At 62.1% G+C, this 340,497-nt stretch carries 328 protein-coding genes, 2 tRNA genes and 3 pseudogenes (2 of these 333 running past the window's edge); 166 read left to right on the top strand and 167 right to left on the bottom strand.

What is annotated here, in order from left to right:
- Positions 1–539, bottom strand: partial view of a protein-methionine-sulfoxide reductase catalytic subunit MsrP gene (gene msrP, locus OEZ71_RS09960; protein ID WP_263739999.1) — the 5' portion only. It extends 367 nt beyond the left edge of the window; 539 of the gene's 906 nt are visible here — the first part of the coding sequence; it begins with the start codon at positions 537–539; its stop codon lies beyond the left edge, outside the window.
- Positions 540–758: 219 nt separating this feature from the next.
- The gene (gene clpB, locus OEZ71_RS09955) at positions 759–3,374 is read right to left on the bottom strand and encodes an ATP-dependent chaperone ClpB (protein ID WP_263739798.1); all 2,616 of its coding nucleotides are present in this window, start codon (positions 3,372–3,374) and stop codon (positions 759–761) included.
- 187 nt (positions 3,375–3,561) lie between these two features.
- Between clpB and OEZ71_RS09950 the strand changes: the two genes are divergently transcribed.
- Together OEZ71_RS09950 and pyrF are read left to right on the top strand one after the other, a co-directional pair.
- Complete coding sequence (locus OEZ71_RS09950; protein ID WP_263739797.1) at positions 3,562–3,714, top strand: hypothetical protein; 153 nt, start codon at positions 3,562–3,564, stop codon at positions 3,712–3,714.
- Positions 3,715–4,256: 542 nt separating this feature from the next.
- Positions 4,257–4,976, top strand: a complete 720-nt coding sequence (gene pyrF, locus OEZ71_RS09945) for an orotidine-5'-phosphate decarboxylase (RefSeq protein WP_263739796.1) — start codon at positions 4,257–4,259, stop codon at positions 4,974–4,976.
- A gap of 63 nt (positions 4,977–5,039) precedes the next feature.
- Here the strand turns inward: pyrF and OEZ71_RS09940 are convergent, their stop codons facing one another.
- Both OEZ71_RS09940 and OEZ71_RS09935 read right to left on the bottom strand, forming a co-directional pair.
- Positions 5,040–5,306 (bottom strand): hypothetical protein, encoded by a 267-nt coding sequence (locus tag OEZ71_RS09940; protein WP_263739795.1) that lies wholly within the window; start codon positions 5,304–5,306, stop codon positions 5,040–5,042.
- 141 nt (positions 5,307–5,447) lie between these two features.
- Positions 5,448–6,017: a cupin domain-containing protein gene (locus tag OEZ71_RS09935; RefSeq protein ID WP_263739794.1), complete on the bottom strand. Its 570-nt coding sequence runs from the start codon at positions 6,015–6,017 to the stop codon at positions 5,448–5,450.
- Positions 6,018–6,142: 125 nt separating this feature from the next.
- Here OEZ71_RS09935 and OEZ71_RS09930 point away from each other — a divergent pair, with 125 nt between their 5' ends.
- From OEZ71_RS09930 to gyrB, 3 genes are all read left to right on the top strand, one after another.
- Positions 6,143–7,414, top strand: a complete 1,272-nt coding sequence (locus tag OEZ71_RS09930) for a 4-aminobutyrate--2-oxoglutarate transaminase (protein ID WP_263739793.1) — start codon at positions 6,143–6,145, stop codon at positions 7,412–7,414.
- Positions 7,415–7,718: 304 nt separating this feature from the next.
- Positions 7,719–10,562, top strand: a complete 2,844-nt coding sequence (locus tag OEZ71_RS09925) for an error-prone DNA polymerase (protein ID WP_263739792.1) — start codon at positions 7,719–7,721, stop codon at positions 10,560–10,562.
- Positions 10,563–10,772: 210 nt separating this feature from the next.
- The gene (gene gyrB / locus OEZ71_RS09920) at positions 10,773–13,211 is read left to right on the top strand and encodes a DNA topoisomerase (ATP-hydrolyzing) subunit B (protein WP_263739791.1); all 2,439 of its coding nucleotides are present in this window, start codon (positions 10,773–10,775) and stop codon (positions 13,209–13,211) included.
- A gap of 132 nt (positions 13,212–13,343) precedes the next feature.
- Here the strand turns inward: gyrB and trxA are convergent, their stop codons facing one another.
- Genes trxA through regB form a run of 8 tightly spaced genes read right to left on the bottom strand, consistent with a single transcriptional unit; the run spans position 13,344 to position 25,388 of the window.
- Complete coding sequence (gene trxA / locus OEZ71_RS09915) at positions 13,344–13,664, bottom strand: thioredoxin (protein WP_263739790.1); 321 nt, start codon at positions 13,662–13,664, stop codon at positions 13,344–13,346.
- Positions 13,665–13,722: 58 nt separating this feature from the next.
- Positions 13,723–17,097, bottom strand: coding sequence for a double-strand break repair helicase AddA (gene addA, locus OEZ71_RS09910; protein WP_263739789.1), 3,375 nt, complete (start codon positions 17,095–17,097; stop codon positions 13,723–13,725).
- On the bottom strand, positions 17,094–20,039 hold the full coding sequence (addB, locus tag OEZ71_RS09905; RefSeq protein WP_263739788.1) for a double-strand break repair protein AddB: 2,946 nt from the start codon (positions 20,037–20,039) through the stop codon (positions 17,094–17,096). The genes addA and addB overlap by 4 nt, the downstream gene beginning before the upstream one ends.
- Positions 20,032–20,730, bottom strand: coding sequence for a nucleotidyltransferase family protein (locus tag OEZ71_RS09900; RefSeq protein WP_263739787.1), 699 nt, complete (start codon positions 20,728–20,730; stop codon positions 20,032–20,034). Before OEZ71_RS09900 ends, addB begins: the two co-directional genes overlap by 8 nt.
- Positions 20,706–21,725, bottom strand: coding sequence for an aminoglycoside phosphotransferase family protein (locus OEZ71_RS09895; RefSeq protein ID WP_263739786.1), 1,020 nt, complete (start codon positions 21,723–21,725; stop codon positions 20,706–20,708). The genes OEZ71_RS09900 and OEZ71_RS09895 overlap by 25 nt, the downstream gene beginning before the upstream one ends.
- Positions 21,722–22,237 carry a tRNA (adenosine(37)-N6)-threonylcarbamoyltransferase complex ATPase subunit type 1 TsaE gene (tsaE, locus tag OEZ71_RS09890; protein ID WP_263739785.1) on the bottom strand — a complete coding sequence of 172 codons (516 nt, stop codon included), beginning with the start codon at positions 22,235–22,237 and terminating at the stop codon, positions 21,722–21,724. The genes OEZ71_RS09895 and tsaE overlap by 4 nt, the downstream gene beginning before the upstream one ends.
- Positions 22,238–22,285: 48 nt before the next feature.
- Positions 22,286–23,929, bottom strand: a complete 1,644-nt coding sequence (locus tag OEZ71_RS09885; protein ID WP_263739784.1) for a PAS-domain containing protein — start codon at positions 23,927–23,929, stop codon at positions 22,286–22,288.
- 52 nt (positions 23,930–23,981) lie between these two features.
- A complete protein-coding gene (gene regB, locus OEZ71_RS09880; protein ID WP_263739783.1) occupies positions 23,982–25,388 on the bottom strand; it encodes a sensor histidine kinase RegB in 1,407 nt (468 codons plus the stop codon).
- Between the two features lie 90 nt (positions 25,389–25,478).
- Between regB and OEZ71_RS09875 the strand changes: the two genes are divergently transcribed.
- On the top strand, positions 25,479–26,102 hold the full coding sequence (locus tag OEZ71_RS09875; protein WP_263739782.1) for an SCO family protein: 624 nt from the start codon (positions 25,479–25,481) through the stop codon (positions 26,100–26,102).
- 73 nt (positions 26,103–26,175) lie between these two features.
- A tRNA-Arg gene (locus OEZ71_RS09870) sits at positions 26,176–26,251 on the top strand.
- 33 nt (positions 26,252–26,284) lie between these two features.
- Here OEZ71_RS09870 and OEZ71_RS09865 read toward each other — a convergent pair.
- Positions 26,285–26,533 (bottom strand): hypothetical protein, encoded by a 249-nt coding sequence (locus tag OEZ71_RS09865; protein ID WP_263739781.1) that lies wholly within the window; start codon positions 26,531–26,533, stop codon positions 26,285–26,287.
- Between the two features lie 418 nt (positions 26,534–26,951).
- Here OEZ71_RS09865 and OEZ71_RS09860 point away from each other — a divergent pair, with 418 nt between their 5' ends.
- Positions 26,952–27,410, top strand: coding sequence for a hypothetical protein (locus OEZ71_RS09860; protein ID WP_263739780.1), 459 nt, complete (start codon positions 26,952–26,954; stop codon positions 27,408–27,410).
- A 73-nt stretch (positions 27,411–27,483) separates the two neighbouring features.
- Here OEZ71_RS09860 and OEZ71_RS09855 read toward each other — a convergent pair whose 3' ends face one another.
- From OEZ71_RS09855 to OEZ71_RS09845, 3 genes are all read right to left on the bottom strand, one after another.
- Positions 27,484–28,089 (bottom strand): hypothetical protein, encoded by a 606-nt coding sequence (locus OEZ71_RS09855; protein ID WP_263739779.1) that lies wholly within the window; start codon positions 28,087–28,089, stop codon positions 27,484–27,486.
- Between the two features lie 80 nt (positions 28,090–28,169).
- On the bottom strand, positions 28,170–29,597 hold the full coding sequence (locus tag OEZ71_RS09850; protein WP_263739778.1) for a hypothetical protein: 1,428 nt from the start codon (positions 29,595–29,597) through the stop codon (positions 28,170–28,172).
- Positions 29,590–29,796 carry a hypothetical protein gene (locus tag OEZ71_RS09845; RefSeq protein ID WP_263739777.1) on the bottom strand — a complete coding sequence of 69 codons (207 nt, stop codon included), beginning with the start codon at positions 29,794–29,796 and terminating at the stop codon, positions 29,590–29,592. The genes OEZ71_RS09850 and OEZ71_RS09845 overlap by 8 nt, the downstream gene beginning before the upstream one ends.
- A gap of 858 nt (positions 29,797–30,654) precedes the next feature.
- On the opposite strand from OEZ71_RS09845, the gene OEZ71_RS09840 reads away from it, so the two are divergent.
- On the top strand, positions 30,655–31,128 hold the full coding sequence (locus OEZ71_RS09840; RefSeq protein ID WP_263739776.1) for a DUF3291 domain-containing protein: 474 nt from the start codon (positions 30,655–30,657) through the stop codon (positions 31,126–31,128).
- Positions 31,129–31,269: 141 nt separating this feature from the next.
- Here the strand turns inward: OEZ71_RS09840 and OEZ71_RS09835 are convergent, their stop codons facing one another.
- The 6 genes from OEZ71_RS09835 to mtnA all read right to left on the bottom strand — a co-directional run bounded on the left by OEZ71_RS09835 (position 31,270) and on the right by mtnA (position 36,458).
- Complete coding sequence (locus OEZ71_RS09835) at positions 31,270–32,406, bottom strand: AAA family ATPase (RefSeq protein WP_263739775.1); 1,137 nt, start codon at positions 32,404–32,406, stop codon at positions 31,270–31,272.
- Between the two features lie 94 nt (positions 32,407–32,500).
- Complete coding sequence (locus tag OEZ71_RS09830; protein WP_263739774.1) at positions 32,501–32,932, bottom strand: hypothetical protein; 432 nt, start codon at positions 32,930–32,932, stop codon at positions 32,501–32,503.
- Positions 32,933–32,935: 3 nt separating this feature from the next.
- The gene (locus OEZ71_RS09825; RefSeq protein ID WP_263739773.1) at positions 32,936–33,157 is read right to left on the bottom strand and encodes a helix-turn-helix transcriptional regulator; all 222 of its coding nucleotides are present in this window, start codon (positions 33,155–33,157) and stop codon (positions 32,936–32,938) included.
- A 71-nt stretch (positions 33,158–33,228) separates the two neighbouring features.
- A complete protein-coding gene (locus OEZ71_RS09820; protein WP_263739772.1) occupies positions 33,229–33,813 on the bottom strand; it encodes a hypothetical protein in 585 nt (194 codons plus the stop codon).
- Complete coding sequence (locus OEZ71_RS09815) at positions 33,810–35,168, bottom strand: tyrosine-type recombinase/integrase (protein WP_263739771.1); 1,359 nt, start codon at positions 35,166–35,168, stop codon at positions 33,810–33,812. Before OEZ71_RS09815 ends, OEZ71_RS09820 begins: the two co-directional genes overlap by 4 nt.
- 213 nt (positions 35,169–35,381) lie before the next feature.
- Entirely contained in the window at positions 35,382–36,458 is a 1,077-nt protein-coding gene (gene mtnA, locus OEZ71_RS09810; RefSeq protein WP_263739770.1) for an S-methyl-5-thioribose-1-phosphate isomerase, read from the bottom strand.
- Positions 36,459–36,588: 130 nt separating this feature from the next.
- Here mtnA and hslV point away from each other — a divergent pair, with 130 nt between their 5' ends.
- Genes hslV through OEZ71_RS09790 form a run of 4 tightly spaced genes read left to right on the top strand, consistent with a single transcriptional unit; the run spans position 36,589 to position 40,708 of the window.
- Positions 36,589–37,146, top strand: a complete 558-nt coding sequence (hslV, locus tag OEZ71_RS09805) for an ATP-dependent protease subunit HslV (RefSeq protein WP_263739769.1) — start codon at positions 36,589–36,591, stop codon at positions 37,144–37,146.
- Positions 37,139–38,230 (top strand): hypothetical protein, encoded by a 1,092-nt coding sequence (locus OEZ71_RS09800; protein ID WP_263739768.1) that lies wholly within the window; start codon positions 37,139–37,141, stop codon positions 38,228–38,230. The genes hslV and OEZ71_RS09800 overlap by 8 nt, the downstream gene beginning before the upstream one ends.
- Positions 38,227–39,528 (top strand): ATP-dependent protease ATPase subunit HslU, encoded by a 1,302-nt coding sequence (hslU, locus tag OEZ71_RS09795; RefSeq protein WP_263739767.1) that lies wholly within the window; start codon positions 38,227–38,229, stop codon positions 39,526–39,528. Before OEZ71_RS09800 ends, hslU begins: the two co-directional genes overlap by 4 nt.
- 58 nt (positions 39,529–39,586) lie before the next feature.
- Positions 39,587–40,708 (top strand): alpha/beta hydrolase, encoded by a 1,122-nt coding sequence (locus OEZ71_RS09790; protein ID WP_263739766.1) that lies wholly within the window; start codon positions 39,587–39,589, stop codon positions 40,706–40,708.
- Here the strand turns inward: OEZ71_RS09790 and OEZ71_RS09785 are convergent.
- Genes OEZ71_RS09785 through OEZ71_RS09775 form a run of 3 tightly spaced genes read right to left on the bottom strand, consistent with a single transcriptional unit; the run spans position 40,705 to position 42,859 of the window.
- Positions 40,705–41,286, bottom strand: coding sequence for a Smr/MutS family protein (locus tag OEZ71_RS09785; RefSeq protein WP_263739765.1), 582 nt, complete (start codon positions 41,284–41,286; stop codon positions 40,705–40,707). The two genes, OEZ71_RS09790 and OEZ71_RS09785, sit on opposite strands and share 4 nt — an antisense overlap.
- Positions 41,283–42,203 carry a murein transglycosylase A gene (gene mltA, locus OEZ71_RS09780; RefSeq protein ID WP_263739764.1) on the bottom strand — a complete coding sequence of 307 codons (921 nt, stop codon included), beginning with the start codon at positions 42,201–42,203 and terminating at the stop codon, positions 41,283–41,285. The genes OEZ71_RS09785 and mltA overlap by 4 nt, the downstream gene beginning before the upstream one ends.
- On the bottom strand, positions 42,203–42,859 hold the full coding sequence (locus OEZ71_RS09775; RefSeq protein WP_263739763.1) for a Tim44/TimA family putative adaptor protein: 657 nt from the start codon (positions 42,857–42,859) through the stop codon (positions 42,203–42,205). Before OEZ71_RS09775 ends, mltA begins: the two co-directional genes overlap by 1 nt.
- Before the next feature lie 122 nt (positions 42,860–42,981).
- On the opposite strand from OEZ71_RS09775, the gene OEZ71_RS09770 reads away from it, so the two are divergent.
- Genes OEZ71_RS09770 through idi form a run of 3 tightly spaced genes read left to right on the top strand, consistent with a single transcriptional unit; the run spans position 42,982 to position 44,555 of the window.
- Positions 42,982–43,458: an FxsA family protein gene (locus tag OEZ71_RS09770; protein WP_263739762.1), complete on the top strand. Its 477-nt coding sequence runs from the start codon at positions 42,982–42,984 to the stop codon at positions 43,456–43,458.
- 57 nt (positions 43,459–43,515) lie between these two features.
- Complete coding sequence (gene secB / locus OEZ71_RS09765; protein WP_263739761.1) at positions 43,516–44,031, top strand: protein-export chaperone SecB; 516 nt, start codon at positions 43,516–43,518, stop codon at positions 44,029–44,031.
- Positions 44,028–44,555, top strand: coding sequence for an isopentenyl-diphosphate Delta-isomerase (gene idi / locus OEZ71_RS09760; RefSeq protein WP_263739760.1), 528 nt, complete (start codon positions 44,028–44,030; stop codon positions 44,553–44,555). Before secB ends, idi begins: the two co-directional genes overlap by 4 nt.
- A gap of 72 nt (positions 44,556–44,627) precedes the next feature.
- Here idi and OEZ71_RS09755 read toward each other — a convergent pair whose 3' ends face one another.
- From OEZ71_RS09755 to OEZ71_RS09735, 5 genes are read right to left on the bottom strand one after another with little or no spacing between them, the layout of a single operon-like run.
- Positions 44,628–44,930 (bottom strand): DUF4387 domain-containing protein, encoded by a 303-nt coding sequence (locus tag OEZ71_RS09755; RefSeq protein ID WP_263739759.1) that lies wholly within the window; start codon positions 44,928–44,930, stop codon positions 44,628–44,630.
- Entirely contained in the window at positions 44,923–46,287 is a 1,365-nt protein-coding gene (locus tag OEZ71_RS09750; protein ID WP_263739758.1) for a DUF1446 domain-containing protein, read from the bottom strand. Before OEZ71_RS09750 ends, OEZ71_RS09755 begins: the two co-directional genes overlap by 8 nt.
- Positions 46,287–47,807, bottom strand: a complete 1,521-nt coding sequence (locus tag OEZ71_RS09745) for a tripartite tricarboxylate transporter permease (RefSeq protein WP_263739757.1) — start codon at positions 47,805–47,807, stop codon at positions 46,287–46,289. Before OEZ71_RS09745 ends, OEZ71_RS09750 begins: the two co-directional genes overlap by 1 nt.
- Positions 47,808–47,819: 12 nt before the next feature.
- On the bottom strand, positions 47,820–48,263 hold the full coding sequence (locus OEZ71_RS09740; RefSeq protein WP_263739756.1) for a tripartite tricarboxylate transporter TctB family protein: 444 nt from the start codon (positions 48,261–48,263) through the stop codon (positions 47,820–47,822).
- A complete protein-coding gene (locus OEZ71_RS09735) occupies positions 48,260–49,228 on the bottom strand; it encodes a Bug family tripartite tricarboxylate transporter substrate binding protein (RefSeq protein WP_263739755.1) in 969 nt (322 codons plus the stop codon). The genes OEZ71_RS09740 and OEZ71_RS09735 overlap by 4 nt, the downstream gene beginning before the upstream one ends.
- A 124-nt stretch (positions 49,229–49,352) precedes the next feature.
- Between OEZ71_RS09735 and OEZ71_RS09730 the strand changes: the two genes are divergently transcribed.
- The 5 genes from OEZ71_RS09730 (at position 49,353) to OEZ71_RS09710 (ending at position 57,870) form a co-directional block, all read left to right on the top strand.
- Positions 49,353–50,018, top strand: coding sequence for a response regulator transcription factor (locus tag OEZ71_RS09730; protein WP_263739754.1), 666 nt, complete (start codon positions 49,353–49,355; stop codon positions 50,016–50,018).
- Positions 50,015–51,382, top strand: coding sequence for a sensor histidine kinase (locus tag OEZ71_RS09725; protein ID WP_263739753.1), 1,368 nt, complete (start codon positions 50,015–50,017; stop codon positions 51,380–51,382). The genes OEZ71_RS09730 and OEZ71_RS09725 overlap by 4 nt, the downstream gene beginning before the upstream one ends.
- Positions 51,352–52,386, top strand: a complete 1,035-nt coding sequence (locus OEZ71_RS09720; protein ID WP_263739752.1) for an ABC transporter substrate-binding protein — start codon at positions 51,352–51,354, stop codon at positions 52,384–52,386. The genes OEZ71_RS09725 and OEZ71_RS09720 overlap by 31 nt, the downstream gene beginning before the upstream one ends.
- Positions 52,387–52,504: 118 nt before the next feature.
- Complete coding sequence (locus OEZ71_RS09715; protein ID WP_263739751.1) at positions 52,505–54,331, top strand: autotransporter assembly complex protein TamA; 1,827 nt, start codon at positions 52,505–52,507, stop codon at positions 54,329–54,331.
- On the top strand, positions 54,331–57,870 hold the full coding sequence (locus OEZ71_RS09710) for a translocation/assembly module TamB domain-containing protein (RefSeq protein ID WP_263739750.1): 3,540 nt from the start codon (positions 54,331–54,333) through the stop codon (positions 57,868–57,870). Before OEZ71_RS09715 ends, OEZ71_RS09710 begins: the two co-directional genes overlap by 1 nt.
- On the opposite strand, the gene OEZ71_RS09705 is transcribed toward OEZ71_RS09710, so the two are convergent.
- The gene (locus OEZ71_RS09705; RefSeq protein WP_263739749.1) at positions 57,864–58,703 is read right to left on the bottom strand and encodes a YihY/virulence factor BrkB family protein; all 840 of its coding nucleotides are present in this window, start codon (positions 58,701–58,703) and stop codon (positions 57,864–57,866) included. The genes OEZ71_RS09710 and OEZ71_RS09705 overlap by 7 nt on opposite strands.
- Before the next feature lie 125 nt (positions 58,704–58,828).
- On the opposite strand from OEZ71_RS09705, the gene OEZ71_RS09700 reads away from it, so the two are divergent.
- On the top strand, positions 58,829–60,139 hold the full coding sequence (locus OEZ71_RS09700) for a cytochrome-c peroxidase (RefSeq protein WP_263739748.1): 1,311 nt from the start codon (positions 58,829–58,831) through the stop codon (positions 60,137–60,139).
- Here OEZ71_RS09700 and OEZ71_RS09695 read toward each other — a convergent pair.
- A complete protein-coding gene (locus OEZ71_RS09695) occupies positions 60,136–61,656 on the bottom strand; it encodes a CRTAC1 family protein (RefSeq protein ID WP_263739747.1) in 1,521 nt (506 codons plus the stop codon). The genes OEZ71_RS09700 and OEZ71_RS09695 overlap by 4 nt on opposite strands.
- Positions 61,653–62,903 carry an ROK family transcriptional regulator gene (locus OEZ71_RS09690; RefSeq protein ID WP_263739746.1) on the bottom strand — a complete coding sequence of 417 codons (1,251 nt, stop codon included), beginning with the start codon at positions 62,901–62,903 and terminating at the stop codon, positions 61,653–61,655. Before OEZ71_RS09690 ends, OEZ71_RS09695 begins: the two co-directional genes overlap by 4 nt.
- Positions 62,904–63,144: 241 nt before the next feature.
- Here OEZ71_RS09690 and OEZ71_RS09685 point away from each other — a divergent pair, with 241 nt between their 5' ends.
- From OEZ71_RS09685 to OEZ71_RS09660, 6 genes are all read left to right on the top strand, one after another.
- Complete coding sequence (locus OEZ71_RS09685) at positions 63,145–64,161, top strand: substrate-binding domain-containing protein (protein ID WP_263739745.1); 1,017 nt, start codon at positions 63,145–63,147, stop codon at positions 64,159–64,161.
- Between the two features lie 145 nt (positions 64,162–64,306).
- A complete protein-coding gene (locus tag OEZ71_RS09680) occupies positions 64,307–65,635 on the top strand; it encodes a sugar ABC transporter permease (protein WP_263739744.1) in 1,329 nt (442 codons plus the stop codon).
- Between the two features lie 11 nt (positions 65,636–65,646).
- Complete coding sequence (locus OEZ71_RS09675) at positions 65,647–66,405, top strand: ATP-binding cassette domain-containing protein (RefSeq protein WP_263739743.1); 759 nt, start codon at positions 65,647–65,649, stop codon at positions 66,403–66,405.
- Positions 66,405–67,841, top strand: coding sequence for a xylulokinase (xylB, locus tag OEZ71_RS09670; protein WP_263739742.1), 1,437 nt, complete (start codon positions 66,405–66,407; stop codon positions 67,839–67,841). The genes OEZ71_RS09675 and xylB overlap by 1 nt, the downstream gene beginning before the upstream one ends.
- A complete protein-coding gene (gene xylA / locus OEZ71_RS09665) occupies positions 67,838–69,139 on the top strand; it encodes a xylose isomerase (RefSeq protein WP_263739741.1) in 1,302 nt (433 codons plus the stop codon). Before xylB ends, xylA begins: the two co-directional genes overlap by 4 nt.
- Positions 69,140–69,328: 189 nt before the next feature.
- Complete coding sequence (locus OEZ71_RS09660; RefSeq protein ID WP_263739740.1) at positions 69,329–70,000, top strand: sugar transferase; 672 nt, start codon at positions 69,329–69,331, stop codon at positions 69,998–70,000.
- Here the strand turns inward: OEZ71_RS09660 and dnaQ are convergent.
- From dnaQ to OEZ71_RS09640, 4 genes are read right to left on the bottom strand one after another with little or no spacing between them, the layout of a single operon-like run.
- Positions 69,997–70,689, bottom strand: a complete 693-nt coding sequence (dnaQ, locus tag OEZ71_RS09655; RefSeq protein WP_263739739.1) for a DNA polymerase III subunit epsilon — start codon at positions 70,687–70,689, stop codon at positions 69,997–69,999. The genes OEZ71_RS09660 and dnaQ overlap by 4 nt on opposite strands.
- Complete coding sequence (gene coaE / locus OEZ71_RS09650) at positions 70,682–71,275, bottom strand: dephospho-CoA kinase (protein WP_263739738.1); 594 nt, start codon at positions 71,273–71,275, stop codon at positions 70,682–70,684. The genes dnaQ and coaE overlap by 8 nt, the downstream gene beginning before the upstream one ends.
- Complete coding sequence (locus OEZ71_RS09645) at positions 71,272–72,111, bottom strand: shikimate dehydrogenase (protein ID WP_263739737.1); 840 nt, start codon at positions 72,109–72,111, stop codon at positions 71,272–71,274. Before OEZ71_RS09645 ends, coaE begins: the two co-directional genes overlap by 4 nt.
- Positions 72,108–72,719: a Maf family protein gene (locus tag OEZ71_RS09640; RefSeq protein ID WP_263739736.1), complete on the bottom strand. Its 612-nt coding sequence runs from the start codon at positions 72,717–72,719 to the stop codon at positions 72,108–72,110. Before OEZ71_RS09640 ends, OEZ71_RS09645 begins: the two co-directional genes overlap by 4 nt.
- Positions 72,720–73,139: 420 nt before the next feature.
- Between OEZ71_RS09640 and hemJ the strand changes: the two genes are divergently transcribed.
- From hemJ to OEZ71_RS09605, 7 genes are all read left to right on the top strand, one after another.
- Positions 73,140–73,589, top strand: coding sequence for a protoporphyrinogen oxidase HemJ (gene hemJ, locus OEZ71_RS09635; RefSeq protein ID WP_263739735.1), 450 nt, complete (start codon positions 73,140–73,142; stop codon positions 73,587–73,589).
- 126 nt (positions 73,590–73,715) lie between these two features.
- Positions 73,716–74,987, top strand: a complete 1,272-nt coding sequence (gene rho, locus OEZ71_RS09630) for a transcription termination factor Rho (protein WP_263739734.1) — start codon at positions 73,716–73,718, stop codon at positions 74,985–74,987.
- Positions 74,988–75,017: 30 nt separating this feature from the next.
- Positions 75,018–76,310: a tRNA uridine-5-carboxymethylaminomethyl(34) synthesis GTPase MnmE gene (gene mnmE, locus OEZ71_RS09625; protein WP_263739733.1), complete on the top strand. Its 1,293-nt coding sequence runs from the start codon at positions 75,018–75,020 to the stop codon at positions 76,308–76,310.
- Between the two features lie 3 nt (positions 76,311–76,313).
- Complete coding sequence (gene mnmG, locus OEZ71_RS09620) at positions 76,314–78,188, top strand: tRNA uridine-5-carboxymethylaminomethyl(34) synthesis enzyme MnmG (RefSeq protein WP_263739732.1); 1,875 nt, start codon at positions 76,314–76,316, stop codon at positions 78,186–78,188.
- Positions 78,185–78,808 (top strand): 16S rRNA (guanine(527)-N(7))-methyltransferase RsmG, encoded by a 624-nt coding sequence (gene rsmG, locus OEZ71_RS09615; RefSeq protein WP_263739731.1) that lies wholly within the window; start codon positions 78,185–78,187, stop codon positions 78,806–78,808. The genes mnmG and rsmG overlap by 4 nt, the downstream gene beginning before the upstream one ends.
- Positions 78,801–79,607, top strand: coding sequence for a ParA family protein (locus OEZ71_RS09610; RefSeq protein WP_263739730.1), 807 nt, complete (start codon positions 78,801–78,803; stop codon positions 79,605–79,607). Before rsmG ends, OEZ71_RS09610 begins: the two co-directional genes overlap by 8 nt.
- Before the next feature lie 10 nt (positions 79,608–79,617).
- Positions 79,618–80,508, top strand: a complete 891-nt coding sequence (locus tag OEZ71_RS09605; protein ID WP_263739729.1) for a ParB/RepB/Spo0J family partition protein — start codon at positions 79,618–79,620, stop codon at positions 80,506–80,508.
- Positions 80,509–80,513: 5 nt separating this feature from the next.
- Here the strand turns inward: OEZ71_RS09605 and OEZ71_RS09600 are convergent, their stop codons facing one another.
- From OEZ71_RS09600 to rph, 5 genes are read right to left on the bottom strand one after another with little or no spacing between them, the layout of a single operon-like run.
- On the bottom strand, positions 80,514–80,870 hold the full coding sequence (locus OEZ71_RS09600) for a YbaN family protein (RefSeq protein ID WP_412175616.1): 357 nt from the start codon (positions 80,868–80,870) through the stop codon (positions 80,514–80,516).
- Complete coding sequence (gene hemW, locus OEZ71_RS09595) at positions 80,867–82,021, bottom strand: radical SAM family heme chaperone HemW (RefSeq protein WP_263739728.1); 1,155 nt, start codon at positions 82,019–82,021, stop codon at positions 80,867–80,869. Before hemW ends, OEZ71_RS09600 begins: the two co-directional genes overlap by 4 nt.
- 4 nt (positions 82,022–82,025) lie before the next feature.
- Positions 82,026–82,400 carry a RidA family protein gene (locus OEZ71_RS09590; RefSeq protein WP_263739727.1) on the bottom strand — a complete coding sequence of 125 codons (375 nt, stop codon included), beginning with the start codon at positions 82,398–82,400 and terminating at the stop codon, positions 82,026–82,028.
- Entirely contained in the window at positions 82,397–83,014 is a 618-nt protein-coding gene (gene rdgB / locus OEZ71_RS09585) for an RdgB/HAM1 family non-canonical purine NTP pyrophosphatase (protein WP_263739726.1), read from the bottom strand. The genes OEZ71_RS09590 and rdgB overlap by 4 nt, the downstream gene beginning before the upstream one ends.
- Positions 83,014–83,724, bottom strand: a complete 711-nt coding sequence (rph, locus tag OEZ71_RS09580; RefSeq protein WP_263739725.1) for a ribonuclease PH — start codon at positions 83,722–83,724, stop codon at positions 83,014–83,016. Before rph ends, rdgB begins: the two co-directional genes overlap by 1 nt.
- 115 nt (positions 83,725–83,839) lie before the next feature.
- Here rph and hrcA point away from each other — a divergent pair, with 115 nt between their 5' ends.
- Positions 83,840–84,907, top strand: coding sequence for a heat-inducible transcriptional repressor HrcA (gene hrcA / locus OEZ71_RS09575; protein ID WP_263739724.1), 1,068 nt, complete (start codon positions 83,840–83,842; stop codon positions 84,905–84,907).
- A gap of 3 nt (positions 84,908–84,910) precedes the next feature.
- A complete protein-coding gene (locus OEZ71_RS09570; protein WP_263739723.1) occupies positions 84,911–85,459 on the top strand; it encodes a nucleotide exchange factor GrpE in 549 nt (182 codons plus the stop codon).
- 86 nt (positions 85,460–85,545) lie between these two features.
- Here OEZ71_RS09570 and mutS read toward each other — a convergent pair whose 3' ends face one another.
- On the bottom strand, positions 85,546–88,161 hold the full coding sequence (gene mutS / locus OEZ71_RS09565; RefSeq protein WP_263739997.1) for a DNA mismatch repair protein MutS: 2,616 nt from the start codon (positions 88,159–88,161) through the stop codon (positions 85,546–85,548).
- A 158-nt stretch (positions 88,162–88,319) separates the two neighbouring features.
- On the opposite strand from mutS, the gene OEZ71_RS09560 reads away from it, so the two are divergent.
- Positions 88,320–90,581: an NADP-dependent malic enzyme gene (locus OEZ71_RS09560; RefSeq protein ID WP_263739722.1), complete on the top strand. Its 2,262-nt coding sequence runs from the start codon at positions 88,320–88,322 to the stop codon at positions 90,579–90,581.
- A gap of 40 nt (positions 90,582–90,621) precedes the next feature.
- On the opposite strand, the gene msrA is transcribed toward OEZ71_RS09560, so the two are convergent.
- From msrA to OEZ71_RS09545, 3 genes are all read right to left on the bottom strand, one after another.
- A complete protein-coding gene (msrA, locus tag OEZ71_RS09555) occupies positions 90,622–91,242 on the bottom strand; it encodes a peptide-methionine (S)-S-oxide reductase MsrA (protein ID WP_263739721.1) in 621 nt (206 codons plus the stop codon).
- An 89-nt stretch (positions 91,243–91,331) separates the two neighbouring features.
- Positions 91,332–91,616: an SCP2 sterol-binding domain-containing protein gene (locus OEZ71_RS09550; protein WP_263739720.1), complete on the bottom strand. Its 285-nt coding sequence runs from the start codon at positions 91,614–91,616 to the stop codon at positions 91,332–91,334.
- Between the two features lie 80 nt (positions 91,617–91,696).
- A complete protein-coding gene (locus tag OEZ71_RS09545) occupies positions 91,697–92,923 on the bottom strand; it encodes an argininosuccinate synthase (protein WP_263739719.1) in 1,227 nt (408 codons plus the stop codon).
- Positions 92,924–93,132: 209 nt separating this feature from the next.
- On the opposite strand from OEZ71_RS09545, the gene OEZ71_RS09540 reads away from it, so the two are divergent.
- Both OEZ71_RS09540 and ilvA read left to right on the top strand, forming a co-directional pair.
- On the top strand, positions 93,133–93,807 hold the full coding sequence (locus OEZ71_RS09540; RefSeq protein WP_263739718.1) for a hypothetical protein: 675 nt from the start codon (positions 93,133–93,135) through the stop codon (positions 93,805–93,807).
- Positions 93,808–93,828: 21 nt separating this feature from the next.
- Positions 93,829–95,076, top strand: coding sequence for a threonine ammonia-lyase IlvA (gene ilvA, locus OEZ71_RS09535; protein WP_263739717.1), 1,248 nt, complete (start codon positions 93,829–93,831; stop codon positions 95,074–95,076).
- A 5-nt stretch (positions 95,077–95,081) separates the two neighbouring features.
- On the opposite strand, the gene OEZ71_RS09530 is transcribed toward ilvA, so the two are convergent.
- Positions 95,082–95,420, bottom strand: a complete 339-nt coding sequence (locus tag OEZ71_RS09530; RefSeq protein WP_263739716.1) for an Hpt domain-containing protein — start codon at positions 95,418–95,420, stop codon at positions 95,082–95,084.
- A 219-nt stretch (positions 95,421–95,639) separates the two neighbouring features.
- Between OEZ71_RS09530 and OEZ71_RS09525 the strand changes: the two genes are divergently transcribed.
- The gene (locus tag OEZ71_RS09525; RefSeq protein ID WP_263739715.1) at positions 95,640–96,860 is read left to right on the top strand and encodes a PP2C family protein-serine/threonine phosphatase; all 1,221 of its coding nucleotides are present in this window, start codon (positions 95,640–95,642) and stop codon (positions 96,858–96,860) included.
- Between the two features lie 2 nt (positions 96,861–96,862).
- Here OEZ71_RS09525 and OEZ71_RS09520 read toward each other — a convergent pair whose 3' ends face one another.
- On the bottom strand, positions 96,863–97,306 hold the full coding sequence (locus OEZ71_RS09520; protein ID WP_263739714.1) for an NUDIX hydrolase: 444 nt from the start codon (positions 97,304–97,306) through the stop codon (positions 96,863–96,865).
- A gap of 78 nt (positions 97,307–97,384) precedes the next feature.
- Here OEZ71_RS09520 and hslO point away from each other — a divergent pair, with 78 nt between their 5' ends.
- From hslO to OEZ71_RS09480, 8 genes are all read left to right on the top strand, one after another.
- The gene (gene hslO, locus OEZ71_RS09515) at positions 97,385–98,386 is read left to right on the top strand and encodes an Hsp33 family molecular chaperone HslO (RefSeq protein ID WP_263739713.1); all 1,002 of its coding nucleotides are present in this window, start codon (positions 97,385–97,387) and stop codon (positions 98,384–98,386) included.
- The gene (locus OEZ71_RS09510; RefSeq protein WP_263739712.1) at positions 98,379–98,975 is read left to right on the top strand and encodes a CoA pyrophosphatase; all 597 of its coding nucleotides are present in this window, start codon (positions 98,379–98,381) and stop codon (positions 98,973–98,975) included. Before hslO ends, OEZ71_RS09510 begins: the two co-directional genes overlap by 8 nt.
- Positions 98,972–100,114 (top strand): CCA tRNA nucleotidyltransferase, encoded by a 1,143-nt coding sequence (locus OEZ71_RS09505; RefSeq protein WP_263739711.1) that lies wholly within the window; start codon positions 98,972–98,974, stop codon positions 100,112–100,114. The genes OEZ71_RS09510 and OEZ71_RS09505 overlap by 4 nt, the downstream gene beginning before the upstream one ends.
- 30 nt (positions 100,115–100,144) lie before the next feature.
- Positions 100,145–100,765, top strand: coding sequence for a LysE family translocator (locus OEZ71_RS09500; protein ID WP_263739710.1), 621 nt, complete (start codon positions 100,145–100,147; stop codon positions 100,763–100,765).
- A gap of 208 nt (positions 100,766–100,973) precedes the next feature.
- Positions 100,974–102,827: an ABC transporter ATP-binding protein gene (locus OEZ71_RS09495; protein ID WP_263739709.1), complete on the top strand. Its 1,854-nt coding sequence runs from the start codon at positions 100,974–100,976 to the stop codon at positions 102,825–102,827.
- On the top strand, positions 102,824–104,656 hold the full coding sequence (locus OEZ71_RS09490; protein WP_263739708.1) for an ABC transporter ATP-binding protein: 1,833 nt from the start codon (positions 102,824–102,826) through the stop codon (positions 104,654–104,656). Before OEZ71_RS09495 ends, OEZ71_RS09490 begins: the two co-directional genes overlap by 4 nt.
- Positions 104,653–105,864, top strand: coding sequence for a class I SAM-dependent RNA methyltransferase (locus OEZ71_RS09485; RefSeq protein ID WP_263739707.1), 1,212 nt, complete (start codon positions 104,653–104,655; stop codon positions 105,862–105,864). Before OEZ71_RS09490 ends, OEZ71_RS09485 begins: the two co-directional genes overlap by 4 nt.
- A 116-nt stretch (positions 105,865–105,980) precedes the next feature.
- On the top strand, positions 105,981–106,457 hold the full coding sequence (locus OEZ71_RS09480; RefSeq protein ID WP_263739706.1) for a L,D-transpeptidase family protein: 477 nt from the start codon (positions 105,981–105,983) through the stop codon (positions 106,455–106,457).
- Positions 106,458–106,502: 45 nt separating this feature from the next.
- Here OEZ71_RS09480 and dalA read toward each other — a convergent pair whose 3' ends face one another.
- Positions 106,503–107,009 carry a divisome-associated lipoprotein DalA gene (dalA, locus tag OEZ71_RS09475; RefSeq protein WP_263739705.1) on the bottom strand — a complete coding sequence of 169 codons (507 nt, stop codon included), beginning with the start codon at positions 107,007–107,009 and terminating at the stop codon, positions 106,503–106,505.
- A gap of 225 nt (positions 107,010–107,234) precedes the next feature.
- Here dalA and OEZ71_RS09470 point away from each other — a divergent pair, with 225 nt between their 5' ends.
- Both OEZ71_RS09470 and OEZ71_RS09465 read left to right on the top strand, forming a co-directional pair.
- Positions 107,235–107,837 (top strand): L,D-transpeptidase, encoded by a 603-nt coding sequence (locus OEZ71_RS09470; protein ID WP_263739704.1) that lies wholly within the window; start codon positions 107,235–107,237, stop codon positions 107,835–107,837.
- Positions 107,838–107,981: 144 nt separating this feature from the next.
- Positions 107,982–108,164 carry a hypothetical protein gene (locus OEZ71_RS09465; RefSeq protein ID WP_263739703.1) on the top strand — a complete coding sequence of 61 codons (183 nt, stop codon included), beginning with the start codon at positions 107,982–107,984 and terminating at the stop codon, positions 108,162–108,164.
- Between the two features lie 69 nt (positions 108,165–108,233).
- Here the strand turns inward: OEZ71_RS09465 and hemH are convergent, their stop codons facing one another.
- Positions 108,234–109,301 (bottom strand): ferrochelatase, encoded by a 1,068-nt coding sequence (hemH, locus tag OEZ71_RS09460; protein WP_263739702.1) that lies wholly within the window; start codon positions 109,299–109,301, stop codon positions 108,234–108,236.
- 49 nt (positions 109,302–109,350) lie between these two features.
- Positions 109,351–110,184 (bottom strand): methyltransferase domain-containing protein, encoded by an 834-nt coding sequence (locus OEZ71_RS09455; protein ID WP_263739701.1) that lies wholly within the window; start codon positions 110,182–110,184, stop codon positions 109,351–109,353.
- Between the two features lie 31 nt (positions 110,185–110,215).
- On the opposite strand from OEZ71_RS09455, the gene OEZ71_RS09450 reads away from it, so the two are divergent.
- From OEZ71_RS09450 to OEZ71_RS09435, 4 genes are read left to right on the top strand one after another with little or no spacing between them, the layout of a single operon-like run.
- Positions 110,216–110,932, top strand: a complete 717-nt coding sequence (locus OEZ71_RS09450) for a ComF family protein (protein WP_263739700.1) — start codon at positions 110,216–110,218, stop codon at positions 110,930–110,932.
- Positions 110,933–110,969: 37 nt separating this feature from the next.
- Positions 110,970–111,227 (top strand): glutaredoxin 3, encoded by a 258-nt coding sequence (gene grxC / locus OEZ71_RS09445; RefSeq protein WP_263739699.1) that lies wholly within the window; start codon positions 110,970–110,972, stop codon positions 111,225–111,227.
- A 3-nt stretch (positions 111,228–111,230) separates the two neighbouring features.
- Entirely contained in the window at positions 111,231–112,061 is an 831-nt protein-coding gene (locus OEZ71_RS09440) for a carbon-nitrogen hydrolase family protein (RefSeq protein ID WP_263739698.1), read from the top strand.
- A 1-nt stretch (position 112,062) separates the two neighbouring features.
- Positions 112,063–112,503: a MarR family winged helix-turn-helix transcriptional regulator gene (locus OEZ71_RS09435; RefSeq protein ID WP_263739697.1), complete on the top strand. Its 441-nt coding sequence runs from the start codon at positions 112,063–112,065 to the stop codon at positions 112,501–112,503.
- A 2-nt stretch (positions 112,504–112,505) separates the two neighbouring features.
- Here OEZ71_RS09435 and ubiG read toward each other — a convergent pair whose 3' ends face one another.
- A complete protein-coding gene (gene ubiG / locus OEZ71_RS09430; protein WP_263739696.1) occupies positions 112,506–113,249 on the bottom strand; it encodes a bifunctional 2-polyprenyl-6-hydroxyphenol methylase/3-demethylubiquinol 3-O-methyltransferase UbiG in 744 nt (247 codons plus the stop codon).
- Between the two features lie 67 nt (positions 113,250–113,316).
- Here ubiG and pip point away from each other — a divergent pair, with 67 nt between their 5' ends.
- Positions 113,317–114,285, top strand: coding sequence for a prolyl aminopeptidase (gene pip, locus OEZ71_RS09425; RefSeq protein ID WP_263739695.1), 969 nt, complete (start codon positions 113,317–113,319; stop codon positions 114,283–114,285).
- 19 nt (positions 114,286–114,304) lie between these two features.
- Here the strand turns inward: pip and secA are convergent, their stop codons facing one another.
- Positions 114,305–117,001, bottom strand: coding sequence for a preprotein translocase subunit SecA (gene secA / locus OEZ71_RS09420; protein WP_263739694.1), 2,697 nt, complete (start codon positions 116,999–117,001; stop codon positions 114,305–114,307).
- Positions 117,002–117,186: 185 nt separating this feature from the next.
- Here secA and OEZ71_RS09415 point away from each other — a divergent pair, with 185 nt between their 5' ends.
- The 4 genes from OEZ71_RS09415 (at position 117,187) to OEZ71_RS09400 (ending at position 120,216) form a co-directional block, all read left to right on the top strand.
- Positions 117,187–118,035, top strand: a complete 849-nt coding sequence (locus OEZ71_RS09415; RefSeq protein WP_263739693.1) for a peptidylprolyl isomerase — start codon at positions 117,187–117,189, stop codon at positions 118,033–118,035.
- Between the two features lie 23 nt (positions 118,036–118,058).
- A complete protein-coding gene (gene argJ / locus OEZ71_RS09410; protein WP_263739692.1) occupies positions 118,059–119,489 on the top strand; it encodes a bifunctional glutamate N-acetyltransferase/amino-acid acetyltransferase ArgJ in 1,431 nt (476 codons plus the stop codon).
- 14 nt (positions 119,490–119,503) lie between these two features.
- On the top strand, positions 119,504–119,902 hold the full coding sequence (gene mutT, locus OEZ71_RS09405; protein ID WP_263739691.1) for an 8-oxo-dGTP diphosphatase MutT: 399 nt from the start codon (positions 119,504–119,506) through the stop codon (positions 119,900–119,902).
- Between the two features lie 176 nt (positions 119,903–120,078).
- Complete coding sequence (locus OEZ71_RS09400) at positions 120,079–120,216, top strand: hypothetical protein (protein ID WP_263739690.1); 138 nt, start codon at positions 120,079–120,081, stop codon at positions 120,214–120,216.
- Positions 120,217–120,267: 51 nt separating this feature from the next.
- On the opposite strand, the gene infB is transcribed toward OEZ71_RS09400, so the two are convergent.
- The 7 genes from infB to OEZ71_RS09365 all read right to left on the bottom strand — a co-directional run bounded on the left by infB (position 120,268) and on the right by OEZ71_RS09365 (position 127,556).
- The gene (gene infB, locus OEZ71_RS09395) at positions 120,268–122,790 is read right to left on the bottom strand and encodes a translation initiation factor IF-2 (RefSeq protein ID WP_263739689.1); all 2,523 of its coding nucleotides are present in this window, start codon (positions 122,788–122,790) and stop codon (positions 120,268–120,270) included.
- Complete coding sequence (locus OEZ71_RS09390; RefSeq protein ID WP_263739688.1) at positions 122,787–123,416, bottom strand: RNA-binding protein; 630 nt, start codon at positions 123,414–123,416, stop codon at positions 122,787–122,789. Before OEZ71_RS09390 ends, infB begins: the two co-directional genes overlap by 4 nt.
- Before the next feature lie 23 nt (positions 123,417–123,439).
- Positions 123,440–125,053, bottom strand: coding sequence for a transcription termination factor NusA (gene nusA, locus OEZ71_RS09385; RefSeq protein ID WP_263739687.1), 1,614 nt, complete (start codon positions 125,051–125,053; stop codon positions 123,440–123,442).
- Positions 125,054–125,623, bottom strand: coding sequence for a ribosome maturation factor RimP (gene rimP, locus OEZ71_RS09380; RefSeq protein WP_263739686.1), 570 nt, complete (start codon positions 125,621–125,623; stop codon positions 125,054–125,056).
- Between the two features lie 154 nt (positions 125,624–125,777).
- Positions 125,778–126,236: a tryptophan-rich sensory protein TspO gene (gene tspO, locus OEZ71_RS09375; protein ID WP_263739685.1), complete on the bottom strand. Its 459-nt coding sequence runs from the start codon at positions 126,234–126,236 to the stop codon at positions 125,778–125,780.
- Positions 126,237–126,345: 109 nt separating this feature from the next.
- On the bottom strand, positions 126,346–126,972 hold the full coding sequence (locus tag OEZ71_RS09370) for a LysE family translocator (protein ID WP_263739684.1): 627 nt from the start codon (positions 126,970–126,972) through the stop codon (positions 126,346–126,348).
- Positions 126,973–127,142: 170 nt separating this feature from the next.
- A complete protein-coding gene (locus tag OEZ71_RS09365) occupies positions 127,143–127,556 on the bottom strand; it encodes a group II truncated hemoglobin (protein WP_263739683.1) in 414 nt (137 codons plus the stop codon).
- Between the two features lie 102 nt (positions 127,557–127,658).
- Here OEZ71_RS09365 and OEZ71_RS09360 point away from each other — a divergent pair, with 102 nt between their 5' ends.
- Positions 127,659–128,510 carry an EamA family transporter gene (locus OEZ71_RS09360; RefSeq protein WP_263739682.1) on the top strand — a complete coding sequence of 284 codons (852 nt, stop codon included), beginning with the start codon at positions 127,659–127,661 and terminating at the stop codon, positions 128,508–128,510.
- A 28-nt stretch (positions 128,511–128,538) separates the two neighbouring features.
- On the opposite strand, the gene OEZ71_RS09355 is transcribed toward OEZ71_RS09360, so the two are convergent.
- On the bottom strand, positions 128,539–130,959 hold the full coding sequence (locus OEZ71_RS09355) for a GcvT family protein (protein WP_263739681.1): 2,421 nt from the start codon (positions 130,957–130,959) through the stop codon (positions 128,539–128,541).
- Positions 130,960–131,142: 183 nt separating this feature from the next.
- On the opposite strand from OEZ71_RS09355, the gene OEZ71_RS09350 reads away from it, so the two are divergent.
- Positions 131,143–132,669 (top strand): trimethylamine methyltransferase family protein, encoded by a 1,527-nt coding sequence (locus OEZ71_RS09350; protein ID WP_412175615.1) that lies wholly within the window; start codon positions 131,143–131,145, stop codon positions 132,667–132,669.
- Positions 132,670–132,702: 33 nt separating this feature from the next.
- Here the strand turns inward: OEZ71_RS09350 and OEZ71_RS09345 are convergent, their stop codons facing one another.
- Genes OEZ71_RS09345 through OEZ71_RS09310 form a run of 8 tightly spaced genes read right to left on the bottom strand, consistent with a single transcriptional unit; the run spans position 132,703 to position 140,268 of the window.
- Positions 132,703–133,686: an arginase family protein gene (locus OEZ71_RS09345; protein WP_263739680.1), complete on the bottom strand. Its 984-nt coding sequence runs from the start codon at positions 133,684–133,686 to the stop codon at positions 132,703–132,705.
- Between the two features lie 10 nt (positions 133,687–133,696).
- Positions 133,697–134,065, bottom strand: a complete 369-nt coding sequence (locus OEZ71_RS09340; RefSeq protein WP_263739679.1) for a carboxymuconolactone decarboxylase family protein — start codon at positions 134,063–134,065, stop codon at positions 133,697–133,699.
- 1 nt (position 134,066) lies between these two features.
- Positions 134,067–135,755 carry a thiamine pyrophosphate-binding protein gene (locus OEZ71_RS09335; RefSeq protein WP_263739678.1) on the bottom strand — a complete coding sequence of 563 codons (1,689 nt, stop codon included), beginning with the start codon at positions 135,753–135,755 and terminating at the stop codon, positions 134,067–134,069.
- A gap of 3 nt (positions 135,756–135,758) precedes the next feature.
- The gene (locus tag OEZ71_RS09330) at positions 135,759–136,550 is read right to left on the bottom strand and encodes an alpha/beta fold hydrolase (RefSeq protein ID WP_263739677.1); all 792 of its coding nucleotides are present in this window, start codon (positions 136,548–136,550) and stop codon (positions 135,759–135,761) included.
- Positions 136,551–136,556: 6 nt separating this feature from the next.
- The gene (locus tag OEZ71_RS09325) at positions 136,557–137,153 is read right to left on the bottom strand and encodes an amino acid synthesis family protein (RefSeq protein WP_263739676.1); all 597 of its coding nucleotides are present in this window, start codon (positions 137,151–137,153) and stop codon (positions 136,557–136,559) included.
- Between the two features lie 13 nt (positions 137,154–137,166).
- Positions 137,167–138,219, bottom strand: a complete 1,053-nt coding sequence (locus OEZ71_RS09320) for an LLM class flavin-dependent oxidoreductase (RefSeq protein WP_263739675.1) — start codon at positions 138,217–138,219, stop codon at positions 137,167–137,169.
- A gap of 21 nt (positions 138,220–138,240) precedes the next feature.
- Complete coding sequence (locus OEZ71_RS09315; RefSeq protein ID WP_263739674.1) at positions 138,241–139,722, bottom strand: aldehyde dehydrogenase; 1,482 nt, start codon at positions 139,720–139,722, stop codon at positions 138,241–138,243.
- A gap of 12 nt (positions 139,723–139,734) precedes the next feature.
- On the bottom strand, positions 139,735–140,268 hold the full coding sequence (locus tag OEZ71_RS09310; RefSeq protein ID WP_263739673.1) for a flavin reductase family protein: 534 nt from the start codon (positions 140,266–140,268) through the stop codon (positions 139,735–139,737).
- Between the two features lie 114 nt (positions 140,269–140,382).
- On the opposite strand from OEZ71_RS09310, the gene OEZ71_RS09305 reads away from it, so the two are divergent.
- The 7 genes from OEZ71_RS09305 to OEZ71_RS09275 all read left to right on the top strand — a co-directional run bounded on the left by OEZ71_RS09305 (position 140,383) and on the right by OEZ71_RS09275 (position 149,658).
- On the top strand, positions 140,383–141,219 hold the full coding sequence (locus OEZ71_RS09305) for a LysR family transcriptional regulator (RefSeq protein ID WP_263739672.1): 837 nt from the start codon (positions 140,383–140,385) through the stop codon (positions 141,217–141,219).
- Between the two features lie 335 nt (positions 141,220–141,554).
- Complete coding sequence (locus OEZ71_RS09300) at positions 141,555–142,514, top strand: ABC transporter substrate-binding protein (protein ID WP_263739671.1); 960 nt, start codon at positions 141,555–141,557, stop codon at positions 142,512–142,514.
- Positions 142,515–142,586: 72 nt separating this feature from the next.
- On the top strand, positions 142,587–143,636 hold the full coding sequence (locus tag OEZ71_RS09295) for a quaternary amine ABC transporter ATP-binding protein (protein ID WP_263739670.1): 1,050 nt from the start codon (positions 142,587–142,589) through the stop codon (positions 143,634–143,636).
- Positions 143,629–145,221, top strand: coding sequence for an ABC transporter permease (locus OEZ71_RS09290; RefSeq protein WP_263739669.1), 1,593 nt, complete (start codon positions 143,629–143,631; stop codon positions 145,219–145,221). The genes OEZ71_RS09295 and OEZ71_RS09290 overlap by 8 nt, the downstream gene beginning before the upstream one ends.
- A 147-nt stretch (positions 145,222–145,368) precedes the next feature.
- Positions 145,369–146,076, top strand: coding sequence for an ABC transporter ATP-binding protein (locus tag OEZ71_RS09285; protein WP_263739668.1), 708 nt, complete (start codon positions 145,369–145,371; stop codon positions 146,074–146,076).
- Positions 146,070–148,439, top strand: a complete 2,370-nt coding sequence (locus OEZ71_RS09280) for an ABC transporter permease (protein WP_263739667.1) — start codon at positions 146,070–146,072, stop codon at positions 148,437–148,439. The genes OEZ71_RS09285 and OEZ71_RS09280 overlap by 7 nt, the downstream gene beginning before the upstream one ends.
- A 4-nt stretch (positions 148,440–148,443) precedes the next feature.
- On the top strand, positions 148,444–149,658 hold the full coding sequence (locus tag OEZ71_RS09275; RefSeq protein ID WP_263739666.1) for an efflux RND transporter periplasmic adaptor subunit: 1,215 nt from the start codon (positions 148,444–148,446) through the stop codon (positions 149,656–149,658).
- A gap of 142 nt (positions 149,659–149,800) precedes the next feature.
- Here OEZ71_RS09275 and OEZ71_RS09270 read toward each other — a convergent pair whose 3' ends face one another.
- Positions 149,801–150,946, bottom strand: coding sequence for a type III PLP-dependent enzyme (locus OEZ71_RS09270; RefSeq protein WP_263739665.1), 1,146 nt, complete (start codon positions 150,944–150,946; stop codon positions 149,801–149,803).
- 224 nt (positions 150,947–151,170) lie between these two features.
- Between OEZ71_RS09270 and OEZ71_RS09265 the strand changes: the two genes are divergently transcribed.
- A complete protein-coding gene (locus OEZ71_RS09265) occupies positions 151,171–151,602 on the top strand; it encodes an Lrp/AsnC family transcriptional regulator (RefSeq protein WP_263739664.1) in 432 nt (143 codons plus the stop codon).
- Positions 151,603–151,686: 84 nt separating this feature from the next.
- Positions 151,687–152,451 (top strand): VOC family protein, encoded by a 765-nt coding sequence (locus tag OEZ71_RS09260; protein WP_263739663.1) that lies wholly within the window; start codon positions 151,687–151,689, stop codon positions 152,449–152,451.
- Positions 152,452–152,498: 47 nt separating this feature from the next.
- On the opposite strand, the gene OEZ71_RS09255 is transcribed toward OEZ71_RS09260, so the two are convergent.
- From OEZ71_RS09255 to mutM, 7 genes are all read right to left on the bottom strand, one after another.
- Positions 152,499–152,945, bottom strand: a complete 447-nt coding sequence (locus OEZ71_RS09255) for a VOC family protein (protein WP_263739662.1) — start codon at positions 152,943–152,945, stop codon at positions 152,499–152,501.
- Positions 152,942–154,057: a DNA replication/repair protein RecF gene (gene recF / locus OEZ71_RS09250; protein ID WP_263739661.1), complete on the bottom strand. Its 1,116-nt coding sequence runs from the start codon at positions 154,055–154,057 to the stop codon at positions 152,942–152,944. The genes OEZ71_RS09255 and recF overlap by 4 nt, the downstream gene beginning before the upstream one ends.
- A gap of 59 nt (positions 154,058–154,116) precedes the next feature.
- A complete protein-coding gene (gene dnaN / locus OEZ71_RS09245) occupies positions 154,117–155,235 on the bottom strand; it encodes a DNA polymerase III subunit beta (RefSeq protein WP_263739660.1) in 1,119 nt (372 codons plus the stop codon).
- Positions 155,236–155,351: 116 nt separating this feature from the next.
- Positions 155,352–156,716 (bottom strand): chromosomal replication initiator protein DnaA, encoded by a 1,365-nt coding sequence (dnaA, locus tag OEZ71_RS09240; protein WP_263739659.1) that lies wholly within the window; start codon positions 156,714–156,716, stop codon positions 155,352–155,354.
- A gap of 523 nt (positions 156,717–157,239) precedes the next feature.
- A complete protein-coding gene (rpsT, locus tag OEZ71_RS09235; RefSeq protein ID WP_263739658.1) occupies positions 157,240–157,506 on the bottom strand; it encodes a 30S ribosomal protein S20 in 267 nt (88 codons plus the stop codon).
- Positions 157,507–157,656: 150 nt separating this feature from the next.
- Complete coding sequence (locus OEZ71_RS09230; RefSeq protein ID WP_263739657.1) at positions 157,657–158,433, bottom strand: enoyl-CoA hydratase; 777 nt, start codon at positions 158,431–158,433, stop codon at positions 157,657–157,659.
- A 61-nt stretch (positions 158,434–158,494) separates the two neighbouring features.
- Positions 158,495–159,346: a bifunctional DNA-formamidopyrimidine glycosylase/DNA-(apurinic or apyrimidinic site) lyase gene (mutM, locus tag OEZ71_RS09225; RefSeq protein WP_263739656.1), complete on the bottom strand. Its 852-nt coding sequence runs from the start codon at positions 159,344–159,346 to the stop codon at positions 158,495–158,497.
- An 83-nt stretch (positions 159,347–159,429) separates the two neighbouring features.
- Here mutM and ubiE point away from each other — a divergent pair, with 83 nt between their 5' ends.
- Together ubiE and ubiB are read left to right on the top strand one after the other, a co-directional pair.
- On the top strand, positions 159,430–160,182 hold the full coding sequence (ubiE, locus tag OEZ71_RS09220; protein ID WP_263739655.1) for a bifunctional demethylmenaquinone methyltransferase/2-methoxy-6-polyprenyl-1,4-benzoquinol methylase UbiE: 753 nt from the start codon (positions 159,430–159,432) through the stop codon (positions 160,180–160,182).
- A 1-nt stretch (position 160,183) separates the two neighbouring features.
- Entirely contained in the window at positions 160,184–161,713 is a 1,530-nt protein-coding gene (gene ubiB, locus OEZ71_RS09215) for a 2-polyprenylphenol 6-hydroxylase (RefSeq protein ID WP_263739654.1), read from the top strand.
- 3 nt (positions 161,714–161,716) lie between these two features.
- On the opposite strand, the gene OEZ71_RS09210 is transcribed toward ubiB, so the two are convergent.
- Together OEZ71_RS09210 and OEZ71_RS09205 are read right to left on the bottom strand one after the other, a co-directional pair.
- Positions 161,717–162,388: a flagellar hook capping FlgD N-terminal domain-containing protein gene (locus OEZ71_RS09210; protein ID WP_263739653.1), complete on the bottom strand. Its 672-nt coding sequence runs from the start codon at positions 162,386–162,388 to the stop codon at positions 161,717–161,719.
- Positions 162,389–162,401: 13 nt separating this feature from the next.
- Complete coding sequence (locus tag OEZ71_RS09205; RefSeq protein ID WP_263739652.1) at positions 162,402–163,946, bottom strand: flagellar hook-length control protein FliK; 1,545 nt, start codon at positions 163,944–163,946, stop codon at positions 162,402–162,404.
- 295 nt (positions 163,947–164,241) lie between these two features.
- Here OEZ71_RS09205 and OEZ71_RS09200 point away from each other — a divergent pair, with 295 nt between their 5' ends.
- The 6 genes from OEZ71_RS09200 (at position 164,242) to OEZ71_RS09175 (ending at position 167,968) form a co-directional block, all read left to right on the top strand.
- Positions 164,242–164,517 carry a rod-binding protein gene (locus OEZ71_RS09200; RefSeq protein ID WP_263739651.1) on the top strand — a complete coding sequence of 92 codons (276 nt, stop codon included), beginning with the start codon at positions 164,242–164,244 and terminating at the stop codon, positions 164,515–164,517.
- Positions 164,507–164,863: a DUF5106 domain-containing protein gene (locus OEZ71_RS09195; protein WP_263739650.1), complete on the top strand. Its 357-nt coding sequence runs from the start codon at positions 164,507–164,509 to the stop codon at positions 164,861–164,863. The genes OEZ71_RS09200 and OEZ71_RS09195 overlap by 11 nt, the downstream gene beginning before the upstream one ends.
- Positions 164,864–165,073: 210 nt before the next feature.
- Positions 165,074–166,288, top strand: a complete 1,215-nt coding sequence (locus tag OEZ71_RS09190) for a flagellin (RefSeq protein ID WP_263739649.1) — start codon at positions 165,074–165,076, stop codon at positions 166,286–166,288.
- Between the two features lie 101 nt (positions 166,289–166,389).
- Positions 166,390–166,749: a flagellar biosynthesis regulator FlaF gene (flaF, locus tag OEZ71_RS09185; protein WP_263739648.1), complete on the top strand. Its 360-nt coding sequence runs from the start codon at positions 166,390–166,392 to the stop codon at positions 166,747–166,749.
- A complete protein-coding gene (flbT, locus tag OEZ71_RS09180) occupies positions 166,746–167,147 on the top strand; it encodes a flagellar biosynthesis repressor FlbT (RefSeq protein ID WP_263739647.1) in 402 nt (133 codons plus the stop codon). The genes flaF and flbT overlap by 4 nt, the downstream gene beginning before the upstream one ends.
- On the top strand, positions 167,144–167,968 hold the full coding sequence (locus OEZ71_RS09175) for a DUF1217 domain-containing protein (protein ID WP_263739646.1): 825 nt from the start codon (positions 167,144–167,146) through the stop codon (positions 167,966–167,968). Before flbT ends, OEZ71_RS09175 begins: the two co-directional genes overlap by 4 nt.
- A 54-nt stretch (positions 167,969–168,022) precedes the next feature.
- On the opposite strand, the gene OEZ71_RS09170 is transcribed toward OEZ71_RS09175, so the two are convergent.
- Positions 168,023–169,351 carry a FliI/YscN family ATPase gene (locus tag OEZ71_RS09170; RefSeq protein WP_263739645.1) on the bottom strand — a complete coding sequence of 443 codons (1,329 nt, stop codon included), beginning with the start codon at positions 169,349–169,351 and terminating at the stop codon, positions 168,023–168,025.
- Between the two features lie 80 nt (positions 169,352–169,431).
- Between OEZ71_RS09170 and OEZ71_RS09165 the strand changes: the two genes are divergently transcribed.
- Genes OEZ71_RS09165 through OEZ71_RS09125 form a run of 9 tightly spaced genes read left to right on the top strand, consistent with a single transcriptional unit; the run spans position 169,432 to position 174,010 of the window.
- Entirely contained in the window at positions 169,432–169,821 is a 390-nt protein-coding gene (locus OEZ71_RS09165; protein ID WP_263739644.1) for a FlgB family protein, read from the top strand.
- Positions 169,822–169,834: 13 nt separating this feature from the next.
- The gene (gene flgC / locus OEZ71_RS09160; RefSeq protein WP_263739643.1) at positions 169,835–170,227 is read left to right on the top strand and encodes a flagellar basal body rod protein FlgC; all 393 of its coding nucleotides are present in this window, start codon (positions 169,835–169,837) and stop codon (positions 170,225–170,227) included.
- 17 nt (positions 170,228–170,244) lie between these two features.
- Positions 170,245–170,544 carry a flagellar hook-basal body complex protein FliE gene (gene fliE / locus OEZ71_RS09155; protein WP_263739642.1) on the top strand — a complete coding sequence of 100 codons (300 nt, stop codon included), beginning with the start codon at positions 170,245–170,247 and terminating at the stop codon, positions 170,542–170,544.
- A gap of 2 nt (positions 170,545–170,546) precedes the next feature.
- Entirely contained in the window at positions 170,547–170,813 is a 267-nt protein-coding gene (locus tag OEZ71_RS09150) for a flagellar biosynthetic protein FliQ (protein WP_263739641.1), read from the top strand.
- A 3-nt stretch (positions 170,814–170,816) separates the two neighbouring features.
- Positions 170,817–171,536: a flagellar hook-basal body complex protein gene (locus tag OEZ71_RS09145; protein WP_263739640.1), complete on the top strand. Its 720-nt coding sequence runs from the start codon at positions 170,817–170,819 to the stop codon at positions 171,534–171,536.
- Between the two features lie 11 nt (positions 171,537–171,547).
- Positions 171,548–172,333 (top strand): flagellar basal-body rod protein FlgG, encoded by a 786-nt coding sequence (flgG, locus tag OEZ71_RS09140; protein WP_263739639.1) that lies wholly within the window; start codon positions 171,548–171,550, stop codon positions 172,331–172,333.
- On the top strand, positions 172,333–172,755 hold the full coding sequence (gene flgA, locus OEZ71_RS09135; RefSeq protein WP_263739638.1) for a flagellar basal body P-ring formation chaperone FlgA: 423 nt from the start codon (positions 172,333–172,335) through the stop codon (positions 172,753–172,755). The genes flgG and flgA overlap by 1 nt, the downstream gene beginning before the upstream one ends.
- A gap of 13 nt (positions 172,756–172,768) precedes the next feature.
- The gene (flgH, locus tag OEZ71_RS09130; RefSeq protein ID WP_263739637.1) at positions 172,769–173,494 is read left to right on the top strand and encodes a flagellar basal body L-ring protein FlgH; all 726 of its coding nucleotides are present in this window, start codon (positions 172,769–172,771) and stop codon (positions 173,492–173,494) included.
- 9 nt (positions 173,495–173,503) lie between these two features.
- Positions 173,504–174,010 (top strand): flagellar basal body-associated FliL family protein, encoded by a 507-nt coding sequence (locus tag OEZ71_RS09125; protein WP_263739636.1) that lies wholly within the window; start codon positions 173,504–173,506, stop codon positions 174,008–174,010.
- Positions 174,011–174,040: 30 nt separating this feature from the next.
- Here the strand turns inward: OEZ71_RS09125 and OEZ71_RS09120 are convergent, their stop codons facing one another.
- From OEZ71_RS09120 to OEZ71_RS09075, 10 genes are all read right to left on the bottom strand, one after another.
- Positions 174,041–174,424, bottom strand: coding sequence for a hypothetical protein (locus OEZ71_RS09120; RefSeq protein ID WP_263739635.1), 384 nt, complete (start codon positions 174,422–174,424; stop codon positions 174,041–174,043).
- 5 nt (positions 174,425–174,429) lie between these two features.
- The gene (locus OEZ71_RS09115; RefSeq protein WP_263739634.1) at positions 174,430–175,515 is read right to left on the bottom strand and encodes an EscU/YscU/HrcU family type III secretion system export apparatus switch protein; all 1,086 of its coding nucleotides are present in this window, start codon (positions 175,513–175,515) and stop codon (positions 174,430–174,432) included.
- Positions 175,512–176,288: a flagellar biosynthetic protein FliR gene (locus OEZ71_RS09110; protein ID WP_263739633.1), complete on the bottom strand. Its 777-nt coding sequence runs from the start codon at positions 176,286–176,288 to the stop codon at positions 175,512–175,514. The genes OEZ71_RS09115 and OEZ71_RS09110 overlap by 4 nt, the downstream gene beginning before the upstream one ends.
- Positions 176,285–178,372, bottom strand: coding sequence for a flagellar biosynthesis protein FlhA (gene flhA, locus OEZ71_RS09105; RefSeq protein ID WP_263739632.1), 2,088 nt, complete (start codon positions 178,370–178,372; stop codon positions 176,285–176,287). Before flhA ends, OEZ71_RS09110 begins: the two co-directional genes overlap by 4 nt.
- The gene (locus OEZ71_RS09100; protein WP_263739631.1) at positions 178,372–179,157 is read right to left on the bottom strand and encodes a transglycosylase SLT domain-containing protein; all 786 of its coding nucleotides are present in this window, start codon (positions 179,155–179,157) and stop codon (positions 178,372–178,374) included. The genes flhA and OEZ71_RS09100 overlap by 1 nt, the downstream gene beginning before the upstream one ends.
- Before the next feature lie 80 nt (positions 179,158–179,237).
- Positions 179,238–181,697: a hypothetical protein gene (locus OEZ71_RS09095; protein ID WP_263739630.1), complete on the bottom strand. Its 2,460-nt coding sequence runs from the start codon at positions 181,695–181,697 to the stop codon at positions 179,238–179,240.
- Complete coding sequence (motA, locus tag OEZ71_RS09090; RefSeq protein ID WP_263739629.1) at positions 181,694–182,563, bottom strand: flagellar motor stator protein MotA; 870 nt, start codon at positions 182,561–182,563, stop codon at positions 181,694–181,696. The genes OEZ71_RS09095 and motA overlap by 4 nt, the downstream gene beginning before the upstream one ends.
- Before the next feature lie 73 nt (positions 182,564–182,636).
- Positions 182,637–183,233 carry a MotE family protein gene (locus tag OEZ71_RS09085; RefSeq protein ID WP_263739628.1) on the bottom strand — a complete coding sequence of 199 codons (597 nt, stop codon included), beginning with the start codon at positions 183,231–183,233 and terminating at the stop codon, positions 182,637–182,639.
- Positions 183,230–183,595: a DUF6468 domain-containing protein gene (locus OEZ71_RS09080; RefSeq protein ID WP_263739627.1), complete on the bottom strand. Its 366-nt coding sequence runs from the start codon at positions 183,593–183,595 to the stop codon at positions 183,230–183,232. Before OEZ71_RS09080 ends, OEZ71_RS09085 begins: the two co-directional genes overlap by 4 nt.
- A 10-nt stretch (positions 183,596–183,605) precedes the next feature.
- Positions 183,606–184,088 carry a flagellar basal body-associated FliL family protein gene (locus OEZ71_RS09075; RefSeq protein WP_263739626.1) on the bottom strand — a complete coding sequence of 161 codons (483 nt, stop codon included), beginning with the start codon at positions 184,086–184,088 and terminating at the stop codon, positions 183,606–183,608.
- A 120-nt stretch (positions 184,089–184,208) separates the two neighbouring features.
- On the opposite strand from OEZ71_RS09075, the gene fliF reads away from it, so the two are divergent.
- The 4 genes from fliF to fliP are packed head-to-tail and all read left to right on the top strand — an operon-like array spanning position 184,209 to position 187,403.
- Complete coding sequence (gene fliF, locus OEZ71_RS09070) at positions 184,209–185,792, top strand: flagellar basal-body MS-ring/collar protein FliF (protein ID WP_263739625.1); 1,584 nt, start codon at positions 184,209–184,211, stop codon at positions 185,790–185,792.
- On the top strand, positions 185,792–186,397 hold the full coding sequence (locus OEZ71_RS09065) for a FliH/SctL family protein (RefSeq protein ID WP_263739624.1): 606 nt from the start codon (positions 185,792–185,794) through the stop codon (positions 186,395–186,397). The genes fliF and OEZ71_RS09065 overlap by 1 nt, the downstream gene beginning before the upstream one ends.
- Positions 186,390–186,674, top strand: coding sequence for a FliM/FliN family flagellar motor C-terminal domain-containing protein (locus OEZ71_RS09060; protein WP_263739623.1), 285 nt, complete (start codon positions 186,390–186,392; stop codon positions 186,672–186,674). The genes OEZ71_RS09065 and OEZ71_RS09060 overlap by 8 nt, the downstream gene beginning before the upstream one ends.
- A gap of 3 nt (positions 186,675–186,677) precedes the next feature.
- Positions 186,678–187,403, top strand: coding sequence for a flagellar type III secretion system pore protein FliP (fliP, locus tag OEZ71_RS09055; protein ID WP_263739622.1), 726 nt, complete (start codon positions 186,678–186,680; stop codon positions 187,401–187,403).
- Positions 187,404–187,613: 210 nt separating this feature from the next.
- Here fliP and OEZ71_RS09050 read toward each other — a convergent pair whose 3' ends face one another.
- The 5 genes from OEZ71_RS09050 to OEZ71_RS09030 all read right to left on the bottom strand — a co-directional run bounded on the left by OEZ71_RS09050 (position 187,614) and on the right by OEZ71_RS09030 (position 193,471).
- The gene (locus OEZ71_RS09050) at positions 187,614–188,711 is read right to left on the bottom strand and encodes a flagellar basal body P-ring protein FlgI (RefSeq protein WP_263739621.1); all 1,098 of its coding nucleotides are present in this window, start codon (positions 188,709–188,711) and stop codon (positions 187,614–187,616) included.
- Entirely contained in the window at positions 188,708–189,724 is a 1,017-nt protein-coding gene (locus OEZ71_RS09045) for a flagellin (RefSeq protein WP_263739620.1), read from the bottom strand. The genes OEZ71_RS09050 and OEZ71_RS09045 overlap by 4 nt, the downstream gene beginning before the upstream one ends.
- 3 nt (positions 189,725–189,727) lie before the next feature.
- Entirely contained in the window at positions 189,728–191,179 is a 1,452-nt protein-coding gene (gene flgK, locus OEZ71_RS09040) for a flagellar hook-associated protein FlgK (RefSeq protein ID WP_263739619.1), read from the bottom strand.
- 37 nt (positions 191,180–191,216) lie between these two features.
- Positions 191,217–192,527, bottom strand: a complete 1,311-nt coding sequence (locus OEZ71_RS09035) for a flagellar hook protein FlgE (RefSeq protein ID WP_263739618.1) — start codon at positions 192,525–192,527, stop codon at positions 191,217–191,219.
- A gap of 92 nt (positions 192,528–192,619) precedes the next feature.
- Positions 192,620–193,471, bottom strand: coding sequence for a flagellar motor protein MotB (locus tag OEZ71_RS09030; protein WP_263739617.1), 852 nt, complete (start codon positions 193,469–193,471; stop codon positions 192,620–192,622).
- Positions 193,472–193,587: 116 nt separating this feature from the next.
- Between OEZ71_RS09030 and OEZ71_RS09025 the strand changes: the two genes are divergently transcribed.
- Positions 193,588–194,172: a VOC family protein gene (locus tag OEZ71_RS09025; protein ID WP_263739616.1), complete on the top strand. Its 585-nt coding sequence runs from the start codon at positions 193,588–193,590 to the stop codon at positions 194,170–194,172.
- On the opposite strand, the gene OEZ71_RS09020 is transcribed toward OEZ71_RS09025, so the two are convergent.
- From OEZ71_RS09020 to OEZ71_RS09000, 5 genes are all read right to left on the bottom strand, one after another.
- The gene (locus tag OEZ71_RS09020; RefSeq protein WP_263739615.1) at positions 194,169–195,281 is read right to left on the bottom strand and encodes a cystathionine gamma-lyase; all 1,113 of its coding nucleotides are present in this window, start codon (positions 195,279–195,281) and stop codon (positions 194,169–194,171) included. The two genes, OEZ71_RS09025 and OEZ71_RS09020, sit on opposite strands and share 4 nt — an antisense overlap.
- Before the next feature lie 101 nt (positions 195,282–195,382).
- A complete protein-coding gene (locus OEZ71_RS09015) occupies positions 195,383–196,624 on the bottom strand; it encodes a saccharopine dehydrogenase family protein (protein WP_263739614.1) in 1,242 nt (413 codons plus the stop codon).
- A gap of 48 nt (positions 196,625–196,672) precedes the next feature.
- Positions 196,673–197,767, bottom strand: coding sequence for a carboxynorspermidine decarboxylase (locus OEZ71_RS09010; RefSeq protein WP_263739613.1), 1,095 nt, complete (start codon positions 197,765–197,767; stop codon positions 196,673–196,675).
- A 140-nt stretch (positions 197,768–197,907) separates the two neighbouring features.
- On the bottom strand, positions 197,908–198,612 hold the full coding sequence (locus tag OEZ71_RS09005; protein WP_263739612.1) for a helix-turn-helix domain-containing protein: 705 nt from the start codon (positions 198,610–198,612) through the stop codon (positions 197,908–197,910).
- Between the two features lie 21 nt (positions 198,613–198,633).
- A complete protein-coding gene (locus OEZ71_RS09000; protein ID WP_263739611.1) occupies positions 198,634–198,879 on the bottom strand; it encodes a hypothetical protein in 246 nt (81 codons plus the stop codon).
- A 172-nt stretch (positions 198,880–199,051) separates the two neighbouring features.
- Here OEZ71_RS09000 and OEZ71_RS08995 point away from each other — a divergent pair, with 172 nt between their 5' ends.
- From OEZ71_RS08995 to OEZ71_RS08985, 3 genes are all read left to right on the top strand, one after another.
- Positions 199,052–199,543 carry a hypothetical protein gene (locus tag OEZ71_RS08995; protein WP_263739610.1) on the top strand — a complete coding sequence of 164 codons (492 nt, stop codon included), beginning with the start codon at positions 199,052–199,054 and terminating at the stop codon, positions 199,541–199,543.
- A 132-nt stretch (positions 199,544–199,675) separates the two neighbouring features.
- Positions 199,676–200,311, top strand: coding sequence for a ribonuclease HII (locus OEZ71_RS08990; protein WP_263739609.1), 636 nt, complete (start codon positions 199,676–199,678; stop codon positions 200,309–200,311).
- An 85-nt stretch (positions 200,312–200,396) separates the two neighbouring features.
- On the top strand, positions 200,397–201,509 hold the full coding sequence (locus OEZ71_RS08985) for a site-specific DNA-methyltransferase (protein WP_263739608.1): 1,113 nt from the start codon (positions 200,397–200,399) through the stop codon (positions 201,507–201,509).
- A gap of 176 nt (positions 201,510–201,685) precedes the next feature.
- Here OEZ71_RS08985 and OEZ71_RS08980 read toward each other — a convergent pair whose 3' ends face one another.
- The 3 genes from OEZ71_RS08980 to mutY all read right to left on the bottom strand — a co-directional run bounded on the left by OEZ71_RS08980 (position 201,686) and on the right by mutY (position 204,529).
- A complete protein-coding gene (locus tag OEZ71_RS08980; RefSeq protein ID WP_263739607.1) occupies positions 201,686–202,177 on the bottom strand; it encodes an L-2-amino-thiazoline-4-carboxylic acid hydrolase in 492 nt (163 codons plus the stop codon).
- Positions 202,178–202,278: 101 nt separating this feature from the next.
- Positions 202,279–203,415 (bottom strand): alkane 1-monooxygenase, encoded by a 1,137-nt coding sequence (locus tag OEZ71_RS08975; RefSeq protein WP_263739606.1) that lies wholly within the window; start codon positions 203,413–203,415, stop codon positions 202,279–202,281.
- A gap of 52 nt (positions 203,416–203,467) precedes the next feature.
- Positions 203,468–204,529: an A/G-specific adenine glycosylase gene (gene mutY, locus OEZ71_RS08970; protein ID WP_263739605.1), complete on the bottom strand. Its 1,062-nt coding sequence runs from the start codon at positions 204,527–204,529 to the stop codon at positions 203,468–203,470.
- Positions 204,530–204,611: 82 nt separating this feature from the next.
- On the opposite strand from mutY, the gene OEZ71_RS08965 reads away from it, so the two are divergent.
- From OEZ71_RS08965 to OEZ71_RS08955, 3 genes are read left to right on the top strand one after another with little or no spacing between them, the layout of a single operon-like run.
- Entirely contained in the window at positions 204,612–205,139 is a 528-nt protein-coding gene (locus tag OEZ71_RS08965; protein WP_263739604.1) for a DUF721 domain-containing protein, read from the top strand.
- Between the two features lie 4 nt (positions 205,140–205,143).
- On the top strand, positions 205,144–205,815 hold the full coding sequence (locus OEZ71_RS08960; RefSeq protein ID WP_263739603.1) for a DsbA family protein: 672 nt from the start codon (positions 205,144–205,146) through the stop codon (positions 205,813–205,815).
- A gap of 5 nt (positions 205,816–205,820) precedes the next feature.
- The gene (locus tag OEZ71_RS08955) at positions 205,821–206,939 is read left to right on the top strand and encodes a CaiB/BaiF CoA transferase family protein (protein WP_263739602.1); all 1,119 of its coding nucleotides are present in this window, start codon (positions 205,821–205,823) and stop codon (positions 206,937–206,939) included.
- A gap of 26 nt (positions 206,940–206,965) precedes the next feature.
- On the opposite strand, the gene lpxK is transcribed toward OEZ71_RS08955, so the two are convergent.
- From lpxK to OEZ71_RS08940, 3 genes are all read right to left on the bottom strand, one after another.
- Positions 206,966–207,964, bottom strand: coding sequence for a tetraacyldisaccharide 4'-kinase (gene lpxK, locus OEZ71_RS08950; protein ID WP_263739601.1), 999 nt, complete (start codon positions 207,962–207,964; stop codon positions 206,966–206,968).
- The gene (locus tag OEZ71_RS08945) at positions 207,964–209,259 is read right to left on the bottom strand and encodes a 3-deoxy-D-manno-octulosonic acid transferase (RefSeq protein ID WP_263739600.1); all 1,296 of its coding nucleotides are present in this window, start codon (positions 209,257–209,259) and stop codon (positions 207,964–207,966) included. The genes lpxK and OEZ71_RS08945 overlap by 1 nt, the downstream gene beginning before the upstream one ends.
- 145 nt (positions 209,260–209,404) lie before the next feature.
- Positions 209,405–210,502, bottom strand: coding sequence for a S1 family peptidase (locus tag OEZ71_RS08940; protein ID WP_263739599.1), 1,098 nt, complete (start codon positions 210,500–210,502; stop codon positions 209,405–209,407).
- A gap of 386 nt (positions 210,503–210,888) precedes the next feature.
- On the opposite strand from OEZ71_RS08940, the gene OEZ71_RS08935 reads away from it, so the two are divergent.
- The gene (locus tag OEZ71_RS08935) at positions 210,889–211,266 is read left to right on the top strand and encodes a hypothetical protein (RefSeq protein WP_263739598.1); all 378 of its coding nucleotides are present in this window, start codon (positions 210,889–210,891) and stop codon (positions 211,264–211,266) included.
- Here OEZ71_RS08935 and OEZ71_RS08930 read toward each other — a convergent pair.
- From OEZ71_RS08930 to OEZ71_RS08920, 3 genes are all read right to left on the bottom strand, one after another.
- A complete protein-coding gene (locus OEZ71_RS08930) occupies positions 211,256–212,035 on the bottom strand; it encodes a 3'(2'),5'-bisphosphate nucleotidase CysQ (protein ID WP_263739597.1) in 780 nt (259 codons plus the stop codon). The two genes, OEZ71_RS08935 and OEZ71_RS08930, sit on opposite strands and share 11 nt — an antisense overlap.
- Positions 212,022–213,368 carry a TldD/PmbA family protein gene (locus OEZ71_RS08925; RefSeq protein ID WP_263739596.1) on the bottom strand — a complete coding sequence of 449 codons (1,347 nt, stop codon included), beginning with the start codon at positions 213,366–213,368 and terminating at the stop codon, positions 212,022–212,024. The genes OEZ71_RS08930 and OEZ71_RS08925 overlap by 14 nt, the downstream gene beginning before the upstream one ends.
- Positions 213,369–213,553: 185 nt before the next feature.
- Positions 213,554–215,044, bottom strand: coding sequence for a DUF2125 domain-containing protein (locus OEZ71_RS08920; RefSeq protein ID WP_263739595.1), 1,491 nt, complete (start codon positions 215,042–215,044; stop codon positions 213,554–213,556).
- A gap of 135 nt (positions 215,045–215,179) precedes the next feature.
- Here OEZ71_RS08920 and OEZ71_RS08915 point away from each other — a divergent pair, with 135 nt between their 5' ends.
- Together OEZ71_RS08915 and OEZ71_RS08910 are read left to right on the top strand one after the other, a co-directional pair.
- A complete protein-coding gene (locus tag OEZ71_RS08915; protein WP_263739594.1) occupies positions 215,180–215,794 on the top strand; it encodes an enoyl-CoA hydratase/isomerase family protein in 615 nt (204 codons plus the stop codon).
- 13 nt (positions 215,795–215,807) lie between these two features.
- Positions 215,808–216,773: an ornithine cyclodeaminase family protein gene (locus OEZ71_RS08910; protein WP_263739593.1), complete on the top strand. Its 966-nt coding sequence runs from the start codon at positions 215,808–215,810 to the stop codon at positions 216,771–216,773.
- A 1-nt stretch (position 216,774) separates the two neighbouring features.
- Here OEZ71_RS08910 and OEZ71_RS08905 read toward each other — a convergent pair whose 3' ends face one another.
- On the bottom strand, positions 216,775–217,077 hold the full coding sequence (locus OEZ71_RS08905; protein WP_263739592.1) for an HNH endonuclease: 303 nt from the start codon (positions 217,075–217,077) through the stop codon (positions 216,775–216,777).
- A gap of 53 nt (positions 217,078–217,130) precedes the next feature.
- Here OEZ71_RS08905 and OEZ71_RS08900 point away from each other — a divergent pair, with 53 nt between their 5' ends.
- The 4 genes from OEZ71_RS08900 (at position 217,131) to OEZ71_RS08885 (ending at position 221,116) form a co-directional block, all read left to right on the top strand.
- Entirely contained in the window at positions 217,131–218,444 is a 1,314-nt protein-coding gene (locus tag OEZ71_RS08900; RefSeq protein ID WP_263739591.1) for a mechanosensitive ion channel family protein, read from the top strand.
- Positions 218,441–219,604, top strand: coding sequence for a TIGR03862 family flavoprotein (locus OEZ71_RS08895; RefSeq protein ID WP_263739590.1), 1,164 nt, complete (start codon positions 218,441–218,443; stop codon positions 219,602–219,604). Before OEZ71_RS08900 ends, OEZ71_RS08895 begins: the two co-directional genes overlap by 4 nt.
- Positions 219,605–219,655: 51 nt before the next feature.
- A complete protein-coding gene (locus tag OEZ71_RS08890) occupies positions 219,656–220,726 on the top strand; it encodes a bifunctional transcriptional activator/DNA repair enzyme AdaA (protein WP_263739589.1) in 1,071 nt (356 codons plus the stop codon).
- Positions 220,727–220,852: 126 nt separating this feature from the next.
- Complete coding sequence (locus OEZ71_RS08885; RefSeq protein ID WP_263739588.1) at positions 220,853–221,116, top strand: glycine zipper domain-containing protein; 264 nt, start codon at positions 220,853–220,855, stop codon at positions 221,114–221,116.
- Between the two features lie 3 nt (positions 221,117–221,119).
- On the opposite strand, the gene OEZ71_RS08880 is transcribed toward OEZ71_RS08885, so the two are convergent.
- The gene (locus tag OEZ71_RS08880) at positions 221,120–221,707 is read right to left on the bottom strand and encodes a glutathione S-transferase family protein (RefSeq protein WP_263739587.1); all 588 of its coding nucleotides are present in this window, start codon (positions 221,705–221,707) and stop codon (positions 221,120–221,122) included.
- Between the two features lie 263 nt (positions 221,708–221,970).
- On the opposite strand from OEZ71_RS08880, the gene OEZ71_RS08875 reads away from it, so the two are divergent.
- The 3 genes from OEZ71_RS08875 to OEZ71_RS08865 are packed head-to-tail and all read left to right on the top strand — an operon-like array spanning position 221,971 to position 224,525.
- Entirely contained in the window at positions 221,971–222,939 is a 969-nt protein-coding gene (locus OEZ71_RS08875; protein WP_263739586.1) for a DMT family transporter, read from the top strand.
- A gap of 57 nt (positions 222,940–222,996) precedes the next feature.
- Complete coding sequence (locus tag OEZ71_RS08870; protein WP_263739585.1) at positions 222,997–223,617, top strand: HAD family hydrolase; 621 nt, start codon at positions 222,997–222,999, stop codon at positions 223,615–223,617.
- A complete protein-coding gene (locus OEZ71_RS08865) occupies positions 223,614–224,525 on the top strand; it encodes an ornithine cyclodeaminase family protein (RefSeq protein ID WP_263739584.1) in 912 nt (303 codons plus the stop codon). Before OEZ71_RS08870 ends, OEZ71_RS08865 begins: the two co-directional genes overlap by 4 nt.
- A 66-nt stretch (positions 224,526–224,591) precedes the next feature.
- Here OEZ71_RS08865 and OEZ71_RS08860 read toward each other — a convergent pair whose 3' ends face one another.
- The gene (locus OEZ71_RS08860; RefSeq protein WP_263739583.1) at positions 224,592–225,830 is read right to left on the bottom strand and encodes an MFS transporter; all 1,239 of its coding nucleotides are present in this window, start codon (positions 225,828–225,830) and stop codon (positions 224,592–224,594) included.
- Positions 225,831–225,986: 156 nt separating this feature from the next.
- On the bottom strand, positions 225,987–226,946 hold the full coding sequence (locus OEZ71_RS08855) for an MBL fold metallo-hydrolase (RefSeq protein ID WP_263739582.1): 960 nt from the start codon (positions 226,944–226,946) through the stop codon (positions 225,987–225,989).
- Positions 226,947–227,067: 121 nt separating this feature from the next.
- On the opposite strand from OEZ71_RS08855, the gene OEZ71_RS08850 reads away from it, so the two are divergent.
- Both OEZ71_RS08850 and zapE read left to right on the top strand, forming a co-directional pair.
- Entirely contained in the window at positions 227,068–227,955 is an 888-nt protein-coding gene (locus OEZ71_RS08850) for a LysR family transcriptional regulator (protein ID WP_263739581.1), read from the top strand.
- Between the two features lie 51 nt (positions 227,956–228,006).
- Entirely contained in the window at positions 228,007–229,089 is a 1,083-nt protein-coding gene (zapE, locus tag OEZ71_RS08845; RefSeq protein WP_263739580.1) for a cell division protein ZapE, read from the top strand.
- A gap of 84 nt (positions 229,090–229,173) precedes the next feature.
- On the opposite strand, the gene OEZ71_RS08840 is transcribed toward zapE, so the two are convergent.
- The 4 genes from OEZ71_RS08840 to paaI are packed head-to-tail and all read right to left on the bottom strand — an operon-like array spanning position 229,174 to position 232,713.
- A complete protein-coding gene (locus tag OEZ71_RS08840; protein ID WP_263739579.1) occupies positions 229,174–229,761 on the bottom strand; it encodes a TetR/AcrR family transcriptional regulator in 588 nt (195 codons plus the stop codon).
- A gap of 4 nt (positions 229,762–229,765) precedes the next feature.
- Positions 229,766–231,076: a phenylacetate--CoA ligase PaaK gene (gene paaK / locus OEZ71_RS08835; RefSeq protein WP_263739578.1), complete on the bottom strand. Its 1,311-nt coding sequence runs from the start codon at positions 231,074–231,076 to the stop codon at positions 229,766–229,768.
- A 9-nt stretch (positions 231,077–231,085) separates the two neighbouring features.
- Entirely contained in the window at positions 231,086–232,285 is a 1,200-nt protein-coding gene (gene pcaF, locus OEZ71_RS08830) for a 3-oxoadipyl-CoA thiolase (protein ID WP_263739577.1), read from the bottom strand.
- On the bottom strand, positions 232,282–232,713 hold the full coding sequence (gene paaI, locus OEZ71_RS08825; RefSeq protein WP_263739576.1) for a hydroxyphenylacetyl-CoA thioesterase PaaI: 432 nt from the start codon (positions 232,711–232,713) through the stop codon (positions 232,282–232,284). The genes pcaF and paaI overlap by 4 nt, the downstream gene beginning before the upstream one ends.
- A gap of 106 nt (positions 232,714–232,819) precedes the next feature.
- Between paaI and paaZ the strand changes: the two genes are divergently transcribed.
- The 3 genes from paaZ to OEZ71_RS08810 are packed head-to-tail and all read left to right on the top strand — an operon-like array spanning position 232,820 to position 236,023.
- The gene (gene paaZ, locus OEZ71_RS08820) at positions 232,820–234,829 is read left to right on the top strand and encodes a phenylacetic acid degradation bifunctional protein PaaZ (protein ID WP_263739575.1); all 2,010 of its coding nucleotides are present in this window, start codon (positions 232,820–232,822) and stop codon (positions 234,827–234,829) included.
- A 10-nt stretch (positions 234,830–234,839) separates the two neighbouring features.
- Positions 234,840–235,622 carry a PaaX family transcriptional regulator C-terminal domain-containing protein gene (locus OEZ71_RS08815; protein ID WP_263739574.1) on the top strand — a complete coding sequence of 261 codons (783 nt, stop codon included), beginning with the start codon at positions 234,840–234,842 and terminating at the stop codon, positions 235,620–235,622.
- A 53-nt stretch (positions 235,623–235,675) separates the two neighbouring features.
- The gene (locus OEZ71_RS08810; RefSeq protein WP_263739572.1) at positions 235,676–236,023 is read left to right on the top strand and encodes a DUF2794 domain-containing protein; all 348 of its coding nucleotides are present in this window, start codon (positions 235,676–235,678) and stop codon (positions 236,021–236,023) included.
- Here OEZ71_RS08810 and OEZ71_RS08805 read toward each other — a convergent pair.
- The 3 genes from OEZ71_RS08805 to OEZ71_RS08795 all read right to left on the bottom strand — a co-directional run bounded on the left by OEZ71_RS08805 (position 236,004) and on the right by OEZ71_RS08795 (position 238,675).
- Positions 236,004–236,846 (bottom strand): C40 family peptidase, encoded by an 843-nt coding sequence (locus tag OEZ71_RS08805; protein WP_263739571.1) that lies wholly within the window; start codon positions 236,844–236,846, stop codon positions 236,004–236,006. The genes OEZ71_RS08810 and OEZ71_RS08805 overlap by 20 nt on opposite strands.
- Entirely contained in the window at positions 236,843–238,228 is a 1,386-nt protein-coding gene (locus OEZ71_RS08800; RefSeq protein WP_263739570.1) for a leucyl aminopeptidase family protein, read from the bottom strand. The genes OEZ71_RS08805 and OEZ71_RS08800 overlap by 4 nt, the downstream gene beginning before the upstream one ends.
- 66 nt (positions 238,229–238,294) lie before the next feature.
- Complete coding sequence (locus OEZ71_RS08795; protein WP_263739569.1) at positions 238,295–238,675, bottom strand: hypothetical protein; 381 nt, start codon at positions 238,673–238,675, stop codon at positions 238,295–238,297.
- 145 nt (positions 238,676–238,820) lie between these two features.
- On the opposite strand from OEZ71_RS08795, the gene OEZ71_RS08790 reads away from it, so the two are divergent.
- From OEZ71_RS08790 to OEZ71_RS08765, 6 genes are all read left to right on the top strand, one after another.
- Positions 238,821–239,468: a carbonic anhydrase gene (locus OEZ71_RS08790; RefSeq protein ID WP_263739568.1), complete on the top strand. Its 648-nt coding sequence runs from the start codon at positions 238,821–238,823 to the stop codon at positions 239,466–239,468.
- Between the two features lie 102 nt (positions 239,469–239,570).
- Positions 239,571–240,548 (top strand): sodium-dependent bicarbonate transport family permease, encoded by a 978-nt coding sequence (locus OEZ71_RS08785; RefSeq protein ID WP_263739994.1) that lies wholly within the window; start codon positions 239,571–239,573, stop codon positions 240,546–240,548.
- A 2-nt stretch (positions 240,549–240,550) separates the two neighbouring features.
- A complete protein-coding gene (locus OEZ71_RS08780; protein WP_263739567.1) occupies positions 240,551–240,862 on the top strand; it encodes a DUF3240 family protein in 312 nt (103 codons plus the stop codon).
- Positions 240,863–240,913: 51 nt separating this feature from the next.
- Positions 240,914–241,330: a hypothetical protein gene (locus tag OEZ71_RS08775; protein WP_263739566.1), complete on the top strand. Its 417-nt coding sequence runs from the start codon at positions 240,914–240,916 to the stop codon at positions 241,328–241,330.
- 95 nt (positions 241,331–241,425) lie between these two features.
- A complete protein-coding gene (locus OEZ71_RS08770) occupies positions 241,426–241,884 on the top strand; it encodes a tetratricopeptide repeat protein (RefSeq protein ID WP_263739565.1) in 459 nt (152 codons plus the stop codon).
- Positions 241,885–242,116: 232 nt separating this feature from the next.
- Positions 242,117–243,781, top strand: coding sequence for a glycosyltransferase family 39 protein (locus OEZ71_RS08765; protein ID WP_263739564.1), 1,665 nt, complete (start codon positions 242,117–242,119; stop codon positions 243,779–243,781).
- Between the two features lie 72 nt (positions 243,782–243,853).
- On the opposite strand, the gene OEZ71_RS08760 is transcribed toward OEZ71_RS08765, so the two are convergent.
- The 3 genes from OEZ71_RS08760 to OEZ71_RS08750 form a co-directional block, all read right to left on the bottom strand.
- Positions 243,854–244,876, bottom strand: coding sequence for an aspartate-semialdehyde dehydrogenase (locus OEZ71_RS08760; RefSeq protein ID WP_263739563.1), 1,023 nt, complete (start codon positions 244,874–244,876; stop codon positions 243,854–243,856).
- Positions 244,877–244,981: 105 nt separating this feature from the next.
- Positions 244,982–245,617, bottom strand: a complete 636-nt coding sequence (locus OEZ71_RS08755) for a glycosyltransferase family 29 protein (RefSeq protein ID WP_263739562.1) — start codon at positions 245,615–245,617, stop codon at positions 244,982–244,984.
- 116 nt (positions 245,618–245,733) lie between these two features.
- Entirely contained in the window at positions 245,734–246,618 is an 885-nt protein-coding gene (locus tag OEZ71_RS08750) for a glycosyltransferase family 2 protein (RefSeq protein WP_263739561.1), read from the bottom strand.
- A gap of 393 nt (positions 246,619–247,011) precedes the next feature.
- Here OEZ71_RS08750 and pseB point away from each other — a divergent pair, with 393 nt between their 5' ends.
- Genes pseB through OEZ71_RS08735 form a run of 3 tightly spaced genes read left to right on the top strand, consistent with a single transcriptional unit; the run spans position 247,012 to position 250,242 of the window.
- Positions 247,012–248,010 carry a UDP-N-acetylglucosamine 4,6-dehydratase (inverting) gene (pseB, locus tag OEZ71_RS08745; RefSeq protein WP_263739560.1) on the top strand — a complete coding sequence of 333 codons (999 nt, stop codon included), beginning with the start codon at positions 247,012–247,014 and terminating at the stop codon, positions 248,008–248,010.
- Complete coding sequence (gene pseC / locus OEZ71_RS08740) at positions 248,010–249,152, top strand: UDP-4-amino-4,6-dideoxy-N-acetyl-beta-L-altrosamine transaminase (protein WP_263739559.1); 1,143 nt, start codon at positions 248,010–248,012, stop codon at positions 249,150–249,152. The genes pseB and pseC overlap by 1 nt, the downstream gene beginning before the upstream one ends.
- Complete coding sequence (locus OEZ71_RS08735; RefSeq protein ID WP_263739558.1) at positions 249,145–250,242, top strand: glycosyltransferase family protein; 1,098 nt, start codon at positions 249,145–249,147, stop codon at positions 250,240–250,242. Before pseC ends, OEZ71_RS08735 begins: the two co-directional genes overlap by 8 nt.
- Here OEZ71_RS08735 and pseI read toward each other — a convergent pair.
- The 4 genes from pseI to OEZ71_RS08715 are packed head-to-tail and all read right to left on the bottom strand — an operon-like array spanning position 250,233 to position 254,739.
- Positions 250,233–251,288, bottom strand: a complete 1,056-nt coding sequence (gene pseI, locus OEZ71_RS08730; RefSeq protein WP_263739557.1) for a pseudaminic acid synthase — start codon at positions 251,286–251,288, stop codon at positions 250,233–250,235. The genes OEZ71_RS08735 and pseI overlap by 10 nt on opposite strands.
- Positions 251,281–252,828: a UDP-2,4-diacetamido-2,4,6-trideoxy-beta-L-altropyranose hydrolase gene (pseG, locus tag OEZ71_RS08725; protein WP_263739556.1), complete on the bottom strand. Its 1,548-nt coding sequence runs from the start codon at positions 252,826–252,828 to the stop codon at positions 251,281–251,283. Before pseG ends, pseI begins: the two co-directional genes overlap by 8 nt.
- The gene (gene pseF / locus OEZ71_RS08720) at positions 252,806–253,513 is read right to left on the bottom strand and encodes a pseudaminic acid cytidylyltransferase (protein WP_263739555.1); all 708 of its coding nucleotides are present in this window, start codon (positions 253,511–253,513) and stop codon (positions 252,806–252,808) included. The genes pseG and pseF overlap by 23 nt, the downstream gene beginning before the upstream one ends.
- A gap of 50 nt (positions 253,514–253,563) precedes the next feature.
- The gene (locus tag OEZ71_RS08715; protein ID WP_263739554.1) at positions 253,564–254,739 is read right to left on the bottom strand and encodes an MFS transporter; all 1,176 of its coding nucleotides are present in this window, start codon (positions 254,737–254,739) and stop codon (positions 253,564–253,566) included.
- Between the two features lie 105 nt (positions 254,740–254,844).
- Here OEZ71_RS08715 and thpR point away from each other — a divergent pair, with 105 nt between their 5' ends.
- The 4 genes from thpR (at position 254,845) to OEZ71_RS08695 (ending at position 256,715) form a co-directional block, all read left to right on the top strand.
- Positions 254,845–255,387 (top strand): RNA 2',3'-cyclic phosphodiesterase, encoded by a 543-nt coding sequence (gene thpR / locus OEZ71_RS08710; RefSeq protein WP_263739553.1) that lies wholly within the window; start codon positions 254,845–254,847, stop codon positions 255,385–255,387.
- A 96-nt stretch (positions 255,388–255,483) separates the two neighbouring features.
- Positions 255,484–255,963 carry a GNAT family N-acetyltransferase gene (locus OEZ71_RS08705; RefSeq protein ID WP_412175614.1) on the top strand — a complete coding sequence of 160 codons (480 nt, stop codon included), beginning with the start codon at positions 255,484–255,486 and terminating at the stop codon, positions 255,961–255,963.
- 71 nt (positions 255,964–256,034) lie between these two features.
- Positions 256,035–256,111 (top strand) — tRNA-Arg (locus tag OEZ71_RS08700).
- A 130-nt stretch (positions 256,112–256,241) separates the two neighbouring features.
- Positions 256,242–256,715 (top strand): BrnA antitoxin family protein, encoded by a 474-nt coding sequence (locus tag OEZ71_RS08695; RefSeq protein WP_263739552.1) that lies wholly within the window; start codon positions 256,242–256,244, stop codon positions 256,713–256,715.
- Positions 256,716–256,740: 25 nt separating this feature from the next.
- Here the strand turns inward: OEZ71_RS08695 and OEZ71_RS08690 are convergent, their stop codons facing one another.
- The 3 genes from OEZ71_RS08690 to OEZ71_RS08680 form a co-directional block, all read right to left on the bottom strand.
- Complete coding sequence (locus OEZ71_RS08690; protein ID WP_263739551.1) at positions 256,741–258,435, bottom strand: AIPR family protein; 1,695 nt, start codon at positions 258,433–258,435, stop codon at positions 256,741–256,743.
- A gap of 278 nt (positions 258,436–258,713) precedes the next feature.
- A complete protein-coding gene (locus OEZ71_RS08685) occupies positions 258,714–261,578 on the bottom strand; it encodes a DNA translocase FtsK (protein WP_263739550.1) in 2,865 nt (954 codons plus the stop codon).
- An 11-nt stretch (positions 261,579–261,589) separates the two neighbouring features.
- Positions 261,590–262,768, bottom strand: coding sequence for an aminotransferase class I/II-fold pyridoxal phosphate-dependent enzyme (locus OEZ71_RS08680; protein WP_263739549.1), 1,179 nt, complete (start codon positions 262,766–262,768; stop codon positions 261,590–261,592).
- Between the two features lie 324 nt (positions 262,769–263,092).
- Here OEZ71_RS08680 and OEZ71_RS08675 point away from each other — a divergent pair, with 324 nt between their 5' ends.
- The 8 genes from OEZ71_RS08675 to OEZ71_RS08640 are packed head-to-tail and all read left to right on the top strand — an operon-like array spanning position 263,093 to position 272,258.
- Positions 263,093–263,653, top strand: a complete 561-nt coding sequence (locus OEZ71_RS08675; protein WP_263739548.1) for a DUF2946 family protein — start codon at positions 263,093–263,095, stop codon at positions 263,651–263,653.
- Complete coding sequence (locus OEZ71_RS08670) at positions 263,650–265,833, top strand: NosR/NirI family protein (RefSeq protein ID WP_263739547.1); 2,184 nt, start codon at positions 263,650–263,652, stop codon at positions 265,831–265,833. The genes OEZ71_RS08675 and OEZ71_RS08670 overlap by 4 nt, the downstream gene beginning before the upstream one ends.
- Before the next feature lie 14 nt (positions 265,834–265,847).
- Positions 265,848–267,770, top strand: coding sequence for a TAT-dependent nitrous-oxide reductase (gene nosZ / locus OEZ71_RS08665; RefSeq protein WP_263739546.1), 1,923 nt, complete (start codon positions 265,848–265,850; stop codon positions 267,768–267,770).
- A gap of 2 nt (positions 267,771–267,772) precedes the next feature.
- Positions 267,773–269,101 (top strand): nitrous oxide reductase family maturation protein NosD, encoded by a 1,329-nt coding sequence (locus OEZ71_RS08660; protein WP_263739545.1) that lies wholly within the window; start codon positions 267,773–267,775, stop codon positions 269,099–269,101.
- Positions 269,067–269,963 carry an ABC transporter ATP-binding protein gene (locus OEZ71_RS08655; RefSeq protein ID WP_263739544.1) on the top strand — a complete coding sequence of 299 codons (897 nt, stop codon included), beginning with the start codon at positions 269,067–269,069 and terminating at the stop codon, positions 269,961–269,963. The genes OEZ71_RS08660 and OEZ71_RS08655 overlap by 35 nt, the downstream gene beginning before the upstream one ends.
- Positions 269,960–270,781 (top strand): ABC transporter permease, encoded by an 822-nt coding sequence (locus OEZ71_RS08650; protein WP_263739543.1) that lies wholly within the window; start codon positions 269,960–269,962, stop codon positions 270,779–270,781. Before OEZ71_RS08655 ends, OEZ71_RS08650 begins: the two co-directional genes overlap by 4 nt.
- A complete protein-coding gene (locus OEZ71_RS08645) occupies positions 270,778–271,338 on the top strand; it encodes a nitrous oxide reductase accessory protein NosL (protein WP_263739542.1) in 561 nt (186 codons plus the stop codon). Before OEZ71_RS08650 ends, OEZ71_RS08645 begins: the two co-directional genes overlap by 4 nt.
- A 5-nt stretch (positions 271,339–271,343) precedes the next feature.
- Positions 271,344–272,258, top strand: a complete 915-nt coding sequence (locus tag OEZ71_RS08640; protein WP_263739541.1) for an FAD:protein FMN transferase — start codon at positions 271,344–271,346, stop codon at positions 272,256–272,258.
- A gap of 41 nt (positions 272,259–272,299) precedes the next feature.
- On the opposite strand, the gene OEZ71_RS08635 is transcribed toward OEZ71_RS08640, so the two are convergent.
- From OEZ71_RS08635 to OEZ71_RS08620, 4 genes are all read right to left on the bottom strand, one after another.
- Positions 272,300–273,544, bottom strand: a complete 1,245-nt coding sequence (locus OEZ71_RS08635) for an AGE family epimerase/isomerase (RefSeq protein WP_263739540.1) — start codon at positions 273,542–273,544, stop codon at positions 272,300–272,302.
- A 77-nt stretch (positions 273,545–273,621) separates the two neighbouring features.
- Positions 273,622–274,779, bottom strand: a complete 1,158-nt coding sequence (locus tag OEZ71_RS08630) for an aminotransferase class I/II-fold pyridoxal phosphate-dependent enzyme (RefSeq protein WP_263739539.1) — start codon at positions 274,777–274,779, stop codon at positions 273,622–273,624.
- A 6-nt stretch (positions 274,780–274,785) separates the two neighbouring features.
- Complete coding sequence (locus OEZ71_RS08625) at positions 274,786–276,114, bottom strand: amidase (RefSeq protein WP_263739538.1); 1,329 nt, start codon at positions 276,112–276,114, stop codon at positions 274,786–274,788.
- A gap of 81 nt (positions 276,115–276,195) precedes the next feature.
- Positions 276,196–277,323 (bottom strand): carboxylate-amine ligase, encoded by a 1,128-nt coding sequence (locus tag OEZ71_RS08620; protein WP_263739537.1) that lies wholly within the window; start codon positions 277,321–277,323, stop codon positions 276,196–276,198.
- Positions 277,324–277,481: 158 nt separating this feature from the next.
- On the opposite strand from OEZ71_RS08620, the gene OEZ71_RS08615 reads away from it, so the two are divergent.
- Positions 277,482–277,895, top strand: coding sequence for a YkgJ family cysteine cluster protein (locus tag OEZ71_RS08615; protein ID WP_263739536.1), 414 nt, complete (start codon positions 277,482–277,484; stop codon positions 277,893–277,895).
- 3 nt (positions 277,896–277,898) lie between these two features.
- On the opposite strand, the gene OEZ71_RS08610 is transcribed toward OEZ71_RS08615, so the two are convergent.
- Positions 277,899–279,398, bottom strand: a complete 1,500-nt coding sequence (locus OEZ71_RS08610; RefSeq protein WP_263739535.1) for a CoA-acylating methylmalonate-semialdehyde dehydrogenase — start codon at positions 279,396–279,398, stop codon at positions 277,899–277,901.
- 101 nt (positions 279,399–279,499) lie between these two features.
- On the opposite strand from OEZ71_RS08610, the gene OEZ71_RS08605 reads away from it, so the two are divergent.
- From OEZ71_RS08605 to OEZ71_RS08590, 4 genes are all read left to right on the top strand, one after another.
- Positions 279,500–280,393 carry a LysR family transcriptional regulator gene (locus tag OEZ71_RS08605; protein ID WP_263739534.1) on the top strand — a complete coding sequence of 298 codons (894 nt, stop codon included), beginning with the start codon at positions 279,500–279,502 and terminating at the stop codon, positions 280,391–280,393.
- Between the two features lie 58 nt (positions 280,394–280,451).
- A complete protein-coding gene (locus OEZ71_RS08600) occupies positions 280,452–280,886 on the top strand; it encodes a CBS domain-containing protein (RefSeq protein ID WP_263739533.1) in 435 nt (144 codons plus the stop codon).
- A 77-nt stretch (positions 280,887–280,963) separates the two neighbouring features.
- On the top strand, positions 280,964–281,461 hold the full coding sequence (gene coaD / locus OEZ71_RS08595; RefSeq protein WP_263739532.1) for a pantetheine-phosphate adenylyltransferase: 498 nt from the start codon (positions 280,964–280,966) through the stop codon (positions 281,459–281,461).
- A gap of 148 nt (positions 281,462–281,609) precedes the next feature.
- Entirely contained in the window at positions 281,610–283,886 is a 2,277-nt protein-coding gene (locus OEZ71_RS08590; RefSeq protein WP_263739531.1) for a hypothetical protein, read from the top strand.
- A gap of 24 nt (positions 283,887–283,910) precedes the next feature.
- On the opposite strand, the gene OEZ71_RS08585 is transcribed toward OEZ71_RS08590, so the two are convergent.
- The 4 genes from OEZ71_RS08585 to OEZ71_RS08570 are packed head-to-tail and all read right to left on the bottom strand — an operon-like array spanning position 283,911 to position 287,028.
- Entirely contained in the window at positions 283,911–284,690 is a 780-nt protein-coding gene (locus tag OEZ71_RS08585; RefSeq protein WP_263739530.1) for an ABC transporter permease, read from the bottom strand.
- Complete coding sequence (locus OEZ71_RS08580) at positions 284,687–285,412, bottom strand: ABC transporter permease (RefSeq protein WP_263739529.1); 726 nt, start codon at positions 285,410–285,412, stop codon at positions 284,687–284,689. The genes OEZ71_RS08585 and OEZ71_RS08580 overlap by 4 nt, the downstream gene beginning before the upstream one ends.
- A 6-nt stretch (positions 285,413–285,418) precedes the next feature.
- Positions 285,419–286,192 (bottom strand): transporter substrate-binding domain-containing protein, encoded by a 774-nt coding sequence (locus OEZ71_RS08575; RefSeq protein ID WP_263739528.1) that lies wholly within the window; start codon positions 286,190–286,192, stop codon positions 285,419–285,421.
- 35 nt (positions 286,193–286,227) lie between these two features.
- A complete protein-coding gene (locus OEZ71_RS08570) occupies positions 286,228–287,028 on the bottom strand; it encodes an ABC transporter ATP-binding protein (RefSeq protein WP_263739527.1) in 801 nt (266 codons plus the stop codon).
- An 80-nt stretch (positions 287,029–287,108) separates the two neighbouring features.
- Between OEZ71_RS08570 and OEZ71_RS08565 the strand changes: the two genes are divergently transcribed.
- On the top strand, positions 287,109–287,750 hold the full coding sequence (locus tag OEZ71_RS08565) for a TetR/AcrR family transcriptional regulator (protein ID WP_263739526.1): 642 nt from the start codon (positions 287,109–287,111) through the stop codon (positions 287,748–287,750).
- Between the two features lie 34 nt (positions 287,751–287,784).
- Entirely contained in the window at positions 287,785–288,573 is a 789-nt protein-coding gene (locus OEZ71_RS08560; protein WP_263739525.1) for a dimethylarginine dimethylaminohydrolase family protein, read from the top strand.
- 25 nt (positions 288,574–288,598) lie between these two features.
- Here the strand turns inward: OEZ71_RS08560 and OEZ71_RS08555 are convergent, their stop codons facing one another.
- Complete coding sequence (locus tag OEZ71_RS08555; RefSeq protein WP_263739524.1) at positions 288,599–288,910, bottom strand: ETC complex I subunit; 312 nt, start codon at positions 288,908–288,910, stop codon at positions 288,599–288,601.
- 457 nt (positions 288,911–289,367) lie between these two features.
- On the opposite strand from OEZ71_RS08555, the pseudogene uvrB reads away from it, so the two are divergent.
- The 3 genes and pseudogenes from uvrB (at position 289,368) to OEZ71_RS08540 (ending at position 292,413) form a co-directional block, all read left to right on the top strand.
- A pseudogene (gene uvrB / locus OEZ71_RS08550) lies at positions 289,368–291,544 on the top strand (excinuclease ABC subunit UvrB).
- Positions 291,545–291,559: 15 nt separating this feature from the next.
- Positions 291,560–292,084: a hypothetical protein gene (locus OEZ71_RS08545; protein WP_263739522.1), complete on the top strand. Its 525-nt coding sequence runs from the start codon at positions 291,560–291,562 to the stop codon at positions 292,082–292,084.
- 89 nt (positions 292,085–292,173) lie between these two features.
- Positions 292,174–292,413 (top strand): aspartate aminotransferase, encoded by a 240-nt coding sequence (locus OEZ71_RS08540; RefSeq protein ID WP_263739521.1) that lies wholly within the window; start codon positions 292,174–292,176, stop codon positions 292,411–292,413.
- An 88-nt stretch (positions 292,414–292,501) separates the two neighbouring features.
- Here OEZ71_RS08540 and OEZ71_RS08535 read toward each other — a convergent pair whose 3' ends face one another.
- From OEZ71_RS08535 to OEZ71_RS08505, 7 genes are all read right to left on the bottom strand, one after another.
- Positions 292,502–293,386 (bottom strand): sulfotransferase domain-containing protein, encoded by an 885-nt coding sequence (locus OEZ71_RS08535; protein ID WP_263739520.1) that lies wholly within the window; start codon positions 293,384–293,386, stop codon positions 292,502–292,504.
- A 206-nt stretch (positions 293,387–293,592) separates the two neighbouring features.
- The gene (locus tag OEZ71_RS08530; protein ID WP_263739519.1) at positions 293,593–294,147 is read right to left on the bottom strand and encodes a F0F1 ATP synthase subunit B; all 555 of its coding nucleotides are present in this window, start codon (positions 294,145–294,147) and stop codon (positions 293,593–293,595) included.
- A gap of 4 nt (positions 294,148–294,151) precedes the next feature.
- Positions 294,152–294,718, bottom strand: a complete 567-nt coding sequence (locus tag OEZ71_RS08525) for a F0F1 ATP synthase subunit B' (protein WP_263739518.1) — start codon at positions 294,716–294,718, stop codon at positions 294,152–294,154.
- Positions 294,719–294,798: 80 nt separating this feature from the next.
- Complete coding sequence (locus OEZ71_RS08520) at positions 294,799–295,038, bottom strand: F0F1 ATP synthase subunit C (RefSeq protein ID WP_263720507.1); 240 nt, start codon at positions 295,036–295,038, stop codon at positions 294,799–294,801.
- Positions 295,039–295,085: 47 nt separating this feature from the next.
- Positions 295,086–295,856 carry a F0F1 ATP synthase subunit A gene (locus tag OEZ71_RS08515; protein WP_263739517.1) on the bottom strand — a complete coding sequence of 257 codons (771 nt, stop codon included), beginning with the start codon at positions 295,854–295,856 and terminating at the stop codon, positions 295,086–295,088.
- Between the two features lie 2 nt (positions 295,857–295,858).
- Complete coding sequence (locus OEZ71_RS08510; protein WP_263739516.1) at positions 295,859–296,188, bottom strand: AtpZ/AtpI family protein; 330 nt, start codon at positions 296,186–296,188, stop codon at positions 295,859–295,861.
- Between the two features lie 182 nt (positions 296,189–296,370).
- The gene (locus OEZ71_RS08505) at positions 296,371–297,282 is read right to left on the bottom strand and encodes a DMT family transporter (protein ID WP_263739515.1); all 912 of its coding nucleotides are present in this window, start codon (positions 297,280–297,282) and stop codon (positions 296,371–296,373) included.
- A gap of 151 nt (positions 297,283–297,433) precedes the next feature.
- Here OEZ71_RS08505 and OEZ71_RS08500 point away from each other — a divergent pair, with 151 nt between their 5' ends.
- The gene (locus OEZ71_RS08500; protein WP_263739514.1) at positions 297,434–297,772 is read left to right on the top strand and encodes an ArsR/SmtB family transcription factor; all 339 of its coding nucleotides are present in this window, start codon (positions 297,434–297,436) and stop codon (positions 297,770–297,772) included.
- Between the two features lie 60 nt (positions 297,773–297,832).
- Here OEZ71_RS08500 and OEZ71_RS08495 read toward each other — a convergent pair whose 3' ends face one another.
- Positions 297,833–298,735: a DMT family transporter gene (locus OEZ71_RS08495; RefSeq protein WP_263739513.1), complete on the bottom strand. Its 903-nt coding sequence runs from the start codon at positions 298,733–298,735 to the stop codon at positions 297,833–297,835.
- Between the two features lie 2 nt (positions 298,736–298,737).
- The gene (locus OEZ71_RS08490) at positions 298,738–299,619 is read right to left on the bottom strand and encodes a LysR family transcriptional regulator (protein ID WP_263739512.1); all 882 of its coding nucleotides are present in this window, start codon (positions 299,617–299,619) and stop codon (positions 298,738–298,740) included.
- A 238-nt stretch (positions 299,620–299,857) separates the two neighbouring features.
- Here OEZ71_RS08490 and OEZ71_RS08485 point away from each other — a divergent pair, with 238 nt between their 5' ends.
- Complete coding sequence (locus tag OEZ71_RS08485; RefSeq protein WP_263739511.1) at positions 299,858–300,124, top strand: hypothetical protein; 267 nt, start codon at positions 299,858–299,860, stop codon at positions 300,122–300,124.
- 74 nt (positions 300,125–300,198) lie between these two features.
- Here the strand turns inward: OEZ71_RS08485 and OEZ71_RS08480 are convergent, their stop codons facing one another.
- The 3 genes from OEZ71_RS08480 to dapE form a co-directional block, all read right to left on the bottom strand.
- Positions 300,199–301,455, bottom strand: a complete 1,257-nt coding sequence (locus OEZ71_RS08480) for a lytic murein transglycosylase (protein WP_412175613.1) — start codon at positions 301,453–301,455, stop codon at positions 300,199–300,201.
- Between the two features lie 99 nt (positions 301,456–301,554).
- On the bottom strand, positions 301,555–303,810 hold the full coding sequence (gene rnr, locus OEZ71_RS08475; protein WP_263739510.1) for a ribonuclease R: 2,256 nt from the start codon (positions 303,808–303,810) through the stop codon (positions 301,555–301,557).
- 56 nt (positions 303,811–303,866) lie between these two features.
- Positions 303,867–305,033, bottom strand: coding sequence for a succinyl-diaminopimelate desuccinylase (gene dapE / locus OEZ71_RS08470; RefSeq protein ID WP_263739509.1), 1,167 nt, complete (start codon positions 305,031–305,033; stop codon positions 303,867–303,869).
- A 286-nt stretch (positions 305,034–305,319) separates the two neighbouring features.
- Between dapE and OEZ71_RS08465 the strand changes: the two genes are divergently transcribed.
- Positions 305,320–306,405, top strand: coding sequence for a Hint domain-containing protein (locus tag OEZ71_RS08465; RefSeq protein WP_263739508.1), 1,086 nt, complete (start codon positions 305,320–305,322; stop codon positions 306,403–306,405).
- Positions 306,406–306,408: 3 nt separating this feature from the next.
- On the opposite strand, the gene OEZ71_RS08460 is transcribed toward OEZ71_RS08465, so the two are convergent.
- From OEZ71_RS08460 to OEZ71_RS08445, 4 genes are all read right to left on the bottom strand, one after another.
- On the bottom strand, positions 306,409–307,464 hold the full coding sequence (locus tag OEZ71_RS08460) for a hypothetical protein (RefSeq protein ID WP_263739507.1): 1,056 nt from the start codon (positions 307,462–307,464) through the stop codon (positions 306,409–306,411).
- Complete coding sequence (locus OEZ71_RS08455) at positions 307,464–307,880, bottom strand: hypothetical protein (protein ID WP_263739506.1); 417 nt, start codon at positions 307,878–307,880, stop codon at positions 307,464–307,466. Before OEZ71_RS08455 ends, OEZ71_RS08460 begins: the two co-directional genes overlap by 1 nt.
- Before the next feature lie 2 nt (positions 307,881–307,882).
- The gene (locus tag OEZ71_RS08450) at positions 307,883–309,370 is read right to left on the bottom strand and encodes an FAD-binding oxidoreductase (RefSeq protein WP_263739505.1); all 1,488 of its coding nucleotides are present in this window, start codon (positions 309,368–309,370) and stop codon (positions 307,883–307,885) included.
- A gap of 95 nt (positions 309,371–309,465) precedes the next feature.
- On the bottom strand, positions 309,466–310,254 hold the full coding sequence (locus tag OEZ71_RS08445; protein ID WP_263739504.1) for an exodeoxyribonuclease III: 789 nt from the start codon (positions 310,252–310,254) through the stop codon (positions 309,466–309,468).
- A gap of 140 nt (positions 310,255–310,394) precedes the next feature.
- On the opposite strand from OEZ71_RS08445, the gene OEZ71_RS08440 reads away from it, so the two are divergent.
- Positions 310,395–310,937 (top strand): hypothetical protein, encoded by a 543-nt coding sequence (locus OEZ71_RS08440; RefSeq protein ID WP_263739503.1) that lies wholly within the window; start codon positions 310,395–310,397, stop codon positions 310,935–310,937.
- 372 nt (positions 310,938–311,309) lie between these two features.
- Here OEZ71_RS08440 and OEZ71_RS08435 read toward each other — a convergent pair whose 3' ends face one another.
- Positions 311,310–311,996, bottom strand: coding sequence for a response regulator transcription factor (locus OEZ71_RS08435; protein WP_263739502.1), 687 nt, complete (start codon positions 311,994–311,996; stop codon positions 311,310–311,312).
- A gap of 159 nt (positions 311,997–312,155) precedes the next feature.
- Here OEZ71_RS08435 and ribA point away from each other — a divergent pair, with 159 nt between their 5' ends.
- The 6 genes from ribA to OEZ71_RS08405 all read left to right on the top strand — a co-directional run bounded on the left by ribA (position 312,156) and on the right by OEZ71_RS08405 (position 318,962).
- A complete protein-coding gene (gene ribA / locus OEZ71_RS08430; RefSeq protein ID WP_263739501.1) occupies positions 312,156–313,244 on the top strand; it encodes a GTP cyclohydrolase II in 1,089 nt (362 codons plus the stop codon).
- On the top strand, positions 313,241–313,750 hold the full coding sequence (locus OEZ71_RS08425; protein WP_263739500.1) for a L,D-transpeptidase family protein: 510 nt from the start codon (positions 313,241–313,243) through the stop codon (positions 313,748–313,750). Before ribA ends, OEZ71_RS08425 begins: the two co-directional genes overlap by 4 nt.
- A gap of 150 nt (positions 313,751–313,900) precedes the next feature.
- On the top strand, positions 313,901–315,154 hold the full coding sequence (locus tag OEZ71_RS08420) for a sarcosine oxidase subunit beta family protein (protein WP_263739499.1): 1,254 nt from the start codon (positions 313,901–313,903) through the stop codon (positions 315,152–315,154).
- A 13-nt stretch (positions 315,155–315,167) separates the two neighbouring features.
- Positions 315,168–315,455 carry a sarcosine oxidase subunit delta gene (locus OEZ71_RS08415; RefSeq protein WP_263739498.1) on the top strand — a complete coding sequence of 96 codons (288 nt, stop codon included), beginning with the start codon at positions 315,168–315,170 and terminating at the stop codon, positions 315,453–315,455.
- Complete coding sequence (locus tag OEZ71_RS08410) at positions 315,452–318,403, top strand: sarcosine oxidase subunit alpha family protein (protein WP_263739497.1); 2,952 nt, start codon at positions 315,452–315,454, stop codon at positions 318,401–318,403. Before OEZ71_RS08415 ends, OEZ71_RS08410 begins: the two co-directional genes overlap by 4 nt.
- Entirely contained in the window at positions 318,396–318,962 is a 567-nt protein-coding gene (locus tag OEZ71_RS08405; RefSeq protein ID WP_263739496.1) for a sarcosine oxidase subunit gamma, read from the top strand. Before OEZ71_RS08410 ends, OEZ71_RS08405 begins: the two co-directional genes overlap by 8 nt.
- Positions 318,963–318,966: 4 nt before the next feature.
- On the opposite strand, the gene OEZ71_RS08400 is transcribed toward OEZ71_RS08405, so the two are convergent.
- The 4 genes from OEZ71_RS08400 to OEZ71_RS08385 form a co-directional block, all read right to left on the bottom strand.
- Entirely contained in the window at positions 318,967–319,980 is a 1,014-nt protein-coding gene (locus OEZ71_RS08400) for a GlxA family transcriptional regulator (protein WP_263739495.1), read from the bottom strand.
- Positions 319,981–320,110: 130 nt separating this feature from the next.
- Positions 320,111–320,311, bottom strand: a complete 201-nt coding sequence (locus tag OEZ71_RS08395; protein WP_263739494.1) for a hypothetical protein — start codon at positions 320,309–320,311, stop codon at positions 320,111–320,113.
- Positions 320,312–320,767: 456 nt separating this feature from the next.
- Positions 320,768–321,424, bottom strand: coding sequence for a cysteine hydrolase family protein (locus OEZ71_RS08390; protein ID WP_263739493.1), 657 nt, complete (start codon positions 321,422–321,424; stop codon positions 320,768–320,770).
- Entirely contained in the window at positions 321,421–322,287 is an 867-nt protein-coding gene (locus OEZ71_RS08385) for an N-formylglutamate amidohydrolase (protein WP_263739492.1), read from the bottom strand. Before OEZ71_RS08385 ends, OEZ71_RS08390 begins: the two co-directional genes overlap by 4 nt.
- 30 nt (positions 322,288–322,317) lie before the next feature.
- On the opposite strand from OEZ71_RS08385, the gene OEZ71_RS08380 reads away from it, so the two are divergent.
- The 8 genes from OEZ71_RS08380 to OEZ71_RS08345 all read left to right on the top strand — a co-directional run bounded on the left by OEZ71_RS08380 (position 322,318) and on the right by OEZ71_RS08345 (position 330,058).
- Positions 322,318–323,190, top strand: coding sequence for a MurR/RpiR family transcriptional regulator (locus tag OEZ71_RS08380; protein WP_263739491.1), 873 nt, complete (start codon positions 322,318–322,320; stop codon positions 323,188–323,190).
- Positions 323,187–324,503, top strand: coding sequence for a type I glutamate--ammonia ligase (locus tag OEZ71_RS08375; protein ID WP_263739490.1), 1,317 nt, complete (start codon positions 323,187–323,189; stop codon positions 324,501–324,503). Before OEZ71_RS08380 ends, OEZ71_RS08375 begins: the two co-directional genes overlap by 4 nt.
- On the top strand, positions 324,503–325,216 hold the full coding sequence (locus OEZ71_RS08370; RefSeq protein ID WP_263739489.1) for an ABC transporter ATP-binding protein: 714 nt from the start codon (positions 324,503–324,505) through the stop codon (positions 325,214–325,216). Before OEZ71_RS08375 ends, OEZ71_RS08370 begins: the two co-directional genes overlap by 1 nt.
- Before the next feature lie 17 nt (positions 325,217–325,233).
- Entirely contained in the window at positions 325,234–326,400 is a 1,167-nt protein-coding gene (locus tag OEZ71_RS08365) for an ABC transporter substrate-binding protein (RefSeq protein ID WP_263739488.1), read from the top strand.
- 70 nt (positions 326,401–326,470) lie between these two features.
- Positions 326,471–327,175: an ABC transporter ATP-binding protein gene (locus OEZ71_RS08360; protein ID WP_263739487.1), complete on the top strand. Its 705-nt coding sequence runs from the start codon at positions 326,471–326,473 to the stop codon at positions 327,173–327,175.
- Positions 327,175–328,071, top strand: a complete 897-nt coding sequence (locus tag OEZ71_RS08355; RefSeq protein ID WP_263739486.1) for a branched-chain amino acid ABC transporter permease — start codon at positions 327,175–327,177, stop codon at positions 328,069–328,071. The genes OEZ71_RS08360 and OEZ71_RS08355 overlap by 1 nt, the downstream gene beginning before the upstream one ends.
- The gene (locus OEZ71_RS08350) at positions 328,071–329,123 is read left to right on the top strand and encodes a branched-chain amino acid ABC transporter permease (RefSeq protein ID WP_263739485.1); all 1,053 of its coding nucleotides are present in this window, start codon (positions 328,071–328,073) and stop codon (positions 329,121–329,123) included. Before OEZ71_RS08355 ends, OEZ71_RS08350 begins: the two co-directional genes overlap by 1 nt.
- A complete protein-coding gene (locus OEZ71_RS08345; RefSeq protein ID WP_263739484.1) occupies positions 329,120–330,058 on the top strand; it encodes an acetamidase/formamidase family protein in 939 nt (312 codons plus the stop codon). Before OEZ71_RS08350 ends, OEZ71_RS08345 begins: the two co-directional genes overlap by 4 nt.
- A 196-nt stretch (positions 330,059–330,254) precedes the next feature.
- Here OEZ71_RS08345 and OEZ71_RS08340 read toward each other — a convergent pair.
- The 3 genes and pseudogenes from OEZ71_RS08340 to OEZ71_RS08330 form a co-directional block, all read right to left on the bottom strand.
- Positions 330,255–330,521, bottom strand: a pseudogene (locus OEZ71_RS08340) (helix-turn-helix domain-containing protein); the annotation flags it as partial.
- Between the two features lie 324 nt (positions 330,522–330,845).
- Positions 330,846–331,188, bottom strand: a pseudogene (locus OEZ71_RS08335) (DDE-type integrase/transposase/recombinase); the annotation flags it as partial.
- 188 nt (positions 331,189–331,376) lie between these two features.
- A complete protein-coding gene (locus OEZ71_RS08330; protein ID WP_263739483.1) occupies positions 331,377–332,084 on the bottom strand; it encodes an HAD family hydrolase in 708 nt (235 codons plus the stop codon).
- A 38-nt stretch (positions 332,085–332,122) separates the two neighbouring features.
- Here OEZ71_RS08330 and OEZ71_RS08325 point away from each other — a divergent pair, with 38 nt between their 5' ends.
- On the top strand, positions 332,123–332,929 hold the full coding sequence (locus tag OEZ71_RS08325; protein ID WP_263739482.1) for an inositol monophosphatase family protein: 807 nt from the start codon (positions 332,123–332,125) through the stop codon (positions 332,927–332,929).
- Between the two features lie 19 nt (positions 332,930–332,948).
- On the opposite strand, the gene OEZ71_RS08320 is transcribed toward OEZ71_RS08325, so the two are convergent.
- Genes OEZ71_RS08320 through OEZ71_RS08310 form a run of 3 tightly spaced genes read right to left on the bottom strand, consistent with a single transcriptional unit; the run spans position 332,949 to position 337,251 of the window.
- Entirely contained in the window at positions 332,949–334,016 is a 1,068-nt protein-coding gene (locus tag OEZ71_RS08320) for an ABC transporter ATP-binding protein (protein WP_412175612.1), read from the bottom strand.
- A complete protein-coding gene (locus OEZ71_RS08315) occupies positions 334,016–336,229 on the bottom strand; it encodes an ABC transporter permease (RefSeq protein ID WP_318527818.1) in 2,214 nt (737 codons plus the stop codon). The genes OEZ71_RS08320 and OEZ71_RS08315 overlap by 1 nt, the downstream gene beginning before the upstream one ends.
- Before the next feature lie 5 nt (positions 336,230–336,234).
- Positions 336,235–337,251 (bottom strand): ABC transporter substrate-binding protein, encoded by a 1,017-nt coding sequence (locus OEZ71_RS08310; RefSeq protein WP_263739479.1) that lies wholly within the window; start codon positions 337,249–337,251, stop codon positions 336,235–336,237.
- Between the two features lie 324 nt (positions 337,252–337,575).
- On the opposite strand from OEZ71_RS08310, the gene OEZ71_RS08305 reads away from it, so the two are divergent.
- Positions 337,576–338,448 (top strand): cyanophycinase, encoded by an 873-nt coding sequence (locus tag OEZ71_RS08305; protein ID WP_263739478.1) that lies wholly within the window; start codon positions 337,576–337,578, stop codon positions 338,446–338,448.
- 28 nt (positions 338,449–338,476) lie between these two features.
- Positions 338,477–340,497: the 5' portion of a cyanophycin synthetase gene (gene cphA, locus OEZ71_RS08300; protein WP_263739477.1), read on the top strand. Its footprint extends 784 nt past the window's final position; 2,021 of the gene's 2,805 nt are visible here — the first part of the coding sequence; the start codon lies at positions 338,477–338,479; its stop codon lies off the right edge, out of view.

Below are 340,497 nucleotides of genomic sequence, written 5' to 3'. Positions count from 1 at the left end.
TCGAGCCGCAGCCCCTCGCGGTAAGGCCAATCAAGAATCGGATAACGCTGCCCGATCATTTCCTCTGGTCGCACCAGCGTTTCGAAGGCAACAAATTTGGCAGAGGGCTGAACACCAATCCGGTTCAGCAGATCGGCGAGCGGAAAGCCGATCCACGGCACCACCATCGACCACGCTTCAACACAGCGTAAGCGATAGATGCGTTCCTCCAAGGTGACACCGCTCAGGATGTCAGCAAGATCGTAATCGCCCGGCTTGTCCACCATCCCGTCGATCTTGACCGACCAAGGGTCCACCGTCAGCTTCTGGGCATTAACGGAGGGCTCTTCCTTGCCGGTGCCGAATTCATAGAAGTTGTTGTAGCCGCGGATATCGCTGATGTCGTTGGGTTCCTCGTCGGTCGAGTAATCGGATTTCACGTAATCCAGCTTGGCGACTGCCGGCCCGGCGACGCTTAACGCCGCGGCTCCCGCGATCAGTTGCCGCCGGTTGAGAAAAACCGCTTTCGGCGTCACGTCGGACCAGTTCAGATCGGGGATGAATTTGGTTGGCATTGGGGGCTCCGGCTGTCACTTGGGTGGGAGCCTATACCGGATCGGGGCCCACGCCCTAATAAAGCCCACTCACGACTGCGTTGGCAGATTGTAACGAAAACGGTTTCGGCCCGGCTTACGCCGGGCCGATCCGCCGGGGGCAAGGCCCCCGGACCCCCAAGGTATTTGCAAACAGAAGAAGGGCGGTTCGCTCCGCCCCTTTTCTTAGTGCAATACGGCATCCTCCGGACGCGGCCGGGTGGATTTCGAGATCTTCTCACCCACGATGAGGCCTTCGGTTCCGGCGCTGACGGTGACCGCGTCACCGTCCTTGACGTCGCCCGACAGAAGCATCTCGGCAAGCGGGTCCTGAAGATGGCGCTGGATCACCCGCTTCAGAGGCCGTGCGCCAAAGACCGGATCGTAGCCTTCCTCGGCCAGCCACTTCTTCGCAGCCTCGTCCATATCGAGCGCGATCTTCCGGGCCGCGAGCCGCTTGACCAGACGGCGAAGCTGGATCTCCACGATACCGTCCATGTCGTCCCGCGTCAGCCGGTGGAAGATGATCTGGTCATCGAGCCGGTTGAGGAATTCGGGCCGGAATTGGGCACGCACCGCATCCATCACGTCGCGTCGCGCCTGACCGCTATCGGCACCTTCGGGCAACTGGCTGAGCGCCTGCGATCCGAGGTTCGAGGTCAGCACGATCAACGTCTGCTTGAAGTCGACATGGTGGCCCTGACCGTCGGTCAGAACACCGTCGTCGAGTACCTGCAGGAGCACATTGAAGACATCAGGATGCGCCTTTTCGACCTCGTCGAACAGAACAACCTGATAAGGCCGCCGCCGAACGGCTTCGGTCAGCACACCGCCTTCGTCATAGCCGACATAGCCCGGAGGCGCGCCGATCAGGCGGGCGACGGAATGCTTCTCCATGAATTCCGACATGTCGATGCGGACCATCGCGTGTTCGTCGTCGAAGAGGTATTCGGCGAGCGCCTTGGTCAGTTCGGTCTTGCCGACACCGGTGGGGCCAAGGAAGAGGAAAGACCCAAGCGGACGGTTTTCGTCCTGCAGACCCGCGCGCGCCCGGCGGACCGCTTTCGACACGGCCTCGACCGCCTCGCGCTGACCCACGACGCGCTTGCCCAGTTCGTCTTCCATCTTGAGAAGCTTTTCGCGTTCGCCCTCCAGCATCTTCGAGGTCGGAATGCCGGTCCAGCGCTCTACGACTTCGGCGATCTGTTCCGGACGCACGGCCTCTTCGACCATCAGCGCGTCTTCACGGTCCTCGGCCTCGGCCAGCTGTTTCTCCAGCCCCGGTATGACGCCATAAGATAGCTCGCCCGCACGCGCGAGGTTGCCTTCGCGCTTGGCGTGGTCGAGTTCAATCCGCGCCCGGTCGAGCTGTTCCTTCAGGCCGCGTGCCGATTCGAGCTTGTCACGCTCCGACTGCCACTTGGCGGTCATCTCGGACGACCGCTGCTGGAGATTGGAAAGCTCTTTCTCCAGCTTCTCCAGCCGGTCCTTGGACGCGGCATCGTCTTCCTTCTTCAGGGCCTCGGCCTCGATCTGCTTCTGCAGAATCTCGCGGTCGAGCGCATCGAGTTCCTCGGGCTTCGAATCTACTTCCATGCGAAGCCGAGAGGCGGCCTCGTCCACAAGGTCGATGGCCTTGTCGGGCAGGAAGCGGTCGGTGATGTAGCGCTGCGACAGAGTTGCCGCCGCCACAAGCGCTGCGTCGGCAATTCGGACGCCGTGGTGAAGCTCATACTTCTCCTTGATGCCGCGCAGGATGGAGATCGTATCTTCAACCGTCGGCTCATCGACCAATACCGGCTGGAAGCGCCGGGCAAGGGCCGCGTCCTTCTCGACATATTTGCGGTATTCGTCGAGCGTAGTGGCACCGATGCAGTGCAATTCGCCGCGCGCCAAGGCGGGCTTGATCAGGTTCGCCGCATCCATCGCGCCATCAGTCTTGCCCGCGCCGACGAGCGTATGCATCTCGTCGATGAACAGAACGACCTCACCGGCAGCGGCTTCGATTTCCTTCAGGACGGCCTTCAGCCGCTCCTCGAACTCGCCGCGGTACTTCGCGCCCGCGATCAGCGCACCCATGTCGAGCGCCATGAGGCGCTTGTTCTTGAGCGATTCCGGCACGTCGCCGTCGACGATGCGCAGGGCAAGCCCTTCGGCAATCGCCGTCTTGCCGACGCCGGGGTCACCGATCAGCACCGGGTTGTTCTTGGTCCGGCGCGACAGCACCTGCATCGCCCGGCGAATTTCCTCATCGCGGCCGATGATCGGATCGATCTTGCCCTCTTCGGCCGCTTCGGTCAGGTCGCGGGCATATTTCTTAAGCGCATCATAGCCTTCTTCGGCCGAGGCGCTGTCGGCCGTGCGGCCCTTGCGGATATCATTGATCGCGGCGTTCAGCGCCTGTGCCGTCACCGCGCCTGCGGACAGCGCGTCCTTGGCTTTGGTGTTGACCATGGCGAGCGCCATAAGCATGCGTTCGACGGGGACGAAACTGTCGCCCGCTTTCTTCGCGATCTTCTCGGCTTCGTCCAGAACGCGGACCAGCGTGGTATCGACATAGACCTGACCGTCGCCGCCCGAAACCTTGGGCATCTTGGCGATCATCTGGTCAACCGACTCCTGAACGCGCTTCGGCTCACCGCCGGCGCGCTTTATCAGATTGGCGGAAAGGCCCTGATCGTCATCCATGAGTGCCTTCAGAAGATGCTCCGGAACCACTCTCTGGTGTCCCTCGCGCATCGCGATGGTCTGTGCGGACTGAAGGAAACCGCGCGACCGTTCCGTGAACTTTTCCATGTTCATCGGTTCTCTCCTTCTCTGAAGCCCCCGGCTGATCGGCCGCCCATACGTGGCACGGCGCTTTCCGGGTCTTGTCAGTGACTTGGATATTGGCGGCCGGGATTTCAAGCCGCCGGGGATTTCGAATCGCGGAAACGAATTGGAAAGGAGATTCGGCGTTAATGGCTCTTAAGGTTAACGGAGGACCAGCATGACCCGTATCGCAAACGCCATCCGCATCGCCACCGGCCATTTCATCGAAAACCTGTCGCCGGTGCCGCCGCAGCTTATCGCCCTTGCCTCAGCGACACGGGATTGCGCACCCGGTCTGCCAAACCCCTTTGCAGTGCGCCGTCTGGGGTAATCGGATGCGCATTCTGTCTGCCAGAATAACAAGGGCCCGGCGGGATCGCGCAAACTGCCGGGTCGAGGCCATCGTGGCCCTGACGGTATTATGGGGGGGTGAGCCGGTTCAGGCCTTCATCCGCACATCCGCCCCGGCGCGGGCGCCGGACGCGGCAACACTCCGCGCCCGGCTGCTCGGGGCTGCCAAGCTCAGCTTTGCGGCTGACCCTGTGCGATGCACCCCCCGCCGCGCAGCGTGATTTCGCCGGGTTCCAGCCCGGGCAGGATGGCGATCGTTCGCGCCGGGCCGGCGTTCCTGCAACACAACCGCTCGGTACTTGTTCCAGACTGGCGGCACCTGTCACGGCCCGGGGTGCGGCTTTTTTCCGGATGCGGAACGTGATGTGGGTGCGATGGTGAGGCACAAAAGCACTTTCTAACGGAATAGTGCCGCAGCGGCATGTCAGCCCGCCAATGCTTGCCCTGTCCGCGACCTCAAACCTTGACAGACACTTCCCCCGCAATCATGAGGGCGCGACCCCCACCGGAAGGAGTGCCCTGATGACTGCCGATGACCGTCTCATCGTCGCCCTCGATGTCCCGAATGCCGTCGCCGGGCTGGAGTTGGCCGAAGAGCTCGGACACCGGGTGAGTTTCTACAAGATCGGGCTTGGCATGCTGACGGGCGGCGGGCTGGCTTTGGCCAATGAGCTGAAGCAGGAACACGGCAAACGCATCTTCCTCGACATGAAGCTTTTCGATATTGGCGCGACGGTGGAAGCGGCGGTTCGGGGGCTGGCGCAGTTCGATCTCGATTTCCTGACGGTGCATGGCGATCCCAACGTGGTGCGAGCCGCGAAAGAGGGTGCGGCGGGCAAGGATCTGAAGATCCTTGCTGTCACGGTTCTGACCTCGCTCGACCGTGCCGATCTCGACGCCGCGCTGATCCGTCCGGGCGATATCCGTGAGATCGTCTCCGAACGCGCCACCCGGGCTTTTGAGGCGGGCGCAGATGGGGTGATTTCCTCAGCGCAGGAAGCCACGATGATCCGTGCGCTGCCGGGGGCAAAGGGCAAGCTGATCGTGACACCGGGTATCCGGCCCGCAGGCAGTGACCTTGGCGACCAAAAGCGCATCGCGACCCCTGCCCGCGCAATCGCTGACGGGGCCGATCATATCGTCATCGGCCGCCCGATCTGGGCCGCGCCCGATCCGGCCGCTGCGGCTGAGGCCGTACTGGCGGAACTCGCCTCGCCGCAAGCGCAGCGGCCGAACGCCTGAGCGTCCGGCCGCCGCTTTTCCAGCAGAAACTCAGGGACGTACTCCCTGTTCGTGAGTGGTGGATCACTCGGTCGCGGCTGGTACCGCAGCCGGGTCTGCCGGTGCTGCTTCCTCAGCGGGCACTGACGCAGACGGATCGGTAAGACCCGCGACCGGTGCCGTCTGACCGCCGGTATTGGAACCGGCCATCCAGATGACAAGCGCCAGAGCCGCTACGACGATGCCCAGAAGTACAATGACGCCGCCGATTCCGCCTTCGCCATGGGTCCGCATATAGGCCCGCGACGGATCGTAGGAGGAGCGCCCTGGCATGTGCTGCTCATAGTCCATGTAATGCTCCTTTCCATGGGTTACCCGCACAGGATCGGAGCTTTTCCGGGTCAAGGCCATAAGCGGATATTCACTCAGCCATAGGCCGCCGGAACCGCCAAAACACCTCGCGAATTTTCGCCGAAGCCGGCCAGCGCTCGGTCAGAATGTGGGCGGCGTGCAGGCCGAAACGATCACGCAATCTTCCGGACCGGGATTGTGAAACCGGTGCGGCGTGCGGCTGTTGAACAGGTAACCGTCGCCCGCCGTCAGAAGTTGCGTATCCTCGCCGACGGTCACCTGAACCTGGCCCGAAATCACGATTCCGGCCTCTTCGGCATCGTGGCTGTAAAGTTCAGGCCCCGTATCGGCGCCCGGCGCATAGGTTTCGTGCAGCATCTGCACCGCGCTCGATCCCGGTCGCCCGACCTGGCGAAAGATCACCCGCGCACCCGCATCGCCCAGCTTTGCCGCGGGGGTAATTTCACGCAGCTCCTCATGACGGAAATGCCATTTCGTCCCCGCGTCAGCGCTGCCCGCAAAGAAATCGCCAAGCGAAATGCCGAGGCCGGCCAGTATCTTTTTCAGCGTCGCGACCGAAGGGCTGGTGCGGTTCTGTTCGATCATCGAGATCATGCCGCCAGTCACACCGGTCAGCGCCGCCAGCTGGCGTTGTGACAGACGCAGTCTTTCGCGCTCTTCCTTCAGGCGTGATCCGGTGTCGAAATCCATCGCGCTCGATCCAATCTCTCGGGACCTCTTCTTTAGTGATAAATTTATTGTGCATCAATCTGCAATATTGATCATTTCCTGCCGAAGGATTATTGGGGGCGGGATCACGTTCCGAGGAGAGCATCATGCTGAACGCCGAGATTGAAACCCGCCGCCAGTCCGCCATGTCGCGCGGCGTCGGCGTCATGACCCAGATTTACGTCGACAAGGCCGAGAATGCCGAGCTTTGGGACAAGGAAGGCAACCGCTATATCGACTTCGCCGCCGGTATCGCGGTGGTCAATACCGGCCACCGCCACCCCAAGGTCATCGCGGCCGTGAAAGACCAGCTCGACCATTTCACCCATACCTGCCATCAGGTCGTGCCTTACGAAAACTATGTGCGCCTTGCCGAGCGCATCACCGCGATTGCGCCGATCAAGGGCGACAAGAAGGCGGTCTTCGTGACGACCGGCGCCGAGGCGGTGGAAAACGCCGTCAAGATCGCCCGCGCCGCCACGGGGCGTCAGGCTGTCGTCGCCTTTTCCGGCGCGTTCCATGGCCGGACCTTCATGGGCATGGCGCTGACCGGCAAGGTCGTGCCCTACAAGGTCGGTTTCGGTGCGATGCCGAACGACGTCTTCCACGTGCCCTTCCCGGTGCCGCTGCATGGGGTTTCGGTCGAACAGTCGCTCGATACGCTGAATTACCTCTTCAAGTCCGATGTCGACCCCAAGCGCGTCGCCGCGATCATCCTCGAGCCTGTTCAGGGCGAAGGCGGCTTCTACGAAGCGCCGCGCGAATTCTTCAAGGCGCTCCGCGCGATCTGCGACGAACATGGCATCCTTCTGATCGCCGACGAGGTTCAAACCGGCTTTGCACGTACTGGCAAGATGTTCGCGATGGAACATCACGACGTTCAGCCGGACCTGATGACCATGGCCAAGGCACTTGCCGGCGGCTTCCCGCTCGCGGCCGTCGTCGGCCGGGCCGAGGTGATGGACGCACCAGCCCCCGGTGGGCTTGGCGGCACCTATGGCGGCTCGCCCATGGGAATCGCTGCCGCCAATGCGGTGCTTGACGTGATCGAGGAAGAGGGGCTTTGCGATCGCGCCAACCAGCTTGGCTCGCGGCTGAAACAGCACCTCGAATCGCTGCGATCCGACGTGCCGGAGATCGTCGATATCCGCGGTCCCGGCTTCATGAACGCAGTGGAGTTCAACGACCCCAAGACCGGCAAGCCCTCGGCCGATTTCGCCAACAAGGTGCGCGCCGAGGCACTGAAGCGCGGGCTGATCCTTCTGACTTGCGGCGTCCATGGCAACGTGATCCGCTTCCTGTCGCCGATCACGATTCAGGATGAGGTCTTCACCGAAGCGCTTGGCAAGCTCGAAGACGCGATCCGCGCCGCCCGCTAATCCCGTCTGCTGACGGTTCGTGAAACGGCCGCCCCGCGCGGCCGTTTTGCATTCTGATCCCCTGCTATGATCCTACGGAGACGCCTGCGGCGTCACGCGATATGCGCTTCGCGCGGTCAGGGGGCGTTCCGCCCCCTCGCCCCGGATATATCCGGGGCTCACCCCCTGAGAGTATTTCCGGACAGAAAGTGAATGGATGGCGGCACTTTCTGTCTGAAAATACTCCTCCGGAAGCAGGTCTTCTTCCCTGACTCGCCACGAGAACAAAACATGAATATACTGGCTCGGCTGTCTGGGTTGCCACATGTTCATAGAGCTTTCCGCCACATCGAATTTCACCTTCCTCACCGGGGCTTCGCATCCCGAGGAGTTGATGGAAGGGGTGGCGGAGCTTGGTCAGACGGCGCTCGCCATTGCCGATATGAATTCGGTGGCGGGGATCGTCCGGGCGCATGTCCAAGCGCGCGAGATCAGGCGGAAGACTGGCGCGGCCCCGCGCCTTGTCCCCGCAGCGCTGATCCGGCTCATGGACGGTTTCACGGTCACCGCGCTGCCGCAGGACCGCGCCGGATGGGGGCGGCTCTGTCGGCTGATCTCGGCGGGGCGCCTTCGAGCGCCGAAAGGCGACTGCCATCTTGGGTTTGATGATCTACTCGAATGGGGCACGGGGATGGACCTGCTTCTTCATCCGCCACCTGAAGCGGTGAGACAGGCGACCACGCCGGGGGGCGGCGCGGCTGGGTGGGTGAGGCAGGCGGAACGGCTGGCGCGCCGCCTTGGCCGGGATCACCTCGCACTTCACATGGCGCCCTGTTACGACGGCGGCGACCCTGCCCGTTTCGACCGTCTGGCGGCGCTGGCCGACCAGCTCGGCCTACCGACTGTCGCCTCGGCCCGGCCGATCATGCACAGGGCCGCGCGCCGCCCGCTGGCCGATGTATTGACGGCGATCCGCAACGGGGTCCGGGTCGATGACCTTGGCCGCACCGCACTCGTCCATGCCGAACAACGGCTGCGGTCGGAAACCGATATGCTGAAGATCTTCAGGGGCCATGAGACAGCCGTCCACCGGAGCGGAGAAATCGTCCGCCGCCTGACCTTTTCGCTCGACGAGTTGCGCTACGAATACCCTTCGGAAATCGCTGCGGGCGAGGAGCCTTCGGCCCGCCTTTCCCGCCTGACCCGCGATGGCCTCAGGTGGCGCTACCCGCAGGGCGTACCCGGGAAGGTCCGCAAGATGGCCGATCACGAGCTCGACCTGATCGCGCGGCTGAAATACGAGCCCTATTTCCTGACCGTCCGCGATGTCGTAGCCTTTGCCCGCGACAAGGGCATCCTTTGCCAGGGGCGGGGATCTGCCGCCAATTCCGTCGTCTGCTACGCGCTCGGCGTCACCTCGGTCAGCCCCGAGGTCGGCACCATGGTTTTCGAGCGCTTCGTTTCCGAGGCGCGCGACGAGCCCCCCGACATCGACGTCGATTTCGAACATGAACGGCGCGAGGAGGTGATCCAGCATATCTACGAAAAATACGGCCGCCACCGCGCCGGGCTGTGCGCCACGGTGATCCATTATCGCGGCAAGCGCGCCGCGCGTGAGGTGGGCCGCGCCATGGGGCTTTCCGACGATACGCTTTCGGCCATGTCGAGCCAGATCTGGGGCTGGGGCGGCGGCGAGGTCTCGGTCGAACGGTTGCGCGAGATCGGCCTCGATCCGACCGACCGGCGGGTGATGAAGACGCTGTCGCTCATCGCGGAAATTCAGGGCTTCCCCCGCCACCTTTCGCAGCATGTCGGCGGCTTCATCATGACCGAGGGGCGGCTCGACGAACTCGTACCCGTCGAAAACGCGACGATGGAAAACCGCACTGTCATCCCCTGGGACAAGGACGATATCGACGCGCTCGGCATTCTCAAGGTCGATGTGCTGGGGCTTGGCATGCTGTCCTGCATCCGCAAGGCCTTCGACCTGCTTCAGACCCATCACAAGACCCGCTTCACGCTGGCCACCCTGCCGCCCGAGGATCCGGCAGTCTACGACATGCTCTGCGAAGCCGATTCCATCGGCGTTTTCCAAGTCGAAAGCCGAGCGCAGATGAACTTTCTGCCGCGGATGAAGCCGCGGAAATTCTATGACCTCGTCATTCAGGTCGCGATCATCCGGCCGGGGCCGATACAGGGCGATATGGTCCACCCCTTCATCCGGCGTCGGAACGGGCAGGAAAACGTGACCTTCCCGTCCGATGCGCTGGGCGAGGTTCTGGGCAAGACGCTGGGCGTGCCCCTGTTTCAGGAACAGGCGATGCAGATCGCCATCATCGGCGCGGGGTTTTCGCCCGAGGAGGCCGACCGCCTGCGCCGCTCGCTCGCCACTTTCAAGAAGCATGGAAATGTCAGCGAGTTTCACGATCGCTTCATGCAAGGCATGCGCGCGAACGGCTATGATGACGACTTCTCCGCCCGCTGCTTTTCTCAGATCGAGGGCTTCGGCAGCTACGGGTTCCCCGAAAGCCATGCGGCGAGCTTCGCGCTTCTGGTCTATGCCTCGGCCTGGCTGAAACACCACCATCCCGGCATCTTCGCCTGTGCACTCCTCAATTCCCAGCCGATGGGGTTCTATGCCCCCGCCCAGATCGTGCGCGACGCCCGCGATCACGGCGTCACCGTGCTGCCGGTCTGCATCAATGCCAGCGTATGGGACAACCGGATGGAAAAACGCGCCGACGGCAGGCTCGCGCTCCGGCTCGGTTTCCGCCAGATCCGGGGGGTTTCCGAGGAAGAGGGCGAATGGATCGAACAGGCGCGCGGCAACGGCTATCGCGCGGTCGAGGATGTCTGGCGCCGCGCCGGGGTCGATACCGGCGTGCTGACCCTTCTGGCCGAGGCCGACGCCTTCGCCGCGCTCGGTCTTGCCCGTCGCGACGCGCTCTGGGCCGCCCGCGCGGTGTCACCCGCGAAACCGCTGCCGCTTTTTGCCGACGATATGGACGGGGAGGGGATCGTCGAACCGGCCGTCATCTTCGCCGAAATGAGCGAGGATGAGCATGTGGTGGAGGATTACGCCGCCATTCGCCTCACCCTGCGGAGCCATCCGATGGCGCTTTTGCGCGCGAAACTCACACCGCCGACGGGCAACCCCCGCCATGTCTGAGACCTGGCGCTACGCCGCCTAGCATAAGCCGAACCAGGTCGAAATGCTGTATCCCAGGAATCAATTCTCCCGGCCTTTAGGGGCACGTGTTCGCACCGCATTTTCGGCTCGTCAGTTCCTTTGCCCCAACCACCAAATCTTGTGTCATCGGCGTGACAAGACCGCCCGAACCCCCTATAAGATGGACAGCAAGAAACGGGGCGAGCGGGCATGACCGAAGACGCACAGAAACCGGCCGAATACGGTGCGGATTCCATCAAGGTTCTCAAGGGCTTGGAGGCCGTGCGCAAGCGGCCCGGCATGTATATCGGCGATACCGATGACGGCTCAGGCCTGCACCATATGGTCTACGAGGTTGTCGACAACGGCATTGACGAGGCTTTGGCCGGTCACGCCGACTTTGTCCGGGTCCGTATCCACGCCGACAATTCGGTCTCGGTCCGCGATAACGGCCGTGGGATTCCGACCGACATGCATCCGACCGAGGGCGTCTCGGCGGCCGAGGTGATCATGACCCAGCTTCATGCCGGGGGTAAGTTCGACCAGAACAGCTACAAGGTCTCGGGCGGTCTGCACGGGGTGGGCGTGTCGGTGGTGAACGCGCTGTCGGACTGGCTGGAGTTGCGCATCTGGCGGAACGGCAAGGAGCATTACGCCAAGTTCGAAAAGGGCGAGACGAGCGAGCCCCTGCGTGTGGTCGGCGATGCCGCCCCGGGCAAGAAGGGCACCGAGGTTCGGTTTCTCGCGTCATCGAAGGCCAGCGACCCGAACGGCACCTTCTCCAACCTCGACTATGTCTTCAAGACGCTGGAAACGCGGCTTCGCGAACTCGCCTTCCTGAATTCCGGCGTGAAGATCATTCTTGAGGATAATCGCGGCGCCGAATTGCAGCGGACGGAATTGTTCTACGAAGGCGGCGTGCGCGAATTCGTGAAATATCTCGACCGGCACAAGACCTCGGCAATGGAAGAGCCGATCTTCATCACCGGCGAACGCGGCGGCATCGGGGTTGAAGTCGCGATGTGGTGGAACGACAGCTATCACGAGACGGTGCTGCCGTTTACCAACAACATCCCCCAGCGCGACGGCGGCACCCATCTTGCGGGCTTCCGGGGCGCGCTGACGCGGACGATCAACACCTATGCGCAGACTTCGGGCATCGCCAAGAAAGAGAAGGTCGACTTCACCGGCGACGACGCGCGCGAAGGGCTGACCTGCGTGCTGTCGGTCAAGGTCCCCGACCCGAAATTCTCCTCCCAGACCAAGGATAAGCTGGTCAGTTCCGAGGTGCGGCCCGCAGTCGAGAATCTTGTGGGCGAGAAGCTGGGTGAGTGGTTCGAGGAACATCCGAACGAAGCCAAGGTGATCGTCGGCAAGATCATCGAGGCAGCGCTTGCACGCGAAGCGGCCCGCAAGGCGCGCGAACTGACGCGGCGCAAGACGGCGATGGATGTCGCCTCGCTGCCAGGCAAGCTGGCGGATTGTCAGGAAAAGGACCCGGCATTGTCCGAGCTTTTCCTCGTCGAGGGTGACAGCGCGGGCGGGTCTGCCAAACAGGGGCGCGAACGGAAGAATCAGGCGGTGTTGCCCTTGCGCGGCAAGATCCTGAACGTCGAGCGCGCGCGCTTCGACCGGATGCTGTCGTCGGACCAGATCGGCACGCTGATCACCGCGCTCGGCACCGGAATCGGACGTGACGAATTCAACCTCGACAAGCTGCGTTATCACAAGATCATCATCATGACGGATGCGGATGTCGACGGCGCCCATATCCGCACGCTGCTTCTGACCTTCTTTTTCCGCCAGATGCCGGAACTGATCGAGCACGGGCACCTCTTCATCGCCGAGCCGCCCCTCTACAAGGTCGCGCGCGGCAAGTCGGAAGTGTACCTGAAGGATCAGGCCGCACTTGAGGATTACCTGATCCAGCAGGGCGTCGAAGGTGCGATCCTGCGCCTTGGTTCGGGCGAAGAGATCGTGGGTGCCGACCTCAACCGCGTCGTCGAAGAGGCGCGGGTGGTCAGGAAAAGTCTGATGGCTTTCCCGACGCATTACCCGGTGCATATCCTCGAACAGGCCACGATTGCGGGCGCGTTGGTGCCGGGCCGGGTCGATGCCGACGCACAGGGCGTAGCCAATGAAGTTTCCCGCCGTCTTGACGATGTCGCGGTGGAATATGAGCGCGGATGGCAGGGGCGGCCGACGCAGGATCACGGGCTGCGTTTCTCGCGCTCGCTGCGGGGTGTTGAAGAGGTCCGTACGCTTGACGGCCAGATCCTGCGCTCCGGCGAGGCGCGGCGGCTGGCCACCCATACGCAGGCACTGCAAGAGGTCTATGGCGGCATCGCTAAACTCGTCCGCAAGGACCGCGAACAACTGATTCACGGGCCGACAGAGCTTCTTTCGGCAATCCTGAGCGAGGGCGAAAAAGGCCTGACCCTGCAACGCTACAAGGGCTTGGGCGAGATGAATCCAGATCAGCTCTGGGAAACCACGCTCGATCCTGCGGCGCGGGTTCTGAATCAGGTGAAAATCGACGATCTGGCCGAGGCCGACGACATTTTCACCAAGCTGATGGGCGACGTCGTGGAGCCGCGTCGCGAGTTCATTCAGCAGAATGCGCTTAGTGTTGAGAACCTGGATTTCTGATTCGTTGTAACGGTCCGAGCTCCAGCTTTGCAGGAAACAGATTCGGCAACAGAACGCCCGTGTGGCACTACAGATGAGTCGATACGAAAAAAGCGCCCGAAGGCGCTTTGTCGTTCGTCCCAACCAAGCCGATCAGATTGCAGAGTCGATCCAGTTCTGAAGCGCGGCCTTGGGTGCAGCACCGACCTTGTTCGAGACGATCTGCCCGTCCTTGAACATGAAGAGTGCCGGGATGCCACGCACGCCCATCTGCGCCGGCGAATCGGGGTTTTCGTCCACATTCACCTTCACGATCTTCACCTTGCCGGCATAGGCTTCCGACAGTTCCTCCAAGGCCGGACCGATCTGCTTACAGGGGCCGCACCATTCGGCCCAGAAATCCACCACGACGGGGATATCGGACTGGCGGACTTCGGTGTCAAAGGTGGCGTCGGTGACGGCGACGGTGGCCATGATGGTTCTCCAATTCGGGAATGCGTTGGGCAGAAGGTAGGCTCGGCTATGTGGCGCGTCAAGGGATGGTGGTCCGGACAAGAGCCTGCCTCACGATATCGGGATTAAGAGGCATAAGCCGACCGGTTCGTGTCCAGAGGATCGCGGTTTCGATCCGGCGATCGGGATAGATCTCGCCCAGCATTGCGGCATAGGCCCCCATCTGGCGCAGGATGCCTACGGGCACATTCTCCGGGCAGTCGGGCACGATCGCGTTGGACTTGTAGTCGATCGCAACGACATGGTCCGGCGCGATCAGCAGCCGGTCGATCGTACCGAGTAGCCTGCGCCCCCCGAGGGCCGGAACCCGAGCCGTCAACTCAACTTCGGCCAAAGTTCCTTCGGCGAGGATGGTGACCATGTCCGGCGATGCGATGACTGCCCTGGCCTCGCTCAGAACAGAGTCTATTTCACCTGAAAGTGCGGGCACTTCACTCGTCGACGTGAGAGCCTCGGCGATACGCGGCCAATCCTCTTCGGGCCAAAGCGGCAGATGTTCCAGCAACAGATGCAGCCAGGTACCGCGCCGTTTCGCTGCTTCTTCGTCAAGCCCCGCTTCACCGGGCAACGCCTTCGGCCCGCCGAGGGCAGAGGGTGACAACGTGGCTTCCACGTCAACGACCGAAGACGCGCGATCCGCCACCCATGAGGGCAGTGTTGGAAGGGCGGGTGTCGTCGCGGTTTCGACGGTTCCTGCCATCGGCCATGTCCCGAAGGAATAGCGGCGCAAAGGGCCGGGCACGTCGCCATCGACAATCTCGGCCCCGACCTTGTCCATCGCGTCGGCAACCAGCCCATACCAGCTTTCTGCCCCTTGACCGACGTCACCGGCCCCGCAAACGATCAACCAGACCTCGGCCCGCGTCATCGCGACATAAAGAAGCCGCATGCGCTCTTCCCGCTGCCGCTCCCGCAAGACCGCAATCTCGTCTGTGATCTGAGGCGGGCTTTCGTCGGACTTCGTCTTCCAGACCGGCCTGCCGTCGACATGCAGAATCTCGTCGCGCATCCGTTCGGCTGGCTTGGCAGTATCGGGCAGGATGACGATAGGGGCTTCAAGACCCTTGGCCCCATGAACCGTCATCACCCTGATCGCCCGCGAAGCAGTGTCGAGGCGGCGCTTGATCTCGACCTCATCGGTCTCCATCCACACCAGAAAACCGGTCAGGCTCGGGACTTCGGCGCGCTCGAAGGCCAGCGCCTGCGACAGAAGCGCGTCGATCCCATCCTCAGCCTCCGGTCCCAACCGCGCCAAGATCTTCCGACGACCGTCATGACGCGTCAGCATGCGCTCGATAAGGTCGAAGGGGCGTAGAAAATCGGCCTGATCGCGCAGATCGCTCAGAATCGCGGTCGTTTCAGGAAAGTCGCCCGCCCGTTCGCGAAGCGCAGCCCAGAGGAACACGCCATCGCCGCGTCCCTGCGCAAGATCATAAAGCTGCCCTTCGGTCCATCCGAACAGCGGCGAGCGCAAAACGGCGGCGAGCGACAGATCATCCTCCGGCGTCGCAAGGAAGCTGAGCAGTGCGGCCAGATCCTTGACCGCCAGTTCGCCTCCGATCTTCAGCCGATCGGCCCCGGCGATTTCAAGCCCGGCGGCCTTGCAGGCCCGGATAATCTCGTGAAACAGGGCCGAGCGGCGCTGGACAAGGATCAGGAAGTCGCCCTCATGAACGGCCCTGTCGCCATTGGGGAGCGGGATCCTCGCACCCTCGTCAATCAGCCGCCGAATCTCGCCCGCAATCTGGCGCGCCAGCACGACGGTATGATGATCCTCGGGAAGAATGTCGGTCGGTTCGTACCATTCCTTCTCGTCCGGATCCTTGGTTTTCGGCATCGCCGGCCAAAGATCGACGCGACCCGGCAACGCATTGTGAAAGGCGATGTGCTTGAATGCGCCGTCAAGGCCCCGGCTGACACGTTCGTCAAACGTCAGATCTACGACATTCAGGATCGCGGCCGACGACCGGAAGGAATGCAGCAGTTCCAACTCGTGAAAGGCAATGGAAACCGCCGCATGTTTCTCCGCGAAGTGGCGCCTCATCTCGTCGAAAGCCTTCAGGTCGGCGCCCTGAAAGGAATAGATCGACTGCTTCTTGTCACCGACCACAAAGATGGTGCGGACATGATCGCGCGCGCCATCGCCTGCGGTGAATTCCTCGGCCAGTCGTTCGATCACCAGCCATTGGCCGGGACTGGTGTCCTGCGCCTCGTCGACCAGGATATGGTCAATGCCGCCATCGAGCCGGTAGAGCACCCAAGTCGCGACCGACCGGTCTGAAAGCAGCGCGGCAGCACGGTCGATAAGGTCATCGAAATCGAGCCAGCCGCCCATCGCCTTGCGCGCGGCATAAAGTGGCAGGAAACATGCAGCAAAGCGATGCAGGGCATGAGTCTTTTCGGCCGCTGCGAGGGCAATCCGTTTCGCGCGAGCAGCCTCCACCCGGAGCATCAGCGCCTCAAGCTCGGTCATGAACGGCGCGGCGGGGCCGTTCTGCAAAGTCTTCGTCGGAAAAGCGCCGATCTTTGCAGTGAATGGACCCGCCTTCGCGGACTTTCCATAGAGGAAGATGCTTTCCAAAACCGTCAACGTGTCCGGGCCGGGGCGGTCGAATGTTAGAGTCGCAAGCCTTGCGCCCGCCTTCGAGTCGTTGGGGCCGGACGTGAGAAGAAGCGGGATGAGCGACGACACAAGCTCGGCTTCGCCGCCCACAAAGACTTCTGCAATCAGGTCAGAAGTCTCGTATGACTCATCGAGACCGAACGCGGTAAGCGTGGCTTCACGCGTCATGCTATCTTGGAAATCGACACTGTTCCTGCATAAATCGCTCAAAAATCCGGACAGGTCCTCGCCGGAGACGAACGCTGCGGCGGCATCGAATGCATCCCGGTCTTCTCCCGACGCCTGCTCCTCGACAATCTCCTCGCGCATCAGATTTGCGGCCCGGTCGTCGAGTTCCCGGAAATTCGGCGACACGCGCGCCTCAAGCGGGAAGCGGCGCAGGAGAGCCGCGCAGAAGGAATGGATCGTCTGGATCTTCAGCCCGCCTGGCGTTTCGATTGCACGGGCAAAAAGTCGACGGGCGCGGGCCAGCGTTTCGGCATCGATCCGGCCATCGACACCCAAATCGTCAAGCGTCTGACGCAATTTGTCTTCCGGCAGCATTGCCCACTGCCCCAGCCGGTCGAACAGCCGGTTCTGCATCTCGCTCGCCGCTGCCTTGGTATAGGTCAGACAGAGGATCTTTTGCGGTTCAGTACCACCCATCAGCAGTCGGGCGACCCGGTCGATCAACACCCGGGTTTTGCCCGACCCTGCATTGGCGGACAGCCAGATCGACTGACCGGGATCTGCGGCGCGGACCTGCGCCTCGGTGGCGTCGTTTCGCCTCATCCCACGTCCTCCGGCGTGGCGGGATCGCTCATCTGCCATTCGCCAAAACGGGCGAGGTGATCGTAATCGCCAGCCCGTCGCGTCTCAAACACCGCACGCCGGGCGATGTAGCCGGTTTCACGCTTCAGATATGCGGTGATGAGCTGGCCAAGCCGATCCCATTCGGCATCAAATAGGCCTTCCTCCATCGCACCCGGCTTTTCATCACCGTCGCCACCTAGATGGATATAGGTCGTACCGGCAACCTCGCGTGGCCCAAGTTCGGTAAATCCGCCACGTTCCGCCATCGCCGCCTCAAGGATGAGCTGCTTGTCGAAGGCCCGCTGCTTCTTGTCACTAGGCGGCGTACCTGTTTTGTAGTCATAGATATGAACGCGCCCGTCATCCAGAAGATCGATCCGATCCGGCCGGGCAGTCAGGGTAAAATCGACGTTTTGTAGTGAAACAGAGCCTGTTCGTTCCATAACGAACGGTGTTCCAGCGGCCTGTCTGCTCTTTTCTTTCGCCACGAAACTGTCTGCGATGCGTGCCAGCCGCGCCAACCATAAACGTCGCGCGCTCGGCCAGGCGATTTCGTCATCCAGCACGGTTTCCGCCAACTTCAGAAGCCGCTCCCGAGCTGAATCCTGGCTTTCGCCGTCAGGTCGCATCTTGATGAAGGTCTCCACCAATCTGTGCAGAACCTTCCCCCGCAATCGGGCATCCGGCATTGGCCGCAGAGGGTCGAGCGGTTTCAGACGCAGGATGGTCCGGGCATAGACCGCATAGGGATCACGGATCAGCCGTTCGATGCCCGTCACGGGCAATTCGCGCGGCCGGGCCTCGACCGGCGGGCGGGGGGCAGGGCGCGTCGCTGGCGCAACCCGTTCGGTCGCCTCCATCGCAACGCCGAGCTGCAGCCACGCGTGACCACGGTCGCGCATTGACTGCAGGGCTGCAGGCCCATCCTGATCAGGCAGGCCCTGCAAGAGGTTCGTCAGTCGCGCAAGCCAACGGGACGGAACCGTTTCCGACTCAGAATCCCGGATCGCGCGGCTTAGGATGACCTCAGGCGCGGCGGCGGCCTGCTGGAAATCGTGTGCGGATAAGCCGACTTGACGTTCAGGCAGCAAAAGCCCGGCCTTGAGCCGCATCTGACGAGACAGCCATGGGTCAGGCGCCGGGGTCGCGGGCCAGACGCCGTCGTTCAATCCGGCAAGGATCACCAGCTCGGCACCCTGAACCCGCGCCTCAAGCGTTCCCCAAATCGCGATCAGCGGATGGGTGACCTCGGCCCGCCGCACACTTCCCGTACCAAGCAGCGTCGCGATGAGGCTGGCATAGTCGGCAGGCCTCATATCGCCGCCATGACCAGCCTCCCGGTGCAATTCCTCCATCATGCGCAGGCTTAGTTGGCCCGCCTCCTCGCGCCACAGCTCGCTTGCATCGGCGGTGCCGTCAGGGCCGGCCGCCAGCGCGCTTATCAGCGCCAGGTGCGTCTCTACATAAGTGGAAATGGATATTTCGTGATCAGCTTCGATACCGAAAAAGACCGCAGCAACCCACTCTGCCCAGGTGTACCGCGTCGCTTCTCCACTGGCGGCGGCCCAGGCTTTTATATCCTCACCTGTCGGAAAGGGCGGGCCTTTTCGGCGCAGCTTTAGTTCCAACTCCCGCGTGTAACGCAGGTGGTTGCCCCGGTCGGCTCCACCCGTCGCGGTCAGGGGGTGTTTCAAAAGGATCAGCAGGGTTTCGGATGTGAGCTTTCGACCGAACAGGGCGGCCGTATGTCGGAGAAGCCGCCCCGGAGCGGTCTGGGCGAGTGGTTGGCCACCACTGTCATCGGGCAGGATGCCCCACCGGTCGAGCGCAGCCGTGACGCGGCGGGTCAGGTTGCGGTCGGGTGTGATCAGCGCGGCGCGCTTTCCGTCTTCTGCTGCCTTTCGCAGACAAAGAGCGATGGCGATGGCCTCGGCCCGTTCGCCGGGCGCCTCTATCAGCGTCAGATGTTCTGTCGCCGCTCCGAGTGGGCCAAGACCTGCACCTTCAGCCATCCACTGATCCGTCACGGGCGCCGGGCGCAGTGCCAGCGACACAAGCCGATTGCGCGCCGGATCGGGTGGTTCGCTGGCGTGCCAGGCACCGATATCAGCGGGTTTCAGGTTGAGCGTCTGCATGAGCGGCAGGAAGCGGTATTGTGGATGATCTTCTGCCGGATAAGGACCTGATAAGAGACTATTCCACGCAAATTCAGGCATGTCGAAATCAAAGCCCGGCAATACGACGGCCCCATGCGGCAACCGCGCCACCGCCTGAAGGAAAAGTTGTGTTGCGCCGCGGGACCCGGTCGATCCGGCGACGATCACCGGATCGGCGGACGGTGTATCCAGCCAGCGTTTTATCAAAGCCTCGATAATGCGGCGCTGGCGCGCCTCGCTGTCCGGCGCGGCATCATCGGCGAAGTAACGTGCGACAATGCGGATGAACTTCAGGCTGCGCTCCCAATGGACGGCGTGGTTTTCTGCGAAATCGGGCGCTTCGAGTACCTCTGGTGGCACGCCTTCGCCCTGCATCTCGTCCATGAGACGCGCCAAGCTATCGGCGAGATCAAAAACGGCGGCGCCCGGCGCGAAATCGCGTTGTTGTTCGACAAGGCGTGAGACGAGTTGCGCGAGTTCAAGCCTGCGGCGTAAAGGTGGAACCGCGGGCGGCAAATCTGCCAGCGGGTCCCGGCCGAGATCTGTGATCAGTCGCAGACGCGGCAGCAGGCCAGCGCCCTGCGCGTCGAAGGACTGACGGACAGATCGCAGCATCCGCGACGTGTTTAGGTAAAGTGTGACACGCGCCATGGCTTCGGGGGGGCGTCCCGCAAGACGTTCGACAAGTCCCTCCACCAACAGTTTCGGAAAATCAGCCCCGGGGGGAAGGGCAAATACACTTGGCGTTGTTTTCGCGTCAAACATCGACAGCCCCGGCGAGAAGCGCCTCGGCCAGCGGAATAGCGTCGGGCCGTCCGACATCGCACCAGCCGCCTCGGTGCACGCAACCGAACAATCGACCTTCGGCGAGCATTCGGTCCCAGAGGACGTTCAGTGAGAAAACCGGGTCGGGCACCGCCCCGATCCCGCCGGGATTGATGATCTGTGCGCCGGTATAGACGTAGTCCCGGCCCCGCTTGATCCGACCGGACCGGTCAATGTCAAAATCCCCGGCGCCGATGTGGCCGGTTGCATCCGCCCGGGGAACCAAGAGAAGCAGTGCACTCGCGGCGTCCGGGTCCCAGTGCGACCGAAGAGTGGAAAGACCGTTCGACCCGGTCCAGACGGCGTCCGTGTTCAGCGTGAAAACGGGACCGGTTCCAAGCAGCGGCAATGCCTTGCGCAATCCGCCGCCGGTCTCAAGAATCGCGTCTGTTTCGTCTGAGAATGTGATATTTGGTCGGTCTGAGAGGTGTGCGCGGATCTGTTCGGGCAGATAGTGGAGATTGGCAACGATGCGGCCAATACCGGCCTCATCCGCAAGGTCCAGCGCGTGGTTGACAAGCGTCCTTCCCGCCACCTCGATCAGGGGTTTAGGCCGCGTAGCCGTGAGCGCCCCCATCCGGGTGCCGAGCCCGGCGGCAAAGAGCATCAGGGCGTCGGGTACTGGCCGCATTGATCCTGTATCCTTCCGATCCGGTCTGGCGTTGGCTCCGGCAATCCGTCCCGCACGGCATCGCGCAGGGGCGTCAAAGCGGGGTGGGTGAGGTTGCGTTCCAGATAACGCCAGACCCGTGGTAGATAGCCCAAATAATGCGCCTTGCCAAAATGCAGGCAGAGCCGCGCAAAGACACCGACGATACGTAGAGCCCGCTGGGCACCGAGAAGTGCGTAGACCGGTACGAACGTATCCGCTTGGACGCCCGTCTTGCTGATATACGCGCGAACCATCTCGGCTTCGGTCGCAACGGACACATCGCGGCGGGCGTCCTGCAAGAGCGAAACAAGATCATAGGCCGGATGAGCTGCGACCGCGTCCTGAAAATCCAGGAGTCCGACACGCGCAACACCGGTGCGGTCGGGCAGCCAGATCAGATTTTCGGCGTGGAAGTCGCGCAGGCTGGTCACCAATCGTCCATCTGCAAGACTACGGTACAGATCCGCCACGATGTCCGGCACTCTCAATGCGGCCTCGTTTGCCTTAACGCCGATGCCCGCCAGATACCATTTCGGTGTCAGTTCAACGAGTTCGGCAAGCAATGCTGCGTCAAGCGGTGCCACAAATGGTGGCGTCGGTCTGCCGTGAAGGTCGGCGAGAAAGTCGATTGCGGACCCGTACAGCGATGCCTCGCACCCGTGCTGCCGCGCCATCAGCCGGGCGAACAGGCCGTCACCAAGATCCTCGACAAGGACAAGGCCCGCGTCATGGTCTTCGGTGAGAATCGCGGGTGCCGAATAGCCTTTCGCATGCAGCCAACGTGCCATTCGCGTAAAGCGCCTTGTATCCTCGCCGCGTGCAGGGGGCGCATCCATCAGGACGGCTCGCTTCACGCCAAGGATCAGCCGTTCATAGCGGCGGGGGGATGCGTCACCGGCCAGCGCAAGTCGACGGGCGGTCTTCCATCCGGCGGTTTCAATGAACCGCGTAATCTCGTCAGCCCGGTCAATCATGCTAACGCCGCCTGAAACGCGGCAATTTCGGCAATCACAGGCGCCCATCGCCGGTTTGATGCGGAAATGGTCAAAACGCGGCTGGTGTTGTGTTCGCCCGCCTCCATGTCCAGTTGAAGCGCGTCCGCGGGTTGTTCCGGGCCAAGCCGATCTGGCCATTCGACCAGGCAGATCGCTGTGTCGAACGCCTCGCCTAGTCCCAGTTCCAGAATGTCTGCCGGGTCGGTTAAACGGTAGAGGTCGGCATGCCAGATATCGATACCGTCAAGTTCGTACACCTGCACCAGCGTGTAGGTCGGAGAGGGAACGTCCTCCATCCTGCCTTCCGCGGCCAGCCTGCTTTGGATCAGGCTGCGGCAGAAATGGGTTTTCCCTGCGCCAATGGGACCACTGATCAACAGCGTGTCCCCGGCCTTGAGCATCGACGAAATCCGCGAGGCTAGGCGCGTCGTGGCTTCCTCGGATGACAGGCTCAGCCGGATTTGGGTTGGGTGCGGGGCAGCATCGGTCATGCGGCGACTTTTATCTGCCGCACGGCTGTCCGCAAGGCTATAGCGCGATCAGGCGCTGACCTGAGACCGCGTGCCGGTTGCGTGACCCTCGTGCCGCTGCCCGGTTCCGCCCGCCCTTGTCTGGCGTTCAAAACCGACGAGAGTTGCACCGCCCGACAAGGGCACAACGCGGCAAGCCAGCGTTTCACCGGTATGCAGGGTCGCGTCGCCCCCCCATTCTGCGCGTTCGCTGAAGCTGCCTACGAAATCACGGATCTCACCCCAGATGGGTGATGCTTCGGTTGCGGCCTGCCAGACACGGATCGAATCCAGAATCGTAACGGTGCCCAGCGTCACGCCGGGTTCCACCCCCCACAGTGTATCGTAACAGGTGTTTGACAGTATCAACTCACCCGCGGGCGAGAATACAGCAATGGCTTCGTCAAGCGTATCTACAACGGACTGACCAAGTTCAATCTCCGACCGGAAGTGCCGGGTCATTGAAATCTCGGCACTGATGTCTTCGAGAAGGAAGGCCACCGCACCATCGGGATGCGGGCGTCCGGTCACCCGGTAGGTCTGACCCGATGGAAGCGTCCAGGTTTCCTCGTAGAGGCCCGACGCCGCTGCCTTCTCAAGCTCGGCCATCGTCGCGCGCCATGACCGATAATCCTTCGGCTCGGGAATAACCTGGGCTTCCCTCAGGCGATCGAGAAAAGAAAACAGCGTTGGTCTGGCAGAGAAGAAGTCGGCACCGACCGATGTCAGGTCGACCAGGGCCGGATTGAATAGGGCCAGTTGCCGCTGCCGGTCAAAGATGGCCAGGCCGATCGGCAGATGGGCGAATGTTTTTGTCAGTGTCTGAACGAATTCGCGCAGGGAAACTTCGGCCTTTACGACAGCATCGGCCGGGATCGCGAAATTGAGGCCCCCTGAACCGGAAGGGAAGCGGTGGCACTCGTACCAGCGGGTCGGTCCAACGGATGCGTTGCGCAGCATCTGCCGCTGAGCGTCAGTGCCCTTGAGGGAAGCACCGTTCGGGAAAATGGCCGGTATTGGCCAGGTAATCTCGTCCCGATCAACGCCCTCCTTTTCGGCCAAGCAGTCGAGATAGGCACTGTTGGCCCAGATGATCATGCCATCCTTATCCTCGCGCCAGACGATGATCGGCGCGGCTTCGAGCGTTTCCCTCAGCGCGGTGATTTCTTCCTCCTGCGCACGCTGGCTCAGCGTATCCACGAGTACAGCCTGCCCTTCAGCCTGAAGGTCTGTGACGGTCAGTCTCGTCATATTACCGAGGCTTTCCGCATGAATCTGGATATTGCGGCCTGCCTTTCCCGTCAGAGTGATTTCTCCCCTTTCCCGCAAGCGGGCAAACTCGGTTTCGAAATCACTTACACGCTCGGACAGGTAGACCGAAAGGTGGCTCCACGGCGATCCGGCGCCGGGAATTGCGTTCAGAAGCGCGCGTGCCGGACCGGTCGCGTCCACTAGCTCATGCCCGTCGAATAGAAAGATCGCCTGTTCGAGGGGGCCGGGTAACAGCGGCGCTGCCTTGCTGCGTGTCCTCGCTTGCGGCAGCGCCGAAAACACCAGAAGTGCCGTTATTGCCGCCGCAACGGAGGTCGCGACAACGCCCAGTACGAGCGTAATTGAAACCAGCATGTCGAACCCGTTTCCCGAAAGGAGCCTGCGCTCCCTGAGAAACAGCATTCGACTACAGGATTAACAAGACGTTAATGATTCAACTTTTAGGAGATATGAATCAGACTTGCATCTGCCTGTTCTCGCCAAGTTCACTCCGTGCCCGTGTCTCGATTGCGGATCTCGGCCAGACAACTTCCACCAGGGCGCCGGAACGTTCGGGTCGTTCGTCTTCGGTAAGGAACGGATCGGACCCGTTCTTGAAGCTGAGCCGGGCGCCTGTCCGTTCCAACAGCGTTTTTGCAATGAACAGGCCCAGCCCCATTCCTTCATAGCCCGGCCGCCCGGCTCCTTCGTCCCGGCGGCGACGCATGAGCGGGTCACCGATGCGTCCCATCAAATGCGGAGGAAAGCCCGGACCGTCATCCGCAATCCGGACAAAATGAGTGTCAGACGACCAGTCAGCATCTACCCAGATGTTTTTCTCTGCGAAATCCACGGCATTCTGAACGAGATTGCGCAAACCATGAATGATCTCGGGCCGCCGCAGGATCTCGGGTACGACTTCGGACCCCGCTTCATCGCGCAGATTGAAATGGATCGTCTTGCCACGGTTCAAGTGCGGTTCAGCGGCCTCGCGAATGACTGCCGATAGCGGCGCCGACCGCATGTGAAGGTCATCTTTTCCGGCACGCCCCATCGACCGGAGGATATCGCGGCAACGGTCGGCCTGCTGACGAATGAGCTCCGCGTCCTCACGCAAAGTCGGCCGGTCATCAAGTTCGTCTACCAGTTCGGCGCTGGCCAGTTTGATGGTGGCGAGGGGCGTGCCGAGTTCATGCGCTGCAGCCGCCACGACCCCACCAAGGTCAGTCAACTTCTGTTCACGCGCCAGCGCCATTTGGGTTGCGAGCAATGCATCACCCATTGAGTGAATCTCTGACGCAACCCGACGTGCATAAAGGCCAAGGAACACGACGCCTATCACGATTGCGAGCCAGAACCCGAACCCAAAAACGCCCGGAACTTCGACCGTTCCGCCATCCTCCATGCGAAGGGGGATATGATAGAAGGCAACGAAGGATACAAACGCGATCGTTACGGTTCCGACAAAAGCGGTTGCGCGGGTCTGAAGCGCCGTGGCGGCGATTGTGGCGGGCGCCAGAATCAAGAGCGCGAACGGATTGTTCAGTCCCCCGGTCAGGAACAAGAGCAGCGACAGCTGTGCCGTGTCGAACAGCAGGATCAGCATCGCCTCCGTTTCGGTCAGGCGCTTGTTCTCGGGGTAAACAAAGATCGCGATCAGATTGGCCGCGACGGCTGCGCCGACAACCGCAAGACACAGCGTCACGTTTAGATCGACGCCATAGTATTTCCACGCGACCACGATAGCAGTTGCCTGACCGATCACTGCCATCCATCTGAGAAGGATAAGGGTCCGCAGCCTGACCCAGTCGCTGTGTGCGATCCGTACCGCAGAGGCGTCGTCCGATCCGTGTCCTGGGTTAGCTGCAGCCGGTTGGCTCATGACGGGTCCTGTTGTCGCATCCGACGCTTGTGAATTGATAGTCGGCCCGCAATGCGCGATCAATGCCGCCGCAACCCCCGGAGGATTCGAATGCCGGTATCGACACGAGCCTATGCCCTCGCCGCCGTTTCCGTCGTGGCGATCGGCCTGGTCGCAACCTATGCCGTCACGCGTAACGGCACGTCCGACCGATACGCGGCCTGCCGCGCCAGCAATATTGCCGGTGCGGCCGCGATCGGCGGCCCCTTCACGCTTGTCGATGAAGATGGGCGGACTGTGACAGACAAGGATGTCCTGACCAAACCGAGCCTCGTCTATTTCGGCTATACCTTCTGTCCCGATGTCTGCCCCACCGACACCGCCCGCAACGCCGAGGCTATCGATGCGCTTGAGGAACAGGGATTTGAGGTGACGCCCGTCTTCATCTCGGTCGATCCCGACCGCGACACGCCTGCGGTGCTGAAAGAGTGGACCGACTACCTGCATCCCCGGATGATCGGGCTGACCGGCTCGGCCGAGCAGATCGCTGCGGCGGCGAAGCAGTACCGTACCTACTACAAGGTGCCGGAAGACAAGAGCGACGAGTATTACCTCGTCGATCACATGACGCAGACATATCTGATGCTGCCCGAAACGGGATTCGTCGAATTCTTCAATCGCGAGATGACCGCCGAGGATATGGCAAACAGCGTTGCCTGCTTCCTCGGGTCCTGACCGATCGCCCTCGGACCCCGTACTTGTCAAAGCGCCCAACCGTCTCTATCGAATGCAGGGACGCAACACGTCCGGCCTCGTAGCTCAGGGGATAGAGCGACCGCCTCCTAAGCGGTAGGTCATAGGTTCGAATCCTATCGGGGCCGCCACTTCCAATCGTAAGTTATTGAAATTAAATAACATCATTGATGGCGTTCACGCCAATCCGCCCTTGAACCCGCCTTATTGTTTTCGGCAGATGTTCGCTCCATCTCCATCAATTCGACTTCATTAATGATCTGGCTGGCTAGTTCCTCTGCGGCCTCAAGCACCCACGTCACGCCCTTACCGTCAGCGAACAGTCTCGATGTTTCGTTTTCCTCGGCAATGATCGACGCGCGAATCATGCCTTGAAGGCGGTATGCCTTACCGCTTGTGCTGATCTGTCTCATTGGCGCGCCCTCATGCTGCGAGTTTGAATATCGTCCGGGCAACCGCCTGCATCGGAGAAGGCTGTCGCAGCCATCCGAGCCGCCCTAGAGGCCGCTGGCGTAGAATTCATTTCCGAGAACGGCGGGGGTCAAAGGTGAGACTGAGGAGGTCAGAATGACCCGAAATGAGAAGGATAATGTAGAAGCGCTCACTGAATGCGTTCGCGATCTCGCATGTAGGTGTTGGACCTACGCGAAACAGAGCGAATTTCAGCCGGGCATTCCAGAACCATCCAACGTGTAACAGATTGCGGGCAAACTGGTTGCCCCTTCCTCGACATTTCCGATGAAGTGCGCAAAAGTTTCATTGAGGGACAACTTGGGTCGAAATCCGCCAGGCTGCACGTGATCGCCGGAGGTCGGGAGTGAGGTTGAAGAAATGAGTTATAACTACAGGCAGGAAATATCAAGTTTCGGACTTATCGCGTTGGCCGTGATTGCGACCGCAAATCTCTATCCAACAGCGATAATGTCGGCAGAATTGGATGGTGACCCTCTCGACAACTATATTTTCTACTTTTGCTTCGTAGACGCACCGTCTGAAACCAAACAAAGAGACGCCGGGTCTCTAATTTTTAAGTATATTGGAGATGAGATTTCAATGTTCCCTAGCGGAGAGAAAGTAACTGAAATCGGAAGCATGTTATCGTGGTTCGAAAGAGGTCGTATATTCGTCCTTCGAGATAATGAACTAACAGTAATTGATTCCGATGAAGTAGCATCCGGCACCTGCGTAGATTCGACTTACACAATCTCGAATTTTCTTGAATCGTTAGCTAAGGAAGATCCGGAGGCGTTGATCGGACTAGTATCATCGTCGCAATCTGATTCTGACTAAAATTTCTTCTCGACAAGTTGTAACACTATTCCGCGTGCCCCAAAGCTCCTTGCGTTTGGCCAGATTCTCGCCCTTAGGACCGCGTCGCCGCGTCCAGTTCTTTCATTGCGTTTATGGCCGCCTGCTCAGCCTCGGAAATTTTGTGAACGGCATCCGCTTTCTGTGCCTCCTGCGCAGCCCGCTCTGCCGCCCGCGTCATAGCGACGGCTGACTGGTGCGTATCGAGAAGTGCGCCCATTTCCCGAACCAAATGCGGCGCAACCTGCTCCTCGTATGTTGCTCGCATGGTGGCTTGGTGTTCTCGGTCAATGCCTGCCAGGAAGGCTGGCGCATCCAGCATGGCCGCGAGAGTTTCCGAGTCCTTGGACTTCATCGCGCTAAGCAGGAGGCTGTTGCGGTCAGCCTGCGACATCGCCCGTAATGCCGACCGAATTTCGGGACCGCGCGGCCCGTCAGTCAACTTGGTTTCCTCACGTAACTTCTGCCCTATCGCATACCCCGCCTCGGATAGAATCCGGTCGGCTTCGGCGCGGCTCTTTGCGGCTGCACCCGCCAGCTTCTTCGAAGCATCATGAATGCTTTTCAGATGCGACGCCTCGGTCTTCGTCGGGTCGCGCGTCGTCAAGATCACGTCAAACGCCTCCGACGCCAACGCCATTCTGGTCATTTCGCCAAGCATCTGGGCAATGCCCCCGGTCTGTGCACGCTCGTTCTGCGCCTTCGCGCGTTCAAGAATTTTGCGGATTGGTACTGAGTATTTCATCTTGGTGGTCCTGTTCTAATGAAGCCTGCGGGCGTCCATTGCAGCCCCGTCAGGACAATTGGTCGATTGGCAGTTCCGTTTGCGTAGGCGACAACCCCGGCAACCGCGTTTGCTCGGTCGTCGTGGCCGCCGGGAGGATGGTCGATGGAGTCACGCCCCGAACGACTTGTGCGCCTCTCAAGCGCTATCAATTGCCGCTCCATCTTCTGATCTGGCGGCAATTCCACGCGGCCCGAATTCAGGGCCGCCAACATTTCAAGGTAGACCTCGGATCGGTTCTGCTCCGAAACTTCGTAACCGATCCCGTGCTTCTTGAATTCGTCGCGCGGCCAACGCCCGGCGTAGCGGTCACCCATTACCCGCTTCACGCCATAGGGAGTCATTAGCTTAACGAACTCGGCCACCGTTTCAGCGGGAGAACCAGAACGGCCCTCCACCAGATCGACAATTACGTGCCGACCCTCCAGGTGACCTATGGAAATTGTGAATTCATCCGCCCCGCCGCCAGACGGATCGACAAAGGCCAGATAACGCGTACCCTGCACCGGAGGCAGCATTCGCGGCTTTGGCCGGGTGCAGTCGCGGATCAGGTCGGCATCCAACAGCATCGCAATGTCGGTGCGGAATTCTGCAAGCCATTCAGCCCTCGCGCGCGAAGCATCTTCCGCCATAGCCGCCTCAACAACAGACTCGGCGATGGTGGGATTCATGGTGCGGCTTGGCGCTTGAGCCACAAGCGCGCGGTTTTCGTCGTCATTGCCAAACGCTCGGCGGTAAACGTCCCACAACACACCCCGCCGGGCATAGGGCGAGGATATGCCGATCAGACGCCCGTCAAGCGTGGCCAGGGCGGGGCGAAGGGCCGCAACGATCTCAACGTCAGGCGAGGCACCGTCGGCCATCCAGAAGGCGATTTCGTCCAGAATGACCGCTGCAAGCGTGTAGCCCCGAACAGTGCGGTATGTCGCCGTTGCAACCTCGATCACAACCCGGTTCGTCAGTTCCAGGCCCTGCGCCGTCTCGCGCTTCACCAGCGGTCGCAGCATGGGGTGGTCAAACAGGCCCTGTACATAGCGGAGGAGCGTTCTGGCTTGCGCCCGGTCAGCCGCAAGCAGCATGACCGTTGCAACCTCCCCCGGCGACAGTTTCGGGCGATAGTCTCGGAAGGCAGCCTCGTACACGCCCACAAGCGCCGCCACGTGGCTCTTACCGCCCCGCCGCCCCACAGGCACCCACAACTCGCGAAAGCCGCCCTCTGCGAAGCTCTGACGCCCCGTCAGGCTCTTGACGGTCTCCAGGTCTTCGTCGCTCATGTCGAGGCCATAGAACGCGCTCAGGAGCGCGCGCCATGCGCTGAAGCTATCGCCCCCGAAGGTTTCGCCGAACAAGTTCGGGTCGGTCATGGCGTCAACGATGCTAACCACTGGCCGCCCCCTTCTTGGAAATGTAGCTGTCGAGGGAGGGCGTCACGTCTCGCGCCACGCGCTTTAGGCCAAGGTCGGAAAGCAGACGACGCATGGCATTGGCAACCGTGGAATAGGTCGCAGGGTCGAATTCCTTGGAGTTAGCAAATTCAGTTTCGGCTTCCTCGCACCACACCGCCAGCGTAGCGGCGCGCGCCATGATAGCCCGCTGCGCTTCTGTCAGGTCATTGCCTAGGTCGTCTTCAATGCGCGAGGTGATTTCGCGGAACCGTCGAGCCGCAAGTGTACGCCCGTCAACACCGGCAAGGGCTACGGAACCGTTACCGCGTCTTGTGCTGAATTCTGGCTTGGGTGGGGCTTTCGGCATTCTATCTAAGGGCAGGTTGTTGGGTGGAATGGTGAATTATGACATCCTAAGCATTTGATATCAATATTTCATTCCGTTACATTGGCGTCCATTGTGGCTGCCAGCATAGATTTCTGAAGCCGCAGCAGAAAAAAAGGTGAAAATAGTGCTTGACATAGAAAGGTCAGAAGGGCTGTCGCAATGTGCTTTCAACGCACGCCCTACCCCAACCCTTGCGAGAACGCCGCCCCAAGGGCGTTCACTCGCATAGGGGTATAAGGGGAGTGTGTGGCTAGCCGAGTTAAGGCCGATACAAGGCCGAGTGAAGGAGACTGAATCGACCGAGTTAAGGGGCGAGTGAAGACCGAGTGAAGCACTATTCCGCGTCATAAACAGTATGCCCCGTTCGGATAACGTACCGCGTTATTGTTCAAAGGGGATTGAAAGCCATCGGCACAAAATGGAGGTGCAGCTTAATGTAGGGACCCCAGGCCGGGTGCGAAGGCGACTACCAACGGATTTACCACAAGGCAAATGCCCGCTTTGAGCCCTAAGCAGAAATTCAAAGGGAGTTTCAAGTTTATATCAAGGCAATTTCCATTTCGGCCGCTGGGACGATGACGCCTAAAATCGGGTCATATTCCTTGCCTGTCCTCGGCGGGCCGAGAAAATCAGTTGATAAGCCCATGGCTCTCGCGCAAAGTCTCACAAATGACAGCTCCGATCCGCCACCTCGCCCATTTCAGCTGGGGCACGCTGCGCGCCCCCGTGGATGACCCGCAGATTACCACCTTTGCTGAGGCCGTTCCGCGCGTCAATTCACGTGCTGAGGCTAGTCCGGGCTTTGTCTGGCGCTTCGGCGACGAGCGACCACCGGCGGAGGAGGCCGGTTGGCCGCTCTTCGATGACCAGCGCATCATCGCATCCTACTCGATTTGGGAAACGCCCGAGGCGCTGAAGGCTTTCGTTTACCAAGGCTCGCACGGCGCCTTCTACAACCGACGCGCCGAGTGGTTCGACCAGGACGCCCCTCGCGGTTACGTTCTTTGGTGGGTCGCGCCAGGTCACAGACCCGACATCACCGAAGCTTGGAGCAAGGTCGACAAACTGGCCACCGAGGGCCCGTCAGACGCGGCATTTACCTTCGCGCAACTCGCGCCAGCAGCTAGCTCAGGTAAACTGTAATCGAGACTCATCGGCGCCCTCAAGCCGAACCAAGCTTTCGCCGGACAGACTTATTCAGCCCGCTTCGATGACGTGACGAACGACTGGTTTGTCCCGATTGCGGACGTTCGCTGTGTGACGAGGCTAGCGGCGAGTGAAGCACTATTCCGACTCCACTATTCGGTTAACCCTACGGGATGGCGGGCCGCTTTCTTCGGTACGGATGGTCCCTTTCGCAAAGAGCGCCTCCATTGCGATTTGTAGGGAGTTCTTTGTGCAACCCTCGGCGCGGCCAGACCTTGCGAAGACATTCGGGGCATAGCCGTGTCCGGTCTTGGGCGACAGGTGGCGGCCCTCCCCTGCGAATTCCCGCAGGAGTTTCAGGAACACCCGCTCGGCCTTGGAGTTAGCTGCTAGCCGGTCAAGTCCAGTTTCCTGAGGCTCGGCGACGAAAACGCCATTCTGCCAGCGCAGCGCGATTTCCCCGCCTGTGCGGGCATAGTTTGACTTCATGCCGCGAAGCACTCGGGCGTCCGGGTTGGCCTCATATCCTTCTGACTTCACCCGCTCTAGGTAGAGACGGGACCGAACCGAGTTGTTCCATGCCGTCGATCCCGACGTTCCGGAACCGCTGGTCATCCCCGACAAGCTCGGGTGTGCGAGAAGGACAACGGCGCAGTCATGGCGGATCGCCAGCCTCCGCAGAAGCCCGATGAACTGCCGCGCCTGCGCCCGGTCGTTCTCGTTTCCGGGGAACAGATCGGCGAGGGTATCCAGCACCACCAGCGCCGGAGCAGCTTCGGCCATATAGGCTTCAAGCTCGCGATATAGGCCGGAAGCTATCAGCGCCCCTGTGCGCCCGTCAGAGTGCGCCATAAGGGCATCCTCGCCCGCTAGGCTGCGAATGGTCAGCCGGTCCATATCGGCCAGCGTTACGCCCTCGGCGGCGGCAATATCAGCAAGGCGGCGGTGAATCTCGGCCATGTCGTCTTCTGCCGAGATACACAGCGCCTCGCCCCCGGCGACGAACCGGCCGAGCCATGTCTTTCCCATTGCCGTTGCGGCTGCCAGTTGTAGGGCCAGGAGCGACTTGCCGGTGCCGCCATCACCGTTGATGAGCGTCACGTTGTGCCCCGGCACGAAGCCATCGACGTGCCATTCACGCTTGGGAATGTCCTGTCCGTGCAGCGTTGCCGCTGATACGAACGTTGACTTGCGTTCAACCTCCGATACCTCGTTTAGGTACGCTTCCGGCGGCGGTGGCGGCTGCATGTCGGGGGTTTCGCGAAGGGTCTTCAAACCGCGCCCTCCCCGTAAGCCAACCCGGCCACAAGGCAAGCTTGGGCATAGGTCAGTCCGTAAAGACGCCGCAGGCGGGCAATTCGGATTACGATCATGCCGCACCCCCGATCATACCAACACTGCGGGCAAAACTGAGCCTGTCCGCGTCTGTGAAGCTGTCCCAAAGGGCGGCGAAGATGCGTTTGCGGGCGTTGATCCCGAGCGCCATTTCACCAAGGCGGCGCAGCCCGGCGAGCGTGACCGCCTCCAACTCGGGAACATGAGCGCAATCGGCCCACCAAGCCGCTTCCTCGCGGAACTCATTGAGGAACGGATGAGCCGGGCCGCTGGTGCGTAGGCTATCGAGGAACGCCGTGCAGACTTGGGAGGCGTCTTCGGCGTCGCATTCGCCAATGGCAATGCAAAGACTCTTTGCCCGCTCCGCGCGATGGCGGTAATATGCGGTCTTGAAGTTTGCCGCTTCGAATTTGGCCCCGGTTGCGCCCGCCAGCGCGCCGGGGTTTTCCGCTTTCTGCTCGATCATGGCTTAGGCCGCCTTCTCGGCTTGAGCCGCTTCCCAAGCTTCCAATTCGGACAGCCGCCAGTAATTCATCCTGTTGATTTGGATCGGTTGCGGAAAGCCGAGCTTTGCGTCATTCTGCCAGCGCCAGATCGTGACATGGCTCTTGCGGTAGCGGGCCTGCACGTCCGGCCCGGTTAGAAATTCGGTAGGTGTCGGTTTGACGTTCGCCGCGTGTACCTTGTTCATTTCGGTCCCCATCGTGTGAATGACGACCCATGAAATAACGTGTACGTAATTGGACAGTGGCGCGCGGTGTCCTAACTTTCTTGGTGTCGGTTCCACTGTTTGAGAATGGCGCTGCTGTTCCCCAGCCCCTCGCGTTCACAGATTTTCGCCGCCCGGCTCTTTCCGAGTTTTGGAATTAGCTCCGACATGCGTGCAAATCGCTCCATACGTAGTGGGTTATTTATCCTGCTCGTTTCCTGCCCGGCACTTTTGCTGCCGGCATGGACTTTACCACCACGTAAAGCATCGGCCTCCCATTGCCATTTCATCTGCGCCTTAGCCCATTCCACACCAGCGTCGAAGGCGTGTCGCGCTGCCAAATCGGCATTGCCATCAGCAATTTCGTGCCTCGCACAATCAATGTTTGTGAGAATGACGTCAGCAAAGGCTTCGGGTGTATCCTCAAGGAAAGGTTTTGCGTTCTCAGACTGCCGCAAGACCTCATTACAGACATAAACCGCGTTAGAGGTGACAGCGCCAAATATCCCGCCCCCGTCCCGCATTGCAGCGTTCCAAGCCTCCGTGTTTTGGCGCATTACTTCTTTCTGCTCAACTGCCGTCTCAGGAAGATTAAGAGAATACTCAGTAATCCCTGACCCATGCGCCTCCCGCTTCATCCTACTGCCCCCAATTCGACAATCTGTCCGTGAGTTTTCCCGGACAGGAAATCATGCCACGCAGCCATCATCCTGCGCCGCTTCTCGATTTGGTCGCTGCGGTCGTAAGCCTGCTGAACCTTGGTTCCCACTTTATGCGCCAACGCGATCTCGGCCATGTCGCCATCAAACCGCGTGCGCTCTGCAACCCAAGTGCGGAATGTCGATCTAAGACCATGCGGAACCATTGGTTCCTTCGTGACCGCATCAAGGTAGCCTTTGCCGCCCTTCTTGATATCGGACTCGTGAATGACCTTCGCGACCTTGCCAAGCGTCGCGTCAGACAACGCCCCGCCTTTGGGCGCCCAAAACACATATGGACAACCTTTGAGGCGCGGCAGGCTTTCTAACAATGCGACCATACCGTCAGTAAGCGGAACACGGTGTGCCTTGCCGTTGGAAGGTATCTTCGAAGCCTTCCGGCCCGGCTGGATCGTCCAGACGCGATTGTTAAAGTCGATCTCATCCCATGCTGCGAACCTGATCGCGCCAGACCGCGAAGCCGTCAACGCTTGGAATTCCAGCGCCCGCGCACCCATGCCTTCGCGCTGGCGCAAGTCATCCCACCAACGCACCGCGTCATCGAGTTGCAAGGCTGGCCAGTTCTTTGAACCTGAAACCTTACTTGGTGCAGGCAACACCATGTCGAGGTTACCCGTCCAGCGCGCCGGATTGTCGCCCGTGCGGTGACCCTGCACGGTCGCATACGCTAGCACCTTCTCTATGCGCTGACGAAGCTTCGCGGCGGTAACGGTCTTCTCTGTCCAGATCGGCTGCAGAACTCGGAGCACGTCTTGGAGCGCGATATCCTGCACCAACATATCGCCGATCTCTGGTATGGCGTGCAGATCAATTGTCGCCCGCCACTGCACTCTATACTTCTCGCTTGAGAACTCCTTCACCTTTTCGGTAGCGTAGCGGTCTAAGGCCTCCCTAAACGTCAGTCCGCGCCTCGCCGCAGCCGCCAACGCCGCCCGCGCTTCCTTACGCTTGGCTATCGGGTCGATTCCTTCCTCAAGCATCGCTTTGAATTCGCGCGCCTTATCGCGGGCCGCGCCGGGCAACACGTCAGGGTACGGACCCAAGCCAATCTCTCGCTTCTTGCGCCCTCGCTCGATTACGTTGCCGTCAGCGTCCTTGCGTTCGACCCATTCACCATATCGGGTCCGCAATACCCACGACTTCGCCCCGCTCGGCTGTATCTGAATATAGAGGCCAGACACACCACCAACAGCGACTTTGACAGCCCTATCACCGCCAGGGTGTTCAAGCCCCTTGATTTGTACCGGTTGCATTTCCTTGGCTCTCGGAGGCATCTTCAACCATCCTTCAATCCGCCCTTAATCATGTTCTGCAATGTACGGCGGCGAAAGGTAAAGTTCAACGGAAATTGTTAAATTTCTGTGCGTTACGGTCAGCGTGTACCGCTAAGAAAGGAAAAGAAAGGCGGCGGCGATGGCTATCGGGGCCGCCACCATCCTTAGAAACGGCGTGTCGTCACGGCATTGCTGGACCGCAACAAGGACCGGTCAACTCAAGGCAGCAATCGCCTCTGCCGTCGCAGGAATCACACCTTTTTCGGTGACGAGGGCGGTGACAAGCCGTGCCGGCGTTACGTCGAAACTCGGATTGGCTGCGGCAGAGCCGGGAGGCAGCAGGTCGACCCGTGTCACCGCCTCGCCCGACCGTCCCGAGATGAAGCGGACCTCATCCTGCGACCGGTCCTCGATCGGGATTTCGGCAATGCCGTCGTGAACACGGTGATCGATCGTCGGCGTCGGCAACGCAACGTAGAAGGGGATGCCGTTATCCTTCGCGGCGAGCGCCTTCAGATAGGTGCCGATCTTGTTGCAGACATCGCCCCGCGCGGTGGTGCGGTCGGTCCCCACGATCACCATATCGACATCGCCATGCTGCATCAGATGCCCGCCTGCATTGTCGACGATGACCGTATGCGGCACGCCATGGCGGCCGAGTTCCCATGCCGTCAGGAAGGCGCCCTGATTGCGAGGGCGGGTTTCATCGACCCAGACATGGACCGGAATTCCGGCATCATGTGCTTTATAGATCGGCGCGGTGGCGGTGCCCCAATCGACGGTCGCCAGCCATCCCGCATTGCAATGGGTGAGGATGTTGACCGGCGCGCTGCCTTTCTTCGCGGCGATATCACGGATGATCGCAAGGCCGTTGTCGCCGATGGCAGAGTTGATCGCGACATCCTCATCGCAGACCCGCGCGGCCTCTTCCCATGCGGCCTCGGCGCGGTCACCTTGCGGCAGGGGGCGCAATACCGCGTGCATACGGTCAAGCGCCCAGCGCAGGTTGATCGCGGTCGGGCGGGTGGCGTGCAGTTGCTCATAGGCTTTTGCCAGCGCCGTGTCCGAGGCATCGGCCCGCATCGCCAGCGCCATACCATAGGCGGCCGTTGCACCAATCAGCGGCGCGCCGCGCACCAGCATATCGGAAATCGCGCGGGCCGCATCCTCGACGACCGTCAGCCGCGCTGTCTCGAACCGGTGCGGAAAGAGTGTCTGGTCGAGGATGATGACCGATTCTCCATCCGGGTCGGGCCAGATCGTGCGATAGGCTCTGCCGTCAACTTTCATGGTCTTTCTCCTGATCCGGCCAGTACTTAGGATAGGCGCAGGCGCGCCGCCTGCAAGTGAAAGCATGTGTCGCGGGTTGCGCGGCAACGAATGCCGCCATATCTCGGGTCGCGACGAGTTGGAGGTTTCCATGGCAGACGACAAATTCTCCGGCTGGCACGGCACGACGATCATCGGTGTGCGGCGTGGCGGTGAGGTCGTGGTGGCGGGCGACGGGCAGGTGAGCCTTGGCCAGACCGTGATCAAGGGCACCGCGCGCAAGGTGCGGCGGCTTTCCCCCGGCGGGCGCGACGTGGTTTGCGGGTTCGCCGGATCAACGGCGGATGCCTTTACCCTGCTGGAACGGCTGGAGAAAAAGCTGGAGGCTGCACCGGGGCAGTTGACCCGCGCCTGCGTGGAGCTTGCCAAGGACTGGCGGACCGACAAATACCTGCAAAAGCTGGAAGCGATGCTGATCGTTACGGATGGCACGACGCTATTGGTCGTGACCGGCGCGGGGGACGTGCTGGAGCCCGAACATGACGTAGCAGCCATTGGCTCGGGCGGGAACTTCGCGCTTGCCGCCGCGCGGGGTCTGATGGAGACAGAGCTTTCGGCCGAAGAGGTCGCCCGCAAGGCCATGGCCATCGCCGCCGATATCTGCGTCTACACCAACGGCAACCTGACGGTGGAGACGGTCCGTGGCTGATGAGGCCAAGACCTTCGGCCCTGCCGATCTGCGCGCGGCCGTCGCCGCCGGGCTCGTGACCGAGGCACAGGCTGCGGGGCTGACCGCGCTGGCCCATGACCGGGCGGGCAGACGTGCAGCACTTCCGGCCGAGGATGAGCCGTTCGAGTTCTTCCGGGGCTTTGCCGAGATTTTCATCGCCACCGGTCTTGCGATCCTGCTGGCGGGTCTTGCGATCCTTCTGGGCGTCCTTGGCGGGGTGTTCATCCTGATCCTGATCCCCGCAATCATCGCCATCACCGCCTGGGCGCTGGCGGGCTATTTCACGTTGCAGCGGCGGATGAACCTGCCGTCCATGGTGCTGGTCAGCGCCTATGCAAGCGGGCTTTACGTTTCGTTCTTCACGGTGTTCAGCCAGATGGATATGGGGCTGAAGGGCATCGCCTTCCTCTCGGCGACGCTGACGGCGGGGGCGGTTCTGGTCTGGTTCAGGCAGTTCCGGCTGCCGTTTTCGATGTTCGTCTTCGGCGTCTTTGCTCTTCTGGCGACCTATGCGCTCTTCACCCGCTACAATCCCGGCGGCACGATCGACGATATCGACAGCTGGGCCCGCAGCTTCGCCCCGCGCGCCAATCTGACGCTGGCATCCCTCGTTTTCGGCATCGGCGCCTTCGCGGGTGCGATGTGGTTCGACATGCAGGACCCGCGCCGGATCGGGCGGCATTCGGCGACAGCCTTCTGGCTGCATCTACTGGCCGGGGCCGCGCTTGTGAATTCCATCGCGGGCAACCTTTATGGCGGGGGCGGGTCTGCGGCGATCCTGCCGACGACCGTGGCCCTTCTGATCTTCGCCCTGATCGCTTTGGTCATCGACCGCCGGTCAATGCTGACCGCCGGCATCGCCTATATCGGCGCGGTGATCTACTGGGCCGTCGCGGGCGACGGCTATGCCGGCGCGATGGACTGGGCCAAGATCCTGATCATCCTCGGCACCTTCTTCACTGTCCTTGGCACCTGGTGGGTGCAGATGCGCGCGGGCCTGATGCGCGCATTGCCCGACTTTCCCGGCAAGGACCGGCTTCCGCCCTATTCGGAGAGCAAATGACCAACCTGACCCCCCGCGAAATCGTCTCGGAACTCGACCGTTTCATCATCGGCCAGAAGGACGCCAAGCGCGCCGTGGCTGTCGCCTTGCGCAACCGCTGGCGGCGCAAGCAACTGCCCGATGATTTGCGCGAGGAGGTTTACCCCAAGAACATCCTGATGATCGGCCCCACGGGCGTCGGTAAGACCGAAATATCGCGGCGGCTCGCGAAGCTCGCGAAGGCGCCATTTCTGAAGGTAGAGGCAACGAAGTTCACCGAGGTCGGCTATGTCGGCCGCGATGTCGAACAGATCATCCGCGACCTGGTGGACACCGCGATGATCGAGACCCGCGAACGGATGCGGGAAGAGGTCAAGGCCCGCGCCCATCAGGCGGCTGAGGAACGGGTGATCGAGGCTATCGCCGGGCCTGACGCCCGCGAGCAGACGCGCGAGATGTTCCGCACGCGGCTGAAGAAGGGCGAACTCGATACTACCGTGATCGAGCTGGAAGTGGCCGAAGCCGCGCCGCAGATGCCGATGATGGACCTGCCCGGCCAGCAGGGCATGGGGATGATGAATCTCGGCGATATCTTCGGCAAGGCCTTTGGCGGGCGGCGGGTGCGCAAGAAGATGACGGTCGCCGAAAGCTATGAAGTGCTGATTTCGGAAGAGGCCGACAAGCTGCTGGATGACGAGGCGGTCAAACAGGCCGCGCTGGAGGCGGTGCAGGAAAACGGCATCGTCTTTCTCGATGAGATCGACAAGGTTTGCGCCCGGGCCGAGACGCGCGGCGCCGATGTCAGCCGCGAGGGCGTGCAGCGCGATTTGCTGCCGCTGATCGAGGGGACGACGGTCAGCACGAAATACGGGCCGGTGAAGACCGACCATATCCTGTTCATCGCGTCGGGCGCCTTCCACATTGCCAAACCGTCGGACTTGCTGCCCGAATTGCAGGGCCGCCTGCCGATCCGCGTCGAACTGCGCGCGCTGACAGAGGAGGATTTCGTCCGCATCCTGACCGAGACGGACAATGCGCTGACCCGGCAATACACCGCGCTGATGGGCACGGAAGAGGTGAATGTCAGTTTCACCGAGGACGGCATCGCGGCGCTTGCCCATATCGCAGCCGAGGTCAATCGCAGCGTCGAGAATATCGGTGCGCGTCGGCTTTATACCGTGATGGAGAGGGTGTTCGAGGAGCTTAGCTTCACCGCCCCTGACCGGGCAGGCGAGGCGGTGGTTGTCGATGGCGCCTTTGTCGAAAAGAACCTCGGCGATCTGTCCAGATCGACCGACCTCAGCCGGTACGTCCTCTGATCCTCTGGTACGGCAGACCCCCGTGCTGTATTGCGACTGCTGTAGGCAGGGGTTTGGCATGTCGCGGATACTCACCGGATTTCTGATCGTCCTGACGCTGGCCGCCTGCGAAACGCGCGGGCGTGTCATTCTGGTGCCAGATGCTGCAAAAACCGGTGAAACAGAGACTGTTTTTGTCGGCACAACGCGCGGGCCGGACCCCGATACGGGCGACGAATTTGGACGCGGGCGCAGTGGCACCACGCGGTTTGTCCGGCTCGACGTTGCGATTCCACCGGACCGGGCGGCCGGCCAGATCCACTGGACACCCGAGCGGGCCGCACCCGACCCGAAGACCGATTTCCTTGCGACCGATTTCCAGACCTATGCAGGCACTATGGATTTTCGCACCGATCTTGCCCGCGCCCTGAAGCAGGAGCGGCGCGGCCAGCGGGAGGTCACGCTCTTCGTGCATGGTTTCAACAACAATTTCGCCGAAGGCGCCTATCGGCTGGCCCAGCTTGGACACGATCTCGACCTTGGCGGGGTACTCGTCAACTATTCCTGGCCTTCCCGCGCCCATCCGCTCGGCTATGCCTACGACCGCGACAGCGCGCTTTTCGCGCGGGACGGGCTGGAGGATCTGTTGAACGAGGTTGTGGCAGCGGGGGCCGAACGCGTGCTGATCGTCGCCCATTCAATGGGCTCCGCCCTGACGATGGAGACGCTGCGTCAGGTTGCCATTGGCGGCAATGACAAGGTGCGTCAACGGATCGAAGGCGTGGTTCTTGTCTCGCCCGATATCGACGTCGAGGTGTTTCGCGCACAGGCCACCCGGATGGGAGGGCTGCCCCAACCCTTCCTGATCTTCACTTCGAAGAAAGACCGGGCCCTGGCGCTTTCTGCGCGACTTACAGGGCAGCGCGACCGGCTGGGCAATGTCACCGATGTCAGTGAAGTGGCCGATCTTGATGTCACGCTTCTGGACACGACCGCGTTTTCCAAAGGCGGCGGTCATTTCAATCCGGGCAATTCTCCGGCGCTTCTGGCAATTCTCAGCCAGATCGCAGATGTCGATACGGCATTGGCAGCGGATCGGACCGGCCGGACGGGACTTCTGCCGGGTGCGGTGCTGACGGTGCAAAACGCGACTCAGATCGTTTTGCTGCCGGTCACCGCTATCACGGGCGCACAGCCCTAGCCGCGCCTCAGATAGACATAAAACGCTCCACCGCCGCCGTGTTTCAGATGGGCCGGTGCCACCTGCAGGACCGCAGCGCCAAGGGGCGGTTGGCTGAGCCAGTTGGGCAATTGGTGTCGCAACACCCCCATCCGCTGTGGAATCGGCCCGTGATCGTCCTTCACCTTGCCCTTGCCAGTGATGACCAGAACCATGCGCTTTCCCGCGCCTTGAGCGTTCAGGATGAACCGGATCAGCTCAGGATGCGCCTCGGCCACTGTCATGCCATGCAGATCAATCCGCGCCTCCGGCTTCACCTTCCCGCGCAGCATCAGCTGATGGGTACGCCGGTCCATGCGCACGGGCTGGGCGGCAAGCCGTTCCTCCAGTGCGGGAACAAGGTCATGTGCTGCTGTCAGTGGTCTTGCGGTCTGACCGATATGAAAGTCCGCGGGGGTCGGGCGCGGCTTTTTCGGTGGGGTTTTAGGTGCAGCCTCGGCCGTCTTGGCCGGGATCGCACGAATCGGCCTAGCTGAAGCGGCAACACGACTCCAAAGCTCCCGTTCCTCCGGGCTGAGCGGGCGGCGGCGATGCGTCATGGCGCGATCCGTTCGGCAAGTTCACGCGGAAATAACGTCACTAATCTGCCTGAAATCCGCATACCGCCCGCCCGGCGCCCGGCATCCGCCCCTGTCCCGCAAAAGACATCTCCACGCTGCGCGCCTTTGATCGCACTGCCCGTATCCTGCGCGATCATCAGGGTTGCGAGCGGCCCGCCCTCGACCCAGACCGGCGCGCCAAGTGGGGTCACATCGGGATCGACCGCAATGCTGCGCATGGGCGTGACCGGGCAGCCCGCTGTGCCGATCGGGCCGGTTTCTGCAGCAAGGTCGAGGTGTTGGAAGAAGACGAAGGAGGGATTGTGGCGCAGAAGATCCTGCACCGCCGCGGGATTGGCCCGGCACCAATCGCGGATTCCGTCAGCTGTGATCCCGGCCGCTTCACCAATGCCCCGCCGGGTCAGTTCCTTGCCAACGGAACGGTATTCGTGACCGTTTTTGGCGGCATATCCGTATCGCCGGATGCTGCCATCGCCCAAGCGCACACGGACCGAACCCTGAACTTGCGCAAAGAAGACCTCAACCGGGTCGGAAAGCCAGACAAGCTCGTTCCCCGAAAGAAGATTGCCATCCTCGATTTCTGAACGACTCAACCATGGGCCATCATCAGGCAAATCTTCAGGGGGCGCATAGAGGGGATGGGCAAAACCCGGCGTACAAGTCGCGCTGCCTTCGACCTCAGGTTCGTAGTAACCGGTAATCAGACCCGGTGGCGCACCAGTTTCGACCGGCACGAAATGCGTTTCTAAGAAACTGCGTGCCTCTGCGCCATCGGGGCGCGGCCAGTCCGGACCAAGCAGATGGACAGTCGCGTGGTATGCAGAAAGGGCCGCGACGTGATCGTCCGCGGCCCAACCGGCAAGATCGCCGAAATCAAGAACACGCGCCGCCGGCATTACTCGCCGGTGGCGACAAGCTGCCAGTTGGGATCGTCAGACCCCATCTTGCGGGCAAACGTCCAGACGTCGCGCTGTCGGCGCACTTCGTTCGGATTGCCCTCGACGACCTCGCCAGCAGCATCGCGCGCGGCAGAGATCAGTTCGCTCGCGAAACGCACGGTGACCTCGCCTTCGGACGAAGACCGGTCGAACTCGGCATCCTGAAGGCTTACTTCGCGGATGCCCATGAACTCTGCCGTCACGGTCAAGCCGCGCGCCTTGCGGGCTTCGACCACTTCGTCGAGAGTCTCGTAAACATCGGGCGACATGAATGGTTTCACGCTGCCCAGATCGCCTTTTTCGAAGGCCATCAGGATCATCTCGTAAGCGCCGCGCGCGCCGGACAGGAATTCCGAAACCGAAAAACTGGGCTCTGCCTGCTTCATCGCGGCAAGTGCGCGGGCTGCATCGCTGTCTTCCGGCACATGGTCCGCAATATCGCGGTCGACGCCGCCCTCGATGACTTCGAACTTGCCCTTGCGGGTGCCCGCTTGCGGTGACGGCAGCGGTGGCTTTTCGAAACCCTCGCGGGTGCCAAGAACGCTTTTCAGCCGAAGAATGAGGAAGATCGCGATCCCGGCCAGAACGAGGAGAGAAATCACATTGTTATTCATCAGCCGGACCTTTCTTGCCGAGGCGTTTTCACGGCAGGGTTGGTAACTTTGTTGTTCTCCACTTATGTAAGTCACGGGTTGGGTCAAGTCCACTCTGCGCCAGAAAAGGAAAAGGACACGCCATGTGGCTTCTGATCGCGTTCATCGCGGTACCAATGATCGAAATTGCGCTCTTCATTCAGGTCGGCGGCTTTATCGGTCTGTGGTGGACGCTTGCCATCGTCCTGGCCACGGCGGTAGCAGGCAGTCTGCTGGTCCGGATGCAGGGTGCGCTTGCGCTGGCGCAGTTGCGCGGGTCACTGCAGGAGTTGCGGGACCCGACCGAACCGATCGCCCATGGTGCGCTGATCCTCTTCGCCGGGGCGCTGTTGCTGACGCCGGGCTTTTTCACCGATACGGTCGGCCTTCTGCTGCTGGTTCCGGCGGTGCGGTCATCCGTCCTGCGGTATCTGGCCAGTCGTATCCGGGTGGAGCGCTTTACTGTCGGCGAGCGGCCAAGGCCGCACGAGCCACATCGACCCGATGTCATTGATGGTGATTTCGTGGAAATCGACCCCGACAACGATCCGCGCCCGCCATCGGGCTGGACCCGGCATTGAGCCTGTCCCTGCAAGGTGCTACACCCGCGCCGACTTGATTTCCTTGGGAGAGACCAGATGGCCGAGAACGGCAACGGGGCTGCACCGGAGCAGCCGCAGGCAGGACAGGCACCGCAGGTGAAGATGAACGTGCTGGGGCAGTTCATCCGCGATATGTCCTTTGAAAATATCGTGGCGCAGAAAGGCGTCTCCAGCGCCGATATTCAGCCCGACATTCAGGTTCAGGTCAGCCTCGATGCCCGCAAGCGCGGCGTCGAGCACCAGTACGAAGTCGTGTCCAAATTCAAAGTGACGTCGGCGAACAAGGCCGACAAGTCGCCGCTTTTCCTTCTGGAGCTGGACTATGGCGCGATCTTCCATGTCGAAGGCGTGCCGGAAGAGCAACTGCATCCGTTCCTGCTCATCGAATGCCCGCGCATGGTGTTCCCCTTCGTGCGGCGCATCATCTCGGATGTGACCCGTGACGGCGGTTTCGCACCGCTCAACATCGACACGGTCGATTTCCTGGCGCTTTACCGGCAGGAGCTTGCCCGTCGGGCAGCCGAGCAGAAGCCGGCCGAACAGGTTTCGTGACAGCGTCGGCCGACCTGATACCCGCCTGGGTCGAGGGGCGTCTTGCGCCCTTCGACAAGATCGGTGCGCATCTTGAAGGCCTGCGCCACAAGGCGGTGTCGGTTTTCCTGATGGATGGGGAACGGGTGCTGATCCAGCGCCGGGCCATGGTCAAATACCATACGCCGGGCCTTTGGGCGAATACCTGCTGTACGCATCCGCATTGGGACGAGACGGCCGAGGATTGCGCCCGGCGGCGGCTGGCGGAGGAGCTGGGTATCAAAGGCGTGGACCCTGTTTTTGCCGATCAGGTCGAATACCGCGCCGATGTCGGTGGCGGCATGGTCGAACACGAGGTGGTGGACATCTTCACCGCCATTGCTCCCGCAGGGTTGAATGTGGCGCCGAACCCCGATGAGGTGATGGACGTGCGTTGGGTGACGCTGTCGGATCTGATTTCCGAGATTGCAGCAGAGCCTGCGCGGTTTACCCCCTGGCTGCGCATCTATCTGGCCGAGCATCGCGCCCGGATTTTTGGCGCCTGATTTCAGGGCAGATGCCGGGGGACTTCGCGTCCCCCGGACCCCCTGCGGAGTATTTTCAGACAGAAAGTGGGGTCAGGCGATCTCCATTTCCTCCAGCAGGACGGCCCAGGCCGCACCGTGCATGTCACGGTCGGCGCGCGTTCCTTGTATGGCTGGACGGGGCAGTGAGAATTTCACGACGTTTAGATCGGCGATATCGAAGCGCTTTATCTGATCCGGGTCGGTTCGGAAAAGAGCCGCGACTCTGTCTGTGTCCACACCTGATGCAATGCGTTGAAAATCGGCTCTGTTCCGGCAGAAAACGTCGATTGTCAGCCAGAAGGGGCCAGCGTTTTTCGACCGGACTTTTTGGGCGATCTGACCGAGTTCAGCCATGGCCGACCTCATTCGTGACAAGGCGGAAGGCCGACATCGGGTCGTCGAGGGACAGAACGTGATGCAGGCAGAATTCGTAAAGTGCACCTCGCGGCATTTCGGCGGGAGAGAACGGGAAGGCGAAGGTCGGCATCGGTTCGTCTTCAGTTAGCGCATGGTGAAGGAGGTAGGGGTTCAGGATCTTGCCGATCTCGGCTGCCTGCGCTTCGGTCGGCGCGGTGGCTATGGCGAGGACGCCGACCTCCGCAGGCGGCGGCGCGCCTTTTTCAAGCGGACCGAGCGTGGCGTCGACCCCGATAAGGCGTAACTCGATGTCGAACTGGCCATCGCTCAGGTCCATCCGGGCGGAGACATCGCTGCGCGCCTTCGCGGCGACTTCGCCGGCCCAGCCACGGGCATTCGCGACATAGTGACGGTCGCGAAGCAGGGTGAGGCTCACAGTCTGGTAGCCGGCGATCCGCGCGCCTTCGAGTTTCACCGTGTAGGGTCCGGGGCGCCAGACCGACCCCTCGACCCGGACCCGGCGGTCATCGAGCGCGGTATAGGTCGCGCCGGTCACGTCCAGGATACCGCCCGGTTCGTACAGCAGGAACGGGTCGGTATTTTCATAGAGCATATGGGCAGAGACGGTGTAGGGAGTGGCGCGGGCGGACGGCGCCAGAGGCTCCATCGTGAACCCCGCCGCATCGAAATCGATCTGGATCACGCCGGATGCCGGGTTCGTCGTCGCCAGCGCGCCGCATTCGCCGATCTTTGCCCCGTGCCAGGCAGCGCCGGGATGACAACCGTGTTGGATCGGCAGCGCAGCGATGATCGCGGTGTCGGTGGTGCGACCGGCGATCACGATGTCGGCGCCGGTGTTCAGGGCCGCCGCGACCTGCTCAGCCCCGGCAAGGGCGACGATGTTGGTGCAGGATTGGATGAGGTCCACATCGACTTCTGGCGCGGCGGGCAGGGCGGTGATGCCGCCCGCTGCGAGCGCGGCGGCAATATCGGAGGGTTTTTGGCCAGAATAGACTCTGGTTACGGTGAGTATCTGCCCCAGTTCCGCCGCAAGTTCACAGGTAATCTCGTAAAGCCAGTCGACCGTCGCATCCGTGCCGCAGGTGCCCGCCGTGCCGATCACCAGCGGGACGCCTGCCTTATCCCGGGCCAGCATCAGATCGCGCCACTCGGCCTTGGTCGTAGAGCGTGAGTATTTGGAAACGCCCCGCCCGAGATAGGCGGGGCCGCTGTCTGTCGATCCGCCATCGACGGCGATGACGTCGGGCCGGGCGGCTACCCCGCGCGCGAGTGCGTCACGGTCGTAGGCGACGCCCAGCGCCCCGGTCGGGATCAGGACCCGTGTCCGTCCCATCAGTCGATGACCTTATCAGCCTCGGCCACCTGCGGACGGCGCAACATGCCCCGCAGGAAGATCGGCGCGACGAATCCGGCGACCGCGAAGAGCCAGAGGCCGATGGCGATGGGCGAGGAGAAAAGATAGGTCCATTCACCGCCCGAAAGCGTCATCGCATGGCGCAGGTTGTTTTCCATCTGGTAGCCCAGAAGGATGCCGAGGATCACCGGCACCGTGGGAATATCCATCTTGCGGAACGCATAGCCCATGACACCGAAGAGGATCATCAGGACAAGGTCGAAATAGCTGCCCGAAAGCGAGTAGATGCCGACGAAGGAGATCATCGTGACGCCTGGCAGAAGCAGGGCGGGCGGCACCATCAGCACCTTCACAAAGACCCTGACCAGCGGCACGTTCATCAGCAGGAGAACGAAGTTGGCGATCAGAAGCGAAGCGATCAGGCCCCACACAACTTCTGGCCGGTCGGCGAAAAGTGTCGGACCAGGTGTGATGTTGAGCGTCATGAGGACCGCGAGCAGTACAGCCGTGGTGCCCGAACCTGGAACGCCCAGCGTCAGCATCGGCACCAGCGCGCCACCGGCTGCAGCGTTGTTCCCGGCCTCGGGAGCGGCAACGCCCTTGGCGACGCCGGTTCCAAACCCGCCTTTTTCACCCGCGATGCCCTTTTCCATCATATAGGTCAGGAATGAACCAAGCGAGGCGCCCGCGCCCGGCAGCACGCCCGCAATGAACCCCACGGCGGAAGAGCGCAGCATGGTCCAGCGGGTCGACCACATCTCGGCCCAGGGCACGACGACACGCTCCAGCTTCACGCCGACCGCACTGTCACGGCCGTGGGTTTCGATGAAGAAAAACACTTCTGCCACGGCAAACAGGCCGACGATGGCGACGAGGAAGTCAACTCCGTCGCTCAGGTGCAGGTTGCCACCGGTGAAGCGGTCGAAGCCTGCATTGTTGTCAAGTCCGATGGTCGCGATGGCAAGGCCGATCAGCGCAGCCAACCCGGCTTTGGCCTGATTTCGGGAGGCCATGCCGCCGAGCGTGGCGAAGGCCAGAACATAAAGCGCGAAGTACTCCGCCGGGCCGAACTTGTAGGCGATGCGCGCAAGATAGGGCGCGACCAGAGCCAGCGCGATGGTGGCAAGAAGAGCGCCAACGAAGGAGGCGACCCCCGAGATCACCAGCGCTTCGCCCGCCCGGCCTTGTTTGGCCATGGGATAACCGTCGAGCGTGGTCATCATCGCCGGTTCGTCGCCGGGGATGTTCAGAAGGATCGAGGATATCCGCCCACCATACATCGCGCCGTAATAGACCGAGGTCAGCAGGACCAAGGCTGCCGTTGCGTCCAACCCCAGAGTAAACGTGATCGGAATGAGGATCGCGACCCCGTTCGAGGGCCCGAGCCCCGGCAGCGCACCGATGATCGTGCCCAGAAAGCAGCCGATCACGGCAAGCGTCAGCGTCCAGGGCGACAGCGCGACGGAAAACCCGAGCGCGAGATTGGCGAAGATATCCATGAAAGGCTCCTGTCAGCCCGTAAGAGACCGGGGAAAGGCGAAGAGCGAAAGGCCGAGCGCGTATTTGAAGATCACGAAAAGGCCGATCGAGAGGCCGATACCCACGAGAACAGCGGCCCTACGGTGTGGCGTGATCTGATAGCTGAGCACACCGGCTGCGATGGCCGTGGGCACCAGAAAGCCCATCGGTTTCAATGCATAGGCATAGGCGACAAGCACGAGCGTCGCGAAACCCAGCGCCAGAAGTGTCGGGCGGGGCGGCCATTCAGGCTCCTCATCCGGTCGCAGCACGAGAAAGCCAGCGCAGACGATCATGCCAATACCGATGATGGTCGGGAATGCCTTGGGCCCCAGCTTGTCGAAGAGGTTGCCGGGCGGCAGGTTGTAGGCGCTCACGATATACGTGAGCGCCACAAGGATCACGACCAGCCCGAAGACGCGGTCGGTACGGATCACTGGATCACACCGATTTCGCGGCTGAGTTCCTCGGTCTGGGCGACAACGCCGTCGATCCAGGACTGGAAGTCACCACCGACCTTGGTGAAGGGGGCGAGACCGTTATCGGCCATGGCCTGCTTCCATTCGGCGCTGTCGGCCACGGCCTGCAGCCGGTCGGCCCATTTCTGGAAATCTTCGTCGGAAATGCCGCCCGGCACATAAAGCCCCCGCCAGTTCACGGCGACAACGTCAAAACCCTGTTCCTTGGCGGTCGGGATATCCTCGAACCCCGGCACACGCTCTTCGGTCAGAACGGCCAGCGCGCGCACTTCGCCCGACTTGATGAAGCCCACGATTTCCGACATGTCGCCGGTCATCGCCTGGGTAAAGCCACCCACGGTCTGGGTGATCGCATCCGCACCACCATCAACACCGATGTATTTGACCGAGGTGATGTCATCGAAGCCAGCGGCTTTCAGCACCTGCAGCGGCTTCATATGATCAAAGCCGCCTGCCGCGGAACCGCCGGCAAAAGCGACTGAGGACGGATCAGCCTTGATCGCCTCGACCATGTCCGAGAGCGACTGAAACGGGCTGTCAGCAGCCACGACGATGACACCGGGATCAGCGCCGATTGCGCCGACGAAACGAACCTGATCGGCGGTCGCGTCTCCGTAAGCCTTCTGCGCGAGGCGCGTCGTGGTGGCAGACGAGGCTGCGACGATCAGTTCGGGGTCGGTGTTCCGCTCAGCCACAACTGTGGAATAGGCAAGGCCACCACCGGCACCAGCCATGTTTGTAACCTGTACGGGCGCATCGACCTGACCGATATCGTAAAGGATCTTGCCGATCTGGCGGCAGGTGAAGTCCCAGCCGCCGCCGGGGTTGGCCGGTGCGATGCATTCCGCTGCCCAGACCGAAGAAGCCGCCATAAGGCTGATCGCGGCGCTGGTGCCCAGCGCCTTCAGGGTCGTGAATTTCATTCTGTCCTCCCAGACGTTCTTTTCTTGCCGGGCAGGCACGCGAAAGCCGCTGCACCCATCCCCTTGCAAAACCCACGATTCGCCGGGAAGCTGACAAGAACCTGTCATGTATCGAGGAAAGAAAGTGCGATTTCTATTGGTGGAGGACAACCCAGACCTTGCGCAATCCGTGGCCGAACGACTGCGGTTGGATGGTCATGCCGTCGACCCGGCCGCGTCACTAGCCGAGGCAGAGGACTGCCTTGCGGCCGCACAATATGACTTGATCCTCCTGGATATCTCACTTCCCGATGGCGATGGGCGCGACTTCCTCCGACAGGAACGCCGCAGTGGTCGCGATACCCCGATCATCGTGATGACCGCACGCGCCGCGGTTTCGGACCGCGTCGACGTGTTGGACCTTGGTGCCGATGACTACGTGACAAAGCCCTTTGACTTCGCTGAGTTGGAGGCCCGCTGCCGTGCGGTCTTGCGGCGGCGCGGGAGTGCCCTGCAGACGGTTCAGCATTTCGCGGGCATGACCTTCAACCCGCTGAATGCCAGTGTCTCTGTCGGCGGCGAGATGCGCGAGTTGCGGAATCGCGAGTTGCGCCTTTTGGAGATTCTGCTCGCGGCGCCTGAACGCATATTTTCTAAGACGCAGATATGTGACCGGCTATTTTCATATGCCGAAAGCGTCACCGACAATGCGATCGAGGTCTATGTGGCGCGATTGCGCAAGAAACTGGAGGGCTCGGGCGCGAAGATCGAAACTGTACGCGGCCTTGGTTACAGGCTGACGGCGGAATGATCCGCAGGCCGATATCGCTCCGGCTCCGGCTGGTTCTGATGCTTCTCGGCATCGCGGCGGTTCTGGCCATCGTGCTTTATTTCACCGTACGCACCGTTGCCGATCAGGCAGCCGAGGCCACGCAGGATGGGGTGCTTGGGGCCGCGACGCTCGCTATTGCAGAAAGCCTGCAGGGTGGAGATGAGGGGGTCAGCGTCGATCTGCCTTATGAGGCGTTTTCGATCCTCGGCTCGATCAGCGCCGATCGGGTGTTCTACCGTATCGACGCAGGTGGCGAGACGCTCACAGGTTATTCCGACCTGCCACCGCCACCCGAAGCCGGGGCTGCTGTCACGCCCGTCTTTTACACCTCTGCCTATCGCGATACCGAGGTGCGGATCGCCGCGGTCGCGCGCATGGTGCTGGTCGCGCGAAAACCGGTGCCGGTTCTGGTCATGGTCGCCCAGACGCGACAGGGGCAGGAGGCCATCGCCCAACGCGTCGCCCAACGCGCCGCCGCCATCGGGCTTGGGTCTTTCGTTCTGGCGGCGGCTTTGTCGCTGTTGACTGCGGGCAATGTGCTCGGCCCGATCAACCGGCTGGCCGATGCCGTCGGGCGGCGCGGGCCGCATGATTTGCGCGCGGTCGATCATCCGACTCCGGTCGAACTGAGGCCGCTGATCACCGCGCTGAACGGCTTTATCGCAAGGCTGCGCGGGGCGATTTCGCGGACCGAGACCTTTATCGCCGAGGCCGCGCATCACATTCGTACACCTCTGGCGACGGTGCGGGCGCGAGCGGAAATTGCCATGCGGCAAAGCAAATCCGAAGAGATGCGCGAGACATTGCGCGCTGTCATCCGGGCGGTTGAGGAAAGCAGCCGCTCCGCCGGGCAGCTTTTGGACCACGCGACCGTCGTTGCCAGATCAGACCGGCTGGCGGACGAACCGGTCGATCTGACAAAGCTGGTCGCTGCGCAAGCAGAAGCATTTGGTCCGACGGCGGAACTGAAGGACCTGACCATCTCGGTTAAAACGGAACCCGTTACCGTGCAGGGCGACCGCGCGTTGATCGAGGCAGCCTTGCGAAACCTTTTAGACAACGCGATCAAGTATTCGCTGCCGGAAACCACGATTGATCTGGTGCTGACAAACGACAACGCTGCCCGGATTGAGGTTGCGGATCGTGGTCGGGGCCTGTCGGGGCAACAACAGGGTCGACTGACGAAGCGATTCGCACGCGGCGAGAATGCCGGCGACGTGATCGGTTCCGGTCTCGGCTTGACTATCGTCGCCGAAGTTGCCGCCGCTCATGGCGGGCGGTTCGAACTAACCGAACGGGAAGGAGGCGGCACATGCGCGCGGCTCTACTTGCCCTTGGCCTGATCCTTGGCTTTGCCCGGCTTGCGGTGGGGTTCACGGTTGAGGAGGAGGTCGCTTTTCCAGCTACCGGAAGCAATTCACGGGAACTAGTCATACTTTCTACTACGGACACCGCCGTCATGCGGCCGCTGATCGAGGCATTCCAGAACCGCAATCCGGATGTCGCGATTCATTACACCGTCGCAAATTCGCAGGAAGTCTTTGCCGCCATCAATGATGAGGGCCTGGCTTTCGATCTGGTGATCTCATCGGCGATGGACCTGCAGATGAAACTGGCCAACGACGGTTTCGCCAGTGCATATCGTTCCGGCCCCACTGCCGCTCTACCCGGTTGGGCCCACTGGCAGGACCGGCTTTTCGCCTTCGCGCAGGAAAACGTCGTCCTGATCGCCTCACGGCGCGGGCTGGAAGGCCTGCCGCCGCCCCAGACCCGCCGCGACCTGATCGAGATACTGCGCGACCACCCCGAATGGTTCGAGGGGCGGATTGGCACCTATAACCCGGAACTGTCCGGTGCAGGATATCTGTTCGCAACACAGGACGCCCGGCAATCGGACAGTTTCTGGCGGCTCGCCGAGGTGATGGGCGGTCTTAACCCCCGGCTTTACACCTCGTCGAACGAGATGATCACCGATCTGAAACAGGGACGGCTCGTCCTAGCCTACAATGTTCTGGGCTCTTATGCCGGGCCGCGTTTAGCAGGGGACAAGGATGCAACGGTGATCGAGCTTGAAGATCACACTTTGACATTGCTCAGGACCGGACTCGTCCCGTCGAATGCGCGCGATCCGGTTCTGGGCGGTGCTTTTCTGGACTTTCTGCTTGGGGCCGAGGGGCGCGGGCTGCTGCGCGACGAAGCCGGATTGCCGCCCATCGACGAAACCGCGCTTGCCAGTGGGCCGCATCTGAGGCCCATGCGGCTCGATCCCGGACTTCTGGTTTTCCTCGACGCCATCAAGCGGCGGGGGTTTCTGGAAGAGTGGTCCTCCGCCCTGAACCGCGACTGAGTTCACGTTTTCGCAGATCATGCGCCAAAACACGCCCGACGACCTGCGGAGCGCTGGAATTCGCCGAAGAATGCTGCGAGGAATGGGACCGAGTAGACGGGTCGGCCGGGGGGCACGTGTGAAGAGTGAATCGACAGGATTGATGAAGGCGGCCGGATTGGCCCTTTGCTGTACGGCGTTTCTTGCAACGCCGGCGTCGGTCGACGCCCTCGATTCCCTGACCATTATTGTCCCAAGCGGTTCTGAAGAGCTCGCGTCATCGCTTGAGAACGCCTCACTGCTGAAGCTTGCTGAACGTGACAAGCTTACCGATGCGCAATCTCTCTTTGCCGCCGCGCGGGCAGATTACGGCCGACTTCTGGGCGCGCTATATGCCGAAGGGTACTATTCCGGCGTAATCCGGATCGAGATCGATGGGCGAGAAGCTGCAACCATCGCTCCGCTTGACGCGCCAAGATCAATCAACACGATCCGTGTGACGGTTCAGCCGGGGACCCGCTTCACCTTCGCCAAAGCGCGGATGAAACCCTATGCGAAAGGCACGAAGCTGCCACCCGCCTATGGCGACACCAAACCTGCCTATTCCACCGCCATCGTCGACGCAGCGAGGGCTGGCGTCGAAGGCTGGCGGAATATCGGTCACGCAAAGGCGCAGGTTTCAGGGCAGAAAATCATCGCCGATCACCGCACGGCCACACTGGATACCGAGATTCTTCTCGCTCCCGGCCCGCGCGTGCGCTTTGGGCAGATGCAGGTCTCCGGGCAAAAGCGCATGCGGCTTGACCGGATCGAAAAGATTGCAGGCTTCCCGACAGGCGAGGTCTTTGATCCGAAAGAGCTTGAAACCGTTGCCAAGCGACTGCGCCGAACGGGCGTTTTCCGCTCGGTGGCACTGACAGAGGCCGAGGTGCTTGGCCCCGGCGACACGCTCGATGTGGATCTCACCCTTGCCGAAGAAGCGCTGCGCCGCTTCGGATTCGGGATCGAGGCCTCGACCTCAGACGGCGTGAATCTTTCGGGCTACTGGCTTCATCGCAATCTACTGGGCGGGGCGGAACGGTTGCGCGTTGATGGCGCGGTGGAGCGGATCGGCGCAACCGATACTGATCTGGGCTACAGCCTCGGCGTTCGGATCGACCGCCCGGCGACGCCGGTAACCGACGCCGATGCCTTCGTTGCGGCGCGGGCGGAGCGGACCGAGATTGTCGATCTGTCCGTCGACAGCTTTTCGCTGAGTTTCGGCCTGACCCGCTACCTGAACGACCGCCTCTTTGCCGAAGCCGGGTTGTCTTACATTCATGCGACGGCAAAAGACGCGGCGGGATCAAAAAACTTCGATGTCCTCGCTTTCCCGACCGCGCTGACATGGGACAGTCGCGACAACCCGACCGATGCCCGCAAAGGTTATTATCTTCGTGCCGACATCACGCCGTTTCTTGGGTTCAACGGAACCGGGTCGGGCGGCCAGTTCAAAACTGACGCCCGAGCTTATCGTGGCTTTGGAGCCGAGGATCGTTTCGTTCTGGCCGGGCGGTTTCAGCTTGGCACGCTGGCCGGGCCCGATCTGGCCGACACCCCGCCTGAGTTTCTATTCTTCTCGGGCGGTGGTGGTTCGGTTCGCGGTCAGCCCTATCAGTCGCTGGGTGTGCCGGTCACGAAATCGGCCACCATCACCGTACAGTCCGGTGGTCTGAGCTTCATCGGGCTTTCCGGCGAATTGCGGGCCGACATCACGGAAAAAATCGGTGCAGTGGCGTTCTACGATGCCGGCTTTGTCAGCGATGAGGGCCTTTGGGGCGGTAATGGTAGCTGGCATTCCGGTGCGGGCCTTGGCCTGCGCTACGATACCGGGATCGGGCCCATTCGCTTTGATGTCGGTTTGCCGGTTTCCGGCGATACCGGCGATGGCGTACAGCTCTATGTCGGCATCGGGCAGGCTTTCTGATGCGGCGGCTTCTCCTCCTTGTCATTCTTTGCCTGATGCCGATTTTTGCCGTTGCTCAGGACAGCTCGGACGAGGATCGTGACTTCCTGACCGGGCTTTTGGAGGACAATCTCTCAGGCGTCGGTCGGTCGGTGCGGATCACCGGATTTACCGGGGCGCTGTCGTCGCGGGCCACCTTCGACGAGATGACAATTGCCGACAAGGACGGCGTCTGGCTGACTATCCGCGATGGTGCGCTTAGCTGGAACCGGCGCGCGCTCCTGGGCGGCCGGATCGAGATTGCCGAACTGACGGCGGAAGAGATTGACCTGCCGCGCCGCCCGGTGGCGGAGGGCCCGGCGGCCGAGGCCAAGGGCTTCAGCCTGCCCGATCTGCCGGTCTCGGTGTCAATCGGCACGTTGCGCGTGAACCGGGTGGTTATGGGTGAACCGCTCTTCGGCGCGGCGGCCGAGGTTTCCCTGAAAGGAACGGCCGCGCTGGAAAGCGGTGAAGGTTCGACCGAACTGACCGTGGCGCGGATCGACGGGCGCAGGGGCACTGTGTCACTGACCGGCAGCTATTCCAATACGACGCGCAAGGCGACGCTCGACCTTCTGGTGGCCGAGGGCGCTGACGGGATCGCGGCCAATCTGATCAACCTGCCCGGTGTGCCGTCGATTGAATTGGCGATCCACGGCTCCGGCGTCCTCGACGATTTCAGAACCGATATCGCCCTGACCACTGACGGCACTCCACGTCTGAATGGCCGGATTACCTTTCTGTCCGAAGAAACCGAAAACGATCGCATGGAGCACCGGTTTGCCGCCAACATTTCGGGCGACATCGCACCGCTTTTCCTGCCGGAATATCAGGAGTTCTTCGGTACCGACATTTCGCTTGATGCGGAGGGTCAGCGGCTTCCCTCCGGTCAGCTTGACCTCACCCGGCTGGTGCTGGATTCGCGTGGTGTCGACCTGACCGGCAGCCTCAGCCTCGCGCCCGACAATCTGCCGATCCGGGCCGCGATGACGGCGCGGATCGGTCTGGTGGACGGGTCGCATGTTCTGTTGCCGCTACCGGGGGAAAAGACCCTGGTCAGAACGGCCGATCTAACCTTCCGCTATGCCTCGGCGCGGGGCGATGGATGGAAACTCGCCGGGGTCGTTTCGGGCCTGAAACGTGACGACCTGGCAATCGACACCTTGAAGCTCGATGGATCGGGTCGCATCGCGCGCGGCGGGCAGGCCGGGGTCGTGGCGGCGCGCGCAGGCGGGACGGTCAGTTTCGATGCGGAAGGGGTCCGTCCGGCTGATCAGGCCATCGCAAAAGCGCTTGGGTCCCGCCTTTCCGGCCGGGCGGTCTTTCACTGGCTGAAGGGCACGCCGCTGCGTATCCCCGTGCTCGACGTCACGGGGGATGGTTACGGTGCCGGGGGCGGATTGTCGGTCACCGGCCCGGATGACGGCATGACCGTCAGCGGTGATCTCGCCGCCGATGTCGCGGATATGGGGCGGTTTTCCGACCTCGCAAATCGCCCGCTTGGCGGATCGGCCGCTTTGAATGTCAGCGGCTCTGCCGGGATACTTTCTGGTCTGCTTGATCTCGAAGGCAGTATCGAGGGCCGCGATCTCAGCGCCGGGCAGGCGGAACTTGACCGGCTTCTGGCTGGGCTGGCGCGGGTCACAGCCTCTGTCCGGCGCGATACAGAGGGCACCGAAATCCGGCGTCTCGATATCAGGGCCACGACGCTCACGGCCGAAGCTTCAGGCTGGCTCCGCACGGGCGGAAGCGATCTGAAGGCAACGCTGGATTTCACCGATCTGAGCGTCCTTGGTCCCAACTACCGCGGTGCGTTGGCGGCCACGGCTACGCTAAACCAGACCGGCGATCTTAGGCATATCACGCTGGAGGGTACTGGCGCAGAACTTGGTATCGGGCAGGAGATAGTCGACAAGCTGCTTCGCGGTAAATCTGAACTGAGCCTCGTCGCCGACGAAGAACGCGGGAAGGTTCGGCTTGATATCTTCCGCCTTTCCAATCCTCAGCTTTCACTGGATGCCGAGGGGCTGATCGAGGACGAAGAACGTCATGTCGATGTGTCGGCGCGGCTCAATGATATGGCTCTGATCGCAGCGGGCTTTCCCGGCCCGTTGACCACAGGTGGGCGGGTTACTGAAACCACCTCGGGTTATGATATTGACATCGACGCGACCGGACCGGGTGCGACCTCGGCCCAGATCAACGGAACGATAGCTGGCGATTTTGCATCAGGTGACCTGGCGATCAGCGGCGGCGCACAATCGGCGATACTCAACCCCTTCCTCGCACCGCGCAATATCACCGGGCCGATTGCTTTCGACCTGCGTCTTGATGGTCCACCCCGGCTGTCGTCGCTGTCCGGCCGGGTGGGTATCTCGGGCGGACGCCTTGTCGCACCGACCTTTGGTATCGAGTTCGAAAACCTCGACCTGAACGCCGATCTTGCCAATTCAAGTGCAAGCCTCGCCGGTGCCGCAACGGTACGCGGCGGCGGTCGGGTGGAGTTGTCAGGACCCGTCGCATTGACCACGCCCTTCAACGGCGATCTGGCGATCCGCCTTTCCGGTGTCAGCCTGCGGGACCCCGACCTCTATGAGACCACGGTTGATGGCAATGTCGCCATCCGAGGGCCGTTCCGGAGTGGCGCGGATATTGTCGGCGCGGTAACTCTCGGTCGGACGGAAATCAGGGTGCCTTCTACCGGCCTTGGAACAACCACGGCGATCCAAGGCATCGCCCATGTCAATGAACCCTCTGCCGTGCGGGTCACTCGCCAGCGCGCCGGGATCGACGGAGACGGTAAAACGAAACGCGATCGGGGTCCGGTATATGGGATCAACCTGACGATCTCTGCCCCGGGTCGGATTTTCGTACGCGGGCGGGGCCTTGATGCCGAAATGGACGGCAATCTCAGCCTTGGCGGAACCACGGCGGACATCATTCCGGCGGGTCAGTTCAACCTCGTGCGCGGACGGCTCGATATCCTCGGAAAGCGTTTCACCATAGATGAGGGTCTCGTCCAGCTTCAGGGTGAACTGACCCCCTATATCCGCTTCGCCGCCTCAACCAAGAGTGAGGGCATAACGGCGACGATCGTGATCGAAGGTGAGGCCTCGCAACCGGAAATTCATTTCGTCTCCGCACCGGAGCTGCCCGAAGAAGAAGTCGTCGCGCATCTCCTTTTCGGTCGCAGCTTGACCAACCTGTCGCCGTTTCAGGCCGCTCAACTTGCGTCGGCAATCGCGACGCTTGCCGGCAAGGGTGGGGAAGGCGTCGTGTCAAAGCTCAGAGGCTCGTTTGGTCTCGACGATCTGGATGTGACGACAGATGCCGATGGGACGGCGGCCTTGCGGGCGGGCAAGTATGTTTCGGAAAAGGTCTATACGGACGTCACTGTCGGCGGCGAGGGCAAGACTGAACTAAACCTCAATCTCGATGTGCGACCAGGCGTGACCCTGCGCGGCACGCTTGAATCCGATGGAGGAACCGGGATCGGGCTTTTCTACGAAAAGGACTACTGATCGCGTAGCAATCTTGCGCGTTCGGCATTCACCGCAGCACCTAACAAAACTATATAGGCCGACAAATAGAGCCACATCATAAGCGCCACAACGGCGCCGATGGAGCCATAAAGGCGGTTATATGTTCCGAAATTCTCGAGATAAGCAGAGAACGCCATTGATGCAGCGGCCCACAGCAACGCCGCCAGAACTGCGCCTGGTGTAATCCATTGATGGCGCGCCGGCATGTTTGGGCCCCAGCGATAAAACAGACCAAGCACCACCATAACGACAAGAAACATGACTGCCCATGGCATGATCCGAAGGGCAGAGTGGGTGAAGAAATCAAAGGGTACAAAATTCAGCGCGATGGGCACGATCACGACTACGACAAGCGCAAAGAGAAAGAGCGCAATCAGTACAAGTGTCAGCGCAATAGAGCCAAGATGTCTAGCTAGGCCGACACGGCGGCGGCTGGCATGTATCGCGTTTAGACCCATGATCATAGCTGTGACACCAGAATGAACCGAATAAAGCGCAATCATCAAAGACACCGCCGAAGCCCAGCCCAGAGTTCCGGTATTTGCGTCGAGCAAAGCATTCAGTTGCGTTTCGATGATTTCGTAAGCCGCATCCGGAATGACTTCATGTATTGAAAACAGATATTCCCGCATGACGGTTGGATCGGAGAATAGCCCCCAGATCGCGATTGTGGCCGCCATAGCCGGAAAGATCGCGAGCATGGCATAGAAGGCAACACCGGCGGAGATCAGGCTCAGGTGCCTGTCATCGGTTGCGTGCCAGACAGATCGCGCAAGGCTGACCAGGAATTTCGGGTCGAACATCCGCCGCATGACGTCTCCACTTTCTGAATCACATGTTCGCGCGTTGCCTGGCGGGCCGCAATGGTTGATCCTTTCGATGCTGGCTGGGCAGGTGCGGGTTGCCACGATAAAGCTTTGTCATCCGGAGGAGTAAAATGCGCGTTGCCCTGATCCTAGCCGTCATTGTCAGCCCGGTTCTGGCAGACGTGCCCGCACCAGTCACCGATGCCGACTACCTGCCGGTAAACGAGGCCGAAGCGCGACTGGGTCATCTACTTTTCTATGATCCGGTCCTGTCGGGGAATCGCAATATTTCCTGCGCGACCTGTCACCATCCGCGCTTTGCGACCTCGGACGGGCTGTCGCTGGGCCTTGGCGAGGGTGGGGTCGGGTTGGGACCCGACCGGCGGGCCGATCCGGAAAATATGCCTGAACAGCGTATTCCCCGCAATGCGCCCGCCCTGTTCAATCTGGGTGCGCGGGAGTTCACGGTGCTGTTCCATGACGGTCGAATCGAAACCGACCCGACGCACCCGTCGGGCCTTAGGACGCCGCTCGAGGATGAGATGGTGATGGGTTTTGTCTCTGTCCTCTCGGCCCAGACTATGTTCCCGGTTCTGTCTCCCGATGAAATGGCTGGGCATTATCAGGAAAATGACGTCGCCAAGGCGGTGCGCAGCGGGCGTATCACGGGATCGGGTGGAGCCTGGGACATCATTACAAAGCGGGTCGAGGCTATCCCGGTCTACAGGGAGATGTTCAGTGACACCTACCCGGAGATTGCGGCAGGTAGGCGCATCGCCTTCACGGATATCTCGAACGCCATTGCGGCGTTTATCGAATTTGAATGGCGGGCAGACAATTCAGCCTTCGATCAGATGCTTAGGGGCGGGGAGGCGCTTTCGCCTGAGTCCGTCGAAGGCATGATGCTGTTTTATGGCGATGCCGGCTGTGCGCTCTGTCATTCGGGCCCGTTCCAAACGGATCAAGGTTTTCATGCGATGGGAGAGCCGCAGATTGGCCCCGGCAAGGCCGAACGGTTCGAAAACCATTCCAGGGATATTGGCCGGATGAGGGTGACGAACCGCAAAGAAGATGCCTATGCGTTCCGTACCCCGTCGCTGAGGAATGTGATGCGCACCGGGCCATGGGGTCATGCCGGGGCCTGGTCCGATATCCGCGCGTTCCTTGCCCACCATTCCGATCCAGCCGCCGGGTTGAGCAACTATACCCGTGATCAGGCGGTCTTGCCGGTTCTTGACAGAACTAAGCCGGATTGGGTCATACTTGATAACGCCAATGAGGCTGCGGCGATTGAGGCTGCTGCCCGGCAAGGTCAAAGGCTATCGGACGCGGATATAGACGCCCTTGTCGCCTTCCTTGACGCACTTACTGATAATGGCGCGATTGCGGGGCGGCTTGGCGTGCCGGACACGGTGCCGAGCGGTTTGCCGGTCGATCGCTAGAGGCCCAGCTTCAATGCGGTCCCGTCCGGTGACACGCGGGTTACCCGGTCAATCGGCACGGGCGTCCAACCCGAAACGGTACCGTCGGGCCAGATCACGCGTACTTCTACCTTTGATTCGGCACCCAATCCGAAATGAACCGGCCCCGCCTGCCCGCCAGCATGTCCGCCGCCAACCGTGATTTCACGCGTTTGCGTCCTGTCGCCGGAATGCAGCTCAACCCACGCGCCCACGGCTCGTGTGTTTACGTCTGCCGTAGGCTCTATTCCGGCCCAATGGCCGATATTTGGCGTTTCATTCTGCCAAATCTCCATGGGTGCCCTGCGGTTAATGACGACGACATCAAGGCGCCCGTCGCCATCGAGGTCACTAAGCGCCGCGCCGCGTGATCGTTCGGTCGTGGCAATTCCGGCCGTTTCTGCTTTCTCGATGAACTTTCCGTCTGGCCCCTGTATCAGCAGGTTGTTGGGATCGTGGATTGCGTTTGACGGCATCTGGTCGACATTACCCTTGGCAATGAAAAGGTCCATCCGTGCATCGTTGTTGATATCGCCAAACTCCGCGTGCCAGCCGGTAGAGGGACGGCCATCGTCACCGAGGAAGGGAACATGGGCGTAGGTACCGATCTCATAGGGTGCGTTTTCAAACCCGGTGCCCGTGTTGATTTGCAGGAGTTGATCTCCCATCGAGGTCATCATGACCTCGGGCAAACCGTCTCCGGTGATGTCCTGACTGGCGATTCCCATGCCCCACAAGGAAATATGCGGCCAATCTGCGGTCCGTTCGTCCAGAGGATTCAGCCGGAACATCTGCTCATAGCCGCCGCGAACGTAATAATGGCGGTCGTTAGAGATACGGAGTTCCGGCTCGCCGTTGCGTTGCCAGTCAGAGATCAGCATTGAAAGCGCACAATAACCGGGAGCGATCACTTCGGGCACGCCGTAGCCGTCATCATCCGGGCGATACAGATCTGATGTATCGCAAGCCTCGAACGGCCCATCCGGATTGGCGCGGTCGACATAGTGGCCAAAGGCAAGCGTGGGCAGGTTTTGATCTTTCTCCCACGTCGCTGTAAAGGCCGTCGTCCATGCATCGCGTGGATAAAAACCCCAGTCGGCAGAATGATCTTTGAAGCTGCAGTCTGGACCGCCGCGGAGCAGCATGTCGGAGCCGACCCTCAGCACGGCCAGATCAAGCATACCGTCGCCGTCGATATCGAGTGGGTAAGCACCGGTTGCACCAAGAATTTTGGGTATGTTCCCTTCTACAAAGCTGATTGGCGCGTGGGGGGCTGTGGTTGTGTTGACGAATAGCCGCGCCTGATTTTCGCCTCCAGCAGCAAACAGATCAGGCCGCGCATCCCCGTTGCAATCCAGAACGGCAACGCCGCCACCGACGAAATGTTCCCAGCCGCCATCGTAGATGTGCTGCACCGGTAAGCCCGCCGCGCGATCAATGAAAACAGGCTCTGCACAGGCAGGAATTGCAGAAAACAGCGCTGGAATGAATATTCTCATTGAGCGGCAATCTCACGTGCCGGGGCCAGCAATCCTTCGGTCACAGCGGACAAAGCGAGTGCCGCCGCGCCATGTGCCCAGAGCAAGTCACCCCAGGCGTGGATCTCGATCTTCGGCGCCGGACGACCGGTATTCAGGGCCAGCGCCTTGATTTCGGCGAGCGTCTCGTTTGCGTAAAGATAATCGTATCGCATCCGCTCACCCGACAGGATGATGAGCTCCGGATCGAACAGGTTCACGACATTTGCAAGGCCCAGCGCCAAGAATCGCCCGGCGCGGTGAAAGATTGATCGCGCCGCCTGATTGCCCGCCTTCGCATGGTCGTAAAGGCTTTCAAGCAGGATATTGAGCGACCGGTTTTCGCGGTTCGTCCAGTTGAGCGCGGTCGTCGCTTCGCGGGCCAATGCGTAATCGGCGACATAGGCCTCAAGACATCCACGCTGGCCGCAACGGCAGAGCGCGCCATCGAGTTGCACCTTGGTGTGGCCCAGTTCCATCCCCAATCCCTGCGCGCCGCGGTAGATACGGTGGTTCAGGACAAATCCCATGCCGACGCCGTGTTCGATGGTGACGACGGCGAAATCTGAAAGGCGTCGTCCGGCGCCGAACCACAGTTCGGCCAGAGTCACCAGATTGGCATCGTTGTCGATATGGACCGGCAGGCCGAGGCGGGCGGAAAGGGCCTGCGCGAGCGGGACATGCCGTCCGGCGAGGATCGGCGACCAATGCACGATGCCTGCCGCCGCATCGACGAAGCCGGGAACGCCAAGACCGATGGCGCTGAGCGTAATCTTGTTGATGCCGGCCTTGTCGCAGACCTGATCAACAAGATCTGCGGTCAGGGATACGAGATCCGTCAACTCCATCGCGCCCGGCTGATGCGGCATCGCGAGATCGGCAACGAGATTTCCTGCAAAATCGACGATTACGGCGGTGTTTTCGCGGTCCGACAGCTTGATACCGGCAACCAGATGCGCGTCAGGCCGCACGCCCAGCGCCACGGCCGGACGGCCCCGGCCGGATTCCCCGTCGCGGGGTGTGGCTATTTCCTCGACCAGTCCCATCTCGATCAGTTCCGAGGTCAGCGTGGTCACTGTCGCCGGGCTGATTGCCAGTTCCTTGGCGACCTGAACGCGCGGAATGAAGCCAGCCGCCCGGACCCGCTCAAAGATCTGCTGGCGAAGCGGACGGGCAGTTTCAGACAGGGCCGGAATCAGCGGACCGCAGCCATGCGTGTCCGGGCCCATGCGCTGACCATTTCGCGTGTCTTGTTCCGCCATTAATTAGCTCGCTTAACTAAAATCTACTCAATACTCGCCATATTTGGCCGTCTGACGCCGCTACGGGCACGTGTTGAGCAAATTTTCCTCCGTACCGCAGTTTGATCTAGCGTTTTTAATTTGACAAGTGAATTTATTATCGGCAGCCTAGAGAAAGTTCGGCGAATCCGCCGATCCGGGCGTCTTGGCCCGTCAACGGGAGGAACATATGCATAAAGCCATTCTCGCGGCCGTCGCCCTGACGGCCGGTTTCGCCACATCCGCCTGGGCCCAGACCGTGGGCGTGAGCTGGTCCAACTTTCAGGAAGAGCGCTGGAAGACCGACGAAGCGGCGATGAAGGCCGCTTTGGAAGCTGCCGGTGCCACCTATATCTCATCCGACGCACAGAACTCCGCCGCCAAGCAGCTGACCGATATCGAGGCGCTGATCGCCCAGGGTGCCGAGACGCTGGTAATCCTGGCGGTCGACAAGGACGCGATCGGCCCCGCCATCGACAAGGCCGCTGCCGAAGGCATCCCAGTATTGGGTTATGACCGCCTCATCGAAGATGACCGCGCCTTCTACCTGACCTTCGACAACAAGGGCGTTGGCCGGATCATCGCCGAGACCGTGAAAGCCGCGCAGCCCGAAGGCAACTACGCCATCATCAAGGGTGACAAGGGCGACCCGAATGCGCTCTTCCTGCTGGAAGGCATGATGGAAGTGATCGGCGCCGATGTTGAGGCCGGGACGATCAAGATCGTCGGCGAAAGCTTCACCGATGGCTGGAAGCCGGACAATGCCCAGAAGAACATGGAGCAGATCCTGACGGCGGCCAATAACGAGGTTGATGCGGTTCTGTCCGAAAACGACGGCATGGCCGGTGGCGTGATTGCCGCGCTTTCGGCGCAGGGCCTGAACATTCCGGTCGGCGGGCAGGACGGTGACCTTGCCGCGCTGAACCGCGTGGCGCGCGGCACCCAGACCGTCTCGGTCTGGAAAGACTCACGCCAGTTGGGCAAAGCGGCGGCCGATATCGCCGTGGCCCTGGCGGGCGGGACCGCGATGGACGCGATCGACGGTGCTGTGAAGTGGTCCGGCGGCGAGAAGGGCGTGGAAATGAACGCAATCTTCCTCGCCCCGACACCGATCACGAAGGACAACCTGAACGTCGCTATCGACGCTGGCCACATCTCGAAAGAGCAAGCCTGCGAAGGCGCGATGGACGGCGTCGCCGGCTGTTGATCCTGACACTGAAACCCGGCACCAGAGTGCCGGGTTTCACCCGCGCGCACCACGCCGCGAAGAATTCGTGCATTCCGCCCAGCGTATGAACGCCAGTTTCATGGCGGGTGTTTTCCCGCATCCTTTCGCATAGCCGGATGAGGACATGACCCAAACAACCTCCACTTCCCCGAACACCGGAACGCAGGCCGTCCAGGAAGGGCCGATTGCCCGTTTCCTTCGTGCGACCGAACTTGATACCCGCCTGCTCGGCATGGTCGGTGCATTGCTGCTGATCTGGATCGGCTTTCATTTTTACGGCTACATGAAAAGCGGCTTCGGCGCGTTTCTGACGCCGAGGAACCTGTGGAACCTGTCGGTTCAGACCGCCTCGATCGGGATCATGGCGACGGGGATGGTTCTGGTGATCGTGACCCGGCATATTGACCTGTCGGTCGGCTCGGTTCTTGGCTTCTGCGCTATCGTCATGGGTGTGATGCAGGTTCAGATCCTGCCGCAATTCCTCGGCCTCGGCCATCCGCTGATCTGGATCATCGCAATCCTCTGCGGCCTGGCGCTGGGCACGGCGGTCGGTGCGTTTCATGGCTGGCTGATCGCCTATCGCGGCATCCCGGCCTTTATCGTGACGCTTGGCGGTCTTCTGGTCTGGCGCGGCGCGGCCTTCCTTGTCGCCCGGGGTGAGACGATTTCGCCGGTCGATTCCACCTTTGCTCTGCTGGGCGGGGGACCCTATGGCGCTGTGGGCGCGGTCGGAAGCTGGATTGTCGGCCTGCTGGCCTGTGCCGGTATCGTCTATCTGATCCTGCATGGCCGCTCCCAGCGCCGTAAGTTCGAATTTCCGTTGCGGCCGGTCTGGGCGGAAACCTTCCTTGGTCTGATCGGCTGCGGCATCGTTCTGGGTGCAGTGCTTCTGGTCAATGCCTATCCCTGGCCGAAAGGCATCGTGAAGCAATATGCCGAACGCAACGCGATAGAGATGCCCGAGGGCGGGCTGTTCATCAGCCATGGTTTCGCCATCCCGGTTCTGATCCTGATCGCGGTCGGCATCGTGATGACCTTCCTGATGACCCGCACCCGCTTTGGCCGTTACGTCTTTGCCATCGGCGGCAACCCCGAAGCGGCAGAACTGGCCGGGATCAACACCCGCTGGATGACCGTGAAGATCTTCGCGCTGATGGGATTTCTGGCCGGTTTGTCCTCAGTCGTCGCGTCAGCGCGCCTCAATTCGGCAACAAACGCGCTGGGCACTTTGGATGAGCTTTACGTCATCGCCTCGGCGGTTATCGGCGGCACATCTCTGGGCGGCGGGATCGGCACGATCTACGGCGCGATCATCGGCGCGCTGGTGATGCAGAGCCTTCAGACCGGCATGGTGCTGATCGGGTTTGACGCTGCAATTCAGCAGGTCGTCGTCGGCTCGGTCCTCGTCTTCGCCGTCTATCTCGACAAACTTTACCGCAGCAAATCGAAGTGAGGGGAACAGACATGACCGATCGTGGAACACCCCTTGTCGAACTTCGCGACATCTCCATCGCCTTTGGCGGCATCAAAGCTGTCGATCACGTCACCGTCGATCTTTATCCCGGTGAGGTTGTCGGCCTTCTCGGCCACAATGGCGCGGGCAAGTCGACGCTGATTAAATGCCTGTCGGGCGCCTATCAGGCCGATAGCGGCGAGATCTTCATCAACGGCGAAAAGGCGGTGATCGAGAATCCGCGCGATGCGCGCCGGTATAATATCGAGACGATCTATCAGACGCTAGCTTTGGCCGATAATCTCGACGCGGCCTCCAACCTTTTCCTCGGGCGCGAACTGGTTTCCTCCCGGGGGCTGGTGGATGACGTGCGGATGGAGGCGGAGACGCGCAAGATCATGGGCCGTCTCAACCCAAACTTCCGCAAATTCAACGTGCCGGTTTCCGCACTTTCCGGCGGTCAGCGCCAGTCGGTTGCCATCGCCCGCGCGGTCTATTTCAACGCTCGTATCCTGATCATGGACGAACCGACCGCCGCCCTGGGTCCGCACGAAACCCAGATGGTCGCCGAACTGATCGAGGAGCTGAAGGCGCAGGGCCTTGGCATCTTCCTGATCGAACATGACATTCACAATGTGATGAAGCTTTGCGACCGGGCCAGCGTGATGAAAAACGGTCAATTGGTCGGCACGGTCAATGTGAACGAAGTCACGGACGAGGATATCCTTGGCATGATCATCCTCGGCAAACAGCCGGAAAAGACCGCCTGATGTATCTCGGCCTTGACCTCGGCACATCGGGTTTGAAGGGCGTCGTCATCGACGACGCCCAGAAGATCGTGGCCGAGGCAACCGCGCCGCTGACAGTCTCGCGGCCGCATGAGGGTTGGTCGGAACAGTCGCCCGCCGACTGGATCGTCGCAGCAGAAACGGTATTGAACGCAATTCCCGCGAGGATCCGAGCTGCGATCAGGGGCATCGGGCTCTCCGGCCAGATGCATGGCGCGGTGTTGTTGGACCGTGCCGATGATGTGCTGCGTCCCTGTATCCTGTGGAACGACACCCGCGCGCATGAAGAGGCGGCAGCGCTGGATGCGAACCCGGTTTTCAGGCGGCTTACCGGCAATATCGTGTTTCCCGGCTTCACCGCGCCGAAGCTTCTATGGGTGAAAAGCCATGAGCCCGCACAGTTCAACAGGGTGGCGCGGGTGCTCTTGCCGAAGGACTATCTGCGTCTTTGGCTGACCGGAGAACATGTGGCGGAGATGTCGGATGCGGCTGGCACAAGCTGGCTCGATACCGGCAAGCGTGACTGGTCAGACGAACTGCTTGCTGCGACCGGGCTGGACCGTGGTGCTATGCCCCGGCTGGTCGAAGGCTCTGATCGATCCGGAATATTACGCCCCGAACTCGCGGATCGTTTCGGTCTACCGAAAGGTGTCGTAGTCGCTGGCGGGGCAGGCGACAACGCCGCTGCGGGTATTGGAGTTGGCGTTGTAAAAGCCGGACAGGCCTTCGTCTCGCTCGGGACGTCCGGCGTGTTGTTTGCCGCAAATGAAGGCTATCGGCCCGCCCCGGCGACGGCAGTACACACCTTTTGCCACGCCCTGCCGGGCAAGTGGCATCAGATGGGCGTGATACTTGCCGCGACAGATGCACTGAATTGGTTTGCCCGGATCGCGGGGTCGGCTTCCGCAGACTTAACTGAAGGCTTGGGGGGCCTTAAGCCACCGGGAAAGGCCCGGTTCCTGCCCTATCTTGGTGGTGAACGGACGCCGCTAAACGATGCTTCGATTCGTGGCGCATTCATTGGCTTGGAACATGATACTGACCGGAATGCTGCAACCCGGGCTGTACTGGAGGGTGTGACCTTCGCGATCCGCGATTGCCGTGATGCGCTGGCCGCGACCGGAACGAAGATCGACCGCTTGCTGGCCGTCGGCGGAGGGTCGAAATCTGATTACTGGCTGTCGGCCATCGCCACCGCGCTTGGCACGCCGATTTCGGTTCCGGTCGCGGGCGACTATGGCGGTGCCTTCGGGGCGGCCCGGCTTGCCATCATGGCCACGACCGGAGCGGGCGCCGAGATTGCCACACCGCCGAGCATTGCAAAAACCATCGACCCGGTGGCCGCGCTGACAGGGGCTTTCGACGAAGGCCATGCCCGCTTCCGCGCCGCCGCAACCGCCATCAAGGGGCTGACATGACCGACTTTTTCAAGGGCATTCCGGAAATCCGCTATGAAGGCCCCGACAGCCGCAACGAATTCGCCTTCCGCCACTACAACCCTGACGAGATGGTCGTGGGAAAAAGGATGGAGGATCATCTGCGTTTTGCCGTCGCCTATTGGCACAGCTTTGCGTGGCAGGGCGGCGATCCGTTCGGCGGCCAGACATTCGAGCGGCCTTGGTTCGGCGACGGTATGGACCTTGCGCGCCTGAAGGCGGATGTGGCGTTCGAGATGTTCGATATCCTGAGCGTGCCGTTTTTTTGCTTCCACGATGCCGATGTGCGCCCCGAAGGCGCGACATTCGCGGAAAGCCTGCGCAATCTGGAAGAGATCGTCGATTATTTCGCCTTGAAGATGGAAACCCATCGCACCCGTCTGCTCTGGGGGACCGCGAACCTCTTTTCCCATCGCCGCTTCATGGCCGGGGCCGCCACCAATCCCGATCCGGAGGTCTTTGCCTATGCCGCCGCGACGGTGAAATCCTGCATGGATGCGACGCATAAACTTGGCGGCCAGAACTACGTTCTTTGGGGCGGGCGCGAAGGCTATGAAACGCTTCTGAACACTGATCTAAAACGCGAGGCCGAACAGGCCGGCCGGTTCTTACAGATGGTTGTCGATTACAAGCACAAGATCGGTTTCGAGGGCACGATCCTGATCGAACCGAAACCACAGGAGCCGTCGAAACACCAATACGATTACGACGTCGCGACGGTGTATGGGTTCCTCAAGCGGTTCGGGCTGGAAAATGAGGTGAAGGTGAATATCGAGCAGGGCCATGCAATCCTTGCGGGGCATTCGTTCGAACATGAAATCGCGCTCGCCGCATCGCTCGGTCTTTTCGGGTCGATCGACATGAACCGGAACGACTATCAATCGGGCTGGGACACCGACCAGTTCCCCGACAGCGTGCCCGAGATCGCGCGGGCTTATTACGAGATCCTGCGGGCGGGCGGTTTTACCACCGGCGGAACCAATTTCGACGCCAAGCTACGGCGCCAGAGCCTCAATCCCGAGGATCTGATCCTTGCCCATGTTGGCGCTATGGATGTCTGCGCGCGGGCATTGAAGGCATCGGCCGCGCTTCTGGAAGACGGCGCGCTGGAGCGCGCCCGCGATGCGCGATATTCCGGCTGGAACAAGACTGACAGCAAGGCGATGCTGGGCAGTGGATTGGCGGAAATAGCCGAGCAGGTCCTGTCGAAAGGAATCAATCCACAGCCCCGATCAGGGCACCAGGAACGGCTTGAGAATCTATGGAACCGGTTTGTCTAACATCGGGGGCTGTGCTGAATTAACCTTTATGGAATTATAAGCCATTGAAATAATTATACATTATTCTACGCTTTTGCGGCTGCGGACGTCAAAATTAAGCTTAATAGATCCGTAACCATTCGCTCTCTACCTTGGCGGCAAGATCGGGCTTGGGGTGGCCCGGCGCAACCTGGGAAGGGAGTTTGCCTGATGGCCGCCCCACTGTTCGAATTTCGTGACGATGTCGTCATCAGCACACAACCGGGCTTCTATGGAACGCACGGGAAACGTCTGCTGGATATCTTGCTTGTCCTGTTGATGGCGCCGGTCGTGCTGCCGGTCCTTGGTGTAATGCTCGCGATGACTGCGCTTTGTGGCGGTCAGCCGTTTTATTCCCAACTTCGGATCGGCCGCGAAGGAAAGACCTTTCGTTGCTGGAAGGTCCGCACGATGGTTCCCGATGCGGACAAGGCGTTGTTGGATCTGCTGCGCAATAATCCGACTCTGGCGCAGGAATGGCGGCAAAACCAGAAGCTGGTCAACGATCCGCGTATCACGAGGGTCGGTGCTGTTCTGCGGAAAACCAGCCTCGATGAGCTGCCGCAATTCTGGAACGTGCTGATGGGTGAGATGAGCCTTGTTGGCCCCCGACCGTTTCTGCCCGAACAGCGGGCGCAGTATGATAGCAGGCGTTGCGGGGCGAGCTATTACCTCATGCGTCCCGGTATCACCGGATTGTGGCAGGTGGGTCGCCGCAATCGCGGCTCGTTCAGTGAGCGTGCGCTGTTTGATGACGATTATTCAGGACAGATCAGCCTTCTGACCGATCTATCCATCTTGTTCAGAACCGTGGGCGTCGTGTTGCGGGCAACGGGGATCTAACCGAACCTCTTCCAGATCGCCGCATCGCCAAGGCCATCGACGAAGGCCCTATGTGCCGCCAGCTCAGCCGCACTGATCCGGGGCGGAAGCGGCGTGGGGCGTGGGGTCGGGCGCCAGGCAGCTGTGTCGGTGCTTTGCTGGGTCGATATGTTGGAAGACAGGCCGAAATCCGGCTGCCGCCCGCCGATCAGTTCCAGATAGACCTCGGCCAGAAGCTCACTGTCCAGCAGCGCGCCGTGCTTTTCGCGCGCGGAATTGTCGATGCTGAACCGGCGGCAAAGCGCATCCAGCGATGCGGGCGAACCGGGGAACTTGCGCCGCGCCACGGCGACGGTATCCAAAGCACGCTCCATCGGCAGGATCGGCAGATTGGCCCAGCCAAGTTCGGCGTTCAGGAATTTCATGTCGAAGCTGGCATTGTGGATCACCAGCCGGGAATCTTCACCGATGAAATCCAGAAAGGCCTGACCCACCTGCGCGAAAAGCGGCTTATCGCGCAGAAAGTCATCGCCAAGGCCATGCACCTCGAACGCCTCTTTCGGCATGGCGCGTTCGGGGTTGATGTATTGGTGGTAGGTGCGGCCGGTCGGCATGTGGTTCAACAACTCGATTGCACCGATTTCGACGACGCGGTGCCCCTCGGCAGGTTCAAAACCCGTGGTTTCGGTGTCGAGGACGATTTCACGCATGTTCCGCTCCGATCTTCGCGATCAGGTTTCGCACAGCGGCGCGGGTGGCATCAAGGGTCAGCGTTTCGATGACATAGGTCGCACGGGCGCGCTTTTCCGCGTCCGGCATCTGTCGGGAAAGGATCGTTTCAAGCTGGTCTTCCGTCATGCCTGGGCGGTCGAGGACGCGTGCACGTTGAACATCGGCCGGGGCGGTGACGACGAGTGTTGCGTCCATCATTGCTTCTGCCCCAGTTTCGAATAGAAGCGGCATATCGAGCACGACAAGAGGCGCATCGCTCCTGGCGATGAATTCAGCTCGTTCAGCCGCCACCAATGGATGAACGACAGCTTCGATCTGGGACAAAACCGAGGGGTCTCGCGCGATCCAGTCTTTCAGCCGGGTTCGGTCAACCGCACCGTCGACAATGGCATCCGGACAGAGTGCCGCCACTCCCGGCACGGCTGCGCCACCTTTTGCATAGAGTCTGTGCACGGCTGCATCGGCATCCCAAACAGGCACGCCCTCCTCGGCGAACATCGCGGCCGTCGTGGATTTGCCCATGCCGATGGAGCCTGTTAGGCCGAGGAGGTACGGACGGCTCATGCGCCAAGGACCGCGTCCCTTGTGGCCTGATCGACCTCGGGCCGGGTTCCAAACCAGCGTTCAAATGCGGGTGCTGCTTGATGCAACAGCATGCCGAGCCCGTCCACGGTCACGCATCCGATCGCGGCCGCTTGTTCCAAAAGCGTGGTGCGCAAGGGGGTGTAAACAAGATCGGTCACGACCGCTTTGGGCGACAGCGCATCAAGCGGGATGCGGAATTCAGGCTTACCCTCCATCCCGAGGGACGAGGTGTTCACGACCGTGGTCGCATCTTCCAACATGTTCCCGGCCTGCACCCAATCATGCACGATGACCTTGGCACCGAATTCCGAACGCAGCGCCTCAGCCCGGTTGCGGGTGCGGTTGGCAAGGCGGATTTCTGGCACGCCGACCTCGATCAGAGAAGCGATCACGGCCCGCGCGCCGCCGCCAGCGCCAATAACGGCGGCGGGCCCCGCTGATGCCGTCCAACCGGGGGCGTTTTGCTTCAGATTTGCAATGAATCCGTAACCGTCTGTATTGTCAGCGTGAATCCGGCCATCCTTGCGGAAAATCAGGGTATTCGCCGCTCCGATCAGGGCGGCCCGGTCGGTTACGACGTCCGCCAAAGCCAGCACGGTTTCCTTATGCGGGATCGTGACATTGACGCCGACGAAACCTGCCTTGGGCAGGGCGGCGATCACCTCTTTAAGATCGGACTGGGCGACATCCATCGGGATGTAATAGCCCCTAATATCGTAGGTCTTCAGCCAATGGGTATGCAGACGTGGCGACTTGGAATGCGCGACGGGAGAGCCGATGACTCCGGCCAACGGAATGCGAGGGTGGTCGATCATGTGGCGATGTCGCCCCGAATGCCGAGCCAGGTCAAGAGTTCGATCAAGGGCAGGCCGAGAACGTTGAAGTAATCCCCGTCGATGCGGGAAAAAAGCCGCACCCCTTCCTCCTCCAGCTTGTAGCACCCGACAGTGTGACGGATGCTCTCCCAGTTTCGCGCGACATAATCGTCGATATAGGCATCCGATACATCACGCATTGTCAGGCGAACCTCTCCGACATGACGCCAGAGGGGTTTGCCCGCCTCATATATGACGGCGGCGGACAAAAGCCTGTGGGTTTGTCCGCGGAGCGTGCGGATTTGGTTGCGAGCATCGGTCAAATCGGTGGGTTTCGAAAAAACCTGACGGCGGCAGTCAAGGATCTGGTCGCAGCCGAGAACCAGCCCGTCCGGGTGTTTGTCGGAAATCTTGCGCGCCTTCATTTCTGCCAACGCATCGGCAAGGTCGCTGGGGCTCGCATCCTCCGCTTCCAATGCCGCCCGGATCGCTTCCTCATCGACCCGCGCGGGCATGATCTCTGGTGCAAGGCCTGCATTGCGCAGAAGCTGCGCCCTGATTTCGGACCCGGATGCAAGGATTAAACGCCGGTCTGGAGAAGGGATCATGGGGATGCGTCTGTGGACAAGCCGGGGAGCAAGGATGTGGCTGGTTTTGTGCAAAGTGCGCGACACAGTGTTGCTGGGGGAAAACCGGGACTTCTGTCAAGGCCCCGGTCGAATTCTCCTATTGTGCATGTGCGTCGTCTGGACATGTGGAACACCGCCGTTCGGACATTCAGTTGGATAGAGTTATTCACATTGGATTCAGATGGTTTCAAAGTAAATATTTGATAAATAATGATAATTTTTTGGATTTTGCTTACTGCTCAAGTTCTTCACATAGTTTTGCACAGAAAAGCCCCGTTGTGGGAAAGTCACCGGGAACCATTGTAATCCCCAGTATCCACAGGGCTTACAACAACCACATCTCTTTTCTTTATCTTTTCTTTCTTTAGAAGGGCAACGAACGGAAGCAGGTGAAAAACGATGACAGACTTTCTGGCTGAAATCTATCTCTGGACCAAGGCGTTACACATCATCTCGGTCATCGCCTGGATGGCAGGTATTTTCTATCTGCCCCGTCTTTTTGTGTATCATGTCGAAAAGGTCGAGAAGGGCAGTGAAACGGATCGCCTGTTTCAGGAAATGGAGAGAAAACTTCTGAGGCTGATCATGAATCCGGCGATGATCGGGGTCTGGGTTTTCGGTCTGGTGCTGGTGTTCACCCCTGGGATCGTGGTCTGGAGCGAAGTCTGGCCCTGGACGAAGGCGGTAGCGGTGTTGGGCATGACATGGTTCCACCACTGGCTGGGGTACCGGCGAAAGGAGTTCCTCGCCGGAACCAACAATCGGACAGGGCGCACCTATCGGCTGATGAATGAAGTTCCCACAGTACTGATGGTGATCATCGTTTTTTCGGTCATCCTGAAATTCTGAGCAAAGATTGACTCTATAGACCTTCGAGGCTATCTGCAATCGAACCCCCGCCGTCCGGATTGGGGATTTTCCCTTGATGATCCAACGCGCCGCCCAAAGGGCCGTGCCTTAATGATCGGTTTCCGAATGACCCAAGAACGTCTGAATCTTGCTGACCTGAAAGCAAAAAGCCCTGCTGACCTGCTGTCCATGGCGGAAGAGCTGGAAATCGAAAACGCCTCGACCATGCGCAAAGGCGAGATGATGTTCTCGATCCTGAAAGAGCATGCCGAGGAAGGCTGGGAGATCGGCGGCGATGGTGTGCTGGAGGTTCTTCAGGACGGGTTTGGTTTCCTGCGATCGCCCGAAGCGAACTATCTGCCAGGTCCGGACGACATCTATGTCAGCCCCGACATGATCCGACAGTATTCACTGCGTACCGGTGATACGGTTGAGGGCGTGATCCGGGCACCGGGTGAGAATGAGCGTTATTTCGCTCTGACTAAGGTGCGTCAGATCAATTTCGAGGAACCGGAAAAGGCGCGCCATAAGGTGGCTTTTGACAACCTCACTCCGCTTTATCCGGATGAGCGGCTGAAGATGGAAATCGAGGACCCCACGATCAAGGACCGATCCGCGCGGATTATCGATCTTGTCGCACCGATCGGGAAAGGTCAGCGGTCGCTCATTGTTGCGCCGCCCAGGACCGGTAAGACGGTGCTGTTGCAGAATATCGCACATTCGATCGAGAAGAATCATCCGGAATGCTACCTAATCGTTCTGCTGATCGACGAACGGCCAGAGGAAGTGACCGACATGCAGCGGAGCGTGAAGGGCGAGGTCATCTCGTCCACCTTCGACGAACCGGCAACACGGCACGTGGCGGTCAGCGATATGGTGATCGAAAAGGCAAAGCGTCTGGTCGAACACAAGCGGGATGTTGTGATCCTGCTCGATTCCATCACTCGTCTGGGCCGCGCCTTTAACACTGTGGTGCCGTCATCGGGTAAGGTTCTGACCGGTGGTGTCGATGCCAATGCGTTGCAGCGGCCGAAGCGCTTCTTCGGTGCAGCGCGAAACATCGAAGAGGGCGGTTCACTGACCATCATCGCTACCGCTCTGATAGATACCGGCAGCCGTATGGACGAGGTGATCTTTGAAGAATTCAAAGGCACCGGTAACTCGGAGATCGTGCTCGACCGCAAGGTTGCGGACAAGCGCGTCTATCCGGCAATGGATATCCTCAAATCCGGCACGCGGAAGGAGGATCTTTTGGTCGATAAGAACGACCTGCAGAAGACCTACGTCCTGCGCCGTATCCTGAATCCGATGGGGACAACGGATGCGATCGAGTTCCTGCTGTCGAAACTCAAGCAGACCAAGACGAATTCCGAGTTCTTCGATTCGATGAACGCCTGACTTGTTGTTATAAAACAATAGGTTGTTTCTATGGACACGATCTATGCCCTAGCGTCGGCGCGGGGTAAGGCCGGCGTTGCTGTGATCCGGATTTCCGGCACTTCTGCCTGGACTACTGTTGAGGCTCTCGCGGGTAGCGTCCCTGAACCACGGCATGCCGGGCTACGTCGACTGATGGTCGATGGCGATGTATTGGATGAAGCGCTGGTATTGACATTCGCAGAAGGCGCCAGTTTTACCGGTGAACAGTCGGCAGAACTGCACCTTCACGGCGCAACCGCGACCGTGGCGGCAGTTCTCGGGGCGCTTGGTCAGCGACCTGGACTTCGCATGGCAGAGGCTGGAGAGTTTACGCGTCGGGCGCTTGAGAATGGCCGTCTGGACCTCGCCCAGGTTGAAGGTCTCGCGGATCTGATTGAGGCGGAAACCGAGGCCCAGCGGAAGCAGGCCTTGCGGGTTCTGTCGGGTGCGGTGGGGGATCGGACCGAGATCTGGCGGCGCGATTTGATCCGGGCTGCGGCGCTGATCGAAGCCACTATTGATTTCGCCGATGAGGATGTGCCTGTTGACGTAACGCCCGAAGTATTGGGGCTGATCGATAAGGTTTCACAAGATCTGGTAAGGGAGCTTGCCGGTTTCGGCGCTTCGGAACGCATTCGTGATGGGTTTGAAGTGGCGATTGTCGGTCGGCCGAATGCCGGTAAGTCCACGCTCCTGAACGCGTTGGCGGGTCGGGATGCCGCGATTACGTCGGCAGTAGCGGGAACCACACGCGATGTAATTGAGGTTCGGATGGACATCGCCGGTCTGGCGGTGACGCTGCTCGACACGGCGGGATTGCGAGATACCGCGGACGAGGTGGAGGGGATCGGTGTTGAGCGCGCCTTGCAGCGCGCGCGCAAGGCGGACCTGCGGGTGTTTCTGACGGATGGTGGTGCAATCGACCTGTTGGACCCCTTGCCGGAAGATATCGTCGCGGTCGGTAAGGCCGACCTCGTTTCAGAAAAAGCGCAAGATGGTTTGGCGATATCCGGTAAAACCGGCCAGGGATTGCCCGAACTCATCTCACTGATCGCCGAACGTCTTGGCGCGAGGGTTGCTGGCGCATGCGTGATTACCCGAGGCCGCCACAAGACTGCGATTCAGAATGCGATCAGGGCTATGGAATCGGCGCGAAATGAGGTAGTGCAGGGCCCCGAACGGATCGAGCTGGCAGCCGAAAATCTGCGGCAGGCGATACGGGCGCTCGACTCTCTTGTCGGACGGGTCGATGTGGAGCATCTGCTGGATGAAATCTTCGCCAGCTTTTGCATCGGCAAATAGGGAGTGTTTCACGTGAAACATTTTGACGTCGTGGTCGTTGGCGGAGGGCATGCTGGAACCGAAGCAGCACATGCTTCTGCGCGCCTTGGCGCCGCAACAGCGCTCGTCACGCTGCGGCGGGACGCGATCGGCGTCATGTCCTGCAACCCGGCAATTGGGGGTCTCGGCAAGGGCCATCTGGTGCGGGAAATAGATGCGATGGACGGCGTTATGGGCCGTGTCGCGGATATGGCAGGGATCCAATTCCGCCTGCTGAATCGGAGAAAGGGGCCTGCCGTCCAGGGGCCGCGCGCGCAAGCGGACCGGCGGTTGTACCGAGAGGCGATGCTTTCCATCACCGAGGCACAGCCTAACCTGGCAATCGTTGAAGGTGAGGTGGTCGACTTCCGGACGGAAGGAGATCGTGTTGCCGGTGTTGTTTTGGCCGATGGTGCTGAAATAGCTGCAAAATCCGTAGTTCTGACGTCGGGCACATTTCTGCGCGGAGTAATTCATATCGGAGATATAAGCCGCCCGGGTGGTCGCATGGGTGATCGCCCGTCGGTGCCATTGGCTGAACGGATCGAGGCGCTGGGCCTGCCGCTCGGTCGCCTTAAAACCGGCACGCCGCCCCGACTCGACGGCCGGACAATTGCGTGGGATCGGCTTGAACGCCAGCCCGGGGATGATGAGCCGACGCTGTTTTCCTTTCTGCACCGAACGCCGTTCGCCCGGCAGGTCGATTGCGGGATCACCTATACGAATGAGCGTACGCACGATATCATTCGCGAGAATCTCGGCCGGTCGGCCATGTATGGCGGCCATATTGAAGGAGTCGGTCCTCGGTATTGCCCGTCCATCGAGGACAAGGTCGTTCGTTTCGCCGACAAAACATCGCATCAGGTATTTCTGGAGCCGGAAGGTCTTGATGACCCGACGGTCTATCCGAATGGGATTTCTACCTCGCTTCCGGAAGATGTTCAGGAGGCCTATGTCCGTTCAATTGGCGGTCTTGAGAACGTGGCAATCCTTCAGCCGGGATACGCGATCGAATACGACTATGTCGATCCACGCGCGCTTACGTCCACGCTCGCCGTTAAGGCGGCGCCCGGGCTATATCTTGCGGGCCAGATCAATGGGACCACCGGATATGAGGAGGCTGCGGCACAGGGTCTGGTTGCCGGCTTGAATGCTGCCCGCGCAGCGAAGGGCAAAGAGGCACTGATTTTCGCGCGATCGCAGAGCTATATCGGCGTGATGGTCGACGATCTTGTGACGCGTGGCGTGACAGAACCTTATCGAATGTTTACCTCCCGCGCGGAGTTTCGTCTGTCTCTCCGGGCAGATAACGCTGATCAGCGACTGACCCCGCTCGGGATCGAAATTGGCTGTGTGGGCGAAAACCGCAGACGGCAGTTTGGCGAGAAGCTCAATGCTTTGACTTCTGGCAGGGCATCGCTGGAGGTGTTGACTTTAACCCCCCGCGAAGCGGCGACATACGGAATTGACGTTGGTCAGGACGGCCGCCGCCGTTCGGGCTTCACCCTTTTGAGTTTTCCCGGCGTGTCTTTTTCATCTTTGGAACAAGCCGATCCGGGCCTGTCGGAACTGTCGGATGATATCAAGGAGCAGCTTAAGCGCGACGCGACTTATGCAACTTACATCGAGCGCCAGCAAGCGGATGTAGAAGCGGTCCGGCGCGATGAAGGTCACGAAATTCCACAGGATTTCGACTATTTTGCGCTTCCGGGCCTGTCGAATGAACTCAGGGAGAAGCTTGCGCGGATTCGTCCAGCGACGCTGGCCCAGGCGGGCAGGGTCGACGGTATGACGCCCGCTGCCCTGACGCTGATCCTTGCGATGCTGCGGCGTGCCGAACGGGTGCGTAGTGCAGGATGACGACCGAGGATCATGTCATATCGGGGCGTGATGTTTCACGTGAAACAATGGCGCGACTTGTCCGGTATGAAGAACTTTTGCGCAAGTGGAACCCGGCAATCAATTTGGTTGCCCGCTCTACCATCAAGTCAATATGGGAGCGCCACTTCCGCGATTCGATTCAAGTGTTCGATCTCGCACCGGAATCTGCGACGAGTTGGGCGGATCTTGGGTCCGGTGGAGGTTTTCCGGGAATGGTCGCTGCAATTCTCGCGGCTGAGGAAAGACCCCACCAGCACGTAACCCTGGTTGAAAGCGATCAGCGCAAAGCGGCATTTCTGGCAACTGTCGCACGTGAAACGGGCGTCAGTGCGACGGTAATTTCCAAAAGAATTGAGGATGTTGAGCCTCTCGGGGTCGATATCCTGTCAGCAAGAGCGCTGGCGCCTCTTACGCAACTTCTCGAATATGCCCACCGCCATCTGGCTTCTGGAGGTGTGGCGCTGTTCCCGAAGGGCGCTGCATGGCGTGAAGAAGTGCAAGTTGCCCTTGAATCCTGGCGCTTCAGCTATGAGAACAAGGCAAGCGTCACCGATCCAGCCGCCACCGTTCTGACAATCGGAGGAATTTCGCGTGTCTGATCCGACCCGTCCGCCGGGGCCGAAAATCATCGCCATCGCCAATCAGAAGGGCGGGGTCGGCAAGACCACGACCGCGATCAACCTTGCTGCGGCGCTGACCGAAGAAAACATGAATGTCCTGCTGGTTGACCTCGATCCACAGGGCAATGCGTCCACCGGTCTTGGGGTTGAACCGGCCAGTCGCGAACTCACCACCTATGATCTTCTGCTTGAGGAAGCGGAACTTATGGACGTGATTCGCGCCACAAAGGTGGAGGGGCTTTGGATCTGCCCGGCCACGACGGATCTTTCATCGGCGGATATCGAGCTTGTCGCCAATGAAAAGCGCAGCTTCCTTCTTCACGATGCGCTGCGGCAGCCGGCCGTTGATTTCTTCGACTTCGATTACATCCTGATTGATTGCCCGCCTTCGCTCAGCCTGCTGACCGTCAACGCCATGGTTGCGGCACATTCCGTGCTGGTGCCGCTTCAGGCAGAGTTCTACGCGCTTGAGGGTTTGTCGCAGCTTATGCTCACCATCCGGCAGGTGCGGCAATCGGCCAATCGTGATCTTCGGATCGAGGGCGTCGTTCTGACCATGTATGATGGCCGCAACAACCTTTCGACCCAGGTGGAGGCCGATGCCCGCGCTAACCTGGGTGAACTCGTCTATCAGACCGTCGTTCCCCGAAATGTCCGCCTTTCTGAGGCGCCATCATACGCGGTGCCGGTTCTGACCTACGATACGATGTCAAAAGGCAGCATGGCCTATCGCGCGCTGGCACAGGAGATGCTGGCCCAACACAAACTGCGGGCGTAAGGGGGCAAAGATGACCGACAGAAAATCGGAACGGCGTGGTCTCGGGCGTGGCCTGTCGGCGCTTATGGCCGACGTCAATCTGGATGAACCTACCAGCCGCGACCCCGACCGCCCGCGCCGGGCTGATACCCGCCTGCCGGTCGAGAAGTTGGAGCCAAATCCCGACCAGCCTCGCCGTGATTTTTCCACCGAGGCGCTGGAGGAGCTTGCAGCCTCAATCCGCGCCAAAGGGGTGATTCAACCGCTCATTGTCAGAATTAATCCAAGAAAATCAAATAGTTACGAGATTGTCGCCGGTGAACGCCGCTGGCGAGCTGCGCAGATCGCCCAGCTTCATGACGTTCCGGTCCTGATCCGCGATTTTTCTGATACCGAGGTTCTGGAAGTCGCGATCATCGAGAACATCCAGCGCGCCGATCTGAACGCGGTGGAGGAGGCGATGGCCTATCGCCAGCTCATGGACCGGTTCGGGCACACGCAGGAGAAGCTGGCTGAGGGCCTGTCAAAAAGCAGAAGCCATATCGCAAACCTTCTGCGTCTTCTCACCTTGCCTGGCGAGGTTCAGACCTGGCTTCGCGAAGGCAAACTGACCGCCGGACATGCCCGCGCGCTTGTTACGACCGAAGACCCGACCGCCCTTGCGCGTCAGGTGATCGCCAAGGGGCTCTCAGTGCGTGAAACCGAGCGGTTGGCAAAGGCGCCCGTAAAGAAGCCCGCCGCCCGTGCGGCCCGGCCAGAAAAGGATGCCGATACCCGAGTGCTGGAACAGGATCTTTCGGCGCATCTGAAGATGAGGGTCGTGATCGATCACAAGGGGCTTGACGGTGGCCAACTCGTGATAACCTATAAAACGCTCGATCAGCTGGACGAACTGTGCCAGGTGCTCAGCACGACCCGTTAGTCGGATCACCCCTCGGGTCGCGTCCAGATAAAGACAGCGACGCTCGTCAATACGATCACCTGAATGATCAGGGCCCTCATCGGCGCACCAAACAGGATTGCCAATAGGAACGCGGCCAGGATGGATAGTGTTGCGGCCCATTTCGCTCGTCGACCTATAGCCCCACGGTCACGCCAGTTTTCAATCGGTGGACCGAAGACCGGGTGTGACAATAACCAGTCGTGAAGCCGCTCCGACCCACGGGCGAAACAGAAGGCCGCGAGCAGCAGGAACGGCACCGTCGGCACAAGCGGAAGAAAAATGCCAATCGTCCCGAATGCCAGCGCCAAGCCGCCAGCAGCCAGCCAGAACGACCGGATCATGGCATCAACTCGCGGATCAAAGCGTTCAGAACCGCCCGCCCGGATGATGTGGCCCTGATACGGCTACCAGTTTGCTCAAGCATCCCAAGTCCGGACAGTTTCTCAACGGCAGCGGCATCAAGTTCTCGCCCCGACAGCGCATGAAAGCGTCCGGTATCAGTTCCCTCGATCAAACGAAGCGACATCATCAGGTATTCACCGGCCTGATCAGCGAGCGCAACGGCCTGCCTTGGCATTTCGCCGCGCCCGGTCTTCTCGACCTGTTCCAGCCACAGGGTCGGGGAAAGCGGTGTTTCTGTTGCCCATTTATAACCGCCCAGCGTCAACCGCCCGTGCGCGCCCGGACCAATTCCGGCATAGTCGCCATAACGCCAGTAGATCAGGTTATGGCGGCTTTCACAGCCTTCCCGCGCATGGTTCGACACCTCATAGGCCGCCATGCCGAGTTCATTCAGAATATTCTGTGTTTCTAAATACATATCGGCTGCTAGGTCGTCATCCGGCAAACCTCGCAACCCGCCCGCAGCATGCCGCGCACCAAATGCTGTGCCATCCTCGATGGTCAGCTGATAAAGCGAAACGTGGTCGACCGCCATCGCTGCCGCTTCCCGCAATTCTGCTTTCCAATCCGCCAGATTCTGATCCTGCCGCGCATAAATCAGATCAAAACTCACCCTGGCAAAGGCATTCCGCGCCACATCGAAGGCTGCGCGGGCTTCGACGACCGAATGTAGCCGACCCAATCTCTTCAGATCGGCATCGTTCAACGCCTGAATACCCATCGACACGCGGTTGACCCCTGCATCCGCATAGGCCCTGAACCGGCCAGCCTCAACCGATCCGGGGTTGGCCTCCAGCGTGATTTCAATATCATTAGCAAAGGACCAGCTGGCCCGAACTTTGTCGAGAATGGCCGCGACAAGCTCAGGCTTCATCAGCGATGGCGTCCCCCCACCGAAGAAAACCGTGTTCAGCACTCTGTCAGGGGTTTCCGCGCTGATGCGGTCAATCTCGCTCAAGTAAGCCCGCGCCCAACGATCTTGATCGATCTCGGCCGCGACATGAGAGTTGAAATCGCAATAGGGACATTTTGAGGCGCAGAAAGGCCAGTGCATATAAAGCCCAAACCCGCCATTCCGCCAGTCTTCCATGGGCTCAGCCCTTGAAGGCCGTTACTTCGATCTCGACCAGCATTTCCGGCTTGATCAGTCCCGCGATGACCATCGTGGCAGCGGGGCGGATCTCGCCAAAGGCTTCGCCTAGCGCGGGAACCAGATCATCGACCAGACCGGCATCTGTGACCGTGTACTGGACCCGTACGATATCCTCCATCGTGAAACCAGCCTCGACCAGAACACCACGGATCGTGGCAAAGCAGTTGCGGGCCTGATCTGCGATACCATCGGGCATGGTCATCGTTGCATAATCATAGCCCGTGACACCCGAGACGAAGCACCAGCCGCCTTTCACCACCGCACGGCTGTATCCCATTGTTTTTTCAAACGGTGACCCCGTGGATATCCGCTTCATGCGCCGATCCTTTCAAAGCAGGCGACCAACTTACCGAACGCATCTGCGCGGTGGCTGATCCGGTTTTTCTCTGCCGGGTCCATCTCGGCAAAGGTAATGTCATACCCGTCCGGCTGAAACATCGGGTCATAGCCATGACCCTGTGCGCCACGCATCGGCCAGATCACCTGACCCTCAACCTTGCCTTCAAATACCTCATCATGCCCGTCGGGCCAGGCCAGAACCATCGTCGCACGAAACCGTGCGCTGCGCGGGTAAGGGGCGTTAGCGGCTTCCAGCTCATCCCATGTCCGCGTCATGGCCTTCACAAAATCACGGCCCTGCGGGGTTTCAGCCCAGTCAGCGGTGTAAACCCCCGGTGCGCCGCCCAATCCGTCAACCTCGATGCCGCTGTCATCGGCCAAAGCAGGCAGGCCGGTTGCCGTCGCGGCGGTATGCGCTTTGATCCGGGCATTGCCAACGAATGTTGTCTCGGTTTCGGCGGGTTCGGGAAGACCCATGTCACCCGCACTGACACATGCGATGCCATAAGGGGCGAGCAGGGCGGCAATCTCTTCCAGTTTGCCCTTGTTATGGGTCGCAACCAGCAGCCTGTCGCCCGAAAACCTGCGCATCAGATCGCGGCCTTTTGTGCCTCGACCAATGCCGCAATGCCTGCCTCGGCATGATCCAGAAGCTTCGACATCTCGTCACGCGAAAAAGTCGCGCCTTCGGCCGACATTTGCACCTCAATCAGGCGGCCGCGTCCGGTCAGGATGAAATTGCCATCCGTGCCGGCCTCGCTGTCCTCTGCATAGTCAAGGTCCAGCACCGGCTGACCGGCATAGATCCCACAGGAAACCGCTGCAACGTGATCGACAATCGGGTCGCTGGTGACCGCGCCCGCCTTGATCATCTTGTTAACGGCCAGTCGCAATGCGACCCAGCCCCCGGTGATCGAGGCGCAGCGCGTGCCGCCATCTGCCTGGATCACATCGCAATCGACAACGATCTGACGTTCGCCAAGGGCAACGCGGTCCACGCCTGCCCGCAATGCGCGCCCAATAAGGCGTTGAATTTCCTGTGTTCTTCCGGATTGCTTGCCTGCGGCCGCCTCACGCCGATTGCGGGTGTTCGTGGCGCGCGGCAACATTCCGTATTCCGCCGTGACCCAGCCCAGCCCGGTCCCTTTCAGGAACGACGGCGCCTTGTCTTCGACCGTTGCGGTGCACAAAACATGCGTGTCCCCACATTTAATCAGGCAAGACCCCTCGGCGTGTTTCGTCACCCCCGTCTCGATAGAGACGACGCGCATTTGATCGAGCTTCCGGCCTGAGGGTCGCATGAAAAGTCCTTTCTCACTGTTGTCGCCAGTTACTAGCGGCGGCCCCGGCGATGCAACCCCGATTGACGGCGGCGGCGCTGGGCCATTTACTGCGGACTGCCCTATATATGTGACGATGACCGACAAAGCGAAAATCCTGTCTGAAATGAATGACCGCTCGCGTGAAGTGTTTCGCCGGGTGGTTGAGGGCTATCTCGATTCAGGCGATCCGGTCGGGTCACGCACCCTGACCCGCACGATGAGCGAAAAGGTCTCGGCCGCGACGATCCGCAATGTAATGCAGGATCTGGAATTCCTCGGCCTGCTCGATAGCCCGCACACCTCGGCCGGCCGTATTCCGACTCAGTTGGGTCTACGCATGTTTGTCGACGGGCTGATGGAGGTTTCAACCCTGTCGCTTCAGGACCGTGAGGCGATCGATGCAACAACCGGCGGCAACGAACCCGGCGTTGTCTCTCTTCTGGACCGGGTAGGGCAGGCGCTGTCAGGGATCACACATGGCGCAAGCCTCGTCCTGACCCCGAAACACGAAGCCGCTATCCGTCATATAGAGTTCGTCAGTCTCGGCCATGACCGCGCACTTGTTGTTCTGGTCTTCGCCGATGGCCATGTCGAAAACCGTGTATTCTCACCACCGCCGGGCCAGACACCTTCGTCTATGCGCGAGGCGGCCAATTTCCTGAACGCGTTGGCCGAAGGCCGAACAATGTCTGAGTTACGCGCCCATATGACGCGCGAAATCAATCGGCGCAGACAGGAGCTCGACACCGCAGCCCGCGCGCTTGTCGAAAGTGGGCTCGCCGTCTGGGAAAACCCCGGCGAATCCCATGAACGGCTGATCGTTCGGGGCCGCGCGAATCTTATCGATCAGGCCGACGAGGCCGATTTTGAGCGCATCCGCACCCTCTTTGACGACCTCGAGCGCAAGCGCGACATCGCGGAATTCCTCGAACTGGCCGAGGCGGGCGAGGGTGTACGCATTTTTATCGGCTCCGAGAACAAGTTATTCTCACTTTCGGGTTCCTCTCTGGTGGTCTCTCCCTATATGAACGCTGACCGTAAGATCATCGGCGCCGTGGGCGTGATTGGTCCGACGCGGCTCAATTACGGGCGCATCGTGCCGATCGTCGACTACACGGCGCAGCTTGTCGGGCGGCTCCTGTCCGGCGAGCGAAAGGGATAGACCATGAGTGAGATGAAGAAAGACGAGATTGCCGAGGATCAGGCGCTGATGGGCGACGAAGGGCTTGAGGCTGAAGTGATCGTCGATGAGCTTGAGGCGCTGCGCGCCGAGCGGGATGAGATGCGCGACCGATTCATGCGGGCGCTAGCCGACGCAGAGAACATCCGCAAGCGTGGCGAACGCGACCGGCGCGAGGCGGAACAATATGGCGGCTCAAAACTCGCGCGCGACATGCTGCCGGTCTACGACAATCTCAAACGTGCGCTGGACGCAGCGGGCGAGGAGACCCGCGAACAGGCCAAGGGGCTTGTCGAGGGGATCGAGTTGACTATGAAGGAACTGATCACGATCCTTGGCAAGCATGGCGTTCAGCCGGTCGTGCCCGAGGTTGGCGACGCCTTCGACCCGCAGATCCATCAGGCCATGTTCGAAGCCCCGGTACCCGGCACCAAGGCGGGCGACATCATTCAGGTCATGACCGAGGGCTTCATGCTGCACGAACGGCTGCTGCGCCCGGCGCAGGTGGGCGTTTCCTCGACGCCGAAATCGTAGGATTTCACCGCCAGGGCGGGGGTTTTAAACCCCCGCACCCCCATCGGATACTTCCACAATGAAGAAGCCGCAACGCCTGAGTCGCGTCAGTCTCCGATCATGGATTTGAGATCGTAAAGAGCGGCAAGCGCTTCCAGCGGCGTCATCTCGTCAGGATGTAGCGATGTCAGGCGTTCTTCGACTTCCGATGGACCCTTGGCGGGGCGGGGTGGGGTGACAGGTGCGGCGCTGAACAAAGGCAAGTCGTCGATCAGCGTGTGTTTGCGCGTGCCACCTTCGCGTTCGCCCTTTTCCAACGCGTCCAGTACGACTTTTGCCCGTTCGACGACCGCCGTTGGCAAACCGGCGAGGCGAGCAACCTGCACGCCGTAGCTGCGGTCGGCGGCGCCCTTGCGGACCTCGTGCAGGAAGATCACCTCGCCTTCCCATTCCTTGACCGCGACCGTGGCGTTGTCCACCCCGTCGAGCTTTTGCGAAAGCGCAGTCATCTCATGATAATGGGTGGCGAAGAGCGCACGGGCGCGGTTGACATCATGCAGATGTTCCAGCGTGGCCCAGGCGATGGACAACCCATCATAGGTCGCCGTGCCGCGCCCGATTTCATCGAGGATCACCAGCGCCCGGTCGTCGGCTTGGTTGAGGATTGCGGCGGTTTCCACCATCTCGACCATGAAGGTAGACCGCCCGCGCGCAAGATCGTCGGCCGCACCGACCCGGCTGAAGAGCTGGCTCACCAGCCCGATATGCGCGCGCCGCGCCGGCACGAAGCTGCCTGCCTGTGCGAGAAGTGCGATCAGCGCGTTCTGGCGCAGGAAGGTTGATTTACCGGCCATGTTCGGGCCGGTCAGCAGCCAGATCGCCGGGGTGTCGCCTTCGGTCAGCGCGCAATCATTGGCGATGAACGGTTCGCCTGAGCGTTTCAGGGCGCGCTCCACGACCGGATGGCGACCGCCCTCAATCTCGAAGGCGCGGCTTTCATCCACCTGAGGTTCGCACCAATCCTCGCCACGGGCCAGATCGGCGAGGGCGGCCGTCAGGTCAATCTCGGCCAAGGCGCGCGCCGCCAGTGAGATCAGGGCGGACGCATCCAGAATCATGGCTTTTAGGCCGTCATAGAGCCTTTTTTCGATCTCCAGCGCCAGATTGCCGGCATTGAGGATCTTTGTCTCCATCTCCGAGAGCGGCACCGTGGTGAAGCGCACCTGATTGGCTGTGGTTTGACGGTGGATGAAGGTTTCATTCAAGGGCGCCGACAGCATCTTTTCGGCGTGAGTCACCGTTGTCTCGATGAAATAACCTAGCACGTTGTTGTGCTTAATCTTCAGGCTCTGGATGCCGGTCTGCGCCGCATAGTCCGCCTGCATCTTTGCGATGACGCCGCGGCCTTCGTCGCGCAATTGGCGGGCTTCGTCCAGTTCGGCATTGTGACCGGCGGCGATGAAGCCGCCGTCGCGCACCAGCAAGGGCGGCTCCGCCACCAGGGCGTCATTCAGAAACGCGACAAGGTCGTCAAAGCCCAGAAGGTCCGCCGCTGCCCGGGCGATCCGGTCGGGACATTCGTCGGACAACCGTCCGGCCATGCGCCCGGCCTCTGCAAGTCCGGCGCGGATTGCGGTCAGGTCGCGCGGCCCGCCACGGTCGAGCGCAAGACGCGACAGCGCCCGGTCCATATCGGGTGTCTTGCGCAGATCGGCGCGCAGGCATTCAGCCAACCGGGCCTCGCTGACGAAATACCGCACCGCTTCGAGGCGCGCGTGAATTTCCTCAAGGTTGCGCGAGGGCGCCGACAGCCGCCGTTCCAGCAGACGCGCGCCGCCCGCCGTTACCGTTCGGTCGATGGCAGCGATGAGTGACCCGTCGCGCCCGCCCGACAGCGCCTGCGTGATCTCCAGATTGCGCCGGGTCGCGGCGTCGATCTGCACCGATCCGCCCGGCGCCTCCTTTACCGGTGGTCGCAGGAGTGGCAGCTTGCCGCGCTGGGTCAGGTCGAGATATTCGACGATGGCCCCCATGGCCGAGGTCTCGGCCCGGTCGAAGGCGCCGAACGCATCCAGAGTGGCGACGTCATAGAGGTCGCAAAGCCGCTTTTCCGCACCTGTGCTGTCGAAGGACCCGCGTGACAGAGGCGTCATCGCCGCCCCCGAATCATACACTATTCCAGCCAGATCGGCCTCTTTTGCCTCGCTCACAACCACTTCACGGGGGGCGAGGCGGGCCAGTTCCGGCGCAAGCCGTGAAAGCGGGCATGGGACCACCCGGAATTCACCGGTCGAGATGTCGACCCAGGTCAATGCCGCCTCATCCCGCACCTCGGACCAGGCTGCGAGGAAATTGTGCCGCCTCGCCTCCAAAAGTGATTCCTCGGTCAGCGTCCCCGGCGTCACCAGTCGCACGACATCGCGGGCCACAACCGATTTCGACCCGCGCTTTTTCGCTTCGGCCGGGTCCTCCATCTGCTCGGCGATGGCGACGCGGAACCCCTTGCGGATTAACGTCAGCAGATAGCCCTCGGCTGAATGGACCGGCACGCCGCACATCGGGATATCCTGCCCGAGATGCTGGCCGCGTTTTGTCAGCGCGATATCGAGTGCCGCCGCCGCCGCTTCGGCATCGTCAAAGAACATCTCATAGAAATCGCCCATCCGGTAGAAGAGCAGCGCGTCCGCATAGCGCCCCTTGATCTCCAGATACTGCGCCATCATCGGCGTGACATTGCTGTCCTGAGCGTTCACGTGATCCCCCTCGCGCTTCGGCGCGACCCTACAAAACCGCGCCCTGGTGTAAAAGCGGCAAATCCTTTGCATTGTGGCCGAACGAAGGGGACGTTAAGAGGGCGGAAACGAACAAGGAACCGTCGCAAATGGCCCCCAAGAACCGCGTCACCCCGGAAGAGGCACTCGCCTATCACCTAAACCCCACGCCCGGGAAGTACGAGATCAACGCGTCCAAGCCGATGGCAACGCAGCGCGACCTGTCGCTGGCCTATTCCCCCGGCGTTGCGGTCCCGGTTGAGGCCATCGCTGCCGATCCCGGTACGGCCTATGACTACACGGTCAAGGGCAACATGGTTGCGGTCGTCTCGAACGGCACCGCGATTCTTGGCCTCGGTAACCTTGGTGCGCTGGCATCGAAGCCGGTGATGGAGGGCAAGGCGGTGCTCTTCAAGCGCTTTGCCGATGTGAACGCGATCGATATCGAACTGGATACCGAGGACCCGGACGAGATCATTCAGGCCGTCAAACTGATGGGCCCGACCTTCGGTGGTATCAACCTTGAGGATATCAAGGCGCCGGAATGCTTCATCATCGAAAGCCGGTTGAAGGAGATCATGGATATCCCCGTATTCCATGACGACCAGCATGGAACGGCGGTGATCTGCGCGGCGGGCCTGATCAACGCGCTGGAGATTTCGGGCAAGGACCTTGCTGATTGCAAGATCGTGCTGAACGGCGCCGGGGCGGCGGGGATCGCCTGCTTGGAACTGATCAAGGCAATGGGCGCGAAGCATGACAACTGCATCATGTGCGACACCAAGGGCGTGATCTGGCAGGGCCGGACCGAAGGCATGAACCAGTGGAAGTCAGCCCATGCCGCGCGGACCGAAGCGCGAACGCTGGAAGACGCGATGAAAGGGGCGGACGTGTTCCTTGGCGTTTCGGCCAAGGGCGCGGTCACGCCAGAGATGGTCGCAAGCATGGCGCCCAATCCGGTCATCTTCGCCATGGCCAATCCGGACCCCGAGATCACTCCGGAAGAGGCGCATGCGGTGCGCGAGGATGCGATCGTCGCTACCGGTCGGTCGGACTACCCGAACCAGGTCAACAACGTCCTCGGCTTTCCCTATCTCTTCCGCGGCGCACTCGATATCCACGCTCGCGCCATCAATGACGAGATGAAGATCGCCTGCGCCGAGGCGCTTGCAAAGCTTGCCCGCCAGCCTGTGCCGGAAGAAGTGGCAATGGCCTATGGTCGCAAGCTGACCTTCGGGCGCGATTATATCATCCCGACACCCTTCGACCCACGTCTGATCCATGTGATCCCGCCCGCTGTCGCCAAAGCCGGGATGGATACCGGCGTGGCACGCCGTCCGATCATCGACATGGAGGCCTATGAGCTGAACCTCAAGACGCGGATGGACCCGACTGCGTCGATCCTGCAGGGCATTCATGCCCGCGCCCGTCAGGCGCAGGCGCGGATGATCTTTGCCGAAGGGGACGATCCGCGTGTTCTGCATGCCGCCGTTGCCTATCAGCGCGCCGGGCTGGGCAAAGCCCTGGTCGTGGGGCGTGAGGCCGATGTTAAGGAAAAGCTGACCGCCGAGGGGTTGGCCGATGCGGTGTCAGAGTTGGAGGTGGTGAACGCCGCGAATACGACGCATCTCAGCACGTACAAGGATTTCCTTTACGAACGGCTGCAACGGAAGGGGTTCGACCGGCATGATGTTCACCGGCTTGCCGCGCGCGACCGGCATGTCTTTTCCGCGCTGATGCTGGCCCATGGCCATGGCGATGGTTTGGTAACGGGGGCCACGCGCAAGTCGGCCCACGTTCTCGGACTGATCAATCATGCCTTCGATGTGCGGGCCGAGGATGGGGCGGTTGGTATCACCGCCGTCCTGCATCGGGGCCGGATCGTCTTTATCGGCGATACGCTGGTGCATGAATGGCCCGATGAGAACGACCTTGCCGACATCGCCGAACGCGGCGCGGCGGTGGCAAGGGGCTTGGGGATCGAGCCGCGTGTTGCGTTCCTGTCGTTCTCGACCTTCGGCTATCCGGTTAGCGAACGCGCGACCAAGATGCATCAGGCACCGAAGGTGCTGGACGCGCGCGGCGTGGATTTCGAATATGAAGGCGAAATGACTGTCGACGTGGCGCTGAACATGGAGCAGATGGCGCATTATCCGTTCTGCCGCCTGTCAGGTCCCGCCAATGTACTGGTCGTGCCTGCGCGGCATTCGGCCTCGATCTCGGTGAAGCTCTTGCAGGAAATGGCGGGCGCCACCGTGATCGGCCCGATTCTGACCGGCGTCGACAAGCCGATTCAGATGTGTTCGATGGGCTCGACCGTGAATGACATCTTGAACATGGCCGTCATTGCCGCCTGCGGGCTCGGTCACTGAAAGAAAATGCCCCGGCGAAAGCCGGGGCTGAAATGCTGCGTCAGTGGGTAAAGGCCGCGGCGCTACCCCATAGCTGTTTGATTCGCTGATCGCGGCCACAGGCGTTGCGATAGAACTTGTAGGCTTCTGACTGCTTCTTGGGACCACGCCGGGTCAGGACGAGGTTAGAGCCCTTGTAATAGTCCTGATGATAATCCTCGGCCTTGTAGAACGGTCCGGCAGTCTCGATGGGTGTCACGATTTTGCGGCCAAGCGCTACCATCGCCTCGGCCTTCGCGGCTTCCGCCGCCGCGCGCTGTGCGGCGTTCTTCACGAAGATCGCGGTGCGGTAGCTGTCGCCCCGGTCGCAGAATTGCCCACCCGCATCGGTCGGATCGACCGAACGGAAGAAGAGGTCGATAATCTTCGCATAGCTGATCTTTGCGGGATCAAAACGAATTTCCACCGCCTCGTAGTGCCCTGTGCCGCCTTTCGTCACCTGTTTGTAGGTCGGGTTCTTCACCGTGCCGCCAGTATAGCCGGACACCACCGACTTCACGCCCGGCACGCTTTCGAAATCGGATTCAACGCACCAGAAACAGCCGCCCGCAACGACAGCGGTCTCGGTCGCGGCCAGTGCAGGGCCGGTCAGCATCAGGAAGGCAAGGATCAGTCGCAGCATTCTTTTACTCCGTTTTGGCGGAGGAAACGGGGAACTGTGCCCTTGGGCAACTCATCTTCCCGTGAGGTCACGGGATCGTGGTGAATGTGTCAGCCGAGAAGTTTGGCGAGACCCATCGCGACAGATAGATCGCCCGAAACCTTGAGCTTACCCATCATCACACCGGTCATCGGATTGAGTTTGCCGGTCAAGAGTTTCACGAGGTTCTCTTCACTGATCTTCAGCGTGCAGTCCGTATCGCGGTCGGCGGTGGACGCGGTTCCATCGGCCAGAACGATCACCCCAGCGTCACCGCAATCGAATTTGAGCGAACCGATGAAGCTCCGCGTCTCCAAAGTCTTGCTGATATCGGCGGCGATGGCGTCCAGCGGCATAAAATCCTCCCGTGAGTTACGGGAGGATGTAGTGGTCTCTGACAGCGTTCGGCAACCAAAGCGTTACGTCACGAAAGACGTTAGCCTTTTACCCGCGCGTTCCGCGTGGCGATCAGCTTCAGGCGGAGCGCGTTGAGGCGGATGAAGCCTGCGGCGTCCTTCTGGTTGTAGGCGCCTGCGTCTTCCTCAAACGTCACATGCTTTTCGGAATACAGCGACTGGTCCGACCAGCGGGCGACAGTGCGGGCGGAACCTTTGTAAAGCTTCACGCGTACAGTGCCCGAGACATGTTCTTGGCTCTTGTCGATCAGCGCCTGAAGCATCTCGCGCTCGGGGCTGAACCAGAAACCGTTATAGATCAGCTCGGCATAGCGCGGCATGATCGAATCCTTCAAGTGGCCCGCGCCTGCATCGAGCGTGATCTGCTCGATCCCGCGATGGGCTTCCAAGAGGACCGTGCCACCCGGCGTTTCATAGACGCCGCGGGATTTCATGCCGACGAAGCGGTTTTCCACGAGGTCGAGAATGCCGACGCCATGCTTGCCGCCAAGTTCGTTCAGCCGGGTCAGGATCGTGGCCGGGCTGAGCGCCTCGCCATTGATCGCGACCGCATCGCCCTTTTCAAAGGTGATTTCCACGAATTCCGGCTGACCGGGCGCATCCTCGGGCCGGGTGATGCGTTGCAGGACATAGTCCGGCGCCTCTTCGCCCGGGTTTTCCAGAACCTTGCCCTCGGAAGAGGTGTGCAGAAGGTTCGCATCGACCGAGAAGGGCGCCTCGCCGCGCTTGTCCTTGGCGATCGGGATCTGGTTCTGTTCGGCGAATTCCAGAAGGCGCGTGCGGCTCGTGAGGTCCCATTCCCTCCAGGGTGCGATCACCTTGATGTGGGGGTTGAGCGCATAGGCGGAAAGTTCGAACCGAACCTGATCGTTGCCCTTGCCGGTCGCACCATGGGCGACGGCATCAGCGCCGGTTTCCGCCGCGATCTCGACCAGACGTTTTGAAATCAGCGGCCGGGCGATGGAGGTGCCGAGCAGGTAAAGCCCTTCGTAAAGCGCGTTCGCGCGGAACATCGGGAATACGAAGTCGCGCACGAATTCCTCGCGCACATCCTCGATATAGATGTTCTCCGGCTTGATCCCCAGCAATTCCGCCTTCTTGCGCGCCGGGTCCAGCTCCTCCCCCTGGCCAAGATCGGCGGTGAAGGTCACGACCTCGCAGCCATATTCGGTTTGCAGCCACTTCAGGATGATCGAGGTATCAAGACCGCCGGAATAGGCGAGGACGACTTTCTTGGGCGCGGACATGGGGCATTCCTTCACGTCAGGACAGGCCCGCGCGCGATACCGGGTTTTTCGGCGCAGGGCAAGGTGAGCGGCGTTCCCCTTTGACCGGTCCATGCGGTTGGGATAACGACGGGGCAACCAAGCGGTCAGAGGACAACATGGCTTTCCGAATTATCGTGCATGCATTCCGGATGGTGTTCGGAAACTTCGGCGCAGCTTTGCGGATCAGCATGCCGATGATCGTGGTCGGTATTCTTGCGGCCATCTTTGTAACACCGCGTCAGATGTCTGATCTGGGCACACCGGCCGAACAACTCCAAAACTATGTAACCGGTCCGTTTTTGATCTCGCTGCTGGCCTATATGATTGCAACACTTTGGGTGGCTGTGGCCTGGCATCGATATTGTCTGCGCGAAGAATATCCCGGCGCGATGATGCCCGCCTTTCATGGCGATCGTATGCTTGGCTATCTTGGCTGGTCGATCCTGATCATGCTGGTTGCGATCCTGGTTTCCGTCGTGGCTGGCATCGTCATTTCGGCGGTTGGCGCCATTACCCAATCTCATGCTCTGGCTGCGCTCTTGTGGCTTGGGTGGTTCGGAACGCTTCTATGGTTCATCCAGCGGATTTCGCTGGTACTGCCTGCAAGCGCGGTGAACGAACAAAAAAGCTTCCGGCAATCGTGGGAGGCGACGCGGCCCCTGTCCGGGACGATTCTGGCGGTTGCCCTCATTTTCGCGCTTTTCAGTGTGCTTTTGGGTCAGGTTGCACTGCCATTCTACAATGCCTCATTCGTGCTTGGCGGCTTGATCAGCGCAGTTACTCAGTGGATCAGCACGATGTTGGGCCTGTCCATCCTGACGACGATCTACGGCATTTGCATCGAAGGCCGCACAATCGATTGAGTCACGCATGAAGGACCGGGTATGAGCAGGTTTTCCAGACAGGTCCTCGAGACCACGCAGGCCTTGCGGGATCTCTTTCCGCCGACGCCGTTGCAGCGCAATGATCATCTGTCTGCGCGCTACGGCGCGGATATCTGGCTGAAGCGCGAAGACCTGACACCGGTGCGCAGCTACAAGCTGCGCGGTGCTTTCACCGCGATGCGCAAGGTTCTGGCAACCGATCCGGCGCATAGCCATTTCGTCTGTGCGAGTGCTGGCAACCACGCGCAGGGCGTTGCCTATGCCTGTCGGCATTTCGGGGTGCGCGGCACGGTGTTCATGCCGGTGACGACGCCGCAGCAAAAGATCGACAAGACACGGGTCTTCGGTGGTGACAATGTGGAAATCCGCCTGACCGGTGACTATTTCGACCAGACCCTGGCCGCCGCGCAGGCGTTTTGCACCGAGGCTTGTGCTCATTTTCTTTCGCCTTTCGATGATTCCGACGTGATCGAGGGTCAGGCAAGTGTTGGCGTCGAAATCCTTGAACAGTTGGAGCGAGCCCCTGACCTGGTTGTGCTGCCGGTCGGTGGCGGTGGGCTTGCCTCTGGTGTGACCACCTATCTGGCCGAGGCCGCACCCGATACCCGGTTCCGCTATGTGGAGCCGGCGGGCGGGGCCAGCCTTGCGGCGGCAATCGCAGCTGGTGAGCCGGTGACACTGAAAAAACTCAACAGCTTCGTCGATGGCGCCGCCGTTGCCCGCATCGGAGTGCAACCCTTCGCCCGACTGAAAGCTGTGACGGCAGGTCATATCCTCGCCGCGCCTGAGGACCGCATCTGCATTACTATGCTGGAGATGCTGAATGTCGAAGGTATCGTTCTGGAACCGGCAGGCGCTCTTTCGGTCGATGCCTTGCCTGGGCTTGCCGATGAGATTCGCGGGAAGATCGTCGTTTGCGTGACCTCAGGCGGTAATTTCGATTTCGAACGCCTTCCCGAGGTCAAGGAACGTGCGCAGCGCTACGCAGGTCTGAAGAAGTATTTCATCCTGCGCATGCCGCAACGCCCGGGTGCCTTGCGCGAGTTTCTGGCGATGCTCGGCCCGGACGACGACATCGCCCGGTTTGAATATCTCAAGAAATCCGCCCGAAACTTTGGTTCGGTACTGATCGGCATCGAGACGAAGAATGCGGAGAATTTTGCCGACCTTACGCAGAAATTGGACGATGCCGCCTTTTCCTATCGCGATATCACGGAAGATGAGGCGCTTGCCGAGTTTCTGATCTGACCCGCTCAGGCCGCTGAACTGGCCCGGTCGGCGAGACCTTCCATGAACGCCTTCTTCGATACGAAATAGCTGTCGATGACACGACCGATATCAATATCTGCCGCCTTACCAATCGCCGCTCGTCGCTCGCCATCCTGACATAGACCGCCGAACTCCTTGAATCCGAGGTTCCATGCGCCGCCCTTCAGGAAATGCAGGTCAGATTCGAAGGTTGCAGGGTCAGGGGCTGTTTTGAGGCGCATCACGACGCCTTCGACCTCGTCCAGAAACAACTCGACGACCTCAGCGAAACCATCCGGCCCGATTTCATGTTTCAATTCGTCGATGCGCCCCCAATCGATCATCGTCCTTATCGCCCCATGCATCCGTTCACATCGACCCTAGGACCGAAACATTACGGCGCCGTTAAGCACAGCCATATCCCCAGACACTGTTCAGCGCATTTTAACCCGCAGACGGTTAGCTGATGCGCGAACCCGGAGTAGATCGGGCGAGGGTGTTTTTTGCAGGTAGCCGTTTCCATTTCGCAGTACGACACGGCGGCGGGGCTGGCCGTCCCGCAGATGCGGCGCGTCATGGTGGTCGATGACAGCCGCATGCAACGGAAAATTCTCAGCTCTCAGCTCGCACGTGCCGGATATTCGGTGACCGAAGCGGGCAGCGCCGAAGATGCGCTGGCGCTTGCTGAAATCGATCCGCCCGATCTGGTCATCTCGGATTGGATGATGCCCGGCATGTCGGGGATCGAGTTCTGCCAGGCCCTGCGGGCGCAGGTGAAGGAAAACTACGTCTATTTCATCCTGCTGACTTCCAAGACGGAATCGGCGGAGATCGCGCGGGGACTGGACGGCGGCGCGGATGACTTCCTGACAAAACCGGTCAGCGGTGATGAGTTGCGCGCCAGGATTGCCGCCGGTGAACGCATTCTGGGAATGGAGCGGGAGCTGACCGATAAGAACCGACTGTTGTCGTCGACTTTGGGAGAATTGCAGGCGCTCTACGATTCGGTCGATCGCGACCTGATGGAGGCAAAAAAACTTCAGCAGAGCCTTGTACGCGAACGTCACCGAGACTTCGGCAAGGCAGAGGTCAGCCTGCTCTTGCGTCCCTCGGGTCATGTCGGTGGTGACTTGGTCGGATTCTTCCCGATCAATGCGCGCAGGGTCGGGATCTTTTCCATCGACGTGTCGGGCCATGGCATCACCTCCGCACTTATGACCGCACGGCTTGCAGGCTATCTGTCCGGCAACTCGCCGGAACAGAACATTGCGTTGGTGTTGACCGAATTCGGGATATACGACGCCCGCCCGCCCGAAGAACTCGCCGAGCAACTCAACCGAGTTGTCATGCAAGAGATGCAGACGGAAAACTATTTCACGATGGTTTATGCTGATGTCGACCTGATCTCGGGAAGGGTCGTGATGGTGCAGGCCGGACATCCACACCCGGCCATTCAACGTGCTGACGGTCGGGTTGAGTTTCTCGGCAAGGGTGGCCTGCCGATCGGACTGGTTGAGCCCGCTGATTGGGAGGCATTCGAAGCCCTGCTTTTACCCGGAGACCGTCTATTCCTGATGTCCGACGGGATCACCGAAGCGGAGGATGCGCAGGGTGTACAGCTTGGCGAGGCGGGGCTTTCACGGCTTATGGCAACCTGCCGTGACTTCAGCGGCGCTGACTTTCTTGAATCGTTGGTCTTGCATCTCACCGACTACGCTGGAGACGAATTCGGCGATGACGTTTCAGGCGTATTGTTCGAGTTTCATGGTGCCAAGGAGTTATGAGGTCAAAGACCACTCAGCGCCTGCTCCAGAAAATATCGGTCGCCGTCGTTGCCGAGCAACCAAATTGCCTCTGATCCCGTCATCCAGACCGCCTGATGTCCCGGTTCGGACGGAGATCCCAGACTTCTCGCTGGCCGGGCAAGATAGACGGTGCAGAGCTTTTCCGCCCATTTGTCATATTCGGGCATATAGACGAACCGCCGGAACGCACCAAGCCGCCGGGGCGATGTAATCGTCCAACCGGTCTCTTCGCGCACCTCGCGGTAAAGGGCGCGCAGAGGCGATTCGCCGGGGTCGATGCCACCGCCCGGCAACTGAAACTCCGGCTCGGGCTCTTCCTGACGGGTAACCAGTACGTCGGAACCCCGCAACAGCACCGCATAGACGCCATGCCGGATTCCGTATCGCTGGCCGTGTTGCGGCGCCTCGCCGAATCGCCGGATCATGCCTGTCCCCTTTGTCATCTGGTTGTCGTCCCCATATTCAGGCGGTATGGCAGGACGCAAGCCTTGAAGGAATGATGAATGACCAGCCTTTCGCAGATTGCCTGGGACGATACGGTTCTTCCGTTCCAGCTTGATCGCTCCGACATCCGTGGCCGGGTGGCGCGGCTGGACGGGGTGCTGGACCGTATCCTGACGCAGCACAATTACCCGGCTGTGGTGGAGGCGCTGGTGGCCGAGGCGGCCCTGTTGACCGCTCTGATCGGTCAGACTATCAAGCTGCGCTGGAAGCTGTCGCTGCAAATCCGTGGTGACGGCCCCGTCCGCATCATCGCGACGGACTACTATGCCCCGATCAAGGAAGGGGCAGTCGCGCAGATCCGCGCCTGGGCGTCCTACGATTCTGAACGTCTCGATTACGATGGGCCGGGCTTTGATCAGATCGGTCAGGGTTACTTCGCGATCTTACTGGATCAAGGGGCGGGCAACGTCCCCTATCAGGGAATCACGCCCCTGTCGGGTGGATCACTCTCCGCCTGTGCAGAGACGTATTTCGCCCAGTCCGAGCAACTCCCGACCAGCTTCGCGCTGTCTTTCGGTCGTTCGAAGCTGCCTGTTTCAGCCGAACGTTGGCGCGCGGGCGGTGTCATGCTTCAGGCGATGCCCAAGGCCTCTATCCCCGCCGCTTCCGAAGGTGGCAGCGGCGAAGGTGGACTTTTGGCCGCCGAGGATATCCTTGACGGCGAGGAGGGTGAAAACTGGTCTCGCGCCAATCACCTCTTGTCCACTGTCGAGGAGATGGAGTTGATTGGTCCCACTGTCGCACCGACGGACCTTTTGATCAGGTTGTTCCATGAGGAAACTCCACGGGTCTTTGATGCGCAGGCGGTACAGTTCGGCTGCTCCTGTTCGCCCGATAAGGTGCGCGACAGTCTGTCGATCTATTCGGCGAAGGATATCGGCCATATGACCACAGATGAGGGCATTGTCACCGCCGATTGCCAGTTCTGCGGCGCACACTATGAATTCGACCCCGCAACACTGGGCTTTGAGGCCACGAAAGCGCCGGAAGATGATGGATGATCCGCTTACCGCGATCCGGCAGGCGATCTCACGGCCGGGGCGAGAAACCTCGGACTATGACCTCAATCCCGGAACTGTCCTGCCCGAAGGGCGTGTATTAAAACCCGCCGCCGTTCTGGTGCCTCTGATCACCGGCGCGGGCGGCGCGCGGGTGATTCTGACCAAGCGGTCCTCTCGCTTGAAACACCATCCGGGCCAGATCGCTTTTCCCGGCGGCAAGATCGACGACACTGATGCCGGACCGATAGATGCTGCCCTGCGAGAGGCTGAGGAAGAGATCGGCCTGCCGCGTCGGGATGTCGAAATCCTTGGTACCTGGGGTGCGCATGAAACCGTCACCGGCTTCATGGTGACACCGGTTTTCGGCCAGATCAGAGACGGTTTTGCACCAGTTCCTGAAGAAGGTGAGGTGGAAGAGGTCTTCTCGGTTCCGCTTTCCCATGTCACCGATCCCGCCCATTTTTGCATCGAAGGGCGGATCTGGCGCGAGGTTCGACGGCGCTATTATGTCGTGCCGTATGGTCCCTATTACATATGGGGCGCAACCGCGCGTATCCTGCGCGCATTGGCGGACCGGATGGCGGAATGAAGATCACCGATGACTGGATAAGGGTGGAAGGGGTGCAAACAGTGCTGCATCTTCTAACCGATGCCGGGCATCAGGGTCTTCTGGTCGGGGGCTGTGTAAGAAATGCGCTGATCGGCGCGCCCGTCGCCGATATCGACATCGCCACCGATGCGGTGCCTGAACGGGTGATCGAGTTGGCGAAAGCCTTCGGTTTGAAGGTCGTGCCAACGGGGATCGACCACGGCACGGTCACCATTGTCATCAATAGCGAACCGCACGAGGTTACGACCTTTCGCCGCGATGTCGCTACCGATGGCCGCCGTGCGACGGTGGCCTACGCGACCGATATCAGAGAAGACGCGGGACGCCGCGACTTCACGATGAACGCGCTTTATGCCGATGCGGATGGCCGGATCGTCGACCCGCTCAATGGATTGCCCGATCTTCAGGCGCGTCGCGTGCGCTTCGTCGGCGATGCAGATGCCCGTATCCGCGAGGATTACCTGCGCATCCTGCGCTTTTTTCGCTTCCACGCCTGGTATGGCGATCCGGCAGAGGGAATGGATGCCGCTGCGATTGCTGCCTGCGCTGCGAATTCCGCTGGAATAGACGCGCTTTCGCGCGAAAGGATCGGTCATGAGATGCGTCGCCTCCTGGCCGCGCCGGACCCGGCACCTGCCGTTGCCGCGATGCAGGCGACTGGGGTTTTGGCGCGCATCCTGCCGGGGGCCGACGCTAAACCGCTCGCGCTACTGGTCCATCTGGAGGCGCCCTATGCGCCCGATTGGCTACGCCGTCTTGCAGCGCTGGGCGGCGAGGGTCATGCCGATGCTCTGCGCCTGTCGCGGGATGAGGCGCGGCGGTTCGATATTCTACGCCACGAGATTGGCAACTGTGCCGGCGCTGCCGAGCTGGCTTATCGTTACGGCGCCGACCTGGCCCGAGACATCACCTTTCTGCGCGGGGCGATCTTTGAAACGCCTCTGCCGTCCGGATGGGAGAATGCGACCGCGCTGGGCGCTGGGGCAGAATTTCCGTTGCGCGCCGCCGATCTGATGCCCGGCCTGACGGGCCCCCAGCTTGGTGCGCGCTTGAAGCAGTTAGAGGCGCGGTGGATCGCTTCGGGATTCAAATTGTCCCGGGAACAATTGCTCGCTTGAAGTCCGGCCCGGCGGCAAGGCAGGATTACGGTGTCTTTCACACTGGACCGCAAAATGCCTCTGGAAACGCTTCCGGCGCTCACAGCACTTGCCATTGCAACGCTTTTCACGCCGGGCCCGAACAACGCGATGTTGGCCGCATCGGGCGCGAACTTCGGGTTTCGTCGCACTATCCCGCATCTGTTGGGTGTGGCGGCCGGGTTTCCACTGATGCTTTTGATCGTAGGCCTGGTGTTGGGCGGCCTTTTTCAGACCAGTGCTGTCTTGCGTGAAACCCTGCGCTGGGGTGGGGCGGTTCTGCTTCTGTGGATCGCCTGGAAGATCATGAATTCAGGTGGAATAGGGTCGAAAAGAGCGGACGCTAGGCCGATGTATTTTGTCGAAGCTGTGGGTTTTCAATGGATCAACCCCAAGGCCTGGTCGATGGCGGTTGCGGCGACGTCGCAGTTCATTCTGCCTTCGGCACCGGTGATCACGGCAGCCATCGTTGCCGCGATATTCCTTATGCTCGGTCTGGGCTCGGCGGCGACCTGGACCTATGCCGGGCAGGCCATTGCCCGCTGGTTGACCACCGCGAAGCGGTTGAAGGTTTTCAACTTCGTGATGGCTGGTCTTATCGTTCTTTCGATTATCGAAATCCTGCGCCACTAGATTGTACCGATCTGTGACGACCGGCGACCGGTACAATCGGGCGCGTGACAATTCATGCCGTTTGCGCTATCCGAAAGGCGATCCAGATGGAGGGTGCACTATGAGATACGGGATGTTTCGACCGCTCGCCTGAGCCGGACCGAGTCCCGTAGTGGCGGTCCCGCGATGCACCGCCCTTTCCCATATTGCCCGCTGCTGGATTTCCTCCATGTTTCGTTTCTTTGAAAATCTCGTCGATCCTTATGTCTCTTATGAAGAGACGGATGAGCCGCCACGGCGTCTGCTGCCCTTCCTGATGGATTACGCGAAGCCGTTCCGGCGCGTGTTTGTCGCGACTGCAGGTTTCACGACGCTGGTCGCAATGATCGAAATCGCGCTGATCTGGTATGTCGGCCGACTTGTCGATCTGCTGAACAACGGCACGCCTGCCGAAGTATGGGCCGCACACGGGACCGAATTCATTCTGGCAGCGCTTGCGGTTCTTTTGATCCGTCCGCTCTTGGGGGGGATCGACGTGGCGCTTCTGCATAATACCATCCTGCCGAATTTCGGCACTTTGATCCGCTGGCGGTCGCACCGGCATGTGTTGCGCCAGCCAGTCGGTTGGTTTGAAAATGACTTTGCCGGCCGCATCGCCAACCGGATCATGCAGACACCGCCCGCTGCGGGCGACGCCGTGTTCCAGACTTTCGATGCGGTGGCTTTTGCCTTTACGACGCTGATCGGGTCGCTTGCGATCCTTTCGAATGCCGATATCCGGCTGGCCCTGCCTATGCTGGTCTGGATCGGCCTCTATTTTGCTTTGCTGCGCTGGACGGTGAAGCGGGTAGGTCCCGCATCGACGGCTGCTTCGGATGCACGGTCGGCGATCACCGGTCGGGTCGTCGACAGCTACACGAATATCCATTCGGTCAAGATGTTCGCCCATCACGACCGGGAGGTGGCCTATGCCGGAGAAGCGATCGAGACCGCGCGGAAAACCTTCCAGACCGAGATGCGGCTGATTACGAAGATGGATGTCGCACTGACAAATCTGAACGGGTTCCTGATCGTGTCGGTGACGGGGTTGGCGCTGTGGCTCTGGTATCACGGGCAGGCGACGATCGGGCTCGTCGCGGCGGCGACGGCTTTGGTCCTCAGGCTCAACAACATGACCTACTGGATCATGTGGGCGACCTCGAATCTGGTGCAGGCCTTGGGTGTGGTTCGCGAGGGGATGGAGACCATCGCCCAGCCGATTGCTCTCACGGACAGCGCGGATGCAAAGCCGCTGGATTATCAGGCGGGTCGGATCGAGATTCAGGCTCTATCCCACCATTACGGGCGCGGTTCGGGCGGTTTGGCGCGTGTCGATCTGACGGTCGAACCGGGCGAGAAAATCGGGCTTGTGGGACGTTCCGGCTCGGGCAAGACGACGCTGGTCAAGCTGATGCTGCGGTTCTACGACGCCGAAGGTGGGCGCATTCTGATCGACGGTCAGGACATCGCCGGTGTCACGCAGGACAGCCTGCGCCAGATGATCGGGATGGTGCAGCAGGATTCGTCGCTCTTGCACCGCTCCGTCCGCGAAAACATCCTATACGGCCGCCCCGATGCGACCGAGGCAGAGATGGTGGAAGCCGCGAAACGTGCCGAGGCGCATGACTTTATTATGGATTTGACCGACCCCGAGGGCCGCAAGGGTTATGATGCGCAGGTCGGAGAACGCGGCGTGAAACTGTCTGGCGGTCAGCGGCAGCGGGTGGCTTTGGCCCGCGTGATCCTGAAGGACGCGCCGATCCTTGTACTGGATGAGGCGACATCGGCGTTGGACAGCGAGGTCGAGGCGGCGATTCAGGAAACTCTTTACGGCGTGATGGAGGGTAAGACGGTGATCGCTATCGCCCATCGCCTGTCCACCATCGCCCGGATGGACAGGATCGTGGTGCTCGACGATGGCATGATTGCAGAAGAGGGCGATCATGCCGGGCTTCTTGCGATGGGCGGCCTTTACGCCCGCTTCTGGGACAGGCAATCTGGCGGCTTCATTGGTACTGACGACGGGCAGGAGGCGGCGGAATGAAAATGGGCGACATGATCGACGCCTTCCGCCCGGCGGAGGGGCCACCGCCCAGAACGCTGGGACGTTTCCTTCTGTGGTGCCTTTCGGGTGCCTGGGGGCCGCTTATTCTGGCCGCCGCCATCTCCGCCGTTGCGGGAACGATGGAGGTTGTGACTGCTTGGTATCTTGGCGCAGTAGTGGACCTTGCCACCTCCGCCGATGCCATGACGGTCTTTGCCGACCATTGGCAGTTGCTGGTCGGTTTCGTGGTGTTCCTCGTAGTCGCGCGGCCGATCGCATTTGGGCTATCGGCGGCATCCAACTCCATCGTGGTGCAGCCGAACGTATTGCCGTTGGTGCTGTCACGGCTGCATCGCTGGACGATGGGCCAGGCGGTAACTTTCTTTGACAACGACTTTGCCGGGCGGATCGCGCAAAAGCAGATGCAGGCGGCGCGCGCGGTTACCGATGTGGCCAGTGAAACCATCAACACGATAGCCTTCGCGCTCGCTTCACTTGTCGGTTCGGTCCTGTTTCTTCTGACGATCAACTCATGGATGGCGCTGGTACTCGGGGTATGGATTGTGCTTTATCTAGCCTTGATCCGTGCATTTTTGCCACGCGTTCGGGGAAAGTCCGCCGCGCGGGCCGGCGCGCGGGCCATGGTCACGGGTCAGGTCGTAGATACGATCACGAACATCAAAACGGTGAAGCTCTTTGCCCATGCCGACCATGAGGACAAAGCAGCGTTGCGCGCGATGTCCGGGTTTCGAGAGACCGCGCTCGATTTCGGTGTTCTGTCTGCCTGGTTTCGTCTCGCTCTTATGACGGTTGCCGGGGTGCTGCCGGTATTCCTCATCGGCGGCACCCTCTGGCTCTGGTCGATTGGCGTTACCACGGCAGGGGATATCGCCGCCGCGGGCGCAGTTTCGATCCGTATTGCGCAGATGACCGGGTGGGTCAGTTTCACCCTCATGTCGATCTACGCCTCGATCGGTGAGGTTGAAGACGGAATCCGTACCCTGACCCCGCCCCATACATTGACCGACGCGCCGGATGCCGGTCAGCTGCAGCGTATCGCGGGTGAGGTGCGGTTCGAGAATGTAAGCTTTGCATATGGCCGTAAGAAAGGCGGTCTGGACGGGGTGAATCTGACAATCCATCTGGGTGAAAAGATCGGTATCGTCGGGGCTTCCGGTGCGGGCAAGTCGACCTTGGTTGCGCTGCTTCTGCGTCTCTATGATGCAGAAGAGGGGCGGATCCTGGTCGACGAAAACGATGTGCGCGAGGTGACGCAAGAAAGCCTGCGCCGCCAGATCGCGATGGTCACGCAGGAAACCGCGATGTTCAACCGCACGGCACGGGACAACATCCTTTACGGTCGCCCGGATGCGACCGAGGAGGAGATGGTCGCCGCCGCGAAGGCTGCCGAGGCCGATGAATTCATTCACGGGCTTCAGGACCACAAGGGCCGCAAGGGCTATGACGCCTATCTCGGCGAACGGGGCGTGAAGCTTTCGGGCGGCCAGCGCCAGCGCATCGCGCTCGCCCGCGCCTTCCTGAAGGACGCGCCGATTCTGGTTCTGGATGAGGCGACGTCGGCCTTGGACAGCGAGGTTGAGGCGCAGGTGCAGGGCGCGCTTCACCGGGTGATGGAGGGCAAGACCGTGCTGGCCATCGCCCACCGCCTGTCGACGATCGCCGAGATGGACCGGATCGTCGTGCTGGATCAGGGCCGGATCGTCGAGCAAGGCAGCCATGCCGAACTGCTGGCCAAAGGCGGGCTTTATGCCCGCTACTGGGACCGGCAGTCGGGCGGCTTCATCTGCGTCGAAGAGGCTGCCGAGTGAAGCTGACCGTCGAACGGCTCGGCCATCTCGGCGACGGCGTCGCGCCGGGACCCGTCTTCGTGCCGATGGCCCTGCCGGGCGAGGTGGTGGAGGGCGACGTTACGGAGGGCCGCATAGCCGCGCCCAAGATCGTTGAACCGTCGCCCCACCGCGTAAAACCCGTCTGTCCACATTACCGCGCCTGCGGCGGTTGCGCATTGATGCACGCGTCTGATGGTTTTGTCGCGGACTGGAAGGTGGATGTTGTCCGCACCGCCCTAGCTGCTCAGGGGGTCGATGCCCCGTTCCGGCCGGTCATCACCTCGGCCCCGCAGTCGCGCCGCCGCGCCACGTTTTCCGGGAGACGGACGAAGAAAAGCGCGCTTGTCGGCTTTCACGGCCGCGCCTCTGGCACGATTATCGAGGTGCCGGGCTGCCGGCTTTTACATCCTGATCTGATAGCGACCTTGCCGCATCTGGCTGAGGTCACGATGATCGGTGCCTCTCGCAAGGGCGAACTGGCGCTGACGGTGACGCGAACAGAAGGGGGTGCCGATCTTGCGGTTTCAGGTGGAAAACCGCTGGAACAGAGCCTGTTTTCCGACCTCGCGAAGCTTGCCGAACGCGCAGGCCTCGCGCGTCTAACATGGGACGGCGAACCCGTCGCCAACCGTTACCCAGCCGCGCAACGCTTCGGACAAGCCATCGTCGTTCCACCCGCCGGCGCTTTCCTTCAAGCGACGGCGGAAGGCGAGTCCGCACTGGTCGCCGCCGTGCGTGAGGCTGTCGTCGGTTCGAGCCGTATCGCCGATCTATTCGCGGGTTCGGGCACCTTTACCCTGCCACTGGCAGAATGGGCGGAGGTTCATGCGGTTGAGGGCGAGGCGGCCATGCTGGCCGCGCTTGATGCGGGATGGCGGCAGGCTCAGGCGCTGCACAAAGTGACTACCGAAACACGCGACTTGTTCCGTCGCCCGCTGATGCCGGATGAACTGAACCGGTTTGATGCTGCCGTGATAGATCCGCCACGTGCGGGGGGCGAGGCGCAGACGCAAGAACTCGCTGCTTCAAATGTACTGGTTATCGCTGCGGTCTCCTGCAACCCCGTCACGTTCGCCCGTGATGCCCGCATCCTGAATGACGCTGGGTATCGCATCGACTGGGTGCAGGTTGTCGATCAGTTCCGCTGGTCGCCGCATGTCGAGCTTGTCGCCCGGTTTGCACGCTGAGTCACCTTTCTGTAAGCGGAAATCTGCCTACTTCCGGTAGGCCTCCCTTCGGTGTAAAACAAAGAAAACCGGTGAAACGGGCAGGGGCGGCAGGCATGTTCAACCGAAGAACCTTTATGGCACTGACAGCTCTAGCGGGACTGGTGGGCTGCGGCGGGTCGAAGTTTCGAACCTACAACGGCCCTGAAGTCACCCGGCTTGTCCTACTTAAATCCGAACGCAAGCTGCACCTCGTTAACGGGACCAAGGCACTGAAATCCTACAAGGTCGGGCTCGGCGGGAACCCGATTGGCCCGAAGCGGTTCGAGGGCGATCAGAAGACGCCGGAAGGAGCCTATCTCATCGACAGGCAGAACCCCAACAGCAACTATCATCTGTCCATCGGCATCTCGTATCCCAATCAGCGCGACGTGGAATTTGCAGAATCGCAGGGAAAGAAGCCCGGGGGCGACATCTTCATCCATGGTCGTGCGCGGAAGCACAAAGGCCGTGGCAAGGACTGGACTGCAGGTTGCATTGCCGTGAAAGACGGCGAGATGGAAGAGATCTATTCGATGGTCCGCGTCGGCACGCCGATCTACATCTATCCATGAAAAGGGCGGCCACTGGCCGCCAGTTATTCATTTAAAGTCAGTGGATTAGCCGCCGGTCACCAGCGTCCACCAGATTTTGCCACCCGGTTCCTGGTACCATGAGAAACCGACATCGCGCGCCGCGGGGTCGAGAACGACAGCCCGCGTATCCGGCATTTCCATCCAGGCGGACAGCGTCTCGACCTCGGTCTCGTAAGTCTCGGAAATGTTCTCACCCAGCATACGACCGGCGTAACCGGTGCGCTGAACCCGGAGCAGCGGCGAGGACCCGTCGGAACCGAAATGCCAGGGTCGGTTCTGCACGGCCATGTCGCGCGAATGTGTTGCGGCGGCCGCGGTCAGCTGTGCGTTCAGCGTTACCGGCGGTGCACCAGCGGCCGACCGAAGGGCATTGATCCCGTCGACCATAGCGTAAGTGACGCGGCCTTCATCGCTTTTCCGGATCATGTAGGCTTGCGGCAGAGGCTTGCCGTCCGGCCCGAGACGCACGGGTGCGCCGGCGCATCCGGCGAGCGCCACGGCAACAAGAAGAAGGCTGAAAAGACGTATCATTGCAGGTTATCCCCGTTTGTCCGGTCACGTCCTTTACAGGGTCCTGCACGGCTGTTCAAACGCGATCTTGAATTGTCGGCAGGATGTTACACATGGCTCACACCGGCATCCGATCATACGTCACCGTGAATTGAGAATGCGGTGAAAGAAGCATATTGTTTCTTCGATTCCAGAATGTATCGGTGCGGGACGTGCCGGTCGAACATAACAAAAGGTGACCCGAGGATGAGCTCAGACTCCAATCAATTCAGCCGCCGCTCGATACTTGGAGCCGCTGCGGCGCTTGGCGCGACCATGGCTGCGCCTGCCCTGGCGCAGACCGGTGCCAACACCGTCGAACTTGAAGCCGATCTCGGCAACAACATTCGGCGCAATATTTCCAGCTTCCGTTCGCTGCAATGGCAACCCTACTTCGGCAGCTTGAAAAACGGTGCGATTCTGGTCGACACAACATCACGCGCCCTGCATTACTGGTCCGAGGACGAGAGCATCTACAAGCTGTACCCGACCAGCGTGCCGCTAACCGAAGATCTGACCCGGCGTGGCCGTACAGAGGTTGTGCGAAAGGTTGTCGGCCCTGAATGGCGTCCGACACCGGCTATGAAACTGCGTAACCCTGAATGGCCCGATTATGTCGGCCCGGGCCCGGATAACCCGCTTGGAACGCACGCATTATACCTGTCTTGGCAGTACTACCGGATCCACGGTACCCACGACACGCGGAAGATCGGTCGCCGTTCGTCGAACGGTTGTGTCGGGTTGTATAATGAGCACATTTCCGAATTGTTTTCCTTCGCTCAAGTCGGCACGCAAGTGTTGCTTATTTGACGAATTGACGGAAAGCTTGAATTCTCCAGCAGGTCTCAGGTTGCAAATTCCGAACCTAGTGCGTTAGTGGATGATACGAGGTGATCACTGTATGCTGCGGCGAACCTCACGAATAATTCGCCGCGGTTAAAATGGAGAATGTACATGAAAAAGCTCGCGCTTGCTGCTGTTCTTTCGCTTTCCACCACCACCGCTTTCGCCGGTGGCATGGCTGAGCCGGTCATGGAGCCGGAGCCGGTTGTTGAAGAGGCGTCGTCCTCGTCCTCCGCTGGCGTTGTCGTCGCGGTTCTCGCGCTTCTGCTGATCGCTGCTGCTGCCAGCAACTGATCCGTCGCAAAGTCGACATGCAAAAAGGCGGTGGCTCTCCACCGCCTTTTTCATTTTCGGCCCGTTTGTTTAGCCAGTCCAGCCTGCAAGGTTATCGTTCAGTACGGCCATAAGCGCCACGATATGGGCGTCGTCGTCGTTCAGGCAGGGGATATAGGTGAAGCTTTCGCCACCGGCATGTTCAAACGCCTCTCGAATTTCGCCCTGAATTTCTTCCAGCGTTTCGATGCAATCGGCCGAAAATGCCGGTGAGATAACGGCGATACGCTTCTTGCCCGCTTTGGCGAGTTCGGCGACATGTTCGACCGTATAGGGTCGCAGCCATTCCTCGGGGCCAAAGACCGACTGGAACGTTGTGTCGATCGTATCCGCCCCCCAGCTCAATCGCTCGCGCAAGAGCCGCGAGGTTTTCTGGCACTGGCAATGGTAGGGATCACCCTCCATCAGGTAGCGTTTCGGCATCCCGTGGTAGGAAGCGACCAGAACGTCCGGTTTCTGATCGAGTGTGGCATAAACCCGCTCAACCGACTGCGCGAGCGCCTCGATATAGAGCGGGTGGTCGAAGTATTCGGGCACGATACGGACGGCAGGCTGACGCTTCTCCTTCATCAGTGCACGAAAGAACTGATCGTTGGCCGTGGCCGAGGTGGCGCCGGCATATTGCGGGTAAAGCGGCAGGAAGACGATCTTTTCGCAACCCGCATCGACCATGCGCCGCACTACGCTTTCGGTCGATGGATTTCCATAACGCATGCAGAACTCGACCATCACATTGGGGCCGTATCGCCCGACCACGGCAGCGCGCAGCTTTTCGACCTGCGCCTTGGTGATTGTCATCAACGGGCTTTCACCTTTGTCGTGGTTCCAGATCGACTTGTAATTCGCGCCGGAACTGAATGGCCGTTTCGACAGAATGATCAGCTGCAACAGCGGCTGCCATTTCCAAGACGGATAGTCGATGACGCGTTTGTCCGACAGGAACTCGCTCAGATAGCGTCGCATTGGCCAATAGCTGTAATCGTCCGGCGTGCCGAGATTGGCCACCAGTACACCGATGCGCGCCTGTGCGATCGGAGGATGATCCGCCGGGGCATGGGCAAGGCGGCCGTCTCCGGGGCGGTCTAGCTGGTCTTTCATGGATTCCCCTTCCTGTCCAAGGACCGAGATAGACAGAAATCAGCGCGCGTCAATCTTTCCCGGGGTCGAGAGGCGTTTCGGTCGCACCCAGCGCGTCAGCCAGTCGTTGCGCGGCTGATCCAGGGCGGAGCGGTTTTTGCTGGCTTTCATCGGGTGCCCAGCCGGTCAGAAAGATCAGCTCGAACGTCGCAGCTATGCGGCCTTCTGGCACGGAATAGCTTTCTGCGTAGATACGGGCGGCTTCCGGGAACAGGGCGCGCGGCGTGATCCGGCGGCTTCGGGAATGAAGAGCATTGCCCTCACCCATCGCCCTCAGATCGGTGATCAGGTGAAAGGCAGTCGCATAGGTCACGGTCTTTTTTGCGGCATCGGCCACGGGCAGGGCAAAGCCCGCGCGTTGCAACAGCGCGCCAAGATCGCGTATTTCCCCCATGGGCAGCACCCGCGGCGACAGGCCACCGGTCAGGCGGCTTTCGGCCTCGGCCAAGCAGGCGCGCAGTTCGGCAAGGGTCTGGCCCCCGAACAAGGCGCACAGAAACAACCCGTCGGGTTTCAGCGCGCGGCGGCATTGCACCAGTTGCCCTACCGGGTCATTCGCCCAGTGCAGGGCCAGGCCATGCACGATCAGGTCATGTGCACCCGGTTCCAGCGCCAGAGTTTCAGCGTCTTCAACGAACCGCGCGGCAGGCAGAATCTCCATCCACGGTCCGGGAAATCCGGTGACGACGGCGGGCGCCGTAAACCGTTTGTTAACCTCGCCTAGTCTTTCCTCAATCTCAGCCGCGCATTCCGCGTGCAGAAACAATTCCGCCCCCTGCCTCACGGCGCGCATACGGTTGCGGGTCAGGGCCGTGCGGTCAGTGAGTTTGGGCGGATGCGTCATGATCGGCGAAACTAGGCTGCTTCGAAGAGGAATGCAAAGCGTGCTTGGCACGCTCTTCCCCCCGCAATGCATCAATTGCGGCGAGCCAGCCACCGAGGATTTTGGCCTCTGCGGACCCTGCTGGCGGGACACGCCTTTTATCGGTGGTCTGGTTTGCGATCAATGCGGTATGCCGCTGCCGGGTGAAGATGAGGGCAGGCCGGAATATTGTGACGATTGTCTGATGCTTGCCCGACCATGGGAGAGGGGTCGGGCGGCACTTCTCTACAAGGATAACGGACGCAAGCTGGTGCTGGCGTTGAAACACGGCGACCGGCTAGACCTTGTCCGGCCCGCGAGTGCATGGCTTTTGCGTGCGGCGGCACCGATCCTGAAGCAGGACATGCTGGTGGTCCCCGTGCCGCTACATTGGACTCGTCTTTTCCGACGCCGCTACAACCAATCGGCCCTTCTGTCGCACGCGATCGCAAAAGCCGCGAGGTTCGATCATTGTCCCGACCTCCTTATCCGTCGTCGGAAAACCGCATCTCAGGATGGGCGCAACCGTGACGAAAGGTTCGCCAATGTCTCTGGCGCGATGCGCATGCATCCGCGTCGCGCAGGTCGGGTCATGGGGCGTGATGTGCTGCTGGTCGACGACGTGATGACCTCGGGCGCGACACTTTCAGCGGCGGCTGATGCCTGTCTGGCAGGGGGTGCGAACACGGTTTCGACGCTGGTGCTGGCGCGCGTTGCGAAGGATGCCTAAATCCCTATAGTCACCACGACTTGAGGAACAGGTATCAATGCCACGTATTGAGATTTACAGCACCCCGTGGTGCCCATTCTGTATCGCCGCCAAGCGACTTCTGGACCGAAAGGGCGTGGCCTATGAAGATACCGACGTTTCGGGCAATGCCCAGCTTCGGCAGGAAATGATGCAGCGCGCAAATGGCCGGTACACCGTGCCGCAGATTTTCATCGACGGCGTGCATGTTGGCGGCTGCGATGATCTTCACGCGCTCGACCGTGCGGGCAAGCTTGACCCGATGCTGGCGGCCTGACACATGCGGGCCGCTCTCCTCCAGCTTTCAGTAACGGACGATCCGCAGGCGAACCTGCCGGTGACTCTGTCACTCCTGCGGGAGGCGGCGACGAAGGGCGCGGACCTCGTGCTGACACCCGAGGTCACGAACTGCCTGTCCTCTGACCGGGCGCATCAGCGTGCGGTACTGCGACATGAGCAGGATGATCCTACCCTGTCAGCCCTCCGGGAAGAGGCCGAGCGGCTTGGAATCTGGTTGCTTGCCGGGTCACTGGCGCTGTTAACGCATGATGCGGATGGACGCTTTGCCAACAGATCCTTCCTGATCCGTCCCGATGGCGGTATCGCGGCACGATATGACAAGATCCACATGTTCGACGTGACAGTGTCCGAGACCGAGCAATATCGTGAATCGACGGGGTATAGGCCGGGCAACCGGGCGGTCCTGGCTGATACACCATTCGGGGCTATCGGTCTGACCGTCTGCTATGACCTTCGCTTTCCGAATCTCTACCGACGCTTGGCCAAAGCCGGGGCGAAGATTCTGACTGTGCCCGCCGCTTTCAACGACACGACGGGCGCGGCGCACTGGGAACCGCTCCTGCGCGCGCGGGCAATTGAATGCGGGGCATTCGTTCTGGCACCCGCCCAGACGGGCACCCATGCCGCCCATGCAGGTCGGCCGCGACGGACCTACGGGCATTCGCTGGTCGTCTCGCCCTGGGGCGAGGTTCTTGCCGATGGTGGCACCGAAACGGGAATTTTGCTTGTCGATTTGGACCTTGACGCCGTAGACAAGGCGCGGAGCCAGGTTCCCTCGCTCCTCCATGACTGCGACTTCGAAGGGCCCTGATATGGCCGCTGACAATGATCCCCTGGCCGTCGCCCTCTTTTCCGAGGTCTTCATGGCCGACCAGCTCGCCCGCAACCAGATCAGCCGGGCGCTGCCTAAGGGAATGGAAATCAGCCACTTTTCGGTCCTGAACCATCTGGCGCATGTCAACGACGAACGCTCACCGGCGCAGCTGGCAGACGCGTTTCACGTCACGCGTGGGGCGATGACCAACACGCTCAGCAAGCTGGAATGGGCAGGCCATGTCCATATTCGTCCCGACTGGGACGATGCGCGGCGGAAGTTCGTCTCGATCAGCCCGGCAGGGCGCTCAGCGCGCGATGCCGCGCTTGCCGCCATCACGCCGGTTGTCGGTGAAGTGGTGCGCGCCGTTGGCGCGGACAAGATCAGGGCGGCCCTGCCGATCCTGAGGGAGCTGCGCCTCCGGCTCGGCGCGGAATAGGATCAGCGACGGATGCTCGCGGTCACGTAGTTTACGGAAAGATCGCGGTCCGAGATCGACCATTGCCAACTGACCGGATTGAATGCGAAACCCTTCTTGTCGAGCGGCGCCAGTCCTGCGCCTTCAAGATGAGCATACAACTCGTCCGGCGTGATGAATTTGGCCCAGTCATGCGTACCCTTCGGCAGCCAGCGCATCACCCATTCAGCGCCAACGATGGCGGCAATGAAACTTTTGGCGTTACGGTTGATGGTCGAGGCGATCATTAACCCGCCGGGCTTCAGAAGGTCCTGGCAGGTCGCGATAAAACTTGCGGGGTCAGCCACATGTTCAACGATCTCCATGGCAAGCACGATGTCAAAAGCTTCTCCGCCCACGACTAAGGCCTCGGCGGTGGTGTGACGGTAGTCGATATTCAGCCCCTGCTCCTCTGCGTGGATCTGCGCCACCGGGATGTTGCGCGCCGCCGCGTCCGCGCCGACGACATCAGCACCAAGCCGCGCCATTGGTTCCGACAGAAGCCCGCCACCACAACCGATATCGAGAAGCCTGAGGCCTGCGAAAGGTTTTGGCCCTGTCAGGTCGCGACCAAACTCGGCGGCGATCTGCCGGGTGATGTAGTCGAGCCGGACCGGATTCATCATATGCAGTGGCTTGAACTTTCCCTGCGGGTCCCACCATTCCGCCGCCATTGCCTCGAATTTCGCGACTTCGGCAGGATCGACCGTGCTGGTTTCGGGCGCCATTTTTCCTCTCCGGCAGTTCATATTCCACCCATGGCGGGCGGGGCGTTTCCCGGTATATAGTCAATCCATGGACCGGATCGCAGGGCAAAAGCGCACAGGCACCTTTCTTTATCCGCAGGTCGAACCCTTCGATCAGCGGTTTCTGGACGTGGGCGACGGCCACCGCATCTATGTCGAGCAATGCGGCCATCCTTCGGGCCAACCCGTCATCGTTCTGCACGGTGGCCCCGGGGGCGGCTGCTCACCGGCGATGCGGCGCTATTTCGATCCATCGACCTACCGCGTGATCCTCTTTGATCAGCGCGGCTGCGGACGTTCGCGGCCCCATGCAAGCGTTGAGGCCAACACGACCTGGCATCTGGTGGCCGATATCGAGCGTATCCGGAACGAACTGGGCATCGAGAACTGGATTGTCTTCGGCGGAAGCTGGGGCGCGACGCTCGCGCTGATCTATGCACAGACCCATCCCGAACGCGCCCGTCATCTGGTTCTGCGCGGCGTCTTTCTGATGACGGAAGGGGAACTGGCTTGGTTCTACGGCGGTGGTGCCGGGGCGTTCTACCCGGACCGTTGGCAGGATTTCGCCCGCCATATCCCCGCTTCCGAACAGGGCGACATGATCGCCGCCTATCACAGCCGACTTTTTTGCGAGGACATGGCTACCGAAATCCGATTTGCTCGTGCCTGGACCGGTTGGGAAAACGCCCTTGCGAGCGTTGACCATGACGGCGTTGCAGGCGAAGCCCCCGGCGACTATGCCCGTGCCTTTGCGCGGCTGGAAAACCACTATTTCCTTAATCGCGGATTTCTGGAGGTCGACGGCCAGATCCTGCGTGACCTTCACCGGCTTAAAGACGTGCCAGCGACGATCGTTCAGGGCCGCTACGACATGATCTGTCCACCGGTGTCGGCATGGATGCTGGCCCAGCACTGGAAGCGGTCTGAACTGCGGATGATCCCCGCCGCCGGTCACGCTCTGTCGGAACCCGGCATATCGACCGAACTCATCCGCGTCATGGACGGTCTGCGGGCCTGAGCGGCCCGCGAGGAGGCTGTCAGGCAAGCCGTCCGTGGCAATGCTTGAACTTGTTTCCCGAGCCGCAGGGACAGGGATCGTTGCGCCCCGGATTGCCCCAGGTTGATGGGTCGGCCTCATCAAATCCCGGAGCTGGTTGCGACGCCGCGCTCTCGCGCTCTTCGCTTGCTTCCGGCGCTTTCCCGGTGGTCCGTTGCTGCTCCATCTGTGCAAGCAGAGCGCGCTGTTCCTCTTCGGACATTGGCCGGACATGGGCTAGTTTCTGAGTCACGTCCTCGCGCAGCCCGTCCAACAGGTTTTCAAAAAGCGCAAAGGCTTCGGACTTATACTCGTTCAGCGGGTCGCGCTGGGCGTATCCCCGGAATCCGACGACCGAGCGCAGATGTTCCAGCGTGATCAGGTGTTCGCGCCATTTTGTATCGATAGTCTGCAGCAGGAACTGCTTTTCGATCTGGCGCATCGTATCGGGCCCGAAGGCGGCCGTCTTTTCGGCCATGAGGTCGTCCGAGGCTTTGTAAAGGCGCTCCCGCATCTCGTCCTGATCGACACCGTCTTCCTTGGCCCAGTCGATGACTGGCAGATCCAGCGTCAGCTTCTCCATAATCGTGGCGTAGAGGCCTTCGGAGTTCCACTGTTCGGCGTAGGATTTCGGTGGAAGGTATTCGTCCACCAGATCGTCGATGACCTGATGGCGCATATCCTGCGCAATCTCCTCGATGTCGTCTGCCTGCATGATCTCCAGCCGCTGGCCGAAGATCACCTTGCGCTGATCGTTCATAACATCGTCGAACTTCAGGATCTGCTTACGCATATCGAAGTTGCGGCCTTCGACCTTGGCCTGCGCGCGTTCCAGCGATTTGTTCACCCAAGGATGGATGATCGCCTCGCCCTCGCCCATGCCCAGTTTCGACAGAACGGCATCCAGCTTTTCGGACCCGAAAATCCGCATCAGGTCGTCTTCCAGCGACAGGTAGAACGAGGACCGCCCCGGGTCGCCCTGACGGCCAGACCGGCCGCGCAGCTGGTTGTCGATGCGGCGGCTTTCGTGGCGTTCGGTGGCCAGAACGAACAACCCGCCCGCTTCCTTGACCGCATCTTCATCGGCCTTGTGCGCCTCCTCGATCCGCGCACGCACTTCGTCGGGATGGGCTTCGGGGTCAGCGGCGATGGCCTCCATCACCTTGAATTCGACATTGCCGCCCAGCTTGATGTCGGTCCCGCGTCCGGCCATGTTTGTGGCAATCGTCACAGCGCCAAGCTTGCCGGCCTCGGCGACGATCATCGCCTCTTGCTCGTGCTGGCGTGCGTTTAGGACGTTGTGCTTGATGCCTTCTTTTTTCAGCATCTCGCTCAGGAGTTCCGATTTCTCAATCGACGTCGTGCCGACGAGAACCGGTTGGCCCTTTTCATTGGCCTTCCGGATGCGTTTGATGATCGCCTCGTATTTCTCGCGCTGGGTGCGATAGACCTGATCGTGGTCGTCTTTCCGGGCGATGGGCTTGTTTGTGGGCACTTCGACCACGCCCAGCCCGTAGATGTCGGCGAATTCCTCGGCTTCGGTTGCCGCCGTGCCGGTCATCCCGGCAAGTTTGTCGTATAGGCGGAAGTAGTTCTGGAACGTGACGGAGGCGAGCGTCACGTTTTCCGGCTGGATCGACACGCCCTCCTTGGCTTCGATGGCCTGATGCAACCCGTCAGACAGTCGTCGTCCCGGCATCATCCGGCCGGTAAACTCGTCGATCAGGACGACCTCGCCATTGCGGACGATATAGTGCTGGTCCTTCTTGAACATCTTGTGGGCTCGAAGCGCCTGGTTCACATGGTGGACGATCGTCGTCGACTCCGGATCGTAAAGCGTCTGGCCTTCGGGCAGCAGGCCTGCGGCAGACAGCCGCTGTTCAAGAAAATCGTTGCCAGCTTCCGAGAAGGTCGCGTTGCGCTGTTTTTCGTCGAGCTTGTAGTGCTCTTCGGTCAGTTCCGGGATGAACTTGTCGAGCGTTATGTAAAGCTCCGACCGGTCCTGACTTGGTCCCGAGATGATCAGAGGCGTCCGCGCTTCGTCGATGAGGATAGAGTCCACCTCGTCGACGATGGCGAAGTTGTGCCCGCGCTGCATCATCTCCTCGACGGTCGCGCGCATGTTGTCACGCAGATAGTCAAAGCCAAGTTCGTTGTTCGTGGCATAGGTGATATCCGCCTTGTAGGCGGTGCGCTTTTCCTCGGCATCCTGGAACGGATAGACGACACCCGTGGTCATGCCGAGCTGGGAATACACTTTGCCCATCCATTCCGCGTCACGTTTGGCCAGATAGTCGTTGACCGTGACGATATGCACGCCCTTGCCCGACAGCGCGTTCAGGTAAGCCGGAAAGGTCGCGACGAGGGTCTTGCCCTCGCCCGTCTTCATCTCCGAGATATTGCCCTGATGCAGGAAGATGCCGCCCATAAGCTGCACGTCGAAGGCCCGGAGACCCAGCGCCCGCTTCGCCCCTTCGCGGCAGTTCGCGAAGGCCTCAACCAGGACGCTGTCAAGACTCTCGCCCTGCTGTACCCGGTTCGCGAGTTCTTCCGTCTTCTTCTTGATCTCCTCATCCGAAAACTTTTCGTATTCCGGTTCGAGGGCGTTGATCTTTTCCACCAGCGGGCGGACCGATTTGACCTTGCGGTCGTTCGGCGTGCCGAAGACCTTCTTGGCGATAGTTCCGAGGCCCAGCATGTTTTCTCCGCTCGGGTTCGACTGAATTCGCTCCGGTGAAACGCGGTCTTGCCGCCATCTCTCGCTACGCCTAGAACGGCGGCGAACAAAGGCGCGGCAGGCCTTCACTGGACCATCGCGATGTAAGGGTCTGCCGTGCGATAGTCAACGCTGCCTCCATGGGCGGCCCTTAAGGAGACGTCACGATGTTGAAACCGGCCCACATTCTCGGCGCTTTCGCGGTGTCGCTGGCACTTACCGGCACGGCCCGCGCCGAAGACCCGACGGCCGAGACTGTCGTGGCAACTGTGAACGGTACGGAAATCACGCTTGGCCACATGATCGCGCTTCGCGACAACCTGCCAGCGCAGTATCTGCAGCTTGATGACAAGACCCTGTTCGACGGCATTCTCGACCAGATCATCCAGCAGGTCGCCCTGTCGGAAGAGGCCGAGGCCAATCTGCGCAAGCGCGATACCTTGGTGCTGGACAACAATCGTCGTAGCTATCTTGCGGGCGTGACTCTGGATGAGACGGCAAAAGCCGCTGTGACGGAAGAGAAGATCGCGGCGCTCTTCGAGGAACGCTATGCCGGCCAGGAGCCGGGCAAAGAATACAGTGCTGCCCATATCCTCGTTGAGACCGAGGAAGAGGCAAACGCGCTCAAGGTCGAGATTGACGGTGGCGCTGACTTCGCGGTGAAGGCCACTGAAAAATCGACGGATCGTGGATCGGCAGCTGCCGGTGGCGATCTGGGCTGGTTCGGTGTTGGCATGATGGTCAAACCCTTTGAGGATGCCGTCATCGCGATGGAACCGGGTCAGGTCTCTGAACCCGTTGAGTCTCAGTTCGGCTGGCACATCATCAAGCTGAACGAGGTGCGCAGTGCGGCCGCCCCGACCATCGACGACGTGCGTGATGAACTGGCGGGCGAGTTGCAGGGCAATGCGGTTGAAGAAAAGGTCAAGGCGCTGACGGATGCGGCCGCAGTCGAGAAGATGGTCGAGGGTATCGACCCGGCGATCCTGAAGAAGACGGAACTTCTTGATAACTGAACACTCCAGCGAGGAGATTGGCGATGGCCAAGAAAGGCAATGACTGGAAGGCCGAGGCGAAGAAGCTGAAAGGCAAGCTCAAGAAGCTGCGCAAGCAGTTTGACGAGGATGTCCGCCCGCAACTGGAAGAGGCTGCAGGGGATGCCTACAAGGCGGTCAGCGGCGCTGTTTCGGAGGTGGCTACCGCGGTCGCTGCCAAGACGAAGAAGGCCAATCCGGTTTCTCCGCTGGCACCCAAGAACGGGTTTCCGGCCCTGCCGAAGATCGCCGGGGTCGAGTTCGCCGCGATCGAGGCCAATGTCCGCTACAAGAACCGCACTGACGTGATGCTGGCCCGGCTTGCGCCCGGCACTGCCATTGCAGGGGCTTTCACCCGCTCGTCGACCCGCGCGGCTTGCGTTCTGGATTGTCAGGCCAAGCTGAAGAAGGCGGCGGGGCCGAAAGACGGCGCTGCGATCATCGTCAATTCCGGTAATGCCAACGCCTTTACCGGCGCGCTGGGGCAAGAGGCTGTCGATGCCGTCACCGGAGGCGTTGCCAAGGCGCTCGGCATCCCGGCATCGCGGGTCTTCTCCTCCTCCACAGGCGTCATCGGCGAACCGCTGCCGCATGAGCGTATCACGGCGAAACTCGACGATCTGAAGGCGACGCTCTCGGGCGATGCGATCGAACTCGCTGCCCGCGCGATCATGACGACGGACACTTTCCCCAAAGGGGCAATGGCCGAGGTGGAAGGCGAAGGTGGCAAAATCCGTATCGCCGGTATCGCCAAGGGGTCGGGCATGATCGCGCCGGACATGGCGACGATGCTGGTCTATATCTTCGCCGACGCGAAAATCTCTGCTGCCAACCTACAAAAGATGGTCTCGCGTCAGACCGACCAGACCTTCAACGCGATCACGGTAGACAGTGACACTTCGACCTCCGACGCATTGATCGTTGCTGCGACCGGCAAGTCGAAGGCGGCAGAGATCGGCGATATGCGGTCGAAGACCGCCAAGGCGTTTGAGGCTGCGTTGCGCGACGTGATGATGGACCTGGCGCATCAGGTCGTTCGCGACGGCGAAGGCGCCACAAAATTTGTCGAGGTCCGCGTGACCGGTGCCTCGGATGCCGCAAATGCCCACCGCATCGCCATGGCCATCGCAAACTCGCCTTTGGTTAAGACCGCGATTGCCGGTGAAGACGCAAACTGGGGCCGTATCGTCATGGCGGTAGGCAAGTCCGGCGGCAAGGCGGATCGCGACAAGCTGTCGATCCGGTTCGGCGATATCCTCGTCGCCGAAAACGGCTGGCGCAGCCCGGATTACTCTGAGGAACAGACCTCGGCCTATATGAAGGGCGACGAACTGCTGATCCAGGTCGATCTTGGCCTCGGTAAAGCCGCCAAGAGCGTCTGGACCTGTGATCTGACCCACGGCTACATCGATATAAACGCCGATTACCGGTCGTGAAGCAGGGGGCGTCGGTGAAGGTCATACTGGTCTCTGCCGTCGCCCTGATCGACGTGGACGGTCGCGTGCTGCTGGCCAAGCGACCCGAGGGGAAGTCCATGGCTGGCCTCTGGGAGTTTCCAGGCGGCAAGGTGGAGCCGGGTGAAACGCCTGAGGCCGCGCTCATTCGTGAATTGCACGAGGAGCTGGGCATCGACACCTGGAAAAGCTGCCTTGCGCCGTTGACCTTTGCCAGTCACGCCTATGATGACTTTCACCTGTTGATGCTGGTCTTTGCCTGTCGCAAATGGCAAGGCACGCCGCAATCGCGTGAGAATCAGGAACTGGCCTGGGTCCGGGCCAAGGATCTTCGCAACTATCCGATGCCGCCTGCCGATCTGCCGCTGATTCCCGTATTGCGTGATTGGCTTTGACATTTCCTCATTTTATGCAACTATAGGTTGAGGAAGTTTCCCGCCGATCGGCAGCGATAGCCAATAATCGTTTCCAAATAGGGGAAAATACCGCTACAAATCCGGGTCAGTCATTAGTGCCCTGTTAACGAGTGATCGCTATCGTCATAGCAGCCCGCCGTTGGGGAGTTTACGCGATGCTGCGCACCATCACTCTTGGGAGTTGCGTCTCCGTTCAGGGAGTTTTCGAGCGTCAGCTCGAAAACGGGAAGATTCTCGTCCGGGTCGGGCAACTTATCTTTGAAGGATATCCAGTCACGAAAAAGGCCGCGTGAACTCAGGCGACCTTTTGGTTGTGTTCGAATGGGGCCGCGAGGCCCCTATTTTTATGTTAGCTTGCGCTCTACTTCTTCGCGCTCGAAGATTTCGATCACGTCGCCCGGACGGATGTCTTCGTAATTCTCGAAGGCCATACCGCATTCCTGACCGGATTGGACTTCTTTAACTTCGTCCTTGAATCTCTTGAGGGTTTTCAGCGTGCCCTCGTGGATCACCACATCGTCGCGCAGGAGTCGAACACCGGCCGACCGGCGGGCGATACCTTCGGTAACGAGACAGCCCGCGACCTTGCCGACGCCAGAGACCTTGAAGACTTCCTTGATCGACGCATAGCCGATGAAGTTTTCACGAATCTCGGCCGAAAGCAGGCCGGAAGCCACAGCTTTCACATCATCTACAAGGTCGTAGATGACCGAGTAATAGCGGATCTCTACACCTTTCTGGTTTGCGGCAGCCCGTGCTGGAGCGTTGGCCCGGACGTTAAAGCCGATCACCGGAGACTGGCTGGCTTCGGCCAGGCCGATATCCGATTCGGTGATCGCGCCGACGCCGTAATGCAGCACGCGGACGCGGACTTCGTCGTTGCCGATTTTTTCCATAGCCTGAACAATCGCCTCGGCAGAGCCCTGGACGTCGGCTTTCACGACGATCGGCAGTTCTGAGACGTTCTTGTCTTCCTTGGCTTTCGCCATCAGCTGTTCAAGTGTCGTGGCGGCGCCAGCGGCAGCGCGTTTGTCCTTGGCGGCCTGCTCACGATAGCTCGCGATTTCGCGTGCCTGCGCTTCGGTTTCGACGACGTTCAGGACGTCACCGGCCTCGGGCGTGCCGTTCAATCCCAGAACCTCAACCGGCACCGAAGGCCCGGCCTCGCTCACCCGCTCGCCCTGATCGTTGATCAGCGCACGGACCTTGCCCCACTGTTCACCGACGACGAAGATGTCACCCTGCTTCAGTGTGCCGTGCTGCACCAGAACGGTGGCAACCGGACCCCGGCCGACATCGAGCTTGGCCTCGATCACAGCACCCATCGCGGCACGATCCGGGTTGGCCTTCAGTTCCAGAATCTCGGCCTGAAGCGCGATGGCTTCCAGCAACTCATCCAGACCCTTGCCGGTCGTGGCGGACACCTCGACATCCTGCACATCACCCGACATCGCCTCGACGACGACTTCGTGTTGCAGCAGATCGGTGCGGACCTTCTGCGGATTGGCCGAAGGCTTGTCGCATTTGTTGATGGCCACGATCATCGGTACCTTCGCGGCCTTGGCGTGGTTGATGGCTTCGACCGTCTGCGGCATGACCGCGTCGTCGGCGGCGACGACCAGAACGACGATATCCGTCACTTGGGCGCCCCGCGCCCGCATCGACGTAAAGGCCGCGTGGCCCGGCGTGTCGAGGAAGGTCAGAACCGCACCAGACTCGGTCGTCACCTGATAGGCACCAATATGCTGGGTGATGCCACCGGCTTCGCCGGAGACGACGTTAGTCTTGCGAATCGCATCGAGAAGCGAGGTCTTGCCGTGGTCGACATGGCCCATGATCGTGATGATCGGCGGGCGGGACACCAGATCCTCGTCCTTGTCATCTACGGTGTCGATGACCTGTTCGACATCGGCGTCCGAAACCCGGACGGCCTTGTGGCCAAATTCCTCGATCACCAGTTCGGCGGTGTCGGCGTCAATGGGCTGGTTCATATTGACCATCATGCCCATCTTCATCAGCGCCTTGACCACGTCAGCGGCACGTTCGGCCATCCGGTTGGCCAACTCGGACACGATGATCGTCTCGGGAAGCTGGACGTCACGCACCTGCTTTTCGGCGCGGACATTCATGCCCATCGCTTTCTGGCGCGCACGTTCCTGTTTGCGCTTCATCGCGGCGAGCGAGCGCTGGCGACCGCCATCGCCCGAAAGCGCTTCGTTGAGTGTCAGCTTACCGGACCGGCGACCCTCGTCGCGGCCGCCCTTGCCACGGGTATCCCGTTCGGCTGCTCCCCGGTCGCGTTCGCGATCGGTCTTGCGTGGGCCGGAGGAGCTGACACCTTTGGTTTCGGCTCGGGCCGCAGCAGCTTCCGCGGCTGCCTGATCGACAGGTGCCGACTTCGCGGCGGGCTTCTTGATTTCTTCCTTGCGGGCCGCGCGCGCCTCGGCTTCCTGGGCCTTGCGGGCATCTTCCTCGGCCTTGGCCTTCAGCGCTTCCTCGCGCTCGCGATCCTCGCGTTCCTTGGCCTCTGCCTCGGCCCGGCGACGCTCGCGCTCTTCCTCGCGCTGGCGCTCCTCCTCCGCGCGCTGCGCGGCTTCTTCGGCCTCGCGCGCCTTGGCGGCCTGCAAAGCCTTCAGGCGTCGCTCCATCTCGGCGTCTGAAATCCCGGCAGGGCGACGCGACGGATCGCCTGCGCTGGCAGCACCACCGCCCGACGCGGCGGGTGCACCCGGCTTCGGCACGACAACGCGCTTGCGCTTCGTCTCGACGACGACGCTCTTCGTGCGGCCATGGGAAAAGCTCTGCTTCACCTGACCGGAACGCCCGCCCCCGAGGCCGAGGGGTTTTTTACCGTCTGTTTCGCTCATGCCGACTTTGCATCCTTCCCGGCGGACCTTCCGCCGTCATTCTTTCTCAGACCAGAAAGCTTTGCCGCTTCCTCTACAACACGATTACTCAATCCGCCAGCGCCGAGCGCGCCGTGTATCACACTATCGCGGCCAAAGGCCAGACCGAGCTCTGACGCGGTCAGGCAGCCGAACCAGCGACCGCCTTCGGGTGTCCACAATTTGCCCTTGCCGCGTTCCGACCCGTCAGAGGCCTGCAGCAGGACTTTGGCCTTGCCGTCGGCCAGCCAGCCCTTGACCTTCTCGAACCCGGCCACCGCGCGGCCCGCCTTGCGGGCAAGGGAGATATGGTCGACGACGCGCTTGGCAAGACCCGCCTCGACCAGATCGGGCAGATTTTCGGCGGCCGTGACCTGCGCCTTTGCTGCGCGGGAAAAGAGGCCCTTCTTCACCGCCTTGGCGATCATCTCGCGATCGGCCGTGACCCACATGCCCCGGCCCGGCAGCTTTTCGCCAAGATCGGGAAAGACCTGACCTTCAGGAGAGACGACAAAGCGGACAAGCCCCGTCTTGGGCTGCACGTCACCGGTGACGATGCAGCGCCGTTCGGGCTGGTCTCTATCCTTGTCGCGTCCCCCTCGGGTCATATGCGATCCTCCCGATGCCCATATCAGGCCTCGGCCCCCTCTTCAGTTTCCTCGCCCTCTTCCGCATCGGCCTCAAGCTCGGCCGGGTCAACCCAGCCAAGCTGGATACGGGCGGTCATGACAAGAGTCTGCGCCTCTTCAAGGCTCACGTCGAACTTCTCAAGAATGCCGTCATCCTTGACCCGCTCGCCATTGACGGTGGTCCAGCCACCGGCCAGTTCCCAGTCCGCGCAGGTCGCGAAGTCCTCGATCGTCTTCACGCCGTCATTGGCCAAAGCCTCGATCATCTGGGGCGTCAGGCCCTCGAAGTTGATCAGGCTATCCTCGACGCCCAGTGCACGGGCGTTTTCCAGCGCCTTGCGGTTCTGTTCCTCGATCACGTCGCGGGCGCGGGCCTGAAGCTCTTCGGCGGTGCCTTCGTCCACGCCTTCGATCGACAGAAGCTCGTCCAACTCAATATAGGCGACCTCTTCGAGGCTGGTGAAGCCTTCCGAGACCAGAAGCTGGGCGAAAAATTCGTCGAGATCCAGCGCTTCGACGAAGAGCTTGGTGCGTTCGGCAAACTCGGCCTGACGGCGCTGGCTTTCTTCCTCTTCGGTGAGGATGTCGATATCCAGCCCGGTCAGTTGCGAGGCAAGCCGCACGTTCTGACCGCGACGACCGATGGCGAGCGACAGCTGCTCATCGGGCACCACGACCTCGATCTTGCCGGCCTCTTCGTCGATGACGACCTTGGCCACTTCGGCGGGTTGAAGAGCGTTCACGAGGAACGTCGCCTGATCTTCATTCCAAGGAATGATGTCGATCTTCTCGCCCTGAAGTTCGTTGACCACCGCCTGGACGCGGGAGCCGCGCATGCCGACGCAGGCGCCGACCGGGTCGATGGAATTGTCGTAAGAGATAACGCCGATCTTGGCGCGAGACCCCGGGTCACGGGCCACGGCCTTGATCTCGATGATGCCGTCGTAGATCTCCGGCACTTCCATCTTGAAGAGCTCCGCCATGAACTGCGGATCGGTGCGCGACAGGAAGACCTGCGGGCCACGCGCCTCGCGGCGGACATCCTTGATGTAGCAGCGGATACGGTCGTTCGGGCGATAGCTTTCGCGGCCGATTTTCTCGTTCCGGCGCAGAACGGCTTCGCCGCGGCCGATATCGACGATGATATTGCCATATTCCTCGCGCTTGACGATGCCATTGATGATCGTGCCCGCGCGGTCCTTGAATTCCTCGTACTGACGGTCGCGCTCTGCCTCACGGACCTTCTGCAGGATGACCTGCTTGGCCGATTGCGCCGCGATCCGGCCCAGATCGACCGGCGGAACCTCGTCCACGATCTCATCGCCGACCTTGGGGTCGTCGAGATACTGCTTGGCCTGCGCCACGGTCAGTTCGGCCTGATAATTCTCGACCGCATCATCCTCAACCACGGTGCGGACGCGGGTGAAGGTCGCGCGGCCCGTCTTGCGGTCGATCGCCACGCGGATATCCATCTCGGCGCCGTAACGCGACTTCGCCGCGCGGGCTAGGCTTTCTTCCATCGCTTCGATGACCAGACCGGGGTCGATCATCTTCTCGCGCGCGACCGCCTCGGCGGTTTGCAGCAGCTCAAGCTGGTTGGCAGAGGTAATCGCCATTCATTCCTCCTCGGAAGTCTCTTCTTCGATTGTGTCAAACGCGGCTTCGTCGACCGTCTCGGTCGCCTTCTTCTGCCGCAGCATTTCGGTGATCAGCTCATCGGTCAGGACCAGTTTCGCATCGGCCAGCCAGTCGAACTGCAACCCGATCGTGCCTTCCTCGATCTCGACCAGAACCTCGTCGCCCTCGGTCCCCGCGATCACGCCCTTGAAGCGCTTGCGCCCGTCAATGAGTTCGCCGGTCTCGATCTTGGCCTCATAGCCCTTCCAGGCGTCGAAATCCTTCAGCCGGGTCAGCGGCCGGTCGATGCCGGGCGAGGAAACTTCAAGGTTATACTGATCCTCGATCGGGTCCTCGACATCGAGAACGGCCGAGACGGCCACGGAAATCCTGCCACAATCATCGACGTCGATCCCGCCCTCGGGCTTGTCCGCCATGATCTGCAAGGTCTTGGTGTTGCCGCCCATCAGCCGGATGCGCACCAATTCGAAGCCCAGACCTTCGATGGTCGGGGTCACGATCTCGGCCAGGCGCCGGTCAATGGCGGTTTTCGCGATAAGGTCGGACATCGGCTCTTCAGACAACAAAAAACGGGCCCAGCGGCCCGTCGATCTTTCCCGGTGGGCTGTGAGTTTGGACCCCGCAGCCGCGCTGTTGAAAAGCGATATAGGGGAAGGTGGGCGAGTCTGCAAGCGCTGATGCGCGCCGTCACAGAGGATGCCCCTACGCTGCCACCGGATTGTTCCGCCAGATCCAGAAATTCAGCGCCGTCGCCAAGGACAACCACACAAGGTAGGGAACAATTATCAGCCCAGCGATCCAGTCCAGACGCCAGTAGGCCGGGATCATGGCGGCGACCGTAAGCCAAAGAAATCCGATAATGATCAGGCCGGATCGGATATGGTGGCCTCCGAAAAAGACGGGGGTCCAGAGTGTATTGAGCGCGATTTGCAACGCCCAGAGGGCCAGCGCGATTTCCGCACCCGGCAGACCTGCTACGCGCGTCGCCGCAATCGCGATGAGGACATAGAGCGTGGTCCAGACCACCGGAAACGCCCAGCGCGGCGGGGTCCAGTCGGGTTTCGTCAAGCCGTCATACCATGTACCAGGCTGAAATATCATGCCGGTGGCCGCCGCCGCCGCGCATGCGGTGATAAAAATCAGGAACACCATAAGATTCATTCGCCCTCCGCTCCCGATGGACTAACGAATCCTGAAGGCACGGGTTCCGAAGTCCATGGTTGCCTTTTGATACCGCATTTGAGTGCCCAAGTACGTTTTGCATGTCCAGTCAGATGTCCAGAAATCCAATCACCACACCCACCGCGATCAGCATTACGCCTGCCCCCACATTCAACCGCCAGAGGGCCGTTGGTGACTTCAGCAAGCTCCGGGCCTCGCCTACCAGAAGCGCCAGCATCAGGTTCCCGGCCAGCGGAACCAGCATTGAGGCTATCACGATTGCGGCGATATCAGCACTGGTGACGTGGCGCAGGTCAAAGAACCCCGGCAGCACACCCATGTAAAACAGCACCGCCTTCGGGTTGCCGAGGATCGCGGCGACACCCGCCATGAACCCGGCCCATCGTCCCGGCCGGGTCAGACTGCGGTCGGTGGAGACCGGTGCCCCGGCCTGATGGACCAGAAGCCATCCCATGGTGATGAAAACTAAAACCGCGATGTAGCGCATGACGGTCATGAAGTGGTCGAACTGGTCGACGATCCATGCCAGTCCGAAAATTGCAACCAAAGGCCAGATCAGATCGCCCAGTGTCACTCCGATAGCCAACGGCCACGCGCTTGCAAAGCCACCCGAAAGGGCGCGGGCGGTGATCGCGACCCAGACAGGGCCCGGCGTCAGCCACAGAAGGCCCACGGCGCCGGCATAAAGCAAGATAGAGGCGAGGCTGACGGTCACGGGCTCTGTTGCGCTCAGATGGATTCGGTTGCCGTACGCTTACTTCACCGTGGTCATGCACGAAATAGCCTGCGTGCCGTCATCTGGGCGATGTGCATAATACCGAGACTGAACTCAGCCGCCCGGACAACCAGAAATGCGTCAGGGCAGACTTCTGCCCGAAAAGTGCGTCAGGCACTGGCACGAACGCCCCAATCGGTCAGGTCGTTGACGAGCATCATACAGATGCGCCGCAGTATCGCGCGCAGACGGTCGATTTCGGGCCCTTTCAGACCGTTATCCGCCAACGCCTGATCCATGCATTTCAGCCAGTCTTCCGCTGTATCGATTGAGATCGGCACATGGGCGTGCATCAGCCGTACATCCATATGGCCGTGCTTTTCCTCATAGTAACGCCGTCCGCCGAGAAACCCGCTGAGGAAATTGAACTGCTCCACCCGCGCATGATCCAGCCCGTGCCCCCGGATATGCAGGGTTCGAAGCCGGACGCCATCGTCGGAATACTCAACGATATCGTAGAAATCCTCGACAAGTTTGCGCAGGGCATCCTCGCCTCCGATATAGTCGATCATGGCCTGCGCCATTCAGCTTCTCCTGCGGGAATCATATTCCTTATGGGACAATACTTTTCCTTTTAAGAATACCAGAAAGTTCTGTAGGATGCCACTAGTTCTACCCCATGGGAGATGTCTTTGGTCAGTCTTGCGCTTGGACTCATTGCCGCACTTGCTTGGGGTGTGCATGATTTTCTCGTCCGCTTTCTCGGCGGCGGGCTGATCATTCCTTCCGCTTTGCTTATCGTGCTCTCTGTCGGCACAGCGGTTACCTTGCCGATTGCTGTCGTATCGGGTGGATGGTCAGGCTTGGCCATGTCCGAGTTCTCCGCCGCGATGGGGTCCGGCCTGGCCTATGCGCTTGGCTCCTACTGCCTCTATCGGGCCTTTGCCGAGGGGCCGGTGCGGCTCGTCGCCCCGATTATCGGAGCCTATCCCGTGATAACGGTCGCGCTGGCGTGGCTGACGGGCAAGGCTGTTCCGGTTTCCGACTGGTTGGCCGTTGCGGTCATCGTGACGGGGGTCGGGCTGGTCGCCCGGCTTTCCGGTGCGGGTGACCGGACCGGGCAACGTCGGCGGGCTGCAGTCAGCGCGGCGATATCCGGGATTGCATTCGCGGCCGCCTTTGCGCTGGCTCAGTCGGCGGCAAGCGGCAGCGCGGACTGGCCCGCGATCATGGTGATCCGGGCGGCTGCGATTGCTGGGGTCGTTGCATTCCTGTTGACCGTGCATCGCGGACCCGTTGCGCCGGAAACCGGACAGTTGCCGGTTCTGGGTGCGATGGGTCTTTTAGACGCGACGGCGCTGTCTCTCGTGACCATCGCGGGTTCCCTTCCCAACCCTGAATATGCCGCCGTGGTGACATCCATCTTCGGCGTTGTCACGGTGATCCTCGCGCATGCCATTTTACATGAGCGGATGACAACCGGGCAGTGGTTCAGCGTTTTCGTCGTCTTTTCCGGCGTCGCTATGTTAGGGTTTTGACGGAGGCGACCCCTTCACAGATGCGGACTCACGCGCGGACAAGAAGATTCTGCGGATCATAGAGTGCGGCGTCGATGACGACTGCGGGTACCGGTTCCCCGATGACCTCTACGGTCAGGCTTGTTCCCTCTGCCGCAAATCCGGGATCAACGAACGCATAGGCGATGTTGCGCCCTACCCTATGCCCCCATCCTGCCGAAGTGACAGTGCCAACGACGCTGCCTTCCATCACCACGCTGTCTCCGCCATGCGCTGGCGCGTGGGTGCAGTCGAGCACCAGCGACACGAGCTGGCGGCGCGTGCCCTCTGCCTTTCGCCGCCCAAGCGCCGCTTTGCCGATGAAATCGGGTTTGGATAGATCGACGAAGCGATGAAGGCCGGTCTCGAACGGGTCAAATTCGGTAATGAGGTCGGCCTTCCAGTGCAGATAACCTTTTTCGAGGCGCATGGACTCAACGGCTTGGGAGCCAAAGAGCGTGAGCCCATGCGCCTCGCCCACCTTCCTGAGCGCGAGATAGGCGGAATAGAGCAAGGCATTGGGTACATGAATTTCATAGGCGAGTTCGCCCGAGAAACTGACGGCCATTACCACGGCCGGCGCGATGCCGACGAATGCTCGGCGAACCGCGAGCCAGGGGAACCCCGCCGCCGACCAGTCACCGCGCGATGCCGCCGCAAGCACATCGCGCGATTTCGGTCCGGCAAGGACCAAGATGGTATAGTCGTTGGTCAGCGAACGGAGTTGAATGTCTTTGCCTTTCGGCAAATGCGCCCGGAGCCAGTCCATGTCATGCCATTCCGACGCCGCCGCCGAGCCGTACCAGATGGTTTCCGCGTCGAGATTGGCAAGCGTCGCCTCGCCCTTCACGCAGCCATGGTGATTGAGGAGGTAGCCGAGACCGACGCGGCCCGGCTTTTTCGTCACCTGCCCGCAGAACATCGTGTCGAGCCAGTCACGCGCATCCGTACCGGTGATCTCGATCCGGTTGAAGCCGTTCACCTCGGTAAGTCCGACGCTCGCTTGCAGTGATTTGATCTCCTTGGCCACCACATCGAAGGCTTCGGTGAAGCGGAAGGAGTGGGTTTCGTGGAAATCGGCGGAGGGTTTGATATAGGCCATCCGCTCCCAACCGTTGACCGTGCCGAACTCCGCCCCCTCGGCGGCGAGAATCGGGGTCAGCGGGGTTGTCTTCATCGGACGACCGGCCGGGCGGTGTTCATGCGGGAAGTGGAAGCGGAATTCGTTCTGGTAATCCTCGATGGCCTTCAGCGCGGTCAGTTCGACATTGGCATGGCCGGTGAAGCGGCGGGGATCGAGGCACCAGGTATCGTAGCAGGCCTCGCCATGAACGATCTGCTGCGCCAGAAGCCAGCCATGGCCGCCCCCTTCGCCGAGACCTGCGCGCAGACCGATGATGCAGAAGGCGTTGCGTTTGCCGGGGATGGGGCCGACCAGCGGCGCGCCGTCGATCGTGTATGTAATCGGTCCGTTGACGACGGTATGGATGCCCACCTCCATCAGCGCTGGCATCCGGGCAAAGGCGCCTTCCAGAACATCGGTCACGCGGTCGAGGTCGTCGGGGCAGAGCGCGTTGACGAAATTCGGGTCGATCCCGTCCATGCCCCAGGTCTTGCAACCCTGTTCGTAGAACCCGACCAGAAGGCCGTTCTTTTCCTGCCGACAGTAATAATCGCTGATCGGGCAGCGCAGCAGCGGCATGCGGTGGCCTGCCTCGCGGATCGCGGGAATCTCCTCGGTCAGGAAATACTGGTGTTCCATCGAGGCGACGGGATGGTGGACGCCCATCATCGCACCGACCTCATTCACTCGGTAGCCACAGGCATTGACGACGATCTCGCAATGGATGTCGCCATTTTCAGTATGGACCGTCCAGCTATCGTCCTTGTGCTGCGTGAGCCCGGTGACGGGAGTATTACGATAGACCTCGGCCCCGGCCTTGCGGGCGCGGCGGGCGAGCGCCTGGCAAAGCTGGGCGGGGTCGATATCGCCGTCGAGCGGGTCCCAAAGCCCGCCGATGAGGTTGTCGGTTGAGATCAGCGGATGGCGCCGTGCACATTCGGCCGCGTCGATCACCTCGAAATTGACGCCCATTCCCTTCGCCATCGAGGCGAAATGGCGATAGCCCTCCATCACCCGCTCGGTATTGGCCAGCCGGATGCCGCCATCGCCGTGGTGGTAGTTGATCGGGTATTCGGGGTCTTCGGCTAGTTCCTTGTAAAGCCGGATCGAATGGCTTTTCAGACCGACCATGGTCTGGTTCATGCCGAAATTCGTGACCTGCGCGGCGGAATGCCAAGTGGTGCCTGAGGTCAGTTCATTGCGCTCCACCAGCACGACATCGGTCCAGCCTTCCTTAGTCAGGTGGTAAAGCGTCGAGCATCCGGCGATACCGCCGCCGATCACGACAACGCGGGTCTGGGTCTTCATCTGCGGAACTCCGGGCAGTTGTACTTTCAAATGAGTTGCGGCAGGGCCCGCCATCCGGTCAACGGCGTGACGACAAGTTTCGAATTTCCTTCGCAATTCGTAGAAATCTTGAAACTGGAACTCCGGGCTTGTCAGGCCGCGTTCCTCCGCGCGTAACTGAACGCATTGCACATGGAGCGAGCGATGACGGGGATGTCGGGCAGACGGGCTGGGGGCCGTGCAGAACGGGTTGCGAAGCGCGCGGCGCCGCCCGAGGTCAATCCCTGCCCACCGGGCCAGCTCGGCGGGGTCTACAAACCCTTGAGCGAGCCCGAGATCATCGCGATCTATGAGACTGCGATACGTCTTTTGGCCGAACTCGGCATGGGCGAGGTTCCGCCAATCCTTGCCCGGAGGTTCCTGGATCATGGCGCAGAGCGATCGGGCAACCGCATTCTTTTCCCGCGCGGGATGGTGGAATGTGCGATCCGTGTCGCGGCTAAGGAGTTTACCTTTCATGGCCGCGATCCCGCCCGATCGATTCATGTCGGCGGAGAGCGGGTGCATTTCGGCACTGGCGGAGCGGCGGTCCAGACGCTTGATCTAGATACCGGGCACTATCGCCCCTCCACATTGCGCGACCTTTACGACTTTACCCGCTTGCAGGACACGTTGACGAATGTGAGTTGGTTCACCCGCTGCTGCGTCGCGACGGACATGGCCGACCCGTTCGATCTGGACGTGAATACGGTATTCGCGCTTTTGAAAGGCACAACGAAGCCAGTCGCGACCTCGTTCACGCTGGCCGAACATGTGGCGCCGATCCTGCGGATGGTCGATATGGCACTCGGAAAGGAGGGAGATTTCCGAAGGACTCCTTTTCTCAAGGCCCATATCAGCCCGGTCATCTCACCCATGCGGTTCGGCGAGGACGCGGTGGAAGTGACTCTGGCCTGCATGGAGCATGGGTTGCCGATTTCCTGCATCACGGCAGCGCAATCGGGGGCTACGGCACCGGCGACGCTTGCGGGCTTCCTCGCCCAATCGCTGGCCGAAACGCTGGCGAGCCTGATCATGGTGAACGTGATCCAGCCCGGTTATCCGATGGTCTTTTCCAATTGGCCCTTGGTCATCGACCTGCGAACCGGAGCGTTCTGCGGCGGCGGTGGCGAGATTTCGGTGATGAACGCGGCCTCGGCGCAGATATCGAACTGGCTCGGTCTGCCGTCGGGTGTCGCGTCTTCCATGACAGATGCCAAGGCTATCGACGCGCAATATGGGGTAGAAAAGGCAATGTCGTCGCTCGCCGCCGGGCTGGCGGGCGGCAACCTCATCTATGAGAGCTCGGGCATGATGGCCTCGCTTCTGGGCGCGTCGTTCGAGGCGTTCATTCTGGATGACGAGATGCATTCGATGATCTACCGCACCCTAAGGGGTGTCGAGGTCAACGAGGAAACACTCGGCTTCGACGCGATCTGTGAAGCGGTCACCGGGGCGGGGCATTTCCTTGGCGGCGCGCACACGATCGCCGCCATGCAGCGCGATTACTTTTATCCGCGTTATGCCGACCGCGACGCGCCCGTCACCTGGGCCGAAAAGGGCCAGAGCGATGCCTGGGTGCGGGCACGCAAGGCGGCGCGCAATATCCTCGACACCCACAGGCCGGACTACCTGTCACATGACGCCGAGGCGCGAATTCGGGGCGAGTTCAACATTCTGCTCGACACCTGATTGTGAGTCTCACCAAATGCGCACGGTAACGCATCAGGCAGGGCCGGTCCGGTTTTCGGCGATCAAGGAGATTATCTCGAACATCACAGCCCCGGCCGAAAGCGCGGTGGTATTGTTGGGGCTGTCCTTCGTGGGCATCATGCAGACCACATCGCCGCCAACGATGTTCATGCCCCGCGCCGCGCGCAATAGGCCCACCGCCTCGTCGATATCAAAGCCTTTCGCGCCAGGTTCCAGATTGGACACACCGGGCGCGATGGTCGGGTCGAGGCAGTCGAGGTCGAAGGTGATATAGACCGGACGGCCCGCCAGCACCTCCTTGATCTGGGCGATGACATCGGCCAGCCCGCGTTGGCGGAACTCTTTCATCGTCACGACATTGTAGCCGTAATCGTAGGATGGCTGCAGCCAGTCGAGCGTGCGGGGATGGCCCCGAAGCCCGATCTGCATGGACCTCGTCGGATCGACCTGCCCCTGATCGGCGAGGTACGCGCCCCAATGGGCGGCCGATTTCTCCGCGCCAAGGAAATGGTCGACCTTGGTAAAGACGTCGGTATGGGCGTCGAGATGGAGGAAGCTGACGGGTTCGCCGCCCGCGATCTTGCCACGCCCAAGCGCCTGAACAATGCCGCCGGTGATCGAATGATCGCCGCCGACCGAGACGGGCCGCGCGCCCGCCGCGTCGATGCGTGTGTAGAAATCGGTGATCTGCTGGATGCAGTCTTCGTTGTCATTGGCGCGGGGGAAGGGCACGTCGCCCACATCGACGATCTTCGCCGCCTCCCACGGGTTGATCCGGAACTCACCATGAACCCGGCGTTGCACGGCCGAGACATGGCGCAAGGCGCGCGGTCCCAGATGCTGGTCGCGTTCGGTCGTACCGTTGCCGGTGGAATGGGGCACACCGACAAGGGCGATATCGGCGCCTTCGGGCGGTTCGTTCGGGCAGCGGAACAGGGTGGGGATGCCCCACCAGTAGAGGTTTTCCATCATCGAACGGTCGTGTTCCTCGGCCATCTGCCCCTCCCTAATCCTTGTCGTGGCGCTCCACCTCCTCCATCAGGATCGGCACGCCGAGCGCCATGGAATGGATGCCCATGATCGAAGTCAACTGCATGACCTCAAGAATTTCCTCCTTGGTCGCCCCGGCCTTCAGCGCGTTCTGGATGTGTCGCCGCACGCCCGAGGGCCAGAGATGGGTCGTGGCGACGTTGATCGCGATGAAGATCAGTTCCTTGTATTTCTGCGGGAGTGGCCCCTTGGTCTGCGGCACGGCGCGGAAGGCGAGGAAGGTTTCCAGATAGTCCGGGTCCATCTCGGCCAATGTGTCCCACATCGGGTTCCAGTCGCCGGTGGCGCGCTGCGCCTCGGTCGCGGGATACTTCTTGTCGGCCATCTCAGCCCCCCCTGTGCTTGAAACTGTCGCGGCGGAAGCTGTAAAGCGCCGCCGGGTCCACGGCCACGTCGATGACGGCGGGCTTGCTGCAGGTCAAAGCCGCCTCGATCGCCTCGGCCATGCCTTTCAGCGTATCGGCGCGGTAGCCCTTGGCGCCGTAAAGCTCCGCCAGCTTGTCGAAGGGCGGGCTGGAGATGTCCGCCCCGATATAGCGCCCGCCGAAGAAGTCGCGCTGATAGGCCTTCTCGGCGCCCCAGCAGCCGTTGTTCATCACCACCGTGACCGTGTTAATGCCGTGATCCACGGCGGTCGACAGTTCCGACACGGTCATGCCGAAACCGCCATCGCCCATCAGGCTGATCACGGGCCGGTCGGGCGCGGCCAGCTTGATCCCGAGGCCACAGGCGAAGGAAAAACCGACAAGACCGAAGTCGAGGGGCGTGAACAGGCTTTTCGGTGTCCAGTAGTTCAGCGCGTCGGTGGCCTGAAGGCAGAGTGTCCCTGCATCCATCGTGACTGCCGCGTCCTTGGGCAGCACGTCGCGTAGCGTCTTGAAGAGGCCTGATGGATGGATCGGCATCGCATCGACCTGCGCGTCGGCATCGCGCTTGGCGAGAAAGGCCTGACGCTCGGCCTTGTAGGCTTGCGTCCATTTGTCGGCGCTGGCGCGGTCCCTGATCCGCCCGATGGCCTCGGTCAGTTGCGTGGCGGCCGTCGGCGCATCGGCCCAGATGCCAAGCGCCACCGGGAAGTAGCGGCCGATGGCGGTCGGTTCGAGTTCCACATGGATGATCGCAGCGTCGCGGTTGATGTTGTCATAGCTGTAGAAGGTGGCGTTGAAGCCGATCCGCGTGCCGAGTGCCAGGATCACATCGGCCTCGCGCACCAGACGCGAGGCGACGATATTGCCGCGCGGGCCCATCTGGCCCGCATTCAGGGGATGGCCGAAGGGGATCGCATCGCCATGACCGGGGGAGGTGACGACGGGGGCGTTCAGCGCCTCGGCCAAAGCCAGCGCCTGAACCTGGCCGCCGGTATTCTTGATGCCGCCGCCCGCGATGATCACAGGACGGGACGCGCCCGCCAGCATCTTTGCCGCCTGCGCGATGGCCTCGGCGGGCGCGGCGGGCACGGATTGGCTGCGATAGGTTTCGGGCGTCTGGAAGCTGTCGAACTCCGCCTGTGCCGACAAAACGTCGCGCGGCAGGTTCAGTTGCACCGGGCCGCGACGCGGGGTCATTGCCACGCGGAACGCCTCGCGCACCATTTCCGGCACGCGGTCGGCGCTCGTGGCCGTCCAGGTTTTCTTGGTGATCGGCGTGAAGAGCGCCTGCTGGTCAACCTCCTGAAAGGCATCGCGGTAGACATGCGATGAGGCGAGCGACCCGGCGATGGAGACGACCGGCGAATAGGCGGCCTTGGCCTGCCCGAGCCCGGTGACAAGGTTGGTGGCGCCGGGACCGTTCTGGCCCGCCAGCACCACGCCCGCCCGGCCGCTCATCCTTGCATAGCCGTCAGCCATATGGGTGCCGGTGCGTTCGTCATGCACACCGATCAGGCTGATCTCGGAGGCATCGTAAAGTGCGTCGAACATCTCCATCGTCGCCGAACCGATCAGCCCGAAGACATGCCCCACCTTCTCTGCCTTCAGCGCCTCGACCGCTGCCTGTCCGCCTGTCAGCTTTGTCATGGTTCAGTCCTTTCCGTGGATACGGCCAAGAAACCTAAGGATCGGGTTCAGGAAAAGCTGCGGCTCTTCCAGCAGGCCGAGATGTTGCAGGCGCGGGACGATGATCGTTTCTGCGCCGGGGATTTCAGCGGCGATGCCATGGGACATCGCCGGGGTGCTGCCCGTATCATTCTCGCAGGTCATCACCAGCGAAGGGTGCGGGATCGGCGGGGCAGGGCGAACCAGTTCCACGACGCCCGAGGCCAGTACCTGCCGGTGCCTGGTGTAGTTGTCCGGGTGATTGGCAAGAACCGTCTCACGGACCCAGTCCACCGTTTTGGTATTGCTTTCGCGAAAGCCCGGCGTAAACCAGCGTTTCAGCGTTTCGGTGATGGTCGCCGCAGGGCCGCCCGCCCCGGTCGCTGCCGCACGCTCCTCGACCAGCCGTTGTGCTTCGGGCGAGCGTTCATGCGGTGAATTCAGGATGATCAGCGCGTCGCAGCGGTCCGGGTGATCCATCGCGAAGCGGCGGTTGATCATGCCGCCGAGTGAAAAGCCGATCAGCGTGGCGCGGCGAATGGAAAGCGCATCCATCAGGTCGCGCAGCTGGTCGGAGAGTACCGTGAGGCTCGGGATCTGTTCCGGCAGGGCACTTTCGCCATGGCCGCACAGATCATAGGTCAGCACCCGGTAGTCGCGCGCCAGAACAGGCGCGACATCCGCCCATGTCGCACGGCTGAGGCCAAGCCCGTGGATCAGGACAAGGACCGGCGCATCGGCCGGTCCTGTCAGGTCATAGGCGGTGCCTCCGGCCATCATGCCTCAGACACCCGCCGGGTTGTCGACATCGCGGCCCATCTCTTTCAGGTCCTGATAGCGGTCGCCGATCCGGTGCAGGGGGTGGCCGCCGATGGAGGCACCAAGCGCCACGATGATCTCATCCTCTGCCGGGGCATCCTGCACGGAAAGATGGATCGTCTGGTAATGTGACCGCCGCCCGCCATCGTCCTTGTCCATCAGGGGGATCATCAGCGATGTACCCGCAGCACCCCGCGTATTTGTAAAGGCGAGGTAGGTCTTGGCCTTCACCGCATCGCGGAACTGGTTGCCGAACCACAGCGAATGGGTCAGCGCCTGTGCATGCTCGATCTCGCCACCCATGCCCACGACCGACGCCTTGCCGTAGCCTTCCAGCCGGTCGCCGGTGACATCAAGGATCATGCCGGTCAGCAGTTTGCCGATCTCGGGGCCAAGGTCGCGCACCTCCGGGCTCAGGTCCTCGACCCAGCCGCGCCCATGCCACGGGTTCTTGATGATGACCATGGCCGCGATCAGCTTGGTCGGCACGGGCACGCCCTTGCCGCCTTCGATATGGGTGGTCTGGATATTGAGGATCGTCCGTCGGATTTCGGCGGGCATTCGGCGTGTCCTTTCAGGCGTCTTCTTTGACTTTGGCAAAGGCGGGGATGACCTCGTTGCAGAACAATTCCATCGAGCGTTTCTGCTCGACATGGCCGAGGCCGAGGCTGGCGTAATAGATGAAGCTGTCCACGCCGCGTTCCTCATAGCCCTTCAGCCGCTTGATGATCTGGTCGGGCGTGCCGAACATCAGGTTGTCGGACAGCATCTGGGGATCGTATTCGGCGCGGTTTTCGAGATCTTCCAGCGGGATCTGCCTGGCAAAGCCGTTCTTCACGTCGCCGAGATTCTTGAAGAGGTTTTCGAACTGCGACAATTGCCGCTTGGCCGCCGCGATCGGCACCCCGATCTGGTCGGCGCGGTCCACCAGCGCGGTATGGCGCATCATCGCGATCTCGGGGCGCTTCTTGCCGGGATGCTTTGCCAGTGCGTCGTTCAGGCGTTCAAGATAGAGGTCGACCTCGGACATGGGGCGGGTCAGCGGCCAGGACATGATGTTGTAGCCATGCTCGACCGCGTAGTCGAAGGTGATTGGGGCGCGGGCGGCCACCCAGATCGGCACCTGTTTCTGCACCGGCTTCGGCACCGAGGTTGATTTCGGGAACTGCCAGAACTCGCCGTTGTGCTCGTAGTCCCCGGCCCAGAGCGCCTTCACCGTCGGCAGCATCTCATGCATGTAACGCCAGGCGTCGGATTGCTTGAGACCCGGATGCATGCGGTCGAATTCCCGCTGATAGGCGCCCGAACCGATGCCAAACTCCAGACGCCCGCCGGTCAGAAGGTCGGTCATCGCGGCCTCTCCCGCCAGCCGGATCGGGGTCCAGTAGGGGGCGACGGCAACGGCGGTGCCAAGCCGGATGCGGGTCGTATGGTCGCCCCACCATGTCAGCAGCTGGAACGGGTTCGGCGCGATGGTCATCTCCATCGCATGGTGCTCGGCCGCCCAGGCGATCTCGAACCCCGCGCGGTCGGCCATCTGGACCATTTCCAGCGTGTGGCGGGCGACATCCTTCATGTCGAGGCTGTCGTCGATCCGCTCCATGTTGATGGCGAGTTGGAATTTCATCTTTCTCTCCGTTGAATTAGCTCAGCGCGCCACGAACTGGCTGCCAAGGGGGGTGTCCGAGGTGTTCATCCAGACGGTCTTTGGCCGTGTATAGTCATAGACCGCCTGAAACCCGCTTTCGCGGCCGTAGCCGGAATTCTTCATGCCGCCGAATTCGGCGATGGGCGACACCGCGCGGTAGGTGTTGACCCAGACGATGCCCGCCTTGACCGCGTCGACCATCCGGTGGGCACGGGCGCCGTTGCGGGTGAAGATACCGGCAGCCAGCCCGTGTTCGGTGTGGTTAGCCAGCCGTATGGCATCCGCCTCATCCTTGAAGCGCAGGACCGACAAGACGGGGCCAAAAAGCTCGGTATCGACGATGCGCAGGTCGGGGTTCGGGCAGTCGATGATGGTGGGCGCGTAGAAGCGGCCCGGCAGATCGGCGACACGGTGGCCACCGCAGACAAGCCGCCCGCCCTCGGTCTGGGCATGGGCAACCTCGCGTTCGATGTTTTCCAGCTGCCCCTCGGTGCAGATCGGTCCCATCTCGGTTTCCTCGGCCAGAGGGTCGCCGATGCGGATCGTGCCTGCGATCTCGGCCATGCGGGCGAGGAATTCGTCGGCGATGGCGTCATGCAACAGAAGCCGCGAGCCCGCGACGCAGCTTTGCCCGGCCGCGCCGAAGATGCCCGAGACGGCCCCGTTCACGGCACTGTCGATATCGGCGTCGTCAAAGACGATGAAGGGCGACTTGCCGCCCAGTTCCAGCGACACCTCGGCGAAGTTGTTGGTGGAGTTGTTCAGGATCAGCCGCGCCGCATTCGGGCCGCCGGTGAAGGAGATGCGCGCCACTTTGGGATGCGAGGTCAGCACCCGGCCGCAGGGATCGCCGTGCCCGGTGATGATGTTGACGACGCCGGGCGGGATGCCCGCCTGCTCGATGAGTTTCCCGAATTCCAGCATTGCGGCCGAGGCGAATTCGGACGCTTTCAGAACCACGGTATTGCCTGCGGCCAAAGCCGGGCCGATCTTTACCGCTGACAGGAACAGCTGCGAATTCCACGGGACCACGGCGGCGATGACACCCAGGGGCTCGCGCTTGGTGAAGACGAACATGTCGGGCTTGTCGATCGGCAGCGTCTCGCCATGGATCTTGTCGGCGGCACCTGCATAGAAGTGAAAGAATTCCGAGATGTATTTCGCCTGCCAGCGGGTTTCCTTGAACATCTTGCCGGTGTCGATGCTTTCGATCCGGCCCAGCTCCTCGGACCTCTCGGCCAGGAGGTCGCCCAGACGGCGCAGGCAATGGCCGCGCTGGGTTGGCGTCATCGCCTTCCACGGACCGGTGGAAAAAACGCGATCCGCCGCAGCGACAGCCCGGTTGACGTCGTCAGCCGTCGCCTCGGGGATGCGCGCCCAGACAGCGCCCGTGGCGGGATTGACGCTGTCGAAAGTCTTTCCGTCCGATGCCGCGACCCATTCTCCGTCGATCAGCATCTGGTAGGTCTTGATATCGCTCATGAAGGCTCTTTCTCAGGAAATGCGCACCGGTGCGGCGTCGCGGACGACGCGGTGATATGCCCCGTCGAGATAGGTCAGCGGCTGATCCATCCCCTCGCGCACGGTGGCGATGCGGATGATAAAGATGCGGTGGCTGCCGGACAGGAGCGATTGTTCGACGCTTCCGGCGAAGATCGTGGCCCCGTCGATCTGCGGTGCGGCGCCGGGGCGGCCGAAGCAGTCGATGCCGGAAAACCGGTCATCCAGCCAAGCGTCATCCTTGCCCGCAAAGCGGTCGGCGATGGCGCGGCTTTCGGATGGCAGGACGTTCACGCAAAGCTGGCCGTTTCCTTCAACTGCCTGCGCGATCCGGCTGTCGGCGCGCAGGCAGACAAGGATCGTCGGCGGATCGGCCGAGACAGAGGTGAAGGCGCTGACCGTCGCACCGTGCCGCCCGCTGGGGCCGTCAGTGGTGACCACAGTCACGCTGCTTGCAACCATCCGCATGGCCCGAACGAAGGCATCGCGTGGCACGTCAGTTCCGGCACTCAACTGGCAGGCAGGCATGGCTCGTTTCCCGTTCGTCTCTGTCGCAGGAAAAAACTGCCAGAGTCGAATGCATTTGAAAAACGAATTGTTTGACAGCATAAATGCAAATTATTCGAACTATCGGGGTCGAGAATGAACATCGTGACGCTTCAGACCTTTCTGACCATCGTCGAGACCGGCTCGCTTGTCCGGGCCTCCGAAAAGCTCAACGTGACCCAATCCACCGTGACGGCGCGGCTGCGCGGGCTTGAAGAAACCCTTGGCCAGACCCTGCTCAACCGTCAGAAATCCGGCGCCACATTGACACCCGCCGGAACCAAGCTCCTGCGCTATGCCGAGGTGATGACCGGGCTCTGGCGGCAGGCACGGCAGGAAACCTCGTTGCCGGAAGGGGTCACGTCGGTCTGCAATTTCGGCTGCCATGTCGATCTCTGGCCCGGTCCGGGGCGGGCGTTCTTCGAAGCGGTGAACCGGCTCAGCCCGACCATGGCTCTGGCGGCAAGCCAGGGCGAGCATGAGGCGCTGGAACGACAGCTTGGCTCGGGCCTTGTCGATGTCGCGATGACCTACCGGCCCTCGGTCCACGGCAATCGCACCATCCATGCGCTGAAGCCCGAACGGCTGGTCCTTTACGCCACGCGACCTGACAATCCGATCCGATTCACGCCCGACTACATCTATGTCGACCTGGGCGAGGAGTTCCGCGATCAGCATGCCGCTGCCTACGCCAATGCGGGGATCTCCCGCGTCAGTTTCGACAGCGCGATCTGGGCGCTCGATTTCCTCTTGGCCAATGGCGGCTCGGCCTATCTGCCCGACCGTCTGGCCGCGCCGCATCTTGCGTCGGGCGCCATATTCGAAATCAGCGAGGCACCTGTATTCACGCGCAATACCTACCTTGTCGTGAATGACCACGCAGCAACGGGATGGGACTGGTTGCCGGGGCTTGTCCGCGACCTGGGGGAATAGGCTCAACCCGTACCTTCCGAATATCCATATCGGGAATTTCGATTTTTCTATTCGAAAATAATCGTTTTGCAGATGTTTCGAGGCCCGCAATACTCACCCTCGTGACAGGAAGGAAGCTGCGCGACGGCGTCTGCACGATACCGCGCCGATATGACCTGATTGGGGGCAGGGACTTTTCAAGCGGCTGGAAGGCATCGCCATTCCGGCCATTGGCAGTGCGTCCGCACGGTCTGGGTGTCGGGGAAAAACCCCAGAAAAACTGGCTTCGAAGGCTCATCCTTTCTACCATCCGGTCAGCGACCGGCACGGAAACAACAGCGAGAGGGAACAATAAAATGAACCATATCAAACTTTTGGGCGGCACCGTTCTGGGGTCCGCGTTCATGCTCGGCTCCACCGCCATGGCCGCCGATATCGTGATCGGCGTTCCGAACTGGCCCTCGGTCAGCGCCGAGGCGAACATTCTCAAGGTTATTATCGAGGACAATCTCGGACTTGAGGTCGAACTGCAGAACGGCACAAACCCGATCGTCTTCGAGGCGATGGACAGTGGCTCCATGCAAGCCCATCCCGAGGTCTGGTTGCCGAACCAGCAGAACCTTCACGATACCTATGTGACCGAAAAGGGCACCGTCGCGATGAACCCGAACGGGGTCGAGGCGTTTCAGGGGATGTGCGTCGACAAGGCAACGGCCGATGCTCATGAAATTCGCTCCATCGACGATCTGACCAAGCCCGAGATTGCGGTGTTGTTTGACAGTGACGGCAATGGACAGGGCGAAGTCTGGATCGGCGCGCCGGGCTGGGCATCGACGAATGTCGAGCAGGTTCGTGCCAAGTCTTACGGCTACGACCAGACCATGGAACTGACGCAAAGCGACGAGACACTGGCCTATGCCGCGCTGGATACCGCAATCGACGCAGGCAAGCCCTGGGTCGGCTTCTGCTACACGCCGCATTACGTCTTCGCGCTGCATGAGCTTCAGGTTCTGGAAGAGCCGCCGCACGACCCGTCGAACTGGGACGTGAAACAGCCGACCGACGATCCGAACTGGCTGGAGAATTCCACGGCCGCCAGCGCCTGGGACAGCGCCTATCTGCACATCCACTATCAGAAGGCGCTGGAAGAGACCCACCCGGACGTCGCGACCCTCTTCGCCAATGCGGCCTGGACGACGGAAGAGGTCAGCGACATGACCTTTGCTCTTGTCATCGACAAGAAAGAACCGGCCGACTACGCCAAGGACTGGGTCGCGGCGAATGAGGATCGTGTGATCGGCTGGCTCGCCAACTGATCCCTTGCATCAACCACACCAAGACCGGCCGCCGGTTCTGACCGGCGGCCGTTGAACTCCCGGGGGGATGATATGGCCGAACCAGTCGTCAGGCTTTCAAATGTCTGGAAAGTCTTCGGGACACGCGCCGCCGAGGCGATGCAGGCGATCAAGGCAGAAGGGCTGGGCAAGCCCGAAGTGCTGAAGCGGTTCCAATGCGTTGTCGGCGTTCAGGATGCCAGCTTCGAAGTGCCGCGCGGAGAGATCTTCTGCATCATGGGCCTCTCCGGATCGGGCAAGTCGACGCTGGTGCGCCATGTCAACCGGCTGATCGCGCCGACCTCCGGTCAGATCGAAATCCTGGGCCGTGACATCTCCAGCCTGAACGAACGCGAGTTGCGCGAGGTGCGGGCCAAGCAGATCGGCATGGTCTTTCAGCACATGGCGTTGCTGCCGCATCGCTCGGTCCGGGACAATGTCGCCTATCCCCTCGAAATCCGCAAAGTCGCGAAATCGCGCCGCTGGGCGATCTCGGACCATGCGCTGGGGCTGGTGAACCTCACCGGCTATGAGGACCGTCTGCCCAAGGAACTGTCGGGCGGCATGCAGCAGCGGGTGGGCATTGCCCGCGCGCTGGCCTCCGACCCGGAAATCCTTCTGATGGACGAACCCTTCTCGGCGCTCGATCCGCTGATCCGGCTGCAGTTGCAGGACCAGTTCAAGGCACTGGTGGCCCAGCTTCAGAAAACAACGCTGTTCATCACCCACGATCTGGATGAGGCGATCCGCATTGGCCACCGCATCGCGATCATGAAGGACGGCGTCATCGTTCAGATCGGCACGCCGGAAGAGATCGTGATGAAACCCGCAGACGATTACGTGCGCGAATTTGTGCAGGGCATCTCCAAGCTGAAACTCGTAAAGGCGCACTCGATCATGGAGCCGATCGAGAAGTTCCGGGCGACAGATGAGCGGTCGCTGGAGGATTCTCCGCGCGCCGATGAAAACGCCGATCTCGACCAGTTGATCGACCTTTCGGTCGACACCTATTCGCCTGTGATCATCACGGAGAATGGCAAGGATGTCGGCGTCGTCGACAAGGCGCGGCTCTTGCGCGGCATTCAGGGGGGCAAGAATGACTGATTCAACGACGGAACTGAAAGTCACGGCTGCCTCCGACATCGATGTCGACCACGATGCGCTCGACGCCTCGATCCGGCAATTCGTCGGACCGAACGGCGCCAGCTACGTCACGGCCTTCCACAAGATCCACAACGCCACCGGCTGGATGCCGCCCACGTTCAACATCTGGGCCGCGCTTCTTGGCCCCCTCTGGGCCGCCGCGCGTGGCATCTGGGGCATGTTCTGGGGCTTCCTGATCCTTGAGATGATCGCCTGGGTCCAGCTTGGCCGGGGGCTCTGGGGCAATCCCGGCGCGGCATTTCTCGACCGCGCCGAAACCCAGTTCGTCCGCGCGGCCGAGTTCCTGCAAAGGGCCGAGGCGGCGAAGGCGGCGGGCGAGGACCCGGCGCGGTTTGAGAAACTGGCGGCCAACCTCACCAAGGCCGCCGAGGATAGCCTCGCGCAAGGACAGGCAGCCTCGTCCGAGGCTTTCGGCATCCTTCTGACCGGTCTGGCCGTGCTTCTGGCCGTCAAGCTGGCGCAGGGTTTCTTCGGCAATTCGGTCTATGAGCGGCAATATTCCCGCTGGCGCATCACGCCCGGCTCCGTCGAAAGCGGGCGCAAGACCGCGAATATCATGCTCGGCCTCTTCCTTGTCGCCGCCATCGCGCCCCTGACGATCTACAAGTTCACCGTGGCCAGCCCGTCGGAACTGCTGAACGTCTTCCCCGAAAAGGAAGTCTCGCAAGTGTTTCTCGGTGAGGGCAATGCCACGCTTTTCTCAACCATCGCCAGCTGGCTTGAGGCGCGGATCGACGAAACAGCCCGCGCCGGGGCGGATGTGTTTGACGGGGTGACGGCGGGGGTTCGATCGGTCCTGACGACGCTCACCGTGGCCTTGTCGGGCACGCCCTGGCCAGTCGTCATGCTGGTTATCTGCGTTACCGCCTGGCGCGCGGCGGGACCGCGCGTGGCGATCTTCACCGCCGCATCGCTCGCCTATATCGCGATGCTGGGCTACTGGGAGGTGGCGATGGAAACCGTGGCGCTCGTCGGCGCCGCCGTGGTGATCTGCGTCGTCTTCGGCATCCCCCTCGGCATCTGGTTTGGCAAGTCGCAGCGCGCCTACAAGGCGGCAGAGCCGGTTCTGGACCTGATGCAGACGCTGCCCGCCTTCGTCTACCTGATCCCGATCATCGCCTTCTTCGGCACCGGCAACCCGCCGGGCATTCTCGCCACGATCATCTTCGGCATGCCGCCGGTGATCCGCCTGACCGCCCTTGGCATGCGCGGCGTGCCCGAAAGCATCAAGGAGGCCGCAACCGCGTTCGGTGCCTCGCGCTTCCAGCTGCTGAAGGATGTCGAGGTGCCGCTGGCGCTGCCGTCGATCATGGCGGGCGTCAACCAGACGATCCTGATGTGCCTGTCGATGGTCGTCATCATCTCGCTGATCGGCGGCGGCGGCCTTGGCAAGGTCATCCTTGAGGCGCTGCAATATGCCGCCAAGGGGCCTGGCCTTCTGGGCGGCTTCGCGATCCTATTCTGCGCTATGGTTATCGACCGCATTGTGCAGGGCGCGTTCCGTCGCGAGGATCTGAAGCAATAGCTTCAGATTCGCATCCGGCGAATATTCGAACACGCAACGATAGCGGAATGTAATCCTAAGAACGACATGCCGTGCCCCGCCGGATATTGAGCGACATCAAGGCGGATCACAACGAAGTGCCTTCAAGTGCGGGCGAAAGGCGCGCAGATGGAGCAACCTGTATTCAAGCTGTCCGGTGTGACGAAGGTCTACGATACCGGCAAGGTTAAGGTCCGGGCGCTGGACGGCGTCGACCTTGAACTGTTTCCGCATGAGATCGCGGTGCTCCTTGGGCCGTCCGGTTCTGGGAAATCCACGCTTCTGAACATTCTCGGCGGGCTCGATCAGGTTACGGGTGGCCAGGTCTGGTTCCGCGATACCGAGCTTACCGGAATGGGTGACCGCCAGTTGACCGCGTATCGGCGCGATCATGTCGGGTTCGTCTTTCAGTTCTACAATCTTGTCGCCTCGCTGACCGCGCGCGAAAACGTGCAGCTTGTGACGGATGTCTCACGCGATCCGATGACGCCCGCCGAGGCGTTGTCTCTGGTGGGACTCGAGCCCCGGCTTGACCATTTCCCGGCCGAACTGTCAGGGGGTGAGCAGCAGCGTGTGGCCATCGCCCGCGCCATTGCCAAGCGGCCCGAGGTTCTGCTTTGTGATGAGCCGACCGGCGCCTTGGACAGCAAGACCGGGGTTCAGGTTCTGGAAGCGTTGAAAACGGTCAATGAACAGCTTGGCACTGCCACGATCGTCATTACGCATAATGCGATGATCCGGAAGATGGCGCATCGCGTGCTGCGGTTTCAGGACGGTCGCATTGGTTCGGTCGAGGTGAACGAAACCCGGATCGCCCCGTCGGAGATCGAATGGTGATGCACGCGCTCGACCGGAAACTCCTGCGCGACTTCGTCCGCCTCTGGGCACAGGCGCTGGCGATTGCGCTTGTACTTGCCTGCGGCGTTGCGGCCCTTCTGATGTCGTTTGGCATGTATCAGGCGATGGGCGACAGCCGCGATGCGTATTATGAACGTAACCGCTTTGCCGATATCTGGGCGCCCGCCCGGCGCGCGCCGATATCGCTTCTCCCCGAGATTGCCGCCATTCCCGGTATCCGCAGCGCCGAGGCGCGGACCGAGGGACTGGTCACCCTCGATCTGCCGGGACGGGAAGAAACGGCCGTTGGCCAGATCATTTCGCTGCCCATATCAGGCGAGACGTTTCTGAACGTACCGATCCTGCGCTCGGGCCGCCTGCCTGATCCGGATTCCGATGCTGAAGTCGCTGTCAACGAACCCTTTGCCATCGCCAATGGCTACCAAGCGGGGGACAGTTTCTTCGCCAACATCAACGGCACACGGCGGGAACTGACGATCACCGGCACCCTGCTGTCACCCGAGTTCATCTATGCGCTCGGCCCCGGTGCGCTTATGCCCGACAAGGAGGGGTTCGCAGTCATCTGGATGCCAGAACGTGCGGTTCAGGCAGCCTTTGACATGACGGGGGCGTTCAACAGCCTGACCATCGGTCTTTATGCCGGTGCGCGCGAGGACGAGGTCATCGACCAGCTGGATGCTATTCTTGAACGCTATGGGACGACCGGCGCTTATGGCCGCGACCGCCAGATATCGGACAGTTTCGTCTCATCGGAACTGGATCAGCTCTGGACCATGACAATTGTCCTGCCGCCGATCTTCTTCGGCGTCGCGGCGTTCCTCGTAAACATGGTGCTGGGCAGGATCGTGGCGCTTGAGCGGTCGGAAATCGGGCTTCTCAAGGCGCTTGGATACTCCAACACCGCAATCGCGATGCATTACCAGATGCTCGCGGTGTTGACGGCAGTGGTCGGCATTCTTGTCGGCTGGGCCTTTGGCGCTTGGCTGGCCCATGGATTGGCGACGCTCTACGCCAAGTTCTTCAACTTCCCCTATCTGATCTTTCGCGGTTCATGGTCGGTCTACGCAGTCTCGGGCCTGATCGGGTTGGCTTCGGCGGCATTCGGAGCGTTGCGAGTAGCGCTCAGGGCGGCGCGCTTGCCGCCCGCCGTGGCGATGCAGCCCCCCGCCCCGCCTCGTTTCCGGCGCGGGATCATTGACCGGACGCTGGCGCGGCTGAAGCTTTCGCAGCCGATGATGATGATCATCCGTTCCATTACCCGATGGCCGATACGTGCGGCGTCGAACGCGCTGGGTCTGTCGATGGCGGTTGCTGTTCTCGGGGCGGCCAGTTTCTTTGACGATGCGCTCAACAAGATGCTGGACACCACCTTCAACCTCGCCAACCGGCAGGATGCGGTGCTGATCTTTGCAGAGAACTTACCGGAAGCTGCGCTCGACAATCTCAAAGCACTGCCCGGTGCGATGCAGATTGAAGGGCAGCTCAGCGAATCCGTGCTGCTGCGTAATGGCCATCTGGAGAAGCACACTGCACTGGAAGCGCGTCGTCCCGATGCTGACCTATCGCGCGTCATCGGCGGATCGGGCCGGGTCATGGCTGCGCCGCCAGGTGGGCTGGTCCTATCCGAACGGCTTGCGGAACAGCTGGCCCTGAAGGTCGGTGATGATGTGGAGGTTGAATTCCTCTCTGGTCGGCGCGAGACGGTGACGCTGCCGATCACAGGTACGATCTCACAATATATCGGTCTCTCTGCCTATGCTGATTTTGAGATGTTGAACGCGCTTCGCCGACAAGCGCCGCAGATATCCGTCGCCAATCTGACGTTGAACGAGGATGAAAAGCTGGCCTTCCACAAAGCGCTCAGCCAGATGCCGGTACTCGCTGGAACCGCGATGCTGACGGATATGCGTCGGTCGTTCGAAGATACGATCCAGCAGAACATCAACATCACTGCGACGGTCTATGTCGTCATTGCCGTGCTGATCACCGTGGGCGTCACCTACAACAGCGCCCGCATCCAGCTGTCGGAGCGCGCCCGGGAACTGGCGAGCCTTCGGATCCTCGGATTTTCGCGTGGTGAGGTGTCGTTTATTCTGGTGGGCGAGACGATGCTGCTTGCGGTTCTGGCCCAGCCCTTCGGCTGGCTCGTCGGATTCGGCATTGCCTGGGCGTTTACGCAAGGGGTCAACAGTGACCTTTATGAAATCCCCCTTGTGATCAGTCCTGCCACCTTCGCCCGCGCAAGCCTTATCGTACTTTTGACCGCTTTGGCCTCGGCGCTGATCGTGCGTCGGCGCATCGACCGGCTCGACCTCGTCGCGGTCATGAAAACAAGGGAGTGAACCCATGGGTCTGCAACCGCGCCACTACATCATCGGCATCGTGGGTGCTGGTGTCCTTGTCGGCCTCGGCTGGCTCACCTTCCGCACCGAGCCGGTGCCGGTCGATCTGGCGGAGGTTCGGCGCGCGCCGATGACGGTCACGGTCAATGCCGAGGGTGAAACTCGCATTCGGGATATCTTCGAGGTCTCGGCGCCAATCTCAGGCACGGTGCAACGTGCGCCGGTCGAGGTCGGTGATCCCGTGATCAAGGGGGAAACGGTGGTCGCCGTGGTAGAACCCGCAGCGCCGGCGTTCCTCGATACCCGGGCGCGCGAACAGGCCGAGGCAGCCGTGCGTGAAGCCGAAGCCGCGCTGAGACTGGCCGAGGCGCAGTTGCGGCAGGCCGATGAAGAGCTTGCCCATGCCACGAGCACACATGCCCGGGCCAAGGCGCTCGCCGAACGCGGTGTTTCGTCCCTGACCCAGCTGGAGGATGCGACGCAGATCCTGTCGATCCGCATTGCAGCGCAGGAAGCCGCCCAATCGGGGGTGGAGATGTCGACGAGCGCGCTTCAGCGCGCCCGCGCCGCGCTGATCGAACCGGGATCGGCCTCCGGCAGGGGTGAAACCTGCTGCGTCACCCTTTACGCGCCGATCACGGGCACGGTACTGTCGGTCGATATCGTCAGCGCGGGGCCGGTCACTGCCGGCACGCGCCTCGTCTCGATCGGGAGGATGGATGATCTGGAGATCGTTGCCGATCTGCTGTCAGCGGATGCAATTGGTCTTGAACCGGGTGCCCGCGCGATCGTTGATCGCTGGGGTGGACCGGTCCCGCTGGAGGCAAGTCTGCGGTCGCTTGCACCGACCGCAAAGACAAAGGTCTCGGCCCTCGGCATCGAAGAACAGCGCGTCGATGCGACGTTCGACTTCGTGTCTCCGCCCGAGGCGCGGGCAAGTCTCGGGGACCGCTATGCCGTCTATCTACGGATCGTGACCTGGGAGGAAGAGGACGTGCTGCAAGTGCCGCTGTCGGCGCTTTTCCGTCGTGACGGGAGCTGGGCTGTATTTCGCGTCGAGGATGACAGGGCAGAGCTGGCGAAGGTCAACATCGGCCACCGCAACAGCGAAACCGCCGAGGTCGTGGGCGGTCTTGAAGAAGGGGATCGGGTTATTCTGCATCCTTCGGATGAGATTCAGGACTCAGGATATGTTACCGAGCGCAACGGGTCCCGGTGACAGGGTACCACCGGTTCGTTCCAGAGTTTCTGACATTTGCCCGTGGTTAGAAACGCCGAAACCGCCACACGCTGAACGCGTCAATGGCGGCTTCGCTGTTTGACTGCGGGACTTCAGATCTTCCCGGTCTCCGCTCTCTGCCTCAGAGGCCGAGGCGCATCACCGTGGCGATCTTCATGTCGCCAAAGCCGTTGAAGCGGGTATTGGTCGCGGTCGAATAGGCACCCATGCCGGAGAAGACGAGGAAATCGCCCTCCTCCAGATCGCTCGGCAGATCGACCTCGCCCGGCAGACGGTCGACGCTGTCGCAGGTCGGGCCGAAGATCACGCGCGGCTGGGCTTCGCCATCGCGCTGCACGCCTTCCGGCGACACGACGGCGATGCGGTCGATAATGCCGGTGATCGGCAGCTCATCGAGGTTGCCATAGGTGCCGTCGTTCAGGAACACATGCTCGCCGTCGCGCAGACCCTTGATGCGGGCGGCCAGCGTGAAGCTTTCGGCAACCAGCGCGCGGCCCGGTTCGCAGACGAGCGCAGGCGGTTCGCCGTCAAATGCGTCATGAGCAACCCGGCCGATCAGTTCGAAGATCGCGTCAAGTTGCGGGATCTCGGTCGAGAGGCGATGCGACGGGAAGCCGCCACCGACGTTCAGACGGCGCGCCTTCACCCCGGCATTGGTGCAGATCTCGGCCGCGGCGCGCAGATAGGCGTCCCAAGCCATCGGGTCGGTGCACTGGGTGCCCGGATGGAAGGTCAGCGACGGGATAAAGCCCGCTTCCGCCACGGTCGCCAGCAGTTCCGTCGCCAGTTCCACTGTCGCACCGAACTTGGCACCGAAATTGTAAGCGGCCCCGGCGACCGGCAGTTTGAAGCGCACGGAGATTTCGGCGCCCTCTGCCGGCACGATCTCGATCAGCTTCTGCAACTCGGACCGGCTGTCCACCGAATAGGACTTCACGCCCATTTCGACCGCATAGGCGATCTCATGCCGGCCGCGCACCGGGTTGTGGTAGTGCAAAGCGGCCGTGGGCGCGAGGCGGCGCACCATCTCGATCTCGGCGGGCGAGGCCACATCAAAACCCTGAATGCCTGCGGCAACGAGGTTCTGGATCACCATCTCCTCGGGGTTCGACTTGACCGCGTAAGTCACGAGGCCCGGAAAGCCGTCGATGAACCGACGCGCACTGGCCTGCAGCACAGACGGGGCGAAAAACATCACCGGGTTGAGCGGTTGTTCGATACGAAGGAATTCGGACGGATTCGCCCAGATCATCTTAGAGAGCCCCATCGGCGGTTACCCTTGCCAACAAGGCGCAGCCACCTTTTGCCCGGGCATACCGGTTGGAAAGCGCTTACGCATTTGACCAAACCAGGTAAGGTGCGTATGAGCCGCCCTTTGCCTGAACGAAGTCCGGAGGATATGGCGGACATTTCTACCGATCAAAAGAGTAGAAATGCTTGACGTTGTCGTTAAAATGACGAAAACAACAGTCAAACTGCCGGTGTTGCAAAATGGACGACCTCGACCGCTCGATCTTAGGATTTCTGGGTTCTGATGCCCGCGTATCCGTTGCGACGCTGGCGCGGCGGCTGAAAGTCGCGCGCTCAACCATTCAGGCGCGGCTGGAGCGGCTGGAAACGACGGGCGTCATCGCGGGCTATACTGTAAAGCTGGGCGAGGCCGCGCGGCAGGCCCGAATCCGCGCAACCGTCCTGCTGACGATCGAACCCCGCGCGCAGGCCAATGTGCTGAGCCGCCTCAAGGCGATACCGGAGGTGGAGCGGGTGCACACGACCTCGGGCCGAGTCGATTTCCTGCTACAGGTGGCCGCCCCCTCGACCACTGTTCTTGATGGTGTTCTCGATCAGATCGGCGAGATGACCGGGGTTAAGGGCTCTGAAAGCCTGATCCACCTGTCGACCAAGTTCGACCGCGCCGTCTGATTCCGCCGCCCTTGCATTGCGGGCACCGGAGGCGCAGGCTGATCCCGTGCCCCGTCAGGGGGCGATGCAATACGGGAGGACGATATGGCCAAACCGAAACGCGGCAAACCCTGCTGGTATGAGCTGTCCACCGCCGACCCCAACGCGGCAGGGCATTTCTATGCCCATGTCATGGGCTGGAGCATTGCCGATTCCGGTATGGAAGGTATGGACTACCGTCTTGCACGGGCGGGCGACGACATGGTCGCAGGGATCATGGCCGCGCAGCCGGGCACGCCGCCAGCATGGACGTTCTATGTTACTGTGACCAATTGCGACAAAGCGGCAAAGGATATCGCCAAATCGGGCGGTTCAATCGTCTACGGCCCGGCCGATATCCCCGGCACCGGCCGCTTCGCAGCCGCTACGGACCCGCAGGGGGCCGCGTTCGGTATCCTCCAGATGCTTGAGGACGACGGCCGCGCCTTCGATCAGAAGGCGACGGGCCATGGCTGCTGGCACGAATTGATGACCTCCGACCCCGAGGCTGCGCTGGCCTTCTATGGTAAGCTCTTTGGCTGGAAGCCGGGCGATACGCATCAAATGGGACCGGGCATGACCTATCAGCTTTTCCGTCATGGCAAGGCCGATATCGGCGGAATGATGAAGCTGATGCCCAACATGCCGGGGCCGGGCAGGCCATTCTGGCTGCCCTATTTCGGTACCGACGGGGTTCAGGCGGCCATCGCCCGCACGGCGGAAGCAGGTGGGCAAGTTCTTCACGGGCCGATGGAGGTGCCGGGTGGCGCCTTCATCATGGGTGCCCGCGATCCGCAGGGCGCGATGTTCGCACTGGTCGGGCCGAAATAAATTTGTGTCGAAACGAGGCTTGTTCGTTTTGACACCGTATTGCCGGATTACTCCTGCGCTGCGTCTGCCACTTTCGAAATGTCCAGAGACCCGTCGGACTCAAGGGGCCAGAACGGGTTCATCGCCACTTCCCAGACATGGACATCGGGGTCGGCGTAATATCCAGAGTAGCCGCCCCAGAAGACTTTCTCTGGCTTCTTCAGTGGCGCGGCGCCCGCCGCGACCGCCCGCTCCCAGGCAGCATCCACCTCGGCCTCGGTCGTGAAGTTCTGAGCCAATGTCATCGCGCCGGTTTCAAGCCGCACCCCGGGTCTGCCCTGATCCTTTGCAAGCGCCTCGCGGCCAAAGATGCCCAGAACAGCACCGTGAATCTGGAAAAACACCACCTCGTCGAGCGCCGTGGTCGGAACCCATCCGAGCGATTCATAAAATGCCCGCGACCGGGCCAGGTCATCGACGCCAAGGGTGATCAGGGTGACACGCTGTGGGGTCATGCGATGTTCCTTTCCTCGGTGATTGAAAGACCGCCGCTGTCAGACACCTCAAAGCCTTGCGCCCGCGCACCGAGGCCCTCGAAAAGCTCAATCCCGGTTCCGGTCATAAAAGCCTGCGCCCCCATCGCGCAGATTTCGTCGTAAAGCGCTGCGCGTCGGCTGGCGTCGAGATGGGCCGCCACCTCGTCCAGAAGAAGGATCGGCGGCGCGCCAAAATCTTCGGCCAGCGCACGACCATTGGCAAGGATAAGCGAGATCAGAAGCGCCTTCTGTTCACCTGTCGAGGCCTGCGCGGCGGGCATGCCCTTGGCGGCGTAGACCGCCCCCAAATCGGCGCGATGGGGACCGGTTAGCGTGCGCCCTGCCGCCATGTCGCGGGACCGACCGGCGGCGAAAGTGTCAGCTAGTGCATCGGCGCCGAACGGAAAATCCTCTCCATCGGGCCCAAGAATCGTAAGGTCCGCGACCGGAAAGGCGGTTTCTGCGCCGTCCTGTGCCGCCGCGACCCGAGCGATGGCGGCTGCGCGGTTGGATTGGATCACCGCCCCGGCCTCAGCCATCTGAGATTCCAGCGCGCCGTACCAGCCAGCATCGCGCACCTCGTCACGCAAGAGCCGATTCCTTTCACGCATTGCCTTTTCATAGGTGAGCACGACCTCGGCATGTCCCGGCTCGAACGAGAGGGTCATCCGGTCCAGAAAGCGCCGACGCCCCTCGGCCCCTTCGATCCAAAGCCGGTCCATCGCGGGTACCAGCCAGAGCATCCGGGCGATGCGCCCCAAAGCGGCTTGCGCGGCTGGCTTGCCGTCAATCGTGACACTCCTGCTCGCCCCCGGCTCGGCGAAGGTCTCCACCTCATGAATCTGATGCAGGCTCTGAAGCACCGCCTTCAGCTTCCAACCCAGCGCTTCGGGCTGCCGTGCGACCTCATCGGGGGTGGCCCGGCGCAAACCACGGCCCGGCGACAGGAACGAAACCGCCTCAAGTATATTGGTCTTGCCCGCCCCGTTCGGTCCAAAGATCGCCACCGGGCGGCCATCGAAGGTTAGTTCCGTTCGCCGGTGCGAACGGAAGTGTGAGAGCAGCAGCGATGTGACGGCAAGGGTTGGCACGGGGCCGTGCCTTTCATCTTGGCTTAGATACCTCCGCCGGAGGCTCCGGCGAAGCCGGATCAGACGCGCATCGGCATCACGACATAGACGGCCGATGTGTCATTGCCTTCGCGCATCAGTGTCGGATCGCCCGAGGAGTTGAAGAGGAACACCGCGTTTTCGCGGTCCACCTGGCTGGCGATTTCCAGAAGGTATTTGGCGTTGAAGCCGATCTCCAGCCGCTCATCGCCATAGGCAACCGCCAGTTCTTCCTCGGCCGCCCCGGCATCGGGCGCGTTCACGGACAGGACCAGCCGATCCTCGTCAAGTTGCAGTTTGACCGCGCGCGAGCGTTCCGACGAAACGGTCGCGACCCGGTCAACGGCCTTGGCGAACTCTGCCGCATCGACCTCCAGCCGTTTGGTGTTGCCAGCGGGAATAACGCGGGAATAGTCCGGGAAGGTGCCGTCGATAACTTTTGAGGTCAGCGTGATGAGGGGCGTGGCGAAACGTACCTTGGTTTCGGATACCGACACCGCGATCTGCGCCTCATCATCGTCGAGCAACTTGCGCAACTCGCCTACCGTTTTGCGCGGCACGATCACGCCGGGCATGTTCGCGGCCCCCTCGGGCAGGGCGGCGTCGATGCGGGCCAGACGGTGGCCGTCGGTCGCAACACAGCGCAAGGCCTTGCCGCTTTCGCCATCGGCGACATGCATATAGACGCCGTTGAGGTAATAGCGGGTCTCTTCGGTCGAGATCGCGAATTTCGACTTGTCGAACAGGCGCCGCAGAACCGGCGCGGGGGCCGAGAAATTCGCCGTATATTCCGACGAGGCCATGACCGGGAAATCTTCCTTCGGCAGCGTCGCGAGCGAGAAGGTCGAGCGGCCCGCCTCCACCGTCAGTCGCCCGGCAGCACTGTCATCGGTCAGCGAAACAAGCGCCCCGTCGGGCAGTTTGCGCACGATCTCGTGCAGCATCACCGCAGAAACGGTCGTCGCGCCCGCGCGGTCGACCTTGGCATCGGCCTTGTCCACCACCTCGATATCGAGGTCGGTGGCGCGGAAGCTGACCGTGTCGCCTTCGGCCTCGATCAGCACATTGGCCAGGATCGGGATCGTATTGCGCCGCTCCACGACCGATTGCGCCTGACCCACCGCTTTCAGAAGCGTTGCGCGCTCGATGCTGATCTTCATATCTGCCCCCTGAAGTCGCCGGGAGGGGAAAGTTAGCAACTTTCCCCGCAGGCTCAAGAATTTTCGGGAATGTCCAATGGAATGACCGGAGGGTCAAGGCCGGTTTCGGCCTTGACCTAGCGGTCGAGGAGGCGGCGCAACAGGTCGATATCTTCTGCCAGCTGGCTGTCTGTTGCTTTCAGCTCTTCCACCTTGCGGACGCCATGCATGATCGTGGTGTGGTCGCGCCCGCCGAACCGGCGGCCGATATCCGGCAGCGACCGGGTGGTCAGCGTCTTGGCCAGATACATAGCCACCTGACGCGGCCGCGCGATGGTGCGCACCCGCTTTGGCCCGATCATGTCGGACAGGCGGATGTTGTAATGCTCTGCCACCTTGCGCTGGATATCCTCGATCGTGACTTTGCGGTCCGAGGCGCGCAGAATGTCCGAGAGGCAGTCCTGCGCAAGTTCCAGCGTGATTTCACGGCCTACGAGCGAAGCGAAGGCAAAGAGCCGGGTCAACGCGCCTTCCAGCACGCGGACATTGGTGCTGATCCGGTGGGCGAGGAATTCCAGCACGCCATTGGCGAGCTTCAGGCCCGGATACTGGCCGCGATAGAATTCGACCTTTTGCTGAAGAATACCGAGGCGCAATTCGTAATCGGTCGGATGCAGATCGACGACAAGGCCACATTGCAGGCGGCTCTTGATCCGTTCTTCCAGATCCTTGATCTCACCCGGCGCACGGTCGGCCGAGATGACGATCTGCTTGTTCTGATCCACAAGCGCATTGAACGTGTGGAAGAACTCTTCCTGCGTCGATTCCTTGCCCGCGATGAACTGGACGTCATCCACCATCAGCACATCGACAGAGCGGAACATCTCCTTGAAGTCCATGATCTGCTTTTCGCGCAGGGCCTGCACGAAGCGGTACATGAATTGCTCAGCGGATAAGTAGAGGACGCGCAGGTCGGGATGGCGGGCCTGAAGTTCATGCGCAATGGCGTGCATCAGGTGCGTCTTGCCGAGACCGACGCCACCATAGAGAAACAGGGGATTGAACGTGACCGGTCCGCCTTCGGCCACGCGGCGCGCAGCGGCATGGGCCAATTCGTTCGGCTTGCCGACGACAAAGCTGTCGAATGTGAAACGTGCGTCCAGAGGGGCGCCGGGAAGGTCGATATCGTCATTGTTCCGGGATTGCCCGCGCGATGTACGCCTGGCGCGGGGCTCGGACGGTTTTGCAGTGGCTGTCCGTTGGCTGGCGACGTGGAATTCGACGCGCTCGACCGCCTCGCCCGCTTTCTCCAGATGCTGACGAATCTGTTCGGCGAAGTTGCGTGACACCCAGTCGCGCATGAATTTGGTCGGGGCCTCTACGCGGGCGATGCCGCCCTTCAGCTCCGCCAGTTTGAGCGGTTCGATCCAGGTAGAAAAATTGTTCTTTCCGACTGATTTAAGAAGTTCATCGCGTACCTGCCCCCAGGATTCTTCGGTCATCGCTGTTTATCCAGTCTTTCGTCGCTGTCCCGCACTGCAGCCGTGCCGGCTTTTTTGATCGACGATTCTCATTCGCCGCATCCGCAAAAAACGACCAGAACACGGAACTTGAATTCCGGTTCTGACCGCTTCCGCCGGAAGCGCGGGTATTCTGGACATGGCAGCAAGTGAACCGTCTGAAACCTCCAGACAATTCAATAACTTGCCTGACAGTCGGCAGAATTTGCCGACCTTCAGACGAACCATCGCGCTGACATTGCCAACACGATTGGAGAACCGTTCAGGAAGCAGCTCCTGCCCGACCCCCGTGGTAACCGCATGTCCCCCCAAGACGACGTGAATCGCACAAGGACGCTAGCAAGGCTGCCGCAGAGGTCGCAACAGAACTTCTCGCTTGACTCAAACTTTGGCAGACCGAATCCGGATGCCTGTGCAAATCGGGCACAGGTGACGTTACGCAAACGAACAAAGGAAAAGGGCGCAACGCAAGGTTACGCCCTTAACTCAATGACTTAGCGTGAAATCAGGCCGAGAGGGCCTTAACGCGGGCTGCAAGGCGCGACATCTTGCGCGCGGCAGTGTTCTTGTGAACGACACCTTTGGTGACGCCACGGGCCAGTTCCGGCTGAGCTTCGCGCAGAGCGGCTGCTGCCGATTCCTGATTGCCGGAGGCGAGCGCCTCTTCGACCTTGCGCAGGAAGGTCCGAATCCGCGAACGGCGGGCTTTGTTTACATCTTGACGACGCTCGGCCTGGCGGGCGCGCTTCTTGGACTGGGGCGTATTTGCCATATGTGGTTTCCCAACTTCCGGGTTTGTTTCGATACCTAAGCGCGACAAAACCCGGGTTCCCAGTGAACCGGTCGATTCCAGCCTGAGCGGGCTCCACGCGCATGTGACCGCGCCCCCTTAAGGGAAAACGTCACCAAAGAAAAGAGGTTTTCAGCGGTCGCGGAACTGCGGTTGGCGCTTTTCAAGAAAAGCGCTCATGCCTTCCTTTTGATCCTCGGTGGCGAAAAGCGCATGGAAGAGGCGGCGTTCGAATAGAACACCTTCGCGCAGCGTCGTCTCATAGCTGCGGTTGACGGCCTCTTTTACCGCCATGGCTGTCAGGGCCGATTTCTCGGTGATCTTGCGGGCCGTGGCCATCGCTTCCGAGATCAGCTTGTTGGCGGGCACGACCCGGCTGACGAGGCCCGAACGCTCCGCCTCGGCCGCGTCCATGAAGCGACCGGTCAGATGCATGTCCATTGACTTTGACTTGCCGACAAAGCGCGTCAGGCGCTGGGTGCCGCCGATGCCTGCAACCACGCCAAGATTGATCTCTGGCTGGCCGAATTTCGCGGTATCGGCCGCGATAATGAAGTCGCACATCATTGCCAGTTCGCAGCCACCACCTAGCGCATATCCGGCCACGGCGGCGATGATCGGCTTGCGGCAACGAAGGAAGTCTTCGGTATTGGTGCCGAACAGGTCGTCGGTGAAGGCGTCGACGAAGCTCTTTTCAGACATCTCCTTGATGTCGGCGCCCGCGGCAAAAGCCTTGTCTGATCCGGTAATGACGATGCAACGCACCTTGTCGTTCGCATCAGCGGCCGCAACGGCCTCGCCCAGTTCAGCCAGAAGTGCCGAATTCAATGCGTTCAGCGCATCGGGCCGGTTCAGACGAATAAGGGCGACGTAGTCTTCGATCTCGACGATCAAGGTCTCGTAAGCCATAGAGTGGGGCCTTTCAGATGGTGCGGGCACGAGTCCTATCAGTCCGAACGGCGGGATCAAGTCATCTTTGGCAACGCGCACAGAAGAAGGTGGCACGTCCGGATTGTACAACACGACTGATCCTGCCGCCGCAGCCCTCGGTCGGACAAAGCGCGTTTTCGCGGTCATAGACCCGGAAATTGTGCTGGAAGTAGCCGAGCTCCCCGTCCGCCTGACGGTAGTCGCGAAGGCTTGACCCGCCTGCCTCGATTGCTTCCTGCAAGACCTCGCGGATGATCGGGACGAGCCCGGCCACGCGGCGTTGTGCGATTGCACCGGCCGTGCGGCGCGGGTCGATTCCCGCGCGGTGCAGCACTTCGCAGACATAGATGTTGCCAAGCCCGGCGACGATCTTCTGATCCAGCAGGGCGGATTTGACCGGAGTTTTCCGGCGGCGGAATCGCTGGGTGAGGTAATCCTCGTTGAACGCGTTGCCGAGTGGTTCCGGCCCGATATCCCGGAGGAGCCAGTGAGTATCGGCCTCTGCCGTTTCCATCATGTCCATCGCCCCGAAGCGACGGGCATCGTTGAAGGTGATCCGCGCGCCGCCTTCCATGTCCAGAACGACATGGTCGTGTTTGGCCGGGGCGGGGTGGTCGTAATGGAATTCGCCCAGTGTCACGCCCGAAATCAACATCCGCCCCGACATGCCGAGATGGATGAGCAAGGTTTCTCCGGTCGATAGGTCGGCAAGGATGTACTTTGACCGCCGCCTAAGCCCCAGAACCCGCGCGCCGGTGAGGCGGTCGGCCATGCGTTCGGGAAAAGGAAAGCGCAGATCTTGACGGTTGACGGTCGCCCGGTTGATCACGCGCCCTTCCATCGCAGGCAGCAGGCCGCGTCGGACGGTTTCAACCTCGGGAAGCTCTGGCATTCCGGCAACAGTCCTTTCCGCCGCATTGTCTCTGCGGCCAAGGCTTCTATAAGAAGGGCGAACGGACAGAAACGGCAAGGCCCATGACGACGAGCGATACCCGCACGACCCATTTCGGGTTCAAGGATGTGCCGGAAGGCGACAAGGCCGGTATGGTCCATGGTGTCTTCACCCGTGTGGCCAACAAATACGACATCATGAACGACGTGATGTCGGTCGGCATTCACCGGCTCTGGAAGGACGCGATGATGGACTGGCTGGCGCCGCGTCCGGGCCAGCGGCTACTGGATGTTGCGGGGGGAACCGGGGACATCGCGTTCCGGTTTCTGAAGCGCGCACCGGAGGCCACGGCCACCGTTCTGGATATGACGGAATCCATGCTCGTCGAAGGCCAGAAGCGGGCCGAGGCCGAGAATATGGCAGACCGGCTGAACTGGGTCGTCGGCGATGCGATGGCTTTGCCTTTTGAGGCGAATACATTCGACACCTATACAATCAGCTTCGGCATCCGGAACGTGACGCGCATCGGCGATGCCCTGTCGGAAGCCTACAGGGTGCTGAAACCCGGCGGCCGGCTCATGGTGCTGGAGTTTAGCCAGTTGCCCAATCCCGCGATGCAGTGGGCCTATGACAAGTATTCCTTCAACGTGATCCCGGTGATGGGTCAGATCGTGGCGGGGGACCGCGACAGCTATCAGTATCTGGTCGAATCGATCCGCAAGTTCCCCGATCAGCAGGCCTTCGCGACGATGATCCGTCAGGCGGGCTTCTCTCAGGTGAAATACCGCAACCTGACGATGGGCGTTGCCGCCCTTCATTCCGGTTGGAAGATCTGAGTTGCGCGGTCCCCACAATATCTGGCGGCTGATCCGCACCGGAGCGACCTTTGAACGCACGGGCGCGATGAAGATCGCGCTGGAAGGGCTGGACACGCCGCCGCGCCTCAGGGCGCTGGCGCGGATCGTCGGCTGGCCGTTCAAATGGCTCGGCTATCGCGGCGACCTGTCGCAGCCGCCGGTCACGCGTGCTCTGACCGCGCTTGGCCCGGCCTATATCAAGTTCGGCCAGGTGCTTTCGACCCGGCCCGATGTTGTGGGCGACGAACTCGCCCAGCAGCTGCGTGTGCTTCAGGACAAGCTGCCACCCTTTCCGACTGAAATCGCCAAGGCCACCGTCAGCCATGAACTGGGCGTGCCGGTCGATGACCTGTTTTCCGAGTTCTCAGAACCCGTCGCTGCTGCCTCCATTGCGCAGGTCCATCGCGCGCGCGTTGCTGGCACGGGTGAGGATGTGGCGGTCAAGGTGCTGCGCCCGGAAATCGAGCGTGCGTTCCGCCGCGATATCGACGCGTTCCACTTTGCTGCCGGTCTGATCGAGGCGCTTCTGCCCGGAACGCGCCGCCTGCGCCCGACCGATGTCATCAAGCATTTCGAAGGCGTGGTGATGGGGGAGTTGGACCTCCGGCTGGAAAGTGCGGCCGCATCCGAGTTCCGGGCGAACACCGAACAGGACGAAGGGTTTCAGGTGCCGGAACCCTATTGGAACCTGTCATCGCGCGAAGTGCTGACGCTGGGCTGGGCAGAGGGCATTCCTTTGGGAGAGGTGAAGGCGATACAGGCGGCCGGGCACGATTCCGTCGCTCTTTCCGAACGCGTGCTGCAGCTTTTCCTCAGCCATGCGCTTCGGGACGGCTATTTCCATGCCGATATGCATCAGGGCAACCTGAAGGTCGCGCCGAATGGGGACATCGTCGCCTATGACTTCGGCATCATGGGCCATATCGACGAGTACACCCGCCGCGTCTATGCCGAGATTCTGATCGGCTTCATCCGCCGCGATTACCGGCGTGTGGCCGAGGTGCATTTCGAGGCAGGCTATGTGCCCCGCGATCGTGACGTGGATGAGTTTGCCCGCGCCTTGCGTGCCGTGGGCGAGCCGATATTCGGCATGGATGCAACCCGCATCTCGATGGCGCGGCTGCTGTCCTATCTGTTCGAGGTGACCGAGCGGTTTGGCATGCAGACGCGGACTGAGCTGATCCTGTTGCAACGCACGATGGTGGTGGTAGAGGGCGTGGCCCGCTCGCTCAACCCCAACATCAATATCTGGCAGGTCGCGAAGCCGGTGGTGGAGCGCTACATCCGCGAAAACATCGGCCCCAAGGCCCTTGTCCGCGATCTGATCCGCACGGCGCAGGTTGTCAGCCGGTTTGGACCCCGCCTGCCGCAACTGGCCGAGGCGCTTCTGATCCGGCAGACGGAAGAGGCAAAGCCCGCAGAAAAACCCTCAAAGCTCCGGGCGCTCGCACTCGTCGGCCTTGGTGCAGGTCTTGCCGGACTGGCCATGACGGCAGTCTACTGGTTCTGATCCTCACCCCGATGCCGCACGAAGAGCTGCGATGTCTGACGTGGTGATGACCGAACCGCCTTCCAGCACGACCTCGGGGCCGGAAACTCCATTCCGCACCTCGGTTATCTTTCCATATGTTTGAATCGCGGTCGTTCCGATCAATTCGCCGCCACTATAACTCTCAAGGGTAAAGGAATATGCGCCGGATGGCAGCGGCGAACCCGATGCATCCGTTCCCGCCCAATCAACGGGTGCCGAAGACACCGCCGCAGGCGACCGCATCACTTCCCTGCCATTCGCGTCGTTGACGACCAGCACGGCCTGATCCGCAGAGGCATCGGGGACTGGGTAAAGCGTTAGCGGCGCACCGTCGAACATGACCGGCGCATCCACCCGCGCCTCCATCCCGACCCAGGGGGCAAGCTGGGCAATGCCGGAAAGGCCGAGTTTGTCGGAGAGGGTTTCCAACAAAGTATTCGTCTTCACTTGCTGCTCAACGCCCGAAAAGGTCGCGAGTTGCTGCGCGAATTCCGTGCTTTCCATAGGGTTAAGCGGGTCCTGATTCTGGATTTGCGTGGTCAGCATCAGAAGGAAGGTCTGGAAATCGCTGCTGATCATGCTGCCTCGCGCGTCTGCGGATCTGGCGGGGCTTTGACTGTTCTGGGCTGTGCCCGCAGCGGTCACGGTAACCATGGTTTTCTCCCTTCTAGAGTCTCAGATCCAGTCCGCCCTCTGGTAGCGTCGCGGTCAGATGCGGATGCCGGGCGGGTTGATGGAGTGTAATGGTCTCGGATTCGGTTTCGGTGGCGGTATCCTCCGGCAAGTGTTCTGGCGACTGCCCGGCGGACCTGTCGCCGAAGCTGAAGCTGAGGTCGCGGAAGCCGAGGTCGCGGAAGTCCTGAGCCAACTGATCAATATTGCGACGCAAAAGGTCGAGCGTTTCGGGCCGGTCGGCGACCACGTTCATGGTCAGTGCGCCGTCATGGGTGGCAAGCGACATCCGTACCCGACCAAGTTCCTCCGGCGACAGCGTCACCTCCACCGGCCTATCTGGAAACGTGGCGACAGTTTCGGCCAGACGGTGGCCCAACCCCTGCGGCAGTGTCTGCGTCACGGACGCCGTCCGGTGCTCTGCGCGCGGCGTTTGTCCGGTGTCGGGCGATGCGGTGATTGCAGACACATCAGCCAGCGGCGCTGAACCTGTTTCGATTTCCAGAGACGGCACCGGACGGCTGATGGTTTCCGCAACCAAGGCACAGGACGGTCGCGCGCCCTCAAGCGCGGCGGGGCTATCCCGCCGACCCGTTTTGTTCGGCCCTGACGCGAGTTCGGATTCGTCACGGATAGTCTCAGGCGCCTGGACGTTGAAGGGCGCGGCGGCGACCATTCGGTCCGGTTTCGAGAAATGCGGTGCGCTGTCCGCGCTATGCTCAATTGCCTGTTCATCTTTCGAAACGCGGCCCTGTCCAGCTGGCGCCAAAGACGGATCTGGGCGCGCCAGAGGCCTGATATTGCTCGGTGCATCCACCCGCGCGTCGACCGGAGGAGCCTGGCCGATCTGGATCGGGCGCGACTGCAATACTGCATCCGCGGCTATGGATGTTGCTGAACTGGCGGGGAGGGGCATCGTCACGGCCGGTGCGGGTTCCGTCGCCCTTGGCGCGGCCGAAGGCGCGCCCGAAGGGCTGTGCTTGACCGCCGCCGGGCCCATGTCTGCATCCTGAGTTGCGCGCCTGATCATCACCGTCGCATCCGCTCGGGCCAACGCCCGGGAATCTGGTGCGACACCCGTATCAGGTGGACGCTCCTCCGATGCGGCCGTCGCGTTCGGCACCGGGCCATTGCGACCCGGCTTGCGGTCGCCGTCAGCATGCGCAACCGCGCCGGGGCTCAAAGCGAAACTGTCCGTCCGCCTGACGGTTCGTTCATCGCCTCGCCGCGGCAGGGCGGGCACCGGTGGCATAGACAAGCTCCACTGACCGGGCCGAACCGGCTGCCCCAGAGCAGTGCCCTCGGGTACAGTGTGGTCTTGTGGTGTCATCGACGGGGCGGACTTATCACGCGCTTCGGGTAAACTGGATTCGACGACCTGCGCAGGGGCGATTGCGGGCGCGACCGTGACGGTCGGCATTGCCGCGGCCGGTTCAGTCGATGCGCCATCTTCGGTCGCATCGCTCTCCGCCGCGTCCGACCCCTCGCTGGCGGTAAGAAATGTCCTTCCGGCAATGTCGCCCATGGGTGCGTCTGTCATCGAGGTGTGGCCATCGCTGCCCCCTTTTTCAGGAATGCGGACCACAAAAACCGCCAGAAAGGCTGCAAGATTGCCAACCAGCCCTTGGGCGGTGGCATTGCTATCCGCCGTCAGTTGGGCACCAACCGACGGCGCGCCGGGCCGCGACGGTGCGAGAAAGGGAAATAGGTCCATGGGTCTACGACTTCTGCCTGTGTCCCGCCCAGCATCCCCGTTCAGGGTTACCGCTTCTTTACCTCGATCGGGGATCGTTCTGGAAAGTGCCCGCAATTGGAACGATCCGATGACCGAAATCATGACCAAACTCACAACTACCCCCTCGTCGCCCGACGCAAAGGACAAGGCCCTGCGTGCTGCGGCGCAGGAGATGGAGGCGCAGTTTCTGGCTGAAATGCTGAAGTCGGCGGGCCTTGGTGAAGCGCACGATGGTTTCGGCGGCGGCATTGGCGAGGAGCAGTTCGCCTCGTTCCTGCGTCGGGAACAGGCCGGGGAAATGGCCCGGAACGGCGGAATCGGCCTAGCAGAAAGCGTTTTCAATGCGGTGAAACGGAGGGTGGACGATGGGGGCTGACACGGGTTCTCCGATCAAGGCGCTGAATGATCTTCTGATCCGGCAGAAAGCGGCGATTTGCTGTGGCGATATCTCTGCCCTGTCATCGTTGTCTGGGCCGATGGGCGACTATCTGGATCAACTTGCCCGACATCCGGCCGAAGAGAGCGGGGCGGCGATTGAAAAGCTGAAGCGCCGGGCGGAAGAAAACCGGCACCTGCTTGGCGCGGTCATGCTTGGCGTTCAGGCTGGTGCCGGACGGATGAAAGAAATCGCGGGCATTGCCAGTGAACTCAGAACCTATGACAGCCGCGGGCGGCAGTCTTCGGTGTCCTATGTCAAGGGACAGATCGAGCGCCGCGCGTAATTATCTAAAAATTTTTGGAAATATTACGACAATAAGCGGATCACCTTAGCAAACTATTAGAACATGGTCGCCAAGGTCGGCCTTGCATCCGCGAAAGGATGGCGCGGCGGGGAATCCTCCGGACGCCGCATCGGTCAGAACGCCACCGGTGCCGCCAGATGCGGCTTCAGATATCCGGCGCAAAGCGCCGTTTCAGCAAAGGACGCAAACATGTCAAGCATTCTGACCAACTCCAGCTCCATGGTGGCGCTGCAAACGCTCCGCAGCATCAACATGAATCTCTCGAAGACCCAGGACGAGATTTCGACCGGCAAATCCGTGGCCTCGGCCAAGGACAATGCGGCGGTCTGGGCCATTTCAAAGGTGATGGAAGCAGATGTGAAAGGTTTCAAGGGAATCTCGGACAGCCTCGCGCTGGGCGAATCTACTGTCGCTGTTGCCCGTCAGGCGGCCGAAACCGTCACCGACCTGATGACCGAAATCAAAGGCAAGATCGTTGCTGCGCAGGAAGACAATGTTGACCGGGCGAAGATCCAGACCGATATCGTGGCGCTTCGCGATCAGATCAACTCAGTGGTCGGTGCGGCGCAGTTCAACGGCCTGAACCTCGTCAACGGTACGCAAAGCACGGTGGATGTGCTTGCCTCGTTGGACCGGCAGGCGAATGGTACGGTCAATACTTCGTCGATCACGGTCACGGCGCAAGACCTCTCGACTGGCGGCTACGTTGCATCGGATGTCTACTCGGCCTCGACAGCGGGCACTATCTCGGCGGCGGGCGATACCTTCGTGACGACGCTCGATGCCACGACCGGCACCGACGACATTACCATCGCCAATGCCGGCACCTGGACAGCTGGCGATCAGGTTTCGATCTCCATCGGCAACAAGACGGCGAGCTACACTGTCACGGCTAATGACCTCGTCGCGGCCTCTTCGACCGATGACCTCGTCGCGGTTGGGCTGAAAAACGCCATCGACTCACTCGGCATTGCCGGTCTGACGGTTGACTATGACAGCGCCAATGCAGGCGAACTGGTCTTTACCAATACCGGCGTAGTTGACCTTACCGTGTCCGGCCAGTTCAAGAATGCCGGTTCGGGCGGACTTGGCCTTTTGTCGACGGTCGACGTGTCGACCTCCGCCGGTGCGGCGACCGCGCTTGGCAATATCGAAACGCTGATCCAGACAGGTATCGACGCAGCCGCGGAGTTTGGTTCGGCGGGCAAGCGCATTTCGATCCAGAGCGACTTTGTCGGCAAACTGTCCGACGCGCTGAAGGTCGGTATCGGCGCCATGGTGGACGCTGATATGGAAGAGGCCTCGGCCCGACTTCAGGCGCTTCAGGTGCAGCAGCAGTTGGGCATCCAGTCGCTCTCGATCGCCAACCAGGCACCGCAGAACGTCCTGTCTCTGTTCCGCTAACGCCATCGACCGGGGCGGTCTTAAACCGCCCCGGTCTTCCACGGCAAAGCCGCAACTGACGAAAACCGTCATTGGAAGGTATTCAAGTGAACGCTCAACTCATGGCCAAAACGGCCTATTCCGGCACCACCATCTCCACCAGAACCGGACGCGGAACTGAATATGAGGTTTTCGCGCAGGTGACCCATCGGCTCATATCCGCGGCACAGGGTGACGGCGATTTCAATGCGCTCGTGCAGGCGCTGCACGACAACCGAGCGCTCTGGACCGCTCTTGCCGCCGATGTGGCGATCGAGACCAACGAACTGCCCGCCGGCCTTCGCGCCCAGATCTTCTATCTCGCCGAATTCACGACGCACCAGACCCGGCGTATCCTTGCGGGTGAGGCTGGGGCAGACGTCCTGATCGACATCAACACAGCAGTGATGCGCGGGCTCAGAGGTACGGGAGAAGCGACATGACCGGGCTGGTGCTGAAACTCGCACCACGCGAACGCGTATTGATCAACGGCGCGGTAATCGAGAACGGCGACAAGCGGTCGCGGCTGGCGATCATGACACCGAATGCCAACATCCTGCGCCTGCGGGATGCGATCCATCCTGAAGAGGTCAATACACCGGCTCGCCGCGTGTGCTACATCACCCAGCTTGTCCTGTCGGGCGATGCCGATCCCGAAGAGGCGCGTCACCAGATCATGCGCGGGATTGAGCAGTTGAGTCAGGCTCTGACCGATACCGACAGCCGGGCGCAGCTGAATGCGGCGACGGCAGCGGTGGTCGAAAACCAGTTCTATCAGGCGATGAAGGCGCTCAGGGCGCTATTACCGCGCGAGGCGAGGCTGCTCGCCCACCGGTCATGACCTATTCGCCGGTCGTTCCGTTTGGCGGCTATGCGGGCTGGAAGTTTCTGGCCCGCACCCGAGATGCGCAGAAAGAGGCCTTTGTCGCCAGCCGCCAGATCCAGCGCGATGACGCCTATTTCCGCGAAAGGATCGGCTCGATCCGGACGGCGGAGGATCTGGTCGCGGATCGCAGGCTTCTGTCGGTCGCGCTGGGGGCCTTCGGCCTTTCGGACGATATCAACAACAAGTATTTCATCCGCAAGGTGCTGGAGGACGGCACGCTGGACACAAAGGCTCTGGCCAACAAGTTGGCGGACAAGCGCTATCTGGATTTCTCCAAGGCCTTCGGGTTCGGCGATTTCGCAACACCGCGGACGCAGTTGTCGGATTTCGCCGACAAGATCCTGTCGTCGTACAAGACAAGTAGGTTCGAAGAGGCGGTCGGCCAGTCGAACTACCAGATGCGCCTGGCGATGAATGCAGAACGCGAACTGGCGGTGATCGCCGGGCGCAATCAGTCGGTGGACGCCAAGTGGTTCGCGGTGCTCGGCTCCGCCCCCCTGCGCGAGGTGTTCCAGACCGCCCTGGGCCTGCCCTCGGCCTTTGCTGCGATCGACCTTGACCAGCAGCTTGTCGCGCTGAAGGACAAGGCCGAGCAGCTTCTGGGCTCCAGCGACATCTCAGACTTCTCAGACCCGGAAACGGTCGAAGATCTGGTCCGGCTTTTCCTTCTGCGGGCAGAAACGCAGGTCGGGGCCGGTTACTCGTCATCCTCAGCGGCCCTGACGCTGCTGCAATCGGCGGCCAATCGCGGCGGTATGCTGTCCCGGCTTGTATGACTATCCGACCGGATCAGTTGTAAGGCGACGCCTCCTCTTCACACCCGAATCGTGTCACCCGCCCGGTTCACCCGCAATGGCAAGAATTTCCGACAGACGGGCGAAACTTGCGGCGATGCCCTCCGGCGCATCCTCGGCCAGAAACGCATCCAGCGCGGGCCAGACCCGCATCGCCGCATCAATGAGCGTGTCGGAACCTTTCACGTAAAGACCGGCCTGAATCATCATCTCGGCCCGGTCATAGGCGCCAAGCAGCCGCCGCGCCCCCGCGATCAGCGCATTCTCGGCCTCGCTCGCCGCGTGGGGCAGCGAGCGCGAGACGGAGCGCAGAAGGTTGATCGCCGGATAGCGCCCGCGTTCGGCAATCTCGCGTTCCATGACCACATGGCCATCAAGCACGCCGCGCAGGATGTCGGCCACCGGTTCGTCCATGTCGGACCCGGCGACCAGCACCGAAAAGACCGCCGTGATATCGCCCGCCCCGTCCGGGCCGGGCCCGGCGCGTTCGGCAAGCGACATGATCAGATGCGAGGTGGAGGGCGGGAAGCCACGCAGTGAGGGCGGTTCGCCCGCCGCCAGCGCGACCTCGCGATGGGCTTCGGCGAAGCGGGTAACGGAATCGGCGAGGAAGAGCACCTGAAGGCCCTTGTCGCGAAAATACTCGGCCACCGTCATTGCCGCCCAGGCGGCGCGGCGGCGGATCAGCGGCGACTGATCCGAGGTGGCGGCAATGACTACGCTGCGCGCCATGCCCTCGGGGCCCAGCACCCCCTCGACAAATTCACGCAACTCCCGCCCGCGTTCGCCGATCAGCGCGATCACCGTGATATCGGCCGCGACCCCACGCGCGAGTTTGCCCAGAAGCGACGACTTGCCGACGCCGGACCCGGCGAAGAGGCCGATCCGCTGACCGCGCACGAGGGGCAGGAGCGTGTTGAAGACCGCGACCCCGGTTTCCATCCGCGCGCCCAGCCGTCCGCGCGCGGCGGGTGGGGGCGGCGCGGCTTTCAGTGGCCGGTCCGTGCCCCCCCGCATCAGCGGCCGCCCGTCGAGCGGATGGCCGAACGGATCGACAATGCGACCGATCCAGCTGTCGTCCGGGGCCAGCCCGCCCGCGCCCAGATGCTCTACCCGGTCGCCCAGGCGGACGCCATCGGCGGGCCCGTCTGCCAGGACCGTGACCGCGCCTGCGTCAAGCGCCACGACCTCGCCCCCAATCCGCGCGCCGTCGGCCAGCCGCACCCGGTCGCCCAGCCGCCAGTCCTCAGCGACTCCCACGACCTTCAGCACCCCGCGCCCGACCTCGGTCACCCGTCCCAGCCGGTGCGCCGCCGCGCATCCGCCGATTTCAGCGCGCAGCAGGTCCAATCCGATCGCAGCCATTCTGGCCTCCTTTTGTTCTGCAACCGTTTCTAAACGAATCGCAGTTAAGGCTTGATTGAAAGCTCGGAGGAGAAGCCCCGATGTTCGAGAAACCAGAGGTGCTCACGCTCGCCTCGTCGCTCGCCGCCCATGCGGCGGAACGGCAATCGGCCATCGCCCGGAACGTGGCGAATGCTGACACGCCCGGTTACCGGGCGCAGGACCTTCCCGATTTCGCCGAGTCCTACCGGGCGCAGGAGGCAGGCGGAATGCGCCGGACCCGCGCCGGTCATCTGGGCGCGCCCGTCACGCCGCAAAACTACACGGCCGTTGAGCGTCCGCATCAGGGGGCGCTGTCGCCGAACGGCAATTCGGTGTCGCTGGAGACCGAGATGGTCAAGGCCGCCGATGTCAGGCGCGACCATGACATGGCGTTGGCGATCTATGGCAAGTCGCTGGCGATACTGCGCGCCTCGCTCGGGCGCCGTTGAGGGGGAGTGACAGATGAGTGATTTCAGCCAAAGCCTCTCGGTGGCCGCCAGCGGGATGGAAGCGCAGGCAATGCGGCTCCGGCATGTGTCCGAGAATATCGCCAATGCCGATACGCCCGGCTACCACCGCAAGACCACCGCGTTCGAGGCGGTGATGGAGGGCGGTCAGGCCACCGGCGCAGTGCGGCTGGGGGATGTGAAGCTCGACCGGCGGGAGCTGACGCGGATTCTCGATCCCGGTCATCCGATGGCCGATCAGAACGGCTACTATGACGGCTCGAATGTCGATCTGGTGGTCGAAATCGCTGACGCGCGCGAAGCGCAGCGCAGCTACGAGGCGAATCTCAGGATGTTCGATCAGACCCGGCAAATGTCGGCCAGCCTGCTCGACCTCCTGCGCCGTTAGACGAGAGGAGGTCCAGAATGGACGTGAGAACCTCTTTCGCCGCGCAGACCTATGCGCAGGCCCGGCCGGCAACCCAACCCGCGCCGAACGCGACGGGGCCAGCCGGGGCCGGGTCTGCCTTCTCGGCGCTGGCGGATGACTTCGCCAGGACGCTGAAAGCAGGCGAGGAGACCGCAAAGGCGGCAATGACCGGAGGGGCCGACCCGCATGCGCTGGTCGAGGCTTTGGCGGCAAGCGAGCTTGCGGTCGAAACCGCGGTCACGCTGCGCGACAAGGTTGTCGAGGCCTATCAGGAAATCCTCAGGATGCCGGTCTGATCATGGAAGAGGCGGTATTTTTCGACACAATGCGGCAGGGCTTGTGGATTGCGGTCGTGATCTCGGCGCCGCTTCTGACGGTCGCCCTGATCATGGGGGTCGTGATCGGCCTTTTTCAAGCGCTGACCTCGGTGCAGGAAATGACGCTGACCTTCGTCCCGAAGGTGGGTGCGATGATCGCTGTCTTCTGGGTCTCCATGACCTTCATGTCGGGCATGCTGGTCACGTTCTTCACCGACCGCATCGTGCCGCTGATCGCGGGGTATTAGGGCATGGATAACGCAACCTACACCACGCTGAACCGGCAGGCAGGCCTGATGGCCGAAATGCGGGCGGTCGCGAACAACATCGCCAACCTCTCCACCACAGGATTCCGTAAAGAAGGCGTGATCTTCGCCGAACATGTTGCCGATCTGGAAGGGGCGGAACCGTCGCTGTCGATGGCCTCGGCCGAGGGGCGCATCGTCAACCTCGCGCAGGGCGCAATGGTGCAGACCGGCGGCAGCTTCGACCTTGCCATCGAGGGTGAGGGGTTCTTTCAGATCCAGACGCCCGAGGGCAACCGGTTGACCCGTGCGGGCGCCTTCACGCCCTCGCCCGAGGGGGAGTTAATGACGCCGGATGGCCACCGGCTTCTGGACCTCGGCGGCGCGCCTGTGTTCGTGCCGACCGATGCCGGCGCGGTTTCCATCGCGACCGATGGCACGATCTCGGCAGGTGGCGATCCGATCGGGCAGGTCGGTCTTTTCATACCGGCTGACCCCAACGGCCTTGTCCACACAGGCGGCACCCGTTTTGCCGCCGAAGCGGGGATAGAGCCTTTCGAGGGCGGCACCATGTTTCAGGGGTTTCTGGAGAATTCGAACGTCAACCCGGTGGCCGAGATTGCCCGCATGATCGAGGTGCAGCGCGCCTATGAGATGGGGCAGGGCTTTCTCGATGCCGAGGATCAGCGGATCCGCTCCGTCATCCAGACCCTTGGCCGGACCTGAAGGAGAGACAGATGCGCGCCTTACAGATTGCCGCCACCGGAATGAGTTCCCAGCAGATGCGGGTTGATGTCATCTCCAACAACCTCGCGAACATGTCGACAACCGGCTACAACGCCCGCCGCGCGGAGTTTGCCGATCTTCACTATCAGCAACTCACGCGACCCGGCACGCTCAATGCGAGCGATGGCACAATCGTTCCGACCGGCGTGCAGGTCGGTTTGGGCGTCCGGCCCGCAGCCGTCACGGTCAACGTCGCGCAGGGGTCTCTGTCGGCCTCGGGTGGTGATCTGGATGTCGCTATTGAGGGGCTGGGTTATCTGGAAGTGACGCTTCCGTCCGGCCTCTCGGCCTATACCCGCGACGGGGCATTGAAACGGACGGGTGAGGGGCTGATCGTAACGTCCGACGGATATCAGGTGGCACCGGGGATCACGATCCCCTCGGATACGAGATCGCTGTCGATCAATGCGTCGGGAGAGGTCTATGCCTATTTTTCAGACCGGGTGCAGCCCGAGCTTCTGGGGCAGCTCACTCTGGCCGGTTTCGTCAATGAAAAGGGGCTGGAGGCGATCGGGTCGAACCTGTTCCTGGAGACCTCCGCCTCCGGCCCCGCTGCCATTGCCGCGCCGGGCGAAGATGGGCTCGGCACACTTCGGCAAGGCTTTCTGGAGGACAGTTCCGTCGATGCGGTGCGTGAGATCACCGACCTGATCGAGGCGCAGCGGGGATATGAGCTGAACGCCAAGGTCATCACCGCCGCCGACCAGATGCTCGGCGCGACAACGCAGGTGCGGTGATGCGGCTTGCGGTTGCCCTGTTCGTTATCTGGGCGTTTCCTGTCGCGGCAGAGACACTCCTTGCGGCCCGGACTCTGCGCGCCCAGACCATCCTCACGCCCGACGATCTGACCGTCGCCACCGGCACGGTTCCGGGCACCGCCACTGATCTGGCAGAGGTGATCGGTCTTGAAACCCGGGTCGCGATTTATCAAGGCCGCCCGATCCGGCCCGCCGATCTTGGGCCGCCCGCGATTGTGGAGCGTAACCAGATTGTGGTGCTCAGCTACGTTGCTGGGCCGCTCACCATCATCGCCGAGGCCCGCGCGCTTGGGCGCGGCGGGCCGGGTGACAGCATTCGCGTCATGAACACCGCCTCCCGTACCACCGTTTCGGGCATCGTCGCCGCAGATGGGTCGGTCCGGGTCATGGGCGACCGGTAACGGGGAGAAAGAAATGAGATTGGGGATCCTCCTGATGGCCGTGCTCGTGTTGGCAGGGTGTTCGCGGTTGGAAAACGTCGGCAAGGCGCCGGCCTTCACACCGGTCGAGAATGGCAACGAATATTACGCCATGACAACGACCGGCCTGCCGGTCGGCATGGGTTCGCGGCACGTGACCAATGGGGCATCGCTTTGGTCCGGATCGCGGGGCTCGCTTCTCGGCGACCGCCGCGCCGGGCAACGCGGTGACATCCTGACTGTCGTCATCGAGATCGACGACAAGGCGGAGATTTCGAATTCGACGGGCCGGTCACGTTCTTCCTCCGATGCGATGGGCATCCCCCATCTTCTGGGCATCCCTCAACGGATCGATTCGCAACTGCCTGGCGGAGCCAGTATGGCAAACGCTGTCGGGACGAATTCGTCGTCGAACTATCAGGGCGACGGTTCGGTTGCGCGAAAGGAAAAGCTCACCCTGCGGGTTGCGGCCACGATCGTCGAGACGCTTCCAAATGGTGTTCTGCGCATTCTTGGATCGCAGGAGGTTCGGGTGAATTTCGAGGTCCGCGAACTGATCGTTCAGGGTTTCGTCCGACCAGAGGACATCTCGCGTCAGAATGAGATTACCTACGACAAGATCGCGGGAGCGCGCATTTCCTATGGCGGGCGCGGCCAAATCACGGATGTTCAACAGCCCAGATACGGCCAGCAGGTCGCCGATATCATCCTGCCGTTCTGAGAGGTAGCGATGCGCAAGCTCACTCCGGTCATTCTTGCCCTGCTTGGCCTTGGGCTCGGCGGTGGCGCGGGATTCCTCCTGCGTCCGGCGCCCGAAGAGATGGTGGAGATTAACCCCTGCGGTGACGCCGGCACACATGATGCCGAGATGGATGAAAGCCATGCGGCGGAGACAGCCGACGATGAACCGCCGCTGTATGATTATGTCAAACTGAACAACCAGTTCGTCGTGCCTGTCGTCGAGGACGGCAATGTCGCGGCGCTGGTGATCCTGTCGATCAGCCTGGAAGTCGCTGTTGGCAATTCAGAGGCGGTCTTTCTGCGGGAGCCAAAACTCCGCGATGTCTTTCTTCAGGTCCTGTTTGATCATGCCAATGCGGGCGGGTTCGAAGGCGCGTTCACACAGTCGAACAAGATGGATGTTCTGCGCAGCGGCCTTTTGGAGGTTGCGCGAAAGACGATGGGCGCGGTCGTGTCCGATGTGCTGATTGTCGACATCGTGCGACAGGACGGCTGACGCTGGCTCTTTGCGCGAGTCAGGGAACGGTCATACCCCGTCCCGGTGCCGTCTGACCCGTGCTGCGGTGTTCCTGCGAACAAGCTCTTCGTGTAACTGACGCAATGCCTCGCAGCTGCCGAACGACTGGGCTGCGGCCTCTCGCCGGGCATGCCAGATCTCTGCGGCATGCGACATAGCTGTGTCGAGCCTTGCCCGCTCATGCGTAACGTACCTGGCGAACGCAGCCCCGGTAGCTGGCGTTACAGCGTCGCGGGCGGAAATGGCAGCGTCCCTCGCCGCCTGCGCGACAGCATCCAGATTGCTCAGCCGGGTCTCGATTGCGGCTCGCTCCTCCCCTGCACGGCTGAGCGCTATCAGATCCGCCTCCTTCTTCGCGGCGGCAAGGCGGACCAGCACTGAAAGCCGTTTCACATCCATCATCCGCCCTTCCGTTCGCGGGCGCGCTGACGCATCCGCTCGGCGAAGCGGATCGCGGCGGCGACGGGGGCATAGTGTTCGGGGCGGATCTCACGACCAATCTCGATTGTGGCATGAAGGGCACGCGCGGTTGGCGGATCGGAATGAATGGGAATACCGGCCATTGCCGCAGCTTCCCGGATGCGCGCCGCGATCTCATCGACGCCCTTTGCGACACAGACGGGCGCCTGTCCGCTTGCCCTGTCCCACTGCAACGCAACGGCGTAGTGGGACGGGTTGACGATGACGACGTCGGATTTCGGCACATCCGCCAGCATCCGGTTCATCGCAATGGCCTCGGCACGCTGCCGCCGTTGGCCACGCATATGGGGGTCGCCTTCGGATTGCTTCAGCTCATCCATCAGTTCCTGCCGCGACATGCGATTTGTACGCAGATGCTCATGCCGCTGCCAGAGATAGTCGATAGCACCCAGAGTGGCGGCGATGAGAAAGAGCAGGAACAGGAACTCGACGATCATCCGCAAGAGATCGGCGACGGTCAGCCCCGGATCGATGCCCTGCGCCATCAGGATACGCGGCAGGCGCGCGGTCAGGAACATTCCCAGAAGCACCGCGATCAGAACCAGCTTCACGGTGCTCTTGGCAAACTCGAATAAGCCACTTCGGCCGAATTTGTGACGCGCATTGGCGACGGGGTCGATGCGCGACAATTTCGGCATCAGCTTTTCGGGGGCGAAGACCCACGCGCGCTGTGCGAAAAGTATGCAGATAACGGCAATCGCCGGTCCGGCAAAGAAAGGCAGTACCGGCGTAACCGCAACAACTATGGTCCAACCGGCGACCGAGGCACCGCCACCCAGCATCGCCTGCGCCAGCGCGTCGGCGCGGTCCAGCATCGCCAAGGCGCTATCACCTAAGGCCCGCAATGCCACTGCTCCGATTCCTGTCGCAGCAATCAGCAGTCCGCCGTAACCGGCAGCGACGGCGAGTTCGGCCGAACGCACGACCTCACCCCGTGCCCTCGCATCGTCCAGTTTCTTCTGTGTGGCTTCATGTTCCTTTTCGCCGCTGTCGTCACCACTCATCGCGCGGTTCCAAACGGGTCGGCCAGAACATCGATCAGGCCTCCATTCCAGATCGCGAGCCCGGCCGGGGCGGCAACCGCGAAAAGAACCAGCGCACCTGCGGTCAGGGCGGGGGCGCCGACGAAGGCCACCATCAGTTGCGGCATGGCCCGGTTGATGGCGCCGAGTGCGAGGTTGTAGATCAGCGCCGCCATCACGAAGGGTGCGGCGAGGCTGAAGGCCCGCGCGAAGGCCCGCGCGATATGGCCGATCCCCCAGCCCCGGATCGCGGCCGCGTCCGGAAAAGCGCCGGGTGGCAGAGCGTCGTAGGAGAGGATCAGCACCTCGGCCAATCGCACATGCAGTCCTGCTATCATTGCGAGCGCAAGCCCACCTGCCACGAGCAGATGCGACATGGAGGGCATCGGCTCTCCTCCCGTGCCGAAGAGCTGCGACAGAGAGGTCGACTGCGCTGCCATTGCCCCCGCCATTTCAAGGGCGAGCACCATGAGCCGGAGCACGAGCCCCATTGCCAAGCCAATCAGGCTTTCGGTCGCGATGCAGGTCAGAACGGTGCCCGGTTCCATGACGAGCGGCGCGACAGATCCGGACACCGCGGGCGCAATGATTACGGTGAAGGCCAGCGCGAGGACGAGCTTGACCCGCACCGGCACCGATCGCTCACCATAACCGGGCAGGACCGCCATCGCCGAGCCGATGCGCAGGAAGACGATGAAACCGATCAGACCGACAGATTGCGCCGCCTCAAGAAGAATGTGAAGGAGCGCAGTCAAACCGGCACCAGCCCGACGATGGACGGTCTGGCGTCGTAGCCGATCTCGTCGAAAGACAGCACCGGGGCGCTGATCCCCTTGGCGCAGAGAACGGTCTTAAGAAAGCGCCGCCGGCGGGACGATGTGATTATGGCCGGAAACAGGCCCTTCTCGCCCGCGTTGCCGATCTTTTCGGCGATGTTCATGGCCAGCCGGTTGAATTTCTCGGGTGGCAGCGCGACATCGGTCTGGCCGCGTTCGCCGTCGATCTGATGCGCCGTAAAGGTGTCTTCCCATTCCGGCGCGAGCTGCAGAAGCGGCACCGACCCATCATCGCGGCGGATCTCGGCGACAAGCTGAAAACCAAGGCGGCGGCGGACATGTTCGCAGATCACCTCTGGGCTGCCCATCCCGCGCCCCTCGGCAATGGCCTCGAGAATCAGGGGCAGGTTGCGGATGGATACCCGTTCCTCGAGTAGCAGACGGAGTACGGTCAAAAGCAGATCAACCGGCACCTTGTCCGGCACGAGCTCATCCAGCAGCCGCCGGTTGGCCTCACCGCGTGCCGGGTCGGAGAGGTTCGTACATTCCTCCAGCAGCCGACGCACGCCCCTCAGCGTCAGAAGTCGGGCGAAGTTGCGTTTGATGACTTCCAGAAGATGTGTCGCGAGCACCTCGGTCGGATTGACCACGGTAACGCCCGCCAGCGCCGCCTCTTCCTGCGCCGATGAGGGTATCCAGCGGGCCGGGGCGCCGTAGACAGGTTCACGAACGTCCTGCCCGGTCGGGACGCCAGCGTCGCCCCCGGCCAGCAGCGCCAGTACCTGATCGGGCATCAGCCTGTCACGGGCCTGTTCGACGCCCTGAATCCGAATACGGTAGGTGCCCCGTTCCAGCAGCGCATCATCGGTCAGCCTTATCTCCGGCAGTATCAGCCCGTAGGCGGAGGCGACATGGTTGCGCATGTTCACTATCCGCGCGTCGAGCCCCGTCGCGGGATCGAGAACCATGCTGACGAGGTTCGGCGCGAATTCGACGTGGATCTCGTCGAGGTCGAGGATGTCGCCCATGGATTTTCGTCTTGGCGCCGCAGCATTCGGCGCTGCGGCTGCAGCGCGTGCGGTCTCCTGCCGGATCGCGAGGCGTCTTACATATTCGGCCGCGCCTCCCAGAACGGTCGCGCCGGCCAGAAACGGCAGAAAGGGAAGCCCCGGCACCAGTGCGAACAGGGCCATCAGGAAGGCCACGGTGGCCAGGGCCGGGGGATATTTCCCCAGCTGGCGGAATAATTCGAGGTCGGCTGTCCCTTTGGCTCCTCCACGCGACAGCAAAAGCGCTGAAGCGATGGAAATGATGACGGCCGGAATCTGGCTGACCAGCCCGTCGCCGACAGTCAGGATCGCATAGGTCTCAACCGCGCGGGCAATCGGCATGCCGTGCATGGTGACACCGATGATGAGCCCCATCACAAGGTTTAGAAGCGTAATCAGGAGGCCTGCCACCGCATCGCCCTTGACGAATTTCGACGCACCGTCGAGCGAGCCGAAGAAGGTCGTCTCGGCCTGTTCCCGCTCGCGCCGCGCCTTCGCCTCGGCATGGTCGATGGCACCCGCATTCATGTCGCTGTCGATCGCAAGCTGCTTGCCCGGCATACCGTCCAGCGCGAAGCGCGCGCCCACCTCGGCCATCCGCCCCGCGCCCTTGGTGATGACGATGAAGTTGACGATCAACAGGACGCCGAACACGACGAGCCCGATCAGGACCGAACCCGACATGATGAACATGGCAAAGCCCTCGATCACGTCGCCAGCGGCGTTCGTTCCGGTATGTCCCTGCCCGATGATCAGTTTCGTCGACGATACGTTGAGCGAGAGACGGAGCATCAGCGAGGCGAGCAGGATCGTCGGGAAGGCGGAAAAATCGAGTGGTCGTTCGATGAAGAGCGTGACCGTAAAGATCAGGATGGCCAAAGCGAAGGAGGCAGCCAGCCCGATATCCAGCACCCAGGCGGGCATCGGCAGGATCATCATGACGATTACCGCCATCAGCGCGAGCGCCAACAGGACGGTCGGCTGGAAGAGGTTGGTCAGTGTCACCTTCGGCATCAGTTGACCACGCCCGATGTATGGGCTCGCACGAACAGCCCGGCTCTAACGCCATTGCCCAGGGGCACCAGAGAACCAAGTTCACCCGCTGTACCCGACTGCAGCAGCGGATATGTGTTAACCCTGACAATCTCTGCCAGCCCCACGTCCTGATCCGCGCCGCCATTCGCGACACGGACAATATCGGGGATTTCCGGTATCTCCCGTCCGTCATCGGCCATGAGCGCGGCACGGAACTTTTCGAACCGGACCTTGTAGCGGTTCGCGAATTCAGGCGTGCGGGAATGATAGGCGCCTGCCGCGCCGCCCCAGTTGCCGTGTTCGGCATAAAGCTCGCCAAGAAAACGGGCGGCGTAGAGGGCGTTTGTCAGCGGGTCGAACATCTCGTCAATGGAGCTGAAAGCCTTGCCGTGCCATTTGTAATTGATCTGGAAGCATCCCACGTCAAAGCTGCGGGCGCCGCGCTTGAATTCCTTGTAGACATAGGCCCGCGCCTCGTCCTCGGTGTCGAACCAGACCCCCTTGCCTTCCATGTTGACCGTCCAGGGCCAGGGCCTGAACGCACCGTTCTTTTTCTGTCCCGTCTCGGTTCTGGTGATCGCTTTCAGGACCGAAATCGGTACGCCGGTGCGCCGCGCGGCTTCGGCTGCAACCTGATCGCAGGTCTGGGAATGGTCCGTCAGCGCGTGCAATTTTGTCGGCGCCGCGAGGAGCAACAGCACTGCAAGCATCGCGGCAGACCGCTTGACCGTCCAGATAAGGGCAACAAAGTTCGGTTCGGGCATTCTGACCTTCCGGTGGCAGTTCTTGCCGGTGCGAAGGCAAAGCTAGGGGTCAGGCCTTTAGATTCGGTAACCGGTTTCGATCAGCCGCCGTCTTCGGTCGTGGCCAGAAGTGCGGTCAACGTCGTGCGGATTGCCTGGCTGTCACTCAACAACATGCGACCCTGTGCCAGTTCCCCTTCAGTACTGGGTTTATCGTCTACGCTTGCAGGATCTGCGGGAAGCAAATCGAATTCCATGATCGCCTGACGCATCGGATCGGGTCCGTTTTTAACGACATTCGCCCAATCTCCACCTCTCCAAGCGGCGCGGGCCGCGGCCTCGTCTTCACCGGCGGTTGCGAAAGCCTGCGCAGCCTGGCGATGACTCCCAGTCATTGTAAGCGCGCGCGCACGCAACGCGTTTGCAGCCTCGTCCGTCAGGCCATCGAGTTTTGCGAGAGCTGTGTCCGGGTCGAATCGCCCCAGCGCTGCCTCGGCCAACAGGTGGCGCCCCTGTTCGCTCTGGCCCGCCTCACCAGCGAGAAGCTCGGCGACCTCCTCGGCAAAACCTGCCGCTGAGAGCCGCGCGGCCAACGCGAGCCGGAGCGTGCCGTCCGATACATGAGTTTCGAGCAACGCGTGCCGCGCGTAATAGAGACTCAGAAACTCTGCCTCATCCTTGTCTTCTGCGAGCATCGTGAAAAGCTGCCGTACGGTCGATGCGCGAATCTCCTCCGGCGGATGCCCTGGCCACCGATCAAAGGCGTCGAATGCTTCGGCAAGTGCGCCGCTTGACCCGAGCGACAGGATGTGAAGCTGGCTCAGAACCGGGCCGTCGGTTCCGTCCTGCCGTTCGAAGGCAAGGGCGGCAACGCTTTCTATGAGGTTGCGGTCGACCGCTTGGCCCCGGTCCAGCTTCGATCTGACCGTCAGGATCAGCGCGTCATTGGCCAGAGGATCATTGCTGCGAGCCAAACTGTCGACATGTTGTTCGGCGGTTTCGGCGTGGCCCCCGGCGACGTTGAGCCGGGCATCGATCAGATCCAGCGTGGGAGTGTTTCCAAAGCTGACGCGGGCAATGGCGTCACGGACCGACCGCGCAGCGTATTCCGCACCGACCGCCAGCAAGCGGTTTGAAAGCTCGGGCCCGAGATCCCGTCGCAGATGCGGGGGCAGGGCGGAGAAGGCCAGCAGAACGGCCCCCTGATCAACCGCTGTGCCGCCGGGGATTTCGGGCCATGCCAGAACCGCCCAGAGGGCAGCCGGCGTATCGCAATCGGTCATATGCGCGAGGTCAGGTATCGCTTTCGGGACGCCCCCATCGACGATTACCGCCATATCCTCCAAGTTGCGGGCCATTTCCGGCTTTATGTCAAAAGCGGTCAGAACCGCCATCGCCTCGGCGCCGAAACCGAGGTAGATGTAAAGCCGAGACAGGGCGAGTACGGCTTCCGGCGAAGCTCGGTCGAACTCTCCGACCAAAGTCTTTCTGCGGTCGGCGATCTGGAGCGGGGCGGGACGGTCATCTCCCCAGCTTGCGATGTCCAGTTCTTCCGCACGTATACAGGCCGCGCCTTCGGCCGTCACAGGCATGCGCTTCACCGCGAAAACCGCATCGCGATCGATACTGGTTTCGGCGTTCATCACCGAAGCATCGGTTTCGATCTGCGTGGGGGCTTTGGCGCCGTCAGCGGTACCGGCACTTGGTGCACCGATGCTTTTGCCCCGGCTGCGCAGGAGCAGCCGGGACGTGTCGAAATCAACCAGACCCTGAGACGCTGCCCGCCCAAGCTGCCTGAGCAATTCGTCCTGTGCCATCGTGACCCGGGGATCGGGAATGATCGGCAGGACCGGCGACGGGTGAGGAGTGATCGGTTCCGATGCTGGCAACGGGGGGAGAACGGGGGCTGGCGCATCCGATTGACGGTCCGGCTCTGCCGCGAATGGTTCTGCATTGAAGGCATTTTCGGGCATATCTTCTATACCCTTCCAGAAAAAGGCCAGCCTGGGATCTGCGACGGCCTGCTTGCGAAAATCGGTTTCGGGTAACAACCAGGCAGGCGCTCCGTCATTTCGTTCAACGATGTCCGGATGCGGCGATGGAATCGCCGAGGCCGGCGCCGGAAGTGCCACAGGTTGCATCAGTGTCTCGAACGGTGATCCCGGTGGTGCCGCTCCATCGGCAATGTCGATCACCAGAGCGCCTGACCCTGTGGCGAAGGCCTTTGCGTGACAGTCGCAGCCGAGCACGACGTGCAGTGCAGCTGGCTCTGCCGGGACCAGATCAGCGATCCGCTTGCGTGTGATCATGGCGAATACATGTGACGTATCGTAGGTCGTGCCCTTCTGTCCAAGACGTAGTTCATACCCGTCGGAGAGACGGCCAATCGTCCAGCCGTGCCGGGTCGCACCGTCGATCACCAGACGGGTAAACCCATTATGTTCACCCGATCTGACACGTAGCGCCTCAGCCCCGGCGGGGCGATAAGTGACCAAGCAGATCATCGAAACGGCAAGGACTCCGCTGATCCGGACAGCCTTGCTCTTGACTCCACTGGTCATGCCGCGTCCGATTTCGCCGCTTTCAGCGCTTCCTCCAGAGTTGAAAAGCTGGGGCGGAAATGATGCGGCGTATTCTGCCGGCCCACCTCGATGCAGATATTGGCCGGATGATTGTGAAGATTTGCGACCAGCACCTCGCGGATCAGCTTGTAGAAATGGCTGTCCTCCTCGACCACCGATTTCAGCTTCGCGGCGAAGGGGCCGACAAGGCCATAGGCCAGGAAGACGCCAAGGAAAGTGCCGACAAGCGCCCCGCCAATCATCTTGCCCAGAATTTCCGGCGGCTGGTCAATTGACCCCATCGTCTTGATGACGCCGAGCACGGCCGCGACGATGCCGAGCGCGGGCAGGCCGTCGGCGATGGATTGCAACGCGTGCGTAGAGTGCAATGCGTGATGCAGGTTCGCATCCAGCTGTTTTTCCAATACCTCTTCGACCTGATGCGGATCGTCGTAATTCATCGAGGCCGATCGCATCGTGTCGCAGATCAGCTCCACGGCTGCATGGTCATGCTGTATCTTGGGGTACTTGCCGAAAATCGACGATTCTTCCGGGTTCTCGATATGCTCTTCGACGGCAACGGGGTTCTGCTTTGCCAGACGGATAAGCTCGAAAAGCAGGCAAAGCAGGTCGCGGTAATCGTCCGGCTTCCAATGGGCGCCCTTGAAGACCTTCTTCACGTCTTTCAGCGTGTGCTTGATTGCGGGACCGTCGTTCGACAGGACGAACGCGCCTGTCGCGGCACCGCCGATCATGATCATCTCGAACGGCAGTGCCTTCAGAATGATGCCGAGCTTGCCGCCAGCCGCCATATAGCCGCCGAACACCATAATGAAGATGATCGCGATGCCGATAATGCCGACCATGTGCCGTTCCTTCCATTCGCGCCATCGCTTTGGCCCGACCCTCGCAAACAGTCCTTAATTTTCCGTCTTCGGCCTAATTTCTCGGTGCGGCAGCGTTACGCCCCGCAAGAAGAACGCTGATCGTGTAGGCGGTTTTCGGTTCAAGCCCGGCCATGACCTGCGCTGCGGCGTCGGGCTTCATCCGGGCGAGGAATCCGGCCGCGAATTCGGGGTCCATCTCGCTGAATAGAGACGCCGCATCCTTTGGCTTCATCTTTTCGTAAACCGCGACCAGCCGTGCCACATCGGCATCAGCTGCCTCATCCGCGAGGGTCAGCGTTGCTGCGAGCTTCTCCTCGGCCGCAACGAGGGCCGCGAGCTTTTTGTCGATTTCGGCCTTGGCGAGATTCAGCGCCTGGCTGCGGTCCGCGATCATCCCCTCGCGCCGGGACAGGCGTTCCTCGCGGGCACGCAGATCGGTCAGCATGGCAAGAGCGCCATCATCCGGGGTGCAGGCTCCGCTGTCCTCTGTGTGCACCGCAGGCTCTTCCTTGGTCAGCGCATGCACCGCGCCCGAACCGATCCGGATGAGTCCAGAAAGGCCGAGCAGCACTGCGATGACGACAAGCGTGCCGCGGCTGGCCCGACGAGCTTTCCTTGCCTGTTTGACCTTGGCCGCCTTTCCGGTCATTCCGCAGCCTCCATCCGGTCATCCCCGCGATGCCGCCGCCGCACAACACGAAGACGCTGTCCGCCCGCAGCCGGTGTTTCCGGCAGGTCGTGCAGGGTCGCCAGCATCAGCTCCAGCTTTGCCGCCGCGGCCTCGGCCCGCTCGGTCATCTCGCGCAATGACTTTGCCGAATCTCCCGCCGCGCCGCGCGCGGTCTCCAGTGCCTTGGTCATATCGTCGACCTGTGCCGACAGAACGGCGATGGCGCCTCCCATGCCGTTTTCCAGCTGGTTGAACGCCTTGAGGCGTCGCGACAGGACCAGGCAATACAGACCTGCGCCAATGGCGCCCGCCCCGAGGAGAATATCGGCAATCAGCGCCATCTTATCCGCCCTAGTTGATCACGAATTCGGTTACGAGAACATCGCGGACGCGTCCCTCGCCAGCGACCATCTGCACACGGCGCAGCATCTGCGCCCTGAGCCGGACGAGCGCGGTCGGATCTTCCAGCTCACGCACCTCCACGGCGCGCAGATACCCGTTAAGAACGTCCAGGACCCGGGGCAACAGCAGAACCATGTCCGGCTCATGGGCCTTGGCCACTTCCAGTTGCGCGGTGAAATGCAGATAGCGGCCCGACGGTTCAGTGCCGAGCGAGATGACCATCGGCGATATCGGCACGAAGGCAATGTCGGGCAGAGCCTCGACATGGATTTCTTCTTCGGGATGGTCGTCGCCGCCATGGCCGAGAACCATTCCCGAATAGACGGCGAAGAAGCCCCCGCCGCCAAGCGCAAGCATCAGGATCAGCCCGAGGATGAGCGGTAGCTTCGACTTCTTCGGAATGTCTTCGGGTTGTGCTTCTGCTTCAGACATGAGGATTCCGGGGTTTGACCACCTGCCCCGGTATAACCCGATGGAAACTAACCGATTGTTAAGCGCAATCAGCGAAGCATCGGGGTACGACGGGCAGAAGCCCCAATCGGGAGATATACCGTGCGAGAGCTGGCAGCCGTTTGGCAGAACCTCGACCCGCGCCGCCGCCTGACGGTTGCCGTCGCGACGATCGCGATGTTCGCGGCTGTGCTCGCGCTGACTGGTTTGGCGACGAAACCCTCGATGTCGCTCCTTTATGCCGGTCTGGACGGTGACCGCGCCGGTGATGTGCTTGCCGCGCTCGATCAGCGGGCTGCGGTCTACGAGGTGCGTGGCACCGCGATCTATGTCGAGGCGACGCGGCGCGACGAGTTGAGGATGACGCTCGCCGCCGAAGGTCTGCCCGCCAACAGCGGTTCCGGTTACGAACTGCTCGATACGCTTTCCGGGTTCGGCACCACATCACAGATGTTCGATGCCGCCTATCTCCGCGCGAAAGAGGGCGAGTTGGCCCGCACGATCTCGGCTCTGCCGCAGGTCCGGGCGGCGCGCGTCCATATTGCCGATACGCGGGCGCAAGGCCTGCACAACCGTGCGCGGCCCACCGCCTCGGTCACGGTGACGACAACGGCCGGCGGGATCACACCCTCCCATGCAAAAGCCCTGAAATACCTCGTTTCATCGGCAATCGCCGGCATGTCGCCCGATGATGTCTCCGTCATCGACGGCGAAGGCGGTCTGGTGATGGCCGGGGACGAAGCCACCGGACCGGCCGCCGAGGATCGCGCCGAAACCCTGCGGCGCAATGTCGAACGGTTGCTGGAGGCGCGGGTCGGATTTGGCAATGCGATTGTCGAGGTTTCGCTGGAAACCGTGACCGAACGCGAAGCCATAACTGAACGCCGCTTCGATCCCGATGGCAGGGTCGTAATTTCGACGGATACCGAGGAGCGGACGACTTCGGCCAATGACAGTGGATCGTCCGCGGTCACGGTCGCGTCTAACTTGCCCAGCGGCGATGCCGACGGGACAGCCGGATCGTCGCAGAGCCAGAACAGCGAAACCCGTGAACGCACGAATTTCGAGGTGTCCGAGACGACACGCGAGGTCGTGAAATCGCCGGGCGCTATCAAGCGGTTGACTGTTGCCGTCCTTGTCGACGGTGTCACCTCGGTGGATGCCGCGGGCGCGTCTACCACCGAGCCGCGCAGCGACGACGAACTGACGGCCCTGCGCGACCTGGTGGCTGCCGCTGTCGGTTTCGATGCCGATCGTGGTGATGTGATCACTTTGAAGTCGATGAGCTTTGAGCCGGTCGTGCCAGTTCAGACCGAGGCTGGCAGCTCGCTGCTCGCCGGGCTCGATATCATGAGCATCGCCCAGCTTGCTGTTCTGGCAGTTGTCAGTCTGGTGCTCGGGTTGTTTGTGGTGCGGCCGATTCTGTCCTCGCGCGGCCAGCGGCCGGCCGAGCTTGAAGCGCCTGCGGTGCGCGGCTTGCCGCCGGGAAAGGCTGAGGCGCTGACCGGTGAGATCGATGACGGCGACTATGTTCCGGCCAACCTGTCCGTCGTTTCCGACCGCGACGCCGCAGCCGCTGCGGCCGATCCCGTTGCGCGCCTGCGTCAGATGATTTCAGAACGGCAGGAGGAAACGGTGGAGATACTGCGGGGCTGGATGGAAGACAGCGAAGAGGAGCGCGCCTGATGCCGCGCAGGGTTCAGCTTGAGGTCTTCGAACTCACCGACATGACCGACCAGAGGGTCGAGCTTGGACAGGCAGAGCTCGAAGAAACCCGGCTTGCCTCCTATGAGCAGGGTTACTCGGCCGGCTGGGATGACGCGGTTGCGGCCCAGGACAAGGAAATCGCACGGCTTCGGGCCGATCTTGGCCGCAATCTTGAGGATATGTCCTTCACCTTTCACGAGGCCCACAGCCACGTTCTGCGAACCCTTGAACCGCTGCTGCATGACATGGTGAACAAGGTGCTGCCCGCCATTGCGCGCCAGTCGCTCGCGCCGATGATTCTGGAGCATCTGCGTCCGATAGCCCGCGAATTGTCCGACTTACCCATCACACTTCTGGCCAATCCGGTGAACCGCGAGGTGCTGGAGCGGCTGGTGATCGCCGATGCGCCCTTCCCCTTAACCTTCAAGGAGGAAGAATCTCTGGGTGAAGGGCAGGTTTACCTTAAGTTCGGCACCGGAGACGAAACCCGCATCGACCTTGACGGGGTGATCGGCGCGATTTCATCGGCGGTATCCGGGTTCTTCCACATCGAGAAACAACAAGAGGAGCGACGCCATGGATGACGGGGCGAAACCGGCGATTCCCGACGGCAATCCGTTTACCCAGGTCCCGATCGAGGTCACCATCTCGGTCGGACGGGCGCGACCGCTGGTCCGGGAACTGCTGCGGCTAAAGCGTGACGCGATCCTGCCGCTCGACCGGAAGGTCGACGACCTTGTGGAACTCTATGTCGGCGACCGCTTGATCGCGCGGGGCGAGCTGACCGAGCTCGACGGTGACCAGGCCGGACAGCTCGCCGTTCGGCTGACGGAGGTGGCGGATCTTCAGGACGGTCTTTGAGACATGATGCGGATCGCGGTTCTGGCCACATGCGCGCTGGTGGCATCCACCGTGCCGGTATCGGCACAGGATCTGAACCTCAATCTCGGCGACCAGACACTGACCGGCCAGTCCTTGCTGCTGATCGCTCTGGTCACGGTCCTCAGCCTTGCGCCGGGCCTCGCGATCATGGTGACCTGCTTTCCCTTCATCGTGACGGTGCTGTCGATCCTGCGTCAGGCGATCGGGCTTCAGCAATCGCCGCCGAATATGCTCATCGTGTCTCTCGCGCTCTTCCTGACATGGTTCATCATGGAGCCTGTCTTTTCCGAGGCGTGGGTGGCCGGTGTTCAGCCACTGATTGCCGGGACGATCGACCTGCCGATAGCGTTTGACCGCGGCATCGCGCCGTTCCGCACCTTCATGGCGGCCCGGATCGAGGCCGACACGTTCCTGTCGCTCGCCACTCTGCGGCCGGAAACGACCGGGATTGCCGATGCCCGGGAGGCGCCACTTTCACTCCTCGTTCCGTCCTTTATGCTGTCAGAAATCGCCCGGGCCTTCGAGATCGGATTCCTGATCTACCTGCCGTTCCTGATCATCGATCTGGTCGTCGCCGCTGTCCTGATGTCGATGGGGATGATGATGGTGCCGCCAGCAGTCGTGGCGCTGCCCTTCAAGCTCGCTTTTTTTGTCGTCGCCGATGGCTGGACGCTGATCTCGGGTGCGCTGGTCAGGAGCTATTTCTGATCCGCCGTCCTCCCGCACGTTCGGATACGTCGGGACCAGACGACACGTGCAGGTGTCACGCGCGCGAATCCCCGACCTGATCCTTGGTGTCCCTGCGTCCGTTTACAGGGTTGCGTGTTGGCCGGGAGCCCGACTGAGTTCCTCTGATCGGGACTCTGTCCCGCACAAACCTTCGGTACTGCCTTCAGGAGGCCCATCCCAATTTGGTCATCAGTGCACCACGAATTCGGCATGCAGAGCGCCCGCCGCATTGATGCTCTTAAGAATGTCGATCATGTCGCGCGGGCTCACGCCCAGCGCGTTCAGGCCCGCGACGACTTCGGAAAGCGACGAGGCTTCGTTGATCTCGGCCATGCCGATGCCCGGCTCTTCCTCGATCCCGGCGGATGAGCGTGGCACGACAACCGTGTCGCCCTCTGCGAACGGGTTGGGCTGCACCACGACCGGTTGCTCTTCGATCCTGAGTGTCAGGTTGCCCTGGCTGACCGCGACCCGGCTGATGCGGACATCCGAGCCCATGACGATCGTTCCCGAGCGCTGATCGACCACGACCCGCGCACGGCGTTCCGGTTCCACCAGAAGGTTTTCGATGCGGCCCAGCGCATGGGCGGGCGATCCCATTCGGGTCGCGCCGATATTGACCGCAACGGTGCCCGCATCGGTCATCACAGCGACCGCGCGGCCAAACTCGGTGTTGATCACCTGTTCGATCCGGCCCGCCGTGGTGAAATCGGGACTGCGGAGCGCGAGGCGCACCGCGTTCAGCCCGCCGAAATCGAAGGCGATCTCGCGTTCCACCCGCGCGCCGGAGGGGATGGAACCCGAGGTCGGCACGCCCTGCACCACGCTCGCCGCCTGCCCCTCGGCCGAGGCGCCGCCGGCGATGATCGTGCCCTGCGCTACGGCATAAATCTCACCGTCGGCGGCGTTGAGCGGCGTCATCACCAGCGTGCCGCCCAAAAGACTTTTCGCATCACCGATGGCCGACACGGTCACATCGATCTGGCTGCCCGCGCGGGCGAAGGGGGGCAGGGTGGCGGTGACGAAGACGGCGGCCACGTTCTTGGGCCGGAAACTTTCGCCCGTCACGTTCACCCCCAGCCGTTCGAGGATGTTCGACATGATCTCCTCGGTGAACGGGGCGTTGCGGATGCCGTCGCCGGTGCCATTCAGCCCGACGACAAGGCCGTAGCCGACCAGGTCATTGCCCCTGACCCCGTCGAATTCGACCAGATCCTTGATCCGGATCGGCGCGGCCACGGCCATGCCCGCAAGAGCCCAGATAAGAACCGCCAGAAGAAATCTCATCTCAGATAATCCGCCAGTGACAGGCGCGAGAGTCGCGCGGTTAGGGTGTAAAGGGTCTCGATCTGGGTCTGGACCGCCTCAAGAGCGCTGGCCGTCTCATACGGGTCGGCGGCGATGATCTTCGTGCGGGCAATCTCCAGCGCGGCGCTTTCAGCGGCGTTGCGGGTGGCCGCGTCGGCGATATGCCCTTCGGCCGCGCCAAGGCGCGCGCGCAGATCGGCCATTTCGTCATTCGCGGAGAAGAGCGCATTGGCCGAGGTCTTGACCAGCAGCGCGCGGCCGGTCTGGTCGCCGGGCAGCACCCCCTCGGCGACAAGGGCAGACAGCGACAAGGCTTCCAGCATGTCGCGGATCTCAGGGCTGGCGGCGGTGATGTCCATCGATGCCTGATCCCCCGGACCGATCTGGAACGGCGACAGCGGCACGGCCGAACCGCCATAGATCATGTCGAGATAGCCACCGCCGCCCACCGGCGCATCGAACCACGCCGCGACCGCCGTCGCGACGCCGGTTCCGGTCACCTGCCCGGTGGTCGCGACCATCAGCGCGTCAAGGATATCCTGCGAGCCGAGGATCGGCCGCTGATCCGTGGCATCGCCGGACAAGAGAAACCGGTCGGCTACCTGAGTGTTGAGCGACGCCACAACCGAATGAAACTTCTGCCGCGCATCCATTGCAGCGGTCTCCACGATCAGCGGCGTACCGGTGGTCGCGGCATTGGCAAGGCCGGGGGCGAGGTCGGTCGTCATATCCTGCACATTTTCGAAGGCGGCCTGCAATGCGCCGGTAAACAGCTCCGCTTCATCCGTTGACGTCTTGTAGGCGCGCAGTGTCTCAAGCGAATGGTCGATCCCGGCCAGTGCCTTGAAATCGCCCGACACGGCGCCGGCCAAATCGGCTTTCACACCGCTGGTCAGTTCTTTGGTCAACTGCGACAGGTGGCGCTGCAATTCGACATTGTGGCGCCGCATCTGGAAGGCTTGGGCCATGTCGCCTATGGAGACGTAATTCATCGCTCAAAGTCCGATCAGTTGCTGGATGAGGTCGTCGACGGTCTGGATAACGCGGGCATTGGCGGCGAAGGCCTGTTCGATGAGCAGAAGCTGCTGCATCTCGGCATCGGTATCGACCCCGTCGGCGAGTTGCAGTTCTGTCAGCGCGCCCTGACGCGCGACGGTGTAGCTTTGGCGGAACTCCTCCTGCTGGCGCGCGCTGGCGATGCCGGAGAGGACATCGGCGGCCAGCCCGGCGGCGGAGCGTGCGCCGATGAAGCTGCCTGAGGACGCCACGCGCGGAACGCTCAGCGCGGTAGTGAGGGCGTTCAGGAGGGTCGCATCGCCCACATTGCCCTGCGTCACTGCGCCCAGCCCGTCGCGCAGGTGCCAGAGCTGCCCGGCCTGCGCCGGGTCGACAATCGTGTTCAGCCGGATGCGCCCGGCGAGCCCCTCTTCCAGCAGCGGATCAAGGATCAGGCCGCTATCGGTAAACAACCCCGGCTGGCCGGGGGCGAGCGTCGGGTCTAAGGCGGGGGTTTCGAACCGTTCGATTAGGTCGCGGGCCAGCGCATCAAGTTTCGCCTGCACGCCCGTCGCAAGATCGTCGCGGATCGCGGTGGCCGCGCCGAGAGTGCCGCCGCCCAGCACACCGTCATCGCCCGAGGGCACCGGCATGCCGTTGATCGTGAAGCCCGAGAGCGCGCCCGATCCGATCGTCATGTCGGCGGTGATGACGCCCACGGGGTTGAAGCCGATCACCGCGGGATTACCCTCCAGGAGGATCGCGCCGCCGGTGGTGAAAAGGGCAATCTGGTCGCGGTCGCGCGGGACTTCGCGGACCGGCACGATCTCGGCCACCCGGTCGACCAGCCGCTGGCGTTCGTCCATCAGCGCGGTGGCGTCCCGGCCCGAGGCGCGCTGGGCGAGGATCTCGGCATTCAGCCGGTCGATCTGGCCCAGCGCATCGTTCAGCGTCTCCACCTGTTTCGCGATACTGTCATCTGCATCCATCCGGGCCTGCTGCACATCGTCGCTGAGTGCGTTCAGATGCCCCGTCACCCTATTCGCCGCATCGACGACGCTTTGCAGCCGCGCCTGACTGTCTGGGCGGCTCGCGGCCTGGACGAGGGCGGATTCCAGTTCCGCGATCCGGGCCGAAAGCGACCCCGCATCCTCGGGCGAACCGATGAGGCTTTCGACGCGCGCGAGGAAATCGGTCCGCATCCCCGAATTGCCCGCCTCGGCATCGGCCAGACGGCGGTCGGCCAGAAGGGCCACATTGACCGAGCGGGTGATGCCGTCGATCTGTACGCCCGCGCCATTGCCGCCCAGGGATTGCGGTGAGAGGTGAATCTCCCGCCGCGCATAGCCTTCGGTCAGCGCATTCGACACGTTCGAGGACACGACCTCGGCCCGCCGCGACGACGCGGTCAGCCCGGTCAGCGCATTGGCCAGAGAGGCAGAAAGGCTCATGGTTCAGTGTCTCCGGTTACGGCCCCACCCGTCCGGATCAGCGTTTGATATTCGTGGTTTCCTGCAACATCTCGTCCACGGTCTGGATAACCTTGGCGTTCGAGGAATAGGCCCGCTGGGTCTGGATCAGGGCGGTCAGTTCCGCGGCCACATCGGTGGCCGACCCTTCGCGCGCATAGCCCACGACCGACCCCGTCGGCCCGTCGCCCGCATCCCAGAGGAAGAACGACCCCGAATCCGGCGAGACCTGGAAGGTCTGGTTGTTCAAAGCGATGAGCCCGTTCGGGTTCGGCACGTCGACGACGGGGATCTGATAGATGCGCCGCGTAAAACCCGTGTCATAGGTCGCGGTGACATAGCCGTTCTCATCGACCTCAACCGTGGTGAGGTTGCCGACGGGTGAGCCGTCCTTGGTGATCGAGGTGGGGGCGAAACTGTCGGAAAGCTGCGTCAGCCCGTTCGGATCGCCCAAGCGCCCGATCGTCATCGTCATCGGCCCGCCCGCGACCGTCAGGGCGAGTTCCCCGGTCAGCGGGTCATAAGCGCCGCCCGACACGGTCGTGACCGACGCGAGCGTACCGCCATTGGCGCGGGTGTCGTCGAAGACCAGCGTATATTCCCCGATCAGCGCGCCGGCCTGCGCGGAATCGCGGATTTCCATCGTCCAGGTGTTCGAGGCACCCGATGCCGGAACCGTCGGCGTGAAGGTGATGTCGAGCGTATCCGAGGTTCCGAGATTGCCGAAATACTCGACTGACAGGGGCAGCGCGGCCCCCCCGGCCCCGGCCTCGGTCGCCGTCGCGGGCAGGTTGACGCCAAGGTTCATCGTCGTCGTCGGATCGCCAGCGGTCTGGTTGGCATTGATGATGACGGGCTGCAGGCCCGAAATCGTATCGCGCGGCAGGACCGGGATCGAGCCATCGGCATTGGCGGGCCAGCCAAGCAGGACGAGGCCCGATTCGGTGCGTAGGACGCCATCGGCATCGGGCCGGAACGATCCCGTCGTGGTCATCATCAGGGGCTGCGCGCCGCCCGAAAAGGAATTTAAGGATACAGCCGAGGTCACCGGCAGCATGCCGCGCCCCGATACGGCAAGGTCGAGCGCGTTATTGGTCGCCACCAGCGCGCCGTGTTCGTCGATAAGCCGGGTGGTCGCCGCCCGCACGCCCCCGGCGGAGTATGTCCCGGCACCGCGCGCTTGGTTGATCACGAAATTCTCGAAATCGGTCGAAACCCGTTTGTACCCATAGGTGCCGGAATTCGCGATATTGTCGGAAATCGTCGCCAGCCGCGTGGCATTTGCACTGAGCCCGGCCACACCGGCATTGAGCGAGGACGAAATGGACATGGGTGCCGCCTTTCTGCTGCTGCGTCCGTCAGTTCCGCCCACCATGCGCATGGCGGCTTAACATCGCCCTAACAACTCAAATGCCCCGCATTTCAGGCGTCGGACCGCAGGAGAATCACTTCCAGACGGTTGTTGCGGGGGGCCATCGGGTTGCGCAACGCGGGCTTGCGGTCGGCGTATCCGGTGACGCGTTTCAATCGCTGCGGGGCCAGACCCTCGGCCTCAAGCATCGCCCGCACCCGCATCGCGCGCGCCGTCGACAGGTCCCAGGACGGGTTGTCGCGCAGAACTGCGGGCAGTGCCCTTATATGGCCGTTCACCGCGACGCCGTTTTCCACCAGCAAAAAAACACGCGTCAGCATCCCGGCCATTTCGGTCAGGATCGGCGCGGGCCTGTCGGTGTCGTCCAGAAACAGAGGTTCATCGTTGAGATCGAAAAGCTCGACGATCAGCCCTTCGTCGGTGACGCGCGTCACGATATGGCGGGCGGCCTGTTCGCTGACCATGCTTTCGCCGCCGATCCCCATCAGCGCCTCTTCGATCTTGCGCACTTCCTCGGCGAAGGCGGCGGCATCGCCTGCGGTTTCTGTTGTGTCGGTGCCGGTCTGACCCATCGCCTGGCGTTCCTCTGCCGGTTTCAGGCTGGAGGCGCCGGTGCCGTTCTGGGCGATCTGATCCTCGGAAAACACGCTGTCGCCGCCGAACGAGCCATCCCCACCGCCCGAGACCCGGCTGAGGGGGATCGTCGGGCTGAAATAATCCGCGATCCCCTTGCGCTGCTTTTCCGTCGTCGCGTTCAACAGCCACATCAGCATGAAGAAGGCCATCATGGCGGTGACGAAATCGGCATAGGCCACCTTCCACGCCCCACCGTGGTGCCCGTCGCCGCCGACAACCTTCTTACGCTTGATGATAACCGGCGCGGCATTGCTCTGCCCGGCCATCCCACCAACCTTTCCTTTCACCCGGATTCAGGACTAGCAGCCGGGGCTTAACAGCGGCCTAACCTCAGGGCATAGAACTCTGCTAGGATGACCGGGTATCAGACCGGGAGGGGGCGATGCGGAAACTTCAGGCACAGGGCGTACATCACATCACACTGATGGGGGCGGACCGGCAGACCTCCATCGATTTCTGGGAGGGGACGTTGGGAATGCCCTTTGTCTTCGACCAGCCCAATCTCGACAATCCGGGCGAGGGGCACCTTTACTTCGATCCGGGCGACGGGCGGCTGATCACGATCTTCACCAATGAAGACCGGGTACCCGACCCGAAGCCGCGCCGCCCCGCGCCGGGCGAGGTGCATCACATTGCCTTCGCCGTTTCAAAGGCGGTCTTTTCGCAGGCTGTCGAACGGCTTGATGCGCGTGGGATCAGCCATTCTGGCGTCAAGGACCGGGGCTTCATGGATTCGATCTATTTCCGCGATCCGCTCGGGTTGCTGGTGGAGTTGGCCAGCTACCGGTTCGAACCGCCCTTCGGTTACTCCCATGCCGATGTGCTGCACGAGGCGCATCTGATCCGGCTGGCAAAGGGCGATTACAACATCGCCGAAGTCCATCTGGCCGATGCCATCGAAACGCTGATCGCCCGGCGGCAGGGATCGCTCTCAGAGGATCGCGGGCCGAAGGACACCTACCGTTAAACGCAGGCGTCAAGCGAGGTTTTCAGCGCCTTCCACAATTCCTCGACCGGCTCGCAGCCGACCGACAGGCGGACAAAGCCGGGATCCACCGCGTCGCCCCAACGGATGCGGCGTTCCGCGGAACTGTGGACGCCGCCGAAGGACGTGGCCGGCTGCAGGAGCGGGCAGGCATTGATGAACGCCTCTGCGGCCTCCGCAGACAGCAGGGTCAGGCCGATGAGGAAGCCGGGCCGGGTCATCTGGCGTTGGGCCAGCCCGTGAGAGGGATCACTGTCCAGCCCCGGATAGCGGATTGCACGGATCGCCGGATGCTCTGCCAATCGGGGCGCGAGGGTCGCGGCGCTTGAACACATCCGGTCGAACCGCAGTTCCAACGTCTCCAGCCCGCGATGGGCGAGCCAGCATTCGAACGGGCCGGGGATGGAACCCGAAAGCTTCCGCCACTCCCTCACTGCCGCGATGATCTCGCCATCGCGGCTGGCAACATGACCCATCAGCACATCCGAATGCCCGTTTGGTGCCTTGGTATCGGCGGCGACAACGATATCGGCGCCAAGGTCCAGCGGGCGTTGGCCGAAAGGGGTCATTGTCGTGTTGTCGACCACCGTCAGCCCACCGGTCGCACGGACGGCGGCGGTGATGTCAGCAAGATCGCAGAGGTCGAGGCCCGGATTGGACGGGGTTTCCAGGAAGACGAGGCGGTATCCGTCAAATCCTCCGTCCTCCATCCGCACGGTCGGCCGCGTTTCCACGGTCACACCCAGCCGCTTCAGAAAGCGGTCGGCCAAGAGCCGCGTAGTGTAATAGCCATCCGAGGGGATCAGCAGCCGGTCGCCCGACCCGAGAAGCGAAAAGAGCGGCGCAGCAATGGCGGACATGCCGGAGGGGAAGACAACGGTATCGGCGCTTTCCAGATGAGCGAGCGCCTGTTCCAGAACCTCCCAGTTCGGATTGTCCGCCCGCCCATAGGTGCGCACACACGCAGGGTCGCCCGGCAGGTGATACATGGCGGCAAGCGTGATCTGCGGCGGCACCGGATCGCCCTTGGAAAGCGTCTCACGGTGCAGGTGCAGCAAGCCCGCTGCGCGCTGTGCGTCGTCGTGTGTCATGGAAGGCTCCGCTTCGGTCCGGCGCGAGACTAAAGCGGCGCGGAGCAAAGGAAAAGGCGGCACCCGTCGGGCACCGCCTGTTCAAATCACGAGGATGAAGCTCAGCCGAAATCGACGGCCCGGTCGCCCGCAGCATCCTTCACCCGCGTCGGCAGACCGATACGGTTCAGCACGCTGATGAAAGGCTTGGGGTCGAGATCCTCGACATTGGCCATTTTCTTCACATCCCAGGTGCCATTGGCGATCAGGATCGCGGCCGCAACGGGGGGCACGCCGGCAGTATAGGAAATGCCCTGCGAACCCACCTCGTTGAACGCTTCCTTGTGGTCGGCGACGTTGTAGATGAAGACCTCGGCCGGTTTGCCGTCCTTCGTCCCCTTTACCAGATCGCCGATGCAGGTCTTGCCGGTATAGCCGGGCGCGAGGCTCGCCGGATCGGGCAGAACCGCCTTCACTACTTTCAGCGGCACGACCTCCAGCCCCTCGGCCGTCGTCACCGGCTGTTCGGAGAGCAATCCAATCGACTTCAGCACCGTGAAGACGTTGATGTAGTGATCGCCAAAGCCCATCCAGAACCGCACGTCGGCATCTTTGTAGCGCTGCGACAGCGAATGAACCTCGTCATGGCCCGACATATAGGCCTTCTGCTTGCCGACGACGGGCAGGTCCCACTCCTTTCCCACCTCGAACATCTTGTTCTCGCGCCATTCGCCGCCCTGCCACGAATAGACCGTGCCGGTGAATTCGCGGAAATTGATCTCAGGGTCGAAGTTCGTCGCGAAATACTTGCCGTGCGAGCCCGCGTTGATATCGACGATGTCGATCTCGCTGATGGTGTCGAGGAACTGATCCTCGGCCAGCCGTGCATAGGCGTTGACGACGCCCGGATCGAAACCGACGCCGAGGATCGCGGTCACGCCCGCCTTTTCGCAGGCCTCGCGCTTCTTCCATTCGTAATTCGCGTACCAGGGCGGGGTTTCGCAGATCTTGTCCGGCTCTTCATGGATCGCGGTGTCCATATAGGCCACGCCCGTCGCGATGCAGGCATCCAGCACCGACATGTTCACGTAAGGCGTGCCGACATTGATCACGATCTGGCATCCGGTCTTGCGGATCAGATCAGCGACCGCACCGGAATCCTTGGCATCCAGCGCATGCGCCTCGAACGTACCTGCAACCTTCATCGCGCCCTTCTCGCGAACCGAGGCGATGATGTCGTCGCATTTCGATTTCGTCCGGCTGGCGATATGCAGATCGCCCAGCACATCGTTATGTTGCGCGCATTTATGCGCCACGACCTGCGCGACACCACCGGCGCCGATGATCAGCACGTTCTTTTTCACTTCGGCTGTCTCCTTATTCTTTCGACAGGGGAAGGGAGGGGCGAGCCCTCACGACAGGCTGGAGGCGTAATCCTCATAGCCAAACTCACGCACCAGACGGATCGTTCCGTCCAGTTCCTTGATGGCGATGGACGGCATGCCGACGCCATTGAACCAGTTTTTCTTGACCATCGTGTAACCGGCGGCATCGGCGACCGAGATGCGGTCGCCCACGCTCAGCGGTTTTTCGAACCGCGCATCGCCGAAGATGTCTCCGGCAAGGCAGGACTTGCCGCAGATCTGGTATTCGTGCTCGCCCTCATGCGGCAGCTTGGCCTTCTCGCGGTAGATCAGAAGGTCGAGCATATGCGCCTCAATGGACGAATCCACGATGGCGAGGTCCTTGCCGTTGTTGAGAAGGTCCAGCACCGTCACCTCAAGCGAGGTCGAATTGGTGATCGCCGCCTCGCCCGGCTCCAGATAGACCTGCACGCCGAACTTTTCCGAAAACGCGTTCAGCCGCGCTGCGAGGTCATCGACCGGATAGCCCTCACCCGTAAAGTGGATGCCGCCGCCAAGGCTGACCCATTTGACCTTTTCCAGAAGGGGGGCGAATTCGGCCTCGATCCGGCCCAGCTGCTGATCGAAGAGGTCGAAATCCCGGTTCTCGCAGTTGTAATGGATCATGAAGCCGGAAATCCGGTCGATCACCGCCATGATCTTCACCGGGTCCCATTCGCCGAGTCGTGAAAACGGCCGCGCCGGGTCGGCAAGATCGAAACCGCTGGTCGAAAAGCGCGGGTTCAGGCGCAGCCCGCGCTGAATACCGGCGGAGTGATTGTCGAAGCGTTCGAGCTGGCCGATGGAGTTGAAGATGATCTTGTCGGCGTATCCCACCGCCTCTTCGATCTCGTGATCGGCCCAGGCGACGGAATAGGCGTGGGTTTCCTTGCCGAATTTCTCCTTGCCCAGACGCAGTTCAAAGAGCGACGAGGATGTCGTGCCATCCATGTGGTCGCGCATCATGTCGAAGGCCGACCAGGTGGCAAAGCATTTCAGCGCCAGCAGGGCCTTCGCCCCGGACCCGGCGCGTAGCCGGTCGATGATCTCCATGTTGCGAAGCAGCTTCGCCTTGTCGATCAGATAGAAGGGTGTCTGAATCACGGGCGCCCCCCACCGGCAAAAGGAAGGGCCCCTATAGGACCTCGGGCAGATTCCCGCAAGAGCCGCCGGGGCCGTGCGAGGGCGCTGCCCTCGCGCTCCCGGAGTATTTCAGGACAGAAAGTGAGGTCAACGCCCGCGCGTCAGAGCATGCGGATCGCGTCCTTGTCGACGGCCAGCATATAGCCGCGCCGGGCGATGTTCTTGACCAGCAATTCGCTGACCATCTGGTTGCCCAAGGCATCGCGCAGCCGCTTGATCCGCATTGCGCCGGCACTTTCATCGCAATCGGCGGAGTTCTTGCCCGAGATGACGCCTTCGATCTCGGCGCCCGACAGAACATCGTCATCCATCCGCGCCTCGGCCAGAACCGAAAGGGTCTCGATGGCGGCAGGGGTCAGCTTGAATTCCATGTTGTTCAGCACGACCGCGTTCTCGGCCCGGCTGATCAGAAGCGATGACACCTGAATCCCCTGACGCTCGATCTCGCCCATGCGCTTGTTCAGCGCAACGATCATGACGAGAAAGATCAGCGCGGCGACCAGAAGGCCGGTCGCGAAGATCAGAAGGATGAAGATGATCGTGCGGTAACTCGCCAGAACCTCGGAGAAAGCGGTGCCGGATTGCGCGAGAACCTCCAGAAGCTTGATCTGCTCACCCGTGCGCAGCGCGTCGTTTTCGACGAAGATCCGTTCGACGCGCGCATTGAAGGCATTGGCATCCGGCAGAGCCATGAACAGCAGGACCGCCGCCAGCGCGAGAATCGCGACAATCGCCACGATGCCCCAGACAACGATCCGGTTGCCGGAGCGAAGCGCGTCACTCGTCGTACTTGAGGTATCGGTCACGTCGCGGATTCCCGGGCTCGGTCAGTTGGAGCCTAGGATGGACACAATGGCCAGAAGCGTCCAGCCTTCCTTTTTCAGCTTCGGCGCCAGCGCCGCGGCCGCCGCCTCTTTCGAGGCGCAGGCCTTGTCCGGCAATTCCACCGTGCCGTAATCCAGCCGCAGGGGATCGTCCTGCTTGGCCTTGTACTCGACCTTGCAACCGGCAACCGCCGGTCCGGCGGCGAGGGCGGCGGCGAGCGCCATGGGGATGAGAAGTGTTCGCGTCATGATGCGATCACACTGCTCGGGGACGGACGGCTAATCAATAACCAATCCGGTTTTTGGTCCCGTTATCGCCTAGCACGGCGGCGTTATTGCCTGCCGCATCAGGTCGGGCCCAAGGTTTTGCCATGAACTGACGGGGGCGCTGCCCGCCTATCCATCCGAAAGGAGATGTCCGATGAAAAGCCGCCTGATCGCCACTGTAACCGCCGCGACGCTCGCCTTTACCTCGGCCTTCGCGACGCCGGTTCTCGCAGACGACCGCAGCAAGGACGCGCTCAAGGTGCTTCTCGGCGCGGCCGCGATCGGCCTCGTGATCAACGAAGTGAACAAGAACAAGCGCAAGAAGGAACAGCAGCAGGCAGCCCAGACCCGTCGCTACGATGATGAATGGAAGGATGAACGCTGGAAGCGCCCGAGCAAATACGGGCACAGGAACCGCTGGATTCCCGCCGAATGCGTCTTTTCCATCCGTGGCGATGACCGACGCCGTGGCCATGACCGGCGCAGTGACGTTGTCTCGGCGCGCTGCCTGGACGAATACGGGATCAACCGGCGCATTCCCGAGCGCTGTGCCTTCGACATCAATACGCGCTGGGGCAATCGCACTGTCTATGGTGCGCGCTGTCTCAGCGACCACGGGTTCAAGATCGCTGACGGCCGTTGGTAAGGCCGCAGCGCACGAGATAACTGTCGAGCAGTCGGTCCGGCATCCCTTGTACTCCGGATCGGTCCACTGGGCGGGTGCCACGGCACCCGCCTTTTTTCTTGCGTGCGGGGCCTTTTCGCGCAAGGTGGCGCCATGTCCGAAAATCCTGATCTGAGCTTTGAAACGACCGCGCAAACCCGTGGTCTGCAATACGTGGCCGGCGTTGATGAGGTTGGCCGCGGCCCCTTGTGCGGCCCGGTCCTAGCCGCCGCCGTACGCCTTGACCCCGCGTGCATCCCCGAGGGGCTGAACGATTCAAAGAAGCTGACCGCTCGGCGGCGCGAAGCCCTGTTCGATACGATCATGGCCTCGGCCGATGTCTCGGTGGCCGAGGCTTCGGTGGCCGAGATCGACGAACACAACATCCTCCGCGCCAGCCATATCGCGATGTGCCGCGCGGTTGCGGGGCTGGCTGTCGCGCCCGATCATCTGCTGATCGACGGCAACCTGATCCCGCGGGGTCTGACGATCAGCGCGGAGGCGGTTGTGAAGGGTGACAGCCGGTCGATGTCGATCGCTGCGGCCTCCATCGTCGCCAAGGTGTTGCGCGATCGCATCATGGTGGATTTGGCGCAACAGCATCCGGGCTACGGCTGGGAAAGGAACGCCGGTTACCCGACGAAAGATCACCTTGAAGCGCTCCGAAATCTTGGTGTGACCCCACATCATAGACGTTCGTTCAAGCCCGTGCACAATATCTTGTGCCAAGCAAAAACTATAAGTGCTTGATTCAAAAAAGAATTTGACGGCGAATCGCTCCTGACTCATCTTGGTGGCAACAAGAACGGCACCAGATGCCGGGGATGAGGCAGCGATGACGAAGACCATGACAAAGGGGGCTGTGAAGCTCCCGCTCAACGAAATTATCGACGGCGACTGCGTCGAGGTGATGCGGTCCTTGCCCGCCGAGAGCGTTGATCTGATCTTCGCCGACCCGCCCTATAACCTTCAGTTGCGCGGCGATCTGCACCGGCCCGACAACTCCAAGGTCGATGCCGTGGACGACCACTGGGACCAGTTCGACAGCTTCAAGGCCTATGACCAGTTCACGAAAGACTGGCTCGCCGCCGCCCGCCGCCTTCTGAAACCCAACGGCGCGCTCTGGGTCATCGGCTCTTACCACAACGTCTTCCGCATGGGCGCCGAACTGCAGAACCAGGGCTTCTGGATCCTCAACGACGTCGTGTGGCGCAAGTCGAACCCGATGCCGAATTTCCGCGGCAAGCGTTTCACCAACGCGCATGAGACGCTGATCTGGGCCTCGAAATCCGAGGCCGGGAAATACACCTTCAACTATGAGGCGCTGAAGGCGCTGAACGAAGGCGTGCAGATGCGCTCCGATTGGGTCATTCCCCTCTGCACGGGCCATGAACGGCTGAAGGACGAGGCGGGCGACAAGGCGCATCCGACGCAAAAGCCCGAGGCGCTTTTGCACCGCATCCTCGTCGGCACGACCAATCCCGGCGACGTGGTGCTGGACCCGTTCTTCGGCACCGGCACGACGGGCGCGGTGGCCAAGATGCTCGGCCGTGATTTCATCGGGATCGAGCGTGAGGCCGCCTATCGCGAGGCAGCAACAAAGCGGCTTTCGAAAATCCGCAAGTTCGACCGCGAAGCGCTTGAGGTCTCCGCATCCAAACGCGCCGAACCGCGTGTGCCCTTCGGGCAGGTCGTCGAACGCGGCATGCTGCGGCCGGGCGAAGAACTTTATTCCGCCCGTGGCCAGCGCGCCAAGGTCCGGGCCGACGGCACGCTGATCGGCAACGACATCAAGGGTTCGATCCATCAGGTCGGTGCCCATCTGGAAGGCGCACCAAGCTGCAACGGCTGGACCTACTGGCATTTCAAGCGGGACGGAAAACTGGTGTCGATCGACATCCTGCGCCAGCAGATCCGGGCCGAGATGGACGATACCCGCCCACATTGATCACAAGTTACCGCCGGTGCCTGTGGCCTGATCCACGGCACGAAACTAACCCCGCCGGAATGCACCCCGGCGGGGCCTTTTTTCGAGTTTTGGAAAACTGGGGGCCTGCTTCGGCCCCTAAACCGTCATGGCAAGTGACAGCGCTTTTGGCTAGCCTGCGCCAGATGTGCTTATTTTCAAGTGTCGGCCTGCTTGAACTGGTATCTGAATGGGCAGCGTGCCGCGCCGTTCATGATTGTCGCCGATCGAGATAGGGTGACGGTTGGCGCCGACAGTTCGGCGATGTGATCGTCGAGTTCACATGTCAGGATCGCGCCCAATTCCGGTTCGCCCAACTGCCGGAAGAAATCAGCAAATCGGCAGCCTGTCACATCGACGTCGAGCTTCTTGGCATTGTGCTCCAGAATCTCCAGGTCCACATCCCCCTCGAACAGGTTGGCAAGCACCTCGGATGTCTCGTAAAAATTCTCGGTCGGGTTTGAAGACGCCGACGAGGCGACGCTGGATATCCAGTCTTTCATGCAGGATCGAAGCACAGGATAGACCAAGGCGTTTGCAGCTTCTTCTCCAAGCTCAGTACGCAGGCGACGAAGCAGCGGCACCAGAACCTCGGCTTGCAGCCGCACCCTCTGCATGAGTGTGACGGGCTGAGTATCGCTCGTCTTCATGGCGTCTCCCTTCACACGATTACGCGCCGGCAGCCTGATGAAATCCTAGTACGGAAAGCGGCGCTACGTCATCATCAGCGCGGACAAACGCCCACCATGCGTCAGCTTGCGCCCTTCGGCATCGGAAGATTGCCGCGATTGTAGTCCGTCCAGTCGCTGATATCGGGGTAGTATTTCTTCCGCCACGCCCGCACGCGCGGGTTCATGCGACGCCGCCAGAGCGGCGGGACCATTGCAAGTGCGGTCATTCCGGGATAGCCGATGGGCAGCTGGGGGGCCTCATCCGCGCTGTAGGTCTGCAGAAGCGGGAAGCGGCGGTCGGGTTTGTAATGGTGATCCGAATGGCGCTGAAGGTTGATCAGCATCCAGTTGGTCACCTTGTGATCGGCATTCCAGGAATGACGCGGCAGAACATGTTCGTACTTACCCTCGCCCAGATGGCGGCGGGTCAGGCCGTAATGTTCCACGTAATTCACCAGCTCCAACTGCCAGATCGCCACGAAGGCCTGCCATATGAAAAGGCCAAGCCCCGCCCAGCCGCCGATGGCAAAGGCAAGGACAAGCGCCAATAGCTGCAGCGCGCCGTAGCGCCAGAACGGATTCGATCCGTGCAGGGGCGAACGCCCGGCCCGCGACAGAAGCTGCTTTTCCGCCCGCCAGGCCGATCCCGGTCCCTCGGTCAGCACCCGGAAGAACATCCGGTGAAAGCCTTCGTTGTAGCGCGCCGTCACCGCATCGCGCGGCGTACCGACATAGCGGTGATGGACCAGCAGATGCTCGGTGCGGAAATGGCTGTAGAGCACGGTCGCCAGCAGCAGATCGCCCAGCCAGCGCTCCAACCGGTTCTTCTGATGCATCAGCTCATGGGCATAGGTGATGCCGATGGAGCCCGAGATGACGCCGACCCCGAAGAAAAGCACGATCTTTTCCCATGTCACGAGGTGGTCGGCGCGGGTGACATACCAGATCATTCCGTAAAGCGTGACCGCCTGGATCGGGAACCAGATCATCGTGATCAGCCGGTACCAGAAGAGATCGGCCTCCGGCGTATCGGTGTCGGGGTTTCCCGTCTCACGCCCTGCGATGACGTCGAGGATCGAGGTCACGATCCAGCCATAGACGGGCAGCAGCCAGACGGTCCAGCCGCCTGCGGACGCCCCGATGATGGCGAGCGGCACGAGGATCAGCGACAGCCAGAACGGGGCTGCCGAGACGAAGCTGGAAACGGGTCGGGACATCGGGCCTCTGCCTCATGCCTTTTGGTCAGTCTAGTCGCGGGGCGGCTGCCGCTCAATCGCCGGTCGCGGGCTGGGACGCAAGGTCATGAACCTTGCGCATGACGGTCGGCAGATCGTCGGCGCGGAACTCGGTGTCCGGCACGAAATGTCCCCGTTGGGGATTGGCGCCCATGGACAAATGGGCGGTTTCGACCCGCAGGACCAGATGGAAATGGGTGAAGGTGTGCCGCACCTCGCCCGGCACTTCGCGCCAGTCGGCCTCGGCGGGCGGGGCAGGGGCGGGGTCTGCTTCGGTCCAGCCGGTTCCGGGCCAGCCGAGCATGCCACCCAGAAGCCCCCGATCCGGGCGGCGTTCCAGCAGCACCGCACCGTCCTCGCGGCGGCCGAGATAGGCGATGCCGTAGCGGGTGGGTTTGGCGGCTTTCGGAGTCTTGCGGGGCAGGTCGGTGGCAATACCGGCTGCCTGGGCCTTGCAGAATTCGCGCAGCGGGCAAATGCCGCAGGCGGGATTCCGCGGGGTGCAGATGGTCGCGCCAAGATCCATCATCGCCTGCGCATGATCGCCGGGCCGTTCGCGTGGCGTCAGCCGGGCGGCCAGCGCTGTCAGTTCAGCCTTTGCCCCGGGCAAAGGCGTTTCGACCGCAAAGAGCCGTGCCGTGACCCGCTCGACATTCCCGTCAACCACGGTCGCGGCCTCGTCAAAGGCGATGGCCGCGATAGCGGCGGCGGTATAGGGGCCGATGCCCGGCAGTGTCAGCAGACGGTCGCGGGTTTTGGGAAACCGCCCGCCATGATCCGCAACCACCGCCCGGGCGCATTTCAGCAAATTGCGGGCGCGGGCGTAATAGCCAAGCCCCGCCCATTCGGCCATCACCTCGGCATCCGCAGCGGACGCCAAAGCCGTGACATCCGGCCAGCGCGCCGTGAAGCGGTGGAAATAGTCACGCACGGCGGCGACGGTTGTTTGTTGCAGCATGATCTCCGACAGCCATACGCGGTAGGGATCCGGGCGCATACCCCGCGCGCGGTCCGCAGGCCCGACTCGCCAGGGCAGAACGCGGGCATGGGTGTCGTACCAGCCGATGAGTGCCGCGCCGATTTGTTCGTCCCGCAAATTTCCGCTCCGTCATCATCAAGCCGGTGGGCAAGGCCCCATGCGGGGTCTAACATAGGTCCAAGATCGGGAAAGGACAGGGATGAGCGTTACGCCCCCCAACCAGAAGCGGCGCGGCCGAGGTTTTGAGCCCGCCGCAGGCCTTTTGAAGGACCGCATCCGCTCGGTCGGCGAATCGCGCGGCTTCGCCGTGTCGCGGCTTCTGACCCACTGGGCCGAAGTGGTGGGAGACGAGATTGCCGCCATGGCCCTGCCGGTCAAGGTCGGCTACGGGCGCGAAGGGCTCGGCGCGACACTGACGCTCCTGACCACCGGCGCCTCGGCGCCGCTCCTGCAGATGCAACTGCCGAAGATCCGCGAGAAGGTAAACGCCTGCTACGGCTACAACGCCATCTCGCGGGTTGTGATCACCCAGACCGCGCCGACGGGGTTTGCCGAAGGACAGGTCGCCTTCACCCCGAAACCGAAACCCGCCCCGGAACCGGCAGATCCGACGGTGCAAGCCACTGCCAGAACACTTTCCGGTGAGATCGGAGACCAGACTCTCAGGGCAGCGCTTGAAGCCTTGGGCGAAAAGGTCTTATCTCGGCCCCGAAACAGAAAAGGCTGATCCCATGTCCAAGACTTACCTCATCGCCGGCGCCGTGGCGCTTGTCGCTGCCGCGGGCGGCGCGTTCTGGATGACGCGGGATGCCGCGCAGACTGCGAATGTCTCCACCTTCTCCACCGCCGCAGTTGCGCAGACCGCGACCGATGTGCAGATGGTGCCGGACATGGTGTTGGGTCAGGCCGAGGCTCCCATCGAGGTCATTGAATATGCCTCCTTCACCTGCCCGCATTGCGCGAACTTCCATGAAACCGTCTTCGACCAGCTCAAGGCGAACTACATCGATACCGGCAAGATCCGCTTCGTCTACCGCGAGGTCTATTTCGACAAGTTCGGTCTCTGGGCCGCGACGGTTGCGCGCTGTGGCGGAGAGGAGAAGTACTTCGGTATCTCCGACATCATCTACGACACGCAGAAGACCTGGATCGCTGACGGCGACGCCGCGACGATCGCCGACAACCTCAAGAAGATAGGCCTGAAGGCCGGCCTGTCCGCCGAAGCGGTCGATGCCTGCATGCGCGACGAGGATCAGCTCAAGGCGATGATCGCGACCTATCAGACGAACGCCACGAAGGATGAGATCAACTCGACCCCGTCCTTCATCATCGACGGCGAGAAGTACTCCAACATGTCCTATGAGGATTTCGCCAAGATCCTCGACGAGAAGCTGGCGAACTGACCGCGATGACCCCGCTGCACGGCCTGAAGGTCGTCGAACTGGCCCGTATCCTGGCCGGTCCTTGGGCCGGTCAGACGCTGGCCGATCTCGGCGCCGAGGTGATCAAGGTCGAAGCGCCCGAAGGCGACGACACCCGCCGATGGGGCCCGCCCTTCATCGAGCGCGACGGCGACCGTTCCGCCGCCTATTTCCACGCCGCGAACCGGGGCAAGTCTTCGGTCACGGCCGATTTCCGCACGGCAGCTGGGCAGGCTCTCGTGCGCGATCTGGTCAAGGACGCCGATATCCTGATCGAGAACTTCAAGGTCGGGGGCCTGAAGAAATACGGGCTCGATTACAACAGCCTGCGGCAGGTGAACCCGCGCCTCATCTACTGTTCGATTACGGGTTTCGGCCAGACCGGTCCCTATGCCCACCGGGCAGGGTACGATTACATCATTCAGGGCATGTCCGGGCTGATGAGCGTGACCGGCGAACCCGACCGCCAGCCGCAGAAAGTGGGCGTCGCGGTGACGGATATCTTCACGGGTATCTATGCCGCGACCGCGATCCTTGCCGCCGTGCACCAACGGACAGTGACCGGCGAGGGGCAGCATATCGACATGGCGCTTCTCGACGTAGCGACTTCGATCATGGCCAATCAGGCGATGAACTACCTTGCCTCTGGCACGCCGCCCCAGCGGATGGGGAACGCGCATCCGAACATCGTGCCCTATTCCGTCTTCGACTGCGCCGATGGTTGGATCATCGTCGCCACCGGAAATGACGGCCAGTACCGGCGGCTCTGCCGCGTGCTGGGGCTCGACGATCTTGCCGAAGCGCCAGACTACCTGACGAACGCCGACCGCATCGCCAACCGCGAGCGCCTGACGGCAGCGATCACCGCGAAGACGAAAGGCTGGGCGAAGGCCGACCTTCTGGCCGCCTGCGAGGCTGAGGGCGTGCCCGCCGGACCGATCAACGATATGGGCGAGGTCTTTGCAGACCCGCAGGTCGTGGCGCGCGGCATGCGGATTGAACCCGGCGGTGTGCCGGGCGTCCGCTCGCCCTTCACTATCTCCGGTGCGGATCTGGTGCTGGACCGCCCCTCACCGAAACTCGGTGAGCACGGCGGGAAGGACTGATCGGGACAGGTGGGTTCGAACCCGCCTTACTTTTTAAATCCCAACTCTGAGAGCCGCGCATCAAGCGGCGCCCAGTCGTCCAGTTCCAGCCGCACCGGAACGGTCAGGACCTGCGCCCGGAACTCCTGCGGCAGGCGGACGGCGTCCTTCTCCGTCGTCACCAGTTGCGCGCTGAGGGCGGCCGCATCGCTTTCCAGACGCCGCAGGATCGCGGGGGTCAGCGGCTGGTGATCGTCGAGCGGCACCGACCGGACAATTTCGGCCCCTAGGTCGCGGAGCGTCGCGAAGAACTTCTCGGGATGACCGATGCCGGCGAAGGCCAGCACTCTGAGGCCGGGCCAGTCCATACCGGTGGGCAGCGGTTTCAGGCCTCCTGTGAGGTGTGGGATGCGTATCGCGTGCCCCCATCGCGCCTTGAACGCCTCCTGCGCCGGGGGATCGCCGATAGAAAGGATCATGTCGGCGCGGGCAAGGCCCGCCTCAACCGGTTCCCGCAGGGGACCTGCGGGCAGGCAGAGCCCGTTGCCGAAGCCTCGCGCGGCATCGACAACGACGACGGAAAGGTCCTTTGCCAGCGCCGGATTCTGGAATCCGTCGTCAAGCAGGATTGCCCCGGCCCCTGCCGCTACGGCCGCTCGCGCGCCCGCCGCGCGATCGCGGGCGATCCATGTGGGGGTGAAGCCCGCCAGAAGCAGCGGTTCGTCGCCGCATTGCGTCGCATCATGCCGCCGTTCATCAACGCGGACCGGTCCCGTCAGCGATCCGCCATGGCCGCGGCTGACGACATGGGCAGTCACGCCCTTGGTGGCCAGTCTCTGCGCCAGCGCAATAACGGTAGGCGTCTTGCCGGTGCCTCCGGCATTGATATTGCCGACACAGATGACCGGAACGCCGGGATGATCGCCGCGACCCGATGCCAGCCGCCGGGCGGTCTGGCTGGCATAGATCCGGCCGAGCGGCGACAGAAGCCGGGCGGCAAGGCCAGGTGCTGCGGGATCGCGATACCAGAAGCCGGGCGCGCGCATCACATTGCCACCTTTCTGGCGGTTGCATCGAGCGCCTCAAAGACCGCCTGTGCCACGCGTTCCGCCACCTCCGCGCCGCCGGACGAGGCCGCCCAGGCGTTGTGCGCAAGGATCGCCGCCTTGTCCGCCGCGATCATCTCGCCCACCGCCTCGGCAAGGGTCGCACCGCTGTCAACGCGCCGCGCCGCCCGCGCCTCGGTCAGGCGGGCATAGGCGTCGGGATAGGGGCCTGGATAGGGTCCGTGCAGGATCGCCGATCCAAGAGCCGCCGGTTCGAACGGATTTCGGCTCGGCCCGCCTTCGATCAGCGTGCCGCCCATGAAGGTCACCGGGGCAAGCCGGTACCAGAGGCCGAGCTCCTCCTCGCCATCGGCAACAAAGGCCTGCACCTCGGGGTCGGGTTCCTCCTCGCGCGATCTTTCGGCGATCATCCAGCCCACCTGCCGCAGCCTTTCGGCCAGAGGGCCGGCGCGCGCGGGATCGGCAGGGGCGACAATCAGCAACATGCGGTGGGCCAACCGCATCGCATGGGCATGGGCGGCGATGACCGCATCCTCCTCGGCCTCGGTGCATCCGGCGACCAGCCAGATCGGTCGGGCCATCAGAAGCTCGGCCAGCGAACTGCGTTCAGTCTCGCTGCAGGTCAGCGGTTCGGTCGTCTCCTCGATCCGCCCGGCAACGTCGATCTGCGCAAGCCGCCCGCCCAGCCGACGCAGCCGCGCCGCGCTGTCGGGGTCCTGTGCCATGATCCGCCGGAACCGTGACAGAAGCGATGCCACCATGCCGCGCCGCCAGCGCCAGGCACGCTCACCCGCCTGCGTCATCCGGATATTCACCAGCATCAGCGGAATATTCCGGCGGTCTGTTTCACAGATCAGAACGGGCGGCAGGCTGCCCCCGGCAAGAACACACAGATCGGGCCGCCAATGGTCGAGAAAGGCGTGGATCGCGGTCTGGTTGTCGGGCGGACACAGATCAGTGATCGCGCCTTTGGGAAAATTGTCCGCATCCGGCAAGGCATCCCCATCGCGGGTGATGAGCAGGCTCAGTTCCGGTCGTTCACGGACAAGCTTCTGCGCAAGCTGCCCGAGCCGACGGGGCGTGGCATCCCGTCCAAGATGCAGCCAGATCAACGCACCATCGGGCCGGGCCGGACGAGATGGCGCGGGCGGGACCGTACCGCCCCGTGCGGTCAGCAGATAGAGCGCGAGCGCAATCGAACGTCCCATCGTCGCCTGCGGCTCAGAAATCGCGTTCGCAAGCTGGCCCGCCGGAGGATCGCCCGTGGGCAACATCTGCAACGCGCTGAGTCATATGCCGGCTCCGCTAAGGCCATGGGTTCGCGCCACCCTATGCGATGGGGCGCATAGCCTCAAGGCGGCGGAGGCGCCTGCCCGGATTGCCTTTCGGGGCGGCACCGCCGCCCCGATACCGCCCGTTTCAGCGTGTCGTGACCAGCTCGACACCAAGCGTGTTCTGAACGTCCAGAAGGTGGTTGTGGATTGTGATCACCGCCGAACCGGCAAACAGCAGCCCGACGCCGTTCAGATCGAAATCCATCAATAGGCTGCCGGAATCGCCACCCGCCGACATGCCCGTCGTGATGATTTGATGACGGAAGATCGCGATTCCCTCGGCGCCGAAGTTCACCGCGACGGTCGCATTCGTCGCCAGAACCACGCCCTGCGTCACTTCGGTCGTGCGTCCGACCTTCAGGACGTTCATCAAGGGCAGCGCCTGTCCGACACCTGTCGGTGCCGCCGCGCCGATGATCGAGGCGGTGACATTGCGCGCATCCGTCGGACGGGCCAGCGCGGCATCAACTAGGTTATAGCCCGAGGCACCAAAGACGATTTCCTCCGTCCGCTCGAAGGTCGCAACCGTATCGGCGGGGTATAGCCCGCCATCGAACGGACCGGGCTGCAGGATCTTGTCACCAGGCCGGGCCTTGTTCACATCGGCCAGAACATGGTTGTTCGACAGGATCAGGATGTCGCCCTTGCAGTCCTGCCGCCCATGGCCATGACCGTGGCGGCAATGGCAATGCTCGCTCTCGCAGCAGCAGCGCCGCACATCGCGCACCAGCGCGCCGAACGTGCCCGCCGTGATGTTGTAATGACCGATGGAATAGCCGGGCAAAGCGGGCCGCACCCGCGTGTTGAAGGCAAGTGCGTTCAACTCGCCCACCTCGACGACATCGGTCGTGACCCCGTCGATCTCCGCCGGAATCTCCGACCCCTTGGCGATGTTCGCGGATTTCTCCTTCTTGGTCACATAGACGGTCAGCGCCGGTGTATCCTTCAGCGTCGTGCCCTTCATCTTGTTGGAACAGGCCACGCCGACGACGTTCTCTTTCGCCATGATCTCGGCTTCGTGTTTCTCCTGCACTTCAGTGACCTTGGCGCTGGCCTCCATCGCCTCCAGGCGTTGTTTGTCCGGCTCACCGGCCTTTTTGGCGGCAAAGCCAGCCCAGTTGTCGGCCAGTTTCTTGCCCGCGCTTTGCTGCGCACCGGACCACTGCTTAAGATCGCGTGTCATATCAATCTCCTTTTGAAATTACCCTTCCCTGAAAAGGTCGCGCATCGTCGGGCGCGAAATACCGACCCGACTGAAATCGTTCTAAAATACTGATTAAGCGCGAAGCCACTATACCAGAAACAACCTATGGTCGCCACGTCTGGTTTTACCCCATTGCACTCTCAAGGTTGCGATTCGCTTCCGGCCTCCTATCTTTAAAGGCGAGGCGCAGCGCGGCTACTCTATCGAACACCGCCTGTTGCCTGCCGCTCGCGACCCGTCGGGTCCCATTCGGGAGCGCACCGAAGATGAACAATTTTCTTGCTGTAGTCCTGTCAGTCGGCGCCCTGTGGCCGGGCATGGCGTCAGCGTCCGTCCAGTTGGACCGGACAGTGAAGGAGATCGAGATGAAGCGAACACTCGTGCCGGTCTGGTCGGCAGATGAAATCGCCGCGGGAGAGGGTTTCGCGGACAGGTGGAAAACCTTTGCGGCCAGCGCCACCGGCGACGGGGACGCGGCACCTATCGGCGCAGGGCAGGCGAAGGTGGCCGAGGTGCTGGCCCGGCACGAAGCGAGGCTGATGACCTATCCGGGCGTCGTCGCCGTCGCGGACGGCATCTGTCAGGACGGTCCGACGGCAGGTCAGCCCTGCATCACCGTCTTCGTCGCAGAAAAGATCGATCCCGAAACCACCACGCCCGAACACCGGGTGCCGGACCAGCTTGACGGCGTGCCGGTTCAGGTCATCGTGGCCGGAGAGATCGGTATATTGCCTAGGAAATGAGCCCCTCGCGCAGCGTGGACCAGAGCGGTCCCGGCGCGGCAATCACGCCCGCGACCCGGGGGTCGGCGGCGTTGTAGGACAGGCGCGCGCCTTGCCGGTCGGTCACTGTCGCGCCCGCCCGCCGCGCGATGAGGTCGCCGGCTGCAATATCCCATTCCCAACTCGGGCGCAGCGTCAGCATCGCGTCGAACCGCCCCTCGGCCACAAGGCAGAGCCGCCACGCAACCGAGGCGCGGAACTTGCGCGTGAAAGGCGGTGGGGCGCCGGCCTTCCACAGATCCGGCGACAGGTTGGATTTGGCGGTCAGAAGTGTTGCCTCACCCGCCTTGGCCTTGGCTGACGCCCGGATCGGGGCGTGGTTCAGCGTAGCGGCGCCGTCTTCGGTTGCAGCATAAAGCGCGTCGCGCATCGGCAGAAAGACAACGGCGGCAGTGATCTGGCCGCCCACAGCGACGGCGAGCGAGTGGGACCAGCTCGTATCGCCCTCGATGAAGGCTCGCGTGCCGTCGATCGGGTCGATGATGAAGCACCTTTCGGCCCTCAGCCGTGCCCCGTCGTCGGGCGTTTCTTCCGACAGCCAGCCATAGTCCGGCCGGGCGGCGGCGAGTTCGGCATGCAGCATCCGGTTCACCGCCAGATCGGCCTCCGTCACCGGTCCAGCATCGCCGGGCTTTTGCCAGATGCCTGGATCGCGGCGGAAGAACCCGCGCGCGATGCGGCCGGCCTCACGCGCGGCCTCGATCAGAAGATCAAGATCACTCGCCGGCAAGCGTCAGCCCTTCAACCAGAAGCGAGGGGACAACGTGGCTCAGATGCCCCCGCGCATCGTTCGCGGGCGTGATCCGCATCAGCATGTCGCGCAGGTTGCCCGCGATCGTGCATTCATTGACCGGATAGGCGATCTGCCCCTTCTCCACCCAGAATCCCGACGCGCCCCGCGAATAATCCCCGGTCGTGGGATTTATAGAGGCGCCGATCATCGACGTGATAAGAAGGCCCGTGCCCATCTCCTCCATCAGCTGTTCGCGGCTCTTGTCACCCTGCGTCATTGCGATGTTCGAAATACTGGGCGACGGCGGCGAGGACGGACCGCGCGTAGCATTGGCGGTCGAGGTCATGCCGAGCCTGCGGGCCGTGCCGAGGTCCAATGTCCAGCCCATCAGCACGCCATCGCGCACCACGTCGCGTGCGACGGTCGGCAGGCCTTCGGCATCGAAGGGGCGCGAGCCGGAAATGCGCGGCCGGTGCGGGTTCTCATGGATCGAAAGCCCCTTGGGCAGCACCTGCTGGCCCAGCGCATCCCGGAGCCATGACGATCCGCGCATCACCGCCGAACCGTTGGCGGCAGCCAGCAGATGACCGATCAGGCCCGAGGCGATGCGTTCATCGAAGATCACCGGATAGGCCCCGGTCTTTGGCTTCTTCGCGCCCGCCCGTTCCACGGCGCGCGTTCCCGCCAATGCTCCAACCTCTGCCGCGTCGGGCAGATCGGACTGATAGGTCCGGCTTTCGGCCGCCCAGTCGCGCTCCATCTTCAGCCCCTCGCCGGTAATGGCGACGGCGGAGACCGAACGTCCTGTTCGCCCGTAGCCGCCGGAGAAGCCGTTGGTCGCGGCAATATGGATGTGACGGCGCGAATAACTGGCCGAAGCCGCCTGACACTGGCTGACGCCTTTGACATTCAGGGCGGCAGCTTCGGCACGGCGCGCATCCTCCTCCAGATCGGCGGCGGCGGGCTCGGATGTCGGGTCGGTCAGGTCGAGCGCGGCAAGGTCCCAGGCCCGCGCCAGGTCCGCCGGGTCAGCGAGCCCGATGCTCTCATCCTCCGGCGCTTCGCGGGCCATGGCGGCGGCGCGCTCGGCCATTTCGGCGATAGTGCGGTCAGAGATGTCGGAGGCGGAGACACAGGCCTGACGCTTGCCGATGAGAACCCGCAGCCCGATCTCGATCCCTTCGGACCGTTCGGCCTGTTCCAGCCTGCCGCCCCGGACATCGACAGAAACCGACGTTCCGTCGACGGCGATGGCATCGGAGGCATCGGCCCCGGCCTTCGTCGCCGCCGCCAGAAGCGCTTCGGTCAGATGGGAAAGCCGCTCGGTCATAGCTGGGTCCTGCTCCGGGTCAATTCTCTAGGACCTAGTCCGGGCCGGATCGGTGCGCAAGTGCGACGGGACAGATGTCGGGACGCATGCCATACGTGTGCCATACGCTGGCAGTACGGATGCCATATGACCAAAAGGAAACCGCCCGCCGGATGGCGGGCGGTTCTCACGTCTCAAGTGCGGGGTTACTGAACCCGCTGCCCGTTTGCATAAACGCCGCCATCTTCCTTGAACTCGATCTTGGAAGTCAGCGTATCCTCACCCGACGGCACAGCGAAAAGTCCCAGCATCATACGCGCGCCCATCGCCTGATCCTCGGGTACGAACCCCATCGCGACAAGCTTGTCGATCAGGCCATTGCCGCCGATCAGTTGCAGGTCAACTGCACCAAGTGGCTTAGGCATTCCTGCGCTATTGTCAAAGGTCACCGCCCCGGTTCCGGTCAGTTCCGCGCCGACGGCCGAGACCTTCAACTCGTTGAGATCAAGCGCCTCTAGCGAACCCGGAGGTGTCGCGCCGAGCGTTTCGGCCTCTTCCGGGTCAAGGATGTTGACCAGCATCTTCGCTGCACCGGACAGATCAACGATCACCGTCGCCGGGTCGCGTGGCAGTTGCGCCGCGGGGTCGAAAATGCCCCAGAGGCCTTCCGATACTTCGAGGTCGACGAACTTCATCAACATGCCGAAAGGCTGTGCATCGTCGCTCTTGGTCACCGGCAATGTCAGGTTAAACGCACTCTGCGCGACGGAAAGGTCGATTGGCAGCGGGAAGGATGAGACCTGCACCGACGTCTTGGTATCATTGCCCGTCACGCCATAGGACAGGCCCGAGGACGACATGTCGAGCAAGAGCGACCCGGTGCCAATCGTGGATTCGGCATGCATCGTCTCTTCGCCCTCGGCGAAATCCATCACATAGCCGCCGCCGGAGAACGAGAAAACACCGTCGACCGCCCAGCCTGCCTGAATGGCGGCATTCATGTCTTTCATGTCGACGCCTTCGGGCATCAACATATTGGCGCTGCCTTCCAATTCGGCAAACGAACCGGAGGTGGAGAACCTGCCCTTGCCCTCCGGATCCTCGGCGGACATCGAGAAGTCCACCTTCTCTGTCCGCATCTCCTGAACCACCTTGCGGTCGCCTTCGCTTTGCATCCGCATGGTGCCGCTATTGCCCGTGGCCTTCATGTTCAGCGTCAGCGGCACCTCGGCCCCGTCGACCGACATACCGCCCATCGCCATAGCCATTTCCGGGGCTGTGAAGTCATAGGTCGTGTCCGCCGCGCTGCCCGAGACGATGACCGACAGGCCCGATTGGGTCATGGTGATCACCGTCTCGACGGCTTCACCCGTCGCGGGTCTGGTCACGACCGTCATCGGGATGGTTTCTGCAACGGTTAACTCGACCCGTCCGTCCCCAAGTTCCTTCAGGCGCATTTCCCCAAAGCTGATCGTCGCCGTCACTTCCGGCATTTCGTTCGACAACGACATGCCAGAAACCACAAGCGTGTCGCCCTGCTTTTCCTTCGACTCGGCTGTCACCGCATAACCGGTATCGGCGTAATAGGCCTCGATTCCCGTCCAGACCTCCTCGGCCGTGATTTCGGCCCGAACGGCCGTCGAGGACAGAAGAAGCGCGGTAAGGGTCGCCGGACCCGCAAAGTGTTTCATCAGCATGCCTGCCTTGTTTGCAATGTCATCCCACAGCATCAGGCCGCGCACAGGCGCGGTCAAGGGCCGCAAGGGGATGGAATTTCACCATCAGGCGCTGTTACAGGGTAACAATCGGGCGATATCAAGGCGGTGAGGCAAATGATCCGGCTGGAAAAGAATGACTGTCTGTGGCGGGTCACGTTATCGCGACCGGAAAAGGCAAATTCCTTGACCCGTGCGATGCTCGGGGAACTTGCCGATATTGCGAGTGCGGCCGCCACGGAGAATGTCCGCGCCTTCGTGCTGACGGGCGAGGGCAAGGTCTTTTCCGCTGGTGCCGATCTGGATGAGGCGCGCGCGGGATTGGCGACCGATCCGGTCTGGGAACGTCTCTCTGGTGCTATTGCGTCCATGCCGTGCCTGACCATCGCGGCGCTGAACGGCACCGTGGCGGGCGGCGCCTTCGGCATGGTGCTGGCCTGTGATCTGCGCATCGCCGTGCCGGGCGCGAAGTTCTTCTACCCGGTTATGAAGCTGGGTTTTCTTCCCCAACCCTCCGATCCGCTTCGAATGACCGCACTGATCGGGCCTGCACGGGCCAAGATGATCCTTATGGCGGGCCAGAAGGTCGGGGCGGAGGAGGCATTGGCGTGGGGTTTGATTGACCGTATCGTTGACCCTGACGGGATGGACGGCGCGGTTGCGGACCTGAGCGCCGATGCCGCCAGCGCTGCGGCAGACCATATTGCGGCGATCAAGCGGATGGTTCGGTGAGGGCGGCCATATCATGACGGATAAAAGCGGGTTCCTTTACCTGTCCGATGCGGCTCTGAACGGGCTCGGCATCACCACGACCGACGTGGTCGACAAGATTGAGGCCGCGCTGCTTGCCAAGGCCGACGGGCAACTCTGGACCGCGCCGAAATCGGCGGTGATGCCGGGTGACGGACGCTACATGATGTCGACGCTGGCAGCAGCGGACCATCCGGGCGTGATCGCGGTGAAATCCGTGATGGTCGCCCCGAAAAATCCGGCGCGGGGATTGCCCGGAATCAATGGCGCGATCCTGATCCTTGACAGCGAGACGGGCATCCTGAAGGCCGTTCTGGATGCAAACTGGGTCACGGCCGTGCGCACGGCCGCGCTGAGTGCCGTCGTGGCGCGGCGCCTTGCCGACCCGGGCTCCGCCATCGTTGCCTTCGTTGGCTGTGGTGTACAGGCCCAAAGCCATCTCTCAGCCTTCGCCGAACTGTTCCCGCTCAGGGAAATCCGGGCGGTGGGACGCGGTCAGGCGAAGGTCGACGCGTTATGCGCGGCGGCGCGCGGGATAGGACTCATGGCGCGCGCCGCTCCGGCACAGGAGGCGCTCGACGGCGCCGACCTTGTGGTGAGCTCTATAACCCTCGACTACTCAGTCGAGCCGTTCCTCGATGCACGCTGGCTGAAGCCCGGTGCCTTCGCTGCCATCACCGACCTCGCGATTCCTTGGGCGCCGGACGGAATGGCTGCTTTCGGAACCGTGATCATTGATGACCGCGTGCAAGAGTCTGAAAGCGCCAGAGCGATGGTCGATCCGGCCCTCGTTGCCGGCGATCTGACGGAGCTTGTCAGCGGAAAAGTCACCGCATCCTTCGCGCCGGGTGAGCGGTCAGCCTTCGTGTTCCGCGGCATCGCGGTGGGCGACTTCGCGCTCGCAGCGCTGGCCTATGAGCGTGCGGTGGCGCTCGGCCGGGGCACCCTGGTCACGTCCTAACCTAACGTCCCCGGCGCGGCCCCGGCACGCGGGACCGGAAACCCGGTGGCCGCAACGCTACCCACTGCACGAATTTCTGAAGTCTCGGATGGGCGCGGAGTGTCTCGATCGTCGGATAATCTCGTGCCAGTTCCGTCTCGTTCAGCGTCGCATGGATTTCCGCGTGGCAGATCGCGTGCAGCAGCACCGTCGGCCCGCCCTTGCCGCCCCGTAGTTTCGGCACGAGGTGATGACGGCTTTGCGCCACGTCCGGCGGGATGGGGCGCAGGCAAAGCGGGCAGATCGGATCGGGTGCTTGTGTCATGGTCGGTTTCTTGTCACAGGATGGTCTGAGCAACCGGAGGGGGCAAGAGCGCCATGGATGGACAGCCAGAGATCGTTGCCATGGCGCTTGGCTATCTGGACCAGTTCTGGGCCATCGCAATCGACTGGGCCACGAGCCCCGCCGCCTGGTCGCAATTCGCGCTGCTCGTCGTGTCCTGGCTGATCGCTGTTGTCGTCGCGAAGAAACTCGGGATCAGGATCGCGACCTTCGTCGCCCCGCCGACGGATGCCAAGGGCCCCTTCGCCATTCTGCGCCGGTTCATTCTGCGTTTCCTGCCGCTGCTCCTGCCGCTTCTGGCCTATGGCTTCACCGCCATCGGTGAAAGCGTCACCCGGTCGCTTTTCGGCTCGGGTGCGGTCATCGCCTTCGGCAAGCGGGTCTTTTTCTTCATCGCCGCGCGGGTCTTCGTCTCCAAAGTCATCAGCGACCCGTTCCTGAAACTGCTCGGCCGTTACGTGCTGATCCCCGTTGCTGCGCTTTATGTGCTTGGCCTGACGGACGAAGCCGCCACATGGCTGGAAAGCCTGACCGTCGAACTGGGCAATATCAGCTTCTCCATGATGGCGCTTATTCGCGGCGCCATTGCGGGAAGTCTTCTCTTCTGGCTCGGTTCCTGGTCGAACCGGCGCAGCGCCGACTATATCAAGGCGCAGGAGGAACTGCGCCCTGCCACCCGCGAACTGGCGGCAAAGGCGGCGGAGATCACGATCTTCGGCGTGGCCTTCCTGCTGCTTCTCAACATCATGGGGATCGACCTGACCACCGTCGCCGTTCTTGGCGGTGCACTGGGCGTCGGCATCGGCCTTGGCCTCCAACAGATCGCGGCGAACTTCATCTCGGGCATCATCCTGCTGGTCGAGGGTCAGACCACGGTCGGCGACTATGTCGAACTGGATGGAGGGGAGGCTGGGACCATTGTCAGGATGACCGCGCGCGCCTGTATTCTTGAGACCTTCGACGGAAAGTGGATCGTGGTGCCGAACGAACACTTCATCACGACCCGCGTGGTGAACTATTCCGATCAGGGCAGCGCCAACCGTTATGAGGTCGGGTTTTCGGTCAGCTACGACACCGATATCAACACGGTGCCCGACATCATCAACAAGGCCGTCTCGGCACTGCCTTTCGTCCTGTCGAAACCCGAAGGCCCGGATTGCGAGTTGAAGGGGTTCGGCGACAGCGGCATCGACTTCAGCGTCGAATACTGGGTCTCGGGTATTGATGACGGGCGCAACAAATATGCCAGTCACGTCCTTTTCGCCGTCTGGAACGCGCTCAAGGATGCCGGGATCACCATCCCCTATCCGCACCGCGTGGTCGAGTTCAAAGGCGGGTTGCCGAAGTGACCGATGCCCTTCTGATCGGCGCGGGCCCGGCCGGTCTGATGGCGGCCGAGGCGCTGGCGGCGGCCGGGCGGCGGGTGATGATCTGCGAGGCAAAGCCAAGTCCCGCTCGCAAGTTCCTGATGGCAGGCAAGTCCGGGTTGAACCTGACGAAGGACGAGCCCTTCGACACGTTCATGCAAAACTACGACGCCGACTGGCTGCGCCCGATGCTGGAGGTCTTCGGTCCGGCAGAGGTCATGGATTGGGCGCGGGGGCTGGGGCAGGAGGTTTTCACCGGCTCCACCGGCCGGGTCTTCCCCGAGGCGATGAAGGCCTCGCCGTTTTTGCGCGCATGGCTGAGACGGCTCGACGCTGCGGGGGTTGGGTTGCGCACGCGTTGGCGCTGGGCGGGGTTCGACGGTGATGGATTTGCCTTTGAAACGCCGGCCGGGCGGCAGGTCCTTCACCCGAAAGTCACCGTTCTGGCACTCGGCGGCGCAAGCTGGGCACGGCTTGGATCGGATGCGGCCTGGGTGCCGTGGTTGGCAAAAAAGGGCGTCGAAATCGCCCCGTTCAAACCCGCCAATGTGGGCTTCCGCGTGAACTGGTCGCCCCATATGGCGCGCCATTTCGGCCAGCCGGTGAAGGGGGCTGCCCTGATCGCGGGCGGTCAGGTGGAGCGGGGCGAATTCGTCATCTCGGAAAGGGGCGTCGAAGGCGGCGGGGTCTATTCCGTATCCCGTGCGGTGCGGGATGGGGCTGCCCTGATGCTTGACCTGTTGCCCGACCGCAGCCTGTCCGACATCGAGGGCCGGCTCGCCACGGGGCCGGGCAAGGACACGGCGGCGAACTGGCTCCGCAAAGCGCTGCGCCTTGACCCGGTGCGCATCGCGCTGTTGCAGGAATGGGGGCGTCCCTTGCCGAAAGGCGAGGCGCTGGCCCGGCTGATCAAGGCCTTGCCCGTACGCCATGACGGACCGCGTCCGATCGATGAGGCGATATCGGTTGCGGGCGGGATCGCACGCGGGGCGCTAACCGACAATCTGGAGCTCAACGCCCTTCCCGGAGTCTTTGCGGCAGGCGAAATGCTTGACTGGGAAGCGCCAACCGGCGGCTACCTGCTGACCGCCTGCCTCGCGACCGGGCTCTGGGCCGGGCGCGCTGCAGCAAAAGTGAAATAAGCGCCCGATTTCCGGCTGCACGACACGGCCGGCCGGTTTACCAATGATCCCATGCTGTTTCAGACCTCAGATGACGATCTCTATGCCGCCCTCGTTGCGCGGGACGCTGCCTATGACGGCCGCGCCTTTGTCGGTGTCACCTCGACCGGTATTTTCTGCCGGCTGACCTGTCCGGCCCGTAAACCCAAACGCGAGAACTGCCGGTTTTACCGTACCGTCGCCGCATGCCTGACCGCCGGGTTCCGGCCCTGCAAACGCTGCCATCCGCTGACCGCTGCGGCGGAGGCAGACGCGGTGATCCGCGACTGTCTCGCCGCTCTGGCTGAGCGAGAAGATCACCGCTGGAGCGAGGACGACATCGTTGCGATGGGCTATGATCCCTCTACCGTCCGGCGCGCGTTCAAACGCCATTTCGGGATGACCTTCCTGGAAATGGCCCGGCTGGATCGCTTGCGGCGCGGATTCACGGTTCTGAACGACGGTGGCCGGGTCATTGATGCGCAGTTGGAGGCGGGTTTTCTGTCGCCCTCGGCTTTTCGCGATGCTATTTCGCGGCTGATCGGAGAGGCCCCCGGCCGTCTGCCTGCTGATCCGATCCTGTGCGTCGACTGGATTGAAACGCCTTTGGGCGCGATGATCGCTGTCGCCGACAACCGTGCGCTGCACCTGCTGGAATTCGCCGACCGCAAGGCGCTACCCGGCGAGTTGAAGCGCCTTCGAACGGCTGGGCGCGGATCACTGGGGATCGGCCGGACGCCCGTCCACGATCTGGTCGCGACGGAACTGGCAGCGTTTTTCGCCGGACGCTCTGCGCGGTTTGCCACCCCGCTCGCCCTCCATGGCAGCGCGTTTGCCTGTACCGTCTGGCAGGAATTGCGGCGGATCGCTCCGGGTGAAACCCGCAGTTATAGCGACGTTGCGCGCGCGATCGGCAGGCCCGAAGCGGTTCGGGCGGTGGCCCGCGCCAACGGTGCCAACCAGATCGCGCTGATCGTGCCCTGTCATCGGGTCGTCGGTGCGGATGGCGGCCTGACCGGTTATGGCGGCGGCCTGTGGCGCAAACAGAAACTGATCGAGATCGAAGCGGCCTTTGCTTGCGGCGACAAAACTGCTTGTCAGTAATCTCTGACCATCCGCGTTGCCTAACGACGTTCATCCTTAAGCGGCTATTGGCCGATGTCTTGACGCAGGTCAGGAACCAGGAAGCCAAATCCCGATTATAATACGGGACAGCAATTGGAGGCTCCTATGAACAAACTTATACTGATCCTGCCGATCACCCTTGCCCTTGCTGGATGCCAGACGGCTGAGCAGCGCGCCGTCGGTACAGGCGCGCTTGCCGGTGCGGCGATCGGCGCGGCTGTTGCTGATGACGATGACCGTCTGGAAGGCGCCATCGTGGGCGGCGCAGCGGGCGCGCTCGTGGGCACGCTGATAGGACAGGCCCAAAACCCGGGCGATTGCGTCTATGAGGATGCCTATGGTCGCCGCTATGTCGCGGCTTGTCCCTGAAGCTCAGCGCGCCATGGCCCGCTGATAGGCGGGCCGCTTGCGCATGCGGGTGAGGTAGTCGGTCAGCCGGTGCTCGACGATCGGGAAGCGCGCCGACAGTGCCCAGTTTCCGCAATGGGTAAGGATGATGTCGGGCACCGTCATCATCTCGCCCATCAGGAAGGGGCCATCGCCCATCCGCTGCATCAGGGTTTTCTGACTGCGCTCGAATTCCCAGCGGAGGGTGTTCTTGATCGCGGCATGGCGCAGTTCTTCCGGCAGGACGAAGCTGTGCCGCGCCGCCATCCAAAGATTGGCGTCAAACTCATCCAGCAGAAACTGTGTCAGGCTGTCCTGCCGGGCGCGGTCCAGCGTGCCGGCGGGATGGGTGAGTTTGTCGTGTTTGTCGGCAAGATATTGGATGATCGCCGTGGAATCAGTGATCGGTGTTCCGTCCTCGATCAGGACGGGAACCTTGCCGGCCGGGTTGAAATTCGTAACACCCTCGGACCGCGGCGGTGCCGAGATGTGATCGAAGGGGATACCCAACTCTTCCAGCATCCAAAGCACACGGGCGGCGCGACTGTTGCTGGTTCCGATCACTGTGTACATGCGGTTCTCCCCGGGGCGATTGCCATATGGAGACATGACCTCTCGGGCCGGTGCAAGGGGGTGTGAGCCGGATGTGATGCTGGCAGGCACGAAGATCGTGAGGCATTTGCCGTCTACTGCCGATATTTGTCTGGGGACCCGATGAGTGGTTTTCATTGGGCGCGGGCAGCGTGGCGCCGGAAGGGTGAAAAAAGCGGCCGTCGCTGAAACGCTACGGCCGATCTTGACTTGCGCCGGTATTCTGTTCCCTATCAGATGCCCACATGTTGCGGTCGCTGTCCGAAAACCCCACGCTTCTCGGAGCCCTCTGCGCCCTCGGCGCGGTCTTCTGCTTTTCCGTCAATGACATGGCGATCAAGTTCCTGTCCGATGGCTACGCCCTGCATGAGGTCGTGCTGTTTCGCTCGTTGATCGGTATGGCCGTCCTGCTGATCGTCCTTTTGCCCGTCTCGGGGGGCTTTGCCGCACTCCGGACGCGGCGGCTGGGACTGCACCTTGCGCGCGGCGCCTGCGTCGTCTTCGCCAACATGACCTTCTTCCTCGGCCTCGCCTCGCTGCCCTTGGCCGACGGGGTGGCGATCTTTTTTGTGTCGCCGCTGATCATCACGGTATTTTCGGTTATCTTCCTTGGCGAAAAGGTCGGCCCAAGGCGCTGGGCGGCCATCGCCGTTGGTCTCATCGGTGTCCTCATCATCCTGCGCCCCGGCACCTCGGTCTTTCAGCCCGCGGCCCTTCTGCCCATCGCCGCCGCCTTCGGCTATGCGACGCTGCACATGCTGACCCGCTATATCGGCCGGACGGAGAACGCGCTGTCGATGTCTTTCTACATCCAGCTCACCTTCATCGTGATCTCGGGCCTGACCGGGCTCGCAATCGGAGACGGAAGCCTCGCCGGGACCGGCAATGCCTCGCTCGACTTCTTGTTCCGCGAATGGACGATACCGTCGGGCCGCGACTGGTGGATCCTGTTCGCGGTCGGCGCCACCTCTGCCTTCGGCGGTTTTCTGATCTCTCAGGCCTACCGCGTGGCCGAAGCCGCCGTTGTCGCGCCCTTCGAATATATCGCCATGCCGCTCGCCGTGGCCTGGGGCGTTCTGGTCTTCGGCGACTGGCCCGATCTGGTGGCCACGGCGGGGATCGCGCTGATCATCGGCTCGGGCCTTTTCATGGTCTGGCGCGATGCGCAGGACCGCCGGGCGAAAGTGCCCGATACGCCGCGATACCGCCGCTGAGGGGGCTTTCACCGGCCGGGCGGCTGTGATCTAGATGGGCCGGACGGGAGGCCTATCTTGACCATTCAAGCTGTCATCTTCGATATCGGCCGGGTCCTGATCGGCTGGAACCCCGAAGGGTTCTACGACCGGCTGATGCCGCGTTCAGAGCGGGAACGTATGTTCGCCGAGACCGGCATCGAAGACGTAAACCTCTCGATCGACCGGGGCGCACCCTTCCGTGAAACCATCTTTGCCTTGGCCGAACGCCATCCCGAATGGGCCGACATGATCGTGAAGTGGCATGACAACTGGATCGATATGGCTCAGCCCGTCATCCCGCATTCGGTGCGGCTGCTGCGTGCGTTGAAGGCGCGCGGCATTCCGGTCTTCGCATTGACGAATTTCGGGGCGGAAACATTCGAGATCGCAAAGGATCCCTATCCGTTTTTTGCCGAGTTCGACCGCGCCTATGTCTCGGCTCATCTGGGCGTCCTGAAACCCGAACCGCGCATCTATGAAATCGTCGAGGAGGATTGCGGACTGCCACCCGGCGGGCTTCTCTTCACGGACGACAAGCAGGAAAACATCGCCGCCGCTGCCGCACGCGGCTGGCATGTGCATCAATTCGACAGGCCGGAGGGCTTTGCCGCCCGGCTGATCGCCGAGGGATTGTTAACCGAAAGGGAGGCTGCATGAGTATCGAGATCATCGGGCCGGAGGCCGAGGCGAAGCTGGATTGGCTGGCCCTGACCGAGGCATTGGAGGCGGGCCACCTGCTGCCGAAGGCCGAGGTTGGCGATACGGTGCTCCGCCGCGGCGACGACACGCTCCTGACCCGCTCGGCCTGGATCGACGGCATGGGGCTCGCGGTCAAGGCCGCCACGATTTACCCCGGAAACCAGCGCTTCAACGTGCCGAACCTTCATGGCGCCGTGGCGCTCTTTGCCGATCAGACCGGTATCCCCGAAGCCTATCTCGACTTCGCGCTAGTGACAAAATGGAAGACGGCCGCCGACAGCCTGCTCTCGGCCCGTCGACTTGCCCGCAAGGATTCCGCGACCTTCCTCCTCGTCGGCGCGGGCACTGTCGCCCAGTCAATGGTCGAGGCCTATTCCGCAGCCTTCCCCAATGCACGCTTCCATGTCTGGACCCGTACAGATGCAACCGCGCAGGCCTTTGCCGCGGCAACCGGGGCTACCGTTGAAGCCGATCTGGAGACCGCCGTCGCCAAGGCCGATGTCATCGCCACGGCCACCATGGCGACGGCGCCGGTGATCCGGGGTGAATGGCTGAAACCCGGCACTCACCTCGACCTGATCGGCGCCTATCGGCCCGATATGCGCGAAGTAGATGACGAAGCCATGCGGCGCTCCCGTATCTTCGTCGATGCGCGCGCGACCACGATCCACCATATCGGCGAGATCATGGACCCCATCGCCTCGGGCGCAATCACCGAAGGCGATATACTGGCCGATTTCTATGACATCGCCGGAGGCGTCTACACCCGGACGTCGGACGACGAGATCACAATCGCCAAGAATGGCGGCGGTGCGCATCTGGACCTTATGACTGCCCGCTACATCCTGAACGCCGCGAAGTCCTGATCCCATTTTCTGTCGGAAAATACGCCACGGGGGTCCGGGGGTGTGAAACCCCCGGCCTCTCCACCGTTACGCCGCCTGAGCCGCCAGCGACCGTTCCCTCACCGGCAGATGCACGATGGCCGAAAACGCCCCGACCGCGACACCGATCCACCAGACGAGCGTATAGTCGCCATAGGCATCGTAAAGACGTCCGCCGAGCCAGACGCCCATGAACGATCCAACCTGATGCGACAGGAACACGATTCCGTAGAGCGTGCCCATGTAACGCAGCCCGTAGATATGGCCGACGAGGCCGGACGTCAGCGGCACTGTGGCCAGCCAGAGCGACCCCATGCCAATCGAGAAAAGAACCACGGTAAGCGGCGTGATCGGGAATAGGATGAACATCGCGGCAAAGAGCGTCCGCCCGGTATAGATCGCGGCCAGAACATACTTTTTCGGAAAGACCTTGCCGAGCCAGCCGGCGGTCAGCGTTCCCGCAATATTGGCAAGCCCGATCAGCGAGATCGCCGCCGCACCCAGGGCCGAGGTCGACGAGATACCAATCGCGGCAAGCGGTCCCGAGGGCGAGATCGGGCCGCACATCTCGGTCACCAACGCCGGGAAATGCGCGACCATAAAGCCGAGCTGGTAGCCGCAGGAAAAGAACCCGAGAAAGATCAGCGTGAAACTCGGATCGCGGAACGCCCGCCTCAGCGCTGCGCCCATCGACACCTCCACAACCGGCCCGTCTGGCCGCTCAGGCGCGCGCATCAGCGGCAGGACGGCGATGACCGACAGGATCGACGCCGCGAAGATCATGAAGACGATCTGCCAGGGAAAGACCCCGAGCAGGATCTCGGCCACCGGCGCCGAGAACACCTGTCCGAGTGAGCCTGCGGCCGAGGCAATGCCGAGCGAGAGTGACCGGTTGTCGTCGGAGGCCGCACGCCCGACAACCGCCAGCACGACGCCAAACCCGGTTCCGGCGATGCCGAAGCCGACGAGAATTTCCAGGAGCTGATGCTGACCCGGTGTCATGGCATAGGCCGACAGGACCAGCCCCGCCGCATAACAGATCGCGCCGAGCACGATGGCCTTCCTGTCGCCAAACCGCTCGGCAATGGCCCCGAAAACCGGCGCGCCGATGCCCCAGGCGAGGTTCTGGATCGCGATGGCAAAGCTGAAATCGGCGCGCGGCCAGCCAAACTCGTCTGCAATCGGGATCTGGAACACGCCGAAACTCGACCGGATCGCGTTCGAGACCATGAGAACGATGATCCCGGCGATCAGGGCCGGGAACAAAATCTGGGCGCGTGTTTGCATGATGTCTCCTGTGGACCGGCACTTTCGCCGAGCACAGGAAGGCGGTCAAATCGAGAATTGTGATCGCGACAATTCCGTTCGTTTCTTGCGACCGCGCGGCCGGACCGCGACAGCACCTCGCAGCCGCCCGTGACAGGCGGCTGCGGCAACTCTGTCTTACTTCAGGTCATTGTAGGCAGCGGGAACATTCAGCCCCGGGTGCACCCAGCCAAAGAGCGCGTAGCCACCGAATTCCGGCAGTCCGACGCGGGATACGGTCTCTTCAACGCTCAGCCCATCGGCAATAGCCGCGCTAACCTCGCGTTCAACCGCGCTCAGATAGTCGATCGACCAGTCAAACGCGCTCGTATCCGTGACGGGGCCGTGCCCCGGCACAACCTTTGTGTTGGCATCGATCGCGTCGCGTACCCGCACCAGTGTGTCACGCGTCGCCACGAGATGCCCGTCCAGCAGCCATGGCAGGGCCGGTGCCGGAGCGATGACCGGGTTTCCGGTCCAGAGAACATTGGCAGATGGTACCGAGACGAATAGGTCGCCGCCGGTCTGCGCGAATCCATAGTCGCGGATATCGACAGCGATCCCACCAAGATCGACCGTCAGACTGCCGCCCTCGCCGATCAAGATGTCGGCATCGGTCGGTTCGATTTCCTCGATCCCTCGCCCCTCGCCGAAATTCTGGATCATGAAGGCAGTATCCGCTTCGAAATGGCTGTCGATATATGCCTTGGCGTTGGCGTGCTGGATGATGTCGATCTCGTCGGGCAGGTAGAAATTGCCGTAGGAGTGATCGCCGTGGAAACTGGTGTTCACCATGTAGCGCACTGGCAGATCGGTTTCGGCCGCGATCAGGCCGAATAACTGGCTGTTCAGCCGCTCGTTCAGCATCGAGTCGATGACGAGAACGCCACGCGTGCCGATGACGAACCCCGATGTGGTCGCGATCGGCAACCCATCGGCGGCCATTTCCTCCGCTCCTGCCGGTATGACCGCGAAGACGCCTTCGGCAAGCTTTTGTGATTCCAGCACGACGGTGTTGGCGTCCCAGACCGGCTCTTGCGCTCGTGACGAAGACACCGTCATCGCGGCGACAGCTGCGAGTGTAACAATCCTTCTCATTTTGATCTCCGTGAAAGCGGGCGCCCATCCCGGGTTGCCCTGATGCCGGCAAGATAGGTTGTTGCAGAAACTCGAACAGACTGACATTATTTCAATAACTATTCTATTAATTAGACCCTCCATGGGACAGATCGAAGACCTCCGCGCCTTTGTCCGCATCGTCGAGTTCGAAAGCATCGGAAAGGCCGCCGAAGCCGCCGGCATCGCCAAATCGGCGATGAGCAGAAAGCTGCGGCTGCTCGAGGAGCGGTTGCAGACCGAGCTCATCACCCGTACGACCCGGCAATGGGCGCTGAGCGATACCGGCAGGGAGTTCTACGACCGCGCCGTCGACATACTCGCGGCTCTGGATGAGGCCGAGGCGCAGGTCCGCTGCGACTCCCGGTCACTCTCGGGCGATATCCGGCTGTCGGTCCCACTCCATTTCGGCCGTATGGTCCTTGCCCCGGCGCTGCTGGACTTTGCCGCCGCGCATGCAGGGCTTCGCCTGACAGTGGATTTCGACGACCGGATCGTCGATGTGATCGGCGAGAACTATCATCTGGTCGTGCGCGTATCCCAGCCGCCCGATTCCTCACTGATCGCGCGGAAGCTAACCGAAACCCGGCATGTTCTCTGCGCCAGCCCCCACTATCTTGCCCGCAATCCGCCGATCGAAACGCCCGCCGACCTGCACCACCACCGCATTATTCAATTTGGCCCGGCGCGCCATGCAAGCTGGACCTTGCAAAGCCCGACGGGCGCAAAAACGACCGTGCGGCTGCTCGCCGTTCTCAATTCCGGCGATGGCGCGTTTCTGATCGACGCCGCCGCATCCGGGCTCGGCGTGGCGCGCGTGCCCGATTATCTGGCTGATCCGGAAATCCGCACGGGCCGGCTGGTCCGTGTCCTCCACAGTTACGGGCACGAGCCGCGGGGCGTCCATGTACTCTACCCGGCGACCCGGCATCTGCCGGTCAGGGTACGGGTGCTTCTGGACTTTCTCGTGCGCCGGACCCGCGATCTTTGAAAGCGCGTCAACCGCACTTCCCCTTCGCTGGCGCCCGCGCTATCGAGAGCCATGACCGAGACACTGACCGAAATCTACGATCGTATGACCCATGAGGGCGACCTCAAGCAGGACGCCGCCCAACGCGCGCTCCTGCCCGAATTGCAGCGCATCCGCGAGGGGCTGGAGGCCGGGAACGGCCGAAGGAAGGGTCTCTTGGGCGGGCTCTTCGCGAGGGCGCCGGACGGGGTGAAGGGCCTTTACCTCTGGGGCGGGGTCGGGCGCGGCAAGTCGATGCTGATGGACCTCTTCCACGCCCATGTGAAAATCGAGGCCAAGCGCCGCGTCCATTTCCACGCTTTCATGCAGGAAGTGCAGGCGGCTTTGCAAGAGGCGCGCAAGACCGGCGTCGATGACGCCATCCGGCCCGTGGCCGAGAAGATTGCCGAGGACCTGCGGCTTTTGTCGTTCGACGAGATGCAGATCACCGACATTGCCGATGCGATGATCGTCGGCCGTCTCTTCCAGATGCTTTTCGACCGCGGGGTGACGGTTGTCACCACCTCGAACCGCGTGCCGGACGATCTTTACAAGGACGGGCTGAACCGGCCCCTCTTCCTGCCCTTCATCCAGCTTCTGAAGGACCGGCTGGAGGTGCGCGAGATCGAGAGCGAGACGGATTACCGCCAGCATCGCCTCGAAGGCGCGCAGGTCTATTTCACCCCCGCCGATGCGCGCGCCAAGACCGCGCTTTCGCAGATATGGACCGAACTCACGGGCGGCGGCGGCGATGCCGAGCTACGGCTCACCGTGAAGGGCAGGGAGGTCACGCTGCCCGACTACCATGCCGGCGTCGCCCGCGCGGGCTTCTGGGACCTCTGCGGCCGCCCCCTCGGCCCCGCCGACTACCTCGCCGTCGCGGGCGCGGTGCGCGTCCTGATCCTCGAAGACATCCCGCACCTCTCATCCGAGAACTACAACGAGGCGAAACGCTTCGTCACCCTCATCGACGCGCTTTACGAGGGCAAGGTCCGGCTCATCTGCTCGGCTGCCGAAGAGCCCGAACGGCTTTATGTCGAGGGTGCCGGCAGCTTCGAATTCGAACGCACGGCGAGCCGGTTGCGGGAGATGCAGGGGGCGGAGTGGGGGGCATGATGCCTTCGCCAATCCTGGGAAAGAACGCCAGGTAAGGTGGGTTTTAAGCCACCCTACAGATGTCTTCAGCGCGCTCTTTCGGCCTCACTCTGAAATCGCAGGCAATCCGCCGATCACCAGATCGGTAACCATGTCGGCATAGGCCTCGCGGCCGATCCCTTTGCCCGGCCGGTGCCAGAGGAAGAACCAGTTGAGCATTCCGAAGACCGACATCGTCGCGGCCTGCAACCGATCCTCTGTCAGATCGGGGCGCAGGCGGCCGAGCGTTTCAGCGAGCGAGCCCACAAGTCGGCGCTGATGCCCGCGCAGCACCGTCTGCTGGTCTGGCGTGAGTGCCTTAAGCGCATCGAGTTGCAACCGGTGTTCGGCATCGGCATCGCGGTATTCCATGAGGATCGCGCGGATGAGGGCCCTCAGCGTGGCTTCCGGCTGTCCTTCGGGCACTGCGGCGACCACTTCGACGAGGCCGGAGAGATGCGCGTCGAGGATATCGAAAAGAAGCGCCTCTTTCGACGCATGATAGTGGTATAACAGCGCCTTCGACACGCCGCAGGCCTTAGCCGCCCCGGCCATCGAGGCACGGTCGAAGCCATGCGCCGCGAAATATGCCGCTGCGCCTTCGCGGATAGCGGCGCGCTTGTCGTCGTGATCGCGGGCCAGTCCCCTTGGCATGAATTCAGCCCTTAGGTCGCTTGTCGACGATGCGGACCGCCTTACCCTGGCTGCGCGCGATGCCACCGGGATCGGCGACGCTGACCGCGATGTTCAGGCCCGACGTATCCCGCACCGCCTTTTTCAATGCGGCGGCGGCCTGCAGCCTTTCGGTCGAATCCGAATGCCCCTCTGCCGCCTCGACCAGTACCGTCATCTCGTCCAGCCGTCCCTCGCGCTTGAGTTCGATCTGAAAATGCGGGGCGAAGGTGCGGATTTTCAGGATCTGCTCCTCGATCTGGGTCGGGAAGATATTGACGCCCCTCAGGATGATCAGATCGTCCGAACGGCCCGTCACCTTCTCCATCCGCCGCATGGACCGCGCCGTGCCGGGCAGCAGGCGCGTCAGGTCGCGGGTGCGGTAGCGGATGACCGGCATCGCCTCTTTCGTCAGAGAGGAGAAAACCAGTTCGCCCTTCTCACCCTCTGGCAGCACCACACCGGTTTCGGGGTCGATGATCTCGGGGTAGAAATGATCCTCCCAGATATGCAGCCCGTCCTTCGTTTCCACGCATTCATTGGCCACGCCCGGTCCGATGACTTCCGACAGCCCGTAGATATCGACCGCATGCATGTCGAAGGCCTGTTCGATTTCGGCGCGCATCGCATTGGTCCAGGGTTCGGCTCCGAACACCCCGACCTGAAGCGGGCTCTTGCGCGGATCGCGGCCCTGTGCCCGGTATTCGTCAAGTATTGCCAACATGTAGGAGGGCGTGACCATGATTGTGGAGGCGCCAAAGTCCTCGATCAGTTGCACCTGTCGGGGCGTCAGTCCGCCCGATATCGGCACCACCGTACAGCCCAGCCGCTCAGCCCCGTAATGCGCGCCGAGTCCCCCAGTAAAAAGCCCGTAACCGTAGGAAACATGGACGACATCCCCCGACCGTGTTCCCGCCGCCCGCAGCGACCGGGCGACGCAATCCGCCCAGGTGTCGATGTCTTTCTGTGTGTAGCCCACAACCGTCGGCTTGCCCGTTGTGCCGGAGGAGGCATGGACACGGACGACTTTTTCACGCGGCACGGCGAACATGCCGAAGGGATAGTTCGCGCGCAGGTCGGCCTTGGCGGTGAAGGGGAATTTCGAAAGATCAGAGAGGTCTTTCATATCGTCGGGATGCACCCCCGCCGCATCGAAGCTCTGCCGGTAGTAGGGCACGTTGTCATAGGCGTGTTTCAGCGACCATTTCATGCGGGCAAGTTGCAGCGCCGCGATCTCATCCCGGCTTGCGGTCTCAATCGGGTCCAGCGTCTTCGGGTCCGGTGTCAGGTCCTTCATCACCCCTCCTCACGGGGCTTCGAGCAGGAGCGATATGCCCTGCCCGACCCCCACGCACATGGTGCAGAGCGCGCGAGCCGTTCCACGCCTGTCCATCTCTATCCCCGTCGTCAGTGCCAAGCGCGCGCCGGACATGCCGAGCGGATGGCCAAGGGCGATGGCCCCGCCATTCGGGTTCACATGCTCTGCGTCATCCGGCAGGCCGAGTTGGCGCATCACGGCAAGCGCCTGAGCGGCGAAGGCCTCATTCAGTTCGATCAGCCCGATATCGGCGATGGTCAGGCTGTGGCGAGAGAGCAATTTCTGCGTGGAGGGGACCGGTCCGATGCCCATGATACGCGGCGGAACGCCCGCGGTCGCCATGCCGGTGATCCGCGCCTTTGGCGTCAGGCCATGGCGCTTCACCGCCTCCGCCGAGGCGACGATCAACGCCGCCGCGCCGTCATTCACGCCGCTGGCATTACCCGCGGTCACGCTGCCATTGTCGCGGAACGGCGTGTGCAAAGCTGCAAGCTTTTCTGCCGTCGTTTGGCGTGGATGTTCATCCTGAGAGACGATCACAGGAGCGCCCCGACGCTGCGCGAGCGTCACCGGCGCGATTTCTTCGGCCAGACGGCCCGAGGCGATGGCGGAAAGCGCGCGGGTCTGGGACCTGAGTGCGAAAGCGTCCTGATCGGCGCGGGCGATGCTGAACTCTGCCGCTACGTTCTCGGCCGTCTCGGGCATCGAGTCGACGCCATACTGCGCTTTCAGCACCGGGTTGACGAAACGCCAGCCGATGGTCGTGTCGAATATCTCGGCGTTCCGCGAGAACCCGGCCTCAGCCTTCGGCATTACGAAGGGTGCCCGGCTCATGCTTTCGACGCCGCAAGCCAGCACCACCTCCGCCTCGCCCAGCCGTACCGCGCGCGCCGCCTGCCCGACCGCGTCGAGACCCGATCCGCAGAGACGATTCAGTGTAACGCCCGGCACGGAAACGGGCAGCCCCGCCAGCAATGCCGCCATGCGCGCGACATTGCGGTTGTCCTCCCCCGCCTGATTGGCGCAGCCCGCTATCACCTCGTCCACGGCCTCGCCTGGCAGACCCGTCGCGTCCATAACGGCGCGGATCACACCTGCCAGCAAGTCGTCGGGCCGGATCGAGGCCAAGGCCCCGCCATAACGGCCGATAGGTGTCCTGAGCCCTTCGCAGAGAAATGCCTCTCTCATGTGTCTTCCTCGAAATGTTGGCCCTCGATCTGGCGCGAAAGGCCCCGGAACAGAGCCACCTTGCGCCCGTCGTCGCCGGTGACCGTGACGTCGTAGATGCCCGAACGACCGGAGAGGCTGACCTCGACCGCCTCGGCGGTCAGACGCTCACCCTCCCGCCCCGGAGACAGGTACGTGATGGAATTTTGCTGCGCGACGACAAGCCGGTTTTGGCTGTTGCAGGCAAAGGCAAAGGCACTGTCTGCCAGCGTGAAGATATATCCGCCATGGCAGATGCCGTGACCGTTCAGATGTTCAGCCCGGACGGTGAAGGACATCACCGCCCGCCCCGGCCCGACCGCATCAAGGCTCATGCCGAGATGCTTCGAGGCCGCATCGCCCGCCCATATCGCAGCAGCACTTTTCTCCGCCCGCTCCTGCGGTGTCATCCTATTCTCCCTGTCTCAGATGAATGCTGCTACATATCCGACCGTGCGGTCAAGAGTGTTGCGCGCGTTCATGGCTGCGCTAGACTGGAGGCGAAGGGAGAAGACCATGCTCACCCCATCCTCCTACATTGCGGGCCGCTGGATCGGACCATCGGCCCATGCGGCACGGATCGACAGCCCGGTAACGGGCGAACCGATTGCCAGGGCCGGGTCCGAGGGGATCGACTTCGGCGCGGCGTATTACTGGGCAACGGGCAAAGGCGGTCCCGCGCTGCGCGCCATGAACATCCATGAACGGGCGCGGATGGTGAAAGCCATGGCACTGATGTTGCAGGAGCGGAAAGAGGAGCTTTACGCCCTCAATCCCCTGACCGGCGCCACCCGCAAGGATGGCTGGATCGACATCGAAGGCGGGATCATGACCGCACTGACGATGGCGTCGAAGGCACGGCGCGAGATGCCGGATGGCGAGGTCCATCTTGACGGGCCGGTCGAGCGGCTGTCGCGGAATGGCACCTTCCTTGGCCGCCATGTCGCGGTGCCGATGCAAGGTGTGGCGGTCCAGATCAACGCTTTCAACTTTCCGGTCTGGGGCATGCTGGAGAAACTGGCACCGGCGCTTCTGGCCGGCATGCCGGTCATCGTGAAACCCGCGACCCAGACGAGCTACCTGACCGAGGCCGCCTTTCGCATGATCCTCGAAAGCGGGCTGTTGCCCGAGGGCGCGGTGCAACTCGTGGTGGGGCGGACAGGCGATCTTCTCGACCGGCTCGGGGCGCAGGATGTGGTCAGTTTCACCGGCTCGGCGGCCACCGCACTTGCCTTGCGGTCGAACCCGCGCCTTCTGGCGCAGGGCACGCGGTTCATCGCCGAGCAGGACAGCCTGAACGCCGCAGTCCTCGGCCCGGACGCCACGCCCGGCACGCCGGAATTCGACCTCTTCGTGAAAGAGGCGGCGGCGGAGATGACGGTGAAGGCCGGGCAGAAATGCACCGCGATTCGGCGGATGATCGTGCCCGAGGCGCTAGCCGACGCTGTCGTCGAAGCCATCTCCGCCCGGTTGGCCGCGATCCGGATCGGCGATCCGGCAGACCCGGACACGCGGATGGGGCCGCTCGTCTCGATGGCGCAGAAGGCCGATGTCACGGACCGCGCGGCCGAGATCGCAAACGATACTCGGCTGGTCTTCCGCCATCACGACGCCCCCGGCGACGGTGCATTCGTCGCGCCCCAGCTGTACCTCTGTGACGATCCCGACGCGGCCCGCGCTGTGCATGAGGTCGAAGCCTTCGGCCCTGTCGCGACGATCCTGCCTGCCCGAGACCTTTTACATGCCGCGCATCTCGCCAATCGCGGGGGTGGCAGTCTTGTGTCGTCGCTCTTCACGCACGACCCCGACGTGGCGCGGGCCTATGTGACCGAGGCCGGAGCCTGGCATGGCCGCATCTATATCAACGACCGGGACTGTGCGGCCGAAGCGACCGCCCACGGTTCCCCGCTGCCGCATATGGTCCATGGCGGGCCCGGCCGCGCGGGTGGCGGCGAGGAGTTGGGCGGGGTGCGGGGCATTCTGCATTACATGGCGCGGGTGGCGGTACAGGGCAGCCCGGCGATCTTGTCTCGCGTTCAGAGAGAGTATGCGGAAATAGATGCAATTATTGATTGTGTAAAACACCCGTTCCAGCAGAATTTCGATAATCTGGAGATCGGTCAGGGTATCGAAACCCCGTTCCGGACCGTAACCCTAGCAGATATCGAACATTTTGCCGAATTCACCGGCGACACTTTCTATGCCCATATGGATGACGAGGCCGCCCGCGCCAACCCCTTCTTCCCGGGCCGTGTCGCGCATGGATATCTGATCCTCTCCTTCGCCGCCGGGCTGTTCGTGGACCCTGCGCCGGGGCCGGTCCTCGCCAATACCGGGTTGAACCACTTGCGGTTCCTGAAACCGGTCAGCCCCGGCGACGCGATCCGGGTACGGCTGGTGGTCAAGCGCAAGACAAGGCGGACTGCAGAATATGGCGAAGTCGCCTGGGCCGCGACGGTCACCAACCAGAAAGGCGAACCGGTCGCGGAATACGAGCTTTTGACGATGGTGGCACGGTCAGGTTAGACCCGTTTCCATGGACCCGCTTGCGCCCCTTATCGACGCTCTGCATGCCCAAGGCCGCCTCAGGGTGTGGTCGCTGGTTGTCACTGTCATGGGCGATGCCGTTCAGCCGCGTGGCGGCCGGATTGCTGCGGCCCGGCTTCAGGACCTCTTGGGGCGGATCGGGGTGGAGCCGGGCGCCCTGCGCACCGCCCTGTCGCGGCTTGTCGCCGATGGCTGGCTGATACGCGAGCGAAATGGCAGGACCAGCCATTACCGGCTGAGCGAGCAAGGGCAGGCGGAATACGGTCCGGCAGCAGAGGCCATCTATGCCGCGCCCAAGGCAGAGCCGGAATGCTGGACGATTGCGCTTGGCGATGATGTGGGCGGGATATCTCTTGGCGGCGGGCTGTGGCTGGTGGCGGGGAACGTCCCGGCAGAGGCCGCACTTGCCGTTTCGGGTGCGTTGAAGGTGGGGGCAGGGATGCGCGAAACGCTCTGCCATCCCGACCGTCTCGCGGCGCTTGAACGGCTCGCCGCCGACCTCGATGTGCTGGACGCTGCGCGCCTCGGCCCTCAGGACGCAATTGCGGCGCGGACGATGCTGATCCATCGCTGGCGGCGGATCGTGCTGCGCCATGGGGACCTTCCCGATGCCGTGCTTCCGGCGCGGCTGACCGGGCTCCGGTCCCGTGTCGGGGCCGCCTATCACGCGCTACTGTCGGCATCGGAACATTGGCTTGAAACCGGTGATGCACCTCTTCCTGCAGCGGATACAGGGCTCGCTGACCGCTTCGCTGTAAACCCGGTCGCCTGACCCCGACCTATCCAGGTGCTTGATTTGCTGCAAAAGCGCGGTAAGATTCACCTATGACGGTCCAGCCGCCGATCCCGTTTCGCGCCTCCGCAACCCCGCCCGAGCAGGTTGCCTTCGACCGTCTGGAACTCGGCACGATCCTGGGGCTTTACGGGCGCATGGTGGCGGCGGGCGAATGGCGCGATTACGCGCTTTCCTTCCTCAGCGACATGGCGGTCTTTTCGGTCTTTCGCCGGGCAGCGGAACACCCGCTTTACCGTATCGAAAAACGACCGCGCCTGCGGAGCCGTCAGGGCATGTATGCAGTCGTGGGTATGGACGGACAGGTCCTGAAACGCGGCCATGACCTGCCGACGGTTTTGCGCATCCTCGAACGCAAGCTCATACGTCCTGTAGACTGAGCCGCCTGACCGAGGTGACAGCACCGTCGCCCTGCTTGGCGATACGTACGATCGCCTCGTCGATCCCTTCATAGGCAACGGACATGTGGTAGGCATTGGCGTGGATCAACCGTTTGTCATCAACCGCGATGGCGACATGACCTTTCCAGAAGACCAGATCCCCGCGCCGCCGATCGGCACCGGAACCGAGCCGCTTGCCCAATGCATTTTCCTGCATGTCGCTATCACCGGGGCAGGCGATGCCACAGGCGGTCATCGCCGCCTGAACGAGCCCCGAACAATCGATCCCACTGCGCGAATTCCCGCCCCAGAGATAGGGCGTGCCGACAAGACTTTCGGCGACCGAAACCGGATCTTCGGCCCAATCCTCGATTTCCCTCAGATGCGGGCGCGGAACGAAGAGACCTTCGGCGGTCTCGAAGAACCGCTCGTGTGTTTTCCTAACCGCAAGCCTTGCGCCAAGGCTCAGCATCGCCGCCTCGGGCGATTTGATATCTGCCGCGCGGTAAAGATGTGTCGCGGGCGCTGCGACCCAATGCGTTGCGGCCACTGGCGGGCCAAGGACCGGTTCGGGCAGGTAGCCACAATAGCCGTCCTTGTCGGCACGGATGAAGGCAAAGCCCTTGTGCCGTTCAAGAACCAGAACACTTTCCCCCATCAGCACTTGCCGGTCGCGCGCGCCCAGCGGTTGAACCAGAAGGTCCGCACGGGGGACGACGATCCGGGCAGGCTCACCCGCTACATATTTCAACGCCTCGACCTCGCCCTTGAGCGATACATGCGCGACGCGTTCGTTCGCCGGGGTGAGGCGGCGGTCGGTCATAGCGGCAGCACATCGGGCAGGGCCGCGAGGATCGCGCGGGCGCCCTGACCGACACCCCCCTTGGGGCGGGCCGGTTCGGATTTTGGCTGCCATCCGTAGATGTCGAAATGAACGTAGCGCGGGGTTTCAGTCACGAACCGCCGCAGGAAGAGCGCGGCGGTGATCGACCCGGCCATGCCACCCGACGGCGCATTGTCGAGATCGGCGATGCCCGGCTCGATCATCGTCTCGTAAGGCTCCCAGAACGGCATGCGCCACAAAGGATCGGCAACCGCCGATCCTCCGGCCGCCAGCGCCGCCGCTACGGCATTGTCGTCGCAATAGAACGGCGCCAGATCGGGTCCGACTGCGACGCGCGCAGCACCAGTCAGCGTGGCCATGGAAATGATCAGGTCCGGCTTTTCCTCATCCGCCAGCGCCAGCGCGTCGGCGAGCACCAGACGGCCCTCGGCGTCGGTGTTGTTGACCTCGACCGTCAGCCCCTTGCGACTGGTCAGGATGTCCTGCGGCCGGAACGCGTTGCCGCCAACCGCATTCTCAACTGCGGGAACGAGGACCCGAAGCCTCAGCTTCAGCCCCAAAGCCATGATCATCCGCGCAAGCCCCATGACCGTCGCGGCCCCGCCCATATCCTTCTTCATCAGTCCCATCGAAGAGGCTGGCTTGATGTCGAGCCCGCCTGTATCAAAGCAGACACCCTTGCCAACGAGCGTCAGGGTCGGCCCCTCTGAGCCCCAGCGCAGATCGAGAAGCCGGGGCGCCCGGCTGGAGGCGCGGCCGACCGTGTGGATCATCGGAAAGCCTTCCGCCAGCAGGTCATCGCCACGCACTACGCGTGTTTGCGCCCCGAACCTTTCCGCCAGCGCAAGGAAAGCGTTCTCCAATTCGCCCGGCCCCATATCGGCGGCCGGAGTGTTGATCAGATCGCGCGTCAGCGCCTCACCTTCGGCAATCGCCAGAATGCGGGCTGTATCGATCCCATCCGGCGCTTTCAGCCGGGCCGACGGGGCTTTCGCGGATTTGTAGCGGTCGAAGCGGTAGGTGGCGAGCAGCCAGCCGAGGGCAGCCTCCTCCAGCTCGTTTCTGTCCAGCGGTCCTTCCAGATGCCAGTTGCCGTCCGGCAGATCGGCCACCACCTTCGCGGCATGGAACCGGCCGCGCTGGCGGGCAACCGGTGAACCCCAGCCAAGGATGGCAGCGGCAGGGCTGCCATCGGGACCGGGAAGCAGGCAGAATTGGCCGAGTTTTCCCGCGAACCCGGCGGCGGTCAGCCAGGCGCGTTCGGCTGGCGACCGGGCTGCAAGGAATGCCTCAGCATCACTTTGCGCGACGATATGAACGGGACGTGACGGCTGGTCGGGATCGGCGAAGGCAAAGGGCATGGCGGGCTCGAGATTGTTACCGCGCCAGACTAGCGGGCCGCACGGTGCCCGCAACCCCCGTCGCACTCAGATCGTCATGTCGCGCAGGTCCCAGACCGCGTTCAGCGAACGATCCCCGATCCGAAGCAGACGGGCGAGCGTTGCGGCCTGCCCCGCATGGTCCTCCGCTACCGCCGCAGCGATGACATCCAAGGCGACCATCACAAAACTTGTCAGCCCAATCTGGTCGGCCATCTTCACGACGACCCGCGCGCTGCGCCTCAGTGCGACAAGGTCGCCATCATCGGCAAAGCGTTGCATCTCAGACAACCGCGCATTCAATTCCTCCATCGTGCGGGCCACGACCCGCTCAGCCCCGGCTTCGCCCAGTTCCGCGTACAAAGCCACAAGGCAATCTGGATTCACGCGAACCCCTTCCTCGTGGCGCAAAACGGCAAGTTTCGCCACCCTTCACCCTCCGACTTCACGCCCCACGCGCCGGCTCAGCCTGAACGTCACCTCTCAAGAAATTCTTGATGACCAGCGGAAAAACCGCTCGAATTCGATACGTCGGATCGCTATGTCGGGCGGAACAAATTGCGAGGCGAGGGATATGGAACACGCGAAACCGCTGCCGACCTACCTGGTGCAACGCTATCACGGCTGGAAGGCGACGACCTGGGAAGAGAACCGGTCCTGGTATCGCCGTCTTGCCGAAGAAGGGCAGCGTCCGCGCGCAATGGTTATCTCCTGCTGTGACAGCAGGGTCCATGTCACCTCGATCTTCGGTGCCGATCAGGGTGAGTTCTTCATCCATCGCAATGTGGCCAATCTCGTGCCGCCCTATGAGCCCGACGGCGAGCCGCACGGCACGTCGGCGGCGCTGGAATTCGCGGTGACCGCGCTGAAGGTGGCGCATGTGATCATCGTCGGCCATTCCTATTGCGGTGGGGTCAAGGGCTGTCACGACATGTGTTCGGGTACCGCCCCGGCACTGGAGGAAAAGACGAGCTTCGTCGGTCGCTGGATGGATATCCTGCGCCCGGGTTATGAGCGGATCAAGGATCTGCCTGAAGGCGAACGACTAACGGCGCTGGAGAAACAGGCGGTTCTGGTCAGTCTTGAAAACCTCATGACCTTCCCATTCGTTCGCTCTGCAGTGGAAGCGGGCGAAATCAGCCTGCACGGGCTCTGGAACGATATCGGCGAAGGCGGGCTGGAGCAGTTCGACCCGGCAAGCGGTCGGTTCGTCGCGATCTGAGGTTTGGGGTTCGGGCGGTTAGTGTTGCCCGACGGCAAAATGCCCCTTGTCTTGGCCGCCGGTCCCCCTATCTACGCTTTTACCTGACACGGGGCGGTGACGTTGGACGCGATTATTTCGGTTATGGGGCAGAACCTTCTGTCCCCGATCATACTGAGTTTTGCACTTGGCCTCGCCGCCGCGATGGCGCGATCCAGCCTCTCAGTGCCCGAAGCCGCAGCCAAGGCGCTGTCGATCTACCTGCTCTTTGCGATCGGCTTCAAAGGCGGCGCCAGTGTCTCCGCACACGGGCTTGATCTACGGTTGGGTCTGGCGCTCGTCGCCGGCATTGCGTTGAGTTTCGCGATCCCGATCGTGGCGTTCGCCCTCCTGCGCGCGCTCACGGGGATGTCGCGCGTCGATGCCGCTGCCGTCGCGGGGCACTACGGTTCAATCTCAATCGTCACATTCGTATCGGCGACCGCGATCCTGACCAGCTCAGGCATGGGGTATGAGGGCTACATGGTCGCCGTCGCAGCAGCGATGGAGGCGCCCGCAATTGTCGCGGCACTCTGGCTGGCCGCGCGCGGCGGGTCGGGTGTTAAGATGGATGCCGAATTGTGGCGCGAAGTGCTGCTGAACGGCTCCATCGTGCTTTTGATCGGCGCATTCATGATCGGTGCAATCACCGGCGAGCGCGGCCTGGCAGAGATCGAAAGCTTCATCGTGTCGCCGTTCAAGGGCGTGCTCTGCCTTTTCCTTCTGGATATGGGGCTGGTCGCCGGGCGCGGACTGAAGCAATCGCGTGGGCTTCTTTCTGCCGGTGCTCTGGTTTTCGCGGGCCTCATGCCCCTGATCGGCGCGGCGATGGCACTGCCGGTGGCAATTATGCTGGGCTTTTCCGCCGGCGGCACCGCGCTCTTCATGACGCTGGCCGCCTCGGCATCCTACATCGCTGTGCCAGCAGCGATGCGGGTTGCCCTGCCTGAGGCAAATCCGTCCATCTACCTGACCCTGTCGCTCGGCGTGACATTCCCCTTCAACCTGGCGCTCGGCATTCCGCTTTACGTGACCGTGGCCGGATTTGTGACCGGAGGCTGACGATGCAGACGCATGATGCAAAACGTGTTGAAATTATTATCGAGGCTCCGCTCGAACACCGCCTGACCGATGCGATCATCGACGCAGGTGTTACCGGATTCACGATCCTGCCGGTCCTTGGCGGGTCAGGCCGATCCGGACAATGGAGCCGTGATGGTCAGGTCTCGGTCGCGGGCGGCATGGTCGCGGTGGTCTGTATCGTGCGGCCGGACCGTGTAGACGGCTTGCTCGATGCCGCCTTCAAGGTGGTGGAGCGGCATATTGGTGTCGTCTCCGTGACCGACTGCAAAGTACTCCGGGCCGAGCGGTTCTGACACATAACGGCGCTAAACCTTCTGTTAACCAGATTCGCCGAATCTGGCGGTATGACACAGTATCGCTCAGTCTCCCTTGATCTTCCCGACGATGTCGTCGCCGCGTTAGGCAGCGCCGCCGATGCGGCCGGATGTCAGCCGTCCGACTATCTCTACGCCGTGTTGCGTGTCATTCTGTCGAACGCCCCGGCTAGAGCCGGCGGCGAGGAAGAGGTGATCCGCAGGGAAATCCACCAATCCTCCGACTGGCTGGAGCTTCAACGCAGACTGCGGGCGCGCGGCTATGTCCTGCGCCGGGTGCCGGATGGTGGGCTGGCCATTCACACCTGGCCACGTGATCGTGCGATTCTGCGGGTCGAGGACTTAGGATACAGTTCCGCGGGGCTGGTTCTTAAATTCGGCGCGGCTTTTCCCGGTGATCTGAGCGGCGCCCGCCGTGCGCGCCTAGCCCCGCCACCGGCCGCATGATCGTGACAAGGGAATTTTCCCGAGACGGATCGTGAATGATGGTCATCGGGACGCTCTGTGCTAGGATCGATGCAAGGGCAGAAGGAGTCCCCGTCATGATCCTCAACCACTTCCCGATACTTCGCGTGTTTGTCGCTCTGGCCATGCTTGGCACGCCCGCCTTCGCGGCTGGCAGCAACGACAATGCCGCCGCGTCCGCACCTACCGGAATGACCGAAGCTCAGGCGGCCGTGGACGCGGGCCGCTACCCCGAGGCGCTGAGACTGTTGGCGGCCGTGATAAAGTCGGAGCCGCGCAACGCCAATGCGCTGGACCTCATGGGCTATTCCAATCGCAAAATGAACCGGTTGTCCGAAGCCGCGCGCTATTACGATGCGGCGCTGAAGGTGAACCCGCAACATATCGGCGCGCTGGGACACCAGGGCGAATTGTTCGTGGAGACGGGCGACTATGACCGCGCCCGGCAAAACCTGAAACTTATAACGGCGATCTGCGGCGCCTGCGAAGAAGTGATCGACCTCCGGGCCGCGCTGGATGCCAAGGGCCAAAGCTGAGGTATCACCGGACGCATTGCTCCGACAGACGGCCCGTGCCGAAAGCCATGCAGCGGCGCATTGGTTGTGAATGGATCGCGGTGCCCTCGCGAAGCCGCAGTTCTTCGGGATTTTCCACGCCGGGAAAGATCGGATCGCGGATCCAAGCAACCTATGAATATCAATTGCCTGCTCGGCCGGATACATATGTTATGGTCGGACGGATATCCGTTTTGGCATTCTGTTGAAGGCAATGGCAGTAACTCTTATGAACGCGCGACTCGTTCCGCTATGCGTATTTGCGTTGATCATATTCGGGCGCCTTCTTGCGGTCTATGATGGGCGGGATCCTGGCTATGACCAAGCCATGCTCATGGCAAACTTTCCGTTGCCATCCATCGCGGCCTACTTCGAACCTCTGCCCTATTTCGAACAGGCCACGGCGCTTGGTTCAATCATTGAACTCGATATCGCAACCCGGATATTCGGCAATGAGGGCCTGGCGCGCTTCACCGCCATTCGGGCCGTTGCCGCAGCGCTTGCCATATGGGGATATTTTATTCTCTGGCGGATCATGCGGCGGCGGCTTGACGTGCCCGACGCTCTGCTTGCCCTGGCTCTCATGGCGTCAACCAATGAAGTGCTGCTATTCACGACCAATCCGAAGAACTATGTAAACGAGTTCTTCTTCGTATGCGCGCTGCTTTGGGCGGGTATCGCGTATCTCGACGACCCCAGGGCGAAACGGGCCGCTGTGTTTATCGGCATCGCGTTCCTGACCTGCGTTTTTTCGTTTGTCGCGCCCCTGATATTCGTGGCCGTCGGGGGCGGCATGCTTGCCGAGACAGTGTCTCGCAACCGCGGAGCGGGTACATCATTGGCGGATATGCGCGATCAGGTCGTCAAGCTGATCGGTTTGGGCGTTGTTGGCATGGCAATCAGCCTAATATTTCACATCTGGTACACGATACCGATGACTGAGCTTGACCAGGCCGCCTATGCGGGCCGCTACGCTCACTCTTTCATAGACATCAATCCGTTCTTTTCGGACCACAACGCGGTGGCATTCGGGGGGATACTGAATGTTTTTTATCTGATGATTGAACCTGCTTACTTTCCGCAGGTGCTGTATGTCGCCGGAATCATCAGCCTGCTTCCTGAAATTCGGTTTATCTGCCTATTAATTGCGCTTGTTGGACTCCCTTCGTACTGGCGCAGGGCGCCTATTCTGGCCGGAGGTTTCATGGTCGGTTCGTTGGCATTCCTTGCCTTGAACGGGCTTCATGTACTTCCAATAATGTCGGTCCGGCACTTCCTGTTCTTCACGCCGTTTGCCGTTCCCAGTTTTGCGATCGGTTTGATCGTGGTGCTGAGGACAGTACTGACCGCCGTAAGACTTCGCGCCCTGACACCGGCAATCGGATATCTTCTCAGCCTTGTTTTGGTCGGCGTAGCTGCGGTTCGGTCCACGGATCTGGAGAACGCGGAAGTGTCCGCGCATCTGAAACTGGTAGATCAGTATCAGGCAAAACTTTGGGTCTACTATGGCGCTCAACCCAGCTTGCGCGCTCTACGGACGGACATCATGAGCAGGGGCGACATTGAGGTGATCGGACTACTCGATCATCGAAGCACGACACGATCCTGGCAGCTTCAGGCGCGCGATGAGGACAATCTGACGACGAGCGACGACTATGTCCGTCGGTCCGCGAAGTGGCTTTCGGGAAATGATCCGGTCTGGATGCTGTTCGCGCATTTCTGGCCAGAGGAAACCGTCCCCGGAAAGCTGACGCGCTTTGTGGATTTGGCCGAAGCCGACGGGCGAACCTGCAAGCGTTCCGACGACAAGGGCGGTGTCCTGATCTTCTGCGCCCTTCCGTCAGAGTTTCCGGAAGGGCTGCACACTTCGCTGGACTAGGATGGCGCACCAAACACTTCTATGCGGCGCGTGGGTGCGCTCAGCCGCGCACCCAACAGATCGACGGGCGCTTCAGCCCTTCTTCAGGCAGCGATTGCCCAGCGTCTCGGCAATCTGCACGGCATTCAGCGCGGCACCCTTGCGCAGATTGTCCGACACGCACCAGAGGTTCAGCCCGTTCTCGATCGTGCCGTCCTGGCGGATGCGGCTGACGAAGGTCGCGTAGTCGCCGACGCATTCGACCGGAGTCACGTAGCCACCGTTCTCGCGCTTGTCGACGACCATGACGCCCGGCGCTTCACGCAGGATGTCGCGGGCCTCATCTTCGTCGAGGAAATCCTCAAACTCGATGTTGACCGCCTCGGAATGGCCGACAAAGACCGGGACGCGGACGCAGGTCGCGGTGACCTTGATCGTTTTGTCGAGGATCTTCTTGGTCTCGGCGACCATCTTCCATTCTTCCTTGGTCTGACCGTCTTCCATGAAGACGTCGATATGGGGAATGACGTTGAAGGCGATCTGCTTGGAGAACTTCTTCGGCGCGACTTCCTGACCCGGCACATACATGCCCTTGGTCTGGTCCCAGAGCTCGTCGATGCCTTCTTTCCCGGCACCCGACACCGACTGATACGTTGACACGACGACGCGCTTGATCCGGGCGCGGTCATGCAGGGGCTTAAGCGCCACCACCATCTGCGCGGTCGAGCAGTTGGGGTTGGCGATGATCATCTTCTTCTTGTACTGCTCGACGGCCTCGGGGTTCACCTCGGGCACCACGAGCGGGATTTCCGGGTCGTAGCGGTAGAGCGAGGAGTTGTCGATCACCACACAGCCCTGCGAGGCGGCGATGGGGGCGTATTTCTTGGTCGCCTCGGACCCGATGGCAAAAAGCGCGATGTCCCAGCCGGTGAAGTCGAAACCCTCGATGTCCTTGGTCTTCACAGTCTTGTCGCCGAACGAAACCTCGGTGCCCAGCGACCGGCGCGACGCCAGTGCGGCGATCTCGTCGACGGGGAATTCCCGCTCGGCGAGGATGTTCAGCATTTCGCGGCCCACATTCCCCGTGGCGCCGGCAACAACGACCTTGTAGCCCATTGGGGTCTCCTAACGTTAAGGACGTGGCCCTTTAGCGTATTGCGCCTTTCAGTTAAAGGCCTTGCTGCAGTGCGGCGCAGGAAAAATGCGGTTGCGGCAGACGCGTCACGCGCCCGCCTGTGTGACGCGCGGATCGCGCGCCATCAACGCCTCGACAAAGGCTTTCTCAGCCGCGAAATCATGTGGAACCTGATCCGCCCGGCGTGAACCGGTGAGCGAGAGCGAGGCGAAGAAGTCGAAGCCGTGGAGGCGGAGTGAGGCGAGTCCGCTGGATGCGAGCAGGTCGATCATCATCAACCCGGTCGTCGGTGGTGCGCCAAGCCGGTCGCGAAGGGCTGCCCAGTCGGTAAGCGGGTGCAGGTAGAACCCGTCCGACGTGGCGATCGCCCATTGCAGGCGCTTGCGCTTGTGCGACATCCACAGGATGCGGTCAGGTTTGATACGGTCGAGATCATCGACCCCGATGGAGGTCGCGAGCGCCAGCCAATCGGTCCGGGTCCCATGTGTCCGCGAAGCGGGCATCGGCGCCCGGTTAATGCGGATCACGAGATCGGCGGCGTCGATCGCGGCCCCTTCATCGCGATCAGCCAGCGACCGCGCATTGCCGACGAGGGCCACGCGCTTGCCGGATACATCGGCCATCAGGTCTTCGCGCCGCACGGACAAGGCCGCAAGTGGCGCTTCCCTCCGCAGCAGACGCGCGATGTAGAAATTAACTGGAGATGTGCGCGGCGTGGTCACGTGGTTTGCTCCGGGACAGATCGATTGCAGAGATAGCATCCCGGTGCTTTGGTTGACAGGCCTCCACGGAACGCATCCGGTGCACCGTTGCCCCGCCCACAAATCCACGTTCCCGTTCAGATGTGGTGACTGATTGTCATGATAATGGCATGTCGCATTCTGGCGGGTAGCAAGGTCTTGAAGGGCGTAATCATATATAGCGCCAGCGCCAGAGACTTCGGCAGAACGCCATGATGACGAAGCCTCAGGCCGCGGGTATAGGCGCGTTTCTGGTAGGCTTTGAACAGGGTGTGACGCTTCACCAGATCAAATGTATTAGCATAGACGATAACGCTGGCCGTCAGAATCGCGACCACATCTTCACTGATGTTGCCGCCTGCGCGGGCGGCAGAACAATAGTGGGTCACGGCGTCCGAGATCGCGATCCGATCGGCACTGTGGCAAATCGAGAACGCAATCTGATGATCCTGCACGCGCGCCTTGTCCGTCAGGTGCCGGACAATCAATTCGGGCCGGGCGCATAGAGCGGTGGTTGCCAAGGGGCGGTTTAGTCGGCCCAGATAGTAGTCGAGCGGCGCGTTCTCGACCCGGTAGCCCGCGTCAAGGTCACAGGAATGAGCCTTCAGCCGCATGTCTTCGACCCGGTCCCGGGAGATCGACGAATAAATCGCGGGCACATCCGAGCATTCGATGACTTGTGAAAAATACCTGACAGCATCTTCAGCAAGAACATCGTCGCCGTCGAGCAGCACGACGTAATCGGCGCCACCTGCCCGAGCACGTTCAACCCCGATCCGGGTGCTGGTGCTTACCCCTTTGTTTACAGCGCTGGCTATGAGTACAATGCCATCAGTTGCGCGTGCGATGGCGACAGAGCGGTCGGTGGAACAATCATCGACGACAATAACTTCGTATACGCCCGCCTGCTTACATGCCGACGTGATCGCCTGCGCGATGTAATCTTCCTTGTTGTAGCAAGTGATCACCACGCTGATCTTCATGGCGTACCTTCAATCCGGATTGTGCCCGGTGGCAACAGTGTCTCGCGGCTGTGTAGCAGAGCACAAAATGCACCTCGGTCAAGATTATCGACGTTCTAAAATCTGTCTGCCGCACTGGCCGCCGCCACGGAGATTCTCGTCTGGGCCACCAAAAGTTTTACATTGACTACAGAACGTCGATTAAGACCTACAAGCAGCCATTACAAGATGCGCTGGAGGGGGATCAGTTGGCCCTGTTCCGGGAATCCGTCGGGGCGGGGATACTGATCGGTGTACGTCCGCCTGCATACGCCTCGGACAGTGGACAAGGCAGGTGGGCCGGGCTAGGAAACGGATCACGCGGCGCGCGGGGGGTTGGTCTCTGGCCGCAGGACTTTCCGAAGGAGCAAAGCCATGCTGACGGGTTCCAAAATACTTCTGACCGGCGGTACCGGCTCATTCGGGTCGCAATTTGTGCCGATGACGCTCGCGCACTACAAGCCCTCGCGCATCATCATCTATTCCCGCGATGAAATGAAACAGTGGGAGATGGCCAAGCTTTACGGTCACCTGCCGGAGGTGCGGTTCTTCATCGGCGATGTGCGCGACCGCGAGCGTCTTTATCGCGCGATGGACGGGATCGACTATGTCGTCCATGCCGCCGCGACCAAGATCGTGCCGACGGCGGAATACAACCCGTTCGAATGTATCAAGACCAACGTCAATGGCGCGATGAACATCATCGACGCCTGTATCGACAAGGGTGTGAAACGCTGCGTCGCGCTTTCGACCGACAAGGCGTCGAGCCCGATCAACCTCTATGGTGCCTCCAAGCTCGCCTCGGACAAGCTTTTCGTCGCCGGAAACTCCTATTCCGGTGCCGACAAGTGCCGCTTCTCCGTCGTGCGGTACGGAAATGTCATGGGGTCGCGCGGCTCAGTCATACCGCTGTTCCAGTCGCTGAAAGCCAAGGGCAGGCTGCCAATCACCGACCCGCGCATGACCCGGTTCATGATCACGCTGGAACAGGGCGTGGAACTGGTCTGGCACGCGATGGAGGACATGGTCGGCGGCGAGATCTATGTGCGCAAGATCCCGTCGATGAACATCCTCGACATCGCCCGTGCGGTTGCGCCTGAGGCGGCGCATGACATCGTCGGCACGCGACCCGGCGAGAAAATGCACGAACAGATGATCGGGCCGGAGGATTCCGACCACACGTTCGAATACGACGACCATTTCAAGATCATCCCGGCGATCCATAACTGGTCGCGCGATCCGGTGCGGATCAAGAACGGGCGCAAGGTGGCCGAAGGCTTCCACTATGCGTCGGACAACAATCCCGACTGGATGAGCGTCGAGGCGCTGCAGAAGTGGATCGCTAAGAACGCCGAGAAGATCGGGACCTATTGATGATCCCCTACGGCAGGCAGGACATTTCGGATGAGGACGTCGAAGCCGTCACCGCCGTCCTGCGGTCCGACTTTCTGACCCAGGGGCCCGCCGTACCGCGATTTGAGGCGGCAATCCGCGAGGCGACCGGTGCGGCACATGCCATCGCTGTGAATTCGGCAACTTCGGCCTTGCACATCGCCTGCATGGCGCTTGACCTTGGGCCCGGCGACTGGCTCTGGACCGTACCCAATACCTTCGTCGCCTCGGCGAATGTCGGGCTCTATTGCGGCGCCGACGTCGATTTCGTCGATATCGACCCTGAGACCTATGTCATGTGCCCGAAGGCGCTGGAGGCGAAACTCGACCGCGCCGAGGCGGCGGGCAGGCTGCCAAAAATCGTGATCCCCGTCCATTTCGCCGGTCAGAGCGCGGACATGGCCGCCATCGGCGCGCTGGCGGCGCGATATGGCTTTAAGGTGATCGAGGACGCCTCGCACGCGATCGGCGCCAGCTACCGCGACCGCCCGGTCGGGGACTGCGCCCATTCCGACATCTGCGTCTTTTCCTTCCATCCCGTGAAGATCATCACCACCGCCGAGGGCGGCTGCGCCACGACGAACGACGCGGGGCTGGCAAGCCGGATGGAACTGCACCGCTCGCATGGCGTCACCCGAGAAACTGCGTTGATGGAAGGTGCCTCCGAGGGCGGCTGGTACTATGAGCAGGTCGCGCTTGGCTACAACTACCGTATGACGGAGTTGCAGGCGGCGCTTGGCGCGTCGCAGATGACGCGGCTTTCAGAGTTCGTCGCGAAACGGCACGAGATCGCCCGCCGCTACGACCGGCTTCTGGGCAATATGGCGCTGACCCTGCCGCGCCAGAGCCCCGACAGCCACTCGGCGCTGCATCTCTACCCGATACAGGTCGAGGACCGCGCCCGTGTCTTCGCTCGCCTGCGCGAAGCGGGCATCGGTGTGAACGTCCACTACATTCCGGTCCACACCCAACCGTTCTGGCGTAAACGTGGCTTTGCCCGGGGCGATTTCCCGGTGGCCGAAGCTTATTATGAACGGGCCATCAGCCTGCCGCTCTATCCCGGCCTGACCGAGGCCGACCAGGACCGGGTCGTGGCCGCGCTTGCCGGGGCGCTCGATGGCTGAAAAGCCCGTCTTGCTGGCCTATCTGAACGGGATGCCGGATTTCGAAAGCACCTATCCGGTATTGGCGCGCCTCCACAAACGTGGCCGTGTGACCGTTCGGGCGCTTGTCTATTCCAAGCTCCTGCGCAAGGAAGTGCGCCTCCGCGGTGTCTTCGACAAAGAGGGTTTTGCCCCTGAACCCGCCTCGAAACTTCGCATGAAGCTCCTCTACCAGCGCAACATCCGCGAGGCGGACGCGGTGCTGACGATTGCCGATCCCTATTGGGACACGACGACGCGCAAGCAGCGCGGAACCTATATGGCCAAGATCGGCCAGCAGTCGATCTTTCTTCAGCACGGCGCCTATCAGGTCGGGGTGAATGCCCGGAAGATCGAAGGGCCGATGGAGTACTATTCCCAGCAGATCCTTTTCTGGGAACCCCTTGGCGACAACCGCGCGCTGTTCACACCTGAAACGGCGGGGCGGGTCGAGGTGGTCGGCTTCACCAAGCAGAACATCCTTCCCGGCAACCGGTGGGGCGAGGAGGTGTCGGACTGGGTTGCCCGCTACCCGAAGCGGCTCTTGGTCTGCCAGTCGTTCCGCTGGGGTCAGGGCCGCTATACCAAGGACCATATCGGCCATTTCTACGACCTGATGGACAAGGCGCTAAGCCGTCATCCCGACCTCGGCATCATCATCCGTTCACATCGTGGTAAGGTGCGCAGCAACCACAGGGCGCATGACCGGGACCTCGCGCGGAAGCATCCGAACGTGATGTTCTCGCACTATTACGGTGGTCCGCTGGCCAAGGCGACAATCCACGATGCCATCGATCTTGCCCACGGAATGATCTCACCCACATCCACGACGGTTCTCGACTGCATCTATTCCGGCAAGCCCGCGGCGGTGTTTGCCGAAAACCTGCCTCTGTTCGCTGAGCTGCCCCAGATCGGCGATCTTCAGGGGCTGGAAGCTTTCGTCGACAGCCTCAAGACGCCCGGCCCGGTCTATGACCACATCCGGTCGCGCTTTGGCGATCTCGACGGCAATCTCGACCGCGCAGCCGAGGCGATCGAGCGCCGGTTGCTGACCCGCAAGTCTCAATCCTGAGCGATCATGCTCCAATCAATCGGCTCGCCGCGCGTCAACGCCCGGGCGGCACGCCGGCCCAGAACGTCCGGAAGGTGCTTCGGCGCAAGGCCCAGACCCGGGCGGACGGAGCGCACATTCGCGTCGGTCAGAACCTCGCCCTTGGCGACATCGGCGGTCACGTAAAGCGACCGGCGGAACTGCGCATTCGCCCCGCCAACGCCCTTGCGGTCGTGTTTTGCAGGGCCAAGCGCGGCATGGGCCATCCGGCAATCGGCGACAAGCTGGCGGAACTCGTCCGGTTCCAGCGAAAACTCGGCATCCGGCCCGCCATCGGCGCGCGCCAGCGTCATGTGTTTCTCGATGATACAGGCCCCCCGTGCAATCGCCGCGACCGCGACGGCCGAGCCGAGCGTGTGGTCCGAGAGGCCAATGGGCACGCCGAAAGCCTGTGACAAGGCCTCGATCGTGCCAAGCCGCATCTCCTCGGGCTTCGCTGGGTAGGCCGAGATGCAGTGCAAAAGCGCGAAGCCATCCGCGCCGCCCTCGCGCGCCGCACGGGCCGCATCCTCGATCTCGGCATAATTGGCGATGCCGGTGGACATGATCAGCGGTTTGCCGGTTGCCGCCGCCTTGCGGATCAATGGCGTATCGACCAGTTCGAAAGAGGCGATCTTGTAGGCAGGCGTGTCGAGGGTTTCAAGGAAATCCACTGCCGTCGGATCGAAGGGCGAGGAAAAGCAATGGAGCCCATGGCCGCGCGCCCGGTCGAAGAGGGCTTCATGCCAGTCCCAGGGCGTCGAAGCCTCCTGATAAAGCTCGTGCAAGGATCGCCCGTCCCAGAGCCCGCCATGAATGTGGAATTCAGGCCGGTCGACATCCAGCGTGATCGTGTCGGCGGTATAGGTCTGCAACTTCACCGCATCCGCGCCGGTCGAGGCAGCGGCATCGACCAGCGCCAGCGCCCGGCCGAGATCGCCGTTATGGTTTCCGGACAGTTCGGCGATGATATAGGGCGAATGCTCCGCCCCGATGGCCCGGCCCGCGATCCCGAATGTCTCAGCCATCCCGTTGTCCTTCATTGCCAAGTCCCAGTAGCGCCTCGTGATCGCATCTGGTGAGCGTGAAGACAAGCGCGCCGCCATCTCGACCTGTCTCGCGAAAGCCAAGACGGCGATGCAGCGCCGCCGAGGCCGGATTGTCCGCCACCACCTCGGCGCGCAGCGCATCGACGCCCGGTCTTGCGAAGAGTGTTCGGGCAAAGCTGGCCATCATCCGCCCGCCCGCGCCCTTCGGCGCGTCTTCGGCACCGATATAGAAGCTCCATTGCCATGTCCCGCCACCAAGGTCGCGGGCGCTGGCATGGCCAAGATCGCGGCCGCCCTCGGACCAGATTAGGAAGAGGGCATCGGCTCGGGCCAGGGCGCGCTCAAGCCAGTTGACATGATCGTCCCAGACCAGCTCTCCGGTATTCAAGCTAACGGCCCGGATATCGGGCCGGTTGCGCCAGTCGAACAGAAGACGTGCATCACCCTTGGTCACCGGCCGGAATGCGCCTTCCAGCGCATCGGTGACACGCACCGCGCCCGCGCCATCGCAAAGGCGGGACGCAGCGGAAGAGAGGGTAGATGCCTCCGCGATGGCCCGCGCAATTGCAGGTTCCAGCGCGCCGTTCCGCGCTGTTTCCAGATCAAGGGCGATGACCGCCCCGGCCCCGGCCAGTCCCGCAAGCGCGGGTTGCTGGTTGTCGGCCACGGCGACCGCGACGGTTGGCAGGCCAAGGCAGCAGCGTTCCCAACTGGTCATTCCGCCAGCGCCGACGCAGAGATCGGCGGCAGTCATCAGGCCTGCCATATCGGTTGCGTCGAGATGCAATGCCGCGCCCTGTCGCCCGGCGACCCTCGCCTCGACCTCTGCGCGGCTCTGGCTTGCCGATCCCATGACCACGTCGATGGCAAGATCGGGAAAACCCGCCAGCGCATCGAGCGCGAGCGGGGCGAGTCCGGCGGCATCGCCCATTCCCGGGGCGATCAGAACGCGTTTCACGGGGCCACCCCGCCGCTGAAGAGCGCCCTCTCGGGCGCTGGCAAATTCCGGCCGCAACAATGCAAAATCCGGTCCGATCATCTGCGCCGGGCCCGGATAGCGTCGCGCTCCGTCAAGCCGTGTCTGGTCAAGCACCAGATCGGCGCCAAGCGGCCGGTCGTCGAGGTCGTCCAATGCGAGGATGCGGAGATCGGGCCGGGCTTGCCGCAGCCGTCCGGCCCATCGCGCGTCCAACCCGTAGTGATCGACGACCACCCAATCCGCACCAAACGCCTGCGCAGCCCGCGCGGTGATTTCGGCATCCGTCTGCCAAGGTGCAGCGAGCCATCCGGCATGGGCAGGAGCCATCGGATCGGCTGCGGGGTCGTGAGGGACCGGGGTGACCTCGGTCACGTCAAACCCTTCGCTGCGGATGCGGCCCGCCATTGTGCCCGGCGTTCCGGCCGTGACAAAGGTCACACCATGGCCGCGCCGCCGGGCCTCCGCGGCCAGCGTCAGGCAGCGCATCACATGGCCGCCACCGATCTTAAGATCGCCGTCAGTGCGGATCAGGAACCGCATCATTGCCCCCAAGGCCCAGAACCCTGAACATGGTCTCGGCCAGATGCCAGTCGGCTTCCGTGTCAATGTCGATGCAACGCTCGGCCGGAAGGATGACGCCCGCCGCACCGTCCCAGACCCGCTCCGCAGGGTCCGACCATGTCGCGGCCCGCGCCCAGTAGAACTGGCCCGCGTCGAAAAAGGCGGGCTCCAGATCCTGAGAACGCATCGGCATCTTCGCCGGATCGCGCGCCACAAGTCGCGCCCCGTCGCGCCGGTAGGCCCGGTCGATCGGTGTGCGGTACTCACCGGCCGACAGGCACCATTTGGCACCGGAGGCAAGCAGGTCCCGCCCCTCGGCCAGATCGGTGGCCGTCACAAAGAACGCGGTCGCGTAGATGCAGCAGACGGGCACGTCCGGCCCCAGCCCAAGCCGCATCACGGCATCGCGGATCACCTCGGTCGTGCCGGTATGATCGTCAGCCAGCGCCGGATCGCGTAGGAACGGCACCTCGGCCCCCTCGGCCCGCGCGGCCTCGGCGATCTCGGCATCATCCGTCGTCACGACGATCCGCGAAAAACAGCCGCTGTCCCGTGCCGCGCGGATCGGCCAGCCGATGGCCGGGCGTCCGGCAAAGAGGCGGATATTCTTGCGCGGGATACGCTTGGACCCGCCCCGGGCGGGAAGGATGGCGATGGCGCTCATGAGGTCTCCTTTCCCTTCTGTTACGATGCCCGGCCCGATAGCGCAAAGCCTCAGTCAGTGCGGTCGTGGCTGAAAAGGTAAAGAACGAGGCCGATGGCGAGCGGCACCAGAAAGAACAGGAACAAAAGCCGGAACACCTCTTCCGGCGTACCAGACGCGTTTTCATAGACTGGGCGCGAGGCGAATTGCAGGATGCCCGCCCCGCCGATCCCGAACATGTTCAGGAATGTCACCCCCCGGCCGGTCAGATGGGCCGGAAAGAAGGCGCGCCCATGCGCCATGATCGCAGGAAAAGACGCCCCGAAGAGGCCAAGCGCCGCCAACAGAAGTGCCGCCGTCCAGATACCGCCGCCGGGATGGAGGGCGAGGATCAGAAGGCATACGGCCGCGGCAAGGTTGCCCACGAAGACCACCCATTTCCGGGTGCCGAATATCCGGTCAAGGGGGCCGTAGGCGAAGTTGCCCGCGACCATCGCCAGCGCCATCAGAAGCGTCACGCGCCCGATGGTTAGACCATCCGCGCCGAAGACCTCGGCAAGATAGGGGCCGGCCCAAAGCCCCCGTATCGCCGCCGCAGGCGCATAGGCGACGGCCATCAGGGGCAGGATCGCCCAAAGCCCCGGTTGCCTGAGGATATCAAGGACCGATCCTCGTCCTGCAGCCGGGGTTTCGGCCCGCGCGGGATCGCGGACGAAGACCCATAGGGCAAGCGCGATGACGAAGGTGACAGCCGCAAGCCCGATCAGTGCCGGGCGCCAGCCCACCGCGGCAACCAGCCATGCGAGCGGCGCGGCCCCCGCGATATTGCCGAGCGATCCGACACCGATGATAGCACCCGCAAGCGTGCCGAAAACCGCCGGGGAATAGATCCGTGCAAAGATGTAATAGGACGCCATCAGGACCGGCGAACAGCCGATCCCGATCAGCGCCATGGCGACATGAACGGCCCACGGACCTTCGGCGGCGGCAAAGACCAGCGCCCCGCAGCCGCCCCCGATCCCGAGCAGGAGTGACGCCGTCAGACGCGGCCCGACCCGGTCCAGCGCAGCCCCGACCGGCATCTGCATCATCGCGAAGATCAGGAACCAGATGCCCGATGATATGGCGAGGTCGCCGGGACTCGCGCCAATCTCGCGGCCCAGAACCGGCGTCAGCACCGCCAGGAAGGCCCGGTAGAACTGGCTGAGCACATAGCCCGCCACCAAGAATGCCAGCCCTGCTTTCATTTTCCTGCCCGTATCCGCCCGGCGCAGACCCTGCGTCAGAACGAATCCCTGCACAAGGGGGGCGGTTTGTGATTGGATCGCCCCCGTATCCCTAAGTGAGCCTCAATGCGCGCCTTTCTTGCCATCCCCCTGCCGGAAACCACCGCCGATGCCCTGTCTGATCTGCAGGCCGAATGCCCGGTTGGCCGGACCGTGCCCATTGAGAACCTGCACCTGACCCTCGCCTTTCTCGGCGATGAACCGGAAGCCGTTATCGAGGCAGCCCATGAAGCCGTCGGCACAATCACGCTGCCGGGTTTTGAGCTTGAACTAGCCGGGCTCGGAACGATCGGTGGCCACACCCCCGCGCTTGCCTATATCGGCACCTCCCCGTGCCCCCCGCTGAAAGAGCTTCACCAGCGCATCCGGGGCCGGTTGCATGGGGCGGGTCTGATGCTGCCGCGCGAACGGTTCCTGCCGCATGTGACGCTGGTCCGTTTCGGAAAGAACCTGTCCGCAACCGATTTCGCACGGCTGGGCAACTTCCTCGCCAAATATGGCGTTTCACGCGTCGCACCGTTCCGGGTCGACCACTTCTCGCTGTTCCGTTCGACCCTAGGCAAAGGCGGGCCGATCTACGACGAGCTCGCGCGCTATGATCTTGGCTGAAACGCAAGAACCCTCCTTGCACTTCCCCCTTCCGCCACTCTAGCGTGACCGCGGTCAGGCGACGCCATACCGCAAAGAACGAAACCGAGAGGCCAGATGATCACCATTGCCCGCGACAATCCGCTGCTGCCGGAACTGGCTTTGCTGATGGAGCGTCATACCGAAGCGATGCATGCCGATACGCCACCCGAAAGCATCCACATGATGGATGCCGGGGCGCTCGCGGGGCCGGGGATCGTTTTTTTTGTCATGCGTGACAATGGCTTGCCGGTTGGGATGGGGGCGTTGAGGCGGATTGATGGGGGTCATGCCGAGATCAAGTCGATGCACATCCTCGCCGAAATGCGGGGGCGCCGTTTGGCCTGGACGATGCTGGAACACCTGATCGCCGAGGCGCGGGCGGCGGGGTATCGGCGCATGAGCCTTGAGACCGGATCGCAGCCCGGCTTTGCCGCGGCGCGGGGGCTTTATGAGCGGGCGGGTTTCAGGGAATGTCCGCCTTTTGATGGCTATGTCTTTGATCCCAATTCGATTTTCATGACGCTGACGCTGGATGATCGCAGCGCCGATGCCTGAGGTCATGGGCCCCGATCGGCTTATCGACCGCCTTGCATGGGATGGGTTTATGCCGGTAAAGGAGGCGGAGCGGTCCCGTAGCTCAACTGGATAGAGCAGCTGACTTCTAATCAGCAGGTTGAGGGTTCGAGTCCTTCCGGGATCGCCAATTCCCCGTCCGGTATCCGTCCCGCGCCCGTCGGGTATCCGTATGGCATCCGTCCCGACAGGGCGCGCGGTGGGGGAACCGGGTTTTTACGCCTCTTTCCGATCATGGGGCCCCGCGTTCGGAGGCCGTTATGACCCGACAGACCAAAGCCGAGAAGGAGAGGATTGCCGCCTATCACGAACTGGCCGAGACCATGCGGGGGCTGGAGGCCGATCTGCGCTGGGGGCTGAACGACTCGTTGCGCCTGCCCCATGCGTGGCGGGCGATTGCCGAGGGGCCGGCGGTGCCGGGGAAGGTCAAGGTAACGCTGAGGCTCGACGAGGATGTCGTGGCCTTCTTCCGGGCGATGGGGGCGGGGTACCTGACCCGGATGAACGCGGTGCTGCGGACCTTTATGCTCGCCCGGTTGGCGGGGCTGGTGACGGGGCCAGAGGACGTGCGCTACGCGCCCACCCATGCGGAGGAGATGAAGGCGCTGACCCGCGAAATCCTCGACCACGCCATCGCCGAGACCGACGCCCGCGAGGCGCGGGAGAAAGCGGCGGAAGAGAAGAAGGAGTTGGAGGGGATGCGGAAGTTCCGGGATTACCGGTTGGGGAAATAGGGGGTGGTGGGAGGAGGCACCCACCCTATGCTGGTTTTGATTTGTGATAAATCTCAATGCGCCGCTTGAGTTCATCCAACGTTGCATTCTTTAGCGTTGGTCCTTTCGCAACTTGGTCAGTTGCACCCAGCCCCTGATATAGCTTCCAGATTTCATCAATCGCCGATTCTAATTGATCATCCCCAATTTTTGAAACATCCAAAGCCGATACATCCGGCGCAGATGGATTTGCTTTCTTAGAAGCCCAAGCCACAACCCAAAGCAGCACAAAAAAACGTAAATTTGTGCGATCTCGTGCGGTCATCTCAGTGCGTGTCTTTAGAATTCTATCAACTTCTCGAATCAACTTCGCGCTGTTTACGTAGAGACTGATAGAATTCCTTTCCGAAAATACCTTTGAGTATACGGTATCGTCTTTGATTAATGAGGATGGCCGAGCTCTGGCTTGATCTGGACTCGAAAGTATAACTGCCATTACTGCCTGCGCCATTAGCGGGATACTAATAATTTTATCTGCTGGCTTGCCTTCATTCTTATAGTAGTTCTTTCTCCTATCGTAGAACATTCCAGCAGATTTCAACGCTTGCTCGATATCACGCTGAACCTTGTCGGTCGCTCGCAACGTTGCTGGCTGTACAGGGTTCTGGCTATTGGTGGCTTTGATAATTTTATCGCGCGTCTCCTCATCATCCGAAGAAATAATCTTCACCATCACACTCCGGCTATCGCCTTCAGTTGAGGTGAAATGCGCAGCAACTTGAGTTGACGTTTGAAGGCCGTTTACAATCTGAGGATTCTCCAAAGTAACGGTATCACCATTGAGGCTAGCGCGGCTTGCCAGTATAGTGACACCATTATTCATCCACCAAAAGTCAACGACTGACTCGTTCTTCAGGGTATTCACAATCTCGGCGTTAACTTCAGTGTTTCCAGAAAAATCCCTAACGTTTGACTCAAAAAGCTCAGCCCGAACCTGATTGGCAGAGTCTTTCAAGAAGCGGACATACTCTTTAAGAGGACTGAGCACAATGTAACTATCTGTGTCACTTAGGTGCTTGCTGATCTTAAGGTCATATGCTGTCTTAGGGCGCTTCCTCGCTAAATCAAGAAGATAACGTGCACCAATAAAAACGACTTCAACTTCCGCCTCTGCGAACATTTCTTTGGCTACGGACACTAGCTCTTCAGATTTTTTCTTTATGTTCTCGTGAACCGTGCCGTCTGATCTCTTTGCTGCATAGTAATAGAATATCTTCAAGATTGGAAACCGCGACGCTAGAGCGCGATAGGTGGACCGGAATCTATCAAATATCTTTTTAACTTCTGTATTATATTGCGTTAAATTATCGTAATCTGCATTTAGTTTCAAAAGATGACGTGTCGCAGAAATCAGATTATTTAGAGGTGCTTCGCTATATCCTCCAGATGTTTTTGATTGTATTACGTGAAGCTCAATTGTTACGTCTTTCTTAAAACTGGAAATATCGTAATCTTCTTGAAGAAGTTCACCGTTCACGAATATGAACACCGAATCGACGCCTCCGTCGTGCTCACCATCGACGATACCTTCTTCTATTTCTTCGTATGAAAGATCATGGTCTTTTAGTATTTGTTCTGCACTGAATATTTCAAAATAGTCTTGCTCCGAAAGGTGTGGAGCAATTTCTGCTCTCTTTTGCTCAAGAACATCATTGAGAAGTTGCTGTGAGTTATCGCTCATGGGAAAAACCTTTATCGATGTTATTGCGACCTTTTCGCGCAACCTATTGGCGAAATTCAGTTAGATCAAGTTGCCATTTCTTTACGTGAAAGCATGAAAACAAGCGTAGGGAAGAACCCTGCCGGTAATGCTCCAGCACCAGCATCTCCCGCTTGCCGACATGGTTTGCAGCCGAAGAAGCCGTAGGATGCGCATTCATTGCGCATGGATGTGGCGGGGCGACGTGAAAGGTGCGCAATGAATGCGCACCCTACGGTGGGGGACAGGCGAACCCCGCCCTACTGCTCCGGCACCAGTATCTCCCGCTTGCCGACATGGTTGGCCGCCGACACGAGGCCTTCTTCCTCCATCTGCTCGACCAGCCGTGCGGCCTTGTTGTAGCCGATGCCGAGCTTGCGCTGGATGTAGGAGGTGCTGACCTTGCGGTCTCGCAGCACGACCTGAACGGCCTGATCGTAGAGCGCGTCCTCGCTGCCGTCGCCGCCGAGACCGAGGACGAGGTCGATATCGGCCTCCTTGTCGTCATCCGGGCCCTCGACCACGCCGGACATGTATTCCGGGGGCCCGAAGGACTTGAGGTGGGTCACGATCTCCTCCACCTCCTCATCCGAGACGAACGGCCCGTGGATGCGGGTGATCTTTGACCCGCCGGCCATGTAGAGCATGTCGCCCATGCCGAGGAGCTGTTCGGCCCCCATTTCGCCGAGGATGGTGCGGCTGTCGATCTTGGACGTGACCTGGAAGCTGATCCGGGTCGGGAAGTTGGCCTTGATCGTGCCGGTGATGACATCGACCGAGGGGCGCTGTGTGGCCATGATCAGGTGGATGCCGGAGGCGCGGGCCATCTGGGCTAGGCGCTGGATGCAGGCCTCGATCTCCTTCCCCGCGACCATCATCAGGTCGGCCATCTCATCGACGATGACGACGATGTAGGGCAGGGCTTCGGGCATGCTCTCCTCGGTCTCGAAGACCGGGTCGCCGGTTTCCTCGTCAAAGCCGGTCTGGACGGTGCGCTTGAACATCTCGCCCTTGGCCAGCGCCTCGCGCACGCGGCCGTTATAGCCCTCGATGTTGCGGACGCCCATCTTGGACATCTTGCGATAGCGCTCCTCCATCTCGCCCACGGTCCATTTCAGCGCCACGACGGCCTTCTTGGGGTCGGTGACGACGGGGGAGAGGAGATGCGGGATGCCGTCATAGACGGAAAGCTCCAGCATCTTGGGGTCGATCATGATCAGCCGGCATTCCTCGGGCGTGAGCTTGTAGAGGAGCGAGAGGATCATGGTGTTGATGGCGACGGATTTGCCCGAGCCGGTGGTGCCCGCGATCAGCAGGTGGGGCATCTTGGCGAGGTTGGCGACGATGGGGTCGCCGGCGATGTCCTTGCCCAGGGCCAGCGGCAGGCGGAGGCCGCTGTCGCCGAAGTCGCGGGCCGACAGGATCTCGCGCAGGACGACCTTCTCGCGGAAGGCGTTGGGGAGTTCGATGCCGATGACGGTGCGGCCGGGGACGGTGGAGACGCGGGCGGAAAGCGCGGACATGGAGCGGGCGATGTCGTCGGACAGCCCGATGACGCGGGAGGCCTTGAGCCCCGGCGCGGGTTCCAGTTCGTACATGGTGACGACGGGGCCGGGGCGGACCGAGGTGATTTCGCCCTTCACGCCGTAATCGTCGAGCACGCTTTCGAGCATGCGGGCGTTTTCCTGCAGCGCCTCGTCGGAGAGCGGACGGCGCTGGACCGAGGAGGGGTTGGCGAGGAGGGAAAGCGGCGGGATTTCGTAGGCGTTGCCTGCCGGTTCCTCGAAATTGAGGCGCGGCTGGGCCTCGGCCATGGCCTGACGCGAGGGGGCAGGGGCCTTGCGGGGGGTGTGCTGGACGATGGAGCGCTGACCCGAAGCGGGCGGGGTGGAGTAGGCGTCTGCGTCGTCGAAGGCGGTGTCGTCGTTCCCTTCGGGGTCGAAGAGCGGTTCGGCGGTGAGCGGGCTAGCCTCGTCCCCGGCCATCGGTGCGCTGACGCGCTGGCCCGGCATGAAGCGGGGCGCGGCGCCGAGCGGCGGTTCGGGGGCCATGTGGCCGGAGGTCAGCGGCGGCTCGACCCGCTGGCGCGGTTCGCCATCGGCGACATGGATCGTGCGGGTCTTGACCGCGTCGGCAATGCGGGCGCGGATGCGGTCCTCGGACGGGGCCTCGGTCGTCTGCGCCCAGCGCGAGAGGCGGGGTTCGACCAGTTCGGGTTCGGGATCGGCATGAGCCTCGTCAGTCCGGCCGAGCGCGAGGCCGGCCACACGGGCCAGAAGGCCGCGTTTCACGGGAGCCTCGGCCACGGGTTCGGCATACCGCGCATCGGCGCGCAGGACGGCGGCGCGGACGGCCGGGGAAACCGCGGAGGCGTTGCTGCGGTCTTCGCGCCAGTCTTCGTCATCCTCCAAGACGGCATCGCGGCGGGTCCGGCTGCGTTCCTGAAGGGCCTGCGCCCCCTTGACCGAAGCGACGGCCCCCTGCCCCAGCATGCGCATGACCCAGTCATAACCGACGATGGTACCGACCAGCAGGAAGCGGCCAATGGCGTTTAACTCGCGCCGCTCGAACCCCATGACGAAAAGCGTCATGGCCAGCGTGCCGATGGCAAAGAGAAGCGACATGACCTTGAGGCCGAACGTGGCGCTGACCGGCACGATGCCGAGAACCGCGCCAAGAACCGTGTCGCCGAAAAGCCCGCCAAGGCCGAAACTGTGCTGCCAGTCGGGCCCGCCCGCATGGGTCGAGGCATAGACCGACATAAGCGCCACTGCAATTGGCGCGAAGATGACGCGCGACAGTGCCCGGTCCTCACCCCGATGGGTGACGAATCGCACGCCCCAGGCGGCAAGAATTGCGGCGATCCCCCAAGCTCCTTGCCCGGCGATGACAACGAGCGGCAGGGCGATCGCGGCACCGAACCGGCCAAGCAGGTTCTGCGCGGGTTCGTCGGTCGAGGCGAACCAGCTTGGATCATCGGGCGAATAGCTTGCCAGCATCATGGCGACCAGAAGGGCGGCCACGCAGAACGCAATGCCCAGAAGTTCCTTGCCCCGCCGTTCCAGCGCAGCCTGAATGTTCTGGTCCAGAAGCGGATCGCGCTGTCGTGCCTGGTAAGATGCCATACCCTTATCCCTCAACCGTAGAGGCAGTCGCGGAGCATCGTCAGCCCGCGCCGCATTTCTTCTTTTGGGGCCACCATCGCCACGCGAATGTAACCCTTTCCCGGATTATACCCGCCAACCTCGCGGGCCAGATACGCGCCGGGGAGCACCCTGACCCCCGTCTCGCGCCATGATTTGAGTGCCGCTTCCTCGCCGTCATCGACGGGCAGCCAGAGGAAGAAGCCGCCTTCGGGGCCCTGATAGCCCTGCACCTTCGCGAAGACCTTGTCCGCAATGGTGAATTTCTCCTGATAGAGCGCGCGGCTGGCGTCCACATGCGCCTCGTCGCCCCATGCCTTTTCCGAGACATGCTGGACGGGCAGCGGCAGGGGCGAGCCGCCATAGGCGCGCAACTGGCGAAACCGCTTGATCGCTTCGGCCCCACCCGCGACGAAGCCCGAGCGGAGGCCTGCGAGGTTAGAGCGTTTAGAGAGCGAATTCATCACCACGACCCGCTCGGGATCGGCGCCGATTTCATCGGCGACCTGAAGCGCGCCGGTTGGTGGCTGGTCGCGCCAGATTTCGGAATAGCATTCATCGGACAAAAGGATGAAATCGTACTTCTCGGCCAGATGCAGCACCTCGGCGATGTAGTCGCGATGCGCGACAGCACCCTGCGGGTTCGCGGGCGAGCAGAGATAGGCGAGCGCGGTGCGGTCGAGGATGTCCGTCGGCAAGGCGGAGTAGTCCGGCAGAAAGCCGGTGGCGGGGCCTGCGGGCACATAGACGGGTTCGGCACCGACACTGAGGGCCGCAGCCGAATAGGGCTGATAGAACGGGTTCGGCATGAGGACGACCGGCTGCTGGCCGTTCTTCACCTCGGGGCAGAGAGCCATACAGGCATCGAAAAGCCCTTCGCGTGTGCCGTTAAGCGGCATGATGCGGTCAGGCGACAGGTCCACGCCGTAGCGCAGGCGGAGCCAGCCTGCGATGGCCGCCAGAAGCCCCGGCGTGCCGTCATTCGGGGGGTATTTGCCAAACTCGTTCAGATGGGCTTGCAGGATCGGTCCGACGAAATCGGGGACGGCATGACGCGGCTCTCCGATGGTCATGACAATAGGCTCGCCCCCCGGTTCGTGGTGGTCGAGCAACGTCCGCAATCGCGGAAACGCGTAATCTGGCAGGTTCGAAAACCGCTCGGGAAACGCCATTTCTGCCTCAATTCGCGGGGTCGTAACGCCCCGTTTTGATGGCAGATTAGCGGGCTGGAGTGGTCTGGTCCAGAAAAACCAATGCCTTGACAGGGGTGGCGCGTCCGGATTGTGGCTTTTGCGTCGTTTCCGGTGGGAGGATCGGCAGAGTGGCAGGGTTTGGGTGGCGGCCTGTGATAGCGCGCACTTGCTGCGGAGCGGCAATTTTCCGCGGTTGCGAATAAACCGCAACGCCCCTGACGAAAGTCAAGGCATCCGGCGGTTGCAGGTGAAAGTGTCCTGGTCGTGCCGATCCCGGCACCAAGGATGCCGCAGCAAAACGATATGCACCGCACCGCATGGAACCAGATCAGAGACCTGACGAGACGGCCAATGGGTCGCAGCGGCGTGGTCCGTTATGTCCGCCTTCTGATCGTTCTGGCGATTGCGCTGGCTGTCGGGTTTGCCGGTGGCCCGCGCGTGCATGCCATGGGTGTTGGTGGAGACGCCGTGGCAATGGTGATTTGTTCGGAAGACGGTGCGCAGACAATTTATGTGCGCGCCGACGGAACCCCCGTGCCGCGCGGATCGGATTGCGCCAAATGCCCTTTGTGTATCGCGCTTTCCGTTCTCGGCCTGATCGGGCCTGAAGCCTCGGGGCATGCCAGGCTGTCGCGCCGCTATCGTGGCATTCGCCCTGCGACAATTGCCCTGCGCACACGCCGCTATATGCGCCGACAATCGCGGGGGCCCCCGTCCGACAACCCTGATCGACTTGATCCGGCACAGGCTGCCCCGGTGCGTATGCACCTTTCAGCAGCCGGAACGGGCTTCATCGAAGCCGGTTCGACCGATCTTGGACCGCGCCGGACTTGCGGGCAACACTTCAAGGATGCCCGTCAATGAATTGGTTCCGAGTTCTCCTCAGCCTGACCGTTTTCTGGTTTGCCGCGCTTCCGGCGGCAGCAGAGACCGTGCTTTCCAAGTTTCTGCCCGAGATTTCAGCCGACACGCTCGTGCCAGGGGCCGATGGGTTCGGCGCGCCGCGGGAAGATGTTGCGGTGGCCCCCGTTCTGAAGGGTGGCGAGACCATCGGCTGGGCTTTTGTCACCAGCGATTTCGTCGGCACGACGGGATATTCCGGCAAGCCGATCCACACGATGGTGGCCGTCGACAAGGATGCGCGGATCACCGGCGTCCAGTTGGTGAAGCATTCCGAACCCATCGTCCTGATCGGTATTCCGGATTCTAAGATGAAGGAAATGGCCGCCGGTTATGTCGGCCTTGATCTGGTCGAAGAGGCGGAATCGGGCGGCACCGCCCATGATGTCGACATCATCTCGGGCGCGACAGTCACGGTGATGGTGATCGACGATTCCATCGTGCGGTCTGGCCTGAAGGTGGCGCGCGCGCTTGGTCTTGGCGGCCTTAAGCCTGAGGAAAAGGCCAGCGGTCCCGTCTATGAGCTCAACCCCGAGGCCACTGCCCCGCAGGGCTGGATGGAGATGGAGGGCGACGGGACGCTGCGCCGGTTGTCGCTGGATGCGGGGCAGGTGAACGGGGCCTTTGCCGCGCTTGCGGACCAGCGCGCAGCCGAACGCCCGCTGACCGTACCCGACGAGACGACATTCATCGAGATGCAGACGGCGCTGGTATCGGTGCCCGCGATCGGCAAGGCGATCCTCGGCGACGCGGAATACGCCAACCTCGCCGCGTGGCTCGAGCCGGGCGAGCATGCGATCGTGATCGTCGGGCGGGGCCTTTATAGCTTCAAGGGCTCGGGTTATGTGCGCGGCGGGATCTTCGACCGGATCGTGCTGATCCAGGGCGATATCTCTGTCCGGTTCCGCGACCGCATGCACAAGCGGCTGGTGGCGGTGGCGGCGGATGGCGCACCGGTCTTTGCTGAGACCGACATTTTCAAGATCCCCGCCGATGCGGGCTTCGATCCGACGCAGCCCTTTCGTATCCAGCTTCTGGTGCAGCGCGAGGTGGGGCCGATCGAGAAGCTCTTCACGACCTTCGACCTCGGCTACCAGTTGCCGCAATCCTATCTGCGCCCGGTTGCGGTTGCGCCGGTGGCCGAACCCTCTGCCGCCGAAGGGATTGCGGGGCAGGAGGAAAGCGCGGCGCAGGCCGAATTGTGGAAGAAGATCTGGCGGGGATCGAAGACCGAGATCGCGGTTCTCGGCGCGATGCTCTTCGTTCTGACGGCGATCTTCTTCTTTCAGACCTGGGCCACACGGAATGCGCGGGCCTTCTTCTGGTTCCGCATCGCCTATCTCTCGGTCACTCTGGTCTTCCTCGGCTGGTACGCAAACGCGCAGCTTTCGGTGGTGAACCTGATGGCGCTCTTTGGCGCGCTGGTATCGGGATTCAGCTGGCAGGCCTTCCTGCTCGACCCGCTGACCTTCATCCTGTGGTTCTCGGTCGCTGCCGCGCTGCTTTTCTGGGGGCGGGGCGCCTATTGCGGCTGGCTTTGCCCCTTCGGCGCGCTGCAAGAACTTATGAACCGCGCGGCCAAGGCCCTGCATATCCCGCAATGGACCCTGCCCTGGGGTCTGCACGAACGGCTCTGGCCGCTCAAATACATGATCTTCCTTGGCCTTTTCGGCGTTTCCCTGATGAGCATCGAACAGGCCGAGCATTTGGCCGAGGTGGAGCCGTTCAAGACCGCGATCGTTCTGAAATTCGTCCGCGCCTGGCCCTTTGTCGCCTATGCGGCGGCGCTCTTGATCGCGGGGCTTTTCGTCGAGCGGTTCTATTGCCGCTATCTCTGCCCGCTCGGCGCGGCTTTGGCCATTCCGGCGCGGCTGAGGATGTTCGACTGGCTCAAGCGGTATCACGAATGCGGTCATCCCTGTCAGACCTGCGCCAATGAATGCCCGGTGCAGGCCATTCACCCGACCGGCGAGATCAATCCGAACGAATGCGTGAACTGCCTGCATTGCCAGCTTTTGTACCAGTCCACGACCAAGTGCCCGGTCGTCATCAGGAAAGCGAAGCGGCGCGACAGCGTTGCCGCCTCGCCTGCCCGTGATCTCGGGCATCACCCCAACTCACCCAAACCACAGGCTTCCAGTTGAAAGGAGTCCATACCATGACAGAACAACTGAAATCAGGCTTCAGCCGCCGGGCGTTGCTTGGCGCAACAGCGGGCGGCGCGGCGATCGCCGGAGGGCTTGGCGGACGTCTCGCGCTGACCGGCGGCGCCATCGGCGCGGCCACGCTGGCCGGCACCAAAACCGCGAACGCGGCCGAGGCGGCCAATGTCGCGCCGGGTCAGCTCGACGAATATTACGGGTTCTGGTCGTCGGGCCAGACCGGCGAGATGCGTATCCTCGGCGTTCCGTCGATGCGCGAACTGATGCGGGTTCCGGTCTTCAACATCTGCTCGGCCACCGGCTGGGGGATCACCAATGAATCGAAGAAGATCCTGACCGAAGGCCTGACCGAGAAGACCAAGAAGTACCTTGCGGCAAACGGGCTGGAATTCCCGCGAAACGGCGACCTGCACCACGTCCACATGTCCTTCACCGAAGGCAAATATGACGGGCGGTTCCTGTTCATGAACGACAAGGCCAACACGCGGGTCGCCCGTGTGCGTGGCGACGTCATGAAATGCGACAAGATCATCGAGATCCCGAATGCCAAGGGCATCCACGGTCTGCGCCCGCAGAAATGGCCGCGCACCAACTATGTCTTCGCGAATGGCGAGGATGAGGTGCCGATGGTCAATGATGGTCAGATTCTGGACGATCCGGCGCAGTACGTGAACTTCTACACCGCGATCAACGCCGACGACATGACCATCGCCTGGCAGGTGATGGTGACGGGCAACCTCGACAACACCGACGCGGACTATGACGGCAAATATGCCTTCTCGACGTCGTACAACTCGGAAATGGGGATGACCCTTGCCGACATGACCGCGGCCGAGATGGACCATGTCGTGGTCTTCAACATCGCCGAGATCGAGAAAGGGATCGAGGCAGGAGACTATCAGGAACTGAACGGCGTCAAGGTGATCGACGGCCGCAAGGGGTCGGAGAAAAACTACACCCGCTACATTCCGATCCCGAACAACCCGCATGGCTGCAACATGGCGCCGGACAAGATCCACCTCTGCATCGGCGGCAAGCTGTCGCCGACGGTTTCGGTGATCGACGTGCGCAAGCTCGATGACGTGTTCTACAACGGCGCCGAGCCGCGGTCGGCCGTCGTGGCCGAGCCGGAACTGGGCCTTGGGCCCCTACACACCTGCTTTGACGGTCAGGGCAATTGCTACACCACGCTCTTCCTCGACAGCCAGGTTGTGAAGTGGAACCTCGACAAGGCGGTTGCGGGCGAGGACCCGATCCTGTCGAAGACCGATGTTCATTACCAACCGGGCCATAACTCCACCGCCGAGGGCGAGACGCTCGACGCGGCGGCGAAATACTACATCTCAATGAACAAGTTCTCGAAGGACCGGTTCCTGAATGTCGGCCCGCTGAAGCCCGAGAATGAGCAGCTGTTCGTCATCGATGGCGATACGCTGACACTTGCCCATGACGGTCCGACCTTTGCCGAACCGCATGACTCGATCCTCGTCCATGCGAGCAAGGTCAACCCGCTGAACGCGTGGAACCGTCAGGACCCGATGTGGGCGGATGCCCGCAAGCAGGCCGAGGCAGACGGCGTCGATCTCGATGACTGGCAGGACACGGTCATCCGCGACGGCGACAAGGTCCGGGTCTACATGTCGAGCCAGGCGCCCGAATTCGCGTTGCAGAGCTTCACCGTGAAGGAAGGCGACGAGGTGACGGTCTATGTCACCAACCTCGACGATATCGACGATCTGACCCACGGCTTCACCATGGGCAACCACGGTGTCGCGATGGAGGTCGCGCCGCAGGCAACCGCCTCCGTCACCTTCGTTGCGGGGCAGCCGGGTGTCTACTGGTACTATTGCCAGTGGTTCTGCCACGCGCTCCATATGGAGATGCGGGGCCGGATGTTCGTCGAGCCGCGGGCGACCTGATCATGCTGAATCGCCTTGTCCCGATCCTGATGCTGCTTGCCGCGCCCCTCTGGGCCGCAGAGGTGCAGGTCATGCCGGGGCAGGGCACATTGCAAAACGCCATCGCCGGGGCATCCCCCGGCGATGTGCTGCGCCTGAGCGAGGGCAGCTATGCCGGGGCCTTGGTGATCGACAAGTCGCTGACCCTGACCGGTCCCGTCGGGGCGGTTATCGATGGAGAGGGTCAGGGCTCGGTGATCACCGTCACCGCAGATGATGTCGTGATCCGGGGCGTGACGGTTACCGGGTCGGGGCTACTGAACGCCGAGATTGATTCCGGCATCAAGATCGTCAAGGGCGCTGACCGGGCGATGATCGAAGGCAATCAGATCGTCGGGAACCTGCATGGCGTCGACGTGCATGGCGGGCTCGATAGCGTGGTGCGCGGCAATACGATCGTCGGGCTGCGGCTGGAGCGCATGAACGACCGTGGCAATGGTGTCTATGTCTGGAACGCGCCGGGCACGGTGGTCGAGGATAACGACATCCGCGACGGCCGCGATGGCATCTTCTCCAACGCGTCGCGGAAGGGCATCTACCGCAACAACCTGTTCCGCGATCTGCGGTTCGCGGTGCACTACATGTACACCAATGACAGCGAGGTGACCGGCAATGTCTCGGTCGGCAATCACCTTGGATATGCGATCATGTTCTCGAACCGGGTCGTGGTGCGGGACAACCTTTCCTTGGGCGACCGCGAACACGGCGTGATGCTGAACTACGCGAACAACGCGGATGTCAGCGGCAACCTTGTGCGTGGCGGCACGAACAAGTGCCTCTTCATCTACAATGCCCACAAGAACCTGATCTACGACAACCGTTTCGAGGGCTGCGGCATCGGCATCCACTTTACCGCCGGGTCGGAACGCAATGTGCTGACCGGAAATGCTTTCATCACCAACCGCGAGCAGGTGAAATATGTCGGCACGAAACATGTCGAATGGAGCTTTGAGGGTCGCGGCAACCATTGGTCGGACCATCCCGGCTTTGACCTGAACGGCGATGGTATCGCCGATGGAGTGTTTCGCCCGAACGACCTGATGGATCACATTCTCTGGTCGCAGCCCGCAGCGGCGCTGCTGACCGGGTCGCCCGCCGTGCAACTTGTGCGGTGGAGCCAGAAAAGCTTTCCCGCCACGCTGCCCGGCGGCGTGCTTGATTCCCACCCAATGATGGCCCCGAAGGCCATCGCCGTCCCGTCCGAGATCGCAGCCATGGAAGAAGCGGTCGCCGGACGCTGGGCGGAAGGAAATTATGATGATATCGCCACTGAACATCTCGGATCTCACTAAGACCTTTACCGGGGTCAAGGCGCTCGACGCCGTGTCGCTGACGGTCGCGCCCGGCAGCCGCGTGGCCCTGCTCGGCCATAATGGCGCTGGCAAGTCGACGATGATGAAGATCATCCTCGGGCTTTTGCCCTTCGATGCCGGAACGGTGACGGTCTGCGGTGCCGCACCGGGATCTGCCGAGGCGCGGCGGCAGGTGGCCTATCTGCCCGAAAACGCCGCCTTTCACCCTGCGCTCACCGGAGAGGAGCAGATCGGCCAATACCTGGCGCTGCGCGGTGAGAGCCCGAAGAAGGCGCGTGAGCTGCTTGAACGCGTCGGCCTGCATGATGCGGCGCGCCGCCGGATCGGCACATATTCGAAAGGCATGCGCCAGCGTGTCGGCCTTGCGCAGGCGCTGATCGGCAAGCCGAAACTTCTGGTTCTGGACGAGCCGACGTCGGGGCTGGACCCGGTGTCGCGCCGCGATTTCTACGCGCTCCTTGACGGGCTCGCGGCAGAGGGGGCGGCGGTGCTGCTGTCGTCCCACGCGCTGACCGAAGTTGAGGCCCGGACCGACCAGATCGTCATCCTGTCCAACGGTCGCATGGCCGCAAGCGGAACGCTTTCCGAATTGCGCCGCGCCGCCGCGCTGCCGGTGACGATGCATGTCACGGCGCGGAACGGCTACGGGTCCGAGATTGCCGATGCCCTGCCCGGTGCGATCCGTGTCGGCGCCGACCTGCACCTGTCCTGCGGGCAGGACGAGAAACTGGGCATTCTGGCCTGTGTCACCGGTCTTGGCGACAAGGTCGCCGATATCGAGATGATGCCGCCGAGCCTTGAGGACATCTACAGTCATTTCAGCCGGAGGGACGGGCAATGAACCGCATCCTCGCAACTGCGACAACCGAGTTCCGCATCGCGCTGCGCAATCGTTGGGTGGCCATCGCCATCGGCCTGATGGCGCTTTTCGCGCTGGTTCTGTCGGCGGCGGGCTCTGCCCCGACGGGCGGGCTGGGTGTCGACCGGCTGTCGATTACGGTTGCGTCGCTGACCTCGCTTTCGGTCTATCTGGTGCCGCTGATCGCGCTTCTGATGTCCTTCGACGCTGTCGCCGGCGAGGTCGAACGCGGCACCCTGCCCTTGTTGCTGACCTATCCCGGCGCGCGGGCAGAGATCCTCTTCGGCAAGCTTCTGGCCCATCTGGCCGTGCTCTCGCTCGCCGTGGTCGTGGGGTACGGAATTGCCGGTGCGGTCGCGTTCTGGGCGGATCCGGCGTCGGCTGCGGGCTTGCCTGCGCTTTTGCGACTGACCTGGACCTCGATCCTCTTGGGCGCGACATTCCTTGGCGCGGGCTATGCCCTGTCGTCACTGGCCCGGCGCCCGTCCGGCGCGGCGGGGCTGGCGATGGGGCTCTGGCTGGGTGCGGTCGTGCTTTATGATCTCGGCCTGCTCGCGGCGGTCGTTGCCGATGGCGGCGGCCGGTTCACCACGGAGTTCTTCCCGATCGCGCTTCTGGCAAATCCGGCCGATGCGTTCCGGCTCTTTAACCTCGCCGCCTCTGATGCGGCGGCTGCCGCTGCCGGTGTTGCCGGCGCCGCCGGTTCGGTCCCGCTCTGGCAATCTGCGCTGTCCGTGGCCCTGTGGCCGGCTTTGGCACTGGTACTGGCCACCGCCGCCTTTCGCCGGGTGACGCCATGAGACGCGTGCTGGTTTTCGCCCTTCTCCTTGCCGCTTGCCAGGAAGAGGCACAGGATATCTCGCCCGTGGCCCTGACCGAAAGCGCGGTCGGCCACTATTGCCAGATGGATATTCTGGAACATCCCGGTCCCAAGGCGCAGGTGCATCTGGAGGGGCAGCCGGGCATGCCGCTCTTTTTCAGTCAGGTCCGGGATGCCGTGGCCTATGCCCGCCTGCCCGAACAGGACGGCGTGATCCTGGCGATTTATGTCAACGACATGGGGGCCCAAGGCGCAACATGGCAGGACCCGGGCAAGGTCAACTGGATCGATGCGGCGACGGCCCACTATGTCGTCGGCTCCAGCGTCGAAGGTGGGATGGGCGCGCCAGAGCTTGTGCCCTTCGCCGATCCGGCCAAGGCCGCAGCCTTCGCGGCTGAGAGCGGGGGGACCGTCCTTCCGCTGTCAGATGTGCCTGACGATGCCGTTATCGCCCCGGCCAATCTTGTCGGCGATACCGACGATGACGCCGATTTCAATGCCCGACTGAAGGCATTGTCCGAAAGGGTCGAGGGATAAACACCATGCTGAACCGCCGCCGCTTCCTGTCCATCTCCGCCGCTGCGGTGGGGTTCGCGCCTATGGCCCGTGCCGGTGACGCGCCGGTATATCTCTGGTCCGGCGCCGCGCTGGGCGCGCGGGCGACGATCCGCCTGTCGCACCCGGATGCGGCGGCCATCACCGAACGCGTCGCTGCCGAGATCGACCGGCTGGAGAATGTGTTCAGCCTCTATCGGGCCGACAGTGCCCTGATGCACCTGAACAAGGCCGGTCGGCTTGACCTGCCGCCGCCGGAACTTCTGGAATGCCTGACGCTGGCAGGCGCGGTGCATCAGGCCACGGGCGGGCTCTTCGACCCGACGGTGCAACCACTCTGGGCGATCTGGGCGGAACGTGCGCCGGTGGGCGTGCGGCCGAGCGCCGCCGAACTGGCAGCGCTGCGCGCGCGCGGTGGCTGGTCCGATCTGCGGCTTTCCGCATCGGCTATATCGCTGGCCCCGGACGGCGCGCTGACTTTGAACGGCATTGCGCAGGGCTATATCGCCGACCGCGTCGCCGCGTTGCTGGCATCCGAGGGACTGACCGATATCCTGATTGATACCGGAGAGCACCACGCGCTCGGCGGCCAGCCCGATGGTGGCGACTGGCCGGTCAGGCTGGCCGAGGGCGGGCAGGTAAACCTGCGGTCCCGTGCCCTTGCCACCTCCGCACCGCTTGGCACGGTGTTCGATGCCGCCGGTACAAAGGGTCACATCCTGCATCCGGCAACCGGTGAGCCCGCCACGCCGCTCTGGCGCGCAGTGTCGATCTCGGCCCCCTCGGCCGCGCTGGCGGATGCGCTTTCGACTGCTGCCTGTCTGGCAGGCAGCCGCGCCGAGATCGACGCCTTCGCAAGTGCCTTCGCGGGTGCCCGCTGTGAAGCGGCCGTTCCGGTCTGAAGACGGGATCATTTTGCGAGGATCGAGCCGTCCGGCCCGGATCAGGGGAGACCCTCGTTAAACCGGGACAGACCGTCGGACAGAGGGAAAAGTGCCGCCTGAACCGAATGATAAATGTCCGGCTTGCCGCTGAACTGCGTCTCGGCCAACCGGTTTCCGGCATCAAGCTCCGGATACCAGCCGCCGTGTTTATGGTCGATCAGGTGACGATCCGCGAAGGTCCAGAGCCTGCGGTACCAGACTTCGTCCTCAGCGCGGCGGTCGAGCTTGATCAATGCCGCCATTGCACCGATCGCCTCGGTCACGGGCCACCAATAGCGCGACGGATTGTCAACGCGCCCGTCGAAATCGAGCGTATAGGCGAGGCCACCGTTTTCGGTGTTCCATGCATCGGTCAGCGCCCGTTCGATCAGCTTGCGGGCACGGTCGGGTGCGCCGTCCTCTGGCCGTCCGGTCAGGTCCCAGTATTGCAGAAGCAATCGCCCGAGTTCGAAGGAATGGCCCGGTGTCGTTCCGGCCGGGCGGAACATCGGGTTGCCTTCATAGGCGTGGTCGACCTGCCAGTCATCGGTATAGTGTTCGGGCAGGTGCCAGCTATGTGCGGGTGCCGTACGGGTGACGAAAAAATCAAGGATACGTCCGGCGCGGTTCAGGAATATCTCGCGCCCGGTCGCCTCAAAGGCGGTCAAGAGCGCCTCGACCCCGTGCATGTTGGCGTTCATGCCACGATAGGTGGAAAAGGGCGTCCAGTCGCGGTTCCATTCGTCGCTGAACAGGCCCGGCCCCTCTTCCCAGAAATACCGGTCCAGCACGCCACTGACATCGTCGATCAGCGTGTTCGCATCCGGGTGTCCGGCCTGAAAGGCGCTGGCCCCGGCCAGTAGTACGAAGACATGGCCATAGGCCAGCTTGCGCCCGTCGGCGATGCCTGTGCCTTCGAGCGCCCAGAGATAGCCACCGAACTCTGCGTCCCGGTGATGGCTTTGCAGATAGCGCATGCCGTGATCGACGATATCGTCGGCGCCCGCAACGCCGCGAAGGTGGCCGAGCGCATAGGAATGGACAAGCCGCGTCGTGGTGTGCAGTTCCTGCTTGTCGTCGGGCAGGGGCACTCCGGCGTGATCGAGCGTGTAGAACCCGCCCTCGGGGCGCAGGCTGGCACGGAAGAAGGCGAACTGGTGGTCAGCCTCGGCTGCGAGCCATGCGCGGTGGTCGGCGTGATCAAGCCAGAAGCCGGGCGCATCGGCCGGGCCGGGGGACAGGTTATCGGGTGTTGGTTGGGTCATAGATCGCGGGCTCATGATGGCATGACAGCAGGATAGGGCGCGAAGCCTTGAGCTGTGAAGGTGTGGATCGTCCTCGCCTATGTGCTGCTCTTGCTCAGGGCATCCTCCAGATCGGCCCAAAGATCATCGGCGCTTTCCAACCCGAGACTGAAGCGCACAAGCCGCGGCGAGACGCCGAAGCGCTGGAGAGAATTCTGATCTCCCTTCTGCGACAGCGCGGCCTGTGCGGGCATCACAAGGCTTTCGAAGCCGCCCCATGACACGCCGATACGGAAAAGCTTCAGGGCATCGACGAAACGCGGGATGTCGACGCTGTCGTCGAACTCGACGGACAGTAGTCCCGCGCGGCCGGTCAGGCCCGGCACCGAATTCGGCTCCGGCGAATGCACCGCCGTGACGCAGCGCAGACCCGCCAGCCGTTCAAGGAACGTATTCGCCGTCGCCTGATGGCGCAGCATACGCACCTCCAGCGTCCGGAGCCCGCGCGTCAGCAGCCACGCCTCAAACGGGGCGAGTTTGCCGCCCAAAAGGGAAAGGCTCAGGTCGCGGATCTGGGTGATCAGGTCCGACGATGCAATCACGACCCCAGCGACCGTATCGGAATGGCCCGATATGTATTTCGACGCCGAATGCAGGACGACGTCGATGCCCTGCGTCAGGGGGCGCTGGAATACCGGCGTCGCCCAGGAATTGTCGGTGACGGTCAGGACGCCGTTGCGTTTTGCATATTCGGCTACCCGTGAAAGGTTCATCGGGCGGAACACGACCGATGAAGGGCTTTCGAGATATGCTAGCCGCGCGCCCTTCAGAAGGTCGGGGTCATGTTCGAAAGCATCGGTGGAATGATAGGTGATCTCGACGCCGAAGGGGCGAAGGAGCCGCTCGAACAGGCGATAGGCATCGGGATAAACATGTTCGACACAGGCGATGCGATCCCCGGGCCGGACAAAGGCCAGAACGGCCGAGGAAATCGCCGCCATGCCCGAGGCGAATCCGACCGCCGCCTCGCCGCCTTCGGCCTTTGCCATCAGGTCCTCGAACACGGCAACTGTCGGGTTCTGAATCCGTGTGTAGATCGGTTGCGACGTCGCCCCGGACATTCGGTCGACAAAGTCCTGATAGCTGTCGAATGCAAAGAGCGAGGTCTGCACGATCGGCGGTGTCACTGACCCCTCCACGCCGCCCGTGACCATGGCCAGCAGGGTCGCCAGATCCGGTTGCCCTGTGTCACTCATCGCTGGCTATCTCAGGGCAGATTCGGCTGCGGCACCGATGCGCAACAGCCGTTCTTCGCCGAAGGGTCGGCCCATCAGCATGATCCCCGTGGAGGGCAGGCCCGTGGGCAGGGTCAGCGCCGAAAGTCCCATCAGGTTGCCCATGCGGGTATTTCGGAGCGTCAGCAGGTTTTCGGTAACGAAATACTTCTCGTCAGTTGTCAGCCGCTCGACATTCGGCGGCAGGTTCGGGGCGGTCGGGACCAGCACCGCATCGTAAGGTGCGGTCGCTTCGGCCCAGATTGCCCGGATACGGTCGAGCTTTTGCCAGGCCGCGACATAGTCCGCGCCGGAAAACTCTGCGCCGAGGCGAAAGCGATCTCGGATGGGGCCGAACATCTTTTCGGGATGCGCCTCGATCGCGTGTTTCCATGTGCCGTAGGCCTCGGTCGTGAAGAGCACACCCGAAAGCGCCATCGCGTCGGCAAGTTCCGGGACGGTCCCGCGCGTGACGGTGGCACCCGCATCGGTCAACCGTTCAATGGCATGTTTGAACCCGGCGAGCGGTTCGGGGCGGATATCGTCGAAGGCGATGGTTTCGAGGATGAGGAAGCGGGTGCCCCTGAGGCTGGCGCCACGCAGGTCGGCGGGTTTGCTACCCTCCATCGTTGCGAGCAGAAGGGCGGCATCCTCGACGGTCCGGCAAAGCGGCCCGACCGTATCGAAACGTGCGCAGAGCGGCACGACGCCTTTCAGCGAGAGACGTCCCGAGGTGGTCTTGAGCCCGACCAGATCGTTCCAGACCGAAGGCACCCGGACCGACCCGCCTGTATCAGAGCCGATCCCGGCCGCCGCCAGTCCGAATGCGACCGAGGCGGCAGCGCCCGAGGAGGAGCCACCGGGCGCAAGGGCGGGGTCGTTCGCGTTGGGCGGGGTCGCGGTCATCGGGTTGAGGCCGAGGCCGGAAAAAGCGAGCTCGGTCATATGGGTCTTGCCGAGGCAGACGAGGCCCTGATGGGTGGCATTGGCCAGCACCTCGGCATCGGCGGCGGGGATACGGCCTTCCAGCAGCCGCGAACCGGATTCGGTCGCCACCCCGGCCGTGTCGAAGAGGTCCTTCCACGATATCGGAACGCCGTCGAGCAGCGACAGGCGCTGTCCCGCCTTGGCGCGTTTCGATGCGGCGGCGGCCTCTTCCAGTGCGCGCGCCTCGGTCACGCGGGCATAAATGCGGTCGCGGTATTCGTGTGCACGTATCGCATCCAGATGAGCGGCGGTCAGTTCCTCGGGGTCGATCTCGCCACGCCCGATCGCGCGGCCCAGATCGCCCGCGCTCATCTCCCGCCATTCCGCCATTCGTGCCTCCCGCATTGATGGGGTGACGGTAGCGCCCGCGCTGCGTCTTGACCAGCGTCCGAACCCGCGAAAGGCAGGGGATCAGAGGTCGTGGTGGAACTCTTCGATCAGGCTGTGCACGACTGCCCGCATGGCGGCGGGCCCGTCATCCCCGGCCTCGACAGCATCGGCATGAACGATCCGTTGGCGGTCGGCGCTGGTGCCGGTGTCGAGGAGGCCGCGCAGGGCCTCGATCTCGGCCGTGCATTCCAGAACCTCGGCATCCTCCGCAACGGTTTCTATCAGCTCGTCCATCAGCGTCGAGAAGTCGATCACCTCCAGCCGGCCAAAGTCGATCAGGCCGCCGGTGATGCCATATCGCTGGGCCCTCCAGCGGTTTTCTTCCAGAAGGAAGTTGTCGTAGTGCCGCCAGCGCTGGTTCTTGCGCATGAGCCGCCAGAGCATCCGCGTGAGGCACTGCGTGGCGGCGGCGAGCGACAGTGTCGTCTCAAGCCGCGGTTGGACGTCGCAGATGCGGCTTTCGATGGTCGGGAAGCGCGCCGAAGGGCGCAGGTCCCACCAGATCTTCGACGAATCCTCGATCAGTTTCATATGCACCAGCGCGTCCACGGTGCGCTTGTATTCCGCCCAGCTTGAGAATTTCGGCGGCAGTCCGGTGCGGGGCAGGTTGTCGAAGACCGTCAGCCGGTAGCTAGCGAGCCCGGTATCGTCGCCCTGCCAGAACGGGGAAGAGGTCGACATCGCCAGAAGATGCGGCAGGAAATAGGAAAGCTGATTGACGAGGTCGATGCGCATATCCTCGGCCGGGATACCGACATGGACATGCATGCCGCAGATCAGCATCCGCCGCGCCACGCCGCCAAGGTCGCGGCGCAGGTCGTTGTAACGCTCCTTGTCGGTATGGTGCTGGTCCTTCCAGTCGGAGAACGGGTGACAGGAGGCCGCGATGGGCGCAAGCCCGTGCTTGGCGGCATTGCGGGAAACGCAGGCGCGGAGCTTGCGCAACTCGTCCCGCGCCTGTCCGACATCCTTGCAGACGCGGGTCCCGACCTCGATCTGGCATTGCAGAAACTCCGGGCTGACCTGATCGGACATTTCAGCTTTGCAGGCATCCATCAGCGCCTCGGGCGCGACGGCGAGCGCGAGTGTGTCCCGGTCGACGAGCAGGTATTCCTCTTCGACCCCGATGGTGAAATCAGGCTCTGACATCGCCGCGCCCCCATGGTTTTCGTCAGTTGAGCAGAGGTGGACGCTTTGGGCAAGTTTTCAGGGCTTGCGGTTTTCATGGCCCCAACCTAAATGCCGCGCCGGCGCATCGCCCGGAGGCAAAGGGCCGACCGGACCGGCGCCTGCCATGAGCCCAATGATTGTCCCCCTCAGATATCGACTGCACGACCTGCGGCGCCTGCTGTTTTGGCACCCATGACCGCTATATCGCCCTGATGCCCGAAGACCGGGCGAGGGCCATCCCCGAAAACCTCACCAATGACCACGACGGCCGCCGGTTCATGAAAATGTGCGGAGGGCATTGCGCCCAGCTTGCGCGCACAGATGACGCGCGCCTTGTCTGTGGCATCTACGATATGCGCCCCGAAGCCTGCCGCGCCTTCCGGGCTGGCAGTTTCGAATGTATGAAGGCGCGGCAGCATCGGGGTGCCTTGGCCGAGGCGGTGCGCAACCCCGCGCCGATCCGTCCGGAAATAATTGGGCCGGAGACAGAACTGCCCCCGGCCCATGTGATCGCATCCATGCCGACGGGGCGGATGAAGCCCCCGGCGTGACGGTCAGTCCATTGCCTTGAAGTTGAATTCGCCACCTTCCTTGATGCCGGACGGCCAGCGGGCCGTCACGGTCTTGGTCCGCGTGTAGAACTTGAAGCTGTCCGGGCCGTGCTGGTTCAGGTCGCCGAACATCGACTTCTTCCAGCCGCCGAAGGTGTGGTAGGCCAGCGGCACCGGGATCGGCACGTTGATACCCACCATGCCGATATTGATGCGGTGCGCGAAGTCGCGCGCCGTGTCGCCGTCGCGGGTAAAGATCGCGGTGCCATTGCCGTATTCGTGATCCATGGCAAGGCCGATCGCCTCTTCATAGGTCTTGGCGCGAACAACGGACAGAACCGGGCCGAAGATCTCGGTCTTGTAGATGTCCATGTCCTTCGTGACCTTGTCGAAGAGATGCGGTCCGACGAAGAAGCCATTCTCATAGCCCTGAAGCGAGAAGTCGCGGTTGTCGACGACAAGCTCCGCGCCCTGTTCGACGCCGGAATTGATCAGGCCGAGGATACGCTTCTTTGCCTCGCCGGTGACGACGGGGCCGAAGTCCACGTCATTGCCGTCGGTATAGGGGGCGACGCGCAGCTTCTCGATCCGCGGCACGAGCTTTTCGATCAGCTTGTCGGCGGTCGCATCGCCCACCGGCACCGCAACCGACACCGCCATGCAGCGTTCGCCCGCCGCGCCGAAGCCCGCGCCGACGAGCGCGTCGGCCGCCTGATCCATGTCGGCATCTGGCATGACGATCATGTGGTTCTTGGCGCCGCCGAAGCACTGCGCGCGTTTGCCGTTCGCGGTGGCGCGGCTGTAGATGTAATGCGCGATGGGGGTGGAGCCGACGAAGCTGACGCCCTGGATGGTCTCGCTGTCGAGCAGCGTATCGACCGCCTCCTTGTCGCCGTTGACGACCTGGAAGACGCCCTTCGGCAGACCAGCCTCGACGAACAGTTCAGCCAGCATCAGCGGCACCGAGGGGTCACGCTCGGACGGCTTCAGCACGACTGCGTTGCCGCAAGCCAGCGCCGGGCCGACATGCCACAAGGGCATCATGGCCGGGAAGTTGAAGGGCATGATCGCAGCGACGACGCCCAGCGGCTGGCGCATCGAATACATGTCGATGCCGGGGCCGGCGCTGTCGGTGAACTCACCCTTCAGCATCTGCGGCGCGCCGATGCAGTATTCGATGACCTCAAGACCACGCTGCAGGTCGCCCTTCGCGTCCGGCAGGGTCTTGCCATGTTCGCGCGAGAGCGCCTCGGCCAGCTTGTCCATGTCGCGGTTCATCAGGCCGACCATGGCCATCATAACGCGCGCGCGCTTCTGCGGGTTGGTTGCGCCCCATTCGACCTGTGCAGCGGCGGCGTTGGCGATTGCTGCCTCGGTTTCAGCGGCAGACGCCATCGGGCATTTGGATTGGACCTCGCCAGTGGCGGGGTTGAAGACATCAGCGAACCGGCCAGAGGTGCCCTTGACGTGTTCGCCGTTGATCCAGTGTGACAGTTCTTTCATGGAAGCCTCCCGAAAATTTCCCGGGCACAATACCCTTGCAATTTTGCTGGATAAAGAGGCAGTTTCCCAAAGGTGTTTTGCATTTTCGCAAAAGGTGGCGCATGGCCGACTGGGACGATCTGAGGATATTTCTTGCCGTTGCGCGGGCGGAAAGCCTGTCGGGGGCGGGGAAGCTCTTGAAACTCGACCCCGCCACGGTCGGCCGCCGCATCGCGCGGCTGGAAGAGGGGATGGCGGTCCGGCTCTTTACCCGTTCGGCGCAGGGTTACACGTTGACAGGCGAGGGGCAGCGCCTGCTGGCCCATGCCGCCCGCGCCGAACAGGCGGTGGCCGAAGCGATGGAGGAGGTGGGCAGCGAAGGCAGCGGCCTGACCGGGCAGGTCCGCATCGGCGCGCCCGATGGCAGTGCCAACTACCTTCTGCCGCAGATCGTCGCGGGCATCTGCGCCGATCATCCGGGTCTGGAGGTGCAGATCGTCGCCCAGCCGCGCGTCTTCAACCTGTCGAAACGCGAGGCCGACATGGCCATCGCCGTCAGCCCCCCGGCCTCAGGCCACCTCACGGTACAGAAGCTGACCGATTACAAGCTGCATCTGGCCGCCTCGAAGGACTACCTTGACCGCCATCCGCCGATCCGCTCGGTGGCCGATCTGAAGCATCACCGCACTATCGGCTATATTCAGGACCTCGTCTTCGACAAGGAACTGGACTACCAGTCCGAGGCGGGGATGCAGGCGGTGACGCTCGCCTCGAACTCCGTCTCGGTGCAGTTCAACTGGGTCCGGACCGGGGCCGGGATTGCCGTTGTCCATGATTTCGCGATGTCGGCCGCACCCGGGCTGGTGAAGATTCTGCCAGATCAGGTGTCGCTGACCCGTACATTCTATCTGATCCGCCATCCCGATGACCGCCGCGTTGAGCGTCTGAACCGATTTGCCGAGCTTCTAGCCCATGGCGTACGACGCGAAGTGTCGCGGCTTGAAGCCTTGGCTTGACAGAAACGCAGATCAGGGGGACGCTGGGGGAAAGTCGCATTTGATCAGGAGGTTGCCCATGCAGGTTCACCAGATTCTGCGGTCCAAGCCAAAGCAGAGCATCATCACGGTGAAACCGGGTACGAGTATCGCAGACGCGGCACGGCTTCTGGCCGAACGAAGGATCGGCGCGGTCGTGGTGTCGGAGGACGGCAAGACGCCGATGGGTATCCTGTCCGAGCGCGACATCGTCCGCGATCTTGGTCGGCGCGGATCGGGCTGCCTGACCGATACGGTCGAGGCGCTGATGACCCGCAATCTGATTTCCTGCGCGCCGACCGACAGCGCAGACAGCGTTCTGGAGAAGATGACGGCCGGGCGGTTCCGCCATATGCCGGTGATGGACGGGGATGAGATGGTCGGCATCATCTCCATAGGTGACGTGGTCGCGGCCCGCATGTCGGAACTGGCGATGGAAAAGGATGCCCTTGAAGGCATGATCATGGGGAACTGAACGCCGAGAGGCTTGCATTCTGACGCGCAATATTGTTGCGTGCGCGCGGATGGAACGTGTCAGAAAAGGACGGACCCATGCGCATCGGCCTTTATCCCGGCACGTTCGACCCGATCACTCTGGGCCATACCGACATTATCCAGCGAGCCATGGCGCTTGTCGACCGGTTGGTGATCGGCGTCGCGATCAACCGCGACAAGGGGCCCTTGTTCTCGCTGGAAGAGCGCGTCGCAATGGTCGAGGCGGAATGCGCCGAGATCGTCGCAAAGACCGGTGGCGAGATCGTCGTGCATCCGTTCGAGAATCTGCTGATCGATTGCGCCCGAGATGTTGGCGCGACCGTTATAGTCAGAGGCCTTCGGGCGGTCGCGGACTTCGAGTACGAGTTTCAGATGGTCGGCATGAACCGGGCAATGGATGCCTCGGTCGAAACCGTCTTCCTGATGGCCGATGCGCGGCGGCAGGCGATTGCATCAAAGCTGGTTAAAGAGATCGCGCGGCTGGGAGGCGATGTGGCAAAGTTCGTGACCCCGCCCGTACGGGACGCGCTGCTGGCGAAATACGGTCGGACCTGAACTGGGCCCCTTCCGGCAGAACGAACTTTTCCGACAATCGGCAAAGTTGTGGTATCCTTCCCGGCAGATAGCGGCCTGCCGTAATTTCATTGTTGGTATCGATTTTCAGACGGGCAGGCTCCGCAAATTTTGACGGAGTATTTGAACCATGTCTTTTATCGCGGTGATCCGGGATTTCCTTTGGTCTGTCCTCGTACGCATCGACGTCTTCATCGACCGTGTGCTCGGGCCGCTCTGGCGACCGCTTCGCTATCTCTGGTCGATCATCAAGCCAAGCAGGTTCAGCGCGTTCACGCTATTGGCCGGGGGTGCGCTCTTGGTGGCCACGCCGCAGGGCCGCGAACTGGCGATGCGGTTCGACGATGACGATGTTTCGACTTTTCAGGCCATGGCGGTATTCCTTGCCTGCGTCGGCTGGTTCGCCTTTCAGGCCTGGTACTGGGCGCGCATCGCGTTTTATTTTGAGCAGGGTTATGGCCACCGGCAGGGCGACAAGGGGCGGAAATGGGCACCGCGTTTTTATGCCGGTGCGGCGTTTGGCTTTGCCGCGTGGTCGCTTTACATAGCCGGCCGCGGCGGGCTGGAAAACGCGACCATCCTCGCGCTGATCACGGCGGTGACGGGCCTCGCCTTTGTGGTTTTCCTCGTGATCCGGGTGCCCCTGGCGGAAAGGCTTGGCTTTGGCGGATCGCTGAAGTCTGAACCGGGGGACGGCCAGCCGACGGCCTTCGCCGATCTTTCGCCCGTGTCGAAAGCCTGGCTGACCGGCTCGATACTTTTTGCGCTGGTCATGCTGGGCCTCGTCATCTGGAACCCGGTCGGAATCGGCCAGTGGTTCGGCGCGGCCTCGATCGCGTTCCTCGCATTCGGTCATATCGTGCCCGTGGGCAGCGCATTGATCATCCGGTCGCGGGAAACCGGCGCGCCAATCATCATGAGTTTTCTTGTGTTCGCCGGGCTGATCAGCGCGTGGTCGGACAACCATGCGGTTGCGGTCGCTAAGGGGGACGGTGCGCCTGATTTCACGCAAAGGCTCAGCGTGGATGATGCGGTCGATGCCTGGCTGGCGGTGAATGGCGGGGTAGGGCCGACCGGCGCGCCCGGCGCGGGGGATACCGCGCGGCCGGTGATCTTCGTCGCGACGGCGGGCGGCGGGCTGAGGGCTGCCTACTGGACGGCGGTGGTGATGGGAGAGTTGCAGAAGGCCTGTCCGGGGGTCGAGCGGCACGTCTTTTCGATCAGCGGCGTGTCGGGGGGCAGCGTCGGCGCGGCTGTATATGCGACCTCGTTGCACAACGGCATGGCCCCCGCCGTATCTGAGCTTTGCGGAGCGGTTGACGGTTCTGCCGAGGACATTCGCACCCAGATCCTCGGCACCCTGTCGGATGAGTTCCTTGGCCCCACCGTGGCGGCGATGTTCTATCCCGATCTGGTGCAAAGGTTCATTCCCTGGGGGTTCCTGCCTGACCGGGGCGGCGCGTTGGCCGATGCCTGGAACTCGGCTTGGCATAAGGCCTGTGGGGCTGGCGCGGGCTGTGGTGCTGGTGACCTCGACGCGCCGTTCCTGAAAGTGGCGGGAACGCCCGGTGCGGGCGGGGGCTGGCAGCCGATCCTTCTGCTGAATGGCACCCATCAGGAGACCGGCAAACGATTGATCGCGAGTAACATCAAGGTGACGTCGGATGTCTTCCTTGATGCGTTCGACATGCACGCGATGGTGCAGCACGACGTCTCAATGGGCATGGCGGCGCTCAACAGTGCGCGCTTCACCTATGTCAGCCCGGCGGGGCGGCTTGTGCGAGCAGGCGACGGGGAAGGGATGGGCCATGTGCTCGATGGCGGATACTTCGAGAATTACGGCGCGGTGACCAGTGCCGAGATCGCACGGGCGGCCGTAAAGGCCTTCGAGAAGCGCGGCGTTGCGATCCGGCCGATCCTGATCCAGATTTCAAGCGATCCCGACCTGCCCGCGCGCGACCAGCCGGGCGGCGCGGCGGCCGACGTTGAGTTTCTCTCCTATCGCACGGACCTCGCGGCTGAGAAGCCCGGCGGTATTGCCAATGAGGTGCTTGGCCCGCTCTGGGGTATCCTCAACACCCGCACGGCGCGGGGCGTCTTGGCGAATAAGACCATTGCCGATGTCGTCGATGGTCTGAAATCCGACCCGCACCGCTTCCCGGCCGCGATTGACCCGGTCTTCGTGCATTTTTCCATGTGTGCCTGGACTGATGGCCGCAAACCGCCGCTTGGCTGGGCGATGTCGCAGCGCACCCGGAAGGATCTGGAAGAGATGATCGGCGGGCGCTGCGGTGATAATGACAACGCGGCGTCGATGGCGACGGTGATAGAGGCGCTGAAGTCGCCGCTGCCGGTCGGGTGTGTGTCGGACACGCCGTCCGGTGCGCTGTTCTGCCAGTCGCCCTGATGGTCGTGACGCTTCGCCCGGCGCTCAGTGTCCCTTGACCGGCACTCGTTGTTCGAGTTTGCGGAAGCCGAAGGCGAGGATACCCGCGATGATCATGTAGACAACGGCGAGCAACAGGAGAGGTTCATAGACGATGAACGTATCCTGCCGGACCCGTGACGCAACCGCGTAACTTTCGACGATGGCGATGGTTGCGACCAGCGGGGTTGCCTTGAGCTGCAGGATCGTTTCCCCGCCGAGCGTAGGCAGTGCATTCTGAATTGCCTGAGGCAGCCAGATGCGGCGGAACATGGTGAAACGGGGCATCCCAAAGGCCTGTGCTGCTTCGATCTGGCCGCGCTGGACGCCTGCAAAGGCGCCGCGCATCACTTCGCCCTCATAGCCCGCATAGGACAATGTCAGTGCAAGGACTGCATAAGGCCAAGCCTGCCTGAGATAGGGCCAAAGCTCGCTTTCGCGGATCCACGGATATTGCGGGAAGAGCGAACCGAGCCCGTAATAGAGGAGCCATATCTGCAACAAGAGTGGCGTGCCGCGAATGATCGTGCAGAAGGTGCGGGCGGGCGCGGCGAGGTACCACGGACCGATCGCCTGAGCGAGGCCAAGGGGTATCGCCAGAAGAAAGCCGAGGACGGAAGTGACGGCCAGAATCCAGATCGTGCGCCAGATGCCCTCTGCCGCAAGCGGCGCGTATTTCGGAATCCAGTCCCAGCGCAGGGCGTAGGCGCACCAGAGGACGAGGGCTGCAAAGACCGCCATCATCGCAATCCGGTGCGGCACGAGGAGAGAGCGCAGCGTGATCATGCGCCAGCCCTCCGGTGACCCGGTTGACCCTTGCGCGCCCATTTCTCGATCCGGGCGAAGACCCGGCCCGAGACGAGAGTGACCATCAGGTAAAGCGCCCCGGCGGCAAGGAAGAAGGTGAAATAGGCTCGCGTCGAAGCGGCGGCCTGCCGCGTTTCCAGCGTCAGTTCATTAAAGCCGACCACGGCGAGAAGCGCGGTATCCTTGGTCGCGATGAGCCAGAGATTGGCGAGACCCGGAATGGCGAAGGACATCATCGCCGGGATCGTCACCCGACGCAGCATCTTCAGGGGTGGCATCCCGAAGGCGCGGGCGGCCTCGATCTGGCCGATCGGGATCGCCTTGATCGCGCCGCGCAGGATCTCGGTCGCGTAGGCGCCTTGCACGACCCCAAGCACCCAGATCCCGGCGGCGACACCGCTGATCTCGACCCGGCCATAGCCCATGGCCCCGGCCGCTTTGTTGATGAGGTCGGTGCCGACATAATAGAGGATCAGGATCAGGACCAGTTCGGGCACCGCCCGGACCACGGTCGTGTAGACGGCGAGGATGTCACGCAGAATGGGCCCGCCATAGAGCTTCCCGATGGCGCCTCCAAGCCCGATCAGAAGGCCGAACCCAAAGGCGCCTAACGCGATTTCCAGTGAGTGGAGAAGTCCGCGCAGCAGGTTTCCCCCCCAGCCCGGGGGGGAAAGAGACAAAAGCTCTATGACCTGTTCCACAGGCTATCAGCCGCCATAGATGGAGGATGAGAAGTAGCCTTCGGTGATCTTGTCATAGGTGCCGTCAGCGCGGATCGCGGCGATACCCGCGTTCAGCTTTTCGCGCAGCGCGTCATCGCCCTTGCGCACGCCCGCACCGACACCGAGCCCGAGGATCGACGTGTCGTTCGCGACCGAGCCCTTGATCTCGCAGCAGGCACCAGCATCCGAATTCACGAAATCATCCATCGCGATGCTGTCGGCCTGGGTCGCGTCGATGCGTCCGGCGGCGAGGTCCTGGTTGATCTCGTCCTGGGTCTGATAGACGCGAATCTCGGCAGCGTCGGTGAAGTATTGTTGGGCATAGGTCTGGTGGATCGTCGAGGCCTGAACGCCGAGGATCTTGCCCGCAAGCCCTTCCGGTGTGGGGGCGATATCAGCCGACTTGTCAGCCACGATCACCGTCGGCGTGTCGTAGTATTTGTCGGAGAAGTCGATGGTCTGCATCCGCTCTTCGGTGATCGACATCGACGCCATGATCGCGTCGATCTGCTGGCCGGTCAGCGACGGGATGATGCCGTCCCATGCGACCGGCGTGATGACGCAGTTCAGTTCTGCCGCAGCGCAGACTGCATTGATGATCTCGACCTCCCAGCCGACCCAGTTGCCCGAGGCGTCGAGCGAGGCGAAGGGCGGATAGGGTTCGGCCGCGATGCCGATCTTGACCTCCTGGGCCGCAGCCGCGCCCGTGAACAGCGCCAGAGCGGCGATGCCCGCCGCGAAAGTGGATTTCAGTTTCATTGTAGTCTCCCCGTTCTGGTTGGTTGTTTCTGCCGTTAGGCGACAGATTTCAGGAATTGTTTAAGCCGCTCGGACTTCGGCGCGCCGAACACCGCCTCGGGCGGGCCCTGCTCCTCAATCCGGCCTTCGAAAAGATAGATCACATGATCAGAAACTTCGCGTGCGAATTTCATCTCATGCGTGACCAAAAGCATCGTGCGCCCCTCGGCTGCCAGATCGCGGATAACGGTCAGCACCTCGCCCACCAGTTCCGGGTCAAGCGCACTCGTCGGTTCATCGAAGAGCATCACCGACGGGTCGATGGCCAGCGCGCGGGCGATCGCCGCGCGCTGCTGCTGACCGCCCGAGAGAAAGGCCGGATAGGTCGCGGCCTTGTCGGCAAGACCGACCCGCTCCAGAAGCGCCATGGCCCGGTCATGGGCCTCGGCCTTCGGCACGCCAAGGACATGAACCGGCACTTCGGTCACGTTCTCGATCAGCGTGCGGTGGGTCCAGAGGTTGAAGGCCTGAAACACCATGCCAAGGCGGGAGCGCACCCGCTCGATCTGCTTGCGGCTTGCGGGCGACCCGTCGGCGCGCATGGCGATCTCTTCTCCGCCGATCACGATGCGGCCGGAGGTCGGGGTTTCAAGGAAGTTGATGCAGCGCAGCATCGTCGACTTGCCCGACCCCGAGCCGCCGATGATCGCGACGACATCGCCCTTCTTCGCGGACATGTTGACGCCCTTCAGCACCTCAAGATGGCCGAAGGATTTGTGAAGGTCCTCGACGCGGATTGCCTCCTCAGCCGGCGCGGCGGCGGGTTCCGTCCTGTCTGTTGCGATCGCTTCGGTCATTCCATGCTCCGAGAATCTGGTTGTAGTAACGGTCAAAACGAGTAATTCTGCAAGTGTATAATTACAGAGGCCGGAAATTCGTGCCCGGAGACCGCCGCCGCTTCACCCGCGAAGACCCTGACAGCCGAAAGGAGGCGCTGATCCGCGCCACCCTTTCGCTGATGGCCACGCGCGGACCTTCGGCGGTGACGGTCCGGGCCATTGCCGAAGAGGCTGGCGTCACGCAGGGCATGATAAGGCACTATTTTTTATCCAAGCAGGACTTGGTGAATGCGGCTTATCAGGCCCATATGCAGGCCCAGACCGAGATGTCGCAGGCGACCCACGACAATGGCGGCGGCAACGCCCGGCAGCGCCTGGCGCGCCTTGTTCATGCATCGGTCACGCCGCCGGTCGCCGAACCGATGGCGCTGTCGCTCTGGGCAGGGTTCATCCATATGGTCCGCCGCGATTCGGCCATGCGCTCCACCCATGAAAAGACCTACCTGCACTACCGCGATCTTTTGCAAGCTATGATTGCCGCCGCCCTTGCAGAAGCGGGGCGCATGGTCACCGCCGAAGAAGCCCGCAGCCTAGCGATCGCCTGCAATGCGGTGATCGACGGGTTGTGGCTGGAAGGTGGTGCGTTGCCCGACGCCTTCGACGGCGGAGAACTGAGCCAGATCGGCCTGCAATCGATCGGGGCGATCATCGGCCTTACCCTGACAGATGGGCAGGCATGAACACGGTCGAGATAACCAAAAACGAGAGACAGAGATGACCACCAAGGACACGTCCTGGCAATTCAGCCGGGCCATTACCCGCCAACCCGGCAAGAGCATCGTGGCCGGATTGCGTGCGGTCGATACCGGCACGCCGGATCTTGCGCTGATGCTGAGGCACCATGCCGATTACGTCGCCGCGCTGAGGGAGACCGGGGCAGATGTGACCGTGCTTCCTCCGCTTGAAGACTATCCTGATGCGGTTTTCGTTGAAGACACCGCGCTTTGTCTGCCTGAGGGCGCGGTCCTGATGCGGCCCGGAGCACCGTCGCGCCTTGGCGAGGTGGCTGCGATGGCCCCGTCGCTTCGACCGCTGTTCGACGACATTCGCCAGATCGAAGGCCCCGGCACGATTGAAGGCGGCGATATCCTGACAACCGGGCGCGAGGTGCTGGTGGGTCAGTCGGCGCGGACGAATGCGGACGGCATCGCAGAGTTGGCCGAAATCCTTGCCGGTTGGGATCGGCCTCTGCGCGAAGTGCGCGTTCCGGACGGTGTTCTGCATTTCAAGACTGACTGCTCGCTCCTGGATGGCGAAACCATATTGGCGACCGAACGACTGGCGCGGTCCGGCTGCTTCGAAGGCTACCGCGTTATCCTGACCGCACAGGGCGAGGAGGCCGCAGCCAATGCGATCCGGTTCAATGATCTTGTGCTGATGGCAGCGGGTTTCCCGGGAACGGCGCAGCGCCTGCGCGACGCGGGCTATCAGCTCCGCGAGATCGGTAACAGCGAATGCGCCAAGCTGGATGGCGGCATGTCCTGCCTATCGTTGCGGTTCTGACGCCGCGTCGGCCTAGCCTGTCAGGTCAGTGCGTCCACGCGCCCTTGCGGTCGGTGGCGAAGTTTTCGCCATAGCCGCGGGGGCGGATATTCGGCTTGCGCTTGTGCGGTTCGGTCACGACATAGTCGATGCCATTCGTCCGGGCATATTCTTCGGCCGCCTCGCGGCTGTCGAAACGCAACCGTACCTGCGCCTGCGTATCGCCTGACCCGGTCCATCCCATCAGCGGATCGACTTCACGCGCCTCTGCGGGGGCGAAATCCAGAATCCATTGCCGGGTTTTCGCGGTGCCCGACTGCATGGCGTTACGGGCCGGCTGATAGATGCGCGCGCGCATGGGCTGTCTCCCCTTGGATGCGCCATTCTTATCGGGAAACCGACAGGGTAATGCAAGAGGCATGACACATGCGCTGGCGGTCTGGAAACAGTTGGACGTGCTGACTTAACAGCGGTCGAATTGGGGGATTTTTTCAGGATACAGAGGAAAAGGCTGACTGCCGGTCGGCGCTCTAGGGAGCGAAGGTGGGTGGTGGTGGCTGGGTGGGTGCCATCGACCGGCAGTCAGTTGCTGCTTGCAAGATCATGCTATGCTGGACCAAGAGCAAGTTCAACCTAAAGTTGATAAATCGGCCAAAAAAACGCCGCGCTTGCGACATGATCCTTAATTGTTGCCGCTGCGGAGGCGATGGCGGCAATCACGGTAAATTTCTTACAAAACAGAGACAATATTCCGCCGTTGCCCGCCTTGAACCGGAACAAAAACAGATCAAATCTGGGGGGCCAAAGGAATCACCATGCCCCACAACAATACCAACGCCCCGTCTCCGCGCCCGGAGGTCCTGACAAGGCCGAAACTTGAAGGCGGGCGGCGCTTTTTCATGAAGACCGATTTTGCGCCTGCTGGCGATCAGCCTACGGCCATCGCGGAACTTTCCGAGGGCGTGAAAGAGGGCGAGCGCGATCAGGTGCTTCTGGGTGCCACCGGCACCGGCAAGACCTTCACCATGGCCAAGGTGATCGAGGAGACCCAGCGCCCCGCCATCATCCTCGCCCCGAACAAGACGCTGGCTGCCCAGCTTTACGGTGAGTTCAAGGGCTTCTTCCCCGACAATGCCGTCGAATATTTCGTCAGCTACTACGACTACTACCAGCCCGAGGCCTATGTGCCCCGCTCGGACACCTACATAGAAAAGGAATCCCAGATCAACGAACAGATCGACCGGATGCGCCATTCGGCCACACGGGCGCTTCTGGAACGCGATGACGTGATCATCGTCGCCTCCGTCTCCTGCATCTACGGCATCGGCTCGGTCGAGACCTATTCGGCGATGACCCAGGACATGGAGGTGGGCTCGCTCTACGAACAGCGCAAGTTCATCGCGGACCTCGTCGCCCAGCAATACCGCCGCGCGGACGCCGCCTTCCAGCGCGGGGCGTTTCGCGTGAAGGGCGATACGGTTGATGTCTGGCCTGCCCACCTGGAGGACCGGGCGTGGAAATTCAGCTTCTTCGGCGAGGAGTTGGAAGGGATCACCGAATTCGATCCGCTGACCGGGCAGAAGACCGACACGTTCGAAAAGATCCGCATCTACGCCAACTCCCACTACGTCACCCCACGCCCGACCATGCAGCAGGCGATCACCGGCATCCGCAAGGAACTGGCGGGGCGGCTGAAGCAGTTGCAGGAGGAAGGCAAGCTTCTGGAAGCCCAGCGGCTGGAACAGCGCACCAATTTCGATCTGGAGATGCTGGAGGCAACCGGCGTCTGCAACGGGATCGAGAATTATTCGCGCTACCTGACCGGCCGTGCCCCCGGCGAACCGCCCCCCACCTTGTTCGAATTCATCCCCGACCACGCCATCGTCTTCGCCGACGAAAGCCACGTATCCGTCCCCCAGATCGGCGGCATGTACAAGGGCGACTACCGGCGCAAGTTCACGTTGGCCGAACACGGGTTCCGCCTGCCCTCCTGCATGGACAACCGGCCGTTGAAGTTCGAGGAATGGGACGCGATGCGGCCGCAATCGGTGTTCGTCTCGGCCACTCCGGCGGCGTGGGAGCTGGAGCAGACCGGCGGCGTCTTCACCGAACAGGTGATCCGCCCCACCGGCCTCTTGGACCCGCAGGTCGAAATCCGCCCCGTCGAGATGCAGGTTGACGATTTGCTGGATGAGGTCCGCAAGGTCGCCGCCAAGGGCTTCCGCACCCTCGTCACGACGCTGACCAAGCGCATGGCCGAGGATCTGACCGAATACATGCACGAACAGGGCATCCGCGTCCGCTACATGCACAGTGACATCGACACGATCGAACGGATCGAGATCCTGCGCGATCTGCGCCTTGGGGCCTTCGACGTCCTCGTCGGCATCAACCTACTGCGCGAGGGGCTGGATATCCCCGAATGCGGGCTGGTGGCGATATTGGATGCGGATAAGGAGGGCTTTCTGCGATCCGAAACCTCGCTGATCCAGACCATCGGCCGCGCCGCGCGCAACGCTGAGGGCCGCGTCATCATGTATGCCGACCGGGTGACGGGATCGATGGAACGCGCGCTGGCCGAGACCAACCGGCGACGGGAAAAGCAGGTGGCCTATAACGAGGCCCACGGCATCACTCCCGCGACGGTGAAGAAGAATGTCGAGGACATTCTGGCCGGGCTCTACAAGGGTGATGTCGACATGAACCGGGTGACGGCGAAGGTCGACAAACCCATGCACGGCGCCAATTTGGAGGCGCATCTCGACGGGCTGCGCGTTCAGATGCGGAAAGCCGCCGAGAACCTGGAATTCGAGGAGGCCGCACGGCTGAGGGACGAGATCAAGCGGCTGGAGGCGGTCGATCTGGTGCTGTCCGACGATCCCCTGGCACGCCAGTCGGCGGTGGAGGAAGCGGTGGAGGCCGCTGGCGTGAAGGCGGGGCGCTCAACAGCCGGGAGACCGGGCAGCGTGGCGGGAAGAGGCGGAGAGGGTAGTGGATGGAAAGGTCAATGCAGATGTCGACCACTTCAGACAAGGATGCCATTGAAAAACTGAAGGACCAGTTTCCCATCCTGCTTTTTTCGTTGTCGACGCAGGTTCAGATACAAGCACTTACTCGGACAAGACAACTAATTGAAAACTCAATTGAAGTTGTCAAAACATCTGACAACTCGTCTACGGTTAACGGAAATGTCGCTCAAGCGTATGATCTTTTCTGGCTCTGGACTCTCGGCGCTTACGAGGTGACCAGAACTATGTGTCAAAATAAGGCGTGTTTTGATCCTTCACTGCATCAGGGCTTACTGGATCTAAAGCATTATCTGGCTGAGCTACGCATGCCATTTGCAAAACAGGAACTCGCACGAAGTGGACAACCCGTTTCTCGAGAGAATTCGATAACGGGCATACATGAACAACTCGGGATGGCATTCGAGGTTCGAGGTGTTGTCTATCATACGATCGAGGTGATGGATCGCTTTACTAGATTTGTTGCCAAGATCAAACGGGAACAGATTTTGCGCCGCATCGACTAGATAAATGATGGGTGGGTTCGCAACTCGAGATGGTTGATTACACGCCGAAGTTAATCCGCCCTTAATCATCCCACGCCAATCCTCCGTTTATGCGGAACGCGAGCTCGCCTCTCTCGCCCGAGGTCTGGCTGAAGGACCTCTTCACCTCGAAAGCGGTGCAGGAAGGAGCCGTGATCCGCCGCAAGGCGCGGGACATTGAACGCTTCGCGGGCATGGCGCTGTTCATGGCCGAGGTCGACAGGCGCGGCTATCAGGTCGCCGAGAACGCGGGCCAACTCATCATCTTCTGCAATCGCGCACCCATCCGCTGGCTTACCCCTCCCCGGTAAGGCGGGGACCCGCTTTCTTGAAAAGAAAGCGGCCCGAAATCCTTGCAGGATTTCGGCGCCCGCCCCCGAACGCAAGGGATCGCCGAAGTCAGGGCTGTCCCTTCGACCCCCAGAGCAGCCATTGGGCCTGCGCCTCGGGCAGAAGCGCGCGGATACGCGTGTCAAAGGCCTCCAGATCGGCCGCGTGGAGCTTGCCTTCCCACTTGTTCGACTTCGCGTCATTGAAGACCTTGGCCCCGAGATAGAATTCGGGGCTCTCGGCCTCGCGGTCGGCGGCGGCGGCCTGTTTCTTGAGATTGGCGAACTGCGTCCCTTCCACGATCGTGTCGATCAGCGGCGCGGAGTCGTCCATGCCGAGGATCCGGGCGATCCGCCGCACCGACCCCGCCGGATCGGCCACCATGTCGGCATAGTGGAAGAGGTGGACGTTCTTCAGATGCTCCCACCGTTTGAAGGACCTGTAGTGATAGGCGATCGAATGCAGGTCCAGCGCGTCGTTCGAGCCGTTGTAAAGCTCATCCCGCAGGAACATACCGAAGGCGGTCTGGATATCGTCGGGGTAGCGCACCCGCATCACGTCGCTTTGCATATGCGCCGCGTGGTGGCGCATCGAGAAATGCACGTCGATCGGGTGGCGATAGACTGCAATATAGGTGGCGCTGGGGTCATAGGTGATGCCGTCAAACGGCGTGTGGCTCTTGATACAGCGGCGGAAACCTTGCGCGTCAAGCAGGGCCTTGGCGTCATTCGGATCGTCCAGAGCACAGTCGAGCCAGGGCGAAACCTCGCCCATTTCCTTGGGGCTGAGCGGCCTGCCCGCGATCAGGCCCGTTACGATCATCTGCGTCCAGGTCGTGCCGCATTTCGGCGGGGTCACGACGATCACATCATCCGGGCGAACGCTGAAATCCTCCCAGATGGCGGTTGTGGTGAGCGGCCCCTCATACCTGGCGGAACGTGTCGGAAACTCCATGTCTCAGCCCCCCAACTGATCAGGAACGGCGCAGCGCCCGGCTGTCAGCTTTGCGCGGTTTCGGGGGGCGATCAAGAATTTTGCCAATTCGGCAGACGTCGGCGACGGAAGTTCCGAGAGAACGGCCAGTTGGTCAGGGAAAGCGACGCGGCAAACGAAAAGGCCGGGGAAATCCCCGGCCTTGATCTTTAAGTGTCCTTGGCCGTTCAGTGCAGCTTGGTCTCGACCTCGCCAATCGCAGCGTCGATCAGCTTGTTCTTCTCGGCCGCCGACATCTGCTTGGCGATCAGGTCGCCCGCTGCCGCCACCGCGATATTGACCGCGCTGTTGCGCACTTCGCGCACTGCTGCGGCCTCTGCCGAGGCGATCTGATCCTCAGCCGCCGCAAGCCGCCGCGCGATCGAGGCCTTGAGGTCTTGCTTGGCCTGTTCGGCTGCTGCCATCGCCTCACGCTTCGCGGTTTCAACGATCCGCTCGGCCTGTTCCTGCACTTCCTTCTGCTTGCGCTCATAGGAGGCAAGGATGGAGCGTGCCTCGTCATGCAGCGCGCGCGCTTCATCGAGGTCGGACTTGATGCCAGCCGCGCGCTTGTCGAGGAGGTTGCCCAGCAGCGACGGGACCTTGAAGTAGATCAGCACGCCGACGAACAAGAGGAACGAAACCGTCACCACGAAGTCGGTGTTGCGGAGCGAGAAGAACGGCCCCGACGCCGCCATTGCGGGCGTCGCGGTCAGGGCGAGGAGTGTCACGAGTTTCTTCATGCCCTTACCCTTTCAGCCGTTCAGTGATCGCCGCCGTCACCGTCTTGGCATCGGCCTTGGCGCCGAAGGCCGCAACGATATCGCCAGCCGCCGACTTGGCGACCTCGGCCACGTCCTTGGCGGCATTGGCGCGGATCTCCTCGATCCGCTTGGCCGATTCAGCGGCTTTCGCGGCGATCTCGGCATCCGCCTTGGCGGTGGCCTTGTCGAGATCCTTCTGGATCTCGGACCGTGCTTCGGCGACGATTTTGTTCGCCTCGGCCCGCGCGTCGATCAGCGCCTGATTATAAGCCTTCTCGGCCTCTTCGGCCTTGGCCTTCAGGTCCTCGGCCGCGGCAAGGTCATTGGTGATCGTCGACTGACGATCCGCAATAATCCCGCCGATCCTCGGCAGCGCGATGCGCGAGAGGATGAAATAGATCACGATCAGCGCAACCACGAGCCAGAAGATCTGGTTCGGGAAGGTCGCGAAATCGAGCTGCGGCATGCCCGCGGATTCCGCCGCGTGTCCCGCCGCTTCGGCCGCGTGGCCGGCAGCTTCGCTCGCCGCTTCTGTCGTTGTGTTTGCCATCTCGGCCCCCTCGAAACCTGTTATACAACCCGGATGGGCGCATGTGCACCCATCCGGCCGTAAGGATGGTCAGTCGAGGTTCAGACGGCGAACATCAGCAGAAGTGCGACGAGGAACGAGAAGATCCCGAGCGCTTCGGCAAACGCGATGCCGATGAAGAGGGTCGCGGTCTGGCCAGCGGCCGCCGACGGGTTGCGCAGAGCACCGGCGAGGAAGTTGCCGGCGACGTTGCCCACACCCATGGCCGAGCCGCCCATGCCGATACAGGCAAGGCCAGCGCCGATGAATTTGCCGAGAGCTGCTGCTGCTGCGAGTTCCATGTTGATCTCCTTACGATTGGATTAGCAGTGTTGGTGAAAGACCTGGGTCAGTGGTGCGGATGCAGCGCATCCTTGAGGTAGACGCAGGTCAGGATGGTGAAGACATAGGCCTGAATGAAGGCCACGAGGATCTCGAGCCCGTACATCGCGGTGATGGCAAGGATCGAGAGTGGCGTAACGGCGATGCCGACGCCGGAGATGAGGACGAGGGGCGCGAAGGCCGCGAAAACCTTGATCACGGCGTGACCGGCCATCATGTTGCCGGCAAGTCGGATCGAGTGGCTGACGGGGCGCACGAAGTAGGAAATGATCTCGATCAGCGCCAGAACCGGGCGCAGCGCGAGGGGCGCCGACGAAACCCAGAAGAGCGACAGGAAACCCGCGCCGTTCTTGACGAAGCCGACGATGGTCACAGTCAGGAAGACGGCGACGGCCATCACGGCGGTCACGGCGATATGGCTCGTCGTGGTGAAGGCTTTCGGCAGAAGGCCGAGGAAGTTCGAAAACACGATGAAGCAGAAGAGCGTGAAGATATAGGGGAAGAACTTCAGCGCGTCCTTGCCGGCCACGTCCTCAACCATCTTATGGACGAAGCCATAGGCCAGTTCTGCCACCGACTGCATCCGGCTCGGGATGATCGCGCGGCCACGGGTGCCGAGCACGAAAAGCGCGGTGATCGCAAGAACCGTGATCGCCATCCAGAGCGTCACATTGGTGGGCGTCAGCATGCCGACACCCTCGCCGCCGAAGAGCGGCTTGACGATGAACTGATCCATCGGATGGAAAGTCAGACCTTCGCTTTGCTCTGCCGTCGCCACGTCTATTCCCCTTCGTCGCTCGCGGGCTTGCCCGCCGCCTGTGCGTCCTGGATTTCCTTGGCCGTGCGAAGCATCGTCTTCACCCCGGCCACGAAGCCCAGCAATATGAACAGCACCAGAAACAGCGGCATGGTCCCGAAGACCGTATCCAGCCCGTATCCGATACCGAAACCGATGCCCAATCCGGCCACCAGTTCGATCACCATCCGCCAGCCTTGGCTCGCGGCGGAATAATGTTCGTCCACCCGGGGCTTCGGCGCGCTGGCCTTTTTGATCTCAGCGAGCCGTTTCTCAAGCGCCTCAAGACGCTCAGGATCGGGCTCGTCGGACATCGAAAACGCCCCCTCGGACAGTTGCGCGATTGCTAGAGCGCGGGGGCGTTTGAGTCAATGCAGGGTTTCAAGCGGAGAATTCCATCTAAATTACTGATAATAAATAATTTAAATTCCGGCTCGATTTGACCAGATGCGCTCACCGCCCCACGAAATCGCTGGATCGCGTGTATTTGGCATATTCAACCACCCGGTTGAGGATTGCCGGGCGCACGTCTCAGAAGGCGCCGCACGATCCGCCCGTCGATGAAGAGAAGGCCAAGGAATATCAGCGCCATTCCGGCGATATGGGCCGTTGTCAGAACTTCGCCGAGGAAGATCACGCCGAGTGTCACCGCAGAAACCGGGGTTATGAAGGTGATCGTGGACGTCGTCGTCGCCCCCACCCTCGGCAGAAGCCAGAAGAGCAGGATGAACGAGGCCGCCGTGAGAACGAAACCGATGAAGAACAGCGCGCCCCATGTCGCGGGCTGCTGAATGACAGGAACGCCTTCGGTCAGTAGCACGACCGGGGCTAGCGCAATGGTTCCGGCCAGAAGCGACCACGCCGTAATCACCGCCGGATCGGTGCGGCCGAAGCGGCGGAACCAGTTGACCGCGAAACCGTAGCACAAAGGCGCAAGCATGCAGAACAAAAGCGCACCGAATTCACCGGAAGCCCCCTTTTCAAGCGCGGGCAGGGCCAGGGTTACGATACCTGCAAAACCCGCCGCGACACCGAGCGACTTCAACCATGTTGCCCGCTCGCCCCCCGGCCAGAGCTGCGAGACAATGACGACCATGACCGGTGTCAGCGCATTGATGATGCCCGCTTCACCCGAGGTGATGACCTGCTGTGCGGCCGGAAAGATGGTCAGGGGCACGGCATATTGCAGCAGACCGAAAACCGCGACATCCCGCAGGAAGGCGGGACTGACCTTGCCGATGCGCCCGCTCACCGCCAGCCAGAGCCAGCAACCGAGCGCCCCGAAGCCGACGCGGCCGAGCCCGGTCTGAAACGGGCCAAGCTCGCGCAGCAGGATCTCGTTGAAGAACATCGACGATCCCCAGCCGATGCCGAGAACAAAGATCAGGGCCCAGTATCTGAACGGCATGATTGTCTCCCTCACCCCTTGGCACCAAACACCGCTGCCGCACCGGCGTCCACCCGGAAGTTGCTGGTTTGGATGGCGCTTTGTGGCGCGGCTAATCACCACTTGTGATACCGGTCTTTCACGGAGCTGAGCGGCGGGCTAGGTTTGCACCATGACCCGACGCGCCCCGAGTCTCGACGCGATCTTCGCCGCCCTCGCCGACCCGACCCGGCGGGCGATCCTGACCATGCTTCTGGAAGACGACATGGCGGTGACCGATGTGGCCGAACCGTTCGAGATGTCACTGGCCGCGATATCAAAGCACCTTGTAGTGCTGGCCGAAGCCGGGCTGATCAGCCAGGAACGGCGCGGACGCGTCAAATGGTGCAAGCTCGAACCCGACGCAATGCGTGCCGCCACAGTCTGGATTCAGGGCTTCGGCCAGTTCGATCCGGTGGATTTCGACGCATTTGAACGCTTCCTTGCCACCGAATTGCCTGACCAGCCGTAATCCGATTGAGTGCCTGCAAGCGGACACAAGACATATCTCATGCCCGCCGCAAAGCAGCGGTCATTCGGATCGACGGGGACTCGGCGTTTCCTCTTTCAGGAGTAGGATCAGGGCCAGCGCTGTCATCCCCACACCCGCCGCCACAAGAAAAGGCGGGGCGGGCTGGCCGAGCGCGATCTGCCAGAGGATCACCCAGGACGGCGTCAGATAGGTATAGGCCATGACTTTGGAGGAGGGCAGGTGCAGGGTTGCGTATTGCAAAAGGAGGAAGGTCGCGGCACTGGCGAAGATTGTCGTATAGGCCAAGGTTACCCAGACGATCATGGGCAGCGCGGACCAGTCGGTCGCGCGGATCGCGCCCCAGCCATAGATCGTGGTCACGATGCTTCCGGCGATCAGCATGCCGAAGGTGAAGACAAGCGGGCTTTCCCCCCGGTTCAGGCGTCGGACAAGCGGGGTATAGACCGCATGCGCGATGCAGCCCACGAAATAGATCGCCTCGCCTCGCCCGACCTCGAAACGCATCAGTGCCGCGATGTCGGCGCGGAAGATCACCCAGAGCGCCCCTGCAGCGCCGATGGCGAGGGCCGCCGCGATGCGGGGTGTCGTGACCTGCCGCAGAAGGAGCCAGCCGAACCCGGCTGAAAGAACGGGTGTCAGCGTAAAGACGGCTGCCGCCGATACGGCGGGCGCGGTCTTCAGCCCTTCGAACATCAGGATGAAGTAGCTCGCGAAGATCGTTCCCAGGGCCGCATAGCGCCAGGGCGCTGCCAGCGCCTGTCGCGGCATGCCGGTTGTCGCGAAGACGAGGGCGCCGATGATCACCCCGGCAAGCAGGAACCGCAGGGCCGTAAAGGCTGTGGGCGAAATCAGGTTGGCCATCAGCGCGCCGAGCGAAAACGACCCAGCCACCAGCGCCGAGAAGAGCAGCATCGCCAGATGGCCGCGCATGGGCCCCGACATTGTCAGCACATTCCGCAGCCCTGCGCGTCTTCCTTAAGCGCCTTGAGGAAGAGCTGGATACGTGGCGTCCGGTGCAGATCGACATGGGTGACCAGCCACAACGGACTGTCCCACTCAGGTCTTTGCGGCAGCACTTCGACCAGCTCGGGATGGCGCCGCGCTAAGAGGACCGGCAGAAACCCAATCGCTGACCCGCCCGTCACCGCCTCGAGCACGACGCGGTCCTCATTTGCGCGGAAGGTGACGGCCCCCTCCGGCGCCAGCGCCATAAGCCAGCGGTAATACGGTGCCCGGCTTTCGGTATCGACTGGGCCGACGAACCGGTGACGTGGTAGGTCGGTCTCGCTTTCCGGCAAGCCGTGGCGGGCGATATAGGCCGGGCTGGCATAGAGCCCATGCCGGTGGGTGCAGAAACTCTGCACCACGTTATCGGGCTCCTGCGGCTTTCCACCTGCGCGGATCGCAACATGCGCCTCACCGTATTCCAACCGGAACAGGCGGGCGTCCGAGACATAGCGGACGCGGAGGTCGGGATAATCCGTTTGCAGCCGCACCAGCGTGGGCGTGACCAGATCGGAAAGACCGGGCAGCGAGGTCACAACGAGTTCACCCGTGATATCGTTGCCCGCCCCGGCGATGCGGGCGGCGAGATGGGCGAACTGATCCTCGGTCGCCTGGGCGACTTTCAGAAGCTCCTGTCCGGCCTCGGTCGCCGTGTAGCCGCGGGCGTGGCGCTGAAAGAGTTTCGCGCCAAGCCGCCCTTCGAGCGCGTCGATATGGCGGATTACGGTGGCGTGGTGGACACCCAGCACATCGGCGGCGCCGGACACCGTGCCGATACGGGCCACCTGGTAGGCTGTCCGTATCTCATCCCAGTTGTCCATCGCGTAGCTCCTTGAAATGTCTGACTTTACGTCAAGGTTTGTCACGAAAAGTTATTGTGCATCCGTGAACATGATCTAGGGAAAAAGCCGCATTTTCTGCGCGAATGCAATGCCTATCTCGGTGTCACGAACGGCGACCGGCACTTTCGAACCAACCGGTCGGGTTCCCCGAAACCGGCCCATCGCTCCCGGGCCACCCACATTGCGGGACATCCCGCGACACTGAAAGGACAGACCAATGATTGCTAAAGTAACCCTCTCCGCCCTCGCCCTTGCCCTTGCTGCCCCGGCCTTTGCCGCGACCCAGCTGGAACGCTCCGCCGGTGTTGAGCCGGGCGTCTATACGCAGGCCCAGATCGGTGAAATCGCTTCGGCTGACGAGGCAAATGAAGCGGCGCGGCTGAAGGCCTTCTATGCCGATGGCGGCAACACCGTTTCGCGCGCTGACTTCACGGCCACGGTCGCGACCGAGCGTGGCGGCTTCAGCAAAGGCTCCGACCGCTGATCCGGTGACCAGATGCACGGCGCGCGAGGGATATCCTTCGTGCGCCGTTCTTTTGTGCGGCCCGTTGATGAGGTTTATCTCAGTCGTTTAAGGACATCGAGGCTGGCATAACCATCCGGGACCAGACCTGCCTTGCGTTGAAATGCCCGGATCGCGGCGATTGTGTTGGGACCGATCTTGCCGTCGACGCCCTGAGTGTCAAAGCCCGCGCTTGTCAGCCGTTCCTGCAGTTCCCGCCGCTCGGCCAGCAGCAGCGCCCGGTCTTCCCGCGGCCAGTCGGCGCGGATCGGGTCGCCACCGCGGATTCGATCGGCAAGATGGCCAACCCCGATCACATAGGCATCCGCCGTGTTGTAGCGTTCGATGACGTGGAAGTTCTGGAAGATCATGAAAGCTGCACCTTTCGCCCCCGCCGGGAGCAGGATCGACGCGGGCCCGTGATCCGAGACCGGATTGCCCGCCATGTCACGGATACCCATTACGGCCCAGTCGGCAGGTGATTTCTTGATCCGCTCACCGGTCAGTTCCACGTCGAAGCCGTCGGGCAGACGCACCTCCACCCCCCAGGGCTGGCCCTTCGTCCAGCCGAATCCAGCCAGATAGGCGGCCGTTGAGGCGAGTGCGTCAGAAGGATCGTCGGACCAGATGTCGCGCTTGCCGTCACCGGTGAAGTCGACCGCGTAGTCGAGGTAGGAAGTCGGGATGAACTGCGTATGCCCCATTGCGCCCGCCCAGCTTCCGGTCATGGCGCGTGGATCGACATCACCTGCCTGAACAATCGTTAGCGCAGCGATCAGCTGGCTTTCGAAAAACGTGCCGCGCCGTCCATCGTAGGCCAGCGTTGCCAGTGCTTCGATCATCGGCGTTGAGCCGCGAAAGGTTCCATAGGCGCTTTCCAGACCCCAGATGGCCACCACGACTTCCTTCTCGACGCCGTAGGCCGCCTCGATCCGCTCCAGCAGGTCGCGGTTCGCCGCCAGTGCCGCCTTGCCGTTGGCGATCCGCGTGTCGGACGCCGCGCTGTCGAGGTAGTCCCAGATCGTCTTGGTGAATTCACTCTGGTTGCGGTCCTTCCCGATCACGTCGGTATTGTAGCCGATGCCGGTCATGGCGCGGTCAAAGACCGCAGCATCGATTCCCTTTGCCAGCGCGCGGCCGCGAAATTCCTCGATCCAACGATCAAAGCCTGCATTGGCGGTCACGGCCACCAACTTTTCGGGTCCATGCATGCTAATGTCCTGCGATCCCGCAAGTGAGGGCACCGCTCCGGAAGCCGAGGCTGCGCATGGCGCCACCGCCATGGTGATGACCAGCCCCACCTTTCTCAGCATCTCGCACCTGCCTGCTCGTTTCTTCGTTGGCGGAATTCTAGCGTGGAGGCGTCGTCCGAGAAAGCACGGAGTTCATCCCCGGCGGGAGCCCGCCAAATGCTACTTGCGGCGACGCGCGACCTTGCGCTTGACCTTGGCCGATTTCGCACGTGCCTTCCCCGCACGGCGGGCAACGGGTCCGCCACGCCGGGCCGAAGCGCCCGCCGCCATCGGCGCGCCTTCGATCTCCAGAAGCTCCAGCATCAGCCCGCCCGTGACCGGCACCGCCTCAGCCAGCCGGACCGTCACGCGCTGGCCCATGCCGATTACGGTTCCCGTATCCGCGCCCATCAGGGTCTGGGTTTTCGGGTCGTAATGGAAGAACTCGCGCCCCAGCGTCCGGATCGGGATCATGCCGTCCGCCCCGGTCTCATCCAGTTTCACGAAGAGGCCGAACCGCGCGATGCCGCTGATCCGTCCTGAAAACTCGTTTCCGACGCGCTCGGCGAGGTAGGACGCCAGATAACGGTCGGTCGTATCGCGTTCGGCGGCCATCGAGCGGCGCTCGGTATCCGAGATATGCTTGGCGGTGTCCTCCAGCATCTCGATATCCTGAGTTGACAGCCCGTCCTCGCCCCAACCATGGCCTAGGATCAGCGCCCGGTGCACGATCAGGTCGCTATAGCGCCGGATCGGTGAGGTGAAATGCGCGTAGTTTTTCAGCGCCAGCCCGAAATGGCCGAAATTCTCGGGGTTGTAATAGGCCTGCGTCATCGACCGCAAAGTGGTGATGTTCAGAAGCTCGTCGAAATCCGTGCCTTCGGCCTGCGCCAGAAGCTTGTTCAGATGCTCGGTCCGTAGGACCTGCCCCTTGGCGAGCGTGAAGCCCGACGCCACGGCAACCTCACGCAGCGCGTCGAGCTTGTCGGGGCTTGGTTCCTCATGCACCCGGAAGAGGAGCGGCCGGCGCAGGCGGATCAGTTCTTCGGCGGCGGCGACGTTGGCGAGGATCATGAATTCCTCGATCAGCCGATGGGCATCCAGACGGTCCTTGAAGGCGACCGAGAGAACCTCGCCCTCGTCGCTGAGGACAATCTTGCGTTCGGGCAGGTCGAGGTCGAGCGGCTGGCGCATGGCACGCGCGGTTTTCGTCGCCTCGTAGGCGGCATAGAGCGGTGCGATCACCTCGGGCAGAAGTTCCGCGCATCGCTCGTTTGGATTCCCGTCCTGAGCGTCCTGCACCTCGGTGTAGTTCAGGCTGGCAACCGATTTGATCATCGCGCGGGTGAAGCGGTGCGACACCTTCCGCCCTTTGGAATCGAGCTTCATCCAGACGGCCAGAACCGCCCGCGCGACACCTTCGTGCAGCGAACAGAGATCACCCGAGAGCCGGTCGGGCAGCATCGGCACGACGCGGTCGGGAAAATAGGTCGAATTGCCCCGGTGGCGCGCCTCGCGGTCGAGCGCCGAGCCCGGCGTCACGTAGTGCGCGACATCGGCGATGGCGACCCAGACGATATGGCCGCCTTCGTTCTTCGGGTCCTCGTCTGGATGGGCATAGCAGGCATCGTCATGGTCGCGGGCATCGGCGGGGTCGATGGTGATGAAGGGCAGATGGCGCAGATCCTCGCGGTCGCCCAGTGGCGCGGGCTTCATCGCGTCCGCTTCCTCGATCACCGCGTCCGGAAAGTCGTCGGGAATGCCGTGTTGGTGGATCGCGATCAGCGACACCGCTTTCGGCGCTGAAGGATCGCCCAGCCGTTCGATGATCCGCGCCTTGGGCAAGCCCATCCGGCCCTTCGGCCCGGCCTGCTCGGCCTCCACCAGTTCGCCGTCCTTCGCGCCCTGCGTCGCATCGGCGGCGACCAGCCATTCCTTTTCCGAGCCCTTGTCGATAGGCACGATCCGCCCGCCCTCCGTGGCCTTGCGGAAGATGCCGATGACCTTGTGGGGGTTCGCGCCGATCTTGCGTATCAGGCGCGCCTCATACTGGTAATCCTCGCCACGGACCTCGTTGACGCGGGCAAGGATGCGGTCGCCCTCGGCCACTGGCGCATCTGCCTTGCGCGGGCTGAAGAGGACACGCGGTTCCGGCCCCTCACCCTGCCATTCCATCGCCTTGGCGAACTGGTCGCCGTTGCGGTCAGGCGGCAGGATGGTGAGGATCGTGACCGGCGGCAGTTTGTCTGGGTCGCGATAGGTCTTGCGGCGGCGCTCCAGTGTGCCTTCCGCCTCAAGCTCTTTCAGCAAACGCTTCAGCTCGATCCGGTCGGCCCCCTTGATGCCGAAAGCCTTCGCGATGTCGCGCTTGGCGGTCAGGCCGGGATTATCGGCGATCCAGTCGAGAATTTCGGTTTTTGAGGGGATACGGGCCATGCCGCCTCGCTAGCACGACCGGACGGCGTCGTCATGCGGAAAGCGACGGCGGCAGGTCAGGCGAAATAGTCCCTGAGGATGCGCGAGTAAATCGCCTTCAATTGGCCGATCTGCGCGACCTCCACCCGTTCATCGACCTGATGCATGGTTTTACCGACAAGGCCGAACTCGACAACCGGGCAATGGTCCTTGACGAAGCGTGCATCCGACGTGCCGCCGGATGTGGAGAGTACGGGGGTCACCCCCGTCTCGGCCTCAACCGAAACCGCCACCATTCGAACGAAATCACCCGGCGGGGTCAGGAAACTTTCGCCGGAAACCACCACGTCGAGGGCGAAATTCACACCCGTTTCCGCCTGAATCGCCAGTGCATGCTCGCGAAGCCGGGCGGTGAGGGTTTCAGACGTATGGGCGTCGTTGAAGCGAATGTTGACCCGGGCGATCGCGCGGGCCGGGATGACATTGGTCGCGGTGTTCCCGGTATCAATGGTGGTGATGGCGAGGGTCGAGGCATCGAAATGCTCTGTACCTTCATCGAGCGGCTCGGAGGCCAGCCGGTCCATCACTCGCACCAGCGCGTGCAGCGGATTCTTCGCCCGGTGTGGATAGGCCGAATGGCCCTGTACCCCTTCGGCGGTGAAGGTCACCGACATCGAGCCGCGGCGGCCGATCTTCATCATCTCGCCCATCCGCTCCGGACAGGTCGGTTCCCCAACCAGGCAGACGGACATTGCCTCACCCCGCTCTGCCATCCAGTCCAGAAGCGCCAGTGTGCCGTCCTTGCCCGGCCCTTCCTCATCCCCGGTGATGGTCAGAAGAATGGCTCCGTCCGGCGGCGTTTCGCGCACAAAATCCACGGCGGCCGCGACGAAAGCCGCGACGCCGGACTTCATGTCGGTCGCCCCCCGACCCCAGAGCCAGCCATCGCTGATCTCGCCCCCAAACGGATCGCACGTCCAGGCGTCGGCATCGCCCACCGGCACCACATCGGTATGTCCATTGAAACCAAACGTACGGTTCGCACCCTTTCTGCCCCAGCGCGCAAAAAGGTTTGGCGTGCCGTTCCGGTCTACGCGGTGACAGTCGAAACCCGCATCCGCCAGAAGCTTCTGCAGCAGGACCAGTGCCCCGCCTTCCTCGGGCGTCACCGACGGGCAGCGGATGAGATCGGCAGTCAGTTGAACGGGGTCGATGTCGGTCGGCACGGGTGAATGCTCCTTCATATGTGCCCTAGCGATATCCCCTATGCTCCGGGCCTTCAATGCACCCGCTGTGACCCTGCTGCCACCTGATCGCTAATGGCATGAATACGTTTCAGAAAAGGGATTCACAACTGCCTGCCTATCGGTCATAATCGCCGCCACAACAAAGACCCGAGGCAGGGCAGACGCGACCGGGGCGGCAAACGCACCGGACAGAGCAGGCAACCAGACCGGGACCAGCCCGCTTTTTTGCGTATGCCCATTTCGTGGGGCAGGAGGCAGGCATGAGGTCCGTGGAGCTGGCTGGATGAGCTGGCGCGCACTTCGCAACAACGACGGTACGATCCATACCCCCTGTTCGGGCGAGGTTCCCGGCTGCCTTGGCTGGGGCACGCTGGTGATGGAGATCAATCTCGCCGCGCTTGCCCGGTCGCGTACGCCGCTGATCCGCCTGACGCCGAGGCGGGAGCCGGAACACATCTTCGCGCTGGAACGTACGCAGGACGGCCGTCTGCAACTCTTGCGGCGTCATGGCGGAGAGGTTGGCCATCTTTCGATCGGTCTCGGGCGTGAACCATCGATGGGTACACTGCGGCTGTCCTATCACTGGGATCACCATCGCGGCGTCAGCCTGATGACGGCCGAGAACCTGTCGAAGGGCACCATTCGGCAGCAGGAGGCGTCGCACGCGCTGCCGCTTCTTGCGGCGGAGATCGCCGCGCTCTTTGGCGGTGGTGGCGACAGCCATCTGCATCCCGCGCTCGACTGGATCGGGCTGGCCGATCACTGGCAGATCGTCGGCCCGATGCCGGGTCTTGCGGCGAGCACGTTGATCGAAACGGTGAACGGACCTTGTCCCGTTGCAATGCTGCGGCCCGGTGACATGGTATTGACTGCCGATGACGGACCGATGCCGGTCCTGTGGCAGGGCCGCGTATCGGTTCCGGCCATCGGCAGTTTCCGCCCGGTCCGTATTCTTGCGCCGTGTTTCGGGCTTGCCCGCGACATGGTGGTGCTGCCGGGCCAGCGCCTTGCCCTGTCAGGGGCCGATGTCGAATACCATTTCGGCGAGGAAGAGGTGCTGATCGAGGCGCGCCATCTGGCCAACGGCCAGACCGGTGTTTGGGAACCCGAAGCCGAAGTAAACGCTTGCCACGGAGTGCTGTTCGATCGCCACGCCCTGATCCGCGCCGACGGGCTTTGGACGGAAAGCCTGTATCTGGGTCGCATGGCCCGCAATCCCGATCTCGCCCGGTCTATTGCACCGGGGGCACTCGTGGAAACCGGACGCTTGCCGATCCATACCAGCCCGGCACGTCGCGAACTGATGGATTACGAGGCGCTCGCGCTGATGCTGTCGATGCTGAACAGCCGGTCGGCGGTTGCGGCCTGACGCTCAATAGTCGTGGACATGCTCCAGACGCGCTGGGCCAGTGTCCAACGCGCGGAGCGTCGGGCCAAGCTCGCTGACCGGGATCAGCAGCAGATGGCGGTAATCGTCTTGCCCTTGCCGCGCCATTGAGGCGAGGGCACCCGGCCAGTCCGGATCGTCAGACAGTACAGTCAGCAGGATATCGTCATTGCCCGCGATTTCGACGATTTCCGTCCCCCGGGCCGTCAGGTCCTGAAGGATAAGGGTATAGGCCGCGTAGCGGTCGGTCTCGATCTCGATACCCTCGGGTCTTGTGCCGATCAGCGCGACGCCGGGCACCTGCGCCAACGTTTCGGGGGGCAGCCCCCGAACGATCGAACGCAGGCGCAATTGATCGTGGCCCACCCCCTCCACCGCCGCCGCGATGACGCGGGCATAGGCTGCCTTCACGCGGTATTCTATTCCAAGCGCGACGGCTCGTTCCCGGTCGCGGAACGCATCTGTGCGACCTGCATCAAGGGCCCCCGCATCGGCTGTGAAATCCCAGCGATACCATGGCACCTGGCTGAGAAAGGCCGCGTAGTCGGCCGCCTGTCGGGCAGACAGAGTATCGAGTGGCGATTGGTCCGGTCCGCGCAGCCATGTGGCGATGCGGCCGAGGGTTTCCTCATAGGCCGCCTTGGCCAGCATTTCGGCGGTAAAGCTGACGCCGATTGTATAGACCATCTGCTTGGTCTCCCCCGGAAAGCCACCGTGATTGCCGGACGTCTCCGACAGATCACAAAGCGAGGACCAGAACCCGCCGATGGCGGCGAGAAAGCCGAAATCCTGTGGATCACCTTTGGCAATGACGGCGGCGTAATCCTCGTAGGCGTGGACGATATGCCATTCAGGATAGGTCAAAAGCGTCCGCGATTCCGGGCGCTGCCAGTCCGGCTCGGTGATGATCGGCTGGTAGTTGTCAGCAACCGGCGTCCCCCGGCAGGTGGTTTCGACCCAGAGGGCAGGGGCGACAAGTGCGACGACTAAAAGAACGACCGTCACCAGAGCCCGTTTCAGCCAGCGCCACAGGAACCGCATCAGGTCCGCCGGAACTTCAGGCCGGACAGGAGTGCGGCGCCGCCGAGGAGGATGTGCGGGGTATTGGCCGCGATCTTGAAGCCGAAGGGCAGGTCCTGCACGCCCCAGCGCCAGATGCCGAGGTCAAGATAACCCGATCCCGTCGCAAGCCCCAGCAATCCGTCGCCAAGATAGATGGCACCGAATGCGGTAAGGTAGAAGATCGCCGCCCGCCGCGACAGGATGGCTCCAAGGAAGGCCCAGAGCGCCGAACCGAGATGCAGGAGGTCATCGGCGATGTCGAGTTCGAAGACGCCGCAGATCAACCCCTGCTCATCCTTGAAGCCGGGGATGTAGTTCAGGCCCGCCACGAAGGCGAGGATCACGAAATAGCCCAGCGCGACCTTCTGCGGCGTGGTCATCGGTTTCATCAGCATGATCAGAGGATCCCCATGTAACGGTCCCACAGCGCGTTCCGAAGCAACAGTCCCGGATCGGCTGCCCGCTTCGCCGCGACAAACTCATGTGCGCGGGCATATCCAGCGGTGAACTGATCAGGCCGCGCATGGGGACGGTAGGGCAGGTAATAGGTGCCGCACAAAGCGATCACCCGGTCAATCAGCGCCTCGGTCATCCGCGTCATGTCAGCCTCGGCCCGGGCGGTCATTTCCTGACTGAAAAGCATCACGGCGGCGATGCGCGGGCCGGGCGCAAAGGCCAGAAGACTGTCGATGTCGGGCTCCAGCCAGCGCAGCGTTACGTTCAGCAGTTCCTGATACGATCCCGGTATCACGTCGCGGCAGACGGTCAGGAAATCGGCGAAGCGCTCTGGCGGGACGAAATATTCGTGCAGGATGTCGGTGCGGGTTGGGTCGCGGTCATCAAGCGTAATGACGGGCTCGTTCAGAAGCGAATTGCGCGTGACCGGACCGCCGCCGACACGCGGGCCGACATCGGTTTCGGTCCGCCACCGCCAGCGTTTCACCCGTTCCCGCCCCAGCTGGGCGCGGAAGATGTGGCGCGACGCTTTCGAGATGAAGCCCGAGGTCGAGGCGGGCGGCAGGTCCGACTGGTCGGCCGAGGGGCGGTAGGTGATCATCAGCGCGTCTTCGAAGAACCGCGAGCGGTCGACGTTCAGACGGCCATAGGCCATGTCGACCATGCCGTCCTTTACGGCAGTGGCGAAGGCCGGTCCGAAGGCCTCGCCCGGCATCTCCTGATAAGTCGGGTCAAGGCGCAGGTTCGGCGCCATCTCGACCTCCAGTTCGGTGATCAGGCCGATGAGGCCGTACCCGCCCATTGCTGCGCGGAAGAGTTCGGCGTTTTCATCGCGCGAAGCGCGGAGGAGCGTGCCATCGGGCATCACCATCGTCACCGCAAGGACAGTGGAGCCCATCGGCCCAAGTGGCGCGGGCCAGCCATGGGCGTTGACCGAAAATGTCGCGGCCACGCCGAAATCGTGGTTTGACTGCATGACTTTCGGCGAAAAGCCGATCGGGTCGAGTGCCGCGATGACGTCGGACCATCGCGCGCCGGCATGGACGCGATAGATGCCCGCAGCCGGGTCAGGTTCCACCGTGGCATTGCGGAAGGTCACGGCATGGCCATCGCGCGGGATCGCCTGCCCACCCATCGAATGGCGCGCGGCGCCGATATTGACGGGGCGGCCTGCGGCGGCGGCTTCCTTTAGTTCGGCGCGCAGCCGCGCGACCAAAGCCTCGCCCGGGTCCTCTTCCACAACCAGATGTCTGTGGATCGGCGTTTCTGAGAGAAGCGAGGCATCGTTCAGTGTGGTTTCGCTGCCCTTGGACGCCATCACCCCGGAGCCGTCCAGCACCGGCAGGCGCGCCGCAAATCCCGTCACACCCCAGCCCCCCAAAGCTGCCCCGCCCAGAAGCAGGGCACCGCGCCGCGTCAATCCCGCCATGATCTTCTCCCTCCGGGTCGGATCCTATTCAGAGGATGACTTGGGCTTTAATATGGCCAGCGCACAGTCGGTTATTCCCCACCTGCACCGTGGTCTCAGAGGTCGAATGTCGCGAAAACCGGCGCGTGGTCTGAGGGTTGTTCCCACCCCCGCGCGGCGCGCAGCACCCGGCTGCCATGCGCGGCATTGGCGATATCGGGCGTTGCCCAGACATGGTCCAGCCTGCGACCCTTGTCGGCCGCGTCCCAGTCGGGCGAACGGTAGGACCACCAGCTGTAAAGAAGTCCCTCGGGGATGTCCTTACGGGTGACATCGACCCATTTCCCGGCTTCCATCGCTTGCCCGAGATGTTCCACTTCGACGGGCGTATGGCTGACGATTTTCAGAAGCTGCTTGTGCGACCACACGTCATCCTCACGCGGGGCGATGTTCAGATCACCGACAAGGATCGACTTCTTCGGCTTGTCGGAATGCGCCCAGTCCCGCATTGCGGTGACATAATCGAGCTTTTGGCCGAATTTCTCGTTCTGCTCCCGGTCGGGGATGTCGCCGCCCGCAGGCACATAGAAATTGTGGATCGTGACGCCGTTTTCCAGTTGCCCGGCAATGTGGCGGGCATGGCCGAGATCGACGAAATCATGCGCCGCCACTTCCTTCATTGGCAGTTTGGAGAAGATCGCGACGCCGTTATAGCCCTTCTGCCCGCGTGCCACCATGTGGGTGTAGCCGAGTGCCTGGAATCCCTCGACCGGGATCTTCTCGACCGGCGATTTGCATTCCTGAAGGCAGAGGATATCGGGCGCTTCCTCGCGCATCAGCTTCTGCACCAGCCCTTCTCGCAGACGGACGGAGTTGATGTTCCAGGTGGCGATGGTGAAGGGCATGCGGGTCTCCTCGTCTTGCGCCGCGCGACCTTAGCTGGCCCTGTCAGCGGCGGCAACGTGCCGGACGACAGGATCGTGACTTGAGCCTGCGGCACGACCATGCAAGATCGGCGCCGATACCGATCTTGGAAGGATTGACCATGCGCCTGCTGCTGTCCCTCGCCCTGTACGCGCTTCTGGCGCTGCCCGCCGCCGCGCGGCCGCTGACCCCGGCAGAGGGCGAAAGCCTTGGGAAAGCCGTTGATCTCTATCTTGCCGCTATCGGCAGAGGCGATGCGGTAAAGATCGTCGGCGCGCTGCCGCCGCGTATGCTCAATGTGTTCGCCGGGGCGACCGGGGTTGAGGCGGACAAGCTGACCGACACGCTCGTCGAACAGACCAGGGCGATGGCCAAGACCGCGAAGTTCAGGGACCTGGCGGCGGGGCGGGCGGGTCCTGATGCCGGGGACGAAGCTCTTGCAGATGGCACCAAGGTGATCTGGGTTTTGTTGCCAACAACATTCACGACCGAAAGCAAGGGCCAGAAAACCCGCCACGAACAGCCGCTTCTGGCACTGAACGAGGGTGGTGCTTGGTATTTCCTGCGGATCGAGGGACCTCAGAGCCAGCAGCTCGTCTCGATCGCGTATCCGTTCCTGGCCGAGGTCGAGTTTCCGCCAGCGAAGGCCGCTGCGAAACAGTGACCGGCCGATTGTGCCGAGAAACGGGGCACAGGTTCTTCATGAAGGATCATGGTCCGGCGCAGTTGATTTGCGACCGGTTGAGCCGCAATACGGACGCATTCGATCGGGTCGAATATGGCGTCACGGGGGCATTCGGCGGATTTCGGTGCGAATCGTCTGCCAACGGTCTGGAGTGCCGGAACCTCGATAATCACGCCTTCTTTCTGTCGCACGTGCGGCAGTTGGTGTTCTGACGCGCCGGTGCCGGCGCCTGTTGTCATTGAAAACCCTTGCAACTTCGGCGGACAAAAAAAGGCCGGGCACAAGGCCCGGCCAGTCCAACAGGGAGGATGCCGCATCATAACCCCGGTGCGGCGAGGGGATTCGATTGTCTCATGCCACTAAACGATAGCCGCCAGATTCGGTCACAAGAAGGCGCGCATTTGACGGATCTGGTTCTATTTTTTGTCTCAGCCGGTAGATGTGTGTTTCCAAAGTGTGCGTAGTCACACCGGCGTTGTAGCCCCAGACCTCATGCAGCAGCACGTCGCGCGCCACCACGCCTTCGGTCGCGCGGTATAGGAATTTGAGGATATTCGTCTCTTTTTCCGTCAGGCGGATTTTCCGGTCACGCTCGTCGATCAGCATCTTCATGGCAGGCTTGAACGTATAGGGTCCAAGCTGGAAAATCGCGTCCTCGGACTGCTCATGGGTGCGTAGCTGGGCGCGGATGCGGGCGAGCAGGACCGGGAACTTGAACGGCTTGGTAATATAGTCGTTGGCGCCCGCGTCGAGGCCGAGGATCGTATCGGCATCGCCGTCATGGCCGGTCAGCATCAGGATCGGGCATTTGACGCCCTGCTTGCGCATCTTCTTGCAAAGCTCACGTCCATCCGTGTCCGGCAGGCCGACATCGAGGATGACGAGATCGTAGATACCTTCCTTGACCTTCTCGATCGCGTCATGGCCGTTGCCGGCTTCAAAAACGTCGAAATCCTCGGTCGAAACCAGTTGTTCAGCCAAAGCCTCGCGCAGGTCTTCCTCGTCATCGACGAGCAGGATTTTCTTAAGATTGGCCATAACCATGCCTCCATATTCCCCCAACAGATGCGTGTGAGGTGCGCATTCGACAAGTCACGCGCCCGCGATTTCACGCGCTCGTGTCGCTGGGGCGGGAAATGTTTCAATTTATGTCGCGTCAGACTATCTAGGAGGGCGACAGACAGCGCGGAATGTAACATGCAGCTTGGCCCCGATATCGTCGAACGCCTGAACCGCGCCCGCGCCGATCTGCGCATGGGGGTGCCGGTGGTGCTGTGTGCCGGTGAAGGTGCCGTGCTGGCGTTGGCCGCCGAGGCACTGGTTCCTGCGCGATTTGCGGCCCTCTCGGCGCTTGGTCCGACCATCATGGCGATCACCTCAAGGCGCGCCGAAACGCTTAAGGCCCGCGCCTATGACGGCGATATCGCCCGGCTGACCGTGCCCGGCGATGCGACACCGGCCTGGGTCACGGCCATCGCCGATCCGGCTGACGATCTGCGTTCGCCGATGAAGGGACCCTTTCTGTCAGTGCGCGAGGGCGACCCGACCCTTGCCCGCGCGGCGATCCAGTTGGCCAAATCCGCGCGGCTACTTCCCGCCGCGTTGCTCGTGCCCGTAACCGATCCCGCAGGTATCGCTGCTGCTGAGGGGTTGACGCTCATCGACTGGGACAAGGCTGCCCCTGAGATTGCCCGGGCAAGTGCGTTGCATCCCGTCATCCATGCCCGCCTGCCGATGGAGGCGGCCGAGGCCGGGCGGCTGCATGTCTTCCGTCCCGAGGATGGTGGCGAAGAGCATTACGCCATCGAAATCGGCCAGCCCCCGCGCGACAGACCGGTTCTGGCGCGGCTGCATTCAGCCTGTTTCACCGGTGATTTGCTGGGCAGTCTGAAATGCGATTGCGGTCCGCAGCTACGGGCCGCCCTTGGCCAGATGGGGGCGGAAGGGGCTGGCGTTCTCCTCTACCTCAATCAGGAAGGCCGCGGCATTGGTCTTGCCAACAAGATGCGGGCATATTCATTACAGGATCAGGGGTTCGACACGGTCGAGGCCAATCACCGGCTGGGTTTCGAGGATGACGAACGCGATTTCCGGCTGGGCGCGGCGCTTCTGAAGAAGATGGGCTTCAGTGCGGTCCGACTTCTGACCAACAACCCCGCCAAGATCCGCATGATGGAGGCGAACGGCATTAGGGTTGCCGAACGCGTGCCCCTTAAGGTCGGCCGCACAAGGCATAACGAGGGCTACCTCGCCACCAAGGCGCGGAAGTCCGGCCACCTGCTATGAGCCCTGCCGATCTTGTCCTGACGCCGACCGGCCTGCGTTTCATGGGCCGGACTTTCCCCGTCTCCATCGGCCGTGGCGGGATCACCACCGACAAGCGCGAAGGAGACGGCGCGACCCCAGCCGGCATCCACCGGATCATCGGCCTTCTCTATCGCGCCGACCGGATCGCCGCGACTGCGCTGCCGCCGTGGGCCCAGCCGATCCATCTTGAGGACCGCTGGTGTGATCTTTCGGGCCATCCCGACTACAACCACCTGACCCGCAAATCCTTTGGCAAAAGCGCCGAGCGTCTCCGCCGCGCCGATCCGCTTTATGACCTGATCCTGCCACTTGACTGGAACTGGCCCGAAGCGGTGCCCGGCAAGGGTTCGGCCATCTTCATCCACGGATGGCGCCGTCCGGGCTATCCGACGGCGGGCTGCCTTGCCTTTGCGCGCGCCAACCTGTTCTTCATTGCCCGCCACGCGGCACCGGGCACGCGGGTCATCGTGGCGCCGCGAAACTGACCCCTTGGCACGTAACGAAGACCGGTACAGAGCGGAAATTGCAACGCCTGACCGGCCCGTGTCGGATTCCAATGAAAGGATGTCCGAACTTGGCATAGCATGACCGCGCCGTGTTGGGGCATCTAGCAAGCATGTAGCGCAGGGGATGTCATGCACTATTCGGGCTTCAAGGTTATCAAAGAGGCGCTGACCGGCCACAAAGGCTGGAAACCCGCGTGGCGGGACCCGCAGCCTCAGGACCGGTATGACTATGTCATCATTGGCGGTGGCGGGCACGGGTTGGCGACGGCCTATTATCTGGCCAAGGAGTTCGGCAAGGCGCGTATCGCAGTTCTGGAAAAGGGCTGGATCGGCGGCGGCAATGTGGGCCGCAACACCACGATCATCCGTTCCAACTACCTGCTGGATGGCAACGAGCCTTTCTACGAGTTCTCGATGAAGCTCTGGGAAGGGCTGGAGCAGGATTTCAACTTCAACGCCATGGTCAGCCAGCGTGGCGTGCTGAACCTCTGCCACACGGATGCGCAGCGCGACGCCTACCGGCGGCGCGCCAATGCGATGCGGTTGAACGGTGTCGACTCCGAACTCCTAGATGCCGAGGGTGTGCGCCGGATGGCGCCGTTCCTGAATTTCGACAATGCCCGCTTCCCGATCAAGGGCGGCCTTTTGCAGCCGCGCGGCGGCACGGTGCGTCACGATGCGGTGGCCTGGGGCTATGCACGTGGCGCCGACAGCCGCGGCGTCGATATCATCCAGAACTGCGAGGTCACCGGCTTTCGCATCGAGAACGGCAAGGTCACGGGCGTCGAAACCTCGCGCGGCTTCATCGGCGCGGGCAAGGTCGGCTGTGCGGTGGCGGGGTCTTCGGGCCGGGTCATGGCGATGGCGGGGATCAACCGCCTGCCGATTGAAAGCCATGTCTTGCAGGCCTTTGTCTCCGAAGGACTGAAGCCGGTCATTCCGGGCGTCATCACCTATGGCGCGGGCCATTTCTATGTCAGCCAGTCCGACAAGGGCGGCCTCGTCTTCGGTGGCGATATCGACGGCTACAACTCCTATGCCCAGCGCGGTAACCTGCCGGTGGTGGAGGATGTCTGCGAAGGCGGCATGAGCCTGATGCCGATGATCGGCCGCGCGCGTCTGTTGCGCATGTGGGGCGGGATCATGGACATGTCGATGGACGGCTCGCCCATCATCGACCGGACCGATGTGGATGGGCTCTATTTCAACGGGGGCTGGTGTTATGGTGGCTTCAAAGCAACGCCTGCCTCCGGCTGGTGCTTTGCCCATCTTCTGGCCACCGACACGCCACACGACACCGCAAAAGCCTATCGTTTCGACCGGTTCCGCAAGGGATTGATGATCGACGAAAAGGGTATGGGCGCGCAGCCCAACCTGCATTGATGGGGCCAGACAGATGATCATCAATCACCCGCTTCTTGGTCCCCGCGACAGCCAGGAATTTACCTATCTCGGCGATGCGAGCCTGATCGACCGGCCTGACTGGCAAGCCGAGGATGCCGTGGACCGGTTCTACGACTATCTTTACGAACGTGAGAACCCGGCCGGCGAACACCGCGAATTGTGGTTCCACGAACAGGGCGACCGGTCCTGGCTGGTCGTCACCCGCAATACGCTGACACATGAGATCACCAAGGTCGAACTGGCCCGCGATGTGGCCCGGGCAAGGGGACGTGGCAAATGAGCCAGATCAACCGGATCAGCGGTGGCCAGATCGACCGCGGGAACACGCTCAATTTCAGCTTTGATGGCAAGAGCTATCAGGGCCATCCCGGCGATACGCTCGCCTCGGCGCTTCTGGCCAACGGCGTGCTGCTGATGGGGCGGTCGTTCAAATACCACCGCCCGCGCGGCCTGCTGAGCTCGGGCTCGGAAGAGCCGAACGCGCTGGTCGAACTTCGCACCGGCGCGCGGCAGGAACCAAATACGCGGGCTACGGTGGCCGAACTTTTCGACGGGCTGGAGGCGCGTAGCCAGAACCGCTGGCCCTCGCTTGCTTTCGACGCGATGGGGATCAACGACAAGCTGTCGCCCTTCTTCGCGGCAGGCTTCTACTACAAGACCTTCATGTGGCCGAAGGCGTTCTGGGAAAAGCTCTACGAGCCGATCATTCGCCGCGCCGCTGGTCTCGGCAGCCTGTCGATGGAGGCGGACCCGGATACCTACGACAAGGGTTTTCTGCACTGTGACCTTCTGATCATCGGCGCAGGGCCTTCCGGCCTCGCGGCTGCGCTCACAGCCGGACGGGCAGGGGCCGACGTCATCCTCGCCGACGAGGATTTCGCGCTGGGCGGGCGCCTCAACTCTGAGACGTTCACCCTTGGTGATGCTTCGGGCGCGGACTGGGCTGCGGTAACGGTCGCCGAACTCGCCAGCCTGCCCAATGTGCGGCTGATGCCGCGCACCACGGTTCTCGGCGCCTTCGATCACGGGATCTATGGCGCGCTGGAGCGGGTTTCGGATCATGTCGCGGTGCCGGCCAGCGGCAAGCCGCGCCAGACGCTGTGGCGGATCTATACGAAACGCAGCCTCCTGTGCGCAGGCTCGACCGAACGGCCCATCGCCTTCGACAACAATGACCGTCCCGGCATCATGCTGGCCGGATCGCTGCGGGCCTTTGCCAACCGCTGGGCCGCCGTACCCGACCGGCAGGTCGCGATCTTTACCAACAACGATGATGGGCACCGCACGGCGACAGACCTGCTGGCCCGGGGTGTCCGCGTGGCCGCGATCATCGACACCCGTGCGGATGCACCGCGCATGGCGGATTGCGAGCTTCTAGCCGGGGCCGAGGTCATCGACAGCAAAGGGCGGCTGGGCCTGAATTCGATCACCGTGCGAATGGCCGGTGGCCAGACGCGGCAGATCGACTGCGGCGCTCTTGGCGTATCGGGCGGCTGGAACCCGAACGTGCACCTGACCTGCCACCAGCGAGGCATCCCGATCTGGAACGAGGCGCTTGCGGCCTTCGTTCCCGGCAAGAACCCGACCGGCATGTCGGTGGCCGGGGCCGCCAACGGCGCCTTCTCGACCGCTGCCGCGCTCGCGTCCGGGGTCGACGGCGCTGTCCGGGCACTGGCCGATCTGGGCGTCAAGGCGAAAGCCGCCGATCTGCCGCAGGCCGAGGATGCGCCGATCAACCTCAAACCCTTCTGGTACGTGAAGGGTGCGAGCCGCGCCTGGATCGACCAGCAGAACGATGTGACCGTCAAGGACGTGAAGCTTGCCCATCAGGAAGGCTATCGTTCAGTCGAGCATCTGAAGCGCTACACCACGCTCGGCATGGCGACCGATCAGGGCAAGACTGCGAATATGGGCGGGCTTGCGATCATGGCCGAGATGACGGGAAAATCGATCCCGGAAACCGGCACCACGATCTTCCGTCCGCCCTATACGCCCGTGCCCATCGCGGCCTTCGCGGGCCGCTCGGCGGGGGCCGATTTCCGCCCCGTGCGGCTGACGCCGAGCCACGTCTGGGCCGCCGAACAGGGCGCGGTCTTTGTTGAGGTCGGCATGTGGAAACGCGCCCAGTGGTTCCCGAAACCCGGCGAAACCCATTGGCGCCAGTCGGTCGATCGCGAGGTTCTGGCAACGCGGAAATCGGTGGGCATCTGCGATGTGACGACACTCGGCAAGATCGACGTGCAGGGCACCGATGCGGCCGAATTCCTCAACCGCATCTACGTCAACGCCTTCGGCAAGCTCGCCGTCGGCAAGGTCCGTTACGGGCTGATGCTGCGCGAGGACGGGATGGTCATGGATGACGGCACCACCGCCCGTCTGGCCGAGGACCATTTTATCACCACGACCACGACCGCAAACGCCGTCGGCGTTTACCGCCATATGGAGTTCTGCCGCCAGTGCCTCTGGCCCGATCTCGACGTGCAGATCATCTCCACCACCGAGGCATGGGCGCAGTTCTCTGTCGCCGGTCCCAACGCCCGCAAGCTGTTGCAGAAGATCGTCGATGCCGAACATGACATCTCGAACGAGGCCTTCCCCTACATGGCCTGCGGCGAGATCACGGTTTGCGGCGGTCTCCGCGCGCGGCTCTTCCGCATCTCGTTCTCGGGCGAACTTGCCTATGAAATTGCCGTGCCGACGCGCTACGGCGACGGGCTCATCCGGGCGATGGTGGAGGCGGGCCGCGAATTCGACGCGGTCGTTTACGGGACCGAGGCGCTGGGCGTCATGCGGATCGAAAAGGGCCACGCAGCGGGCAATGAGCTGAACGGCACGACGACGGCGCTGAACCTCGGCATGGGCGGAATGGTGTCGAAAAAGAAGGACTCCATCGGCTCCACGCTCTCGGAACGCGAGGGGCTGAACCGCGACGATGCGCTGAACCTCGTGGGCTTCCGCCCGGTTGACCGCAGCCGGGCTTTCGTCGCCGGGTCGCATTTCATCAACAAGGGCGACGTGGCCAATGCTGCCAACGATCAGGGCTACATGACCTCGGTCGCGTATTCGCCGAATCTCGGCCATACGGTCGGGCTCGGCTTTCTGAAGAACGGGGCAAACCGCAAGGGAGAGATCCTGCGTGCGGTGAACCCGGTCGCCAATGAAGAGGTCGAGGTCGAAGTGGTCAGCGCCTATTTTGTCGACCCGGAAGGGGAGCGTCTGCGTGCATAATCTGGCAGCCATCACGCCGCTTGGCGGTGCAAACGCCCGCGAGGATCGGATCGGCGGGATCACCATTGCTGAAAATCCGGGTCGCGCCATGGCATCGCTTACGACGCGCTTGGGTCGCGACGCCGATGTCGCGAAGGCCGCGAAGAAACTCTTTGGTTTCGCCCTGCCGGAGCCCGGCCGGATGGAGTCGAAGGGCGACTGGGCCGCATTCTGGACCGGTCCCGGTCAATGGATGGTAACTGCGCCCTTCGAGGGCCACGAAGATATCGCGCCGATTGTAAAGGCGGGCCTCGGCGACGCCGCCTCGATCACCGAACAGACCGATGGCTGGGCGCAGTTTGATGTCGGTGGTTCTGGTGTGGTTGATATGCTGGAACGTCTCTGCCCGGTCCCGTCCCGCCGGATGAAGGCGGGCGACGCCACACGGACCTCCATTGAGCATCTCGGCTGTTTCGTCCTTTGCCGTACGACCGGCGAGGCGTTCACCGTGATTTGCCCGAGGTCTTCGGCGGCATCAATGCATCATGCACTTTCGATAGCGGCGCGAAGCATCGTCTGAGCGCTTATATGGATGGCAGCGGGCGGCCTTCTTCCACCCGAAGGCGGTTGATCTGCGCGCGGTCCTCGTTCGGGCTGATGCCAAATTCCTGCCGGTAATGGCGCAGCAGGGGGACAACGGTTTCATAGCCGACCGCCAAGGCGATATGCGTCAGGTTCTGTTTGGAAAACAGAACCAGTTGCCGCGCGGCCTTCATGCGCAACGACCGGTAGTAGCGCGACGGGCTTTGCCCGGTCGCTTTCTTGAACTGTCTTTCAAGCTGTCGGGTCGAAACCCCTGCCTCGCGCGCGACATCCTCGATACCGACGGGCTCTGAGATTCTGGATGAGAGGATCTCGACGGCCTTCGCAACCGATCCGGGCAGGGAATCCTCGGTGCTGTCACGGCGAAAGGTCGGGATTTTCTGCCGCACACCCCTGCCGCGGACCAAGGGATGCTGAAACCAGCAGGCGGTTTCCGTTGCCGCCTCGCTTCCCAGCCGTTCCTCAATGAAATGCAGCATCAGGTCAAAGGCGGCAGCGGCACCTGACACGGTGTAGCGGTTGCTGTCGAACACGATCACGTCGTCCACCGTCTTGATCGCCGGAAATTCAGTCGCGAAAGCCGCCTCATAGCACCAGTGAACCGAGCATTCGTGGTTTTCGAGCAGCCCTGCGCGCGCCAGGGGAAAAACGCCGCCGCTGACCCCACCGATCGAAACACCATGCCGCGCAAGCCGACGCAGTTTTCCCTCGGACGTTTTGCGGTCGATGAAATTCGACGCCGGACCGCTTAGAAGAAAAAGATAGTCGAGCCCGTCTGCATCGGGCAGGGCGTAGTCGGGATCGAAACCGACATCCGCACTGGATTCCACCCTGTGGCCGGTTTCGGACAAGATCTTCCAGACAAAGGCCCGGTGGCCAACGATTTCATTTGCCGCACGAAGCGGTTCGATCATCGAGGTCAGGCAAGACATCGGAAAGCCCGGAAAGATGAGCAATCCGACGGTCGTGACGTGGTGGGTTTTGTTCATGAGCATCATGCTAGCAGGAAACACGCCGGCGCATTGGGGTATTTGTCAATCAGTAAAGGTGGCATATTGCCGATTTATCGGGGGCCATTCCGCGCGGCCCCGAGTCCCGACCTTGCCGACAACCCAGCATTGGCCTTCAGAAAGAAATGCGAGAAAACCGGATTTCTTGATGCGCCGATGCCGCGTGCGTTTTGCCAGCACTGCTGTCCCCGGTCCCGTGCGTGATCAGACTGCGGGCGTCTTGCTTCTCGATGCATCGCGATTCCCTTTCAGCCGGTTCGCTTGGCATTTGATGTGGTAAGGCGCCGTCGATCATGATGGCTTCGAAGTCGATCACCGAGGAGACCGTAAGCGACGCCTTAGCGGGTTCCTAGGCTGTTTTGCCGACCCAAGGCGTCACGCAAAGGGTGAGAGACCTCAGAGGTTCTGCGGGTGCCGCGTGGCAAGTCGCCTTTGAGTGTATCGAACTGTTCTACAATCCGAAGCGCCAGCATACGAACAATGGCATTCTGTCGCGCTTTGACTTCGAAATCACGCAACAGAAACTGAACGAGGCACGTGTCTAGGAAACGACGGGCACCTCATTCGCACCTTTTAGGGCGATTATTTCGCCTGCAATTTCATATATCTAAAGCATAGAACACCTCTTCAGGCACGGAATCCACGCCACAATGTGCGGGTGTATACAGTGCGTAGATTCAGAGAGTCATACGTTGACGGTGCCGGCAGACTAATACGAAGCAGCCGCCTTAAGGACAGTCGCACCGTCGCTTGTGCCGAGCAAACACGCCTCCTAACTGGCCAGTTCAGCGCAAAGCGCATCAGTCGTCAGCTGACGACAATAGCCCTTGATGGCGTTGATCGACGCGGTCTGTCGGGCCTCAGTATAGGTCATGCAGGCGTCCGTGACCTGGGTGACCAGATAGCCCAGGTCGCAGGCGTCACGGATCGCGCTTTCGACGCACTGGTCGGTTACGAGCCCGGTTATAACCAGTTGCCGCACCCCGAGGTTTCGCAGCACGTAGTCGATATGGGTCGAGACGAAGACGGAGGACGACGATTTCGGTAATACGATCTCGTCTCCCACGGGTGCGATCTCGTCCACCACCTTGCCGTCCCATGAACCCTTGGGCACGTTGAAGCCGGTGATCTTGTAGTCCAATGAACGGTCACGACCGTCCAGCGTCAGGCTTTCGATCGTTGTGAACATGACCTCCACGCCCGCCGCCCGGCAAGCGTCCTGAAGGCGGCGGATGTTGGGGATTGTCTCGGACCAGATCCGATCAAAAAACGCGCCGTACTTTTCCCGGAACTCGGCATCCGGGAGATGGCCAAACTCTGCTCCCTCACGCTTGGCGCTGAAGTTCTGCACGTCGACGATCAGAAGGGCGGATTGCCCGGGAACAAGCGGCACTTCTCTGGTCAGGGTAGTGGGATTGATGGTCGTCACAGGTCTGTCTCCTTACGGGGCTGAAACAGGGCGGCCAGCCTGCCAGCCCAGAGGATTTGGCCCGCCTCGTCGGCGATCTGGTCGTTGCGGATCTCGATCAGGGCGTGGGCGATGCCGCGGGGCTCTGCGACGCGCGGAATGAACCAGTCGGTCTCGTCGTCAATCTGGTAGGGTTGGTTCTCAGCAACGGTCAAGTTTGGATGTGCCGCGCCGAAACGCCTAGCCAGATCGCCTCCGCTGTTCGCCTGCCTAAAACAAAAGCCAATGTGCCATGGTCGCGCGAATCCGTTCATGCAGGGCGTAAAGCTGTGGATCGAATATGCGGCCCGTATCCGACGGTCGGAGATGGCTGCCTCGCAGGCCTCCGCGAAGGGGCGGAAAATCTCGTCCACCCGCGCGGTGCCGGCCTCGTTCGAGAGATTCCGGTTGCCGGGAATCTCTGCCCCATCGCTGGTCTCAGGAACCGACTGCTTGCCGAGTGGCGGTCTGTTGCAGTCGATGACCAGACGGCTGTAGCGCTGGAGGATCAATCCGGCCCCGAGCGTGGCGGCCAGTCGCCGCGCGACGCCCTCGGCGCCGATATCCCACGCTATATGCCTATCGATTTCACCTGGGGCGAGCCCGAGATCGCCCAGGGAGCGGGGAATCAGGCGTCCGGCATGTTCACAGATAAACAGCAGATCCGGTCGTGCGGTCGCGGCGACATATTCCACCGGAGCGGGATCCACCCTGGGGTCAAGAAGCCTCGCAGCTATCCGATCCATCTCCTTCATACCGTCTCCGCCTGTTTGTGGGGCGACATGCACCCCAATGGCATTCTGAAAGAAGAAAATCAATCGATGCCGTTTGGCAAGAGTTGACATGCAATTTTCATCAGCCTTACGCTCGTGAGCATGACTGCTGCAACCACCGATACCTTGCGGGTGCGAGAAGCGATGGACGCCAGCTCGGGTAGCCTCACCCCGAGCGAGCGGCAACTTCGTTCGGTCATATTAGCCGATTATCCATTCGCTGCCTTGGGGCCGATCCAGGACTTGGCGGATCGCGCCAACGTCTCGGCCCCATCAATCTCGCGGTTCGTGAACAAGCTGGGCTACCGGGGCTTTCAGGATTTTCAGCAAAGCCTGCTGAATGAGCTGAGGGATTCGCAGTCCTCACCGATCGAACTGCACCAGACGCGTACCACGTCTGTACCTGCCCCGCTTTCCGATTACGTGGAACGCGCGGTCGCACTCAGCCGCGATCTTGCCCAGCGTATGCCGACCGACCAGTTCGACCGGATCTGCGCGATGCTGGGCGACCCGAAGCGCCGTGTTTTCATGCTGGGCGGACGGATGAGCGACGCCATCGCCGAGTTCTTCCTGCGCCACCTGCGGCAGATCCGGGCAGACGTATTCCACGTGCCGCCCGACCCGGAGGCCTGGCCTGAATACCTTTTGCGCATGAAGCCCCGGGACCCGGTCGTTCTGTTTGATTTCCGCCGCTACGACGCGAAGCTGGCCGAGTTTGCGGCCGTCGCGCGTTCGCGCAAGGCACAGACCATTGTCATCACAGACCCCTGGATTTCGCCCGCCGCAAAAGGGGCAACGGAATTGGTCACGGTTTCAATCGACTCAGGCACGCTCTGGGACAGCTACGTGCCGGCATTCGCCCTCGTAGAGGCGCTGCTTGTCCCACTGGCCGAGAAGGACTGGGAAGCAACGCGGACACGGATAGAGGCATGGGATGTGCTGAGAGGCCGCGCCCGGAACGGAGAACGCGCATGAGCGAAGATGGAAAGCTTGTGTTCGTGGGGACGACCGATCTTGCGGGGCTTCTGCGTGGCAAGGCATTCCCGGCCTCAGAGCGTGACGCGCGGATGCGGAAGGGCGTCGGATGGACCCCTACGAACGTGCAGATCAATTGCTTCAACGCCATCGCCGAGACCCCGTTCGGCGCATTGGGCGACCTAGCCCTCGTCCCCGATCCGAACGCCCGAGTTACGTTAAAGGCCGATGACACCGCGCCCGCGCTTGACCTGATGCTCGGCGATATCCTCACGCTTGAGGGCGAGCCATGGGGGTTCTGCACGCGATCGCACCTGAAGCGCGCTCTGACCACGCTGCGCGACGAAGCCGGACTGGAGATATTCGGAGCCTTCGAGCACGAGTTTATGCTTCGGGATCTGGTGCCAGTGCCGGGCGATTCATATTCGTTCCGCGGGTTCCGCAGCGCCCAGGGCTGGGCCGAAGCGTTGATCGCCGCAATGCGTCACGCCGGAATGGGGCCCGACACGTTCATGAAGGAGTACGGTGCGCGGCAGTTCGAGGTGACCTGTGCGCCGGCGATGGGCGTGGCGCCAGCGGACCACGCGGCACTGCTGAGGATGCTGGTGCGCGACATCACTCGCCGCTTCGGCCATGCGTCGAGCTTTGCCCCGATCCTCGATCCAGCGGACGTGGGCAACGGTGTGCACATCCACCTCAGCCTTCGCGACGCGGCGGGCCACCCCGCAACGCACGACGCAAAGGATCCGCATGGGCTGAGCAAGGCGGCCCGGCATTTCATCGGTGGTATCCTCGCGCATCTGGACCAGATCATCGCGATCCTTTGTCCGTCCGAGATCAGCTATCTGCGCCTGACGCCCCATCGATGGAGCGCGGCCTTCAACAATCTCGGTTTCCGAGATCGCGAGGCGGCGGTGCGCATCTGCCCCGTGAGCAACCTCGACCCCGCCAAGGTTGCGCAGCAGTTCAACTTCGAGGTCCGTGCCTGCGACGCCGCCGCCAGTCCGCACTTGGCGTTGGCTGCATTGGTACTGGCTGGCGCGGCGGGGCTACGTAATGGGATCGAACCCCCGGACGTCACTGAGGACGATCTGTCGCTATGGCCCGAGGATCGGCTGCACGCGGCAGGCATGATCCGACTGCCACAGTCGCTTGCCGAGGCGCTGGAGCGGTTCGAGTCGTCCGACGCAGTGCGAGAATGGTTTGGCGCGGATTTCGTAAAGGTCTACGCAGATCACAAGCGATCGGAGTTGAAGTGCCTCGAAGGCCTCGATACGGCGCAGAAATGTGCCCGCTACGGTGAGGTATACTGATGCTGCGCGTCGAAGGTGTCTCGAAGAGCTTCGGCGGGGTGCAGGCGGTGGACGACGTGTCATTCACGGTCACCGACACCGAGATCCACGGGCTTATCGGGCCGAACGGAGCCGGCAAGACCACGATGATTAACCTGATCTCGGGCTTCCTCCGACCCACGCAGGGCCGGATCCTGCTCGAGGATCGCGAGATCCAGAACATGCCCCCCGAGACCGTGGCCCGGTCGGGAATAGCGCGCACCTTTCAGAACCTGCGGCTGTTTCGAAACCTAACGGTTCGGCGCAACATCGAGGTGGCCGAAAGCCACGCTGCCGATGCTTCGGACCCCACGCTGATCGACGATGCCATCGACCGGTTCGGGCTTGGACCCGTCTTGGGTCTTGCGCCTGACGCACTGTCCTACGGCCATATGCGACGGCTTGAAATCATTCGGGCACTGGCCCTTCGGCCGCGCGTTCTGCTTTTGGACGAACCGGCCGCTGGCATGAACACCGAGGAGACGGAAGAACTGTTTCGCAATCTCCTCTGGCTCCGCGAGCGCCATCCCTGCGCAATCCTTCTTATCGATCACGATCTGAAATTCATCATGTCGGCGTCCGAGACGCTGACAGTCATGAACATGGGCAGGCTTTTGGCCTCGGGCCTGCCACAGGACGTCACCAAAAACGAAGAGGTCATCCGGGCCTATCTCGGGCACGGGGAAACCGTCTGACAGGAAAGGATGAACACATGAGAACCTTACTGACCCACTGCGCGCTGGGCGCGCTGACCGCCGGACTGGCAGCCTTGCCCGCAATTGCCCAGGACGACACCGTAAAGATCGGTTTTGCAGTCCCGCTCACCGGCGATTTCGCGCCCTACAACGAAGTAGACGGCGCGCGCTGCATGGCCGAGATGATCAACCGGGAGGGTGGCATCGGCGGTCGCCAGATCGAACTGATGGTGCAGGATACCGGTGCCGACACCCAGGCGGCCATTTCGGCCGTCGAGCGGTTCCTCGGCGACAATCCGGTTGCCATCGGGACGATCCCGTTCTCAGACACGATGATCCCGGTGGCCCAGATCGCGGGCGCGCAGGGCGTTTCCATCGTGCAGGCCCAGTCCACGCAGGTGGAGATGCACACGGGTGTCGTGGACAACTTCCTGACGAACGTGGCGCCAGACCCCTACACCGCCACTGCGGCGGCGAACTACGCCCTGTCGCAAGGCGTGAAAAACGTGGTGATCTTCACCTCTGACGAGGGCGGGTCGTGGTCGGCGCGCACGCCCGAGTGGTTCGCCGAGGTGATCGAGGCAGGCGGAGGCACGCTGCAGGCGACGCTGAACTACACCGGCGGCACCACAGACTGGAGCCCACAGATCGCCGAGCTTCGCGCACTCGATCCGGCGCCCGACGCGATCTACATCTCCTGGGGTGTGCCCGACATCGCCGTGCTGATCCGTCAGGTGCGCGCAGCGGGGCTCGACGCATGGGTCGTGGGGTCCGACGGCTTCGACGACCCGTCGCTTGACGCGCTCGCGGGCGAGGACGTGTCGCTTCTCGACAGGGTGTTCTTCGGCACGCTCGCGCCCTCTCAAGGTGGCAGCAAGATCGCCGAGTTCCAGGACGCCTGCGCCGCGATCGGCATGCCGGTGAATGGCCTCTTCCCCGCGCTCGGGGCGGATACGATCAAGATCGTTGCTTACGGCGTGGAGGCTGCGGGCTCGACGGATCCGGTAGCGGTGCGCGACGCGATCCGCGCTGCGGATGCGATCCCGGTCATGTCGGTGGAATCGATCTCGTTCAAGGACACCAGCAGCTACGCGCTGCGCGAGATCCCGGTGATCGGGTTCGAGAACGGCGAGCGTAAGCTCCTGAGCCTTGAAGTGCCCGGCAACGTGCCGTCCTGGCCGTAAATCTCAGTACATTCCGCGCCTCCGGCCCGATCCGGGGGCGCGTCACAATCGTAACAGGGGCAGTTGTTCCGTGCTCGAAATCAGCGGGTTGAAAGTCTTCCACGGGCCGATCGAGGCGGTGCATGGCATCGACCTTTCGGTGCCCGAAGGGTCCTGTGTCGCGCTCCTGGGCCCGAACGGTGCGGGCAAGACCTCGACGCTTTCCGCGATCACTGGCACGGCGCGAGCCACAGGCACAATCCGTCTGGAAGGCCACGACCTTGCGGGGCTCGACATCGAGGACCGATTCCGCGCCGGCATCTCCATTGCGCCCGAGGGGCGGCGGATCTTTGCGAACCTCACGGTTTTCGAGAACCTGCGCATGGGTGCGGCGACCCGAACCGACGGTGGTGTCGAGCGCGATATCGAGGAATGGCTGTCCCGCTTTCCGATCCTAGGCGAACGGCGGTCGCAAAGCGCCGGCACCCTTTCTGGTGGCGAACAGCAGATGCTGACAATTGCGCGGGCCCTTCTGAGCAAGCCGCGTATCCTTCTTCTCGACGAACCCTCGCTAGGTCTTGCACCGAAAATCATCGGGCAGGTTTTTGCTCTGATCGAGGATCTCCGGCACGAGGGTATGACGATCCTTCTGGTGGAACAGAACGCTGGCGCCGCCATCGATGTGGCAGATTATGTCTACGTATTGGCGAACGGACTTGTGACCCGCCACGGTCCCTCGGAGGAGTTCGGGGACGGATCCGGGCTGATGGGTGAATTGACTGGAGTGCATGACTGATGGACTACGCGGCACAACAGCTTCTCAATGCCCTGTCCTTCGGGGCAGAATATGCCCTGATCGCGGTTGGGCTCGCGATCGTCTTCTCGATCATGGGACTGGTCAACTTCGCCCACGGTGAGGTAATCGCCTTTGGCGGATATTCGATGGCCGTGGTGGGCACTGTCGTAACGGGAAACCCGCTCGTACTCATGGCCGCCGTGCTGATTGCCTGCGTGTCGGTCTCTCTCCTGCTCGAACGGGTCGCTTTCCGGACGGTTCGGAAAGCAGACATCACGACGGGGCTACTCACGGCTTTCGGGGTCAGCATCATCCTTCAGAATCTCTACCTGCTCCTTGGTTCGCCGAGGCCGATCTCGGCCACACAGTTCATCTTTCTCGATCGCACGCTCCTGATCGGGCCGGTCCACGTCTCTTCGCTCCAGATTTACGAGACGGTGACGACCATCGCTGCGATCCTCTTCCTGACGCTCTTCCTGAAACGCAGTCACCTCGGCATCGCAATGCGTGCGGCCTCGCGTGATTTCCAAATGGTGCGGCTCTGCGGGGTTCGGGCAAACCGGGTTGTCGCCACAGCTTTCGCGATCTCGGGGCTGCTGGCGGGGCTCGCCTGCATCTTCATCATGGCACGCAGGGGCAGCGTGACCCCGCACATGGGCTTCGACCCGGTGCTCACGGCGTTCATCGCCTGTGTTCTCGGCGGGTTCGGCAGCCTGCCGGGCGCGGTTCTCGGCGGGTTCATCCTCGGGTTCCTCGAAGTCGGCGTCCTCGTTCTCCTCCCCCAAACTGCAGGCGGACTTGCGCAGGCAGCGGTGTTCCTCGTGGTGGCGCTGCTCCTCTTCTGGCGACCCGACGGCATCCTGACGTCCACCGCCGAAAAGGGTGACAAGCTGTGATGAGAGGGCTTCTCAACCCCGACCAGAAGCGTGGGCTGATCGGATCGGCCATGCTGGCTGTCCTCATTCTTGTCATCGTGGGCGCCTACGTGCTCTGGGGCGAAACCTACCAGGCCCGCATTCTCTACGCGACGTTCGTCAACCTGATCGTCGTCATCGGGCTTCAGGTCTTCATGGGAAACGGCAACTACGCGACCTTCAGCCATGCGGCCTTCATGGGCATTGCGGCCTATGCGGCGGCGATCTGCGTGACGCCCGCCACGGTGAAAGCGCTTTCGCTTCCGGATGCGCCATGGGGCCTCAATGCCTTCGAGATGCACCCTGTCTCGGCTGCACTTGTCGCGCTCGCCATCACAGGGATCATAGGGGCGCTTACCGGTCTCTTCATGTCAAGATTGACGAACGTGTCGATCACCATCGTTTCCATCGCGATCCTCGTGATCGTCCATTCCATCTTCCTGCACCGGACCGACATTTTCAAAGGCAACCAGGCACTGTTCGGTATTCCCCGCGTCTTCGGGCTGGGCCACGTTACCGCGCTCGTGATCCTTGCCATCGTTGCAGCGCGGCTGTTCCGCGAAAGCCGGCTGGGCCTCAGACTTCGCGCTGTGGCCGACGACGAGGTGGGCGCGCGGGCGATGGGCGTGAACGTGGTCCGTGCGCGGATGATCGCCTGGGTCGCCTCAACCCTCTTCTTCGCGACGGCGGGTATCGCCTACGCCTTTTATCTCGGCACGATCTCGGCGCGGCCGTTCTACTTCAACTATGTCTTTCTTACCGTCGCCATGCTGATCCTCGGCGGGCTCCGGAGCGTGACCGGCGCGGTCTTCGGTACACTCCTCATCTCGCTTGGGCTTGAGATCATCCGCTGGCTGGAGACCGGTCCCACGCTCGGCGGCGTCAAGCTGCCCGAGATGCTGGGGCTTTCGGGTCTCCTTCTCGGCATTGTCATCGTGGGCGTCATGGCGTTCCGGCCCCACGGGCTCATGGGCAACCGCGAAATCGAGGATATCGTCTTTCGCCCTAAGAAGACCACGGAGATTTCCAAATGACCTGCACGCACACGATCCACAAGCATGACCACCACCTCGGTTGGGACAACACCTTCGAGCCGGTTCTGTCTGTGAAGCCGGGTGAAACCATCGCGGTCGAGACCATCGACGCCTCGGGTGGGCAGCTCGGGCCCAAGAGCGGGCTCGACGACTTAGTGTCGCTCGACTTTGGGCGGGTGAACCCGGTGACCGGTCCGATTTTCGTTGAGGGCGCCGAACCCGGCGACGCGGTGGCGATCACATTCCGCAGGTTCAATCCCTCGGGTTGGGGCTGGACGGCGAATATCCCGGGCTTCGGTCTTCTCGCCGAGGATTTCCCAGACCCGGCGCTCCATATCTGGAACTACGATACCGTCGCGACGACGCCCGCCGCCTTCGGGCCGGGCGGACGGGTGCCGCTCAAACCGTTCGTTGGCACCATTGGCCTTGCGCTCGCCGAAGTCGGGCATCACAGCGTTGTCCCGCCGCGCCGGGTGGGTGGCAACCTCGACATCCGCGATAACGCTGTGGGCACAACCCTCTACCTGCCGGTGGAGGTTGCGGGCGGGCTCTTGTCCCTTGGCGACACCCATGCTGCCCAGGGCGACGGCGAGATTTGCGGCACGGCCATCGAAAGCCCGATGGATGTCGAAATAGAGATCGGCCTTCTGAAGGGCGCAAACTTTGCCTTTCCGCGGTTCGAAACCTCCGGGCCCGTCACCTCGCATCTGGATGTAAAGGGTTATTGGGTGACGACGGGAATTGGGCCGGACCTGATGCAGGCGGCGAAGGACGCGGTTCGCGGAACGGTGGAAAGGATTGCGCGAGAGACAGGCATGTCGGCAGTGGAAGCTTACATGCTGGCTTCGGTCGCGGGCGACCTGCGGATTTCCGAGATCGTGGACATGCCCAACTGGACGGTGAGCTTCTATTTCCCGAAGGTGGTGCTGGAGTAGACCGGGTGCAGTACGGCAATAACCCTTCCACCCAGGGCGCGAGCATGCATTGCGTCATACTCAAGCCCCATTGTGGGTTTTGTCGCAGACTTTGACGATGATCGGAAAAGGTCTTTGGTCTTCTTCTATCAGGCGGCCAAGGCAGCGAATTGCGCGAAGAGGTAATGTCACGACAGATTACGCTTGCCGAACGCCGTCACGATTTTCCAACTGACGGGTGGCAAACCCGGCGGCGATGATGGTTTACCTTGCTCGGAGCGACGCAAAACCGTCGACTGAACGCCTTCGAAAAGTGTGCTTTTGAATTGAAACCCGACACAGCAGAAATCCCGAAAAGCGTCATGTCCGTCTCGGTAATCAGGCTTCGCGCGTAGCCAAGGCGGAGACCCGGGTAGTAGCCCATCGGCGTCTGGCCAAGGCAACGCTGAAACTGCCGCTCTATATGTCGGGCCGAATAGCTGACAGACGCCGATAATTGCTCCATTGTCAGAGGAGATTCGATGTTGTCGGACATGAGCTTGACGATCTCGATCAATCCCGGATTGCGCGTGTGCAGCACCGTGCGGATCGAGGTCCGCTGGTTGAGATTCACGCCTGCGTCGTCGCGCAGAAGGCACATGTCCGCCACGATCGTCGCGAAGTCCTCGCCGTGGTCCTGCCGAATAATCGAGATGGCCATGTCGGCGGCGGCTGCGCCAAGCCGCCGCCGCATAAACTCAAACAGAAACCGAACCAGAGCCTCCGCTACAAAACGGCCCGAGAAGTCCGAAAACCCTGACGACGGACAATTGAAATGGTTGAAGACTGAGGCGCGGGCGGCGACGAACATCAGCAGACTTCGCATACACCGAAAGCGTTGCATCGCCCGTTCTCGTCGTCGGAAAGGAAGGTGCGAATTTTCGGTCCCGTTGTTAAGCCAGCGACCTGTCTCGTGCCGATCCGCTGCTCCGGCCTCCTTCAGAGCGGCGCCGTAGGACCGAAGTCTGTCCGTCACGATGACTTTAGTTCGACCGTTCCTACGTACTGCTTTCTTTAGGAAATTCAAGGCGGCCTTCTTATGCCGCGTTGTCCGTAGTCACGAAGCTTTCAAGTACCTCCCCTTGATGGTCGACGGCCCGCCAGAGGTAGTGCCGTGTCTGACGTCAGCGACCATCGGAAAGTTTTTGGGGCTGGTTTTGAAGTGCTTGAATGGGGAGCAATTTGTCACTCGCAGAGGCTATATGGTGCCGCATCCCTCCTCAAGCGGAGTTCTTAGGACGCGTCCGTTTTGGAAAGGGTCATCTTGTGCTACTTGTTGGTTGGTTTTTATGGAGTCCGGTCATATGGCCGGGTTTATCGCGCTCTTGTGTAACGGTCGTGCGGTGGTCATGAGATCGGCGAAGCTTTCGCCGCGCAGAGGGCAGAAATCATAGGCAGGGCCGGTGCAGCCCGGCCCGACGGCGATCGTGAACAGGCCCGCGCCATGCGCGGACCGAGCGCCGGGAACGGAATCCTCGACCGCAAACGCCGCGTGGGCGGGCAGGTTAAGTTCGTTGAGTGTGGTCAGGAACGGCAGCGGATCGGGCTTGCCGACCGGCAGTTCGGCGCCCGAAACGGTCAATTCGACGACATCCCGAAGCCCGAGCATCTCGACAGCTCCGTCGATATGGCGGCGGGGCGAGGACGAACAGATCGCGATCCGCAAGCCTGCATCGACAAGGCCGAGCAACCAGTCCTTTGCCCCCGGCACCGGTTCGCGCATCCGTTCCAGCCAGATATCCGCTTCGGCCCCGATCTGATCACCGATGGCCCGCCGCATCTCGGGCGTTAGCGGCATTCCGAAGAGTTCGTCGAGAAAGTCCTTAAGGCCCCGCCCGACATGGGCATCGAGAAGCGCCTGCGATGGCCGCTTGCCGTAGCGGGCCGTTACCTCGATCTTGGCCTTTTCCCAGACGTGTTCGCTGTGAACGAGTGTACCGTCCAGATCGAAGATCGCGGCCCGGTAGCGCGTCAGGTCGAAGGTGGCCTCTCGCAGTTGCTGTGTCATGCTGCTAGCCTCCCGACGTCTGAGGAGAGGGGGCAGGAATGAACGGGCAGGAGATTGACCGGCGCTATGTCGGCGCGCGGCGGATCGCAGAGGAGGCCGGCGCGCTGGCGCTCGATTACTTCCGCCGTTTCGACGGGCTGAATGTCGAGGTCAAAAGCCATCAGGACTTTGTCTCTGAGGCGGACAAGAATGTCGAGGCTTTCGTGCGCAAGGCTTTGGCCGAAGCCTTCCCCGATGATGGAATTGTCGGCGAGGAGGATGCGCCGAAGGCGGGGACGAGCGGGTTCACCTGGGTGATCGACCCGATCGACGGCACGACGAATTTCATCCACGGGATTCCGGGCTGGACGGTTGTCCTTGCCGGGGTCCTGGGCAATCGGACCGAGATCGGTGTCATTCACGACCCCAATCACGCCGAGATGTACCATGCCCGCCGGGGCGCGGGCGCTTTCGTCAACGACCGGGCTTTGGGCGTGCTGCGGGGCCGGGACATCCGCACAGGGTCGGTCGGCGTCGGATTCTCTGGCCGGACAAGCGCGGGGGGCATCAAACGCCTTATCCCCGAGATCATCGAAGCGGGCGGTATCTTTTACCGCAATGCCTCGGGCGCGCTGTCGCTCGCCTATGTCGCCAGCGGTAAGCTCTTGGGTTACGTCGAGGAGCATATGAACGCCTGGGATTGCCTTGCCGGTCAGCTTCTGGTCGCGGAAGCGGGCGGTGTGATCGAGGATCAGGATGCGGCGCGGATGATCGCAGAAGGCGGGCGCGTGTTGGTTGGAACGTCCGAGGTCTTTGATGAGCTCATGGCCATCGCCGAACTGGCCTATGCCCCCGGTCAGGACTGACCAGCCATGTCCGGTCGGATCATGCATCAGGCACCAGAACCGGGCCGGAGGCGGCAAGGCCGATCCTGATCGCGTCGCCAACCTTCAGCGGTGCGTCGACATCATCGCTGACCGCGAAGAGCTGGCCGAAATCGCCCGCGAAGGTGTATTCCATCCGTGGGCCGACATATGTGACCTTCTCGACGGCTGCGGCCAGCCCTTCGTCCTCGGTGACGCGGATGCGTGAGGGCCGGAGCGCCAGCATCGCCTTGCCGGGCCTCAGCCCCCGCGACGGCAGGCGGTGGCGGATGCCGCCGACTTCGATCTCGGCCATATCGCCCTCAACCGCCACGATCTGGCATTCGACCAGATTGGCCTCCCCGATGAAGTCCGCCACAAACGTATCGGCGGGGGCGTCGTAGAGCTCGCGCGGGCGGCCGATCTGAGCGATTGCGGCGTTCTTCATCACCACGATTTCATCGGAAACCGCCAGCGCCTCTTCCTGATCGTGGGTCACGTAGACGACGGTCAGGCCGAGATTCTGCTGGATCTCGCGGATCTCCTCGCGCACATGACGGCGCAGCTTTGCGTCGAGGTTTGAAAGCGGTTCGTCGAAGAGAAGCACCTGCGGTTCCAGCACCAGCGCCCGGGCAACGGCCACCCGCTGCTGCTGACCACCCGAGAGTTCCGACGGCAGCCGCCCGCCATAGCCGTCGAGACCCACAAGCGACAGTCCAGCATTCGCCCTCTCCAGCGTCTCGGCCTTGGAAAAGCCCGAGAACTTGAGGCCGTAGCTCACGTTTTCCAACACGGTCATATGCGGAAAGAGCGCGTAGGACTGGAACACCATCGACACGTCGCGGTCGGTCGCAGGCAGGGTGGTCACGTCCTTGTCGCCGATCAGGATGCGGCCCTTGGTGGCCATCTCCAGCCCAGCGATCATGCGCAAGGTCGTAGTCTTGCCGCAGCCTGAGGGACCGAGCAGCGTCACCAGCTTGCCCGGCGCGATGGTGAGACTGACATCGTTCACCGCCACGACATCCTTGCCGTAGACCTTCGTCACATGGTCGAAGACGACCGAGGCGGCCTTGGAACTGACGGTGGCCATCATCCCCCTCCCTGTTCATGGGCCAGCCTGCGCCCGATCTGCGTACGCCCGACCAGAAGCTGCAAGAGCCCGACGGCCGCCAGCATCACGAAGATGAGCGTCGTCGAATAGGCGATGGCGAGGCCGTAATCGTTATTCTCCACCCGCCCGATGATATAGCTCGTCGCCATGTCGTAGCGGGCGGAGACGAGGAAGATCACCGCCGAGATCGCGGTCATGGCGCGGACGAACGAATAGACCAAAGCCGCGAGGATCGCGGGGCGCAGAAGCGGCAGGATCACCCGGCGGAAGGTCTGCCAGCTGTTCGCGCCAAGCGTCAGCGAAGACTCGTCCAGCGACCGGTCCAGCTGACTCATCGACGCGATGCCGGCGCGCACCCCGACCGGCATGTTGCGGAAGATGAAACTGATGACGAGGATGAGGCCCGTCCCCGTGATCTCTATCGGCGGTACGTTGAAGGCAAGGATGTAGCTGACGCCAATAACGGTGCCGGGGATGGCGAAGGACAGCATCGTGCCGAACTCGAAACTGCGCTTGCCCGCGAAATCCTGCCGGGTCAGCAGGTAGGCGGTGATCAGGCCCACGGCGGCGGTCAATGGGGCCGCGACGGTTGCGATCATCATCGTGGTCCAGAAGCTGTCCCAGGCCGAGCCGATCCAGCGGATGCCGCCGTCTTCAAGGCGAATCTCAAAGGCGGTGATGTAGTGCTTGAAGGTCAGCGTATTGTCGACGCCCCAGAGCTGCACGACCGACCCGTAAAGGATCATGCCGTAGATGATCAGCGTGAACGTCCCCCAAAGTGCTGCGATGATGTAGACCGGAATGGCAAGCCCGCGCGGCATCTCGGGATGCACGCCTGCGTCGCCCTTGCCGGTGACGGTCGTATAGCTTTTCCGCCCCAGCCAGAACCGTTGCAGGTAGAAGGCCGCGAGTGTGAAGCCCAGAAGCACCATCGACAGGATCGCCGCCCGCCCCTGATCGTACTGCGCACCGACGATCGCAAAGAAAATCTCGGTCGACAAAACGTCGTAATTGCCACCAAGCACGAGCGGGTTGCCGAAATCGGCCATGCTTTCGATGAAGCCCAGAAGGAAAGCGTTGGCAAGGCCGGGGCGCATCAGCGGCAGCGAGACCGTGCGGAAGGTTTGCCAGCGCGTGGCGCGCAGGGTTTGTGCCGCCTCCTCCATGGAGGGCGACACGCCCTCCACAACGCCGATCAGGACGAGAAAGGCGATGGGGGTGAAGGCCAGAAGCTGGGCGATGAGGATGCCGGGCAGGCCATAGACCCAACGCGTGGGGCGCACGCCAATGAGGTCTGCGACCCATGTCGTGACCGCGCCCGAAAGACCGAAAAGCAGGATGATCGCGAGGCCGATGACGAAGGGCGGAGTGATGATCGGCAGGACGGTGATCGCCCTCAGTTCCCGCTTCAGCCGGAAGCCGGACCGGGTGAGGACCAGTGCGAAGACGAGGCCTAGGAGGGTGGTCAGGACCCCGACCAGCACGGCAAGGAAAAGCGAGTTCCACGCGACCCCGCAGCGCGTGCCCGTCAGGCAGCCAAGCCCCCAGATGCGGGCGTCGAAGAATTTCGAAAAGAAGAGGACGACCGAATAGCCACCCTCCTCGGTGATGAAAGCCGCCACCAGCATCTTTGCGATGGGGAAGAAGACAAAGATCGTGACGACGGCGATCACGCCGCCGATGGCGCCGGTGACAAAGACATCGCCGTTGATCGCACCCCGTGCCGCGATGCCTTGAGTGAAGAGAAACAGAAATGCCGAGGCGACGATCAGCGCGCCGTAACCCATGCCGTATTGCCGGTCCTCCAGCGGCCCGAAGAGTGCGGTGAGCCAATCGGCCGTCCAGCCCCTGATGCCGATCCCAAGCCCCTGTGCGACGAGCCAGGCAAAGCCGAATCCGCCCGCCGCCAGAAGCACATAGGCGAAGACAGGATCGGTCTTGCGCCGTTGCAGCACCAGTAGCGGCGCCAGAAGCGCAGGCACGAGCGGCCAGAGCCAAGGTTTTTCACCCTGCCCAAGCAGAAAGGCGCCGGGCGCATAGTCGCTGTCCGTGGGCCAGCCGTCCGTTACCCATTCCAGAAACCAGAAATCCTCCACCCCGTACCAGGGCAGAAGAGCAAACCCGACCCACCCGGCAACGATCCAGAAGATCAGCACCGGATGGGTGGTTTTTTCAGACGTTATGGCCCGCACAAGGCTTACTGCGGCAGGGTAGAGACGTCGCTATCCCACTTGGCCAGAAGCCGTTTGCGCTCGTCGCTCGACCCGTACTTCTTGAAGTCGTAGTCGATGAGCTTGATCGACGACAGGTCCGGCGCCTTGTCCGAGGTCTGCGCGCCCGTATTCGAGGGGACTTGGAAGGCATTGACCTCCAGCGCGAGGTTTTGCGCCTCGGCCGACAGCGCCCAGTCGTAGAACTGCTTGGCCTCGTCCATGTTGCGTGCACCCGCGATGATTGACATCGAGCCGATCTCGTATCCCGTGCCCTCGCAGGGTGCGACGGTCACGACCGGGAAACCGGCGACGGTCTGTGCCACCGCATCATGCATGAAGACGATGCCGACCGTCGTTTCGCCCTGACCGGCCGCCTTGATCGGGGCGGAACCGGACTTGGTGTACTGGTTGATATTGGCGTGAAGGCGTTTCATGTAGTCGAACCCGCCATCCTCGCCGAAAAGCTGCACCATCGTGGCAAGCGTCGTATAGGCGGTGCCGGAGGAGTTCGGGTTTGCCATCTGTACGTGGCCCTTGAATTCGGGCTTGGTCAGGTCTTCCCAGCATTTCGGCTCGGGCAGGCCATTCGCGGCAAGAAGGTCCGAGTTGTAGCCAAAGCCCAACCCCCCAGAATAGATGCCGATGGTACGGTCGCCCGCGCTTTCCGCCTGAGAGATGGCCCAAGGGTGAAGCTCCCCGCGCATGGGCGAGACATAGGGTTCGGTCAGCCCTTCCTCTGCGGCCTGAAGGTGCGGGTCGCCGGTGCCACCCCACCAGACATCGCCCTTGGGGTTCGACTCCTCTGCCTTGACCTGCGCAAAGGTCTCGCCCGAGGACTTGCGAGTCATGTCGACATCGATGCCCGTGGCGTCCTCAAAACCGCGCGCCATGGCCTGGCACCATTCCTCCTGCGCCGCGCAGTAGAGATTGAGCTTGCCAGCCGCACTGGCCATGCCCGTAGAAACTGCAAGCAGGGATATTCCGAGCGCAATGCTCCGCATGGTTCATTCCTCCCAATTGTAAAAGATTTGTAACAGTTTTTTGACAGGCTAGGCGGCGCGAAGGAATGCGGCAAGAAGAAATTTGTTTGTGTACGCCTTACATTAAGGCGGCGCTGCGCGGCGACTGACAGAACATGAGGTTCAGTTGCTGTGACCGGCACGACCGATTCTTCGGTACCGCGGGACAAGCTGAACATCTGCTTGCAGGCTTCGAATTTGTTCTACAGACTGGCCTGAGATTTGGGGGGCGGTCCTGCCCGTTGGCTGACCGCATCGGGGGAAACGCAATCAGCCTTGACGGCATCTCCGGGAAACATCCGCAGTATGTGTCCAGCTCCTGTGAGTCATAATCGCCCCCGCGGCTTCATTATTCCGATCGGAGGCGGTGAGGATCGCGTGAAGGAGCGGCATATCCACCGCCGTTTTGTCGAACTGTCGGGCGGAAAGGATGCCGATATCGTGGTCATCCCGACGGCGTCTGAGCTGGAGACGACGGGGCCGGACTACAACCGGATCTTCCGTGATCTTGGCGCCTCGGTCGTGGATTTCCTGCCCATCAGCTGCCGCGCTGATTGCGACAATCCCCGCTACCTCGACATGCTCGACCGGGCCACGGGCATCTTCCTGACCGGCGGCAATCAGTTGCGGCTGTCGACGATCCTCGGCGGCACTGGCATCGTCCAGAAGATCCGCCGCCGCAACGCGGCCGGTGTCGCGGTGGCCGGCACCTCGGCAGGGGCGTCGATCATGTCGGAACACATGATCGCGGGTGGCGACAGCAATTCCGCCCCGGTTGAGGGCGCGGTGAGCCTTGCGCCGGGCATCGGACTGACCAATGCCGTGATCATCGACCAGCATTTCACCGAGCGGAACCGGCTCGGGCGGCTTCTGGCCGCATCGTCCTACAATCCCTTCCTGATCGGCCTTGGTATCGACGAGGATACCGCCGCCTTCATCGGGCCGGACGGCGTGTTCGAGGTGGTCGGATCGGGCACCGTGACGGTCGTCGATGCCTCCGGCCTGACGCATTCCTCCATGTGGGACGCCTCGCCCGGTCAGGCTTTGACGCTGCTGGGGCTGAAGGTCCATGTGATGGGCGAAGGCTGCCGCTACGATCTTGTCGGACGGCACGCCTATGCCCCGGATGAACACGCCGCATTCTGCACATTGCCTAACAAAAAGGTCACGAAGAACTGACCGCACGACTTAAGGGAGGAACTCCGCAATGAAGATCGTTTCGACGAACGTGTTTGTCGGTCCGAACGTGTGGGCGGGGTTTCCCGTCATCCGCTATGTCGTTGACCTTGGTGTTCTGGAGGACTGGCCATCGGCGAAGATCGGCGAGGACTGGATCAACGCGCTGGTCGAGGCACTTCCGGGTCTGCATGAGCATGGCTGCTCCTACCGCGAACCCGGCGGTTTCATCCGGCGTCTGAGGGAAGGTGAAGGCACCTGGCTGGGCCATATCGCCGAGCATGTGGCGCTGGAGATTCAGGGCGTTGCCGGCTCCGAAGTCACGTTCGGCCGCACCCGCTCGACCGGCGTTCCGGGGCAGTACAACCTTGTCTACCAGTACCATCAGCGCGATGTCGGGCTTGAGGCGGGGCAACTGGCGATCCGGCTTCTGATGCACCTTCTGCCTGACCACCTGAAGGCACAGGTTGACTACGAGTTCGATCCGGAGTTCGACTTCCCCGACGAGTTGAAAAGCTTTGTCCTCATGGCGCAGCGCAAGGAGTTCGGGCCCTCCACCGGCTCTCTCGTCAAAGCCGCGCAGGACCGCGACATCCCGTGGATCCGACTGAACGACAACTCGCTTGTGCAATTCGGGCATGGCAAGTTCCAGCAACGCATTCAGGCGACGATCACGAGCGAGACAAAGCACATCGCGGTGGAAATCTCCTGCGACAAGGAAGACACCCACAACATGCTGAGCGACCTCGGCCTGCCGGTGCCGCAGCAGCGTCTGGTCTATTCGCCGACGCAGGCCGTCCGCGCGGCCAATCGGATCGGCTTTCCGGTGGTCGTGAAGCCGCTCGACGGCAATCACGGGCGCGGGGTGTCGATCAACCTGACCGAGGAAGCGCAGGTTGAAACCGCCTTCCACGAGGCCAAGTCGCATTCCAAGAGCCGCGGCATCCTCGTCGAAAGCTTTGTCACCGGCATGGATCACCGGATGCTGGTGGTGAACGGTGAGCTGGTCGCCGTGGCCAAGCGCGTGCCCGGCCATGTCGTCGGCGACGGCAAGCACACAATCGCCGAACTGATCGAGATCGTGAACTCCGATCCGCGCCGTGGCATCGGGCATGAGAAGGTGTTGACCAATCTCGAACTCGACAATCAGGCGGAACGCCTCATGGCGGATGCCGGATACACCGCCGAAACCGTCCTGCCGGAGGGCGAGACCTTTTACCTGCGCTCGACCGCGAACCTCTCGACCGGCGGCACGGCCATCGACATGACCGATGTCTGCCACCCGGACAACAAGGACATGGCGGAACGCACGATCAAGTCGGTGGGCCTCGATGTCGGTGGGGTCGACTTCCTCACGCCCGACATTACCAAAAGCTACAAGGACATCGGCGGCGCCATCGTCGAGGTGAACGCGGCACCCGGCTTCCGGATGCATGTCGCACCGTCCGAGGGCAAGCCGCGCGACGTGGCGGGCAAGGTCATCGACATGCTCTTCCCGAAGGGGCGGCAGGCGCGCATTCCGATCGGCGCCATTACCGGCACCAACGGCAAGACGACGACCAGCCGGATGCTCGCCCATATCATGAAGTCGTCGGGCAAGATCGTCGGCATGACCTCGACCGACGGGGTCTATGTCGACGGCAAGCTGACCGTGAAGGGCGACATGACCGGCCCCGCCTCTGCGCAGATGGTGCTGCGCGATCCGTCGGTTGATTTCGCGGTGATGGAAACCGCACGGGGCGGGCTTGTCCGCTCGGGCCTCGGCTATCAGCGCTGCGATGTCTCGGCCTGCCTCAACGTCGCCGCCGACCACCTCGGGATGGGCGGGATCGACACGCTGGAGCAACTGGCCGTCGTGAAGCGCGTCGTGGTCGAGACCGCGACCGATACGGTCGTTCTGAACGCCGATGACCTTCATTGCCTGCGCATGGCCGATTTCTGCAAGGCCACGCATATCTGCTATGTGACGACAAACTCCGACCATCCGCTGGTGAAGGAGCACATTCAGGCCGGGGGCCGCGCCGTGGTTCTGGAAAAGGCCATGAACGGCGA

Origin of the sequence: Albidovulum litorale, assembly GCF_025751495.1 — a bacterium.
Lineage (GTDB): Bacteria > Pseudomonadota > Alphaproteobacteria > Rhodobacterales > Rhodobacteraceae > Albidovulum > Albidovulum litorale.
The sequence above is the reverse complement of the archived record's forward strand: the minus strand, read 5'-3'. Positions and strand labels throughout refer to the sequence as shown.

Excerpts from the sequence above, each read along its gene's own strand:
- clpB (WP_263739798.1), bottom strand. The coding sequence starts at position 3,374 with ATGAACATGGAAAAGTTCACGGAACGGTCGCGCGGTTTCCTTCAGTCC.
- OEZ71_RS09950 (WP_263739797.1), top strand. The coding sequence starts at position 3,562 with ATGACCCGTATCGCAAACGCCATCCGCATCGCCACCGGCCATTTCATC.
- pyrF (WP_263739796.1), top strand. The coding sequence starts at position 4,257 with ATGACTGCCGATGACCGTCTCATCGTCGCCCTCGATGTCCCGAATGCC.
- OEZ71_RS09940 (WP_263739795.1), bottom strand. The coding sequence starts at position 5,306 with ATGGACTATGAGCAGCACATGCCAGGGCGCTCCTCCTACGATCCGTCG.
- OEZ71_RS09935 (WP_263739794.1), bottom strand. The coding sequence starts at position 6,017 with ATGGATTTCGACACCGGATCACGCCTGAAGGAAGAGCGCGAAAGACTG.
- OEZ71_RS09930 (WP_263739793.1), top strand. The coding sequence starts at position 6,143 with ATGCTGAACGCCGAGATTGAAACCCGCCGCCAGTCCGCCATGTCGCGC.
- OEZ71_RS09925 (WP_263739792.1), top strand. The coding sequence starts at position 7,719 with ATGTTCATAGAGCTTTCCGCCACATCGAATTTCACCTTCCTCACCGGG.
- gyrB (WP_263739791.1), top strand. The coding sequence starts at position 10,773 with ATGACCGAAGACGCACAGAAACCGGCCGAATACGGTGCGGATTCCATC.
- trxA (WP_263739790.1), bottom strand. The coding sequence starts at position 13,664 with ATGGCCACCGTCGCCGTCACCGACGCCACCTTTGACACCGAAGTCCGC.
- addA (WP_263739789.1), bottom strand. The coding sequence starts at position 17,097 with ATGAGGCGAAACGACGCCACCGAGGCGCAGGTCCGCGCCGCAGATCCC.
- addB (WP_263739788.1), bottom strand. The coding sequence starts at position 20,039 with ATGTTTGACGCGAAAACAACGCCAAGTGTATTTGCCCTTCCCCCCGGG.
- OEZ71_RS09900 (WP_263739787.1), bottom strand. The coding sequence starts at position 20,730 with ATGCGGCCAGTACCCGACGCCCTGATGCTCTTTGCCGCCGGGCTCGGC.
- OEZ71_RS09895 (WP_263739786.1), bottom strand. The coding sequence starts at position 21,725 with ATGATTGACCGGGCTGACGAGATTACGCGGTTCATTGAAACCGCCGGA.
- tsaE (WP_263739785.1), bottom strand. The coding sequence starts at position 22,237 with ATGACCGATGCTGCCCCGCACCCAACCCAAATCCGGCTGAGCCTGTCA.
- OEZ71_RS09885 (WP_263739784.1), bottom strand. The coding sequence starts at position 23,929 with ATGCTGTTTCTCAGGGAGCGCAGGCTCCTTTCGGGAAACGGGTTCGAC.
- regB (WP_263739783.1), bottom strand. The coding sequence starts at position 25,388 with ATGAGCCAACCGGCTGCAGCTAACCCAGGACACGGATCGGACGACGCC.
- OEZ71_RS09875 (WP_263739782.1), top strand. The coding sequence starts at position 25,479 with ATGCCGGTATCGACACGAGCCTATGCCCTCGCCGCCGTTTCCGTCGTG.
- OEZ71_RS09865 (WP_263739781.1), bottom strand. The coding sequence starts at position 26,533 with ATGAGACAGATCAGCACAAGCGGTAAGGCATACCGCCTTCAAGGCATG.
- OEZ71_RS09860 (WP_263739780.1), top strand. The coding sequence starts at position 26,952 with ATGAGTTATAACTACAGGCAGGAAATATCAAGTTTCGGACTTATCGCG.
- OEZ71_RS09855 (WP_263739779.1), bottom strand. The coding sequence starts at position 28,089 with ATGCTTGGCGAAATGACCAGAATGGCGTTGGCGTCGGAGGCGTTTGAC.
- OEZ71_RS09845 (WP_263739777.1), bottom strand. The coding sequence starts at position 29,796 with ATGGCGCGCGCCGCTACGCTGGCGGTGTGGTGCGAGGAAGCCGAAACT.
- OEZ71_RS09840 (WP_263739776.1), top strand. The coding sequence starts at position 30,655 with ATGACAGCTCCGATCCGCCACCTCGCCCATTTCAGCTGGGGCACGCTG.
- OEZ71_RS09830 (WP_263739774.1), bottom strand. The coding sequence starts at position 32,932 with ATGATCGAGCAGAAAGCGGAAAACCCCGGCGCGCTGGCGGGCGCAACC.
- OEZ71_RS09825 (WP_263739773.1), bottom strand. The coding sequence starts at position 33,157 with ATGAACAAGGTACACGCGGCGAACGTCAAACCGACACCTACCGAATTT.
- OEZ71_RS09820 (WP_263739772.1), bottom strand. The coding sequence starts at position 33,813 with ATGAAGCGGGAGGCGCATGGGTCAGGGATTACTGAGTATTCTCTTAAT.
- OEZ71_RS09815 (WP_263739771.1), bottom strand. The coding sequence starts at position 35,168 with ATGCCTCCGAGAGCCAAGGAAATGCAACCGGTACAAATCAAGGGGCTT.
- mtnA (WP_263739770.1), bottom strand. The coding sequence starts at position 36,458 with ATGAAAGTTGACGGCAGAGCCTATCGCACGATCTGGCCCGACCCGGAT.
- hslV (WP_263739769.1), top strand. The coding sequence starts at position 36,589 with ATGGCAGACGACAAATTCTCCGGCTGGCACGGCACGACGATCATCGGT.
- hslU (WP_263739767.1), top strand. The coding sequence starts at position 38,227 with ATGACCAACCTGACCCCCCGCGAAATCGTCTCGGAACTCGACCGTTTC.
- OEZ71_RS09790 (WP_263739766.1), top strand. The coding sequence starts at position 39,587 with ATGTCGCGGATACTCACCGGATTTCTGATCGTCCTGACGCTGGCCGCC.
- OEZ71_RS09785 (WP_263739765.1), bottom strand. The coding sequence starts at position 41,286 with ATGACGCATCGCCGCCGCCCGCTCAGCCCGGAGGAACGGGAGCTTTGG.
- mltA (WP_263739764.1), bottom strand. The coding sequence starts at position 42,203 with ATGCCGGCGGCGCGTGTTCTTGATTTCGGCGATCTTGCCGGTTGGGCC.
- OEZ71_RS09775 (WP_263739763.1), bottom strand. The coding sequence starts at position 42,859 with ATGAATAACAATGTGATTTCTCTCCTCGTTCTGGCCGGGATCGCGATC.
- OEZ71_RS09770 (WP_263739762.1), top strand. The coding sequence starts at position 42,982 with ATGTGGCTTCTGATCGCGTTCATCGCGGTACCAATGATCGAAATTGCG.
- secB (WP_263739761.1), top strand. The coding sequence starts at position 43,516 with ATGGCCGAGAACGGCAACGGGGCTGCACCGGAGCAGCCGCAGGCAGGA.
- OEZ71_RS09755 (WP_263739759.1), bottom strand. The coding sequence starts at position 44,930 with ATGGCTGAACTCGGTCAGATCGCCCAAAAAGTCCGGTCGAAAAACGCT.
- OEZ71_RS09750 (WP_263739758.1), bottom strand. The coding sequence starts at position 46,287 with ATGGGACGGACACGGGTCCTGATCCCGACCGGGGCGCTGGGCGTCGCC.
- OEZ71_RS09745 (WP_263739757.1), bottom strand. The coding sequence starts at position 47,807 with ATGGATATCTTCGCCAATCTCGCGCTCGGGTTTTCCGTCGCGCTGTCG.
- OEZ71_RS09735 (WP_263739755.1), bottom strand. The coding sequence starts at position 49,228 with ATGAAATTCACGACCCTGAAGGCGCTGGGCACCAGCGCCGCGATCAGC.
- OEZ71_RS09725 (WP_263739753.1), top strand. The coding sequence starts at position 50,015 with ATGATCCGCAGGCCGATATCGCTCCGGCTCCGGCTGGTTCTGATGCTT.
- OEZ71_RS09720 (WP_263739752.1), top strand. The coding sequence starts at position 51,352 with ATGCGCGCGGCTCTACTTGCCCTTGGCCTGATCCTTGGCTTTGCCCGG.
- OEZ71_RS09710 (WP_263739750.1), top strand. The coding sequence starts at position 54,331 with ATGCGGCGGCTTCTCCTCCTTGTCATTCTTTGCCTGATGCCGATTTTT.
- OEZ71_RS09705 (WP_263739749.1), bottom strand. The coding sequence starts at position 58,703 with ATGCGGCGGATGTTCGACCCGAAATTCCTGGTCAGCCTTGCGCGATCT.
- OEZ71_RS09700 (WP_263739748.1), top strand. The coding sequence starts at position 58,829 with ATGCGCGTTGCCCTGATCCTAGCCGTCATTGTCAGCCCGGTTCTGGCA.
- OEZ71_RS09695 (WP_263739747.1), bottom strand. The coding sequence starts at position 61,656 with ATGAGAATATTCATTCCAGCGCTGTTTTCTGCAATTCCTGCCTGTGCA.
- OEZ71_RS09690 (WP_263739746.1), bottom strand. The coding sequence starts at position 62,903 with ATGGGCCCGGACACGCATGGCTGCGGTCCGCTGATTCCGGCCCTGTCT.
- OEZ71_RS09685 (WP_263739745.1), top strand. The coding sequence starts at position 63,145 with ATGCATAAAGCCATTCTCGCGGCCGTCGCCCTGACGGCCGGTTTCGCC.
- OEZ71_RS09680 (WP_263739744.1), top strand. The coding sequence starts at position 64,307 with ATGACCCAAACAACCTCCACTTCCCCGAACACCGGAACGCAGGCCGTC.
- OEZ71_RS09675 (WP_263739743.1), top strand. The coding sequence starts at position 65,647 with ATGACCGATCGTGGAACACCCCTTGTCGAACTTCGCGACATCTCCATC.
- xylB (WP_263739742.1), top strand. The coding sequence starts at position 66,405 with ATGTATCTCGGCCTTGACCTCGGCACATCGGGTTTGAAGGGCGTCGTC.
- xylA (WP_263739741.1), top strand. The coding sequence starts at position 67,838 with ATGACCGACTTTTTCAAGGGCATTCCGGAAATCCGCTATGAAGGCCCC.
- OEZ71_RS09660 (WP_263739740.1), top strand. The coding sequence starts at position 69,329 with ATGGCCGCCCCACTGTTCGAATTTCGTGACGATGTCGTCATCAGCACA.
- dnaQ (WP_263739739.1), bottom strand. The coding sequence starts at position 70,689 with ATGCGTGAAATCGTCCTCGACACCGAAACCACGGGTTTTGAACCTGCC.
- coaE (WP_263739738.1), bottom strand. The coding sequence starts at position 71,275 with ATGAGCCGTCCGTACCTCCTCGGCCTAACAGGCTCCATCGGCATGGGC.
- OEZ71_RS09645 (WP_263739737.1), bottom strand. The coding sequence starts at position 72,111 with ATGATCGACCACCCTCGCATTCCGTTGGCCGGAGTCATCGGCTCTCCC.
- OEZ71_RS09640 (WP_263739736.1), bottom strand. The coding sequence starts at position 72,719 with ATGATCCCTTCTCCAGACCGGCGTTTAATCCTTGCATCCGGGTCCGAA.
- hemJ (WP_263739735.1), top strand. The coding sequence starts at position 73,140 with ATGACAGACTTTCTGGCTGAAATCTATCTCTGGACCAAGGCGTTACAC.
- rho (WP_263739734.1), top strand. The coding sequence starts at position 73,716 with ATGACCCAAGAACGTCTGAATCTTGCTGACCTGAAAGCAAAAAGCCCT.
- mnmE (WP_263739733.1), top strand. The coding sequence starts at position 75,018 with ATGGACACGATCTATGCCCTAGCGTCGGCGCGGGGTAAGGCCGGCGTT.
- rsmG (WP_263739731.1), top strand. The coding sequence starts at position 78,185 with ATGACGACCGAGGATCATGTCATATCGGGGCGTGATGTTTCACGTGAA.
- OEZ71_RS09605 (WP_263739729.1), top strand. The coding sequence starts at position 79,618 with ATGACCGACAGAAAATCGGAACGGCGTGGTCTCGGGCGTGGCCTGTCG.
- OEZ71_RS09600 (WP_412175616.1), bottom strand. The coding sequence starts at position 80,870 with ATGATCCGGTCGTTCTGGCTGGCTGCTGGCGGCTTGGCGCTGGCATTC.
- hemW (WP_263739728.1), bottom strand. The coding sequence starts at position 82,021 with ATGGAAGACTGGCGGAATGGCGGGTTTGGGCTTTATATGCACTGGCCT.
- OEZ71_RS09590 (WP_263739727.1), bottom strand. The coding sequence starts at position 82,400 with ATGAAGCGGATATCCACGGGGTCACCGTTTGAAAAAACAATGGGATAC.
- rdgB (WP_263739726.1), bottom strand. The coding sequence starts at position 83,014 with ATGCGCAGGTTTTCGGGCGACAGGCTGCTGGTTGCGACCCATAACAAG.
- rph (WP_263739725.1), bottom strand. The coding sequence starts at position 83,724 with ATGCGACCCTCAGGCCGGAAGCTCGATCAAATGCGCGTCGTCTCTATC.
- hrcA (WP_263739724.1), top strand. The coding sequence starts at position 83,840 with ATGACCGACAAAGCGAAAATCCTGTCTGAAATGAATGACCGCTCGCGT.
- OEZ71_RS09570 (WP_263739723.1), top strand. The coding sequence starts at position 84,911 with ATGAGTGAGATGAAGAAAGACGAGATTGCCGAGGATCAGGCGCTGATG.
- mutS (WP_263739997.1), bottom strand. The coding sequence starts at position 88,161 with ATGATGGCGCAGTATCTGGAGATCAAGGGGCGCTATGCGGACGCGCTG.
- OEZ71_RS09560 (WP_263739722.1), top strand. The coding sequence starts at position 88,320 with ATGGCCCCCAAGAACCGCGTCACCCCGGAAGAGGCACTCGCCTATCAC.
- msrA (WP_263739721.1), bottom strand. The coding sequence starts at position 91,242 with ATGCTGCGACTGATCCTTGCCTTCCTGATGCTGACCGGCCCTGCACTG.
- OEZ71_RS09550 (WP_263739720.1), bottom strand. The coding sequence starts at position 91,616 with ATGCCGCTGGACGCCATCGCCGCCGATATCAGCAAGACTTTGGAGACG.
- OEZ71_RS09545 (WP_263739719.1), bottom strand. The coding sequence starts at position 92,923 with ATGTCCGCGCCCAAGAAAGTCGTCCTCGCCTATTCCGGCGGTCTTGAT.
- OEZ71_RS09540 (WP_263739718.1), top strand. The coding sequence starts at position 93,133 with ATGCCGATGATCGTGGTCGGTATTCTTGCGGCCATCTTTGTAACACCG.
- ilvA (WP_263739717.1), top strand. The coding sequence starts at position 93,829 with ATGAGCAGGTTTTCCAGACAGGTCCTCGAGACCACGCAGGCCTTGCGG.
- OEZ71_RS09530 (WP_263739716.1), bottom strand. The coding sequence starts at position 95,420 with ATGATCGATTGGGGGCGCATCGACGAATTGAAACATGAAATCGGGCCG.
- OEZ71_RS09525 (WP_263739715.1), top strand. The coding sequence starts at position 95,640 with ATGCGGCGCGTCATGGTGGTCGATGACAGCCGCATGCAACGGAAAATT.
- OEZ71_RS09520 (WP_263739714.1), bottom strand. The coding sequence starts at position 97,306 with ATGATCCGGCGATTCGGCGAGGCGCCGCAACACGGCCAGCGATACGGA.
- hslO (WP_263739713.1), top strand. The coding sequence starts at position 97,385 with ATGACCAGCCTTTCGCAGATTGCCTGGGACGATACGGTTCTTCCGTTC.
- OEZ71_RS09510 (WP_263739712.1), top strand. The coding sequence starts at position 98,379 with ATGGATGATCCGCTTACCGCGATCCGGCAGGCGATCTCACGGCCGGGG.
- OEZ71_RS09505 (WP_263739711.1), top strand. The coding sequence starts at position 98,972 with ATGAAGATCACCGATGACTGGATAAGGGTGGAAGGGGTGCAAACAGTG.
- OEZ71_RS09495 (WP_263739709.1), top strand. The coding sequence starts at position 100,974 with ATGTTTCGTTTCTTTGAAAATCTCGTCGATCCTTATGTCTCTTATGAA.
- OEZ71_RS09490 (WP_263739708.1), top strand. The coding sequence starts at position 102,824 with ATGAAAATGGGCGACATGATCGACGCCTTCCGCCCGGCGGAGGGGCCA.
- OEZ71_RS09480 (WP_263739706.1), top strand. The coding sequence starts at position 105,981 with ATGGCACTGACAGCTCTAGCGGGACTGGTGGGCTGCGGCGGGTCGAAG.
- dalA (WP_263739705.1), bottom strand. The coding sequence starts at position 107,009 with ATGATACGTCTTTTCAGCCTTCTTCTTGTTGCCGTGGCGCTCGCCGGA.
- OEZ71_RS09470 (WP_263739704.1), top strand. The coding sequence starts at position 107,235 with ATGAGCTCAGACTCCAATCAATTCAGCCGCCGCTCGATACTTGGAGCC.
- OEZ71_RS09465 (WP_263739703.1), top strand. The coding sequence starts at position 107,982 with ATGAAAAAGCTCGCGCTTGCTGCTGTTCTTTCGCTTTCCACCACCACC.
- hemH (WP_263739702.1), bottom strand. The coding sequence starts at position 109,301 with ATGAAAGACCAGCTAGACCGCCCCGGAGACGGCCGCCTTGCCCATGCC.
- OEZ71_RS09455 (WP_263739701.1), bottom strand. The coding sequence starts at position 110,184 with ATGACGCATCCGCCCAAACTCACTGACCGCACGGCCCTGACCCGCAAC.
- OEZ71_RS09450 (WP_263739700.1), top strand. The coding sequence starts at position 110,216 with ATGCAAAGCGTGCTTGGCACGCTCTTCCCCCCGCAATGCATCAATTGC.
- grxC (WP_263739699.1), top strand. The coding sequence starts at position 110,970 with ATGCCACGTATTGAGATTTACAGCACCCCGTGGTGCCCATTCTGTATC.
- OEZ71_RS09440 (WP_263739698.1), top strand. The coding sequence starts at position 111,231 with ATGCGGGCCGCTCTCCTCCAGCTTTCAGTAACGGACGATCCGCAGGCG.
- OEZ71_RS09435 (WP_263739697.1), top strand. The coding sequence starts at position 112,063 with ATGGCCGCTGACAATGATCCCCTGGCCGTCGCCCTCTTTTCCGAGGTC.
- ubiG (WP_263739696.1), bottom strand. The coding sequence starts at position 113,249 with ATGGCGCCCGAAACCAGCACGGTCGATCCTGCCGAAGTCGCGAAATTC.
- pip (WP_263739695.1), top strand. The coding sequence starts at position 113,317 with ATGGACCGGATCGCAGGGCAAAAGCGCACAGGCACCTTTCTTTATCCG.
- secA (WP_263739694.1), bottom strand. The coding sequence starts at position 117,001 with ATGCTGGGCCTCGGAACTATCGCCAAGAAGGTCTTCGGCACGCCGAAC.
- OEZ71_RS09415 (WP_263739693.1), top strand. The coding sequence starts at position 117,187 with ATGTTGAAACCGGCCCACATTCTCGGCGCTTTCGCGGTGTCGCTGGCA.
- argJ (WP_263739692.1), top strand. The coding sequence starts at position 118,059 with ATGGCCAAGAAAGGCAATGACTGGAAGGCCGAGGCGAAGAAGCTGAAA.
- OEZ71_RS09400 (WP_263739690.1), top strand. The coding sequence starts at position 120,079 with ATGCTGCGCACCATCACTCTTGGGAGTTGCGTCTCCGTTCAGGGAGTT.
- infB (WP_263739689.1), bottom strand. The coding sequence starts at position 122,790 with ATGAGCGAAACAGACGGTAAAAAACCCCTCGGCCTCGGGGGCGGGCGT.
- OEZ71_RS09390 (WP_263739688.1), bottom strand. The coding sequence starts at position 123,416 with ATGACCCGAGGGGGACGCGACAAGGATAGAGACCAGCCCGAACGGCGC.
- nusA (WP_263739687.1), bottom strand. The coding sequence starts at position 125,053 with ATGGCGATTACCTCTGCCAACCAGCTTGAGCTGCTGCAAACCGCCGAG.
- rimP (WP_263739686.1), bottom strand. The coding sequence starts at position 125,623 with ATGTCCGACCTTATCGCGAAAACCGCCATTGACCGGCGCCTGGCCGAG.
- tspO (WP_263739685.1), bottom strand. The coding sequence starts at position 126,236 with ATGAATCTTATGGTGTTCCTGATTTTTATCACCGCATGCGCGGCGGCG.
- OEZ71_RS09365 (WP_263739683.1), bottom strand. The coding sequence starts at position 127,556 with ATGGCGCAGGCCATGATCGACTATATCGGAGGCGAGGATGCCCTGCGC.
- OEZ71_RS09360 (WP_263739682.1), top strand. The coding sequence starts at position 127,659 with ATGTCTTTGGTCAGTCTTGCGCTTGGACTCATTGCCGCACTTGCTTGG.
- OEZ71_RS09355 (WP_263739681.1), bottom strand. The coding sequence starts at position 130,959 with ATGAAGACCCAGACCCGCGTTGTCGTGATCGGCGGCGGTATCGCCGGA.
- OEZ71_RS09350 (WP_412175615.1), top strand. The coding sequence starts at position 131,143 with ATGACGGGGATGTCGGGCAGACGGGCTGGGGGCCGTGCAGAACGGGTT.
- OEZ71_RS09345 (WP_263739680.1), bottom strand. The coding sequence starts at position 133,686 with ATGGCCGAGGAACACGACCGTTCGATGATGGAAAACCTCTACTGGTGG.
- OEZ71_RS09340 (WP_263739679.1), bottom strand. The coding sequence starts at position 134,065 with ATGGCCGACAAGAAGTATCCCGCGACCGAGGCGCAGCGCGCCACCGGC.
- OEZ71_RS09335 (WP_263739678.1), bottom strand. The coding sequence starts at position 135,755 with ATGACAAAGCTGACAGGCGGACAGGCAGCGGTCGAGGCGCTGAAGGCA.
- OEZ71_RS09330 (WP_263739677.1), bottom strand. The coding sequence starts at position 136,550 with ATGGCCGGAGGCACCGCCTATGACCTGACAGGACCGGCCGATGCGCCG.
- OEZ71_RS09325 (WP_263739676.1), bottom strand. The coding sequence starts at position 137,153 with ATGCCCGCCGAAATCCGACGGACGATCCTCAATATCCAGACCACCCAT.
- OEZ71_RS09320 (WP_263739675.1), bottom strand. The coding sequence starts at position 138,219 with ATGAAATTCCAACTCGCCATCAACATGGAGCGGATCGACGACAGCCTC.
- OEZ71_RS09315 (WP_263739674.1), bottom strand. The coding sequence starts at position 139,722 with ATGAGCGATATCAAGACCTACCAGATGCTGATCGACGGAGAATGGGTC.
- OEZ71_RS09310 (WP_263739673.1), bottom strand. The coding sequence starts at position 140,268 with ATGCCTGCCTGCCAGTTGAGTGCCGGAACTGACGTGCCACGCGATGCC.
- OEZ71_RS09305 (WP_263739672.1), top strand. The coding sequence starts at position 140,383 with ATGAACATCGTGACGCTTCAGACCTTTCTGACCATCGTCGAGACCGGC.
- OEZ71_RS09300 (WP_263739671.1), top strand. The coding sequence starts at position 141,555 with ATGAACCATATCAAACTTTTGGGCGGCACCGTTCTGGGGTCCGCGTTC.
- OEZ71_RS09295 (WP_263739670.1), top strand. The coding sequence starts at position 142,587 with ATGGCCGAACCAGTCGTCAGGCTTTCAAATGTCTGGAAAGTCTTCGGG.
- OEZ71_RS09290 (WP_263739669.1), top strand. The coding sequence starts at position 143,629 with ATGACTGATTCAACGACGGAACTGAAAGTCACGGCTGCCTCCGACATC.
- OEZ71_RS09285 (WP_263739668.1), top strand. The coding sequence starts at position 145,369 with ATGGAGCAACCTGTATTCAAGCTGTCCGGTGTGACGAAGGTCTACGAT.
- OEZ71_RS09280 (WP_263739667.1), top strand. The coding sequence starts at position 146,070 with ATGGTGATGCACGCGCTCGACCGGAAACTCCTGCGCGACTTCGTCCGC.
- OEZ71_RS09275 (WP_263739666.1), top strand. The coding sequence starts at position 148,444 with ATGGGTCTGCAACCGCGCCACTACATCATCGGCATCGTGGGTGCTGGT.
- OEZ71_RS09270 (WP_263739665.1), bottom strand. The coding sequence starts at position 150,946 with ATGGGGCTCTCTAAGATGATCTGGGCGAATCCGTCCGAATTCCTTCGT.
- OEZ71_RS09265 (WP_263739664.1), top strand. The coding sequence starts at position 151,171 with ATGGACGACCTCGACCGCTCGATCTTAGGATTTCTGGGTTCTGATGCC.
- OEZ71_RS09260 (WP_263739663.1), top strand. The coding sequence starts at position 151,687 with ATGGCCAAACCGAAACGCGGCAAACCCTGCTGGTATGAGCTGTCCACC.
- OEZ71_RS09255 (WP_263739662.1), bottom strand. The coding sequence starts at position 152,945 with ATGACCCCACAGCGTGTCACCCTGATCACCCTTGGCGTCGATGACCTG.
- dnaN (WP_263739660.1), bottom strand. The coding sequence starts at position 155,235 with ATGAAGATCAGCATCGAGCGCGCAACGCTTCTGAAAGCGGTGGGTCAG.
- dnaA (WP_263739659.1), bottom strand. The coding sequence starts at position 156,716 with ATGACCGAAGAATCCTGGGGGCAGGTACGCGATGAACTTCTTAAATCA.
- rpsT (WP_263739658.1), bottom strand. The coding sequence starts at position 157,506 with ATGGCAAATACGCCCCAGTCCAAGAAGCGCGCCCGCCAGGCCGAGCGT.
- OEZ71_RS09230 (WP_263739657.1), bottom strand. The coding sequence starts at position 158,433 with ATGGCTTACGAGACCTTGATCGTCGAGATCGAAGACTACGTCGCCCTT.
- mutM (WP_263739656.1), bottom strand. The coding sequence starts at position 159,346 with ATGCCAGAGCTTCCCGAGGTTGAAACCGTCCGACGCGGCCTGCTGCCT.
- ubiE (WP_263739655.1), top strand. The coding sequence starts at position 159,430 with ATGACGACGAGCGATACCCGCACGACCCATTTCGGGTTCAAGGATGTG.
- OEZ71_RS09210 (WP_263739653.1), bottom strand. The coding sequence starts at position 162,388 with ATGGTTACCGTGACCGCTGCGGGCACAGCCCAGAACAGTCAAAGCCCC.
- OEZ71_RS09205 (WP_263739652.1), bottom strand. The coding sequence starts at position 163,946 with ATGACAGACGCACCCATGGGCGACATTGCCGGAAGGACATTTCTTACC.
- OEZ71_RS09200 (WP_263739651.1), top strand. The coding sequence starts at position 164,242 with ATGACCAAACTCACAACTACCCCCTCGTCGCCCGACGCAAAGGACAAG.
- OEZ71_RS09195 (WP_263739650.1), top strand. The coding sequence starts at position 164,507 with ATGGGGGCTGACACGGGTTCTCCGATCAAGGCGCTGAATGATCTTCTG.
- OEZ71_RS09190 (WP_263739649.1), top strand. The coding sequence starts at position 165,074 with ATGTCAAGCATTCTGACCAACTCCAGCTCCATGGTGGCGCTGCAAACG.
- flaF (WP_263739648.1), top strand. The coding sequence starts at position 166,390 with ATGGCCAAAACGGCCTATTCCGGCACCACCATCTCCACCAGAACCGGA.
- flbT (WP_263739647.1), top strand. The coding sequence starts at position 166,746 with ATGACCGGGCTGGTGCTGAAACTCGCACCACGCGAACGCGTATTGATC.
- OEZ71_RS09175 (WP_263739646.1), top strand. The coding sequence starts at position 167,144 with ATGACCTATTCGCCGGTCGTTCCGTTTGGCGGCTATGCGGGCTGGAAG.
- OEZ71_RS09170 (WP_263739645.1), bottom strand. The coding sequence starts at position 169,351 with ATGGCTGCGATCGGATTGGACCTGCTGCGCGCTGAAATCGGCGGATGC.
- OEZ71_RS09165 (WP_263739644.1), top strand. The coding sequence starts at position 169,432 with ATGTTCGAGAAACCAGAGGTGCTCACGCTCGCCTCGTCGCTCGCCGCC.
- flgC (WP_263739643.1), top strand. The coding sequence starts at position 169,835 with ATGAGTGATTTCAGCCAAAGCCTCTCGGTGGCCGCCAGCGGGATGGAA.
- fliE (WP_263739642.1), top strand. The coding sequence starts at position 170,245 with ATGGACGTGAGAACCTCTTTCGCCGCGCAGACCTATGCGCAGGCCCGG.
- OEZ71_RS09150 (WP_263739641.1), top strand. The coding sequence starts at position 170,547 with ATGGAAGAGGCGGTATTTTTCGACACAATGCGGCAGGGCTTGTGGATT.
- OEZ71_RS09145 (WP_263739640.1), top strand. The coding sequence starts at position 170,817 with ATGGATAACGCAACCTACACCACGCTGAACCGGCAGGCAGGCCTGATG.
- flgG (WP_263739639.1), top strand. The coding sequence starts at position 171,548 with ATGCGCGCCTTACAGATTGCCGCCACCGGAATGAGTTCCCAGCAGATG.
- flgA (WP_263739638.1), top strand. The coding sequence starts at position 172,333 with ATGCGGCTTGCGGTTGCCCTGTTCGTTATCTGGGCGTTTCCTGTCGCG.
- flgH (WP_263739637.1), top strand. The coding sequence starts at position 172,769 with ATGAGATTGGGGATCCTCCTGATGGCCGTGCTCGTGTTGGCAGGGTGT.
- OEZ71_RS09125 (WP_263739636.1), top strand. The coding sequence starts at position 173,504 with ATGCGCAAGCTCACTCCGGTCATTCTTGCCCTGCTTGGCCTTGGGCTC.
- OEZ71_RS09115 (WP_263739634.1), bottom strand. The coding sequence starts at position 175,515 with ATGAGTGGTGACGACAGCGGCGAAAAGGAACATGAAGCCACACAGAAG.
- flhA (WP_263739632.1), bottom strand. The coding sequence starts at position 178,372 with ATGCCGAAGGTGACACTGACCAACCTCTTCCAGCCGACCGTCCTGTTG.
- OEZ71_RS09100 (WP_263739631.1), bottom strand. The coding sequence starts at position 179,157 with ATGCCCGAACCGAACTTTGTTGCCCTTATCTGGACGGTCAAGCGGTCT.
- OEZ71_RS09095 (WP_263739630.1), bottom strand. The coding sequence starts at position 181,697 with ATGACCAGTGGAGTCAAGAGCAAGGCTGTCCGGATCAGCGGAGTCCTT.
- motA (WP_263739629.1), bottom strand. The coding sequence starts at position 182,563 with ATGGTCGGCATTATCGGCATCGCGATCATCTTCATTATGGTGTTCGGC.
- OEZ71_RS09085 (WP_263739628.1), bottom strand. The coding sequence starts at position 183,233 with ATGACCGGAAAGGCGGCCAAGGTCAAACAGGCAAGGAAAGCTCGTCGG.
- OEZ71_RS09080 (WP_263739627.1), bottom strand. The coding sequence starts at position 183,595 with ATGGCGCTGATTGCCGATATTCTCCTCGGGGCGGGCGCCATTGGCGCA.
- OEZ71_RS09075 (WP_263739626.1), bottom strand. The coding sequence starts at position 184,088 with ATGTCTGAAGCAGAAGCACAACCCGAAGACATTCCGAAGAAGTCGAAG.
- OEZ71_RS09065 (WP_263739624.1), top strand. The coding sequence starts at position 185,792 with ATGCCGCGCAGGGTTCAGCTTGAGGTCTTCGAACTCACCGACATGACC.
- OEZ71_RS09060 (WP_263739623.1), top strand. The coding sequence starts at position 186,390 with ATGGATGACGGGGCGAAACCGGCGATTCCCGACGGCAATCCGTTTACC.
- fliP (WP_263739622.1), top strand. The coding sequence starts at position 186,678 with ATGATGCGGATCGCGGTTCTGGCCACATGCGCGCTGGTGGCATCCACC.
- OEZ71_RS09050 (WP_263739621.1), bottom strand. The coding sequence starts at position 188,711 with ATGAGATTTCTTCTGGCGGTTCTTATCTGGGCTCTTGCGGGCATGGCC.
- OEZ71_RS09045 (WP_263739620.1), bottom strand. The coding sequence starts at position 189,724 with ATGAATTACGTCTCCATAGGCGACATGGCCCAAGCCTTCCAGATGCGG.
- flgK (WP_263739619.1), bottom strand. The coding sequence starts at position 191,179 with ATGAGCCTTTCTGCCTCTCTGGCCAATGCGCTGACCGGGCTGACCGCG.
- OEZ71_RS09035 (WP_263739618.1), bottom strand. The coding sequence starts at position 192,527 with ATGTCCATTTCGTCCTCGCTCAATGCCGGTGTGGCCGGGCTCAGTGCA.
- OEZ71_RS09030 (WP_263739617.1), bottom strand. The coding sequence starts at position 193,471 with ATGGCCGGGCAGAGCAATGCCGCGCCGGTTATCATCAAGCGTAAGAAG.
- OEZ71_RS09025 (WP_263739616.1), top strand. The coding sequence starts at position 193,588 with ATGCGGAAACTTCAGGCACAGGGCGTACATCACATCACACTGATGGGG.
- OEZ71_RS09020 (WP_263739615.1), bottom strand. The coding sequence starts at position 195,281 with ATGACACACGACGACGCACAGCGCGCAGCGGGCTTGCTGCACCTGCAC.
- OEZ71_RS09000 (WP_263739611.1), bottom strand. The coding sequence starts at position 198,879 with ATGACGCGAACACTTCTCATCCCCATGGCGCTCGCCGCCGCCCTCGCC.
- OEZ71_RS08995 (WP_263739610.1), top strand. The coding sequence starts at position 199,052 with ATGAAAAGCCGCCTGATCGCCACTGTAACCGCCGCGACGCTCGCCTTT.
- OEZ71_RS08990 (WP_263739609.1), top strand. The coding sequence starts at position 199,676 with ATGTCCGAAAATCCTGATCTGAGCTTTGAAACGACCGCGCAAACCCGT.
- OEZ71_RS08985 (WP_263739608.1), top strand. The coding sequence starts at position 200,397 with ATGACGAAGACCATGACAAAGGGGGCTGTGAAGCTCCCGCTCAACGAA.
- OEZ71_RS08980 (WP_263739607.1), bottom strand. The coding sequence starts at position 202,177 with ATGAAGACGAGCGATACTCAGCCCGTCACACTCATGCAGAGGGTGCGG.
- OEZ71_RS08975 (WP_263739606.1), bottom strand. The coding sequence starts at position 203,415 with ATGTCCCGACCCGTTTCCAGCTTCGTCTCGGCAGCCCCGTTCTGGCTG.
- OEZ71_RS08965 (WP_263739604.1), top strand. The coding sequence starts at position 204,612 with ATGAGCGTTACGCCCCCCAACCAGAAGCGGCGCGGCCGAGGTTTTGAG.
- OEZ71_RS08960 (WP_263739603.1), top strand. The coding sequence starts at position 205,144 with ATGTCCAAGACTTACCTCATCGCCGGCGCCGTGGCGCTTGTCGCTGCC.
- OEZ71_RS08955 (WP_263739602.1), top strand. The coding sequence starts at position 205,821 with ATGACCCCGCTGCACGGCCTGAAGGTCGTCGAACTGGCCCGTATCCTG.
- lpxK (WP_263739601.1), bottom strand. The coding sequence starts at position 207,964 with ATGCGCGCGCCCGGCTTCTGGTATCGCGATCCCGCAGCACCTGGCCTT.
- OEZ71_RS08945 (WP_263739600.1), bottom strand. The coding sequence starts at position 209,259 with ATGTTGCCCACGGGCGATCCTCCGGCGGGCCAGCTTGCGAACGCGATT.
- OEZ71_RS08940 (WP_263739599.1), bottom strand. The coding sequence starts at position 210,502 with ATGACACGCGATCTTAAGCAGTGGTCCGGTGCGCAGCAAAGCGCGGGC.
- OEZ71_RS08935 (WP_263739598.1), top strand. The coding sequence starts at position 210,889 with ATGAAGCGAACACTCGTGCCGGTCTGGTCGGCAGATGAAATCGCCGCG.
- OEZ71_RS08925 (WP_263739596.1), bottom strand. The coding sequence starts at position 213,368 with ATGACCGAGCGGCTTTCCCATCTGACCGAAGCGCTTCTGGCGGCGGCG.
- OEZ71_RS08920 (WP_263739595.1), bottom strand. The coding sequence starts at position 215,044 with ATGCTGATGAAACACTTTGCGGGTCCGGCGACCCTTACCGCGCTTCTT.
- OEZ71_RS08915 (WP_263739594.1), top strand. The coding sequence starts at position 215,180 with ATGATCCGGCTGGAAAAGAATGACTGTCTGTGGCGGGTCACGTTATCG.
- OEZ71_RS08910 (WP_263739593.1), top strand. The coding sequence starts at position 215,808 with ATGACGGATAAAAGCGGGTTCCTTTACCTGTCCGATGCGGCTCTGAAC.
- OEZ71_RS08905 (WP_263739592.1), bottom strand. The coding sequence starts at position 217,077 with ATGACACAAGCACCCGATCCGATCTGCCCGCTTTGCCTGCGCCCCATC.
- OEZ71_RS08900 (WP_263739591.1), top strand. The coding sequence starts at position 217,131 with ATGGATGGACAGCCAGAGATCGTTGCCATGGCGCTTGGCTATCTGGAC.
- OEZ71_RS08890 (WP_263739589.1), top strand. The coding sequence starts at position 219,656 with ATGCTGTTTCAGACCTCAGATGACGATCTCTATGCCGCCCTCGTTGCG.
- OEZ71_RS08885 (WP_263739588.1), top strand. The coding sequence starts at position 220,853 with ATGAACAAACTTATACTGATCCTGCCGATCACCCTTGCCCTTGCTGGA.
- OEZ71_RS08880 (WP_263739587.1), bottom strand. The coding sequence starts at position 221,707 with ATGTACACAGTGATCGGAACCAGCAACAGTCGCGCCGCCCGTGTGCTT.
- OEZ71_RS08875 (WP_263739586.1), top strand. The coding sequence starts at position 221,971 with ATGTTGCGGTCGCTGTCCGAAAACCCCACGCTTCTCGGAGCCCTCTGC.
- OEZ71_RS08865 (WP_263739584.1), top strand. The coding sequence starts at position 223,614 with ATGAGTATCGAGATCATCGGGCCGGAGGCCGAGGCGAAGCTGGATTGG.
- OEZ71_RS08860 (WP_263739583.1), bottom strand. The coding sequence starts at position 225,830 with ATGCAAACACGCGCCCAGATTTTGTTCCCGGCCCTGATCGCCGGGATC.
- OEZ71_RS08855 (WP_263739582.1), bottom strand. The coding sequence starts at position 226,946 with ATGAGAAGGATTGTTACACTCGCAGCTGTCGCCGCGATGACGGTGTCT.
- OEZ71_RS08850 (WP_263739581.1), top strand. The coding sequence starts at position 227,068 with ATGGGACAGATCGAAGACCTCCGCGCCTTTGTCCGCATCGTCGAGTTC.
- zapE (WP_263739580.1), top strand. The coding sequence starts at position 228,007 with ATGACCGAGACACTGACCGAAATCTACGATCGTATGACCCATGAGGGC.
- OEZ71_RS08840 (WP_263739579.1), bottom strand. The coding sequence starts at position 229,761 with ATGCCAAGGGGACTGGCCCGCGATCACGACGACAAGCGCGCCGCTATC.
- paaK (WP_263739578.1), bottom strand. The coding sequence starts at position 231,076 with ATGAAGGACCTGACACCGGACCCGAAGACGCTGGACCCGATTGAGACC.
- pcaF (WP_263739577.1), bottom strand. The coding sequence starts at position 232,285 with ATGAGAGAGGCATTTCTCTGCGAAGGGCTCAGGACACCTATCGGCCGT.
- paaI (WP_263739576.1), bottom strand. The coding sequence starts at position 232,713 with ATGACACCGCAGGAGCGGGCGGAGAAAAGTGCTGCTGCGATATGGGCG.
- paaZ (WP_263739575.1), top strand. The coding sequence starts at position 232,820 with ATGCTCACCCCATCCTCCTACATTGCGGGCCGCTGGATCGGACCATCG.
- OEZ71_RS08815 (WP_263739574.1), top strand. The coding sequence starts at position 234,840 with ATGGACCCGCTTGCGCCCCTTATCGACGCTCTGCATGCCCAAGGCCGC.
- OEZ71_RS08810 (WP_263739572.1), top strand. The coding sequence starts at position 235,676 with ATGACGGTCCAGCCGCCGATCCCGTTTCGCGCCTCCGCAACCCCGCCC.
- OEZ71_RS08805 (WP_263739571.1), bottom strand. The coding sequence starts at position 236,846 with ATGACCGACCGCCGCCTCACCCCGGCGAACGAACGCGTCGCGCATGTA.
- OEZ71_RS08800 (WP_263739570.1), bottom strand. The coding sequence starts at position 238,228 with ATGCCCTTTGCCTTCGCCGATCCCGACCAGCCGTCACGTCCCGTTCAT.
- OEZ71_RS08790 (WP_263739568.1), top strand. The coding sequence starts at position 238,821 with ATGGAACACGCGAAACCGCTGCCGACCTACCTGGTGCAACGCTATCAC.
- OEZ71_RS08780 (WP_263739567.1), top strand. The coding sequence starts at position 240,551 with ATGCAGACGCATGATGCAAAACGTGTTGAAATTATTATCGAGGCTCCG.
- OEZ71_RS08775 (WP_263739566.1), top strand. The coding sequence starts at position 240,914 with ATGACACAGTATCGCTCAGTCTCCCTTGATCTTCCCGACGATGTCGTC.
- OEZ71_RS08770 (WP_263739565.1), top strand. The coding sequence starts at position 241,426 with ATGATCCTCAACCACTTCCCGATACTTCGCGTGTTTGTCGCTCTGGCC.
- OEZ71_RS08765 (WP_263739564.1), top strand. The coding sequence starts at position 242,117 with ATGGCAGTAACTCTTATGAACGCGCGACTCGTTCCGCTATGCGTATTT.
- OEZ71_RS08760 (WP_263739563.1), bottom strand. The coding sequence starts at position 244,876 with ATGGGCTACAAGGTCGTTGTTGCCGGCGCCACGGGGAATGTGGGCCGC.
- OEZ71_RS08750 (WP_263739561.1), bottom strand. The coding sequence starts at position 246,618 with ATGAAGATCAGCGTGGTGATCACTTGCTACAACAAGGAAGATTACATC.
- pseB (WP_263739560.1), top strand. The coding sequence starts at position 247,012 with ATGCTGACGGGTTCCAAAATACTTCTGACCGGCGGTACCGGCTCATTC.
- pseC (WP_263739559.1), top strand. The coding sequence starts at position 248,010 with ATGATCCCCTACGGCAGGCAGGACATTTCGGATGAGGACGTCGAAGCC.
- OEZ71_RS08735 (WP_263739558.1), top strand. The coding sequence starts at position 249,145 with ATGGCTGAAAAGCCCGTCTTGCTGGCCTATCTGAACGGGATGCCGGAT.
- pseI (WP_263739557.1), bottom strand. The coding sequence starts at position 251,288 with ATGGCTGAGACATTCGGGATCGCGGGCCGGGCCATCGGGGCGGAGCAT.
- pseG (WP_263739556.1), bottom strand. The coding sequence starts at position 252,828 with ATGCGGTTCCTGATCCGCACTGACGGCGATCTTAAGATCGGTGGCGGC.
- pseF (WP_263739555.1), bottom strand. The coding sequence starts at position 253,513 with ATGAGCGCCATCGCCATCCTTCCCGCCCGGGGCGGGTCCAAGCGTATC.
- OEZ71_RS08715 (WP_263739554.1), bottom strand. The coding sequence starts at position 254,739 with ATGAAAGCAGGGCTGGCATTCTTGGTGGCGGGCTATGTGCTCAGCCAG.
- thpR (WP_263739553.1), top strand. The coding sequence starts at position 254,845 with ATGCGCGCCTTTCTTGCCATCCCCCTGCCGGAAACCACCGCCGATGCC.
- OEZ71_RS08705 (WP_412175614.1), top strand. The coding sequence starts at position 255,484 with ATGATCACCATTGCCCGCGACAATCCGCTGCTGCCGGAACTGGCTTTG.
- OEZ71_RS08695 (WP_263739552.1), top strand. The coding sequence starts at position 256,242 with ATGACCCGACAGACCAAAGCCGAGAAGGAGAGGATTGCCGCCTATCAC.
- OEZ71_RS08690 (WP_263739551.1), bottom strand. The coding sequence starts at position 258,435 with ATGAGCGATAACTCACAGCAACTTCTCAATGATGTTCTTGAGCAAAAG.
- OEZ71_RS08685 (WP_263739550.1), bottom strand. The coding sequence starts at position 261,578 with ATGGCATCTTACCAGGCACGACAGCGCGATCCGCTTCTGGACCAGAAC.
- OEZ71_RS08680 (WP_263739549.1), bottom strand. The coding sequence starts at position 262,768 with ATGGCGTTTCCCGAGCGGTTTTCGAACCTGCCAGATTACGCGTTTCCG.
- OEZ71_RS08675 (WP_263739548.1), top strand. The coding sequence starts at position 263,093 with ATGCACCGCACCGCATGGAACCAGATCAGAGACCTGACGAGACGGCCA.
- OEZ71_RS08670 (WP_263739547.1), top strand. The coding sequence starts at position 263,650 with ATGAATTGGTTCCGAGTTCTCCTCAGCCTGACCGTTTTCTGGTTTGCC.
- nosZ (WP_263739546.1), top strand. The coding sequence starts at position 265,848 with ATGACAGAACAACTGAAATCAGGCTTCAGCCGCCGGGCGTTGCTTGGC.
- OEZ71_RS08660 (WP_263739545.1), top strand. The coding sequence starts at position 267,773 with ATGCTGAATCGCCTTGTCCCGATCCTGATGCTGCTTGCCGCGCCCCTC.
- OEZ71_RS08655 (WP_263739544.1), top strand. The coding sequence starts at position 269,067 with ATGATATCGCCACTGAACATCTCGGATCTCACTAAGACCTTTACCGGG.
- OEZ71_RS08650 (WP_263739543.1), top strand. The coding sequence starts at position 269,960 with ATGAACCGCATCCTCGCAACTGCGACAACCGAGTTCCGCATCGCGCTG.
- OEZ71_RS08645 (WP_263739542.1), top strand. The coding sequence starts at position 270,778 with ATGAGACGCGTGCTGGTTTTCGCCCTTCTCCTTGCCGCTTGCCAGGAA.
- OEZ71_RS08640 (WP_263739541.1), top strand. The coding sequence starts at position 271,344 with ATGCTGAACCGCCGCCGCTTCCTGTCCATCTCCGCCGCTGCGGTGGGG.
- OEZ71_RS08635 (WP_263739540.1), bottom strand. The coding sequence starts at position 273,544 with ATGACCCAACCAACACCCGATAACCTGTCCCCCGGCCCGGCCGATGCG.
- OEZ71_RS08630 (WP_263739539.1), bottom strand. The coding sequence starts at position 274,779 with ATGAGTGACACAGGGCAACCGGATCTGGCGACCCTGCTGGCCATGGTC.
- OEZ71_RS08625 (WP_263739538.1), bottom strand. The coding sequence starts at position 276,114 with ATGGCGGAATGGCGGGAGATGAGCGCGGGCGATCTGGGCCGCGCGATC.
- OEZ71_RS08620 (WP_263739537.1), bottom strand. The coding sequence starts at position 277,323 with ATGTCAGAGCCTGATTTCACCATCGGGGTCGAAGAGGAATACCTGCTC.
- OEZ71_RS08610 (WP_263739535.1), bottom strand. The coding sequence starts at position 279,398 with ATGAAAGAACTGTCACACTGGATCAACGGCGAACACGTCAAGGGCACC.
- OEZ71_RS08605 (WP_263739534.1), top strand. The coding sequence starts at position 279,500 with ATGGCCGACTGGGACGATCTGAGGATATTTCTTGCCGTTGCGCGGGCG.
- OEZ71_RS08600 (WP_263739533.1), top strand. The coding sequence starts at position 280,452 with ATGCAGGTTCACCAGATTCTGCGGTCCAAGCCAAAGCAGAGCATCATC.
- coaD (WP_263739532.1), top strand. The coding sequence starts at position 280,964 with ATGCGCATCGGCCTTTATCCCGGCACGTTCGACCCGATCACTCTGGGC.
- OEZ71_RS08590 (WP_263739531.1), top strand. The coding sequence starts at position 281,610 with ATGTCTTTTATCGCGGTGATCCGGGATTTCCTTTGGTCTGTCCTCGTA.
- OEZ71_RS08585 (WP_263739530.1), bottom strand. The coding sequence starts at position 284,690 with ATGATCACGCTGCGCTCTCTCCTCGTGCCGCACCGGATTGCGATGATG.
- OEZ71_RS08575 (WP_263739528.1), bottom strand. The coding sequence starts at position 286,192 with ATGAAACTGAAATCCACTTTCGCGGCGGGCATCGCCGCTCTGGCGCTG.
- OEZ71_RS08570 (WP_263739527.1), bottom strand. The coding sequence starts at position 287,028 with ATGACCGAAGCGATCGCAACAGACAGGACGGAACCCGCCGCCGCGCCG.
- OEZ71_RS08560 (WP_263739525.1), top strand. The coding sequence starts at position 287,785 with ATGACCACCAAGGACACGTCCTGGCAATTCAGCCGGGCCATTACCCGC.
- OEZ71_RS08555 (WP_263739524.1), bottom strand. The coding sequence starts at position 288,910 with ATGCGCGCGCGCATCTATCAGCCGGCCCGTAACGCCATGCAGTCGGGC.
- OEZ71_RS08545 (WP_263739522.1), top strand. The coding sequence starts at position 291,560 with ATGCAGATGTCGACCACTTCAGACAAGGATGCCATTGAAAAACTGAAG.
- OEZ71_RS08540 (WP_263739521.1), top strand. The coding sequence starts at position 292,174 with ATGCGGAACGCGAGCTCGCCTCTCTCGCCCGAGGTCTGGCTGAAGGAC.
- OEZ71_RS08535 (WP_263739520.1), bottom strand. The coding sequence starts at position 293,386 with ATGGAGTTTCCGACACGTTCCGCCAGGTATGAGGGGCCGCTCACCACA.
- OEZ71_RS08530 (WP_263739519.1), bottom strand. The coding sequence starts at position 294,147 with ATGAAGAAACTCGTGACACTCCTCGCCCTGACCGCGACGCCCGCAATG.
- OEZ71_RS08525 (WP_263739518.1), bottom strand. The coding sequence starts at position 294,718 with ATGGCAAACACAACGACAGAAGCGGCGAGCGAAGCTGCCGGCCACGCG.
- OEZ71_RS08520 (WP_263720507.1), bottom strand. The coding sequence starts at position 295,038 with ATGGAACTCGCAGCAGCAGCAGCTCTCGGCAAATTCATCGGCGCTGGC.
- OEZ71_RS08510 (WP_263739516.1), bottom strand. The coding sequence starts at position 296,188 with ATGTCCGACGAGCCCGATCCTGAGCGTCTTGAGGCGCTTGAGAAACGG.
- OEZ71_RS08505 (WP_263739515.1), bottom strand. The coding sequence starts at position 297,282 with ATGCCGTTCAGATACTGGGCCCTGATCTTTGTTCTCGGCATCGGCTGG.
- OEZ71_RS08500 (WP_263739514.1), top strand. The coding sequence starts at position 297,434 with ATGACCCGACGCGCCCCGAGTCTCGACGCGATCTTCGCCGCCCTCGCC.
- OEZ71_RS08495 (WP_263739513.1), bottom strand. The coding sequence starts at position 298,735 with ATGTCGGGGCCCATGCGCGGCCATCTGGCGATGCTGCTCTTCTCGGCG.
- OEZ71_RS08490 (WP_263739512.1), bottom strand. The coding sequence starts at position 299,619 with ATGGACAACTGGGATGAGATACGGACAGCCTACCAGGTGGCCCGTATC.
- OEZ71_RS08485 (WP_263739511.1), top strand. The coding sequence starts at position 299,858 with ATGATTGCTAAAGTAACCCTCTCCGCCCTCGCCCTTGCCCTTGCTGCC.
- OEZ71_RS08480 (WP_412175613.1), bottom strand. The coding sequence starts at position 301,455 with ATGCTGAGAAAGGTGGGGCTGGTCATCACCATGGCGGTGGCGCCATGC.
- rnr (WP_263739510.1), bottom strand. The coding sequence starts at position 303,810 with ATGGCCCGTATCCCCTCAAAAACCGAAATTCTCGACTGGATCGCCGAT.
- dapE (WP_263739509.1), bottom strand. The coding sequence starts at position 305,033 with ATGAAGGAGCATTCACCCGTGCCGACCGACATCGACCCCGTTCAACTG.
- OEZ71_RS08465 (WP_263739508.1), top strand. The coding sequence starts at position 305,320 with ATGAGCTGGCGCGCACTTCGCAACAACGACGGTACGATCCATACCCCC.
- OEZ71_RS08460 (WP_263739507.1), bottom strand. The coding sequence starts at position 307,464 with ATGCGGTTCCTGTGGCGCTGGCTGAAACGGGCTCTGGTGACGGTCGTT.
- OEZ71_RS08455 (WP_263739506.1), bottom strand. The coding sequence starts at position 307,880 with ATGCTGATGAAACCGATGACCACGCCGCAGAAGGTCGCGCTGGGCTAT.
- OEZ71_RS08450 (WP_263739505.1), bottom strand. The coding sequence starts at position 309,370 with ATGGCGGGATTGACGCGGCGCGGTGCCCTGCTTCTGGGCGGGGCAGCT.
- OEZ71_RS08445 (WP_263739504.1), bottom strand. The coding sequence starts at position 310,254 with ATGCCCTTCACCATCGCCACCTGGAACATCAACTCCGTCCGTCTGCGA.
- OEZ71_RS08440 (WP_263739503.1), top strand. The coding sequence starts at position 310,395 with ATGCGCCTGCTGCTGTCCCTCGCCCTGTACGCGCTTCTGGCGCTGCCC.
- OEZ71_RS08435 (WP_263739502.1), bottom strand. The coding sequence starts at position 311,996 with ATGGCCAATCTTAAGAAAATCCTGCTCGTCGATGACGAGGAAGACCTG.
- ribA (WP_263739501.1), top strand. The coding sequence starts at position 312,156 with ATGCAGCTTGGCCCCGATATCGTCGAACGCCTGAACCGCGCCCGCGCC.
- OEZ71_RS08425 (WP_263739500.1), top strand. The coding sequence starts at position 313,241 with ATGAGCCCTGCCGATCTTGTCCTGACGCCGACCGGCCTGCGTTTCATG.
- OEZ71_RS08420 (WP_263739499.1), top strand. The coding sequence starts at position 313,901 with ATGCACTATTCGGGCTTCAAGGTTATCAAAGAGGCGCTGACCGGCCAC.
- OEZ71_RS08415 (WP_263739498.1), top strand. The coding sequence starts at position 315,168 with ATGATCATCAATCACCCGCTTCTTGGTCCCCGCGACAGCCAGGAATTT.
- OEZ71_RS08410 (WP_263739497.1), top strand. The coding sequence starts at position 315,452 with ATGAGCCAGATCAACCGGATCAGCGGTGGCCAGATCGACCGCGGGAAC.
- OEZ71_RS08400 (WP_263739495.1), bottom strand. The coding sequence starts at position 319,980 with ATGCTCATGAACAAAACCCACCACGTCACGACCGTCGGATTGCTCATC.
- OEZ71_RS08385 (WP_263739492.1), bottom strand. The coding sequence starts at position 322,287 with ATGTCAACTCTTGCCAAACGGCATCGATTGATTTTCTTCTTTCAGAAT.
- OEZ71_RS08380 (WP_263739491.1), top strand. The coding sequence starts at position 322,318 with ATGACTGCTGCAACCACCGATACCTTGCGGGTGCGAGAAGCGATGGAC.
- OEZ71_RS08375 (WP_263739490.1), top strand. The coding sequence starts at position 323,187 with ATGAGCGAAGATGGAAAGCTTGTGTTCGTGGGGACGACCGATCTTGCG.
- OEZ71_RS08370 (WP_263739489.1), top strand. The coding sequence starts at position 324,503 with ATGCTGCGCGTCGAAGGTGTCTCGAAGAGCTTCGGCGGGGTGCAGGCG.
- OEZ71_RS08365 (WP_263739488.1), top strand. The coding sequence starts at position 325,234 with ATGAGAACCTTACTGACCCACTGCGCGCTGGGCGCGCTGACCGCCGGA.
- OEZ71_RS08355 (WP_263739486.1), top strand. The coding sequence starts at position 327,175 with ATGGACTACGCGGCACAACAGCTTCTCAATGCCCTGTCCTTCGGGGCA.
- OEZ71_RS08350 (WP_263739485.1), top strand. The coding sequence starts at position 328,071 with ATGAGAGGGCTTCTCAACCCCGACCAGAAGCGTGGGCTGATCGGATCG.
- OEZ71_RS08345 (WP_263739484.1), top strand. The coding sequence starts at position 329,120 with ATGACCTGCACGCACACGATCCACAAGCATGACCACCACCTCGGTTGG.
- OEZ71_RS08330 (WP_263739483.1), bottom strand. The coding sequence starts at position 332,084 with ATGACACAGCAACTGCGAGAGGCCACCTTCGACCTGACGCGCTACCGG.
- OEZ71_RS08325 (WP_263739482.1), top strand. The coding sequence starts at position 332,123 with ATGAACGGGCAGGAGATTGACCGGCGCTATGTCGGCGCGCGGCGGATC.
- OEZ71_RS08320 (WP_412175612.1), bottom strand. The coding sequence starts at position 334,016 with ATGGCCACCGTCAGTTCCAAGGCCGCCTCGGTCGTCTTCGACCATGTG.
- OEZ71_RS08310 (WP_263739479.1), bottom strand. The coding sequence starts at position 337,251 with ATGCGGAGCATTGCGCTCGGAATATCCCTGCTTGCAGTTTCTACGGGC.
- OEZ71_RS08305 (WP_263739478.1), top strand. The coding sequence starts at position 337,576 with ATGTGTCCAGCTCCTGTGAGTCATAATCGCCCCCGCGGCTTCATTATT.